This window comes from Streptomyces sp. BRA346 (assembly GCF_052851135.1).
The window spans coordinates 1-364,394 of sequence record NZ_JAIWIH010000001.1; the positions used below are offsets into that span (position 1 = coordinate 1).

Below are 364,394 nucleotides of genomic sequence, written 5' to 3' on the forward strand. Positions count from 1 at the left end.
ACGAGGCGGGCCTGTGCTCCGTCGTGGAGGTCGCGTTCGATGCGGCGCAGGTCGGCGGCGGCGGTGTCGACCACCGTGCCCCGGTCCGACTCCAGCTCCGCTATGCGCCGCTCCAGCTCGTCCGACGGCGACAGCAGCCCGCGCACCATCACCCGGTCCACGTTGGTCAGCGCCCGCGCGATCCACGGCAGCACCGGCCAGGCGACGAACAGCGAGACCAGCGTCAGGGCGAAGGTCAGGATGCCCCAGGGCAGCCGGATCGCGGCGTACAGCGTGGCGCGCCAGCCCACCGGATCCCGCAGGCTCCGCCACAGCCAGCTGAAGAAACCGCCGTCGAGCCCGCCCGGCATGCGGCTGGGCTCGTCCACGTGGAGCGCCAGCAGCGACCGGGCGCGCCGCCGCTCGAACCGGGCGAGCCACCGGCTGCCCAGCAGGCCCACGGCCAGCACCGGCAGCCCCCCGATCGTGACCGCCATGCCCACGCCCACGGTCAGCCACATCACGGCGTAGACGAAGCCGAAGATGCCCAACGGCAGATTGATCAGGAGATGGGCGATCTCCTTCCACGTCTGCGCGGGATAGGCGAAGGCGGGCGGGCGCGGCAGTCGCTCACCGTGCTCGTCGGCGGAACTGGAGGTCATGGCACCAAAGACTGCCGCGCCCCGGCGGACCGCGCCATGGGGTACATCGCCGGGCCCGAGTAGGGCTAGCCCCCGTAGGTCCCCGGTAGTCCCCCGGTTCCCCGGTAGTCCCCGGCGGTCCCGGGGCTCCGCATGCCGGACGGGCGGATCGCCATACCGCCGGTAGGGCCTAGACTCCCGTGCGTACGGATCGTCGAACACACGCGGTCGACGAGCAGCAGGCAGGACAGGGAGCGAGGGGCGGACGTGCCGGAGGCGACGACCGTACGCGCGGCCAGTAGCGTCCCGCTCGCGGCCGACTACTTCCACGCCTATACGGTGGTGGGTCTGGTCGCGGCGGTCGGGGTGATCTTCGTTGCCGTGGCCTTCGGGGCAGGGCGGCTGCTGCGGCCGGTGGTGCCGACGCCTGAGAAGCTGCTGACGTACGAATGCGGTGTGGACCCCGTGGGCGAGAGCTGGGCACACACTCAGGTCCGCTACTACGTCTACGCTTTCCTGTACGTGATTTTCGCGGTGGATTCGATCTTCCTGTTCCCATGGGCGACGGTCTTCGCCGCGCCCGGTTTCGGCGCAGCCACCCTGGTGGAGATGTTCATCTTCCTCGGGTTCCTCGCCGTAGGTCTGCTGTACGCATGGAAGAAGGGCGTCCTGGAATGGACGTGACACCGACCCCCGCGCAGGCTCCCGTGGATCTCCCGGAGCCGCGCCGCCTCGGCCCGCTCGCGCGGCTGGCCCCCGAGCCGATGAAGGTGGTCCTGAACTGGGGCCGCCGCTACAGCCTGTGGGTCTTCAACTTCGGGCTGGCCTGCTGCGCCATCGAGTTCATCGCCGCCTCGATGGCCCGCCACGACTTCATCCGGCTCGGCGTGATCCCCTTCGCGCCGGGGCCGCGCCAGGCCGACCTCATGGTCGTCTCCGGCACCGTCACCGACAAGATGGCGCCCGCGGTCAAGCGGCTCTACGAGCAGATGCCGGAGCCGAAGTACGTGATCTCCTTCGGCGCCTGCTCGAACTGCGGCGGCCCCTACTGGGACTCGTACGCGGTGACCAAGGGCGTCGACCAGATCATCCCGGTCGACGTGTACGTCCCCGGCTGCCCGCCCCGGCCCGAGGCGCTGCTCCAGGGGATCCTCAAGCTCCAGGAGAAGATCGCCCGCGAGTCGCTGGGGGAGCGGTACGCGTCGAAGGGCGGCCGCCCGTCCACGGCCGCGCTGCGCAGCGGCCTGGTCGAGCCCCCGGCCGCCGGGGAGGACGTGCGATGACCGAGCCGAACGAGGCTCCTGAGCCGACCGAGGCTTCTGCCGAGGTGGACGAGGCTGTGGTGGGCTGGCTGCCGCATCCCGCCACGGAACTGTTCGGCGCGGGCGCCACGGCCGAGGAGGCGTACGGCCTGCTCACCGTCGACGTGCCTGCCGACGCCTGGATCACGGCCCTGGAGACCGCCCGCGACACCCTCGGCTGCACCTACTTCGACTGGCTGAGCGCGGTGGACGAGCCCGGCGTGGGCTTCCGGGTGGCCGCGCACGTCGCCGCCCTCACCCCGGGCGCCGCCATACGCCGACTGCTGGTCCGCACCACCGTGCCGCACGACGCCGCCACGCTGCCCACCGCCGTGGGCGTCTACGCGGGCGCGGCCTGGCACGAGCGCGAGACCCACGAGATGTTCGGCATCGGCTTCAGCGGCCACCCCGGCCTCGCGCCGCTGCTGCTGCCCGACACCTTCGAGGGCCACCCGCTGCGCAAGGACTTCGTGCTGGCCGCCCGGGTCGCCAAGGCCTGGCCGGGCGCGAAGGAGCCGGGGGAGTCCGACCACGGCGGCCCCAAGCGGCGCCAGATGCTTCCCCCGGGCGTGCCCGACCCCAACGAATGGGGCCCGCTCAAGGGCCAGCTCCCGCCCGCCCCCGCCCGCCCGGCCCGCGGCGCCCGCGCGGCAGGCGACCGCCCGGCCCGCCGCACCCGCACCGCGGCGGCGAGCTCGGCGACCCAGTCCGGCGAGGCCGCCGAGCCGAAGGCGACCGGCGCCGCCCCGGCCGAGCGCCCCGCACGCCGTACGCGCAGCGTGAGCGAGGGCTCCGCGAGCCAGCAGCCCGCGGCCGCTGCCGAGCCGACGGCGCCGGAGCAGGCCCCGGCGGCAGAGCGCCCCGCGAGGCGTGCGCGCGGTGCGGGCGAGGGCTCGGCGAGCCAGCGCACGTCGGCCGCCGAGCCGACAGCACCGGAGCAGACCCCGGCGCCCGGGGCCACCGACGCCACGTCCGGCGATGCGCAGTCAAGCACCACGCCGCCCGACGCCGCGGGCTCGGCACCGGCCGAGCGCCCGGCTCGTCGTGCCCGCAGTGCGAGCGACGGCTCGGCGAGCCAGCAGGCGCCCGCCGACGCGCAGCCCGGCGCGGGCGCGGTCGCGCCGGACTCGGCCCCGGAGGCCGACCGCTCGGCGCGGCGCCCCCGCTCGTCCGACGCCCCGTGGCACCACGCGCGCCCGGCGTACGACGACACGGCCGAGCCCGGCCCGGCGCCGGAGGCCCCCGCGAGGGACGCCGCCGAGTCCGGCCCCCCGCAGCAGGCCGCTCCGCAACAGGCCGCCGCGAAACCCGAACCCGCGGAACCGGACGCCCCGGAGCAACCGGAAGCCGCGGAACCGGGCACCGACAAACCCGAAACGGCGAAACCCGGCACCGACGAGACGACGACCCACCCCGACGGCCCACCAGGAGGCACCGCGTGAACGACGTCCTCGACGTCGCGCTGCGACTGCTCGTCCTCCTCGTCGCGTTCCTGGTCCTCCCGCTGCTCGTCGGTCAGACCGAGCACAAGGTCATGGCCCATATGCAGGGCCGCCTCGGGCCGATGTACGCAGGTGGCTTCCACGGGTGGGCCCAGCTGGTCGCGGACGGCGTGAAGTTCGCGCAGAAGGAGGACGTCGTCCCGGCCGGGGCCGACCGGCGGATCTTCCAGCTCGCGCCCGCCGTCGCGCTGCTGCCGTATCTGCTGGTCCTGGTCGCGATCCCGATCGGCCCGGGCGGCGCGGTCGGGCAGGTCATCGACGCGGGCGTCTTCTTCGTGCTCGCGGTGATGGGCGTCGGCGTGCTGGGCTCGCTGATGGCGGGCTGGGCCTCGGCCAATAAGTTCTCGCTGCTCGGCGGTCTCCGCACCGCCGCCCAGCTCATGGCGTACGAGCTGCCGATGCTGCTCACCGCCGCGTCCGTGGCGATGGCCGCGGGCACGGTGTCGCTGCCCGGCATCCTCGACGCGTTCGAGTGGTGGTGGGTGCCGTGGCAGATCGTCGGCGGGCTGGTGTTCTTCACCGCCGGGCTGGCCGAGCTGCAACGGCCGCCGTTCGACGCCCCGGTGGCCGACTCCGAGATCATCTTCGGTGCGTACACCGAGTACACCGGGCTGCGGTTCGCGCTCTTCCTGCTCGCCGAGTACGCGGGCATCGTCATTCTCTGCGGGCTGACCACCGTCCTGTTCCTCGGCGGCTGGCACGGTCCGTTCGAAGGCGACGTGGGCTGGCTGTGGACGCTGCTGAAGACGGCCGTCCTCGCCTTCGTCGTGATCTGGCTGCGGGTGAGCTATCCACGGCTGCGCGAGGACCAGTTGCAGAAGCTCGCCTGGACCTGCCTCATTCCGCTTTCGCTGGCCCAGATCGCCCTCACCGGCGTCGTCAAGGTGGTGATCTCCTGATGGGTATTCCCGGTTCCGGCCTGGCCAAGGGCCTGGCCGTCACCCTGCGCACGATGACCCGCAGGTCGCACACCGCGCAGTATCCGGACGCCCAGCCCGAACTGCCGCCCCGCACCCGTGGGGTGATCGGGCTGTTCGAGGAGAACTGCACGGTCTGCATGCTGTGCGCGCGCGAGTGCCCGGACTGGTGCATCTACATCGACTCGCACAAGGAGACGGTGCCCCCGGCGGCGCCGGGCGGGCGCGAGCGCAGCCGCAATGTGCTGGATCGGTTCGCCATCGACTTCGCCCTGTGCATGTACTGCGGTATCTGCATCGAGGTGTGTCCTTTCGACGCGCTGTTCTGGTCGCCGGAGTTCGAGTACGCGGAGGAGGACATCCGCGACCTCACCCATGAGCGGGACAAGCTCCGCGAATGGATGTGGACGGTGCCCGCGCCGCCCGCGCTGGACCCGGCCGCCGAGGAACCCAAGGAGCTCGGTGCCGCCCGCAAGGCCGCCGAGAAGCTCGCCGCGGCCGAAGCGAAGGCCGCCGAAGAGGCGAAGGCAGCCGAGCAGGCAGCCGAAGCGGATGATTCCGCCTCCGACGGGACGAACGGGGCCGCCTCGTGAGCACCGCGGTCGAGCTGGCCGCCAGCGGCCACGGGTTCCTGTCGCCCACCGGCGTCGAGATCGCCTTCCTCCTCGTGGGCATCGCGACGTTCGGCGCGGCCGTCGTCACCGTCACCACCAAGCAGCTGGTGCACGCCGCGCTGTGGCTGGTGGTGGCGCTCGGCGGGCTCGCCGTGGAGTACCTGCTGCTCACCGCGGAGTTCATCGCCTGGGTGCAGGTGCTGATCTACGTCGGCTCCGTCGTCGTCCTCCTCCTCTTCGGGCTGATGCTGACCAAGGCGCCCATCGGCCGCTCCCCGGACGCCGATTCGGGCAACCGCCCGGTCGCGCTCGCGGTGGCCGTCGCCGCCGCGGCCGCGCTGGTGTGGGTGGTCGTGGACGCGTTCCGGGCCACCTGGATCGACCTGGACAAGGGGGTGCAGGGCTCCACCGCGGTCTCGGGTGAGAGCCTCTTCCGGTACTGGGTGCTGCCGTTCGAGGCGCTGTCCGTACTGCTGCTCGCCGCGCTCGTCGGCGCGATCGTGCTGTCCCGCAAGAAGGAGGAGAAGCGCTGATGCACCTCGCCTACCCGGCCGTGCTGGCCGTCCTCCTCTTCTGCACCGGTCTGTACGGTGTGCTGGCCCGCCGCAACGCGATCCTGGTGCTGATGTCGGTCGAGCTGATGCTCAACGCCGTCAATCTCAACCTCGTCGCCTTCGACGTCTGGCTCCGCGACACCCTGCACGCGGGCCAGGCGCTGACCCTGTTCACCATCGCCATCGCCGCCGCCGAGATCGGCATCGGTCTCGCCATCGTCCTCCTCGTGTACCGCAACCGGGGCACCTCCGACGTCGACCGGCTCCGGGACCTGGCCGACCCCCCGCCGACCGGCCAGGTTCCCACGGACGACATCGACGACAGCATGGCAGCCGCCACTGACAACGGCCCCGACACCGAGGCATCTCCCGCCCGGAGGCAGACCGCGTGACGACCACGACCGCCGCCGTTCTCGTCCCGCTCCTGCCCTTCCTCGGTGCCGCCGCGGGACTGCTGCTGGGGCGCCGCGCCCCCGGCTTCGTACGCCCCCTCGCCATCCTGCCCACCGTCGCCGCGACCCTTCTCGCCGTCCTCGTCGCCGTACGGCAGGGCGGCGGCGAGGGCGCCGGGAAGGCGCCGCTGACCGTCGCGACCCGGCTCGCCGACACCGGCTCGGTCCCGATCGACCTCGCGCTGCACATCGACGGGTTCGCCGCCCTGGTCGCGGTCCTCGTCGGCGTCGTCGCGTGCTGTGTGCAGATCTACTCGACCGGCTATCTGCGGGACGACCCCCGCTACCCCTCGTACGCCGCCCTCGTCTCCCTCTTCACCGCCGCGATGCTCCTCGTCGTCTACTCCGACGACCTGATCGTGCTGCTCGTCGGCTGGGAGATCATGGGCATCTGCTCGTACTTCCTGGTCGGCCACTACTGGGAGACCGCGGCCGCCCGGTCCGCCTCCCTCAAGGCGTTCCTCGTCACCAAGCTCGGCGACGTCCCGTTCCTGATCGGCATCTTCGCGCTCGCCGGGGACACCGGCACGTTCCGCATCAGCGAGATCTACGCCCGGCTCACCGCCACCACCTCCGGCGTCCCGCTGGACCACCCCACCCTGATCGCGCTGCTGCTGCTGGCCGGGGTCGCGGGCAAGTCGGCCCAGTTCCCGCTGCACACCTGGCTGCCGGACGCGATGGCCGGCCCCACCCCGGTGTCGGCGCTGATCCACGCCGCCACCATGGTCGCCGCCGGTGTCTACTTCATCGCCCGGCTGCTGCCCGTCTTCGCGTCCTCCGCCGCCGCGCTCGCCGTCCTGGCCGCCATGGCGGCGATCACCATGGTCGGCTCGGCGCTCGCCGCGCTCGCCCAGGACGACATCAAGCGCGTCCTCGCCTACTCGACCGTCGGCCAGCTCGGCTACATGACCGGCGCGCTGGCCGTCGACGACCGCGGCGCGGCCGTCTTCCACCTCATCTCCCACGGCGCGTTCAAGGCGCTCCTCTTCCTCGGCGCGGGCGTGATCATCCACGCGGCCGGGACGAACTCCCTCGCCGCCATGTCCCGCATGACCGGCCTCGCCAAGCGCATCCCCGACGCCTACTGGACCGTCACGGTCGCGCTGCTCGCGCTCGCCGCCATCCCGCCGTTCGCGGGCTTCTTCTCCAAGGAAGCCGTCCTCGGCGCCGCCGAGCACGCCGCCACCGGCCACACCTCCGCCGTGCCCACGGGCGTCGGCTGGACCGTGCTCGCGGCCGGGCTGCTCACCGCCCTGCTCACCGCCGCGTACGCCGGACGGCTGTGGCTGCTGGCCTTCCGCGGCAGGGGTGAGCAGGCCCCCGACCACGGTCGGCAGCCGGTCGCCCTGAACGCCGTCCTGTGGGTGCTGTTCATCCCCACGGTCGCCCTCGGCCTGTCCTACGGCACCCTCCCCGACTGGTTCGACGGTGAGACCCTCACCCCGACCCTCACCACCTCCGTCCTCGGCACCGGCGCCGCCCTCATCGGCGTGCTGGTCATGTACGCCGCCTGGCGGCACACCTCGGCGCGGGCCGCCCGCGTCCCGCTCGGTGCCGTGGCCGCCCACCCGGACGCCGCCGACGCCGTCTCCGAGGTCGAGGCCATCGCCACCCACGAGGCCGCCTACGGCTCCATCGCCGGGGCCACCGACCCCGCCGACCCCGGCCGCCTCCTCCTCGGGCCCCTCCACCGCCACGCGGCAGCCGGTTTCCACCTCGACGCCGTCTACAGCGCCCTGTTCGTCCGCCCCGTGCGCGCCGCCGCCGCCCTCGTCCGCTTCCTCGACCGCGAGGTCGTCGAGACGTACGTCCGCGGCACGGCCGGTGCCCCCCGCCTGCTCGGCGCGGCCGTCCGCCGCGCCCAGACCGGCAACGTGCAGACCTATCTCGGCGCGCTGCTCGCGGGCTCCCTCGTCCTGGCCGTGGCCGCCGTCCTCGTCGCAGCGGGAGCCTGACCCGTGAACCACACCGTCCTGCAATACCTCCTCGCGGCCGTCGTCGTGCTCCCCCTGCTCGGCTCCGCCGCCGCCCTGTTCCCGGCCCCGCCCGGCCTGCGGGGCCGCGACCCGGAGCAGGCCGTGCTGCGCCACGGCGTCACCGTCACCGGCGCCGTGCTCGCCGCCGCCATCGCGCTCGCCGCGGGCTTCGACCACGGCCGCCCGGGCACGATGCAGGCCCAGACCGACATCAGCTGGATCCCGGCGCTGGACATCCGCATCCACCTCGGCGTGGACGGCGTCTCGCTGCCTCTGCTGGTCCTGACCGCGCTGCTGACGTTCCTCTGCGCGCTCTACTCGTACTACAAGATGCCCGCCGGGCCCTCCGCCAAGGGCTTCGTCTCCTTGCTGCTCCTCCTGGAGGGCGGCACCCTGGCCAGCTTCGCGGTCCTCGACCTGATGCTGTTCTTCCTGGCGTTCGAGATGACGCTCATCCCGATGTACTTCCTCATCAACCGGTGGGGAGGCGCCGAACGGGAGCGCGCCGCCTGGCGGTTCATCCTCTACACGCTGCTCGGCTCCGTCGTCATGCTGCTCGGCCTCCTCCTCGTCGGCGTCAAGGGCGGCACCTTCGACATGGTGGCACTCGCCTCTGACAATGGAGGAAGGCTCAGCCACACCACCCAGCTCATCGCCGCCCTCGCCCTCATCGTCGGACTCGCCGTCAAGGCCCCGATGTGGCCGCTGCACAGCTGGCTGCCGGACGCCCACACCGCCGCGCCCACCGTCGGCTCGGTCCTCCTCGCGGGCGTCCTGCTCAAGATGGGCACGTACGGATTGGTCCGCATCGTGCTGCCGATGGTCCCCGAGGGCGCCCACACCTACGCGCCCTACCTGGCCGCCTTCGCCGTCGTCGGCATCATCTACGGATCCCTCGCCTGCCTCGCCCTGGCCCTCCCGTCTCCCACCACCACCCTCAACGGAGGCTCCGCGCTCTCTCATCGCAGCGGCGCGGGCGGCGACCTCAAGCGGCTCATCGCCTACTCCTCCGTCGGCCACATGGGCTTCGTCCTGCTGGGCATCGCCACCCTCACCCCCACCGGGGTGAACGGCGCGCTGTTCGCCAACATCGCCCACGGCCTCATCACCGGCCTGCTCTTCTTCCTGGTCGGCGCGCTCAAGGACCGCTCCGGCACCACCGACCTGGACCAGCTCTCGGGCGTCAGCGGCGCCGCCCTCTACGGCCGGGCGCCCCGCCTCGGCGGGCTGCTCGCCTTCGGCGCCGTCGCCTCCCTGGGGCTGCCCGGACTCGCCGGGTTCTGGGGCGAGATGCTCGCCATGTTCGGCGCCTTCGAACCCGCCGACGGGCTCAGCCGACCGGCGTACCTCACCTATATGGCGCTCGCCGGTTTCGGCACCCTGCTGACCGCCGCCTACATGCTCATCGTCGTACGGCGCGTCTGCATGGGCGACCACCCCGTGGAACCCGGGGCCGAACACGGCGCCGCCCGGCCCGCCCTGGCCGACGTCCACGGCTACGAATTCGCCGCCTGGAGCCCCCTGGTGGCCCTCACCGTCCTCGCCGGACTGTGGCCCGCGGCCCTCCTCGGCCTCACCGACCCGGCCGTGCAGCAGCTCCTCGCGGGAGGCAACTGATGACTCCGCTCGCCTCTGATCTCGCCGCGGGGCTCGTCCAGTCCGTCGACTGGCTCGCCGTCGCGCCGCCCACCATCGCCGCCGTGGCCGGTCTCGCCGTCCTCGTCGCCGACCTCTTCCTGCCCGAGCACCGGAAGCCCCTGCTGGGCTGGCTGGCGACAGCGGGCCTCGCCCTGGCCGGGCTCAGCCTGCTGCCCCTGCTGGACGGGGACCGCTCCACCTTCTGCGTCGGCTCCGGTGGCGGCGCCGCGTGCAGCTACACGGCCGACACCTTCACCCTCGTCATCCAGTTGCTGGTGCTCGGCGGGGCGCTGCTCACCGCGCTGCTGTCCATCAGCGGCATCCAGGACCTGCGGCTCCCCGCGGGCGAGTTCTGGTTCCTGCTGCTGTCGTCCGCCTCCGGCGCGGCCCTGCTGCCCGCCTCCCGGGACCTCGCGACCCTCGTCGTCGCCCTGGAGGTGGCCTCCCTCCCCGCCTTCGCGCTCGTCGGGCTGCGCCGGGAGAGCCGGCTCTCCTCCGAGGCCGCGCTGAAGTTCTTCCTCTCCTCGGTCACCGCGACCGCCGTCATGCTGCTCGGCGTCAGCTTCGTCTACGCCGCCACCGGCAGCCTGCACCTGTCCCGGATCGCCGACGGCCTCGCCCAGGTCGACCCGCGGCTCGACACGCTCGCCCAGGCGGGCGTCGTCCTCACCCTGGTGGGCTTCGCCTTCAAGACCGCCGCCGTTCCCTTCCACTTCTGGGTCCCCGACACCTATGTGGGCGCGCCGATCCCGGTGGCCGCCTACCTCTCCGTGGTCGGCAAGGCGGTCGGCTTCTCCGGGCTCATCCTGGTGACGGTCGTCGCCTTCCCGCGTTACGACGACGTGTGGGGCCCGGCCGTCGCCGTCCTCGCCGCCCTCACCATGACCGCGGGCAACGTCGCCGCGCTGCGCCAGCGCCCCGAGCGCGCGCACAGCGCCGTACGCGTGCTGGCCTGGTCCTCCGTGGGCCAGGCGGGCTATCTGCTGGTCCCCATCGCGGCCGCCGGATACGCGGGCCCGGGCGGGGACGCGGCCCACGCCATCGGCTCGACCGTCGCGTACGCCCTCATGTACGCGGCCGTGAACCTCGGCGCCTTCGCGGTCGTCGCCCTGGTCGCCCGTACGCACCCCACCGGCCGCATCACCGACTACCGCGGCCTGTACGCCGCCCGCCCGGCCACCGCCCTCGCGCTCGGCTTCTTCCTGCTGTGCCTGGCCGGGCTGCCGCCGGGCGTCATCGGGCTCTTCGCCAAGGTGACTGTCTTCTCCACGGCCGTCGACGCGGGCCTGGGCTGGCTGGCCGTCGTGATGGCGCTGAACGTGGTGATCGCCCTCTACTACTACCTCCAGTGGACGGCGGTCCTCTTCCGCGCACCGGAACCCGCACCGGAGGACGCCGCGGGCGTGGCATCCGTCACCCCGGTGGCGGCCACCGCCCCCCTGACGGCCGCCATAGGACTCGCCGCCGTCCTGGGTATCGCCCTCTCCGGCGCCCCCCAGCTCGTCCTCCGGTTCGCCTCGGGCGCCCTTCTCTAGCGGCGCCCGAGGTGCACACGGGTGCACAAGGGAACTAGTGGCCCTCACCTGGCGTTGACCAGTTCGGGACGGTCCACTGAAAGGTGGAGACACCAGTCAAGGGTTCCCCTGTGCATCATTGGGAGGGCGTACCGTGCACCGCCGGCACAACGGGCTGAAGACCGCCGTACTCCTCGGGGGACTGTCGGCGCTCATCATCGTCATCGGCAGCTTCTTCGGCCGGATGGGGCTGATCGTCGCGGTCTTCGTCGCCCTCGGGACGAACGCGTACGCCTACTGGAACAGCGACAAGCTCGCCCTGCGGGCCATGCGGGCGCGTCCGGTGAGCGAGTTCGAGGCGCCCGGGCTCTACCGGATGGTGCGCGAGCTGTCGACCGCGGCCCGCCAGCCCATGCCGCGGCTCTACATCTCCCCGACCGAGGCCCCCAACGCCTTCGCGACCGGCCGCAACCCGCGCAAGGCGGCCGTCTGCTGCACCGACGGCATCCTGCGCCTGCTCGACGAGCGGGAGCTGCGCGGGGTCATCGGCCATGAGCTGAGCCATGTCTACAACCGCGACATCCTCATCTCCTCCATCGCCGGAGCGCTCGCCAGCGTGGTGGTGTTCCTGGTCAACTTCGCCTGGCTGATCCCCATCGGCCGGTCCGACGACGACGAGGGCCCCGGCTTCGTCGGCATGCTGCTGATCATGTTCCTGGGCCCGCTCGCGGCCGCCATCATCCAGCTCGCCGTCAGCCGCTCCCGCGAATACGAGGCCGACGCGTCCGGCGCCCAGCTCACCGGCGACCCCCTGGCGCTCGCCAGCGCCCTGCGCAAGCTCGAACACGGCACCCGGCAGCTGCCGCTGCCCCCGGAACCGCGACTGGAGACCGCCAGCCATATGATGATCGCCAACCCGTTCGGGGCGGGTGGCGGCATGTCCAAGCTCTTCTCCACGCACCCGCCCATGCGGGAGCGCATCGCACGTCTCGAAAAAATGGCGGGGGAGCAACCGTGAAGACCATTCTGAACATCATCTGGCTCGTATTCAGCGGCTTCTGGATGGCGTGCGGCTATGTCCTGGCCGGACTGCTGCTGTGCATCACCATCATCGGCATCCCCTTCGGGATCGCCTCGTTCCGCATCGCCGGATTCGCCCTGTGGCCCTTCGGCCGCACCGCCGTCCCCCGCCGCGAAGCGGGCGCCGCCTCCTGCGTGGGCAACGTCCTGTGGCTCGTCCTCGCCGGCTGGTGGCTCGCCCTCGCCCACATCGTCACCGGTGTCCTGCTGTGCGTGACGATCATCGGCATCCCGATGGGCATCGCCAACTTCAAGCTGATCCCGATCTCCCTGACCCCCCTGGGCCACGACATCGTCCCCACGGACCGCCCCTTCGCCGCCCGCTGATCACCCGTAGCGCTCAGCACGCTTGCGCGGTCTGCCGCGCGAGGTCCGAGAGCCACGGGGGAGTGCCGGGCCCGTGGGTCAGCTCGCCCAGCGTGCCGCGCAGCCGGTGGCGACTGCGTACTGAGGCGACGGTCTCCAGCAGGGTGTTGATCGAGAGCAGCACCGGCTCGCACTCACGCCATGCGTGGGCCGTCGTGTACGCCGAGAGCAGCGCGATGCTGTAGAAGAGCGTCCCCCGGCCGCCCGGATACGTCTCCCGGGTCAGGTCGAGCGCGTGCTGCAACCTGGGGATCGCGGCCTTGGCATCGCCGAGGGCGAGAAGGACCTCGCCCTGGTGGCCGGTGATCTCGCAGTCGTTCACCCACCAGGCCCAGGCCGGATCCCGGGGGCTGATCGACTCGTCCAGCCGCGCCCTGGCGCCCGCCAGCTCGTCCAGGGCCCGCCGGTGGTCCCCCAACTGGGCGAGCGCCCTGCCGCGTCGTACGCGCGCCAACAGCGCCACGCGGGGCGGGATGCGCGGCCTCGTCAGTAGCTCATCCGCGATGCCCAACGCCTCCCCGGGCCGCCCATGGTGGACGTCCTGCATCGCGAGCATGTCCAGGGCGAACCACTCCATGGGCCGCTCCCCGGACAGCCGGGCCAGCACATGGGACTCCAGGAACGCCGTACGCGAGGCGTCCCATTGCCCGGCGTCGAACAGCAGCCATCCCGCGATCTCGGCGAGTTCGGCGACCGCCGACTGATATCCGCGCCGCGCCCGGTCGGGAATCCCCCCGCGCTCCAGCTTCCGCTGCCCCGCCCGCCAGACCTGCACGGCCGCGGGCGCCACCGCCGTACCGCCGTACCGGCTGTCGTGCTCCAGCAGGTGGGCGACGGAGGCCCGCATGTGCGCGATGTCTCCGTCGACCCCGGTGGCCCGCTCGGCCCCCGGCGGGCACTCCCTGGGTGCCGCGAGCGCGACCAGCGCCCCGTCCGCCTCCAGGAGCTCGTCCAGGGCCGCCGCCAGCGCCTCCGAGGGCCGCTGCCTGCCGTTGATCACACGCGAGAGATAAGCGGGGTCGTAGTTGAGCGCGCGGGCCGTGGCGCGCAGGGACATGCCCCGCTCGGCGAGCAGAGCCCGTACGCGCGACCCGAAGTCGTCCATGGAGGAACCCCCTGCGTGGACCGTTGACTCCTCAGCGTAGTCAACGCCCGGCAACTCCCGCAGGTACGGGCCCGCGTCCAAGGATGGCCGCAACAGCTCCGACGACAGGAAGAACGCGATGAACGGCCTACGCCTGCTGCCCTGGACCACCCCGGACGGCAAACCCTGCTACCTCTCGTCCGGCGACGCCGACAGCCGGATGAACCGGCGGGCGGACGAGATCGAGGCGTTGCAGCTGGGCATGGGGACGGAACTGCTGGCCCACCCCCGCGCCCTGCTCGGCGCCCGCACGGCGCACGCCGGGGAACTCCGCTACCTGGCGCACCGGCTGACGGAAGCCCTCCGCGACGCCCTGCGGATCGCCGAGAGCCGGGGCGACCGGCTGGCCGCCGCCGGGCACACGGACGCCGGGGCCATCGAGGCCCCGGCGTCCCGTGAAGCGGCGCGAGCGCCTACCGGTAGTTGACGAACTGGAGCGCGAAGTCCAGGTCCTTCCCCTTCAGCAGCGCGATCACGGACTGGAGGTCGTCCCGGCTCTTCGAGGTGACCCGCAGCTCCTCGCCCTGCACCTGCGCCTTGACGCCCTTCGGGCCCTCATCGCGGATGATCTTGGCGACCTTCTTCGCGTTCTCCTGGGAGATGCCCTCCTGGAGCGAGGCGAAGATCTTGTACTCCTTGCCGGACGCCTGCGGCTCACCCGCGTCCAGCGCCTTCAGCGAGATCCCGCGCTTGACCAGCTTGGACTGGAAGACGTCGAGGATCGCCTTCACCCGCTCCTCGGAGTTCGCGCGCATCTCGATCCGCTCGCCCGACCAGTCGATCGAGGCCCCGACGTTCTTGAAGTCGTAGCGCTGGGAGATCTCGCGGCTCGCCTGGTTGAGCGCGTTGTCGACCTCCTGCCGCTCGACCTTCGAGACGATGTCGAAACTGGAGTCGGCCATCTTGAGTTGGCTCCTCGTACGTAGATCCGTCAGTGGCACGGCCCAGCGGACCGTAAGCGCCAGCCTAGCCATCCCGGCCATGATCCAGAGGCGATCAACCGGGTGGCGGACCACCCCCGGGGATCAGGTATTGTTTACGTCGTTGCCAGGGAGCAGCGCCGCGAAAGCGGGGCAGGGCACCTGGCCACACATCCCAGGCGGTGTGCCCGAGTGGCCAATGGGAGCGGACTGTAAATCCGTCGGCTTAGCCTACCCAGGTTCGAATCCTGGCGCCGCCACGCTGGGAAAACGGCCCCCGAGCTGCGATTACGCGGCCGGGGGCCGTTGTCGTCCGCAGGACTTAACCTGAAACCGTGCCCAGGTACGAGCAGATCGCCGATGCCCTGCGGCACGGTATCCGCACCGGCCGGCTGCGGCCGGGGGAGCGGCTTCCGGCCGAGGACCGGCTCGCGGTGCGGTACCGGACGAGCGTGCCGACGCTTCAGCGGGCGCTGTCCGAGCTGGTGGCCGAGGGGTTGATCGACAAGCGGCACGGGGTGGGGACCTTCGTCCGTACGCCGCGCAAGCGCGTCGAGCGCAGCAGCGACCGGCACCAGTGGGAGAAGGACCGGGCGCGGCGGCCGCGGGCCGAGCGGCTGCGGACCGGGGCCACGGAGCACGACACCGGGCTGGAGGTGACCGATCTCGCCTTCCACGCCGAGTACCGCGAGACGAAGGCCGACGAGGACTTGGCGGCGGTCTTCGGGGTGCCCGTGGGGACGCGGCTGCTGGAGCGGATGTACCGCACCAACTGCCGCGAGGAGGACGCCCCCTTCGCCCTGGTGCACTCGTACCTCGTCCACGATGTGGTGGCCGCGAATCCCGATCTGCTCGACGCCGCCAATGAGCCCTGGCCCGGGGGCACCCAGAACCAGCTCTACACGATCGGCATCGAGCTGGACCGCATCGAGGAACGGATCACGGCCCGGCCGCCGACCGCGGAAGAGGCCGAGGCGCTCGGACTCAAGAAGGGGGTGTCGGTGATCCTCCTCCGGAAGATCTGCACCGGCACCGACGGCCGGGTCGTCGAGGTGTCCGATGTGCGGCTGCCCGGCGACCGTACGGAACTCGTCTTCACCACGCCCCTGACAAGGTGGTGACCATGCCGAACACCATCACGGTCATCACCGCGGTCCACGCCCCGGGCGCCGGGCATCTGCCGGACGCGTACGCATCGTTGTGCCAGCAGGAGCTGCCGGACGGCTGGGAGTGGCAGTGGGTGGTGCAGGAGGACGGCGAGACCCGCGCCGTACGCCCCTACGTCCCCCACGACGACCGGATCAGCTTCGGCCAGGGCCGGGCGGGGCGGGCGGCCATGGCCCGCACGATGGGGCTCGCCCGCGCCGAGGGCAGTTACGTCAAGGTGCTGGATGCCGACGACATGCTGACCCCCGGCGCCCTCGCCCGCGACCTGCGCGCGCTCAACGAGAACCCGGAGCTCGGCTGGGCCACCTCGCGCGCCCTGGACCTGCTGCCCGACGGCTCCACGGTCGGCTTCGAGGGCGACCCGCCGCAGGGCCCGATCGCGCGCGGCGCCGTCCTCGACCACTGGAAGACCCACGACTACCGCGCCCAGGTCCACCCGGCGACCCTCTTCGTCCGCCGCGACCTGCTCCTGGCCCTCGGCGGCTGGATGGCCCTGCCCGCCTCCGAGGACACCGGCCTGCTGATGGCCCTGAGCGCGGTCAGCCGCGGCTGGTTCACCGCCGAGACGGGCCTTCTCTATCGCAAATGGCCCGGCCAGGTCACCGCCCACGCCTCCCACGCCGACGCGACCGAGCGCGAGGCCCGCTTCGCGGTCGTAGAGGCCCGCGCCCGCGTCCTGGCGGCGATGGACGGCTGGCGGTACGAGGCGGGCTGACGCCCGCGGCGGTCAGGGCAAGGTCTCGGCGTCGACGCGGGAGAAGATCAGGTCGCTCTCGGTCGTGACGGGGCCGTGCCAGCGGTGGGGGGCGCGGGTGGGGCCGTGGATCGCGGGTGGGTAGGTGGCCGCCGCGTAGTCGTTGGTCAGGCGGTAGGTGTGGAAGCCGTGGGACGTCAGGGCTTCCAGCAGCTCTTCGACGGATTCCCCCAGGTCGGCCATCCGCTCGGGGGTGACCTCGATGGTCAGCTCGGCGTCGGGGCGAAGGCTTTCGAGCATAGGGAGCAGGCCGCGGACGACGCCGCCTTCCGCGCCCTCGACGTCGATCTTGATGACCCTGGCCCGGGCGATCTCGTCCTCGGTGAGGAGGTCGGGCAGCGGCCGGGCCGCGATGTCGAAGGTGGACTCGGCCGGGCCGTCGTAGGGGACGATGCTGTTGGCGCCCATGTTGCGTGAGCTGGCGAGGATGAAGGTCAGCAGCTCGTCGCGGTCGGAGACGGCGGTGTTGACGGCGCGGATGTTGGTGGAGCGGTTGCGCCGGGCGTGCCGCAGGAGCAGCTGGTGGAACGTCGGCGAGGCTTCGATCGCCACCACCGTCCCGCCGGGGCCGACGAGGCGTGAGGCGAGGACGCTGTAGTAGCCGATGTTGGCGCCGACGTCGACGAAGACGTCGCCGGGCCGCAGCCTGCGCTGGAGCCAGCGCGTCATGTGCGGTTCCCAGACGCCGAAGAGGTACAGGTACCGCTGGATGAGGTCCTGGGTGTCGACGGCGAAGGTGGCGCCGAAGCGGGTACGGGCCAGGCGGTGCAGGGGGCGGTCGCGGAGCGCGGCGTTCAGGTGGCGCTCGACCAGGGCCCGCTTACCGGCGCTCCAGGGCGCGTGGCGGACGTAGGCGCGGGTGAGGTCCAGGGCGGCCTCGTCGAGCCACGGCATCACGGGAGACCTCCAGCTTCGCGCCGAGCGATACGAGCCGTCGTAGCGCACGCAAACGCCCGATCGCTGGCGACGGGGGATGCACCAGCGATCGGGCTGTTCCCAAGCGTAACGCGACTGCTCGCGTCCGGGTGCCGACTGATCGGAATGAACGCGGAGTTGTGATCGTGATCACGCACGGCGGCCCCCTTTTCTCAGCGTCCGCACGGCGGCTCATAGGACATTCGGGGCAGATACTCCTGCCACTTCTCCGGCGTCAGCACGCCCCGCGTCATCGAGCAGACGCGGTGGATGGCCTTGTCGGTGTCCAGGTCCCACAGCCGGACGGTGTCGGCACCGCTCGACACCCCGAGCATGTGGCTCTGGGGGCTGAACGACAGGAAGTTGCCGGTCTTGGCGTTGGGGCTCATCGACTGGCCGATGGCATCGGCCTCGGACGGGACGGTGATGTCCCAGAGCCGGACGGCGTTGTCGTTGCCGCCGCTCGCCAGGGTGGTGCCGTCCCGGCTGAGCGTCAGCGACACGATCGAGTCGGTGTGGCCGGTGAGCGGGCGGCCCAGCCGGGTCGCCTTGCGGGGGTCGGTGATGTTCCAGAGCCGGACCGTGGTGTCGTCGCTGCCGCTGGCCAGCGTGTCGCCGTCCGGGCTGAAGGCGAGCGCGTTGACGGGGCCGAGGTGACCGGTGAGCGGTGCGCCCAGCCGTACGACGTGCCGCCGGTCGGTCACCTTCCACAGCCGGAGGGTGTTGTCCGCGCTGCCACTGGCGAGCATGCGGCCGTCCGGGCTGAAGACGAGGGCGTTGACGTAGCCCCTGTGGCCGGTGAGCGGCGCGCCCAGCGGGCGGACCCGCTCGGGGTCGCTGACGTCCCACAGCCGGATGGTGCGGTCGTCGTACACGGTGGCCAGCGTCTTCCCGTCCGGGCTGAAGGCCAGCGCGCCCGCGAACCGGGTCCGCAGGCCCAGGGGCGGCCCGGCGGGGACGGGATGGGCCGGGTCGGTGACGTTCCACAGCCGCACCGCGCGGCCGCCGGTCATCACGGCGAAGATGCGGCCGTCGGGGGAGAAGGTCGGCTCCCGCACCGCGCCCTTCCCCGGGCTGAACGGCTTGCCCAGCGGCACCGGCCGCCCCGGCTTCGCCACGTTCCACATCCGGACCTTCTCGTCGCGCGCCGCCGTGGCGAGCACCCGCCCGTCCGGGCGGAACGCCCCGACCCGGCCGATCATGTCCGACGTCGGGATCGACCACAGGCGGACCGTGTTGTCGCCGCTCCCGGTGGCGAGGGTCCGGCCGTCGGGGCTGAAGCCCAGGGCGTACATCTCGCCGCTGGCCCCCGCCAGCGGCTCGCCGACCTGCGACGGATACGCCGGGTCCTGGACGTTCCACAGGCTCGCGGTGCTGTCCTGGCTGGCGGCGGCGAGCATGTTGCCGTCCGGGCTGAACGCCACGGACCAGATGGGGCCGGAGTGGCCGGTGAGCGGCGCGCCCAGCGGCTCCGCGCGGCGCGGATCGCCGACGTCCCACAGCCGGGTGGTGTTGTCGGCGGCGCCGCTGGCGAGCGTGCGGCCGTCCGGGCTGAACGCCACGGAGTGGATCAGGTCCGTGTGGCCGGTCAGCGCCTTGCCGATCCGCTTCGGATGACGGGGATCGGCCATGTTCCACAGCCTGATCGTGCCGTCGTCGCCCCCGCCCGCCAGCGTCCGGCCGTCGGGGCTGAACGCGATGGAGCGCACGGCGGCCGTGGGGCCGGTCAGTGAGCCGAGCGGCTTCGGCCGTCCCCGGTCGCGCATGTCCCACAGGCGGACCTTGCGGTCATCGGTGGCGGCGGCCAGCGTCTTGCCGTCGGGGCTGAACGCGAGCAGGTAGATCGTGCCGTCATGGCCGGACACGGGCTTACCGAGCGGACGCGGACGGCGGGGGTTCGTCACGTCCCACAGGCGGACCGTGCCGTCGTCACCGGCGCTGGCGAGGGTGCGGCCGTCCGGGCTGAAGACCGCGCTGCTCACCCAGCTGGTGTGGCCGGTGAGGGGCTTGCCCAGCGGCTTGGGGCGCGTCGGGTCGCTGGTGTCCCAGAGCCGCACGGTCCGGTCGTACGCGGCGGTGGCCAGCGTCTTCCCGTCCGGGCTGAAGGAGGTGAGGTAGACGGCGCCGGTGTGGCCGAGCAGCGGGGTGGCCAGCGGCGCGTTCACGATCGAGATCAGCCGGTTCCGCGTGGCCTCGTCGTCCGGCCGCAGCCGGTGGGCGACCAGGGCGAGCTGGGCGGACAGCGCCGGATCCCGGTACTCGAAGCGATCGGCCTCGGTGACCACCTGCTCGAACACCGCGTCGTCCCGCTGCTGCCACGCGATCACCGCCGCGCCGACGGCCACCATCGCCAGCGCGACCAGGGCCGCCACCGCCCCCCGGCTGAGCCAGATCACGCGCCTGCGCAGCCGCACCGAGGCGGCCAGGAACTCCACCGCGCTGCGGGTCAGCAGGGTGTCCCCGGTGGACTTCGCCCAGGTGTGGGCCTGTTCCAGCCGGGAGCCCCGGTAGAGCAGCGACGGATCGCGGTTCATGCCCTCCCAGGCCCGGCCGTCCTCCTCCAGGCGCTGGCGCAGCAGATGGTCGTTCCGGCCCTCGTCGATCCAGTCGCGCAGCCGCGGCCAGGCGTGCAGCAGCGCCTCGTGGGTGATCTCCACGGTCTCCGCGTCGAGGGTCACCAGGCGGGCGCGGACCAGCGCTTCGAGCGACTCCTCCGTCTTGCCGGGTTCCGTCGACTCCTCCGACAGTTGGCGCCGCATCCCCCGTCTGCGGGTGGCCTGGGTGTCCTCGCCCAGCCGGACCAGCCGCAGCAGGAGCAGCCGCGCGGCCGTGCGCGCCGCGGGATCGAGGCCGGACCAGGCCCGCTCGGCCGTCGCGGCCACCGCCCCCTGGATGCCGCCCGCCGCGCGGTAGCCGGCCAGGGTCAGCCGTCCCGCCTTCCGGCGCTGCCAGGTGGCGAGCAGGGCGTGGGAGAGGAGCGGCAGCACGCCCGCGTCATGGGTGCCGCGGGGGCCATCGGCGCTCACCTCCCGGACGATCAGTTCCGCGAGGCCCGGTTCGAGTTCGAGACCCACGGCCTTGGCCGGGCCGGTCACCGCCTCGCGCAGCTCGGCGACGGTCAGCGGGCCGAGCACCATGTGGCGGTGCTGGAGCGCGTCGGCCAGTTCGGGGTACGCCAGGCACTGTTCGTAGAAGTCGGCGCGGATGCCGAGGACGACGAGGACGGGGGCGGGGTCGCCGGAGGCGGAGGGCGAGCACGCGGCGTGCAGCAGCTGGATGAACGTACGCCGGTCCGCCTCCTCGGTGCCGAGGGTGAACGCCTCCTCGAACTGGTCCACGATGACGACCGGGCGGGCGGCGGAGGTCCCCGCCCACGCCGCGACGGCCTCCCGCACCGCGCGTGCGAACCCCGGCGTGCCGGGCTCCCTGCGGAGGGCGTCCGTGAGCCGGGGTATCCGGCGGGTCAGCTCCCCGAGCGGGTCGGCGCCCGGCGCGAGCTGGAGCACCTCCCGCGCGCTGTCGCCCGGCGCGCAGTCCTCCAGCGCGGGCACCAGTCCGGCGTTCAGCAGGGAGGACTTCCCCGCCCCCGAGGCGCCCACGAGCATGACCAGGCCGCCCGTCGTCTCCGCCGCCCGCAGCTGGCGGACGAGCGCCTCCGTGCTCCGCTCCCGGCCGAAGAACCACCGGGCGTCCTCCTGCCGGTACGCGGCCAGCCCCCGGTAGGGGCACACCGCGCCGGGCACCGCCGGGGCGTCGGCCGGGGGCCGCTCGTCCTCGTCCGCGGCCGCCGGGGGGCGCATCCCGACCGGGTCGGCCACCGCACGCTCCCAGAGGCGCTGCCACTGGGCCATGTCGTACAGACCGGCGGACACCGGCGCGCGCCGCAGACGGCGTGCGTCGGGGATGAGGACGTGCAGCACCGCCGCGAGGGCCGCGAACTGGGCGGGCACGTTCTTGGCCCGCCGCCAGTCGCTGATCCGCTGAGCGGACACCCGTACGGGGCGCCCCCGCTCGTCGACCCGCTGAAGCCGGACGACCGCCTCGGCCACGCTCTTCAGGGGAGGGTTGCCGGCCTCCCGATACAGCAGCGCAAGACGTTCCGCGAAGGCCGTGCGTACCCCTGAGTCGGAACTCAAGGTCTCCACTCCTTACTTCCCCCGCGCCTGGATATCCGGACCGGAAAACTCACTTTATACGGATGACCTGCGACGAAGGCCGCAGCCCACATCCGGAACCTCCTCGGCGGACGGTGCAGCTGGCAGGATCACAGCCCAGCAGCGCAGGCGAACGCGGCCGCCCGGCCGGGCCATCGGCCCGGGCCCTGACGGCCGCCGCGTCGACCACCGAACCGGCCCCTCCGCGATCCGCACCCATACGGGGGGTGCGGATCGGCACCGCCCCACCGTTCGGCACCGGTCCCCGCGTGGGGAGGGACCGGCGCCGAACGCTGTGGGGTGTGGAAGCGGGGAATCTCGTACATGCACCGATCCCATGACCGGCGCCCCGGATAGGCAAGGGGTCAGCCGGGATTCACGCCATGATGGCTGAAACCGGCCGGGGTTACGCCTTGTCGAAGTCCAGCTCCAGCATCCGGATCGCGTTGCCGCGCAGGATCTTGTACGTGGTCTCCGGCGACAGCCCCTCGACGTGCTCGGCCGCGATCCGCCTGGTGTGCGGCCAGGTGGAGTCCACGTGCGGGTAGTCGGTCTCGAACGTGGCGTTGTCCACCCCGACGGTGTCGAGCGAGGCGACGCCGTGCCGGTCGCGGAAGAAGCAGCAGTAGATCTGCCGGTAGTAGTACGTGGACGGCGGCTCCGGGATGAGATCCCGGACGCCGCCCCACGCCCGGTGCTCCTCCCAGACGTCGTCCGCGCGCTCCAGCGCGTAGGGGATCCAGCCCATCTGGCCCTCGGCGTACGCGAGCTTCAGCCGCGGGAACTTCACCAGGACGCCGCTGAAGAGGAAGTCCATCATCGAGGCCATGGCGTTGTTGAAGCTCAACGCCGCCTGCACGGCGGGCGGGGCGTCGGGGGAGGCGGCGGGCATCTGCGAGGACGAGCCGATGTGCATGCACACGACCGTCCCCGTCGCCTCGCACTCGGCGAAGAACGGGTCCCAGTAGCCGCTGTGGATGCTGGGCAGGCCGAGGTACGTGGGGATCTCGCTGAACGTCACGGCGCGCACGCCCCGCGCGGCGTTCCGGCGGATCTCCCGCACGGCCAGCTCGATGTCCCACAGGGGGATCAGGCACAGCGGGATCAGCCGCCCGCCGCTGTCACCGCACCACTCCTCGACCATCCAGTCGTTGTACGCCCGCACGCACGCCAGCCCGACCTCCTTGTCGTCGGCCTCGGCGAAGGTCTGGCCGCAGAAGCGGGGGAAGGTCGGGAAGCACAGCGACGCCTCGACGTGGTTCATCTCCATGTCGGCGATCCGGGCCTTGGGGTCCCAGCACCCGCGGCGCATCTGCTCGCGGGTGATGCCCTCCAGGGTCATCTCGTCCCGGGAGAAGCCGACGGCCGCGATGATCCGCTTGTACGGGAACAGACCGCCCTCGTACTCCCACCAGTCCGTGAGCGGACCGTCCGGATCGGTCGTGATGCGGTATTTGCCGCCGACGTACGCCAGTTCCCCGATCCCGGCCGTGAGCGGCTTCGGCCCGCGGTCGCGGTACTTGGCCGGGAGCCAGGTCTCGAAGAGGTGGGCGGGCTCGATCACATGGTCGTCCACGCTGATGACCATGGGCAGCTCGGTCGCGCCGGTCGTCTCGCCCGTCATGGCGTCATCTCCCCGATAATCTGACGGTCCGTCAGATGGCAGGGTAGAGCCGACCGCCTCCGGCAACAAGGGGCTTCGCGCCCGCACGGATGTACGCCCCGAGGCGCCCTGTCGCGCGGCCTCCCGCCGCCGCGACCATCGGATGATGACCCCACGCGCCCGTATCGCCGCCGTGGGGGCGATCGTCGCCCTCGCCGCCACCCCCGTCGCCGCGTACGCCGCCCTCGACGAGGAGTCCGCCCCCGCCGCGGCCCCCGCCCGCGGGGCCCCGTACGTCGAGACCCGCCTCTACTTCGGCACGGAGCGCCCCGACGGCGGCCCGCCCGTCACCGAGAAGCAGTTCCTGGCCTTCGTGGACCGCCGGATCACCCCGAACTTCCCCGCCGGCCTCACGATCCAGGACGGCCGCGGCCAGTGGCGCGACGCCAACGGCACGATCGAGCGCGAGCGCTCGTACGAGGTCACCCTGCTCTACCCCACCTCCGAGGCCCGGACCCAGCACCCCCGGATCGAACGCATCCGCACGGCATACGAGCGGAGCTTCGGCCAGGAGTCGGTGGCAAGGGCGGACACCCCGACCCGAGTGGACTTCTGACCCCCGACCGACCACCGGGCGAACGGAGGGGCCACCTGCCCGGTCGGGTTTCGCTGCCCGGTGCGGGCCGGTGGCCGGGGGGTTGTGCCCGCCCGCCCCGCCCCGCGGGACGATTGCCACAGGCTGGGGTACGCGGGCCCGGCGCACCGGAGCCCCGCACGTCCGGCGCCCTCCGCGCCCGGCGGACCCGTCAGCCGCCGTCGGCGACCGCTCGCACCGCCTCCGTCACCGGCGTGGAGCCGCCCAGGAGTTCCAGGGTGCGGCCCGCCGTGCGGGGTTCGTCGAGGAGGGCGGCCAGGACGGCGGCCACGTCGTCGCGGGTCACCTCGTCCCGGCCCGTGTGCTCGGCCAGGCGTACCAGGCCCGTACCCGGGTCGTCCGTGAGGCGGCCCGGGCGCAGCACGGTCCAGTCGAGGGCCTCGCGGGCCCGGAGGTCGTCGTCCGCGGCGCCCTTCGCGCGCAGGTAGGCGGCGAAGACCGGGTCCGTGCCGGGCGCGGGCTCGCGCCCGGCGCCCATCGCCGACACGGTGAGGAACCGCCGTACCCCCGCCCGCTCGGCGGCGTCCGCGAAGAGCACGGAGGCCCCGTGGTCGACGGTCTCCTTGCGGGCGGCCCCGCTGCCGGGGCCCGCACCGGCGGCGAAGACGGCGGCGTCGGCGCCCTCCAGGTGCTTGGCCACGTCGTCCACGGAGGCCGATTCGAGGTCGCAGACGACCGGTTCGGCGCCCGCCGCCAGCAGGTCGCCCGCCTGTTCCGGCTTGCGGACGATGCCCGCCACTTCGTCTCCGCGCGCGGAGAGCAGCCGCTCCAGCCGCAGCGCGATCTGACCATGTCCACCAGCGATGACAATGCGCATGATCCCGACCGTACGCCGGTTGACCTATGACTGCCCGTCGCCGTCCGCGGGCCGGGACGGGGGCCGGGACGGGGGCTGGCACGGTTGCGGGGACGAGGGCCGGGACTGGCGCGGCAGGTCGAGGGCGACCGCGGCGGCCGAGTCGCAGTACTCCCGTACCGCGCTGGTGCGGGCGACCACCCGGCCGTCGTGCACCACGACCCGGCTGTACGCGAGCGACAGCACCCCCGCGAGCCCGTCGCCGCGCACCGCCAGCAGCTCGGCGGGGAACCCGGCCTCCACCCGCACCTCGGGCAGTCCCAGCGCGGCCCGCGCCCGGGCGCAGACCGCGTCGTAGGCCTCCGCGGGTCCCAGTTCTCCCCGGGAGGCCAGCAGGTAGGCGGCCTCCAGCGGGTCGCCGCGGCCCACGGGGTTGACGGTGTCGCGCAGGGCGCCGCTCCCGGCGGCGACCCGGACGCCCGCGGCCCGCAGCAGCCGCACCGGCGCGCAGCCCGCCACGCGCGCCCCCTGCTCGCCCCGGTCCTCCAGCCCGACGCAGTCGCCCTGGGGCAGGCAGACCACGGTGACGCCCGCGGCCGCCAGCCGCTCGGCGACCCGCGCCGCGATGTCCCGGGGCAGCCGGGCCAGCCCGCCGCAGGGGCCGATGGTGACGCCGGGCCGCAGGCCCCCGGCCATCGCCGCGAGCCGGGCGAGCCGGGCCGGGTCGTCGCCGTCCGTGTGGAGGTCGACGGCGCAGCCGTGGCGGGCGGCGAGGTCGAGCACGGCTTCGGCGTGACCGGTCGGGTCGGGGTCGAGGTCGGGGCAGCCGCCGAGGACGGAGGCGCCCATCCGTACGGCGTCCCGCAGCATCGCGAGCCCGTCCGCCCCGGCCGCCCCGGTCAGCACCCGCGGCACCGCGACCGCGCCGAGGTCGATGAGCCCGCGCAGGCTGTGCCGGGCCTCCAGGACGGCCTCCAGGGAGCGCAGGCCGTGCACCCCGCCGATCCGCACATGGGTGCGCACGGCGGTGGCCCCGTGGCCGAGGTGCAGCAGGGCGGCCTCGGTGGTGCGCCGCTGGACGTCCTCGGCGGTGTACGGGACGGGGCCCGCGATGTCGGCCGTCAGGGCGGTGTCGCAGTGGGCGTGCGGTTCGGCGGGGGCGGGGAGCAGCAGATAGCCGGCGAGGTCGAGCCGCGGCCCGGGAACCAGGCTGCCGGTGGTGCCGACCGCTTCGATCCGGCCGCCGCTGAGCCGTACGTCCACCGTTCGGCCATCGGCGAGCCGGGCGCCGCCGAGGACCAGCGCGGTGGGCCCGGCGGCCGCTCCGCCGTCGTTGCCGGAGGGCTGCTGCTGGTGGCTCTCGGGCGGCTGGCTCTCGGGCATCGCACTCCTGGGGCGGCGCAAGATCACGCGGGGCGACCCGAGCCTAGGACCGCGTGGCGGCGGCTTCGCGGAGGAGCCGAATAGTCGTACCGGTGTGGTGCGTGAGCACTCTGTGTCGCACCCACTGACCCTGGGCCGATACGGATTTCACCTTCGGCGGCCGAGCGTGTAATGTCTTCATCGCTCGCCCCAATAGCTCAGTCGGCAGAGCGTCTCCATGGTAAGGAGAAGGTCTACGGTTCGATTCCGTATTGGGGCTCTGATGTGTGAGGCCTCCCGTTCGACTCCGGTCGGGCGGGGTCCGGATCACATCGAAGCGGTGTAGCTCAGTCGGTAGAGCAAGCGGCTCATAATCGCTGTGTCACCGGTTCAAGTCCGGTCACCGCTACACACAGTAGCCGATTGTGGGGTCGGTCCTCCGGTCGGCTACTCTTTACTGCGTTCTTCTATCCCATCCGTTCGTCAAGGAGCACTCAACGTGGCTGCCACCGACGTCCGCCCGAAGATCACGCTGGCCTGCGTGGAGTGCAAGGAGCGGAACTACATCACCAAGAAGAACCGGCGTAACGACCCGGATCGTCTTGAGATCAAGAAGCACTGCCCGCGTTGCAACGCGCACACCGCGCACCGCGAGACGCGATAGCCATAAACTCTCATTCGAGGCCGCCCCCATCAGCGGGGGTGGCCTCGTTTCGTTAGTCATCAACAGCAGGAGGTGCCGAGGCGATGGCGCTTGATCCGTCTTTCGTCGGGCGGACCTACCCGCCCACCGACCCGTATGAGGTCGGCAGGGAGAAGATCCGCGAATTCGCCGAATCGATCGGCGAGACCAACCCGGTCTACACCGATACCGAGGCGGCCAAGGCGCTCGGCTACTCCGATGTGATCGCCCCGCCCACGTTCGTCTTCGCGATCACCTTCAAGGCCGCACGGCACCTGGTCGTCGGCGACCCGCAGCTGGGCCTGGACTTCAACCGGGTGGTGCACGGCGACCAGAAGTTCACGTACACCCGGCCCATCGAGGCTGCCGACCGCCTCACCGTCATCACCAGGATCGACGACATCAAGTCGCTCGCGGGCAACGACGTGATCCTGATCAGCGGTGAGGTGCGCGACGCCGCGGGCGAGCACGTGGTGACCGCGATGACGAAACTGGTGGCGCGCGCCGCCGAAGCCGAGGAGACCAGATGAGCGCCAAGATCTCGTACGACGCCGTCGAGGTCGGCACCGAACTGCCCGCGCAGGTCTTCCCGGTGAACCGCGCCGACCTCATCGCGTACGCCGGCGCGTCGGGCGACTTCAACCCGATCCACTGGAACGAGAAGTTCGCCAAGGAGGTCGGCCTCCCCGACGTCATCGCCCACGGCATGTTCACCATGGCCGAGGCGATCCGCGTGGTGACGGACTGGACCGGCGACCCCGGGACCGTCGTCGACTACGGCGTGCGCTTCACCAAGCCGGTCGTCGTCCCGAACGACGACAAGGGCGCCCTCATCGAGGTCGCCGCCAAGGTCGCCGCCAAGCTGGACGACGACGCCCGCACCGTCCGGGTGGACATCACGGCGACCAGCGAGGGCCAGAAGGTGCTGGGCATGGCCCGCGCCGTCGTCCGCCTCGCGTAATCCTCTCCAGGGCCCCCACCGCCCCCGGCACCGCGCCGGGGGCGCCCCCGTACTCTGGAGCGCGTGCAGGAACTCCATGACGCCCCCCTCGCCCCCCTCACCACCTTCCGTCTCGGCGGCCCGGCCACCCGGCTGATCACGGCCACCACCGACGACGAGGTCATCGCCGCGGTCCGCGAAGCCGACGCGACCGGCACGCCGCTGCTGCTGATCGGCGGCGGCAGCAACCTCGTCATCGCCGACAAGGGCTTCGACGGCACCGCCCTGCACATCGCGACCAGCGGCTTCACCCTCGACGGCACCCGGCTGGAGCTGGCCGCGGGCGAGAACTGGTCCGACGCCGTGGCCCGTACGGTCGAGGCGGGCCTCGCCGGTGTCGAGTGCCTCGCCGGAATCCCCGGCTCCGCGGGCGCGACGCCGATACAGAACGTCGGGGCGTACGGCCAGGAGGTCTCCGCCACCCTCACCGAGGTCGTCGCCTACGACCGCCGCGCCGACGCCGTCGTGACGATCCCCGCCGCCGACTGCGCCTTCTCCTACCGCCACAGCCGCTTCAAGGCGGAGCCGGACCGCCACGTCATCCTGCGGGTCCGCTTCGAGCTGGAGGACGCGGGCGGGGCGTCCGCGCCCATCAAGTACGCCGAGACCGCCCGGGTGCTCGGCGTCGAGGTGGGCGACCGGGTGCCCGCCGAGACCGCCCGCCGGACCGTGCTGTCGCTGCGCGCGGGCAAGGGCATGGTGCTCGACCCGGAGGACCACGACACCTGGTCCGCGGGGTCGTTCTTCACCAACCCGGTGCTGACGGAGAGCGCGTACGAATCCTTCCTGGCCCGCGTCGCCGACCGCCTCGGCCAGGACATCGCGCCGCCCGCCTTCCCGGCGGGGGAGGGGCGGATCAAGACCTCCGCCGCCTGGCTGATCGACAAGGCGGGCTTCACCAAGGGCTACGGCACCGGCCCGGCCCGCATCTCCACCAAGCACACCCTCGCGCTCACCAACCGCGGCGAGGCCACCACCGAGGACCTGCTGGCGCTGGCCCGCGAGGTGGTGGCCGGGGTCGAGGAGGCGTTCGGCGTGACGCTGGTCAACGAGCCGGTGACGGTGGGCGTCAGCCTCTGACAGTGCCACGTGGCACTGTGCTCAGCCCGACAGCCAGTCGTCGATCCCCGCCAGCAGCCGCCGCCGTACGTCCTCCGGCGCCGCCGACCCCCGCACCGACTGCCGCGCCAGCTCGGCCAGCTCCTCGTCGGTGAAGCCGTGGTGCTCGCGCGCCAGCTGGTACTGGGCGGCCAGCCGCGACCCGAACAGCAGCGGGTCGTCGGCGCCCAGCGCCATCGGCACCTTGGCGTCGTACAGGGTGCGCAGCGGTACGTCCTCGGGCTTCTCGTAGACCCCGAGCGCGACGTTGGAGGACGGGCAGACCTCGCAGGTCACCCCGCGGTCGGCCAGCCGGGCGAGCAGCCGCGGGTCCTCGGCGGCGCGCACCCCGTGGCCCACCCGGGCCGCCACGAGGTCGTCCAGGCAGTCGCGGACGCTGCCGGGCCCCGACAGCTCGCCGCCGTGCGGGGCGGCGAGGAGGCCGCCGTCCCGGGCGATGGCGAAGGCGCGGTCGAAGTCGCGGGCGAAACCGCGCCGCTCGTCGTTGGAGAGCCCGAAGCCGACCACCCCGCGGTCCGCGTAGCGCACCGCGAGCCGGGCCAGGGTGCGGGCCTCCAGGGGGTGCTTCATCCGGTTCGCGGCGACCAGGACCCGTATGCCCAGCCCGGTGTCCCGGGCGGCGGTGTCGACCGCGTCGAGGATGATCTCCAGTGCCGGGATCAGCCCGCCCAGGCGCGGGGCGTACGAGGTGGGGTCGACCTGGATCTCCAGCCAGCCGGAGCCGTCCGCGACGTCCTCCTCGGCGGCCTCGCGCACCAGTCGCCGGATGTCGTCGGGCTCCCGCAGGCAGGAGCGCGCGATGTCGTACAGCCGCTGGAAGCGGAACCAGCCGCGCTCGTCGGTGGCCCGCAGTCTCGGCGGCTCGCCGCCGCTCAGCGCCTCGGGCAGGTGGACGCCGTATTTGTCGGCGAGTTCGAGGAGCGTGCCGGGGCGCATGGAGCCGGTGAAGTGGAGATGCAGATGCGCCTTGGGGAGCAGATGTACATCGCGTGCCATCTGGAGATTTTGCCGCACGTCCGGACCCGCCGGTACCGCTTTCGCCGAACGTGGGCTTGCCCGCACAGGATTCCGAGCCGGGCGCGGGCCGGAACGAGAGCGGGCGTCCGGCCATGGCCGGACGCCCGCTCTCACCAGGGAAAACCCACTCAGTCGCGGGCCTCCGCCAGCAGCTTCTGGATCCGCGAGACGCCCTCGACGAGGTCCTCGTCGCCCAGCGCGTAGGACAGCCGCAGGTAGCCCGGTGTGCCGAACGCCTCACCCGGCACGACCGCGACCTCGGCCTCCTCCAGGATCAGCGCGGCCAGCTCGACGGTGGTCTGCGGACGCTTGCCGCGGATCTCCTTGCCGAGCAGCCCCTTCGCCGACGGGTAGGCGTAGAACGCGCCCTCCGGCTCCGGGCACTCGATGCCGTCGATCTCGTTGAGCATGCGCACGATGGTGCGGCGGCGGCGGTCGAACGCCTCGCGCATCGTGGCGACCGCGTCGAGGTCGCCGGTGACGGCGGCCAGGGCGGCGGCCTGCGCGACGTTGCTCACGTTGGACGTGGCGTGCGACTGGAGGTTGGTCGCGGCCTTCACCACGTCCTTGGGGCCGAGGATCCAGCCGACCCGCCAGCCGGTCATCGCGTACGTCTTCGCGACACCGTTGACCACGATGCACTTGTCGCGCAGCTCGGGCACCACCACCGGCAGCGAGTGGAACTTCGCGTCGCCGTAGACCAGGTGCTCGTAGATCTCGTCGGTGAGCACCCACAGCCCGTGCTCGGCGGCCCAGCGGCCGATCTCCTCGATCTGCTCGCGGCTGTAGACCGCGCCGGTCGGGTTGGACGGCGAGACGAAGACCAGCACCTTGGTGTGCTCGGTGCGGGCGGCCTCCAGCTGCTCGACGGAGACGCGGTAGCCGGTCGTCTCGTCCGCGACGACGTCCACCGGGACACCGCCGGCCAGCCGGATCGACTCCGGGTAGGTGGTCCAGTACGGCGCGGGGACGATGACCTCGTCGCCCGGGTCGAGGATCGCCGCGAACGCCTCGTAGATCGCCTGCTTGCCCCCGTTGGTCACCAGGATCTGGGCCGCCTCGACCTCGTAGCCGCTGTCGCGCAGCGTCTTCGCGGCGATGGCGGCCTTGAGCTCGGGAAGCCCGCCGGCCGGGGTGTAGCGGTGGAACTTGGGGTTGCGGCAAGCCTCCACCGCCGCCTCGACGACGTAGTCGGGCGTCGGGAAGTCCGGCTCGCCCGCGCCGAAGCCGATCACCGGGCGGCCGGCGGCCTTGAGGGCCTTGGCCTTGGCGTCGACGGCGAGGGTCGCGGACTCGGAGATGGAACCGATCCGGGCCGACACCCGTCGGTCGGTCGGGGACTGTACGGGGGGAGTAGCAGCGGTCATAGAGGCATCGTCGCAGACGGGCGAAAAGGGCGGTACACGGGTTTAACGAGACTCACACAAGTCTCCTGCGGAAACCCGAGCGGAGGGCACGGGCGCTTCTCGTTCGACGGCTGGCCGTCAAGCACGTACACTCAACCGTCGTTGGCCGCTCAACAGACGTATCCGACCCGCACACTCCGTGCAGCGGGATGGATGCGGTAGGTTGGGGGTTGCCGCAAAGGGTCGTAGCTCAATTGGTAGAGCACTGGTCTCCAAAACCAGCGGTTGGGGGTTCAAGTCCCTCCGGCCCTGCTACACGCACTTGATCGTCAGGGTGCGTGCATGCGTACGCAAGGACAAGCACCGCTGTGCGGCCGGGCCGGACGCGGCACGGCCACGACCCGGATTCAGGTGAGGACGAGTGACGGAAGCCCTTGGCTCCACCGCGACGCCTGAGAGCGGTCGTCCCGACGAGGACGAGGTGGCGACCAAGAAGGGCCGCCGTGGTGGCAAGCGCGCGAAGAAGGGGCCCTTCGGTCGGCTCGCGCTGTTCTACCGCCAGATCATCGCCGAACTGCGCAAGGTCGTGTGGCCCACGCGCAGCCAGCTGTCGACGTACACCAGCGTGGTGATCGTCTTCGTGCTGATCATGATCGGCATCGTGACCGTGATTGACTATGGGTTCAACAACGCCATCAAGTACGTCTTTGGCTGAGACCCCGCGGAGGGCGGCCGCGTCCCGGCAGCGCCCTTTCGCACGTTCCACCCCTTGAAGCCAGGAAGAAGCAGCCACCGTGTCTGACCCGAACCTGAACGACGCCGCCGAGCCCGTCGAGTCCCGTGAGGACGAGCTCGACATCGTCGAGGCGGCGGACTCCGACCAGGCTGAAGCCGCCGACGTCGCCGCGGGTGAGCCCGCCGAGACGGCCGCGCTGCACGTCGAGGACGAGGCCGAGGCCGCCGTCGAGGTTGCCGAGGACGAGGCGGCCGAGGTCGCCGAGGTCGAGGTCGACCCGATCGAGGCCCTCCGCGAGGAGCTGCGCGGGCTGCCCGGCGAGTGGTACGTGATCCACACCTACGCGGGCTACGAGAAGCGCGTGAAGGCCAACCTGGAGCAGCGCGCCGTCTCGCTGAACGTCGAGGACTTCATCTACCAGGCCGAGGTCCCCGAAGAAGAGATCGTCCAGATCAAGAACGGCGAGCGGAAGAACGTCCGTCAGAACAAGCTCCCCGGCTATGTGCTGGTGCGCATGGACCTGACGAACGAGTCCTGGGGCGTCGTGCGGAACACCCCGGGCGTCACCGGCTTCGTGGGCAACGCCTACGACCCGTACCCGCTGACCCTGGACGAGATCGTCAAGATGCTCGCCCCGGAGGCCGAGGAGAAGGCCGCCAAGGCCACCGCCGAGGAAGGCGCCCCGGCGCCCAGCCGCAAGGTCGAGGTCCAGGTGCTGGACTTCGAGGTGGGCGACTCGGTCACGGTCACCGACGGCCCGTTCGCCACGCTCCAGGCCACGATCAACGAGATCAACGCCGACTCGAAGAAGGTCAAGGGCCTGGTCGAGATCTTCGGCCGGGAGACCCCGGTCGAGCTGAGCTTCGACCAGATCCAGAAGAACTGACGCCTCTTCCGCACCCTTCCGACAGGTCAGATCGGGCCCTTCCGGGGCCGGTCTGACCTGCTCGGTTTCAGGCCGCACACCTATACCCGTTATCGTTGTGCGGTATGCCTCCATCCGGATGACCCGGAGTGGGGGCGGACCACCTCTCACTAGGACCCGGAGAGAGCATGCCTCCCAAGAAGAAGAAGGTCACGGGGCTGATCAAGCTCCAGATCCAGGCCGGTGCCGCCAACCCGGCCCCGCCGGTCGGCCCCGCGCTGGGTCAGCACGGCGTCAACATCATGGAGTTCTGCAAGGCCTACAACGCCGCGACCGAGTCGCAGCGTGGCATGGTCGTGCCGGTGGAGATCACGGTCTACGAGGACCGTTCCTTCACCTTCATCACCAAGACGCCGCCGGCCGCGAAGCTCATCCTCAAGGCCGCGGGCGTGGAGAAGGGCTCCGGCGAGCCGCACAAGACCAAGGTCGCCAAGATCACCCGCGACCAGGTCCGCGACATCGCCACCACCAAGATGCCCGACCTGAACGCCAACGACCTGGACGCCGCCGAGAAGATCATCGCCGGCACCGCCCGCTCCATGGGCATCACGGTCGAGGGCTGACAGCCACCCCGTAGCACCACCGTGGCAGGACCAATGCGCGGTCCGGACCACGACTCCGAACACAGACATCAGGAGCAGTAGTGAGCAAGCGCAGCAAGGCCCTCCGCGCTGCGGACGCCAAGATCGACCGGGAGCGCGCGTACGCCCCGCTCGAGGCCGTCCGTCTCGCCAAGGACACCTCCCCGAGCAAGTTCGACGCGACCGTCGAGGTCGCCATGCGCCTGGGCGTCGACCCGCGCAAGGCCGACCAGATGGTCCGCGGCACCGTGAACCTGCCGCACGGCACCGGTAAGACCGCCCGGGTCCTGGTCTTCGCGACCGGTGACCGTGCTGCGGCCGCGGAGGCCGCCGGCGCCGACATCGTCGGCTCCGACGAGCTCATCGACGAGGTGTCCAAGGGCCGCCTGGACTTCGACGCCGTCGTCGCCACCCCGGACCTCATGGGCAAGGTCGGCCGCCTCGGCCGGGTGCTCGGTCCGCGTGGTCTGATGCCGAACCCGAAGACCGGCACCGTCACCCCGGACGTGGCCAAGGCCGTCACGGACATCAAGGGCGGCAAGATCGAGTTCCGCGTCGACAAGCACGCCAACCTGCACTTCATCATCGGCAAGGTGTCGTTCGACGAGGCGCAGCTGGTGGAGAACTACGCCGCGGCGCTCGAGGAGATCAACCGTCTCAAGCCGTCCGCCGCGAAGGGCCGCTACATCAAGAAGGCGAGCCTGAGCACGACGATGGGCCCCGGCATCCCGCTGGACGCCAACCGCACGCGCAACCTGCTGGTCGAGGAAGAGGCCGTCTGAGCCCTTCCCTGACCGGAACCGCCGGGCCCCCACGCTTCGTGAGAGGTGTGGGGGCCCGGCGCGTTCGCTGTCGGCGGCCCTCGATAGGGTCATGATCGACAGTCGTAAATGAAAAATAAGGGGGAACCGTGCGCGGTACTCATGTGGGCGTGCGATGCGTGATCGCGGCCTGTGGCGTTGTTCTGATGGCCGGGCTCACCGCGTGCGGGAGCGACACGTCCGATGAGGGCAAGTCGGGCGACAACGGCGGCCAGTCGGTCGGCAGCCCGCTGGCGGCGCTGAAGCTCGCCTCGCAGCGCACGGACCAGCAGCACTCCGCGAAGGTCGACGGCACCGTCAAGAGCCCGATGGCCAACAGTGACATGTCCGGCGCGATGGACTGGGCCGACGGCATGCGCGCCAACATGACCATGAAGTCGAAGGGCGGCGCCGGCGCCTCCGCGGCGGGCGGCAACAAGCCCGTCAACGTGCGCTACACGCCCGACGCGATGTTCATGAACGCGGCCGAGATGGGCATCCCTGCCCAGGGCAAGCAGTGGATCAAGTACGACTTCGACACGCTCGCCAAGCAGGGCGGCCCGTCCGGGGCGTACCTCAAGGACCAGATGCAGAACAACAACCCGTCGCGTTCGGTGGAGCTCCTCCTCTCCACCGGCAAGGTCAAGAAGGTCGGCACGGAGGACGTCCGGGGCGTCGAGGCGACCCACTACACGGGCGTGGTCAAGGTCTCGGAGATGGCCCGGATGCAGTCCAAGGGCATGAGCAAGTCGGACCTGGACGCCCTGGAGAAGCAGCTCAAGCAGTCCGGTTCGGAGAGCGAGACCGTCGACCTGTGGATCGACGACAAGAACCTGCTGGTCAAGAAGCGTGAGCAGGCCAAGAGCAAGATGGGCGTCACCGATTCGACGGTCTTCTACTCGGACTACGGCACCAAGGTCACCGTCGAGGAGCCGCCGGCCTCGGAGACCATGGACTTCCAGGGGCTCCAGCAGGGGTCCCAGCCGTAGCTGATTTGCCCGGCCGCGGCCCGTTCGCGTAATCTGCTGCAGAAGCCAAAGACCGCTGGTTGTCGCTGTGCCCCGCAAGGGGATACGGCGGCTGAAGGATCCGCTAGCTGCGGACGGCCCGCGTAGGTGACTGTGGTGAGAACTCCCGAACGGGCCGTGTGTCCGTGCGGTCGAGTCACGCCCCGTGCGCCTGCGCCGGGGCGTTTTCGTGTTGTTCAGTCTCCTTCCTTCAGGCCGATGCGGTCCTCATCACCCGGAAGGAGGCCGAGGCTCATGGCGAGTCCCGACAAGGTCGACGCCGTCGACGAGATGCGGGAGAAGTTCAGCACCTCGAACGGCGCCGTTGTGACCGCGTACACCGGTCTCACCGTCGCACAGCTCAAGGAGCTGCGCCGTTCGCTCGGTGAGAACGCCCAGTACCGTGTGGTGAAGAACACGCTGACCAAGATCGCGGCCAACGAGGCCGGGATCAACCAGATCGACGATCTCTTCGTGGGTTCGTCGGCCGTCGCCTTCGTGACCGGTGACCCGGTCGAGGCGGCGAAGGGTCTCCGTGACTTCGCCAAGGACAACCCCGCTCTCGTCATCAAGGGCGGTGTCCTTGATGGCAAGGCGCTGTCCGCCGACGAGATCAAGAAGCTCGCGGACCTCGAGTCCCGCGAGGTGCTGCTCTCCAAGCTGGCGGGCGCCATGAAGGCCAAGCAGTCCCAGGCTGCCGCGCTCTTCCAGGCCCCGCTCTCGAAGTTCATCCGCACCGCGGAGGCGCTTCGGGCCAAGGTTGACGAGCAGGGCGGTGCCGGCGAGCCGGCTCCCGCCGAGGCCGAGGCCGCCGAGTAACTCGGCCCCGGTCGCAGCGGGCCCGGAAGAAGCCCGCCACCATTTTCATCCGGCACCTGCCGAACTAGTGGAAGGACCGCCATCATGGCGAAGCTCAGCCAGGACGACCTGCTCGCGCAGTTCGAGGAGATGACCCTCATCGAGCTCTCCGAGTTCGTGAAGGCCTTCGAGGAGAAGTTCGACGTCACCGCCGCCGCCCCGACCGCCGTCGTCGCCGCCGGTGCCCCGGGTGCCCCGGCCGCCGCCGAGCAGGAGGAGGAGAAGGACGAGTTCGACGTCATCCTCACCGGCGCCGGCGACAAGAAGATCCAGGTCATTAAGGTCGTGCGTGAGCTGACCTCCCTGGGTCTGAAGGAGGCCAAGGACCTCGTCGACGGCACCCCGAAGCCGGTCCTCGAGAAGGTCAACAAGGAGGCCGCCGACAAGGCCGCCGAGTCCCTCAAGGGCGCCGGCGCCTCCGTCGAGGTCAAGTGATCTCACGGGTCGGATGACCCGCTGTGCCGTGAGGGCGATCACCCGTTGGGGTGGTCGCCCTTCGGTGTTCTTGTGACGGCTACGCTGACATTCCGGTTCCGGCAGGTATGGTGATCTTCGTTGCCCGTCGCCACGCCCTGTGACGATCTCGCCGGAGTGGGGGGCCTTGACGAACGGCACGCAGCGCGCAATTCTCGGGACGCGACGTCACACGATCCGTAAGTCCGAGGCATGGATCGCCGGCGGAGCGGGCAGTATCGATATGCGCTGGCGAAGCGCGGTCGTCGCCGACTCGGCGGGGTGAAGGACAACGAGGGGCGAGCCCCCTCACCGGAGGGAGAGATTGGCACTGCCGGTCTCAGAAACTCGGCGCTGGACATCAGTGTGCCAAGTGGCTACACTGACCCTTTGCGCTGCCTGTTAGCTGCTCCCTGCCCGTCACCAGGGGCATACCCACCTTTGAGCACTGCCGATGAAAACACCCTGACCAGGGATTTCATCCATGGGTTCGCGGTGGGACCGGTACGCGCGTAGTGAGTCCGAGCCCTCGGAAGGACCCCCTCTTGGCCGCCTCGCGCAACGCCTCGACTGCCAATACGAACAATGGCGCCAGCACCGCCCCGCTGCGCATCTCCTTTGCGAAGATCAAGGAGCCTCTCGAGGTTCCGAACCTCCTTGCACTGCAGACCGAGAGCTTCGATTGGCTGCTCGGCAATGCCGCCTGGAAGGCTCGCGTCGAGGCTGCGCTGGACAGCGGTCAGGACGTCCCCACCAAGTCCGGTCTGGAAGAGATCTTCGAGGAGATCTCCCCGATCGAGGACTTCTCCGGGTCGATGTCCCTGACCTTCCGTGATCACCGCTTCGAGCCGCCGAAGAACTCGATCGACGAGTGCAAGGAGCGCGACTTCACGTACGCCGCGCCGCTCTTCGTCACCGCCGAGTTCACCAACAACGAGACCGGTGAGATCAAGTCCCAGACGGTCTTCATGGGCGACTTCCCGCTCATGACGCCGAAGGGCACCTTCTGCATCAACGGCACCGAGCGTGTCGTCGTCTCGCAGCTGGTCCGCTCGCCGGGTGTGTACTTCGACTCCTCCATCGACAAGACGTCCGACAAGGACATCTTCTCCGCCAAGATCATCCCGTCCCGGGGTGCCTGGCTGGAGATGGAGATCGACAAGCGCGACATGGTCGGCGTCCGCATCGACCGCAAGCGCAAGCAGTCCGTCACCGTCCTGCTCAAGGCGCTCGGCTGGACCACCGAGCAGATCCTCGAGGAGTTCGGCGAGTACGAGTCCATGCGCGCCACCCTGGAGAAGGACCACACCCAGGGCCAGGACGACGCGCTGCTCGACATCTACCGCAAGCTGCGCCCGGGCGAGCCGCCGACGCGCGAGGCCGCCCAGACGCTGCTGGAGAACCTGTACTTCAACCCGAAGCGCTACGACCTCGCCAAGGTCGGCCGGTACAAGGTCAACAAGAAGCTCGGCGCGGACGCCCCCCTCGACGCCGGCGTGCTGACCACCGACGATGTCATCGCGACCATCAAGTACCTGGTCAAGCTGCACGCGGGCGAGACCGAGACGGTCGGCGAGGCCGGCGACATGATCGTCGTCGAGACCGACGACATCGACCACTTCGGCAACCGCCGCCTGCGGAACGTCGGCGAGCTGATCCAGAACCAGGTCCGCACCGGTCTGGCCCGTATGGAGCGCGTCGTCCGCGAGCGGATGACCACCCAGGACGTCGAGGCGATCACGCCGCAGACCCTGATCAACATCCGGCCGGTCGTCGCCTCCATCAAGGAGTTCTTCGGCACCAGCCAGCTGTCGCAGTTCATGGACCAGACCAACCCGCTGTCGGGTCTGACCCACAAGCGCCGTCTGTCGGCGCTGGGCCCGGGTGGTCTGAGCCGTGAGCGGGCCGGCTTCGAGGTCCGTGACGTGCACCCCTCGCACTACGGCCGCATGTGCCCGATCGAGACGCCGGAAGGACCGAACATCGGTCTGATCGGCTCGCTCGCCTCGTACGGCCGGGTCAACGCGTTCGGCTTCGTCGAGACCCCGTACCGCAAGGTCCACGAGGGTGTCGTCACCGACAAGGTGGACTTCCTCACCGCGGACGAGGAAGACCGCTTCGTCATCGCCCAGGCGAACGCTCCGCTGGCCGAGGACAACACCTACGCCGAGAACCGCGTCCTGGTCCGCCGCCGTGGCGGTGAGGTCGACTACGTGCCCGGCTCCGAGGTCGACTACATGGACGTCTCGCCGCGCCAGATGGTGTCGGTCGCGACCGCCATGATCCCCTTCCTCGAGCACGACGACGCCAACCGCGCGCTCATGGGCTCGAACATGATGCGTCAGGCCGTGCCGCTGATCAAGGCGGAGTCCCCGCTGGTCGGCACCGGCATGGAGTACCGCTGCGCGGTCGACGCCGGCGACGTCATCAAGGCCGAGAAGGACGGTGTCGTCCAGGAGGTCTCCGCCGACTACGTGACGGTGGCCAACGACGACGGCACCTACACCACGTACCGGATCGCCAAGTTCTCCCGCTCCAACCAGGGCACCTCCTTCAACCAGAAGGTCGTCGTCGACGAGGGCGCCCGCGTCGTCACCGGCCAGGTCCTGGCCGACGGCCCGTCCACCGAGGACGGCGAGATGGCGCTCGGCAAGAACCTCCTCGTGGCGTTCATGCCGTGGGAGGGCCACAACTACGAAGACGCGATCATCCTCAGCCAGCGGCTGGTGCAGGACGACGTCCTCTCCTCGATCCACATCGAGGAGCACGAGGTCGACGCCCGCGACACCAAGCTCGGCCCCGAGGAGATCACCCGGGACATCCCGAACGTCTCCGAGGAGGTCCTGGCCGACCTCGACGAGCGCGGCATCATCCGCATCGGCGCCGAGGTCATCGCCGGGGACATCCTGGTCGGCAAGGTCACCCCGAAGGGTGAGACCGAGCTGACCCCGGAGGAGCGCCTGCTGCGCGCGATCTTCGGTGAGAAGGCCCGTGAGGTCCGTGACACCTCGCTGAAGGTGCCGCACGGCGAGACCGGCAAGGTCATCGGCGTCCGCGTCTTCGACCGCGAGGAGGGCGACGAGCTGCCCCCGGGCGTGAACCAGCTGGTCCGCGTCTACGTCGCGCAGAAGCGCAAGATCACCGACGGTGACAAGCTCGCCGGCCGCCACGGCAACAAGGGCGTCATCTCGAAGATCCTGCCGGTCGAGGACATGCCGTTCCTGGAGGACGGCACCCCGGTCGACATCATCCTCAACCCGCTGGGTGTGCCGTCCCGAATGAACCCGGGACAGGTGCTGGAGATCCACCTCGGCTGGTTGGCCTCCCGCGGCTGGAAGGTCGAGGGCTCCGAGGAGTGGATGCAGCGGCTGAAGGCGATCGGCGCGGACGAGGTCCAGCCCGGCACCAACGTCGCGACCCCGGTCTTCGACGGCGCCCGCGAGGACGAGATCGCCGGTCTCTTCGAGTCGACGATCCCGAACCGCGACGGCGACCGCCTGGTCCAGCCCTCCGGCAAGGCCCGGCTCTTCGACGGCCGCTCCGGCGAGCCGTTCCCGGACCCGATCTCGGTCGGCTTCATGTACATCCTCAAGCTGCACCACCTGGTGGACGACAAGCTGCACGCCCGGTCCACCGGCCCGTACTCGATGATCACCCAGCAGCCGCTGGGCGGTAAGGCTCAGTTCGGTGGCCAGCGCTTCGGAGAGATGGAGGTGTGGGCGCTGGAGGCTTACGGCGCCGCGTACGCCCTCCAGGAGCTGCTGACCATCAAGTCCGACGACGTCACCGGCCGCGTGAAGGTCTACGAGGCCATCGTCAAGGGCGAGAACATCCCGGAGCCCGGCATCCCCGAGTCCTTCAAGGTGCTCATCAAGGAGATGCAGTCCCTGTGCCTCAACGTGGAGGTGCTGTCCAGCGACGGCATGTCCATCGAGATGCGCGACACCGACGAGGACGTCTTCCGCGCTGCGGAGGAGCTCGGCATCGACCTGTCGCGGCGCGAGCCGAGCAGCGTCGAAGAGGTCTGACGGGTCTGGCCGGGGTACTCGCCTCCGAGCGCCCCGGCCTCTCCCCGGACCCCCAGTCAGACCCGAAGACACGACCCTGAAAGAGGGATTGACGACAAGTGCTCGACGTCAACTTCTTCGACGAGCTGCGGATCGGCCTCGCCACCGCTGACGACATCCGTCAGTGGTCCCACGGCGAGGTCAAGAAGCCGGAGACCATCAACTACCGCACCCTGAAGCCCGAAAAGGACGGACTCTTCTGCGAGAAGATCTTCGGTCCGACCCGGGACTGGGAGTGCTACTGCGGCAAGTACAAGCGCGTCCGCTTCAAGGGCATCATCTGTGAGCGCTGTGGCGTCGAGGTCACCCGCGCCAAGGTGCGCCGTGAGCGGATGGGCCACATCGAGCTGGCCGCTCCCGTCACCCACATCTGGTACTTCAAGGGCGTGCCCAGCCGTCTGGGCTACCTGCTCGACCTCGCCCCGAAGGACCTCGAAAAGGTCATCTACTTCGCCGCCTACATGATCACGTGGGTGGACGAGGAGCGCCGCACGCGCGACCTGCCGTCGCTGGAGGCCCACGTCTCCGTCGAGCGCCAGCAGATCGAGCAGCGCCGCGACGCCGACCTGGAGGCCCGCGCCAAGAAGCTCGAGGCGGACCTCGCCGAGCTGGAGGCCGAGGGCGCCAAGGCCGATGTGCGCCGCAAGGTGCGCGAGGGCGCCGAGCGCGAGATGAAGCAGCTGCGCGACCGCGCCCAGCGCGAGATCGACCGTCTCGACGAGGTGTGGAACCGCTTCAAGAGCCTCAAGGTCCAGGACCTGGAGGGCGACGAGCTGCTCTACCGCGAGCTGCGTGACCGCTTCGGCACGTACTTCATGGGCGGCATGGGCGCGGCCGCGCTCCAGAAGCGCCTGGAGTCCTTCGACCTCGACGAGGAGGCCGAGAAGCTCCGCGAGATCATCCGGACCGGCAAGGGCCAGAAGAAGACCCGTGCGCTCAAGCGCCTCAAGGTCGTCTCCGCCTTCCTCCAGACCCGCAACAGCCCCAACGGCATGGTGCTGGACTGCATCCCGGTGATCCCGCCGGACCTGCGTCCGATGGTGCAGCTGGACGGTGGCCGCTTCGCGACCTCCGACCTGAACGACCTGTACCGCCGTGTGATCAACCGGAACAACCGCCTCAAGCGTCTGCTCGACCTCGGTGCCCCCGAGATCATCGTGAACAACGAGAAGCGGATGCTCCAGGAGGCCGTCGACGCGCTGTTCGACAACGGCCGCCGCGGTCGCCCGGTCACCGGTCCCGGTAACCGTCCGCTGAAGTCCCTCAGCGACATGCTGAAGGGTAAGCAGGGCCGGTTCCGTCAGAACCTGCTCGGTAAGCGTGTCGACTACTCGGCGCGTTCCGTCATCGTCGTCGGCCCGCAGCTGAAGCTGCACCAGTGCGGTCTGCCCAAGGCCATGGCGCTGGAGCTCTTCAAGCCGTTCGTGATGAAGCGCCTGGTGGACCTCAACCACGCGCAGAACATCAAGTCGGCGAAGCGCATGGTCGAGCGCGGCCGCACGGTCGTGTACGACGTGCTCGAAGAGGTCATCGCCGAGCACCCGGTGCTGCTGAACCGTGCGCCGACCCTGCACCGCCTGGGCATCCAGGCCTTCGAGCCGCAGCTGGTCGAGGGCAAGGCCATTCAGATTCACCCGCTCGTCTGCACCGCGTTCAACGCGGACTTCGACGGTGACCAGATGGCCGTGCACCTGCCGCTGTCCGCGGAGGCGCAGGCCGAGGCCCGCATCCTGATGCTGTCCTCGAACAACATCCTCAAGCCGGCCGACGGCCGGCCGGTGACCATGCCGACCCAGGACATGGTGCTGGGTCTGTTCTTCCTCACCACCGACGAGGAGGAGCGCGAGGTCAAGGGCGAGGGCCGGTCCTTCGGTTCGGTCGCCGAGGCGATCATGGCGTTCGACGCCCGGGAGCTGTCGCTCCAGGCGAAGATCGACATCCGTTTCCCGATCGGCACCGTCCCGCCCCGCGGCTGGACCCCGCCGGCTCCGGAGGAGGGCGAGCCCGCCTGGCAGCAGGGCGACAGCTTCCGGCTGCGCACCACGCTGGGCCGCGCGCTCTTCAACGAGCTGCTGCCCGAGGACTACCCGTTCGTCGACTACTCGGTGGGCAAGAAGCAGCTCTCCGAGATCGTCAACGACCTCGCCGAGCGCTACCCCAAGGTCATCGTCGCGGCGACCCTGGACAACCTGAAGGCGGCCGGTTTCCACTGGGCCACCCGCTCCGGTGTCACCGTCGCCATCTCCGACGTGGTCGTGCCCGAGGCCAAGAAGGCCATCATCACGGGCTACGAGGCGCAGGACGAGAAGGTCCAGAAGCAGTACGAGCGCGGTCTGATCACCAAGGACGAGCGCACCCAGGAACTGATCGCGATCTGGACCAAGGCGACCAACGAGGTCGCCGAGGCGATGAACGCGAACTTCCCGAAGACCAACCCGATCTTCATGATGGTCGACTCGGGCGCGCGCGGAAACATGATGCAGATGCGTCAGATCGCCGGTATGCGTGGTCTGGTGTCCAACGCGAAGAACGAGACCATCCCGCGGCCCATCAAGGCGTCGTTCCGTGAGGGTCTCTCCGTGCTGGAGTACTTCATCTCCACCCACGGTGCCCGTAAGGGTCTCGCGGACACCGCCCTGCGTACCGCCGACTCGGGTTACCTGACCCGTCGTCTGGTGGACGTCTCCCAGGACGTGATCATTCGCGAGGAGGACTGCGGCACCGAGCGCGGTCTCAAGCTCGCGATCGCGACCACGGGCGCGGACGGCGTGCTGCGCAAGACGGAGGACGTCGAGACCAGCGTGTACGCGCGCTGCCTCGCCGAGGACATCGTCGTGGACGGGAAGGTCCTGGCCCCGGCCGGCACCGACCTGGGCGACGTGCTCATCGACGAGCTGGTCCGGCACGGCGTCGGGACGGTCAAGACCCGTTCGGTGCTCACCTGCGAGTCCGCCGTCGGCACCTGCGCCATGTGCTACGGCCGCTCGCTGGCGACCGGCAAGCTGGTGGACATCGGCGAGGCCGTCGGCATCATCGCCGCCCAGTCCATCGGTGAGCCCGGCACCCAGCTGACGATGCGTACCTTCCACACCGGTGGTGTGGCCGGTGACGACATCACCCAGGGTCTGCCGCGTGTCGTCGAGCTCTTCGAGGCCCGTACGCCCAAGGGCGTCGCGCCGATCTCGGAGGCGGCCGGCCGCGTCCGGATCGAGGAGACCGAGAAGACCAAGAAGATCGTCGTCACCCCGGACGACGGCTCCGACGAGACCGCCTACGGCGTCTCCAAGCGGGCCCGTCTGCTGGTGGGCGAGGGCGACCACGTCGAGGTCGGCCAGGCGCTGACCGTGGGTGCCACCAACCCGCACGACGTGCTGCGCATCCTCGGCCAGCGCGCCGTCCAGGTGCACCTGGTCGGCGAGGTCCAGAAGGTCTACAACTCGCAGGGTGTGTCGATCCACGACAAGCACATCGAGATCATCATCCGGCAGATGCTGCGCCGGGTCACGATCATCGAGTCCGGCGACGCGGAGCTGCTGCCGGGCGAGCTCGTGGAGCGCTCGCGCTTCGAGGGTGAGAACCGTCGTGTGGTCCAGGAAGGCGGCCACCCGGCCTCCGGCCGTCCGCAGCTGATGGGTATCACCAAGGCCTCGCTGGCGACCGAGTCCTGGCTGTCGGCGGCGTCCTTCCAGGAGACGACCCGGGTGCTCACCGACGCGGCGATCAACGCCAAGTCGGACTCCCTGATCGGCCTCAAGGAGAACGTCATCATCGGTAAGCTCATCCCGGCCGGTACGGGCCTGTCCCGCTACCGCAACATCCGGGTCGAGCCCACCGAGGAGGCGAAGGCCGCGATGTACTCGGCCGTCGGCTACGACGACATCGACTACTCGCCCTTCGGCACCGGATCCGGCCAGGCGGTCCCGCTGGAGGACTACGACTACGGTCCGTACAACCAGTAAGACCCGGCCCACAGGCACGGATCTGTTCACAGGGCGGTCACCCCATGGCGGGGTGGCCGCCCTGCGGCTATGCTCCGGGTTGGTGTGTCCAGCGCGTGTGCATTTGTTTTGACCGGAGCCGATGCGGTAGGTACGCTCTGACCTTGTGCCTGGGGTGTCCCTGGGCTCCCGTATGCGCTAAGAGCGCTGCCGGGGGGCCGAGGTGTCGACACCAACAATCTGCACTCTCCTGACATTCGCAGGGGGCTGCGGTGCGCGACACACCCGACCGCGTGGGTCGGAGAATCCCCAGGTTAGCTTTATCGAGATCGGCACACAGAAACCGGAGAAACGGTGCCTACGATCCAGCAGCTGGTCCGCAAGGGCCGCCAGGACAAGGTCGAGAAGAACAAGACTCCCGCACTGGCGGGGTCGCCGCAGCGTCGTGGCACGTGCACCCGCGTGTTCACCACGACGCCGAAGAAGCCGAACTCGGCGCTCCGCAAGGTCGCGCGTGTCCGGCTGAGCAGTGGGATCGAGGTCACCGCCTACGTCCCGGGTGAGGGGCACAACCTGCAGGAGCACTCCATCGTGCTCGTGCGCGGCGGTCGTGTGAAGGACCTGCCGGGTGTTCGTTACAAGATCATCCGCGGCTCCCTCGACACGCAGGGCGTCAAGAACCGCAAGCAGGCTCGCAGCCGCTACGGCGCCAAGAAGGAGAAGTAAGAATGCCTCGTAAGGGTCCCGCCCCGAAGCGCCCGGTCATCATCGACCCGGTTTACAACTCTCCTCTGGTGACCTCCCTCATCAACAAGGTCCTGCTGAACGGCAAGCGCTCCACCGCCGAGCGCATTGTCTACGGCGCCATGGAGGGCCTGCGTGAGAAGTCCGGCAACGACCCGGTCATCACGCTCAAGCGCGCGCTGGAGAACGTGAAGCCGACCCTCGAGGTCCGCTCCCGTCGTGTCGGTGGCGCCACCTACCAGGTGCCGGTCGAGGTTCGTCCCGGCCGGTCCTCCACCCTCGCGCTGCGCTGGCTCGTGGGCTACTCCCGCGCCCGTCGCGAGAAGACCATGACCGAGCGTCTGATGAACGAGCTGCTGGACGCCAGCAACGGTCTGGGCGCCTCCGTCAAGCGTCGCGAGGACACCCACAAGATGGCCGAGTCCAACAAGGCCTTCGCGCACTACCGCTGGTAGTCGCTACCCCATCGAAACCGAGAGAAGACTGAAGCCTTATGGCTACCACTTCACTTGACCTGGCCAAGGTCCGCAATATCGGGATCATGGCCCACATCGACGCGGGCAAGACGACGACCACCGAGCGGATCCTGTTCTACACCGGTGTGAGCTACAAGATCGGTGAGGTCCACGACGGCGCTGCCACGATGGACTGGATGGAGCAGGAGCAGGAGCGCGGCATCACGATCACGTCGGCCGCGACGACCTGTCACTGGCCGCTCGAGGACACCGATCACACGATCAACATCATTGACACTCCGGGGCACGTCGACTTCACCGTCGAGGTGGAGCGCTCGCTGCGCGTCCTCGACGGTGCCGTGACGGTGTTCGACGGTGTGGCCGGCGTGGAGCCGCAGTCCGAGACCGTGTGGCGTCAGGCGGACCGCTACGGCGTTCCGCGTATCTGCTTCGTCAACAAGCTCGACCGCACCGGTGCCGAGTTCCACCGCTGCGTCGACATGATCACGGACCGCCTGGGCGCGGTGCCGCTGGTCATGCAGCTGCCGATCGGCACCGAGGCCGACTTCAAGGGCGTCATCGACCTCGTCACCATGAAGGCGCTGGTCTGGAACCTCGAGGCGACCAAGGGCGAGATGTACGACACCGTCGACATCCCGGCCACGCACACCGAGGCCGCCGACGAGTGGCGCGGCAAGCTGCTGGAGACCGTCGCCGAGAACGACGAAGAGATGATGGAGCTGTACCTGGAGGGCGAGGAGCCCTCCGTGGAGCAGCTGTACGCGGCGATCCGCCGCATCACCATCGCCTCCGGCAAGGGCGGCGGCACCACCGTCACCCCCGTGTTCTGCGGCACCGCGTTCAAGAACAAGGGCGTTCAGCCCCTGCTCGACGCGGTCGTCCGGTACCTGCCGTCGCCGATCGACATCGAGGCGATCGAGGGCCACTCGGTCAAGGACCCCGACGAGGTCATCAAGCGTCGTCCGTCCGAGGACGAGCCGCTGTCGGTCCTGGCGTTCAAGATTGCGAGCGACCCGCACCTCGGGAAGCTCACCTTCATCCGGGTCTACTCGGGCCGCCTCGTGGCCGGCTCGCAGGTCCTGAACTCGGTGAAGGGCAAGAAGGAGCGCATCGGCAAGATCTACCGGATGCACGCGAACAAGCGTGAGGAGATCGAGTCGGTGGGTGCCGGTGACATCGTCGCCGTCATGGGTCTCAAGCAGACCACCACCGGTGAGACCCTCTGCGACGCGTCGAACCCGGTGATCCTCGAGTCCATGGACTTCCCGGCCCCGGTCATCGAGGTGGCCATCGAGCCGAAGTCCAAGGGCGACCAGGAGAAGCTGGCCGTCGCGATCCAGCGGCTTGCCGAGGAGGACCCGTCCTTCCGCGTCAAGACCGACGAGGAGACCGGCCAGACCATCATCTCCGGCATGGGTGAGCTCCACCTCGACGTGCTGGTCGACCGCATGAAGCGCGAGTTCAAGGTCGAGGCCAACGTCGGTAAGCCGCAGGTGGCCTACCGCGAGACGCTGCGCAAGGCGGTCGAGCGGTACGACTACACGCACAAGAAGCAGACTGGTGGTTCCGGCCAGTTCGCCAAGGTGCAGATCGCGCTGGAGCCGCTCGAGGGCGACGGCTACGAGTTCGAGAACAAGGTCACCGGTGGCCGCATTCCGCGGGAGTACATCCCGTCCGTGGACGCGGGCTGCCAGGAGGCCATGGAGTTCGGCGTGCTCGCCGGCTACCCGCTGACCGGCGTCAAGGTCGTGCTTCTCGACGGTGGCTACCACGAGGTCGACTCCTCCGAGATGGCCTTCAAGATCGCCGGTTCGATGGCCTTCAAGGAGGCCGCCCGCAAGGCCAGCCCGGCCCTGCTCGAGCCGATGATGAAGGTCGAGGTCACGACGCCCGAGGACTACATGGGCGACGTGATCGGCGACATCAACTCCCGCCGTGGTCAGATCCAGTCCATGGAGGACCGTAGCGGCGCCAAGCTGGTGATCGGTCTGGTCCCGCTGTCGGAGATGTTCGGCTACGTGGGCGACCTGCGCAGCAAGACCTCTGGCCGCGCCAGCTATTCCATGCAGTTCGACTCCTACGCCGAGGTTCCCCGGAACGTCGCCGAGGAGATCATCGCGAAGGCCAAGGGCGAGTAACGCGGGTTCATCCGCATTCCTCACCCTTTAGGCTGGAGCTAAAGGCATCGGGTGTTCCGTCATAGATCGTCCATCGCGGCGGTCCATGGCGGGCCCCGGCCGCCGGCCCCCATAACGAATACGGCGAAGGGCATCCCCCTCGGGGTCCTGGCCGGTTCGGTAAGACCACCTGAACCCGTCCGCAAGGCGCGGATGCGTTACAGAACCACTCCGTAGGAGGACCCCAGTGGCGAAGGCGAAGTTCGAGCGGACTAAGCCGCACGTCAACATCGGCACCATCGGTCACATCGACCACGGTAAGACCACTCTTACCGCGGCGATCACCAAGGTGCTGCACGACGCGTTCCCGGACCTGAACGAGGCCTCGGCCTTCGACATGATCGACAAGGCGCCGGAAGAGCGCCAGCGCGGTATTACGATCTCCATCGCGCACGTCGAGTACCAGACCGAGTCGCGTCACTACGCGCACGTTGACTGCCCCGGTCACGCGGACTACATCAAGAACATGATCACCGGTGCCGCGCAGATGGACGGCGCCATCCTCGTGGTCGCCGCCACCGACGGCCCGATGCCGCAGACCAAGGAGCACGTGCTCCTGGCCCGCCAGGTCGGCGTTCCGTACATCGTCGTCGCCCTGAACAAGGCCGACATGGTGGACGACGAGGAGATCCTGGAGCTCGTCGAGCTCGAGGTTCGCGAGCTGCTCTCCGAGTACGAGTTCCCGGGCGACGACGTCCCGGTCGTCAAGGTCTCGGCGCTCAAGGCGCTCGAGGGCGACGCCGAGTGGGGCAAGTCCGTCCTCGACCTGATGAAGGCCGTCGACGACTCCATCCCGAACCCGGAGCGCGACGTCGACAAGCCGTTCCTCATGCCGATCGAGGACGTCTTCACCATCACCGGCCGCGGCACGGTCGTCACCGGCCGTATCGAGCGTGGTGTGCTGAAGGTCAACGAGAACGTCGACATCATCGGCATCAAGAACGAGAAGACCTCGACCACCGTCACCGGTATCGAGATGTTCCGCAAGCTGCTCGACGAGGGCCAGGCCGGTGAGAACGTCGGTCTGCTGCTCCGCGGCATCAAGCGCGAGGACGTCGAGCGCGGCCAGGTCATCATCAAGCCGGGTTCGGTCACCCCGCACACCGAGTTCGAGGCCCAGGCGTACATCCTGTCCAAGGACGAGGGTGGCCGCCACACGCCGTTCTTCAACAACTACCGTCCGCAGTTCTACTTCCGTACCACGGACGTGACGGGCGTTGTGACCCTCCCCGAGGGCACCGAGATGGTCATGCCGGGCGACAACACCGAGATGTCCGTCCAGCTGATCCAGCCGGTCGCCATGGAGGAGGGCCTGAAGTTCGCCATCCGTGAGGGTGGCCGGACCGTCGGCGCCGGTCAGGTCACGAAGATCAACAAGTGATCTGACGCTCTTCGGAGCACGCTCCCCGGAGCACCGAGCCCCACTCGCCTTCACCGGCGGGTGGGGCTTTTCCGTATCTGGGTACCCGGCCATCCGCATCGAAGCTGAGTTCGACTTCGGGAGTACGGATGATGACCAACGGCAAGATCGCGGTCGCGATCACGGGAGGCTATCTCCTGGGGCGCACCAAGAAGGCGAAACTCGCCCTCGGGCTGGGCATGTTGCTCGCCGGGAAGAAGATCACCCTCGATCCGCAGCAGCTGGCCCGGGCGGTCGCCGACTCCCCGCTGCTGAGCGGGTTGAACGCGCAGGCGCGCAACGAGCTGAGCGGGGCCGCCAAGACGGCCGCGACCCGTGCCCTGTCCACCCGCATGAACGCCCTCGCCGACTCGCTGCACGACCGCACGCTGAGCCTGCGGGGCGAGTCGGACGACGAGCGCGACGCGCGCGACGAGGACGAGGAGCCGGAGGACGACGAGGCCGCCGACGAGGAGGGCGAACGCACACCGGCGCGGCGCAAGGCGCCGCAGGCCAAGACGGCCAAGACTCCGGCGGGCCGGGCGCGCAAGGCCTCGGCCTCGTCCTCCGCGCCCGCGAAGAAGACCGCGCAGAAGGCGGCCAAGAAGACGGCGAAGAAGACCGCGAAGACCGCCGGGGGCCGCAATGGCTGACACGTTGGGCAAGCTGAAGGACGACATCGTGCGCAGCCCGGCCGCGGACCGCCTCAAGGACGAGCTCCAGAGCTACGTCCAGGCCCGGGCGACCCATGCGCTCACCGGGCTCGGCACCGGTCTCGCCAAGGGCACCCAGGCGCTCGCCGAGGGCAAGCCACCGGGCCAGGCCGTGCTGAAGGCCGGGGCCTCCCAGCTGAAGGATTCGCTGAAGGACAAGGTCAAGGGCATGTTCGGCAAGGGACGCGGTAAGAGCGGCGGCGGCAAGTCCAAGAGCGTCACGGTGGTCGAGGACATCGACGTCGGGGTGCCGGTCCGCGAGGCGTACGACCAGTGGACCCAGTTCCAGGAGTTCAGCACCTTCGCCAAGGGCGTCGTCAGCGTCGAGAAGGCCGACGACACCAGCAGCAACTGGAAGGTGAAGGTCGCCAAGTCCACGCGCAGCTGGAAGGCCAACGTCACCGAGCAGGTGCCGGACGAGCGGATCAGCTGGACGACCGAGGGCGCCAAGGGCACCGTCAAGGGCGTCGTCACCTTTCACCCGCTGGGCGACAACCTGACCCGGGTGCTGCTGGTGCTGGAGTACTTCCCCAAGGGCCTGTTCGAGAAGACCGGCAACATCTGGCGCGCCCAGGGCCGCAGGGCGCGGCTCGACCTCAAGCTCTACCGCAAGTTCATCATGATGCGCGGCGAGGCCACGGACGGCTGGCGCGGCGAGATCCAGGACGGCGAGGTTGTGGTCGACCACGAGACGGCCGTGGCGGAGGAAGAAGAGCGCGACGACGAGGCCGGGGGAGAGGCCGATGGGCCGCGGGCCGAGCAGGACGACGAGGACGCGGCGGACGAGGACGAGCCCGAGGCCGAGGCTGAAGACGAAGCCGATCCCGAGGCCGAAGCCGAGGGCGACGAGGCGGAGTTCGCCGACGAGGCCGAGGACGAAGACGCCGACGTCGAGCCCGAGGAGGAGTACGAGGAGGAGCCCGACGAGGCCGAGGAGGAGGCCGAGCCCGAGCGCCCGCGGCGGCGCACGGCGGCGGCGCGCCGCTGAGCTGCTGCTTCGGCAACCGCCGGGGCGCCCCCGATCGAGACGACGGGGCGCCCCGGCGGCGGTGTTACGCCGTGGAGGTCGGGCGCGGGCGCCAGATCCACGGGGTGGCGTCCGGCGCGACGCCCACCACGCAGGCCCCCTGATCGGGGTCGGCCAGCAGGGCGGGGGTGCCCACCGGGGTGAGGTGGCCGGGGGAGCGCAGCGGGCGGTCGCCGGGGCCGGTGCCCCACTGGACCTGGACGTCGCCGTCGAGGCTGCGGCCGAGCAGGAGAAGGGTGGTGGCCTTGTCGTCCCCGCCGCCCTTGCCGTCGTTGCCGGCCTTGCCGGGCTCGGGCACGGTGTGCGCGGCGATGGCCCCGTACCCCTCGAAGTGGCTCACGGTGCGGCCTTCCGTGCCGCTGCCCGTCCCGTGGAGGGCGGGCACGGTGGCCGCGGGGGTGCGGTAGATCAGGGAGAGCGTGCCGTCGGGGGCGAGCGCGGCGCCGATCTGGTTGCCGCCGGGGCGGGGCAGTCCGGCGGCGGGCCGCAGGGTGACGGGGTCCCCGGGGCGCTCCTGGGACCAGTGGTGCACGGTGTCGCGGCCCGGGGCGACGACGTGGGCCCGGCCCTCGCCGTCGACCAGGGCGGTCAGCCCGTCCTGGATCTCCGCGCCGCCGAGCCGTTCCCATGGACCCCAGCGGCCGCCCGCATCCCGTACCCGGGTGGCGAGGCCCTTCTCGGCGGTCCGTAAGAAGAGGTGGACCTTCCCGTCCGGGGTGGCGACCGCGGTGGGGCAGCCGACGCGGCGGCCGAGTTCGGGGTTGGCCTCGGGGGTGCCGAGCCCGGTCCAGGCGCGGAACGGCCCGTCGGGGCGGCTCTGTTCCAGCGCCACGATCTCGCGCATATTGGCCCCGCCCTGGCCGTCCAGCGCCGCGAACCGCAGCGCGAGCAGCACCTGGCGTCCCTTGCTGTCGGTCACGGCGCTGAGGGCGGGCGCCAGCGGCCCGCCGCCGAGCCCGACGGCCGCCCCGAACCGCCCGCTGCCGCGGGCGGTTTCGCGCCACCGCACGGCCTGGGTGCCGAGGACGCCGTACGCGACGAGGCGGCCCTCGCGGTCGGTGGTGGGGGTGGGCAGCGCGCTGGGGTAGCGGTAGTGGGTGGAGCGTATCCAGCCCTTGCGGTTCTTGAGCGGCCGCACACCGCCCTGGCTGTAGTCGCCGCAGCCCGCGGAGTCACCGCACTTCCACGCCGGGGAGCCGCCGTACGCCTTGATGACGCGCGCCTTCTGGGCCAGCACGGCGGGCGGCAGATTGTGCGGCCAGCGCTGGTTGTAGTAGCCGCGGAAGGACGTGGTGGTGAAGCGCGGCGCCTGCTTGTCCCGCCGGGTGGACTCGGCGGCCCACTGCGCGATCGCCTTCCAGGTGAACAGCGCGACCGGGGTGTGGTCCCGGTGGTCCGAACAGCCGGGCTGGTCGTTGTCCTTGGGGTGCAGCAGGTCGTGCACCTGGAAGTCGGGGTCGGGGTCGAGGGTGTGGATGAGGGTGGGCCGGTAGCGGTCCATGATCTCGGCGAGCACGTCGACCAGGGTCTGGTGGACGTACGAGCTGGGGTGCTGCACCAGGGAGCCCTCGGCCAGCAGTGTGCGCATGACGGTGCCGGGGGTGTCCCACAGGTCGGGCATGCGGATGTGCCCCTCGGACAGCATGGCGATGTTGAGGAAGATCAGCCGTACCCTGCGGGTGCCGTTGGCGAGGACGTTCGTCTCCGCCTTGACGCCGCCGGGCAGGTTCAGCACCGACCGGTGCCACGGCGTGAACTGGTGCAGGCCCAGCATCTGCGCGTACGCCTGCCGCAGCCCCTGGTGGCGGGCGGCGGAGTACGCGGCCTTGTCCGGCGGCGGCAGCGGCCGTCCGGCCACCCGGTTGAGGCCCAGCGCCTCGCCCGCCGTGACGTACACGCTCACCACGGGGACCCCGGAGCGCAGGACGTGCTCGTTGTCGGGGTTCATGAAGTACAGGTCGTCATCGGGGTGGGCCATGACCTGGAGCAGGGTGGCGCGCTTGTCCCCGGCCGCCGAGGTGAACGGCTCGGCGGCCCCCGGGCTGCTGGTCGTCCGGGCGGGCGCGGCGGGGGCGGCGGAAGACCCGGGACGGCCGCTGCATCCGGCGGCGGCGGTGGCGGTGAGGGCCGCCACCGCGGCCAGTGCCTGCCTGCGTGTCGTGCGCGCGGGCAGAGTCCATCGACTGTTCAATTTGGCGACCCTGTCACTTGTGCAGCACGTAGTCTCCGGCTGCTTCCACGTGATAGGGGACGGTTGATGATCTTCGAAGGTTGTCCGATAGCCGGGGAGGCGTCGATCACACTTCGGACACGCGGGAGCGGGGCCGGTCAGGCCACCGAGGGGCCGCCGAGGTACCTCCCGGCCCTGGAGTAGGGCCAGGCGTTGGCGACGCAGCCCTTCAGCCCGTCTATCTGCTGCATCATCGCCGGGGCGGGCTTTCCGGGGCCGGGGCAGGTCTCGTGGCCGTGGCCGATGCGGTGGCCCACCTCGTGGTTGACGATCAGCGCGCGGTATTCGCGGATCGGGCCGTCGAACTCGGGGGAGCCGGTGTTCCAGCGCTTGAGGTTGACCATGACCTGCGTTCCGGCGGCGCAGTTGACCTCGCCCTTGGTCTTGAGCCCCGCCTGCCCGCAGATGTCGTCGACGGTGTCCGGGGTGGCGATCTTCACCTCGAAGTCGAAAGCGCCGCCGGACACCAGCTGGAAGGAGTGCTTCCGGTCCCTGGTCCAGCCGCGCTCGTCCGCGAGGACGGCGGATATCTCGGCCGCGGCCTCCTTCGGGTCGACGCCCGTGCCCTCCTCGACCTGGACCTTGAACCGCCGCACATCGCCGCCGTCGCCGATCACCTTGCCGGAGGATTTCGCGGTGACGAAGGTGCCGGTTCCGGCGGGGGACGCGGGCGCGGTGGGGGAGGGGCTCCCGGAGGGGGATGCGCTCCCGGAGGGGGCCGTGGGCGCGGTGGGGCGTGCGGGGCCCGCGTCGCGGGAGGACCGGGAGGGCGGAGCGGTCGGCGCGGCGGTGGGGGCGTAGTCGGCCGCCGGGGACCGGGTCGCCGCCGCGGAGTCCGCGGGGGCGGACCGTACGCCGCCGCCGTCGCCCGGTAACACGGCGTAGACGGCCAGCGCGGCTCCGGACGTCACCGCCGCGCCGATCAGCAGCGGCACCACCGGCGAGCGGCGCCGACGGCGGCGCCGGGAGGAACGGCGGTGCGAGGACCGGGCGGGCGGCGCGGCGGAACGCTCGGTGGACGGCTCGGTGGCGGTCATGCGGGGGGTGCTCCAGGGTGGTGAAGGAGGGAGTGAAAGGGGGTACGGCAGAGCGTCGGCCGCGGTTCAGGAGAAGCGGGCCGAGGAGAGCGCGCCCTTGACGTGCGCGATGAGGGTGGAGTCCGGGGAGGCGAGGCAGGCGTACGCGGCGACCGTGCTGTCGGGGTGGTCGGGCAGCGGCTGCCGCAGGCTGAGGAAGGCCGTTCCGCCCAGCTCCCGGCAGACCGGGGTCGGGGGCGACAGCCGCACGGACGGCTTCCGCTCCGGCCGGTCGTAGGACTCCCGGCGCCACAGCACCAGGGCGCTGTTCTCCGCCAGCCGGGTCACCGGCAGGCACAGCTCGGGGCCGTAGCGGGCTTCCTTGAGGGCGTCGCCGCAGGCGCGGCCGCCGGTGCCCGGGGGAACGACGGCCGACACCGTGCTCTCCGGCGTGGCGGGCGGCGTGCTCTCCGGCGTGCCGGTCGCCGCCGTGCTCGACGCCTCGTGCGCCGCCGGGCCCGCCAGGACGTACGTCTCGCTCGCCGGACCGTCCGTGCCGTCTGGGCCGTCCGTGCCGTTAACGCGTTGCGGCTTCTGCACCCGCCAGTCGTCGGGCACGGACACCCGCAGGTCCATCCCGCCCGCAACGTCCGGCAGCTTCAGCACCTTCCGCGGCGTCGCGGTCCGGTCCGGGGTGGGCGTGGTGGCCGGGGTGGTGCCGGGGGCCGCGGACCGGCCGTCGCGCAGACCGGTGGCGAGGGACACCGCCCCCGCGATCAGCGCGACCACCATCGGGGCGGCCACGACGGCGGTGCGCCGCCTGCGGGCCCGCACCACCCGGTGCCGTACCCGCTCCATGCGGTCCTCCGGCGCCGTCAGCGGAGGGGTGTCGGCCTTCGCGAGCCGCCGCAGCCCGGCCGCGGCGCGGGCCAGCTCCTCGGTGCCGTGTCCCCCGGGGTCGTTCTTCGTCGCCACGGTCCTCACCTCACTTCGGCGCGGCGCGGCCGCGGACCGGCTCCGGGGCGGGCACGAGACCGGCGTCGAGCCCGGGTAATCGGGTGCGCAGCGTGTTCAGGGCCTTCGACGCCTGGCTCTTGACCGTGCCGGTGGAGCAGCCCAGCACCGCCGCGGTCTGTTCCACGCTCAGGTCCTCCAGATAGCGCAGGACGACGACCTCGCGCTGGCGCCGGGGCAGCAGCCGCAGCAGCCCGATGATCGTCCGTCCCTGGTCGACCTCGCCGACCTGGGGAGACGCACCGGCCGGACCGCCCCGGGAGGACGGTTCCGGCACCTCGGAGTGCGGCACCTCGCGCCGCCAGTGCCGCCGCCACCAGGACGCGTGCAGATGGACCAGAGTGCGGCGCACGTACGCCTCGGGGTTCTCCTCCGCGATGCGTCCCCACTTCGGCCAGACCCGGGCCAGGGCGCTCTGGAGCAGGTCCTCGGCCAGATGCCGGTCCCCGGTCAGGAACCAGGCGGAACGCAGCAGCCGTGGCCCGCAGGCGGCGACGAACTCCTCGAACTCGGTCCAGTCGCCGCCCGCCATGCCGTCCTCGCGTGATTCGAAGCCGATCCTTCGTGTGATCCACGCACGCCGAACGCGATGGGGGCGGCCCCGGGTTGCCCTTTGTGGGTCACATCACAGGCGGGGAGGGGGGAGGCGGCCGGCGCCCTCAGTGGGCGATCAGTGCCACGAGAGTCCCGAGCCAGCAGAGCGCGACCAGCACCGGCAGCAGCACCATGATCAATCCGGTGGGCGACACCTTCAGATAGCCGGAGCGGGGGTCGGTGGCGCGGCGGTTCACTATCCGCTCCCCGCCGAGCCAGGCCATGTACTCCTCCAGCTCGATCACCGCTTCCTTGCGCGCCAGCAGGTACTGACGGCCGTAGCGCAGCATCAGGGAGAAGCCCATCGACACCCCGAAGCCGATCACCGAGATGATCCCCGCCAGGACCTTGCCCAGGGTGCCGCCCGCGCCCTCCTTGCCGAGGCTGAAGGCCATGGCGGCCGCGAGGCCCGCGGTGATGTAGAAGAGGTTGTTCAGCTTCTGCCAGTTCAGGTTGTCCTCGTGCTTGTAGAGGTCCACCGCGACCTCGTACTGCACGTGCAGGATCGCCTCGCGCGGTTTGCGCCAGACCCACACCACCCGGGGCAGCCCGTCCGGCGGGGTCAGCCGGGTCAGCTCCTGGAAGCCGAGCTTGTGGTGGAAGTGCGCGGACGCGTCATTGGGCGGGTCGTTGACCACCGCGGCGATCACGGGGCTTTTGTGCCACTGATCGAGCACGTGGTAGTAGAGCATCGAGGCGATCCCGGACCGCGCCGCCTCGCGGGACACGCAGATCTGCTTGATCACCAGGAAGGCGCCCAGCGTCGTCTTGATCCGGCGGTTCAGCCACTCGTCCGGCTCGACCTGGTCGGAGCTGTACGCCATCAGGAACGCCTGCACCTGCCCGCCCTTGACCGCCACGTAGAAGTGCTCGGCGGTCGCCAGCCGGGAGCGGTAGTCCGCCTCGGTGTACGCCGAGACCAGGAAGCCGCCGTCCGTCGATCCCCGGATGCCGCCCGGCCCGTTCAGGCTCCGTGACTCGGCGAGCCGGGCGATCTGCTCCACGTGCTCCTCGCCCGCCCGCAGGATCTCCACCCGTAACGGCTCGGCCATCCCGATCCCCCCTCGTCCCGGTGTGTCGAAAGTACCGTGCCCGCGGTCCGTCGCACCACAGGGCGATCGAGGGGGTTCGCCGATGTGGGTGTGGGGTACGCTCCAGGGCCGATTCGCGGAGGCTGGGCCTCGTATGGCAGACTGTCCGGGTTGCTCGGTTGAGTGCCGATGCTGCGCGCCTCCCGCCGGGAGGACTGGAAGCGAGTCCCGCAGTACTCGTCGTCCCTGATCAGGGGCGGAAGTACGGGAATCTTCCGGGAAGTGTCAGCGGGGCCCCAGCCAGGCGCCCGGTGGGTGACTCTCTCCCCCGACCAGCCCCCTTCACCAGGGATCTCTTCTGCGGAGATTTACGGGAAGGGTCGCGACACGCCCGACCGCGTGGGTCGGGAGTGCGGGTGGGAGGGCCGCGAACGCCACCGGGTCCCAGAGCGTTACGAGAGACAGGACTACGAAGTAGCCATGGCGGGACAGAAGATCCGCATCCGGCTCAAGGCCTACGACCACGAGGTCATCGACTCCTCGGCGAAGAAGATCGTCGAGACGGTGACCCGCACTGGTGCGTCGGTCGCGGGCCCGGTGCCGCTGCCCACAGAGAAGAACGTGTACTGCGTCATCAAGTCGCCGCACAAGTACAAGGACTCGCGCGAGCACTTCGAGATGCGTACGCACAAGCGCCTCATCGACATCCTCGACCCCACGCCGAAGACCGTCGACTCGCTCATGCGTCTCGACCTGCCGGCGGGCGTCGACATCGAGATCAAGCTCTGAGGTGACGCGCGAGATGGCTAAGCAGATCAAGGGCGTCCTGGGCGAGAAGCTCGGCATGACGCAGGTGTGGGACGAGAACAACCGTGTCGTCCCGGTCACCGTCGTCAAGGCCGGGCCCTGCGTCGTGACCCAGGTCCGTACCGATGACGCCGACGGCTACGACGCCGTCCAGATCGCCTTCGGCGAGATCGACCCGCGCAAGGTGAACAAGCCCCTCAAGGGCCACTTCGCCAAGGCGGACGTCACCCCGCGCCGCCACCTGGTGGAGCTGCGTACCGCCGACGCCGGTGAGTACACGCTCGGCCAGGAGGTCACCGCCGAGGTGTTCGAGTCCGGTGTGAAGGTCGACGTGACCGGCACCAGCAAGGGCAAGGGCACCGCCGGTGTCATGAAGCGCCACGGCTTCGGCGGCCTCGGCGCCGGCCACGGCACCCAGCGCAAGCACCGCTCGCCTGGCTCCATCGGTGGCTGCGCCACCCCGGGCCGCGTGTTCAAGGGCCTGCGCATGGCCGGCCGCATGGGCAACGAGCGGGTCACCACCCAGAACCTGACCGTCCACGCCGTTGACGCGGAGAAGGGTCTGCTCCTGATCAAGGGAGCGGTTCCTGGTCCGAACGGCGGCCTCGTCCTGGTCCGTACCGCGGCCAAGGGGGCCTGAGGTAACCGATGAGCACCATTGACATCCTTTCGCCGGCAGGCGACAAGGCCGGGACCGTCGAGCTCCCCACGGAGATCTTCGACGCGCAGGTCAGCGTTCCGCTGATCCACCAGGTCGTCGTCGCACAGCTGGCCGCTGCCCGTCAGGGCACGCACAAGACCAAGACCCGTGGCGAGGTCCGCGGCGGTGGCAAGAAGCCGTACCGCCAGAAGGGCACCGGTCGCGCCCGTCAGGGTTCGACCCGCGCGCCGCAGTTCGCCGGTGGTGGCGTCGTGCACGGTCCCGTGCCGCGTGACTACAGCCAGCGGACCCCGAAGAAGATGAAGGCCGCCGCGCTGCGCGGGGCCCTCTCGGACCGGGCGCGCCACAGCCGCGTTCACGTCGTGACCGGCGTGGTCGAGGGCGACATCTCCACCAAGGCCGCGAAGGCCCTGCTGGGCAAGATCAGCCAGCGCAAGCACGTGCTGCTGGTAGCCGAGCGGAGCGACGAGGCCGCGTGGCTGTCCGCCCGCAACCTGCCCCAGGTGCACATCCTGGAGCCGGGCCAGCTGAACACGTACGACGTGCTCGTCTCCGATGACGTGGTCTTCACCAAGGCCGCCTTCGAGTCCTTCGTGGCTGGTCCCAAGGCCGCTGAGAAGACCGAAGGGAGCGCCGCCTGATGAGTGAGGCGACCGCTGTCACCAGCAAGACCTTCACGGACCCCCGCGACGTTCTCGTCAAGCCGGTGGTCTCGGAGAAGAGCTACGCGCTGCTGGACGAGAACAAGTACACGTTCATCGTCGACCCGCGCGCGAACAAGACCCAGATCAAGCAGGCCGTCGAGGCGGTCTTCTCGGTCAAGGTCACCGGGGTCAACACGATCAACCGGCAGGGCAAGCGCAAGCGCACCCGCACCGGTTACGGCAAGCGCAAGGACACCAAGCGCGCCATCGTGACCCTTGCCGAGGGCGACCGTATCGACATCTTCGGCGGCCCGACCTCCTGACGGAGGCCGGAACGTCCAGAAGTCCGGAATATTCCGAGGACTGAGAAATGGGTATCCGCAAGTACAAGCCGACGACCCCGGGGCGTCGTGGCTCCAGCGTCGCCGACTTCGTCGAGATCACGCGGTCCACGCCGGAGAAGTCGCTGGTCCGCCCGCTGCACAGCAAGGGCGGTCGTAACAACGCCGGTCGCATCACGGTCCGCCACCAGGGTGGCGGTCACAAGCGTGCGTACCGCGTCATCGACTTCCGCCGTCATGACAAGGACGGCGTCCCGGCGAAGGTCGCGCACATCGAGTACGACCCGAACCGCACCGCGCGCATCGCGCTGCTCCACTACGTGGACGGCGAGAAGCGCTACATCCTCGCGCCGCGTGGCCTGAAGCAGGGCGACCGGATCGAGAACGGCCCCGGCGCCGACATCAAGCCCGGCAACAACCTGTCGCTGCGCAACATCCCCGTCGGTACCACGCTGCACGCCATCGAGCTGCGGCCCGGCGGCGGCGCGAAGTTCGCCCGCTCCGCGGGTGCCTCGGTGCAGCTGCTGGCGAAGGAGGGCTCCATGGCCCACCTTCGTATGCCGTCCGGTGAGATCCGCCTGGTCGACGTCCGCTGCCGCGCCACCGTCGGCGAGGTCGGCAACGCCGAGCAGTCGAACATCAACTGGGGCAAGGCCGGCCGCATGCGCTGGAAGGGCGTCCGCCCGACCGTTCGTGGTGTGGTCATGAACCCCGTCGACCACCCGCACGGTGGTGGTGAAGGCAAGACTTCCGGTGGTCGCCACCCGGTCTCGCCGTGGGGTCAGAAGGAGGGCCGTACGCGCTCGCCGAAGAAGGCCAGCAACAAGTACATCGTCCGCCGCCGCAAGACGAACAAGAAGCGCTAGGAGCGGGTTCAGATGCCGCGCAGTCTCAAGAAGGGGCCCTTCGTCGACGACCACCTGAGCAAGAAGGTGGACACGCAGAACGAAGCCGGCACCAAGAACGTCATCAAGACCTGGTCCCGCCGCTCGATGATCGTCCCGGCCATGCTCGGCCACACGATCGCGGTGCACGACGGCCGCAAGCACGTCCCGGTGTTCGTCACCGAGTCGATGGTCGGCCACAAGCTCGGCGAGTTCGCGCCGACCCGCACCTTCCGCGGCCACGAGAAGGACGACCGCAAGTCGCGTCGTCGCTGATCGGCGGAAGAGACTCATGACAGACACCGAAGGGACAACCATGGAAGCCAGGGCCCAGGCGCGGTACATCCGCGTCACGCCCATGAAGGCCCGCCGCGTGGTGGACCTCATCCGTGGCATGAACGCCACGGAGGCTCAGGCGGTCCTGCGTTTCGCCCCGCAGGCCGCGAGCGTGCCGGTCGGCAAGGTGCTGGACAGCGCCATCGCCAACGCCGCGCACAACTACGACCACACCGACGCCGACAGCCTCGTCATCTCCGAGGCCTATGTCGACGAGGGCCCGACCCTGAAGCGTTTCCGTCCGCGCGCCCAGGGCCGCGCCTACCGGATCCGCAAGCGGACCAGCCACATCACCGTGGTCGTCAGCAGCAAGGAAGGAACCCGGTAATGGGCCAGAAGGTTAACCCGCACGGGTTCCGGCTCGGCATCACCACCGACTTCAAGTCGCGGTGGTACGCCGACAAGCTGTACAAGGACTACGTCAAGGAAGACGTCGCCATCCGTCGGATGATGACGAAGGGCATGGAGCGCGCCGGTATCTCCAAGGTGGAGATCGAGCGCACCCGTGACCGCGTCCGCGTCGACATCCACACCGCCCGGCCGGGCATCGTCATCGGCCGCCGCGGCGCGGAGGCCGACCGTATCCGCGGCGAGCTGGAGAAGCTCACCGGCAAGCAGGTGCAGCTGAACATCCTCGAGGTCAAGAACCCCGAGGTGGACGCTCAGCTGGTGGCCCAGGCCGTCGCCGAGCAGCTGTCCTCCCGCGTCTCCTTCCGTCGTGCGATGCGCAAGTCGATGCAGAGCTCGATGAAGGCCGGTGCCAAGGGCATCAAGATCCAGTGTGGTGGCCGTCTCGGCGGCGCCGAGATGTCCCGCTCGGAGTTCTACCGCGAGGGCCGCGTGCCCCTGCACACGCTCCGCGCGAACGTCGACTACGGCTTCTTCGAGGCCAAGACCACCTTCGGCCGCATCGGCGTCAAGGTGTGGATCTACAAGGGCGACGTCAAGAACATCGCCGAGGTCCGCGCCGAGAACGCCGCCGCCCGCGCCGGCAACCGCCCGTCGCGCGGCAGCGACCGCCCGCAGCGCCGTGGTGGCGAGCGTGGCGGCCGTGGCCGTAAGCCGCAGCAGCAGAACGCCGCTGCCGAGGCCCCCAAGGCCGAGGCCGCTGCCGCTGCTCCGGCTGCTGAGGCCGCGTCTTCTACAAGCAGCGGAACGGAGGCCTGACCGACATGCTGATCCCTCGCAGGGTCAAGCACCGCAAGCAGCACCACCCCAAGCGGTCCGGCATGGCCAAGGGCGGCACGGAGCTGGCGTTCGGCGAGTACGGCATCCAGGCCGTCACCCCGGCGTACGTCACGAACCGTCAGATCGAGGCCGCTCGTATCGCGATGACCCGCCACATCAAGCGTGGCGGCAAGGTCTGGATCAACATCTACCCGGACCGTCCGCTGACGAAGAAGCCCGCCGAGACCCGCATGGGTTCCGGTAAGGGTTCGCCGGAGTGGTGGGTCGCGAACGTCAAGCCCGGTCGGGTGATGTTCGAGCTGTCCTACCCGAACGAGAAGACTGCGCGTGAGGCGCTCACCCGCGCTGCTCACAAGCTCCCGATGAAGTGCCGGATCGTGCGGCGCGAGGCAGGTGAGTCGTGATGGCGGCCGGTACCAAGGCGTCCGAGCTGCGTGAGCTGAACAACGAGGACCTCGTTGGCAAGCTGCGTGAGGCCAAGGAAGAGCTGTTCAACCTCCGTTTCCAGGCGGCGACCGGACAGCTCGAGAACCACGGCCGGCTGAAGGCCGTCCGCAAGGACATCGCCCGGATCTACACCCTGATGCGGGAGCGCGAGCTCGGCATCGAGACGGTGGAGAGCGCCTGATGAGCGAGACGAATGTGACTGAGAACGCAACGCAGAGCCGCGGCTTCCGCAAGACCCGTGAGGGTCTGGTCGTCAGCGACAAGATGGACAAGACCGTCGTCGTCGCCGTCGAGGACCGCGTCAAGCACGCGCTGTACGGCAAGGTCATCCGCCGTACCAACAAGCTCAAGGCGCACGACGAGCAGAACGCCGCGGGTGTGGGCGACCGTGTCCTCCTGATGGAGACCCGGCCGCTGTCCGCGACCAAGCGCTGGCGCGTCGTCGAGATCCTCGAGAAGGCCAAGTAATTCCTGCGGACAGCAGTCCGCAGGACAGTTCCGCCAGGCTTGGCAGGGGCTCGCAACCTAGGTTCCGAGCCCCTGCCGGGAACCGGCAGACGATCAGGAGATAGACGTGATCCAGCAGGAGTCGCGACTGCGCGTCGCCGACAACACGGGAGCGAAGGAGATCCTTTGCATCCGTGTTCTCGGTGGCTCCGGTCGCCGCTACGCGGGCATTGGTGACGTCATCGTCGCCACCGTGAAGGACGCGATCCCCGGTGGCAACGTGAAGAAGGGTGACGTCATCAAGGCGGTCATCGTGCGCACCGTGAAGGAGCGCCGCCGCCCGGACGGTTCGTACATCCGCTTCGACGAGAACGCGGCCGTCATCCTCAAGAACGATGGCGACCCCCGCGGCACCCGTATCTTCGGCCCGGTGGGCCGTGAGCTGCGCGAGAAGAAGTTCATGAAGATCATCTCGCTCGCGCCGGAGGTGCTGTAACCGATGAAGATCAAGAAGGGCGACCTGGTCCAGGTCATCACCGGTAAGGACAAGGGCAAGCAGGGCAAGGTCATCGCGGCCTTCCCCCGCGAGGACCGCGTCCTGGTCGAGGGTGTCAACCGGGTCAAGAAGCACACCAAGGCCGGACAGACCGCTCGTGGTTCGAAGACCGGCGGCATCGTGACGACCGAGGCCCCGATCCACGTGAGCAACGTTCAGCTCGTCGTGGAGAAGGACGGCAAGAAGGTCGTCACCCGCGTCGGGTTCCGCTTCGACGACGACGGCAGCAAGATCCGCGTTGCCAAGCGGACCGGTGAGGACATCTGATGACTGCCACCACCAGTGCACCGCGTCTCAAGACGCGCTACCGCGAAGAGATCCAGGGCAAGCTGCAGGAGCAGTTCTCGTACGGGAACGTCATGCAGATCCCGGGCCTCACCAAGGTCGTGGTCAACATGGGTGTGGGCGACGCCGCCCGCGACTCCAAGCTGATCGAGGGCGCCATCCGCGACCTCACCACGATCACCGGCCAGAAGCCGGCCGTCACCAAGGCCCGCAAGTCCATCGCGCAGTTCAAGCTGCGTGAGGGCCAGCCGATCGGCGCCCACGTCACCCTCCGCGGTGACCGCATGTGGGAGTTCCTGGACCGCCTGGTGTCGCTCGCGCTGCCGCGCATCCGCGACTTCCGCGGTCTGTCGCCGAAGCAGTTCGACGGCCGGGGCAACTACACCTTCGGTCTCACGGAGCAGGTCATGTTCCACGAGATCGACCAGGACAAGATCGACCGTGTCCGGGGTATGGACATCACCGTGGTGACCACGGCGACCAACGACGAAGAGGGCCGGGCCCTGCTGCGTCACCTCGGCTTCCCGTTCAAGGAGGCGTGAGCCGTGGCGAAGAAGGCTCTCATTGCGAAGGCCGCCCGCAAGCCGAAGTTCGGCGTGCGCGGCTACACCCGCTGCCAGCGCTGCGGCCGTCCGCACTCCGTGTACCGCAAGTTCGGCCTGTGCCGCGTGTGCCTTCGTGAGATGGCTCACCGTGGCGAGCTGCCGGGCGTGACCAAGAGCTCCTGGTAACCAGCCCTCCCGTCTCCCACCACCGCCCTCAAAGGGCGCCCTGGCGGGCGAAAGATGGAATTCAGGGCTGGTAACCGGGCTCTCGGTAAGCAATGGATGGCGAGGCCCGCCCGCTCACTCCCGTAGAGTGGAAGGGTTGGGCGCTCGCCGCCCAGAATTCTTACTACGCCGTAGGTCCCCGTGCCGCACCCGTGCCCACCGTGAGTTGGGTGAGAGGGATGGCGCATACAGGAAACCCCGGCGAGAGAGGCCGAAGGCCATCATGACCATGACCGATCCGATCGCAGACATGCTGACGCGTCTGCGAAACGCGAACTCGGCGTACCACGACTCCGTCGTGATGCCCCACAGCAAGATCAAGTCGCACATCGCGGAGATCCTCCAGCAGGAGGGCTACATCACCGGCTGGAAGGTCGAGGACGCCGAGGTCGGCAAGAACCTCACCCTCGAGCTGAAGTTCGGCCCGAACCGTGAGCGCTCGATCGCCGGCATCAAGCGGATTTCGAAGCCGGGCCTGCGGGTCTACGCAAAGTCCACCAACCTGCCGAAGGTGCTCGGCGGCCTGGGCGTGGCGATCATCTCCACGTCGTACGGGCTCCTCACCGACAAGCAGGCCGGCAAGAAGGGCGTGGGTGGGGAAGTCCTCGCCTACGTCTGGTAACAGGGAACGGAGGAAGCAACATGTCGCGTATTGGCAAGCTGCCCATCCAGGTTCCCGCTGGTGTGGACGTCACCATCGATGGCCGCACGGTCGCCGTGAAGGGCCCCAAGGGCTCTCTCTCGCACACCGTCGCCGCGCCGATCGATGTCGCCAAGGGTGAGGACAACACGCTCGTTGTCACCCGCCCGAACGACGAGCGTCAGAACAAGGCCCTCCACGGCCTGTCCCGCACGCTGGTGGCGAACATGATCACCGGCGTGACCCAGGGATACAGCAAGGCGCTCGAGATCAGCGGTGTCGGTTACCGCGTCCTGGCGAAGGGCTCCAACCTGGAGTTCTCGCTGGGCTACAGCCACCCGATCCTGGTGGAGGCCCCCGAGGGCATCTCCTTCAAGGTGGAATCCCCGACCAAGCTGAGCGTCGAGGGCATCGACAAGCAGAAGGTCGGCGAGGTCGCCGCGAACATCCGCAAGCTGCGCCGCCCGGACCCGTACAAGGCCAAGGGCGTCAAGTACGCGGGCGAGGTCATCCGCCGCAAGGTCGGAAAGGCTGGTAAGTAAGCCATGACATACGGTGTGAAGATCGCTAAGGGCGACGCGCGCAAGGCCGCGGCCGTCAAGCGCCGTCACATCCGCGTCCGCAAGCGGGTCTCCGGTACGCCGGAGCGCCCCCGCCTCGTCGTGACGCGGTCCAACCGTCACATGGTGGCCCAGGTCATCGACGACATCGCGGGCCACACGGTGGCCTCGGCGTCGACCCTGGACACCTCCATCCGTGGCGCCGAGGGTGACAAGAGCGCTCAGGCCAAGCAGGTCGGCGCCCTGGTCGCCGAGCGGGCGAAGGCCGCGGGCGTCGAGGCGGTCGTGTTCGACCGCGGCGGCAACAGGTACGCGGGGCGGATCGCCGCTCTGGCGGACGCTGCCCGTGAGGCCGGGCTGCAGTTCTAGGCCCCGGTTCCAACGCAAAGCGGAAACGAGAGAGGTAAATCCAATGGCTGGACCCCAGCGCCGCGGTGGCGGCGCCGGTGGCGGCGAGCGGCGGGACCGGAAGGACCGGCGGGACGGCGGCGCAGCTGCCGAGAAGACCGCTTACGTCGAGCGTGTTGTCGCGATCAACCGCGTCGCCAAGGTTGTGAAGGGTGGTCGTCGCTTCAGCTTCACCGCGCTGGTCGTGGTGGGCGACGGTGACGGCACCGTGGGTGTCGGTTACGGCAAGGCCAAGGAGGTGCCGGCCGCGATCGCCAAGGGCGTGGAGGAGGCCAAGAAGCACTTCTTCAAGGTCCCCCGGATCGCCGGCACCATCCCGCACCCGATCCAGGGTGAGGAGGCCGCGGGTGTCGTCCTGCTCAAGCCGGCGTCCCCCGGTACCGGTGTGATCGCCGGTGGCCCGGTGCGCGCCGTGCTGGAGTGCGCGGGCATCCACGACGTGCTGAGCAAGTCGCTCGGCTCGTCGAACCCGATCAACATCGTGCACGCCACGGTGGCCGCTCTGCGGGGCCTTCAGCGCCCCGAGGAGATCGCCGCCCGTCGTGGTCTGCCGCTCGAGGACGTCGCCCCCGCCGCTCTGCTGCGGGCGCGTGCCGGGGTGGGTGTGTGAGCATGGCCCGCCTGAAGATCACGCAGACGAAGTCGTACATCGGCAGCAAGCAGAACCACCGCGACACCCTGCGTTCGCTCGGGCTGAAGAAGCTCGGCGACGTGGTTGTCAAGGAGGACCGCCCCGAGTTCCGCGGCATGGCGACCACCGTGCGGCACCTCGTGACGGTCGAGGAGGTCGACTGACATGGCGGAGAACAACCCGCTGAAGGTCCACAACCTCCGGCCCGCCCCGGGCGCCAAGACCGCCAAGACCCGTGTCGGTCGTGGTGAGGCGTCCAAGGGTAAGACCGCTGGTCGTGGTACCAAGGGCACCAAGGCCCGTTACCAGGTTCCGGAGCGCTTCGAGGGTGGGCAGATGCCCCTCCACATGCGGCTCCCGAAGCTGAAGGGCTTCAAGAACCCCTTCCGCACCGAGTACCAGGTCGTGAACCTGGACAAGCTGGCCGCGCTCTACCCGCAGGGTGGCGAGGTCACGGTGGCCGACCTGGTCGCCAAGGGTGCGGTGCGCAAGAACCAGCTCGTCAAGGTGCTGGGCTCCGGTGAGGTCTCCGTGGCGCTCCAGGTGACGGTCGACGCCGTCTCCGGTTCCGCCAAGGAGAAGATCACCGCCGCCGGCGGCACTGTCACCGAGCTCGTCTGAGCAACGTGCGAAACTGGCCGGGGATGCCCCAGATACGGGGCATCCCCGGTTGGTCGTTCCTAGGGGAGCCAGGACGCCGGTAAGGTGGCAGGCGCTGTTACCTTCCGTGCGGTACGTCTCCGTACGGGTCCTGGCTGATAAGTATTCGTCGATCCTCAAGACCGTCACCTCTCGCGCAACGAACCGCGGGGGGCGCAGGAGGCACCGTGCTCACCGCGTTCGCCCGGGCGTTCAAGACGCCCGACCTGCGCAAGAAGCTGCTGTTCACGCTGGGCATCATCGTGCTGTTCCGGCTCGGGCAACACGTCCCGATCCCGGGCATCGACTATAAGAACGTCCAGACGTGCATGGACTTGGCCAAGGGTCAGCAGGGGCTGTTCGGCCTGGTCAACATGTTCAGTGGTGGCGCACTGCTCCAGATCACCATCTTCGCGCTCGGGATCATGCCGTACATCACGGCGAGCATCATCCTTCAGCTGCTGACCGTGGTGATCCCGCGTCTCGAGGCCCTCAAGAAGGAGGGCCAGACCGGGCAGGCGAAGATCACGCAGTACACCCGATACCTGACCGTCGCGCTGGCGATTCTCCAGGGCACGGGCCTGGTCGCCACCGCGCGCAGCGGTTCGCTGTTCCAGAGCTGCCCGGTCGGCAGTCAGATCGTCCGGGACGATTCGATCTTCACCACCGCCGTGATGGTCATCACGATGACCGCCGGCACCGCGCTGATCATGTGGCTCGGTGAGCTCGTCACCGACCGCGGCATCGGCAACGGCATGTCGATCCTGATGTTCGTCTCGATCGCCGCCGGTTTCCCCAGCGCCATGTGGAGCATCAAGCAGCAGGGCAAGATCATGGACGGCTGGCTGGAGTTCGGCCTGGTGATCGTCTGCGGTCTGGCCATGGTCGGCCTGGTGGTCTTCGTCGAGCAGGCGCAGCGCCGCATCCCGGTGCAGTACGCCAAGCGGATGATCGGCCGTCGCAGCTACGGCGGTACGTCCACCTACATCCCGATGAAGGTGAACCAGGCGGGTGTGATCCCCGTGATCTTCGCCTCGTCCCTGCTCTACATTCCCGCGCTGATCGTCCAGTTCAGCCAGTCCAAGGCGGGCTGGGCGAACTGGATCTCGCAGAACCTGGTCAAGGGCGACCACCCGATCTACATCACCGCGTACTTCCTGCTGATCGTCTTCTTCGCGTTCTTCTACGTCGCCATCAGCTTCAACCCCGAAGAAGTTGCCGACAACATGAAGAAGTATGGTGGGTTCATCCCGGGTATTCGGGCTGGTCGTCCCACTGCTGAGTATCTGAGCTACGTGCTGAACCGCATCACGTGGCCCGGTGCGCTCTATCTGGGTCTGATCGCCCTGGTGCCCACGGTGGCGCTCGTGACGCTCAACGCGAATCAGAACTTCCCGTTCGGCGGCACGAGCATCCTCATCATCGTGGGTGTCGGCCTGGAGACCGTGAAGCAGATCGAGAGCCAGCTTCAGCAGCGACACTACGAAGGGTTCCTCCGCTGATGCGAATCGTCCTCGTCGGGCCTCCTGGAGCCGGCAAGGGTACGCAGGCCGCGTACCTGGCCGAGAACCTGTCGATCCCGCACATCTCCACGGGCGACCTCTTCCGCGCGAACATCAGCCAGGGCACACCGCTCGGCAAGCAGGCGCAGGAGTACATGAGGGCCGGGCAACTGGTACCGGACGAGGTCACGGTCGGCATGGCCGAGGACCGGATGCGCCAGCCGGACGCCGCGGGCGGCTTCCTGCTCGACGGCTTCCCGCGCAACCTGGCCCAGGCCGAGGCGCTGGACGCCTTCCTGCGGGCCAACGACCTGTCGCTGGACGCGGTGCTGGACCTGGAGGTCCCGGAGGACGAGGTGGTCAAGCGCATCGCCGGCCGCCGCACCTGCCGCAACGACAGCGCGCACACCTTCCACGTCGAGTACAAGAAGCCCGAGACCGAGGGCGTGTGCGACGTGTGCGGCGGCGAGCTGTACCAGCGCGAGGACGACAGCGAGGAAACCGTCCGCAAGCGCCTCGAGGTCTACCACCGCGAGACCGAGCCGATCATCGACTACTACAAGGCCAAGGGCCAGGTCGTGACGATCCCGGCGCTCGGCAAGGTGTCCGAGGTGACACAGCGCGCGATGGGGGCTCTGGCCGCCAAGGCGGCCTGAGAGCCGCGAGGACCGGAATACCGGCCGTGGTGCCCCTCCGGGGCGCCACGGCCGTACTGTTGAGCAGATACGTCACGGCACGACGACCGCAGCACCAGAGACTGACCCCGGAAGGCACCCCATGGTGGAGATCAAGACAGCCGAGCAGATCGCGAAGATGCGCGAGGCGGGGCTGGTCGTCGCCGCCATCCACGAGGCGACCCGCGCGGCCGCGGTGCCCGGTGCCTCCACCAAGGACCTGGACGACGTCGCCCGCAAGGTGATCGCCGACCACGGTGCCAAGTCGAACTTCCTGGGCTACGGCGGCTTCCCCGCGACCATCTGCACCTCGGTGAACGACATCGTGGTGCACGGCATCCCGGACCGGGAGACCGTGCTGAAGGACGGCGACCTCCTGTCCATCGACGCGGGCGCGATCATCGACGGCTGGCACGGGGACGCCGCCTTCACCGTCTTCGTCGGCGAGGGCCACGCTCCGGAGCTGCACGAGCTGAGCCGGGTGACCGAGGAGTCGATGTGGGCCGGGATCGCCGCGGTCCGCAAGGGCAGCCGGCTGATCGACATCTCCAGGGCGATCGAGGGCTACATCCGGCGCCAGCCGCGTCCGGCCTCCGGCAAGTACGGGATCATCGAGGACTACGGCGGCCACGGCATCGGCAGCCAGATGCACATGGACCCGCACCTGCTGAACTACGTCTCCCGCAAGCGCGGCAAGGGCCCGAAGCTGGTGCCCGGCTTCTGCATCGCGATCGAGCCGATGGTGAGCCTCGGCACCGCGAAGACGCACGTCCTCGCCGACGACTGGACCGTCAAGACGGACGACGGCACCTGGTCCAGCCACTGGGAGCACTCGGTCGCGCTGACCGAGGAGGGCCCGCTGGTGCTGACGGCGGTGGACGGCGGCAAGGCGAAGCTGGCCGAGCTGGGCGTGGAGACCGCGCCGGACCCGCTGGCCTGATCCCGTCGCCCTCCGTGATCTTGTTTGGCATAAACACCGCGGAATCCGGGCATGCTGCCCCGGATTCGTGTTTCGGGATGCCCTGACGTAGACTGACACGTCGGCTCACGCATGCCCTCCCGCATGTCGCGAGCCGATCAAGGTAGCCGATCCCGAAAGCAGGACATGGCCAAGAAGCAAGGCGCCATCGAAATCGAGGGCACCGTGATCGAGTCTCTGCCGAACGCGATGTTCAAGGTGGAGCTTCAGAACGGTCACAAGGTCCTCGCGCACATCAGCGGCAAGATGCGCATGCACTACATCCGCATCCTGCCCGATGACCGAGTTGTCGTGGAGCTCTCTCCGTACGACCTCACGCGCGGACGGATCGTCTACCGCTACAAGTAGATCTCACGACCCGGAGAACCTCACACCATGAAGGTCAAGCCGAGCGTCAAGAAGATCTGCGACAAGTGCAAGGTGATCCGCCGCCACGGCCGGGTCATGGTCATCTGCGACAACCTGCGCCACAAGCAGCGCCAGGGCTGACGCACGCCGGCCGATAGACCTGCACCTCTCGCAGCAATCTTCGCGCGACGCATAACTATACGTACATACGCAGTCACCCGTTCCCGACACGGCTTCCGCGCCGGTGGGGACGACACCCCCGGTCGGAGGCCGGGGACCCGGCCCGCCCGGCCGGGAGAGGTGCTGTGGAAGACCTCCGACAACCATCTGGAGCCAGATTCATGGCACGCCTTGCAGGCGTTGATCTCCCGCGCGAAAAGCGCGTCGAGGTCGCCCTCACCTACGTCTTCGGCATCGGTCGCACCCTTGCCCAGCAGACGCTCGCCAACACCGGTGTGAACCCGGACACCCGCGTTCGCGACCTGGCCGAAGAGGACCTGGTCAAGATCCGCGAGTACGTGGACAACAACATCAAGACCGAGGGTGACCTCCGTCGTGAGATTCAGGCCGACATCCGCCGCAAGGTGGAGATCGGCTGCTACCAGGGCCTGCGTCACCGCCGCGGCCTGCCGGTCCACGGCCAGCGCACCAGCACCAACGCCCGCACCCGCAAGGGCCCGCGTCGCGCGATCGCCGGTAAGAAGAAGCCGGGCAAGAAGTAGTCCGCACCGGACGCTGCCAAGCGGTCCGAGCTGTAGGACCGACCACCTCCACGGGAGAATTCAGGAATGCCTCCGAAGAGCAGGACGGCCGGCGCCAAGAAGGTGCGCCGCAAGGAGAAGAAGAACGTCGCCCACGGGCACGCTCACATCAAGAGCACGTTCAACAACACCATCGTTTCGATCACGGACCCCACCGGGAACGTGATTTCTTGGGCCTCGGCCGGCCACGTCGGCTTCAAGGGCTCGCGCAAGTCCACTCCGTTCGCCGCGCAGATGGCCGCCGAGTCGGCCGCCCGCCGCGCGCAGGAGCACGGCATGCGCAAGGTCGACGTGTTCGTCAAGGGTCCGGGCTCCGGCCGTGAGACCGCGATCCGCTCGCTCCAGGCCACCGGCCTGGAGGTGGGCTCGATCCAGGACGTCACTCCGACTCCGCACAACGGATGCCGCCCGCCCAAGCGCCGGCGCGTCTGACCCGCTGCTGAAGTAGGAGACAACTAGAAAATGGCGCGTTACACCGGGGCCGACTGCAAGCGTTGCCGTCGGGAAAAGCAGAAGCTCTTCCTCAAGGGGAGCAAGTGCGAGAGCGCAAAGTGCCCGATTGAGATCCGTCCTTACCCCCCGGGTGAGCACGGTCGCGGGCGCACCAAGGACAGCGAGTACCTCCTTCAGCTTCGGGAGAAGCAGAAGGCGACCCGCATCTACGGCGTCCTTGAGAAGCAGTTCCGTGGCTACTACGCGGAGGCGAACAAGAAGACCGGCAAGACCGGTGAGAACCTTCTTCGCATCCTCGAGACGCGGCTGGACAACGTGGTCTACCGGGCGGGCTTCGCCAAGTCCCGGGACCACGCCCGCCAGCTGGTCCGCCACGGACACTTCACCGTGAACGGTGTCAAGACCGACATTCCGTCGGCTCGTGTCTCCGTGAACGACATCATCGAGGTCCGCCAGAAGTCCCGGACCATGACCCCCTTCCAGGTGGCCGTGGCCGAGGCGGGCGAGCGCACCGTGCCGGCGTGGCTGGAGGCCATTCCGTCGCAGCTGCGGATCCTCGTGCACTCGATGCCCGAGCGCCAGGTGATCGACACCCAGGTGCAGGAGCAGCTCATCGTCGAGCTCTACTCCAAGTAGTAGAGGGTGACGATACGGGCGGTACGGCGCCGTATGGCACGTACCGCCCGTACCATAGAAGGGTTCGGCGTCAAATAGCGGGCGCCGGAGACTGGAGGAAAACCCCATGCTGATCGCTCAGCGTCCCTCGTTGACCGAAGAGGTCGTCGACGAGTTCCGCTCCCGGTTCGTGATCGAGCCGCTGGAGCCGGGCTTCGGCTACACCCTCGGAAACTCCCTGCGTCGTACGCTCCTCTCCTCGATTCCCGGTGCGGCGGTCACGTCCATCCGGATCGACGGGGTCCTGCACGAGTTCACCACCGTGCCGGGCGTCAAGGAGGACGTCACCGACCTGATCCTCAACATCAAGCAGCTGGTCGTCTCCTCGGAGCACGACGAGCCGGTCGTGATGTACCTGCGCAAGCAGGGCCCGGGTCTGGTCACCGCCGCCGACATCGCCCCGCCGGCCGGTGTCGAGGTGCACAACCCGGACCTGGTCCTGGCCACGCTGAACGGCAAGGGCAAGCTGGAGATGGAGCTGACCGTCGAGCGCGGTCGCGGCTACGTCTCCGCCGTCCAGAACAAGCAGGTCGGCCAGGAGATCGGCCGGATCCCGGTCGACTCGATCTACTCGCCGGTCCTCAAGGTCACCTACAAGGTCGAGGCGACCCGTGTCGAGCAGCGCACCGACTTCGACAAGCTGATCGTCGACGTCGAGACCAAGCAGGCCATGCGCCCGCGCGACGCCATGGCGTCGGCCGGTAAGACCCTGGTCGAGCTGTTCGGCCTGGCCCGCGAGCTGAACGTGGACGCCGAGGGCATCGACATGGGCCCGTCCCCGACGGACGCCGCCCTGGCCGCCGATCTGGCGCTGCCGATCGAGGAGCTCGAACTCACCGTTCGGTCGTACAACTGCCTCAAGCGTGAGGGCATCCACTCCGTGGGCGAGCTCGTCGCGCGCTCCGAGGCGGACCTGCTCGACATCCGCAACTTCGGCGCCAAGTCGATCGACGAGGTCAAGGCGAAGCTGGCCGGTATGGGCCTCGCGCTCAAGGACAGCCCGCCCGGATTCGACCCGACCGCCGCCGCGGACGCCTTCGGCGCGGACGACGACGCGGACGCCGGTTTCGTGGAGACCGAGCAGTACTGAGACCTCCGGCGGGCGCACGCTCGTCGGTAACTGACACCGGTACCTGATACGGCCGGTGCAGACATCTAGGAGATACACCATGCCGAAGCCCACCAAGGGCGCCCGTCTGGGCGGCAGCGCTGCGCACGAGCGGCTCCTGCTGGCGAACCTCGCCACCGCGCTGTTCGAGCACGGCCGGATCACCACCACCGAGGCGAAGGCCCGCCGCCTGCGCCCGGTCGCGGAGAAGCTGGTCACCAAGGCGAAGAAGGGCGACCTTCACAACCGCCGTCTGGTGCTCCAGACCGTCCGGGACAAGAGCGTCGTGCACACTCTCTTCACCGAGATCGCGCCGCGCTACGAGAACCGGCCGGGTGGCTACACCCGCATCACCAAGATCGGCAACCGTCGTGGCGACAACGCCCCGATGGCGGTCATCGAGCTGGTCGAGGCCCTGACCGTGCAGCAGGAGGCGGTCGGCGAGGCCGAGGCCGCCACCAAGCGCACCGCCAAGGACGCCGCCGGCGACCAGGCCGTCGCGGACCTCAAGAAGGACGAGGCCGCCGAGGCCGAGGCCACCGAGGCTCCGGAGGAGTCCAAGGACGCCTGACGTCCGAGGCTTGTTCGACGGACGGGCCCGCTCCCAGATTCTGGGTGCGGGCCCGTTCCGCGTCCTGCGTGGAGAGGAACGGTTGCGTGAGTGACGAGGCGGCACCCGGTTTCGTACGGGTCCGGCTGGATCTGAGCTACGACGGCAAGGACTTCTCGGGCTGGGCCAAGCAGCGCGAGCGGCGCACCGTCCAGGGCGAGCTGGAGAGCGCCCTGCGCACGGTGACCCGGTCGTCGGAGACCCATGAGCTGACGGTCGCGGGCCGCACCGACGCCGGGGTGCACGCCCGCGGGCAGGTCGCGCACGTCGACCTGCCGGAGGAGCTCTGGGCCGAGCACCGGGACAAGCTGCTGCGTCGGCTGGCGGGGCGGCTGCCGCACGACGTACGGGTGTGGCGCGTGGCGGAGGCGCCGCCCGGTTTCAACGCGCGCTTCTCGGCCATCTGGCGGCGGTACGCCTACCGGGTGGTGGACCACCCGGGCGGGGTCGATCCGCTGCTGCGCGGCCATGTGCTCTGGCACGACTGGCCGCTGGACGTGGACGCCATGAACGCGGCCTCGGCGCCGCTGCTCGGCGAGCACGACTTCGCCGCGTACTGCAAGCGGCGGGACGGCGCCACCACCATCCGCACCCTCCAGAAGCTGAGCTGGGAGCGCGGCGCGGACGGGGTGATCACGGCGACGGTGCGGGCCGACGCCTTCTGCCACAACATGGTCCGCTCGCTGGTCGGCGCGCTGCTGTTCACCGGCGACGGCCACCGCCCGGTGGACTGGCCGGGGAAGGTGCTGGCGGCGGGGGTGCGGGATTCGGCGGTCCATGTCGTACGCCCCCACGGTCTGACCCTCGAAGAGGTCGGCTACCCGGCCGACGAGTTGCTCGCGGCCCGGAACAAGGAGGCCCGCAACAAGCGTTCACTTCCCGGTGCGGGGTGCTGCTGACCTGCGCCGGGTGTGTGTGCGCGATCAGCGGGTACACGATTGCGCGCATCTGTGTCTGGAGCCGGAGCACAGGAGATCGCTACCATTTGCGCCGCAGAGACCGGGTGGCCGACCGGGAAGGGACGTAAACCGCGTGAGTACCAGTGAGGCCGCCGTACGTGAGCAGCTGACGAGGGCTCTGCAAGAGCGCGACGAGGAGATCGCCGACCGCTGGGTCGCGCTCCAGCTGGAGCAGGCGCTGCTCGGCACCGACATCAGTGAGGCCGAACTCCGCGAGGAGGCCGACTCGTTGATCGACGCGCTGGTCCCGGGGCTGGAGAGCGATGTCCCGGCGGACCGGGTCGTCACCTCCCACCCGGGGCTGCACCAGGCGGTCGTGGGACTGTCCATGCGCCGGGCCCAGGCAGGGGCCACGCCGACCGCGACGTCGCTGGCGGTGCTGGCGCTCAAGGAGGCACTGCTGAAGGCCGTACAGCGGGAGACCCGGGACGCCGAGGAGCTGTTCGCCACGGCGGTCTTCATCAACCGGCTGCTCGATGTGGCCGGGGCGCTGTCCTTCGAGACGTACGTGGAGGGCCGCGAGGAGATCATCCGGCGGCAGAGCCAGCAGCTGATGGAGCTGTCCACGCCGGTGGTGCGGCTGTGGAAGCAGGTGCTGGCGGTGCCGCTGATCGGCACCCTGGACACGGCGCGGACCCAGATCGTGATGGAGAACCTGCTCCAGGCGATACAGGACCATGAGGCGCTGGTCGCGATCATCGACATCACGGGCGTCTCGACGGTGGACACCGCCGTCGCCCAGCACCTCATGCAGACCGTCAACGCGGTGCGGCTGATGGGCGCGGACTGCGTGATCAGCGGCATCCGGCCGTCCATCGCACAGACCATCGCCCAGCTCGGCATCGACCTGTCCACCATCCTCACGCGGGCGACGCTGGCCGACGCGCTGGCCGCCGCGATCAAGCTGATCGACGGTCCGGGCCCGGGCGGGGACGCGGGGGAAAGCCGGTGAGCGGAGGACCCCGCCCGGTGGGCGTGCCGATCCTGCGGCTGGGCGACGTCCTGGTCACGGGACTGCTCAACGAGCTGGACGACCGCGCCGCCATCGCCTTCACCGAGGAGCTGACGGCCCGCATCTCCGCCGAGGGGGCGCGGGGGGTGCTCATCGACATCTCCCGACTGGAGATCATCGACTCCTTCGTGGCGCGCACCCTGATGGAGCTGACCACGGTGTCCCGGCTGCTGGGCGCCCGGGTGATCGTGGCGGGCATGCGGCCCCCGGTGGCGATCACCCTGGTCGAGCTGGGGATCGAACTGGTCGGTGTGGAGACCGCACTCAACCCGGAACAGGGCTTGGCCGCGCTGGGGTGGCGGCAGGCCCAGGAACCCCTGGGAGGGTCCCGACGTGGCGCTGCCCGGTGAGTCCGCCGTCGCTTCCCGGCCGAAGCCGGCGCCCCGCGCGGGCGACGGCGAGGCGGGCGCGCCCGTGACCCGTCAGGTCACCCATCAGGTCCGTACCGAGGAGGACCTGCTGGCGGTGCGGCACGCGGTGCGTGCGGCCACCGTCGAGGTCGGGTTCGGGATCGTCGACCAGACCCGGGTGGTCACGGCGGCGAGCGAGCTGGCCCGTAACGCCTATGTCCACGGCGGGGGCGGCACCCTGACGATCGAGCAGGTCCGCGGCCCCGCCGGGCGCGGGCTGCGGCTGATCGTCAAGGACGACGGGCCCGGCATCGAGGACCTCGACACGGCGCTCACCGACGGCTTCACCACCGGCGCGGGGCTCGGCCACGGGCTGGGCGGGGCGCGTCGGCTGATGGACGAGTTCACGGTGCACACCGGCGCGGGGCAGGGCACGGTCGTGGTCGCCACCCGGTGGACGGTCCGGTGATCCGTACGACGGTGACCCCCACCGCCCAGGTACGGATCGACCATCACAGCGCGGTCCACCTGGCGGCCGAGACCGCGCGGCGTACGGCGCGGGAGTGCGGGCTGCCCGGCGCGCTGCCCGAGCAGGCGGCCGTGGTCGCGTCGGAGCTGGCCACCAACCTGGACAAGCACGCCAGCGACGGCACCCTCTACATCCAGCCCGTGCCGCTCGGCGAGGGCATGGAGATCCTGGCCGCCGACCGCGGCCCCGGCATGGCCGAGCTGGAACGCTGCCTCACCGACGGCTACACCACCGCCGGAACCCTCGGCGTGGGGCTCGGCGCGGTGACCCGGCTCGCCACCCACTTCGCCATCCGCACGGGTACGGGGGCCGGTGCCGAGGTCGGCACCTGGGCCTGCGCCCGGCTCGCCCCGCCCGGCGACCGGGGCGCCGCGCTCCAGGGCGTGGGCTCGGTGTGCCTGGCCGTCGCCGGGGAGGAGGAATGCGGCGACGCGTGCGCCGTCGCCGACACCGGCGCCACCCGCACCGCCGTCGTCCTCGACGGGCTGGGTCACGGGACCCAGGCCGCGGAGGCGGCCGGTCTCGCGCTGCGCGTCTTCGACGCCGACCCCGGGCGGCCGCTGTGCGAGCTGGTGACCGCCATGCACCGCGCCCTGCGGCAGACCCGCGGGGCCGCGGCCGGGGTGCTGCGCCTCCACGACGATCACGCCGAGTACTGCGGCATCGGCAACGTCCGGGTGCTGACCCTGACCCACCAGGGCGTCCAGTCCCGGCTCACCGGGCAGCCCGGCGTCGTCGGCTGGTCCATGCCCGCCCCGCACGTCCACCGCTTCCCGCTGCCGCCGGGCGTCACCGCGGTGCTCCACAGCGACGGCATCGACGCCGGATGGGCGCGCGATCCGTCGCCGTTCCTGCTCCGACTCCCGCCACCCCTGTTGTCCGCCGCACTCGCCCATGGCCATCGCCGCATCCGCGACGATGCCACGGTTCTCACGGCCAGGCCCCCACAGAGGCACCCATGACCACCCGGACCATCGGCTGCGACACGGCGGACGGGCTCAGCCGGGCCGTGCGCCGCATCGCCCGCGACCACGCCCTGGATCCCGGCGTGCGCGGACGGCTCGTGCTGTCCGTCGCTGCCGTTGCGGAACCGGCCCTGAGCGCGGCCGGACACACCTCGCTGAGCTGGACGTTCCAGTGCGAGGACGAGGACCGGTCCGGGCTGCTGACGCTGGCGCTCGGTTTAGACGCCCCCGTGGCCCTGCCGTCCGCCGAGACCGCGGCCGGGCTCCCGCTGCCCGCCGACGCGGTGACGGAACGGGAGGTCGTGTGGCGGCTCCCGGCCGCCCCGGCACCCGACGCCCCGGCCGACGGGCCGGCGCCGGACGACGCGGCGCTGGTGACGGAGGAGCTGCGCGCCGTGGTGGCCCGCGCCGACGCGCTCACCGCCGAACACCGCCGCCTCAAGGACGAACTCGCCGAGACCAACAGCGGCGTGCTCGCCCTGTACGTCCAGCTCGACGAGCGCGACGCGCAGTTGCGCAAGGCGCACGGCCAGACCCTGCGCGAGCTGGAGGACGCGCTGCGTCCGGCGCCCCTGGAGGTCGACGGTCTCGAACTCGCCGTCCACTACGCGCCCGCGGGCACCGACGCGCCCACCGGCGGTGACCTGTACGACTGGTTCGTGCTGCCCGACGGCACGGTCCACATCACGGTCGTGGACGCGCTCGGCCACGGGGTGACCAGTACCCGTGGCGCGCTCAATGTCACCCACGCGGTGCGCACCCTCGCGCTGGAGGGCCACCACCTCCAGTCGATCGTCGCCCGCACCGACGAGATCCTGCTGCCGTTCGACCGCAGCGTGATGGCGACCGTCCTGCTGGCCCGGATCGACCCGGCCACCGGTGAGCTGTGGGTGGCCAACGGCAGCCATCCGCCCGCGCTGCTGACGCGCGGTGACGGCACGGCGCGCTATCTGGAGGCGCGCGGCCGCGGGATCGGCTTCCCGATGCCCGGGAGCGACCGGCTGCTGACCGAGAAGATGGCGCCGGGCGATCTCCTGCTCCTCTACACCGACGGGCTCACCGAGAGCCGTCGGGACCCCGTGGAGGGCGAGAAGCGTCTGATCGAGGCCGCGTACGAGCATCTGCACGCCCCGATCGAGGAGATCCCCGGCGCCATCGCGGACGATATGCACACCGTGATCCTTCACCCGGACGACACGCTCGCGCTGGCCGTCCGGGTCCGGTCCTGAAGGTCCTGAGGGACCTGAAGGTCCTGACGGTCCCTAGGAGGACCGCAGGATCGCCGGCCGGTGGTGCCGCTGCCGTTGCCGCCGTCGCCACAGCGCCCGGTCGTGCGGCTGTGCCCGGACCAGCTCCTCGAAGAGGGTGTGGGCGCCGAGCAGCGCCTCCCGCAGCCGGTCCGTGTCGACATGGCCCGCGCGGGCCTGCTCCGCCTCGGTGTGCAGCTGCCGGTAGCCGCCGACCGCCTGGGCGTGCCGGACGGACAGCGCCTCCAGCAGCTGCTCCGGGGACTCGGCCGGATAGCCGCGCTCGACCGCCAGCGCGCTGAGCAGCCGGTCGGCCTCCCGCACCGAGAGCGCGGGGGACTCGACGAACCGCTCCTGGATACCCGACCAGCGGGCCGCGTACTGCTCCCGGGACTCCGGCGTCAGCGCCCGTATCGACAGTTCGCCGTAGCGTCGCAGCCGCTCGCTGAGCTCCCACTGCGCCGCCTTGGCGTCGCCGCCGTGCCGTGCGACGGCCCGGTCGTACTCGGGGCCGAACCGGCTGATGAGGCCGTCGCGGCTGCTCTGCCGCACGGGCCGCGCGAACACCAGCGCCACCATGGCCACCAGCGCCGCTACCAGGATGATGAGCGTGACTGACATCGGATTGCCTTCCGCAGAGATTTCCTCGCTCGAGGCTTGACATCACCCAGTGTTACCGCGCTGGCCAGAGCCAAACGCGGCGCACGCGTCACCCCCGCCCTCAATTTTCGTGTGGTGCACAGGTAATGGCCAGGTCCCCGGATTTGCCGAGGCAGGGGCGGACACCGTGAGTGACCGGGTGGAGGTCGGTCTTGTGGCGGTCGAGGATGTCCCCGATGACCCGGCCGATGCGGATCGCGGCGGTGGAGTCGGGCGCCTTGCGGAGGGTCAGGTCCCAGCCCGCGGTGCCCTTCTGGCCGCCGCGCGCCGCGTGGATCCGCTCGTACGGAACGGTGAAGCGGAACCGGGTCGCGTCCAGCGCGGTGACGCCCGCGGTGAACGGGAGCGCCGCGCCGCGCGGGGTGGCGAGCACGCTCGGGGCGGCGTCGGCGGCGAAGCGGGCGCCGTGCAGGGTGCCCTCGACGACGAGCCCGTCGGCCTCGGCGCGGATCACCCGGGCCTCGGCGTGGGCCGGGCGGCGCCAGGCGCGCAGCGCGAGATAGCCGTCGACGGTGGGGTACGGGATCCACCAGGCGAACGGGGAGCCGGGCAGCGGATCGAGACCCACCAGCCCGCGCCCCTCGGCGAACCGGCACATCACCCGGCGGCGCACCCCGTCCGAGGAGCGCACCACGTGCACGTCCCAGCGGCCCTCGGCGAGGTCGATCGCGCGGCGGTCCAGCGTCGCGGTCCACGGCGCGCCCGGGGCGGCGGGGGGCCGCAGCGGCACCCGGGCCGGGGTGCCCCGGCCACCGCGGTGAGTGAGGGTCAGGGCGAGGCCGGTGCCGTGGACGCCCGCGGGCTCGACCAGCACGGCCATGGTGCCGTCGGCGTCGACGCGGCAGGAGGCGACCGGGCGCAGGGGCTTGCGGATCAGCTGCTTGACCACGCTCTTGAAGGTCTTCCGGGGCACGGCCGGACGTCCGGCGTGGGAGCCGAAGGCGCGGGCAGCGGAGGCGGGCCGGGGGCCGGTCCGGGGCGACTGGCCGCGCCGGGCGAAGAGTTCGGCGAAGAGTTCCTCGTACGCGGTGGCCAGGCGCGCCGGTGCGTACCGCTGCGCCGCGACCCGCGCCGCCTCGCCCATGGAGCGGCGCAGCGCGTCGTCCTCGATGAGGGTGAGCAGTCCCTTGGCGATGCCGTCGGCGTCGCCGACGGGGACCAGCATCCCGTCGTGGCCGTCGGTGATGATCTCGCCGGGCCCGTGCGGGCAGTCGGTGGCGACGACGGGCACCCCGCAGTGCATCGCCTCGACGATCGTCATGCCGAACGACTCCTCGCGGGAGGTGACGGCGGCGATGGCGCCCTTGGCCCATTCGGTCTCGATGGGGGAGTGGGCGCCCATCATCGTGATGTGCCCGGCGAGCCCGAGTTCGTCGATCTGGCGGCGGAGGGCGGGCGCCTGGGGGCCGCGGCCGTAGATCCGCAGGTGCCAGTCGGGGTGTTTGGCGGCGACCGTGGCCCAGGCGCTGACCAGCAGGTCGTAGCGCTTGACCGGGATGAGCCGGCCGGCGGCCACGACCAGTTTGGCGTTGCCGTCGGAGGGCTGGATGCCGGTGGCGGGCACGCAGTTGGGCAGCCCGGTCAGCAGGGTGGAGACGCCGGGCAGGCGGTCGCGGTGGGTCCGCGCGTCGGCCTCGGAGACGGAGGTGTTGGCGTCGAGCCGGGCGAGGGCGGCGTCGCAGGCGGTGCGGATCTCGGCGCGGTGGGTTTCGTACAGCCGGTGCTCCTGGCCGATCCGCAGATAGCGGCCCTCCTGCCCGAGCGCGGCGAGGCAGATCACCAGCCCGGGGCGGGTGGCGATGACGACGTCGGCGTCGGTGTCGGCCAGGTAGGCGGCGAGGCGCTGGTCGGTGAGCGCGTTGAAGTTGACGGTGCCTTTGGACTCCGCGGCCGGGACGTGGGCGCTGGGCTGCTTCAGCAGCGGGTTGCCGAGGTCGCCGGACTCGCGCGGGGCGTCCGGGCGTTGGTCGATCAGCGGTCTGACCCGCACGCCCCGGGGGAGGGGGAGGCCCGGGGTGTCGATGGTGCGTATCAGGGAGACGATCTCCACGCGGTGGCGGGCGGCGAGCGCCCCGGCCAGATTGAACGTCGACCGGATGGTGCCGCCGATCCCATAGGCGTTGTGCAGCAGAAAAGCGATCTTCATGGTGATGTACGCGCGGCCCTCTGGGTCTGCCGCGACGTGCCCTCCCCTCCGGTGTGTGCCGCCGGTGTGATGGCGATATGGAGTGAACTGAGGAACGATCGGTCGGTAAGACAGCCTGGAGGCGGAAAAGTTGCTTATGCATGTGGTGATATGGGATGCACCACATTCAGTGTGAGCTGTACAACCTCCGTCCGCACGGCGAGTCCGCGCCCGCAGAGGTTGTTCGCGACCCCTTGGGTTCCGGCCGCCCCCGTTGTTGGATGGCCCGAAGGAACGCGGGGGCGTCAACCGAGGGCGGGCAGAGACGTGATGACATCCGGAGCGCGGAGCGTGCTCACCGCGGCGGCGGTCCTGGCGGCACTGGGGCTGGTGACCGGATGCGGTGGTTCGGACCGGAAGCCGGACGAGAAGGTCGCCCAGCGCGACGGCGCGGCGGCGGAGCCGCTGTCCGCGTCCGCCCTGGAACGGGCCGCGCTGGTCAAGGCCGACCTCAAGGGTGCCGGTCTCAAGGGGTACGGGATCGGCAAGATGACGGAGCGGGAGTTCAACGGGGGCGAGAACGCTCAGCCTGCCAAGGCCCTCCAGCCCGGATGCCGACCGCTGGCCGCGCTGATGGGCACCGGCTTCGACCCGGCGCCCCGGAACTCCGTCTACCGGAGCTACGCCGCGGCCTCGGGCCGGGACGCGGGCGTCTCCGGCATCATCCGGCTCTCCTCGTACGGGCCCGGCGACGCCGAGAAGACGGTCGAGGACCTGCGGAAGGCGATATCCGCCTGCGGGGGCGGGTTCGCGGCCACCGACGGTTCGGGAAAGCGGGCGGACGTCACCAAGGTGACCCCGCTCGGCGCGCCCGCGGCGGGCGACGAGGCGCTCGCGTACAGCATGGTCGACGGCGGCAAGGAGAAGGCCGTCATCGCCTTCACGGTGGTGCGCACCGGACCCCAGCTCACCGTGGCCTTCGGTGTGAACCTGACGAACCCCACCCAGCCCGCGGTCCCCAAAACGGTCGTGGAGCGTCAGGTTCGAAAGGTGGAGGCCGCGAACCGGTCATAGGGGGTGTGAAGCCTCCCATATCCGCCTACGACGCGCGTACGATTCGACGTACGCGGGTAAAACGGACGCGGTACGCCGAAGGGCACGGGGCGGGTTTCGGGGGGAGCGCGCGGGAGTGGACCAACCCATCCAGGACGCAGGGCAGGCCGGATGACCGGCTTCGGAGCGTTCGACCTCTACCAGGAGCTGGCCAGGATCCTCGGCCGGCTGACGGACAGCGCCGCCTGGCGGGACCGGCTGATCCACACCGTCGAGGAGACCTACGGGGTCACGCTGCCCGTGGAGCGCCACACCATCAAGCACTGGGACCTGCGGTCCATCGCGGAGGTCTGCGACCGCTACCCCGACGGGCTGCGCGTCCTGCTGCGCGCGGTGGGCGAGGACTACGAGGGCACCGTGGTGCTGGCGGAGGCCTGGCAACTGGTCGACCAGTGCTGCCCGGTGCCGCTGCTGACGGACGTCGAGCGCCGGGACTTATGCGCCCTGCTGCTCGACGGCGCCGCCGAGACGGAGCTGACCACCCTGTCCCGCTACGCGTTCGAGCTGCTCGGCCGGGCCGGTGAGGGCGACGACAGCTGGAACGGCCGGGTGGAGCGGCTGGTGCGCGACCTGGAGGACGACGTCGAGGTGGAGGGCCGGGCGCCCGCGCTGATGACGTTCGTGGAGCGGGTGGCGGCGGGCGAGCGGCCCGCGCTGCGCAAGGGGCTGCGGCAGTGGAACCACCAGGTCGCCAAGCGGCTCGCCTGGCCTCCCGGGCTGCTCGCCGCCACCCGCGAGCGGGAGGCTGCCGCGGCGGGGCTGCCGGTCGGGGAGCGCAGCCTGGTGGTGGAGATCTCGTCCCGCCCGGCGGCGGCCGCCCTGTTCAGCATCCGGGCACGGCTCATGGACGACCGGTCGCGGGAGTTCCCGGTGCTCTGCGACGCCCGCGCCCGGGGGCGGGACGAGCTGGAGGCGCGGGTCGCTGCGGTTCACCGGGAGGCCATCGAGCGGCTGGGGCTGCTCGCCCCGGGGCTCCAGGTGGAGTTCGTCCTGCCGCTCCATCTGATCTGGCTGGACGTCGACCGGTTCGAGGTGCGCCCGGCGGGGTTGTCGTCGCGGCCGATCGGCGAGGACCACACGGTCGTGGTCCGCCCGTGGGAGCGGCTGCGGCTGCCGCACGTCAACCACCATCTGCGGGGCCGCTGGCGCTGGCTCCAGAGCCATGGCCGGGAGTACCAGGAGGCGGCCGTGGAGTGGGTCGACCCCGGGGTGGTGCTGGAGCCCCGGAGGCTGCGCAGACGGCTGCGGCACGCCCAGACACCGGTCTGCTTCGTGCTGTTCGAGCCGCCCCGGCACACCGGGGACGAGGCCACGGACTATCTGTCCGTGCTGCTGGAGGCGGGTATTCCGGCCCTGGTCGGGGTACGCAGCGGGGGCGAAACGGTCGCAGGACGCCAAGAAATACGAAACTTCCTCAGAACGGCACTCACCGATCTCCCCGAGCGGGTAAGACTATTGAGAGGCGGACTGCGACCTGGAGGAAGCGGCGAGATGCTGTCGGCGGACCTCGACGTGAACCTCGACGTGGACCTCAGCCTCGTATGGGACAGTCCGGACGGCCTGGAGGAACTGCGGTCCGTACTGCTGCATCCGCCGATCAGGGGGGAACATGACCGATCGGCATGACATCGACGGCGTCCCGGGCGGCCCGGACACCCCGCACGACGCGGGCGGCGGGGAGCGCGCGGGCGCCCCGCCCTGGTGGGTGTTCCACGACAGCGGCCTGGAACCGTCCGGGGAGCGCGCGGCGCCGCCGATCCCGCCACCGCCGCCCTGGCGGGTCTTCGAGGACGCCGGCACCCCGCTGCCCCCGCCCGGCGCCGCCCCGGCCGGTCGCCGCCGCCTGGGCAGCCCCGGCGGCGGAACCCTGGACCGCTCCGTGGTCGAGATGGTCAACGTGGCCCTGCACGTCCGCCGCCCGCTGCTGGTCACCGGGCGGCCCGGCACCGGCAAGTCCAGCCTGGCGTACCGGATCGCCACCGAGCTGGGCCTGGGTCCGGTGCTCTCCTGGCCCATCGTCAGCCGTACGACGCTCAAGGACGGGCTGTACGACTACGACGCGATCGGCCGCGTCCAGGACACCCCGCCGCCGGTCGGCGGCGCGGCGGAGGACCGGGTCCTGCCCGACCTCGGCCGCTATCTGACCCTGGGCCCGCTGGGCACGGCCCTGCTGCCCTGGACCCGGCCCCGGGTGCTGCTCGTCGACGAGCTGGACAAGAGCGACATCGACCTGCCCAACGACCTCCTCCACGTCTTCGAGGAAGGCGAGTTCCGCATCCGCGAGCTGGAGCGCCACCGGCAGCGCTCGGTCGTGAAGGTGATGACCGCGGACCATACCGACACCGTTCCGGTCGAGAACGGTCATGTCCGCTGCCATGAGTTCCCGGTGGTCGTGATCACCAGCAACGGGGAGCGCGAGTTCCCGCCCGCGTTCCGGCGGCGCTGTCTGGAGATCCGGATGCCCGACCCCGACGAGGAGCGGCTGACCGCCATGGTCACCGCCCACTTCGGCGGCGACCGGGGCCGGGACGCCAGGGCGCTGATCCGCGAGTTCCTCGACCACAGCAGGGAGCACGGGGGCCTGGCGACCGACCAGCTGCTCAACACCGTGCACATGCTCTCCAACGGGGCGGCGAAGTCCGACGAGACCTCCTGGGCGCGGCTCCGTGACGCCCTGTGGCACGCGCTGGGCACGGAATCACCGACATGACCGGGTACCGGTACGGCCGGGAGACCGACGGCCCCACGCCCCGGGAATGGGCGGAGGCCGTACTGCTGCAACAGCGCATCCGGCGGGCCGCCGCCACCCCCTCCCCTTCCGACCCACCGGACCACCCGGCCGCCCCCGCACCGGACACCCCGCCCGCCCCCGCGCCCTCCTTGGTCGAGCACGCCGAGGACGCCTCGCAACCGCTCGAACCGCCCGCGACCGCGCCCGGGGACGGCCCGCCCGAGGGCCCCGCGGGGGCGGCCGCCACGGAGGCCCGCTGGCCCGGTTACGTCCACGTCCGCGCCACGGGCGGCCCCGGCCCCGCCGCGGTCCACGCCGCCTGGCCCTGGGGCGCCGACGAAACCCAGGGCCAGATCGAGCTGAGCGACCCGCTGGGGCTCGGCCGCGCCCTGCGCCCCTTCGGGCGCCGCCGCGCCTCCGTCCGCCGCTTCACCCTGGACGAGGAGGGCACCGCCGTCCGCGCCGCCGAACAGGGCTTCTGGGAGCCGGTGTTCCAGGGCGCCGGGGAGCACTGGTTCGACGTCGTCCTGGTCGTCGAGGACAGCGTCTCCATGTCCGTCTGGGACGGTGCGGCGCGGGCGCTCACCGAGGTCTTCCAGCGCCAGGGCGCGTTCAGCGACGTACGGACGTGGCGGCTGGACACCTGGCGCCCCGGCGAGGTCGTCCTGCGCCCGGACGGCAGCGCCGCGGACCGCGACCCGCAGGAGCTGCTGCACCCCCAGCGCCGTCGGCTGATCCTGCTGCTCAGCGACTGCGTGGGCGAGGGGTGGTCGCGGGGCACCGTGCCCCGGCTGCTCGACCTGTGGGCGCGGCACGGACCCGTCGCCGTGCTCAACCCGCTGCCGCACCACATGTGGGACCGGTGCGACGCCATCCCGCTGGACGTCTCCCTGCGCGCCTGCGCGGGCGGGCTGCCCAACACCGAGCTGGGCCTGCGCCTCCCGGGCCCGGCCCCCGGGGCCCCCGACGCGGAGGGCCCGGATCCGGACGACCCGGACGGGCCGTTACCCGGCGAAGGCCCGCCGGAGGACCGGCCCGTGCCCGTCCCCGTGCTGGAGATCGAGCCCGAATGGCTCGCCACCTGGGCCCGGCTGGTGACCGGCACCGGCGGCGGCTGGCTGCCCGCCGCCGCCCTGCTCACCGACGCCGACGGGCTCGCCGCCCGCTGCGCCGCCGCCCCGCGCACCCCGGAGGACGACGAACCGCTCGCCCCGGACGAACGGGTGCGCAACTTCCGCGCCGCCGCCTCGCCCGCCGCCCGGCTGCTCGCCTCCCATCTCGCGCTCGCGCCGCTGACCCTCGATGTGATGGAGAAGGTCAAGAAGGCCGTGCTGCCCCGGCTGGGCCCGCTGCCGCTGGCCGAAGTCCTGCTCAGCGGGCTGCTGGAGCGTCCCGCCCCGGCCGCGGCCGGGTTCACCGGCTTCGCCTTCCGGGACGGCGTGCGCAACCAGCTCCTCGGCGGGCTCGGGCGCGGCGAGCTGTTCCGCGCCCTCCAAGGGGTGTCCGCGGTGGCGGCCAAGGTCATCGGCGCCCGCCCCGATCTGCTGCCGCGGTATCTCGCCGCGCCCGACGGGCCGGTCGACGACCGGCTGACCCCCGCCGAACGGGAGCTGGCCGCGGCCGCCCATCCCGCGCTCCTCGCGCTCGGCCGTCCGTACAGCAGGCTCGCGCAGAAGGTGCGCGTCCTGGTCGATCCGCCGCCTTCCCCGCCCGAGACCGACGACCGCAGCGATCTTCCGGGCGTCCGCACCAAGGGAGAGACCATGTCAGGGAGCGCTCCGGACACGGAACGGCTCACATCGTCCACACCGGCCGGCGCGCCCCCGACCGGCCCCCCGCAGGAGAACGGCGCCGCCCCGGACGGCCCTCCGGGTTCCGCCCCCGACCAGACCCCCGCCGGTGCGCCCCCCGGCGGGGCCGTGCGCGCCCCCGGCAGCGTCCCGCTGCCGAACGCCAACTTCACCGGCCGCGAGGAGCATCTGCGGATGCTGCGGTCCTACCTCGCCGAGGGCCGCCGTGCCGCCGTGCTGCCCCAGGCGCTGTACGGGCTCGGCGGCGTCGGCAAGACCCAGCTGGCGATCGAGTACATCCGCCGGTACGCGGAGGAGTACGACCTCGTCTGGTGGGTGCGGGCCGAACAGCCCGCCGTCATCCGCACCTCGCTCTCCGCGCTCGGCGCGACCCTCGGTATCGAGGGCCCCGACGTGGACGGCGTGGTCGACAAGGTCATCTCCACCCTGGCCTCGGGCTTCCCGGTGAAGCGCTGGCTGCTCGTCCTCGACAACGCCCTCGGCCCCGAGGACGTCATGCCGTACATCCCGCACATGGTGGGGGTGCCCGGCGGCGCGGGCCACGTCATCATCACCTCCCGGGACGGCGGCTGGGCCGACCAGGTCAGCGCCCTCAAGGTGGACGTCTTCACGCGCGAGGAGAGCATCGAGTTCCTCTGCCGCCGCGACACCGCCATGACCGGCGAGGACGCGTCACGGCTGGCCGACGCCCTCGGCGACCTGCCGCTCGCCATCGAGCAGGCCGCGGCCTGGCAGGTCAACAGCGGTGTGCAGGTCGAGGAGTACCTGGGCCTGCTGGCCAGCCGCCGCTCCGAGGTGTTCGCCGAGCCCATGACGGTCGGCGGCGCGGCCTCCGTGGCGGCCGTGTGGCAGGTCTCCATGGACTCGCTGCGGGCGCGCAACGCCGGGGCCCTCGAACTGCTGCGGCTGCTGGCCTTCTTCGGCCCCGAGCCGGTGCCGCTGTCCCTGCTGCACAACGCCCGGCTGCTCAGCCTGCCCGCCGCGCTGTCCCGCACCGTCAAGGAACCGCTCAACCGGGCCCGGGCCATCCGCGACATCGGCCGCTACTCGCTCCTCACCATCGACAACCGGGCCGGTACGGTGCAGCTGCACCGGCTGGTGCGCAGCGTCCTCCAGGACGGGCTGGACGCCGGGACCGCCGCGAGCACGGCCCACCTGGCCCATCTGCTGCTGTCCGCGCACGACCCCGGCGACCCCGAAATGCTGCGCAACTGGGAGCAGTACACGGAGATCCTGCCGCACGTCGAGACCTCCGGCATGCTGGAGTGCGAGGACCCGGACGTCTGCCACACCGTCCTCAACGTCGTCCGCTATCTGCTGGCCCGCGGCGACTCCCGCAGCGGCGTCGAGCTGGCCCGGCGCGCCCTGACGGAGTGGCGCCGCAGCCTCGGCCCCGACGATCTGCGGACCATCAACCTGGGCCGGCTGCTGGGCGCGGCCCAGCGGTCCCTGGGCCGGCTGGACGAGGCCCGCGAGCTGAACGCGGACGCGCTGCGGCGGCTGCGCGCCACCGTCGGCGAGGAGCACGAGGACACGCTCAACCTGGCGGGCGGGGTCGCCGCCGACCTGCGGGCCACCGGCCGCTTCCGGGAGGCCCTGGAGCTCGACGAGGACACGTACGCCAAGAGCGTGCGCGTCTTCGGCACCGACGACCCCAACACCCTGATGGCGGGCCACAACTACGCGGTGAGCCTGCGGCTGTCCGGCCTGTTCACCCAGGCCCGCGAGCTGGACCGGAAGGTCTGGCAGGTCCGGGCCATGGTTCTGGGCGCGACGGCCCGCTCCACGCTGTTCACCGTCAACAACCTCGCCCGCGACATGCGCGAATGCGGGGAGTACGCGGAGGCGCGCACCCTCCAGGAGCAGACCGTCGCCACCTACCGCCAGTACTACGGCGAGACCCATCCGCACACCCTGCGCGCCATCAAGAACCTGTCCGTCAGCTGCCGCAAGGCCGGGGACTACGAACGCGGCCTGGAGCTTGCCGTGCTGGTCCTCGACCACTACCGCCGCACCGTCGGCGACCGCCACCCCGACGCCCTCGCCGCCCTCACCAACCTCGGCAACGACCTGCGCATGACCGGCGACCTCCAGGCCGCGGGCCAGCGCGGCGCCGAGGCCCACCAGGGGTACCGGGAGGTCCTCGGCGAGCACCATCCGTACACCTACCTGGCCGCCCTCAACCACGCGGTGACGCTCCGGGCGCTCGGCGAGCACCCGCGCGCCCACCGGCTGGACCAGGACACCGCCACCGGCATCGCGGGCTCCCTCTGGGCGGACCACCCCTGGGTGCTGCTCTCCCGGGCCAACCTCGCCACCGACCTCGCCCGGCTGGGCAACCACGAGGAGTCCCGGGTGCTCAACACCGAGATCTCCGCCCGGCTGGAGACCCTGCTCGGGGACAGCCACCCCAGCACCCTCGCCGTCCTGCGCAACCTCGCACTGGACCTGGAGACCGCCGGGGAGCCGGACCGGTCACGGGAGCTGACGGAGACCGTGCTGGGCCGCTACCGGACGACCATCGGCGACGATCACCCCGAGGCCCGCGCCGCCGCCGAAGGCATCCGCGCCGAATGGGACATCGAACCGCCACCGTCCTGATTTTTTTGGCTCCGCTCGCCTCCGGGGCGCCTCAGCCGGTGTCGACGGTCGACGTGCTCGGTCGCCCGCGCGGCGGAGCCGCATATGGATACGAGCCCTCGCTCCCTGCGCGCGACTCCCTTTCGACACCGGCGTGCCCCTTCAGCTCGCCCCCGGCTACCGCTGGGAGGTGCCCCTGGCCGGTCCGGACGGGGGCACCCTGGGCTGATGGGACGAAGGGCCCGCGCACGCTCCGCAGGGCCGCGCAGTGCTCCACCACCGGGCGCAGCCAGCCGGTCAGGCCGGGGGCCGGGGTGGGGCCCGCGGCCTCGCGTACGGCGTGCACCAGCTCCGGCATCGCGGTGCCGGGGTCGGGCTCGGCGTCCGGGGTGAGGGCGGGCGACCGGTGCAGCAGCCGGGCCGCCTCCCGGGGTACGGGCAGCCCCGCCCCGTACGCGGCCGCGAGCGCCTCCACCAGCGCGCGCGGCGGCGCGGGCGCGTGCCGCAGCCGCCACCGGACCCGGTGCCGGACCGCCGCCGACCGGGCCGCGGCGGCGGCCGCGGGCGCGATCCGGGTCGTCGCCCAGTCGGCGAGCGTGCGCCGCATCGCGTCCAGCAGCAGGCGGCCCTCGGCGGTCGGCCAGGGGGAGCGGGCCAGCACCGCCACGGTGTCGGCGGTGGGTCGCAGCCAGCGGGCGAAGTGGGTCTGGGCCGCGTGGACCTCCTCGTCCGTCCCCGCCCGCAGGGCCTCGTCGCGCCAGAAGCCGGTGACCGCGAGGAAGGCGTACGCCCCCTGGAGCAGCCCGGCGGGCGGCCGCGGATCGTCCCGCCAGGGGGCGTACGCCCGTAACCCCGGCGGGGCGTCGAGCAGATCGGCGACCGTCAGCAGGGCGGACAGCTTCGAATGCTGGGCCTCGTGCACCAGCGCCGCCGCCAGCGACCGCGCGTCCGGGTGCGGGGAGAGCCCCACCGCGCCGACGGCATCGCCGTACGACGCGCTGGTCCACGACGAGGGCCCGGTCAGCGGCACGAGCGAGGCCACGGTCGCCGCCACGTCCCGCGCCCGCGCGGGGTGACGCTCCGCCAGCAGCGTCCACGCCGCCGCGGTGTCGGCCTCCCAGACGCGCCGCTCCGCCGCGTCGAGGGGGCGCGGCGGCAGCGGGGCGCCGCCCTGCCGGAAGGGGTGGAGGGAGTCCAGCCGTACGTCCAGCGTGCGGCCCGCGGCGGTGACGCGGATCCGCGGCTCGGGGTGCCAGCCGGGCGCCTCGGCTCCCGGCGCCCGCGGGATGCGTACGGTACGGCCGCCGCCGCACAGCACCGACGCCCCGCCCTCGCCGCGGAGTTCGGCGCGCGCGGTGCCGGGCGGCAGGACGGCGAGGCCGAGGCCCGGCAGCGGCACCGCGCCGTCCCGGGCGCCGACCGCGATCCGGTACCGCATCCCGGCCCGGTGCGCGGCCGCGCCCGCGAGCGCCGCCAGGTCGGCGGCTTCCGGCGGCAGCGGCGCACCGGGGCCCGCGGCGGTCGCGGCGCGGACGCAGTACGCGGCCCACGCGCCGGTCGCCGGGAGGTCCAGCGCCGCCGCGAAGGCCGCGGGGGAGTGGCGCTGGACGTCGGCCAGCAGCGCCAGCCCGGCCGCCATCCCGTCGTCGCCCCCCAGATCCTTCAGCGCCCGGAGCAGCAGCAGGGTCCGGCTCCGGGCGCCCTCCCGCAGCAGCTCAGGACGGGCAGGGCCTTCGCCGCGCCCCAGGGACTCCAGGTCGGCCGGGGTGGGGGCGAGGAAGCGGCTCACCGGACGGTTCCGGCGCCGGACAGGCGGGCCAGGTCGGCCCGGACGACGTCCGCGACATGCCGGATGAACGCCTTGAGGTCGGGGCTGTAGACCGAGGGGTTACGGAACCCCGTCCCCGGCCGGTAGCGGTGCGGGTAGAGCCCGCCGCCGCACACCGCCTCCACCGGGCAGGCCCGGCATTCGGCGGCGAGGGCGTCCCGCCCCAGCTGGCGGGCCACGATCCCGGGATGGTCGAGCAGGTCGTCCAGGCCGTGCCGGAACACATCGCACCCGGTGTCCGGCGCCCCCGCGTACGCCGTCTTGAGCAGGTCGGACTGGGTGAGCCGGCCGTCCGTCTCGACCACCACCAGCCGGGACGCGCCGCCGCCCACCGACTCCACGCGGCTGGTGCCGCCCAGCAGCAGATCGAGGACGCTCTCGAAGAACGGCAGCCGGACGGTCTGCTCGGGAGCCTCGTACCAGAGGTCGAAGACCGTGGTCAGCCAGCGCGCGTACGGCACGTGGCGCGGGTCGGCCGTGCGGCCGGGCGGCGGGCTGCCCCAGTGCCCGAGCGGCAGCAGCAGGTCGATCGCCGGGGGCGCGAACGCCATCAGATGGCGGTAGGTCGCGGCGGGGTCGGCGGTGACGTCCACCGTGCACAGCACCCCGGCCCACAGCGGCCGGTGCTCCGGGCGGCCCAGCAGGGTCAGCGCGTCGGCGACGGCGCGGTGGCTGCCGCCGCCGTCCGCGCGGGCGCGGTGCCGGTCGTGGACGGCCGGGGCGCCGTCCATGCTGACGCCGAGCAGGATGCCGTGGTCGTGGCACAGCCGCAGCACCGCCTCGTCGACGAGGGTGCCGTTGGTCTGGGCGAGGACGTCGAGCCGGGTGTGGTGCGGCAGCAGCTCGCGCAGCCGCCGCACCAGCCTGCCGAGGAACTCCGCCCCGGCGAGCAGCGGTTCGCCGCCGTGCAGCAGCACCCGCACGGACGGCAGCCGGTGCGCGGCGGCGTGGTCGGCGATGCGGCGGCAGGTGCGCTCGGCGGTCGGCCAGGCCATGGCGCGGGGCTGATCGCGCCAGCTCTGGTCGGCGCCCTGGTACACGTAGCAGTGGTCGCAGGCCAGGTTGCACCGGCTGTGCACCTTCAGCAGGAACTCCCGGAACGGCAGCCGGGGCACCCCCGCGGCCCGCAGGCCCGGTACGTCCAGGGCGTCATCGGGCCAAAAAGGTTCGTTCGATAAGCCGTGGGTCACGGCCGGTCGGACGGTCCGGCGGGGAGGAGCTGGGCGCCCGAGTCATAGGCGGATATGGCGGGTTCGGCCGCCGCCACCTCGTCGACGACCCGGTGCAGGGCGTTGACCAGCGCACTGCCGGAACCGGTCAGGATGTCGTCCAGGGGGAGGCCGGTCAGATCCGGCATCAGAGGCTCCCGCTCGCCGGTGGTCCCGTGCATCGTCTCCCCCTCGAATCAGTGTGTGAATCAACGTCAGGAACGTTGTGGGGATGCCAATATGGACCGTGAAGAAGTGAAGATGGTGCATACCGGCCCGAGGGAGCTCCAGTGCCAAGCCTACGATATGGCGGGTCCGGGTGGAAGAAATGGCTTCCGGGTGACGAGCCCGGCGGGGACACCCTGGCCCGATGGGCGCTGCTCGCGATCGGCATCGGCGCGGTCGCGGGGTTAGGGGCGGCGGGCCTGTTCGGCCTGCTGAAGCTCGGCACCCACTGGGTGCTCGGCGAACTCGGCGGCTACCACCCGTACCGCACGACGGTCGAGGGCGGCTTCGACGTCGCGTCCTCCTTCGAACGCCCCTGGGCGGTGCCGCTCGTGGTCGCCGGGGGCGCCCTCGCCGCCGCGGCGCTGGTGCGCTGGCTGGCCCCCGAGGCGGGCGGGCACGGCACCGACGCGGCCATCGCCGCCGCGCACCACGCGCCGCTGGGCATGCGCGGCCGGGTGACGATCGTGAAGATGGTCGCCTCCGCGCTCACCATCGGCTCCGGCGGTTCCGCCGGGACGGAGGGACCGGCCGCCCAGATCTCCGCCGCCTTCGGCTCCGTCTTCGCCCGCCGCGCCCGGCTGTCCCCCGCCCAGGCCCGTACCGCCGTGGTGATCGGCCTGGCGGCCGGGGTCGGGGCGGTGTTCCGGGCGCCGCTGGGCGGGGCGCTGCTCGGCGCGGAGCTGCTGTACCGCAAGGACGCCGACGTGAGCGTCGTCCCCAAGGCGCTCCTCGCCTCCGCCGCCGGGTACGCGGCGTTCGGCCTCTGCTTCGGCTTCGGCCCGGTCTTCGGCGAGCACGCGGTGAGCGGGGCCATCGGGTTAGGAGACCTGCCGCTGCTGGTGGTGATCGGACTGCTGGCCGGGGGCGCCGGGCGGCTGTACGCGGCGGCCTTCTACTGGGTCCACGACCGGGTGGAGCCGCGCTCCCGTACGACCCTCCGCAAGCTGCTGTTCCCCGTCGCCGGGGGCCTCGCGGTCGGCTGCCTCGGCCTGCTCGTCCCGGGGGTCCTGGGCACGGGGTACGGGCTGATGGAGGGCGAGATGGAACGGGACGTGCTGCTCGGCCTCTCCCTCTGGGCCGTGCTGCTGGTGCCCCTGGCGAAGATCGTCGGCACCGCGCTCACCGTGGGCTCGGGCGCCTCGGGCGGCATCTTCGGCCCCGGGTTCGTGATCGGCGCGGGCGTCGGGGCCGCGGTGTGGCGGCTGGCCGAACCGCTCGGGCTGGCGCCGCGGAGCCCGGCGATGTTCGTGATCGTGGGCATGGCCGCCTGCCTCGGGCCGGTGGTGCGGGCCCCGGTGGCGGTCCTGGTGATGGCCGTGGAGACCGGCGGGGACTCGGGGCTGCTGGGGCCGGGTGTCATCGGGGTGCTGAGCGCGGCGCTGGTCATGGGAGGCGTGACGATCTACCGCAGCCAGCTGGACCGCCGGGAGGAGAAGGCGCCGGTGACGGAGCTGACGGCGGTGATCCCGCCGGAGGGCGCGGTCCCGGAGCCCGCCCCGGCGACCCCCGCCGACGCGGCCCTCGCGGCGGCGGCCTCGACCGATGCGGCTCGCGACGGCACGCCGCGCGACGGCGCGGCCGTCGCCGATGGGCCACGCGGCGGTGGTGCGGCCTCCGGCGACAGGCCCTTCGCGGCGGCGGTCCCCGGCGATACGGCGCTCGTCGAGACCCCGCTCGTCGAGACCCCGATCGCCGACACGCCCCTCGGCGCCCGCCGCTCCCGCCGACGCGCCGCTCGGCGACACGGCTCGTGGCGACACGACTCCTGACGACGCGGCTCTCGGCGATGCGGCGGCGCTCGGCGAGGCGCCCGTCACCCTTCCTCGTCCGCGCCCTCGTCCTCCGCGCCGGGTCGGTCGGGATCGCGCTCCCACGTCATTTTGATCTTGAGGTGGCCGTCCATGCCGGTCTTGGCGATCATCGCCCCGGCCTGGGCGCTCAGCTTCACGCCGAACTCCAGCTCCACCGTCGACGGCGGCTCGGGCAGCGTGCTGAGCCGGGTCAGCGCCCGCGCGGCCGCCTCCCGGACCCGGCGAACCCGGCGTCGAAGGTCGCGCTCGCGTCGGGGATCCCGTTCCGGCCTCCGGCGGCCGGCCGCACCCCCGGCTCGTCGTCCTCCACCTCGACGATCACGCTCGCCGTACCGTCGCCGAGCCGGAAACCCACCAGCTCCGCCATGGGTCAGCCGTTGGATCCGGCGGCCGCCGACGCCTGCGCGTTGCCGCGGGCCAGGATGCGGCGGAAGGTGTAGTCGGCCATGTCGCGCCCGGCCTGGAGCGCCTTGGTGTCCGCCGTCGTCACCTTCTTCCCCGAGGTGTACCCGGAGATCGTGAAGTACGCGTACCGCCCGATCGCGTTGGCCGAGGTGCGGCACGCGGTCTGGCGGCAGAACGACGGAACCCCGCCACCCGACAGCGACGCCACGTTCGGCTTGTACCCGTCCTTCGCCTTCTCCGCGGCCGCCCGGCCGTCGAAGACGGCGACGCCGATGGTGACCGCCACGCCGTCCCGGGAGAAGGTGGCGCGCAGCAGCTTGCGGCACCCGTTGCCGCTGAGCACCGACCCCAGGGCGCCCTGGGTGCCCGCCGCGCAGCTCGCCGTGGAGGAGGTCGCCGCCTTCGCGTACGAGCGGCCCTCCTTCGCGGCCTCCTCGTCGGGGAAGAGCGTCTTCGCGCTCAGCGGCGCCTTGTCCCGCTTCGCGTCGGAGATGATGTCCAGCGGCTTGGGCGGCGCCGGGGGAGCGACGTTGGAGAACGACGGCTCGGGCGACTCCGACTCGCGCGGCAGCGTCGGCTGCGAGGGCAGGTGCTTCGCCGAGTCGTCCGAGGAGCCGCCGCCGTCGTTGCTGCTGACCACCGCGGTGGCCACCATCGCCCCGACGGCCGCCGTCGCGAGCACCGCGCCCCCGATGAAGAGCCATCGGCGGCGACGGCCGCGCGCGGCGGTGTGATCTGCCATAGCGGCCCAGTCCGGCGTCGACGGCCGAGACGACTGAGGCGGCTGAGATCCCCCGGGCCCGTACGGCCCCCCTTGCCCAAAGCTCATGGCGCGCATCCTAATCCCGGCAGGTGACACCGAGGACCCGTCGGGGACCGGGTGACGGCCGGGGGAGGCGTTTTGACCCCCGTGGGTGCGGGCCGGTATTCTGCCAGTTCGTTATGCGTATTGGCTTGCTCGTTCTCACGTGAGTGGCCGTTACGCCGGTTCACCGGGCCGATGACCAGCGGCAGGCACTCGGAATGCGTCACCGAGGTGCGGCCAGGGCTGTCGTGATCGTCCGGGTGGCCTTGTCAGGACCACACTCACTGAAGAAGCGAAGGCTACGACCGTGCGTACGTACAGCCCCAAGCCCGGCGACGTGCAGCGTCAGTGGCACGTCATCGACGCCACCGACGTTGTCCTCGGCCGTCTGGCTACCCAGGCCGCCACCCTCCTCCGGGGGAAGCACAAGCCGGTGTACGCGCCGCATGTCGACGCGGGTGACTTCGTTGTCATCATCAACGCCGACAAGGTGCACCTCTCCGGCAACAAGCGGACCCAGAAGATGGCGTACCGCCACTCGGGCTACCCCGGTGGTCTGCGCTCCGTCCGCTACGACGAGCTGCTGGACAAGAACCCGGAGAAGGCCGTCGAGAAGGCCATCAAGGGCATGCTCCCGAAGAACACCCTGGGCCGTCAGATGCTCTCGAAGCTGAAGGTGTACTCGGGCGACCAGCACCCGCACGCTGCTCAGCAGCCGGTCCCGTTCGAGATCACCCAGGTCGCGCAGTAAGTCCGGCCACCCCCTAAGACGAAGAGAAGCTGAGGAGCATCGTGGCCGAGACCACCGCCGAGACCCCCCTCGATGTCGAGGAGTACACCACCGAGAGCGTGGAGACGATCGAGTCGGAGTACACCTCCGAGTCGCTCGCCTCGCGTTTCGGGGACCCGCAGCCGGCCGCCGGCACCGGGCGCCGCAAGAACGCCGTGGCCCGTGTCCGCATCGTGCCGGGCAGCGGCCAGTGGAAGATCAACGGTCGCACCCTTGAGGAGTACTTCCCCAACAAGGTGCACCAGCAGGAAGTCAACGAGCCCTTCAAGGTGCTCGAGCTGGACGACCGCTACGACGTCGTCGCCCGCATCGCGGGTGGTGGCGTCTCCGGCCAGGCCGGTGCGCTGCGCCTGGGCATCGCCCGTGCGCTGAACGAGGCGGACGTGGACAACAACCGCGGCCCGCTCAAGAAGGCCGGCTTCCTGACCCGTGACGACCGCGCCACCGAGCGTAAGAAGTCCGGTCTGAAGAAGGCCCGTAAGGCGCCGCAGTACAGCAAGCGTTAATCCGCTTCACACGCGGTTCGGCGGCTTCCGCCGCTCGTCGACACGCCCCGGCGGCACCACCCGTGCCTCCGGGGCGTTCGGCTATCGCCACCAGGGGGCGTATACCTACAGGCAAGCGTCTGGCAATCTCCACGCAAGCTTTAAGCCCCCACAGCTCGTAATCTCGGAGGACACCAGTGGGACGACTCTTCGGTACGGATGGTGTGCGCGGCGTCGCGAACGCCGATCTGACGGCTGAGATGGCGCTCGGCCTGTCGGTCGCGGCGGCGCACGTGCTCGCCGAGGTGGGAACCTTCGAGGGCCATCGGCCGGTGGCGGTGGTCGGGCGGGACCCACGCGCGTCCGGGGAGTTCCTGGAGGCCGCCGTGGTGGCGGGGCTCGCCAGCGCGGGCGTGGACGTGCTGCGGGTGGGTGTGCTGCCGACGCCCGCCGTCGCCCACCTGACCGGCGCGCTCGACGCGGACCTCGGCGTGATGCTCTCCGCCAGCCACAACCCGATGCCCGACAACGGCATCAAGTTCTTCGCCCGCGGCGGCCACAAACTCGCCGACGAGCTGGAGGACCGCATCGAGACCACCTGCCGCGCGCACGCTTCCGGCGAGCCGTGGGACCGGCCCACCGGCGCCGGGGTGGGCCGGGTGCGGGACTACGCGGAGGGCTTCGACGCTTACGTCGCCCACCTCGTCGACGCCCTCCCCAACCGCCTCGACGGCCTCAAGGTCGTCATCGACGGCGCCCACGGCGCCGCCTCCCGGGTCTCCCCGGAGGCGTTCGCCCGCGCCGGTGCCGAGGTCGTGACGATCGGCGCCGAGCCGGACGGCCTCAACATCAACGCCGGCTACGGCTCCACCCACCTGGCGCGGCTCCAGGCCGCCGTCGTCGAGCACGACGCCGCCCTCGGCGTCGCCCACGACGGCGACGCCGACCGCTGTCTGGCCGTGGACTCCGTCGGCCGCGAGGTCGACGGCGACCAGATCCTCGCCGTCCTCGCCCTCGCCATGCGCGAGGCGGGCACGCTGCGCGGGAACACCGTCGTCGGCACCGTCATGTCGAACCTCGGCTTCAAGCTCGCCATGCAGCGCGAGGGCGTCGAGCTGGTCCAGACGGCGGTCGGCGACCGCTACGTCCTGGAGGAGATGAAGGAGCACGGCTACGCCCTCGGCGGCGAGCAGTCCGGCCATGTCATCGCCCTCGACCACGCCACCACCGGCGACGGCACCCTCACCGGCCTCCTCCTGGCCGCCCGCGTCGCCGCGACCGGCCGCACCCTGGCCGACCTCGCCGGGGTGATGGAGCGCCTGCCGCAGGTGCTGATCAACGTCCCCGACGTCGACAAGTCCCGCGTCGCCAGCAGCGCCGACCTGGCCGCCGCCGTCTCCGAGGCCGAGCGCGAGCTGGGCGAGACGGGCCGCGTCCTGCTCCGCCCCTCGGGCACGGAACCCCTGGTCCGCGTCATGGTCGAAGCCGCCGACATCGACCAGGCCCGCTCGGTGGCGGGCCGCCTGGCCGACGCCGTGAAGTCGGCCCTGGGCTAGCTGGCCGGGAGCGCGCCCGCAGCCCCCACGGTCCCGGCCCTCCGGTCCCGGCCCTCCGGTCCCGGCCTACCGGTCCCGGCCCCCACGGTCCCGGCCTACCGGTCGCCGCCCAGCCGGTTGTGGAATCGGCCGCCCGGTGTGCGGACGTCGCCCACGCCCCACCCGGACCCGCCGGCCCCGTGCCGCGTCGGCGGGCGCGAGGCGGTGCCGCCTGGCGATCGCGAGGCGATGGCCATGTGGCGGCCACCGGACTGCGTTCTGCGGGGCCGTGCGGCGCCGAGGCGTGCTCCGCGGGGCTGTGCTCTGTGGGGCCGTGCTGCGCCGAGCTGTGCTCTATGGGCATGGCGGCCGCCGGGCCGTGGCTCGCGGAGGACGTGGCGTCGTGCCGGGCCTGAAGCCGTGCCCTGCGGTCGCCGCAAGCCGTGCCGCGTGGGGCCGTCGAGCTGCCCACGCGGCGGCCGCGATGCCGGACCGCGTGGGTGCCGTCCCGGACGGAGCCCCGGGCGGGGTTCGGGGCGGAGCCCCGGTGGGGGCCGGGGGCTTGCCCCCGGTTTCGGGAAGGGGCGGGGTGGGGAATCACCCCCGCCGCGCCCACAGCCACCGCTGCACCAGCAGCGTCAGCGTCCCCGCCACCACGATCCCCGCCAAATTCAGCAGCAGCTGCTCACTCGACCCCACCATCTGCTCGACCTCGCCATACCCGAGCGCCACCGCCGCATTGGCCGCCGCCGGCACCGTCGTCACCGAGATCGCCACCCCCACCAGCGCCCCCGACTTCGCCGACGTCAGCGACAGCGTCCCCGCGATGCCCGCCAGCACGGCGACCACGAACGAGAACAAGTCCGGCTGCCAGATGAAGTCCGTGTTCGGCCGGTCCGCGTCCAGCAGGTCCCGGGTGAACAGCCCGACCGCGTCCATCGCCACACTGAAGCCCGTCGTCAGCACCATCGCCACCACGAACCCGACGATCAGCGCCAGCGCCGAGCGCCCGGCCAGCCGCGGGGCCCGCCGTACGAGGGCGGTGCACAGCCCGGCCAGCGGGCCGAACTCCGGCCCGACGGCCATCGCGCCGACGATCAGGACCGCGTTGTCCAGCACCACACCGCACGCCGCGATCATCGTCGCGATGCTGAGGAACGCGAGGAAGGTGACCGACAGCGTGGACTCCTCGTGGGTGGCCTCCGTCAGGTGCTCCCACAGCACCGCGTCCGCACCCTCCCCCGGAGCCTCCGCCTCCGCCCGGTCGGCCCGCTTCGACAGCGACAGGTCGATGTCGTCGACGGCGATCGAACCGTGCTCGTCAAGACCGAGCGCCCGCAGCCCGCCCAGCAGGCCGTCGCCCGCCTCGCGCGCCACGTCGCACAGCACCACGTCCCCGGCCGGTTCGCGGGCGGCGCCGGGCAGGACGATCAGGTGGGTGGCGCCCACGGTGCCCTCCAGGAGGCGCACCACATCGTCCGTACGGTCGGCCGGGACGATCAGCCGCAGATGCAGCACGACACGAACTCCTCAGAACTTGCTACAACTTGCGCAGGGAGAGCCGCTGCACCTTGTGGTCCGGGCCCTTGCGGAGCACGAGTGTCGCGCGCCCCCGCGTGGGCTGCACATTCTGCTGGAGGTTCGGCTTGTTGATGGTCCGCCAGATCATGCGGCCGTAGTCGAGCGCCTCGTCCTCGGAGACCTGGGTGTACTTGCGGAAGTACGAGGAGGGGTCCTGGAAGGCCGTCTGGCGCAGCTTCCGGAAGCGGTCGAGGTACCAACGCTCGATGTCCGTCGTACGGGCGTCCACGTAAACGCTGAAGTCGAAGAAGTCCGCGAGCCCGACCCGGGTCAGCCCGTCCTTGCCGGGCAGGGCGGGCTGGAGCACGTTCAGCCCCTCGACGATGAGGATGTCGGGCCGGTGCACGGTCAGCCGCTCGCCCGGCACGATGTCGTAGATCAGGTGCGAGTAGACGGGGGCCGAGACCTCCGCCCGGCCCGCCTTCACATCGGCGACGAACCGGGTCAGGGCGCGGCGGTCGTACGACTCGGGGAACCCCTTGCGGGACATCAGCCCGCGCCGGTGCAGCTCGGCGTTGGGGTGGAGGAAGCCGTCGGTGGTGACCAGCTCCACCCGCGGATGCTCCGGCCAGCGGGCCAGCAGCGCCTGGAGCAGCCGGGCCGTGGTCGACTTGCCGACCGCGACGCTGCCCGCCACGCCGATGACGAACGGCGTGCCGGTCTGGGGGCCCTGGCCGTTCTTGGCGTCGCCGAGGAACGTGTTCAGCGCCCCGCGCAGGCTGCCGGTGGCGGCCACGTACAGATTGAGCAGCCGGGACAGCGGCAGATAGACGTCCCGTACCTCGTCCAGGTCGATGACGTCGCCGAGCCCGCGCAGCCGCTCGACCTCCTCGGCGCTGAGCGGCAGCGGGGTCTTCTCCCGCAGCGCACTCCACTCGGCGCGGGACAGGTCCACATACGGCGTCGCCTCGCCGCCCCGCCGCTGCGCGGCGCGCACGGGGCCGGTGCGCGCCTCGCGCGCGGTAGACGTGATCATCCCTTCATTGTCGTGGCTGGGCGCTCAGGAGGGGCGGGCCGCGGGCGTGGGCTCGGTCACCCCGGCGGTCACCCCGGCCGGGCGCCCGCGGCCGCGTCATGCCCGCCCTCATGCCCGCCCTCATGCCCGCCCTCATGCCCGAAATGACGCCGGAACCGGGCCGGAAGCGGGCCCGGCCGGGGCCGGAAAGCGGGGGCCGACGCGCGGGCGGTGGTCGGCCCCCGGACCGGTGGGTCGTACGCTGCACTGCATGTGCGGAATCGTTGGTTACGTGGGAGGGCAGTCCGCCCTCGATGTCGTCCTCGCCGGGCTCAAGCGGCTGGAGTACCGCGGCTATGACTCGGCCGGAGTCGCCGTCCTGGCCGACGGCGGGCTCGCCGCCGCCAAGAAGGCGGGCAAGCTCGCCAACCTGGAGAAGGAGCTGTCCGACCGGCCGCTGCCCAGCGGCACCACCGGCATCGGCCACACCCGCTGGGCCACCCACGGCGGGCCGACCGACGCCAACGCCCATCCGCACCTGGACAACGCGGGCCGGGTGTCCGTCGTCCACAACGGCATCATCGAGAACTTCGCCGCCCTCCGCGCCGAGCTGGCCGACCGCGGCCACGAGCTGGCCTCCGAGACGGACACCGAGGTCGTCGCCCACCTGCTCGCCGAGTCCTTCTCCTCCTGCGGTGACCTCGCCGAGTCCATGCGCCAGGTGTGCCGCCGACTGGAGGGCGCCTTCACCCTCGTCGCCGTGCACGCCGACGCGCCCGACGTGGTCGTCGGCGCGCGCCGCAACTCGCCGCTGGTCGTCGGCGTCGGCGAGGACGAGGCGTTCCTCGCCTCCGACGTGGCCGCGTTCATCGCCCACACCCGCGAGGCCATCGAGCTGGGCCAGGACCAGGTCGTCGAGGCCCGCCGCGACGGCGTCGTCGTCACCGACTTCGACGGCGCCCCGGCCGAGGTCCGCCCGTACCACGTGGACTGGGACGCGTCCGCCGCCGAGAAGGGCGGCTACGACTACTTCATGCTCAAGGAGATCGCCGAGCAGCCGAAGGCGGTCGCCGACACCCTCCTCGGCCGCATCGACCTGGCCGGGAACCTCTGCCTGGACGAGGTCCGCATCCCCGCCTCCGTGCTGCGCGAGGTCAGCAAGGTCGTCATCGTGGCGTGCGGTACGGCGTACCACGCCGGGATGATCGCCAAGTACGCCATCGAGCACTGGACCCGCATCCCCTGCGAAACGGAGCTGGCCAGTGAGTTCCGCTACCGGGACCCGATCCTGGACCAGCGGACGCTGGTGATCGCCATCTCGCAGTCCGGCGAGACCATGGACACCCTCATGGCCCTGCGGCACGCCCGCGAGCAGGGCGCCAAGGTGCTCGCCATCTGCAACACCAACGGCTCCACGATTCCGCGCGAGTCCGACGCCGTCCTGTACACCCACGCCGGGCCCGAGGTCGCCGTCGCCTCCACCAAGGCGTTCCTCACCCAGCTCGTCGCCTGCTACCTGGTGGCCCTGTATCTGGGCCAGGTGCGCGGCACCAAGTGGGGCGACGAGATCCTCTCCGTGATCCGCGAGCTGTCCGAGATCGCCACCCAGGTGGACGAGGTCCTGGAGACCATGGAGCCCGTGCGGGAGCTGGCCCGCAGCCTGGCGTCCAAGAACACCGTGCTGTTCCTGGGCCGTCACGTCGGCTTCCCGGTCGCCCTGGAGGGCGCGCTCAAGCTCAAGGAACTGGCGTACATGCACGCCGAGGGCTTCGCGGCGGGCGAGCTGAAGCACGGCCCCATCGCCCTGATCGAAGAGGACGTGCCGGTGGTGGTCGTGGTGCCCTCGCCCCGCGGCCGCTCCGTCCTCCACGACAAGATCGTCTCCAACATCCAGGAGATCCGGGCGCGCGGTGCCCGCACCATCGTGATCGCCGAGCGCGGCGACGAGGCGGTCGCCCCGTACGCCGACCACCTCATCGAGATCCCCGTCACCCCGACCCTGCTCCAGCCGCTGGTGGCCACCGTGCCGCTCCAGGTCTTCGCCTGCGAGCTGGCCACGGCCCGCGGCAACGAGGTCGACCAGCCGCGCAACCTGGCCAAGTCGGTGACCGTCGAGTGACCGCGTGATCGTCGGGGTCGGGATCGACGTCGCGGAGATCGACCGCTTCGCCGCCGCGTTGGACCGTACGCCGGGGATGGCCGACCGGCTGTTCGTGGCGGCCGAGCTGTGGTTGCCGACCGGCGAGCGCCGCGGCGTCGCCTCACTCGCCGCCCGGTTCGCCGCCAAGGAGGCGGTCGCGAAGGCCCTGGGCGCCCCGGGCGACCTGCGCTGGACGGACGCCTCGGTATGGACCGAACCCGGCGGCCGCCCGCGCCTGTCCGTGCGCGGCACGGTGGCGGCGCGGGCCGCTGAGCTGGGCGTACGGGGGTGGCACGTCTCGCTGAGCCACGACGCGGGGGTGGCGTCGGCGGTGGTGATCGCGGAGGCGTGAGGTTGTTGGTGGGTGCGCGGTCGGTGCGGTGGGTGGTGCCGGTGCGGGGCCTCCGGGGCGGGGCCCTGGACCGTCTATTTACGGCGCCGCTGCTGTAGAACGTGGGGTGGGCCGGAAGTCCACGGCGCCACACATACACGTGGTGTCCAGGACCCCACCCCTGCGACCCCGCCCCTCCCGTCGAGTCGCGGCTCCCCGCCGGTGCCCCCGGCCCCGGTCTGGCTCCGGTATGCCCGATGGCCCGGCGCCGGGCGGGTGTGGGAGCCACCCCCGCCCCTCCCACCGTGTCGGCGGCCAAGCGTAAGCAGGACGCGCGTCAGCTGACGGCCTTCTCGATCGCCTCGAAGATGTCCGCGTCCGTCTCCTGCTGCCAGCCGGGGAGATCGGGCCAGTCGGCGACGTAACCGGGCTTCGGGTCCTCGAAGTGCCGGTACATCTGCGCGGTCCAGCACGTGGCGACGAAACGGCTCTTCTGCTCCCGCGTGAGGCGGGACGCGTGCCCTGCGCTCAGGTCGAGGAACTGCCGCACCTGCTCGTACACCGCCCCGGCGGCCGCACGCTCCCACTCCGGGGTGTCCTCCCAGGGCGTCACATAGCCCGGCTTGGGCTCCCCGGGAAAGTGCCGCCGCACCCCCGCGATCCAAGCCTCCCGAAACAGCCGCGCACCCTCGGTCTGCGACATCCCTGCCCCTTTCGTCAGTTGGCGTTCAGTGCCTTGATCTCGGCGTCCACCTCGGCAACGCGCACATCGCGAGCGAGGGGGCCGAAGTCCGTACGCAGGTCCTGGAGCCTACGAGTGACATAACCGGAGGAAGATTCCCGCGCCAGGTGGATTGCCTTGCGGGCGTGGACGACAACCTGCTCCGGATCCTTGCGCTTGACGCCGATGGCAGCCAGATTCGCGAGCACGGCACCTCGGCGCCGATAGGACTGGCCCTCTGCCAGGGCACCCTGGCGAAGGGCACTCTGAAGCACCTGCTCAGCAAGGTCGAGCCGACCCAGCTGGACGTACCGAGCTCCGCGCTCCTCCGCGAGCCGGGAGCCGTCGAAGCGGAGCCACCCGCCGTTCTGCGCCCGTCCGGTCATGTCAGCAACCTTCTCGGCCTGCTCGAGTGCACTTTCGCATGCGGTCAGATCTCCCAGCCCCGCGAACGCCTCGGCTTGCACCGCAGCGACCCAGTGTCGCGTCGACAGGGCGCTGTCACCCCGTCGGGCAAGCCGTTCAGCAGCCGACAAGAGGTCGGCAGCCTCGCGGTAGCGACGCTCGTACACATCGACAAAGGCATGTCGGGTGAGCGCACAGGCCCAGAGATCGAAAGCTCCCGCGTCCTTGCTGGCTGACGCGGCAAGTGTGTAGCAAGCCGCTGCGTCGGTGTAGCGGTTGCCGTCGAAGGCCAGCTCGCCCGTCAGCTGGAAGAGGTCCCCGGCAGCGGCGCACAAGGCCCTGGCGTCCTTGTCCGAGCGGCCGCCCATCGTCTTGGTGAGGGCAGCGATCTGGTCGGAGACGATGGGGTAAACAGCCCCTTTGGCCCGTGCGAGTTGATACACCTGCCACAGGTGGTTGTTCATTCGGATGAAGTCGCCGGACGCTCGGCGGTGCGCTCCCTCTGCGAGGGCCTCCGACTCCTCGGCCGGTAGACCCGCCAGTGCCCCGGCAACGGCAAGTGCGCGCAGGAACTCGCGTCGAATCATGTCGTCGGTATCCCCCGAGCTGTAGTGGTCGCCTGAAGAGGACACTACGGGCTCCTGGAACGTGGCTTGGGGTTTGGTAACCCAGGCGTCCAGTTCGGCAAGATCAAGTTGCAGCGCTGCTGCGTACTGCGGACGCAGCTGGGGCTGGATCTCAGTCTTCCCGCTCTCCCAGCGGCTGATCGTCGTGCGGTCGACACCGACGACGTGAGCAAGCCCCTCCTGGCTGTAACCCAGCGCTTTCCGTCGTTCAGCTAACCCCATGGGGCTCCCCTTCCCCGCTCTGCGGACCGCCACTCGACGTGGGCACCCGCTGCACGCTTCTGCGTCACCTCTGCCGCATGGATGCCGTGGAGTGCATCCGCTCGGAGCGGTTCCCTTGGCGTTGTCAGCATCAAGAACCGGCCCGAGCCATCACAGGATGCGGCCGTGATGGTGATTCGCCAGCCACCGGCCAGACGACAGAGCCGCCGGGCTGGCGGTCCACCGCCCCGGAAGAAAGACCCTGTCCATGACCATGACGAGACCCAACGCCACCGGCGCCGCCGGCTACAGAGAAACGATGCCGTGCGAGCCGCAATCCGCGAGCCGCGCTCGTCGCCTCGTCCGCGCAGCACTGAACACCTGGGACCTCGGCCCCCTCGTCGAGGACGGGATGTTGATCATCTCCGAACTGGTCGGCAACGCCGCCCGCCACAGCGGATGCCGTCTCCTGCGCGTCAGCGTCCGACTGCCCGAACGGGGGCGCGTACGTCTCGCCGTCACCGACAAATGCCTTCAGGCGCCCATCGCTCAGGCCCCGGACAGCAATGAGGAGTGTGGCCGCGGCCTACTGCTCGTCGCCGCGATGGCCGACCGCTGGGGCACCGAATACCGCACCTGGGGCAAGACCGTCTGGGCCGAGCTACGCGCCAAGGCCGACTCCTGATGGCCCCGCTCATCATCCGGCCGACCGTCGTTCCGTTCGTCACCGCATGGAGCGGCGAACACCTCGGCTCGGAGTCCGATCTGACCGTCCTGCTCACGCCCGAGCCGCGCCTCGGCTACAAGACGTCCCGTCCGACCGATCGCGATACCGCAGGGGCCTTATGGGCCCGGATGACCCACGCTCCCGGCACGGGCAGACCGATCTACGACAGCATGCACATCGCTCGGCAGCGGATCTGCATGTACGCCATGAAATGCCAGATCTGCGGGAACCCAGCGAGCCGCAACAAGGACGGCTGGCTGTTCATCAACTGGCGCAGATCCTGGGACTCGCCGACCTGGCCGGAGGGCTCCCTGACGGAGCAGCCGCCCTTGTGCGAGCCACACGCTCGCATGTCCATCGAGCAGTGCCCCCACCTGGGCAGAGGGGACTACGCGGTACTCAGGGTCCGGACCCCACGGCTGTGGGGCATCTCCGGGACCAACTACCAGCTCACGACGAGCGGGTGGCGCGCGCGGGAGTCGAACGTCATGGTCCCGTACGGCCACATCGGCCTCAACGCCGTTCTCGCCTCCCGGATGATCCGCGAACTGCGCAACGTGACGGTCATCGACCTCCCGAAATGACACCGACTGAAGAAGAAAGGACACGACTGTGACGACCATCGTTGCTGCCAACCCCGCCACGGACACCGGTTTCCTGTGGCTGGACCTGACCCGAAAGTGCCAGCTCTCCTGCACTCCGTGCTTCAACGCCTCGGGGCCGGACGGAACCCACGGCACCATGACGCGCGAGAACTGGTTACGCGTCCTCGATCAGGCCGCGGAATGTGGCGTGCGCCGCGTCCAGCTCATCGGCGGCGAGCCCACCCTGCACCCGGACGGACTGGCCTTGGCCGAGCGCGCGCTGTCCCTGGGGCTGTGCGTCGAGGTCTACAGCAACCTGGTGCACGTAACGGACGACTGGTGGGCGCTCCTCCGGCGCAAGGGCGCCTCCCTGGCAACGTCGTACTACTCGGACCAGGCGGACGAACACAACGCGGTGACCGGCCGCCCCAGCCACGCTCGCACCCTGGCGAACGTCAAGAAGGCCGTACGGCTCGGCGTTCCGCTCCGTGTCGGGATCGTCGCGACCACCGCGACACAGCGGGTCTCAGAGGCTCGGCGGGAACTGGAAGCCCTCGGTGTGAAGCGCATCAGCATCGATCACGTTCGCCCCTTCGGGCGGGGAGCACACGGGCAGGCTCCGGACACCTCAGGGCTGTGCGGCCGGTGCGGCAGCGGCCGGGCTGCCGTCGGCCCGGACGGGAGCGTGTCCCCCTGCGTGTTCTCCGCCGCCCTGCTCAGCGTCGGGAACGTCCGGAGCACGCCCCTGGCCACTATCCTCGGCAGTCCCGCCATGGCCGAAGTCCGCGCATCCATTCACAGCGCGGTCGCGAAGGGCGGGGGCGAAGACGAGGATGGGTGCGACCCCGTGGGGGACGGGGAGTGCTCCCCCGGATATCCGAGCAGTTCGTGCGGCCCGAGGAACTGATGGACAACGACTCGCCAGGCACCGAAGCGCTGTGGGCGCTGGTGCGCCCGCACACCGGCGAACAGCGTGGCGTGGAGCCCACCTCGCGCGGGAACGGCTCGGACGTCACAGCCGTGGTCATGTGCGAGAACGGTCCCGTCTTCGTCAAGGCCTGCCGCAACCGGCCCGGAGGCCGCCGAGCTTCCATCCTCCGCGAACGGCTCGTCAACCCGTCCGTACGCGCCATCTCGCCGAAGCTCATGTGGCATGCCCAGGATGACGAGTGGATCGCGCTCGGTTTCGAGTCCGTCGAAGGGCGCTCGTCGGACTTCACACCGGGTTCTGCGGACCTCCCCCGGATCGTCGGTGCCCTGAACCGGATCAAGGATCTCTCCCTGCCTCCCGAGGCAGACGACTGGCGCGAGACCCGCTGGAACCGCTTCGCCGACGATAAGGACGCCGAACTCTTCGAGGGCGACACGCTCCTCTTCACCGACGTCAACCCCCACAACTTCATGATCGGTGACGAACGGATCTGGGTCGTGGACTGGTCCTGGCCGACCCGGGGCGCCGGGTTCATCGATCCCGCATGCCTCGTCGTGCAGCTCATCGCGGCCGGGCATACCGCCGAGGCGGCTGAGGGGTGGGCGGCCGAGTGCCGGGCGTGGACAGACGCGGACTCCGCAGCGATCGACGCCTTCGCCGCCGCCACCCTCCGCATGAACCGGTCGCGTGTCGACCGGTACCCCGAGGCGGCCTGGCTCGAAGACATGGCCGCAGCCGCAGGGGCGTGGGCTGCCCATCGAGGCGTGGCAGAGGCGCCTGGTCAGGTGATGACATAGGTCTTGCCTGAGCATTTTCCGGTACGCGGCAGAATGCAAGGCAAACCGGACGACGGGGGATGAGGCCGTGGCTATCGAGTCAGTGGTGGTGCGACAGCGCGTCGAGGATCTGGACGCGGCCGTGCCGTTCTACGAGAAGCTCACCGGGAGCACCGCATCCCGTTTCGCCTTCGCCGGAGTCACCCTGGCAAGCGTCGGCCCGTTCCTGTTGTTCAGCGGCCCGGACGAGTCTGTGCGGCGAGTCGCCGGGGTGGCGGCCACCCTGGCGGTGGCGGACCTCGACGCAGCGGTGGCGGACGCGGTGGCGGGAGGCGCCGAGGTGGTGGCCCCGAGCGCGCCGACCCCCAACGGCCACCGCGCCGTACTGCGCCATCCCCACGGCGGGGTTTACGAATATGTCGGCCCCTGAGCCTGCCGCTCATTGCACCCAGCGAGGCGTGTACGTCACGTGGAGGTCTTGCCAATCGTGGGTCTGCGGACTCTGCCAGACGTACAGGCTTCGGCAGACGTGGTAGTTGCAGCCCGGACCCGGGAGGTACAGCCGGGTCGCGGCAGCGGGTGGGCCCTCGTTCGTTACGGCGAAGACATGCCGGGCTGAGTCCCGGAACGTCCGCGTCGTGCCCGTCAGGAACAGCGTCTCGGCGTGGACGTGCTGGCGGAGCTGGTCCGATGTCCGCTGGCCGGGGTCGGACTGGAGGTCGCCTTCCGGCACGCTCGCGGTTTGTAGCTCGCGGGGGGCGTTGCCCGCGGTGATGCGCTCGCGCAGCCGCTTCCAGCGGGACGGCCGGAACTGCACGGATCTGTGGGCCAGCACGAGATCGAGCGGCTTCTCGTCCCGCCACCCGATTCCAGGCGCGGTCGGGGTGGCGCGCAGCGGGAGATAGACCAACGACCGCGGGGACCGCGCCGCAAGCAGCCACAGGGTGCCGATGCGCCGACCGTCCGTGCGGTCGACGTACATCTCGTAGCGACCGCCGGTTTCGTACAGCGCCCCATTGTTCAGCGCCGCCGCCGGGCGGATCACCCGGAATTCCTCACCCCCCATCCGCACCCGCTGCACGGCGATCTTCACCCGGAGGTCGTCCCGCCCGATCGCGGCCCTCGACGCCGTCACCCTGCCGTCCCTTTCCTTCCGTCTCGATCACACGCTCAGCCGGTGAGCGCCGCGGTGATCTGTCGAGTGGTCTGCGCCGCGACCCGGGGGTTGACGGCAGCGTAGGACGTGTAGGCGTTCAAGCCGGTGGCCAGGGCCCACCCGCGGCCCCGGACCCAGGTGGCGTCGTCCACGCCGAGCGCTGCCCGGAAAGTGGCCCTGCTCTCGACCGACATCAGGGTGAAGGCGATCGTCAGGTCGCATGCTGGATCGCCGACACTGAGCCCGCCGAAGTCGATGACCGCGCTGAGGCGGCCGTCGAGGGTCAGCAGGTTGCCCGTGTGGAAGTCGCCGTGAAACCAGACCGGAGGCCGATCCCATCCCGGGGTGCCCAGCGCCGCGTCCCACAGCTCGGTCATGGCTATCGCGTCGAATATGCCGTCGACCTCCGCCATGGCGGCCCGCGTCGCCTGGTCCCGGCCGGTCAGAGACCCGGCGGCGGGATCTTCGACGTTCCCTGTTGGGAGCTGCTGAAGGGCGATCAGGAACTCCGCCAGCTGGACGGCGGTCCGGGACGAGTCACCCAGCGCCTCGGCGGTCGCCACCTCTCCGTCCAGCCATCGGGACACCGCCCACGGCCACGGGTAGCCGAAGTCGGGCTTCCCTACGGCTACTGGTTGTGGGACGGCGAGCGGGAGGTGCGGGGCCAGCTGGGGAAGCCACTCGGACTCCTTCTCGGCCTGTCCGATGGCCCCGGCGTGGCGGGGCAGCCGGACGGACAGCCCCTCGCCCAGCCGGTAGATCACATGGTCCGAACCGGCCGGGTCGAGCCGCTTGCGGGGTAGCTTGGCCCATTGCGGGAACTGCGTATCGACCAGGTGCCTGGCCAGCGCGGCATCGACCGCGGGGCGGGAGTCCGCGGTTCGGGAAGAGCTGACCGGCGTCATTGCAGCCAGAACCCCGATCGCTTCAGCCACAGGTCGAGCAGCGCCGCGTCACCCACGACCTTCACGCCGGGGGCGGGGCGCCCGTAGAGCAGCAGGAGCAGGTCCGTCAGGGGGCCGCTGACCTCGACGGCGGCCTGTTCGCCGGTGGGGTGCAGGACGGGGGCGTCGCCGGTGAGGTCGACCAGCCACTCGGCGTCCGCGTCGGTGGCCTGAAGGCGAAGAGTGCGGCCGGGGCCGAGGAGGGCGGGTTCGCCCTCGTACGCCTCCGGCAGCGTGCTGTACGTCAGCCACTCGTCGAGGGCGTCGCGGGCCACGTCCTCGTCCAGGTGGAACGCGGCGCCGACCGCGAGCGCCGCGTCCGCCCGGTGCACCGCCGTCTCGTGCGTCATCCGGCGCGCCCAGAACATCGCGGTCCCGCCGGGGCCCGGGGTCCACACCGGCCTGTCGGGCCCGGCCTTGCGCAGCGCGTCGGCCAGGTGCCCGGCGCCGTCGCCGAGCCGGGTGCTCAGCGTGGCGGGGTCCTCGTCGGTGTGGCGGGGGACGTCGTTGACCGGGTCGTCCGGGACGGGCTCGGTCGACCGGGTGCGTACGACCATCTCGGCCCACCCGTGGGCACCGCCGAGGTGGCGCACGAGCTGACCGAGGTTCCAGCCCGGGCAGGACGGCACCGGGGCCGTCGGGTCGGCGCCCGCCAGATAGGCCCTCAACAGGTCTGTCTGTTCGACGATTTCGGCGTGGTAGCGGTCGAAGCCCAGGAGAGTCACCCGCTCACGTTATGACCGCATCCCCCCGGTGTCACCCCGGATTGACGGGCCCACCGGCGGGGCCGGCGACGCCACCACGACTCGTACAGCCGATGGACCACGCGAGGGCGGCCAGGAGGCGGAAGACCTCGACCTGCTCAGCGGTCCGCACTGCCGGGCGGTACGACCCATTCGGTGGGTTGGCCGGTGAGGGAGGCGATCATGTCGAAGTCGCCGTCGTAGTGCAGGACTGTCCGCTGGTGCAGTTCTGCCGTGGCGGCGATCAGTAGGTCGGGGAGGGACAGCGCGCGGTGGAAGCCTGCGTTGAGTGCGTGGCGCTGGACTTCCAGGGCGTGGCCGAAGATGTGGTCGTCGGCGTGGAGGTAGTCGAAGGCGTGGAGCCAGGTGCTGATCCGGGTCGCCTCGGAGCTGTCCCGTGCGGAGTGGATCATCTCGTACTCGGTGGGTCGGCACACGGCGAGGAGGTAGCGCTCGTGCAGGGGCTTGAGCACTTCCTTGACGCTTGGCTTCGTCCAGCGGGCCAGGGCGGACTTATCGACCAGGTACCGGTCCTGTGTCAAGCGGCCCGGCCTCCGTCGCGGTCGCCGTTGTGCTTGAGGGAGCCGTCGGCGTTGCGGGGTCCGGTGTTCTCGACGATCTCACTGAAGTCGAGCTCACCGGCCTCGATGGCGTCGAAGCCTTCCTGTCGAAGGTGCCTCTTGACGGCGTCCTCCATGGCGAGGCGGACGGCCTTGGCCTTGGTCTTGGTGCCGAAGATACGCATGGCCTCCGCGACCATGTCTTCGTCGAGGTCGATGACGGTTCTGGCCATGCGGAAGGTCCCTTCGTGAATGCTTCCGTCACGAAAACGATAGCAGTGACTCGCGGCAGTAGATATCGTTTTGGCTGAGGCCGCCGTCGTGGATGGGGCTCAGGCGCCTGGTTGCGAAGTGTCGTGCTATTCGTCAGGCCGCGAGGCCGTCGTCTTCGGTCGGCTCGTCCTTGGCCATCAGGCCGGCCACCCACAGCGGCATCAGCCAGTGCACTGCGAGGACCGCGATGAGCACCGGCGCCGCATACGCCGTGGGGGCATTGCCTTCGGCTGCGCCCGCGATCAGCAGGCCGGCGGCGGCTGCGGCAAGGAGCAGGGTCATCGCCCGGTGGGCGCGGGCTTGCACCCGGGTGCGTTCGGCGGATTGCCGCTCGTCCAGCGCTCGTTCGCGCAGTTCGAGCAGGCCACGGGTGGCCGCATTGATCACCCCGGTCGCGACCATCCACGGCAGCAGCAGCACCGCCATGACGACGAAGGCCCAGACCGGTTCCCCCTCTGCGAGGTAGGAGTAGGCCATCAGTCCGCCCATGCCCACGGTCAGCACCAGATGCGCGGCGACGGCCAGGCGTCGACGGGTGGCCGTGGCGTACAGGGGCTGACCTCGGCGGTCGTTCATCAGTCGCATCATGCTGTGGTCGTAGCGCGTCAGTCGCGGCGTGGTCATGACGTTTTCCTCCCGTATATCTCATCCGTGAGCGGCTGGAACGGTTCGAGTGAGAACAGTGCCTCCACCGGTAGCGCGAAGAACTTCGCGATCTTCAGTGCCAGGTCGAGGCTCGGGTTGTACTGCCCCCGCTCGATGTAGCCGATGGTCTGGTAGTGCGCCCCCACCGCCTCGGCCAAGCGCTGGCGCGACACCTTCCGCTCGGCGCGAACCACGGCCAGTCTGTTGTGCACCTGCTCGCCCATGTATAAGAAGTACTACATGCTGAGCGACAAGTGCAACCACCCGCACCGCTCCGGTGGATCGGGGATGTCGCTGGTCAACTCGCGCGCTCAGTCGGGCCGGTGAGCCGGTCGGCATCGCCGACGGTCCAGGGCCCCGCCCCGGAGGCCCCGCACCCGTACCCACCACGCACCCCGGGCGCACCACCCACAGAGCCGCACCCGGCACCCCAAGCGAACCCCAGGCACCTCCGCCCGTCAGCCCAGCACGTCCCGCCAGGCGTCCGGCACCGCCGCCGCCACGTCGTACGCCGCGATCGGGGCGCCCGCCGGGGCGGTGGTGCGGCGGGCGGCCAGGCCGTGGAGGTAAGCGCCGACCGAGGCGGCGTCGCGGGCAGTGAGGCCGGTGGCGAGGAGGGAGCCGGTGAGGCCGGAGAGGACGTCGCCGCTGCCCGCGGTGGCGAGCCAGGCGGTGCCGGTGGGGTTGACGCGGACGGGGTGCCCGGGGGAGGCGACCAGGGTGGTGGAGCCCTTGAGCAGCACGGTGGCGCCGTACTTGTCGGCCAGGGCCCGTACGGCGGCGAGCCGCCCGGACTCGACCTCCTCGCGGCTCGCCCCGAGCAGCGCGGCCGCCTCGCCCGCGTGCGGGGTGAGGACGGTGGCGGCGGCGCGGCCGTGGAGGCCGCCGGAGGGGAGGAGGTGGAGGCCGTCGGCGTCGACGAGGACGGGGATGTCGGAGCCGAGGACGTCGTCCAGGGAGTGCCGGGCGGCGGCGCCGTCGCCGAGGCCGGGGCCGACGACCCAGGACTGGACGCGGCCCGCCTTGGCCGGGGGCCCGGTGTGGACGAGGGTTTCGGGGAAGCGGGCGATGACGGTGTCGGCGCCGGGGCCGACGTACCGTACGGCACCCGCGCCGCCGCGCAGGGCGCCCGCGACGGCGAGGACGGCGGCGCCCGGGTAGCGGGCGGAGCCCGCGACGACGCCGACGACGCCGCGCCGGTACTTGTCGCTCTCGGCGGTCGGACGGGGGAGGAGGGCGGCGACGTCGTCGTGCTGGAGGGCTTCCGCGTCGGGGGTGGAGGGGAGATACGACCCCAGACCGATGTCGACCAGGCGGAGGGCGCCCGCGTGCTCGTGGGCGGGGTCGATGAGCAGCCCGGGCTTGTACGTACCGAAGGTGACGGTGGCGTCGGCGCGCACCGCCGCGCCCCGCACCTCGCCGGTGTCGGCGTCGACCCCGCTGGGGAGGTCGACGGCGACGACGGTGCCGCGGACGAGCCGGACGAGCCGCTCGGCTTCCTCCCGCAGGCCGCCCGTGCCGCCGATGCCGACGATGCCGTCGAGGACGAGGTCGGCGTGCATCAGGGCAGGTTCGCCCTCGGCGGCGGTCACCGCGCGTCCGCCCGCCGCGCGCAGGGCGCGCAAGCCCCCGGGGTGGGCGCGGTCGGGGGAGAGCAGGACGGCGGTGACGCCGGCGCCGCGCCGGGCCAGCCGGGCGCCCGCGTAGAGCGCGTCGCCCCCGTTGTCGCCGCTGCCGGTCAGCAGGGCGACGCGGGCCCCGTAGACCCGGTTGAGCAGGTCGGCGCAGGCGGCGGCGAGTCCGGCTGCCGCGCGCTGCATGAGTGTTCCTTCGGGCAGCCGCGCCATCAGGTCCTGTTCAGCGGCTCGTACGGTCTCGACGCTGTAGGCGATCCTCATGCCCATAGTCTCCCGAACGGAGGGCACTCCGCGCTTGGAAGCACACATTCCGGAAGCACGCATTCCGGTACATCCTCCGGTCCACCGATCGGCCTGAGACACTGACGGAGATGGACGAGACACCGATGCGCGCCCGCGCCGTGGTCGATCTGACCGCCCTGCGGGACAACGTTCGGGCGCTGCGAGAAGCAGCGCCCACAGCCGAGCTGATGGCCGTGGTCAAGTCGGACGGCTATGGCCACGGCGCGGTCCCGTGCGCGCGCGCCGCCCGCGCGGCGGGCGCGGGCTGGCTGGGCACGGCCACGCCCGAGGAGGCGCTCGCGCTGCGCGCGGCGGGCGACCAGGGGCGGCTGATGTGCTGGCTGTGGACACCGGGCGGGCCGTGGCGGCAGGCGATCGAGGCGGACATCGACGTCTCGGCCAGCGGCGCGTGGGCGCTGCGCGAGGCCGTCGCGGCGGCCCGCGCGTGCGGGCGCACCGCGCGCGTCCAGCTCAAGGCCGACACCGGGCTCGGCCGCAACGGCTGCCCGCCCGCCGACTGGCCTGACCTCGTCGCCGAGGCCCTGGCCGCGGAGGCGGCGGGCACGGTCAAGGTGACCGGGCTGTGGTCGCACTTCGCGTGCGCGGACGAGCCGGGCCACCCGTCGATCGCCGCCCAGCTGACCGTCTTCCGCGAGATGGTGGACCAGGCGGAACGGGCGGGGCTGCGGCCGGAGGTGCGGCACCTGGCGAACTCCCCGGCGACCCTGACCATCCCCGAGTCGCACTTCGACCTGGTACGGACCGGCATCGCCCTGTACGGGATCTCGCCCAGCCCGGAGCTGGGCGTGCCCGCCGACTTCGGGCTGCGCCCGGTGATGACGCTGAAGGCCTCGCTGGCCGCGGTGAAGCAGGTGCCGGGCGGGCACGGGGTCAGTTACGGCCACCGCTACGTCACCCCCGGCGAGACCACCCTCGCGCTGGTGCCGCTCGGCTACGGTGACGGGATTCCGCGGCACGCCTCGGGCACCGGCCCGGTGCTGGTCGCGGGCAAGTGGCGGACCATCGCGGGCACCGTGGCCATGGACCAGTTCGTGGTCGACCTCGGCGGCGACAGCGCGGAGCCGGGGGACGAGGCGGTGCTGTTCGGTCCCGGCGACCGCGGGGAGCCGACCGCGGAGGACTGGGCACGGGCCGTGGGGTCGATCGCGTACGAGATCGTGACCCGGATCAGCGCCCGGGTCCCCCGCGTTTATGTAGGTGACCTCGGGGGCACAGGGATCTGACCATGGGCGACGAGAGCACGGTGGAGACGGCGACGAAGGTCGCGGCGGGGGCCACAGCCGTGGGCTGGCGCCGGGGCGCCGGGTTCGCGGGGGCCGCGATCGGCGTGGTCGCGGCGGGCGCGGCGATGGGCGTCGCCCTGGAGCGGCTGACCGTCGGCCGCGGCGTACGGCGCAAGGCGCGCCTCGCCCTGGACGCGGAGGGCCCCTACGGCACCCTGCGCGGCACCCCGGGGCGGGCGGTCGCCGACGACGGCACGGAGCTGTACTACGAGGTCGAGGAGATACGCGAACCGGTCGCGCCCACCCGCCGCAAGCGCCGGTTCGCCCGCCGGGCGCCCGCGGCCCCCGTGACCGTGATCTTCAGCCATGGCTACTGCCTCGGCCAGGACTCCTGGCACTTCCAGCGGGCCGCGCTGCGCGATGTGGTCCGCACCGTCTACTGGGACCAGCGCTGCCACGGCCGCTCCCAGCGCGGCTGCGCCCAGACGAACGGCACCCAGGTCAGCATCGACCAGCTGGGCCGCGATCTGAAGGCCGTGATCGACGCGGCCGCGCCCGAGGGGCCGCTGGTGCTGGTCGGCCACTCCATGGGCGGCATGACGATGATGGCGCTGGCCGCCCAGTACCCGGAGCTGATCCGGGACCGGGTGGTCGGCGCGGCGTTCGTCGGCACCTCTGCGGGACGGCTCGGCGAGGTCAGCTTCGGCCTCCCGGTCGTCGGCATGAACGCGGTGCGGCGGGTGCTGCCCGGGCTGCTCAAGGCGCTCGGCTGGCAGGTGGAACTGGTGGAGCGGGGCCGCCGGGCGACCGCGGACCTCTTCGCGGGGCTGATCAAGCGCTATTCGTTCGGGACGAAGGACGTGGACCCGGGGGTGGCCCGGTTCGCGGAGCGGCTGATCGAGGCGACGCCGATCGATGTGGTCGCGGAGTTCTATCCGGCGTTCATCGCCCACGACAAGGCGGAGGCGCTGCCGTACTTCGACGGGGTGCCGGTGCTGGTGCTGGCCGGGGACAAGGACCTGATCACGCCGATGGAACACAGCGAGGCCATCGCGGAGCTGCTGCCCGGTGCGGAGCTGGTGGTCGTGGAGGACGGCGGGCATCTGGTGATCCTGGAGCACCCCGAGGTGGTCAACGGGCATCTGGCCGAGCTGCTGACCCAGGTGGTCGGAGCCGGGGGCGTCCCCGGGGACGGCGCGGGCCGCCGTTCGGCCCGGGGCTGAGGCGGCACGGACCGCGTTCCCGGGGCCCGTACCATCGCCGGTATGGACGTAGGCACACGCATGACCGTCACCTCGCCCGAGCAGATGCGGGACCTGGGCCGTCGGCTCGCCAAGCTGCTGCGCCCCGGCGACCTGGTGCTCCTCACCGGGGAGCTGGGCGCGGGCAAGACCACGCTGACCCGGGGCCTGGGCGAGGGCCTGGGCGTCCGGGGCGCGGTCACGTCCCCCACCTTCGTGATCGCCCGCGTCCACCCCTCCCTGTCCGACGGCCCTCCGCTGGTCCACGTCGACGCCTACCGGCTGGGCGGCGGCCTGGAGGAGATGGAGGACCTCGACCTGGACGTCTCGCTGCCGGAATCGGTGATCGCGGTGGAGTGGGGCGAGGGCAAGGTCGAGGGGCTGTCCGAGGACCGGCTGCACGTGGTGATCGAGCGGACGCACGGGACGGCCGCGGAGGAGAGCGACGTACGCGGCGTCGCCGTGACCGGTGTGGGGCCCCGCTGGGCGGACGAGGACCTGGCGTCGCTCGCGGGGTGAGCCGTGGGGAGATTCCGGAAGAGTTTCCGACAGGCCGTCGGCATGATGTTGCGCTCTGGGCATCGGGCGTGGTCACATGGTAGGGGAAGCGCGGTTAGGCGTACCTAACCTCCTGCCCACCAGGACCCTCAGGAGGCATCCATGTCGGCCCAAGAGCCCACCGCCCTGGACGACCCCCGGCGCGATGACCCGTCACCGTCGATGAGGGATCTGCTGGCGGCCTGTGCGGCGGCGAGCGCCGTCTCCACCCCACCGGAGGCCCCCGTCGAGGCGGTCGAGGCGGAGGCACAGCAGCGTCCCGCGGACGAGCCGGAGCGCGACGCGGCGTAGCCCGGGGGACTTACGCGATCACGACGACCTTCGTGCCCGGCTGCGCGAACTCCCACAGCGCCGCGCCGTCCGCCCGGGACTCCCGCACCGCGCCCGTCTTCTTCTTCGCCTGCGGGTCCGGCATCGCGCCGTCCATCGCCGCACTGAAACCGAACGTCACTCCCTCGTCCTGGTGAAACACCACGATGTGCTCCACCTGCACCCCGTCCGAGCCGACACCGCTCGGGTTACGGGACGTGACCGCGTACGTGCCCGGGTCGGGGCTCGCCGAACTGGCACCCACCGGATACGTGCGGGTGGCCTTGCCGTCGGCGCCGACCAGCCAGACCCGGTTGGCGCCCAGGGAGTAGACGACGCGCACACCGGTGCCGGAGCCCTTGGGAAGCGCGGTGGACTTCTTCTCCGCCTTGTCCTTCGTCTTGCCCTTCGAGTCGGTCGCCTGCGAGCTGCGCCGTTCCTGGGTGCGGTGGTCCGGGGCGGTGGCCTTGGCCTGGTAACCGAGAAAGCCGACGACGCCCAGCGCGGCCGCGGTCAGAACGGCCACGGCGGACCCGGTGCTGCTCCTTGGCACGGTGGCCACCCTCTCCTGTGGTCAGTACGTGCTTACCGCCCGTACGCAATATCACGACGGTAGCACCGGCGGACGGCCGCCACCGGTCCACCGCGACCGCCCCCGGCGGCGCCGTAGGCTGTCCTCGTGCTGTTGCTCGCGCTTGATACCGCCACCCCCGCCGTGACCGTCGCACTCCACGACGGCACCGAAGTCCTCGCCGAGACCGCCGAGGTCGACGCCCGGCGCCACGGCGAACTGCTGCTGCCCGCCGTCCACCGGGCCCTGGGCACGGCGGGCGTGGAGCTGGGGACCGTGACGGACATCGTCGTCGGCGTCGGCCCGGGCCCGTACACCGGGCTGCGGGTCGGGCTGGTCACCGCGGCCACCTTCGGCGCCGCCCTCGGCGTGCCCGTGCACGGACTGTGCACGCTGGACGGGATCGCGTACGCCGCCGGGCGGGCCGGGCTCACCGGCCCCTTCGTGGTGGCCACCGACGCCCGCCGCAAGGAGGTGTACTGGGCGCGGTACGACGACCCGCGCACCCGCGTCACCGAGCCCGCCGTCGACCACCCCGCCGACCTCACCGAGCGGCCCGGCGTCGCCGGGCTCCCGGCCGTCGGCGCGGGCGCCCTGCTCTACCCCGCCGCCTTCGCGGACGTCCCCGCGGGCATGCCCGAGTACCAGTCGGCGGGCGCGCTGGCCTCACTCGCCGCCGAGAAGCTGGCCCGCGGCGAGACGCTGCTGCCCGACCGGCCGCTCTATCTGCGCCGCCCCGACGCCCAGGTGCCCGCCAACTACAAGGTGGTCACCCCCAAGTGACGGACACCGCTCACGAAGACGTCGCACTGCGCGAGATGCGCTGGTGGGACATCGACCCGGTGCTGGCGCTCGAAGAGGAACTGTTCCCCGAGGACGCCTGGTCCCGCGGCATGTTCTGGTCCGAGCTGGCACACGCCCGCGGCGGCGCCGCCACCCGCCACTACACGGTCGCCGAGACCGACGGCCGCATAGTCGGCTACGCCGGGCTGGCCGTCTTCGACCGCACCGGCGACGTCCAGACCATCGCCACCGCCCGCGACCACTGGGGCACCGGCCTCGGCGCCCGCCTCCTCACCGACCTGCTCAACGCCGCCACCGCCTTCGAATGCCGCGAAGTCCTCCTCGAAGTACGGGTCGACAACACCCGCGCCCAGCGCCTCTACGAGCGCTTCGGCTTCGAACCCATCGGCATCCGCAAGGGCTACTACCAGCCCGGCAACGTCGACGCGCTGGTCATGCGCCTGACCGGCCCGGCGACCACCGCCGCGACCCCCTCATCCGATCCAGGAACATCCGTACAAGGAACGAAGACCCATGGCTGACGAACCGCTCGTCCTCGGCATCGAGACCTCCTGCGACGAGACCGGCGTCGGGATCGTGCGCGGCCACACCCTGCTCGCCGACGCGGTCGCCTCCAGCGTCGACGAACACGCCCGCTACGGCGGCGTCGTCCCCGAGGTCGCCAGCCGCGCCCACCTGGAGGCGATGGTCCCGACCATCCAGCGGGCCCTGAAGGACGCCGGAGTCGCCGCCTCCGACCTCGACGGCATCGCCGTCACCGCCGGTCCCGGCCTCGCGGGCGCCCTGCTCGTCGGCGTCTCGGCCGCCAAGGCGTACGCGTACGCCCTCGGCAAGCCGCTGTACGGCGTCAACCACCTCGCCTCCCACATCTGCGTCGACCAGCTCGAACACGGCGCGCTGCCCGAGCCGACCATGGCGCTGCTGGTCAGCGGCGGCCACTCGTCGCTGCTGCTGGCGCCCGACATCACCACGGACGTCCGGCCGCTGGGCTCGACCATCGACGACGCGGCGGGCGAGGCGTTCGACAAGATCGCCCGGGTGCTCCACCTCGGCTTCCCCGGCGGCCCCGTCATCGACCGCATCGCCCGCGACGGCGACCCCGACGCAATCGCCTTCCCGCGCGGGCTGACCGGCCCGCGCGACGCCGCGTATGACTTCTCCTTCTCCGGCCTCAAGACGGCCGTCGCCCGCTGGATCGAGGCCAAGCGCGCGGCGGGCGAGGAGGTTCCGGTCGCCGACGTCTCGGCCTCCTTCCAGGAGGCGGTCGCCGACGTCCTGACCCGCAAGGCCGTCCGCGCCTGCAAGGACGAGGGCGTCGACCACCTGATGATCGGCGGCGGCGTCGCCGCCAACTCCCGGCTGCGCGCCATGGCCGAGCGCCGCTGCGAGGACGCGGGCATCACGCTGCGCGTGCCGCGCCCCAAGCTGTGCACGGACAACGGCGCGATGGTCGCCGCCCTCGGCGCGGAGATGGTCGCGCGCGGCCGGTCCGCGTCGGCCTGGGACCTGTCGGCCGACTCCTCGCTCCCGGTGACGGACCCCCACGTCCCGGCGCCCGCGGCACACTCCCACGACCACGTCCACGAGCTGAGCCGAAAGAACCTGTACGCATGACCGTCGCCCTGATGTGGGAAGCCCGGGCCGTCGAGGGCCGCGGCGCGGACCTGCTCGCCTGGACCGCCGACCAGCCCCTCGACCCGCCCCCGCTGCGCCGCGAGACCTTCCGCGCCCCCGAGGACCGGGTGCTCGTGATCACCTGGTGGGACGGTACGTACGACACCCCGGACCTCCCCGAACTCCCCGAGCCGGGCCCCGACCTGATACGCCGGGCCGTCCACCGGTGGCGCTTCGAGTCGGTCGGCTGAACGACACCAGCACGCTCCACCCGGACACCATGTCACTCACCTTCACCCGCGTCCCCGACTCCCGGCGCTACACCCTGTGCCCCCGAGGCTCCGCCCCGCTCCATGTGCGCCGCGGCGCCCCCGACGGCCGCGCCCTTCCCGAGGGATACAAGCCACGTTTCGTCGTCGCCGACGACGCGGCCGGTGCCTCGCCGCTCGCCGTGGTCGTCCGGAAGGGCGATCGGTGCCTCGCCGTGCTCAGCCCTGACCACGAGCCGCTGGCCGAACTGCGCCTGCCGCCGCGGAAGAAGCGGTGGCGGCCCGTGTACGAGATCCACTTGCCCGACGGGACGGTGCTGCACGGGCGGAAGGGGACGGTGCCGTCGCTGCTGCTGTGCCTGGTGCTGCTGCCGCTGGTCCTTGTGTACCTGGTCGTCATGGCACTGTCCGACACACCCCCGGACTCCCTCGACGCTCCGCTGCGGACGGCCTGGAAACGACCGGGTGCCTTCTTCGGACGGGCGGCCATGACCGAGTCCGTGCGCGGCCGGTTCCGGGTCCGGGAAGGCGGGCTCGACCACCGGGTGGCGTACGCACAGGCGGTGGCGAAGTACTGGAAGGTGTGACCCGGCGGCGGACCGGTGGCCGGGTTCCTGTGAGCCGCGGAGGAATGGAGTTCACGCCTCCGCCAGAACTGAGAGACTGCGTTCCATGACCCCGCCCGACGCACTGCCACCACCCCCGCCCGCCCCGGACCTGCGGCCCTGGCCCGACCGCGCCGGGCTGCTCGCCGACCGGGCGCGGGCGATGGGGACGCTGGCGCGGTGGTACATGGCGCCGCACCGGGCGTTGCTGCTGTGGCTGCTGACGCTGGTGTTCGCGCTGGGGTGGACGCTGGCGGTGTCGGGGTTCCAGTTCCTGGTGACCGGCCAGATCGTCGAGCACATCCTCGGCGTGATCTTCCTCGGGCTGGCCCTGGGCGCCACCGTCCCGTCCAGCCTGGGCCTGGCCTCGGGCATCCGGCGGGACGTGTTCGTCGGCGCGCGGCTGAGGGACTGGGCCGAACTGGGGCGGGACCCGCAGACGCTGCCGCACTGGCGGGTGTCGGGCAGCGCGCTGCTGTGGCTGCTGCCGTCGCTGGTGCTGTGCTGCCTCGGGCTGGTGCTGGGGGCGTCCACGGCCATGTCGGACCTCGGCGCGGAGACGTTCGGGGTGGCGATGGGGATCGCCGTCGTCTTCGCGGTGGCGGGTGGTCTCGGCCTGTTCAAGGCGATCGGCTACTACCGTCTGGTCAACCGCGAGCTGAGCCCCGACGACGCCGAGGAGCGAGCGTACGGGGACTGATCAGCCGGACGCGTCGGACGACCGCTGGAGCGACTGGAAGCGGTGCAGCAGCTCCAGATACCGCTCGCCCAGGCTCTCGCCGCGCCGCTTCGTCGCGTCCTCGACGTGCAGCAGCATCTGCCGGACGCGCGCCGCGTCCCGGTAGGCGTCCCGCTGGAGCTTCTTGTGCGCGGTCGCCGCGGGGCCCTTCCAATCGTCGCCGACCGTCTTCGCCAGCTGGTCGAGACCTTCGACCGTCTCCTCCAGGTAACGCAGCATTTCCTCCAAGTCCTGAAGGAGATCGGACATTTCCTGGTCCGATACGGGCCGCTTCTCGTCACTCATGTTCCATACCCCTGCCACCCTCCGGTCCAGCCCCTCAGCGGGATGATCGTGCCACGACCGGAGCCGGTCCGGAGGACTACCCCGCGAGGTGGTCGAACTCGCCCGCCTTGATGGCGTGGAGGAGGGGCCGCAGCTTCGCCGGGGTGGTGGTCATCACGGTGCCCGGATCGTCGCTTTCGCGGAGCGCTATGGCGTCGGGTCCTAGGGAGGCGAGCTCTATGCAGGAGTTGCCGTCCCCTTGCGTGGAGTAGGAGGACTTCTGCCAGTTGATCTCAGACATGTCTTTGCCTTCAGGGGTGTCTTGCCTTCAGAGATGTTGGGCGATGCCGTGGATCATGTCACGTGACTCCTTCTGGGGGAGGGTCACTTTCATCGTCCGGGCCAGCACCGCCCGGTGATTGGTCAGCTGGGTCTCGGCGTCCAGGAACATCGGGCCGTGCGCGGCGTCGAGCTGCACCGTGTCCAGCTGCGGCACCGGGCCCGAGGCATAGGTCATCGATACGCCGGAGACCGGGAACCCGCCCGCCTCGAAGGGAATGACCCGCACGGTGACATTCTCCCGTGTCGAGGCCTCCAGCAGGCTGTCGAGCTGTCGGCGCATCAGCTGCGGCCCTCCGAACCGCAGGCGCAGACAGGCCTCGTGGATGATGAAGGTGCACGGCGGAGGATCGTCCCGGTCGAGGATGTCCCGGCGCTTCATGCGATGGGACAGCCTGCGCCTCAGCTCGGGCGGTGACCACGCCGGAACGGCCTCGCCGAGCACGGCCCGTGCGTATTCCTCGGTCTGCAACAGGCCCGGCAGAAACATCAGCTCGACCACGCGCAGGCTGGTGGCGTAGTACTCCAACTCGGCGAGGTCGAGCCCGCCGGTGGCGATATGGCCCCGGTACTCCTCCCACCAACCGCCCTTGCGCTCCCTGGCCATGGCGACGAGCGCGTCGACGTACGCGTGGTCGGGGCAGGTGTAGATGGCGGCGAGGGCCCGCACCCGCTCCTCGCTCACCCCGAAGCGGGCCAGCTCAAGGTTGGTGATGTGCGTGCGGTTGATGCCGAGCCGGTCGGCGGCCTCCTGGATGCTGAGTCCGGCGCCCTCGCGCATCCTCCTCAGTTCTGTACCGAGCCGGACTTGACGCGCGGTCGGGACGCTTCTGGGTGGCATGGTCCTCCGTCACCCTCAGGGAGTAATTGTCGGGGAACTTCAACGGGACCGTAGCAGTTGTTTGCATCGCTGCCCTACCTTGGGTGTCGTTGCCGCTACTGCGCGTTGATCGCCGTAACGGTACGCGCGCTATCGGCCCCTTCGCAGGGAGTTGACCCATGAATCCCGATCACGAGTCCGACGACCGTCCACCGCGTCGCCCGCCAGCTCCCTCCAAGGACCCGTACGTCTACACGCTCCAGAGCAACCGGAACGCCACCTCCGCCAAGGTCTGCCGGGACTTCGTCGCCGTCGTGCTGGGCTCCGTGGGGCAGGAGGACCTGGTCGAGGTGGCCACCCTGTGCACCTCCGAACTGGCCACCAACGCCTTTCTGCACGCCGAGGGCGACTCCCTGACGCTGCGCGTGATGATCGAGCCTCCCCGCTACCGCGTCCTCGTCTACGACGCCTCCGCCCAACTCCCCACCGCCGGGCGCCTCGCCGCCCCCGACCATCTGCGGGGCCGCGGCCTCGGCCTGGTCGCCGCCCTCGCCGACGCCTGGGGCACGGCCGACGCGGACCCGGCGGGGAGGTACGCGAAGGGGGTGTGGTTCGAACTCCTCGCGGAGCCGAAAAGCTAAACGGCCGGGTGGCCCAGGAGCATCGTGGGGGCGCCCGCCGAGCGGGTGAGGAGGATCGTGCAGGCGTTGTCCCCTTCCAGCCGCAGCTTCTTGCGCAGATGCTCCGGTTCGATGGCCGAGCCGCGCTTCTTGATGGTCGCGATGCCGACCTCGCGTTCCCGCAGCAGCGCCCTGAGCTTCTTCAGGTTGAACGGCAGCACATCGGTGATCTCGTACGCGGTGGCGTACGGCGTCGGGCGCAGCTCGTCCGTGGTGATGTAGGCGATCGTCGGGTCGATGAGGCGGCCGCCGATGCGGGCCGCGACATCCGCCACGAGGTGGGCGCGGATGACGGCGCCGTCCGGTTCGTACAGCCAGCGGCCGACCGGGCCGGGCTCGGGGTCGGGGAGCTGGGCGCCGAGCAGGGAGTGGCCGGTGGGCAGCAGGGTGGCGCGGCGCATGCCGGGGCGGGCGGTGCCGAACCACAGCACGGCCTCCTTCACGTTCCCCTGGTCCGAGATCCACTCGGCCTCCGCGTCCTCCGGCACCGCCTCGTGGGGAATGCCGGGCGCGATCTTGAGGGCGGCGCGCGGGGTCGTACGGGCGGCCTCGATGGCCCAGGACAGCGGCGGGGAGTACGCCTCGGGGTCGAAGACCCGGCCCCGGCCGCCGCGCCGGGCGGGGTCCACGAAGACCGCGTCGTACGGCGAGGTGTCGATGCCGGTGACATCGGCGCAGCGCACCTCGATCAGCTGCGACAGGCCCAGCGCGTCGGCGTTGGCCCGGGCGACCGCGCAGGTCAGCGGGTCGCGGTCGACGGCCAGGACGCTGAGCCCGGCCCGTGCCATCGCGATCGCGTCGCCGCCGATGCCGCAGCACAGATCGGCCACGTTGCGCATCCCGAACCCGGCCAGCCGGTCGGCGCGGTAGGCGGCGACGGAGGTACGGGTGGACTGCTCGACGCCGTTGGGCGTGAAGTACATGCGATGGGCGTCATCGGCCCCGAACTTGGGCACCGCCCGCTGCCGCAGCTGTGCCTGGGTCAGGGCCGCCGAGACCAGGGCGGCCGGATGGTCGCGGCGCAGCCGGGTCGCGGTGGCCAGCTCCCGCGCCGGGTCGTAGTTCCGGAGCGCGGAGAGCAGCGCCTGCCCCTCGTCGCCGAGCAGTGAGTCGAAGGCGTCAACGTCCACATGGCCCATTCTCCCCGCTCCGGGGAGCGCATCCGCACCCGCGTGTCGCGCTTCCGCGCACCGTAGAGATGAAGATCGGTTGTGTGATGATGATCAACGCTGGTCTTTCCAGGTGTCTGGTTCTCGCCGCCGCGGCGGCCCTGCTCACCGGGTGCGGGGGCGGGGACCCCGAGCCGCGCGCCGGGACGGGGAAGGCGCCCGGTCCCGCGCGGTCGGCCTCGCCCGCCCCGTCCTCCGTGTCCCGGGCGTCCGGCACGCCGCCGCCAGGGAGCGGGCGCGAGGACGGTCCGCACCCGCCGCCGGACGGATACCGACGCTGGGGGCTCGACCGTCCGCTGGCCCCGCCGCCCCCGCCCGCCGTCAAGCCGGCGCTCGCGCCGGTGTGGCCGCCGCTGTCCGGGCTGGCGACGGTCATCCGGCGGGTCGCCACCACCGATCGGGTGGTTTTCCTGACGCTCGACGACGGGATCGAGAAGGACCCGGCCTTCCTCGACCAGGCCCGGGATCTCGGTCTGCCGTTCACCCAGTTCCTGGAGGACCAGGTGATCGGCGACCACTACGGCTATTTCCGCGTGCTGCGCGAACTCGGCAACCGGATCGGCAACCACACGCTCACCCACCCCAGCCTGGCGGGCAAGGACTACGAGACCCAGCGGCACGAGATCTGCGGCCAGCAGGACGTCCTCCACGAACGCCTCGGTCTCGATCCCCACCTCTTCCGTCCGCCGTACGGGGACTACGACCGGAACACGCTGCGGGCGGCGGCGGAGTGCGGCCTGAACAAGGCGGTGTTGTGGAGCGCCGAGATGGAGCCGGAGGGGCTCGTGTACCGCTCCGGCAGCGGACTCCGGCCCGGCGACATCATCCTCGCCCACTTCCGCGGCCCCGAGCAGCTCGACGGCGGGACGATGACCGACATGATCACCGAACTCCTGCGCGAGATCCAGGCGCAGGGGTTCACCGTGGCGCGGCTGGAGGACTACATCTGAGCGGCGGCGGGCACGGCGCCCGCGCGGTCCGGCGGCGCCTCGCTTGGCACTCTGGTTGACGGAGTGCTAACCGCGTCATAATGTCAGGGCTGGCACTCGGCACTGCGGAGTGCCAAACACAGCGACGGGCAGGTCCGGCACCCGCGACGACGGATCCACCTGGTCGCCACCTCAGACAGTTAACCCCGTGAGATCTCCGAAGGGGGAGGTCGGATCGTGACGACCGCCAGCTCCAAGGTTGCCATCAAGCCGCTCGAGGACCGCATCGTGGTCCAGCCGCTCGACGCCGAGCAGACCACGGCCTCTGGCCTGGTCATCCCGGACACCGCCAAGGAGAAGCCCCAGGAGGGCGTCGTCCTGGCCGTGGGCCCGGGCCGTTTCGAGGACGGCAAGCGGCTTCCGCTCGACGTCTCGGTCGGCGACGTCGTGCTCTACAGCAAGTACGGCGGCACCGAGGTGAAGTACAGCGGCGAGGAGTACCTCGTCCTCTCGGCTCGCGACGTCCTCGCGATCGTCGAGAAGTAATCACCGAAGTTTTGCCTTGAGCCGCGCCCCGGTGCCCGTGTCACAGATACCCGGGGTCGGGGCGCGGTTCGTTTTTTTGACGCGACGGCGGCTGCCCCCGCACGGCGGCCGAGGATCGCAATGAGAGGACATACGCAACCATGGCGAAGATCCTGAAGTTCGACGAGGACGCCCGTCGCGCCCTTGAGCGCGGCGTGAACAAGCTTGCGGACACCGTCAAGGTGACGATCGGCCCCCGCGGCCGCAACGTCGTCATCGACAAGAAGTTCGGTGCTCCGACCATCACCAACGACGGTGTCACGATCGCCCGCGAGGTCGAGGTCGAGGACCCGTACGAGAACCTGGGCGCCCAGCTCGTCAAGGAGGTGGCGACCAAGACCAACGACATCGCGGGTGACGGCACCACCACCGCCACCGTGCTGGCCCAGGCGCTGGTCCGCGAGGGCCTGCGCAACGTGGCCGCCGGTGCCTCCCCGGCCGCCCTGAAGAAGGGCATCGACGCCGCCGTCAAGGCCGTCTCCGAGGACCTGCTGGCCACCGCCAGCCCGATCGACTCCAAGGCCGACATCGCCGCCGTGGCCGGGCTGTCCGCCCAGGACAAGCAGGTCGGCGAGCTGATCGCCGAGGCGATGGACAAGGTCGGCAAGGACGGTGTCATCACCGTCGAGGAGTCCAACACCTTCGGTCTCGAGCTGGACTTCACCGAGGGCATGTCCTTCGACAAGGGCTACCTCTCGCCGTACATGGTGACCGACCAGGAGCGTATGGAGGCCGTCCTCGACGACCCGTACATCCTGATCCACCAGGGCAAGATCGGCTCGATCCAGGACCTGCTGCCGCTGCTGGAGAAGGTCATCCAGGCCGGCGCCAGCAAGCCGCTGCTGATCATCGCCGAGGACGTGGAGGGCGAGGCCCTGTCCACCCTCGTCGTCAACAAGATCCGCGGCACCTTCAACGCCGTCGCCGTGAAGGCCCCCGGCTTCGGTGACCGCCGCAAGGCCATGCTCGGCGACATCGCGACCCTCACCGGCGCCACCGTCATCGCCGAGGAGGTCGGCCTCAAGCTCGACCAGGCCGGTCTGGACGTGCTGGGCACCGCCCGCCGCGTGACCGTCACCAAGGACGACACCACCATCGTCGACGGCGGCGGCAACAGCGACGACGTCGCCGGCCGCATCGCCCAGATCAAGGCCGAGATCGAGTCCACGGACTCCGACTGGGACCGCGAGAAGCTCCAGGAGCGCCTCGCGAAGCTGGCCGGTGGCGTGTGCGTGATCCGCGTCGGCGCGGCCACCGAGGTCGAGCTGAAGGAGAAGAAGCACCGTCTGGAGGACGCCATCTCCGCGACCCGCGCCGCGGTCGAGGAGGGCATCGTCTCCGGTGGTGGCTCCGCTCTGGTCCACGCCGCCAAGGTGCTGGAAGGCAGCCTGGGCAAGGAGGGCGACGAGGCCACCGGTGTCGCCGTCGTCCGCCGCGCCGTCGTCGAGCCGCTGCGCTGGATCGCGGAGAACGCGGGCCTCGAGGGCTACGTCATCACCTCGAAGGTCGCCGAGCTGGAGAAGGGCCACGGCTACAACGCCGCGACCGAGGAGTACGGCGACCTGGTGAAGGCCGGCGTCATCGACCCGGTCAAGGTCACCCGCTCCGCGCTGGAGAACGCCGCCTCCATCGCCTCGCTGCTGCTCACCACCGAGACCCTGGTGGTCGAGAAGCCGGCCGAGGAAGAGGCCGAGGCCGGTGGCCACGGCCACGGCCACGGCCACGCGCACTGACGCAAGCCGAGCGCCACGCGAAGGCGCGGCCGCCCCGCACGGGGTGGCCGCGCCTTCGCGCGTCGCGCGCCCCGCGGGGGGGGGCGCAAGGCCGCTCGACCCCGGTTCGTTCACCCCTTGACCGGGGACCGGCCCACCTTCGAGGAGACGCCCGCCACCGCCGACCGCGGCACCAGCTTCGCCAGCCCCGTCATCGCCTTGTACCGCGGGTCCGGGATCGACAGCGTCTTCCCCCGCGCGAAGTCCTTCAGGGCCGCCGCGACCAGCCGGTCCGGATCCAGCCACATCCAGCTCGGCGCATGGTCCGGCTTGATCCCCGCCCGGGCGTGGAACTCCGTCCGCACCAGCCCCGGGCACAGCGCCATCAGCCGCACCCCCGACCGTGCCAGGTCCTTCGCCGCGCCCTGTGTGAACTGCACGACCCACGCCTTGCTCGCCCCGTACGTCCCGCGCGGGAAGAAGGCGGCCACCGAGGCCACGTTGATCACGCCGCCGCGCCCCCGCGCCCGCATCGTGTGGGCGGCGGCACTGGTCAGCCGCAGCACCGCCTCGCAGTGCAGCTTCAGCATCCGCAGCTCATCGGCGAGCGGCGCTTCCAGATAGCGGCCGTTGTTGCCGAAACCGGCGTTGTTGACGAGCAGATCGACCGGATGCGTACGGTCCCCCAAGCGCTCCTCGACCGCGGCGATACCGGCGTCCTCGGACAGGTCGGCGCGCAGCACCTCCGCCTCGACCCCGTGCCGGTCGTGGAGGTCGGCGGCCTGGTTCCGGAGCCGCTTCTCGTCGCGGGAGACCAGCACCAGGTTGTGCCCGTCGGCCGCGAGCCGGCTCGCGAAGGCGGAGCCGATGCCCGCCGTGGTTCCGGTAATCAATGCAGTCGTCATACGCGCACGTTATCGGCCGGACGACCACTCCGCGCCCGGGCGCCGCGGCCCCGGGCGGGCGGTCCCCCACCGGTTCGGTCGACACACCACCCCTTACGCCGTCAAAGCACCGGTGCGATATTCCGGTCCGCACCCAAGTGCCCCTTATGCTCGGGAGCATGATCGAGGCTCGTCATCTGAGGGTGCTGCGCGCGGTGGCCGCCACCGGTTCGTTCTCGGCCGCCGCCCGCGAGCTGGGCTGCACCCAGCCCGCCGTCAGCCAGCAGATGAAGGCCCTGGAGCAGTCCACGGGGACGCCGCTGCTGATCCGTACCGGGCGGGAGATGCGGCTGACCGAGGCGGGCGAGGCGCTCGTACGGCACGCGGCGGGCATCCTCGCCGGGCTGGCCGCCGCCGAGGAGGAGGTCGCGGCGCTCGCCGGGCTGCGGGCCGGGCGGGTGCGGCTGGTGTCGTTCCCCAGCGGCAGCTCGACGCTGGTGCCGACCGCGCTCGCCGGGCTGCGCGCCGCCCACCCGGGGACGCGGGTCTCCCTGGAGGAGGCCGAGCCGCCGCGTTCGGTGGAGATGCTGCGTGGGGGCGACTGCGAGATCGCGCTCGCCTTCCGGTACCCGCAGACGGGGCCCGCGGCGGATCCCGACGCGGACCCGGCGGCGGGGTGGGACGACCTGGTGGTGCGGCCGCTGCTGCGGGACCGGCTGGTGGTCATGGTCCCGCACGATCACCGGCTGGCCGGGGCCGGGACGGTGGGGATCGGGGAGCTGGCCGAGGAGCCGTGGATCGCGGGCTGCCCGCGGTGCCGTCGTCATCTGGTCGAGGTGTGCGAGGCCGAGGGCTTCACCCCGCGGATCGACTTCGCGACGGACGACTACCCGGCGGTGGTCGGGCTGGTGGGGGCCGGGCTCGGGGTCGCGGTGCTGCCGGAGCTGGCGGTGGAGTGCGTACGGGCCAAGGGGACGGCGACGCTGGAGGTCAAGCCCGCGGTGCGGCGCGAGGTGGTGGCGCTGACGCTGCCGGACCTGGCGCGGGTTCCGGCGGTGGCGGCGACCCTGGACCGGCTGGAGCTGGCGGCGCGGCGCTGACACGCGTACCGGCGCGGCGCCGACGCGCGAAAGCCCGCCGATCGCCGGTGGTCACGGTCGGCGGTGGGGGTGGTTGATGGCGGGGGTGGTTGATGGAACGTTTCTTCAGTGAGCGGGGGAGCGGGGATCCCGGTCAGGACCCCGGGGCTCCCGAGGAGGCGACCGTGCGATGCCGGGCCCGCCCCATCAGCTCCTCGCGCTCGTCCTCGGTCAGTCCGCCCCAGACTCCGTACGGCTCGCGTACGGCCAGGGCATGAGCCGCGCACTGCGCCCGTACCGGGCAGCGCATGCACACCTCTTTCGCCGACATCTCGCGCGCGCTGCGGGCCGCGCCGCGCTCGCCTTCCGGGTGGAAGAAGAGCGAGCTGTCGACACCGCGGCATGCGGCCAGGAGCTGCCAGTCCCACAGATCGGCGTTCGGACCGGGAAGACGGGAGAAATCTGCCATTGCCTTGTCTCCTCGAAGCGATCGGCTGCGGACGCTGTGTCCCGGGTCGTACACCTACTGTGTAAGTAGATGTAAATATGACTCATTGCGAATCTAGCCACACAGACCGGCAAATTGGAAGCAAGGTCGCCAAATGCCACCGAAGGGGATGACCTTTGGGGGAGACGTGACAGGGCGCGACCTGCGCGGGGAAGCGCCTCCGTGTCCGAGGGCTCACGTAGAGTGTCGAAGGTGGCCGCCGAACCCCGTAACTCTTTCGGGTGACCGTCGTTGAGAGTGCGGAGGCGGTTGATGGGTAAAGCTCTCGGACACATATCCGGGGCTGTCAATCGCTCAGGTGACGATATGTACCAGCCTGGAGGCTCAAGGTGACGCGCATCAGCTGCGGAGGGCGGCCATGACATCCGTCCTCGTCTGCGACGACTCCCCGCTCGCCCGAGAAGCGCTGCGCCGCGCGGTGGCGACGGTGCCCGGCGTCGAGCGGGTGACGACGGCGGCCAACGGCGAGGAAGTCCTCCGCCGATGGGGCGCCGACCGCTCGGATCTGATTCTGATGGACGTGCGCATGCCCGGCCTCGGCGGAGTCGAGACCGTGCGCCGGCTGCTCTCCGCCGACCCCGGCGCCCGGATCATCATGCTCACGGTCGCCGAGGACCTCGACGGGGTCGCCCTCGCCGTGGCCGCCGGTGCCCGCGGCTATCTGCACAAGGACGCCTCGCGCGCCGAGCTGCGCGCGACCGTGACGCAGGCCCTCGCCGACCCGACCTGGCGGCTGGCCCCGCGCCGGCTGCGCTCCGCCGAGATGGGCGCCGCGCCCACGCTCACCGCGCGGGAGATCCAGGTGCTGGAGGGCATGAGCCACGGCCGGTCCAACGCGGAGATCGGCCGTGAGCTGTTCCTCTCCGAGGACACGGTCAAGACGCACGCCCGCCGTCTGTTCAAGAAGCTCGGCGCGTCCGACCGGGCCCATGCGGTGGCCCTCGGATTCCGCTGGGGCCTGGTCCGCTAGGCGCACCCCTGGGGACTTCCTCACATGCTGCGCAGCGGGGGCGCTACGGTCCCCGCCCGCCGGGTGGCGGGCGGGGCGGGAGCGTGCGCGGCACCGGCCGTGACGGCGGCTTGTACCGGTTCCCCGCGCGATGCCGCATCCTTGAAGGTGTGGAGTTCCTCGGGGACGAGTCGGTCGGGCGTGAGGGGAGAGCGCAGGACGTGACGACTACCGGCGCACCTGCTCATAACGCTTCAGCGCACAACTATGGACGCGATGCCACGGAGCCGCCGGGCCCAAGGCACCATGGACGGATGCGCGACGACGAGAGTCCAGGGCCCCCCAAGGGCGGCAGCCCGGGGGCGCCAGGGGCCATCGGTGCCCTCGTCGGGCGCGCGGTCGAGGGGGACGAGCAGGCCACCCACGACCTGCTGGCCCATGTCCACCCGCTCGCCCTGCGCTACTGCCGCACCCGGCTGTCCCGACTGCCGGGTGACGCTCGCCATTTCGTGGACGACCTGGCGCAGGAGGTCTGCCTCGCGGTGCTGTGCGCGCTACCGCGCTACCGCGACACCGGCAAGCCCTTCGAGGCGTTCGTGGTGGCCATCGCCTCCCACAAGGTCGCCGATCTCCAGCGGGCGGCCATGCGCCACCCCGGTTCCACGGCGATTCCCTCGGACGAGATGCCGGAGCAGCCGGACGATTCGCTGGGCCCGGAGGAGCGGGCGCTGCTGAGCAGCGACGCGGAATGGGCCAAGAAGCTGCTCGCGAACCTTCCGGAGAATCAGCGCGAGCTGGTGCTGCTGCGGGTGGCGGTCGGGCTTACGGCGGAGGAGACCGGGCAGATGCTCGGCATGTCGCCGGGCGCGGTGCGGGTCGCTCAGCACCGGGCGCTGAGCCGGTTGCGCGCACTGGCCGAACAGTAGCGCTATCGGTCGTTCCGGGCGGCATCACCAGCGGTATTCGTCGGTTGTCCACAGGGCGGAATGTGACACCGGGGATGGCCGTTAGCATGGGAGTCCGCGCTGGGGCAAGACCATTTGGAAGGGTGTCATGACTGACAACGTCGACGGAGTGCCTGAGAAGTTCGCGATGCTCGGGCTGACGTACGACGACGTGCTGCTGCTGCCGGGCGCCTCCGAGGTGCTGCCGAACGCGGTCGACACCTCGTCCAGGGTCTCCCGGAACGTCCGGGTGAACGTACCGCTGCTGTCGGCCGCCATGGACAAGGTCACCGAGGCCCGCATGGCCATCGCCATGGCCCGTCAGGGCGGTGTGGGCGTGCTGCACCGCAATCTGTCCATCGAGGACCAGGCGAACCAGGTCGACCTGGTCAAGCGGTCCGAGTCCGGCATGGTCACCGACCCGATCACGGTCCGGCCGGACGCCACGCTGCACGAGGCGGACGCGCTGTGCGCCAAGTTCCGCATCAGCGGCGTCCCGGTCACCGACGCGGCGGGCAAGCTGCTGGGCATCGTCACCAACCGGGACATGGCCTTCGAGGTGGACCGGGGCCGTCAGGTCCGCGAGGTCATGACCCCGATGCCGCTGGTCACCGGCAAGGTCGGGATCTCCGGTGACGACGCGATGCAGCTGCTGCGCCGCCACAAGATCGAGAAGCTTCCGCTGGTCGACGACGCGGGCGTGCTCAAGGGCCTGATCACGGTCAAGGACTTCGTGAAGGCCGAGCAGTATCCGAACGCGGCGAAGGACGACGAGGGCCGGCTGGTCGTCGGCGCGGCCGTCGGCGTCGGCGACGAGGCGTTCGACCGGGCGCAGGCGCTGGTCGAGGCCGGGGCCGACTTCCTGGTGGTCGACAGCGCCCATGGGCACAGCCGGGGCATCCTCGACATGATCGCCAAGGTCAAGTCCAACGTCCCGGTCGACGTGGTCGGCGGCAACGTCGCCACCCGCGACGGCGCCCAGGCGCTGATCGACGCGGGCGTGGACGGGGTGAAGGTCGGCGTCGGCCCGGGCTCCATCTGCACCACCCGGGTGGTCGCGGGCATCGGCGTCCCGCAGGTGACCGCGATCTACGAGGCGGCCCGCGCGTGCCACGCGGCCGATGTGCCGCTGATCGGCGACGGCGGTCTCCAGTTCTCCGGTGACATCGCCAAGGCGATCGCCGCCGGTGCGGACACCGTGATGCTGGGCAGCCTGCTGGCCGGGTGCGAGGAGTCGCCGGGCGAGATGGTCTTCATCAACGGCAAGCAGTTCAAGTCCTACCGGGGCATGGGGTCGCTGGGCGCTATGCAGACCCGCGGCCAGGCCCGCTCGTTCTCCAAGGACCGCTACTTCCAGGACAACGTGCTCTCCGAGGACAAGCTCGTTCCCGAGGGCATCGAGGGCCAGGTGCCCTACCGCGGCCCGCTGGCCTCGGTCGCCCACCAGCTGGTCGGCGGTCTGCGCGCCTCCATGGGGTACGTCGGCTCGGCGTCCGTGGCGGAGCTGAAGGAGAAGGGCCGCTTCGTGCGGATCACCGCCGCGGGCCTCAAGGAGAGCCACCCGCACGACGTCCAGATGGTCTCCGAGGCGCCGAACTACAGCGGCCGTTAACCCGCGCGACCCCCGCGCGCCGGGCCGCGCGCGGGGGGTGGCGATACTGGTACGGCAGAACAAGCCAGCGAAAGGCACCCCACGTGACTGAGATCGAGATCGGGCGCGGCAAGCGCGGCCGCAGGGCGTACGCGTTCGACGACATCGCCGTCGTGCCGAGTCGTCGTACCCGGGACCCGAAGGAGGTCTCGATCGCCTGGCAGATCGACGCCTACCGCTTCGAGCTGCCCTTCCTGGCCGCCCCGATGGACTCGGTGGTCTCCCCGCAGACCGCGATCCGCATCGGTGAGCTGGGCGGCCTCGGAGTGCTGAACCTCGAGGGTCTGTGGACCCGGTACGAGGACCCCGAGCCGCTGCTCGCCGAGATCGCCGAGCTGGACGAGCGCACCGCGACCCGCCGGCTCCAGGAGATCTACGCCGAGCCGATCAAGGAAGAGCTGATCGGGCAGCGGCTGAAGGAGGTGCGCGACTCGGGCGTGGTCACCGCCGCCGCCCTGTCGCCGCAGCGCACCGCGCAGTTCTCCAAGGCCGTGGTAGACGCCGGGGTCGACATCTTCGTCATCCGGGGCACCACCGTCTCGGCCGAGCACGTCTCGGGCGCCGCCGAGCCGTTGAACCTCAAGCAGTTCATCTACGAGCTGGACGTCCCGGTCATCGTGGGCGGCTGCGCCACGTACACCGCCGCGCTGCACCTCATGCGCACCGGCGCGGCCGGGGTGCTCGTCGGGTTCGGCGGCGGCGCCGCCCACACCACCCGCAATGTGCTGGGCATCCAGGTGCCGATGGCCACCGCGGTGGCCGATGTCGCCGCCGCCCGCCGGGACTACATGGACGAGTCCGGCGGCCGCTATGTGCATGTGATCGCGGACGGCGGGGTCGGCTGGAGCGGCGATCTGCCGAAGGCGATCGCGTGCGGCGCCGACTCGGTGATGATCGGCTCGCCGCTGGCCCGGGCCACGGACTCGCCGGGCCGTGGCCACCACTGGGGCATGGAGGCCGTGCACGACGAGGTGCCGCGCGGCAAGCGCATGAACCTGGGCGTGGTCGGCACGACCGAGGAGGTCCTGCTCGGCCCCTCGCACACCCCGGACGGTTCGATGAACTTCTTCGGCGCGCTGCGCCGGGCGATGGCGACCACCGGCTACTCGGAGCTGAAGGAGTTCCAGCGCGTCGAGGTGACGGTGGCCCCGTCGAACGACAAGCGCTGAGCGCGCGTAGCAAGCAGGGGGAAGGCCCCGACCGCGATGCGGTCGGGGCCTTCCCCATGTGCCGGGTGGGCGCTTCGGGTCAGCGGTTGCTGATCCGGAAGGCGGTGCCCGCGGCGGCGATCGGGGAGAGGATCATGAAGATCCAGGTGATCGCGTCGGCGTCTTCCTTCCAGGTGTCGAACAGGTCGCCGAAGTGCTCGAAGAAGATCTCGTTCGCGGACGGGATGTTCGCGGAGGCCGCGGCGGCGCCACCCATCTTGTCCAGGTAGTTCGAGGCCGCCTCGTTCATGATCATGGCGTAGCCGTACAGCTCGCCGAGGAACACGGCGGCGAGCGCCAGAACCGCGCCGACCACCCACAGCGCGACGTTGCGGCCGCCGAGCTTGGCGACCGCGAGGCCGACGAGCGCGCCGAGCGCGACACCCGCGTAGGCGAACTTCGTGACCTCCGGCGGGTTCGAGTCGGTGTCCGCGAGCGAGCTCAGCAGGAACGCGTACGCCACCGCGCCGATGAGAGCGGCCACGATGGCGGCGCCGACAGCGGCGAGCGGGTTGCCCTGGGGCCCCACCTGCGGTGCGGGTGGCGGAAAGCCACCGGCGAACTGCGGCTGGGGAGCGCCGGGCTGCGGCTGCTGGGACTGCGCCTGCGGGTAGCCGTAGCCGGGCTGCGGAGCGGCGGGCTGCTGCGGGTAACCACCCTGCTGCTGCGGGTAACCGCCTGGCTGCTGCGGCTGCTGCCAGTTCTGGCTCATTGAAATCCCCCGGGGATGAAGGTGATTCGCGTTCAGGGACAGCCGTGGCCCAGGTGCGGCGCCAGCGGGGGAACGCGAACGATTCGAGCCATAAAAGTAACAGGAGGGCATGACAACCAGACAAGTCACTTCCGGGGTCCGTGACATGCCTGGGACCGGACGGAGACATGGTGTCCCGGTAAAGGCGGATATTGATCCGGTATTCGGTGCCGCGCGGGTGGCAGTGAGGATCCGCACGGTGGAGCGAATCTCAGCACTGACAGGACAGAATCCGGCATAAGCAATAATGTCAACTTATGGCGCAGAACAAGTCGTTCACTGGGCGAGACATGGGCATCGACCTCGGCACCGCGAATACGCTGGTGTACCTGCGGGGCAAGGGCATCGTGCTCAACGAACCGTCGGTCGTGGCGGTCAACACGACCGACGGCAATGTGCTGTCGGTGGGTTCGGCGGCAAAGGAGACCATGGGGCGGACCCCGACGAACATTGTCGCCGTTCGACCGCTCCGCGATGGGGTCATCGCCGATTTTGAGGTCGCCGAGCGCATGTTGCGGTACTTCATCAAGAAGGTGATGGGCAGCCGTCGGCTGGCCCGCCCCCGCGTCGTCGTCTGTGTGCCGTCCGGCATCACCGGTGTCGAGCGGCGCGCGGTGATGGAGGCCGCGACCCAGGCCGGGGCGCGGCAGGTGCATCTGGTCGAGGAGCCGATCGCGGCGGCGATCGGCGCGGGCCTGCCGGTGAGCGAGCCCACCGGCTCGATGGTCGTCGACATCGGCGGCGGTACGACCGAAGTCGCCGTCGTCTCGCTGGGCGGCATCGTCACCGCGCGCTCGGTGCGCACGGCGGGCGATGCGATGGACGTCGCGATCAGCACGTACGTAAAGAAGCAGTACGCGCTGGCCATCGGCGAACGGACCGCCGAGGAGATCAAGGTGTCCATCGGGTCCGCCTCGCCGACCGGCTCGTGGTCGGCGCCGCGCGCCGGGGTGGCCGTCCGGATGACCGAGCGCAACGTCGAAGTGCTCGACAACGGTGACAACGAGGACACCCAGGCGCTGCTGCCGCCCGACCGCTGCACCATCCGCGGCCGGGACCAGGCCACCGGGCTGCCCAAGGTCCTCGAACTCACCGCGGACGAGGTGCGGCACGCGCTCGCCGAGCCGGTGGACAGCATCGTCGCCGCCGTCCGGTCCACGCTGGACGAGACCCCGCCGGAGCTGGCGGGCGACATCATGGACCGCGGCATCGTGCTCACCGGCGGCGGCGCGCTGCTGCGCGGTCTGGACGTACGGCTCGGCCGCGAGCTGGACATCCCGGTGCTGGTCGCCGACGACCCGCTGGACTGCGTCGCCGTCGGCACCGGCCGCTGCGTCGAGGACTTCGCCTCGCTGCGGGCCGCGATGGACGCCAGCCCGCGCCGCTCCGACACCGTGCGGGTCTGACGCCGTGCGGGTCTGAGGCAGCGCCATCCCACCATCGGGCCGCCCCGGCGTGCGGCCCGGGTGCCGCCGTGGTGGGCTGGTGAGCGGGCCGGTTCGTCGGGCCGGTGCGTCAGGCGGGAGGTACGGCGGCCAGGTGACGGCATGGGCGCGGGCGTACGGGCGGACGATCGCCGTGGCGGTCGCGCTGCTCCTGCCCGGCGGGCCCGCCATCGCGGCCACGCCGTCCGTGCGCGCGCCCGCCGTGCGGCATGTGCCCGATACCCGGGACGCGTCCGCCCCGCGCCCGTACCCGCTCGCCGTCGAACTGCGGTCGCTGAGCCCCGCCGTGGTCCGCCACGACGGCGAGGTCAGGATCAGCGGCACCGTCACCAACACCTCCGGGCGGCGCGTCACCGGCGCCCACATCGGGTTGCGCATCGGCGCGGCCGGGGCCGCCGACACCCGCGGCGCGCTCGCCGAGCACGCCGCGCGCACCGCCCTCACCCGCTCCGACGGCGCCGAGGTCACCGCCCACACCGCCCGCCTCGCCCGGCTCGACGCCCACGCCGGGCGCCGCTTCGAGCTGACCGTGCCCGTCTCCGCCCTCGGGTTGGAGGGCGCGGGCGCGTATCCGCTCACCGTGACCGCGGCCCGTCCGGACGGCCGGGTGCTCGGCCTGGCCCGCGGCCAGCTGCCCGTCTACCTCGACGGCACCGCCCTGGAGCGGCTGCGCACCACCGTCCTGTGGCCCGTCACCGACGTTCCGCACATGGAGGCGCTGACCCGGCGCACCGGCGACGACAGCGTGCTGCCGGTCTTCCGCGACGACGCGCTGACCGCCGCGTTCGGCCCCGGCGGGCGGCTGCGGCGGCTGGTCGAACTGGGCGACGACCAGCCGGTGACCTGGGCCATCGACCCCGATCTGATCGTCCAGGCGCAGGCCATGACGCGCGGCTACCGGGTGGCCCGCACGCCCGGCAGCAGCGATCCGCAGGAGGCCCGGCCGGGCCAGGGCGGCAAGGCGGCGGCGGGCTGGCTGGCCGCGCTGCGCAAGGCGGTGCGCGGCCGCGACGTGATCGTCCTGCCGTACGCGGACCCCGACCTGGCCTCGCTCGCCCGCCGCGGCGACCCGGCGCTCGCCGCGCTGCTCCGCCGCGCGTCGGCCACCGGCACCGCCGTGGTGAACCGCGCGCTGGACGTCCGCGCCCGCGACGGGGTGGGCTGGCCCGCGGCCGGTGTGCTGGACGCCGGGATCGCCGGGTACGCGCGGCGGCTCGGCCTGGACACGGTGCTCGCCTCCGGCGAGGGGCCGGGCCCGTACGGCGCGTCGCTCGTCGCCGGGGGCGCCACGGACGACGGGGCGGTCGCGCTCGGCGGTGGGAGCACCGCGCTGACGTACGACGCGACCATCGCCTCCCTGCTGTTCCGCGGCCACCCCGCCGCGGGCACCGCCGGGGAGCCCGCCCGGCTCGCGCTGCGGCAGCGGCTGCTGGCCGAGACCCTGACGGCGGTGCGGGAGCTGCCGTACGTGGCGCGCGACCTGGTCGTCGTACCGCCGCGCCGGATGCCGGTCGGGATCGCGCGGACGCTGCTGTCGGCGCTGGCCGCGGGTCAGGAGGCGGGCTGGCTGGAGCCGTCGCGGTTCGAGGTCAGCTTGCGGGAGCCGGAGGCGGGGGAGTTGCGGGACAGCGGCCACCATCCGGCCGGGCTGCGCGCCTCCGAGCTGCCCCCGGAGCGGCTGGCGGCGGTCACCCGGGACCGGCGGCGGCTGCGCGCGCTGGCGAAGGTGCTGTCCGACGCCCGGGCCACGGTGGCGTCGGTGCGCGCGGCGCTGGCACGGTCGGTGTCCACGGGGTGGCGGGGCGACGCGGCGGGGGCGCGCGCCTACCAGGAGGGCGTGGCCCGCTATCTGGCCGCGTCGATCGCCTCGGTGCGGCTGGTGCCCAAGTCGAGGGTGGTGGTGACCGGCGGCTCCGCCACCATCCCGGTCACGGTCGCCAACGGGCTCCAGCAGGACCTCACCGGCGTCGAGCTGCGGGTGCTCTCCGGCAGCCCCGAGCGGGCCCGCGCGGTCGACCGCGCCGTGGCCGTGCGGGCGTCGCGGGCGGTGAGCCGTACGGTACGGGTCCGGGTGAGCGCCCACGCGAACGGGCCGGTGCGGCTCACCGCCCAGCTCTACACCCGTGCCGACGGGCGGCCGTGGGGAGCGCCGATGACGTTCACCGCCGAGGTGCGCTCGGTGCCGTCGGGCGCGGTCGCCTTCGTGGCGGGCGGGCTGGGCCTGATCGCGCTGGCGGCGACCCTGCGCCTGCGGACCGCCCGCCGCCGGGCGGGCGTCGGCCGCGGTGGGCGGTGACGCGGGGGACCGGGCCCGCCCTTTACAGGCGGTGGGCGGTGCCCGCCGGGCTGGCGCCCCGGGTGTCCAGCAGCAGCTGGGCCTTGGCGGCCAGGCCCTGGAGGTCGTAGGTGCGGTGGTGCTGGAGCAGCACCGTCAGGTCGGCCTCGGCCGCCGCCTCGTACAGCGCGTCCGCGCGCGGCACCGGGCGGCCCAGGACCCGCCAGCCCGGCACATACGGATCGTGGTAGCCCAGCTGGGCGCCCAGCTCCATCAGCCGGGCGGCGATCTCGCGCGCCGGGGAGCCCTCCTCGTCCGCCACGTCCGGCTTGTAGCTGACGCCGAGCAGCAGGATGTGGGCGCCGCGCGCCGACTTGCCGTGCTCGTTGAGGAGCGCCGTACAGCGCTGGGTGACGTAGCCCGGCATCCGCCCGTTGACCTGCTGCGCCAGCTCGACCATGCGCAGCGGGAGGCCGAGGCCGCGCTGCGGTTGCGTCATCCCGTCGCACTCGATCGGCGCGCCGTGGCCGCCGACGCCGGGGCCGGGGCGGAAGGACTGGAAGCCGAACGGCTTGGTCTCGGCGCAGCGCACCACGTCCCACAGGTCGACGCCGTTGTCGTGGCAGAACGCCGCCATCTCGTTGACCAGGGCGATGTTGACGTGCCGGTAGTTGGTCTCCAGGACCTTCACGGTCTCGGCCTCGCGCGGCCCGCGGGCGCGGACGACCTTCTCGGTGAGGCGGCCGTAGAACGCGGCGGCCGCCTCGGTGCAGGCGGCGGTGAGGCCGCCGATGACCTTGGGGGTGTTGGCGTAGCCGTAGACGCGGTTGCCGGGGTCGAGGCGGCCGGGGGAGTAGGCGAGGTGGAAGTCGCGCCCGGCCCGCAGCCCGGATCCCTCTTCCAGGAGCGGGCGCAGGAATTCCTCGGTGGTGCCGGGGTACACGGTGGATTCCAGCAGAACAGTGGTGTGCGGGCGCAGCCACCCCGCCAGTGCGCGCGCCGCCTCGCCGACCGCGGACAGATCCAGTCGGCGGCCCTCGCCGAGCGGGGTGGGGGAGCAGATCACGGCGGTGCGGACCCGGCCCAGTTCGGCCGGGTCGGTGGTGGTCCGGAAGCCGCCGGAGATCATCCGGCGCAGCTCGGCGGCGGTCAGCGAGCCGTCGCCCGCCCCGGTGGGCAGCCGCCCGGCCCGCAGCTCGTCGGCGGCCCGGGAGTCCGGGTCGTAGCCGACCGTACGGACACCGGCGGCGGTGGCGGCCTGGGCGAGCGGGAGGCCGAGGTGGCCGAGTCCGATGACGGCGAGATCTGCGGGCATGACTTCGAGCCGTCCTTCCCGAGGCGATTCCGGATGGCGCAAAGGCAGACTAAGCGGAAATATGACTCGTATTCAGTATTGACGGAGGGTGGCGACGCGGTGTTGCGGTCACCGGAAGGGGAGGACGCGCGAAGCGGCCCGCCCAGGGCCCGGACCGGCATGGCGCAGCGGGATGGCATGGCACAGCGGCATGGCACGGCGAGGAGAAAGCCAGGAAAATCATCAGGCGAGCGTCGTGACGTCGATCACAGCGGGAGGCAGCGGTGAAGACACCGGCACTGGGACCGGTCGAGCGCGGCGAGGCGCTGGCCCGGATGGCGGACCGTGAGCTGGACGTACTGGTCGTGGGCGGCGGCGTGGTCGGCGCGGGCACCGCGCTCGACGCCGCGACCCGCGGCCTGGAAACCGGACTGGTCGAGTCCAGGGACTGGGCCTCCGGCACCTCCAGCCGCTCCAGCAAGCTGGTCCACGGCGGCCTGCGCTACCTGGAGATGCTCGACTTCGCCCTCGTCAGAGAGGCCCTGAAGGAGCGCGGACTGCTGCTGGAGCGGATCGCTCCGCACCTGGTCAAGCCCGTCCCGTTCCTCTACCCGCTCAAGCACCGGGGCTGGGAGCGGGTCTACGCCGGGGCGGGCGTCGCGCTCTACGACGCGATGTCGGTCTCCTCCGGGCACGGCCGCGGGCTGCCCGTCCACCGCCACCTCTCGCGCACCCGCGCGCTGCGCGTCGCCCCCTGCCTCCGCAAGGACGCCCTGGTCGGCGCGCTCCAGTACTACGACGCCCAGGTGGACGACGCCCGCTTCGTCACCTCCCTGGTCCGCACCGCCGCCCGGTACGGCGCGCACGTCGCCAACCGGGCCAGGGTGGTCGGCTTCCTGCGCGAGGGGGCGCGCGTCGTCGGGGCCCGGGTGCACGACCTGGAGCAGGGCGGTGAGTTCGAGGTCCGGGCCCGCCAGGTGGTGAACGCCAGCGGGGTGTGGACGGACGAGACGCAGGCGCTGATCGGGGAGCGCGGCCAGTTCCACGTCCGCGCGTCCAAGGGCATCCACCTCGTGGTGCCCAGGGACCGCATCCACTCCACGACCGGGCTGATCCTGCGCACCGAGAAGAGCGTGCTGTTCGTGATCCCGTGGGGGCGGCACTGGATCGTCGGCACCACCGACACCGGCTGGGACCTCGACAAGGCACACCCGGCCGCCTCCAGCGCCGACATCGACTACCTGCTGGAACACGTCAACGAGGTCCTCGCGGTGCCGCTCACCCGCGACGACGTCGAGGGCGTCTACGCCGGGCTGCGCCCGCTGCTGGCCGGGGAGTCGGACGCGACGAGCAAGCTCTCGCGCGAGCACACGGTCGCCCATCCGGTGCCGGGCCTGGTGGTGGTCGCGGGCGGCAAGTACACGACGTACCGGGTCATGGCCAAGGACGCCGTGGACGAGGCAGTGCACGGCCTCGACCGGCGGGTCGGGCCCTGCGTCACCGAGGACGTGCCGCTGGTCGGCGCCGTCGGCTACCAGGCGCTGTGGAACGCGCGGGCGCGCATGGCCCGGCGCACCGGACTGCACGTCGCCCGCGTCGAACACCTGCTGAACCGGTACGGCGCGCTCACCGAGGAGGTGCTGGAACTGGTCGCCGCCGACGCGCGGCTCGGCGAACCGCTCACCTCCGCCGACGACTATCTGCGCGCCGAGGTCGTCTACGCCGCCTCCCACGAGGGCGCCCGCCACCTGGACGACGTCCTCACCCGGCGCACCCGCATCTCCATCGAGACCTTCGACCGGGGCACCCGCGGCGCCCGCGAGGCGGCCGAGCTGATGGCGCCGGTGCTGGGCTGGGGTCCTGAGCAGATCGACAAGGAGATCGAGCACTACGAGAAGCGGGTGGAGGCGGAGCGCGAATCGCAGCGGCAGCCGGACGACCTGACGGCGGACGCGGCCCGGCTGGGCGCACCGGACATCGTGCCGCTGTAGGGCTGGATCGCGGCTGTTACCGGGGTCGGCGGTCCGGGCAGAACTCCGCCGTGAGCAGGGCGGTCTCGGCGTCCGGGTCCGGTGGCCCGTCGCTGTTGAGGCGGTAGACCAGGGTGTGGCCGCCGTCGCGGGTGGACACGGCCAGCGCGTACGAGCCGTTGACCTGGCCGTTGTGCCCCCAGACCGTCCTCGCGCACGGCAGCTTCACCGGGAACAGGCCCATCCCGTACCGGCCGCCGGACGCCGAGGTGTCCTCCATCCGCCGCAGCTGGGCCTTCGGCACCGCCTTGCCGCGCAGCAGCGAACCGAGCAGACGGGACAGATCGTCCAGCGTGGAGATCATCTCGCCCGCCGCTCCGGCGGCGGACGGGTCGAGGTCGGTGACATCCCGCCAGTCGCCGCCCCGCGCGTCGTACGCGTGGCCGTGCGGCGCCGGGAGCGTGGTGCGGGTGCCGGGGAACGAGGTGTCGCGCAGGGCGAGCGGAGCGAGGACCCGGCGCCGGGCCTCGGCGGCGTACGAGCGCCCGGTGACCCGCTCGACGATCATGCCCAGCAGGACGTAGTTGGTGTTGGAGTAAGCCCACTTGGTCCCGGGCGCGAAGGCCGGGCGATGGGCGAGGGCGGCCCGTACGAGGGAGGCGGGGCTGTGCGCCTTCGTGTCGTCCACCTTGTCCGCGTCCGCCAGCTGACGCGCCAGCACCGGGTCGGCCGTGTAGTCGAAGAGCCCGCTGGTGTGGGTGAGGAGCTGGCGGAGGGTGATTTTTCGGCCATTGTTGCCATGTCCGCGGACCAGTCCCGGGAGGTGTTCCTCGACCGTGTCGGCCAAGTCGAGCCGCCCCTCGACGGTCAGACGCAGCGTCACCGCCGCGATGACGGTCTTGGTGACGCTGCCCGCCCGGAAGTGATCCTCCCGCTGGATGCGCCGCCCGGTCCGGGTGTTCGCGACCCCCGCCGTGGTGAACCGCGCCGCGCCCCCGTCCCGTATGAGCACCGCCGCTCCGGGCGCCTCGCCGTCGGTCACCAGCCCGCGCAGGGCCGTCCGTATGGGGCCCTCCTCGCGGTCGGCCGCCTCCCGGCGCCCGCCCGCGCTCGCCTGCGCGTCCGCGCCCGCCGTACAGCCCGTCAGCGCCACCGCCATGGCCGCGACCAGCGCCACGACGGTCGGCATACGGCCTCGCCTGTGCCATCGTATGGCGGAGATGGGCATGACACGGGCCTTTCCGTTCCCTGCGGACCTCCGATGTTCGCAGGTGCCGGAACGGCCGCCGCACCGTGCCCGCTCCGCGCCCGGACCCCGGGCTTTCCCGGGGTCGTGGATGAGAGACAATGGGGGCTCTCCCAGGGTGGGTTCAGGGTGGGTTGATTTGCAGAGGGGTCGCATGTCGGAGGCTGAGAAGACGCAGGGTTCGACTGGGCGCCTCCTCGCCGGCCGTTACCGGCTGGGGGAGATTCTCGGTCAGGGCGGCATGGGCACCGTCTGGCGCGCGAGCGACCAGACCCTCGGCCGTACGGTCGCGGTCAAGGAGCTGCGCTTCCCGTCCAGCGTCGAGGAAGACGAGAAGAGACGGCTCATCACCCGCACGCTGCGCGAGGCGAAGGCGATCGCCCGGATCCGCAGCAACGGTGCCGTCACCGTCTACGACGTGGTCGACGAGGACGACCGCCCCTGGATCGTCATGGAGCTGATCGAGGGCCGCTCGCTCGCCGACGCCGTCCGGGACGACGGGCCGCTCACCCCGCAGCGCGCCGCCGAGGTCGGGCTCGCCGTCCTCGACGTGCTGCGCGCCGCCCACCAGGCGGGCATCCTGCACCGCGACGTGAAGCCGTCCAACGTGCTGATCTCGGACGACGGCCGCGTGGTCCTCACCGACTTCGGCATTGCCCAGGTCGAGGGCGACCCGTCCGTCACCTCCACCGGCATGCTCGTCGGCGCGCCCTCCTACATCTCCCCGGAGCGGGCCCGCGGCCACAAGCCCGGCCCGCCGTCCGACCTGTGGTCGCTGGGCGGCCTGCTGTACGCGGCGGTCGAGGGCGTACCGCCGTACGACAAGAGCACGGCCATAGCGACCCTCACCGCGGTGATGACCGAGCCGGTCGAGCCGCCGAAGAACGCGGGCCCGCTGGAAGAGGTCATCTACGGCCTGCTGAACAAGGACCCCGACCAGCGGCTGGACGACGCCGGGGCCCGGGCGCTGCTGGAGCACGCCCTGAGCGCCCCCGAGGACACGGCGAAGCCCCCGCCCGCCGACGCGACCCGCACCATGACCCTGCCGCCCGCCCCCTCGGCGGAGGACGAGGCCGCAGCGGGGGCCAAGTCCGCGGCTGTCGCGGAGCGGGCCCGGGGCGCGCTGAAGTCCGCACGGAACGCGAAGGCCGAGCAGAAGGCGGACACGGCGAAGAAGCCGGAGACGTCGAAGAAGGCCGGGTCGGCGAAGTCCGCGGCCTCCGCGCAGGCCGCACAGTCCTCGAAGGCTTCCGGGTCGTCGCCGTCGTCGCCGTCGGCGCAGTCTTCGCCGTCGGCGAAGCCTTCGAAGTCCTCGAAGAAGGGGGAGGCGGCCGCCGGTTCGGCTTCTTCCGCTTCCGCTTCGTCCTCCTCTGTGTCCTCTGGTTCCGGGACGCCCGAGAGCGCGCCCGGCCCGTATCGCCCGGTGCCGCCCCGCGCCCCGATCACCGATGTGGTGTCCAAGCGGACGCTGATCATCATCGCGGTGGTCGTGGTCGTCATCGTGGGCACCGTGCTCGCCATCGCCTTCAACGGCGGCGACGACGGCAACAGCGCCAAGGGCGGGTCCGGCGCCGAGGCCTCGGCGTCGTCCGGGACCTCGGACGACCGGCAGAACGGCAAGGACGCCGGTTCGTCCGGCCGCGCGAACACCCAGGCCCCGGACGGCAAGACCTCCGGCGGATCGACCGAGCAGACGGACGCGGACACGTCCAAGGGCGACGACGCGGACGACGGCGGCAAGGGCAAGGGCAAGGACAACGGCGGGGACGACGGCGGCAGCGGCGGCAAGGAGGAGGGCAAGGGCGCCTCCGTGCCGTCCGGCTACGAGACCGTCAACAGCTCCGACTTCCCCTTCACCATGGCGATGCCCAAGGGATGGTCGGTGCACAACGGGAGCTACAGCGGCAGCCGAAAGTACTACGGCGGCTCCAGCATCCCGCGTATACAGATCGACTTCACCTCCTCCCCGAAGCCCGACGCGGCGGCCGAGTGGCGCAAGGGCGAGGCCGCCGCGCGGAGCAGCATGTCCGGGTACAAGGGCCTGGGCATCAAGGCGATCGAATGGCGGGGCTACCCGACCGTCGCGGACTGGCAGTTCGAGCGTGACCAGGACGGCAAGCACGTACGGGTGCTCAACCGCGGCTTCAAGGTGGACGACAGCCACGGCTTCTCCATCATGATCACTTGCGAGGCGAGCAAGTGGGACGACAAGGAGTGCCGGACGCTGCGCGACACCGCGTTCACCACCTTCGACATCACGGACTGAGTACTCCTGTCGGCGAAGCGTCGTGCGGGCCCGTATCGTGAGTGCCCGTAGACCGTGCGCAGTCGCATGAACCCGCCAAAACGACCACAATTGACGGCTTAGCGCTGTGCTGATCGCATAAAGGGACGTTGATCGCGCTGATCGTGCGCTAGGGGAGGCGTCGTGGACGAGTACGCGGGCCGGGTGCTGGCCGGCCGCTATCGCCTGCCCCTGCCGCCCGCCGACGCGTACGAATTCGCCGAGACCCGCGCCTTCGACACCTACAGCGGCCAGCAGGTCCATCTGCGGCAGATACCGCTTCCGGAAGTCGTCGACGCCGAGGTCGTCGACGACGACGGCCACCCCGGCGGGGCGCTGAACGGGGCCTCCCGAACCGCCCGGGGCGGCGGCGACCCCGCCGTACGCCGCGCCCTGGACGCGGCGACCGCCGCCGCGCAGGTCCCCGACCACCCGAGGCTCGGTCAGGTCTTCCACGTCTTCGCGGAGGCCGGAAGCCTGTGGATCGTCAGCGAACTCGTCGCCGGGCGCCCGCTCGCCGCGCTGCTCACCGAGCGGAACCTGTCCCCCCACCGCGCCGCCGAGGTCGCCAACGACGTGCTGACGGCGCTCCGCGCGCTGCACGCCCACGGCTGGACGCACCGCAACATCACCACCCGCACGGTGCTGTTGTGCGACGACGGCCGTGCGATGCTGACGGGCCTGGCGGCGGGCGCCGCGGAGGAGGCGCTGTGCGGCTACGACCCGGTGCCGGGGCCGCCGGACGCGGGCGCGGCCGGGCCCGGTGCCGGGCCCGCGTCGCCGCGGGGCACGGCCGCTGAGGACGAGGGGTACACCCCCACGCCGCCCGACGGCACTCCCATCGGCGCCACCCCCACCCCGGCCCTCCCGCAGGGCTACGAGAGCGCCACCCCCGACCAGCGGCCCGGCGGGCGGGGCCCGGTCTACCGCGACCAGGGCGCGGCGGGCGGCTTCCCCGCGCCGCGCCCCGCGGGCGACGCCGACCGGGGGCCCGGGCCGGGCGCCTGGGACGGGCCGGAACCGGACGCCGCATGGGCCGCCGAAGGGGCGGGGTACATCCCGGCGCAGGGCGCGGGCGACGACGTACACGGCGGCGCCGCGGACGACGCGCAGGGCGCTGCCGCGCGCGCCGCGCGGGCGAAGGCCATCGCCGCCTATGCGGCAGGAGCCCGCGCCGCCGCCGCACGGATGGGCGTCGACGCCCCCCACCACCACCCAATCCAGGAGCCGGAGCCGCTCACGGGCGGCGGCGCGCCCTGGCCCGACTCCACCGCCGCCGACTCCGCTTCCGGTTCCGCTTCTGGTTCCGGTTCGCCGGAAGGCGCCACCGTGCCCCGGCAGCCGAACGGGGAGGACGGCGGAGGTTCCTGGGACGGCGGCGGCGCGGCGGACGACGGCCCGCCGCGCGGCCCCACCACCGCGCTCGCCGCCGAACGGGCCCGGCAGGCGCGGATCGTCGTGGTCGGCGCCGTCACCGAGCGCTGGGCGCCCGAGCAGGCCGGTCCCGTCCACGAGAACTGGCGGCTGGCGCCGCCCGTCGGCCCCGCCGCCGACCTGTGGGCGCTCGGCGTGCTGCTCTTCCGCGCCGTCCAGGGCCACGCCCCGTACCCGGAGGAGAACGCCGCCGAGCTGGTGCAGATGGTGTGCGCGGAGGCACCCGCCTACGCGGAGGAGTGCGGTCCGCTGCGCCCCGTCGTCGAGTCGCTGATGCGGCAGGACCCCACCGAGCGGCCCGACTTCGAGGAGCTGCGCGGCTGGCTGCGCTCGCTGATCAGGTCGGCGCCGGAGCCGGACGTCGGCAGCAGTACGGTCACCGTTCCGTCGATCGGTCCGGGCGGCGCGTCCGACCCCAAGCGGCTGCCGATCGTGCGCCGCCGCGGCTGGCTGGTGCGCAAGGGCCGACCCCGCCCGGAGCGGACGGCGGCCGCGCACGGGCGGCACAAGCGGGCGAAGCAGGCCGCGCGCGAACCGGGCCCGGCCCCGCTGCGGGAGCGGACCGAAGGCCGCAAGCCGCGCAGGCTGGGGCGGGTGCTGCTCCTGCTGATACTGCTGGGCCTGGCGGCGGCGGTGCTGTACGCGATGATGTTCATGCCGCGCACCGAGGGCACCGGCGGCCAGGACCGTACGGGGTCCGCGGGCGCGGGGAGTCCGGCGCCCACCAGCGCCCACGACCCGGCGCCGAACGACGACGGCGGGAAGGGCGAGGGCGGCGGCGGTACGGAGGACCCGGGTTCCGACGAACCCCAGTCCACCGAACCGGCCGGTCTCGCGAAGGGCTTCGCGGTCCGCAAGGACCCCAAGGGCTTCAGCGTCGCCGTCCACGAGGGCTGGACCCGGCGCGGCGAGAACGCGCGCGGCCAGATCCGGTACATCGGCGGCGACATCGAGCTGGTGATCGTGGCCGGGCGGGACAAGGTGTCCGCGTTCGGCACCGACCCGATGGCGTACCAGCAGAACCGGGAGGCCGAACTGGCCGCCTTCCGCGACTCCGCGTGGGCGTCGTCCTCGGGGCTGAAGCGGATCGACGTCGGGAAGACGGCGATGGCGGAGGGCCAGTTCAGCTGGCGGGACAGCAGCGGCCGCAACGTGTACGCGCGCAACCTGGCCATGCTGATCGGCGGCCGCTACCACGTGGTCCTGGCGATAGGCCCGGCCGACGAGCGCCGCACGGTGAACCGCCACTTCGAGCAGGCGACGGCCACGTACAGCACCACGGGCTGACGCGCCCTAACGGACCGCACCCCCGAACCGCTCCCGCAGCCGGTACTTGAGCACCTTCCGCAGCGTCTCGTTGCGCGGCAGCGCGTCCACCACCTCCACCCGCTCCGGCACCTTGTGCACCGACAGCCCCACGCCCCGCAGATAGGACCCGACCCCCTCCACCGTCAGCGGCGCCGCCCCCACCGGCTGCTCCACCACCGCGCACACCACCTCCCCGCGCTCCGCGTCCGGCAGCCCGATCACCGCCACGTCCCCCACATCCGGGTGCCGGTACAGCAGTTGCTCGATCTCCTTCGCGGAAATGTTCTCGCCCTTACGGATGATGATGTCCTTGGCACGCCCCGTGAGCACGAGATGGCCGCTCGCCGTCAGATGGCCGAGGTCGCCGGTGCGGAAGAAGCCGTCGGCGTCGAACGCCTCCCGGGTCTGCGCCTCGTCCAGATATCCGGCGCACACCGCCTCGCCCCGCAGCCGCACCTCCCCGTCCACGACGCGGATCTCCATCTCCGCGGGCGGGCGCCCCTCCGTCGTCGCCAGCAGTTCGGCACCGTCGTCCGGCGACCCCATGGTGATCATGGGGACCTCGGTCATCCCGTAGCCGTGCGTCAGTTGGCACCCCAGCTCCCGCACCACCTCGTAGTACAGCTCGGGCGGCTTGGGGGCGCCGCCACCGGCCAGCAGCCGCAAGCTGGGGATGAGCCGGTGCGCGGGATCCTTGCGCTGCTCGGCCAGGAACATGGAGTAGAAGGCGGTGCTGCCGCCCGCGACCGTCACCCCGTGCCGCCGGTACGCGGCCAGCGAGTCCGGCAGCGCGAAGTGCTCCAGCAGCACGGCGGGGAAGCCGTACAGCAGCAGCATCACCGTGTAGTCGGGCCCGGCGACATGGGCGTACGGGAAGGCCATCGACCCGATGTCGTCCGGTCTCAGCCGCAGCGCGTGGGCGAGACAGGAACCCGCGGCGATGAGGCTGCGGTCGGTGTGCAGCACCCCCTTGGGGTCGGAGGTGGTGCCCGAGGTCCAGTAGATCCAGCGGACGGCGGTCCCGTCGGTGGGCGGCGGCGGCAGCTTCGCCGCCTTCGGATCGGCGACCGGGAGCGCGTCGTACGCCTCGAAGACGCGCGGCGGCTGCGGCAGCCGGGCGGCCAGCCGGTGCGCCATCGCCGTGTGGTCGAAGCCGCGCCAGGTCCCGGGGACGGCGAAGAAGCGCGCGCCCGAGGCCCGGAGCGCGTACCCGACCTCGCGGTCGCGGTAGTACGGGATGAGCGGGGTCTGTACGGCGCCCAGCCGGGCCAGCGCCATGGTCAGCACGACCGTCTCCAGCCGGGTGGGCAGCTGCCAGGCGACCCGGCTGCCGGGGCCCACTCCCATCGCGTGCAGCCCGGCCGCCGTGCGCTCCGCGCGGGTGCGCAGCGCCCGGAACGTCAATCTCCGGTCATGCCGTCCACTGGCGGCGGCCTGGATCAGCACGGGGGCGTCCGGGGTGAGCTCGGCGCGCCGCTCCAGCAGCTCCCACAGCGTCGCCGATGCGCCGAGGGCGTGTGCGGTGTCGGTCGTCCCGGCTGTGGTGTCGGTCATCCCGGCCTCCCGTGACCATGAATCTGACGGTTAGTCAGATAATGCGGGAAGCGTAAGCCCGTCCGTCTTGTCGGTCCAGGGGGCGCGGATTAGCCTTCCCCTGCCCGCCTGATCTGACGCGACATCAGAACGCACTCAGAAGAGGGAGGACGGCCGCCGATGGATCTCGCCTTCACGCAGGACGAGGAGGACTTCCGGCACGGACTGCGCGCCTGGCTCGCGGACGTCCTCCCCACCCTGCCCGACCGCCCCGACCCCGCCGACTGGCCCGCCCGCCGCGCCTACGACTGCGGCTGGCAGCGCATGCTGTACGACGCCGGATACGCCGGACTGCACTGGCCCGAGGACGCCGGAGGCCGGGGCGCCACCCCCACCCAGCACCTGATCTTCCTGGAGGAGACCGAACGCGCGGGCGCGCCCTACGTCGGCGCCAACTTCGTCGGACTGCTGCACGCGGGCCCCACCATCGCCGCCGAGGGCACCCCCGCCCAGCGGGCCCGCTGGCTGCCGCCGATCCTCCGCGGCGACCAGGTCTGGTGCCAGGGCTTCTCCGAACCCGACGCCGGATCCGACCTGGCCGCGTTGCGCACCCGGGCCGTACGGGACGGCGACAGCTACGTCGTCAGCGGCAGCAAGATCTGGACCTCGCACGCCGAGGTCGCCGACTGGTGCGAACTCCTGGTGCGCACCACCCCCGTGGGACCCGAGACGCCGAAGCACCGGGGCATCACCTGGCTCGCGCTGCCCATGGACGCGCCCGGCGTGACCGTACGGCCGCTGCGCACCCTCGCCGGGACCGCCGAGTTCGCCGAGGTCTTCCTCGACGAGGTGCGGGTGCCCGTCGACCACCGGATCGGCGCCGAGAACGACGGCTGGCGGGTGACCATGGTGACCCTCTCCTTCGAACGCGGCACGGCCTTTGTCGGAGAGGTCGTCGCCTGCCGCCGCGTACTGGAGGCCCTGGCCCGTACCGCCAAGGCCAACGGGCGGTGGGACGACCCCGTGCTGCGGCGGCGGCTCGGACGGCTCGCCGCCGCCTGCGCGGCGCTGTGGCGGCTCACCCAGTGGAACGTGAGCGAGGCGCAGCGCACCGGCGGGGTGCCGGGCGTCGGCGGCTCGGTCTTCAAGCTCCGCTTCTCCGAGGTGCGGCAGGAGCTGTACGAGGCCGCCGCCGAGGTGCTGGGCCCGGACGCGCTGGACACCGGGCACGAGTGGGTCGCGGACCGGCTGTCGTCCCTCTCGTACACCATCGCTGCCGGAACGTCGCAGATCCAGCGGAACATCGTCGCCGAGCGCATCCTCGGCCTGCCGAAGGGGCGGTGACCCGGACCCATGGACTTCCGGCTCGACGACGACCAGCGGGCCCTGCGGGACGGGATGCGCGACCTGCTGGAACGGCGCTTCCCCCGCACCCGGTTACGGACGGTGGTGGACGGCCACGGCGATACGGCGCCGCTGGACCGTGCCCTGTGGCGGGAACTCGGCACGGCCGGATTCTTCGCGCTGCGGCTGCCCGAGGCGGCGGGCGGGGTCGGGCTCGGACTGCCCGAAGCGGTGCTGGCCATGGAGGAGGCGGGCCGGGCGCTGCTCCCGGGTCCGCTGGTCGCCACCCAGCTCGCGGCGGCCCACGCTGTTGAGGGCGCGGCCGAGGGTGCGGCCGACGGTGCGGCCGTGGTCACCGCGCTGGACCTCGGCCCCGGGGCGGACCGGCTGGTGGAGCATCTGGCCTCGGCCGATGCCGTGCTGGTGCTGAGCGGCGAGGACGCCGAGGTGATTCCGGCCGCCGCGCTCGCGGACCCGGTACGGCCGATACGTTCCGTCGACCCGGCCACGCCGCTGCACCGCGTGCACCCGACCTTCGAGGCCATCGAGGCCGGGGCGGGTGCCGGGGCCGCCAGGGCCGCGGGGGCCGCCGCCCGGCTGCGCCGCGAGGCGGCCCTGCTGACCGCGGCCCAACAGCTCGGCAGCGCCTCCCGTACGGTCCGGATGGCGGTCGACCACGCCACGGCGCGCACACAGTTCGGCCGCCCGATCGGCGCCTTCCAGGCCGTACAACATCTGTGTGCACGGATGCTCGTACGCGCCGAATCAGCCAGAAGTGTGGTGTACGCCGCCGCGGTCACAGAAGAGGCGAGCGATATCGCCGCCGCCAAACTGCTCGCCGACGAAGCGGCCGTCCACAACGCCCGCGACTGCCTTCAGGTGCACGGTGGGATGGGATTCACCTGGGAAGCCGATGTCCATCTGCACCTCAAGCGGGCCTGGGTGCGCGCCGGTCAGTGGCAGACGGCGGCCGCGGCCGAGGAGGAACTCGCCGCCGGACTCCTGTTGACCGGTGAAACAGGTTTGTAACCGGGCTCCATGGATACGCCTGAATTGTTGGGATGTCGCATTCTCTGGGGAGATCCCCGGAGGCTTTGAGGTGACCGAGCGTTGATATCGGGTTGTTTCCTAGGCGTGACTCGTCACAGGGGGGAGTCGGGCTCCGGCTCGGGTACTCTCCGTGGGGTGCGAGCGGTTTTGGGGTGCAACGAACCCGGCGTGGCCCGTGGGGCGACTCCGGGCACGCCGATGTGCCCCGCTCGCACGGGGCGTGCTCCGATCGTGCCTCGCTGTTCGAGTCCTCGGGGCGTGCGTCGCACAGTATGCCCCACGCATACTCCTTGGCGCTGGAATATGACCGAAGCGCTTGTTGGGGTGACTGTACGTCAACCATGCTCTCTCGCAAGGGGGTACCTCCCAGCGGCAGCTGGGAGAGCGTCACGTTCCGTGACCTCTTCGAGGGCCTCTTGGAGGTATGAGGCGATGTGTCCGCCGGTTCGGATGGTGTGAGCGGTGCAGGTGCTTCAGATGCAGATGGAGGTCCGGCCCGACCCCGCGGAGGTGAGTCGTGCCCGTCGGTGGGCGCGTTCGCGGCTCGCCGGGTCCGGTATCGGAGCCGACGAGCCGCTCGCCGAGACATTGATCCTGCTCATCTCCGAGCTGGTCACCAACGCCGTGGTGCACACCGGCTGTCCCGCGGTGCTGCGCATGCGCTTCCCCGCGCAGACCGGTGGTGACGGTTCCGCCGCGCCCTCCGCGGAGAAGGGGCCCGAGGTCGGCACGGTCCGGGTCGAGGTCGCGGACGCCAGTGCCCGCGCACCCCGTCAGCGACGCGCCGACGAGGAGGCCACCAACGGCCGTGGGCTGGAGCTGGTCGACGGGCTCGCGGACCGCTGGGGCTGGCAGCCCGAGGGCACGGGCAAGCGCATCTGGTGCGAAATCGACCGCGGTCGGCGCGAGGAGTGCGCGGACGGCGCGGAGCGCGTCGAGCGCGGCGATCACGGGGCGCGTGAGAAGCCCCTTCTGACGGGGCATGGCGCCTCCCGCGCGCCCTCGCATCTGGGGCGGACCTCACAAAGTCCAGACCAGGTGTTGACGTGACGTGTCCGAGTGATCACTCTAGGATCAGCGATTCGTCGCGAGGGGACGCCGAGGTTCATGTGGTCCCAGTGAACCGTGTGTTCACGGGACCGTACCTTGGCGAGTGCGGGTCGCGGCCCGGCGCCTGATCAGGGCTCGGCGCCGGAGCCGGGTGGCGGTGCGCGATGCCGTGCTCGGGGCGTGCATGAGCGCACCGCCGCCCGATAGACCCGTCCCGCCCGTCCCCTCGCGCCCGCCGCATCTGTTCTGGCGCGAGCGTGCTGTGTGGTGCCGGTGTCAGAGGATCGCCACGGGGGCGACCGGGGCACCGGTCCCGCCGGTGAACGGCTCCGGTGTGGCCGACAGCAGAAAGGCGTAGCGGCCCTCCTCGGCGCAGGCCGCCGACAGTTCCTCCAGATTCCAGTTCTGGCCCTGCATCATGCCCATTTCGACCAGGTCGAGGGCGTGGACGGGCAGCCACAGGTTCTCGATCTCCGGTGGGACGATCTCGAAGGTGAGCGTGTCGTTGGCGACGGCGGCCACGTCGCGGGCGTGGAACCACTCGGGTGTGCGCAGCGACAGGCCCGGCGACGGAAACGCGTACGCCTCCCGCTCGCCCGCGAGATACCGCTGGATCTGCCCGGTCCGTACGAGCACGATGTCACCGGGCCGGACCGTGGTGCGGGCCAGTTCCTCGGCGGCGGCGAGGTCTTCGGGGGTGACGACATGCCCCTCGGGCAGCCGGTCCGCGCCCCGGGCGCGCGCGACGTCGAGCAGCACCCCGCGCGAGACGATGTGCCGCGCCGTGTCGATGCCGCTGAAGGCCGCGCGGCCCTGGGCGGTGACGGACGCGGCGGGGCGGCCGTTGTAGAGCCTGCCGGAGTGCGAGACATGGGCCAGCCCGTCCCAGTGGGTACCGGCCTGAAGCCCCATCGTCACGGCGTCGTCGCTGGTGGCGACCGTACCCGGGCCGAACATCTCGGCGTTCACGGCGACCATGGTGTGCAGCGGGTTGACCCTTCCCGGGACCATCCCGGTCTGGATGCCGTCCTGCCGCAGCGGAACAGCGAGCGGGACGCGGCGGCCGGTGCGCACCGTCGCGGCGGCGTCCCGGGCCACCGCGTCGGTGATCAGGTTGAGCGTGCCGATCTCGTCGTCGGCGCCCCAGCGCCCCCAGTTGTTGACGCGCTGGGCGATGTCGTGGAACTCGGGCGGCAGCGACATGGCGCCTCCTTCGGTCGGTTCCGTTCCAGGGCTTGTACTCGGGGCGGGTCTGCTCAAAAATCTAACGGTCCGTCAGAAACTGCGGGAAGGGACGCGACGTGGGCAACTTCTTGGACGGCAAGGTGGTCGCCGTCACCGGGGCCGGGCGCGGCATCGGACGAGCCGTGGCCCTCGCCTGCGCGGCCGAGGGCGCGAAGGCCGTCGTCAACGACTACGGCGTCTCGATCGAGGGCGGCGCCCCCACCAGCGAGATCGCCGAAGCGGCGGTCAAGGAGATCGCGGCGGCGGGCGGAGAGGCGGTCGCGGTCGCCGACGACGTCTCCACCATGGCCGGGGGCCAACGGATCGTGGACACCGCCGTCGAACGGTTCGGACGGCTCGACGGCGTGGTGTGCGTGGCCGGAATCCTGCGCGAACGGATGCTGTTCAACATGACCGAGGAGGAGTGGGACCCGGTCGTCGCCACCCACCTCAAGGGCACCTTCACCGTCTTCCGCGCCGCGTCCGCCGTGATGCGGCGGCAGCGCTCCGGCACCCTGATCGGCTTCACCAGCGGCAACCATCAGGGCAGCGTCGCGCAGGCCAACTACGCCTCGGCCAAGGGCGGCATCATCTCGCTGGTCCGCAGCGCCGCGCTCGGCCTGCACAAATACGGCGTCACCGCGAACTGCGTCGCCCCGGTCGCCCGCACCCGCATGTCCGCCAATGTGCCGATGGAACTCAAGGAGATCGGCGCACCGGAGGACGTCGCGGCCCTGGTCGTCTACCTGCTGAGCGAACGGGCCCGCGAGGAAAAGATCACCGGGCAGGTCTACACCATCGCGGGTCCCAAGATCGCGGTCTGGGCCCAGCCGAGGGAACTGCGCGCCGGATACGCCGAGGGCGCCTGGACCCCGGAGAAGATCGCCGACTTCCTGCCCGGCACGGTCGGCACCGACCCCATGCCACTGCTGGCCCAGCTCGACGCCATGGCCCAGGCCACCGCCGCCCAGCAGCGCCCCAACGCGTAAGGGGAGAAGCCGTGGACTTCGCCTTCGGGCCCGGGGACGAACGCTTCCGCGACGAGGCACGCGCCTGGCTCGACGCGCATCCGACCGGCCGCTCCACCGAACCCGCGCACACCGGGAACACCGCGCACACCGCGCACCCCGCCGATGTCGCCGCGCAGCGGGCCTGGGAACGCGAGCTGGGCGGCGGCGGCTGGATCGGGCTCGGCTGGGACCGGACCCACGGGACCTACGGAAACCGGGCCGCCACCCTCACCCAACAGGTCGTCTGGGCCGAGGAATACGCCCGCGCCGGAGCCCCCGCCCGGCTCGGCCACATCGGCGAGAACCTCCTCGCCCCCACCCTGCTCGAACACGGCGACCCCGCCCAGCGCGCCCGCTTTCTGCCCCCCATCGCCCGCGGCGAGGAACTGTGGTGCCAGGGCTACAGCGAACCCGACGCGGGCTCCGACCTCGCCGGAGTGCGCACCCGCGCCGTCCGCGACCCGGGCGACGGAACGTACCGCGTCACCGGCCAGAAGATCTGGACCTCCCACGCCCGCGAAGCCGACTGGTGCTTCGTCCTGGCCCGCACCGAGGAGGGATCACAACGCCACCACGGGCTGTCCTTCCTGCTGGTGCCGATGGACCAGCCGGGGCGCATCGAGGTCCGGCCGATCCGGCAGCTCACCGGCACCGCGGAGTTCAACGAGGTGTTCTTCGACGGGGCCCTCGCCCACCCCGACCACCTCGTCGGCGGCCCGGGCCGGGGCTGGAACGTGGCCATGAGCCTGCTCGCCGTGGAACGCGGAGTCTCCACCCTGGTCCAGCAGATCGGCTTCGCCCAGGAACTCGACCGCGTCATACGACAGGCCCTGGAGACCGGCGCCGCCCGCGAACCCGTACTGCGCGACCAGCTGATCCAGCAGTGGGCCGAGCTGAAGGTCATGCGCTGGAACGCCCTGCGCACGCTGGGCGCCGCCGGGAACCCCACCTCCGGGGGCCCCACCCCCTCCCCGCCCACCCCCTCCCCTCCCGCTCCCGCCCCCCGTCGGTCCGTTCCGCACGACGCCGGGGCGCCCAGTGTGGCCAAGCTGCTGTGGGGCGGCTGGCATCGGCGGCTGGGCGAGCTGGCCGTGCAGGTGCGGGGCGCCGCGGCCACGCTCGGCCCGGTGCGCTGGACCGCGGGCCGGCCGTATGAACTCGACGCCGCGCAGCGCCTGTTCCTCTTCTCCCGCGCCGACACCATCTACGGCGGCTCGGACGAGATCCAGCGCAACATCATCGCCGAGCGCGTACTCAACCTCCCCAAGGAGGCCAGATGAAGACGTACGGGCAGAAGACGTACGGGCACTGGATCGGCGGCTCCTGGCGGGCGCCCGGAGCCGGGCATTACGCGGTCGTCAATCCGGCCACCGAGGAGACCGTCGGCCGGGCGCCGGAGGCCGACGACGCCGACGTCGAGGCCGCGGTGCGGGCCGCGCGGGCCGCGTACGACGGCTGGTCGCGCACCGCCCCCCGGGAGCGCGCCGCCGTACTCGACCGCGCGGCCGACCTGCTGGCCGAGCGCGCCCCCGACCTGGTGCCCCTCGTCCAGGCCGAGACCGGCGCGACCCTGCGGGTCACCGCGGCCCTCCAAGTGCCCCCCGCGGCCGACCGCTTCCGCCGCTATGCGCGCGGCGCGACGGAACCGGACACCGTCCCGCTCGCCCCGCTGCCGGTCGCCGCCAGCCCGCTGGCGCCCGGCGGGCTGATCGGCGCGGCGGCGGTCCGCCGTCCGGTGGGTGTCGTCGCCTGTATCACCTCCTACAACTTTCCCCTCGCCAATCTCGCGGGCAAGGTCGCCCCGGCGCTCGCCATGGGCAATACGGTCGTCGCCAAACCGGCCCCGCAGGACCCGCTGGCCTGTCTCGAGCTCGGCCCGCTGCTGACCGAGGCCGGGCTCCCGGACGGTGTCTTCAATGTCGTCACCGGCTCGCGCGCGGCCGCGGGCGAGGCGCTCGTCGCGCACCCCGGTGTCGACATGGTCAGCTTCACCGGATCCACCGCCGTGGGGAAGAAGATCGCCGAATCCGCAGGCCACTCGATGAAGCGCACCCTGATGGAACTGGGGGGCAAGGGCGCGGCCATCGTCCTTGGGGACGCCGACAAGCGAGTGATCGCGTCGGCGGTCGGGGCGGTCGGTTCGACCTTCTCCTTCCACAGCGGGCAGATCTGTACGGCGCCGACTCGGGTGCTCGTGCATCGATCGCTGTACGAGCGGGTGGTCGCCGCACTCACAGATTACGCAAAGTCACTGACCGTGGGGGACCCTGTGGATAACTCCACGATCGTGGGCCCGCTGATCTCCGCCGCCCAGCGCGACCGGGTCGAGGCGTACCTCGCCGGGGCCCGTGAGCAGGGCGCCCGCCTCGTCACCGGCGGTGAACGCCCGCCCGTCGCGTCCGGGTTCTACGTCGCGCCGACCCTCGTCGCCGACGCCGACCCCGGCATGACCGTGGCCCGCGAGGAGCTGTTCGGCCCGGTCGTCGTGGCCCTGCCCTTCGACGACGAGGACGAGGCGGTGCGGATCGCCAACGGCACCTCGTACGGCCTCTACGACTACGTCTTCAGCGCCGACGCGGGCCGCGCCTGGGCGCTGGCCGCCCGGCTGCGCAGCGGAAACGTCGGCATCAACACGGTCCAGCGCCACCCCGAGACGCCGTTCGGCGGCTTCAAGTACAGCGGTGTCGGCCGCGACGGCGGCTCGTTCGGGCTGCACGCGTACAGCGAACTCCAGTCGGTGGTCTGGGCCTCCTGAGGGCCCGAGAGGTGGGGGAGTGCGGGGTATGAGAGGCGTTGTGTTCGACGGCAAGGGGCCTTGGGTGGTCGACGACCTGGAGGTGCGCGACCCGGGCCCGGGCGAGGTGCTGGTGGCCGTGGCCGCCGCCGGGCTGTGCCACAGCGATCTGTCCGTCATCGACGGCACCATTCCGTTTCCCGTGCCGGTGGTGCTCGGCCACGAGGGCGCGGGCGTGGTCGAGTCGGTGGGACCCGGCGTCACCCATGTCGCCCCCGGGGACCACGTCGCCCTCTCCACTCTCGCCAACTGCGGCGCCTGCGCCGACTGCGACCGCGGCCGCCCCACCATGTGCCGCGCCGCGATCGGCAGGCCGGGCCGCCCGTTCCACCGCCAGAACGGCGAGCGGCTGTTCAACTTCGCCTCCAACTCGGCGTTCGCGCAGCGCACGCTGGTCACGGCCGTCCAGGCGGTGAAGATCCCGGACGAGATCCCGCTCACCTCCGCCGCCCTCATCGGCTGCGGTGTCCTCACCGGCGTCGGCGCCGTCCTCAACCGGGCCCGCGTGGAACACGGCGAGTCCGTCGTCGTCATCGGCACCGGCGGCATCGGGCTCAACGTCCTCCAGGGGGCCCGGCTCGCCGGGGCGACCACCGTCGTCGCCGTCGACAACAACCCCGCCAAGGAGCCGCTGGCCCGGCGCTTCGGCGCCACCCACTTCGCCGCCACGCCGGACGCCGTACGGGAGATCCTGCCCACCGGCGCCGACCACGCCTTCGAATGCGTCGGCTCCACCCGGCTCATCCGGCAGACCGTCGACCTCCTCGACCGGCACGGTCAGGCGGTGCTGCTCGGGGTCCCGCCCGCGGACGCCGAGGCGGCCTTCCGGGTCTCCACCCTCTATCTGGACAAGTCCATCCTCGGCTGCCGCTACGGCTCCTCACGCCCCCAGCGCGACATCGCCCGTTACGCGGAGCTGTACCGGCAGGGCCGGTTGCTGCTGGACGAACTCGTCACCCGGGTCTACCCGGTGGAGGATTTCGCCACGGCCGTGGACGACGCCCGCGGCGGGCGGGTGGCGCGGGCCGTGCTCACGTTCTGAACGGGCCCGCCCTCCGAGGCGGAGGCCCGGAAGGTGCGCCGGTACGCGGTGGGGGATACCCCGAGCGCCGCCTGCATGTGCTGCCGCATCGACGCGGGCGTGCCGAAGCCCGCGTCCCGCGCCACCTGGTCCACCGACAGATCCGTGTCCTCCAGCAGATGCCTGGCCCGCTCCACCCGCTGCTGCGTCAGCCACTGGCCGGGGCTGACGCCGACCTCCTCGCGGAAGCGGCGGGTGAAGGTGCGGACGCTCATCGCCTCCTGGGCGGCCAGCTCGCGCAGGGTGAGGGGACGCTCGAGGCGGCCCAGCGCCCAGGCGCGGGCCGAGGTGGTGGTGGCCTGCTGGGGTTCGGGCACCGGGCGGCGGATGTACTGGGCCTGGCCGCCGTCGCGGTGCGGTGGCACCAGGCTGCGCCGGGCGACCTCGTTGGCGACGGCGGTGCCGTGGTCGCGCCGTACGAGGTGCAGACACAGGTCGAGGCCCGAGGCGACTCCGGCGGAGGTGAGGACGTCGCCGTCGTCCACGAACAGCACGTCCGGATCGACCGCGATGGACGGGAAGAGCCGCTGGAAGTGGTCGGCGCTGCTCCAGTGGGTGGTGGCGGGGCGGCCGTCGAGCAGCCCGGCCGCGGCGAGGACGTACGAGGCGGTGCAGATGGACACCCAGCGGACGCCGGGCCGGGCCTGGGCGAGGGCGGCGGCAAGCGGCGCGGTCAGCCGGCCTTCCTCGAAGACCGGTCCGAGTTCGTACGAGGCGGGCACCACGATGGTGTCCGCCTCGGCCAGGGCGTCCGGACCCCGCTCGACCATGATCGGGAAGTCGGCATCGGTGGAGACAGGACCGGGCTCGGGGGTGCAGGTCACCACCTCGTACAGCGGCCGGCGTGCGGCGGAGCGGGCCTTGCCGAAGATCCGGTACGGGATGCCCAGTTCGAAGGGGATCACGCCGGGCAGGGCGAGCACGACGACGCGGTGGAGCTTCGCGGTCTTCTCGGGCTGGGGCATGGGTCCGGCCTCCCGTCGCGGCGGTGTGGCCCGATCCTAGCGAATGCTGTCCCACGGGCCACTCGTTCGTGGGGGACCGCCGCCCGATGCTGGTCCGGTGACGCAGACCATCAGATCTCGCCAGGCCCCCGCCCCCGGACAGGGCGGGCAGCCGACCCGCCGGGCCCGCCTACGCCGTCCGCACCGGGCGTGGCTGGTAGCCGCCGTCGCCTTCATGACGATCACCATGGCGGCCGGATTCGCCTCCCTGCCCGGGCTGCTGGTCGATCCGCTCCATGCGGAGTTCGGCTGGTCGCGCGGCACCGTCGGCTTCGCCGTGTCCGTCAACCTCGCGCTGTACGGGCTCACCGCGCCGTTCGCCGCCGCCCTGATGGACCGCTTCGGCGTCCGCCAGGTCGTCGCCGCAGCGCTGACGGTCATCGCCCTCGGCGGCGGTCTCACGGTCTTCATGACGTCCCCCTGGCAGCTCATCCTGTGCTGGGGCGTGCTCGTCGGCCTCGGCAGCGGGGCCATGGCGCTCGCCTTCGCCGCGACCGTCACCAACCGGTGGTTCGTCGCGCGGCGCGGTCTGGTCACCGGCATCCTCACCGCGGGCGGCGCGTCCGGTCAGCTCGTCTTCCTGCCGCTGCTCTCCTGGCTCATGGAGCGGCAGCACGACTGGCGTCCCGCCGCCATGACCGTCACGGTCGCGGCCCTCGCCATCGTGCCGTGCGTGGTGCTGCTCCTGCGCGACCACCCGTCCGACGTCGGGCTCACCGCGTACGGGGCAGACGGCCCGCCCGCTCCCAAGCCCGCCCCGCAGCGGGGCGCCGCCCGGCGCGCGGTGACGGCCCTCGTGTCCGCCTCGCGGACCGGTACGTTCTGGCTGCTCGCCGGGACGTTCGCGGTCTGCGGCGCCTCGACGAACGGCCTGATCAAGACCCACTTCGTGCCCGCCGCGCACGACCACGGCATGCCGGTGACGGCGGCCGCCAGCCTGCTCGCGGTGATCGGCGTCTTCGACATCGTGGGGACGGTCGCCTCCGGCTGGTTCACCGACCGCTTCGACGCGCGGCGGCTGCTGGCCGTGTACTACGCGCTGCGCGGGCTGTCCCTGATGGTCCTGCCGCTGCTGCTGAATGACGCGGTGCACCCGCCGATGATCTTCTTCATCGTCTTCTACGGGCTCGACTGGGTGGCCACGGTGCCGCCGACGATCGCGCTGTGCCGGGAGTGGTACGGGGAGGACAGCGCCATCGTGTTCGGGTGGGTGCTGGCGTCGCACCAGGTGGGCGCGGGGCTCGTGGCGTTCGTGGGAGGGATGGCGCGGGACGCGTTCGGCAGTTACGACCTGGTCTGGTACGGGGCGGGCGGCCTGTGCGCGGTGGCGGCCCTGATGGCGCTGATGATCCGGCGCGGTGCCGCTACCGCCCCGGTGGCAGGCGTGTGAACGCGCCGCGGTGGAAGAGGAGAGGGCCGTCGGCCGCCGCCTCTTCGTCGGTGTCCAGGGCGCACACCCGGCCCACCACGACCAGATGGTCGCCGCCGGTGTGGACCGTGTGGACGGTGCAGTCGATCCAGGCCGCGGCGCCCGTGAGGCGGGGGGAGCCGGTGACCGGGCACGGCGTGGAGGGGACATCGGCGAACTTGTCCGGGCGGTCGGCGGAGCTGATCGCGAAGGACCGGCACAGCTCGGCCTGGGCCGCACCCAGGATGCTGACGCAGAAGACGCCGCTCCGGGCGATCCGGGGCCAGGTCGTGGACGTACGGGCGACCATGAAGGCGATCAGCGGCGGGTCGAGGGACAGCGAGGTGAACGACTGGCAGGCGAAGCCGGTCGGGCCCGCCTCGTCGGTGGTCGCGACCACGGTGACGCCGCTCGCGAAATGGCCCAGGACCCGGCGGAACTCCGCCGGGTTCAGGGGCGGGCGCTCATCCTCCTGTACGGCGCGCAGCGCGCGGCGCGCGCTGGGCGGAGGCGGTGGCCCGGCGGTGGTGGGCGAGCCGGCCGAGCGCAGATAGCGGACGGCGGTGGCGGCCATTCCGGCGTGTCCCATCATGGTTTTCGAATCTCCTCGTCGCGGTGCTGGCGCTGCGGTTGGTGCGGTGGTGCGGTCCTGCGGGTGATGCGGTGGCGCGGTGTGGTCAGCGGCCCCGGTACACCGGGGGGCGGCGTTCGACGAAGGCCCGTACGCCCTCGTTCGCGTCGGCCGTGGTCATGTTGGTCTCCTGGGCGGCGGCCTCGGCGGCGAAGGCGGCCGCCCGGCCGGACTCCAGCGAGGCGTTGACCAGCGCCTTGGTGGCGGCGAGGGCGCGGGTGGGGCCCGCGGCGAGCCGTTCGGCCCAGGCGCGGGCGGCCCCCGCGAGGTCGCCGTCCGGTACGACGCGGTTGACCAGCCCGAGCCGTTCGGCCTCGGCGGCGGGCAGCGCGTCGCCGAAGAACAGCAGCTCCTTCGCCCGCTGGGGGCCGACCAGCCGGGGGAGGAGGTAGGCGCCGCCGCCGTCGGGGACGAGGCCGCGGCGTACGAAGACCTCGGTGAAGGTGGCCGATTCGGCGGCCAGGACCAGGTCGCAGGCGAGGGCGAGATGGGCGCCGAGCCCGGCGGCGGTGCCGTTCACGGCGGCGATGACGGGTTTCTCGCAGTCGAGTACGGCGGCGATGAGCCGCTGCGCCCCGTCGCGGATCAGCCGCGCGACGTCGCCCGCGACGCGCTCGGCCGGGGCGGACGGGGTGCCGCGCAGATCGGCGCCCGCGCAGAAGCCCCTGCCGGTGGCGGTGAGTACGACGGCCCGCACGGCCGGGTCGGCGGACGCCTGGTCGAGCCGGAGAATCAGGCGTTCCCGCTGGTCAGGGGTGAGGGCGTTGAGGGCGGACGGGCGGTCGAGGGTGATCCAGGCGACCCCGTTGTCAGTGGCGTGCCGTACAACGGAGTCGAGCACTTCTTCGGGGGAGGGAGACGTCATGGGGAGGCTCCTCAGGCTGTGGGCGCGGTGGCGGCCGCGGGGCGGCACCGGCGGCACCGGTGGCGTGCGCTGCGTGCGCTCAGCGGCAGATCGCCAGCGCGTCGAGGGCCACCGCGCCCTGGCCGCGGGGCAGCACCATCAGGGGGTTGACGTCGAGTTCGGCGAGCTGGTCGCCGAGTTCCAGGGCCATGCGCTGCACCCGCAGCACGACCTCGACCAGGGCGTCCACATCGGACGGGGGCGCGCCGCGGACGCCGTCGAGGAGGGCGTGGCCGCGCAGTTCGGCGAGCATGGCGCGGGCCTGGTCCTCGCCGAACGGGGGCACGCGGACGGCGGTGTCGCGCAGCACTTCGACGAGCACGCCGCCGATGCCGACGGTCACGGTGGGCCCGAAGAGGCTGTCGTGGGTGACGCCGACGACCATTTCGACGCCGCGCTCGACCATCTGGCACACCAGGACGCCGTCCAGTTCGACGCCTTCGTAGCGGGCGATGTCGGTGAGTTCGCGATAGGTGTCGCGGACCTGGCTGGCGGAGGTCAGGCCCAGCCGGACCAGGCCGAGTTCGGTCTTGTGGGCGAGCTGGGGCGCGGAGGCCTTCATGACGACGGGGTAGCCGACGAGTCCGGCGGCGCGGACGGCCGCGGCGGCGCTGGTGACGAGCTGTTCGCGCGGCACCCGGATGCCATAGGCGCGCAGCAGCTGCTTGGCGGCGTGTTCGCTCAAGCGCTGGCCGGGGCGCAGCAGCCCGCTCGCCTTGCGCATCGACGGGGAGGGGGTGCGCGGGGCGTCGTCGAAGGGGGAGCGGTAGGAGGCGGTGAAGCGGTGGTGGCCGAGATAGGCGCGGACGGCGGTGATGCAGTTGCCGACGGTGCGGAAGGTGGCCACGCGGGAGGAGCCGAGCAGGGTGGTGCGGTAGGCGTCCTCGGTGCCGACGGGCGATCCCCACACCACGCAGACGAGTTTGTCGGTGCGTTCCGCGGCGTCGACCAGGTCAGTCGCGAGCTTGTCGCTCATCGGCGGGAAGGGGCCGGTGATGGGGCAGATCAGCACGCCCACGGCCGGGTCGGCGAGGATCGCGTCGATGATCTTCGGGCCGCGCCAGTCGCCGACGGGGTGGCCGCCGTTGTCGACCGGGTTGGCGACGGTGAGGTCGCCGGGTATCCACTGGTGGAGTTCGGCCTGTTTCTCGGCGGAGAGGGTGGGCATCGGGAGCCCGGCCGCGGTGGCGAGGTCGGCGACATGGGCGCCGGTGCCCCCGGAGATCGAATACACCACGACGCCCTCGGCGCGTGGGGGCCGGGCGCGGGCGAGCAGCGCGGCCGTGTCCTGGAGCTCGTCCAGGCCGTCCACCCGGATCACGCCGAACTGGCGCATGGCCGCGTCCACGACCGCGTCCGCGCCGGTCAGTTTGCCGGTGTGGGAGGCGGCGGTGCGGGCGCCGGTCTCGGTGCGGCCGACCTTGACGGCGACGACGGGCACCTTGGCGCGGGCGGCCCGGTCGGCGGCGAGGAGGAAGCCGCGGCCGTCCTTGAGCCCCTCCGCGTACAGGGCGATGGCGCCGACCTCGGGCCGGGTGGCGAAGTACGAGAGGAAGTCGGCGCTCTCCAGGTCGGCCTCGTTGCCGGTGGGCGCCCAGTGGCTGAGCCGGATGCCCAGTTCCTGGAGGGTGTAGACGGGGCGCCCCTGGTGGCCTGACTGGGTGATGAGGGCGATGGCGGGCCCTTCGAGGTCGTCGCGGAACTCCTCGAAGGCGTTGAGGTTGGTGTTGGGGCCCAGCAGCCGCAGCCCGGCGCGGCGGGCCGCGGCGGTCAGCCGGGCCTGGGCGGCGGCGCCCTCGGTACCGGTCTCGGCGAAGCCGGAGGCGAAGACGACGGCGAACGTGACCTTGACCTGGGCCAGTTCCTCGATGACCGGGAGGGGGTCGCGGACGAGGAGGACGGCGAGGTCGACGGGTTCGGGCAGTTCGGCGACGGACGGGACGCAGGGGAGGCCGAAGACGGCCGGACGGGAGGGGTGGACGGGGTGCAGCCGGGCGCCGACGCGTGTCGCCCAGGCGAGGAGCTGCCGGGTGATGCCGGTGCCGGGGCGGCCTTCGGTGTCGGAGGCGCCGATGAGGGCCACCGACCGGGGGCGGAAGAAGCGGTCCAGGTCGGGCACCTCGGAGTGCAGCGGGCGGCCGCTGACGTCCAGGTCCTCGGCGTCGTCGAGGGCCGGGGCGCGCTGGTGGACCTGGACGTCGGGGCCGGGTGCCCGCCCGCAGGCGACGGCACGGGCGTGACGGGAGTTGGTGGTGAGGGTGCCGTGAGTCGATCCAAGCATTGGGTATCCGCCACTCCTGCTCGTTGGCCAATAACCAGGTAACTGACGCCCAGTCACATTACTGAGTAGTCAGGCTACAGAGCTGACGAGCTGTCAGGAATGCTCGGTGCGCGGGGAACACGCAGGGTGACGGCGCGGCCGTTACCGGCGGTACGGCGCGACGGCAACAAGAGGGTGCCCACCCGGCGGCGTGCTCACGCCGCCGCGCGGGCGGCGAAATCAAGCCGTCGTGCGGGACACCGTCGACGCGATCTTCTTCGCGTCCAGGGCCAGTTCGCGCAGCATGCCGCTGATGGGGTTCGTATAGCCCGTGAAGTACAGGCCCGGCGCGGTGCGCAGGGTGCGCCTGCCGTGGGTGAGCGGATGCCCGCGGCCGTCCAGTACGCCCAGGTGCCCGACCAGGTCCTCCAGTCCGCGCCGGTAGCCGGTCGCCGCGATCACCGCCTCGGGGCCGATGCGCGAGCCGTCGGCCAGCACCACCTTGTCCTGGTCCAGCGACTCGACCGCGGCGACCACCTCCACCCGCCCCGTGCGCACCGCGTCGACCAGCCCCACGTCCTGGACCGGGATCGCGCCCTGCCGTACCCGGGTGTAGAGCCCGGCCTCCGGCCACGGCAGCCCCCGCGCGGTCAGGTCCGGCATGCTCAGCCGGCACATCAGCCGCGCCGCCCGGTCCACCGCGCCCCGCGGCAGCCGCCGCACCAGGATGCCGGTGCGCTGCGCCGGCCAGCCCGCCGTCGAGCGGCGCAGGATGTGCGGCGCGGTACGGACCGCCAGCCGCACCCGCGCCGCGCCGCCCTCGACCAGGTCGACCGCGATCTCCGCGCCCGTGTTGCCGACCCCGACCACCAGCACGTCCCGGCCCTCGTACGGCCGGGCGTTGCGGTAGCGGTGGGCGTGCAGCAGCTCGCCGGTGTAGGTGTCCCGGCCCGGCCAGTCCGGCAGCCGCGGCGTGTGGTTGTAGCCGGTCGCGACCACGGCCACCGGCGAGGTCAGCTCCCGCCCGCCCCCGGCCCGCAGCACCCAGCCGGTGTCGTCGTCGGCCCGGTCGATACGGGTCACCTCCACCCCCGTGGCAATCTCCAGTCGGTGGTGTTCCGCGTACCGCTCCAGGTAGCGCACCACGTCGTCCCGGGCGACCCAGCGCCCGAACGCGCGCGGCATCGGCAGGCCGGGCAGCGCGGAGAGGCGGCGCGTGGTGTGCAGATGCAGCCGGTCGTAGTGGCCGCGCCAGGAGGCCGCGACCGTGTCGGACTTCTCCAGGACCACGGCGTGGATGCCGCGTGCGCGCAGCGCGGCGGCGGTGGCGAGCCCGCCCGGGCCGCCGCCGATCACATAGACGGGTGAAGGGGATCTCGCGGGGAGACTGTCGGCCATGGGGGGAGCGTAGTCCGGGTGCTTGACGGGTTTCGGACAAAGGAAATCCGAATCGGTTGCGGATCGGCCACGAGGGGCGGGCGCCCGCCCCTCGTGCCCGTCCGCCCACCCCTTCCGCCCGTCCGCCCGCCCCTTCCGCCCGTCCGCCCGCCCCTTCCGCCCGTCCGCCCGCCCCTTCGGCCCGTCCGTTCGCCCCTCGGGTCCGTCCACCCGCCCCTTGCGCCCGTCCGCCCCGGCGCCGGAAACTGATGTGTCGTCAGAAACGGCGGTCGGAAGGAGTACGCGCATGAGCGGCCCCGACACCCCCGGCGCCCCCGCGGCGCCCCGCTTCGACCTGCCCGAACCCGACTCCTTCAGCCGCCCCTACTGGGACGCCGCCGCCCGCGGCAGCCTGCTGATCCGTCGCTGCGCCTCCTGCGGCCGGGCCCACCACTACCCCCGCGAGTTCTGCCCGCACTGCTGGAGCGAGGACGTCGTCTGGGAGGAGGCGAGCGGCGCCGCCACCCTCTACACCTGGTCCGAGGTGCACCGCAGTGACCTCCCGCCCTTCGGCGCCCAGGTCCCGTACACCGCCGCCGTCGTGGATCTCGCCGAGGGGCCGCGGATGATGACCCGGATCGTCGACCACGCAGCCGACGGGCTGCGGGCCGGGATGCCGCTGCGCGTCACCTTCCGCGCGCTCGGCGAGGGCGCCCCGGCCGTTGCGGTGTTCCGGCCGTGGCCCGGCGGCCCGTCTGAATGATCAGGCCGAATTCTCATCCGGCGGCAAAGAAAACGATGATCAATCTTGAACAAACGCTCGACCGGATGCCTAGACTGACCGTCTAACTTCCGCCTTTTACCGAGGACTTACTCTTCCGAGTCAGACCCAAGGCGCCCGGCGGCTGTTGCCCGCTCGACCCACCGGCCGCGAGGAATCGATGACTCCGATACATCCCGACCAGCGTGACCGGTCGCGTGCCCGCCGGTGGAACTCGCCCGCCAAGCGGGCCCTCCTCGGCCTCCTGGTGGCGGCCCCCGTACTCGGCATCGCCGGGTGGACGGCGGCGGCAGCCGCACCCGAAGCGGCGAGACCCGCGATGGCCGGGTGCGCCGTGGCGGCCGGGGCGCTGGTGAGCGCCACGGCCGCGGCGGCGGCCCACCGCGGCGCGGCCCTCCGGCGCGCCCAAGGCGAGATACGCGAACTGAGGGCCCGGGTCGCCACGTCCGAACAGCGGGCCGCCGCCGCGGAGCAGCGGGCCGCCGCGTCCGAGCGGCGGATCGCCGCCGCGGAGCGCGAGCTCGACCACACCGTCGGCACCGCGTTACCCGCCCTCGTCGAGCAACTGCGCGGCCGGGTCCCGGAGGACCAGGCCCTGGCCGGGATCGAACGGCCCGCCACCGGCCCGCTGCGCGCCCTGCTGGAGACCATGGGCGGCGAGCTGTCCCGGGAGCGGCAGAAGCGCACCGAGATGGTGGCCGCGTTCCGCAGCATCGCCGGTCGCCTCCAAGCGCTGGTCGCCGGAAACCTCGCCCGGCTGCGGGAGATGCAGGACCGCTACGAGGCCGACGCCCTCGACGACCTCTTCCAGCTCGACAGCACCACCTCGCAGACCGGCCGGATGGCCGACCGCATCGCCATCCTCACCGGCGCGCTGTCCGGGAAGCACTGGCCCAGGCCCATCGTCATCTGGCGGGTGCTGCGCGCCGCCACCTCCCGCATCGAGGGGCTGGAGCGGGTCCAGATCCGCTGCACCAGCGAACTGGCCGTGGTCGGCGCCGCGGCCGAGAAGGTGATCACGCTCCTCGCCGAGCTGATCGACAACGCCGTCAGCTTCTCGCCGCCCTCCACCGCCGTGCACGTCTACGTCCAGGAGGTCCCGCGCGGGATCGCCGTCGAGATCGCGGACAGCGGCCTGGCCATGCAGCCCGACATGCTCGCCCGGGCGCAGCAGGCGGTCGCCGCCGACCCGTCCAGCATGCTGAAGCTGTCCGGCACCCGGCAGGGTCTGCTGGTGGTGGGCATGATCGCCCGCAAGTTCGGGCTGCGCGTCAGCTATCAGGCGTCCGCGACCGGCGGTACGGCGGTCACCGTACTGATCCCGCAGCAGCTCCTCACCGAGCCCCGCGCCGACCACCATGCCCCCGGCCACCACGCCACGGTCGGCCACGCCCCCGAGCGCCGCGCCACGGTCCGCCCCAACGCCGCGCCGCCGCTTCCGTCCCGCAGGCCCCCGTCGCGGCCATCGCCGTCCCAGGAGCGGACCGAAGCGCGGTCCGAGGACCGGTCCGGGACTCATTCGCTCACTCCCGAGGGGCTGCCGAGACGCCGTCGCAAACAGGTCGAGTCCGGCACCGAGCGGGCTGCCCAGCCCCCGGCGCCGCCACCTCCCGTACGCAAGAAGCGCGCGGAGGCGGCGGGGAACCGGTTCGGCTCGTTCCACACCGCCGTCAAGCAGGACCGCACTCGCACGACACCACGCTCGGAAGGCACGACCTGATGAACCCGCATGATCTCGACTGGAAGCTCGACGCCCTGCTGGCGAAGACCCCGGGGGCGCGGCACGCGCTCGCGGTGTCCAACGACGGACTCGTCATCACCCACTCCTCCGACCTGTCCCAGTCGGAGGCGGAGACCCTGGCCGCCATCGCCTCCGGGATCCAGAGCCTGGCCCGAACGGTGTCGACCAAGTTCGGCGACGGCACCGGCAGCGTGGAGCACTCCCTGGTCGCGGTCGGCGGCGGGCTGCTGATGACCGTCGAGGCGGGCGAGGGCGCCCATCTCGCGGTGCTCGCCCGGGAGGACGCCGACCCCGGGATCGTCGGCAACAGCATGTCCGTCCTGGTCGACGGCCTCCTCGCGTACATCACCTCGCCGCAGCGCGTGCCCGGGGAGGAGGGCGGCGCGACGGCATGATGCGCTGGGACGTCCATGAACAGCCCGACCGGCTGTTCGCCGCGACGGGGGGACGTAGCCGCGCGTACACGGAGTTCGATCTGGTGTCCCTGGTCGTCAGCGAGTCCGAACCGGCCGCGGGCATGGCCCCGGAGGCGGTTCAGATCCTGAGGCTGTGCCGCCATCCGATGGCGCTGGTGGAGGTCTCCGCGCGGTTACGCATGCCCGTGGGCGTCGTCGCGATCCTGCTGTCCGATCTGCTCGCCGAGGGCCGGATCTCGGTCCGCCATCCCAGCAGCGGGGCCGGTGGCGGCGGGCCGTCCGTCCCGCGGGGCGTGGCGGCCGCCCCGGCGCGGCTGCCCGACACCGGCCTGGTCCGAGAGGTTCTCGTTGCACTCAAAAATCTCTGACACGGCCGACGCCGAGGTCTCCTCGGATGATGCCGAGGCTCCTCCGGCCGACGTCGAGGCCCCGTTGAGCGATACGGCCCGGGACGCGGTGAAGATCGTGATCTGCGGCGGCTTCGGCGTCGGCAAGACGACCTTCGTCCGGGCCGTCAGCGAGATCGACCCGCTGACGACCGAGGCCGTGATGACCGAGAAGGGCGTGGGAGTCGACGACGTGGCCGGGGTGGAGGGCAAGTCGGCCACCACGGTCGCGTTCGACTTCGGCCGGATCAGCGTCACCGAGCGGATCGTGACGTACCTGTTCGGCGCTCCCGGGCAGGACCGCTTCCGGTTCCTGTGGGACAACCTGTTCCTGGGCGCCTGGGGCGCGGTGGTCCTGGTGGACACCCGGCGGCTGGCGGACTCGTTCCCCGTCATCGACCACCTGGAGCGCAAGGGGCTGCCGTTCGTCGTCGCCCACAACCGCTTCGACGACAGCCCGGACCACACCCTGGACGCCATACGCGGCGCGCTCGATCTCGCGGACGGGATACCGCTGGTCGCCTGCGACGCCCGTTCCCACACCTCGGGCAAGGACGTCCTGGTGGCGCTGCTCGACCATCTGCACACCCTGTCCGCCGCCCAGGAGGCCGCTTCGTGACCCAGCCGACCTCACCATCCGAACCATCCGAACCATCCGAACCGTCCGGCGAACCCGGCGCACCGGACGAGCCGGGATCAAGCGGCGAACCCGGCGAACCCACCGAACCGGAACCCGCCGTCATCGAGCGGCCCGCGTCCCACGACGACGCCGTCGAGCTGTTCGGCCCGCGCTTCCAGGACACGCCCGCCGAGGTGTACCGGGAGCTGCGGAACACCTACGGACCGGTCGCGCCCGTGCTGCTCCCCGGCGGCGTCCCCGCCTGGCTGGTCCTCGGCTACCGCGAACTGCTGCGCGTCACCGAGAACACCAAGGTGTTCGGGCGCGGTTCGGCCCGCTGGAAGCTGTGGCCGCAGATCCCGCCGGACTGGCCGCTGCGTCCCATGGTCGAGGACAACGGGTCGCTGCTATACCGGGAGGGCGACGATCACCGCAGGCGCGCCGGAGCGGTCGGATCGGCCCTCGAAGCGGTCGATCTCAATCAGATGCAGGACGCCACCCAGTCGTTCGCACAGGGCCTGATCGACAAGCTGAGCGAGGGCAGCCGGGCCGACCTGGTCGCCGACTATGCCCATCCGCTGCCCGTGCTCGCCCTCAGCCGCGTCCTCGGCCTGTCCGACTCCGAGGGCGTCGCGCTGGTGAAGGCGATCAACGACATGGTCGACGGCGGCCCCGACGCCCTGCGCGGGCAGATCGAGGTGCGCGGCACCATGGAGCGGCTGGTGGCCCGTAAACGTGCCTCCCCCGGCCCGGACGCCACCTCCCGGATGATCGCCGACCGCGCCGGTCTCACCGACCAGGAGGTGGTCGAGGACCTGATGGTCCTCACCCTCGCCGGACACCAGCCGTGCACGGACTGGATCGGCATGACCCTGTGGCTGCTGCTCACCGACCACGAGTACGCCGCCGACATGGGCGGCGGCCGCCGCTCGGTCCGCCAGGCCATGCACCAGGTACTGCGCGACCACACCCCGGTGCAGATCTTCGCGGGCCGCTTCACCACCCAGGACACCGTCCTGGGCGCCACCCGCATCCCGGCCGGGGACCTGGTGCTGCTCGGGCTCGCGGGGGCCAACACCGACCCCTACATCCGTCCGCAGGCGGGCGGGGCGGCGGGGCCGGAGGGCCACAACGCCTATATGTCGTACAGCCACGGCGAACACCGCTGCCCGTACGCGGGGCAGTGGATCGCCGAGGTCGTCGCCCACACCGCCGTCGAGACGCTGCTGGAGCACCTGCCGGACGTGGAGCTGGCCGTGCCCGCGGACGAATTGCGCTGGCGCCCCTCGCCCTGGCTGCGCGGTCTGACCTCGCTGCCCGTCACCTATACGCCCGCCCACTCATACACCGGAGGCTTCGGTTGGGACTGACTGAGGACCGCCCCGTTCTGCTCGACCCCACGATCCGTACGTCCGCGGAGGAGAGCGAACTCCTCTACGCCGCGGGTCCCGTGGTCCGGGTCGAGCTGCCCGGCGGGGTACCCGCCTGGGCCGTCACCCATGACGCGCCCGCGCGCGAGGTCATGCGCGACAGCCGCTTCGTGAAGGACATCAACCGGTGGGCCGCCTGGAAGCGCGGTGAAATCCCCGCGGACTGGCCGCTGATCGGCCTGGTCGACCTGGGGACCTCCCTGGTCAGCACGGACGGCCCCGAGCACCGGCGGCTGCGCAGGCCGGTCGCCCGGGAGTTCACCCCGCAGCGGGTGGAGGCGCTCCGCGGCCGCGTCGAGGAGATCACCCGCGAGCTGCTCGACCGCACGGAGCGGGCGGCCGAGGGATCCGGCGGGGTGGTGGACCTCAAGGACACGTTCGCGTTCCCGCTGCCCATCACGGTGGTCGGCGAGCTGTTCGGCATGCCGACCGACTGGCACCGGCCGCTGCGGGAGCTGTACGACAGCTTCTTCGACGACAAGGCCGCCCCCGAGACCGTCCTCGCCACCCTCCAGGGGCTGTACGGCTATATCGCGCGGCTCGTCCGGCTCAAGCGCGACGAGCCCGGCGCCGACCTCACCAGCGCGCTGCTGTCGGAACTCGGCGACGAACCGTCGGAGGAGGCCGTCGAGGAGCTGATCGCCACCATCCAGGTCATGATCACGGCCGGGCACGAGACCAGCGTCCATCTGATCGTGAACGCCGTACGGTCGCTGCTGGGCGACCCCGCACAGCTCGAACTCGTCCACACCGGCCGCTTCAGCTGGGAGGATGTGGTCGAGGAGAGCCTGCGGCTGGACTCCCCGACGCTGAACTTCCTGTTCCGCTTCGCCACCGAGGACATCGACATCGCCGGAACCCTCATCCGCGAGGGGGAGGGCGTGGTCATCAGCTACGGCGGCATGGGCCGCGACCGCGGCCAGCACGGCGCGGACGCCGACCGCTTCGACATCTCCCGCCGCCCCCGGCACACCTCCTTCGGCCACGGCCCGCACAGCTGCCCGGGCTCGGCGCTCGCCCGGCTGGAGACCACCATCGCGCTGCGCGAACTCTTCGCCCGCTTCCCCGGTCTGCGGCTCGCCGACCTCGACGGGTCGCTGGAGCGCTCCCCGTCAGTCGTCATCAACGGCCACCGGACGCTGCCGGTGCGCCTGGGCTGATCAGAAGCCTTACGGCCAGAGCAACTCGCGCCGCCAGCCGCCGCGTTCCTCCGGGGCGCGGCGGTAGCGGAGCCGGACGTGCCGGCGCCGCGCCTCCTCCTGGTAGAACTCCACCTCGTCCGGCTCCAGGACGTACAGCGTCCAGGTGGGGGCGGTGGCGTCCGGGTCGCGTCCGGCCCGCTCGTACGCGTCCTCGAAGGCCCGCTCCAGGTCCTCGTACGCACCGAGCACCGCGCTCTGCCGCCCCGCCCCGGCCAGCGCCGCCGCCAGCGCGGCGGGGGAGCGGCCGCGCAGGTCCGCCGCGCTCTCCTCGGCCCCGGCCTCCGTGACGCGCCCGCCGATCCGGACCTGCCGTCCGCTGCGCATCCAGTGGAAGCCCAGCGACGCGTACGGGTGTTCGGCCAGCTCGCGGCCCTTGCGGCTGGTGCGGTGGGTGCCGAAGTGCCAGCCGTGGGCGTCGGCGTCGTGCAGCATCACCGTGCGCAGGGAGGGGCGGCCGTCCGCGCCCGCGGTGGCGAGCATCATCGTGTGCGGGCCCGGTTCGCCGCCCTCGGCGGCCTCGCGCAGCCACCGCCGGAAGAGCGGAAGCGGGGCGTCCGGAGCCTGGGCGGGGTCGAATACGGGCAGCTCGCCCGCGTGCGGGACGCGCAGGCCCCGCAGCAAGTCCCGGAAGGCCTCATCGTCATGTGCGTCGCTCATCGGGGCACCATCCGATCACCCGGCGCCGGTCCGGGCAAGCGGTGGCTCAGCCGCGGCCGAGCACCACCGTGCCCGACGAGCAGAACCAGCCGCCCGTCCCCGACGCCACGGCCAGCTCCGGCAGCCGCCCGCCCGCCTTGCGCACCTGCCGGGCCCCCGCCTCGCCGCGCAGCTGCCGCACCGCCTCGACCAGCAGGAACAGCCCGCGCATCCCCGGATGGCAGGCGGACAGGCCGCCGCCGTCGGTGTTGACGGGCAGCGCGCCGCCGAGCGTCAGCCGCCCGTCCGCCGCGAACGCGCCGCCCTCCCCCTTGGCACAGAACCCGAGGTCCTCCAGGGTCACCAGCGTCATATACGTGAACGCGTCGTACAGCTCCGCCACATCGATCTCCGACGGCCGCACCCCCGCCCGCGCGAAGGCGTCACGCCCGGACGCCGCCGCGGGCGAGACGGTGAAGTCGTCCCACTCCGACATGGCCGAGTGCGAGACGGCGGTGCCCGAGCCCAGCACCCATACCGGGGGCCGTGCGGTGTCCGCGACGAGGTCCTCGGCCGCCAGCAGCACCGCGCAGCCGCCGTCCGAGCGGATGCAGCAGTGCAGTTTCGTGAAGGGGTCGGCGATCATCGGCCCGCTCAGCACGTCATCGACGGTGATCGGTTCCCGGTGCATCGCGTCCGGATTATGTGCGGCATTGGCGCGTGTCTGTACGGCGATGTCCGCGAGTTGTTCGAGCGTGGTGCCGTACGCGTGCATATGGCGGCGCGCGGCCATCGCGTACTTGGCGATCAGGGTGTGGCCGTACGCCACCTCGAACTGATGCGGTCCGCGCGCCCCGAAGGAGAGGTTCGCGGTCCGGCGTCCCGCGCGGATGTCGGCGCGGGCGGTCGAGCCGTAGACGAGGAGGACGGCGCGGGCGTGCCCGGCGGCGATCGCGTCCGCCGCGTGCGCCGCCATCACCTCCCAGGTGGCGCCGCCGACGGCGGTCGAGTCGGTCCAGGAGGGTCGCAGCCCCAGGTACTCGGCCACCTCGACGGGCGCCAGCGTGCCGAGCCCCGCCGAGGCGAAGCCGTCCACCACGGACCGGTCGAGCCCGGAGTCGGCCAGCGCCCTCCGCGCGGCCTGGGCGTGCAGGGCGTAGGGGGTGGGGCCGTCGACGCGGCCGCAGTCGGCGAGGGCGACGCCGACGACGGCGACCTTGCGCGGAGCAGGCGTCATGCATCTGACGGTACATCAGTTTGGCGCGCTAGTATGACGGGTCGTCAGGAACGGGAGGTCCGATGGATGCCGCACTGAGCGAGGAGCAGGAGGAGATCCGGCGCACCCTGCGCGAACTGCTGCGAGGGCGGTGCGACGACGTCAAGACGGCCGTCCGCACCGCGGCCGGATACGACGAGGCGCTGTGGAAACGCCTCGCGCGCGAGCTGGGCCTGCCCGGGCTCGCCCTGCCCACCGCGTACGGCGGCGTCGGCTGCGGGCCCGTCGAGCTGGCGCTCGCCTCGGAGGAGACCGGCCGCGCCCTGCTGCCCTCGCCGCTGCTGGCCACCGCCGTGCTCGCCGCGCCCCTGATCGCCGCCCTCGGGACCGCCGCCCAGCGCGCCGAGCTGCTGCCGCGGATCGCGGGCGGCGAGCTGACCGCGGCGCTCGCGGTGCCGGGCCGGGCGCTGTCCCGGGCGCTGGGCCTCGACCGGCCCGACGCGGCGGACTGGGCGGGCGGCGGCCGCGCGGGCGGCGTCCAGGCCCGGCTTCGGGACGGCGGCTGGCGGCTGTACGGGCAGGTGGATCAGGTACTCGACGGCCACAGCGCGCAGCTGCTCCTGGTCGCCGCCCGCGCCGGGGGCTATACGCGCGGCCGCACCCTGGTCTTCGCCGTGACCGCGGACGCTGCCGGGCAGGCCCGCACCCGGCTGACCGCGCTGGACGAGACCCGGCCGCAGGCCCGCATCGAGCTGCGGGACGTTCCGGCCGAGCTGCTGGGCGAGGACGGCCCGGACGTGGCGGGCGCGCTGGCCGGGCTGGGCGGCCCGGCCGCGGCCGTCCTCGCGGCCGAAGCGGTGGGCGCGGCGGACGCGGCCCTCACCCGTACGGTCGACCACGTCCGCACCCGGGAGCAGTTCGGCCGCCCGATCGGCTCCTTCCAGGCGGTCAAGCACCGGCTGGCCGATGTGTACGTCGCGGTCCAGGCGGCGCGCTCGGCCGCGTACTACGCGGCGTGGGCGGCCGACGGGCCGGAAGCCCCGGTCGCGGGCCCCCTCGCGCTCGCCGCCGCGCTGGAGGCACAGCGGGCGGCCGCGGGCGAGGCCGTGCAGCTGCACGGCGGCATCGGCATCACCTGGGAGCACGACGCGCACCTGTACCTCAAGCGGGCCGCCTCCGACGAGCTGCTCTTCGGCCCCGCCCCCCGGCTGCGGGCACGGGCGGCCGACCGGGACGGCCTCTTCGCCCCGGTGGTGACGGTCTGATGCCGCCGGACCGCATGACCCGGCTCGTCCAGAAGGTGTCCTCGGGGCGCACCTTCGCGCGGCTCGCCCCGCACGTCGTCCCGGCCCTCGACCGCGCCGTCCACCGGCTGACCCGCGGCCGGGTGCTGCCGAGCGCGCGGATGCTGCCGGGGGTGGTCCTCACGGCGCGCGGCGCGAAGTCCGGGCTGCCCCGCCGTACGCCGCTGGCGTGCATGCCGGAGGAAGACGGCTGGATCCTGGTCGGCAGCAACTTCGGCCGCCCCGGCCATCCGGCCTGGACCGCCAACCTGCTGCGGCACCCGGACGCGGAGATCAGCTGGCAGGGCCGCGACATCCGCGTCCGGGCCCGGCTCCTGGAGGGCCCGGAGCGGGAACGGGCCTGGTCGGCGGTGGTGGCGTTCTGGCCGCCGTACGAGCGCTACCAGGCGCGCGTGGACCGCCGGATCCGCCTCTTCCGCCTGGAACCGACGTCCGCCCCGGAGACGTAGCCCCGGCGGCAAGCCGCGCCCCGCACCGGACGAACCGGAACCGCCCCGGGCCCCGGTGCCACCGGCGGGAGCCACCGCTCGACGGGAGGGCGGGGCCGCCACCGGGCGCCCGCCCGCCGGGCGAGCCGGGGCCGGGCGGGCCCGGGAGCCACTGGCCGGTGGTCGCCGATCGGCGGGAGGGGGCGGGGTCGCTCCCGCCCCCTCCGGGCACCTGCCCCGCCGGGCGAGCCGGGACCGGGCCGGGGCCTGGGGCCACCTGCGGGAGCCGCCGCTCGACGGGAGGGCGGGGTCGCTCCCACCCCCGCCCGGCACCTGCCCCGCCGGGCGAGCCGGGACCGGGCCGGGGCCTGGGGCCACCTGCGGGAGCCGCCGCTCGACGGGAGGGCGGGGTCGCTCCCCCCCCGCCACCCGGCGCCCGCCCCGCCGGGCGAGCCGGGGCCGGGCCGGGGCTCGGGGCCACTGGCCGGTGGCCGCCGACGATGCGCAGGGGCGGGGTCGCAGGGGTGGGGTCCTGGACACCACGTGTATTTGTGGCGCCGTGGACTTCCGGCCCACCCCACGTTCTCCGGCAGCGGCGCCGTAAATAGACGGTCCAGGGCCCCGCCCCGGAGGCCCCGCACCGGCACCACCCACCGGGCCACCCGCGCCGCCGCCCCCGTTCCGGGTACGCAAAATCCAGCCCCTCCGGCGCTTGAGGAGCGGGGTCCGGGGCGGAGCCCCGGCACCGGGGCTCCGCCCCGGGACCCCACGCGAAAACGGCCGCGGCGGACCACTCGTGTCCGAGTGATCCGCCGTGACATGACAGGACGTGCTGGCCCGCCGGCCGGGCCCGACCGGCGTCGGCGCGCGGATGTGCGCGGGGGCGCGTACGAGCGCGCAGGCGCCGCCGGTGCGCGCCGCGGTGCTATTTCGGCGGCTTGCGGCCGGTGATCCCCAGGTGCACCAGCAGCGCGAGGCTCGGCTTGAGGTCGGCCTGCTTGACGCCCCAGCTCTGGAACCCCTTCTGGTGGGCGGAGACCGCCGCCAGCATCGCGACGAGCGAGCCCGCCACGGCCGCCGGCTGGACGTCCTTGTCGTACCGGCCCTTGGACTGAAGCTCCTTGATGGCGTCCGTCAGGGAGTTGGTGACGGAGTTCAGGATCTTCATGCGGATCTTGTAGAACCGCTTGTCGCCCTCGGCCGCGCCGAGGTCGACCACGCGCAGAATGGCGTCGTGTTTGCGCCAGAAGGAGAGGAAGCCGTCGACCAGCTCGTCGGCCGCCGTGGCGCCGGACTTGCCCGCCCAGGAGCGCCCGGAGACGAGTTCGGTCAGGCCCGCGCCCTCCTTCGCCATCTCCTCGGCGATCTCGAGGACGGCGCCCTCCACATCGGGGAAGTACTGGTAGAACGTCGCCGGTGAGGTGCCTGCCTTACGGGCGACATCGATGACTTTGACGTCTCGGTACGGGGATGTGCTGAGCATCTCGCCGAGGCAGTCGAGCAGCTTCTGCCGCGTCGCCTGCCCGCGACGACCGGCCACCCGACCGTCGACGGTGCGTACTTGTCCTGTCATGACGTCAGCTTACCGAGGGGTGATCGAAGCGCGATTCGACTGCGTGCAAATGGGGTTCGTACGGGATGAGAGGGTTTGCGAACCCTCTTCCGCAGCTCGGAATGGCTGATTCCGGCCCCAACCCGTGGCCTCTCGGATGTCGTCAAGCCGTCAATCACCGCTCCGTCATGCGGGTGAATCGTGTTATCAACAGCCTGTGGATAAGAAGCGTGGATGACCGGCCGGGGCCTGGCGATCCGGACCAAGGATTGGCCAAATATTTCGACTTTCGAAGCGGGCACTCGGGACGATCCCCCGTTAGCGTGGCAAATGCGGTAGGAGCCGCGAAACGGAGGACGCGGGAGGACTCGGGTCATGGCCGCACACGCGGAAGGCGTGCCCTGCTGGGTGGACGCGATGCTGCCCGATCTCGCGGCGGGCCGCCGCTTCTACGGCGAGCTGTTCGGCTGGACCTTCACCGAGGGCACCGCGGGCTACCGCCCGTACACCTGGGCCAGGCTCGACGGGAAGGACGTCGCCGCGCTGGTCCCCAAGTCCGACGGCCGGATGCCCACCGTCTGGAACGTCTACCTCGCCACCGGGGACGCCGCCGCGGCCACCGCCCGGATCCGCGAGGCGGGCGGCCGGGTGATCGTCGCGCCCCGGTGGATCGACGACCTGGGCGTCATGGCGACGGCCGCCGACCCCGGCGGCGCGGTCTTCGGACTCTGGCAGGCGGGCAGCCACCCCGGCTTCGCCCGCCGGGACGTCCCCGGCGCCTACGGCTGGACCGAGGTCCACACCCGGGAGCCGCGGGTCGTGGATGCCTTCTACCGGACGGTCTTCGCGTACGAGACGGCCGCGGCGTCCGCCGCCGAAGGGTCCGGGGGGAGGCGCCCCGCCGACCTCCTGCTGTGGTCGCCGCGCGGCGAGCCCGCCGACCCGGACCACGCCGTCGCCGCGCGGGTCGTGATCGGTGAAGGGCCCCCGGCCGAACTGCCCGCGCACTTCCTGACGTACTTTGTGGTGGCGGACTGCGATCATGCGTCGCGTACGGCCCACAGGCTGGGCGGGCGGGTTCTCAATGGGCCCGAAGATACGCCGTACGGGCGTTTCGCGGTCCTTGCGGACAATCAGGGCGCGGTCTTCGCGGTCATCGACACCTCGCGGGAGGGCTCCGGAGCAAGGGAGGACAGGGCGGGGCGGGACTGAGAGCGATCCGGCGGCGGACGGTCGAACCGGATGGGCTCCGGCTCCGTATCGCCCGATGACACGACGAATCGCCCCCGGGTTCGCAACCGCCGCCTTCGCCAGAGAGAATGCAGGATGCGTGCCGCCGGTTGGTTTGTCGGTGAGACGCTGCACGGGGCTGTATTTTTTCAAGCCCCCACGGGGAGGTGGCAGGCAAGTGGTGGAGCAGCTGACGCAGCACGATCCGAGGCGGATCGGTCCCTTCGAGGTGCTGGGCCGGCTTGGCGCGGGCGGCATGGGGCTCGTCTATCTGGCACGTTCGGCGTCCGGCCGACGGGTCGCGATCAAGACGGTCCGGACCGAGCTCGCCGAGGACCAGTTGTTCCGCGTCCGCTTCACCCGCGAGGTGGAGGCGGCCCGCGCGGTCAGCGGTTTCTACACGGCGGCGGTCGTGGACGCCGATCCGCGCGCCGCGGTGCCCTGGCTCGCCACGGCCTACGTCCCCGCGCCTTCCCTTGAGGAAATAGTCAATGAGTGCGGGCCGATGCCGGCCCAGGCGGTGCGCTGGCTGGCGGCCGGGGTCGCCGAGGCGCTCCAGTCCATCCACGGCGCGGGCCTGGTCCACCGGGATCTGAAGCCGTCGAACGTGCTGGTCGTCGAGGACGGCCCGCGCGTGATCGACTTCGGTATCGCCTCGGGCGTCTCCAACACCCGGCTGACGATGACCAACGTCGCCGTGGGCACGCCCGCCTACATGTCGCCCGAGCAGGCGCGCGACTCGCGCAGCGTGACGGGCGCCAGCGACATCTTCTCGCTCGGCTCCACCCTGACCTTCGCGGCCACCGGGCACGCCCCCTTCCACGGCGCGAACCCGGTCGAGACCGTGTTCATGCTGCTGCGCGAGGGACCGGACCTGACCGGGCTGCCGGACGAGCTGCGGCCGCTGATCGAGTCGTGCATGCAGATGGAGGCCGACCGGCGGCCGTCCCCGGCCGATTTGCAGTCGCAGCTGGCCCCGCACCTGTTCGCCTCCAACGCCGACGACAGCGGTACGGCCTCGGCGTGGCTGCCGGGCGGCGCGGTCGCGCTCATCGAGCGCAAGCGCAGCGGGCGCAACCAGGTGGCCCGCTCCGCGCGGCCCGCGTCCGGCTCCTCCCGCCCCTCCGGGGGCGGAAGCCCGGCCTCCGCGCCGCTGCCGCCCGAGCGGCCGCCCGCACCGCCCTCGTACGCCCCCGCCGCCGACGACGGGCGCGGCGGCGGACGGCACGGGGCGCCCGCCGGAGCGGGCGGCTGGGAGCCGGTGGGCGCGGGCGATCCGCGCGGCGGCCTGCGGGCGCCCGACGCGGGCGGCCCGTCGAACGCGCTCAGCTCCATCGGCCCCGGGCGGCATGCCGCGCCGCCCGCGCCCGCCTCGTCCGCTCCGTCCGCTTCGTCCCCTCCATCCGCGAGTGCTCCGGCCCCGGCGCCCGCCCCCGCCCCGCTGTCCACCGGGGCCGACGGGCCGGTCCGGCTGCACAACTCCCAGGTGGCCATCGGCCCCGGGCTGCGCGCCGCCGACGCGCGCGACCCGCAGCAGCGGCACGACACCGGCCCGGCCACGGGCTGGGTGCGGCCGCCGGGCGCGCTGACCACCGGCGGGGGGAACGGGGGCGACGCCGCCGTCCCGCCGCCCTCCCACTCCCCGGCCACCGACGCGGCCGAGCCGCCGGGCGCGGCGGGCCACGGCCGCTGGCGGCCCTGGCGGTTCCGCATGTCGAACGATGTGTGGGGCACCCCGGCCGTCGCCGGTGATCTGCTCTATGTGACGTCGTTCGAGGTGCACGCGCTGGACGTGGGCACCGGGCGGCGGCAGTTCAAGACCCGCGACGTGGCCTGGGCGATGGCCGTGGAGGGCGGTCGCATCCACGCCTCCGACGGCCCCACCCTGTACGCGCTGGACGCGGCGGACGGCTCGGAGCGGTGGCGGCTGTCCACCGACGGCTGGGTCTACTCGCTCAAGGTCGACCGCGGCACGGTCGTCACCGGCACCCGCGGCGGCGGCGTCCAGGCCTGGGAGGCGGCCAACGGCGAGCTGCTGTGGGAGATGCAGGGCGTCCAGACCGACTTCGAGACGCCCGAGTCCGGTCCGGCCGTGCACGACGGCACGGTCTTCGTATGGCAGGACGCCCGGCTGCGTGCGCTGGAGTCGCGTACGGGCGCGGAGCGCTGGTCGTACCCGGTCGGGGACACGGCCTCGTGCGGCGGGGTGCCGCTGCGGCTGCTCCCGGCGCCCGACGGGGTCGTGTACGTGTCGGCCGGGACCCGGGTGCTGGCGATCGACATCGCCCGCGGGGAGGTGCGGTGGCGTTTCGAGGCGCCCGCCGTCTTCCTGAGCGCCCCCGCGTACGCGCCGGGGCCCGCGGTCACCGGCGGCGGTGTCTACATCGCCGACTACCTCGGCACGGTCTACGCCCTGGACGCCGCGAACGGCCGCGACCGCTGGCGCATCGCCACCGAGGCGCGCGGCTCGATCGAACCGGTCCTGGTGGCCGACGGCTCCGTCCACCTGGGCAGCGGCAGCGCCTTGTACACGCTCGACGCGGTCACGGGCACCCCCAAGTGGCGCTTCGCGGCGGGCGGCGAGGTCATCGGCTCCCCGGTGGTCGCCGACGGCCGCGTCCACTTCGGCTCGGCCGACCACTGCCTCTACACGGTCGACGCGGCGGGCGGCCAGCTGCGCTGGAAGCTGGCCACGGGCGGCGAGATCACCGGCTCGCCGGTGGCGGCGGGCGGCGTGGTGTACGCGTGCAGCAAGGACCGCTGTGTGTACGCGCTGGACGCGGTGAAGGGAACCGGGCAGTCCCGTCCCTCGGCCCGCGCGTGAAGGCCGTGTCCCTGACAACCCCTGCTACCGTGCTACGCGTTCACTGACCTCCCGGGTGTCCGGGAGGTCGCACGTGTCGACGGGGGATGTGGTTCGTCATGCGGAGAGGTCTGCGGTTCACCGCCGTACTCATGGTGGTGCTGGTGGCTCTCACCGGGTTCAAGAGCAAGTCGCGCGGGAGCAGGGGGCACAGCGGAGGCGGCTGCTCCAGCTCCAGCTCGCATCAGTCCGGTTCCGGCTCCGGTTCGAGCTCCGGCGGCTACTCGGACTCCGATGCCGACGACTCGTATTCCGGTTCCGGTTCGGGCGGTTCCCGCTACCGCGACAACAACCGCTACGGCTCCACTCCGACCGCAGGTGGTACGGCGAGCGCGTCGCCGGAGGAGCCGGAGACGACCGTCGTCGACTGCGTCGGCCCAGGCGACACGACCGCCACGGTGAAGGTGCGCAGCCGTTCGCGCTCGTCCGCGGTGTATCTCGTCGACATGAACTTCGATGGAAAATCCGGTCGCATGGTGACCTGGGGGAGCGCGAAGGTGCGCGTCCCCGCGGGGGAGACCCGGCGCGTCGAGGTGCCGATGAACGATCCCGAGTTCGTCGAGGCCATCGCGCGGTGTGAGGTCAGCTCCGTCTCCTGAACGGCCGTTCCCCCCGGGGCGCCCGATGTGACTTTGGGGTAGGAAGCCCCGTTGCTAGGGTGGCGTGCACTCGTCAATCGACTGCCGATTGGCTTGATTGAAGCTTTTCCACGGGGGTAATTCCATGCAACGCCGTTCCCTGCGCCTGTTTGCCGTCACCTTGGTCGGAGTTCTCGCGCTCACCGGATCGCTCACCGGATGCGGAAAGAAGAAGAGCCACGGCCTCGGCGGGAGCGACAGCGGGTTCGTCTCCGGTGGTACCGGTGGCGGCGACGAGCCCGCGTCCGGCCCCAGCGGACTGTCCAGCGACATTCCCACCGATCTGCCGAGCGGGGCCTCGGACCTGCCCTCGTACGGTTCCCCGAGCACGTCGGACCCGTACTCCTCCTCCGCGCCGTCCACCTACAACCCGGACGCGACCAGCGAGACGAGCGGCACCAGCTGCCGCTACGACCAGTCGACCAGCCAGTTCAAGTACGACGTGACGGTCACCAACACCGACGCCACCCGCAGCTTCCGCTACTCGGTCAGCGTCAGTTGGAACGAGTACGGGAACGACGGGCTGCTCGGCTACGACAGCCAGGACGTGACCGTGCTGCCCGGTCAGAGCGAGACGTTCACGGCCGCCGCGAGCTACACCATCACCAAGCGCACCCAGTACACCTGCCAGATCAGCCTGGCCAGCAAGACGCCCGCGAGCAGCTGACGCACGCCCCGCTCACCGGACGCGGAAGCCGGGCGTGCGGGCCGCGAAGAGCGCGGCCTGGGCGTCCGGCGGCCGGTTCCCCAGGGCGATCAGCTGCGGGGCCCGGGCGAGGGCCTGCGTCAGCGCCGCCTCCTTCGCCGCCCACAGCGCCCGTACGGTGCCCTGGACCGCCTCCGTCGGGTACGCCGCGACCACGGCGGCGGCCCGCACCGCGGCGGCCACCGCCTCGCCGGGCGGCACCACCTCGCTGACCAGCCCCGTCTCATGGGCCCGCCGCGCCGAGACCCGCTCGGCCGTCCCCATCAGCGCCATCCGCGCCACCTCCCCGGCGGGCATGCGCTGCGCCATGTAGACGGCCTCGTAGGCGCTGACCATCCCGTAGGAGGTGTGCGGGTCGAAGAAGGTCGCTGTCTCGTCGGCGACGATGAACTCGGCCTCGCCCAGCAGATAGAACGCCCCGCCGCACGCCATCCCGCCCACGGCCGCCACGACCGGCTTCCACAGGTCGTTCGCCTTGGGCCCGATGTCCCGCAGCGGATCGTCCATCGCGTACGGGGACGGCGGCTGCGGGACGGTGACCGCGCGGTCGATCCCGGTGCAGAACGCCCGCTCGCCCGCCCCGGTGAGCACCACGGCCCGCACCGACTCGTCCCCGCGCAGCCGCCGCCACACGGAGGCCAGTTCGGAGGCGGTCGCCAGGTCGATGGCGTTGTGGCGCTCGGGCCGGTCCAGGGTGACGACCGCGACCCCGTCGTCCCGGGTATGCGCCGTGACCGTCATGGCCGCTCCAGCAGCCAGCGCACCACGGTGGGCCCGCCCGGCATCGCGTGGAAGACGGCCTGCACGGGCGCCCCGATCCGTATCCGCACCGGGTCGACGGAGTCGAGCGCGGCGTCGGCGGAGGCGACCAGGTTGCCCACCAGGCGGATCCGCGGGGCCTCCGCCAGTTCGACCAGGATCACGTTGTACGGGGCCTGGGCCGCGTAGGCGGGCAGCAGCGGCGGATGCGGCAGCACGTACGACCAGATCCGGCCACGCCCGCTCGTCTTCGTCCACAGGCTGTCGAAGGACTGGCAGTGCGGGCAGCAGGGGCGGGGCGGAAAGCGCGGTTCATGGCAGCCGGTGCAGGTCTGGACGCGCAGCTCGCCGCGGGCGGCGTACTCGAAGAAGGGCGCGCCGTCCTCGTCGGGCACGGGCCGGAGCAGCTCCTGCGTCGCGTCATGGGTGGTCATCGGTCGTCAACTCCTCAGCAGCAGGGCCGATGTGGGAACCCCCTCGCCCGCCGTGACCAGGCAGGTGCTCGCGTCGGGGACCTGGGCGGTGCTGGATCCGCGCAACTGTCTGACCCCCTCGGTGATGAGGTTGAAGCCGTGTACGTACGCCTCGCTCAGCCCGCCCCCGCCGGTGTTGAGCGGCAGCCGCCCGCCCACCTCCAGGGCGCCGCCCTCGGTGAACGCGGCGCCCTCACCGCGCCCGCAGAAGCCGTAGCCCTCCAGGGACAGCGGGATCAGCGGAGTGAACGCGTCGTAGATCTGTGCCACGTCCACGTCCTGCGGGCCGAAGTCGGCGGTCTTCCACAGGTGGCGGGCCGCGGTCCAGGCGGGGCCGGTGAGCGGGTCGTCGTTCCAGTAGTTGACCATCCCGTGGGCTTGCGACGGCAGCCCCTGGGCGGCGGAGTGGACGTACACCGGCGGGCGGGCGCAGTCGCGCGCCCGCTCGGCGGAGACGACGACGCAGGCCAGCGCGCCGTCCGTCTCCAGGCAGTTGTCGAAGAGGCAGAGCGGTTCGCTGATCCAGCGGGCGGTCATGTACATCTCGCGGGTCAGCGGCCGTTCGTACATCATCGCGGCGGGGTTCTGGTTGGCGCGGTTGCGGCAGGCCAGCGCGACGTTGAAGAAGTGGTCGCGGGTGGCGCCGTACTCGTGCATGTAGCGGCGCGCCAGCAGCCCGATCTCGTCGGCGGGCCGCAGCAGCCCGTACGGCCGGGTCCACTGGGCGGGCGTGGGCAGCTGGACGCGGGTGTTGGTCCAGGGCCGGGGGCCGCTGCCGCGTTTGCGGGAACGCCAGGCCACCCCGACACCCGCCTGTCCGGTGGCGATCGCGGCGGCCAGATGCGCGACGGTCGCGCAGGAACCGCCGCCCCCGTAGCCGACCTTGCTGAAGAACGTGACGTCGCCCGCGCCGATGGCCTTGGCGACCTCGACCTCGTCGGTCTCCTCCATGGTGTACGAGGCGAAGGCGTCCACCTCGGAGGGGGCGATTCCGGCGTCGTCGAGGGCGGCCAGGATGGCGCGGCAGGCGAGGGTCTTCTCGGATTCGGGGAGGCGTTTGGCGAACGGGGTCTGGCCGATGCCGACGATCGCCGTCGCGTCCTTCAGGCCCATGGCCACCTCCGTACGTCGCGGTCACCGGTGCTGACAGCGGGGAAGGCTACCGCTAATCTGACGGGTAGTCAGCTAGTGGGAGTCGCTGTGCTGGAGGCGGTGTCATGGCGGAGTGGCAGACCATCCCGGCGCTGATACGGGACGCGGCGCGACGCCACGGCGAGGCGACCGAGGCCGTCGTCGAGGGCCGCGCCCGGATCTCCTACGCCGAACTCGGCACCCGTATCGAACGCGCCGCCGCCGCGTGCATCGCCTCCGGCGTCGAGCGGGGCGACCGGGTCGCGATCTGGGCGCCCAACACCACCGACTGGATCGTGGCGGCCCTCGGCGCGGTCACCGCGGGCGGTGTCCTCGTCCCGGTCAACACCCGCTTCAAGGGCGCCGAGGCGGCGTACATCTGCCGGCGCACCCGGGCCACCCACCTGTTCATCACCGGCACCTTCCTGGGTGCCTCCTACGTGGCGTCGCTGCGCCGGGCGGCCGAGCGGGGGGCGGGCCAGGGGGTCCCGCTGCCCGGGCTGCCCTATCTGCGCGAGGTGATCGTCCTCGCCGGGGACGCACCCGACGACTTCCGCACCTGGAAGGACTTCCTGGCGGCGGGCGAGTCCGTGCCGCCCGACGCCGTACGCGACCGGGCCGACTCCGTCCGCCCCGGCGACCCCTCCGACATCACCTTCACGTCCGGCACCACGGGCGACCCCAAGGGCGTGGTGATCACCCACGCGCAGACCCTGCGGGTCTACGACACCTGGAGCGAGGTGACGGGGCTGACGCACGGCGACCGCTATCTCATCGTCAACCCGTTCTTCCACACCTTCGGCTACAAGGCGGGCATCATCGCCTGCCTGATGCGCGGCGCGACGATGGTGCCGCAGCCGGTCTTCGACGTGGACACCGCGCTCACCCGCATCGCCGCCGAACGCATCACCGTCCTGCCCGGCCCGCCCACCCTGCACCAGGCGATCCTCGACCACCCGGCGCGCGACGCCCACGACCTGTCCACGCTGCGCCTGGTGGTCACCGGCGCCGCCGTCGTCCCGCTGGAGCTGGTGGAACGGCTGCGCTCCGAACTGTGCGTCGCCACCGTGCTGACGGCGTACGGACTGACCGAGGCGTCCGGCACCGTCACCATGTGCCGCCGGGGCGATCCGCCGGAGGTCGTCGCCGCCACCTCCGGCCGCGTCATCCCGGACACCGAGATCAAGGTCGTGAGCCCCCTGGGCGGCCCGCGCCCGCCGGGCGCTCCCGGTGAGGTCTGGGTCCGCGGCCACCACGTGATGCGCGGCTACTTCGAGGACCCGGTCGCCACCGCCCGCGCCATCACCCCGGACGGCTGGCTGCGGACGGGCGACATCGGCGTCCTCGACGCGGACGGCAATCTGCGGATCACCGACCGGATCAAGGACATGTTCATCGTCGGCGGCTTCAACGCCTATCCCGCCGAGATCGAGCAACTCCTCGCCCGACACCCCGACATCGCCGACGTCGCCGTCGTCGGCGTCCCGGACGCCCGCCTCGGCGAGGTCGCCAAGGCCTACGCGGTCCGCCGCGCGTCCTCCGCGCTGACCGCCGACGAGCTGATCGCGTGGTCCCGCCGCGAAATGGCCAACTACAAGGTGCCGCGCCACGTGGAGTTCCTGCCCGAACTCCCGCGCAACGCGAGCGGCAAGGTGCTCAAGCACCGCCTGCGCGGACGCCGGGTGTGAAACGACGGCGTGGGGGCGAGCCGTCAGGGCTCGCCCCCACGCCGTGGGCTCAAGAACCGGTCGTCAGCGACCGGCCTCGCTCGTCTCGAAGGCCGGAGCCAGCGGCGCGGGGCTGTCCGGGAAATGGTCCTGGGTGATCAGAACCGCATTGTCCGGGTGGTTTTCGGCCATCGCCGGGGCCGCCGTGCCGGCGGCGAGGGCGGCGGTAAAGGCTATGGCGAGGAAAGCCTTCGTGGAGCGAGTCATGTCAGGTCCTCCGTGGCGAGCAAAAGGTGGTAATCGCTGGTTCATATCCCAGCCGGTGAGAAATGGTGCAATTGTTCGACGCTCTGTCTCAAAGCGATCGAAGATTGGCGTGACCAGAGGCATTGTCGACTCGCTGATGCGGGGACCGGATACGGTGGCTTCCCCTCCGTGCCGCCGTGACCGGTCCCCGCTCTCCCCGTATGTCCCCCGTGGGGTTGTGGTCGGGCTGCCTTACGCGCCGGCGCTGTCCGGATGGTTGTCCATGGTGGTCACCGGAGCCGGGCTGTCCGGGTGGTTGTCCGCCGTGACGGCCTTCTTGGTGGTGCTGTCCGGGTGGTTGTCCATGGCCAGCGGCGACGGGCTGTCCGGGTGGTTGTCGAGCGTGGTCAGCGTCGTCCCGTCCGGGTGGTTGTCGGTCGGAGTGACGGCACCGTCCGCTTGGGGCTCGAGCGGCCGGAAGGCATCAGACGTGGGCTTCTTGTCCTGGTTCAACAGGATCAACTCCATCGAGCTCGGTCTGGTGGGGTGCACAACGCCCGTCCGGCGACTCCCCCGTGGGTCGCCGGACGGGCACACAAGGCCGCTCACCCAAACGAGGCAAGGAGTGGCCTCTACACCGACCCGTCTGCCCCCCGCGGGGACGGATCGACAGCAATAAGACTGCCGGTCCGCGATAAACGATTGATGAACGTCCCGAACTAGGACTGTCACGCCACCGCAGCGGGATCCAACAGCCCGCGCACCTCGTCCGCGTGGGCGGTGTTGCCCAGTTGCTCGTAGACGGCCAGGGCGTCCTGCCAGCAGACCCGGGCCCGGTCCGTTTGGCCGATCATGTCGAGGGCCTGGCCCAGCACCTTGAGTACGGTGCCACGCCGGAACTCGCCCCCGACGAAGCGCAGGGCGAGTGCCTGCTCGGCGTGGAGGGCGGCTTCCTTCGGCCGGTGGGCGGACAAGTGGACCTCGGCGAGCCGGGCGTGCGTGGAGCCTTCCCAGAGGCGCTGCCGGTTCTCCCGGAACAGTTCGAGGGCGCCGGTCAGCTGATCCAGCGCCTCCGTGTAGCGCCCCGCCTGGTGGAGCGCGATGCCCAGGGCGAACTTGCCGTTCGCCACCCGCAGGGTGAGGCCCAGGCTGCTGTAGATCTCGATGCCCTGGGAGGCGAGGTCGATGGCGCTGTCGGTCAGACCCATCGCGGCATGCGCCCGGGAGACGTTGCACATCGCCCCGGCGATGCCGGGGAGGTTGTCATCGGCCTGGAAAGCCCTCAGCGCCTGCCGGAAGTGGTCTTCGGCTTCCTGGTAGCGGCTCTGGTACAGGGCGATGATGCCGCGGTCGTTCGGGGCTTCGCAGCCGGGAACGGGGTCGTCGCCGGCGAGGTCGATGGCGCGCCGTGCCTCCGCGTCGGCCTGGTCGAAGTTGCTGGTCATCCGGTACATGTGGGTCAGCATCATGCGGGCGCGGGCTTCCGCGTGCGTGTCCCGCGCGGCGAGAGCGGCGTCGCACACGGTCTGGGCGGCGACTTGGTACTGGTACGAGTTGGCGCCGGACTCGCCGACGTCCTTCGTGGTCAGCAGGAGGTCGGCCGCGCGCCGCACGGTGTCGCCGTCCGCGGACTGCCGGATGCACGCCAGCAGGCAATTGGATTCCGCGAAGAGCCAGTCGAGGGCCGCCTCCCGGTTCTGGAAGTCCAGCCCCGGGTACCGCGTCGGCTCCAGGTGGTCCACCAGCCGGTCCCCGGGGCGGGCCAGGGCGAAGACCCGGGCGGCGGAGGACAGGTAGAAGTCCAGCAGCCGGGACAGCGCGGCGTCGCGCTCGGCCGGCGGCATCTCGTCGCGCTCGGCGCACGCACGCGCGTAGAGCCGGACGAGGTCGTGGAAGCGGTAGCGGCCGGGGGAGGCGGATTCGAGCAGGGAGGTGTCGACCAGGCTCTCCAGCAGGTCTTCCGCGTCGTCGATGTCCATGTCCAGCACGGCCGCCGCCGCGGCGAGGGAGATGTCGGGGCCGTCGGCCAGGCCCAGCAGGCGGAAGGCGCGGGCCTGTTGCGGTTCGAGCTGGCCGTAGCCGAGTTCGAAGGTGGCCTTGACCGCGAGGTCGCCGGCGCGCAGTTCGTCCAGCCGCCGCCGCTCGTCGCCGAGCTTGCCGGCCAGGGCGGAGACGGTCCAGGTGCGGCGGGAGGCCAGGCGGGAGGCCGCGATGCGGATGGCCAGCGGCAGGAAGCCGCAGGCCGCCACGACGTCCATGGCGGCGTCCCGCTCGGAGGCGACCCGCTCCTCGCCGACGATGCGGGTGAACAGGACGAGCGCCTCGTCGGGGCTCATCACGTCGAGGTCCACCAGGTGGGCGCTCTCCAGGTCGACCATCCGGTGGCGGCTGGTGATGAGCGCCGCGCAGCCGGGGGTGCCGGGCAGCAGGGGCCGCACCTGGGCGGCGTCGCGGGCGTTGTCCAGCAGGGTCAGCACGCGGCGGCCGTCGAGGAGGGAGCGGAAGAGGGCGGCGCGCTCCTCGACGCCGTCGGGGATGGCGTTGTCGGCGGTGCCCAGGGCGCGCAGGAAGGAGCCGAGCACCGCGCCGGGATCGGCGACCAGGGGGCCGGAGCCCTGGAGGTCGACGTAGAGCTGGCCGTCCGGGAACTGGTGGCGCGCGGCGTGCGCGACGTGCACGGCCAGGGTGGTCTTGCCGACGCCGCCGATGCCCGCGACCGCTGACACGGCCATGACACGCCCTTCGGCGGTGGCGAGTTGGTCGCTCAGTTCCTTGATGAAGGGGGCCCGCCCGGTGAAGTCCGAGACCGTCGCTGGCAGCTGCGCGGGGCGTACGAAGCTCGTGCCGCCGCCGCTCGGCTCCTCGGAGGCGTGCGCGGCGACCGCCAGTTCGGCGTCGGCCTCCAGGATCTTCTGGTGCAGCGCGGACAGCTCGGGGCGCGGGTCGACGCCCAGCTCGTCGGCGAGCAGCCGCCGGGTGTCGGCGTAGACGGCCAGGGCCTCCGCCTGCCGCCCGCTGCGGTACAGCGCCAGCATCAGCAGCTCGCGCAGCCGCTCGCGCAGCGGGTACGAGGCGGTCAGCGCGGTCAGTTCGGAGACCGCCTCGGAGTGGTGGCCCAGCTCCAGGTCCAGGTCGAGACGGGTCTCGATCAGGGAGCGGTGCCACTCGTCGAGCCGGGTGCGCTGGGTCTCCGCGTAGGGGCCCGGCACTCCGGCCAGCGGTTCGCCGTCCCACAGGTCGAGCACCTTGTTGAACAGGTCGCGCGCCCGGACCCGGTCCCCGGAGTGCTGCGCCTTCTCCGCCTCGGCCGTCAGCTGCTCGGCCACGTCGGTGTCCAGGGAGCCCAGGCCGATCCGGATCGCGTAGCCGCCCGATTCGCTCACCAGGATCTCGGAGTCGGGCCCGAACGCCTTGCGCAGCCGCGAGGCGTACGTGCGCAGCGCGGCGATCGCCGCCTCCGGCGGCTCGGTGCCCCACAGGCCGTCGACCAGCTCGGGCGCGGTCGCGGTGCGCCCTCCGCGCAGCAGCAGCGCCGCGAGCAGGGCGCGCTGCTGCGGCGAACCGGTGCTGACCGCTTCATCGCCCCGCCAGGCCCGGACGGGGCCCAGCACGGTGAAGTACAAGTGCTGTCCCGGCACTCGCTCCCTTTCGCCGTCCATGGTCTCCCCCTCGCCTGTCCTTCCCCGTCGCACGGGTCAGTTTGCCTTGTCAACGCCTTCCGCGTCAGTAGGGCCCCCACGTCCTCCACAAGCCCGCCATCCTTCGTCTTCGGAGGGAGTGTCCGATTTCAGGTGGGGAGGGAACCCGATTCTGAGCCGGGCGGCGCGGAGTACCGCAGCATCACCGCGGAGTGTCCTGCCGACGGTCTGTCGTCGGGTTGGGGCGTTTCTGGCTCTCGATGTAGTCCTTGACCTGCTGGAGTGGTGCGCCGCCGCAAGACCCGGCGAAGTACGAACCGGACCAGAACCGGCCGTGCGTGACCATGGTGCGGTACTTGCGGTGGGAGGGGCACCCCATGGGCATAGGAGAGGCCGCGGGGAACGCGCCCGGAACCCGCAGAGAACCCCCACCTGATAACTGACACTCCGTCAGATCGGCGCTACCGTGAACGGCATGGAGAGCTTCCCGAAGATCATCTCGGTGGACGACCACACGGTTGAGCCCCCTCACGTCTGGCGGGACCGCCTCCCGTCGAAGTACCGCGACATCGGTCCGCGCATCGTCCGGGCGCCGCTGAAGGAGATGACCTTCGTCGGCGGCAAGTTCGCCCCGAAGATGGGCGCGCCCGGCGACGACGGGCCGATCGCCGACTGGTGGGTGTACGAGGATCTGCACCGGCCCCTCACACGGCTCGACACCGCCGCCGGCTGCGCCCGCGACGAGGTCCGGCTGGAGGCCATCACCTACGAGCAGATGCGGCCCGGGTCCTACGCGGTGCCGGATCGGCTCGCCGACATGGACGTCAACCACGTCCAGTCCGCGCTCTGCTTCCCGACCTTCCCCCGCTTCTGCGGGCAGACCTTCACCGAGGCGGGCGACCGCGAGCTGGGGCTGCTCGGGGTGCGCGCGTACAACGACTGGATGGTGGAGGAGTGGTGCGGCCCCGAGGCGCGGGGCCGTCTCATCCCGCTGATCATCATCCCGCTGTGGGACGCGGAGCTGGCCGCCGCCGAGGTGCGGCGCAACGCCGCGCGCGGGGTGCGCGCCGTCTGCTTCTCGGAGATACCGCCGAACCTCGGGCTCCCCTCGGTCCACACCGACGCCTGGGACCCCTTCTTCGCGGCGTGCGACGAGACCGGCACGGTCATCGCCATGCACATCGGCTCGTCGTCCCGTATGCCCTCGACCTCGGCCGACGCGCCCCCGGCGGTGGGCTCCACCATCACCTTCGCCAACTGCTGCTTCTCGATGGTCGACTGGCTGATGAGCGGCACGTTCGAGCGCTTCCCCCACCTCAAGATCATGTACGCGGAGGGCCAGATCGGCTGGATCCCCTACATCCTGGAGCGCGCGGACGTGGTCTGGGAGGAGAACCGCGGCTGGGGCGGTGTCGCCGACAAGGTGCTGCGGCCGCCGTCCGAGCTGTTCGCCGAGCACGTCTTCGGCTGCTTCTTCGACGACGCCTTCGGGCTGCGGAACCTCGACGCGATCGGGGTGGGCAACGTCCTGTACGAGACGGACTATCCGCACTCCGACTCGACCTGGCCGAAGTCCCGGGAGGTCGGCGAGGCGCAGATGGGGCACTTGGCGCCGGACGTGGTGGAGCGGATCGTCCGCGGCAACGCGATCGAGCTGCTGGGTCTGACCGCGGACGGGCTCTGGCCCGGACCGGGGGCGTGAGACCGCCGTAGCCCCGGGCGGGCCGGTTCACTCAGGAACAAGGAAGTGTCCACTGCCGGTCAATGACACCCCGCGGGCCCTGCGACAGGCTGGGGACCTGGCGCGCCCACCGCCGCTGGCCGCTAGCGGGGCGGGGGCGCGGGTGCCGCGGGTGCCGCGGGTGCCGGACGCGACGGGGGAGCGTCCGGCACGCGGGCCCTCAGCTCCAGCTGCCGGTAGTCGCTCGGCGGTATGCCGTACGCGGCGCGGAAGGTGCGGCTGAAGACCGCGGGGTGGGCGAAGCCCCGGCGTGCGGCGAGCTGGTGCAGCGGGACGGCGGACAGGCCGGGGTCGGCGAGGTCCCGCCGTACGCGGTCCAGGCGCTGCTGCCGGATCCACCCGGAGACGGTGGTGTCCTGGGCGCGGAAGAGCCGGTGCAGATAGCTGACGGAGATGTGGTGCGCGGCGGCGACGGCGGCCGGGGTCAGCTCGGGGTCGTGCAGGTTGCGCCGGATGAAGTTCTGCACGCGCAGGGTCAGGGTGTGCCGGTGCGTCTCGGGCGGCAGGGCGTCCTCGGCTTCCACGGCGTGGGCGAGCAGGGAGGCCGCGAGGTCGATCAGCACGGTCCCCAGGCGCGGCCCGTCGGAGGGGCGGTACGTGCCGTTGTCCGAGGCCAGCCGGGTGAGGAACCCCGCCAGCAGGGCGCCGATCCCCTCGTGCCCCGGGATGGGCCGGGCGAGCAGCGGGTCGATCCGGTCGTAGGGGAGGGGGATCAGCGCCTTCGGGATCTCCAGGCCGACGCCGATCGGGGAGTCGCCGTACGCCACGCAGTCATAGGGCCGTGAGGTGTCGACGACGTACAGCCCGTCGTGGCCGTACGCGGTCTCCCGGCGGCCCTGGGAGACCTGGAGGTTGCCCTGCTGGAGGAAGGAGAAGTGGTACAGCTCGGGGTCGGACTGCCGGATCAGCTTCGGCGTCCGCCGGAAGCGCATCGGGCGGAACTTCGTGGGCCACACGTGGGCGGCGCCGAGTTCGAGGACGCGCGCCTCGCCCGCGAAGTCACCGGTGTGCTCGCTGCTCATCTCCATGGGGGCGATGAGGCGCGTCATCTGCTCGCGCCAGTAGTCGAACCGGTCTGCCACGGGAATGTCGTCGCACCGGAACACCGTCTCGATCATCACGTGTCCTCATGTTTGTCCTCGTACGGGAAGGACGGCCGCCGCTTCGAGGCCCACATCGCCCGTACGCTAACACCGGGCCTTGCCTGATGGTCCGTCAGATACGACGATGGCGGTCCCATCGCGGTCCACCGACGAGGAGGCCCGGCATGCGCGTCCTGCCCCGGGGCCGGTTGAGCTACGGCATGCAGCTGCCGATCCAGTCACAGAGCACCCTCTACGCCGAACCGTGGGAGGCGGCCGCGGGTCCCGGCGACCTCGTGGCCATCGCCCGCGCCGCCGACCGGTCCGGCTTCGCCTACGTCGCCGTCTGCGACCACGTGGCGATCCCGCGGCGGCTGGCCGACGCGATGGGCACCGTCTGGTACGACCCGGTCGCCACCCTCGGCTTCCTGGCCGCGGCCACCGAGCGGGTGCGGCTGCTCAGCCACGTCGCCGTCGCCGCGCTCCGGCACCCCCTGCTCACCGCCAAGCAGTACGCGACGCTCGACCACCTCTCCGGCGGGCGGCTGATCCTCGGGGTCGGCGCCGGGCACGTGCGCGAGGAGTTCGACGCGCTCGGCGTCGACTTCGACGCGCGCGGGCCGCTGCTGGACGAGACGGTCGACGCGCTGAAGGCGGCGCTGGGGCCGGAGGAGTTCGCCGACTTCCGCGGTGAGCGCTTCGCGTTCAGCGGTCTCGGCCAGGCGCCGCGCCCCGCCCAGACGCCGCGCCCACCGCTGTGGGTGGGCGGCTCCTCGCCCGCCGCGCTGCGCCGGGCCGCCGTCCGCGGCGACGGCTGGCTGCCGCAGGGCGACCCCCGGGACCGGCTCCCCGCGCAGATCGCCCGGCTGCGCGCGCTGCGCGAGGCGGCGGGCATCGAGGAGCCCGCCGAGATCGGTGCCATCGCCGAGCCGCTGTACGTGGGCGACCCGCCCTGGCGCGTGGGGCGGCGGGCGCTCACCGGGAAGCCGGAGCAGCTGGCCGAGTCCCTGCGCGCGTACGCGGCCCTGGGCGTGGACCAGATCCAGGTGCGGTTCCGCAGCCGGAGCCGCACCGAACTGACCGATCAGATGGCGGCCTTCGCGGCCGACGTCGCCCCGCACCTGAACGCCTGAGGAGGCCATCATGGGCAAGCTGGACGGACGCGTCGTGCTCGTCACGGGCGCGGCGCGCGGGCAGGGCGAGCAGGAGGCGCGGCTGTTCGTCGCCGAGGGCGCGAAGGTGGTGCTCGCGGACGTCCTGGACGACCAGGGCGCTGCCGTCGCCGAGGAGCTGGGCGCGGAGTCCGCCGCCTACGTCCACCTCGACGTGAGCCGCGAGGACGACTGGGCGGCCGCCGTGGCGTTCTCGAAGGAGGCCTTCGGCGCGGTGGACGGGCTGGTCAACAACGCGGGCATCCTCCGCTTCAACGAGCTGACCAGCACCCCGCTGGAGGAGTACCTGTCCGTGGTCCAGGTCAACCAGGTCGGCGCGTTCCTCGGCATGCGCGCGGTCGCGCCCGAGCTGGCGGCGGCGGGCGGCGGCACGATCGTCAACACCGCCTCGTACGTGGCGCTCTCCGGCATGGCCCTGCTGACCTCGTACGCCGCCACCAAGGCGGCCATCGTCGGGATGACCCGGGTGGCGGCGATGGAGCTGGCGGCCAAGGGGATCCGGGTCAACGCGATGTGTCCCGGCGCGGTCGACACCCCCATGAGCAACCCCGCCCGGCTCGACCCGGCGGCCGACACGGCGAACGCGGAGGAGGCTGCCGAGGCGTCGGAGGCGGTGAACGGCCTCTACCGCAAGCTGGTCCCGATGGGCCGCATCGGCCGCCCCGAGGAGGTCGCCCGGCTGGCGCTGTTCCTCACCTCCGACGACTCCTCGTACATCACCGGGCAGCCGGTCGTCGTCGACGGCGGCTGGCTGAGCGGGGTCTCGGTCTTCTGAAGCCTGGGCCTTGACGGTCCACCCTCCCGGTGCCATGGTCGGACTCAAATCTGACGGTACGTCAGATTGTTGAACTGGAGGCGGTGACCCCCTTGGAATTCGGACTGTTCGTACAGGGATACGTGCCGGAGCGCCGACGCCGCGCCGACCCCGAGGCCGAGCACCACGCCCTCATCGAGGAGACCGAGTACGTCATCCAGGCCGACCGGTCCGGCTTCAAATACGCCTGGGCTTCCGAGCACCACTTCCTGGAGGAGTACTCCCACCTCTCCGCGAACGACGTCTTCCTCGGCTATCTCGCCCACGCCACCGAGCGCATCCACCTCGGATCCGGCATCTTCAACCCCCTCCCGCAGGTCAACCACCCTGTCAAGGTGGCCGAGAAGGTGGCGATGCTCGACCACCTCTCGGGCGGCCGGTTCGAGTTCGGCTCGGGGCGCGGGGCGGGCAGCCACGAGATCCTGGGGTTCATCCCGGGCGTCACCGACATGAACCACACCAAGGAGATCTGGGAAGAGACCATCGGCGAGTTCGCCAAGATGTGGCTCCAGGACGAGTACCCGGGCTTCCAGGGCGAGCACTGGTCGCTCCCGCCCCGCAAGGTGCTGCCCAAGCCGTACGGCACCGGCCACCCGGCCATGTGGTACGCGGCGGGGTCCCCGTCCTCGTACGCGATGGCGGGCCGCAAGGGCCTCGGCGTCCTCGGCTTCTCCATCCAGAAGGTGTCCGACATGGAGTGGGTCCTCGACTCCTACAAGAACGCCGTCAAGGACGCCGACCCGGTCGGCGGCTTCGTCAACGACAACGTCATGGTGACTTCGACCGCGATCTGTGCCGAGACCCACGCCAAGGCGGTCGAGATCGCGCTCGGCGGCGGCCTCAACTACCTCCAGTCGCTGCTGTTCCGCTACCACGACACCTTCCCCCGCCCGGACGGCATCCCGGAGTGGCCCGAACTCCTCCCCGACTACACCGAGGAGATCATCGAGCTGCTCATCGCCGAGGAGCTGATGATCTGCGGCGACCCGGACGAGGTGTTCCGGCAGTGCAAGCGGTGGGAACAGGCCGGGGCCGACCAGCTCTCCTTCGGGCTGCCGATCGGCATCGGCTACGAGGACACCATGAACACCATCAAGCTCATCGGCGAGCACGTCATCCCGAAGATCGACACCGACCCGGTGCACCGCACGACCCGATTCCGTCGGACAGCGAACGGATGGCAGCTGACAGCAAGCGAATGACGGCTGGCAGCAAGCGGATGACGGCTGACAGATATCAACTTCTGTCAGACAGATAACGGCAGGCGTCAGAAGGGACCCCACCCGTGCTCGACCACCTCATCAAGGGCGCGACCGTCGTGGACGGCACGGGCGCGCCCTCCTACGTCGCCGACGTCGGCCTGCGCGACGGACGGATCGCCGCCGTGACCGAGCCTGGCTCCCTGGGCGAGCGGGCCCGTTCCACCGAGGACGCCACCGGGCTCGTCCTCGGCCCCGGCTTCGTCGACCCGCACACCCACTACGACGCCCAGCTGTTCTGGGACCCGTACGCCACCCCCTCCATGAACCACGGCGTCACCACCGTCGCGGGCGGCAACTGCGGCTTCACCCTCGCCCCGCTCAACCCCGAGCGCCCCGGCGACGCCGACTACACCCGGCGGATGATGAGCCGGGTCGAGGGCATGTCGCTGGTCGCCCTGGAGGAGGGAGCGCCCTGGAACTGGCACAGCTTCGGCGAATACCTCGACGCCCTGGAGGGGCGGATCGCCGTCAATGCGGGCTTCATGGTGGGGCACTGCGCACTGCGCCGCCACGTCATGGGCCCCGACGCGATCGGCGGACAGCCCACCCCCGACCAGCTGGACCAGATGCTGCGGCTCCTCCACGAGGCCATGGACGCGGGCGCCTGGGGGCTGTCCACCACCCAGTCCTCCACCCACGCCGACGGCGACGGGCAGCCCGTCGCCTCCCGCCACGCGCGGCCCGACGAACTCCTCGCCCTGTCCCGGGCCGTCGGCGACCACGAGGGCACCCAGATCGAGGCCATCGTGGCGGGCTGCCTCGACCGGTTCGCGGACGAGGAGATCGACCTGCTGGTGGAGATGAGCGCCGCCGCCGGACGCCCCCTCAACTGGAACGTCCTCACCATCGACGCCGCCGTCCCCGAGCGCGTCCCGCGCCAGCTCCAGGCGAGCGAGCGCGCCCGCAAGGCGGGCGGCCGCATCGTCGCCCTCACCATGCCCATCCTCACCCCCATGAACATGTCGCTCGGCACGTTCTGCGCGCTCAACCTCATCCCCGGCTGGGGCGACATCCTCGGCCTGCCCATCCCCGAGCGCATTGCGAAACTCCGCGACCCGGGCGTACGCGAGGAGATGCTGCGCCGCGCGAAGAGCCCCGAGGCCGGGGTCTTCCGGCGGCTCGCCGACTTCGAGCGGTACGTCATCGGCGACACGTACAGCGACACCAACGCCGGACTCACCGGCCGCGTCGTCCGCGACATCGCCGCCGAGCGCGGCCAGGACGCCTTCCACACCCTGGTGGAGATCTGCGCCGCCGACGGGATGCGCACCGTCCTGTGGCCGATGCCGACCGACAACGACCCGGCCAGCTGGGAGCTGCGGCGGCAGACCTGGGAGCACGAGGACGTCATGCTCGGCGGCTCCGACGCGGGCGCCCACCTGGACCGCATGTGCGGCGCCCCGTACACCACGCGCTTCATCGGCGACTGCCTGCGCGGCCGCAAGCTGGTCCCGCTGGAGCGCGCCGTCCGCATGCTCACCGACGACCCGGCCCGGCTGCTCGGACTGCGCGGCCGCGGCCGCGTCGCCGAGGGCTACCACGCCGACCTCGTCCTCTTCGACCCCGACCGCATCGACGCGGGCCGGGCCCGCCTCGTCCACGACCTCCCCGGCGACAGCCCCCGCCTGGACTCCCGGGCGACGGGCATGGTGAGCGTCCGCGTCGGCGGCGTCGAAACCATCCGCGACGACGAGGTCACCGGCGCGATCCCGGGCACGGTGCTGCGCTCGGGCCGGGACACGTTCAGCGTGTCGACGCGGGGCTGAGCCGGTGCGGCGCGCCGCGCTGGTCACGGGCGCCTCGCGCGGCATCGGACTGGCGGTGGCGAAGGCGCTGGCGGCGGACGGGGTGGCGGTGTGCGTGACGGCCCGCGACCCCGCGGCCCTGTCCTCCGCCGTACGCGAGCTGGGCCCGCATGCCCTCGCCTGCCCGGGCGACGTGGCGGACGCGTCGCACCTCGAGGAGGCCGTGGCGCGTACGGTCGCCGCCTTCGGCCGCCTCGACATCCTCGTGAACAACGCCGCCACGAACGCCCCGCTCGGCCCCCTGATCGACGCCGACCCGCTCGCCTGGCGCAGGGCCTTCACCCTCAACGTGGAGGCCCCGCTGCGCCTGACCCAGGCCGCCTGGCGCGCCTGGATGCGCGACCACGGCGGCGCGGTCGTCAACATCTGCACCGAGGGCACCCACGGCGTGGGCCCCGGCGTCGGCGCCTACGGCGCCAGCAAGGCCGCCCTCCTCCGCCTCACCCGCCAGCTCGCCGCCGAACTGGCCCCGGGCGTCCGCGTCAACGCGGTCTCCCCGGGCCTCATCCGCACCGAGATGGCCCGCTTCGTCTGGGAACCCGACGAGCCCTCGATCGCCGCCACCCTCCCCCTGGCCCGCATCGGCGAACCGGAGGACGTGGCCCGCGCCGTCCGCTGGCTGGTCTCCGACGAGGCGTCCTGGATCACCGGCACCGACCTGGTGGTCGACGGCGGCCGCCGCGTCCGCGCGGCATTCCGCGGAGGAACGCGTGCCCCGTGATGGTCTCATTGGGCTAATCAGATGGTTCATCACATAAAAGGCGGAAAGGGGGTGGAAAGGAGTTCACGACACATAACGCTTTCCGGGAGATTTCCCGGTTCACGTCCGAAGGAGTACTGCATGCGTCCTCACAGCAGGGCCGCATCGCCGCGGGTGCGATGCTCATGGCGGCCCACACGGCTGGCGCTCGGCGGCCTCACCACCTTGACCGCCGTCTCGCTGGCAGGCGTCCTGGGTGCCCTGCCCGCCGCGGCGCAAGGCCTCGGAGCGGAAGCGCTGCCTGCTCCGACCGTCATGTCCACGGACCGGGCCTTCTCCTTGGACCCCATGGACCCCGACCCCGTCGTTGACCCCGCTGCTGACCCCGGGAGGCCCGGTAAGCCGAAGCCGCCGCGGCCGGGAGCCAACGGGTGCTTCGACATCGACACCGTTCGTCAGGAAGCGGCCGGCGGCGGGGCCTTTTACGCGGCCGTCAGTTTCGGGATCCCGTATGTCGGAGACGAGTCCGGCCCGGGCGGGGACATCGACTGGGACGACCTCTCCGACGAGAGCGGAGCGGTGCCCGTGGGTGCATGCGGCATCTCCATTGACGTCGGCCCCGGCGGCGGTGGCACCACCAGTGACATTTTCATCGACGTCATCACCACGTCGGGGACCGTGCACGGCATCACCTGCGACCGCACGGGCTCGGTGATCACGTCCTGCGGCACCTGGGTCCAGCGCGCGACCCCGACGCCCGGGGACACCCTGACGCCGTAAGTCGCGCTCGCACTCCCGACATCAGTGACGCGGGGCAGCCGGTCCGGCTGCCCCGCGTCGTGCCGGTGGACGGCGGCCGGGCTACCAGATGATGGCGTCCTCGAACGTCTGCTGCCAGTACGTGACCTTGAGGGAGTCGTCGATGTAGACGCCCTTGGCGGGCAGCGACGGGTGGGCGGCCGACGGGACGTCCTCGTCGGCGGTGCGGCCCTGGAACCAGACGGTGAGCGACTTCTCGGTGTGGCCGTTCGAGCCGCTGCCGTCGGTGGCCGACAGGTTCACGGAGGCGTAGCCGGACGCGCCCGGAGCGAGCGTGACGACGGCCTGCGGCTTCGAGGCCTCGATGACCGGCGGCACCGACTGGGCCTCGCCGAACTGGACGGCCGGGTAGTGGTACAGGTTGCAGGGGACGCTGCCGGTGTTGGTGACCGTCAGCAGCATGTGGTTCAGCGGGCGGCTCAGGGGAGCCGCGACCGTCTTGGTGTTGGAACCCTGGCAGGTGACGGCGGCCTTGGCCTTCGCCGCCCCCGCGGCCCGAGCGCCCTCGGCGTGGGCGCTCGCCCCGTTGCTGTACGCGGTCAGCGAGAGAGCGGCGACCGCGACGGTCGCCGCGGCGGTCAGGAGACGGGTGCGCGGGTTCCGGTTGTGCGACATGTGGGGGAGTCCTCTCGGTGGTGCGGTCGGTGTGGTGCTTGGATGACCGGAGCTTGTGGGGTGAGCCGTCCCAACCGCCAGGAATACCGGGCAGTTTGGGACACTGGAACGCGAAAACGGGCTGTGACCAGGGGGAACGCAAGCGGCTTGGGACGCGGGAATGGGACGCGCCGGGCCGCACAGGGATGGGGAGGAACGGGTGTCAGGGGCATCAGGGGCGACCGGGACCGCCGCGGAGGCGTTCGCGGAGCTGCTGCGGGGACTCAAGGAACGCTCGGGGCTGAGCTACGGGGCGCTCGCCAAGCGATTACACATGAGCACGTCCACGCTGCACCGCTACTGCAACGGCAGCGCGGTGCCGCCCGACTACGCACCGGCCGAGCGGCTCGCCCGGGTGTGCCGGGCGACCCCCGAGGAACTGGTCGAGCTGCACCGGCGGTGGATTCTGGCCGACGCGGCGCGGGGCCGTAAGGCAGCGGGGTCCGAGGAACCGGCGTCCGCGGCCGAACCCGCCGAACCGGCGCCTGCCGCCGAAGCCGCCGAATCTGCCGAACCGGCGTCCGCCGCCGAAGCCGCCGAACCGGCGCCTGCGGCCGAAGCCGCCGAACCGGCGCCTGCGGCCGAACCCGCCGAACCGGCGCCTGCCGCCGGACCCGCCGAAGCCGCCGACCCCGGTGGAAGTGACGAACCGGTCGTCGGCGACACCGCCCCGCCCGCGCCCGTGCGGCCCGGTCGGCGCCGCACCGCGCTGATCGCCTCCGTCGCGACGGCCGCCGTGCTGGGATCCCTCGTGCTCGCCGCGAATCTGCCGTCCGCCGGGGACGACGGCGACGACCGGTGGGCCGGCGATGTCACCGTCCCGACCACCGCACCCGCCACCACCATCCGGGCGAACGAAAAGCCCCCGTCCACGTCGGACTCCCCTTCCCCGTCCCGGAGCCGGGGCGCGAAGACCGGCGAACCCTCCGCCCCGGCGCGGGAGTCCGCCGCCCACGGCCGTGGGGACGCCCGCGGCGACGGGGGCGGGGGTGCCCCCGAGCGGCCACGCACCGGCGGCGTACCGCTCAACGTCGCCACCCGCCCCTACACCTACGAGGGCCCGTGCAGCCAGCACTTCCTCGTCGACTCCGAGCCCGAACACGTCGGTCCGCCCGCCGCCGAACAGGACGCCCCCCGCTGGGCGGCCGCGTACGGCGCGGTCTCCTCGGGGGAGCAGCGCGTCGCCCTCACCGTGCAGGGCACGGGCAAGGACACCGTCGTCCTGGAGGCGCTGCACGTACGCGTCGTCTCGAAGGGCGCCCCGCTCGCCTGGAACGACTACTCGATGGGCGTCGGCTGCGGCGGCGGCGTCGGCACCAAGTCGTTCGACGCGGACCTCGACGACGGCAGCCCCACCGTCACCGTCAAGAACGGCCAGCGCGACTTCCCGTACAAGGTCAGCGAGTCCGACCCGGAGGTCTTCTACCTCACCGCCCGCACCAAGGCCCATGACGTCCGCTGGGACCTCGCTCTGACATGGTCCAGCGGCGACCGCCGAGGCACCGTGCACATCGACAACAACGGCACCCCGTTCCGCACCAGCTCGGGCGTCGGGCGCCCCGGCTACGACTACCCGCTGGGCGGCCATGAGTGGATCGATCGACCGGAGTAACCACGTGGTGGACGGCGACCGCCTCACGGCCGACCGGTCAAGCCCCTCACATCGGGGGACGGGTCGGCCGGTGCGCCCTTGAGCTCGTGGAAGCCGGGGGCGCCCGCCACCACCAGGGTGGCGTCCCAGAGCCGACCTGCCTCCTCGCCCCGGGGGACCCGGGACAACACCGGACCGAAGAAGGCGATCCGCGTACCGTCGTCACCGCGCGGGTCCGGAACGGCGACGACCGGCGTGCCGACGTGGGGGCCGAGGGCGGCGATGCCCTCGGCGTGGGAAGCGCGCACCGCGTCGTCGTAGTCGCGGCACATCGCCGCCTCGGCAAGCCCCGGAGGCAGCCCGGCGTCGGCCAGCGCCACCTCGGGATCGTTGATCCACTGCTGGGCGCCGCCGTCGCCGCGATCGGCCCAGAGGGCGGCGTAGAACGCGCCGAGGGCTTCGTGGCCGTGGTGCCGCAGGACGGCGGCGCAGATGCGGACGGGCATCCACAGATAGCCCTCGGGGTCCCCTTCGGGATCGTCGTCCCGGCCCTCGTTGAGCACCGCCAGGCTCATGACGCGCCAGCGCACGTCCAGCGGCCGGACCGTGGCCGCCTCCACCACCCACCGCGAGGTGAGCCAGCTGTAGGGGCAGGCCGGGTCGAACCAGAAGTCCACGGTCACCGTCGTCATGGCGTACTCCCTTCCGGTGCTCCGGCGCCACTGTACGGAGGCGACCGGCGAGCGCGTACCGCGCCGACTTCGGGCGCAGAACCGGCAGATGGGCGCCGGGGGAGGGACTGAAATTGCCTCGCCGCCGCTCGCCCCGCCCGCTAGGGTTGCGGTCGCCCCGGCAGTTCCGACGCTGAGAGTGGGTTTCGTCCATGGCATGCCGTATCAGTGAACTCGTGCTCCACTGCCACGACCCCGAGGTGCTGGCGCGGTTCTGGTGCGAGGTCCTGGACTACGTCGAGCTGGGTCGCGAAGAGGAGGAGGGCGTCATCGCGATCGGACCGCGCGAGGGGTTCGGCGGTCCGCAGCCGACGCTCGTCCTCATCCGCCACGACGCGCCGCAGAAGGGGCAGCTCAAGCTGCACATCGACGTCAACGCCACCGACCGCGATCAGGACGCCGAGCTGGAACGCCTCCTGGCCGCCGGGGCCGTACGCGCCGACATCGGCCAGACCGGCGAGGAGTCCTGGCACGTCCTCGCCGATCCCGAAGGCAATGAGTTCTGCCTGCTCAAGGGCCGCATCGCCCCCGTCTGACGGCCCTCGTCGCCGGGCCGCTCCGGGTACGACCGCGCGGCCAGGGCTCCGCCGCCCGAGCCGGAAACCGATGCGCCTGGAGGGCCGTCTTGTGGGGTGGGATCGAGCGGATGGGACGTGATGGTGGAGCGGCCGGGCAGCGGTGTGACGGCGGCGATGCGCCGATGGGCGAGGGGCTGGGTCGAGGACGGCAAAGGGTCCGTCTGGACCCGGGGGCGGGTCCTCGCCGGGCTGGTGGCGCTGACGGCCGGGCTGCTGGCCTTTCACCGGGCGGTGCCCAACTCCGTGGGGCGCCTGGGCAGTCTGCTGGAGGCCTTCCTGCCCTGGCTCGGTCTGGTGGTCGTCGTCCTGCTGGGCCTGGCGCTGCTGCGCCGTTCGGCCACCGCGCTGCTGGCGCTGCTGCTGCCGGTGGCGGCCTGGACGTACGACTTCGGCGGGCTGTTCCTGCCCGGGACGGCGAAGGGCGCGCAGGACCTGGTCGTGGTGCAGCACAACGTCAGCGACGAGAACGCCGACCCGGCGGGTACGGCCCGCGCCCTGGCCGGGGCCTCGCCCGATCTCGTCGCACTGGAGGAGCTGGTGCCCGCGGCGCTGCCGGTCTACGAGAAGACCCTCGCCCCGGAGTACCCGTACCACGCCGTGCGAGGCACCGTCGGGCTCTGGTCGAAGCATCCGCTCACCGAGGCCCGGCTGTTGGACATCAAGCCCCGGGGGATCACGGATTCCTGGAGCCGTGGGCTGCGGGCCGTCGTCCGGACGCCGCGGGGCGAGGTCGCGGCGTACGTCGCGCACCTGCCCTCGGTCCGCGTCGGCGCGAGCGGCCTCGCCTCGTCCTGGCGTGACGAGAGCGCCGGTCTGCTGGGCAAGGCCATCGCCGCCGAGAAGCGGAAACCGGTGATCCTCATGGGCGACCTCAACGGCACGGTCGACGACCGCGGGCTGGACCCGCTGACCTCCCGGATGAACGTGGCGGAGCGGGGCTTCGCCTTCAGCTTCCCCGCCGGGTTCCCGATGGCCCGGATCGACCAGGTCATGGCCCGCTCGGCGGCCGTCGCCCACATCCGCACCCTGCCCGCCACCGGCAGCGACCATCTGCCGGTCGCCGCGCGGGTCACCGTGGCTCGCTCCTAGGCTGGCCCCGTGACCGACCCCAAGACCCTACGAACCCTCCTGCCCGCGGACTGCGTCGGCGGCTGGGAGCCCGTCACCGCCGGTGAGTCCGGGGCCGCCGTCTTCCGCTCCGCGGACGGTTCGCGGTACGGGAAGTGCGTGCCCGCGCACCAGGTGGCCGCGCTGGAGGCGGAGCGGGACCGGGTGGAGTGGCTGCACGCGCAGGGCGTTCCCGGCGCGCGGGTGCTCGACTGGCGCGTCACCGACACGGGCGGCTGCCTGGTGACCAGCGCCGTGGCGGGTGTACCCGCGGATCGTGTCCCGGCTGCCACGCTCCGGGCGGCGTGGGAGCCGATCGCCGATGCGGTACGACGGCTGCACGATCTGCCGCCCCGGGCCTGCCCCTTCAGCCGCGACCTCTCACATATGTACGCCACCGCGCGCGAGGTCGTGGCGCGGGGCGCGGTCAACCCGGAGTTCCTCCCCGTCGACCAGCAGCACACCCCACCCCACGAGCTGCTCGCCCGCCTCACCCCGCAGATCGAGGCCCGTCTCGCGCAGGAAGCCGCCGAGGCGGTCGTCTGCCACGGGGATCTGTGCCTGCCCAACATCATCCTCGACCCGAAGACCCTGACCGTCGCGGGCTTCATCGACCTCGGCCGCCTAGGCCGCGCCGACCCCTACGCCGACCTCGCCCTCCTGCTGGCCACGGCCCGGGAGACCTGGCCCGACGAACGGGAAGCGAGCGCGGCGGAGGACCTGTTCGCCCACCGCTACGGCATCGCCCTCGACCGCGACCGGGAGCGGTTCTACCTTCACCTCGACCCGCTCACCTGGGGCTAGGTGTGCCGTCCTAGGCGTCGAACGTTCCGTTCTCGATGCCCTGGATGAATGCCTGCCATCCCTCGCGGGTGAAGCGGAGGGAGGGGCGGCGCGGGTCCTTGCTGTCCCGTACGGCCCGGCCGCCGTCGGCCGTGGCCGCGATCTCTATGCAGTTGTTGTTCTGGCCCGAATACGACGACTTGACGTAGGGGCTCACAACTTCAGGGGTCACGACTTGTCTTCCTTGCTGGTTCGCAGGGCGCGCCGGATCAGTTGTGCGCTTGCATCCGGCGTGAGTGCCGCCGATCGTAGCTGGTCAAAAGCGCGTGTGTAAGCTGCCAGATCGTCTGAACCTTCGAGAATGGACGCTCCTCTGAGGTTGTCAATCGCGACGGCTTCAACCGTCGGCTGATTGTCGAACGAGAACGACGAGAACGGGTACGTCATTCCGGCCCGAACCCCTGCTGACAGCGGCAGAATCTGGAGGGACACGTTCTGCCGCTTCCCCACCTTGAGCAGGTGCTCAAGCTGATCGCGATAGACGTCCTCGGGGACCAGCGGGTTGACGACGACTGGTTCCCAGATGACGGCCGCGTAGCTGGTGCCGCCTTCACTGATCTTTGCTTGCCTCTCCTCGCGAACCTTCACGAGTTGGGCAACGGATTCGGGTGATACGTAGTCGGGCCCAGCCATGGTTGCGCACTCGGCGTATCCCGCCGTTTGCAGCAGGCCGGGCACAAGGACCGTCTGCCATTCACGAATGGATGTGGCGTCGTCCTCAAGTGAGATGTGGTTCCGGTAGCCGTCTGAAAGCTCCGGGAAGTTCAGCCACCAACCGCGATGGTTGCTGTTCTTGGCGAGCCACACGAGATGGTCGCGCTCTTTCTCGTCTGTGACGCCGTACCGGTCCAGGAGCAGCAAGACCTCCGCAGGTTTGGCCGTGGTGATCCCGTCTTCCATGCGACTGATCTTGGATCGTGAGCCGTAGATGAACGCCGCTGCCTGTTCCTGGTCGAAGCCAGCCTTGAGCCTGTGGCGCTGCATCCTGTGACCGAACCGCCTGCTGCGCACGGTCGGCTTCCCACCTGCGGGCATGTGTGGTCTCCCTCTCTCCAAGTTCTCAGTCTGCCCCCAGCGGCACACGTCGAGTGACGTTTCGCGACAGAGCAGTTCGTGCACATGTGCACTCTATGGCGATTGCGTTAGTGGGTGAGGTATGTCTAATCTCGGTGCACGCGCCACTACGGAGCGCAATCTTGACGAACAGTCAGGGGGTACGTCTGCCATGCCCGAAGCCATCACGGACGAGCCGCGCCGGGACACCTTCCGGATCGCGAAGCACATAAGGAACGTCCCGGGATCGCGGGCGCGGGTGGGCAAAGCCCTTGCGGACTGGGGCATCAGCGGCAACGTCGCCGACGATGTGATCCTGTCGGCCAGCGAGCTGGTGTCCAACGCCATCAAGCACTGCCGCGTGACCTACGCCCAGATCGAGATCAGCGTTTCGATCCAGGACCAGGACGTCGTGCTGGAGGTCTCGGACCCCGACGGCGACACGCTTCCGCGGCTCCGCGTCGTCGACAGCGACGCGGAAGGCGGCCGTGGCCTCTACGTCGTTGAGCAGTTGGCGCACACGTGGGGCTATCGGAACCGGGGATGCGGAAAGTGCGTATGGGCGCGGTTCATTGCCGCGGACGAGTCTGGCGCGCCGGTTGACGCAAGCGCGCAAGTTCGTGCAAGTACCTCGCTCCTGCCCTGACGCCTGCGCAAGATCGGACATACGCCAGTATTCGACGCTCGTGGAGGCCAGCGTGGCACTGCACAAGTTGGGACAGGACCCGGAGAGCCCGGACGGCAAGTCGCCCACGGTGTACATCGACGACGAGACGGACCACTACATCCTGCAAGGCTGGAAGGTGACGGACGCGGCCCGCCTGGGCCAGATGGACATCCCCGAGCATGAGACCGTGATCGAGTTCCCGCGCCGCATGATGCAGTTCTTCCCGGAGGTGAGGGGTGGGAGTGGAGCCGACGCTTGAGCAACGGCTGAAGAGCTGCCGGAGCACGGCCGTGCATCTGGAAATGCGGGACGGCTACATGCGGTCCGACCCCCGCTACGTCGCTTGGCGGAACGGCGTCCGCGACGCACCGGAGGACAATGATCCGGCCCTGCGGCCGTGGCTCACTCTCGTGGCTGAGCTGACCGCCAGGGGCGTCGAGGTCCGGAGGGCGCGGATTGTCTCCGAGCCGGTTAGCGACTACATCGCGTTTGAGCACCATCTGACAGCTGCCAACATCGAGGCGGGTGAAAGGGTCCGTTGGCTACCTCGGAGGCGGGCGTCGGACATCGCTCTTCCCGGCAACGACTGTTGGGTGTTGGACGGCGAATCCGTCGTCTTCCATCACTTCGACGGGGACGGTGAACTCGCCCCCGATGACGAGACCGTCACGGATGACCCGGCAACCGTGAAGCTGTGCGGCTCTGCCTTCGAGGCAGTCTGGGAGCGAGCAGTGCCGCACACGGAGTACTCACCTCCTCGTCGGCCCTGACGGAGGAACAGCAGTGCCGTCGTCGTCCACCGTTGCCGAAGCGCGGCGCGCACTCGGCCAGCGCCTGCGTGAGATCCGGAAGGATTCCGGGCTCACCGCGCGGGCGCTGGCCGCTCTCGCCGGGTGGCACGAGTCCAAGTGTTCGCGCATTGAACACGGCCGCACTCCGCCCTCCGACGCCGATATCCGGGCGTGGACGCTGCATTGCGGAGCCCAGGACCAGACCACGGACCTCATCGCGACCGCCCGGGCGGTCAAGGGGATGTACATCGAGTGGCGGCGCATGGAGCGCGCCGGGCTCAAGCGCGTCCAGGAGTCGGTGGCGCCCCTTTTCGAACGCACCCGGCGATTCCGCGTCTATCAGTCCTGGGTGATCCCCGGCCTGCTCCAGACATCCGCCTATACCGGTGCTGTCCTGGGCACGGTCGCAGCATTGCGTGACGTTCCTGACGACATCGAGGGTGCCGTGTCGGTACGGATGGAGCGCCAGCGTGTTCTGCACTCGGGTGACCACCGGTTCGCCATGCTCATCGAGGAGTGGGTACTGCGGACGGTGATCGGGGACCGCGAGATCATGGCCGGGCAGCTCGGTCACCTGATCGCCGTGGCATCCCTGCCGTCCGTCAGCCTGGGCATCATCCCTATGGGCGTGCCACGCGGCGCCGGCTGGCCGGTCGAGTCGTTCACGATGTACGACGACGACCAGGTCAACGTGGAACTGGTCTCTGCCCACCTCACGGTCACGCAGCCCCGTGAGGTGAAGGAATACGTGCGGGCCTTCACGAAGCTGTCCGCCAAAGCCGTCTACGGGACGGCAGCACGTTCGCTGATCACCGCAGCGATCGACTCACTCGGGTGATCCCGTGCAAGTCCGCGCACGTTCGTTGAGCCGGTCGATGGCCGCTTCGTAGCGTCCGGGAGCATGAAACCTCCCCAGCAGACCACCATGAGCGGTCCCGTTCATCTGTCGATACCCGCCCTGGAGCCGGTGCCGGTGCAGGGCTGCAAGATCTGCGCGGCGCTGGGCAGGCAGCGGGCCGATGCGCGCCGAGCGGGCAATCCGTCCAAGGTCACGGACATCAACGTGGAGATCCGGCGCCACCACGCCGAGGAAGTGTCATGAGCCGCTTCCGGTGAGTTCTCCCGCTCCGACCGTCCAATCCCTGGCAGGACAACGACCGGAGCGGGTGCACGTGCACGACGGCACGAGGAGATCCCTCGCGCCGACAGCACAGAAGGGAAATATCCCTGATGCAGCTGTTCGGATTCAAGGCCGTCCACCAGGACCCGGAAGACGGCGACACCATGCCCGACCAGGACGACCGAACTCCGCCCGGATCGGGTGACAGCGATGACGGCCGTCAGTACTTCGTGAGGCAGTAACCTGCCTCATTCCCCGCCAGCCTGGCTCCTCCGAATCAGAGGGCCGGGCTGGTGCCGTTCGAGAGGAACCAGAGCGGGACGTGGCATTTCACTGGCATGAGACGGGGCTGGCTGACCATTGGCACGCGTACGCGTGGAACGGCTCGGAGCGGCCACCGGACAGCGACCGGCGCGACCAGGGCTCCTCCAGTCCCCCGCTGGAGATCAGCCACTGGCTCAGGCAGAGACCGGACTACGTCAAGGCGACCTTCAAGATTCCGGACGATCGTGACAAGGCCCGTGCCTGGCTGCAAGAGACTCTGGACGAATACCCGAGCCGCGAAGGTCCGTTCAGCCGACACAAGGTGTCCGAGCTGACCTACACCTCGGAGTGCCTGGAGTCTGATCATGATGTGGTCTGGGGGTACTACAGTGCGTCGGGCCGGTATGTGTCCCGTGGCCTGATCTTCTGCCCTCGCGCGGGCGAACGCTGTCCCAAGCCGCCCAGACGCTAGCCCCGGGCTCCGTCCTAGCGCAGGATCCCCTCCAGGAAGTCGCTGCTCAGCCGGGCCACCACCCTGACGTCGAGCTGGTGGTAGACGTACCGGCCCCGACGCCGGGTGGTGATCAGGCCCGCCTTCTTCAGGGTGCTCACGTGGCGGGATATCTCCGGAGCGGTCATGCCGTGCGCCTGGGCCAGCTCGCTGGTGGTGAACGCGCTGCGGGCCAGGCTGCGGCACAGCCGCATGCGCACCGGGTGGGACAGCGCGGCCATCCGCAGGGCCAGCTGTTCCACCGAGGGCGGGGCGACGAGTTCCGGGGAGTTCGCCGGGTAGTGCAGCACCGGCTGCCACCCGTGGCGTTGCAGGACCATCAGGTGCGGCCAGCCCAGGCTCGTCGGTACGAGCAGCAGACCGCTGTCCGCCGAAGTCCCGGGGCCCGCACAGAACTTGTCGACGGTGATCCGCTCGGCGGCCCCGTCCAGGGTCACCGCCGGTGACACGGCGGCCAGTGCCTCGGACAGGCCCTTGCGGCGCAGCAGTTCCGTCTTGTGCCGGGCGTCCGCGGCGAGCTGATGGCGCAGCCGTGACCAGGTGTCCGCGAAGAAGGCCGCGTCGCAGTCCTGGAGGAACTGCCGCAGCCAGGTCCTGATCCGCGGTGGGTCGCTCAGCAGCCGCTCGGTGAAGCGGGCCTGGTGCGGGCCGCGCGCGGCGGCCAGCTCCAGGGCCCGGCGGCGCAGCGCGGCGTCGACGAGCAGGCTGGGGCCGGGGGTGCCGTAGGTCAGGGGGCAGGTGAACTCCAGGGCCGCGTCCACGAACTCCTCGTCGGACAGCTTGTCGATCAGGTCCAGTTCTGCGGCGAGGGTCTCACCGGGCAGGACGGCCCCGCCCGGGACGCCCGCGTACGGCAGGAAGAGGTCGGAGAACGTCGTCCGCCACAGAAAGTCCGCCTCGCACATGCGGTCGGCCAGATGCGGGTCGAGCCGGGCGGTCACACCGGTGACCCAGCCCTTCAGGCCCGGGTGGTGCTCCGGCTCGGACAGCGCGTGCAACGCCATGCCGAGCTCGGCCAAGGGCGAGGTCGCAACGGTGATCCTCTCCGGCCGCAGTCCCGCGATGTCGATGTGCACGCCCATGGCCCCATGGTGCCCACCGGGACCGACACGCGGGCTCCCGATTGACGGCGGCCGTCAATCGGGAGCCCGGGGAGTCATCGGTGCGCCACCCCTTGACAGGCCGCCGTCCGGGGCGCAGTCTTACGGCCCAATACGCAGAGCGCAATATATTGGAGCACGGATGAGCGCACCACCTGCCCGGGCCACCAGCACAGACACCCGATCCGGCGCCCGGCCGGGACTTCTGCGGCGATGTCTGCGGATGCCGATCGGTGTGCAGTCGATCATCGCCGTCGGGCTCGGCGCCCTCATCGGAGCCCTCGCACCGGCCGTCGGCGAGCAGATGAAGATCCTCGGCGATCTCTTCCTCAACCTGGTGCAGGTCGTCGTCCTGCCCCTGGTCTTCCCGCTCATCGTGCTCGGCATCGCCCGCATGGAGTCGGTCAAGAAGGTCGGCCGGATCGCGGGGAAGGCCATCCTCTACTTCGAGCTGGTCACCACCGTCATCCTGCTGATCGCCGTGAGCCTCGCGAAGTTCACCGGCATCGGCAAGGGCGCCCCCGTCGGCTCCGCCGATCCCAAGGACCTGGAGAGCCTGGATCAGGGGATCGACTTCCACGAGCTGATCCTGCACGCGGTTCCGAAGAACATCTTCGCCGCCTTCAGCGAGGGCAATCTGCTCGGCGCGATCGTCTTCGCCCTGCTGGTGGGCGTGGCCATGGCGGCCATCGGCGAGAAGGCGGCACCCTTCGCCTCGGTGCTGGACTCCGTCGCCACGGTGATGTTCAAGGTCGTCGGGTACGTCATCCGCGTCGCCCCGCTGGGCGTGCTCGGTTTCCTCTCCTACGACGTCGCCCACTACGGCTTCGGCAACCTGCGCAGCCTCGTGGGCTTCATCGCCGTCGTCTACGCGGGCCTGGTCATCGTGATCGGCGTGCTCTTCCCCCTCATCGCCGCGATCTACCGCATCCGCTATATCGAGCTGCTGAAGTCGATCGCCAACCTGGCGGGGATCGCCTTCGTCACCCGCAGCTCCGAAGCCGTACTGGCTCCCCTCATGGGCAAGTTGGAGGCCTTCGGGCTCAGCCGCTCGACGACCTCGTTCGTCGTTCCCCTCGGCTACTCGTTCAACACCGACGGCTCCGTCCTGTACCAGGCCGCGGGCCTGGTCTTCATCGCCAACGCCTACGGGGCCGACACCTCTCTCCCCGCCCTGCTCGTCATGGTCGGCGTGCTGGTGCTCCTGTCCAAGGGCATGGCGGGTGTGGCTTCCGCGTCCGTCGTCGTCCTCATCGCCGCGGGCAACAGCGTCGGACTGCCCCCCGAGGGCATCGCCCTGCTCCTCGGCGTGGACTTCATCGTCGACATGGCCCGCACCGGCGTGAACGTCATCGGCAACGCGCTGGCCGCCGCCGTCGTGGACAGCTCCGAGAAGCGCCGGGAGGCCAAGGGCGGCCGCTCGCACGAGGCCACCGCCGACGCCACAGGGCCCGACGACATCAGCACCGAACCGCAGTTCGCCCAGGCCCTCCAGAAGGACGACGCACGGTGATCAGTCCGAGCGGCACGACGGAGGTCATCGGCATCCTCGGCGGCATGGGACCGGCGGCCACCGCCGACTTCTACGCCAAGCTGGTGTCGATGACCCCGGGCCGCAGCGACCAGGACCACCTCACGGCGGTCATCTGGTCCGACCCCACCATCCCCGACCGCACCGAGGCGCTCCTCGGCAACGGCCCCGATCCCACCCCCTGGCTGCTCAACGGCGGCCGCGTCCTGCGCGAGGCGGGCGCCACCGTCATCGCCATCCCCTGCAACACCGCCCACGCCTTCGTCCCCCGCATCGCCGACCACGTCGGCCTGCCGATCATCCACATGATCGGCGAAGTGGCCCGTCACCTCACCACCGTGCGACCGGCCGTCCGCACGGCGGGGCTGCTGGCCACCACCGGGACCGTACGGGCGGGCCTGTACCAGGAGTGGCTCGACCGCTACGGCATTCGCCTCCTGCTCCCCGACGAGGACGACCAGCACCGCGAGGTCATGGCCGCCATCCGCGCCGTGAAGGCGGGCACCGGCGGCGCGGCGACCGCGTCCCTGGCCCGCGCCGCACGACGGCTGACCGACCGGGGCGCGGAGGCGATCATCGCGGGATGCACCGAGATCCCCCTCGGGCTTCCCGCCGACGCCGTAGACGTCCCCCTCATCGATCCGGCTGCCATCCTGGCCGGTGCCCTCGTCCACCGCGCCCGGGCGGCATGCGGGGCGATGTATCGTACGCAATATGTCGCTCGACAGCCCTGTCTCCCGCCGCCTCCTCAGTGACGAGGTCTTCCACCGCCTGCGCGACTCCATCGTCCGCGGCGAACTGGTGCCGGGGGAGAAGGTCAAAGACAGCGAGCTGGCCGAGCGCCTCGGGCTCAGCCGCACCCCCGTGCGCGAGGCCCTCGCCAGGCTCGCCGACATCGGGCTGGTCGAGGCCAAGCCGGGCGTTTACACCCGCATCACCACCCTCAACCGCCGCGACGCCGAAAAGACTCTCGCCGTCCTGCGCGCCCTCGACCAGCTCGCCATCGAGACCGCCGTGCCGGTCATGACCGAGCAGGACCTGGAGCACATGCGCGAAGCCAACCGGGACTTCGAACGCGCCGTGGCCGGTGACGACACGACGGCCGCACTCGCCGCCGACGACCGCTTCCACGCCGTCCCCATCGCGGCCGCGGACAACCCCGTGCTCAGCCGGATCGTCGAACAGGTCCACCCCCAGATCCACCGCATCCTCTACCGCAAGTTCTCCACGCTGCTCGGCGGCCGCAACACCATCGAGCACCACGACCAGCTGATCGACGTCTGCGCCACCGGCGATGCCCGCGCCGCCGCCGAGCTCTCCGGAGAGCACTGGTCCGCACTCGGCGGGCACATCAACGAGCTCTTCGACACCAACCAGTTCGCCGAAGCACCCACCGCTTGAGACGGCCGGTCCGTCAGCGCTTACCGAGCCAGATCGGGTTGGTCAGGGCGACCATCGGGCCCGGTATGCCCGACGTGCCGCCGTCCGGCGCCGGGTGGCGGACCTCGGCGCGGACATAGGCCGCGTAGGAGGGCGTGGTCGTCCACTCCACGGTGCCGGAGCCGGAGGCGGGCAGGGTGGTGGTGTACAGCGGGCCCTGGTCGGTGATGAAGCGGACCTGGTGGCCCGCGCCCGCGCCGGTGACCTTCAGGCGGACCGTCACCTCGGTGTCGGGGGCGACGGCCAGGCGGTCGGCGATTCCGGCGTGCTTGCCGCGGCCGTCCACCGCCTCGAAGGCGAGGTCGACCTCGGAGGACTCGGCGATCCAGCAGCGGCCGGCGCGGATGCCGTCCTGGAGGGCGGCGCGTGACAGGTCGTCGGCGAGGACGACGGTCTGGGGGAGACCGACGCGCTGGGGTTCGCGGTGGGCGTCGCTGTTGCCGACGGCGGGGAGCCAGCGGCCGTCCCCGCGGGCGGCGGCGACCAGGGTGTTGTCCCACTCCAGGACGGTCGCCTCGTCGTCCGGGCCGAAGTCCGCGTTCCACACCTCGACCGCGTCGGCCTCGTTGAAGCCGAACTTCCAGTTGCAGCCGACGCAGGTGCCGTGCGGGTGGGCCGGGATCACCAGGCCGCCCGCCTGGCGGATCTTGCGGGCGAACTGGCCGAAGCGGTTGTCGCGGGCGCGGTAGCGCCAGTCGATGAAGGTGCCCGGGGCGATACCGAGGGCGACCACATGGCCGTTCCGGGTGGTGATCTCCTCACCGGTGATGATCAGCAGGTCGTCGCCCCACAGGCCCTCGAACGCGCCGTGCGCGGACGTGGTGTTGTGCTCGGTGGTGGTGATGAAGTCGAGCCCGGCGGCGCGGGCGGCGGCGGCCAGCTCGGCCGGGGTGCGCTTGCCGTCGGAGTGCACGGTGTGCAGATGGGAGTCGCCCCGGTACCAGGCCCGGCCGCGCCCCTTGGCGCGCTGCGGCGGGTAAACGGGCTTCGGAGTCGTGCCCGGCTCGCCGAAGCGCAGGGTGACGGTGACCTCGTAGTCCAGGCCCTGCGGGGCGACCGTGTAGGGGCCGAGGACGACATGCCAGGTGCCCGCCCGAACGGGCCCGGCGAGATATCCGGGGGTGGCCTCCGCGGAGCTGATCGCGAACTCCGTACGGGCCCCGCCCGACCAGCCGCGGAAGCCGCGCCCGCCCAGCTCCGTACCGCGCTCGTCGAAGATGCCGATGTCGCACGCGTTCCCCTGCGTGCCCGCCGGGACGGTCGGCTTGTCGTACGTATAGGAGACGGCGATCTCGCGGACCCCGGGCGGCACCTCCACCGGCAGATAGACGAAGTCCGGGGAGCCGGTGGGGAGATGGCCGGAAATCGTACGGGCCCGATCCTCCCCGGGGCCCGCCTCGTCGGCCTGCGCGAAGGACACCGGGTCGAGCGTGAGCACCCCCGCCGCGCCCGCGAGCGCGGAGAGTCTGAGTACGTCCCGTCGCTGCATGCCTGCCCCCACCAGTCCGACCTGCCGTCGTGTCACACCGTTGTACGCGCGGATGACATCCGCGGAAAGCCCTGTGGATAACTCCATGGCGCTGCGGGAACATACGCGAGCCACACCGGCCAACCCGGAGGAGCGGCCCCTTCATGCGCATCGCGACCACCGTCTTCCTGACCGACGAGACCGTCCGCCCCGCCTGGCTCGGGCGCGAGCTGGAGCAGCGCGGGTTCGCCGGGCTGTATCTGCCCGAGCACACCCACATCCCGGTCAGCCGCGACACCCCCGCCCCCATGGGCGAGCCGCTGCCGCGCCCGTACGGACGCACCCTCGACCCGTTCGTGGCCCTCGGACAGGCGGCCGCCGTCACCGAGCGGCTGGGGCTCGGCACCGGCATCTGCCTGGTGGCCCAGCACGACCCGGTCGTCCTCGCGAAGAGCGTGGCCACCCTCGACCTCCTGTCCGGCGGGCGCTTCACCTTCGGCATCGGCTACGGCTGGAACGTCGAGGAGGCCGCCGACCACGGCACCGTCTGGGCGGACCGCCGCGAACTGGTCCGCGACCGGATGGCGCTGATGCGCGCGCTGTGGGCGGAGGAGCCCACGGCCCATCAGGGCCCGTACGCCTCGGTACGGGCGAGCCTGGCTTACCCCAAACCGGTGATCCGGGAGCGCCCGTCCGGCGATCCGCTCACCGGGCCGCGCACCCTGATCGGCGGGGCGGCCGGGCCGCGGCTGTTCGCGCACATCGCCGCGTACGCCGACGGCTGGCTGCCGATCGGCGGCGGGGGACTCAGCGAGTCCCTCCCCGCGCTGCGCCGCGTCTGGGCCGAGGCGGGGCGGGACCCGGCGGCGCTGGAGGTGGTGCCGTACGCGGTGCGCCCCTCGCCCGGCAAGCTCGCCCACTACGCCGACCTGGGCATCGAAGAGGTCGTCGTGCAGCTTCCGTCCGGGGACGAGACGGAGATCCTGCACACGCTGGACGCGTGCGCGCAGTACCTGTAGAGCGGTGGCTGTAGGCGGCATGAATATTCCCGGCACCGGCGCCGAATTGTCGTGATCAGACCCACAAAACCGCAGGCCCGGCCGGTCTGGCGGTGTCGGACACCACTCGTATGCTCGGAGGATGACCACGAGCGCGCAGGGAAACGAACCGAAGTCCCCCACCGCCAACGCGATGCGCCGTGCGCTCAAGCGCGCCCGCGAGGGCGTGGCGCTGGACACCGCCGAGGCGGCGGTGCTGCTCCAGGCGCGCGGGGACGACCTGAGCGACCTCGCCGCCTCGGCCGCGCGCGTGCGGGACGCCGGTCTGGAGGCCGCGGGCCGCCCCGGGGTCATCACCTACTCGCGCAGCGTCTTCATCCCGCTGACCCGTCTGTGTCGCGACAAGTGTCACTACTGCACGTTCGCGACCGTTCCCGGAAAGCTGCGCCGCGAGGGCCACGGCATGTTCATGTCCCCCGACGAGGTGCTGGACATCGCCCGCCGCGGTGCCGAAATGGGCTGCAAGGAGGCGCTGATCACGCTCGGCGACCGCCCCGAGGACCGCTGGCCCGAGGCCCGGGAGTGGCTGGAGGCCGAGGGGTACGACGACACGATCGCGTACGTACGGGCCATGGCGATCCGCATCCTGGAGGAGACCGGGCTGCTGCCGCACCTCAACCCCGGCGTCATGACCTGGACGGACTTCCAGCGGCTCAAGCCCGTCGCGCCCTCCATGGGCATGATGCTGGAGACCACGTCCGAGCGGCTGTGGAGCGAGCCCGGCGGCCCGCACTACGGCTCGCCGGACAAGGAACCGGCCGTCCGGCTGCGCGTCCTGGAGGACGCGGGCCGCAGCTCCGTCCCGTTCACCAGCGGGCTGCTGATCGGCATCGGGGAGACCTACGAGGAGCGCGCCGAGTCGCTGTTCGCGCTGCGCCGCGTGTCCCGCTCGTACCACGGCATCCAGGAAGTCATCGTGCAGAACTTCCGCGCCAAGCCGGACACGGCGATGCGCGGGATGCCGGACGCCGAGCTGGACGACCTCGTCGCCACCGTCGCGGTCGCCCGGCACATCCTGGGCCCGTCCGGCTGCATCCAGGCGCCGCCGAACCTGGTCGACGCGGAGTACGAGCGGCTCATCGGCGCCGGTGTCGACGACTGGGGCGGCGTCTCCCCGCTCACCCCGGACCACGTCAACCCCGAGCGCCCCTGGCCCCAGGTGGACGAGCTGGCCGAGCGGTCCGCCGCCGCCGGGTTCCACTTGCGCGAACGGCTCGCGGTCTACCCCGAGTTCGTCACGCGCGGCGAGCCGTGGCTGGACCCGCGGCTGCTGCCGCACGTCCGCGCGCTGGCCGACCCGGAGACCGGCCTCGCCCGCCCGGACGCCCTGCCCGCCGGGCTGCCCTGGCAGGAGCCCGACGAGGAGTTCACCGCCGCCGGTTCCGGCCGCACCGATCTGCACCGCACCATCGACACCGAGGGCCGCACCGGCGACCGGCGCGAGGACTTCGACGAGGTGTACGGCGACTGGGAGGCACTGCGCGAGGCCGCCGCCCCCGGCATGGTCCCGTCCCGGATCGACGCGGACGTGAAGGCCGCCCTGTCGCAGGCCGCCGACGACCCCACCCGGCTCACCGACCCCGAGGCGCTGGCCCTCCTGCACGCCGACGGGCCCGCGCTGGACGCCCTCACCCGCATCGCCGACGACCTGCGGCGGGCGGCGGTCGGCGACGACGTCACGTACATCGTCACCCGCAACATCAACTTCACCAACGTCTGTTACACCGGCTGCCGCTTCTGCGCCTTCGCGCAGCGCCGCACCGACGCCGACGCGTACACCCTCTCCATGAACCAGGTCGCCGACCGCGCCCAGCAGGCATGGGACGTGGGCGCGGTGGAGGTGTGCATGCAGGGCGGCATCCACCCGGACCTGCCCGGTACGGCGTACTTCGACGTCGCCCGGACGGTGAAGGAGCGCGTCCCCGGGATGCACGTCCACGCGTTCTCCCCGATGGAGGTCGTCAACGGCGCCAGCCGCACCGGGATGTCCCTCCGCGAATGGCTGACGGCGGCGCGCGAGGCGGGCCTCGACACCATCCCCGGCACGGCGGCCGAGATCCTGGACGACGAGGTGCGCTGGATCCTCACCAAGGGCAAGCTGCCCACGGCGACCTGGGTGGAGGTCATCAAGACCGCGCACGAGCTGGGCATCCGCTCGTCCTCGACGATGATGTACGGCCATGTCGACCAGCCGCGCCACTGGCTGGGCCATCTGCGGCTGCTGGCGGAGATCCAGCAGGAGACGGGCGGCTTCACCGAGTTCGTCACCCTCCCCTTCATCCACACCAACGCCCCCGTCTACCTCGCCGGTATCGCCCGCCCCGGCCCCACCACCCGCGACAACCGCGCGGTGACGGCCATGGCGCGGATCCTCCTCCACCCCCACATCCCCAACATCCAGACCAGCTGGGTCAAGCTCGGCACCGAGGGCGCGGCCGAGATGCTGCGCTCCGGCGCCAACGACCTGGGCGGCACCCTCATGGAGGAGACCATTTCCCGCATGGCGGGCTCCTCGTACGGCTCGTACCGCTCCATCCAGGACCTCATCGGCATCGCCGACCTGGCGGGCCGCCCCGCCCGCCCCCGGACGACGACGTACGGGGACGTATCGGAGGAACGGCAGAAGGCGGCCCTCGCCTCGGACGGCCACCTTCCGGAGCTGCTACCGGTGCTCGGCGACTGAGCCCTGCCGCCAGGCGGTTTCCCGGAGCAGCCGCAGCCCGTTGAGGCCGACGAGGACGGTGGAGCCCTCGTGCCCGGCGACGCCGAGCGGCAGCGGCAGCTGCCCGGCCAGGTCCCAGACGACCAGCGCGGTGATGCAGACCCCGGCGATGACCAGGTTCTGGACGACCAGGCGCCGGGCGGTGCGGGAGAGCCGTACGACGGCGGGCAGGGCGGTCAGTTCGTCCCGTACGACGACCGCGTCGGCGGTCTCCAGGGCCAGGTCGGAGCCCGCCCGGCCCATGGCGACGCCGGTGTGGGCGGCCGCCAGGGCGGGGGCGTCGTTGACGCCGTCGCCGACGACCATGACGCGGCGCCCGGCGTCGGCCAGCTCCCGTACGGCGGCCACCTTGTCCTGCGGCAGCAGCCCGGCGCGTACGTCGTGGATGCCGGTCTCGGCGGCGAGGCGGTCGGCCGCGCGCCGGTTGTCGCCGGTGAGCAGCACCGGCGCGGCGCCGGTCAGCGCGGTGAGGCCGCCGACCGCCTCCGCCGCGCCGGGGCGGAGCCGGTCGGCGAGGCCGAGCACTCCGGCCGGGCTGCCGTCCGTGAGGACGGCGACGGCGGTACGGCCCTCCGCCTCCACCTCTTCGTACGCCGCCGAGTCGTCCCCCAGGAGCCGGGCGGGCGCCCCGACCCGCACCTCGCGCCCCTCCACGGTCGCGGTGACGCCGAGCCCGGGCGTGGAATCGAACCCCTCGGCGTCCGGCAGCGACAGCCCGCGGGCGTGTGCCGCGTCCACGACGGAGCGGGCCAGGGGGTGTTCGCTCGGCCGCTCCGCCGCGGCCGCGAGCCGCAGCAGCGCGTCCTCGTCCAGCCCCGAACCGGGCAGCGGACGCACCTCGGTCACCCGGGGCGTGCCCTCGGTGAGGGTGCCGGTCTTGTCCAGGGCGACGCAGTCCACCTGCCCCAGACGCTCCATGACGACGGCCGACTTCACCAGCACGCCATGGCGCCCGGCGTTGGCGATGGCCGACAGCAGCGGCGGCATGGTGGCCAGCACGACCGCGCACGGGGACGCGACGATCATGAAGGTCATCGCGCGCAGCAGCGTCGGCTGAAGCGCGGCACCGAGGGCGAGCGGGACCGCGAACAGGGCGAGCGTGGCGGCCACCATCACCAGCGAGTACCGCTGTTCGACCCGCTCGATGAACAGCTGCGTGGGTGCCTTGGTCTCCGACGCCTCCTCGACCATCCGCACGATGCGGGCGATCACCGAATCCGACGGGTCGCGCTCGACCCGTACCCGCAGCGCCCCGGTGCCGTTGACGGTCCCCGCGAACACCTCGTCCCCGGCCGCCTTGGCCGCGGGCAGCGGCTCGCCCGTGATGGTGGCCTGATCGACCTCGCTCGCCCCGTCCAGCACCCGCCCGTCGGCCCCGACCCGCTCCCCGGGCCGGACCAGCACCGTGTCCCCGACCGCCAGCGCGTCGGCGGCCACCGTCTCCTCGCCGCCGCCGGGCAGCAGCCGGGTGGCGGTCGCGGGCGCCAGGTCCAGCAGCCCGCGCACCGAGTCGGCCGTCCGCGCGGTGGCGACCGCCTCCAGGGCGCCGGACGTCGCGAAGATGACGATCAGCAGCGCGCCGTCCAGCACCTGCCCGATGGCCGCCGCGCCGATCGCCGCGACCACCATCAGCAGATCCACGTCCAGCGTCTTGTCCTTGAGGGCCTTCAACCCCTCCAGACCCGGCTCCCACCCCCCGGTGACGTACACGGCGATGTACAGCGGCTCCCACACCCAGTCGGGCGCACCGGCCAGCTGCCCCGCCAGCGCGACCAGGAACAGTACGAGCGCGGACAGCGCCCAGCGGGCCTCCGGCAGGGCGAGCACACGGGTACGGCGACGGGGCACGGCCGACGGCCGGGCCGTCGGCGGCGCGGAGCGGTCGATGAGCGTGGAGGTCATGGCCGCACACCGTACCACCAACAATTGAACAAGTATTCATGCATCGGGTGGTCCGTAGGATGAGCCCATGGGTCATGGAGCACAACCCCCCGCCGGTGACGCCACCGCCCCGCGCGCCCGCCTCACCCCCGACAACGCCCCGACGGTCGCCGCCACCCTCCAGGCCCTCGCCACCCCGTCCCGCCTGCTGATCCTGGCCCGCCTCCGCGAAGGCCCCTGCCCCGCCACCGAACTCGCCGAGGCCGTCGGCATGCAGCAGTCCGCCTGCTCCCACCAACTCCGCCTGCTCCGCAACCTGGGCCTGGTCACCGGCACCCGCCAGGGTCGCTCGGTCGTCTACTCCCTCCACGACAACCACGTGGCGGAACTCCTCGACCAGGCCCTCCACCACGTCGAACACCTCCGCCTGGGCGTCACCGACTGACCGTCCCGCCGTCCTCTTCCGGACCCGGTGTCGTCGGCCACGGTTACCCTGATCGAGGGGGAAGGGGGAGCTGTGGCAGCGCAGCGGCCGACGATGCGGGACCTGATCCGGCGGCGACGCCGGTTCGTGGGGCGGCGCCAGGAGATGCGCTACCCCGGGCCCTCTGTCGTCGGCGTCCGCGGGCTGTGAGACTGGCCGTCCACCGAGGCTCCCCGGGGGCGGAGAGGCGGCGCGCCGTGATCGATCGCAGCATCCTGACCGAGAGGGAATACCGGGACGACCGCCACCTCGCGGCGCGGCAGGCGCTGTACGCGTATCAGGAGCCGCGGCACGATCTGCCGGGCCTGGCCGTCGCCCAACTGCGGGGCGTGCGCGGTCCGGTGGTGGACGTGGGGTGTGGGAACGGTGTGTACGGGGCGCGGTTGCGGGCGGAGCGGCCGGAGGTGGCGGTGCTGTCGCTCGATCTGTCGCCGGGGATGCTGGCCCCGGCCGCGGGGCGGGCGGCGGTGGCGGACGCGCAGGCGCTGCCGTTGGCGGACGGGAGCTGTGGGGCGGTGCTGGCGATGCACATGCTGTACCACGTGCCGGACGTCCCGCGGGCGATCCGGGAGCTGCGGAGGGTGCTGGCGCCCGGTGGAGTGGCGCTGGTGTCGACGAACAGCGGGCGGGACAAGGCCGAGATCGCCGAGATGTGGCGGCGGGCGGTGGGGGAGGGGAGGCCGTCGTTCAGCGGGCGGTTCACGCTGGAGGAGGCGCCCGCCCTGCTGGGGGCGGCCTTCGCCGAGGTGCGGGTCGTCGAGCTGACGGGGACGATCACGGTCCGGGAGCCGGGGCCCGTCATGGCGCACATGGCGTCGTACGAGACCTGGGCGGACGGCAGGGGCGGTGACGCGGGGGAGGTGCTGCGGCGCGCGGAGCGGATGGTGCGGGAGGAGATCGACGCCAAGGGCGCCTTCGAGGTGACGAGCCGTTGCGGGATCTTCGTCTGTTCGGGGTGATGCGCCGCCCGTGCGCCTGCGTGCGAGCGGTCAGGACCTCAGCCGCCCGGGCCGGTTCCGTAGCCCAGGACGGAGCCGGACCTCCCGTTCCTGAAGGTGAGACCGAACGCCGGGGCGCTGAAGGACGTGGCGCCTTTTGCCGTGTTCCCGTCCGCCGATCCGCGCAGCACCCACACCGCGCCGTCCTCCTCGGCGTCGAAGCGGCCTCGCGCCTCGGGCCGGGCGGGCACGCCGTCCGTCCCCGGGGTGAGCGTGGTGGAACGGGACGGGCCGACACCACGGGCGGAGCCGTACTGCCGTGCGGACCGCCTGGACGCCGAACGCGCCCGCTGCCACGGCGGCCACGGCAGCGGCGGCGCCGAGTTTGCTGATGCGCTGAAGGTCTCCTGGTGGATCATGGGGCTACGGCCGAGAGATGGGGCCAGGGGACCCCGCAGCGACCGGCGTTTGGGGCCGCGGGCCGCCCGCACCCGGCTCGCGGCCCCGCGTGCGCCACTCGCCGACCTGCGCGTCAGGAACCGCCGGGTTGGTTCGCATCAGCGGCAGGCTCCCGCAGCTCTTCGTTGAGCCGCTGGGCCTCTTCCAACTGATCTTCGAGCATGACGATGCGGCAGGCGGCATCGATCGGAGTGCCCTGGTCGACGAGTTCGCGAACGCGTGCCGCGATGCGCAGCTGGTAGCGGGAGTAGCGGCGATGACCGCCCTCGGAGCGCAGAGGGACGATGAGGCGGGCTTCCCCGACGGCCCGCAGGAAGGCGGGTGTGGCGCCGATCATCTCGGCGGCGCGACCCATGGTGTACGCGGGGTAGTCGTCGTCATCGAATTTGTCGGGGGCTCGCTCTCGGGGCTTCGAATTCATCGCACCTCTCTGTGGGACGCATCGAGGGGCCCTGGTGCCATATGGCACCAGGGCCCCGAGGGTTCAACACCATCTACCGGCGCTGTGCACCGGCCTTCTGTTTCCGCTGCCTGCCCTGGGGACGAGGCGCGGGGATCGCGGCTGCGTGACCGGGGACCACCTTCCAATCCGGGGCCTGCGGTACCCGAGCGGACCAGGTCCGTGCTCGGGCGATCCTGATGGCGTCTCCCTCCTTTCCTGTTTCTCTCACTGTTCTTGCCGGCACTGCTGTCGTGCGTCATGCGTGGTGGTCCTGGGAGCCACCCGGCCCGGCAGCCAGTGGCGGGACCTTCCTGCACTTCCCGGCCCCGCCACTCCGCTGTCGTTCCGTGTTCCGCTCGCGGCAGTTCGTCTCTGCCGCGCCTGACTGACCTCGTTGGCTACGCGAGAAACAGTAGCGACAGGAGCACCGTATGTCTACTGCGGCCGATGCAGATTTACCCCTACTGCCGCAACAGGCCCAGGACGGCCCGGACCCGGGAGGGGCGGAGAAGTGAAGGTGGCGGCGCGGCGACGGTTACCTCGGCCGTCACCGGCGCCTCTCCTGCCGCGGTCCGGTGTCGGGTGGTTGGCGGATCCGGAGCGGCGCCCCCACCCCTCGCCTCGCCCGTTCGACTCCCGCGGGGCCTTCCATGGATCCACCGGCATCGCCTCCGGCGCCCACCGCGTGGCCGTCTTCCCGGCGGCCCGCTGATCTTCGGCGGCGCTCTCCCCGCCGATGCCCAATATGTAATGCCGCGAGCGCAGAAATATCCTCTGAATTGGTGAGGAGTTTTTACCCCACTGGCGGTGATCATCGATTTCCGTGCGTGATCCCGGCGCGCCATGCTACTGTCGTTGGCAGTTGCAGTTGTGGTTCCCAGACTTCAAGTGTCCTCGCCGTCGTATGCGGCGGGAATGCTTTTGTATTTTCCGGTGCATTTCCGGAGGGGCGATCATCGCGGCGATGCGGGGTCCGCAACGTGTGGGCTCCGGGCACTGCGCCCGAAGGAGATATGGCATGGCTACTGGCACCGTGAAGTGGTTCAACTCGGAAAAGGGCTTCGGCTTCATCGAGCAGGACGGCGGCGGCCCCGACGCCTTCGCCCACTACTCGAACATCGCCGCCCAGGGCTTTCGTGAGCTCCAGGAGGGCCAGAAGGTGAACTTCGACCTCACGCAGGGCCAGAAGGGCCCGCAGGCCGAGAACATCGTTCCCGCCTGACGCTGACGCGTACAGCGACGTTGGGGCCCGCACTTTGGGTGCGGGCCCCAACTCGTTTTCGCTTCGTTTAATGGCAGCAGCATGGATTCGGTCCGTTCTTGCGATTCTTTTATGCGCGGCTCACTGCTGCCGAGAATTCCTCGACGTGCCGCATCGAGGAAGGTTCGCATGAAACGCACTGTCCGGACGAACCACCGCTCCGCCCGCTCCCGCTCCGGGGGGAACGGCCGTCGTCCCGCCGCGCCGCAGGGGGAATTCGCCCTGCCCGTCACCCGTACCCCCGCTCTGCCTCCGGCCGAGACCTTCGCCGAGCTGGACATGCCGCCCGCGCTGCTGGCGGCCCTGGCAGCGGAAGGCATGTCCGTGCCGTTCCCGATCCAGGGCGCCACGCTGCCGAACTCCCTCGCGGGCCGCGACGTCCTGGGCCGTGGGCGCACCGGCTCGGGCAAGACCCTCGCCTTCGGCCTGGCCCTCCTGGCCCGCACCGCCGGACAGCGCGCCGAGCCCCGCCGGCCCCTGGGGTTGGTTCTGGTCCCCACACGAGAGCTCGCCCAGCAGGTCACCGACGCGCTCGCCCCCTACGCCCGGTCGCTGAAGCTGCGGCTGGCCACCGTCGTCGGCGGTATGGCGATCGGCCGGCAGATCAGCGCTCTGCGCGGTGGAGCCGAAGTCGTCGTCGCCACTCCCGGGCGGCTCAAGGATCTCATCGACCGTGGTGACTGCCACCTGAACCAGGTCGGCGTCACCGTGCTGGACGAGGCGGACCAGATGGCCGACATGGGCTTCATGCCTCAGGTCACCGCCCTGCTGAACCAGGTGCGGCCCGAAGGGCAGCGGATGCTCTTCTCGGCCACCTTGGACCGCAACGTCGACCTTTTGGTCCGGCGCTACCTGGCCGACCCGGTCGTCCACTCCGTCGACCCCTCGGCGGGTGCCGTCACCACGATGGAACACCACCTGCTGCACGTCGACAGCGCCGACAAGCACGCCACCACCACGGAGATCGCCGCCCGCGACGGCCGGGTGATCATGTTCCTCGACACCAAGCACGCGGTGGACAGGCTCACCCAGCACCTGCTGGACAGCGGCGTCCGCGCCGCCGCGCTGCACGGCGGCAAGTCCTAGCCCCAGCGCACCCGCACGCTCGCCCAGTTCAAGACCGGCGATGTGACGGTACTGGTGGCCACCAACGTCGCGGCCCGCGGCATCCACGTGGACAACCTCGACCTCGTGGTCAACGTGGACCCGCCCAGCGACCACAAGGACTACCTGCACCGCGGCGGCCGCACCGCCCGGGCCGGCGAGTCCGGCAGCGTCGTCACCCTCGTCCTGCCGGGCCAGCGCCGTGACATGACCCGCCTCATGAGCACGGCCGGCATCACCCCGCACCACACCAAGGTCCGCTCCGGCGAAGCCGAACTGAGCCGGATCACCGGCGCCCAGGCGCCCTCCGGTATCCCCGTCACCATCGCCGTGCCGGTCGTCGAACGTGCCAAGCGCGGTGGCTCCTCCTCGCGGGGACGGCGCAGCCGCCCGGCCCGGGCCCGCCGCGCCGCCGGATCGACCCGGGCGGGGTCGGGGGCCTCGCAGCGGCGGTCCAACTTCGGCTCGGCCGCCTGAGCCCGGGACCGGACGCTCACGTACGGCTCCGCTGATCTCTCCGGCCGGCCATCCGATTCCGGCCTCTCTTCGACCCTGTTGAGGCATTTATGCGCTGTGTCATTGCCCGCTTCCCCTTCGATCTGATCAAGAGTGAGGTCGAGCAAGCGATGGCGGGTATCAAACCCGAACCCGTCACGGGAGACTTCGTGATCATCGGCCGCCATCATTACCCCGTCAAGCAAGTGGGCGCGGTCATCACCCGTCAGGACCGCCGTGACTTCACTGCCGACGAGGTCACCCGAGCACTGACCCGCCTAGGTTTCACCTGCCGTTCCGTTCCCGTATCCGTAGCCGACGCGGCCCACACCCCACTTGAGGCCGCCTCAGCACTGCTCGGCTCCCCGGAACGTGCCTGACCGGGATCGACACGGTTGCACGATGAGGGCCCCGACCGCACGGCGGTCGGGGCCCTCATCCGTCCGCGTCCAGCGGTTTGTGCACTGTCCGTTATCCGGTGCGCCATTTCGGAATGAGGTGGTCCGCCGCACTATCCGTGATGACGCCTTCACAATTCACCGCCCCATTGACGGCATCCGGAATCGATCAAAGAGTGTCCATTACAGTCAAAGGCACTCCCGGCCATAGAGGTATCGAAGAAAAGGGGAAAGGTCGTGACCGCAACCGCCAGCGCAGCGACCGGCGTATGGGGCCGCGCCGAACAGCAGGACTTCCGCAGCCGGGTACGGGGCTGTCTGCTCGGCGGGGCGATCGGGGACGCGCTGGGGGCGGCCGTGGAGTTCTCCTCGCTGGCCGACATCCGGGCGAACCACGGCCCGCAGGGCGTGACGGACTTCCTGCCCGCGTACGGGCGGCGCGGCGCGGTCACCGACGACACCCAGATGACCCTGTTCACCGTGGACGGCCTGATACGCGCCCAGGTGCGCCGCGACACCGGCGCCTGGCATCCGCCCACCGACATCCACTCCGCACACCGCCGCTGGTACGCCACCCAGCGCGACTGGGGCCCCGACGAGCGCCGCGAGGACGACGGCTGGCTGGCCCGCGAGGAGTGGCTGTACGCCCAGCGCGCCCCGGGGCGGGCCTGCCTGACCGGGCTCGGGGACGCGACCATGGGCACCCTGGAGGTGCCCAAGAACCCCGACTCCAAGGGATGCGGCGCCGTGATGCGCTCCGCGCCGTTCGGGCTGCTGGTGGGGTGGGAGCCGCAGTTGGTGTTCCAGCTGGCCATCGAGTGCGCGGCCCAGACCCACGGCCACCCCACCGGATACCTGGCCGCGGGCGCGTTCGCCCTCGTCGTCCACGGGCTGGCCCGCGGGGAGGCGCTGGACGGCGCCGTCCAGCGCGCCCTGGCCCATCTGTCCGGCCGCCCCGGCCACGAGGAGACCACGGACGCGCTGCGGCGCGCGCTCGGCGCCGTACGCCAGGGGCTGCCGACGCCCGAGCGCGTCGAGTCGCTCGGCGAGGGCTGGACCGGTGAGGAGGCGCTGGCCATGGGGCTGTACTGCGCCCTCGTCGCCGAGGACGTACGGCACGGTCTGCTGCTCGCCGTCAACCACGGCGGGGACAGCGACTCCACGGCGGCGATCTGCGGCAATCTGCTGGGCGTGCTGCACGGCGAGACGGCGCTGCCGCCCGCGTGGCTCGCCGAGGTGGAGGGCCGCGGCACGATCCTGGAGCTGGCGGACGACTTCGCGATGGAGATGACCCAGGGCCCCGCCCTGCACAGCCCCGAGAACTCGGCGCCCGCCTGGCTCAGCCGCTACCCGCGCGCGTAGGACGCGCGGAGGACCGGCCCTCCCGGCGCGGGTCGGCGGTTTCCCGGGCATGTGGGAACCCGCCCGCATCGTCCGCATCACGGCTAACCTGTCCCGTGACGAGCAAGCACCCGGGAAGGCCAGGACATGACCACCCAGCCGGACGAGTACGACGGGCCGCTCATCCCCATGCCCGAGCTGACTCTCCCCGCGTTGCGCCAGGCTGTGGCGGTGGTCGTCCCGTCCCGTCTTCCAGAGCTGTTCGAGGACATGCAGAAGGCGTTCGTTCAGGCCGGCGAGGAAGGCAGCGTCGTCCCCATCCAGATGTTCTATCGCCAGTGGGGGGTCGTCGTGGCCATTGAACGGCACCCCGAGGTGGCCAGGCGGCTCCATGCGGCGGAGCGGGCCATGGAGAGTGAGGATCCCCAGGTACGGGCACGGGCCATCCGCGAAGCCGGGGATATCGTCCGCGCCGCCCATCGTGAGGTCGAGGGTGGCTGAGTGGACGTGGGAGCACGATCCGGACGACCTTCTCGACGGCCTGCCACCTGAGGCATATGCGGAACTCGACCAGCTCGCCCGGGAGATCGCGGTACGTGACTCGATGGTCTTCCTGGACTGTGCTTCCTCTACGGGGGCTTCACCGGGAGTGCGCACCGAGCGCCGGGGCAGGCTGTTGCTCACCTATCTCACGGACGTCCGCGGCGAGCGCATCGTGGTCATTCAGGTGGCCTGGTTCGCATGACCCCCTGCCGCGATCGCCCGAGCAGCGCAGGGCGCGGAAGGTGACAAGGGCCGCGACCGCCAGGAAGACGGTGCCGATGATCGGGTAGACGGCCGTCATCAGCATCTGGGGCGGCGTCTGGTGCAGCTCGACGCGCTGTTTCATGCTGTGCGGGGCGTACCAGATCATGAAGGAGCAGAAGAGCAGCCCGGTCAGCGCCGTGCAGCCGGCCCAGACCCGGGACGCCCGGCGGACCGTCTCGACGGCGAGCAGCAGCATCATCGGGAGCGCCCACACCCAGTGGTGGGACCAGGAGATCGGGCTGACCATGAGGGCGGTGACGGCGCAGCTGACGGCGGCCCAGGCGCGGGCGTGCGGGAGGGCGCGGTCGTCGGCGAGCTGGGCGGCGACGGCGGTCGCCAGGCCGAGGCAGCCGATCAGCGCGGCCGCGGCGAGCCACCACAGGCCGGGGTCGGGGGTGTGCAGCACCCGGGCGAGGGCGCCGCGCAGGTTCTGGTTGCCCGCGCCCTCGACGTCGCCGGGTCGGTCGGTGGCGAAGAGGACCTGGGTCCAGAAGCGGTGCGCGTCGTACGGCAGCGCCAGCGCCGACAGGCAGACGGTCCAGGCGAAGGCGGCCGTGGCGACGCCCGCCCGCCGCAGATGGTCGCTCGGCCGCAGACGGTCGCTTCCGAAACCGTATCCGGCCCGCGGCCGCCGCAGGCGCCGGATGGTGTCGATCAGCCCGGCGGCCGCGAGGAAGACGATGAAGAGCCCGGGGGTCAGCTTGATCCCGGTCGCGATGCCGGTGCCGGCCCCGGCCCAGCGGTGGCCCGTCGGGCGGGTCAGGTCCCACAGCACCAGGACGGCGACAGCCACGTTGATCTGGCCGTAGCGCAGGGTCGTCCACACCGGTTCGCACCACACCGCGAGCCCCGCCAGGGCCAGGACGGCGGCGGCGCGCGGCACCCGGTGCGGGCGGGCCACGAGCCGCAGGGACAGGTGGGCGAGGGCGACCATGAGGACGAGATTGACGGCGGTGCCGAAGGTGCGCAGGACGCCCGTGCCCATGAGGGTCAGCGGGGTGAACAGCATGGCCGCGAACGGCGGATAGGTATTGGGCAGATGGTGCACGCTCGCCCGCATGTCGTACAGATCCGCCGCATTGCGTACGGTCCAGCCCTCGGCCTGGTAGACCAGCAGATCGACCATGGACACCTCGGCGGCCCGCTGCGCGATCCAGAAGCCCGTGAACGACAGCAGACAGAACACCGCCGCGCAGAGCGTGGGCCGCCGAGTGATCATCTGTGTCGCGGTCACGGGGGTCGCTCCAGAGGTGCATGAGGCGGCGGACGGCACAGGCAGCCGACGATAGTTCATTCCGGAAGAGGGCCCCACCTGGGGGAATGGTTGCCTGTGCGGCCACAGTCGTGGGCCCCGGCCACCCTGGAGCGAGGGTGACCGGGGCCCGGTGGCGCTGCCGCCGTACGACGGGGGCGGCCGGGGCGTCAGTCGGACGCGCCCGACACCTTCGTACGGCCCGTCGCGCCCGACGCCGGAACGGACCGCGCGGCACCCGCCGAGCCCGGTCCGTCGCCGTCCGAGTTGAGCGCGGCGAGGATGGCGTCGCGCTCGGGGGTGTCCTCCGGCTTCAGGTAGCCGATGGCGATGAAGAGCACGAGCGAGACCGCGAGCGGGACGGCGACCTGGTACTCCAGGTTGACGCCGCCGTCGACCGCGTCGTTGATCGGGTAGTTGACCAGGTAGAAGGCGATCAGGCCCAGCGCCCAGCTGGTCAGCGCCGCCGTCGGCCCGGACTTGCGGAAGGCGCGCAGCATGCCGAGCATCAGCGGGATCGCGATCGGCCCCATCAGACCGGCGACCCATTTGATGACGACGGTGATGATGTCGCCGAAGAAGGGCGAGTTCACCTGGGTGGCGATGCCCATCGACAGGGCGAGGAAGAGCAGCGTGGTGTAGCGGGCGGCGAGCAGCCCGGTGCGGGTGCTCCACTGCCGTACGGACGTGAAGATCGCGGGCATGATGTCACGGGTCACCACCGCGGCGATCGCGTTGGCGTCCGACGAGCACATGGCCATGGTGTGCGAGAAGAAGCCGACGATGACCAGCCCCAGCAGACCGTGCGGCAGCAGGTGTTCGGCCATCTGCGCGTACGAGTCGGCGGGCTTGTCCGTCTTGATGATCAGCGGCGCGACCCACATCGGGAAGAACAGCACCAGCGGCCAGACGCACCACAGGACGGCCGACAGCCGGGCCGAGCGCTTGGCGGAGTGGGCGCTGTCGGTGGCCATGTAGCGCTGCGCCTGGTTCCACATGCCGCCGTTGTACTCGAACGTCTTGATGAAGAGGTAGGAGAGCAGGAAGATCAGCGTGTACGGGCCGACGGTCGGCTCGGCGTGGCTGTCGGGCAGGTCGTCCCAGACGGTCCAGAAGGTGCTGAAGCCGTCCAGCTCGTTGAGCACGGCGATCAGCATCGCGATGCCCGCCACGAACTGGATGACGAACTGGCCGAGTTCGGTGAGCGCGTCGGCCCAGAGTCCGCCGACGGTGCAGTAGACGGCGGTGACCGCGCCCGTGATCAGGATGCCCTGGTTGAGCGAGACGCCGGTGAAGATGGAGAGCAGGGTGGCGATGGCCGCCCACTTGGCGCCCACGTCCACGATCTTCAGCAGCACCCCGGACCAGGCCAGCGCCTGTTGGGTGGGCAGGTTGTAGCGGTTCTTCAGATATTCGAGGGGCGAGGCGACGCCCAGCCTGCTGCGCACCCGGTTGAGGCGCGGCGCGAAGAGGTTCGCGCCGATCGCGATGCCGATGGCGATGGGAAAGGACCAGGTGACATAGGAAGTGACGCCGTATTGGTAGGCGATGGCCGCGTAACCGGTGAACATTACGGCGCTGTAGCCGGACATGTGGTGCGAGATGCCCGAGAGCCACCAGGGCATCTTGCCGCCGGCGGTGAAGAAGTCGCTGACGTTGTCCACGCGCTTGTGGGACCAGACGCCGATGGCGACCATGACGCCGAAGTAGCCGATGAGTACAGCCCAGTCGAGACTGTTCATGTCCCCTCCCAGGGGTCCGCCTTGTGAACGGGAGCGCACTTCGCCGCGACGTTCCTTGGGGCGGTTCCCCCGAGCGGGAGCGGGGTACTTCCGGGATTGAACCGCTTGTCCGGGTGGCCGGTCAAGGGTTCGAGAGGTCATGAGTGTGAACGCAAGTCAGAAAGAAGAACGATTTTACGGTTTCTTGACCCGTCGAGGCGTTGTCGTGAACGGGTCCCCGAATCCAGGATGAGCGGGCACTTCGTCAGACGCACGCCCACGCAACGATGGGTCGGTACGGGAGCGGGATCCCGAAAGGCCGGACAGGAGTCGCGCTAACGCATCAGTTCACCGGCGTTCACCAGCAGCGACTGCCCGGTGATCGCCCGGGCCCGGTCGGAGGCCAGGAACACCGCGGCCTCCGCCACGTCGCCGTCCGTCGCCAGGTCGGGCAGCGCCATCCGGCCCGCGAGCCGCTGCTCGATCTCGGCCTCGGGTACGCCCTCGGTGTGCGCGGCGAACTGGACGTAACGCTGCACCGGCGGCCCCCACATCCAGCCGGGCTGCACGGTGTTGACCCGGATCCGGTGCGGGCCCAGCTCGCGCGCGAGCGAGTACATCGCCGAGGTGAGCGCCCCCTTGGACGCCGCGTACGCGGCCTGCCGCACCTCGCTGGGGGCGGCGACCGACGACTGCGTGCCGATGAGCACCACCGCGCCGCCGTTCCGCTTGAGCGCGGGGAGGCAGGCCCGGGTCATCCGCAGCGTCCCGAACAGGTTGACGTCCACCACGCGCTGCCAGGACGCGAAGTCGGCGTCCTCCAGGCCACCGAAGTGGCTGTCCAGCGCGGCCACGTTGACGACGGCGTCGATCCGGCCGAAGCGGTCCAGGGCGAGCGCGGCGAGCGCCTCGCACTGGGCCTCGTCCGCGATGTCGGTGGCCCGGTGGGCGGTGCGCGTGCCGTCCGGGTCGAGCTCCTTCGCGGTCTCGGCCAACCGCTCCCCGGTGCGTGCCCCGAGGGTCACTTGGGCGCCCTCGCGCAGACAGGCGGCGACGATGCGGTGGCCGAGGCCGGGGCCGACGCCGGAGACGATGACCGTTCTGCCGCGCAGCATGGGGCCTCCCTCGGGGCTGACGCTGCGTCAGGGTAGGCGTGGAGACCGCGAAAGGCCATACCCGGCCCGCAACGTATGGGGACGCGGCGTGGATCGTGCCGCACCCCCTCCACAGCTGACGTGACGTCAGCTACACCTGATGGGCATGACGAGCGACGCGAGCGAGGACACCCGCGGCGAGCTGTACGGCGAACTGGCCTCCGTCGGCCCCTACGGGGTGCGCCCGGGGCACGCCCTGATCACGATGGTCGAGCCGCATCCCGGCCATGAGTACGCGTACAACCGCTGGTACGAGGACGACCACTTCATCGCGGGCGCGATGGCCATGCCCTGGATCTACGCCGGGCGCCGCTGGGTCGCCACCCGCGACCTCCAGCGGCTGCGCTACCCGGAGAAGTCGGCGGTCGCCCAGCCGGTCACCGCGGGCTGCTACCTCACCGTCTACTGGCTCACCGAGGACCGCTACGCGGAGCACATGCGGTGGACGGTCGGCATCAACAAGCGGCTGAACCGGGACGGCCGGGTCTTCCAGGAGCGCACCCACGTCCTGACGGCCTTCCACGACCGGGAGGCGACCGTCTACCGGGACGGGGCGGCCGGGCCGCGCGACCACCATGCCCTGGACCATCCCTACGCCGGGCTGGTCCTGGAGGTCATCGAGAGCGAGAGCCCCGAACGCCGCGGCGAGCTGCTGGAGTGGCTCCGGACCCGCCATCTGCCCCGCCGCCTGGCCGGCTCGCCCGCCGCGATGGTGACCGTCTTCCGCCCGACCCCGCTGCCGTCGGACCGGATGGCGTACGTCAAGCAGGTGGAGGGCGTCGACACCAGGCTGACCCTGCTCTGGTTCCTCCAGCGCGATCCCCGCGAATGCTGGGACGAATACCTGACGGGGCTCGACACCGATGTGGAGCGGTCCGGACTCGGCCGGGTGGAATTCGTCGCGCCGTTCATTCCGACGATTCCCGGTACGGACCAATACGTCGCGGAGCTGCGATGAAAGCGACGGAAACCGAAATGCGACGAGCCCTCTCGGCAGGGACGGCGGCCGGTCGAGAGGGCTCAGTGGCTGTGGTGCGAAACAGCGGTTCTACAGGGCCGGACCGCACGGTCGCGGCCGGTCGAACAGCGGGATCAACCGAGGTCGAAGGCTCCGCCGTGGACATCGGCGACGAAGGCCGACCAGGAGGCGGGGGCGAAGCTGAGCGTCGGTCCGTGCGGGTCCTTGGAGTCGCGCACGGCGATCTCGTCGACGACCGGGGAGGCGACCTCTACGCACGCGCCGTTTCCTGCGGAGTACGAGGATTTCACCCAGGTACTCGTCTTTCCCTGCTGAATGGACACAATTGCTCCGATGCGTTTTGTTGACGAGATGCACCCCCGTTTGGAGGCGAAGCCGACGTTACTCGTCAACATCGTCAGGAAAGGTGGCCATTCACTCGACCGGGTGGCATATTCCATTGGCCCCTTCCGCGGCAGGGTACGGAGGTGTACGCTCCGCCCTCGCTCGCGACCGGCGTCGTCAGCCCTCCCCGTGCCGACGCGCGTGGTCCTGTGCCACCTCGGTGATGAACTGGCGGCTCTGGTCCACGTTCAGCGCCTGGGCCCGCAGGTGCTCGTACATCATGCTGTAGCTCTGCACATCGGTGAGCTTCTCCAGGTAGAGGTCGCTCGTGACGCCCTCCAGATAGACGACGCTCGTATCCGACTCGTCCGAGAACTCCAGGATCGTGAACTGCCCGCTCATGCCCGGGTGCGAGCCCATGCCGAACGGCAGCGCCTGCACCGTCACATGCGGCTCGTGGCTCATGCGGACCAGATACTCCAGCTGATCGCTCATGATCTTGTGGTTGCCCACCACGCGCCGCATCGCCGCCTCGTCCACCACGGCCCACAGCCGCAGCGGGGTCAACGGATCGGTGATCCGTTCCTGCCGCCGCAGCCGCACCTGCACCCGCTGGGCGATCTGGTCCGGGCCGACCTCGGGCAGCGCCCCGCTGATGACCGCCTCCGCGTACTCCGGGGTCTGCAACAGCCCCGGCATCACCTGGGGTTCGTAGACCCGCAGGGACGCCGCGTCCGTCTCGAAGCCGATGTAGACGCTGTACGGGACGTCGCCGAAGGCGTTCCACCACCCCTGCTGGCGCGACTCCTTCGCCATTTGCATCAGGGAATCGACCAGGGCCTTGTCCTCGACCTTGTACGTACGGCAGAGATCGCGCACATCGCGCTGGCTGATGCTGCGACGGCCGTTCTCCAGTCGGCTGATCTTCGACTGGGAGACCATCAGCTCCTCCGCCACCTCCTCCGCCGTCATGCCCTTCTCCTGGCGGAGCCTGCGCAGTTCCTGGCCCAACCGGCGTCGCCGGACAGTGGGGCCGACGTTCGATGTCACGGGACGTGCACCTCCGGCTTCGTACTGCTGATACATGCTGTTCAGCAGCCTGCCACTACCGGACCCGGCCGCGCTGGGAAATGGCCCGACAAACACCGTACAAAGGGCGGTCGAACACGCGCGCGGGGCGGCGGGACGGCCGGTCGTCCGGAACGGCCGTCCCACCACCCCGCGCTTCAGCGGCTCCCGAACCGGGTCGGTGGGGACTGCGGTGCGGTCGGTGGAGCGGAATGGTGCTCGCTGGTGCTGTATCGGTTCTGCGGGCTCTGGCGAGCCCGTTCGGTGCCCTGGAAAAGTGCCCTGCCGTGCGCTGTGGTGCCCTGTCGTGCGCCGTGGTGCTCCGAGAAGCTCCTCCGGGCCCCGGAGCCGCTCACGGATGCTGTGCGGCGTCCTGAGGCGCCCTGGGGGCCTCCTGGTGATGGGTCAGCGCGCTCCGACGCGGGCCATGCTCCCGCGGCGGGACGGCTGTGCCGGAACCCCGGCCGCGGGCTCCGCGGCGCGCGCTCCCGGCGGTCGGCCGGGCGCCGGTGCGCGCCGTGGCTGCGCCGCGACACCGTTCTGCACGTCCATCACGGCGTGCGCCACCAGACCGCCCATCGGGTCGTGCCTGATCAGATCCCGGAGCCTGGAGCGCGAGGAGCGCCCCTCGTTCCCGGGATACAAGTGCTTGCCGAGCCCGACCGCATGGGCCAGGGCGGCGAGCGCGGCGGTCCGCGGGTCCGGCGGTACGCCGGTGCGGATCGCACTGTCCAGCCGGTTCCTGATCTCCCGGCTGATCGCCGTGTCCGTCGCCTGGTAGCGAGTCGTCGGCAGTACCCCGCACATCTGGCCCGCCACGGCATGCACCATGCCGCACCGCTCCAGGTGCGTGAGATACGTCTGGCGCAGCCCCAGCCGGGGCCCGCCGATCCAGTGGACAGCCCGAACCGGACTGCCGCGACGGCGCAGCAGTTCCAGTGCGGAGTCCAGAGTTGGATCTCCAGTCGGCCGTGGCAGCACCACGGCGATACGATCCCCGTCAGGGGCTATCCGTCCGGCCAAGGCCAGCTCTACTAGCTGTGCCCCGGCCAGACCGAGGTCGAGCGACTGCGGCTGCGCCGTGGTACCCGTGGTCGGGTCCAGGGCCAGCAGCAGAAGCTCCTCCGGAATTGTTCTGCGGCTCCTGCCCATCCATGCCTCCCCGCGTGGATGAATGACAGGGTGACCCCTGCCACATTGGTCTGTCGAGAGTGCCTGGGGGATTTGGGTGGGAACCGGTAGGTATGTCTTTCTCGTCTAGCGGGTGAGCGATCACCCTGAGGCGCTCTCCGGCGGCGGTGTTGCACGGCCGCACGCCGGACACACAGGACACTGGATGATGGTTGTAATGCGGGACGCGGCGCCAGGAGGCGCCCGGCGTCCCGTGTGACGTATCGAGGAGGCATCGGTGGCGGGCGAGTCCCCCGGCAAGTCGGATCAGCAGAAGTCGTCGGGGGAGACGGCCAGGGGGGCACGCGATCCGCGGCTCACGGCCTTCCGGGAAGGGGAGGCCGACGGCGGGCATGCGTCGGTCGCCGTCGCCGAATCCGGCGCGGCCTCGGCGGAAGAGGAATCGGAACGTCCGGAAGCCGCCGGTTCGGGCGATGCGTCTGATGTTCGCGAAAGCGAATCGGCGGAGCCGGAGGGCGCGGAGACCGAGTCGGGGCTGCCGGTCCGCCCCAAGGACGAGGCGCCCTCGCCGGAGGCGACGTCCGGCGGAGCCGGTGAGACGGACAAGCCGGAAGGAAGCGACGCCCGCCTGCGGGAGGCCGTCGCGGCCTGGGTCGCGACTGACGAACCGGACGCCGAGGCGGAGGCCGGGGGCGACGGCAAGGGCGACGCGGGTGCCGAGGGTGCGGGTGCCGAGGGTGACGCCGCGTCCGACGACACGTCGTCGGACGCCGAGCCCGGCGGCGAGGGTGCGGGTGCGTCCCGCACGGAGAAGGCTGCCGCCGACGCCGAAGGTGATGAGGACCGCGAGGACGCCGACTCGGTCGACAAGGGCGAGGCTGCCTCGGACGACGCGTCGTCGGACGGTTCGGTCGATCGGAAGACCGCGGTGTTCCGCACGGCGGACGTGGCCGCCGACTCCGGCGGCGATGAGGACCGTGCGAAGGCTGCGTCGGACACCGAGTCCGACGGCGACGCCGAGTCCGGCGTAAAGGGTGACTCCGGTGCGTCCGGCGGCAAGGACGACGCGGGTGCGTCTCGTACGGAGAAGGCCGCTGCCGACGGCGACGACGCCGACTCCGGCGGCGAGGGTGACGCGTCGTCGGGCGGGTCGGTCGATCGGAAGACCGCGGCGTTCCGGACGCCGAAGACGGACCCGGACGCCGACCGTGACGACGACGCCGCGTCCGGCGACGGCAAGCGTGCCTCCGGTGGGCGGCGTCCGGCGTGGGCGGGGGCCGATGACGACGGCGACGAGGGCGGGGAGAAGGCCGCGTCCGGCGACGGCGACGCCAAGCCGTCCGGCCGGTCCGTCGATCAGAAGACCGCCGTCTTCCGCGCGCCCAAGGTGGACGAGGACGGCAAGCCGATCGACCGGCCCACCGCCGCGTTCGGGGTGCTCCCCGAGAAGAAGACGGGCGTCGACCAGCCCACCACCGCGATCAAGGCGCTCCCGGGCGACGCGGACAAGAGCGGCAAGGGCACCAAGCGGTCCGAGGGCGAGAACGAGCGCACCAGCAAGTTCGTACCGCTGCGTTCCCCCGACGACCCCGCACCCGCCCCCGCCTCCGCGAAGGCGAAGGCACCCGAGAAGGCGAAGGCACCGGCGAAGCCGGACACCGCTCCGGCGAAGCCGGGCGAACTGCCGGAGACCGAGCGCACCAAGCAGCAGCCGCTGCCGCCGCAGACGCCGGACGGGAAGCAGCCCGCGCCGCTGGATCTGCTGGCGGAGCTGACGAACAGGCCGCCGAAGCCCGAGACGCCGATCCGGACGGCGGTGCGGCGGGTCAAGATCTGGACGCCGCTGGTGCTGCTGCTCGTGGTGCTCGTGGCGATCGCCCAGGCGGTGCGGCCGCTGCCGGATCCCGAGCTGACGCTGACGGCCGACGCGTCGTACGCGTTCAAGGGCGACAAGCTGGCCATGCCGTGGTCCGGCGAGGGCCAGTCCGCGGCCGAGGTCGAGGGCGTGGGCAGCCTGGGCACGTCGGGGGCGCAGAAGCCGGTGCCGATCGCCAGTGTCACCAAGGTGATGACGGCCTACGTGGTGCTCAAGAACCATCCGCTGAAGGCCGGTGCGGAGGGCCCGCGCATCACGATCGACGCGACGGCGGCCGAGGAGTCGGGGTCGGCCGACGAGTCGCGGGCGTCGGTGAAGGAGGGGCAGAAGTTCACCCAGCACCAGCTGCTCCAGCTGCTGCTGATCAACTCCAGCAACAACATCGCCCGCCTGCTGGCCCGCTGGGACGCGGGGTCGCTGGACGCGTTCACCAAGAAGATGAACGACGCGGCCAAGAGCCTGGGGATGAAGAACACCACGTACACGGACCCCAGCGGGCTGAAGGAGTCGACCAAGTCCACCGCGGAAGACCAGCTCAAGCTGGCGAAGGCGGCGATGCAGTCCGAGGCGTTCCGCGAGGTCGTGGCGACGCCCAACACGCAGATCCCCGGTCTCGACGGCAAGATCTACAACAACAACAATCTGCTGGTGAAGCCCGGCGTGATCGGCATCAAGACCGGGTCGTCGACCCCGGCCGGCGGCGCGCTGATGTGGGGCGCGGTGCGGACGATCGACGGCAAGAAGCAGCGGATCCTCGGGGTGGTGCTCGAACAGCGCGCGCCCACCACGCTGGACGCCAGCCTCCAGCTGGCGCAGACGGAGAGCTACAAGCTGATCACCACCGTGCAGGACGCCCTCACGTCGGCGACCGTCATCAAGAAGGGCGATGTCGTCGGCCAGGTGGACGACGGCCTCGGCGGTACGACTCCGGTCGTGGCCACCAAGGACCTGAAGGCGGTCGGCTGGGCGGGGCTCAACGTCGACATCAAGATCGGTGACGGTGGCAAAACCATTCCGCACTCGGCGAAGGCGGGCACCGTCGTCGGCGAGGTGACCGTGGGCAGCGGGCCCGGTCGGGTCAAGGCGCCGGTGGCGCTGCAAAACGACTTGTCCGAGCCGTCCTTCGGGGCGAAGCTGACCCGCATCTCCTGACCCGGACGGGCACCGGCGCGGGGAGCCGCGCCGGTGCCCGCAGCCGCTGACGAACCGCCTCGCGTGCTAGCGTCGCAGGATGCCCCCGACCCTGACTCGCCCAGACCAAGGCGAACCGTGGGGAACCGGAACAGGGTTGAAGAGATGAACAGGGGCAGACCTCGGGGGAGACGGGGAGAGCCACAGTGACCACCGTGGATCCGACACGGGCCGATCAGAACGGGAGCTCGGAGGAGAGCACCGCGGCGCGAATACGCCTGCCCGCGCAGCGTCGGCTCGCCGAGCGGAACGAGCGCGCGCCGGAGGCGGCCCCCGGAGGTGAGGCGGTTCGGGCGGGGGTGTTCCACCGTGCCTGGGCCGCCCTGCGCCGCCCGGTGCCCGCCGCGCTGGCCGCCGCCGCGGTGCTGCACCTGCTGTGGGTGGCGCTGCTCGCGAACAGCGGCGGCGACCTGGCCGCCCAGGACGCCTGGGCGGAGTTCGCGCTCCAACATCCCGACTCGGCGTACAACCTGGCCTGGTACGGCGGGATGCACCCGGTGTCGTACAGCGTCATCTCGCCGTATCTGATGGCGGTCCTCGGCGTGCGGTCGACCATGATGATCGCCGGGACGCTGTCCGCGGGGCTGCTCGCCCTGCTGCTGGTCCGCAGCCGCTCGGTGGCACGGCCGATGCTGCCCGCCCTGTACGGCACGTTCGCGCTGGTCTGCAACGCGACCTCGGGCCGGGTGACGTTCGGGCTCGGTGCGATGTTCGGCCTCGCCGCGGTGGCGGTCATCTTCGCGTGGCCGGTGCGGTGGCGGTCCCGGCACTGGCACCACCGGACCGGGCGGTTCCTGCTGGCCGCGCTGCTGTCCGCGGTGGCGACGATGGCCAGCCCGGTGGCGGGCCTGTTCGTGGGGATCGTGGCGGCCGCGCTGTGGCTGACCCATCGGCGCCCGGCGGCGTATGCGCTCGGCGTCACTCCGGTGCTGGTGGTCGGGCTGTCCGCGTGGCTGTTCCCGTTCTCCGGCGAGCAGCCGATGTCCATCGGCTCGGTGATCCTGCCGCTGACCGCCGGGCTCGCGGGCTGGCTGCTGTCCCCGCCCGAGTGGCGCACGGTGCGGGTCGGCGCGGGGCTGTACTCGTTCGGTGTGGTGCTCACCTGGCTGATCCCCTCCCAGATCGGCACCAACATCTCCCGCCTTGGCATGATCTTCGGCGGTGTGGTGGTGTTCGCCGCGCTGACCGAGCCCCGCATCAAGCCCGCCCGCGCCGAGCTGCGCACCACGCGGGCCGGACAGCGGTGGCTCGCGCTCGTGCTGTCGCTCGCGACGATCACGGTGTGGCAGGTCGTCAAGACCGCCGACGACGTCATCCACACCACCCCCTCGGCGTCCTGGGCCCGTGAGCTGGCGCCGCTGGTGGACCGGCTGAAGCGGGTGGACGCCGACCGGGGCCGGGTCGAGGTGGTGCCGGTGCGCAGCCACCGCGAGTCCTCCGCGCTCGCCCCGTACGTCAACCTGGCGCGCGGCTGGAACCGGCAGCGGGACCTGGACCGCAACCCGATCTTCTACGGCGAGAACACCCTCACCCCCGCGACCTACCACGAGTGGCTCAAGCGCTGGGCGGTGCACTTCGTGGTGCTGCCCGCCGACAACCCGGACCAGGGGGCCGAGAAGGAGGCCCGGCTGCTGGAGGACACCAATCTGCCGTATCTGCGGCAGGTGTGGTCGGACGCCAACTGGAAGCTGTACGAGGTCGAGAACCCGACGCGGCTCGCCGACCCGCCGGCCACCGTGCAGCGGGCGGGCGCCGATCAGCTGGTGCTGAAGGTGCGGGAGCGCGGGCCGGTCCTGATCCGCATCCCGTACTCGCCGTGGCTGGGCCTGGTCGACTCCGAGGGGCGCAGCGTCCACGCGCCGAAGGCCGCCCCGCACGAGCAGCTGCCGGTCAACCGCCAGGGCTGTCTGACCAAGCAGGTCGAGGGCGCCGTGGAGGGCCAGCCGGAGGACGAGTGGACCGTGCTGCACGCCCCGCGCGCCGGTACGTACCGGATAGCGGGCAAGTACCAGCTGCCGCGCGGCACGCCCTGCCCGAAGGAGATGGCCCCGTAGGGGCGGCGCGTCATCCGCAGACGGTCGACAGCCAGGGCCGTCCGCGCTGCTGGTGCAGGTCGGTACGGACCTTCTCCAGGCTGGTCAGCAGCGCGTCCGGGCCCTCGGCGACATCGCTGAGGTAGGCCAGGGCGGCGCGCTGGAAGGCCAGCCGCATCCGGGTCGGCATGGCGTCGGAGGCGTCCAGGCACAGCGAGCGGGAGTCCTTGAGCGCCTCGGCGATGTCCTTGCCCACGTCGTCGGACTGCGCGGAGAGGGGGACGTCGCCGTTCGCGAAGAACGGGCGGGTGCGGCCGCGCGGGGTTTCCTCCGCCCAGGCCGTCTGGGCCTTCGCCGAGGTGAGGTACGCCAGGAGGCGGCGCGACTGCGGGGTTTCGTGGAACATCGCGGCGAAGTCCGCGGACACCTCCCGGGCGGTGGAGGCCCGGTCGGCGCCGGGGATCAGCTCGGTGGAGAAGGCGAAGGAGGCGTGGGCGCGGTCCTCCGTCGGGTAGCCGCCGCGGATGAACGAGCCCTGGTGCTCCAGCGCGCACGGCGGCCGCGCGGCGAACAGCTTCCTGCCCGCGTCCCGGAAGTCCGTGACCAGCGCGGTGGCTGCCGCGCCCTTCCCGAACAGCGAGCCCCAGGTCCGCCACGCCCGCCCGATCCGGGGGTCCGTCCAGGCCAGGCCGCCGGTGGCCCACGCCTCGTAGACGGCCTTGCCCTGCTGCTGGAGCAGGATGTCCTCGATCCAGTCGGTGCCCGGCCAGCCGGAGGTCGCGTCGCCGCCCATCCCGGCGCACCACTGGCCGTCCCGGGCGGCGAGGGCGGGCAGTTCGGACGGTTTGTGGCGCCTCGCGTCGTACCAGGCGATGCTCTTCAGGTCGGCCTTGACCGCGATGCCGTACACCGCGCCGTCCCCGCGCGGCGCGGGCTTCCACAGCGGGCCGTAGGCGGCGAGCGTGTCCGCCGGGAGCACCTTCTCCAGCGGGATCAGGGGCGCGTCCGCGTAGGCGGCGAGCTCGCCCGGGCTGGGCAGGACGGCGATGTCGGGCGGGGTGCCCGCCTTCACCTCCGAGGACAGCACCTCGCGCAGCGCGGTGGTGCCCTGGTAGTCGACCCGGATCCCGGTCTCGTCGGTGAACAACTGGAGCAGGTCGCGGAAGGCCGCGCCCTCGTCGCCGGTCCAGGTGGCCAGCACGCTGACGCTGCCGCGCGGCTGGCGGCCGCCGGTGTCGCCCGCGCCGACGGCGGACAGCACCACCAGCCACAGCCCGAGGACGGCCGCGGTCACGTTGAGGGAGCGTGTCCGGGCGCTCATCGCGGCTGGAACCGGTACTCGTCGATGCGCGGCTGGAGCCCGACCAGGATCAGCGCCGCGACGACCGCGCCGCCGAGCGGGATCCAGCCGACGGCCCCGGCCCGCCAGCGGGTGTCCCGCAGGGTGTCCGCCACCTTGTCGGTGATCTCGCCGCCGTTGGAGCCGATGTCGTCGCCGTCCAGGACGCGCCCCGCCGTGCCCAGCCGCTCCTGGGTCTCGTAGGTGAACGAGGCCAGCGGCAGCACCGCGAGCAGCAGCGCGGTCGCCGCGGCCAGCCACGGGTTGACCAGGCGCCGGAAGCGGCGCCGCAGGGAGCGCTGGGTGTGGACGAGCAGCACCCCCAGGATGAGGAACAGCGCCAGCGACACCACCCACGCGAACCACAGCAGCCAGCCGAACGAGGTCTGCTCCGTCAGCACCCGCTTCTGCTTGTTCTGCACGGTGTCCAGCCGGGCCAGGATGCCGTCGTGGTCCCGGTTGAGCATGGTGGTGGCGTAGCTCCGATAGGCGTCGCGCAGATCCTCGTTGCCGCGGTTCACATACGCCTGCTGGATGAGGTCGCTGTACGAGGAGACCAGCCCGGTGATGGTGAGCAGCGACTGCCGGGCGGCCTTGCCGCCGGTGGTGCTCTTGACGGCCTGGGCCAGGCTCTGGTTGGCCGTGGACAGTTCGTTGCGGTAGTCCTCGCCGAGCCCCTCGACGTCCGTGGTGTGGCCCTTGAGGCTCGCCTCGGCCCGGGCGTCGGCGGCTTCGAGGGCGTCGTGCGCGGCGGCCACCTGGAGGATCGCGGGGGTCGACCGCTCGCTGACCGCCGTGGTGTTGCGGCTGACGCCGTAGTACGCGGAGAACAGCGCGGTCACCGCCGCCGCCGTGAGGACGAGCAGCGCGGTCAGCCACCGGACCAGATACGCGCGGGTGCCGGTCATGAGGCCCCCTCCGGGCGCAGCGGGGTGTCGCACTTCTGGCAGTACGCGGCGGTGGCGGGCGCGGTGCGACCGCAGGACGGGCAGAGCCGGTCCGGGCCGGTGGGGGCCGCGACCGGGGCGGTGCCGGGGAGGCCGGTGAAGTGGACGCTCTCCTCGGTCACGATCATCGCCGAGTTGAGGTCCAGCGGCCGGATGGGCTCCCGGATCCGCACCTCGCCGGTGGCGGCGTCGACGATGTGGACCAGCCCGCGCAGCCGCTCCAGCATCTTGGCGCCGCCCAGCCCGTGCGCGAGCCGGACGGCCTGCCCCCACTGCCGCCGGGCCTCCTCGCGGTCGCCCGCCTCGTACGCGTCGCAGCCCGCGGTGATGGCGTGGCCGAGGTCGGCATCGGCCCCGTAGTGCGCCAGCCGGGGGTCGACGCGGGAGGACAGCAGCACGTCGTCGGTCCACTGGACGAGCACGGACTGGGCGGGCGGCGCGGCGGGCAGCGGAAGGTCCGTATCGCCGTCCGGCGCGAGGTCGACGGCGGCCAGTTCGACGTCCTCGCCCATCGGGTCGCCGTCGGGGTCGGCGAGGACGCACAGGTGGAACTCGCGGGACTCGTCGCCCCACGCGTCGGTGCGGCACTCCCAGGTGCGCGCGTCGGGCCGGGTGCCCTCGCCGGTGAGGTCGGCCCGGGTGGGGTGCACCTGCTTGACGAAGCCGATCCGCCCGCCCGCCCGGGCACGGATCCGGATCCGCACCCCGGACAGGGCCTTGGCCATGGAGGTGCGCGTCATCTCCTCGAACTCGGCGGCCAGCGCGGAGTCGTCCAGCACCGCGTCGGCGCGGCCGTGCAGCCTGCGCACGATCTCCTTCAGCTCGGTGGCGTCCCAGCCGTCGCCGATGCCGCGCGCGTCGCAGGTGAAGTGCGGGGCGCAGGCGTCCAGCACTTTGTCCAGGTACCCGGCAGCGTCGTGCTCGTTGCGGCCGTCGGTGAGGAGCAGGGTGTGCCGGATCGCGGCGGGGCGGCTGAGGTGGAGCCGCCGGGCGAGGTCCAGCCAGGCGCCGATGGCCGTGCCGCCGATGGCGGGCAGCCGGGCCGCGACGCGGGCGGCGGCGGCCCGGGTGTCGGGGCCCGCGACGGCCATGCCGCCCGCGAACGGGTAGACGACCTGGGCCTGTTCGGTGCCCTCGATGATCGCGAAGTGGGTGCCGTCGCGCAGGACGCCGACGGCGGTCGCGGTCGCCCGGCGGGCCGCCGCGATCTTCGTCGGGGGCCAGCTCATCGACCCGGAGCAGTCGATGACGATGACCTCGGAGGCGGCGGTACGGGCCGCGGCGGGGCCGAGTCCCCGGGCCTCGACGCTGAGGACGGCGTGCATCTCGGCGCGGCCCGCGACGGCCGGGAGGTACTTGTTCTGGTGCACGCGCAGCGTGATGGCGGGCTCGTCGTCCCGTCGCGGATGGTCCTGGCTCATGTGATCCCCCTGTCACCCCTGTCAGACGCCCGTCATGGGCCGGATGGCGTTGGCGCGGTCCACCAGCACCCCCAGCGCCTTCGGGCTGTCCGCCTGCTGGGCCAGCCGGCGCAGCACCGCTTCGAGCCGCGACCGCACCGACAGCTCGTCGTCCCCCTCGCCGAACAGCAGCCCGGGGCCCGCCGGGTCGCCCGCCGCTCCCTGCCGCAGCGTCCGGTCGAGCGCGGCCTCCAGCACCTCCGCGGTGAGCCGGTCCCGGGCCTGCCCGTGGGCGCGCCCGTCGTCCAGGTACAGCCGCGGCAGCCGGGTCAGCACCTCCACCAGGTCCTCGCCGGTGGGCCGGTCGTGCGGGTGCTCGCCGAGCCGCCCCGCGAGCACCCGTACGGTCGCGACGCGGGCGGCGTCGTAGTGGCGCGACACCTTCGGCACCCCGTCGAGGACGGTCGCCGCCCCGCCCCGGTCCCCGGCGGCCAGCCGCAGCCGGGCCAGGCCGAAGGCGGCGCTGCCCTGGGAGCGGTTGCGCTCCCACACCGCCTCGTAGAACCGCTTGGCGGCGTCGTGGTCGCCCAGGTGCTCGGCGCAGTACCCCAGCGCCAGCTTGGGCGCGTACTCGCCGGGCAGCGCGCTGTACACCTCGTCGAACGCGTGCCGCGCCTCGGCCACCGCGCCGCCCGCGAGCCGCAGCAGGGCGCGGTGCCAGGCGAGCCGCCAGTCGTACCGGGCGCCACTGCCGATGATCTCCTCGGCGGCCGTCAGCTCGGCGTCCGCGCGGTCCCGCATCCCCAGGTCCACGTAGGCGCGGCAGGTACGGAAGCGGATCTCGGCCGAGGGGTACGGGAACGCGCCCAGCTGCTCGATCAGCCGCCGCGGGCCACTGTCGGTCGGGGTGTTGAGCAGGGCCGCGCCCGGGTCCGCCGCGTCCGGGAACGGCACCGGCAGCCCCGGCGGCACCTGGTCCGGGGACGGCAGTCCGTGCGCGAGGGGGCGCCGCGGATCGTCGTCCAGCCAGTGTTCGAGCCCCGGGATCCGGCCGAGCCCCGCGTCCAGCAGCGCGGCGGTCGGCGCGAACAGCGTGGACGGCTCGGGCTGTTCCTCCCGCAGCCGCAGCGCGTGGATCTCCCGCAGCACGCCCCACAGCTGCTCGGACATCTCGCCCGCCGACCCGAACCGCCGCCGCGGATCGCGGGCGGTGGCGCGGGCCAGCACCCGCCGGTACGACTCGGCGCCCAGCCCCGGCGGCGCCTGGGCGGGCCGCCCGGCCTTGTCGGACAGCGACCGCAGGGTCGCGCCGACACCGTACAGGTCATGGCGCTCGGTGAGCGGGCCGCCCCGCAGCGACTCGGGGGAGGCGAACCCCTTGGTGATGACGGGCGGATCGCCGCCCTGCCGCTCCAGCCGCCGGACCGCACCCAGGTCGATCACCTTGACCCGGCTCTCGTAGTGCATCACGTTGCTCGGCTTGAGGTCGCAGTACAGCAGCCGCTCCCCGTGCAGATAGCCGACCGCGCGCAGCACCAGACAGCCGTACGCCAGGATGTGCTCGTACAGCCGCGGCCCGTCGTACGGCGGCACGGCGTCCGCGATGCAGTCCCGTATCTGGGCGAGCGTCATGCCGCCGACGAACTCCATCACGATGTAGCCGGTGAGCCGGTCGCCGCCGTCGCAGCCGACGGGTCCCTCGGGCTGGGTGACGTAGTTGATGATGCGGACGATGCCGGGGTGGTCGAGCATCGTCAGATAGCGGCGCTCCTCGACCGCCGCCCGCAGCGCCGCCTCGTCCTCGTTGTTGATCAGGCCCTTGATGGCGACGGGCTGCCGGTCGAGCTGGGTGTCCTCGGCGAGATACACCCAGCCGAGCCCGCCGTACGCGACACAGCCGATCACACTGTACTGGTCGCCCAGCAGATCCCCGGGACGCAGCCGCGGGGTGAAGTCGAACGGATGGCGGCAGCGGGGACAGAACCCCGACGACAGCGCGGGCTCCCCGTTGTAGGGCGCGCCCACGGTCTCCTGGCAGCCGGGGCCGCCGCAGATCTGGCCGCGGGACGGGGGCCGCGGATCGTCGAGCACGAGATCGGTGAGGGAGGGCAGTTCGACGTGCGGCAGGTCCAACAGCCCGTCCCCGGCGGGCCCGAGGCGGAACTTCCGCGCCGCGTCCCGGCGCCGTGCCCGGTCGGTGGCCGTGGTCGCACCGGATTGCAGGCTCCCGGCGAGGGCGCCGGTGTCCGCGCCGGGGGCCGGGGCCGTGCCCGGGGGTGGCGGGGCGGCGGGTCTGCGGCCGCATTCGGTGCAGAAGCCGCGGGGGTTGATCCGGCCCCTGCCGCCGCCGGGGCAGTCCGCGCGGGTGCACGCCGTGGTCGGTGGCGTCATGGCGCGTCCCCCTCCGGGAGCAGGTGCACGGCCCGGACGAAGCGGTCGACGGCGCGCCGCGCCGCGGCCACGTCGCAGGGCACCGCGGTCAGTGCGCGGTGGGCGGCGCGCTGGAGCGGGAACAGCTCCCGGCGCTCCGAGGCGGCCTTCGCCCCGAGCAGCGCCGCGTACGCGGTCAGCAGCCCCTTCAGCTCCTTGATCTCGTCGCGCTGGGTGTCGGCCGTGTGCAGCGCCGTTTCGAGCCGCTCCCGCACCGCCCGCACCGCGTGCTCGAACGCGGCCAGTTTGGCGACGATGTGGTGGGTCCGCAGCTCGGGGTCGCCGCGCAGCCGGGTCAGGTTGATGCGCAGCGCGGGGGCCTCCGCCGGGTCCGATGCTGCGCGCGCGCCCGCGGCGGTGGCTTCCCGCTCCAGGCCGGTGGCCTCCGCGACCCGGTCGGCCAGCTCGTCCAGCCAGGCGTCGATCCGCTCCGGGTCGGGGCGGAACAACTGCTCGGCCAGGCGCAGTCCGGGCGCGTGGGGATCGCGGAAGACCAGCATCAGCCGGGCGCCCCGGTCGGCGAGGAGCTTCATGAAGCGGATCAGCGCCTCCGGGTCGCTCGCCCGGTCGAGACCGACGGCCACGACGGTCAGCGGGACGGCGTTGGCCCGGATCCGGCTGAGCGGGGAGGCGTCGCCGGGCGAGCGCAGGTCCAGCCGGTCGGCGACCCGGCGGGCCACCTCGATGTCGGTGCGACCGGCGACGTCGATGGCCAGGTCCACGCTGCCCAGCGGCGGCACGGTGCCGTGCGGCGCGCCGGACACCGCCTCGTCTTCGCCGCCTCCGGACAGCTCGCGGTCGGCGAGGGTTACGGCGCGGCTGAGCGCCTCGTAACGGCCGCTGTCGTCGTGCGCGATGATGACGGTCTCCACGTCCGCGACACCTTCCGCCCGCCCGGCCAGGGACTCGCGGCGCAGCCACAGGGCGAGCCGCTGCGCGAACGGGATGTCCAGGACGTGCCCTTCGCCGGAGGCGAGCCGCGAGACGAGCCCGTCGTCGACCACCCGGTCGCCCCCCACGAAGCGGTGGACGAGCGGGAGGTGCTGAAGGATCGTTTCGATGTGGATCATGTTCGACCGCAGTCGGCGCTCGTCGGCGGGGATGTCGGCGGCGTCGTCGTAGCGGTTGACGATCATCCCGAAGACATGGCCGGTCTTCACGTCCTCCACCCCGGCGCCGCTGCATCCGCGGCGCACCACGTCCCCGGGGGAGTCCGGGATCAGCTCCAGCCACTCCGCGCGCGGGCCGACGGTCCCGGCGATCTTCGCGTAGAACCAGGTGCCGTTGTCGTTGTGGCGCGGGAAGCCCAGGTTCCGCACCTGGCCCAGCGGCTCCGGCGACAGCCGATACAGGGGTGCGGCGTGCTCGGCGGGCTGCGGCCGGTCCAGCGTCAGCAGCGCGATGTCACCGCATCCGTCGGCGCGCCGGGGCACCCAGCAGCCCGCGGCGACGCGCGCGGTCACGGGGGCGGCGTCGGGCACCTGCACCAGGTCGACGAGCACTTGTGACGCGGGCACCGGATGCCCGTCGTCCGGGATGACATGGGCGCACGTCAGCACGGTGTCGCCGCCCAGAAGGATTCCGGCGCCCAGGATCTCCCCGGTCATGCCGCGGATGCGTACCCGCCAAAACCCCCCGGCGGTGGACTCATTGACGGGAATGCCCCTGTCCGCCCCCATGCGGCAAGAGGATACGCCCACGAGGGGCGGAAGTGACCCCTTCGTCCGATGAGTCACGGGAAAGGGTGAGGACCGGCGAACGGCCCGGACGTGCGCGCCCCCGCGCGGCTCCCGAGGGCCGGGCGCGAGGGTCGCGGGGACCTGCGGCGGTCGCACGCCCCGCCATTCGAGTGATGCGGCGTCACACTTCTTGTGGACGGACTCATTCCGATGGATTACTGAAAACGTGCGGTATGGCCTCCGCCGGTGTCCCCGGCGGAAACGGCCCCCGCACCCTCGCCGGTCCCGGGCGCCAGGCGTACCGAGCGAGGGGGCCGGGCGGGCGTCCCCAACGACCCGGTCGGCGCACATCGCATTCTCCTGCGAGCGCGAGCGGGTCCGACCCGCCCGGCCCGTCCCTCCCGTCCCGTCCCTTCCCTTTCCGTCCTCTGAGCCGCCTTCGGGATTCCGGGCCCGCTCAGTCTTCAGCAGGGAGAAATCGCCATGCCCATCTCTCCGAACCAGGGGTCGACCGGCGGTGGCACCACGGTCACCATCACCGGTACGAACCTGGCCAACGCCTCCGCCGTGCACTTCGGCAGCAAGCTGGCCACCATCACCGCCAACACGCCCACCTCGGTCACCGTGACCTCGCCCTCCGGCACCGGTGCTGTGCCGGTGACCGTGACCACGCCGGGCGGCACCAGCAACCCGCTGACGTTCTTCTACGTCGGCGCGCCCTTCAAGTCCGCCCTGAGCGCCTCGTCCGGGCCGCTCGCGGGCGGCAACACCGTCACGCTCACCGGCACCGGTCTGTCGACGGCCACCGGCGTGAGTTTCGGCGCCAACACCGCCACGCCCACCATCGTCTCCGACAGCGTCATCACCGTGGCCGTGCCCGCCGGCGCCGCGGCCGGGTCCGTCGGGGTCACGGTCACCACCGCGGGCGGCAGCAACAACGGCCTGTCCTACACCTATGTGGACGTGCCGACCGTCACCGCCTTCACCCCCACCTCCGGTCCGGCCTCCGGCGGCACCGCGGTGACCATCAACGGCACCAACCTGGACACCACGCAGTCCGTCACCTTCGGCGGCATCGCGGCGCCGTTCAGCGTCGTCAACGCCACCACCCTGTCCGCGGTCTCGCCGCCCACGGCGGACGGACAGCCCGGCCCCGCCGACATCACCGTCACCAACCCGGCAGGCAGCGCGACCGCCGCGACCCAGTTCCAGTACCTCGCGTCACCCGGTATCTGATCACCCCCTGGGACGTTTTGCCGGAAGGAGCAGCACCTTGAGCACCCCTCAGGCCGCAGGCCCGGAGACAGGTTCCATGGCCACCGCCGCGCCCGCGGTCACGGCGGCGTCCCCTCCGGTGATCAGTTCCGTCAGTCCCGCCTCCGGATCACCCGGGGGCGGGACCGTCGTGACCATCACCGGAACCAACTTCAACCAGGCGACGGCGGTCCGGTTCGGCACCACCCTCGCCCCGTCCTTCACGGTCGTGTCCGCCAACCAGATCACCGCCACCGCCCCGGCGGGCTCCGGCACCGTCCTGATCACGGTGACCGGTCCGGGCGGCACGAGCAACGGCGTCGCCTTCAGCTACACCTCAGCCCCCGCCCCCGTGCTGAGCGGAGTCTCGCCCGTGCAGGGTCCGACCGCCGGGGGCACCACCGTGACGCTGACCGGCAGCGGTCTCGGCGCGGCCACGGCGGTGCGTTTCGGTGCCGTGAACGCGTCGTCGTTCACCGTGGTGTCGCCGTCGCAGATCACGGCGGTGGCGCCGCCGGGGGTTGCCGGTCCGGTGCAGGTGACGGTGACCGGTCCGGGCGGTACGAGCAATGGCGTCACCTATACGTACGTGGCCGGTCCGGTGCTGAGCGGCGTCTCGCCCGGTCAGGGCCCGGCCGCCGGGGGCACCTCGGTGACGCTGACGGGCAGCGGTTTCTCCGGCGCCACGGCCGTGCGTTTCGGTGCGGTGAACGCGTCGTCGTTCACCGTGGGGTCGCCGTCGCAGATCACGGCGGTGGCGCCGCCGGGGGTTGCCGGTCCGGTGCAGGTGACGGTGACCGGTCCGGGCGGTACGAGCAACGGCGTCACCTACACCTACGCGGCGGGCCCGGTGCTCAGCGGCGTCTCGCCCGGTCAGGGCCCGGTGAACGGCGGCAACACGGTGACGCTGACGGGCAGCGGGTTCACCGGCGCAACGACCGTGCAGTTCGGCTCGACGCCCGCGGTGTCGTTCACGGTGGGGTCGCCGTCGCAGATCACGGCGGTGGCGCCGCCGGGGGCCGCCGGTCCGGTGCAGGTGACGGTGACCGGTCCGGGCGGTACGAGCAACGGCGTCACGTACTTCTACGTCGGCCTCCCCACCCTCAGCGCCGTCAGCCCCAACCAGGGCCCGGCCTCCGGCGGCACGCCCGTCACCCTCACCGGGACGAACCTCCTCGGCGCGACGGCCGTCAAGTTCGGCACCGTCAACGCCACGTCCTTCACGGTCGTCTCCGCCATCCAGATCAACGCGGTGGCGCCCCCGGGAAGCGCCGGAACGGTGCAGGTCACGGTGGTCACGCCGGGCGGCACCAGCAACGGCGTCCCCTACACCTACGCCGCCGTTCCCGCCCTCACCAGCGCGGTCCCCGGCCAGGGCCCGCTGGGCGGCGGCAACACGGTCACCCTGTTCGGCACCGGCCTGACCACGACGAGCGCGGTCCATTTCGGCTCCACGCCCGCCGCGTTCACGGTCGTGTCGGACACCTGGGTGACGGCGACCGCCCCGGCTGGGTCGGCCGGGGCGGTCAACGTCACCGTGACGACGCAAGGCGGTACGAGCAACGCCGTGTCCTACACCCGCGTCGCCGGGCCCGGCATCTAGGGCCCCAGAGGGAGCGGCCGGTCGCCGGACGGGCGGGACAGCCACACCCCCTCGCCCCGCGAAAGACCCGGCAGCGCGTGCTCGAACGCGTGCACCGACCGCACCGGAATCTCCCCCGTGAGCAGCCACCCCGCCGCACCGCCCGCGCTCTCCGCGAGGTCCGCCCCGACCGCGGCGAGCCGGGCGGTGACGGGTGCGAGCACATCGGACGGAATCTCCAGCTCGAAGGCGTGATACGGCTCGTACACCCGCCACCCCGCCCGCTCCAGGGCTTCGCCCAGCACCCCCGGGGTGACGCCCCGGAAGTCGGCGGCGGTGCTGACCGGGGCGTTGAAGCCCGAGCGAATCAGGGTGACCCGGCAGTCCGTGACCGCACGCCCGCGCGGGCCCTGACTCAGCGTGTCGTGCACGGTCTGCTCGATCGCGGTGTGGAACGCCCGCGGCAGGGCGCCCAGTTCGGTCTCGTAGCCGAAACCCACCCCGGACCCGGTCGCGGCGGGCTCGACGCGCAGCCCGACCGTCGCCCACGGCCCCGTATGGCCGCGCCGGGCCATCTCGTAGCACGCCTCGCCGACCCCCGCGGGGCGCTCCACCAGGACCGGGCGGCTCGGTTCGAAGTCGGCCTCGATGCCGTAGTCCTGGGCGAGCGTCGCCGCGATGATCTGCTTCTGGACCTCGCCGTACAGCAGCACCGACGTGGCGCCGCCGGGCATCGCCCGGGCGGTGATCAGCGGATCCTGGTCGGCGAGGGCGAGCAGCGCGGTGTGCAGCCGGGCGGCGGCCGCGGGGCCGGGCTCGCGGGCGTGGACGAGGGTGTGGAGGGTGGGCGCGGCGAAGTGCGCCTCCTCGCGTTCGTCGTGGAATTCCCCGAGTCGGTCGCCGACGCGGACCTCGGGGAGCCCCTTGATCCGCGCGATCTCCCCGGCGGTCAGTGCCCTCGCCCTGGCCCGGCCCACCACCTCCAGCGCGGTGATCTGCCCGCTGTGCCGGGCGCCGGGCCGGTGCAGGGTGAGGTGCTGCCGTACGGTCAGCTCGCCCGAGAACAGCCGCAGATACGCGGTCTTCGTGGCGGAGCCCGCCGCCCGCTCGACCGCGAAGACGGTGCCCCGGGGTGCGGTACCGCCGTCCCCGGCCCGGATGGGCGGGACGAGCCGTACGACGCCGTCGACCAGGGCCGCGACGCCCTCCCCGCTCAGCGCCGAACCGAAGTACACCGGGTGCGCCCGCCCCTCCGCCGTCGCCGCGGCCAGCGCCGCGCGCACCTCGGCGGGGGAGGGGAGCGGGCCGTCCACGAGCCGGGCGAGGAGCGCGTCGTCGGCCTCGGCCAGCGCCTCGGCGATCTCGGTGCGCACGTCGACGTCGTCCAGCGACCGCGGCCGGGTGCGCGCGGACCGCGTGCCCAGGTCCCGTACGTCCGTCATGCACGCGATGTGCGGCGCCAGCAGCCGCCGGATGTCCGCCAGCAGCTCCGTCTGCCGGGCACCGACCCGGTCGATCTTGTTGACGAAGAGCAGCACGGGCAGCCCCAACCGCCTCAGCGCCTTCATCAGCACCCGTGCTGCTGCCTGGACGCCCTCCACGGCGGACAGCACGAGCACCGCCCCGTCCAGCACGCCGAGCGCCCGCTCGACCTCGGCGATGAAGTCGGAGTGGCCGGGGGTGTCGATGAGATTGACCTGGGTGTTGCCCGCGCGGAAGGACGCGACGGCGGACCGCACGGTGATCCCGCGCTCCCGCTCGATGGCGCCGGTGTCGGTCTGGGTGTCCCCGGAGTCGACGCTGCCGAGGCGGTCGATGACGCCCGCGTCGAACAGCAGCCGCTCGGTGAGGCTGGTCTTACCGGCGTCGACATGGGCGAGTACGCCGATGTTGATGGTGTGGTGCATGCGTGGTGATGTCCTCGAAGACGGTCGTCCGGTGGGGGCGCTGAGTCGTTCCGAGGAATCGGCGCATCGCATGCTCCTGTGCTGTCGGCGGAATGTCGCGGACATCCTGAGCGCGGCGGCGGGGCGAGGGCAACCGATTTACGCGCCGCCCATCCCCTGGCAGAAAGCGCTGTCATGCCTCTCGACAACTCCCCCTCCGCACCCGACGCTTCACACCACGGGGCCCCAAGCGGCAGAAGGGACACATGGTGCGACGAAGAACGCTCCTCACCGCAGCAAGCGCAACCCTGCTCGGCACCGCACTCTCCACCGGCACGGCCCACGCCGACGAAGCCGTCACCGTCGACCCGGGCACCGACCACGGGGGCTGGGAGGGCTGGGGCACCTCGCTCGCCTGGTGGGCCAACCTCTTCGGGCAGCGGGACGACTTCGCCGACCTCTTCTTCACCACCCGCAACACCACGTACGCCGGTACGACCCTCCCCGGCCTCGGCCTGAACATCGCCCGCTACAACCTCGGCGGCTGCGCCTGGACCAGCGTGAACGGCCAGTCCATGGCCGTCTCGCCCAACATCCCCCGCTTCAAGCAGATCGAGGGCTACTGGCACGACTGGTCGAGTGAGGACCCGGCCTCCGCCGCCTGGCGCTGGACCTCCGACGCGACCCAGCGCGCGGCGCTCACCAAGGCCGTCCAGCGCGGCGCCGTCACCGAGCTGTTCTCCAACGCGCCCATGTGGTGGATGTGCCTCAACCACAACCCCTCCGGCGCCGCGGACGGCGGCAACAACCTCCAGTCCTGGAACTACCGGCAGTTCGCCGTCTACCTCGCCACCACCGCCCGCTACGCCCAGGACCACTGGGGCGTCCGCTTCGCCACCGTCGAGCCGTTCAACGAACCCTCCTCCACCTGGTGGAAGGCGGACGGAACGCAAGAGGGCTGCCACATCGACGCGGCGGTGCAGCGCACCGTCCTCGGCCACCTCCGCACCGAGCTGAACAGCCGCGGCCTCACCGCCGCCCGCATCTCGGCCTCGGACGAGACCAGCTACGACCTGGCCCGCACCACCTGGGGCTCCTTCGACACCGCGACCCGCGCCCTCGTCGACCAGGTCAATGTGCACGGCTACCAGGGCTCCGGCGGCCGCCGCGACCTGCTGTACGCGGACGTGCGCGCCGCGGGCAAGAAGCTGTGGAACTCCGAGACCGGCGACAAGGACGCCACCGGCCTCACCCTCGCCACCAACCTCTGCCTGGACTTCAACTGGCTGCACCCGACCGCATGGTGCTACTGGCAGGTCATGGACCCCAGCGCGGGCTGGGCGCTCATCCACTACGACCCGAACACCGCGCAGCCCGGCGCCGTCCAGACCAAGTACTACGTCCTCGCCCAGTTCACCCGGCACATCCGCCCCGGCATGCGCATCCTGGCCACCGGCTCGGACCACGCGGTGGCGGCGTACGACCCGGCCGCCCGCCGCCTGGTGCTCGTCGCCGTCAACCCCGGCGCCGCGCAGACCATGACCTTCGACCTGTCACGGTTCGGCCAGGTCACCGGCGGTACGGGCGGCCTCGTGCCGCGCTGGTCGACCCGGACGGCGGGCGGCGGCGACCTGTACACCGCGCGCCGGGACACGGTGCTGGGCGGCAAGCGGCTGAGCGTGCCGTTCGCCGCGCAGTCGGTGCAGACGTTCCAGATCGACGGGGTGACGGAGTAGCAGCGCGTGGTGGGCGCCGCTGCCCCTTGGGGCCTCAGGTCTGCCCCTGCGCCTCTGGGAAGGCGCCCACCATTCCTGCGAGCGTGAGGCGGTTGGATCGCCTTTGATCGCCCGGAGGAAGACCTATGGGACTGGCCCGTGACGAGAACGCCAAGCAGGGGCAAGGGCGGGCCCCGCAACGGCCGCGAGTGACACCCCCCTTCGCCGGAACGGCCGTGCAGCGGATGCTCGCCCAGCAGGGCCAGGCCGGGAACCAGGCGGTGGTCGAAATGCTGCGGCGGGCCGGGCACCCGGGGGCGCAGGACCGGCACCAGCACGGCGCCGGATGCGGGCACCAGGCGCAGGAAGCTCCGGTCCAGCGTTCCGAGGAGGAGGACGGGCACGTCCACGACGAGGTGCGGGACACCAGCCCGGAGGGGCAGAGCGCCCTGGTGGCCGCCGCCATGAATACGCCGAGCGAGTCGTTGCCCTCGTCGGTCGTGGCGAAGGCCGGGGCGTTCTATCAGAACGACAGGCTCTCCTCCACCCGCGTCCACCGCGACGCGGTGGCCCAGCGGGCCACCGCGGCGATGGGCGCCGAGGCCATGACCATCGGCAACCACATCTTCCTCTCCGCCGGGACCGCGGGCGACGACAAGCTGATCGGCCACGAGCTGAGCCACGTCGACAAGAACCTCAAGGGCGTGCCCGAGACGGGCCACAGCAACGGCGCCGGGGTCAGCGTCACCGACCCGAGGCAGGACTCCGAACAGGCAGCGGAGAAGGACGGCGACGCCTACGCCGCGGGTCGGACGACCGCACCCTCCGTCGCCGCCCAGCGGTGAAGATCACGTCAGAGGGCCGGACGAGGAGCGCTCATGTCGCGAGGTGGCGGACGACCCTCCGCACCTGCTCCGTGTAGTGCTCGCGGAACTCCGGCGACTCCGGGTCGGCGTCGAAGAACCGGCGCACCGCGTGCGGCAGCGCGATCGGCGCCGTCACCAGGCTGACGTACAGCAGCATCGCCATGGCGGGATCGATGTCCTCCGCGATCTCGCCCTCCGCCTGGCGGCGCCGCAGGTCGGAGAGGTCCTCGGGGCCCTCTTCCGGGGCGGCGTCGTCAAGGCCGCACCAGGCGTTGAACCGGGTCGCCCGCGGATCGGCGAACGCCTCCCGGAGGTAGCGCAGGACCAGCTCGTCCAGCGGGATCGCGGGATCGTTGAACGTCTCCTCGCGCTTCAGCCACTCGCGGCCCAGCTCCCGGTACAGGCCCTCCTTGCCGCCGAAGTAGTACGCGATCAGCTGCTTGTTGACGCCCGCCCGGTCCGCGATGTCCTGCACCCGGGCGCCCGCGAACCCCTTCTGCGCGAACACGTCCCGGGCCGCCTCCAGCAGCAGCCGCCGGGAGCGCTCCGGGCACAGCTTGCGCTCCTCGGGCGCGGGGGCGCGGCGGGGCCTCTTCGGCGTCCCCTCCATGTTCTTCAACTCCTCGTACTCGACCGGACCAGGCTAGCCGTCATCCTTGGCCATCTATTTGTTTGACGAGTTCATCCGTATGGATGAAACTGAGCTTGACCGTACCGGACAGTCAGGGGAGATTCGTCATGATCGTGGTAACCGGAGCCACCGGAAACGTCGGCGCGCACGTGGTGAAGGAGCTGGCCGACGCGGGTGCGGAGGTCCGCGCGCTCACCCGCGACCCCGCCGCCGCGCGCTTTCCCGACGGCGTCCAGGCGGCGCGGACCGAGGACCTGCCGCTGGAGGGTGCCACCGCGCTGTTCCTGCACGCCGCGGTGGTGTGGCAGGGCGCCGACAAGCTGCTGGAGCGGGCGAAGGAGGCCGGGGTGCGGCGCGTCGTGACGCTCTCCTCGTCCTCCGTCCTGGAGGACACCGACCCGCAGCACAACCCCATCGGCGCCCTCCACCGCGACCTGGAGGCCCAGGTCGAGCGGACCGGGCTGGAGTGGACCCATGTGCGGCCGGGCGCCTTCGCCGTGAACGCCTTCCAGTGGGCGGAGCAGATCAAGGCCGGGGACGTGGTGTACGGCGCGCACGCCGGATCGCACATGACCCCCATCCACGAGGCCGACATGGGCGCCGTCGCCGCCCGCGCCCTCCTCGCCGACGACCTGGTGGGCAAGGCGCCCGAGCTGACCGGTCCGGAGTCGCTGACCTTCGCCGACCAGGTGCGCATCATCGGTGAGGTCATCGGCCGGCCGCTGCGGTACGAGGAGGTACCGCCGGAGGTGGCGCGCGAGAAGATGATCGGCGGCTTCATGACGCCGGAGATCGCGGACTCGCTGCTGCGGGTCTTCGAGGGCACCGTGGACCGGCCGCAGCCGATCTCCCCGGAGGTCGAGCGGATCACGGGCCGCCCGGCGCGGACGTTCGCGCAGTGGGTCGCGGACCACGCGCCCGCCTTCAGCTGACCCCGCCCCTCCCGCCCGGTTGTGGGCAATCGTCCCGCCGGGGGGCACCTCCCAGCGGTAGCTGGGGGAGGGACGGGTGGGCACAACCCGGCCACCGGCCCGCACCCGGCAGCGAAACCCGAACGGGCCGTCGGCGCCTACCGCTCGGTGACCCGGACCCCGGCCCATTCCGGTTCGCCCAGCGGCAGGCGCTCAGGCGCCCCGTTTGCGCGGCTGCTTCTTGGCCGCGGTCTTCTTGGCCGTCGTCTTCTTCGCGGCCGTCTTCTTCGCGGCCGTCTTCTTCGCTGCGGTCTTCTTCGTGGCCGCCTTCTTCTTGGCCGCCGCCTTCTTCGCGGTCGTCTTCTTCGCCGCGGCCTTCTTGGCGGGTGCCTTCAATTCGGTCACCGTGGCCTTCTCCCCGGCGGGCTCGCCACGGGCCTCCTTCGCGCTGCGGACGCTGTCCTTCAGCGCGGCCATCAGGTCCACCACCTGCGCGCCGGTCGGGCGTTCGCCCGGTTCGGCGGTGGGGGTGGCGCCGGAGACCTTCGCTGCCACCAGGGCCTCCAGGGCCTCGTGGTACTCGTCGTGCAGCTCGCTCAGGTCCACCTCGCCGAGCGTGGCCATCAGGGTGTCGGCGAGATCCAGCTCGGCCGGTTTCACCGTGACCTTCTCCTTGGGCGCCACCCCCGACGGCTCGCGCACCTCGTCCGGCCACAGCAGCCGGTGCATGGCGATGGCGTCGCCGACGACGCGCAGCATCCCGAGCCGTTCCCGCCCGCGGTGGGCGTACTTCGTGATGGCGACCTTCTCGCTGCGCTTGAGGGCCTCGCGGAGCAGGGCGTACGGCTTGGCGGCGGCGGTGCCGTTGGCGCCGAGGTAGTACGCGTCGCCCATCTGGAGCGGATCGATCTCCGAGGCGTTCACGAACGCCTCGATCTCCAGTGCGCGGGTGGTCGGCAGCGGCAGGGCGGCCAGGTCCTCGTCGGTGATGGGGATCAGGGCACCGTCGGCATCCTCGTACGCCTTGCCGATCTCGTTCGCGTCGACCTGCTTGTCCTCCAGCTCGCAGACCTTGCGATACCGGACGCGGCCGCCGTCGGCGGTGTGGATCTGCCGGAAGGACACCGAGTGGTCCTCGGTCGCCGGATACATCTTGATCGGGATGCTCACCAGACCGAACGAAATGTTCCCATTCCAGATAGATCGCATGCTTGATCCCTTTCGTGAGATTCTTATCGTATGTCCCCGATCACGGAGGTGGAGGGGCGACGGATCGCGCTCAGGAACCTCGACAAGGTCATCCATCCGGCCACCGGCACCACCAAGGGCGAGCTGCTGCACTACCTGGCGTCGGTCGCCGGGGCGATGCTCGGCCATCTGCGGGGGCGCCCGCTCGCGTTCCTGCGCTATCCGGACGGTCCGGACGGCCAGACGTTCTTCACCAAGAACCCGCCGCCCGGCACCCCCTCCTGGGTGACGACGGCCGAGGTCAGCCGCCACGAGGGGGAAACCGCGCAGCAGGTGCTGGTGCAGGACCTGGCCTCGCTGATGTGGGCGGCGAACCTGGTGGTGGAGTTCCACGCGCCCATGTGGCGGATCGACGAGGGGACGGGCGTCGCCGACCGGCTGGTCTTCGACCTCGACCCCGGGCCGCCCGCCACGATCGTGGACTGCTGCGCCGTCGCCGCATGGCTGCGGGAGCGGCTGCGGGCGGACGGGCTGGACGCGTACGCCAAGACCAGCGGCTCCAAGGGCTTGCATCTGCTGACCCCGCTGGAACCGGCCCCGTCCCGGCAGGTCACCCACTACGCCCGGCGGCTCGCGGCGGAAGCCGCCGCCGCGCTGCCCGGGCTCGCCATCCAGAAGATGACGCGTTCCCTGCGGCCGGGGAAGGTGTTCGTCGACTTCAGCCAGAACGCCGCCGCCAAGACCACCGCCGCCCCCTACACGCCCCGCGCCCGCCGGGAGCCGACCGTCTCCACGCCCGTGACCTGGGACGAAGTGGAGGCGTGCGACGACCCAGGGCGGCTGGTCTTCCGGATCGACGACCTCCCCGCCCGCCTCGACCGCCACGGCGATCTGCTGGCCCCGCTCCTCGACCCGGCACGGGCCCACCCGCTGCCCGCCACCCCATGACCGCCCTGCTGCCACCCGTCCCGGTGGCGCTGGCCCGGCCCATCCCGACCCTGCCGATCGCCGCGCCGGGGCGGCAGCTGGCGTACGAGCCGAAGTTCGACGGCCATCGGCTGCTGATCTTCCGGCTGGCGGACGAGGTGCAGATGCAGGCCCGCTCCGGCCGCATCGTCACCCGCGCCTTCCCCGACCTGGCCGCCGCCGCGCAACGGCTCCCGGTGGGCACCGTGCTCGACGGGGAGGTGGTGGTGTGGGTCGGCGGCCGCACCGACTTCGCCGCCGTCCAGAAGCGCGCCGCCGCCGCCACCGAGGCCCGCGCCGCGCGGCTGGCCCGCGAACTCCCCGCCTCGTACGCCGCGTTCGACCTCCTCGCGAGCGGTACGGACGACCTGCGGCCACGGCCGTACGAGCAGCGACGCGCCCTGTTGACGATGCTCCTCGAACCGTACGGCCCGCCCCTCCAGGCCGTCCCGATGACGATGGACCCGGAGCAGGCCGCCGCCTGGTACGAGGCGTTCCCGGCCATCGGCGTCGAGGGGCTGGTCATCAAGAGCCCCGACCAGCCGTACCGGCCCGGACGGCACTGGCGGAAACTGCGGCACTCGGAGACTCGGGACGCCATGGTCGTCGGCGTCGTCGGCCCCCGGCTCCGCCCCCGCGCCCTGGCCCTCGTCCTGCCGGGCGACGACACCCCCGTGGTCTCCGGCCCGCTCTCCCCGGCGGTCCGGGCCCAGCTCACCACGGCCCTGCGCGACCTCCCGCCCCCGCCCGCACGTCCGGCGGACGCCGATCCGCCCACGGCGATCGACACGGTCGGCGCGTGGATCGCCTATCAGCCGATCGCGCCGGAGCTGACGGTGGAGGTGCGGCAGGAGAGCACGGTCCGCCACGCGGCGACGGCGGTCATCCGGCTGCGGACCCCGGAGTGACCCCGGCGGCCGATGCTCGCTCCGCCTGAAGGCCGAGGCGGATACGCCCGGCGGGTGAAGCCCGCGGGAGCGCTGGGCGGGGAGAGTGGACTCCGGTGTCCGGAGGGGGAGTTCACGTGGATCGATGGGACCGGGCGGGGCGGGTCGCGGCGCACGGGGCGGCGCTGGCGCTGACGCCGTACCTGCTGATCAAGGTGTCGTGGGTGGCCGGTTCGCTCGTGGGGCTGCTGCCGGTCGGGGCCGGGTTCGGCACGGCGGAGTGGGTGGTGCTGAACGGCGCGACGATCGGTATGGCCGGGATCGGGATCACGGTGGCGCTCGCGCTGGGGCGGCCGTGGGGGATGCGCATCCCGGCGGCGCCGTTGGCGTTCTGCGCCTGGGTGGGGACGGAGCTCCTCGTCCCGGTGCTGCCCTACGCCGTTCTCGGTTCGCTGCTCGGCGACCCGGAGAGCGGGGGCGACGCGGGCCCGTCGATGCCGGAGTGGGAGGCCGCGCTGGTGCAGATCGGGTTCGTGGGCACGGGGCTGGGGCTGGCCGTCGCGCTCCCCGCGTATATGCGGCGTCGCTGGCCGTACGCGTTCGCCGGGCGGCTCGGGGACGGGGGAGGGGGCTTCGGGAGGGTGCTGCCGTGGACGGCCGTGATCGGCGCCGCCGTCGGTCTCGTCTGGCTGTACTGGGCGGTCGGCGGCACCGCGGGCGTCGCGCACCGCGGCGAGCGCGACCTCGGCTGGCACCTCCTGTCCGGCGTCTTCGGGCTCTGGGCCGTCGTGGCGTCCGCCGCCACCTGGGCCGTCGTCCGGGGGCGGCCCGCACGGGTCCCCCGGTGGGGTCCGATGGTGCTCGGCTGGCTCGGCTCGGGCTCGCTGTTCGCCTGGAGCGGCTGGAAGCTTCCGTTCACCCTCTACGTGGCGATCGCGCGCCCGGCCGACGCGGCGCTGCCGGAAGCCCTCGCGCTCGCGGCGGTCCTGCACCTGGCGGCGATGGGCGCGGGCGCCGCGATGCCGAAGGCGCTGCTCGTACGGGTATGACCGGCGCTGTGGCCCAACTCGGCGTCCTCGGGGCCCGGCGGCCCACCCGGCGTCCTCCGGGGTCGGCGATCCCGTGGCCTACCCGGCGCCCTCCGGATCCGGCGGGCCCGTGACCACCGCCGTGACCCGGCTCCCCCGGGGCAGCGCCCCGGCCTCGGCCAGCCCGTACAGGCCCCACAGCATCTTCGCCACGTACCGCCGCTCCACCCGCAGCCCGTGCCGCTCCTCGAACCCGGCGGCGAACGCCTCGAGACGGGCCGGGACCCGCCCGTACCCGCCGCCGTGGTACCCGTGCTCGATGCGCCAGCCGGTGAACGTCCGACCCCACCCGCGCCGGTGCAGCTCCGCCACCTCGTCCTCCAGATAGCCGCCCGCCCCCTTCAGCACGGCGAACCCCAGCGCCCGCGCGCCCTCCGGCAGGGCGGCGGCGATCCCGGCCAGCGTGCCGCCCGTGCCGACCGCGCAGCACACGATGTCGCGCGCGCCCAGGTCGGGCAGCTCCGCGACGAGGTCGGCGGCCCCCTGCGCGGCCGGCGCGTTCGTACCGCCCTCGGGCAGGACGTAGGCCCGCCCCCACCGCGCCTCCAGCTCCCGCAGCGTCCGCGGGTCGTCCAGGGAGCGCAGGGTCTCCCGGTAGCCGGACCGGTCGAGGAAGGACAGCCGCATGCCGTACGACTCGGCGAGGGCGAGGGACCAGTTGCGGGGGGCATCGGCGAGTTCGTCGCCCCGGATGATGCCGACGGTCTCCAGCCCCCGGGCGGCCCCGGCCGCGGCGACGGCCCGGATGTGGTTCGAGTAGGCCCCGCCGAAGGTGAGCAGCCGTGTATGCCCCTGCTCGACGGCGGCGCGCAGGTTGGGCGTGAGCTTGCGCCACTTGTTGCCGGGAACGGTGGGATGGATGAGGTCGTCCCGCTTCAGCCGCAGCTCCAGCCCCGCCCGCTCCATGGCCGGATCGGCGAGCGGGGTCAGCGGCGAGGGGAGGACGGCGGGAGGCATCATGGCCAAGCCTACGGAACCGGGCCCGGCGCGGTGGGATCGCGATCTCCTTCCTTGAAAGGGCTTCACGTTTTTACGACAACTCCGATGGGGAGATGTTGAGTTGTCGGGCGCGAAAAAGTTGATCAGACGGACACTTCGGTGCGGAATTGATAACGTGCCGAGGACATTGCTGTGAAGTGAATGTGAAGGCAGTTTTGGGGGAGTCGGCTCGGCTAAGAGAGGCCCATGAGCAACCCCCATGACCGTATGGTGGACAACGGTCCGTACAACCACCACGCAAATCCGTCCAATCATCACGCAAATCCGTCCAACCGTCTCGGGGTGGAGCGGACAGCGTTGATCATTCATGGCCTCGCGGACGTCGCCGCGATCTTTCTGGGTTTGTGGATCCTGCTGTACCTGCTCGACGCGAACGAGGCGAACGTCTTCGTCGACTTCGTGCACGGCGTCGCGGACTGGCTCGCCGCCTGGTCGCAGGACATCTTCACCATGGAGCCCGAGGGTGCGCGGGTCTTCCTCAACTACGCGCTGCCCGCGCTGATTTACCTCGGCATCGGTCACGGCGTGGCCGCTTGGGTCCGGCGGCTCTGACCGTGTGCGGCCGGTGGTACGCGTAACACTTTCCGGCCCTCCGGCGCTGAGGAGGATGCGGCTGGATTCAGGGAATCCAGCGCCATCGTTCCATGACGGCCGGAGGGTAACGGAGAGAGCGGGCGGGAACACTCGCGGTGCCGCATACGGCAAAACCTCATACGCCGCTGCCCAAAAACGCACTGCGCTTCACCAGGTCTGCCAACCCGATTTGCCTTTCGGCCCCATGGAGAATGCAGACTGCCCCGCATGAATTCACGGAGCGACAGCAGATACCCCGATTTCCAGGACCCCGCGTATGCCCCGCCGCGCGACGGGCATCCGGGCGTCCCGCCGCAGCAGGGAGGCCACGGAGGTCCGCCCGAGGTGCCGTATCGGCGGCGTCGGCGGCCCGGCCGGACGGTAAAACGCGTGCTGGTCACCCTGGTCGTCGTTCTGCTGGTCGCCTCGGTCGCCACGTACTTCTGGGCCGACTCCAAGATGCGGAAGGAAGTCGACCTCAGCCAGGTGATCGACCGCCCCGAGGCGGGAGACGGCACCAACTACCTGATCGTCGGGTCCGACAGCCGCGAGGGCATGTCGGACCAGCAGAAGAAGGACCTGCACACGGGCTCCGCCGACGGCAAGCGCACGGACTCGATGATGATCCTGCACGACGGTGCGTCCGGCCCGACGCTCATATCGCTGCCGCGCGACTCCAACGTGACCATCCCGAAGTTCCGCGGATCGGAGTCCGGTGAGATCAAGGGGCCGCTGGGTGACAACAAGCTGAACGCCGCGTACTCCATCGACGGCCCGCAGCTGCTCGTCCGCACCGTCGAGGCCAACACCGGGCTGCACATCGACCACTACGCGGAGATCGGGTTCTCCGGCTTCGCCGGCATCGTGGACGCCATCGGCGGCGTCGAGATGAACCTCGACAAGGGATTCAAGGACAAGCAGGCGGGCGCGGACTTCGAGGCCGGGCAGCAGACGATGAACGGGCAGCAGGCGCTGGCGTTCGTCCGCAGCCGCCACGCCTTCGCCGCCAGCGACCTGGACCGGACGAAGAACCAGCAGAAGTTCCTGTCGTCCCTGGCCGGCCAGACCGCGACGCCCAGCACGCTCCTGAACCCCTTCACGCTCTATCCGACCATGGGGGCCGGGCTGGACACGCTGATCGTCGACAAGGACATGAACCCGTATCTGCTGGCCAAGATGTTCTTCGCGATGAAGGACGTCACCAGCAGCGGGGGCAAGTCCATGAACATGCCGACCGCAGGCAGCGTCGGCGGCAACCTCCAGTGGGACCAGGCCAAGCTCAAGGAGCTCGTCCAGCAGCTCAAGAACGACGAGCCGGTCACCGTCAGCGATTCGCCCTGATCGCGTACCGCGACATCTACGCCACGGCGTGAGGACGCGTCGAGGGGGTCACCGGATCCGGTGACCCCCTCGTCTCTGCGTGCGCCGCGCCTAGGCGGCCGTGGGCACGGGGCCGATGGAGCGGCCCGCCCAGTCGGGTGCCCTCTCGACCAGGGAGGTGAGCCGCTCGCGGACCTCCTCCGGGAACGGTGCCGCGTGGCCCGCCTTCTGGTCGATGTGGAGGGCGAGCAGTTCGGTGGTGGCCACGGGCTCGCCACCCTCCGGCTCGCCCACGTACATCTCGTGGGAGAACCGCACCTTCTTCTCGTCCACGCCCAGCACCCGGGTGCGGATGGTCAGCTCGGCGCCCTCCTCGACTTCGTGGAGATAGCGTATGTGCGTCTCGACGGTGTAGAGGGAGCAGCCGGTCTTCACCCGGTATCCGGAGTCGAGACCGGTCTCGACCATCATCTCGTCCGTGCTGTGTCCGAAAACGAGGACGTAGAAGGCCTCGCTCATATGACCGTTGTAATCGATCCATTCCGGTCGGACGGTCTGGTGGTAGTGGGGGAGCTGGTCGCTCACTTGTCGCCTCCCTCGTTGCGCTGCTCGGGCAACCGGCCGGTCGCCCGCAGGACGTTGATCACGCCCTGGTCCCTTTCCGCGACGAGCTGGGCGATACTCCGCCCGCCCGCCGCCTCGTCACATCCGTCGACCATGGCCGTACGCAACGAGTCGTCCAGCTCAGGGGCTTCGAGACGCGTCCATGGCGATTTCAGTGACGGTCCGAAGTGATCGAGCATATGCCCCATGCCGCCCTCGCCGCCCGCGAGGGCGAACGTCAGGCACGGGCCCATGAAGGCCCAGCGCAGGCCGGGGCCTTCCGTGATGGAATCGTCGATGTCCTTCACCGTGGCCTCACCGCTCGCCACCATGTGCAGGGCCTCGCGCCACAGCGCCTCCTGGAGGCGGTTGGCGATGAAGCCGGGCAGTTCGCGGTCCATGGTGATGACGGACTTGGCGGCCGCCTTGTAGAAGGCGGAGGCCCATTCCACGGCGGCCGGGTCGGTCTTCTCGCCGCCGACGACCTCGACCAGGGGGATCAGATACGGCGGGTTGAACGGGTGGCCGACGAGGAGGCGGCCGGGGTCGGTGGCCTCGGTCTGCATGTCGGTCATCGGATAGCCGGAGGTGGAGGACGCGATGACGACGCCCGCCGGGGCCGCCGCGTCCAGCTGGGCCAGCAGGCTCCGCTTGAGCTCCAGCTTCTCGGGAGCGCTCTCCTGGACGAACTCCGCCTCGGCCACGGCCTCTTCGAGGGTGGCGGCGAGGGTGAGGCGGTCCGGTGAGGCGCCCTCGGCCAGGCCGATCTGCTCCAGGGCGGGCCAGGCGGCGTCGACGAGGCGGCGCAGCTTGGTCTCGGCGTCCGGCGCCGGGTCCCAGGCGGTGACGTCGTAGCCGCGGGCGAGGAAGTGGGCGACCCAGCCGCCGCCGATGACGCCCGCGCCGATACAGGCGACGCGGCGGACACGGTCGGGTGCGCAGGGGGGTGAGGGCATGGGGGTCCTAAGGCAGGAGGAGGGGGAGGGGCGATGATGTGCGGGGCGTTACGCGCGGGGCTCGAGGCCGAGCCGCTGCCGGGCCTCGTCCGGGGTGGCGACGGTGGCGCCCAGCAGCTCGGTGATCTGGACGGCGCGTTCGACCAGCTGGCCGTTGGTGGCCTTGACGCCCCGGCTGAGGTACAGGTTGTCCTCCAGGCCGACCCGTACGTTGCCGCCGAGCAGGATGGACTGGGCGACCCACGGCATCTGCATGCGGCCCAGCGCGAAGCTGGCCCACTGCGCGCCCTCGGGCAGCATGTCGACCATCGCCTTGAGCACGCCCGGCTCGGCGGGGGCGCCCCACGGGATGCCCATGCACAGCTGGAAGACGGTCGGGTCGTCCAGCAGCCCCTCGGCCAGCAGCTGCTTGGCGAACCACAGCTGCCCGGTGTCGAAGATCTCCAGCTCGGGGCGGACGCCCAGCTCCTGGATGCGCTTGGCGCCGGTGCGCAGCATGTCGGGGGTGGAGACGTAGAGGTTGCTGCCGTCGCCGAAGTTGAGCGAGCCGCAGTCCAGGGTGCAGATGTCGGGCAGCAGGTCCTCGACGTGCGGGAGCCGGTCCAGGCCGCTGACCAGGTCGGTGCCCGCGAGGTGGGTGAGCGGGTGCTCGGGGTCGATGACGAGGTCGCCGCCCATGCCCGCGGTGAGGTTGATGACGACGTCGGTGCCGGTTTCCTTCACCCGCTCCACGACCTCGCGGTACAGCCGCGGATCGCGGGCGGGGGCGCCGGTCTCGGGGTCGCGCACGTGGATGTGGACCACGGCCGCCCCGGCCTCCGCGGCCTCGACCGCGGAGCGGGCTATCTGCTCGGGGGTGACGGGGACGTGGGGGCTGCGGCCCACGGTGTCACCGGCCCCGGTGAGGGCGCAGGTGATGATGACGCTGTCGTTCATGGGCATGGCGTTGCTCCGTCTTCTGCGACTGCTCCGTAGCTACGGGAACGGGGATGAACGGGTTTCGTCGGGACGGTGAGGGGGCTGTGCGGACAGTTCCGTGTCGAGGTAGGCGAGGCAGGCGGTGCGCATGACCTCCGCGCTCGTCCCTCCCTCGCCGGGCGCGGTGGCCACCACCTGGGTGGCGAACCCGTCGATCAGCGCGGTGAGCCGCAGCGCGCTGAACTCGGGGTCGACGTCGCGGAAGACGCCCTGGTCGATGCCGCGCCGGATCACCTCGGCGATCGTCCGCCGCCACTCCCGGTAGAACGCGGCGTGCAGCTGCCCGATGGCGGTCGAGCGCGCGGCCTCGGACCACAGGTCCATCCACACCAGCCACTGGTGGCGCTGCTGGGTGCTGTCCGGGACCTGGAGGTCGATGAGCTGGCGCAGCTCCTCGAGGGCGTCGTCGGCCTCGGCGAGGCGGGCGGCGCGGCGCATGGTGTCCTCGTCCATGCACCAGCGCACGGCGGCTTCCAGTAATTCGGCGCGGCCGGGGAAGTGGTAGTGGATGGCGGCGGTGCTGGTGTCGCAGGCGGCGGCGATGTCGGCGACGCGTACGGAGTGGAAGCCGTGCTCGGCGATCAGCCGCACGGTCTCCCGCACGATCTGGAGGGGCCGCCCGCCCTCGGGGGGTGAGGTGCGGGCGGCCGGTTCGGGGGTGTCGGCGGCGGGTTCGCCGGGCCCGGTGGTGCCGAGCAGCCACCCGGCGTCGACCCGGCCCGCGTCGGCGATGCGGGCCAGTTCGGCGACGGTGAAACGGCGGGTGCCGCCGAGCGAGCGGGACAGCTTGGAGGGGTCCATCACCACACGCCGCGCGAACTCCCGCTGGCTGCAGCCCGCTTCGTCGATCACCTGACGGACGCGCGCCGCGACGTCGAACTCTTGCCGCATGGCCGACACCGTACGGAGGTGTTGAGATAAGCGCAATGGACGCGGGAGGGGAATGCCCCCTTATGGGCGGTAAGACATCGGAATTTCGTCCGGGTGATGCGGTGTGGCCTGACTCATTGATCAGTTGAAGCGGATAAGAAACCGGCCACTCAGCCGAAGCGGGCGATCGCGGTCAGCGCCCGTTGTCCACCCGCCAGTACTGGGTCTCCAGCCCCTCGGCGAGTGTGACGACGGTGCCGTCCGGGTGGGCGGCCAGGAAGTCCCGTACGGCGTCGTCGAAGGCCCGCGGCCCATTGGACACCCGGGGCCCGCCCGGAGCACCGGTCATTCCGCCAGATACTCGAACACCTCATCCCAGAACGGCGTGTCCTCCACGTACGCGTCGAAGGCGGTCATCCGCGCGCGCAGCTCCCCGACGGCCTCGGCCCGGGCCTCCTCGTCGTCCTCGACCGCCTCGATGGCCTCCGCCCGCTCGGCGAGCAGTCCGAGCAGGACGGCGAGCGAGGGCAGGGAGGAGGCCACCGTGCCCTTCCAGCCCTCCCCGTGGTCCCAGCCGTTCGGGTCGTAGTGGTCGATGTCGCCCAGGGCCCGGCGAGCATCAGCATGTCCTCGTAGCGGCGGCCGAAGCAGAAGCAGAAGCTCTCGGGCGGGGAGTGGTCGTCGGGGTAGCGCCTTCCGTACAGCTCGTCGGCGTTCGGCACCCTCCTGGGCCGCTTCTCCGGAAACCCCAAGAGCCTGCCGAGCCACCGCGTCAAGCGCGAGTGGCGCTTCCGGGCCGCCCGCGAAGGGACCCTGGAGCTGCGGATCAACGACGGCGACACCTGCCTGGACGACAACGAAGGCGCCCTGACGGTGAGCGTGCTGGTCACCCGCTGACACCCCCTAGCGGTGCCACAGCAGTTCGCAGACCCGGGCGACACCGCGGGTGAGGTGACGGCGGTACGTACTGAACGGCACGCCGAGCCGTGCGGCCGCGGACTCCTGGGTCGGGGCGCCCTCGAAGAACGTCGTCGCGACCGCCTGGTGGAGCTTTTCGCCCATCCGGTCCGCGCGCAGCTTCCCGGCCGCCTCGGCGAGGACGTCCCGCAGCGCCTCCACCGGGTCGGCCGCGTCGGCGGCCACCAGCCCGGTGTGCAGCAGCGGACTGGCCGACAGCGCGTCGGGCCGGTGCCAGGAGCGCAGCGCGCTCCGTACGGCCGCGTCGAACTCCGCCCGGGACAGGGCGCCCTGGGCGCGCTCCGGGGCGTCGGCGGTACGGGGCGCGGGCGCGTCCCCGGGGGCGGCGTCCAGCTGCATCGTCTGCTGGAGGAAGGTGTCGGGTGACACCTTCCGCTGGTCGTGGCCGAAGAGCCCGTAGAGCCGGCCGCCGACCCGGACCAGGGGCGGGGGGCCCAAATGGGCCACGAAGGAGGACCGCTGATACGTCTCGAAGTCGTCCATCACCACCAGCGCCCAGGTCAGCCCGTCACCGGTGAGGACCTCGGCCATGATCCGCGCGCTCATGAGGTCCCCGGCGGGGGAGGGGTTGGGGTCGGCGCGCACCGTGAACCGGGCGATTCCCAGGTGCTCTCCGGCCCCCGGCGGGTCCGTGCGGCGCGCATGCGCCCAGGCCGCCGCGATGACCGGATCGGCGTCCTGGTCCGCCGCCTCGGCCTCGGTGAGCCGCAGCCAGGACATGAAGCCGACCGTCTCGCCCGAGACCGAGCGCCGGTAGACGTGGAAGGACTCGGGCTGCCGGTCGAGCCAGTGGCTGACGATGGCCACGTTCTCCTCGGGGCCCTCCCGGGCGGCCAGTTCGAGCACCGCGGCGCGGTCGCCGGGCCGCAGGGTGTCCTCGTACACCTCGTGCGGCCGGGTGGCGCCGAACCAGTTGCTGCCGAACCCGTCGCGCTGGAGGTAGAGCACGGCGGCCGACAGGCCGCGCAGCGCGGGGCCGGCCGCGGAACCGGAGCCCAAGGAGCCGCCGGGGGCACCGGAGGCGCCGCGGGCCTGCTGCACCTGCGCGACGAGATGGCTGAGGATGCGGCCGTGCATGGCCCGGTAGCGCTGCGGATCACGCCAGCGCAGATCGGCGTCCAGGGTCTCGCGCACCACATCGTGCGGGAAGATCCCGCACGGGCCCGTCTCGATGAACGGCAGCCCGCGCAGCCAGGCGAACAGGTCCGCCGCGTCCGCCGCGGGCGGTGCGGCCGGGTCGGTCCCGGGCAGGGCGGCCCGCAGCAACTCCTCGGTGGTCATGTGCGCGTGGGCGCATATCTCCAGGGCCTGCCGGTGGACCGTCGAGGGCACCTCGCCGACCAGCCGGGACACCAGCGAGCCGATCACGTCCTGGGCCGGTGTCCAGGCGCCGTTGTCCTCCTCGGGGTCGCGTGCCACCTCGGCGGCCAGCGACAGGGCCAGGGGGTTGCCGCCCGCGAAGGCGAGGACGCCGGCCTGCCGCTCCGGCGGCACCCCGCGCGCCGCGAGCAGGGCGACCGCCTCGCCGCGGGGCAGCTCCGGCAGCCTGACGACCCGCAGGATCCCCGCCCAGCCGGGGTCGGTCCGCCAGCGGTCCGAGGGCGGTTGCCGTCCGGCGAGGACGACCAGCGACCCCAGCGGCAGCCGGGGGAGGAAACGGTCCCGCAACCAGCCTTCGAGCGACTGGTACTCCTCGAACGTGTCGACCAGCAGCACCGGCCGGTCGGCGGCGAACACCTCGGCCGCGTCCGCCTCGAACGCCGCGGGGGAGCACTCGCCGCTGCGCCCGTCCAGCTCGACCGCCGTCAGCCCGGCCGCGTGCGCCTCGTCGGCGAAGCGCCGCAGCAGCGACGACTTGCCGATGCCGCCGGGCCCGGTGAGGAAGAGCACAGTGAATGCGTCGGCGGATCCGTCGAGGGCCGCGCGGAAGCGGGCCAGTTCGCGGTCGCGTCCGACGAAGGCGCGCTGTCGCGCGGCGCGTAAGTGCTCACCCAGACTCCCGGGTGAGTGGCTGTCACGGTGAGTCATGGCACTCCCTTGCCGACCTGCCGGTGCGCTGCTCAAGCGCTTACTGAGGGAGGAGGGTAGCGGCGGTTCCTGGGTTGCCACCCGGCGGTGCCCATCCGGCGGTGAGCACCCCGGTGAACAATAACCGGCCACTTTCCGAGCAGTTTTCTGGGCACTTTTCTGAACAGTTTTCCCGGCGCGTCGTGGACGCGGTCCTCAAATATCCAAGTGGTAGAAAGGATTCCGCCCGTACGGCTGTTAACGGGAGCTGTCGTACCATCGCGGCGGCAGGGGAGGGAAAAGTGCGCGGAACTTTCCATTCGGTGATCGCGGAACCCGAGAAAAAGATTCCGGTCGTGGTCCATGCGCCGGATCCGATCTCACGAGAAGGAACGATCAGCCAGCTGCGGCAGCATCCGGAAGTCGACCTCGTCGACGAGGCCGCCGTGAGCGGGGACGGGGTGGCCGTGCTGCTCGCCGAATCCCCCGACCAGGCGCTCCTCTCCCAGCTGCGCCGACTGGTGCGCAGCGAGGGGCTGCACCCCGTCCTGGTGGTGAGCCTGATCCGCGAGGCGGAGCTGCTGGACGTCATCGAAGCCGGTGTCGGCGCCATCGTCTGGCGGCACGAGGCCACCGGCGGACGGCTGCTCCGGGCCGTGACCGCGGCCTTCCACGGCGACGGCGACCTGCCCTCCGATCTGCTCGGGCGGCTGATCAGCCAGGTCGGCAGCTTACGGCCGGGCGCCTCCGGCCACCCCGTCGCCCAGCCCTCCGGCCTCACCCCGCGCGAGATCGACGTGCTGCGGCTGGTCGCGGAGGGAATGGGAACTGGGGAAATTGCTAGTAAGTTGTCGTATTCGGAGCGGACCGTCAAGAACATCATGCAGGGTTTGACGACGCGGCTGGACCTGCGCAATCGCGCACACGCCGTGGCCTACGCCCTGCGCGAGGGGTACATCTCGTGATTCACGAAGTCGACGCACTGCTGCGGACGCTGCTCCAGGGCGGAGCACTCACCGGAAGTGATATCGAGATCGCCTTCGACGCCCCGACCAAGGAATGGTCCGCGCGGCGCAACGCCCCGGTCCTGGACTGTTATCTGTACGACATCCGGGAGGACGTCAAACGGCGCGAGCGCGGCGCGGCCGCCATCCGCGACGGGCAGGGGATCGTGGTCCGCAGGCGCCGCCCGCCGCGCTGGTTCCGGCTGTCGTACCTGCTCACCGCGTGGACCAAGCGGCCCGAGGACGAACACCGACTGCTGTCGGCCGCCTTGGCGACCCTGCTGCCGCGCGAACTGCTGCCGCCGGAGATCCTTCCGGAGCCGCTCGCCGAGCTGGGGCTGAGCGTGCCGCTGACGGTCGCCGGGGTGCAGACCGAGGCCCGCTCGCTGGCCGAGATCTGGTCCGCGCTCGGCGGCACGCTCAAACCGTCCATCGATCTGGTGATCACCGTGCCGTTCCCGGCGTACCCCGATTACGACGCCGGGCCGCCCGTCACCGAGGGCACGCTGGTGCGCGCCCGCGAGATCGACGGAGCCGAGGACGGCGAGCGGATGCACCAGTCACGCCACCTCGACAGGCCGACCACGGAAGCACACACCCGGTGACCGACAGCGCCACGCTCGTGCACGACGCCCCGTCCGACGACCCGGCCGGTGCGCTGCTCGCCCGGCTCGCCCGGCTGCGGGAGCGGATCGCCGCCCTGGTGGAGCGGCGCAGCGCGGGCGACCCCACCGCGACCGATCTGCTGCGCGGCCTCTATCTGTCCGACGACGCCGTACGCCACCATCTGCTGCGGTCCGCCGACGGGCCGCACCCGGAGGACGGCGCCGCGCCGGGGCCCGTCGACGGCTCCGGCGACGAGCCGGAGCGCGACGGCGACCGGCTGCCCGGCCTCGTCCGGCGCCTGGGCCTGACCGACCTGGACACCGCCGCCCTGCTCATCGCGCTCGCGCCCGACCTCGACCGGGGATTCGAGCCGCTGTACGGCTACCTCAACGACGACGTCAGCCGTCGGCGGGCCACCGTCGGGCTGGTGCTCGACGTGTGCGGTCTGTCCGCGGCCCATCCCGCGGCCCGGGCCCGCTTCCACCCCACGGCGCCCCTGGCCGAACTCGGCCTGCTGGTCGTCGAGGAGGCCGAACGGCCCTTCCTCAGCCGCTCGTTGAGCGTCCCGGACCGGCTGGTCGCCCATCTGCTCGGCGACGACACCCGGGACGCCGCGCTCGACGGCCGCGCCCGCATGCTCCCGGCCCCCGGCGAACCGGCCCCCGGCGAACCGGCCCCGGCCGAACCGTCCCCGCACTCCATGGAGCGGCTCGCCGCCCACCTCGCCACCGCCCCGTGCACGGTCTACCTGCGCGAACAGCGGGAGGGCGACGGACTGCTGTGCGCCGCCACCGCGCTGAGCGCCGCCGGGTACGAGGCGCTGCACTTCACCCCGGTCGCCACCGGGCACCAGGAGCACGGCCCGGACGACCGGCGGCACGACGCCCTCGGCCCGGTGCCGGAACTGCTGCGCGAGGCGCGGCTGCGCGGCTGCGGGATCGTGGTGTCCCCGCTGCCCGAGCGGCCGGGACCGCTCATCCGGGCCCTGGCGGCGCCCGGCGTACCGGTGGTGCTGACCGGCCGGGCGGCGTACGACCCGCAGTGGTGCGAGCACGACCCCCTGGTGCTGGACGTGCCCCGGCTGCCGTCGGGCGGGGTGGACGCCTGGGCGGCCGCGCTCGGCGTCGGCGGGAGGGACGACGCCGGGTTCGACCTGGCGGCGACCGTCGCCCCGTACCGGCTCGGCGGTGAGCGGATCCGCCGGGCGGCGCGGTCCGCGCGGAAGCTGGCCGCCTTCGAGGGCGCCCCGCTGGGCCCGGACCATCTGCGGCGCGCGGCCCGGCAGCACTCCGCCTCCGGTCTGGAGAACCACGCCCGCCGCATCCGGCCGGATGTCGGCTGGGACGATCTGGTGCTGCCCGCCGAGCCGCTCGGCCAGCTGCGCGAGCTGTCCCTGCGCGCCCGCTACCGCGACCGGGTGCTCGGCGACTGGCGGCTGAGCGCGGGCGGCGGCCGGGGCCGTGGCGTCCTGGCGCTGTTCGCCGGGGAGTCCGGCACCGGCAAGACCATGTCCGCCGAGGTGGTGGCCGCCGATCTGGGCCTGGACCTGTATGTCGTCCAGCTGTCCTCGGTGGTCGACAAGTACGTGGGCGAGACCGAGAAGAACCTGGAGCGTATCTTCACCGAGGCCGACCGCACCGACGCGGTGCTGCTCTTCGACGAGGCGGACGCGGTGTTCGGCAAGCGCTCCGAGGTCAACGACTCCCACGACCGCTACGCCAACCTGGAGAGCGCGTACCTCCTCCAGCGGCTGGAGGCGTTCGACGGGATCGCCCTGCTCACCACCAATCTGCGGGCGAACATCGACGACGCGTTCACCCGGCGGCTGGACACGGTGGTCGACTTCCCGTTCCCCGACGCCGGTCAGCGGCTCGCCCTGTGGCGGCACAGCCTGGCCCATGTGCCGTGCGAGGACGGCATCGACCCGGGCCCGTGCGCCCGGGACTTCGAGCTGGCGGGCGGCTCCATCCGCAGCGCGGTGGTGACCGCGGCGTACGCGGCGGCGGGTCGTGGCGAGCCGGTGACCGGCGCCGATCTGCTGGCCGGGGCGCGGCGGGAGTACCGGAAGGCGGGCCGCCTGGTGCTGGACGAGGTCACCTGGTGAGCGGCCCGCGCCGTCCTCAAGGCTGCTGCGCGTCCGGCTTGACGATGAACCACGTCTGGTCGTCGTCGTCCGAGCAGTCGAAGAGGGTGAGGTTGGTGCCGTCCGCCTTGTCCTCGCCCTTGGAGGCGTAACCGGCGACGTCCAGGCAGAGGTTGCTGCTGGCGTAGTTGTGGATCCAGTGGAGCCCGTTGGTATTGGGCCGCTTCTCCACCCACCACAGCTGGTTGTCGTCCATCTTGCGGGTGCAGGGCGCCTCCGAGATCGGCGAGGTGGCGGGCTGTGCGCCGGTCTCGGGCAGGTCCAGGCAGAGTCCGTCCATGGTGTTGCGGATCTGGACCAGGTTGGCGTTGTTCGGCCCCTTGCCCGCGAACACCGTCTCCAGGTCCCACAGCTGCCCGTTGTTGCCGCCGTCGCAGGGGAACTGCGCGGCCCTGCCCCCCGCCTTGCCGCCCGGCTCCTTCGGGGCGGCGCACTTCTGGGTGGTTCCGTTCCGCAGCAGGACGCGCGCGAACGGGTCGACCGGCTTCGGCTTGGGCTTGTCGGCTCCGCCCCCGCCCCCGCCTCCGGCACCCTTCCCGTCGCCGTCCCCGCCGGGCTGCTGCGTCGGCTCGTCCGCCGGTTTCGACGCGGGCGCGGAACTCGGGGCCGAGGGCGCCGGGGTGGGCACCGCACTGGCGGCGGCCTCCTCGGTCCGGTCCTGGGCGCGGGTGTTCACCTGCGGCTTGTAGGAGATCCAGATCATGACGAAGGCGATGGTGAGCGCGATGAGCATGCTGAAGAACACGCCCAGCCAGCGCGGCATCAGCCCCGGCTGTTCGTAGGTGCCCTGCACCGGGAGCGGTTCGGCGCCCGAGCGCTGCACCGAGAGGGTGAAGGGCCGGGATTCCTTGGCCCCGGCCCAGATGGTCTGCCGCGGCTTGAGGGTGGTCTTGATGAACGCGGCCCGGCCGGGCTCGATCTGGACGTTGGCCGGGTGGATGTCGTACGAGAGCTGGTCGCCGTTGTCGCTGCCGCTGATGGACGCGGTGAGCTTGACGTTGCCGAGGTTGTCCACGGCCAGCTTGGGCCGTCCCCGGAACCGGCCCTTGACCGTCTGGGGCACGAGTTCGGCCCGTACCTCGCTGAACGGGGTGACGGTGACGTTGCCCTCGGGGACGGTGGTGGCCTCCGGGTGCTCGGTCGGGATGATCTGCACCCCGTACGGATGCGGCCCGGCGGCCGCGTCCGGCGTCCGCGGCGGGGCGAAGGTCAGCTCCACCGTGCCGGTCGTCCCCGGGTACAGCCGGAGCGTCTGCGGCTCCACGGTCGTCCACGGGGACAGGGCGCCGACGGGTACGAAGCGGTACTCGTCGACGACGTCACCGGTGTTGCGCAGCCGCAGCCGCACGGTGGCCGAGCCGCCGGGGTCCACGGTGGTCGAGGCGGGTTCCAGAGAGGTCCAAAGGCTCACCGCAACGACGCTATGGCGGACGCCCGCCCGCTGTCGCAGGCGTCGGGGCACGTTCCGTTGCCTGAAGGCACCGCCGCGTTGCCCTGCCGGGCGGCCGTCGGCTCCCGGTACTCGCCGCTGCCCCCAAGGTTGCCCCGGAGTCTCTACCGGCATGTCCGCGCAGCGTGTTAACCAGAGGGAGCGGACGTACCGGATCTAGGAGGCGGCGAAGCCCATGCACGCAACACGAAAGCCGGACCACGACCCGTCCTCCGGCCGGTCCAGGCCCCCGGTCCGCCCCGCACCGGACCGCGCCACCGCGAAGCCGGACGTACCCGCGGGCCCCGGCGGACCGATGACGCCAGGGCAGATGGTCGCCCTCCAGCGCTCCGTGGGCAACCTCGCGGCGAGCAGGGTGATCGGGCAGGCGACCGTCCAGCGGGCGGGGGAGGGAAGCGCGAGCGCGGCCGCCGCCGAGCAGCCCGCCAAGGACGTCAAGGGCAAGGAGGTGATCGATCGGCTCAGCCGGTCGATCGAGGGTCACACCGTCGAGCCGAAGATGAAGGTGGCCCCCTTGGCGCCGGGCACGTGGTGGCCGGAGGACTGGATGCCGGCGGGGAACGCGCGCCTGCGGCGCACCCTGGAGCGGCGGGTGCTCAGCGGAGAGGTGTTCAACGCGCAGGAACTGGCGGACATCGGCACGCTGGCGACGGCCAACCCCGACTGGCTGAAGAAGGTGGGCATCGGCACCGTCGCCGAAGCCCAGGAGTACACGAGGAAGGGCAACTACAAGGACTGGATGAATCTTCCGGCGGGCAAGCGCGTCCTCACCGCGACCCTGGCCTACAACGCCCATCTCCAGGGCGAGCCCATTCCGGACGCTCCGGACTACACGCTCGGCCGCTTCTTCAACATCAAGGGCCGCAACCTCTCGGAGGACGACAAGCAAGCCCTGAAGGACGAGCGCGACCAGCAGATACGCGACACCGCCGTCGCCACGCTGCACCCGGCCGGGCTTCCCGCCTCCGCCCTGCACGCCGACGCGAACAAGCCGCACGTCACCCAGCACCAGGCGAAGGCGGACAAGGCCCGCGATGTCTTCACCAATGTCCTTCTCGTCCTCCAGCACGGGCTGAAGATCTACGACAAGGAGCAGAAGCAGCACATCGACTACCGCGACGGCGACGTCGTCCGGGCCCTCGCTCACGGCGGCCGGGTCCACATCCGCATCCCGGCCCTGAGGAACGGGGAGTCGGCCGCGTCCCTGACGGAATTCCTGGGCGTCACCGACAACAAGGGCCGGCGCGCCCCGTTCGTCGACAAGCGGGGCTTCGCCACGCACGGCACCGACATCACGAAGAACAAGGACGGCGAACGGGGCGATTTCAAGGAGACGGGCGGAACCCTCGTCTCCATCGGGAACCGTCTCACGCCCGGTGGTCCGGAGATGTCGGGGATGGACATCCCCGGCGGCGGCATCGGTTCGAAGGACTGGAACGGCGACGTGGTTCTGCCGACCGGATCGCACGGCCACATGCTGCTGGTCTTCACCGCGCCGACCGCGGAGAAGGACGGCTCCCTGCTGGTGGGCATCGAGACGGTCGGGCCCCACAAGCCCAGCCCGGTCGGCTACAAGCACGACATCCGGTCCACCGAGGCCACGGCCAACCCCGAATCGGTTTTCCACGGCCACAAGCGGGACAAGATCGGTTCCGGCGGGCTGAGCAAGAACGAACGCTACGTGGACCTGAAGGAGATGGGGGACGCGCAGGGAAGCGGCGACTGGCGCGCGTTCCTGGACGACATCAAGCGGGACTGGTACGCCGAGCTGAACAAGACCCAGGACGGCTCCGACGAGCGGCAGGCGCTGTACCACCAGCTCGTCGGCCGACGGCAGCACTTCTACGGGCAGACGGACTGATCCGGGCTCATCCGGGTACGCGATGTGCCACGGGCACGGCAGGACCCGGGGCCGGGGTCTGCCCGCCTGGCTCCGCCCGTACCTTCGGGCACCGGCTCTGCCCCCTGGCAGGTCCCGACGGACCTAGCCGCGCTGTGGCGCCCCGGTCAAGGGTGTGAAGGTCCCACGTTCTTCCTCACTCTTACCCCGAGGAGCACAGCGCATGCCGTCGTATCTGTCGCCGGGCGTCTATGTCGAGGAGGTCGCCAGCGGCTCCCGCCCGATCGAGGGGGTGGGCACGTCGGTGGCCGCCTTCGTCGGTCTCGCCCCCAGCGGGCCGTTGAACACCCCGACGCTGGTGACCAACTGGTCCCAGTACGTCGCCGCTTTCGGCGAGTTCACCGACGGGTACTACCTCGCGCACTCCGTCTACGGGTTCTTCAACAACGGCGGCTCCGCCGCGTACGTCGTACGCATCGGCGGCGCGCCCGGCGGGGAGGAGGCCGGAGCCACCGGCGCCCCGGCCGCCGTGGCGGGATCCGCCGGCGCCCCGGCCCAGCTGCCCCCGGGCGCCCCCGCCGAGCTGGGCACGTTCTCCGTACGGGCCCTGACCCCCGGCGGCGCGCTCAGCGTCGAGGTGGCGGACCCGGAGGGCGAGGGTCCGGCCGAGCGGTTCAAGCTGATCGTCAAGGACGACGGCAAGGTCGCCGAGACCTTCGACGTGAGCGCGAAGAAGGGCAACCGCTCCTACGTCGTCACGCAGGTCAAGGAGCGCTCCAAGCTGATCACCGTCCAGGAGGCGGCCCCCGCCGGGCAGCTGGCCCGGCCGGAGAACCAGACGGTCGCCCTGGTCCGTCCCGCCCCCGCCGCCCCCGCGCCCGCGGGTGCCCCGGCCGAGACGTCCGCCGCCCACCCCGGCCCCGCCGAGTACCTCGGCGACTCCGCCGACCGCACCGGCTTCGGCGGCCTGGAGGCGGTCGACGAGGTCTCGATGGTCGCCGTCCCCGACCTGATGGCCGCCTACCAGCGCGGCGCGATCGACCTGGAGGCGGTCAAGGCCGTCCAGCTCGGGCTGATCGCCCACTGCGAGCTGATGGGCGACCGCGTCGCCGTCATCGACCCGCCGCCCGGGCTCAACGCCCGTGACATCAGGGTCTGGCGCCAGGAGACCGCGGGCTACGACTCCAAGTACGCGGCCGTCTACTACCCCTGGATCAAGATCTTCGACCCGGCCACCGGCCAGGGCCGCATGGTCCCGCCGAGCGGTCACGTCGCCGGGATCTGGGCGCGCAACGACTTCGAGCGCGGCGTGCACAAGGCCCCCGCCAACGAGGTCGTCCGCGGCGTCGTCGACCTGGAGAACCAGGTCACGCGCGGCGAGCAGGACCTGCTCAACCCGATCGGCGTCAACTGCATCCGCGCCTTCCCCGGCCGCGGCATCCGCATCTGGGGCGCCCGCACCCTCTCCTCCGACCCGGCCTGGCGCTACATCAACATCCGCCGGTACTTCAACTACCTGGAGGAGTCGATCCTGATCGGCACCCAGTGGGTGGTCTTCGAGCCCAACGACCACCAGCTGTGGGCCCGCATCCGGCGCAACGTCTCCGCGTTCCTGGTCAACGAGTGGCGCGCCGGCGCCCTGTTCGGCTCCAGCCCGGAGCAGGCCTTCTACGTCAAGTGCGACGAGGAGACCAACCCGCCGGAGTCGGTGGACCTGGGCCGGGTCATCTGCGAGATCGGCATCGCGCCCGTCAAGCCCGCCGAGTTCGTGATCTTCCGGCTGGCCCAGTTCTCCAGCGGAAGCGGCGAGCTGGAGGAGTAGCGGTTCCGCGGCGCGCGCCGCCTCTCCGCTCTTCCCTTTCTTCCGTCCAGTCGGTGCACCAGTAGCAGAAGGACAGACAGCGGTTCATGAGCCTCCAGCCCGGTGATTCCTTCACCTCACATAACTTCGGCATCCAGATCGACGGCGTCATGGTCGAGTACCTCCAGGAGGTCAGCGGCCTGAGCTTCGAACAGGACGTCATCGAGTACCAGCAGGTCTCCGCGCAGGGCAAGCCCAAGGTCAGCAAGATGCCGGGCGTGCAGAAGGCGGGGCAGTGCACGGTCGTGCGCGGCATGACCCCGTCCCCGGCGTTCACCCAGTGGATCCAGCAGTCCATCAAGGGCCAGATGTCCACGGCCCGCAAGAACGCCACGATCATGGTGATGGACTACGAGCTGAACCCGGTCAAGCGGTACAACCTGCGCAACGCCTGGTGCAGCAAGATCGACGCCAGCACCGTCAAGGCCGGTGAGGCGTCGGCGCTGACCGAGACCGTCACCATCACCTTCGAAGAACTGGAAATCGAGTAATGCGCCGCACGGCCGTCCGCGCGCCGGCAGCGGAAGCCGCCCCGCCGCCCGAGGCGGCCGTCGCGGCCCCGGCTCCGGCCCCGGCCCCGGACCCCGAACCGCAGCGGCTGCGCACGGAGTTCGAGTTCGAGCTGCCGCGCGGCTACGTCGACGAGTCCGGCACCGTGCACCGCACGGGCACCATGCGCCTGGCGACCGCGCGGGACGAACTGGTCCCGCTGCGGGACGTCCGCGTCCAGGAGAACCCGGCCTACCTGTCGGTCGTGCTGCTCGGCCGGGTCATCACCCGGCTCGGCGGTCTGACCTCGGTGCACGACGGCGTGGTGGAGAACATGTTCGCCTCCGACCTCGCCTTCCTCCAGGACTTCTACCGGCAGGTCAACGCCGAGGGCCACACCCGGGCCGGGGTCACCTGCCCGCACTGCGAGCAGCCCTTCGAGGTGGAGCTCGGCGGGAGCCGCCTGGGGGAATCGTGACGTACGCGACCGACCGTCTCCACGAGGAGATCGCGTACATCGCCTACCACTTCCACTGGAGCCTGGAGGACATCCTGGACCTCGAACACGGCGACCGGCGGCGCTACGCGCGGGAGATCGCCTCTCTCGTCACCCGTGCCACGGAGGGGTAGATGGGACTGTTCGACAGGCTCCGGGGCCAGTCGCGGGCGCCAGGCGGCGGGGTTGCCGCCGACGCGCCCGGGGAGACGTCCGGACGGGCACCTGGGGAGGACGCCCGTCCGGACGCCCGTCCGGCATCCGCGGTGGGGATGCCGGGCGGACCGTCCGGGTCCGGGTCCGGGTCCGGGTCCGGGTCCGCGTCCGGCTCCGCTTCCGCGGGCGACCGTACAGACCGCCGGGCGGCGGACGCGTGGGCTGGACTTCCCCCGATTCAGTCCACGGCCGCCGCTCGGCCCCCGCGCGGCGTCGCCGACCCCGCCTTCGGCGGCTCGCTCACCACGTGGCAGAACCCGTCCTTCGCCGGGACGATGTCGCACGCCGTCCTCGACAGCGCGCCGGGCGGCCTGATCCGGGGCGCCCTCAGCACGTCGGGCATCCCGTCCCCGGACCTCGGCGCGCCCTCGCTGACCCTGCCGATGGCCCGCCCGGAGCCACCGCCCACGGAGGCCCCGCCGTCCGGCGGTTCGCCGGGCCGCCCCCTGGTACGCCCGGTCCCCGCGACCCCGACCCGCCGCCCAACCCTGACCACGGCCCCCGCCGCCGTACAACGCCGCGCCCTGCGCACGGCGCCCGCGGCCGCGGGTCCGGGTGCGCCCGCTGCGCGTCCCGCTGCTCCGTCGGCGCCCGTTCCGCAAGCGTCCGACTCCGCCCCGGCCCCGGAACCCTCTGCCCCAGCGGCGCCTGCCGGGTCTGCGCAGTCGCCTGCGGTGCAGCGGCCGGGGCCCGGTGGCCCTGGCCCGGCGGGTGCGCCGACGCCTGGCGCGCCCGCGTCGGCGTCGCCCGCCGCGCGTCCGGTCCAGCGGCGGGCCGTTGACCCGTCGGGTTCGGCACCTGCCGCCCCTGCGGCTTCCGAGTCTGCGCAGTCGCCTGTGGTGCAACGGCGCGGACCCGGCGGTCCTGGCCCCGGGGGTGCGCCGACCCCTGGCGCGCCCGCGTCGGGGGCGTCCCCTGCTGCGCGTCCGGTTCAGCGGCGGGCCGTTGACCTGTCGAGTTCGGGACCTGCCGCGCCTTCGGCTTCCGAGTCTGCGCAGTTGCCTGCGGTGCAGCCGCCGGGTCTCGGTGGCCCGGGTCCCGGGGGCGTACCGACGCCTGGCGCGCCTGCGTCGGCGTCGCCTGCTGCGCGTCCGGTTCAGCGGCGGGCCGTTGGTCCGTCGGCGCCCGACTCAGCTCCGGGCCCGGCGGCCTCTGACCAAGCGGCGTCCGCCCCGGCGCCTGCCGCGCCCATGGGCCCCGAGCTTGCGCAGCCGCCCGCGGTCCAGCGGCCGGGTCCCGGTGGCCCTGGCCCGGCGGGCGCGTCGACGACGGGTACGCCTCCCTCGGCGTCGCCCGCCGCGCGTCCCGTTCAACGGCGGGCCGTTGGTCCGTCGGGTTCAGCGGGGTCTGACCCGGCGCCAGCGACCCCCGCGTCGGCGCCTGCTCCTGCGGCGCCCGCGACTCCCGAGCTTCCGCAGTTGCCTGCGGTCCGGCGGCGCGGCCCCGGCCCTGGGGGTACGGGCCTGGGTGCGCCGACGACCGGTACGCCCGCGTCGGCGTCGCCCGCTGCGCGTCCGGTTCAGCGGCGGGCCGTTGACCCGTCGGGTTCGGGACCTGCCGGGCCTGCGGCTTCCGAGTCTGCGCAGTTGCCTGCGGTGCAGCCGCCGGCTCCCGGTGGCCCGGGTCCCGGGGGCGTACCGACGCCTGTCGCGCCTGCGTCGGCGTCGCCTGCTGCGCGTCCGGTCCAGCGGCGGGCGGTTGGTCCGTCGGGTGCGGGTGCGGCGGCCTCTGACCAAGCGGCGTCCGCCCCGGCGCCTGCCGTGCCCACGGCCTCCGAGCTTCCGCAGCCGCCTGCGGTCCAGCGGCCGGGTCCCGGCGCCCCTGGCCCGGGGGGTGCGCCGACGCCTGGCGCGCCCGTGTCGGCGTCGCCCGCCGCGGGTCCCGTTCAGCGGCGGGCGGTTGCTCCGTCTGACTCGACGCCAGCGGCCCCGGTATCGGTGCCTGCTCCTGCGGCGCCCATGGCACCCGAGCTTCCGCAGTCGCCTGCGGTCCGGCGGCGCGGCCCCGGACCTGGGGGTACGGGCCTGGGCGCGCCGACGACCGGTACGCCCGCGTCGACATCGCCCGCTGCGCGTCCCGTTCAACGGCGGTCCGTTGGTCCGTCGGGTTCGGGTCCGGCGTCCGATTCTGCTCCGGCCCCGGCTCCGGGGGCGTCTGCCCCGACGCCTGCCGAGCCTGCGCAGTCGCCCGCGGTGCAGCGGCCGGATCTCGGTGGCCCTGGTCCTGGGGGCGTACCGACGCCTGGCGCGCCCGTGTCGGCGTCGGCCGCCGCGCGTCCCGTTCAGCGGCGGGCTGTTGCTCCGCCTGACCCGACGCCAGCCCCGGCAGCGGACGCGGTGCGGGGGAGTGAGCCGGGCGGGGGCGCTCCGACGCCTGCGGTGCAGCGGCGAGGGCCCGGTGGCCCGGGGGCCGGGGGTACGGGTCTGGGCGCGCCGACGACTGGTACGCCCGCCGGACGTCCCGTCCAGCGGCGGGCCGTTGCTCCGTCGGGTTCGGATTCCCCTCAGGTTGCCCCGGCCCCCGAGCCTTCACCGTCGCCCGTGGCCCCGCGGCGCGGGCCCGGCCCCGGAGGGACGGGCTTAGGTGCACCGACCGCGGGCGTGCCGTCCGGCCGTCGGCGTCCGGGGCTGGGCGCGCCCCTGTCCTCGCCCCTGCCCTCGCCTCCCGCCCCGTCGGCACCGATGCCGACACAGCAGCCGCCCGTACAGCGCGCGGTCGCGCCTTCCGGCTCGCCCCTGCCGGTCGTACGGCCCAAGGAAGCGACGCTTCCGCCGCCCGTACCCCTGGAGACCGCACCGGCCGTGCAGCGGGCGGAAGGTGAACGCCCTCCGGCCCCGGCCTCGATGCCCCTGACACCGGCGCGGGCACTGACCTCGGCGTTGCCGACGACGCCTTCGCCCGGCGCCGCGGCCGTACAGCGCAGCGCCGCGCCAACGGCGGTGCCGCTGCGCCGCGTCGGCACGGGCAGCGCACCGCCCCCGGGGGGTTCGACGACCGGTCGCGGTCTCCCGCCCGCCCCGCCGGTACAGCGCGCGGCGGATGCCGGATCTGCGTCCTCGCCCGGGCTGATCGGCCGCGCGGTGCGGCGCCTTTCCGGCCGCCCGGCAGCGTCGGGGCAGTCGGATGTCGGTACGGCGGCAACGCCGCCGGTGCCGTCCGTATCGACGGGCGCCGGGGGCGGGCCCGCACCGGTGGGGCCCGGGGCGGGGCCCAGTGCGGCGTTGCCGCAGGCTTCCTCGTCTGCGTCGTCTTCCACCCCGCCGGTGCAGCGCGCGATGCGCTCGCCTGGCAGTGCGCAACCGCCCACACCGTCCGTGCCGTTGGGGCGGCCGACCGAGGGCCGTGCGCCCGGGGCGCCGTCCCCGCAGGCCGCCGCCCCGCCGGTGCAGCGCGCCGCGTCACCGCAGGCGCCGTTCCCGTCCGTATCGCCGGGGCCCGGCGGCGGGCCCGGGCGCGGGGGACGGCCGACCGAAGAGGCCGCGCGGCCATCGGTGCGGCCCCACAGCCCCGCGTACCCCAGCACCCCACTCCCGTCGACCACGGCAGCGCGCACCAGTCCGACGGTGCAGCGGCGGGACGCCGTCCCGACGCCCGCCCCAACCCCAGCGCCCGCAACCCCGGCGGCCCCGACCCCACCCGTCACCCCACCGCACCAACCGGCGGAGGCCCCCACACCACCACCCGCGTCCCGTACGGCACGGGCGTCCAGCCCGGCCAAGAACACGGGCACCCAGAAACGCACCACCACCACCACTTCCACCACCTCCACCGCCACCCAGACCGCCGCGTTCGACGCGCGGGCGCTCACGGACGGGCAGTTCGACGAGCTGGTGCACCGGCTCATCGGCCCGCTGACCCGGCTGCTGAGAACGGAGTTCCGCCTCGACCGTGAGCGCATCGGCAAGTTGCGCGACCCGCGACGTTGACGACCCGCGACGTTGACGACCCGAACGACAGACCGCACACGAAAGACGTACGAAGGAAGGCCGCCCGCGATGCCCAGTGATCTCGACCCGGGATCCACGATCTTCTTCACCCTCACCATCGACGGCGAGAGCCTGGGGTACTTCAACGGCTGCGAGGGTCTGTCGTCCGAGGTGGAGATCGAGCACCACCAGGAGGGCGGCAACAACGGCTTCGTCTGGCAGTTGCCGTCCCGCGTCACCTACTCCAGCATCCGGCTGACCCGCCCCCTCACGCCCGACACGGCGAAGGTGGCGGCCTGGGTGTCGTCCATCACCACGGGCGTCACCCGCCCCACCGGGCAGATCGCCGCCCTCCGCGCGGACGGTTCGGTGGTGGCCCAGTGGGGGCTGCTGGACGTGCTGCCCGTGCGGTGGCAGGGGCCGTCGCTGGATCCGGCGAGCCCGGCGGTCGCCACGGAGGTCCTGGAGATCACCCACCACGGCTTCACGGATGCGGGGGCGGCGTAGATGGCCACCAACGGCAAGGGCGGAAACCCCGGCGGCAAGGGCGGCAGGGGCGGCAGGGGCGGCGCCGGGAAGAGCCTGGTCCGCGCCTCGCTCGCGATCCATGAGCCGCCGGTCGGGCAGAGCACCACCCCCGGCGGGCTGATCAAGAACTTCGACTTCGACTTCAACCCGGCCCAGCTGACCATGAGCCGCCGCACGGACTGGAAGGCGACGCCGAGCCCGGCGGTGCGGGACGGCGGGCAGCCGGAGTTCATGGGGCCCGAGCCGCGCCGGCTGAGCCTCGACGTCTTCCTCGACTCCTCGGACCAGCCGGACAGCAACGAGGTGCTGAAGAAGGTCGAGGCGCTCTTCTCCTGCTGCGAGGTGACGGCATCCAGCCTCGCCGCGAAGCAGCCGTCCACGCCGTGGGTGGTCTTCCAATGGGGGTCGTTCTCCACCGCCCGGTTCACGGCGTACGTGGAGTCCGTGGACGTCACGTACTCCCTGTTCGGCACGACCGGGGTGCCGATCCGGGCCACCTGCCAGGTGAGCCTGCACGAGATTCCGAGCAAGACGAAGGGGCAGAACCCGACGTCCGGCGCGCTCACCGCGCGCCGTGTGCACCGCCTCGTGGCGGGCGATTCGCTCCAGTCGCTGGCGTGGCGGGAGTACGGGGACGCCACCGTGTGGCGGGTGATCGCCGAGACGAACGGCATCGACGACCCGTCCCGCCTCGCGCCCGGCACCGAACTCATCCTGCCCGCCGTCGAGGAGGTGACCGCCTGATGCCGCCGATCTCGTACTCCAGCATCATCCACGTCAAGCTGGACGGCACTCCGCTGCACCCCACCGAGGTCGCGCCGCTTCTGGCGGAGGCGTGGGTGGACTTCGGGGCGGGGGTGCCCGGCGCGTTCCAGCTCACCTTCCGCGACCCGAAGCGGACCGTGCTGGGGCTGGCGAAGATCACCATCGGCACCAAGGTGGTCCTGGCGCCCGTCGCCAGCGGCAAGGGGGCGCAGGATCCGCTGTTCACCGGCGAGGTCACCGGGCTGGAGACGGATTACGACTCCACCGGCTGGTTCACCGTCGTCCGCGGCTACGACCTGGGCCACCGCATGCTGCGCCAGCGCCGGGTGGCCGGATACACCGCCATGCGGGCCTCCGACATCGTCAAGCGGCTGGTCGGGAAGAGCGGGGTCACCGTGGGCCGGATCGAACCGACCAAAACGACCTACGAGTTCATCACCCAGGACAACATCACCGACTGGGACTTCCTCGCCCGGCTGGCCGAGGAGAACAAGAAGGTGATGTTCCTGGACGCCAAGGGGAAGTTCCAGTTCGTCAGCCGCAAGAACGCCTCCGGGGCGCCGCCGCCGAGCACGGACGGGGACAAGAGCCCGTTCGTGCTCCACGGCGGCGTGGACGTCCTGCGCTGCCGGGCCTCCGTCACCTCGGCCGACCAGGTGCCCCAGGTGCAGGCGCGCGGCTGGAACGTGCAGGCCAAGAAGGCCATCACCGCCCAGGCGCCCACGACCGGCAACCCGGCCCTCGCCAACGGCACCAAGCCGGGCGCCGGGACGGCGAAGTTCAAGGCGACCAAGCTGGTCGACGCCTCGTTCCCGTACGACCAGCAGGGCGAGGTCGGCCGGGCGGCGCAGGCGCTGGCGGACGACGTGACGTCGGCCTTCGCCGAGCTGGAGGTGACCGTCCACGGCAACCCCAAGCTGCGCGCCGACATCCCGGTGACGCTGCGGGACGTCGGAAAGCCCTTCGACGGCAAGTACACGATGACGGGCGTCCGCCACGTCTTCGAGATGAGCAGGCCGTACACGACCTTGGTGACCGTCAGCGGCCGCCAGTGGCGGTCCCTGTACGGGCTCGCCTCCGGCGGCGAGGCGGCCGCGCCCCGCATGCCGTCCGTGGCCAACGCGATCGTCACCAACGTGAAGGACCCGCTGAAGCAGGGCCGGGTGAAGCTGAAGTTCCCCTGGCTGGACCCGGATTACGTGAGCGACTGGACCCGCACCGTGCAGTCCGCCGGGGTGGGCGGCGGCAGCATCTTCCCGCTGGACGTCAACGACGAGGTGCTGGTGGCGTTCGACCGCGGCGCGCTGGACCATCCGTACGTCATCGGCGGCCTCTACAACGGCAAGGACAAGCCGAAGCGCGGCGACGTACCGCTGCACGACGCCCTCAAGGGCAAGGCGACCCGGCACACCGTCGCCGACCGGGAGAACAACCGGCTGGACCTGCTCAGCCAGAAGATCGGCAAGCGCGGGGTGCGGCTGAGCACCGGCAACGACCGGCTCACCATCAACCTGGACCGCACCAAGACCGAGATCAGCGTGGACAGCAAGGGAACCGTCGTCATCAAGGGAACCGGGGCGGTGTCCGTCCAGGCCGGCGGCAATCTGAGCCTGCGGGCGGGCGGCAGCATGAACCTGAACGCCGGGGGAGCGCTCACCCTCAACGCGGGCGGTGCCCTGTCCGCCACCGCGGGCGCCGCGTTCAACATCAAGGGCGGCAGCGGCTCGATCCAGACCGGGGCCCTGAGCGTGACGGCCGGGGCGGTCAACGTCCTGCCCGCGACGTTCACGATGATGACCCCCGGCGCCATCACCGTCGGGGGCACCTCGGTCGCCCTGACCGGCCTCGTCACGATCAACAGCCACGTTCCGGTGGTGGTCTGATGGCCGGGCAGTTCGTCGGATCCGGCTGGTCCTTCCCGATGCGCATCAGCCCGACCGGGGGCATCGCCCTGGTCAGCGGGGAGCGGGAGATCGAGGAGGCCATCCGGCTCGTCCTCGCGACCGCCCCGGGCGAGCGGCCCATGCGCCCGGAGTTCGGCTGCGCCATCCACGACCTGGTCTTCGCGCCCGTCAACGAGGCCACCGCGGGCCGCATCCAGCACGAGGTGTTCACCACCCTGGACCGCTGGGAGCCCCGCATCGAGGTGCGCGAGGTGGAGGTGACCGCGGGCGACGACCAGGGGGTGCTGTACATCGACGTCCGCTACGTCATCCGCGGCACCAACAACCCGCGCAACCTCGTCTTCCCGTTCTACGTCATCCCGTCCCACGACGACTCCGATCCGTCCGCCGATGCCGCAGGCCCGAACGGCCCCGACCACGGCACCGGCGACGGCGGCGGACCGGCCACCGAAAGCGAACGCTGATGGCACTGCCCTCCCCGAACCTCGACGACCGGCGTTTCCAGCAGTTCGTCGACGACGCCAAGCGCTACATCCAGCGGCGCGCCCCGGAGTGGACCGACCACAACGTGTCCGACCCCGGGGTCACCCTGGTGGAAACCGTCGCCCACATGGCCGACCAGATCGTGTACCGGCTCAACCGGATCCCCGAGAAGAACCACCTGGCCTTCCTCGACCTCGTCGGCATCACCCTCTTCCCGCCGTCCGCCGCGCGCACCGACGTCACGTTCTGGCTGTCCGCGCCGCAGGAGGATCCGGTCCGCGTCCCCGTCGGCACGGAGACCGCCACCCTGCGCGCCGACGGCGAGGACTCCATCGTCTTCGCCACCGAGCGCGAACTCACCGTCGTGCCCTGCGAGTTGCGCCACCTCGCCGTGCAGCACAGCGGGGAGCAGGTCACCGACCGCACCACCGACCTCATCGAGGGCACGGACCTGCTGTGCTTCGCCGAATCCCCGGCGCCCGGCGACTGCATGCTGCTCGGGCTCAGCGCCGCCGTCCCGCACTGCGCCGTCGCGCTGCGGCTCGACAGCCGGGTCGACGGCGTCGGCGTCGACCCGCGGCAGCCGCCGCTGGTCTGGGAGGCGTGGACCGCCGAGGGCTGGGTGGAGTGCGAGGTCGACCAGGACACCACCGGTGGCCTCAACCGCCCCGGCGACGTCGTCCTCCACATCCCCGGCGGCCACATCCTCTCCCGCACCGGCCGCAAGGAGGCGGGCTGGCTGCGCTGCCGGGTCACCGAGCCCGAGACCGGCCAGCCCTTCTACACCACCTCGCCCACGGTGCGCTCCGCGGAGGCGTTCAGCATGGGCGGCACCGTTCCCGCCGTCCACGCCGAGTCGGTGTACGACGAGGCCCTGGGCGAGTCCACCGGGCTGCCCGGCCAGCGGCTGCGCCTCGCCCACGCCCCTGTCGTCGGCGACGTGCCCCCGCTCCACCTCCAGGTGGCCGACTTCGCCGGGGACGGGGGCTGGACCGACTGGGACGTCGTCCCGCACTTCGCCGCCTCCGGCCCGTACGACCGCCACCTCACCCTCGACGCGGCGACCGGCGAGATCGCCTTCGGCCCGGCCGTCCGCGAACCCGACGGCACCCTGCGCCAGTACGGAGCCGTCCCGCCCAAGGGCGCCGTGATCCGCGCCCGCCGCTACCGCACCGGCGGCGGGCGCACCGGCAACGTCGCGCGCGGCGCCATCCGCACCCTGCGCGACTCCGTCCCGTACGTCGCCGAGGTCGTCAACCGCGAGGCCGCGCAGGGCGGGGTCGACGGCGAAACCGTCGAGGAGGCGAAGGCCCGCGCCCCCATCACGCTGCGCGCCCAGGACCGTGCCGTCACCCTGCGGGACTACGAGGAACTCGCCCGCCGCGCCGCCCCCGAGACCGCCCGCATCACCTGCATCGAGGGCAAGCTGGAGGAGTACGGCTCCTACGCGGTACGCGTCCTCGTCGTGCCCAGCGCCGTCCCCGACCCCGGCGGGCGGCTCCGCTTCGAACAGCTCGTCCCCGCCGACGCCCTCCTCCAGCGCATCACCCGCTACCTGGACGAACGGCGGCTCATCGGCACCCGGCTGGCCGTCGGCCCGCCGTACTACCAGGGCGTCACCGTCGTCGCCACCGTGCACGCCTTCCGCGGCGTCGACGCCGACCGCGTACGCCGCGACGCCCACGACGCCCTCTACCGCCACCTCGACCCCCTCACCGGCGGCGCCGACGGCAAGGGCTGGCCCTTCGGCCGCCCCGTCCAGTCGGGCGAGATCTTCGCGGTGCTCCAGCGCGTGCCCGGGGTGGAGCTGGTGGACGAGGTACGGCTGCACGCCGCCGACCCGCTGACCGGCAAGCGCGGCGACCGCACCGACCGCATCGACCTCGACCCGCCGTCCCTGGTCTTCTCCTACGACCACCGCGTCCGCGTGATCGGGGACGACACATGAGGGGCTCCATCGACGGCCTCGCCTCGTCCTCCCCGCTCGGCATGATGCTGCCCGCCGTCTTCGCCGACGACGACCTCGCGCAGCGCTTCATCGCCGGTCTCGACGAGGTCCTGGCCCCCATCCTCAACGTCCTGGACTGCCAGGAGAGTTACTTCAGCCCCGCCCTCGCGCCCGCCGACTTCACCCGCTGGCTCGGCTGGTGGATCGGCGCCGAGACCGACGGCATCGAGGACGACCACCCGGAGGGCGTGGCCCGGCTCCGCGCCGCGGTCGCCGCCGCCGCGTACCTCCACCGGGTCCGCGGCACCCGCTTCGGCCTGGCCGAGACGGTACGGCTCGCCTTCGGCGTCGCACCCGAGATCACCGAAAGCGGCGGCGCCACGTGGAGTGCGCGCCCCCGCGGCCCGTTCCCCGGCGCTCCTCGGCCCCGGCTGCACGTCACCCTGCGCCTCCCGTCCCCGACCCCGGCCGACGAACACCGCCTCGACGAACTCGTCAACGCCGCCCGTCCCGCCCACGTCCCGTACACGGTCCAGGTGACCGCTGCCGAAAGGACCTCCGAGTCATGACCCCCAGACAGTCCTCCGGTGGCCGTGGCACCGACGAGCCGACCACCCTGACCTGCGACGAATGCGGCACGCGGTATGAGCCGGGGCAGTCCTTCTGCGACGGCTGCAACGCGGTCCTGCCCGACGACCGGCCCCCGGCGCCGCGCGCCGCCGACCCGGCCCCTGCCGCGGCCCCTGCCCCCGCGGCGGACCCGCGCCAGGCCCGCGACCCGGCGCCGGGTGGCGGCACGCCGAGCGGCGGTGCTGCGGGTGGCGGTGCCCCGATGGGCGGTGCTGCGGGCGGTGGTGCGGGCGGTGGTGCTCCCGGTGGTGCTGCTCAGGCCGGTGGCGCGCCTGGCCCGTACCACCCGGCAACCGCCGCCCCCGGTACACCGGGCCAAGCGGCGGCCTCGTACGGCCCCGCCCCGCAGGGACCCGGCTCATACGGCCCCGCCCCGCAGGGCCCCGCCTCGCAGAACCCCACCCCGCAGAACCCCGCCCCATACGGCTCCGCCCCGCCGGGCTTCGGGGCGCCGCCGGGGCCAACGACCCCTACGCCCCCCGCAGGCGACGCCGACCCGACCCGCCCGGTGCCCCGGGCCACCACCCCGGCGTCCGCGGGAGGCACCGGCACCCCCGACCCGGAATCCACCACGGACCGCGCCCGCGCCCTCCTCGTCCCGGTGGCCGACCCGCAGGGCGAACCCGAACGCCTTCCGGCCGTGGCCCCGGTCCTCCCGGGCCGCCCGGCGCCCGCCCGCCCCGAGGTGCGCGCCCCGGTCGCGCCGGACAACCACGGCGGCGTCGCGTGCCCCTGGTGCCACACCGCCAACCGCCCCGACCGCCACTTCTGCGCCCGCTGCGCCATGCCGATGGCCGAGGGCCCGGAGAACCCGGGCCGCCTCCCCTGGTGGCGGCGGCTGTTCGACTACCGCAACCGGGAACAGCCCTGGGCGGGCGACCGCCCGCGCCTGCGCTACCAGATCGGCCGCATCCTGCGCTGGTTGGTCCTCGCGGCGGTGCTGGCCCTGGTGGGCTGGGCCCTCTTCCAGACCCCTACGGCCGTCAGCGCCGTACGCGACCACTTCGCCAAGCGCGCCCCGCTCAACCCGGATTCGTACAGAGCGTCCCGCTCGTTCCCCCAGCACGGCCCGGACAAGGCGTTCGACGTGGTCAGCAACTCCTGGTGGGGGCCGGGCGTCACGCAGTCCGCCAAGGGCGAGTGGCTGGAGGCGCGTTTCCGCGACCCGGTACGGCTGCTGGACATCGGCATCACCCCCGGGATGTCGGGCCGCGGCGAAACCCTCACCAAGTCCGCCCTCCCGCACCGCATCGAGGCCCGGATCACCACGGACGACGGCAAGACCACGGTCCGCGAACTCAACCTCGACCAGGGCGCGGGTTTCCAGCGCCACAAGTTCCGCGCCCAGAACGTCACCGCGGTCCGCTTCACGATCCAGTCGGCTTACGGAGCCAATGGCAAGAAGCAGGTGGCCATCGCCGAGATCGAGTTCTTCGGCCCGTCCAAGGCGGGCCGCTCGTAACCCCGTACGCCGAACACCCCCGCCCCCGCTCGCGTCCGACCTTCGGCGAACGGGGCTCCGACCTCCACGCCGACCTCCACCCTCATGAGGGACGGACCCGGGCGGGGGTGAAGAAGTTGACGAGGTTGCCGTCCGGGTCGCGGAACAGCAGCGACCGGTTGCCCCAGGGCATCGTGGTGGGCTCGTTGACGAAGTCGGTGACGAAGGCGGTCAGGTTCCGGTACACGCGGTCCACGTCGGCGACGCGGAATTCGATGATCACGCTGTGGTTGTCCGCCGGACGGACAGAGTCCGGGGCGAACAGCGGGAGGGTGCGGGTGCCGGCGATCGCAAGGGTGGCGTGGGCAGTCTTCAGCTCGGCGAAGTCCTCGGTGGCCCATAGCGCCCGCACCCCCGTGGCGCGCTCGTAGAACTCGACGAGGCGGGCGACGTCGGCGGTGATGATGCGGATCGAGACGAAGTCCATGGTGTTCCTTAGCTGCCGGAGCTGACTGCTGCGCGTCGCAGGCTAGGAGAAATAGGGGACAGAATCGGCCCGGTATACGTACTAGGCTGCGAAACATGCCTCGTCCCACCGGCCGCGTGCTGACCCTCCTGGAGCTGCTTCAGTCGGGCGGTACGCGCACGGTGGCCGAACTGGCCGATCGGCTCGGCGTCGACGGGCGCACCGTGCGGCGGTATGTGGACCACCTGGTCGACCTCGACGTGCCCGTGGAGTCGGTGCGCGGCCGCTACGGCGGGTATCGACTCGCTCCCGGGTACCGCTTGCCCCCGCTCATGCTCAGCGACGACGAGGCCCTGGTCGTGCTGCTCGGCCTGGTCGCCGGCCGACGAACGGGGCTGATGACGGCGGGGCACACGGCGAGCGAAACGGCATCGGCCAAGATCCGGCGGGTATTGCCCCAGCACGTCGCCCGCCGGCTCGACGCGCTCCTGGAATCGCTCGCCTTCACCGATCAGCCCGGCGAGTTCGCCGCCCCCGACACCGGGATCCTGCTCACCCTCGCCGACGCGGTCCGCCACCACCGACCGGTCTCGATGCGATACACCGACGGTCACGACCGCCGCAGCGAACGCACCCTGTACGCCTACGGCATCGTCGCCCATTCGGGCCGGTGGTACGTCACGGGCAAGGACGCCGGGATCGACGAGGACCGAACCTTCCGCCTCGACCGCATCGCGGACGCCCGTACCCTGCCCGGCTCCTTCGAGCCTCCCGTGGACACCGGCCCGGCACAGCGCGTGCTGTCAGGGTTCGCCTCGACCGAGTACCGACACGAGGTGACCCTGCGGATCCACGGCACGCCCGAGCAGATCCGCGCCCACCTCCCGCTAAGCATCGCGACGTTGGAGGACCGCGACCGCGACCGCGAGCCCGAGCCCGCGACAGGCCAGGACCGCGCGCCCGAACGCTGGCTGCGCGTTCGGCTCCGTGCGGAACGCCTTGACTGGCTGCCCCCGGTACTGGCCGCACTCGACCGGCCGTTCGTCATCGAGCGCCCCGACGAACTGCGCGCCCTCGTCCGCGCCTTCGCCGATCGCCTCGCGTCCTACGCCGGAAAGGCCTGACAGCTCAGCAGGGATGGGCCCGATCGTAGGCTTCGCGCACCTCCGCGGGCACCCGGCCACGGAAGGGCACGTCGTACCCATGAGCCCGCCCCCACTCCCGGATGCTCTCCGTGTCGATGGGCGGCGTCCTCCTCACGTTGACGGGCACCCAGGGTGTGGGGACGGAAGGTGTGAACGCCACCGATAGGGGCACCACGGTCTCACCGCTCAGCACCGAGACAAGAAACTCGGTCAGTGTGCCGTCGAAGGTGAACCAGCGGAGCCCGCGGTCCTCGGTCCCGGCGATGCGCCAGGTGTCGGGGGCGTCCAGGGGCTCGGTGATCCAGAAGAGGTTTTCGCCGTTGCCGATACGGCCCATCGTGAACAGGTGCCGCGGGTGACAGGGGACAGGCGCTCTGCCCTGGTCGTAGTCCTGCTGTACGTACTCCCGGATGATGCCGGGCATGCGGCCGGTGAGGTTGCTGTACTCGGTGTAGCCGTGGGGATGGCAGATGCTGATGAAATCGGCGAAATCCCCGGGCCCGTACGTGGCGGCGAGCCGCTTGTAGTCCGCGGGCAGCCGCATTCCGAGGACGGTCTCGACCGCGTCCCAGTCGATCGGGCCCGGCGGATCGTCCGGCGGCGGACACAGCTGGACGAGTGCGTCGATGGCGTTCACCGCTTCTCCCGCCTCTTCGGCCTCTGCGGCCAGGGATAACCCAGCCGCTCCGCGCTCTCGCGCGAACCGCCGCAGACGTCCGCGGCGGCCCGCGGGTCGCTCACGGTGATCCGTTCGACGAACGCCCTCACCTGCTCATCCGGCGCCGCGTCCGTGACGGGCTCCGTCATCAGGAACTGTAGCCACGGATCCCCGTCCTCGGCCGGAGGGAACTCGGGATGGAAGAAGCTGAACGTGATCCGCTCCCGCTCCCACGGCAATGAGAACACCGAGCCGAACCGACACTGCCAGCGCTCCAGCCACTCGGGGTGCCGACGGAACTCGGAGTCCAGCAGCCGGGCGACGGCATGCCCGGGCCACTCCCAGCCGTCGCCCGTCGCGACGCGCTCGACCTCGGCGTCGTACGCGCGGGCGTCGAAGCGGAACTCGCCGAGCGCGACCTCCCCCTCGTACGGATCGCGCCAGCCGTCCCACACCACCTGATCGCCGTCCCGCCGTACGGTCACATACAGCGCACCGCAGCACTCCTCGGTGCACAGCGCCTCCGCCCACCGCATCTCCCGCGGCCCGTCCGTCGCCGCCGCCCGCAGCGGACTGTCCGCCCGCAACATCCGCAAGGGGTCCGCCGCCGGACCCCGGTCGAAGACCTCGGTCACGAGGTCACGGCCGTCGACGATGGGGCGAAGTTGCGCCACGGCGCCTTCCTCGTCGGCGTCGGGAACGACGACGCGCAGGGCGAGGGAATTCACGGTGCAGGTCATCCCCTCGATTCTGACCCCCACCCCGACCACCCCGCCAACGCATTCCCCGCCCACCGCCTCAGCCCCCGGCCCCCAGAACACCCCCTGCCACCAGCCGGAACCCCTTCACCGCCTCCCACAACGCGTCCGACCTCGCCGCCGCGAGCGCCAAGTCCTCAGCCCTGCGCGAGGTGTCACCGCGGCGCGCATCGTCCACCATCCGCCGCATCACGCCGGAGAGCGCACTCGACGCCTCCGCCACCCCACTCACGGCCTCGCCCACCCCCGACGGCCCCTCCAACAGCACCACCTCGGCAGCCCGGTGCACCTCGCGCGCCAGCGCGATGAACGTCTCCACCCGCCCCTCGACGACCGCCTGATCAGGAGCCTCCGCACCAAGCGCACGCAACACGTCGTCCATCGCCACATCGCGATCGTGGAGGGCGACCAGGTACTGCGTATACGCCTCACACAGCACCTGCCGACGTCACTGATCATGCTGCGAACGCGCCTGGGCCGGCCCACTGACCGAGGCCGCCCCAACGAAGCAACGGCCCCCCTACTGCGCCCCTCGCTCCCTCTCGAACGCTGCGAGTTCCAGCGGGGTGCCGACGAAGGCCGGACCGCAGCCCGGAGGCAGCCGTCCGATCACCACTAGACAAGGCTTCTTCCACGCCCCCGGCCTCCCCGACGCTCTCACTCCTGGACGGACCGTCGACCCGGTACCGGCCGTCGTACAAAGGAGCCACATACGGGATACCCCAGGTGTAGCGCGGCTCCGTGCAGCGACTGAAGTGCAGCTCCCACATCCCCGCGCCAGGCGCTTTCGACAGGATCGATCACGCTGTCATTCTCTCCAGCGCTGGGTCCGCAGTCCTCGCCGGTGCCGCGTGTCGAAGTGTTTTAGTCATGCACACGCAAGGTAGCCTCGACGTGGATCGATGGGTATGCGTGCCTACTGCACGTGGATTGTGGGGGGACTTCTCATGACTGATTCTAGTCACAAGGATGGCGACAAACTTCCCGAGCCGCCAGATAAGTGGCTTCCACTCCTTCCGGGGGAGCAAGGGATCGTGGCTCCGCCACCGTTGCAGACGCAGTATCCTAGCCAGCCGAATGTTTATGACTCTTCCGCTCCACCGCCGAAGCGTTCACTCCCTCCCGGCGTGCAAGGTCCGGTTGCGCCGAACCTGAAAATCGCGGACAAGGTTCTGGAAAGCGCCGCAGGGAAGGCAGACGACGTTCACGATGCCTTCTACGCCCCCGCCGCTTCGCTGGAGGGGCTGACGCTCTCGGCGTCCAAGGCCCTGGAGGGTTTCGCAACCGCCGACGCATTGAAGAGGTCGCATGAAAATTGGGAAGAGCAGGCGGGGTTGGTGACTGCGTGGCTCAATAACATCTCCAAGAGCCTCCGGCAGGCAGCCCTCGCCTACAATGACACCGATCACGGCGTCAAGGATGGCTTCAGCCCTTACCTGAAGCAGAGCGCACCTTCCGGGGGGTCGGATGCCGTATATCCGCCCTCATATGGGCCTTATCTGTCACAGAACGGGGGTGAGTGATGCCGTCCTTCTACCAGGAACTCATGTCCGCCGACTTCTCCACGCTGGACAGGCTTGCCACGAAGTGGGGCGAAGTACACAGGAAGATCGAGAAGCTTCCCGACCGAATACGCGATGAGGTGCTCAAGCCCCTCAAGGACAAGGGGTACTGGGAGGGTGCGGCCGCCCCCTATGCGTGGTCACAGATCGACGATATTCAGCGGCAGGTGGCGGCGGCTGTCAAGGTATCCGGTGCCGTCAAGAAGGTCCTGGTGGACGGCGTCGGCGAACTGAGGGTGGCGCGAAGGGAACTGAAGGACGCAGTCACCAGAGCCGAGGACATGGGGCTGCACGTCGGTGCTCAAGGGCAGGTATCCCGGAAGGACGCCGAAGATTCCAAGGACGTGTCCGAGAAGGACCTCGATGCTGCTCAGGACGAGATCATTTCACTTGTCCGCAAGGCGCACCTCGTGGACGAAAACCTGTCAATCACGCTCATGCAGGACATCGGGGTCGATCAATGGTTCAACGCCAAGCGGCAACTGACTGACATCAACCACACATCCTCCCTCAGTACCGCCCAGTACAATGCGTTGAACTTGGCGATGGACGGCAAAGATCCACATCCTGAGCGCAATAACAAATCTCCCTACGATCTCGGTCTCGATTGGCTGTCGAATCAAGGTCCTACGCATCAGGACTTCACCAGCGGGGACAAGCTCACGGAGCTCATCCAGCGCAGCGAGAGCATGAAGGATATTCGGAGGCAGACCATGGACGGGTGGAGAGGCGGGAAAGGTACGGGGGAGGCAAACTATTCGATCAGCGAGGACGGATACATCGGCGCTGGAAAGAAGTTCCTCGGTGAGGATGCCCCCGCTATCGCCACCAATGATGAAGATGGGCTCGGTCAGGCATTCCTTGGCTCCTATAGTGTCGACTACGAGATCACTGGTGTCGACCCTGACGGGTCTGTCGTGGTGAAGTACACCTTGGACAATACAACCAGCGTTTCGTCGTTCCTCCATTACATGGGCTACCACGACTGGATGGAATCGCTCAACCCTGGCTCCGGACCGACACACAGCGTCTCTCAAAACGTCACTTGGACGGAACGGCTCAACCCCGATGACCACTAAGGCGGCTCCCGGGACAATGCGGCGCGTGGCGAGGTGGATGTATGGCTCGATCACCCGCGGCGTCATCTTCTCGTGCGTCTTCATGCTGCTGCTGACCGTGGGCTACCTACGGCTGATGAACGCGGTGAGCGGAAATCCGTCGCATGGCTGCCCGAAGGCGGCATCCGGGGTGAGCGCGGCGGACTTGTCCGGTCGATACGCGGGGACTGGCGGCATGAGAGTCGACCTCACGTACCACCGACCCGGCACGGCGGCGGCCCAGGACGCACAGGCCGACTTCCAGGTGCGTAACTGGCGTTACCGGGACTACGAGCACGGCGACGACAGCCTGGGGTCGTTCGACGGCTCCGGAACCTGGGAGTACGAGCCGCGCAGCGGCATCAAGGGGATGCAGATCAGACTCGACTTCGACAACGGACCAGAGCCGGGCAACCCCGATCCGATCACCTTCCTGACCGTGGGGGGCGACAGCGCGCACCCTGTCCTGTTCGACGACGTAGACCCGGACGTGTGCCCCGACATCGTCATGACGAAGGGCAATTGACCCTCACGTCGACGGGAAGCGTGGAAGGACGAGCCCGCGGGGCTCGCTGTTCGAGATGGCCCCTCGGAAGAGCGATTCCGAGGGGTCGGTTGATCGTGTGACACACTCCTTCACGCGGTGCTGGTATCGACCCGATAGACGATCTTCCCGTCGAACTCGGCGAACCCGAGCGACTTGTAGAAGGAACGCGCCTCCGCATTGTCGCGATCGGTCATCCACTCGACGCGGCTGCACCCAGGACGCGCGGCGGCGAGGGCGCGGAGTTCATCCATCAGCCGGGCGCCGATGCCCTGGCGGCGCAGGGTGTCGCGGACGTACAGCTCCTTGAGGAACAGCGAGTGGGAGGAACCCGCGGCCGGCCAGAGGAACGAGTAGGCCGCGAGCCCGGCGAGGTCACCCGCCTCGTCCTCGACGACCAGGGCGAAGACCATGGGCGGCGAGCCGAACAGGGCTTCCTCCACCTGTGCCTGGCGTTCATCGAGCGGCTGGACCTCGGTCGAACCGTAGAACCGCTCGATCTCCTCGATCAGCTCGGCCAGGGCGAGGACGTCCCGCTTTTCGGCGGGGCGGATCGTCACGGTCATCGGCATCTCCTGTCGTTCCTCAATTGCTTCACTCGCTCGCTTCAACGCGGGCCCCCACCGTGGCGGTGCGGCCCGGCGCGTAGGTGCTCCAGCCGTACTCGCGCAGGGAGCCCTGGACGTGCCGGATCAAGTACTCCAGGTCCGCGCAGTACACGGAGGGATTCCGGTAGCCGCGTGCGGCGCTGTAGCGATGCGGGAGGTAGCCCCCGCCGCAGACCTCCACCAGCGGGCAGTCCTGGCACTGATCGGCCAGTGCTGCCTTGCCATCGTGCCGGTGGCGAAGCTTCGGGTGGTGCATGGTCTGGTCGAAGGACTGGTTGAGGAGGTCGATGCCCAGCCAGGAGGCGCCTTCCTCGACGGAACGGAGCGTGTCCACGCCTTCGATCGTGCCGTTGGACTCGATCACGACGCCGGCCGGTGGGGTGAGGCCCAGGGTTTCGACCGAGCCGCGGACGCCGGAGCTGAGGGCCACGATGTCCTCCAGCATCCGGACGCTGTGCCGGTACTGAGGGCGGGCGAGCCAGGCGTCCCACACGCGGCTCATCCACATCCCGTACTCGGGCAGGGCCGGGTCGTCGCGGTGCGGCGGGTCGTCGTGCGTTCCGTGCGGCAGGTTGAAGTCGATCACCGGGGGCTCGAACGACGCCAGGTAGTCGTGTACCTCGACCGGATCGTTGGCCAGGTCGACCACGGCGAGCAGCCCGGCGAACAGATGCGGCCGGGAGCGGAGGAGTTCGATGCCGCGGACGGCTGAGAGGACGCTCGATCGCCCGGTGTGGCTCAGCCGGTGCCGGTCGTTGGCTGCCGGAGGCCCGTCGAGGCTTACGCCCACGACGACCTCGTATCGCTCGAAGAGGTCCAGCCACGCCGCGCTGAGCAGCGTCCCGTTGGTCTGGAGCTCGAACCGCACGTCCGTCTCCGCCGGGACACCGTCCCGCAGGGTGCGCAGCAGATCGCCCATGTGCCGCGGACCGACGAGCAGGGGCTCACCGCCGTGCAGGACGACGTGGACCTCCCGTAAGCCGTGCGTGGCGGCGTGCTCGCCGATCCGTCGGGCGGCGGCCTGTGCCACGTCCAGACTCATCCGGGCGGGCAGGTGCCGCGACGTCTGGTCCTTGGAGTTGAAGACGTAGCAGTAGTCGCAGTCGATGTTGCAGCGGTTGGCGACCTTGAGAATGAAGCTGCGCAGTGGGGTGGCGTCTTCGGGTCGTGTCATCGAGCAGCAGGCGCGCTCACAGCGGCCAGGGCCAGATGAGCGAGGCCGCGTGGGCACCGTCGCCGACGCGGTTCGTCGCGGCCTGCTCGGCCTCCAGACGCTGCTGTACGCGGTGGGCGAGACGGTCCAGGACCGGGCTGTCCGGCGCGGACTCCGGGGTGATGGGCGTCATGCCGCACGGGGCGGGGACGGGCGTGGGTGACGGCATTCAACGCTCCTCGTGCTGGGGCGTGCCGGGGTCGGCACGGTGCGACGGCGGTTGAAGCGGCAGATTGGCTCAACGTAGCAGCCGGGCACCTGCGGCGGCATACGGAAACCGGTCAGGGGGCCGACTCATCCGGCCCGAGACGCCAAGAAGTCCTCGATCTCATCGGCCTCGGCGAGCAGCCCCAACCGCCGGTACACGGCGAGAGCGTCCCGCAGCGACGGCTCGCCCCCCGCGGGCCCGTCGAGTTCCATGCCGCAGCGGCCGATGCCGTCCAGCGCCCGCGCCTCCTCGCGGGGACAACCGATCTCCTGGGCCAGGCTCAGCGCTTGCTCGAACCGTCCCTGGCCTCCCGCTGGGTCGCCCCCGGTACGCAGCAGCGTTCCCCAGTGGTTGAGGACCTCCGCTTCGCCACACCGATCGCCGAGATCGCGGAGGATCTCCACGCTGCGCTGGAATACCTCGACCGCCCCGTCCCGCTCCCCGGCAAGCCCGCGGACCGCTCCCAGCTCGCCGAGCGCGGCGGCCTCGCCCCCACGGCTGCCCAGGTCGCGGTACGTGCTCAGAGCCTCCTCCAGCAGCGCGGCCGCCTCCGCGAGGCTGCCGGATACGCGGGTCAGGACCCCGAGGTGGCGGATGCTGTTGGCGCGGCCGAACCGGTCGCCGAGTTCGGTGTAGTGGTCCAATGCCTGCGAGTGGGCCTCGCGCGCCCCGTCGTGATCACCGGTGAGCCGTCGTACCAGGCCCAGCTCGTTGAGGGCGTATGCCTGATGGTCCCGGTCGTCGAGTTCCCGGTAGATGGAGAAGGCCTCGCGGTGCCGCCGGGCGGCCAGCTCGTATTCGCCCATGAGGCAATGCACGACGCCCAGATCCCGCAGCGAATTCGCTTCACCGTACTGGTCGCGCAGCTCGCGATAGATGGACAGAGCTTCCGTCTGCGCTTCCACGGAAGCATTGAATTGGCTCGTCTGCCGACGCACCATGCCAAGATCCGCGAGCGCGTTGGCCTGCCCGAACCGGTCTCCCACCTCGCGGTAGAGGGCAAGGGCCCTGGTCTGGGCCCGGGCCGACGCCTCGGTATCGGCGGTCAGGTACCAGACGATGCCCGCCTGGTTCAGGGCGTCGGCCGTGCCCTGCCGGTCACCGACCGCCTCGTACTCCGTCACTGCCTGGTTCAGCGCCTCGACCGCTTCCGGGTACGCGGCCATGAAGCGCCGTACGACCCCCAGCTCGGCGAGGGCGCCGGCCAGCGCCTGCCGGTCGCCGGTCCGCCGGGCGGCTTCGGCGGCGGACCGGTGCAGCCCGACGGCCTGGTCCCAGGGCCCGGCCTGCCGCAGGAAGGGAGCCATGGCCGCGGCCAGGCGGATCACGAGCCCGTGCAGGTCGAGGCCGTTCGCCCGCCGGATGGCGGCCAGGATGTTGGGCCGTTCGCCCTCCAGCCACTCCAGAGCGGCGGCGCGCGACTCCATGAGCGGTCGCTCCACCTCGGCCCCACCCTCCGGAGGAGGCGGTGCGGCTGCCCCGGCGCGCACGATGTGCCTGTTCGCGTCGGCGAGGGCGGTCAGATAGTAGGTGCAGACACGGGTGATGGTCTGGACGTCATCCATACCGACTCTCTCCTCGGTGGCGAGACCGCGCGCATAGTCGCGTAGGAGGTCGTGCAGCTGATAGCGGTCACCCGGCTGCTCATCAACCAGGTGGTCGTCATAGAGCGCGTCGAGGTGACGCCGCGCCTCCGCTACGGGAACGGAGCCCAGTGCGGCCCCGACGTACACGTCGAGATCGGCGCCGGGGTAGCGGCCTAGGCTTTGGAAGAAGCGCTGCCGCTCGTGCGGAAGATCCCGGTAGGACAGGTCGAACGTCGCGGTCACCGCACGCTCCCCGGCACGCAGTTCCACCAGCCGATCACGCGCCGCCGCCAACCGTTCCCGAAGGCTCTCGGCGGTCCAGGATGGATGATGCCGGAGCCGTGCCGCGAGCAGCGAAACCCCCAACGGCAGATATCCGCACATGCCCACCAGCGCCTCGACCACAGCTCGGTCGAGGGAATCCGCAGGGCGCCCGCTGAGCCGGATGAACAGATCGATCGCATGATCAGGCGGCAGTGCCTCGACCGGTAGCACCACTTCCTCGTTGGCGGCCAGCCGCTTCCGGCTGGTCACCAGCACCAGACAGCCGCCCCCACCAGGCAGCAGCGGCTCCAACTGCCGGTAGCTGACCGCGTTGTCGAGAATGAGCAGCGCCCTCTTGTCGGCCAGCCGTCCTCTCCACATGGCGGCCCGCGCCTCGGTGACCGCACCCACGTCCTCACCAACGGGAATTTGCTGTGTCGGCACACCGGCTGCCGCCAGCAGCGAGGCCAGCGCCTCGGTCGGCTGTACCGGGTTCTGCCCCGGCGTATGTCCGTTCAGGTTCACGAAGAGCTGCCCATCCGGGAACCGTTCCGAGAGCACATGCCCGGCATGTACCGCGAAGGTCGTCTTCCCGACCCCCGGCATGCCGTCGACCACATGAACCGGCAGTGCCTCACCGCTCGCCTGCCAGTCCCGCACCGAGCGCACCAGCGACTCGAGCTCGGCAGCCCGATCGGTGAACGCCGCGGTGTCGCGCGGCAGCGACCGCAGCACCAGAGCCGCGCCCGGAAGCCCCGTCCCATCGTCCGGCCGGATCATCGGCTCTACGACCGGTAGGGGCGCCCGAATCTCCGACAACGTCGCGAGCAACGCCGTGCCCACGACCATCACCACGCCCAGCAAGATGAACGAGAACCACGCGTGCTCCTGGAGCCACCCCAGCCAGCCGGGCCAACGCGACTGATCGGAGACGGCGTTCGTCACCAGCCCGATCAGCATCGTCGTCACCGCGACAGCACCCGCGACCCCGGCGATCGCGATACCTCGCCGCAGCCTCATGGACGCGCCGCCACGGGGGAACCGGGACGCGTCGTACCCGTTGTTCCACCGCTGTCGACCCACCACAGCACGCCCAGAACCGACCTGACCACGATGGCAACCCCCGAGTCCGACACCTCAACCTTCCAAGCCGACCAGCAGCGAACGACGTTGGTCAAGGTCGACTCCGCGCCATCAACATGCCGTGCGCAGGTGGTCCGGTCATGGTCAGACCTTCTTGACGACGACCCTGTCCGGGACCAGCTTCTCCAAGTCGTCCACGTCCGAGGTGAAGACCGTTACCTGACCCTTCTGCTGGCTCGCGACGACAGCCAGTACGGCGTCGATCGCATACTTGTGGCCGTGCAGCCCGGCGGCGGTCAAGAGTCGGCGCGCCTGACGGGCCTCTTCCTTCCCGACATCCGCGACGGTGAGGCGGGAGAGCACCCAGTCCCAGCGTTGTTCGGTGGTTCTTCCGTCGTATGCCTCGATGAGCGTCATCGGGGACGTCACGACCTCAGCCTCACCTTGAGCCGCGAGAGCGAGGCGCGTGATCATCCTTCGCTCGCCGCGCACGGCAAGCGATAGAGCTTCGCAGTCGAGTACGAAGATTCGGAGCGGTGACGTGTGCTTACCGCGTCGCTCCTTCACGCAGCTTCCCCCGCGAGACCCTTTCCGGCGGAGCGGCGCTCGTGTTCGGCGTCGATTTCGTCCAGCTCCTCCAGCGCCGCAGCCTGCTCGCTCTCGGTGACTGGTCCATGTTCTTCCTGTAGCCAGTCGACCAGCTCAAGGAGCCGGTCTCGGTCTCGTTTGAGGCGTACCGCTTCCGCGATGTACGCCGACATGCCCCGCTCGGCTGCCTCCGAACGGATCTCCTCAAGGAGGTCTTCCGGGATCGTGACCGTCACCTTCTTGGTCGCCATACAAGCCACCATACTCTTGGTGTAAATCGCCTTACTCTTGTTTTCCTCGGTCTGCTGCACCATTCACCTGGATGGACGGCGCCGCACCCTCGCGTTCAACAGGCCGCACGGAGATCTTCGCTGGCAGCGGTGGCTCGGCAGTCGCGGCAGTGTCGGCCGGGCTCGGCCGCGCGGAAGGCGCGTTCGCAGCCGTCGCAGGTACGCCAGCGGAGGACGGGCGGTCGTGTGGGCGCGGCTGTTGGCGTGGGCGCCGGGAGGGGCGGGTCGCTGAGGCGGAAGGCGAGGATGCGGGCGGGGCGGGTCAGGAGGCGGTCGGGGAGCCGGGCGGTGAGCGCCAGGGTGATCTGCGCGGGACCCACCCCGGCGGCGAGCCATCGCCCGACGGCGGGGGCGAGTTCGGCGACGTCGCGGCGGGACAGGATGAGCCGCGGGTCGGCGAGGCGCAGTGAGGAGAGGATGGCGACGGCCCGCTCGTCGGCGTCGGCGAGCGAGGGCGCCTCGGGGTCGGCTTTCGGCTCAGGCTCGGGCATTGCCGGTGTCGCCGGTGTCGCCGTACGTGCGGGGGAGGGCGGGGTGGGCGAGCCGCCGCCGGGGACGTCGGAGATGTAGGTGCGGGTACGGATCACGCCGCCGGGCCCGCGCTCGCGCCGCCGCACCAGGTAACCGGCGGCTTCCAGCTCCCTCAGCGCCCGCGAGATCAGGATCTCGCCCTCGGTGAAGTGGGCGCACAGCGCGGCGATGCTCACGGGTGCGCCGTCGGGGAGGGACAGGATGTAGGCCGCGACGCCCACGGTGACCGCGCTGCCGCGTCGCTGCGCGAGGGCGTTGGCGATCACGGTGAAGTCGGCGGTGAGGCGGGTGCGGATGTGGATCACGCCGGAGGTCGGTGCTCCGGCGGCGGCGCGCGCATGCGCGTTAGACTGAGGCTCAGCCATCGGGAAGGGATCGCTTCCTGATCGGTCAGGCCCTCGATCGGGATTGCCGTCCCGGCGGGGGCCGTCGTTTTGCGGTTGTTGCGGCGAACGTAACGACCGTCATGCCGCTCCCGCAAGCCGGTCACCCGTACGAGTGATCGCAGCCGGAAGGGTGGGTGGGCGGGAGTTCTTTGCCCCGGTTCTCAGGGGGAGTTCGCGGTCCACCGGACCCCCGCGTACGAGGATCCGGTGGACCGGGAAAGCCGACGCCGACCGGTACCCGGCGGGCTCAGAGCCGGTCGCCGGGCTGCTCCTGGTCGACCTGCTGGCCACGCGCTGGGGCACGACACCCCGCGTACCGGTCGGCAAGACCGTCTGGGCGGAGTGCGCTGTGCAGGACCATCGTCACGGCTGATGTCGCCAGGGCGTGCGCCCTCGCCCGGACCTGTTCAGAATTGACATGAGGAGGTGAGGACCATGCCCACCTACATCACCCTGCTGAACTGGACCGATCAGGGCGTCCGTGCCTACCGGGACACCGCGAAGCGCTACGAGGCCTTCAGGGCGGCGATGGACAAGCTCGGGGTGAAGCTCCTGGACTTCCACTGGACCGTCGGCCAGTACGACATCATCTACACCTTCGAGGCGCCCGACGACGAAACCGCCACCGCGGCATCCCTCCAGCTCAGCAGCTTGGGAAACGTCCGCACCACGACCCTGCGCGCCTTCGACCGAGGGGAGATGGACGGCATCATCGCCAAGGCGGCGGCCTGACGGCTCCACTCTCGGCGGGTCGGCGGCCCCTGCCGCGCGGAGCTGACCGGCGGAGGCAGGGTCCGTCTACCGGTCGTGGAGTACGCGTGGCCGAGTGACGGGGACGACGGTGAGAAGGCCGTCCAGCCCTCTGAAGTCGTCGGGGTTGGTGGTGAAGAGGGGGAGGCCTTCGGCGACGGCGATAGCGGCGATCATCAGGTCGGCGACCCGACGCCGCGGTTTGCGTCCACTGCTGATCACGGCCGCGCAGACCCTGCCGTAGACGCGGGCTGCTTCCGCGTCGAAGGGGATGGGGTCGAATTCGTTCTCGGCGCGCTGGAGGACGTCCATCCGTCGGGCGCGCTCAGCGTGCTCGTCGTAATCGTCCTGTTCTTCGTTCCGGCGGACTTCATGCGGACCCGCGGACAACTCGGCCAGGGTGATGGCGCTGATCGCGACCTCGGCGGGCAGCTCGTCGGCATTGATCCACTTGCGAAGGATCATCACATTGGTGTCGAGGAGTCCCTGTGCGTATTCAACGGCCATAAGGGTCGTCCTGCTGCTGCTGAGCAGTGGAGTCCTGGTCGGCGCGGAACGCCTCCAGAGAGATGTCCGAGGCCGGGTGGGACATGGCCGCGAATTCCGCACGCGGGACGAACCGACGACGTTGTCGCAGCGGGACCAGCTCGCCGATGCGGTGGCCGTCCCGGGTGACGGTGAACGCCTGGCCATCCTGGACGGCGTCCATGATTTCTCTGGACCGGGTGCGCAGGTCCCGCTGGGTGATCTCAGGCCGTGCGGTCATGGCGCCCACGGTAGCGTGTGGTGCTACCGCGTGCTACCAGTGCCCGATGGCCTTGGCGACCTCCTCCGGGTGCGTCAGCTGGAGATGGTGGTTCGCGCCGTCGACCACCGTCACGGTGGCGTGGGGGAGTGCGTCCAGCAGGGCCCGGCCGTCGGGGGTGAGCGGATCGTCGGAGCCCACGATGACGTGTACCCGTCCCGGGTACCGCCGCAGCTGGGCCCGGAGGGCTTCCCGCCACCGCGGCTTCGCGGCGGCGGCCAGGAGTCGGGAGACGTTGGCGGCGACGGTGCCGCGGCGCAGGTCGGCCACGCTTGAGGCGAGTGCGGTCGCGTGCGCCGTGGTGCCCGTGAGGCGCTTGGCCAGGGCGTCGGGCGATACGTGGCTCAGGTACCCCCGGGTCAGGGGCGCCCACTGGGTGGTGAGCGCCGGGCGTGCCTGGAGGAAGTACGGCGCTACGAGCGTGAGCCGCTCCACCGCGGTGGGGTGGGCGGCCGCGGCCTCGACGGCGGCCGCGGCGCCGATGGAGTGGCCCACCAGGTGACGGGCGCCGCCGTCGGTGATCAGCGCGGTCAGCCAGGTCGGCCAGTCGTCGTGGCGTCCGCCGCTCATCCCCAGCCCGGGCAGGTCGACGGCGCGGGCGCCACCGAAGGAAGCGACGACCGGCGCCCAGGTGTCGGCGTTGACCGGCAGGCCCGGCAGCACCACCGTGGGGCGCCCGGTTCGCCGAGCTCGAATGTCCGTATCCCGTCCGGCGTGGTGAACCGCCTGCCGTTCGCCGGGGCCGCCGGGGCGTCGCCGAAGCGGTGCGCGGCCAGGTGGTCGGCCCAGCGGCGGATCGTCGTGGCGGCGTCCGGCATGGTCAGCCCGTGGCGGGCGGCGAAGGCGTGCGCCGAGTCGGTCGGGTAGCGGTCGCTCGACAGGAAGGTCAGGGTCTCCGGATCGGCCCTGGTGAGCCGCCGGGGCAGACGCTTCACCAGGGGTACGGGAATCCGTACCCGGGGCGCCGTGATCCTGTAGTGCTCCGCGATGAGCGTGAGCAGGTCGGGCAGCGGGGGAGTGTCGTCGTCCAGCAGCCAGTACGAGGCGCGCTCGGCGGCGTCGTCCACCGGGAGCAGGGCCATGAACCGGGCGAGGTAGTCGGCCGCGACCACGGGCACGAACGTGGACGCGTCCCCCGGCAGCGCCGGGAGGTTGCCCCGCCAGAGGTCCTGCACGCTCGACGCGAGCCCCAGGTACTGGTCGGACTCGCCGGTGACACTGTCGCCGATCACACTGGCCGGGCTGACGATGGACCAGGGAACGCCCAACTCGTCGGCCAGGGCCTGGAAAACGGCGTCCGCCTCGGCCTTGGACGCCTCGTAGGGCCCGAGCGCCCGGTAGGCGGCCGCTCTCCGCTCGTCGCTCCAGTGGACGGGGTCCTGTCCGCCGACCCGGTACCCGGAGACGTGCACCAGGCGCCGCAGGCGCGGCAGTTGCGCCGCGAAGGCGACGACCGCGCGGACGCTGTCGACGTTGGCGCGGTGGGCGTCGTCCGCCGACATCCCGAACCGGTAGGCACCGGCGCAGTTGTAGATCTCGGTGACGTCGTCGCACGCGCCCTGGATCAGCGACGGCTCCGCGAAGTCGACCCGGAGACCGGCCGGGGCCTTCTCGTGCCCGCGCTCGTCCAGCCATCGGGCGAGCCGCCGGTACGACTCGTGGCTCCGGCTGGCCGTGCTCACCCGGACACCGGCCCGGCCGAGCGCGAGAACCAGGTGGCGCCCGAGGAAGCCGGTGGCGCCCAGCACCAGTGCGTGCCGGTCCTCGACCCCGCTCATGCCGACGCCTCCGTACCCTCGTCGCCCTCGTCCAGCAGTACGGCGAGCGCCCGGGCGGCGCAGCGCAGCGGCTCGGTGGACCGCTGGGCACGCGACACGATCACCGCCCCCTCCACCATGCTGACCACGGCGGTCGACAGGGCGCGGGCGTCGGTACGAGGGCGGCCGTGGGCGGCGAGGTACTCGGTCACCGGCCCGATCCACGACTCGAAGGCGTTCGCGCAGGCGTCCCGCAGCCGCTCGCTCTGCGCGCACGGCGGCAGGCCCCGCCGGGGCGAGGGCCTGCCGGTCGCTGCTCTGCTTACTTGCAGTAAATCGCGGGATTCGACTTACGGATGGAGGACTTCCCCGAACCGCCCCGCTTGGCGCTGGCGAAACTCGAGTACTTACCGCAGGTGCCGACCTTGGCGGTGACCCTCACGGTCCCGGCCTGGGTGTTTGCGCACTTCTGGGCCACCTCGATGTCGGGGTAGTAGGGGTGGGCCACCAGGAGGGATACGCACAGCTTCGTGCCCGCGGGCTGCGGACCGAGCATGGTCGCGCTTGCCGTGACCTTTCCGGACTTGTAGGTGGGGGCCTTCGCGATGAGCCAGTCGGCAGCGGACGCCGATTGAGTTCCCCCGAATACCGCGAGTGACGCGACAATTGCCACGCCGATGGTCTTGAACTTCAAAACTGCTCCCCGTTTCGCGTGATCGAAGCGATCGTGCTCGGCGGGAAAGCTAGCAGAGGTCATTGGCGAAGTCAGGGTGTCGGCAAAGCGATTCCGCTTGGTCCTTGCTGGCGACCCAAAGGCGGGATTTTATCCGATATGACAGGAGTCCGGCGCCCCCTGGGATGGGGCGGTGCAAACCCCTTGCGTTCGGCGAACGGGCGCATGTACAAAGTCCCGTGACCACAACAGGCTCAGCCTGAAAAAAGAAAACGGGGGATTTTGAATGAGGAGCAAAGTCGGCTCCATGGCGGCCATCGCGGCTGCCGTCATGACCGCAGGTGCGATGCTCGCGCCTGCCGCTGCTGCCGCGGACGACGACGTGAGCGTCAAGTACGTCTGCACCACGAAGCACACGGAGACCACCGCGTACGCCAAGTGCGCCGACCTGGCGAGGTTCGACCGGTATCGGGTAAAGGTCACCTGCATCGACACCCGCGGTGTGCAGACCTCCTTCTTCGGCCCGTGGCGGATGGGGACGAGCGGTGACTGGTCCAAGCGCAAGTGCCCTGGCACGCAGGGTGGCGCGGTAGGCGTCTACAAGGCGGGCTACCAGGTCGAGCTGTTCTGACGCGCGATCACCGCACCACGAGTCCAGGCGTAGTTTTCGCACATCAGAGGACACCGGCATGAATCGAAAGAAGTCTTTCCTCGCCATCGCCGGACTGGCCATGAGTGCCAGTCTCATCGCGCCGAACGCCATGGCGAATGACGGGGGCGATGTATCAACCCGGTCCGCCGACTGCAATGCGTGGTCGAGGGGCGGCACCACCGGCTATTCCTACTGCTCGGGGCTGGGGCATCTCGGCGCGCACCGCGTGAAAATCATCTGCGTGGACAGCCGAGGCGTGGAGACCACGTTCTACGGCCCCTGGGTCTGGAACGGCAAGACCTCGAAGCGGAAGTGTCCCGGCACTCAGGGCGGCGCGGTCGGGATTCTCCGCGTCGGTTCGGAGATCAGGGACTGACCACCCGCACAGAACGAGGCGGCGCCATTGGTACGGCCGGTGGCGCCGCCGTCGCCTGCCCTTCCGTTCCCCGGCCCACATGCTGAGGTCGTGCAGACGCTGAGCGCTTCCGGGTCGGAGGAATGCGCCGACGCCGTCAGCAGGAGTTTCTTTCCCCTGGCGGTCGTCGGCGTCGCGGAGCAGTTCTCCGCCACCATCCGGCAGGTTCCGCTCGTGCGCGGGGTGCGCGGGGTGCGCGGGGTGCGCGGGGTGCGCGGGGATCGCGCTGAGTCGGTCGGGAAGGTCGGCGAGCCGGTCATCGCGGGCGTGGGCAGGCTGACCGAGGTCGTCTTCAAGGTGCTGTCGTTCGTCATGAAGGCCGCGCCGCTCGGCGCGTTCGGCGCGATGTCGTACGCCATCGGGAAGTTCGGCCAGCATGTTCGAGCCCGTCCACGGCTCCGCCCCGACATCGCGGGCAGGGCCTGGCCAACCCCATCGGCGCGGTCGGCAGCGCGGCCCTGATGCTGGACCATCTCGGCCTCCCCGACGCCGCGGCCCGTCTGCACAAGGCCATCGAGGCGACCACGGCCGCGGGGGTTCTCCCCCGCGACCTGGGCGGCACGGCGACGACCGAGGACGTGACGAAGGCCCTGATCGACGCGCTGAACGCCTGATCCTCCTTACGCGCCCGGGGCCACGGCGCGGCCGGTCCGCGGCGAGATCATCCCGGGGCAGAGGCCGCGCGCGGCCAGCCCCTGTGCGATGCGGGGGATCGCGGCGCGGGTGTTGGCGGGGCCGTCGTGCATGAGGATGACCTGGCCGTTGGTGAGCCTGCCCGCGGCCTGCACGATGGCGTCGGTGCTCGCGTTGTTCCAGTCCTGCGAGTCGATGTCCCAGAGGATCTCGGTCAGGCCGTACTTGGCCGCGACCGACTTCACCGTCGCGTTGGTTTCGCCGTACGGCGGCCGGAACAGCTTCGGCGTGCCGCCGCCCGCGCCCGCGAGGGCCGCCTGCGTCCGGGAGATCTCCGCGTCGATCTGCGCCTGACTCTGCTGGGTCAGGTGCGGGTGGGTGTAGCTGTGGTTGCCGACCCACATGCCCGCGTTGACCTGGGCCCGCACCTGGGCCGGGTTGGCGGCGCCGTTCTGGCCCGTATTGAACATCGTGGCCCGCAGTCCGCTCTGCTTGAGCGCGTTGAGCAGGGCTGGCGTATTACCGGTCGGCCCGTCGTCGAAGGTGAGCCCGACATACCCGTTGCAGGCCGCCTTTGCGGGGGCCGAACTGGCGCCGTTCACTGTGATGTTGGAGCTCCCGCTGCTCCGATAGCCCTCGGTCGCGAGGATCATGTAGTACTTGAAGCTGCCCAGCGGCATCCCGGCGCGGGCCCAGGCGTCGAAGTGGTTGCCGGTGGTGATCGTCCCACCCGTCCGCTTCGACTGCCGGACGCTCCAGTACTGGTCGAAGGTCCGCGTGCCCTCGACGGAGGGGGCGTTGTACCGCGTCGTCTTGTAGATGTCGTACGTACCGCCGTCGCTGGTGACGGTGCCCTTGTACGTCCCCGTGGGCCGGTACGTGCCCCAGTTGTCGACGACGTAGTACTCCACCAGCGGGTTCGACGTCCACCCGTAGAGCGCCAGGTAGGCGTTGCCGGACGGGTTGAACGTGCCCGAGTAGGTCACGCTCCTGCGTCCGCCGTTGCTCCACCCCTTGCCCGCGACGAAGTTCCCGGTGTTGCGCCACGACGTGCTGTATCTGCCACCGGAGGCCAGGGTCATGGAGACGGTCCCCGGCGCGTCGGTCCAGAACGAGTAGTAGTAGCCGTTGTTGGTGCCGGTCTGGTTCGTGGTGATGACCGTGTCGGCGTACGCGGTGCCGGGCAGCACCAACGCCGCCACGGCCACCAGCACCGTCGTACAGGCCGCGCTGACGAGCAGCCGGAAACGGCGGAGCAGCCCTAATCGACCGCGTCTGCGAAAGGCCGGTGTGTCCTTCATCTGCGTGATCCCTCCTCGCCTCCCCGCTCCCGCAGTTTTGAGCTGCCCACGTCAACAGTCAACAGTCTTCCGGAAAGAATCACGAAAAGTTCCGGCCGCTTACCGGTCGCGCCAGACGCGATCGTGCGCAGCAGGTCATCGCCCCCCTGCCATCCTGAAGCCATGGCCGAACTGAACGGACGCCCCGCAGACCCCGACGCCCTGCTGACACTGGCGCTCACCAACTACGGGCACTTCACCAGCATGCGCGTCGACGATCAGCGCGTCCGCGGCCTCGGGCTGCATCTTGAGCGCGTGGTGCGGGACTGCAAGGCGGTCTTCGGCGCGGAGCTCGACCCCGAGCTGGTCCGGCGGTACGTCCGGCAGGCGGCGGGAGGGCGCGGCGGGTCGTTCGTCGTCCGCGTCACCGTCTTCGACCCCGACATCGACATGGGGCACCCGGCGAAGGGCGGCACGCCCCACATCCTCGTCACCGTGCGTCCCGCGGCGTCGCTGCCGCTGCCGCCGCTGCGGGTGAAGACCCTCGGCTACGAACGCGACGTGCCGGGCGTCAAGCACCTGGGCCTGTTCGGCTCGCTCCACTCCCGCCGTACGGCGCAGCTCGACGGGTACGACGACGCCCTCTTCGTCGGCCCCGACGACCGGATCTCCGAGGGCGGAACGTGGAACGTCGGCTTCGTCGGAGACGACGGCGTCGTCTGGCCCGAGGCGGACGTCCTGCCGGGAGTGACCATGGCCCTGCTCCAGCGGCACGCCCCGTACACGACGGCCCCCGTGACGCTCGCGGACGTGCCGCACCTGCACGCCGCTTTCGCGACGAACACGAGCATCGGTGTGCGTGCCATCTCCCGCATCGACGGGACCCCGATGGTCACGGACCACCCCCTGCTCGCCCGCCTCCGCGCGGTCTACCTGGCCATCCCCGGCGAACCGCTGTGACCCGTCTGAGGAACGATGCGCACCGCGCGGTACGCGTACCCGTCCTGTTCGAAGCCGGGCGCTTCCCATTCGAGCTCGACGTGCTGCCCTGGTGACAGCGTGGCGAACCCCGCCACCTCGATGTGGGAGAAGTGGCCCCAGCAGCCACCGGGAGTCTCGACGCAGTCGAGCACACCCCAGCCTTCTTCCTCGTGCCACTCGCGCACCGTCGCAGTCACCATGATCCGAACCTTACGGCGCGGTCGGCCAGTTGGCGGGGATGGGCCTCATGACGCTTGATAGGCAAGTGGCCACTTGCCTATGCTGCGGGTGTGACGGAGGATGTCTTCAAGGCGCTGGCCGACCCCACCCGTCGGCGCATCCTCGATGAGCTGGTGGAACGTGGCGGCCAGACGCTGTTCGAGATATGCACACGGCTGGTGACCAAGCACGGTCTGGGGCTGACCCGCCAGGCGGTCAGCCAGCACCTGGCCGTACTGGAATCCGCGGGCCTGGTCCTGTCGCGGCGCCAGGGCCGCTACAAGTTCCACGATGCGAACACCGAACCCCTCGAGCGCATCGTGACCCGATGGCTCAGGCCCGATGCACAGGAGAAGGCCCCATGAAGATCCACCTGACCAGCGTCTTCGTCGATGACCAGGAGAAGGCCCTGCGCTTCTACACCGACGTACTTGGTTTCATGAAGAAGCACGACGTCCCGCTGGGCGAGGATCGATGGCTGACCGTGGTCTCGCCCGAAGAGCCCGACGGGACCGAACTGCTGCTTGAGCCGTCCGGCCATCCGGCAGTGCAGCCGTACAGGACGGCGCTGGTCCAGGACGGCATCCCGGCCGCCTCTTTCGCCGTGGACGACGTGCAGGCGGAATTCAACCGGCTGCGCGAGCTCGGGGTGCAGTTCACCCAGGATCCGCTGGAGATGGGCTCGGTCACCACCGCGGTTCTCGACGACACCTGTGGCAATCTGATCCAGATCCTGCACAGCAAGTAGTTCCCCCTCCCGGCGCGTGACGCGCAGCAGGTCGAGCTTGGCCGCGTCACGGCTCCCGGTCGCCGCCGTGTACGTCACCATGCGCAGGTCCGCGCCGGGGACGACGAGGACGTCGCAGTCGAGCAGGATGTCGCCGACCTCCGGATGCCGAACGCCCCGGACTACGATCCCTCCGGGGCGTTTCGGCCGGGGGCGGAGAGGGCCGGGATCTCGGGATGGTCGCGCAGCGCCGCGACGACCGCGTTCACCGCGGCGCGCTGCGTCGTGCCGCGCCGCACCGCGATGGTGACGTTGCGGTGGACCGGTGTGCTGAGCTGCCGGGTGGCGACGGCGTGGTCCGGTGTGACGGCCAGGGCGGGCAGCAGGGTGATCGACCGGCCCGATTCGACGTGTCGCAGCAGCATCAGGTAGTTGCTGAACCGGCAGGCCACTCGCGGTTCGAAGCCGGACTCGCGGCACAGCCGCATGGTCAGATCCGCCATGTACGACTGCGGGCGGTCACACGCCCACGTCTCCTCCGCGCAGGCCGCGAGATTCACCGTCGTACGGCAGGCCAGCGGGTGGTCGGGCGGCAGTACCAGGACGATGGGGTCGATGCCCAGGGGAATGATCTCGAGGTCCGCACCCCACGAGAGGCCGGCGTAATCGGTGGTGGTGACGATGACGTCCGCCTCGCCCGAGCGGAGAGCCGCTCCGCTCTCGTGCGGCTCCGACTCGATCAGTTCGAGGTGCAGGCGCGGGTGGGTGGTGGCCAGGCGCGTCGCCGCCGGCATCGCGAGGGTGTAGATCGCGCTCTGGAACACCCCGAGCCGGACGGTGCCGATGGGCTCGTCGTTCAAGGCGTGCAACTCGGCCTCGGCCTCGGCCATCTGGTCCAGGATCTCCCGGCCCCGGCGGGCCAGCAGGAGACCGGCCGGGGTCAGCCGCACCTTCCGCCCGGTCCGCTCCAGCAGTCGGCATCGGGTCTCGGTCTCGAGCACCGCCAGTTGCTGGGACACCGTCGAGGCGCTCAGGTGCACTGTCTCGGCGACCGCGCGGACGGTACCCAGGGTTTCCAGGAGGCTGAGCAGCCGCAGCCGCCCCGAGTTGAGCATGCGCCCGATTGTACGGTTCTGCCGAACAGGGTGGTCGGATCTGTGCGATGGACGCGTGCAACGGTGCGTCCCTACCGTCGGTCACATGCTTCCCGAGACAGCCGAGACAGCCGGTGGCGCCCCGGAGCGCCACCTCATCCGCTATTCCGGACAGGCCGCCTTCACTCCGGAGGTCATCGCTCGCGCCGCGGGCACATCGGTGTTCACCGAGAGCGGTCGCGAACTGCTCGATTTCACCTCCGGTCAGATGAGCGCCATCCTCGGGCACTCTCACCCGGACATCGTCGCGACGGTCCGCGAGCAGGTGGCCCTCCTCGATCACCTCCATAGCGGCATGCTCAGCCGCCCGGTCATCGAGCTCACGCGACGGCTCGCCGAGACCCTGCCCGATCCGTTGGAGAAGGCGTTGCTCCTGACCACCGGGGCGGAGGCGAACGAGGCCGCGGTGCGGATGGCGAAACTCGTCACCGGCCGCCATGAGATCGTCTCGTTCGCCCGGTCCTGGCACGGGATGACCCAGGCCGCCGCGAACGCCACCTACAGCGCCGGGCGCAGGGGCTACGGACCCGCCGCGCCGGGCAACTTCGCGCTGCCGGTTCCGGACCGCTTCCACCCCGACATCGTCGACGCCGACGGCTCGCTCGACTGGCGCCGCCAACTCGACCTGGGCTTCGACCTGATCGACGCGCAGTCGGTCGGCAGTCTCGCCGCATGCCTGGTCGAACCGATCCTCAGCTCCGGCGGCATCATCGAGCTACCGCCCGGCTACCTCGCCGCCCTGGCACAGAAGTGCCGGGAACGGGACATGCTGTTGATCCTCGACGAGGCGCAGACCGGGTTGTGCCGCACCGGCGACTGGTACGCCCATCAGCACGACGGTGTCGTCCCGGACATCCTCACGCTGTCCAAGACGCTCGGCGCGGGGCTGCCGCTGGCCGCCGTGCTGACCAGCCCGGAGATCGAGCAGGAAGCATACGACCGGGGATTTCTGTTCCTCACCACCCATGCCAGCGACCCGCTGCCGGCCGCCGTCGGCAACACCGTCCTCGACGTGCTGGTCCGCGACCGCCTCGACGAGCGCGCGCGGCGGCTCGGCACGGCGCTGCGCGAGGGGCTCGACGGTCTCGCCGCCCGCCACGACGTCGTCGGGGATGTCCGCGGCCGCGGACTGCTGGCGGGGATGGAGCTGGCCGGTGACCAGGTGCTGGGCGCCGGGGGCGCCGACCGGCTCGGCGCGGCCGTCACCCGGCGCTGCTTCGAACTCGGGCTGCACATGAACATCGTCCAGTTGCCCGGCATGGGAGGCACCTTCCGCATCGCGCCGCCGCTGACCGCGAGCGACGAGGAGATCGCCCGCGGCGTCGCCATCCTCGACGAGGCGCTCACCGACGCCGTACGAGGCCTCTGAAGCGATCCACCGGGCGGCTTGCCCCCCACACCCTGGCTCGGAGTACCTTCCGAACGCTCTTTCCATATAAGCAATATGGCGCCCCAGAAATCATGCGACAGGCGAACCGTGGGGCCAATCCCGGCTGCACAACACCTCTGCCTGACGAGCACGTCCCAGACGCGCCACCCGGCGTAAACGCACCCAACGGGACCGGATCCGACCGTTACGTGGCTGTCGCACATTCTTCCGATTGCCATTCTCCCGGCGCTCGGGATCATCGCGCATTCCGACGGATGCCAGGGGTTCTGCTGGTGACGGCGAGACTCCAGCGGATAAGATATCGCGCGCTGCTCGCGATGGCGGTCGGTGAGGTAGGCGGTGGGGGCGAGGGTGCCGTGGTTGAGCTGCGAAAAGACGTAAACCGGGGCGGTCCTGCTCAAAGTCCTGAACGCGTGTTCGCTTTTCCTGGACCACGGCGTTTACGGCTCGTCCGCAATACCCTGAAGCGATCATCACAAAGCGGTCCACGCAACAGCGGTGGGCCCTTTTTCTTTTCCGTGGACGTGCGGCGACAAGCGGGGGCTTCGTTTCACCACAAGAGAAGTGTGGAGTGTGATGCCATGAACCGAGTCGGCAGAGACTCACGACGGCCGACCCGCAGACTCGCGGGGCCGCTGGCGCCCATAGGGTTATCCGTTCTCTTGCTGGCGGGCGGCGCCGTGGGAGCGACGGCTGGACCGGCCGCCGCTTCGGCCGCCGACGGCACGCTGACGGTTGAGGTGCTGCGCGACTTCTTCGGTACCGGCGTGATCAATAAGACGATGGACGTGCCGCAGCGGGGCATGAGGGTGGCCGTCTCCGACCCCGATGGGCACGTCGTCACCGGCGTCACGGATGCCACCGGAAAGGTCGTGGTGGCGCAGTCGACGGTGCTGGACGGCGGCCGATACCGCGTCGACGTCAGCGTCCCGGCACCGTACAGCGACTATCTGCGGGCGGCGCCCGCGTCGACGGCGGAGAACCACTTCGACAGCTTCACGTCGTTCGTGGATGTGTCGGACGGAAAGAACGCCTCGGTGGTGACCGGGGTATGGGATCCGGCCGACTACGCGCTGCCGGACTCGCGGTACTTCGTACCGGTCCACAACGGCGCCAACGGCACGGACAACCGGGCGTTGGTGGCGTTCGGGACGAAGACCCGGGGCACGTGCCCCACCGATGTGGCGTGCCCGACCACGCTGGCCACGCAGGACCAGGTGGGCACGACCTTCGGGTTGGCGTACGACAAGGACCGGACCCGGCTGTTCCAGAGCGCGTTCGCCCGCCGGTACGCCCCGTACGGGCCGCAGGGCGCCGGCGCGATCTACACGGTGCCGGTCAACGGCTCGGGTGCGCCGGAGCTGTTCGCGCGGGTGCCGGATGCCGCGGTGACGCAGCACGACGCCGCCAACATGATCAAGGATGCCGGGTTCACCGACGCGCCGGGCAAGGAGAGCATCGGTGGCCTGGCCCTGTCGGAGGACGGCTCCACGCTGTACGCGGTGAACCTGCGGGCCCGCAGCCTGGTGAGCTTCGACGCGGCAGGGAAGACCGCCGCGGAGCCCGAGGCGACGGTCCCGATCCCGGACCCGGGGTGCGCGAGCCCCGACGACTGGCGGCCGTTCGGTCTCCAGGTCCACAACAACACGCTGTACGTGGGCGGCGTGTGCAGCGCGGAGAGCACGCAGCAGCGCGCGGACCTGAAAGCCTTCGTCTCCACCTACGACGGCAAGCGGTTCACCACGGTGCTGGGCCACCCGCTCACGGACAAGCGCGGCAGCGTCTTCGGTTCCGGCGACAAGGCCACCCACTGGAACCCGTGGAACACCAGCCTGGACACGTGGGACGACCGGAAGTCGGGCAACGTCTTCATCGATCCGCAGCCGGAGCTGTCCTCCCTCGCCTTCGGCCGCGACGGCTCGATGATCCTGGGTTTCCGCGACCGCTTCATGGACGTGGTCAGTTGGGGAGGGCTGGACCCCCGCCCGGGGAACGACACGGCGGAAAACGGCATGTCCGGTGGTGACATCACCATGGTCTGCGCCACTCCCACCGGTGAATACCAGTGGGAAGGCACCGGGAGCTGCCCCAACCACGCCACCCCCGCCAACAGTGGCGGCCAGCCCGCCGATGTCGTCGAATACTTCCCGGGCGACACGTACGCCAACGCGCACCAGGAGACCGCGCTGGGGTCGGTGGCCTACATCCCGCAGCAGCAGTGGGTCGTCAGCACGGAGTTCGACCCGGTCGCCGACGTCGCGACCTCAGGGACCGGGTACCACGACATCACGACCGGTCAGGGCCCGGGCAACAACCCGACCGCCAACGGGTTCCAGTTCGTCAGCCGGCAACAAGGCGGATTCGGCAAGGCCGGCGGGCTCGGTGACATCGCGTACGCGGCGGCGAACGCGCCGGTCCAGATCGGCAACGTCGTGTGGTTCGACGGTGACCACAACGGGATCCAGGACCCGGGGCACGTGCTGCTGCCGGGGGCGACGATCAACCTGCTGGACGCGGACGGCAAACAGGTCGCCACGACCAGGACCAATGCCGCCGGTGAGTACTACTTCGGTGGTGTCGGTGCCGAGTACGAGCTCACGCCGGGCGCGAAGTACACGGTGCAGTTCGACGTGTGCACCGCGGACACCAGCAAGGTGCCCGAGCAGCCCGCGGCGAGCGAGCTGCGGTTCACGCTCGCGCGAGCCGGTGCCAACCGTGCGCATGACTCCAATGTGACCCCGCCGACCACGGGGGAGTTGTGCAACGGCTCCGCGCCGGTCACGGCGCCGGACAAGCCGGGCGGGGTCGACCACACGATCGACGCCGGGGTGTACATCCCCAAGGCAACGCCGACTCCGACTCCGACCCCGACCGATACGGCGAACCCGACCCCGACCCCGACCGGGACCACGCACCCGACCCCGACCGATACCGCGACCCCGGACCCGACCTCACCACCGGGCCCGGCCTCGCCGCCGTCAGGCGCGCCGCCTGCCAACCCGGCCCCGGCCGGTGGGGGCACGGGTTCCGGTGGGGGCACGGGTTCCGGTGGGATCAGGGGTTCGCTGGCGCACACCGGTATGTCCGGGATGTCAGAGGCGATCGCCCTCGTCGGTCTGCTGGTGGGCGCGGGCATGGCTATCGCGTTCATGAGCCGGAAGCGCCGCGCCCAGAAACACTGAACGAACCGAACAACAGTGATCTGCCTGCCCGCGCTCCGTCTGGCGCGGTCAGGCAGATCACGTCTCGGCCGACCGAGCAGTGTGGTGCTGGAGAGGGTGAATCTGAAGAGTGTCAGCGTCGGGCCGCGTGCGGAGCGTGAGAACCCAGCAAGCTCGACCAGCCCGTGCGGCTGACCGCCGCCGATGGCTGCGACCACGCTGGGCGGCAGCCGTCATCGGCGTAGCGGCCGTCGCGGTGGCCGCGTTCCTGGCTGCCGACGGCGGCTCAGGCCCCAGCGGCCCGCGCGCACTGACGTCGGATGAGGCGAACCGGCTGGCGATCATGCGGTTCCGTAACTACCAGGCGCACGGCCGCGCGGTGACGATCACCGTGCCGGGCACCGCCGGTCGACTGACCGTGATCGGGTCCGTCGACTACCAACGCGAGCTCGGTTACGGCGTGGTGCACGGCACCGGGCGCGACACCTCCAGCGACGGCCTGATCGAGTGGACGGCCACCTCGGTGTTCGTCCACCCGATGGCGAACGCCCCGGCGCGCGCACCCGCGTCGCCGCCCCGCTCGGGCTGGTACGGCCGTCCGCTCCAGTCGTCCGGCAGCGCGCTGGACAGTTCGCTGGCCATCGCACTCGGTCTCGGCAGCGACCGGCCGGACAACGCCGAACTGCTGCCGCAGAACGGCGCCACGTGGCTGCGACGGGACCGGGTGGACGGACATCGGGTGGACGTCATGGCCGGGCCGTCCTCCCGCGGCCACTCCGGTACGGCGGGCAGGGTGCGCTACTGGGTCGGCTCGGACGGAACCATGCACCGGGTCCGCCTCAGGGTGGGTTCCGAGGCGCAGCCGGTGGTCATCGATTTCGACACCCAGAAGTACCTTCCGGTCAAGCCGGTACCCGGAGTCACCCCGACCCGGTAGCCGCTGTTCAGGACGCCCGCACCCGTGCGTCCGCGGCAAGCAGGGAGGCCGACGGCAGCGGGATGCCTGCCGTGTCCGGCGGGGCCGGAACGGCCGGGACCGTGGTGGCGCCCGTAGTGGTGGCGTGGGGGAACTGCGGCTGTCGACCAGGGGCCGCGACCTCGGTGAACGGGATGCCACCGGGCGCGGTCGGCGTCGCCCACGTGCCGGCCGGCGAGGGCGACTTGGACGGCAGCGGACAGGACGCGGTGGTCGCGAGCCGGGCGGGCACGGTGGTGCGCAGATCGTTGCCGCGCAGGCAGTTGCCCCGTCCCCGCGCGGCGGTGGGGAACGTCCAGCCGACGTCGACGCCGTTGCCGGTGAACGTGTTGTCCACGATCTGATTGCCGACCGACGGAATGTCGGCGGTCGCGGTGATCACCAGCCCGGCGTTGCTGTTGTCGGCGATGCGGTTGCGGACGAACTGGTTGTCGCTGCCGCCGTCGATGCCGATGCCGGTGCCCCACCCGCCGTCGGCCTGCTGCGGGGTGGCCCGCTGCTGGTTGGCGGCGATCAGATTGCCCGCGATGACGGCGCCCCGCTGCGGGAGCAGCTTCTCCTGGTGGTCGGAGTTGGTGGTCAGGCCGACCCGGTTGCCGACCAGACGGTTGCGGACCACGTACATGTCGCCGCTGGCGTTGGTGCCTTCGTAACCGACCGCGTTGAGTTCGGCGACGTTGTCCCGCACCACGATGTGACACGGCTTGCACTGCCCGACATAGATCCCCGAGTCGGCCCCGCCTGACGCGTACGAATGCTCGATGACACCGTTCTGCGCGGAGAACGCGTAGATGCCGTACAGACCGTTGCGGGTCGCTGTCACATACGAGACCAGGAAGGACTTCAGGAGGGTGACGGGCTCATCGCCGGTGTCGTAGCCGCCGCTCTGCCCCGGCAGCCCGGCGGCGGCCGCCGCCGAACCGGTGACCAGCACCCCGTTCTGCGTGTTGTTCCGCACGGTCAGGTTCTCCACGGCCACCCCGGGCGCCGCGACGACGACACCGTTCGGCTGCCGCAACCGCCCGTCGATGACGACCTTGTGCCGGGACGCGCCGCGCAGAGTGATGCGAGCCGTATTGATCTTCACCGACTCGTGGTACACGCCCGGAGCGACCAGCACCAGGTCACCGGGCCGGGCCAAGGACACCGCATCCGAGATGGTCGGGGCATCGGCAGGCACGCGGATCGTCACCTGCGCACCGGCCGGTCGCCGGCCTTTGCCCGATCCGCCATCCCCGCCGCTGCACCCGACCACCAGTGCCAGCGTGACCAGTACGGCGGCCACCACGCGAAGAGCTGATCGAGGCATGATCCCAGTCTGGCAGAACGCCCCAATTCCCCGCCATAATTGGTGAGATTGACCGGCACGCACGATTCGGGTGTGGCACCCTGCACCCCATGCATCGAGCCGATCACCACCCGTCGCGCCGCGCGTTCCTCGATGTCACCGGCGCCATGGTGGCCGCCGGCCTGACCGCCGGGTGCACATCGGACTCCGCCCGGCCAGGTCGGCACGCCCCTACCGCCGCGGCCACGCCGACGCCGGTTGCGGCGACGGGCCGGCATCAGGCAGGCATCACGCTCCCCCAGCCGGCCCAGCGCAACCTGCTGGCCGTGGTGGCCGACCTCGGCGCCACCGTGGCTCCCGGCCCGCTACTGGCCGACCTGGGCCAGGCCATCCGCGCACTCGTCGCGGGGACCGACCCGCGGCTGTTGGGCCTGCCGCCGGGCGACCTCACCGTGACCGTCGGCGTGGGTCCCCGGCTGGTGCGCACGGCCGGTGCCTCGCTGCCCGGCGCGACCGACCTCCCGCGATTCTCCCGCGAGCGGATCGCCCCGCGGGCACGCGGCGGCGACCTGCTGATACAGATCTGCGCCGGCGACGCGCTGCTCCTACCGGTCGTCGCCGCCGCGCTCCTGGACCAGGCCGGTGACCGCATCCACGAACGCTGGCGGCAGTCCGCACGCCGCGGTGCGAACGTGCCCATCGGCAACGGCCTCACCGCGCCACGCAACCCGCTCGGTTTCATCGACGGCATCGTCGGCCCGCACACGACCGCCGAACAACGACGCGACCTGTGGCTGGCCGGGCCCCCCGCGGTCGCCGGTGGCACCCTCGCCGTACTGCGGCGCATGGAACTCGACCTGCCGCGGTTCGCCGCCCTGTCCGTAGCCGAGCAGGAGGCGGTCTTCGGGCGGCGCCGGGCCAGCGGCGTCCCCCTCTCCGGCGGCCCCGTCGCCTCGGGCCCGAACCTCGGCGCCAAGACCCCGGACGGACGCTATCTCGTCCCCGCGGACGCCCACGTGCGCAGGGCGAACCCCTCCGTGGTCGGCGCCGGCCTCATGCTCCGCCGCTCCTACAGCACCGACGAGCCCGCCCCCGGCCTGCTCTTCATCAGCTTCCAGAACGACCTGCGGACCTTCACCGCCACCCTCACCCACATGGACACCGCCGACGCGCTGCTGCGATTCACCACCACAACGGCCAGCGCGACCTTCCTCATCCTCCCCGGCTTCGACCGCCAACACCCCCTCGGCTCCCGGCTGTTCGCCTGATCACGCCGTGCCCGCTGCTTCGGGCGCGGGCCGCTCCCCCGAGCCCCGGATGATCAGCCGGGTGGGAACGGTGATGGTGCGGGCCCGCGAGCGGTCGCCGTCGAGGCGGGCGAGGGCCGTGGCCGCGGCGCTGCGGCCGAGTTTCGCGGGGTCCTGCGCGACGACGGTCAGGGCCGGTTCCAGAGCCTCGGCGAGTGACACGTCGTCGAAGGCGACGACGGCTACGTCCTTGCGCTTGCCGCGGGTGAGTTCGGCGACGATACCGAGCGCCATGATGTTGTTTCCGGCGAACAGGGCCGTGGGGGGATCGGCCAGGGCGAGGAGTTGTGAGGTCGCCACCTCGGCCCCCGGCTGGTCGTGTGCGCTGGCTACCAGCGAGCGATCGTAGGTGATGTCGGCTTCTTGCAAGGCCGCGCGGTATCCGGCGAGGCGTTCGCGGCGGGTGTACAGCTTGACGGGCAGGTCGCCGACGAACCCGATGCGGCGGTGACCGTGGGCGATCAGGTGGGCGACGCCCTCTTGGGCCCCCGCCCGGTTGGAGCTCACGATGCTGTCCGTGGACAGGCCGACCCCCGGGCGATCGAGGAAGACGACGGGCAGCCCCGCCGTACGGTGCGACTTGAGGTCGGAGTGGTCGACGCCGACGGACGGCACGACGATCAGGATGCTGACGCGCCGGGCGAGGAACTGGGCCGTCAGGGCGCGTTCGCGCTCGGGGTCGTCCGCGGACGACCCCATGAGCAGCGTCAGCCCGCGGTCCCGGACCGTGTCCTCGATACCGCGGGCCACGGCTCCGAAGAAGGGGTTGGCCAGGTCGGGGACGACCAGCCCTATGGTGGTGTCCGGACCGCCGACGCGGATGTTGCGGGCCATGAGGTTCGGCTGGAAGCCCAACCTGGTCACCGCGGCGAGTACCTGTTCCCGTGTCCGCGCCGAGACGGGCCCGTCCTCATTGAGGACTCGGGAGACCGTCTTGGCGCTGACACCTACTTCTCGGGCGACATCGGCCAAGGTGGGGCGGCGGCTCGCTGCCATGGAGGAAACCGTCTCCTGGGTGCTCTCGGGTTCCGGGCCGCGGCCTCGACCGGAACAGGGGAGAGCGGGGTTGCGCTGTCAGGTGGCCTGTACTCCGGCGGCCTTCGCGGCCTCGGAATCCGCTACGACAGTACCGCCGGCCTCGTCGACGCTCAGCGCGCCGGTCATGATCGCGACGACCTCCGCCATGGAGTAGTCGGAGGGATTGATCAGGGCGGCACGCCGGCCGAGCCGGTGGACGTGGATACGGTCGGCGATCTCGAAGACGTGGGGCATGTTGTGGCTGATCAGGACGACCGGCATGCCCTTGTCGCGGACGCGGCGGATCAGGTCGAGGACCTGTCCGGACTCCTTGACGCCGAGGGCGGCCGTGGGTTCGTCCATGACGACGACGCTGCGGGCCCAGGCGACCGCGCGGGCGACCGCCACGGCCTGCCGCTGCCCGCCGGAGAGGGTCTCGACCGCCTGGGTCAGCGAGCGCAGGCCGATCTTCAGGTCGGCCATGTGCTCGGCGGCCTCCTGACGCATGCGCTTCTTGTCGAGCATGCGGAAGGCGCTGCCGAGGATGCCCGGGCGGCGCAGCTCGTGGCCGAGGAACATGTTGGAGGCGATGTCCATGGAGGCCGCCACGGCGAGGTCCTGATAGACCGTCTCGATGCCGTGGGCGCGTGCGCTCTGCGGGCCGGAGAACTGGATCGGCTTGCCGTGGAGGCGTATCTCGCCCTCGTCCGGTACTACCGCGCCGGTGAGGGCCTTGATGAGGCTGGTCTTGCCGGCGCCGTTGTCGCCTATGACGGCGAGGACCTCGCCGGGCAGCAGGTCGAAGTCGGCGCCGTCGATGGCGGTGACATGGCCGTAGCGCTTGACCAGACCGCGGGCCTGGAGGATGGGGGTCGAAGTGGTGGTGGTCATCGGGCCTTCCTCCGGGAGATCTGGTCGACGGTCACCGCGAGGATCACCAGGATTCCGGTGATGAGGGTCTGGTAGATCGAGGCGACGCCCATCAGCTGGAGCCCGTTGCGGAAGACGCCGACGATGAGGACGCCGATGAACGTGCCCAGGACCGATCCGCGTCCGCCGAAGAGGCTGGTGCCGCCGAGGACGACGGCGGTGATGCTGTCGAGGTTGTCGGTCTGCCCGGCCTGCGGGTCACCGACTCCGGTGCGGGAGACGAGCAGCAGGGCGGCGATGCCGTACATCAGGCCGGCCACGGTGTAGACGCCGATGGTCAGGCGGGAGGTGCGAATCCCGTTCAGCCGCGCCGCTTCCGGGCTGTTGCCCAGGGCGTAGACGTGCCGGCCCCAGCTGGTGCTGCTCAGCGCGTAGGCGAGAAGGAGGAACAGAGCGATGGTGACCAGCGAGCCGTAGGTGATGTCGGTCCTGCCGAGCGGGAAGGTCCGCCCGAGGGCCGTCAACGGGCCGGGCAGGCTGCTGACCGTCTGCTCCTCGGAGTAGATGTGGGTCAGTGCGAACGCCACGTTGAGCATGCCGAGGGTGACGATGAACGGCGGCAGCGGGATCTTCTTCACCAGTGCCCCGTTGAGCATGCCGAAGCCGCCGCAGACGATCAGGCCCAGCGCGATGGCGGCGAGCGGTGGCACGGTGCCCTCGGCGGCCATCTTGGCGATCACGATGCTGCCGAACGCCATGACCGCTCCGCAGGACAGGTCGATGCCCGCGGTGAGGATGATCAGGGTCTGGCCGATGGCCAATGTGCCGACGACCATGACCTGCTGCACGATCAGCGAGAAGTTCCCGCCGGTGAGGAACTGGTCGGTCGAGACGGAGAAGAAGACACAGGCCGCGAGGAAGGCGACCAGCGGGCCGGTGGTCGGCTGCGTGAGCAGTCTGCGGACCGTGGTCGGCGCTTTGAGCTCCGCGTACGGCGTGGACGTGGAGGGTGGCGTGGACGTGGCAGTCATGCGAGGTCCTTGTCGGAAGACAGAAGTCCTTGTCCGTCCTCGCCGGAGGGCAAGAGGACGAGGGAGCGGCCGCCCTCCGGTCGGGGAGGAGGCCGGCCGCCCCGCTGAGGGGTGCCGAACGGCGGCAACCGGGGCGGCGGCTCAGCCCCAGCAGTTCTCCAGGCCGTAGGCGGTGTCCTTGGAAGTGACCCCGGCCTGCGCCTTGTCCGTGATCAGGGTGACGCCGGTGTCGGTGTAGCCCGACGCCTTCTTGCCGTCCTTCGCGTACGTCACGACGGCCTTGACGCCCTCGGCGGCCATCTTCAGCGGGTACTGCTGCGAGGTCGCGGCGATCTTGCCGTCCTTGACGGCCCGGGTACCGGTGCAGCCGCCGTCGACGGAGACGATCAGCACGTCCTTCTCCCGGCCCTTGGCCTTGAGCGCGGTGTACGCGCCCAGGGCGGCGGGCTCGTTGATGGTGTAGACGACGTTGATGCCGGGGGCCTTCTGCAGGCAGTTCTCCATCGCGGTCTGGCCCTTGGACTGGTCGCCGCCGGTGTCCTGGGAGCAGACGACGGAGGAGTCGCCCTTCTTGATGCCGAAGCCCTTCAGGAAGCCGTTGTGCCGCTGGACGCCGACGGAAATGCCCGGCGCGAGGTCGAGGGTGGCTATCTTCGCCTTCTTGCCCTTCATGGCGGCCTTGGCGTACTCGCCGATCAGCTCGCCGGCCTTGAGGTTGTTCGTGGCGAAGAGGGCGTCGACCGCGCTCTCCGGGTCGGTCGGGGTGTCCAGGGCGATGACCAGGACACCCTTGGCCTTGGCCTTCTCGAGCGCGGGCACGATCGCCTTCGAGTCGCTGGGGGTGATCAGGATGCCCTTCACCCCGGAGGCGACCATGTTTTCGACGGCGGTGACCTGCCCGGCGTTGTCCCCGTCGAACTTGCCTGCGGCGGTGGACAGTTTGACGCCGTTCTCCTTGGCGGCCTTCTCCGCGCCGTCCCTCATCTTCACGAAGAACGGGTTGGTGTCGGTCTTGGTGATCAGACCGACCTTGACGTCGCCCGATCCGGTGCTCGCGGTGCCCGATCCGGATCCGGAGCCACAGGCAGTCAGGGTGAGGGCCGCGACGCCCGTGCACGCGGCGGCTCTGAGGAGGGAGGAGGGGAGATGAGAGGTGCGTGACATGAACGACTCCTGCGGGATTGCGGGCGAAGCGGTAGGCGCCGAGGCATGCCGCCCGGGGTGTCATCGTTGACTTATGTCATCGTTGACACTTCTTGGCGAGGATGATGGACTCCGCCTTCAGGCAACGTCAATGCCTTCTACCGGTCACAAATCGGCAACACCGTGACCGTCGCCCGCCCGAAGCGATCCGGGTTCTGCCCGTCAGGTGCCCGTTTCCGCCAGCGCGCCGGCGGCCGCTGCCGCTGCCGCTGTCGCGACCCAAGAGAAGACGCGCCCCAAGAGAAGAGCCGCCCATGCACCCGCGTCAGATCACCGTCCTGGGGGAGTGCGTCGCCGACGCGTTCGCCGAATCGGCGAGGGCCCGGAACGAGCTCGCCCTGCGTGTCCTGCCGGGCGGCGGACCAGCCAACACGGCGGCGGCCCTGGCCCGCCTGGGCAGCCCGGCTCGCTTCCTCGCCCGGCTGTCCGGCGACGTGTTCGGCCGCCTCTTCCGAGCCCACCTGGAGGCGTCCGGCGTGGACCTGTCGCACGTCATCGAGGCTGCCGAGCCCAGCACACTGGCCGTGGCCGAGCTGGACGCCCAGGGCCGGGCCGCGTTCTCCTTCCACGCCCAGGCCACCGCCGACTGGCAGTGGACGAGCGCGGAACTGGCCGGAGTGGACCTGGCCGACACGGCCTGCGTCCACACCGGATCACTGGCCCTGGTCAAGGAGCCCGGGGCGGCCGTGGTGGAGGACTTCCTGGCAGCGGCGGCACCCCGGGCCACCATCAGCATCGACCCCAATCTCCGCCCGCTCCTGGTGCGCCCCGAGGTCTACCGTGCCCGGCTGGCGCACTGGTGCGGCCTCGCGGACGTGCTGAGGCTGAGCGAGGACGACCTGAACCTCCTCCTTCCCGGGACGCCCCCCGAGCAGGCGTGCGACACCTGGCATGCGGCGGGGGCGCGGCTCGTCGTGATCACCCGCGGTGCCGACGGCGCCGTGGCCTCACTCGACGGGGAGCGGGTGCGGGTGCCCGCGGTGGCGACGCCGGTCGTCGACACGGTCGGCGCGGGAGACTCCTTCACCGCCGGACTGCTGCACCACCTCGGCACCCACGGCCTTCTCGGCGGCAGGCTGACGGACCTGCGTCTCGACGATGTCGAGGCGGCCTGCCTGTTCGCCACGAAGGTCGCGGCCCTGACCTGCTCGGTTGCCGGGCCCAACCCGCCGTGGCAGGACCAGCTGGCGCAGTTCACGACGGACGAGGACGTCGTCCGGCACCTCGACTCAACCCCCTGACAAGGACGAGGAACCATGACGAAAACCCTGCTCGCCGAGTTCACGGCCCGAGAGGGAGCGGAGGACGAGGTCGCCCGCCTGATCCGGGACTACGCCTGGAAGGTGCGTGAGGAGGAAGGCAATCTGGCCTTCGACGTCTACACCAAGGCGGCGAACCCGCGCGCCTACTGGATCTTCGAGGTCTACCGGGACGAGGACGCCTTCACGGCGCACCTGAACGCCCCGTACGGCGCCCCGTTCAACGCGGCCCTCGCCCCGCTGATCGAGGAAGACGCCTCCGTGCTGACGTTCCTCGATCCGCTGGCCACGCATCCGTGACGAGCGGTGAACACCGGCGGCGACCCGAAGTTGGAGCCCGAACTGCTGCTCCAACCGGGGTCGCGGGGTGAGGCCGCCCGCTGCCCAGGATCAGCTGTCCGTGGTAGCTCTGGCGTACGTGCCGGAAGCCAGAGGTCCTGTCGCCCCCATGGGCGACAGGACCTCTGACCTGCTGCTTAGGCGTGTCCCCGGCAGGATTCGAACCTGCGACACCCGCTTTAGGAGTTCGATCGCAGGCTGGGTCACTCCGAGTTGGACAAGGCCTGATTGGCCGACGATCTTCCGTCAACATCTGTGCAATTGCGCCGTTGTCTGCTGCCGTTGATGTCGACCGTGGATGTCAGCCCGAGTCGGCCACGGCGTCCCGACCGACGGTAGCCGTCGTAGCGACCTGCGCGACGCCGACCGAAGCGTCGGCCTGTCCGGCCCCATCGTCGTCGAGGACGCGCCGCGCGGCCTCAGCGAAACCCTTCACTTCCGCGATGAGCTCGAAGCCGACATCGGCCACCGCGCTCTTCGCTGCAGCGTACTCGCTTGACTCATCGCCGAACTCATGAAGCGCCGCAATGGAGACTCGAAGCGGCTTCATGCATCGATGGGCGCAGCTGATCAAGTCTTGTGAGGGACGAATGACGGATGGCGGCCCCTCTAGCAACACCTGCACCCCCAAGTAGTCGAGTTTGTCAACTTCTTGATTGAATTGCCCCATCTCTAGGATGTGCGAGTCCTGGTACCTGCCTAGCGCCCTCTCGATGACACGCGCCTGTGCGACGAAGTCCGCGTACGCCTTGCTGCGCGGCCCGCGACGCTCTCGGACATGTTCGGCACGCAGCTGACGCCTTGCCTGCGCGTCTTGGGCCGCCGCCTGGTGCTGCGCGGTCTTGGCCGCCCACAACCCCGTAACAACAGCTGCACCGCCGGTACCCAACGCCCCAACTACTGCCCTCAAGATCGCTGCGATTCCCGAGTCCACATGGACAGTCTGCTCGACCCCATCGGCAACCGTCAGCTCTAGACACTGCGCGGCCTGGGCCTTGCGTGGCGCTGGACAGAACCTGAGCTTGGGAATCACGGGGCGGTTGACACGGATCACCTCGCTGACCAGGGCAAACGAGCACTGACGGCAAGCTGTCGTGTCTGCCGCAGCACCCGTCATTGACCGCTGATTACCGCTCTATCTGGTGCGCATCCGGTGCGGTCCGCACTTCATCCCGAACTGCGGGCGGGGCCGGTTGCTGAGGTCTGTCCGGCTGGTCAGATGGCTGTCTGGGGTTGTTGGGGGTAGTTGCGGTGGTTGCCGGACTCGGCTGCTGTACCTGCTCCCCTTTTCGCTCCAAACCTTGGCTCAGCCTCATTTCGAGCGTGATCTTCGCTGAGTGCTTGTGGCTTAGATGGTGGACCAGATTTTCAACTACGGGGAGATCTTCGGACTCAATCCGACGCAGCGCGGCAACCAGGGAGCGCAAGTGATTGGGGATCTTGTCATCAGGGCACACCCCGTACCACTGCTCTGTGATCATCTCCGCTACCTCGCGCTGTGAAATACCCAGAGTTTTGGCGATCGAGGGGATGTACTTGGGTGCGGGTGGGTGCTCCATGTCGTAATTCGCATTGTTGTTCCACCACGCTGATGAGCGCTCGCTGTCGCAGTCGGCTGCCATCCTGGCGTACGTCTTCCCTCGCCTGTTAACCGAAAGGATTTTGTCGGAAAAGGGGTAGGTGCTTCGAGCGCGGTAAAAAATAGCCATGCAGCATAGTTGATAACTCCACTAAAGATTCTGTCAATTCAGGTGGACGCGCGGTCGAAGTGCTGCTATAGCGTGACCCGGGTGGCCGCAGCGAAGCACTGGAGATATCAGAAGTCGCTGTGGGCTGCTACTCATCGGAAGTCCGACCTGTGCCAGACGGATCGGTCCCCCGTTCTGGCGCGCAAGTGGCGCGGAACCGGACTCATGGCCGGTGGTGTCGGATTGATCCTTGTTGTACCTTCCCGGCTACTTCTCCGGGTGCCGGTTCAGGGATTCTGGGCGTTCCCATTTGATGGGAACGGGCGTTCCATCCTGCCCTGAATAGATCCGATAGAAGGGCTTCGATCTCAGTGGCCGTTTCCTCCATGGCGGCAATGGTGATGGGGGTAGTCGACATGCCGATGGACTTCCTCAGGGGCTTGAGCGCCTGGAATCCTTCACCCTCTTCTTCTGGGAGGAAGATCGAGTGCACGACATGGTTGCGCTTGTTTTTCAGGTCGTGGGCTCTGGCCAGGCATCTCTTCACTTCCGCCTCATCCTCTGGTGGAACTGCTCTGATTTGAAGAGCTAGTTTGCACAGATCAATGAGGCGATCCGTGCCCTCCGAGTTGGCATATGCGATCAGAGTGGGTTCGAAGGCGAGGGAAGTAAGCAGGTTACGCAAGCTGCTATCAAGGCGGGCGCCAGCGAGTGTCACTCGCCCAACGGCTTCGAGGAAAGGATTGCGCTCTCTGGTGACTTCGTCTGATGCCATGAGTGGCATGCTACGGGCGCAGAGTTGCTCGTATGTCTCATTTTCCCGTCTTCCTTGCGTGTAACCGGCTTGCCCTCCTCAACCCACCCCGGCTCCCATCCCGTCTGCCTGGGTCGACGGCAGACGGGATGGGAGCTCCCGCGCACGCCACCAATAACTGGCACTCGCGTATGGCGCCCCGTCCATCCCGGAGTCTGAGCGCCCCCGCCGGAGGCATCAATCTCTGAGGTCAAGCGGCTGCTTGCTGTGTGCGCGGCACGGGCGGCGGTCGGGCTGGAGCGGGGCGGAGACATGAGCGCAGGCCCGGCCGGGGCCGGGCCGCGCGGGGAGCGGAGCGAGCCGCCTTGATCCTGTGGAGAAGGTTGTAACTCACCGCTGGCGCTCGGTGCTGTGCCCCTCGTCCGGCCTTCGGTCACGGGAGGGACTTCGTCGTGTCAAGGATGCGCGACGGCCCCCACCGGAATGGGGTCGTTCAGCCGTGGCTACCGGGTGGGCCGCGGGTACCGTTCTGAGTGTCCAGGGCAGAACGGAGTTCAGCATGCCGCAGAGCAACGAGGAACACACCGGTGCACGGATCGCTCGCACTCGCCGTGAGCGTGGTCTGACCCAGCAGGGTCTGGCGATGCGTGCCAATGTCTCGAAGTCCCTGCTGTCCAAGGTCGAATGCGGTCAGAAGCCCGCCTCGCCCTCGCTGATCGCCGCCTGCGCGCGGGCGCTGAGCGTCACCACCTCGGACCTTCTCGGGCAGCCGTACACCCAGGAACTGCGGCGTGAGCGGCTGGATGAGGTGATACAGCCGATCCGGGTCAGCATGGAGAACTGGGACATCCCCCTCGATTGGCAGGTGCCTGCCCGCCCCGTCGCGTTGATCCGGGCCGACATGGAGAAGGTGCTGGTCCAGCGTCGGCAGGCTGAGTATCTGCCGATGGCCGTCGATCTGCCTGCGCTCATCGATGAGTGTGTGCAGGCCATCCACACGACCAGTGGTGAGGAGCGGCGGCAGGGGCATGAGTGTCTGGCGTGGGCGTTCCGGTGCGTGTTCACGCTGGCCTGGTCCTTCGGGTACGTGGACCTGGCCACCATCGCCCTGCAACGTCTGGCGTGGGCGGCGCCCCGGGCTGACGAGCCGGGGCTGGCTGCCATGTACGGGTATCTGCGGGCCCAGACCACGCTGTCCTCCAGCCGGTACGACCTGGGGATGCGGGTGGTGGACGGCACGTTACGGGACATGGCCGGACTGGACTCCCGCAACGCGACGGGTCTGGCCGCGATGACCGGCGTGCTTCAGCTGCGGGCGGCGGTGATCGCCGGACGGATGGGGGACGCCGACGCGGTGGACGCGCGCGTGTCCGAGGCCCGCGCGCTCGCGGAGCGGACCGGGGAGACCGCCGCCTACGGCGTCGGGTGGGGCCCGACGAACGTAGGAGTGCACGCTGTCGCGATCGCTTGCGATCTGGACGAGTACGGGCAGGCGGTGGAGCTGGCGCAGGGGGTTCGGTTTCCCAAGGGCTGGGATCGGTCCCGGGCCGGGCATCACTGGTTGGACCTGGGCAGGGCCAACGTGTGGACGGAGGATGCGGATGAGGCGCTGCGCTGTTTGCAACGGGCCCGCCGTACGGCCCCTCAGCAGACGCGTTATCACCCGACCGTGCGGGAGGCTGTGGTGACGCTGCGGTCGCGTGACCGGTCGCGTAGCGGTGAGCTTGCCGAGTTCGCGCAGTGGATTGGTCTGTAGCACGCGCGGTCGTGGTCGAGTTGCACTGTTCTGTGCAACTCGGTGCAGGGCGTGGTCGACACGATGTGACGGTCAGTGAACCGTCCGTGCATGGGAGTCGACCATGACGAGCAGAGCCGAGCAGTGGACACCGCCGAACGGACCCGATCCTGAGGCCTTACCGACAGGCCGATGGTGGGACGCGGTCCGGGCGGCGGAGGACATCGGCGAACGCACCCTGGACATCCTCGGTAAGCAGTCCGGCGCCGTCATCAAAGACCGCTGCAACACCCTCTACTGGCTCATCGCGCCGGGCATGGCCACCTCCTGGAATCTGCGCGGAGTCACCGTCCTGACCGAGACCGAAGGCGTCGCCACCTACGTGAAGCGATCACATGTGGCCAGCCACCGCGCCAGCCCCGCCGGCAGAGGGGCTGGTGAACGATGCGGCCCCGTCAGCAACCGAGGGACTTCAGCCGAATACGCACGTCCTTGCCGCTCGCGAGACGCCGGCGGAAGCGCTCTCTGTGCTCGCACGTCCCAGTCTCCAGGCGTCCACGATCAAGGGGAAGCTTCAGTCCAGGAAGTCCCCCACATTGGGCGCCACATACCCGACGCTGCGCCCCTCGCTGTCGAGCAGTCGGCCCATGTGATTCACGGTGTGCAGGCAGACGGCCCGGTCCACGATGGAGAGATCTCGAGAGCGCTCTGTGATCGTCGCCTCCAGTTGCGGCAGATTTCCGAGCGATCGCAGCCAGACCATCAGCAGGAGGTTCCGCTCTCCCGTAAGGGCGCAGCACAGGCGTACGTCAGGGAGCGCCGTAAGTGAGCGTGCCGTGGACTCCAGGTGCTGCGGTGCCACGCTCGCCCACAGTACGGCCGAGTGCGGCCAGCCCGACAGGGACTGCGCCATCTCGCAGCGCAGCCTGAGCAACCGGCTGGTCAGCAGGCGCTTGACGCGGCGGCGCGCGGTGGGCTCGCTGATCCCGGCGCGGTCGGCGATCGCGGTGTAGGACATGCGGCCATCCTCGTGCAGCAGCCGGAACAGCTTCTGGTCCACAGCGTCCATCCGGGCACCTCCCACCGTCGTGGACGGTGTACTGGCCAGCCCCAATGCGCGTCGCTGTGACAGTTCGAGGCTGCGCAGACGCCATCGGCTCGGCTCGCCGTAGCCCACGGTCCGTATCTCCGCTCGATACGCCCGGACACCGGACAGCTGCCCTACCGTGCCGCGCAGGTACGCCGACACCTCCGCGGATGTGCGCAACGTCGCCACGACCAGCAGCCCGTACATGCCTGTGAGGTGGTGGACGTAGCGCACGTGGGGCTCGGCACTCAACGCGGTGGCAATGTCGTCCAGCCGGCCGGGAGTGCAATCGATCTCGATGTACACCATGCAGAACTCGCTGTGCAGGGCCGTGCCGGCCACACAAGTGACCCACGCCAGTCCTGCCTCGGCCAGCCGCTCCCAACGGCGTGCCACAGTCACCGGATCGAGCGCGAGCGCCCCGGCCATCTGAGCCCAGGAGGCGCGCGGGGAGAGCTGGAGCGCATGGATCAGCTCCAGGTCTTTCTCATCGACGGAATCGTGCGACATGCCTCTAGTTATCACGGTGTACGAGCTGCGTAAAGACCCCCGTCATTCGCCCGCCGTGACGGAATCCTGCGTATCGGTAGTCGTTCCACGAAGCCTGCCGATTCTGGTGGCCCGAACACTCTTGGGGCACCGAGGAGGTCCGAGATCGTGAGGATTGCGCAAGTCGATCAAGACAGTGAAGGCGGTCGACAGCAGCGTGACCGAGCTGTCCGCGAGGCGGTGCGGTCCGGTCTGATCGGCCCCGCCCATGTGGCGGCGGGGTTCTTGGACGCCGACGGGATCCAGGAGTCCGTGCGCGACCTCCGACGGGCCTTTGGCGACGCACCAGTGCTGCACACGTTCGCCGCCAAGGCCGCGCCTTTGGTCCCCGTGCTGCGACTGCTCGCCCGGTCCGGCATGGGGTGCGAGGTCGCCAGCCCGGGCGAGTTCGCCCAGGCCGTCGCTGCCGGCTTCCCGCCGGAACGCATCGTGCTGGACTCACCCGCGAAGACCCGTGCCGAGCTGGTCCACGCGCTCGCCTTGGGAGTGGCGGTGAACGCCGACAACTTTCCCGAGTTGGACCGCATCGGAGAACTACTCGCTGTGAGCGAGAGCACCTCGGTGCTCGGGCTGCGGATCAACCCACAGGTCGGCGCCGGAGCCATCGACGCGATGAGCACCGCCTCGCTCAGCTCGAAGTTCGGCGTGCCACTGCAAGATGCCGGAGCACGGAAACGCATCCTCAAGGCTTTCGCCGAGCGGCCCTGGCTCACTCGGCTGCACGTGCACGTCGGTTCGCAGGGCTGCTCCCTGGGACTCATCGGCCAGGGAGTGCGCGCAGTGTACGAACTCGCCGAGGAGATCAACGAGATGGCGGGCCGGCAGCAGGTGACCAGTCTGGATATCGGCGGCGGCCTGCCGGTCAACTTTGACGACGACGAGATCCGCCCGACCTACGCAGATTACGTCCGGCAGCTGCGCGCCTCCGTTCCCGAACTCCTGGGCGGGCGCTACGACCTGGTAACCGAGTTCGGTCGTTCACTGGTCGCCAAGAACGGCTTCACGGCCGCGGTCGTGGAGTACACCAAAGACACCGGCGGCCGCCGCGTCGCGCTGACACACGCGGGCGCGCACATCGCCACCCGCACCGTCTTCATGCCGGAGGCGTGGCCGCTGCGGATCGCTGTGTACGACTCCGACGGCAGGCCCAAACGTGCTCCGGAGCGGGCCCAGGATGTCGCGGGCCCGTGCTGTTTCGCCGGGGACCTCGTAGCCCGCGGACGCAAGCTGCCCGAACTGGCACCCGGGGACGTCGTGGCGCTGCTGGACACCGGCGGCTACTACTTCTCCTCCCCCTGGTCGTACAACAGCCTCGCCCGGCCCGCCGTACACGGCTTCACCACACGCGAATCGGACATACGGTTCGCCGCGGTACGCCCGGAACAGACCCTCGTCGAGATCCTGGCGGAAAGCGGCGTCGACCAGGCAGACGCACTCCTCTTCAGTGACGTGGACAGCACCCCGACCCACGCGCGACTTGTACAGACAGAAGCCTGGTCGTGGCACTGACCGGGGATCGAAGGCCGACACCTACGGCCCCCACCCCAACGCGAACATGCTCGGCGCTCTCGGCCTTGCCGAAGGCACCCGGCTCAGGACGCTGCTCTCGGGCGGCTGGATGCTCCTCATCCCGGCAGCGGTCATGTACGCCCCCATCCTCGTACGGCTCACCTGACCGTCCTGCGTTGCCAGGTGCCCGCACCGAACTCCACTGCGAAGGAAGAAAATTGAACGAATTCGATGTACTCGCCGTCGGCGGCACCGTCATCGACGGCACCGGCGGCCCGGCCCGACGGGCCGACGTCGGCATCCGGGGCGACCGCATCGTCTTCCTCGGACGGGCCACGCCTCACGCCACCGCACGGGAGGTGCTCGACTGCACCGGCCACGTCGTCGCGCCCGGCTTTGTCGACCTGCACTCGCACGCCGACTACACCGTGTGCGACGCGCCCAGCGCCGAAGCGTGCATCAGACAGGGCGTCACCACCATCGTCACGGGCAACTGCGGCGCTTCCCCCTTCCCCATCACCCCCGAGCGGCGACATGCGTGGGACACCACGCTCGCACGCGTCGACCGGAGCACCGCCGACATGCCCTGGGAGGACTTCGACGGATTCGCACGCGCGGTGGAGGAAGCCGAACCGTGCGTCAATCTCGCCGCCCTCGTCGGCCACGCGGCCCTCCGCGTGGCCGCTGTCGGCACCGAACGGCGCCCCGCGACAGCCGACGAGACCGCCCTCATGCGCAAGCTCCTCGCCAGGGCTGCCGAACAGGGGGTGTTCGGTCTCTCCACCGGACTCATCTATGCCCCGGGCTCGTTCGCCGACACCGACGAGGTCGTGGCGCTGGCCACCGAGGCTCGGCAGGCCGGACTGCTCTACAGCACTCATGTGCGCGACGAGGGCGACCATCTCGTCGAGGCCGTGACCGAAGCTCTGGAAACCGCCCGACGCAGCGGCGTGCGCCTTCAGATCTCGCACCTCAAGGCCATGGGTCCCGCCAACCACGGCAAGGTGCACGAGGCGCTGACCCTCATCGACTCCGCTGTCGCGGAAGGAGTGGACGTGGCGTGCGATGTCTACCCCTACGCCGCCTCCTCCACCCGGCTCACCTCGCGCCTTCCCGACTGGGCGCTGGACGGCGGTCTCGACGCGCTCCTCGCCCGACTGGAGAATCCGAAGACCCGCGAGGGGATCACTTCGGAACTCCGGGCGAAGGCCGGACACACCTTCCTTCCCGAATGCACCGTCATCGCTGCGATGCCGCCGGGCCGCTACTCCTCGTGGGTGGGAAGCACGGTCCAGGACATCGCCGCTGCCACTGGCCGCGATCCGGCCGAGGCATCCCTCGACGTACTGCGCGCGCACGAAGCCCAGGTCTGGATCGTCAACCATGCAATGTCCGAGGCGGATGTGGAAACCGTGCTGCGCCACCACGGCAGCGCAGTCGTCAGTGACGGCTGGATACTGGACACCGCCACGGACGGCAACCCCCACCCCCGTCACTTCGGTGCGTTCGCCCGGGTCCTGTCCCGGTACACCCGCGACGGCCAGGTCCTCACGCTCCAGGAGTCCGTCCGCAAGATGAGCGCGCTGCCCGCCGCTCGCCTCGGCCTCACCGACCGAGGCATCCTGAGCGAAGGAATGGTCGCCGACCTCGCCGTCTTCGATCCCAAGACGGTCGGCGACACCGCCACCTTTGACGCACCGCTGTCTTATGCCGTGGGCACTCGTCACGTCCTCGTCAACGGCCGTCCCGTACTGCGTGATGGCGACTTCACGACACACCGCCCTGGCACGGTGCTCCGCAAGACGGCCGTGCGCTCCCTCTCCCACCACACAAGGAGGTCACCTTGAGTTCCACGCCTGCCCAGTCACAGCCGACTGAGCCCCAGCCGAGAGCCCCGCACACCGCGTTCCGGAAACTTCGTGACCTTTCCGCCGCCGACGGTGATGGGGCGGTCCGCTCGGAGTTCCACGCCTCCGTTTCCTCCTTCCCGCCTGGTCAGGAGTCGTCATGACCCCGTCGTCCCCTATCTCTTTGGCTTCGAATGCTCTGGCCGACACGTTCTTCAACTGGGACCTGATAGCCCAGACATTTCCGCGGTTGATCACCGAGGGCGTGCTGAACACGTTGACGATCGCCGCAGGGGCCATCGTGCTCGGAGTCGTGATCGCTCTGGTGGCCGCGATGCTGCTCCTGTCGAACCGCTGGTACGTGCGGCTGCCCGCCCGGCTCTACGTCGACGTCTTCCGCGGCCTTCCGGTGATCATCACGGTGATGCTGGTCGGTGTGGGCCTGCCCGCCGCCGGCATACGCCCCTTCGGCACCGACCCCTTCGGCTACGCGGTCCTGGCGATCGGCATCATCTCCGGCGCCTACACCGCGGAGATCTTCCGCTCCGGCATCCAGAGCGTCGACGCCGGACAGTTGCAGGCCGCCCGCAGCCTCGGCCTGAGCTATCTCAAGGCGATGCGCCTGGTTGTGGTGCCGCAGGGCATCCGCCGCGTACTGCCCGCCATGACCGGCCAGTTCGTCAAGGACATCAAGGAAAGCTCGCTCGTCTACCTCCTCGGCCTCGCCGTCGGACAGCGCGAGCTCTACTTCATCGCCCAGGAGGAGGTCGCCCGCACCTACAACTCCTCGCCCCTGATCGCCGCGGGCGTCTGCTACCTCGCGCTGACCATCCCCATGACCTACTTCGTGAACTACCTGGACAGACGGCTGCGCGAAGGCCCCCGCCCCGACAAGACACGGGCCTCGGCCGATCCGGACCTGCCCACCACCCCGCTTCAGACGGCCGGAGGAGAAGCCCGATGACCCCTGCCACCGCCGGTCCGAACCCGGCCGCCCCCCTGCCCGAAACCAAGGCCGAAGCCGCGCCCCGGACACCGGACGACCTCGCCGCCCTGCAGGTCAAAGGGCTCAGCAAGAGCTACGGCTCCAACACCGTGGTACGCGAGGTCACCCTCGATGTGCAGCGCGGAGAGACCCTCTGCGTGATCGGCCCGTCCGGCTCGGGCAAGTCCACCCTGCTGAAGTGTCTGAACCTGCTGGAGACCCCTGACTGCGGTGAGATCTGGCTTGGCGAAACCTGCCTGACCGCACCGAACGCGGACGTCGACGCCGCCCGCTCCCGCATCGGCACGGTCTTCCAGCACTTCAACCTCTTCCCGCACATGAGCGTCGAGCGCAACGTCACCCTCGGCCTGACCGCCGTCAAAGGCATGGGCCGCGAGCAGGCACGCGCCCTTGCGCGCCGTCACCTCGACGAGGTCGGCCTCGCCGCCTTCGCCGGGCAGCGGCCCGGTCGGCTCTCCGGCGGGCAGCAGCAGCGCGTCGCCATCGCCCGCGCTCTCGCCATGGAGCCGGAGGTGATGCTCTTCGACGAGGCCACCTCCGCGCTCGACCCCGAACTGGTCAAGGACGTACTCGCCGTGATGAGGGACCTCGCATCGGGCGGAATGACCATGGTCGTCGTCACTCACGAAATGGGCTTCGCCCGTGAGGCCGCCGATCGCGTCGCCTTCATGTGCGACAGCCGCCTCGCCGAGATCGGCATCCCCGACCGGATCTTCGGCGCCGCCGAGCACCCCCGGCTGCGCCTATTCCTCTCCCAAATCCTCTGAACCGCCCTCCCAGCACAGAAGGCCCTAGCCATGCGCACCCCCCGTAGATCACTGCTCGTCGGTGCCGTCACCACCGCGCTGCTGCTCCCCCTCACAGCCTGCGGCGGCGACAGCGATGCCGCAGACGCCGGAGCAGCCAAGTACAAGAACCTGGTCAGGCCCGGTGTGATCACCGCGGCCACTGTGTCCGAGCAGCCGCCCTTCGCGGTCACCGACGAGTCGGGCAAGCCCAGCGGATTCGCTATCGATCTGATGAACAAGGCAGCCAAGCGCCTCGGCGTGAAGGTCCAGTACAAGGCCACGAGCCTGCAGGGCGCGCTCACCGGCCTGACCGCCAACCAGTACGACATCGGGGTCGGCGGGTTCATCGCCGCCCCCGAGCGCAGGAAGCAGGTCGGCTTCACCACCCCGTACTACTGGGGCTTCACCAAAATCCTGACCCAGAAGGGCGACAAGCAGACCAAGCTGTCGGACTTCGACGGCAAGCGGGTCGGGGTCGTCAGCGGCTCAGTGCAGGAGGACTATATGGACCAGCGCATGCCGGACGTGCGTAAGGTGAACTTCAAGGACCACACAGCGCTCGTCACCCAGCTGCTCTCCAAAAGCGTCGACGCTGCCATTCTCGGTGGTGGCGTCGCGGACACATACGCCGCGAAGTCGCCGGTACGCATCGCCGTCACACGGGAAGCCCCCCAGGGCACCGCCTTCCCCATCCGGAAGAACGGCGACCCGAAGCTGCGCAAGGACATCGACGCCCAGATCGACGCGATGATCGACGACGGAACGTACCTCAAGCTCTACAAGAAGTACTTCCAGGACCCGGTCAGCGCCGACCTGATCAAAGAACGACCCGGGCTCGCGAAGCAGGTCGAGAACACCAGCCTGGCCCCTTCCGAGAAGTGACACGGCCGTGGGGGCGCCCCTCAGAGGCAGCGCCCCCACCGACCTATTCTCATCACTTCCGCCTGGACAACCGTTCCGGCCAGGAACTCTTCCGTCGGCCGGTAGTAGGAGCCCGGCTCAGAGGAAGTCCGCGGGGCACCTTCGACACGGTCACCCTCCTTCGTGAGCGGGACGGTCTGAGCCGCTCCTCGGCCCTGGACGCCTCGATTCGCCCATCACGCGCACGGCCGAACAGTTCCAGTCCGCCCCAGGGCTCCCGGCGAACGCGGCCCAGCCGGGGGGTCTCGGGCACGGGCGAGACGATATTGAGCGCCTGGGGTGGGCACTTGAGAGCACTTGAGACATTCGCGTGGTGAGCGGGGAGCAACAAGGCCGGGACGCGAATGGCGCGTCCCGGCCTGTGGCGATCTGGCGATCGCCGAGGCCGCAGCCCGGCTGGTGCCTCGTGCTCGTGCCGCTTCTCGGAACACCGTCCCGGAAGGGAAGTCCCCTTCCGATGACGGGGAGAAGCCCGGCCCGGAGACCGTGCCGGATGATGCTGATCCGTTGGGCGATATTCGGGAGATCGACTCGCCGTCCGCTCACGCACCGCTCACGCAAACGGCCCCGGACGAGGGGCCCGAGGCCGAGTAGGAGCCCTCCCTAGGGGAGAAGCCCCAGGTCAGAGCGGTAGTGCGTAGTGCCCCCGGCAGGATTCGAACCTGCGACACCCGCTTTAGGAGTTTTCCCTGATCAAGGCGATGACCTGCGCAAACGTCACTCGCGGTGGCCTGGCCTGGGGAAACTCCTCTCCGTAGTTGCCACGTGTTCGCAGGGCTTCCCGTCCTCATGTGTACGGAATCCGTTCCGCTGAGCGTCGCGCCCGGCAGCGCGTCAACGAGAGACGGCACAGCCTGCGGTTGCGGGCTCATGGATTTCCGGTCAGCTGGTCCGGCGCATCGTCGTAGCACCGCCCTCGTCGCCCGTCTGCGCTCTGGTGGCGCGCTTGACATCTTCGAGCGCTTCCACCTGGCGCATGAACTGCGTAGCCATCAGACGCAGGTCTTCGAGTTCGTGGGTGTCGATGGCGCCGGGAATGCCAGCCTCAGCGCGGACCGACTTGATCGTGGTCTTGTCGAAGTATGTAGCGAACTCAGACAGGTCTGGGGCGACTTCGGGTAGCACGTCCCAGGCTTTCCGGGTGCGTGAGCGGCGTCCGAGCTTATGCTCTGGCCGCTTTCTGACGGCAAGTACAGCGCTTGCGGCATACAGAGCCGCATGATGGATGGCTGCGTACTGCTGGAGGGGGCTTTCCCAGGCGGGGGCGGACTCCAGAGCGTGGCGGGCTCGGGCAATCATCTCTGCGGGCGCTGGCGGGACGGAGGTCCCCCGTTCTGAGGGCTGCGTCGCGGGGGCTCGCCTCTTCGCGTGTGTCGTCTGGGCGTACGGCGGGGCCGATCGGTCGGCACTGCGCGCGGAGACACGCATTTCATCCTGGTGGGCCGTGTCGTCGCTTACCGGGGCGAAGGCCAGCGCGTGCATCAGCCACGAACGGAAGGGGCGGGCGCGAGGGGCCCGTGCGGGCTCGTGCGCTGGTTCTGGAGGGAAGGGAGGTGACGTGCGTGCCAGGTTGCCGAGCACTTGGGCCGAGAATGAGTCAGTGCGCACCGACCTGTCCTCCTTGCTGGTCCGTGCTGGAGCCAGGCGGTTGTGCTCCGGCATCCTGCCCTTGGGCTACTGGTGGCGCCGTGGCGGGAGGGGGTTCTAGAGCTTGATGTGCGAGGCCCTGTTTGGCCAATTGTTGCAGGATCTTGGGCGCTGCGATGCCGACGGTCACGGCGGCGAGTGCTCCGGCGACTTGCTGAGAGGCTGCGAACGCGGCCGTCAGGCCCGTTCCGACGCCGAGTCTGATCACCAGGGCTGTCAGGTACGGGGCGATGGCCGGCTGCCCCTTCTTCTTCCACGGCCAACCGTCGGTGGTGTGGATGGCCGTGTAGAGGTCCAGGCCCTCAATGAGGGCGGCTCCCAGGAGCCCCCACAAACACGCCTCCGCCACCGGCATCCTGGCCATCATCCCTTCGCGTTCTACGCCACGGGCATCCGTGTCGCGATTCCCTATCGACGACTGTTCAGGATGACAGAGCACGCCGCGCGGCCAATAGGACGGGGTGAGGAACTGTCCGAGAAACGACGCCGATGCGCCGTGAACTGCCGCCTCGCGTGATCCACCGTCCACGCAGGTCTGCCAGTCATAACCGGCTGGCAGACCCACGGCTTTCGAAGGAGGAGGCGGTGAGGGGGCCGTCCTCGATGTTGGCCAGCTCATCGACGCTTCGCACCTCGCTGGGCGCTTGCCGCAGAGCGAGGTGGGGAACAGGGCTGGCCGGTCCGAGCTCTGGAACCGTTCGGCTCGGCCAGCGCGTGCCAGGGCCGGTGGGATCAGGTGGTGAGGTGCCCGTCGCGTACCCCCTCGACGAGGGCTGCGAAGTGCTCGGGCTCGATCAGCAGGATGGGGCCGTTGGGGTCCTTCGAGTCGCGGATGGCGATCGCGCTGTGGGCGGTGTGGGTCAGGTCGGCAACCTCCACGCAATTGTTGCCGGATCCGCTGCTGTAGGAGGACTTGAACCAGGTGGCCACACCGTCCAGGTCGGGGGCTGTGAGGTTGCGGGTGTGTGTGGTCATTCCGTGATCTCTCGCGATAGTTGGTGGAGGAACTTCGGGGTGTCCTCGGGCGGGAGGGACGACGCCACCAGGGCGTTGAACTTCCTTGAAAACTTTGCGACTTCACGCGGGGTATCGGAGACCGACGAGGCGCCCCACGCGTTGTCCACCTGGGCCGTGGTCGGCAGTGTGTCGCCGAGGTGAAGAATGCTGAAGTCGTTCACCGCGACGTACCCGCGAACGGAGTGCGGGAGAACCTGGACGGTCACGTTGTCGAGTGCGGCCAGCCTAGTGATCTCGTCGTACTGCTCGCGCATCACATCCGGACCGCCGACGAGGTAGCGCAAGGCCGGCTCGTACAGGATCGCCCACAGCTTGCCGGGTTCCTCGTCCCGGGTGAGGTACTCCTTGCGCTTCATCCGCAGGGTGACGCCCTGGTCGATGAACTCGTTGGTGGTGTCCTCGACCTGCTTGGAGATCTCGTACAGCGCCCGCGCATAGCGCTCGGTCTGCATCAGGCCGAGCACCACGACGGGGTGGAATGCCTGTATCTCGACGGCGGCGGACTCGATGCCGATGAAGCGCGGCATGCCCGAGGGCATCGAGCCTTTGAACTGGGTCCACCACTCGCGGCTGGAGGCCGCGCGCTGGATCGCCAGCAGCCGCTCGATGTCCTCTTCCTCACCCACGCCGTAGCGGACGAGGAGTTTGCGCAGGTCGCCTGCGTTGCGCAGGTCCTGTAGCCCGGTCTCGACGCGGTAGAGCTTGGTGTCCGACAGCGGCAGTCCGTGGACGGCCTCTTCCAGGGTGAGGTCGGCCTGCTTGCGCAACTCTCTCAGTTCGTAACCCAGTTCGATGCGCCGTGCTGTTGGTCTGGCTCGTGCTGGCACCCGCTTGCCTCCCCGGCGGTTGTGTCCGCTGCCGCTGCGATGTGCGGAGTGTGGCACGGCACGCGCTTACTGAAACAGCGATGCGCTTGCCCTGGCATGTGCCACTTTCCTTGCAACGACATTTTCGGTGCGGTTTCACTTGCGGACCCACTATGCCTGCGGCCACGGTGAACGAGCCCCCGAATTCCGGAAGTCGGACACCGGCGGGCACGAAGGGTCCGCCTGCCCCCGCGTCCTCATCGGGGCAGACAGCCCACCCCTACTGGCGACTCACCCCTGGGAGGCAGCATGTCCGCGCGCTCCAGCTCCAGCGAACCGGCGACGCTCCTGTGCCTCTCGGACAAGGAGGCGACGGCCCCGATAGCCGCTGAGGCTGTCGCCTTCCGCGCCGCGCACGGCGCCCCGGCGAGCTGGAGCGCTGAGGACTTCGAGGTCTACCTGGATCTGGAGCGCCCCGGCGCCCCGGCCGCGGGAGTGGCGGGAGGCGATGCGGCATGAGCGGGCAGGAGACAGGCCCCTTCCAGGTCGGCGACCGCGTACACGCCACCTCCTACGTACCGCCCGAGCGCCGGGACAAGGAGAAGCCGGAGGAATTCGAGGGCACCGTGGTCCAGCTCGGTAGCGGTTATGCCGGGGTGGACGCGGACCGCGCCTTCCTGTGGGCGCGGCTGGCGGACGGCACCGAACGCCAGGCCCTCATCCGTCAGACCGAGCTGCTCACGCCGGCCGACACTGCGGCGGCGGACGGATGAGCGCCCGCCACCGCCTGCCGAGGACGGACGGGGACGGCGCGTTCGCCGGAATCGTCCTGGTCGCGGCGAACCTCTTCGGCCTCGGCGTCATCGTCGCCGGTCAGGGCGACGCTCAGCTCGCCGCGAGCGCGGCCGTCGTTCCCGACACCCTGTCCGCCGAGGACGCCCCGGACGCCGGTCCGCCCGCCGCGAAGAAGGACAGCGGACCGGCCGTGCCGCCCGCACCCCCGAGGGCGGCCCAGCCCGCGCGCCACGACCGCGCAGGCAGCACCACCCGTCCTGTCCCGGCCGGTGACCACCACCACCGGCCGGGACAGGACGCACCACCAGCACCCAGCACCCGCCCGGCAGCAGCGTCAACCTCCGCGACTTTGCCGCCCCGTACGAGCCGGGATCTGGCTCCTCCAACCGTCCCCGTATCGCGATCACAGATGTCTAGGGTGATGTCATGACTACGGTCCGAGAAACCGACGACACAGCGGCCTCGCTCCGCGCGGCCATGGTGAGCGAACTGAACGAGATGGGCGTGTTCCAGTCCGAGGCGGTCGCGAAGGCTGTCGCGACGGTGCCTCGGCACTTGTTCGCGGACGGTGAGCCGCTGGAGTCGGCGTATGCCGCCAACAAGGCTCTGGTGATCAAGCGTGACGACGAGGGCAACGCCCTGAGCTCACTGTCGGCTGCGCACATCCAGGCGGTGATGCTGGAGCAAGCCGCGATCGAGCCGGGAATGCGCGTACTCGAGGTGGGCTCCGGCGGCTACAACGCCGCGTTGCTCGCTGAACTCGTCGGCGAGGCTGGCACGGTGGTCACCGCCGACATCGACGCGGAGATCGTGGAACGCGCCCGCGCCTGCCTGGAGGCGACTGGCTACGGCCGGGTCCACGTGGTGCTGGCCGACGCCGACAGCGGCGTGCCCGCACAGGCGCCGTTCGACCGAATCATCGTCACAGCGGGAGCATGGGACATCCCGTCGGCGTGGCGGGAGCAGATGTCCGAGCGAGGCAGGATCGTCGTCCCGCTGCGCATGCGGGGGATCACACGGTCGATCGCGTTCGACCGTGACGACACCGGGCTTGTCAGCACCAGCTATCGGCTGTGCGGCTTCGTGCCGATGCAGGGGAGTGGCGCCTACACCGAGCGACTTGTCCCGATCACGGACGCGATCGCTCTTCAGCTCGACGACCAGCGCCAGGAGTTCGACACCGAAGCCCTGGCCGCCGCCGTGCACGCGCCGCGACTGGAGCTCTGGTCCGGCGCCGCGTTCGACATGCCTGATGAGCTGGAGCTGTTCTTGGCGACCAGCACGCCGGAGATGGTGATGCTGCACGGCAGCAAACAACTGGCCGACCAGGGTGTGCTCGCTCTGTCAGTGACGCGTGGTGTCCCGGCTCTGGTCGTCGGGGGCAGCTTCGCCTACCGAACCAAGCGGCCCAACGAGGAGACCGGCGGCTTCGAAACCGGGGTATTCGCCCACGGACCCGAGGCAGAGACGGTCGCCAGGCGATACGTGGAGCTGCTGCGGCGGTGGGCGTCGGACCACCGGCGGCGCGGTGCCGCCCGCATCCGATACGTGCCGATGCCCGCAGGAGCGGCCGAGCCGTCTGCCGAGGTCGTGGCGAAGCGGCTCGGAGCTGTCGAGATCTCCTGGTCATAGGCTCCCCGCCCGGGGGAGCCTCCGGGCGGGGCTGTGTGCACCACCCAACTCTCAAGGGAGGTTGTTGTGTCCGTGCAGTCCGAGGAAATGGTGGCTACGGTTCCCGCAGCAGTAGAGGGCCCGGAGGGAGACGTCGACGGCTGGGACTTGGACGTCTCCATCGTCGAGTCCGGCCCCGAGGCCGACCGGCTTATCCAGATGACCGATGACGGCTGCGGTCAGACCTGCGAGTCCGCCTGCCAGACGACCTGCCCGTAGGCGATCCGGGTTCTCCAACCATGGTGTCCGGCCGCAATCGCGGCCGGACACCACAGGCTGATGGGGGTGTCGGTGTACGAGTTCATCGATGCGGCTGTGCTGCGCGCAGCGGTCTGGTCACCCGATCGCCGCATCCCGTTCTGGCCCGATCTGACCGGCGAAGAAGGCGGGGCGGCGTCGTGGCGGCCGTGGCTGGAGCAGACCCTGCGGATGCCCGGCTTTGCCGCCGCTTTGGAGCAGGCCAGCCCGGTGCTGGCACACCGCGTACGGCAGATCTGCCATGGTCGGCAACTGCCCGAGCCTGCCGTCCGCAAAGCGGTCGTGGCGGTTATGCGCTATGTGCTGCGCGCCTCGGGCCGGGCCACACCCTTCGGTCTCTTCGCCGGAGTGGCGCCAGCTCGCATCGACACAGGGTCGGCGGTCCTCATCGGTACCGGTCACCGGGCCGTCGCCAGGCCGGACGCCATCTGGTTGACGACGGTGGTCGAACGCCTGGAAGCCGACCGAGGGCTCCAGCCCCGCTTAACGGTCCAGGCTCATCCGCTCGCGGTCGAGCGGGACGGCCATGTGGTACTGGAACACCGCCCTGCGGGCAGCTTGGGCGGGGCCCCGTCGCACGTGCGGGTTCGCCTCACCACCCCCGTCAAGGCGGCACTGGACGCCGCCCGCGCCCCCATCCGCACTTGAGGACCTTGCGGCCAAACTGGCCGCCGACTTCCCCCACGTCCCCGCTCCGACCATCGCCCAGCTTCTGGCGGGCTTGATCGCCCAGCGTCTCCTGGTCACAGACCTCCGGCCGGCGGTCACGGCGACGGACCCGCTCGCTCACGTGCTGACCGTGCTCGACGTCACGACAGTCGAGGACAGTGCCGCGCCGCAGGAGCCCCCGGCGAAGCTGCGCGAGATCGCCCGCGCGCTGGGGCGGCACAATCACACCACCGACGTGGCTTTCGCCGAGAAGCAGCGCGCCGAGGCCACTGCCGTGATGCGCGACCTCAGCCCGGCCTCCGGGCCGGTGCTGTCGGTAGATCTGCGCCTCGATGCCGAAGTGACGCTCCCTCGTGCGGTCGCGGCCGAGGCCGCACGGGTGGCCACCGCGCTCATCCGGCTCTCCGGCCGCCCCGCGCTCTCCCGTGCCTGGGTGGCCTGGCACGGCCGCTTCCTGGAGCGCTATGGTCCGCGCGCCGTGGTGCCCCTCTTGGACGCTGTGGACAGCGACACGGGACTGGGCTACCCGGCTGGTTTCCTCGGAGGCACACCCGCCCCGGCCCCTGCGGCTTTGAGCGAGCGGGATTCCAAGCTGCTGACGCTCGCGCAGAACGCGGCCATGTACCGCCAGCATGAGATCGTGCTGGACGACGCCATGGTCACCGATCTCGCCGAGATTGCCCCTGAGACGGATATCCAGCCGACGACGGAACTGACCCTGCGTGTCGGCGCCCCCAGCCTGCGAGCCCTCGACGCGGGGGAGTTCACGCTGGCGGTCGTGGGGGTCTCGCGGTCCGCCGGGACGACGAGCGGCAGATTCCTGAGCCTGCTCGATGCCGGAGACCGGGAGCGGATGGCGGCGGCGTACGCGACGGCGTCCACCGCGACCGAGAACGCGCTGACCGTCCAGGTCTGTGCGCCCCCGCTGTATGCGGGCACCGAGAACGTCGCCCGGACCTCGCAGGTGATGCCCACCGCCGTCCGCTTCGGCGAGTGCCACGACCTCGGCGGCACGGACCTGGTTTCCGTGGAGGACATCGCCGTCACCGCGAATGCCCACCGCCTGTACCTGATATCGAGGTCGCGGCACCGGCCGCTGGAGTTCGTGACCATGAACGCTGTGGAAGCGACCCGCCGCACCCATCCGCTGGTGCGGTTCCTCACCGAAGCCACCAACGCGCTGAGCGTCCCGTGTACCACCTTCGACTGGGGAGCCGCGTCCGGCCTGCCGTTTCTGCCCGCGCTGCGCCACGGACGCACGATCCTCTCCCCGGCCCGCTGGCGGCTCACCGCCGACGACCTCGCCGGCCCCGCAGCTGACTGGGGGCAGTGGGACCGGTCCCTGTCCGCATGGCGCGAGCTGGCCGCAGTGCCGAGCACCGTCTACCTGGGAGACGGCGACCAGCGCCTCCGCCTGGATCTGGCCGAGCCCTCACACCGGGCCTTGCTGCACACCCAGATACGGCGCGACGGCACAGCGGTTCTGCGTGCCGAGACCGCCGCCGACGCGGGCTGGATCGACGGACACCCTCACGAAGTCGTCATCCCGCTCACCTCCACCGGTAACCCCGCCAAGGCGCCGCACTGGCTGCACGCCGCCCCGGTGGCGGGGCGCGAGCACGGCCGTCTGCCCGGCTGCGACGGGCGGTTTCTCATCAAGCTCTACGCGCACCGCGACCGCCACGTCGACATCCTCACCCGCCATCTGCCGGACCTGATCCACCGGTTGCGCGAGGAGGCGCGGTGGTGGTTCCTGCCCTACCGCGACCCTGACGATCACTTGCGGCTGCGCCTGATCGTCCCTGATGCCCAAAACGCCGACGCCGCCACGGAGATCGGCGCCTGGACGCGGAGACTGCGCCAGGCCGGGCTTCTGGCCCGGGTGCAGTGGGACACCGACTTCCCCGAGACCGCCCGCTTCGGAGGCCCCCAGGCGTGGGAGGCCGCCGAGGCGTATTTCGCGGCGGACTCCGAGACCGCCGCCGCGCAATTGGCCGCCTGCACGGCCAAGGACGGGCCCGACCAGCGGGCTCTGACCGCAGCCAGCATGCTCGACCTGGCCATCGGCCTGATCGGCGACCCTGACGAGGCCATGCAGTGGCTCATCGACCGCTCCCAGAGCAGCGGCACGGCACCGGATCGCAGCCTCTACGACGAGGCGATCACCCTGGCCAACCCGCACGACCGCACCGACCTGGCCCGGCAGCCCGGGGGCGAGGAGGTTATCGCCCGGTGGACGCGGCGACGCGATGCGCTGGCCGCCTACGGCACTGCCCTCGCGGCCGGGGAAGTGGCCACGGCGACCGTCTTGCTTCCGGAGCTGCTGCACTTGCACCACACCCGCATGGCCGGCCTCGACATGGAGGCCGAACGCCGCTGCGTGCACCTGGCCCGTGCCGCAGCCCTCAGCTGGACCGCCCGCGCGACCCGGGGAGCATCGTGAGGCCGATACCGCAGGCTCTGGCCCTGGCTGACGCCCTTGCCATGGAGTTCTCCGACCCGCACACCGCCTGGGATACGGCACCGCCGGGCGGACGGGCGTGGCCGCAGTCGCTGGCGGGCGGCGCCGCAGGCATCGCCCTGCTCCACATCGAACGCGCCCACTGCGGCCGGGGCGACTGGGACACCGTGCACACCTGGCTGGCCTCGGCCGCCGCTGGCGACCTGACCGCCGCCGCGAACGCCAGCCTCTTCATGGGAGCCCCGGCCCTGGCGTTCGCCATGAACGCCGCCGCAGGAGATTCCAGCCGGTACCAGCGCGCCCTGAAGAAGCTGGACGACGCCACGATCACCGTCACCCGCCAGCGCCTGGCCCAGGCCCACGCCCGCATCGATCGTGGCGAGGTCCCGGCGATGAAGGAGTTCGACGTGATCCGCGGCCTCGCAGGGCTGGGCGCCTACCATCTCAAACGTCACCCAGATCACCCGATCACCGCCGACGTCCTTGCCTACCTGGTACGCCTGACAGAACCCCGCCCCCAGGAACACGGGCTCCCAGCGTGGTGGACCGGTGTGGCACCCAACGGAGAAGCCAGACCCGACTATCCCGGGGGCCACGGGAACTTCGGCATGGCCCACGGCATCGGCTCCGTCCTCGCACTGCTCTCCCTGACCCTTCTTGACGGCCCGTCCGCCCGCGGCACTCGCGATGCGGTGGAACGGATCTGTGCCTGGACCGACTGGTGGCGCCAGCACGACGCCACCGGCCCCTGGTGGCCAGGCTTCATCACCCTCGACCAGGCCCGGCGCTACCAGGTCGATCCGTCGCTGCGGCCGAGGCCCTCGTGGTGTTACGGCATCGCGGGCACCGCCCGCGCCCAGCAACTCGCGGGCATGGCCCTGGGCGACCTGGCCCGCCAGCAGACCGCCGAGCACGCCATGCTCACCACCCTCAAGGACACCAACCAGTTGGACATGCTCACCGAGACCGGACTCTGCCACGGAACCGCCGGGCTGCTCCAGGCCGCCTGGCGCATGGCCACTGACGCGACCAGTCCCGCCCTCACTGCCGAACTGCCCCGCCTGACCGTCCGGCTCACACGCCAGATCACCTACCTCAAGCAGCGCGACCCCGAACTCCTGGACGGCGCCGCCGGTACCGCGCTCGCTCTGCACACCCTCGGCACCAACACCGCCCCGAAATCCGGCTGGGACGCCTTCCTCCTCCTGGCATAGACGAGACGGAGCCGAACCCGTATGGATACCTCCTGGCGGCAGATCAACATCGCCTTCCCCGACTGGGCCGGCGCCGAGCACACAGCGCTCACCCATCTCGCCCCGCTCCTGGCCGCCGCCGAGACCGCCCGCCTCATCGGCCCCTGGTTCTTCCTCCGCAAAGCCCCCCACTGGCGCATCCGCTACCAGCCCCCCGGCGACCGGCCCATGGCCGAGAAGTACCTCCTTGCCGCCCTTAGCCCTCTCCAGCGCGACCAGCACATCACCGCCATCACTCCGGTGATCTACGAGCCGGAAACCCATGCCTTCGGCGGAACGGAGGCCATGAATGCCGCCCACCGGCTCTTCCACCTCGACAGCCACCACCTGATCGCCCACCTCACCCGCCACCCCGACCGGCCGCGCCGTCGCGAGCTGACGATCCTGCTGTGCACCGCGCTGCTCCGCGCCGCCGGCCTCGACTGGTACGAGCAGGGCGATGTCTGGGCTCGCGTGGCCGACCACCGCGACCCTCCCCAACCCCAGCCCGCCGACCGCCTGAACACCCTGCGGGACGGCCTGCGCCATCTGATGACCGCGGACATCACCCAGCTCACCCGCGAAGGGGCCTCGCTGCCCCTCCCGGCCGCCTGGCCGCAAGCCTTCACCACCACAGGCCACGACCTCGCCACCCTCGTCGCCGCTGGCCGGCTGCACCGCGGACTGCGCGCCGTTCTGGCCCACCACATTATCTTCGCCTTCAACCGGCTCGGGCTCCCGCACGCGACCCAGGCCACCCTCGCTGCCAACGCCAAAGCCGTCGTCTTCGGCCCTGACCCGACCATCGAGGCCCCAAGCGCGCCAGGAGTCCCGGCATGAACGACCGGCTCCTGGCCTGGTTCCCGCTCATCCAGCGGCCCCGCCCGCCCGCGCTCCCTCTTACGGCCCGCATTCACCAGCTGACGGACCTGGCCGCGCAGCCCGCCATCGGAGACATCCACCAGCAGGCCACCCGCGCTGCCGAGATCTGCAACAAGGCAGCGCTCATCGCCTCCGACTGCGCAGTACCCGACCTCGCCCGCGCCCTGTGCTGGTCCCAGTACGCGGTATTCGAGCAGGCCCGGCCGCTTCCCTCATGGGCAGTGAAGCTCGCTCTCCAGCCGATCCTCAACATCATCAGGCAGATCATCCGCGAGGGCGACGGCAACAGTGCCTACTCCATGCTCGACGGCCTCTTCCGCGCCGCCCGTGCCCAGACCTCAACCGAGATCAACGGCCGAACCGTCAATCTGCACACGGTCACCGGTACCGCGGACGTTCACAAGACCGTCTGCACCCTGGTGTGGGCGGCACTCCTCGCCGACGGCACCCGCGCACTGACCCAGGCCGGCCGCTGGCGCGAAGCCGCCGATGCCGCAGCCGCCCACCGTGGCGTCGGGGCCCGGCTCCTCGACGGCCGACAGATCACCATCCTCGCCCTCGCAGAGAATGGAAAGCACGACGAAGCGAGTGCCCTGGTCGAGGGCAGCCGACCCGCCGAGCCCTGGGAAGAAGCCGTCCAGAGCCTCCTTTACACCCTGTGCCGGAACGCCGCCGACTGCGTACCGATCACGTACATCGATGGCATGCTCATCAAAGCGCTCGCCCTGCAACAGCAACCCGCCCCCGGCGCGACCCTCTTCCGGGCCCGGGTTGGCATCACCGCGCTGATCCTGGCAGCGGCCCACACCAGCGTGCAGATATCCCCGCTGCAGGCGAACATCCTCGCCATGGCCAAGGTGGATGGCTACGTGGCCCGAGACGCTCTCACCCACGCACAGCTTCGCCGCGCGATGACGGCCAGCCAGCGCCGAGCCCTGACCAATCTGGTCCGCACCGCTGGACTCGATGCAGGGACAGTACCGGCACCCCTGCGAGGTGACCTGATGCGGGCAGTGTCCTCGGCCGAGGACCGGCTTCGCCTCTGCCTTGAGCGCAGTGCGGTCAGCTCACCCACCCGGACTCCTGCTGGAGGCTGAAGGGTCGAGCGGAATCGTCAGCGAGCCGCCCTAAGTCCAGCTGGGTGACAGCCCGCCGGGCTCTCCGTGCGGCACTGGCCGGCCGCTGAGGGCGTCCAGGAGAATGCGGTCACCGAGCGGCTTCCTCAGCTGCACCTTCACACTCTGTCCTATCATCTCGGCGTTGCAGGGACCGCTTCGTGACCCCGCGGCAGATGCGTACAGCACTACGCTCTCGCCCGTCTCCAGCACCTTGACGACGGGGCCATCGTCGCAGGCTCCGTGTGTGGCGTTCACCGTGATGGATCGGCCGTTCATCGCTGTTCCGACCAGTCGGGCGACATGCTTGAGACTGCCCGCAGCCCCTTGCCGAGCTTGTCCGATCGGCGAGCTCGGAAGCTTGGACGGGGTGACGGCGACACGCTTGAGCGGGGTGTCGTAGCCCTCCAGCGTGAAGAGCCAAGCGGGCACGGACGCCCTGCCTCGGCTCGTCATGATCGTCGTCGTGCCGAGCCTCGCCCCCGTCACGGTCAGCCGAGGTCCTTCACTGCGGTTGCGGGCGAACGACTGATACGCCTTCTCAGCCCCCCACAGCGGACGGGGCAGCGTCTTGCCGTTTCCCCAGTCCACCTTCCCGTGCACGGTGGCAGTGGTCGGCAGATTGCCATGCAGGACGAAGTTCTCTGTCTCGTAGGCCCGCTGATCCGCCGCGGTGCGCCAGCCGGATTCCGGCTTCTGTATCACGTCGGCCATCGGGTAGTAGCCCCGGTTCCAGGCAGCGGCGGCTGTGGACCCCTTCCAGGCGTCGGCCACCTGACGGGCCCGCTCTTTCTGCTCCCGCGGCGACTGACTCTTCGCATGGACGTCGTCGGCGTTCTGATCGTTGCCGCAGCCGACGAGGAGGAAGGTGCTCAGGAGAGGTGCCAGCAGCAGGCTGGCGAGGCGCTTCGCGTACGTATGCATGGAGTCCTCTTTCTTGAGGAGCAACAACGGATTCCCTGCTGAATGCATGACGCGGAGATTCTCAACGCCTGGTGCTGACCCCGGTCGACACCTTCGACGCGCAGGGGCGCGTCCGGGTTCACTCACAGCCTCCCGCGCCGCCTGCTGCATCTGCGTACATGCCGCAGGCGGCGAGGGATGGTGCGTGATCTAATAGACCTTCAGCCCCTCCCAGAGGAGCACTGTATATACCGGCTGGTACCAACTGGAGCGATCCTGTTGGGGGTCCGAATTTCCGCAGGGCTCGTCGAGATAGTTGCCGCCTGAATCGATGCCCAGTGCCGTCTCGCCGCTGAAGAGGGGCCCTCCGCTGTCGCCATGCTTGCCGCAGTTACTCGCCTCGATCATGTGGCGGAGGGTGGTGCCATCGTTATAGGTGACCGTCGCGTTCGTCGCGAGCACCATGCCATCCAGGTCCTGGCTCATGGTCCCTATGCGCTTCACCTTCTCCCCCTCGAATGCAGAGGCGGAGCGCGAGATCTGCCCTGTCGAGCCGTCCTTGTACTGGATCGTCCCGTACGGGGTGACGTTGCTGTTGCTGTACTCCACTACCCCGTAGTCGGACTGCTCCGTGTCGTTCCCGTAGGTCCAGTCGACGGCCCTTCCGAGGGGAATATCCCCGCTCCTACGGCGCCAGTTGACAGCGCCGTCCCCCATGCAATGTCCTGCTGTGAGCATGTACTTCTTGCCGCTGGCGTTCTGCACGTTGAACCCGGCACTGCAGGTCATGATCCAGCCGGGGATGTCTGCCGACGTTATGCCCAGGCCGCCGCGCATGGCGTAGGCAGCCGATTCGATCTTGCCAGAGTGTTCCGTTATGTCGACTGTATCTCCGTATGCGGAAACGGAATTCTCAATTCGAGCCTTGTCGGCTTCGGAAACCCCGTCGTAGATCTTTACGTCCACCCGGTTACTGCTCTGGTTGACACTCCAGGCAGTGTTGGGAATCCCTGGCAGCTGATCCAGTTTCGCTTTGACGGAGTCGAGCTCGGCCGTGCTGTGCGGGACGACCTCCGCTACCGCCCCAGCGCTTCGCACGGTTTCTGCCGCATCCTGATCGGTGACCGCGACAACGAGTCGTTCGTTCCGGTAGTAGACGCCGGCCGTGCGCTCGTTGCCCAGTTGCTCGGCAAGCGCGGCCGCCTCAGCCGGATCGGTGAGCGGTGCCGGCGCCGCCTGGGCCGCGGTCAGGGTGGTCAGCGTGAGTACTCCGACAGCCGCCGCCGCGAGTAACCCCCGATACGGGTAATGACGTCTTCGCACGTAAAACCTCACATTTCCGAAGAAACATACCTGGTGATCGACGCGCTTCGGGTGAGGCTGGCGACACGAGATTACCAATTGGCGAATTGGACATGAAAATTCCGCTTGTTGATGGCATGTTGACCTGAATGCGCGAGCTGCGGCCGAAAAAGCCCCTCGGCAAGGGGCCGTCTCGGCTCCCGCCACCCGCAGATGACAGGAACCGAGACGCTATGGGGAGTCCTACAGCTCGATATGGATGTATTCCACGTCGGTGAACTCCACGCCCAGGCCGTGCGCGCGGATGTTGTTGGCGCGGAAGTACATCTGCGCGAGGCTTTCGGCCGCGATGTGCTGGAGCTGCTGTTCGGTGGCGCCCTGCTCCCAGGCGGTGAACAGGCGGGCGGCGTAGACAGGCGGGAGGGCCTGAGTGATGTCGCGGATGCGGGCGACGTCGGTGGTGCCCGGGGCTGCGGTGAATCCGAAGCGGGCGCGGGTGGAGACAACTAGGCCGTCGGTGGAGGCCGCCTTCTTCCTTGCCTTCGCCCGGATCTGCGGTTGCCACAGGCGCTTGACCTCGCGCTCTAGCGTGAAGCGCACAGGACTGATGGGATACCGGCGAGGAAGGCTGCTCGGGCCTCCGGCCCGCTACCGGCCACCGAGACGGTGTCGCTCCCCATAGACAGCCTGTGACGAGGTGACAGCGGAGACAGGCGGCGAGGTTGTGCTGGAGCGGATCGCCTCGGACGAGTTGCTGCGCATGGCTGCCGCCGCCTGACGCCTGTTGGGTTGTGCGGTGACGCGCCAGATCAGTACCTGAGCCGGGAACTTGGCCGTCTTGAGTTCGCGTTCCGATCCCAGCTCTGTGAGTAGGCGGCGCGGGTTGTGGCCCGCCGTTTCGGCCTTCGCGATGGTGGTGGCGAGAGCGGGCCAAGCGGCGTCGCTCAGGATTCGGTCGGCGTCACTCGGCAGAGCCTGGCGGACGACCTCGGCATACCGCTCGGCGACCTTGGGACTGGGGGAGCGCCGGGCAAGGTCGGCCAGTACCGGTGTGGACGCCCTCTCGTACTCTGCTTGGAGGAGGGATCCCGCCTGGACCGCTGCTGCGGCCTGCTGTTCGTGGCCGCGCTGCTCGTGCCACTTGGCGGCGGCGCGGGCCAGGTGGAAGGCGGCGAAGACCAGGGCGATGGCGATACCGCCCGGCTCGCTGGACGCGTGGGCGAGGTCTTTGGCGGCGTGGCGCAGGGCGCTGGCGGCTTGATGGTTCGCTCGGGTAGCTGAACGGCGGGCACGGTCGAACGCCATTGCTGCTGCCTGAAGCTCGCTCCGGGCCGGTCCCTTGGTGGCGAGGGCCAGGTTGTGCAGGGTGTCGCCAAAAGCATCCAGGTGGCCCTGGGCGGCGGGGTCGTCGTCCGAGTCGAGGACGGTGCGGGCCGTGCGTACGGCGGATTCGGCGCGGCGCCACACTTCGGCCGGGCCCGCCATTCCTTGTGGGCGATCGGCCACGTCCTGGGTGGCGAGACGTTCGCGCAAGCGGTTGATGGACAGGTCGGGAGCGAGGATGGAGCCGCCGTACCAGACAGGTGCGTTGTCGGCGTTGTTGTCGCCGGGTGCGGCGAGGCTGTAGCCGATCACGTCACCTGTCTCGGGGCCGATGCGTGGCTTGACCTTGACGCCCAGAGATTCCAGCACGGTGAAGTATTCGGTCTCGGTGCGCACCGCGGCGGCCACCGTGTACGCCTGCTCGCGCAGCCACTGGCGGGAGGTGGTTTGCTGACCCTGGCGCTGGGCCTTGGCGTGCTCGGCGCCCGTGCGGGTTCGGGGCGCGGTGAGGTCGCCGGACTTGAGTTGGCGCAGCCCGAACTCAGCTTCGATCTTGCGGCATTCCTGCTGGGCGCGCTGGCCGTCGCGATGCGTGCGGGGGCGGCGTCCGTCGGCGCGCACGGTGGTGGCGAGGAGATGGATGTGGTCGTCCGCGTGCCGCACCGCGATCCACCGGCACCCCTTCTCATCACCCTCGGGCGCGATGCCCGTGGCGGCCACCACCCGGCGGGCGACTTCGGCCCACTCGGCGTCGGTCAGATAGCGGTCACCGGGGGCGGTACGTATCGGGCAGTGCCACACGTGCTGCGCGGGCTTGGTTCCGCCCAGCTCGCGGGCGCGCAGGTCGACGTGATGGTCGAGGCGCTTGGCGAGGTTGGCGTAGCTGACCTCGGGATTACGGCCGGGGTCGGGAGCGCCGGCCATGTCCCAGGCGGCGACGATGTGGGGATCGGTGTGCTCGTCGCGCCGACCCGGGCCGAAGAGGTAGGCGACCAGGCCACGGGTGTCGGAGCCGGTGGAGACGTCAGGCACCATGGCGGGCGCCCTCCACCATGATCTCGTCCATCAGTTCGTAGCTGCGCTGGACTGTCTGGTTGACGGCATCCAGGACAGCATGGGTGTGTTCAGGGAGCGTGTCCCGGTGGATGGCTCCAGTGATTTGGTTGAGGTTGGTGCCGATCCGATTCAACGCCTTGATGTGCGCCTCGATGGCCTCCACCAGTGGGCGAACGGGGTCGTCCTCCGGACTGCCGACGAGTCCCGGCTTGCCGAGGGCTGCGGCGAGCGCGGCGTCGCCGACGAAGCCGGCGAAGCGCTGACCGCGCTGCTCGGCCGCTGCGTCGATAAGGCGTACGGCGGTCGGGGTGAAACGGATGTTCTTGACCTGGTCGCGCTTCTCAACGGTGCGCTTGCGGTTCATCATCGTGGGCAGCATCGGAGAGTCGATCTCACGCCACGAGGGCGACTCAGCAGCCGGTCCGGTATCGGCAGCCGACTCAACGCGCGGGGCGTCGGGAGCGTCGGCACCGGGCGGAGTCGGCGTGGACCTGCCGGATCTTCCCCGTCAGCTCGGCGTCCTGGCGGCGTCGCTCACATGGCTCCTTCTCGGCGCGTCGCCAGCGGTAGTAGGTGGAGGAGGGGATGGAAAGTTCCCGGAGTACGGGCTCGACCCCCAGGTGCGGGTGCGCATCG

At 71.2% G+C, this 364,394-nt stretch carries 358 protein-coding genes, 4 tRNA genes and 5 pseudogenes; 230 read left to right on the forward strand and 137 right to left on the reverse strand.

The window, feature by feature from the left end; all coding sequences use genetic code 11:
* On the reverse strand, positions 1-641 hold a 641-nt coding region (locus LCH29_RS00005), incomplete at its 3' end, for a sensor domain-containing protein (RefSeq protein ID WP_446459590.1).
* 246 nt (positions 642-887) lie between these two features.
* Here LCH29_RS00005 and LCH29_RS00010 point away from each other — a divergent pair.
* From LCH29_RS00010 to LCH29_RS00065, 12 genes are all read left to right on the forward strand, one after another.
* Entirely contained in the window at positions 888-1,304 is a 417-nt protein-coding gene (locus LCH29_RS00010; RefSeq protein WP_123105487.1) for an NADH-quinone oxidoreductase subunit A, read from the forward strand.
* On the forward strand, positions 1,295-1,903 hold the full coding sequence (locus LCH29_RS00015; RefSeq protein WP_446459591.1) for an NADH-quinone oxidoreductase subunit B: 609 nt from the start codon (positions 1,295-1,297) through the stop codon (positions 1,901-1,903). The genes LCH29_RS00010 and LCH29_RS00015 overlap by 10 nt, the downstream gene beginning before the upstream one ends.
* Positions 1,900-3,363: an NADH-quinone oxidoreductase subunit C gene (locus LCH29_RS00020; RefSeq protein ID WP_446459592.1), complete on the forward strand. Its 1,464-nt coding sequence runs from the start codon at positions 1,900-1,902 to the stop codon at positions 3,361-3,363. The genes LCH29_RS00015 and LCH29_RS00020 overlap by 4 nt, the downstream gene beginning before the upstream one ends.
* Positions 3,360-4,322, forward strand: coding sequence for a complex I subunit 1/NuoH family protein (locus LCH29_RS00025; RefSeq protein ID WP_446459593.1), 963 nt, complete (start codon positions 3,360-3,362; stop codon positions 4,320-4,322). Before LCH29_RS00020 ends, LCH29_RS00025 begins: the two co-directional genes overlap by 4 nt.
* Positions 4,322-4,933, forward strand: coding sequence for a NuoI/complex I 23 kDa subunit family protein (locus LCH29_RS00030; protein ID WP_446459594.1), 612 nt, complete (start codon positions 4,322-4,324; stop codon positions 4,931-4,933). Before LCH29_RS00025 ends, LCH29_RS00030 begins: the two co-directional genes overlap by 1 nt.
* Positions 4,930-5,487 carry an NADH-quinone oxidoreductase subunit J family protein gene (locus LCH29_RS00035; RefSeq protein WP_446459595.1) on the forward strand — a complete coding sequence of 186 codons (558 nt, stop codon included), beginning with the start codon at positions 4,930-4,932 and terminating at the stop codon, positions 5,485-5,487. The genes LCH29_RS00030 and LCH29_RS00035 overlap by 4 nt, the downstream gene beginning before the upstream one ends.
* The gene (gene nuoK, locus LCH29_RS00040) at positions 5,487-5,900 is read left to right on the forward strand and encodes an NADH-quinone oxidoreductase subunit NuoK (RefSeq protein WP_446459596.1); all 414 of its coding nucleotides are present in this window, start codon (positions 5,487-5,489) and stop codon (positions 5,898-5,900) included. Before LCH29_RS00035 ends, nuoK begins: the two co-directional genes overlap by 1 nt.
* Positions 5,897-7,915 carry an NADH-quinone oxidoreductase subunit 5 family protein gene (locus LCH29_RS00045; RefSeq protein WP_446459597.1) on the forward strand — a complete coding sequence of 673 codons (2,019 nt, stop codon included), beginning with the start codon at positions 5,897-5,899 and terminating at the stop codon, positions 7,913-7,915. Before nuoK ends, LCH29_RS00045 begins: the two co-directional genes overlap by 4 nt.
* 3 nt (positions 7,916-7,918) lie before the next feature.
* Positions 7,919-9,553 carry a complex I subunit 4 family protein gene (locus LCH29_RS00050; RefSeq protein WP_446459598.1) on the forward strand — a complete coding sequence of 545 codons (1,635 nt, stop codon included), beginning with the start codon at positions 7,919-7,921 and terminating at the stop codon, positions 9,551-9,553.
* A complete protein-coding gene (locus LCH29_RS00055) occupies positions 9,553-11,109 on the forward strand; it encodes an NADH-quinone oxidoreductase subunit N (protein WP_446459599.1) in 1,557 nt (518 codons plus the stop codon). The genes LCH29_RS00050 and LCH29_RS00055 overlap by 1 nt, the downstream gene beginning before the upstream one ends.
* Before the next feature lie 133 nt (positions 11,110-11,242).
* Entirely contained in the window at positions 11,243-12,106 is an 864-nt protein-coding gene (gene htpX, locus LCH29_RS00060) for a zinc metalloprotease HtpX (protein ID WP_446459600.1), read from the forward strand.
* Positions 12,103-12,495: a YccF domain-containing protein gene (locus tag LCH29_RS00065; RefSeq protein WP_446459601.1), complete on the forward strand. Its 393-nt coding sequence runs from the start codon at positions 12,103-12,105 to the stop codon at positions 12,493-12,495. Before htpX ends, LCH29_RS00065 begins: the two co-directional genes overlap by 4 nt.
* A 13-nt stretch (positions 12,496-12,508) precedes the next feature.
* On the opposite strand, the gene LCH29_RS00070 is transcribed toward LCH29_RS00065, so the two are convergent.
* On the reverse strand, positions 12,509-13,639 hold the full coding sequence (locus tag LCH29_RS00070; protein ID WP_446459602.1) for a helix-turn-helix domain-containing protein: 1,131 nt from the start codon (positions 13,637-13,639) through the stop codon (positions 12,509-12,511).
* A gap of 118 nt (positions 13,640-13,757) precedes the next feature.
* On the opposite strand from LCH29_RS00070, the gene LCH29_RS00075 reads away from it, so the two are divergent.
* Positions 13,758-14,105 (forward strand): hypothetical protein, encoded by a 348-nt coding sequence (locus LCH29_RS00075; protein WP_446459603.1) that lies wholly within the window; start codon positions 13,758-13,760, stop codon positions 14,103-14,105.
* On the opposite strand, the gene LCH29_RS00080 is transcribed toward LCH29_RS00075, so the two are convergent.
* Positions 14,092-14,580, reverse strand: coding sequence for a YajQ family cyclic di-GMP-binding protein (locus LCH29_RS00080; protein WP_123100078.1), 489 nt, complete (start codon positions 14,578-14,580; stop codon positions 14,092-14,094). The two genes, LCH29_RS00075 and LCH29_RS00080, sit on opposite strands and share 14 nt — an antisense overlap.
* Positions 14,581-14,776: 196 nt before the next feature.
* Here LCH29_RS00080 and LCH29_RS00085 point away from each other — a divergent pair.
* From LCH29_RS00085 to LCH29_RS00095, 3 genes are all read left to right on the forward strand, one after another.
* Positions 14,777-14,858: transfer RNA gene (locus LCH29_RS00085), tRNA-Tyr, on the forward strand.
* A 75-nt stretch (positions 14,859-14,933) separates the two neighbouring features.
* Positions 14,934-15,719: a GntR family transcriptional regulator gene (locus LCH29_RS00090; protein ID WP_446459604.1), complete on the forward strand. Its 786-nt coding sequence runs from the start codon at positions 14,934-14,936 to the stop codon at positions 15,717-15,719.
* Between the two features lie 2 nt (positions 15,720-15,721).
* Entirely contained in the window at positions 15,722-16,480 is a 759-nt protein-coding gene (locus LCH29_RS00095; protein WP_446459605.1) for a glycosyltransferase family 2 protein, read from the forward strand.
* A 12-nt stretch (positions 16,481-16,492) separates the two neighbouring features.
* Here the strand turns inward: LCH29_RS00095 and LCH29_RS00100 are convergent, their stop codons facing one another.
* From LCH29_RS00100 to LCH29_RS00110, 3 genes are all read right to left on the reverse strand, one after another.
* Positions 16,493-17,413, reverse strand: a complete 921-nt coding sequence (locus LCH29_RS00100) for an FkbM family methyltransferase (RefSeq protein WP_446459606.1) — start codon at positions 17,411-17,413, stop codon at positions 16,493-16,495.
* A gap of 194 nt (positions 17,414-17,607) precedes the next feature.
* On the reverse strand, positions 17,608-21,579 hold the full coding sequence (locus LCH29_RS00105) for an nSTAND1 domain-containing NTPase (RefSeq protein WP_446459607.1): 3,972 nt from the start codon (positions 21,577-21,579) through the stop codon (positions 17,608-17,610).
* 415 nt (positions 21,580-21,994) lie between these two features.
* Positions 21,995-23,212, reverse strand: coding sequence for an amidohydrolase family protein (locus LCH29_RS00110; RefSeq protein WP_446459608.1), 1,218 nt, complete (start codon positions 23,210-23,212; stop codon positions 21,995-21,997).
* Positions 23,213-23,357: 145 nt separating this feature from the next.
* Between LCH29_RS00110 and LCH29_RS00115 the strand changes: the two genes are divergently transcribed.
* Positions 23,358-23,807 carry a DUF3574 domain-containing protein gene (locus tag LCH29_RS00115; protein ID WP_446459609.1) on the forward strand — a complete coding sequence of 150 codons (450 nt, stop codon included), beginning with the start codon at positions 23,358-23,360 and terminating at the stop codon, positions 23,805-23,807.
* Positions 23,808-23,997: 190 nt separating this feature from the next.
* Here LCH29_RS00115 and LCH29_RS00120 read toward each other — a convergent pair whose 3' ends face one another.
* Positions 23,998-24,663 (reverse strand): SDR family oxidoreductase, encoded by a 666-nt coding sequence (locus LCH29_RS00120; RefSeq protein ID WP_446459610.1) that lies wholly within the window; start codon positions 24,661-24,663, stop codon positions 23,998-24,000.
* A gap of 24 nt (positions 24,664-24,687) precedes the next feature.
* A complete protein-coding gene (locus LCH29_RS00125; protein ID WP_446459611.1) occupies positions 24,688-26,025 on the reverse strand; it encodes a hydrolase in 1,338 nt (445 codons plus the stop codon).
* A 186-nt stretch (positions 26,026-26,211) separates the two neighbouring features.
* Between LCH29_RS00125 and LCH29_RS00130 the strand changes: the two genes are divergently transcribed.
* The 6 genes from LCH29_RS00130 (at position 26,212) to LCH29_RS00155 (ending at position 28,766) form a co-directional block, all read left to right on the forward strand.
* A tRNA-Thr gene (locus tag LCH29_RS00130) sits at positions 26,212-26,284 on the forward strand.
* Positions 26,285-26,340: 56 nt separating this feature from the next.
* Positions 26,341-26,413, forward strand: a tRNA-Met gene (locus LCH29_RS00135).
* A gap of 90 nt (positions 26,414-26,503) precedes the next feature.
* Positions 26,504-26,668: a 50S ribosomal protein L33 gene (gene rpmG, locus LCH29_RS00140; protein ID WP_009715907.1), complete on the forward strand. Its 165-nt coding sequence runs from the start codon at positions 26,504-26,506 to the stop codon at positions 26,666-26,668.
* A gap of 83 nt (positions 26,669-26,751) precedes the next feature.
* Complete coding sequence (locus LCH29_RS00145) at positions 26,752-27,216, forward strand: FAS1-like dehydratase domain-containing protein (RefSeq protein WP_446459612.1); 465 nt, start codon at positions 26,752-26,754, stop codon at positions 27,214-27,216.
* On the forward strand, positions 27,213-27,647 hold the full coding sequence (locus tag LCH29_RS00150; RefSeq protein WP_123105897.1) for a MaoC family dehydratase: 435 nt from the start codon (positions 27,213-27,215) through the stop codon (positions 27,645-27,647). The genes LCH29_RS00145 and LCH29_RS00150 overlap by 4 nt, the downstream gene beginning before the upstream one ends.
* Before the next feature lie 63 nt (positions 27,648-27,710).
* On the forward strand, positions 27,711-28,766 hold the full coding sequence (locus LCH29_RS00155) for a UDP-N-acetylmuramate dehydrogenase (protein ID WP_446459613.1): 1,056 nt from the start codon (positions 27,711-27,713) through the stop codon (positions 28,764-28,766).
* 21 nt (positions 28,767-28,787) lie between these two features.
* Here the strand turns inward: LCH29_RS00155 and LCH29_RS00160 are convergent, their stop codons facing one another.
* Positions 28,788-29,801 carry an adenosine deaminase gene (locus tag LCH29_RS00160; RefSeq protein ID WP_446459614.1) on the reverse strand — a complete coding sequence of 338 codons (1,014 nt, stop codon included), beginning with the start codon at positions 29,799-29,801 and terminating at the stop codon, positions 28,788-28,790.
* Positions 29,802-29,950: 149 nt separating this feature from the next.
* A complete protein-coding gene (locus LCH29_RS00165; RefSeq protein WP_446459615.1) occupies positions 29,951-31,189 on the reverse strand; it encodes a pyridoxal phosphate-dependent aminotransferase in 1,239 nt (412 codons plus the stop codon).
* Between the two features lie 218 nt (positions 31,190-31,407).
* Here LCH29_RS00165 and LCH29_RS00170 point away from each other — a divergent pair.
* From LCH29_RS00170 to LCH29_RS00245, 16 genes are all read left to right on the forward strand, one after another.
* Positions 31,408-31,480, forward strand: a tRNA-Trp gene (locus tag LCH29_RS00170).
* Between the two features lie 109 nt (positions 31,481-31,589).
* The gene (gene secE / locus LCH29_RS00175; protein ID WP_009715901.1) at positions 31,590-31,883 is read left to right on the forward strand and encodes a preprotein translocase subunit SecE; all 294 of its coding nucleotides are present in this window, start codon (positions 31,590-31,592) and stop codon (positions 31,881-31,883) included.
* Positions 31,884-31,962: 79 nt separating this feature from the next.
* Positions 31,963-32,790: a transcription termination/antitermination protein NusG gene (nusG, locus tag LCH29_RS00180; protein ID WP_446459616.1), complete on the forward strand. Its 828-nt coding sequence runs from the start codon at positions 31,963-31,965 to the stop codon at positions 32,788-32,790.
* A 167-nt stretch (positions 32,791-32,957) separates the two neighbouring features.
* Entirely contained in the window at positions 32,958-33,392 is a 435-nt protein-coding gene (gene rplK, locus LCH29_RS00185) for a 50S ribosomal protein L11 (protein ID WP_009715899.1), read from the forward strand.
* Positions 33,393-33,472: 80 nt separating this feature from the next.
* Positions 33,473-34,192, forward strand: a complete 720-nt coding sequence (rplA, locus tag LCH29_RS00190; protein WP_123107887.1) for a 50S ribosomal protein L1 — start codon at positions 33,473-33,475, stop codon at positions 34,190-34,192.
* Positions 34,193-34,377: 185 nt separating this feature from the next.
* Positions 34,378-35,199, forward strand: coding sequence for a hypothetical protein (locus tag LCH29_RS00195; RefSeq protein WP_446459617.1), 822 nt, complete (start codon positions 34,378-34,380; stop codon positions 35,197-35,199).
* Between the two features lie 273 nt (positions 35,200-35,472).
* Positions 35,473-36,036, forward strand: coding sequence for a 50S ribosomal protein L10 (gene rplJ, locus LCH29_RS00200; protein WP_123107885.1), 564 nt, complete (start codon positions 35,473-35,475; stop codon positions 36,034-36,036).
* 84 nt (positions 36,037-36,120) lie between these two features.
* Positions 36,121-36,510 (forward strand): 50S ribosomal protein L7/L12, encoded by a 390-nt coding sequence (gene rplL, locus LCH29_RS00205; RefSeq protein ID WP_446459618.1) that lies wholly within the window; start codon positions 36,121-36,123, stop codon positions 36,508-36,510.
* 563 nt (positions 36,511-37,073) lie between these two features.
* On the forward strand, positions 37,074-40,556 hold the full coding sequence (gene rpoB, locus LCH29_RS00210; protein ID WP_123107883.1) for a DNA-directed RNA polymerase subunit beta: 3,483 nt from the start codon (positions 37,074-37,076) through the stop codon (positions 40,554-40,556).
* 98 nt (positions 40,557-40,654) lie between these two features.
* Entirely contained in the window at positions 40,655-44,554 is a 3,900-nt protein-coding gene (locus LCH29_RS00215) for a DNA-directed RNA polymerase subunit beta' (RefSeq protein ID WP_446459619.1), read from the forward strand.
* Positions 44,555-44,887: 333 nt separating this feature from the next.
* Positions 44,888-45,259, forward strand: a complete 372-nt coding sequence (gene rpsL / locus LCH29_RS00220; protein WP_014054153.1) for a 30S ribosomal protein S12 — start codon at positions 44,888-44,890, stop codon at positions 45,257-45,259.
* A gap of 2 nt (positions 45,260-45,261) precedes the next feature.
* On the forward strand, positions 45,262-45,732 hold the full coding sequence (rpsG, locus tag LCH29_RS00225) for a 30S ribosomal protein S7 (RefSeq protein WP_014178748.1): 471 nt from the start codon (positions 45,262-45,264) through the stop codon (positions 45,730-45,732).
* 38 nt (positions 45,733-45,770) lie between these two features.
* Positions 45,771-47,891, forward strand: a complete 2,121-nt coding sequence (fusA, locus tag LCH29_RS00230; protein WP_446459620.1) for an elongation factor G — start codon at positions 45,771-45,773, stop codon at positions 47,889-47,891.
* Positions 47,892-48,117: 226 nt separating this feature from the next.
* Positions 48,118-49,311 carry an elongation factor Tu gene (tuf, locus tag LCH29_RS00235; protein WP_123107880.1) on the forward strand — a complete coding sequence of 398 codons (1,194 nt, stop codon included), beginning with the start codon at positions 48,118-48,120 and terminating at the stop codon, positions 49,309-49,311.
* A gap of 128 nt (positions 49,312-49,439) precedes the next feature.
* Entirely contained in the window at positions 49,440-49,982 is a 543-nt protein-coding gene (locus tag LCH29_RS00240; RefSeq protein WP_446459621.1) for a hypothetical protein, read from the forward strand.
* Positions 49,975-51,030 carry an SRPBCC family protein gene (locus LCH29_RS00245; protein WP_446459622.1) on the forward strand — a complete coding sequence of 352 codons (1,056 nt, stop codon included), beginning with the start codon at positions 49,975-49,977 and terminating at the stop codon, positions 51,028-51,030. Before LCH29_RS00240 ends, LCH29_RS00245 begins: the two co-directional genes overlap by 8 nt.
* Before the next feature lie 64 nt (positions 51,031-51,094).
* On the opposite strand, the gene LCH29_RS00250 is transcribed toward LCH29_RS00245, so the two are convergent.
* The 5 genes from LCH29_RS00250 to LCH29_RS00270 all read right to left on the reverse strand — a co-directional run bounded on the left by LCH29_RS00250 (position 51,095) and on the right by LCH29_RS00270 (position 56,975).
* Positions 51,095-53,260 carry a PIG-L family deacetylase gene (locus LCH29_RS00250; protein ID WP_446459623.1) on the reverse strand — a complete coding sequence of 722 codons (2,166 nt, stop codon included), beginning with the start codon at positions 53,258-53,260 and terminating at the stop codon, positions 51,095-51,097.
* 137 nt (positions 53,261-53,397) lie between these two features.
* On the reverse strand, positions 53,398-54,336 hold the full coding sequence (locus tag LCH29_RS00255) for a DUF3152 domain-containing protein (RefSeq protein WP_446459624.1): 939 nt from the start codon (positions 54,334-54,336) through the stop codon (positions 53,398-53,400).
* Between the two features lie 66 nt (positions 54,337-54,402).
* On the reverse strand, positions 54,403-55,290 hold the full coding sequence (locus tag LCH29_RS00260; protein ID WP_446459625.1) for a hypothetical protein: 888 nt from the start codon (positions 55,288-55,290) through the stop codon (positions 54,403-54,405).
* A gap of 10 nt (positions 55,291-55,300) precedes the next feature.
* Positions 55,301-55,861, reverse strand: a complete 561-nt coding sequence (locus LCH29_RS00265) for a SigE family RNA polymerase sigma factor (RefSeq protein ID WP_446459626.1) — start codon at positions 55,859-55,861, stop codon at positions 55,301-55,303.
* A 127-nt stretch (positions 55,862-55,988) separates the two neighbouring features.
* Positions 55,989-56,975 (reverse strand): GNAT family N-acetyltransferase, encoded by a 987-nt coding sequence (locus tag LCH29_RS00270; protein WP_446459627.1) that lies wholly within the window; start codon positions 56,973-56,975, stop codon positions 55,989-55,991.
* A gap of 459 nt (positions 56,976-57,434) precedes the next feature.
* Here LCH29_RS00270 and rpsJ point away from each other — a divergent pair, with 459 nt between their 5' ends.
* From rpsJ to LCH29_RS00455, 37 genes are all read left to right on the forward strand, one after another.
* Positions 57,435-57,743, forward strand: a complete 309-nt coding sequence (gene rpsJ / locus LCH29_RS00275; RefSeq protein WP_003948644.1) for a 30S ribosomal protein S10 — start codon at positions 57,435-57,437, stop codon at positions 57,741-57,743.
* Positions 57,744-57,756: 13 nt separating this feature from the next.
* On the forward strand, positions 57,757-58,401 hold the full coding sequence (gene rplC / locus LCH29_RS00280) for a 50S ribosomal protein L3 (protein WP_046086844.1): 645 nt from the start codon (positions 57,757-57,759) through the stop codon (positions 58,399-58,401).
* 8 nt (positions 58,402-58,409) lie between these two features.
* On the forward strand, positions 58,410-59,063 hold the full coding sequence (rplD, locus tag LCH29_RS00285; RefSeq protein WP_398325028.1) for a 50S ribosomal protein L4: 654 nt from the start codon (positions 58,410-58,412) through the stop codon (positions 59,061-59,063).
* On the forward strand, positions 59,063-59,389 hold the full coding sequence (gene rplW / locus LCH29_RS00290) for a 50S ribosomal protein L23 (protein ID WP_009715880.1): 327 nt from the start codon (positions 59,063-59,065) through the stop codon (positions 59,387-59,389). Before rplD ends, rplW begins: the two co-directional genes overlap by 1 nt.
* A gap of 47 nt (positions 59,390-59,436) precedes the next feature.
* Positions 59,437-60,273 (forward strand): 50S ribosomal protein L2, encoded by an 837-nt coding sequence (gene rplB, locus LCH29_RS00295; protein ID WP_009715879.1) that lies wholly within the window; start codon positions 59,437-59,439, stop codon positions 60,271-60,273.
* Between the two features lie 12 nt (positions 60,274-60,285).
* Entirely contained in the window at positions 60,286-60,567 is a 282-nt protein-coding gene (gene rpsS, locus LCH29_RS00300) for a 30S ribosomal protein S19 (RefSeq protein WP_030016988.1), read from the forward strand.
* 40 nt (positions 60,568-60,607) lie between these two features.
* Positions 60,608-60,955, forward strand: coding sequence for a 50S ribosomal protein L22 (gene rplV / locus LCH29_RS00305; protein WP_044571671.1), 348 nt, complete (start codon positions 60,608-60,610; stop codon positions 60,953-60,955).
* Entirely contained in the window at positions 60,955-61,794 is an 840-nt protein-coding gene (gene rpsC, locus LCH29_RS00310) for a 30S ribosomal protein S3 (protein ID WP_446459628.1), read from the forward strand. The genes rplV and rpsC overlap by 1 nt, the downstream gene beginning before the upstream one ends.
* 5 nt (positions 61,795-61,799) lie before the next feature.
* The gene (rplP, locus tag LCH29_RS00315) at positions 61,800-62,219 is read left to right on the forward strand and encodes a 50S ribosomal protein L16 (RefSeq protein WP_009715875.1); all 420 of its coding nucleotides are present in this window, start codon (positions 61,800-61,802) and stop codon (positions 62,217-62,219) included.
* Positions 62,219-62,443: a 50S ribosomal protein L29 gene (gene rpmC / locus LCH29_RS00320; protein ID WP_009715874.1), complete on the forward strand. Its 225-nt coding sequence runs from the start codon at positions 62,219-62,221 to the stop codon at positions 62,441-62,443. Before rplP ends, rpmC begins: the two co-directional genes overlap by 1 nt.
* Complete coding sequence (rpsQ, locus tag LCH29_RS00325; RefSeq protein ID WP_055556095.1) at positions 62,443-62,730, forward strand: 30S ribosomal protein S17; 288 nt, start codon at positions 62,443-62,445, stop codon at positions 62,728-62,730. The genes rpmC and rpsQ overlap by 1 nt, the downstream gene beginning before the upstream one ends.
* Positions 62,731-62,836: 106 nt before the next feature.
* A complete protein-coding gene (gene rplN / locus LCH29_RS00330; protein ID WP_003992364.1) occupies positions 62,837-63,205 on the forward strand; it encodes a 50S ribosomal protein L14 in 369 nt (122 codons plus the stop codon).
* Between the two features lie 3 nt (positions 63,206-63,208).
* Positions 63,209-63,532 carry a 50S ribosomal protein L24 gene (rplX, locus tag LCH29_RS00335; protein ID WP_123108481.1) on the forward strand — a complete coding sequence of 108 codons (324 nt, stop codon included), beginning with the start codon at positions 63,209-63,211 and terminating at the stop codon, positions 63,530-63,532.
* Positions 63,532-64,092, forward strand: coding sequence for a 50S ribosomal protein L5 (gene rplE / locus LCH29_RS00340; RefSeq protein WP_123108480.1), 561 nt, complete (start codon positions 63,532-63,534; stop codon positions 64,090-64,092). Before rplX ends, rplE begins: the two co-directional genes overlap by 1 nt.
* A gap of 3 nt (positions 64,093-64,095) precedes the next feature.
* Positions 64,096-64,281, forward strand: coding sequence for a type Z 30S ribosomal protein S14 (locus LCH29_RS00345; RefSeq protein ID WP_003948630.1), 186 nt, complete (start codon positions 64,096-64,098; stop codon positions 64,279-64,281).
* Positions 64,282-64,543: 262 nt separating this feature from the next.
* Positions 64,544-64,942 carry a 30S ribosomal protein S8 gene (gene rpsH, locus LCH29_RS00350; RefSeq protein WP_123108479.1) on the forward strand — a complete coding sequence of 133 codons (399 nt, stop codon included), beginning with the start codon at positions 64,544-64,546 and terminating at the stop codon, positions 64,940-64,942.
* A gap of 20 nt (positions 64,943-64,962) precedes the next feature.
* Positions 64,963-65,502, forward strand: coding sequence for a 50S ribosomal protein L6 (rplF, locus tag LCH29_RS00355; protein ID WP_009715869.1), 540 nt, complete (start codon positions 64,963-64,965; stop codon positions 65,500-65,502).
* A gap of 3 nt (positions 65,503-65,505) precedes the next feature.
* Positions 65,506-65,889, forward strand: coding sequence for a 50S ribosomal protein L18 (gene rplR, locus LCH29_RS00360; protein ID WP_009715868.1), 384 nt, complete (start codon positions 65,506-65,508; stop codon positions 65,887-65,889).
* Positions 65,890-65,932: 43 nt separating this feature from the next.
* On the forward strand, positions 65,933-66,538 hold the full coding sequence (rpsE, locus tag LCH29_RS00365; protein ID WP_020869250.1) for a 30S ribosomal protein S5: 606 nt from the start codon (positions 65,933-65,935) through the stop codon (positions 66,536-66,538).
* A 2-nt stretch (positions 66,539-66,540) separates the two neighbouring features.
* Entirely contained in the window at positions 66,541-66,723 is a 183-nt protein-coding gene (gene rpmD / locus LCH29_RS00370) for a 50S ribosomal protein L30 (protein WP_009715866.1), read from the forward strand.
* A gap of 1 nt (position 66,724) precedes the next feature.
* On the forward strand, positions 66,725-67,180 hold the full coding sequence (gene rplO / locus LCH29_RS00375) for a 50S ribosomal protein L15 (RefSeq protein WP_059148967.1): 456 nt from the start codon (positions 66,725-66,727) through the stop codon (positions 67,178-67,180).
* 206 nt (positions 67,181-67,386) lie between these two features.
* On the forward strand, positions 67,387-68,700 hold the full coding sequence (gene secY, locus LCH29_RS00380; protein WP_446459629.1) for a preprotein translocase subunit SecY: 1,314 nt from the start codon (positions 67,387-67,389) through the stop codon (positions 68,698-68,700).
* Positions 68,700-69,356, forward strand: a complete 657-nt coding sequence (locus LCH29_RS00385; protein WP_446459630.1) for an adenylate kinase — start codon at positions 68,700-68,702, stop codon at positions 69,354-69,356. The genes secY and LCH29_RS00385 overlap by 1 nt, the downstream gene beginning before the upstream one ends.
* A 121-nt stretch (positions 69,357-69,477) precedes the next feature.
* Positions 69,478-70,314, forward strand: a complete 837-nt coding sequence (gene map, locus LCH29_RS00390; RefSeq protein WP_446459631.1) for a type I methionyl aminopeptidase — start codon at positions 69,478-69,480, stop codon at positions 70,312-70,314.
* A gap of 165 nt (positions 70,315-70,479) precedes the next feature.
* Positions 70,480-70,701 carry a translation initiation factor IF-1 gene (gene infA / locus LCH29_RS00395; protein WP_003956442.1) on the forward strand — a complete coding sequence of 74 codons (222 nt, stop codon included), beginning with the start codon at positions 70,480-70,482 and terminating at the stop codon, positions 70,699-70,701.
* Positions 70,702-70,728: 27 nt separating this feature from the next.
* Positions 70,729-70,842: a 50S ribosomal protein L36 gene (rpmJ, locus tag LCH29_RS00400; protein WP_003956441.1), complete on the forward strand. Its 114-nt coding sequence runs from the start codon at positions 70,729-70,731 to the stop codon at positions 70,840-70,842.
* A gap of 200 nt (positions 70,843-71,042) precedes the next feature.
* Positions 71,043-71,423, forward strand: a complete 381-nt coding sequence (rpsM, locus tag LCH29_RS00405; RefSeq protein ID WP_009715861.1) for a 30S ribosomal protein S13 — start codon at positions 71,043-71,045, stop codon at positions 71,421-71,423.
* A 66-nt stretch (positions 71,424-71,489) separates the two neighbouring features.
* Positions 71,490-71,894, forward strand: a complete 405-nt coding sequence (rpsK, locus tag LCH29_RS00410; RefSeq protein WP_009715860.1) for a 30S ribosomal protein S11 — start codon at positions 71,490-71,492, stop codon at positions 71,892-71,894.
* A gap of 30 nt (positions 71,895-71,924) precedes the next feature.
* Entirely contained in the window at positions 71,925-72,551 is a 627-nt protein-coding gene (gene rpsD, locus LCH29_RS00415; protein WP_123108476.1) for a 30S ribosomal protein S4, read from the forward strand.
* A gap of 106 nt (positions 72,552-72,657) precedes the next feature.
* On the forward strand, positions 72,658-73,680 hold the full coding sequence (locus LCH29_RS00420; RefSeq protein ID WP_009715858.1) for a DNA-directed RNA polymerase subunit alpha: 1,023 nt from the start codon (positions 72,658-72,660) through the stop codon (positions 73,678-73,680).
* A gap of 79 nt (positions 73,681-73,759) precedes the next feature.
* Complete coding sequence (gene rplQ / locus LCH29_RS00425; protein ID WP_446459632.1) at positions 73,760-74,269, forward strand: 50S ribosomal protein L17; 510 nt, start codon at positions 73,760-73,762, stop codon at positions 74,267-74,269.
* An 86-nt stretch (positions 74,270-74,355) separates the two neighbouring features.
* Positions 74,356-75,207 (forward strand): tRNA pseudouridine(38-40) synthase TruA, encoded by an 852-nt coding sequence (gene truA, locus LCH29_RS00430; RefSeq protein WP_446459633.1) that lies wholly within the window; start codon positions 74,356-74,358, stop codon positions 75,205-75,207.
* 133 nt (positions 75,208-75,340) lie between these two features.
* Positions 75,341-76,219, forward strand: a complete 879-nt coding sequence (locus LCH29_RS00435) for an STAS domain-containing protein (RefSeq protein ID WP_446459634.1) — start codon at positions 75,341-75,343, stop codon at positions 76,217-76,219.
* The gene (locus LCH29_RS00440; protein WP_446459635.1) at positions 76,216-76,629 is read left to right on the forward strand and encodes an STAS domain-containing protein; all 414 of its coding nucleotides are present in this window, start codon (positions 76,216-76,218) and stop codon (positions 76,627-76,629) included. Before LCH29_RS00435 ends, LCH29_RS00440 begins: the two co-directional genes overlap by 4 nt.
* On the forward strand, positions 76,613-77,098 hold the full coding sequence (locus LCH29_RS00445) for an ATP-binding protein (RefSeq protein ID WP_446459636.1): 486 nt from the start codon (positions 76,613-76,615) through the stop codon (positions 77,096-77,098). Before LCH29_RS00440 ends, LCH29_RS00445 begins: the two co-directional genes overlap by 17 nt.
* Complete coding sequence (locus tag LCH29_RS00450; RefSeq protein ID WP_446459637.1) at positions 77,095-78,120, forward strand: SpoIIE family protein phosphatase; 1,026 nt, start codon at positions 77,095-77,097, stop codon at positions 78,118-78,120. The genes LCH29_RS00445 and LCH29_RS00450 overlap by 4 nt, the downstream gene beginning before the upstream one ends.
* Entirely contained in the window at positions 78,117-79,352 is a 1,236-nt protein-coding gene (locus tag LCH29_RS00455) for a PP2C family protein-serine/threonine phosphatase (protein ID WP_446459638.1), read from the forward strand. The genes LCH29_RS00450 and LCH29_RS00455 overlap by 4 nt, the downstream gene beginning before the upstream one ends.
* 33 nt (positions 79,353-79,385) lie before the next feature.
* On the opposite strand, the gene LCH29_RS00460 is transcribed toward LCH29_RS00455, so the two are convergent.
* Together LCH29_RS00460 and LCH29_RS00465 are read right to left on the reverse strand one after the other, a co-directional pair.
* Positions 79,386-79,991 carry a hypothetical protein gene (locus LCH29_RS00460; protein WP_446459639.1) on the reverse strand — a complete coding sequence of 202 codons (606 nt, stop codon included), beginning with the start codon at positions 79,989-79,991 and terminating at the stop codon, positions 79,386-79,388.
* Positions 79,992-80,091: 100 nt separating this feature from the next.
* Positions 80,092-82,176, reverse strand: coding sequence for a glycosyltransferase (locus tag LCH29_RS00465; RefSeq protein WP_446459640.1), 2,085 nt, complete (start codon positions 82,174-82,176; stop codon positions 80,092-80,094).
* 309 nt (positions 82,177-82,485) lie between these two features.
* On the opposite strand from LCH29_RS00465, the gene LCH29_RS00470 reads away from it, so the two are divergent.
* From LCH29_RS00470 to fxsT, 4 genes are all read left to right on the forward strand, one after another.
* Entirely contained in the window at positions 82,486-83,229 is a 744-nt protein-coding gene (locus LCH29_RS00470) for a hypothetical protein (RefSeq protein WP_446459641.1), read from the forward strand.
* 150 nt (positions 83,230-83,379) lie between these two features.
* The gene (locus tag LCH29_RS00475) at positions 83,380-84,894 is read left to right on the forward strand and encodes a VMAP-C domain-containing protein (protein WP_446459642.1); all 1,515 of its coding nucleotides are present in this window, start codon (positions 83,380-83,382) and stop codon (positions 84,892-84,894) included.
* Positions 84,878-85,978: an AAA family ATPase gene (locus LCH29_RS00480; RefSeq protein WP_446459643.1), complete on the forward strand. Its 1,101-nt coding sequence runs from the start codon at positions 84,878-84,880 to the stop codon at positions 85,976-85,978. The genes LCH29_RS00475 and LCH29_RS00480 overlap by 17 nt, the downstream gene beginning before the upstream one ends.
* Positions 85,975-90,411 carry an FxSxx-COOH system tetratricopeptide repeat protein gene (gene fxsT, locus LCH29_RS00485; RefSeq protein WP_446459644.1) on the forward strand — a complete coding sequence of 1,479 codons (4,437 nt, stop codon included), beginning with the start codon at positions 85,975-85,977 and terminating at the stop codon, positions 90,409-90,411. The genes LCH29_RS00480 and fxsT overlap by 4 nt, the downstream gene beginning before the upstream one ends.
* A gap of 31 nt (positions 90,412-90,442) precedes the next feature.
* Here the strand turns inward: fxsT and LCH29_RS00490 are convergent, their stop codons facing one another.
* The 3 genes from LCH29_RS00490 to fxsA are packed head-to-tail and all read right to left on the reverse strand — an operon-like array spanning position 90,443 to position 93,608.
* Positions 90,443-92,179, reverse strand: a complete 1,737-nt coding sequence (locus LCH29_RS00490; protein ID WP_446459645.1) for an aKG-HExxH-type peptide beta-hydroxylase — start codon at positions 92,177-92,179, stop codon at positions 90,443-90,445.
* On the reverse strand, positions 92,176-93,408 hold the full coding sequence (locus tag LCH29_RS00495; RefSeq protein ID WP_446459646.1) for an FxsB family cyclophane-forming radical SAM/SPASM peptide maturase: 1,233 nt from the start codon (positions 93,406-93,408) through the stop codon (positions 92,176-92,178). Before LCH29_RS00495 ends, LCH29_RS00490 begins: the two co-directional genes overlap by 4 nt.
* Positions 93,405-93,608, reverse strand: a complete 204-nt coding sequence (gene fxsA / locus LCH29_RS00500) for an FxSxx-COOH cyclophane-containing RiPP peptide (protein WP_446459647.1) — start codon at positions 93,606-93,608, stop codon at positions 93,405-93,407. Before fxsA ends, LCH29_RS00495 begins: the two co-directional genes overlap by 4 nt.
* 108 nt (positions 93,609-93,716) lie before the next feature.
* Between fxsA and LCH29_RS00505 the strand changes: the two genes are divergently transcribed.
* Positions 93,717-95,423 carry a chloride channel protein gene (locus tag LCH29_RS00505; RefSeq protein ID WP_446459648.1) on the forward strand — a complete coding sequence of 569 codons (1,707 nt, stop codon included), beginning with the start codon at positions 93,717-93,719 and terminating at the stop codon, positions 95,421-95,423.
* A 44-nt stretch (positions 95,424-95,467) separates the two neighbouring features.
* On the opposite strand, the gene LCH29_RS00510 is transcribed toward LCH29_RS00505, so the two are convergent.
* Complete coding sequence (locus LCH29_RS00510) at positions 95,468-95,848, reverse strand: CU044_2847 family protein (protein ID WP_446459885.1); 381 nt, start codon at positions 95,846-95,848, stop codon at positions 95,468-95,470.
* Positions 95,836-96,699, reverse strand: a complete 864-nt coding sequence (locus tag LCH29_RS00515) for a hypothetical protein (RefSeq protein ID WP_446459649.1) — start codon at positions 96,697-96,699, stop codon at positions 95,836-95,838. Before LCH29_RS00515 ends, LCH29_RS00510 begins: the two co-directional genes overlap by 13 nt.
* Positions 96,700-96,982: 283 nt before the next feature.
* Here LCH29_RS00515 and rplM point away from each other — a divergent pair, with 283 nt between their 5' ends.
* The 3 genes from rplM (at position 96,983) to glmM (ending at position 99,506) form a co-directional block, all read left to right on the forward strand.
* On the forward strand, positions 96,983-97,426 hold the full coding sequence (gene rplM, locus LCH29_RS00520; RefSeq protein WP_123106513.1) for a 50S ribosomal protein L13: 444 nt from the start codon (positions 96,983-96,985) through the stop codon (positions 97,424-97,426).
* Positions 97,427-97,467: 41 nt separating this feature from the next.
* The gene (gene rpsI / locus LCH29_RS00525; RefSeq protein WP_123106512.1) at positions 97,468-97,971 is read left to right on the forward strand and encodes a 30S ribosomal protein S9; all 504 of its coding nucleotides are present in this window, start codon (positions 97,468-97,470) and stop codon (positions 97,969-97,971) included.
* A 176-nt stretch (positions 97,972-98,147) separates the two neighbouring features.
* The gene (gene glmM / locus LCH29_RS00530; RefSeq protein ID WP_446459650.1) at positions 98,148-99,506 is read left to right on the forward strand and encodes a phosphoglucosamine mutase; all 1,359 of its coding nucleotides are present in this window, start codon (positions 98,148-98,150) and stop codon (positions 99,504-99,506) included.
* Positions 99,507-100,082: 576 nt separating this feature from the next.
* Here glmM and LCH29_RS00535 read toward each other — a convergent pair.
* Both LCH29_RS00535 and coaA read right to left on the reverse strand, forming a co-directional pair.
* A complete protein-coding gene (locus LCH29_RS00535) occupies positions 100,083-101,003 on the reverse strand; it encodes a DUF389 domain-containing protein (protein ID WP_446459651.1) in 921 nt (306 codons plus the stop codon).
* 22 nt (positions 101,004-101,025) lie between these two features.
* Positions 101,026-102,042, reverse strand: coding sequence for a type I pantothenate kinase (gene coaA, locus LCH29_RS00540; protein WP_446459652.1), 1,017 nt, complete (start codon positions 102,040-102,042; stop codon positions 101,026-101,028).
* A 250-nt stretch (positions 102,043-102,292) separates the two neighbouring features.
* Between coaA and glmS the strand changes: the two genes are divergently transcribed.
* Positions 102,293-104,140 (forward strand): glutamine--fructose-6-phosphate transaminase (isomerizing), encoded by a 1,848-nt coding sequence (glmS, locus tag LCH29_RS00545; protein WP_446459653.1) that lies wholly within the window; start codon positions 102,293-102,295, stop codon positions 104,138-104,140.
* Positions 104,141-104,144: 4 nt separating this feature from the next.
* Positions 104,145-104,513 (forward strand): holo-ACP synthase, encoded by a 369-nt coding sequence (locus LCH29_RS00550; protein ID WP_446459654.1) that lies wholly within the window; start codon positions 104,145-104,147, stop codon positions 104,511-104,513.
* A 316-nt stretch (positions 104,514-104,829) separates the two neighbouring features.
* On the opposite strand, the gene LCH29_RS00555 is transcribed toward LCH29_RS00550, so the two are convergent.
* Positions 104,830-105,195, reverse strand: coding sequence for a hypothetical protein (locus LCH29_RS00555; RefSeq protein WP_446459655.1), 366 nt, complete (start codon positions 105,193-105,195; stop codon positions 104,830-104,832).
* 14 nt (positions 105,196-105,209) lie between these two features.
* A complete protein-coding gene (locus tag LCH29_RS00560) occupies positions 105,210-106,466 on the reverse strand; it encodes a helix-turn-helix transcriptional regulator (RefSeq protein WP_446459656.1) in 1,257 nt (418 codons plus the stop codon).
* Between the two features lie 247 nt (positions 106,467-106,713).
* Between LCH29_RS00560 and LCH29_RS00565 the strand changes: the two genes are divergently transcribed.
* The 5 genes from LCH29_RS00565 (at position 106,714) to LCH29_RS00585 (ending at position 109,893) form a co-directional block, all read left to right on the forward strand.
* Entirely contained in the window at positions 106,714-107,130 is a 417-nt protein-coding gene (locus tag LCH29_RS00565) for an ATP-binding protein (RefSeq protein WP_446459657.1), read from the forward strand.
* Positions 107,130-107,756 (forward strand): hypothetical protein, encoded by a 627-nt coding sequence (locus tag LCH29_RS00570; protein WP_446459658.1) that lies wholly within the window; start codon positions 107,130-107,132, stop codon positions 107,754-107,756. Before LCH29_RS00565 ends, LCH29_RS00570 begins: the two co-directional genes overlap by 1 nt.
* 28 nt (positions 107,757-107,784) lie before the next feature.
* Positions 107,785-108,663, forward strand: coding sequence for a radical SAM protein (locus LCH29_RS00575; RefSeq protein WP_446459659.1), 879 nt, complete (start codon positions 107,785-107,787; stop codon positions 108,661-108,663).
* Complete coding sequence (locus LCH29_RS00580) at positions 108,663-109,484, forward strand: phosphotransferase (protein ID WP_446459660.1); 822 nt, start codon at positions 108,663-108,665, stop codon at positions 109,482-109,484. Before LCH29_RS00575 ends, LCH29_RS00580 begins: the two co-directional genes overlap by 1 nt.
* 67 nt (positions 109,485-109,551) lie before the next feature.
* Entirely contained in the window at positions 109,552-109,893 is a 342-nt protein-coding gene (locus LCH29_RS00585) for a VOC family protein (protein WP_446459661.1), read from the forward strand.
* 9 nt (positions 109,894-109,902) lie between these two features.
* On the opposite strand, the gene LCH29_RS00590 is transcribed toward LCH29_RS00585, so the two are convergent.
* The 8 genes from LCH29_RS00590 to LCH29_RS00625 form a co-directional block, all read right to left on the reverse strand.
* Entirely contained in the window at positions 109,903-110,598 is a 696-nt protein-coding gene (locus LCH29_RS00590; protein WP_446459662.1) for a hypothetical protein, read from the reverse strand.
* A gap of 35 nt (positions 110,599-110,633) precedes the next feature.
* Positions 110,634-111,524 (reverse strand): aminoglycoside phosphotransferase family protein, encoded by an 891-nt coding sequence (locus tag LCH29_RS00595; RefSeq protein WP_446459663.1) that lies wholly within the window; start codon positions 111,522-111,524, stop codon positions 110,634-110,636.
* On the reverse strand, positions 111,521-112,288 hold the full coding sequence (locus tag LCH29_RS00600; protein WP_446459664.1) for a maleylpyruvate isomerase family mycothiol-dependent enzyme: 768 nt from the start codon (positions 112,286-112,288) through the stop codon (positions 111,521-111,523). Before LCH29_RS00600 ends, LCH29_RS00595 begins: the two co-directional genes overlap by 4 nt.
* A gap of 137 nt (positions 112,289-112,425) precedes the next feature.
* Positions 112,426-112,848 (reverse strand): PIN domain-containing protein, encoded by a 423-nt coding sequence (locus tag LCH29_RS00605; RefSeq protein ID WP_446459665.1) that lies wholly within the window; start codon positions 112,846-112,848, stop codon positions 112,426-112,428.
* Positions 112,845-113,099, reverse strand: a complete 255-nt coding sequence (locus LCH29_RS00610) for a type II toxin-antitoxin system VapB family antitoxin (RefSeq protein ID WP_398330267.1) — start codon at positions 113,097-113,099, stop codon at positions 112,845-112,847. The genes LCH29_RS00605 and LCH29_RS00610 overlap by 4 nt, the downstream gene beginning before the upstream one ends.
* Positions 113,100-113,232: 133 nt before the next feature.
* Positions 113,233-113,763 (reverse strand): hypothetical protein, encoded by a 531-nt coding sequence (locus LCH29_RS00615; RefSeq protein WP_446459666.1) that lies wholly within the window; start codon positions 113,761-113,763, stop codon positions 113,233-113,235.
* Positions 113,760-114,008, reverse strand: coding sequence for a helix-turn-helix transcriptional regulator (locus LCH29_RS00620; protein WP_446459667.1), 249 nt, complete (start codon positions 114,006-114,008; stop codon positions 113,760-113,762). The genes LCH29_RS00615 and LCH29_RS00620 overlap by 4 nt, the downstream gene beginning before the upstream one ends.
* Positions 114,009-114,242: 234 nt before the next feature.
* Positions 114,243-115,682: an NAD(P)H-hydrate dehydratase gene (locus LCH29_RS00625; RefSeq protein ID WP_446459668.1), complete on the reverse strand. Its 1,440-nt coding sequence runs from the start codon at positions 115,680-115,682 to the stop codon at positions 114,243-114,245.
* Positions 115,683-115,792: 110 nt separating this feature from the next.
* Here LCH29_RS00625 and alr point away from each other — a divergent pair, with 110 nt between their 5' ends.
* The 4 genes from alr to LCH29_RS00645 all read left to right on the forward strand — a co-directional run bounded on the left by alr (position 115,793) and on the right by LCH29_RS00645 (position 119,037).
* Entirely contained in the window at positions 115,793-116,947 is a 1,155-nt protein-coding gene (gene alr, locus LCH29_RS00630; RefSeq protein ID WP_446459669.1) for an alanine racemase, read from the forward strand.
* A gap of 2 nt (positions 116,948-116,949) precedes the next feature.
* Complete coding sequence (locus LCH29_RS00635) at positions 116,950-118,170, forward strand: alpha/beta fold hydrolase (RefSeq protein ID WP_446459670.1); 1,221 nt, start codon at positions 116,950-116,952, stop codon at positions 118,168-118,170.
* Positions 118,171-118,212: 42 nt separating this feature from the next.
* On the forward strand, positions 118,213-118,707 hold the full coding sequence (gene tsaE / locus LCH29_RS00640) for a tRNA (adenosine(37)-N6)-threonylcarbamoyltransferase complex ATPase subunit type 1 TsaE (RefSeq protein WP_446459671.1): 495 nt from the start codon (positions 118,213-118,215) through the stop codon (positions 118,705-118,707).
* A 141-nt stretch (positions 118,708-118,848) separates the two neighbouring features.
* On the forward strand, positions 118,849-119,037 hold the full coding sequence (locus LCH29_RS00645) for a hypothetical protein (protein WP_446459672.1): 189 nt from the start codon (positions 118,849-118,851) through the stop codon (positions 119,035-119,037).
* A gap of 10 nt (positions 119,038-119,047) precedes the next feature.
* Here LCH29_RS00645 and LCH29_RS00650 read toward each other — a convergent pair whose 3' ends face one another.
* Positions 119,048-119,608, reverse strand: a complete 561-nt coding sequence (locus LCH29_RS00650) for a L,D-transpeptidase (protein WP_446459673.1) — start codon at positions 119,606-119,608, stop codon at positions 119,048-119,050.
* Between the two features lie 126 nt (positions 119,609-119,734).
* On the opposite strand from LCH29_RS00650, the gene tsaB reads away from it, so the two are divergent.
* From tsaB to LCH29_RS00680, 6 genes are all read left to right on the forward strand, one after another.
* Positions 119,735-120,409, forward strand: coding sequence for a tRNA (adenosine(37)-N6)-threonylcarbamoyltransferase complex dimerization subunit type 1 TsaB (gene tsaB / locus LCH29_RS00655; RefSeq protein WP_446459674.1), 675 nt, complete (start codon positions 119,735-119,737; stop codon positions 120,407-120,409).
* A 35-nt stretch (positions 120,410-120,444) separates the two neighbouring features.
* On the forward strand, positions 120,445-120,951 hold the full coding sequence (gene rimI / locus LCH29_RS00660) for a ribosomal protein S18-alanine N-acetyltransferase (RefSeq protein WP_446459886.1): 507 nt from the start codon (positions 120,445-120,447) through the stop codon (positions 120,949-120,951).
* Complete coding sequence (tsaD, locus tag LCH29_RS00665) at positions 120,944-122,044, forward strand: tRNA (adenosine(37)-N6)-threonylcarbamoyltransferase complex transferase subunit TsaD (RefSeq protein ID WP_446459675.1); 1,101 nt, start codon at positions 120,944-120,946, stop codon at positions 122,042-122,044. Before rimI ends, tsaD begins: the two co-directional genes overlap by 8 nt.
* Positions 122,041-122,295 (forward strand): hypothetical protein, encoded by a 255-nt coding sequence (locus LCH29_RS00670; RefSeq protein WP_446459676.1) that lies wholly within the window; start codon positions 122,041-122,043, stop codon positions 122,293-122,295. The genes tsaD and LCH29_RS00670 overlap by 4 nt, the downstream gene beginning before the upstream one ends.
* The gene (locus LCH29_RS00675; RefSeq protein WP_446459677.1) at positions 122,271-122,900 is read left to right on the forward strand and encodes a hypothetical protein; all 630 of its coding nucleotides are present in this window, start codon (positions 122,271-122,273) and stop codon (positions 122,898-122,900) included. Before LCH29_RS00670 ends, LCH29_RS00675 begins: the two co-directional genes overlap by 25 nt.
* Before the next feature lie 85 nt (positions 122,901-122,985).
* Positions 122,986-123,618, forward strand: a complete 633-nt coding sequence (locus LCH29_RS00680; protein WP_446459678.1) for a hypothetical protein — start codon at positions 122,986-122,988, stop codon at positions 123,616-123,618.
* On the opposite strand, the gene LCH29_RS00685 is transcribed toward LCH29_RS00680, so the two are convergent.
* The 3 genes from LCH29_RS00685 to LCH29_RS00695 form a co-directional block, all read right to left on the reverse strand.
* Complete coding sequence (locus tag LCH29_RS00685; protein ID WP_446459679.1) at positions 123,619-123,942, reverse strand: WXG100 family type VII secretion target; 324 nt, start codon at positions 123,940-123,942, stop codon at positions 123,619-123,621.
* 76 nt (positions 123,943-124,018) lie between these two features.
* The gene (locus LCH29_RS00690; protein ID WP_446459680.1) at positions 124,019-124,222 is read right to left on the reverse strand and encodes a DUF397 domain-containing protein; all 204 of its coding nucleotides are present in this window, start codon (positions 124,220-124,222) and stop codon (positions 124,019-124,021) included.
* A gap of 27 nt (positions 124,223-124,249) precedes the next feature.
* Complete coding sequence (locus tag LCH29_RS00695; protein ID WP_446459681.1) at positions 124,250-125,101, reverse strand: helix-turn-helix domain-containing protein; 852 nt, start codon at positions 125,099-125,101, stop codon at positions 124,250-124,252.
* A 158-nt stretch (positions 125,102-125,259) separates the two neighbouring features.
* On the opposite strand from LCH29_RS00695, the gene LCH29_RS00700 reads away from it, so the two are divergent.
* The gene (locus LCH29_RS00700; RefSeq protein WP_446459682.1) at positions 125,260-125,721 is read left to right on the forward strand and encodes an ATP-binding protein; all 462 of its coding nucleotides are present in this window, start codon (positions 125,260-125,262) and stop codon (positions 125,719-125,721) included.
* Here the strand turns inward: LCH29_RS00700 and LCH29_RS00705 are convergent.
* The gene (locus LCH29_RS00705; RefSeq protein ID WP_446459683.1) at positions 125,718-126,899 is read right to left on the reverse strand and encodes a class I SAM-dependent methyltransferase; all 1,182 of its coding nucleotides are present in this window, start codon (positions 126,897-126,899) and stop codon (positions 125,718-125,720) included. The genes LCH29_RS00700 and LCH29_RS00705 overlap by 4 nt on opposite strands.
* 77 nt (positions 126,900-126,976) lie before the next feature.
* Here LCH29_RS00705 and LCH29_RS00710 point away from each other — a divergent pair, with 77 nt between their 5' ends.
* From LCH29_RS00710 to groL, 3 genes are all read left to right on the forward strand, one after another.
* Positions 126,977-127,879, forward strand: a complete 903-nt coding sequence (locus tag LCH29_RS00710) for a polysaccharide deacetylase family protein (protein ID WP_446459887.1) — start codon at positions 126,977-126,979, stop codon at positions 127,877-127,879.
* Positions 127,880-128,095: 216 nt separating this feature from the next.
* A complete protein-coding gene (gene groES, locus LCH29_RS00715; protein WP_123100520.1) occupies positions 128,096-128,404 on the forward strand; it encodes a co-chaperone GroES in 309 nt (102 codons plus the stop codon).
* Between the two features lie 140 nt (positions 128,405-128,544).
* Positions 128,545-130,176, forward strand: a complete 1,632-nt coding sequence (gene groL, locus LCH29_RS00720; protein ID WP_446459684.1) for a chaperonin GroEL — start codon at positions 128,545-128,547, stop codon at positions 130,174-130,176.
* 110 nt (positions 130,177-130,286) lie between these two features.
* On the opposite strand, the gene LCH29_RS00725 is transcribed toward groL, so the two are convergent.
* Positions 130,287-131,060 (reverse strand): SDR family NAD(P)-dependent oxidoreductase, encoded by a 774-nt coding sequence (locus LCH29_RS00725; RefSeq protein ID WP_446459685.1) that lies wholly within the window; start codon positions 131,058-131,060, stop codon positions 130,287-130,289.
* Between the two features lie 158 nt (positions 131,061-131,218).
* Between LCH29_RS00725 and LCH29_RS00730 the strand changes: the two genes are divergently transcribed.
* Complete coding sequence (locus tag LCH29_RS00730; protein ID WP_446459686.1) at positions 131,219-132,139, forward strand: LysR family transcriptional regulator; 921 nt, start codon at positions 131,219-131,221, stop codon at positions 132,137-132,139.
* A 133-nt stretch (positions 132,140-132,272) separates the two neighbouring features.
* Here the strand turns inward: LCH29_RS00730 and LCH29_RS00735 are convergent, their stop codons facing one another.
* A complete protein-coding gene (locus tag LCH29_RS00735; RefSeq protein ID WP_055557379.1) occupies positions 132,273-132,587 on the reverse strand; it encodes a WhiB family transcriptional regulator in 315 nt (104 codons plus the stop codon).
* Positions 132,588-132,984: 397 nt separating this feature from the next.
* On the opposite strand from LCH29_RS00735, the gene LCH29_RS00740 reads away from it, so the two are divergent.
* The 4 genes from LCH29_RS00740 (at position 132,985) to LCH29_RS00755 (ending at position 137,339) form a co-directional block, all read left to right on the forward strand.
* Positions 132,985-133,596, forward strand: a complete 612-nt coding sequence (locus LCH29_RS00740) for a response regulator transcription factor (RefSeq protein WP_003948568.1) — start codon at positions 132,985-132,987, stop codon at positions 133,594-133,596.
* A gap of 293 nt (positions 133,597-133,889) precedes the next feature.
* Positions 133,890-134,501 carry a sigma-70 family RNA polymerase sigma factor gene (locus LCH29_RS00745; RefSeq protein WP_446459687.1) on the forward strand — a complete coding sequence of 204 codons (612 nt, stop codon included), beginning with the start codon at positions 133,890-133,892 and terminating at the stop codon, positions 134,499-134,501.
* Between the two features lie 127 nt (positions 134,502-134,628).
* Positions 134,629-136,131, forward strand: a complete 1,503-nt coding sequence (gene guaB, locus LCH29_RS00750; RefSeq protein ID WP_123100524.1) for an IMP dehydrogenase — start codon at positions 134,629-134,631, stop codon at positions 136,129-136,131.
* A gap of 83 nt (positions 136,132-136,214) precedes the next feature.
* Positions 136,215-137,339, forward strand: coding sequence for a GuaB3 family IMP dehydrogenase-related protein (locus tag LCH29_RS00755; RefSeq protein WP_063736842.1), 1,125 nt, complete (start codon positions 136,215-136,217; stop codon positions 137,337-137,339).
* Between the two features lie 79 nt (positions 137,340-137,418).
* Here LCH29_RS00755 and LCH29_RS00760 read toward each other — a convergent pair whose 3' ends face one another.
* Positions 137,419-138,090, reverse strand: a complete 672-nt coding sequence (locus LCH29_RS00760; protein WP_446459688.1) for a hypothetical protein — start codon at positions 138,088-138,090, stop codon at positions 137,419-137,421.
* Positions 138,091-138,386: 296 nt separating this feature from the next.
* Here LCH29_RS00760 and LCH29_RS00765 point away from each other — a divergent pair, with 296 nt between their 5' ends.
* A complete protein-coding gene (locus LCH29_RS00765; RefSeq protein WP_446459689.1) occupies positions 138,387-139,535 on the forward strand; it encodes a rod shape-determining protein in 1,149 nt (382 codons plus the stop codon).
* Positions 139,536-139,668: 133 nt separating this feature from the next.
* Positions 139,669-141,870: a DUF6049 family protein gene (locus LCH29_RS00770; protein ID WP_446459690.1), complete on the forward strand. Its 2,202-nt coding sequence runs from the start codon at positions 139,669-139,671 to the stop codon at positions 141,868-141,870.
* 22 nt (positions 141,871-141,892) lie between these two features.
* Here LCH29_RS00770 and LCH29_RS00775 read toward each other — a convergent pair whose 3' ends face one another.
* Entirely contained in the window at positions 141,893-143,164 is a 1,272-nt protein-coding gene (locus tag LCH29_RS00775; RefSeq protein WP_446459691.1) for a nucleotide sugar dehydrogenase, read from the reverse strand.
* Between the two features lie 263 nt (positions 143,165-143,427).
* Between LCH29_RS00775 and LCH29_RS00780 the strand changes: the two genes are divergently transcribed.
* A complete protein-coding gene (locus LCH29_RS00780) occupies positions 143,428-145,134 on the forward strand; it encodes a glycerol-3-phosphate dehydrogenase/oxidase (RefSeq protein WP_446459692.1) in 1,707 nt (568 codons plus the stop codon).
* 16 nt (positions 145,135-145,150) lie between these two features.
* On the opposite strand, the gene LCH29_RS00785 is transcribed toward LCH29_RS00780, so the two are convergent.
* Positions 145,151-146,302 carry a serine hydrolase domain-containing protein gene (locus tag LCH29_RS00785; protein ID WP_446459693.1) on the reverse strand — a complete coding sequence of 384 codons (1,152 nt, stop codon included), beginning with the start codon at positions 146,300-146,302 and terminating at the stop codon, positions 145,151-145,153.
* A gap of 211 nt (positions 146,303-146,513) precedes the next feature.
* Here LCH29_RS00785 and LCH29_RS00790 point away from each other — a divergent pair, with 211 nt between their 5' ends.
* The gene (locus LCH29_RS00790) at positions 146,514-148,625 is read left to right on the forward strand and encodes a serine/threonine-protein kinase (protein ID WP_446459694.1); all 2,112 of its coding nucleotides are present in this window, start codon (positions 146,514-146,516) and stop codon (positions 148,623-148,625) included.
* Positions 148,626-148,787: 162 nt separating this feature from the next.
* Complete coding sequence (locus tag LCH29_RS00795) at positions 148,788-151,364, forward strand: protein kinase (protein ID WP_446459695.1); 2,577 nt, start codon at positions 148,788-148,790, stop codon at positions 151,362-151,364.
* Between the two features lie 6 nt (positions 151,365-151,370).
* Here LCH29_RS00795 and LCH29_RS00800 read toward each other — a convergent pair whose 3' ends face one another.
* Entirely contained in the window at positions 151,371-152,939 is a 1,569-nt protein-coding gene (locus tag LCH29_RS00800; protein ID WP_446459696.1) for a class I adenylate-forming enzyme family protein, read from the reverse strand.
* Positions 152,940-153,098: 159 nt separating this feature from the next.
* On the opposite strand from LCH29_RS00800, the gene LCH29_RS00805 reads away from it, so the two are divergent.
* The 3 genes from LCH29_RS00805 (at position 153,099) to LCH29_RS00815 (ending at position 156,362) form a co-directional block, all read left to right on the forward strand.
* Entirely contained in the window at positions 153,099-154,262 is a 1,164-nt protein-coding gene (locus tag LCH29_RS00805) for an acyl-CoA dehydrogenase family protein (RefSeq protein WP_446459697.1), read from the forward strand.
* 9 nt (positions 154,263-154,271) lie between these two features.
* On the forward strand, positions 154,272-155,291 hold the full coding sequence (locus tag LCH29_RS00810) for an acyl-CoA dehydrogenase family protein (protein WP_446459698.1): 1,020 nt from the start codon (positions 154,272-154,274) through the stop codon (positions 155,289-155,291).
* A 483-nt stretch (positions 155,292-155,774) separates the two neighbouring features.
* The gene (locus LCH29_RS00815; RefSeq protein WP_446459699.1) at positions 155,775-156,362 is read left to right on the forward strand and encodes an ATP-binding protein; all 588 of its coding nucleotides are present in this window, start codon (positions 155,775-155,777) and stop codon (positions 156,360-156,362) included.
* 276 nt (positions 156,363-156,638) lie between these two features.
* Here LCH29_RS00815 and LCH29_RS00820 read toward each other — a convergent pair whose 3' ends face one another.
* Positions 156,639-157,565 carry a cyclase family protein gene (locus LCH29_RS00820; protein WP_446459700.1) on the reverse strand — a complete coding sequence of 309 codons (927 nt, stop codon included), beginning with the start codon at positions 157,563-157,565 and terminating at the stop codon, positions 156,639-156,641.
* A gap of 98 nt (positions 157,566-157,663) precedes the next feature.
* On the opposite strand from LCH29_RS00820, the gene LCH29_RS00825 reads away from it, so the two are divergent.
* From LCH29_RS00825 to LCH29_RS00840, 4 genes are read left to right on the forward strand one after another with little or no spacing between them, the layout of a single operon-like run.
* Positions 157,664-158,575, forward strand: a complete 912-nt coding sequence (locus tag LCH29_RS00825; protein ID WP_446459701.1) for an SDR family NAD(P)-dependent oxidoreductase — start codon at positions 157,664-157,666, stop codon at positions 158,573-158,575.
* Between the two features lie 11 nt (positions 158,576-158,586).
* The gene (locus tag LCH29_RS00830; RefSeq protein ID WP_446459702.1) at positions 158,587-159,876 is read left to right on the forward strand and encodes an acyl-CoA dehydrogenase family protein; all 1,290 of its coding nucleotides are present in this window, start codon (positions 158,587-158,589) and stop codon (positions 159,874-159,876) included.
* The gene (locus tag LCH29_RS00835; protein ID WP_446459703.1) at positions 159,873-161,351 is read left to right on the forward strand and encodes an aldehyde dehydrogenase family protein; all 1,479 of its coding nucleotides are present in this window, start codon (positions 159,873-159,875) and stop codon (positions 161,349-161,351) included. Before LCH29_RS00830 ends, LCH29_RS00835 begins: the two co-directional genes overlap by 4 nt.
* Positions 161,352-161,379: 28 nt before the next feature.
* Positions 161,380-162,432, forward strand: coding sequence for a Zn-dependent alcohol dehydrogenase (locus LCH29_RS00840; RefSeq protein ID WP_446459704.1), 1,053 nt, complete (start codon positions 161,380-161,382; stop codon positions 162,430-162,432).
* Here the strand turns inward: LCH29_RS00840 and LCH29_RS00845 are convergent.
* Positions 162,354-163,436: a GlxA family transcriptional regulator gene (locus tag LCH29_RS00845; protein WP_446459705.1), complete on the reverse strand. Its 1,083-nt coding sequence runs from the start codon at positions 163,434-163,436 to the stop codon at positions 162,354-162,356. The two genes, LCH29_RS00840 and LCH29_RS00845, sit on opposite strands and share 79 nt — an antisense overlap.
* A gap of 97 nt (positions 163,437-163,533) precedes the next feature.
* Between LCH29_RS00845 and LCH29_RS00850 the strand changes: the two genes are divergently transcribed.
* Positions 163,534-164,865 (forward strand): MFS transporter, encoded by a 1,332-nt coding sequence (locus LCH29_RS00850; RefSeq protein ID WP_446459706.1) that lies wholly within the window; start codon positions 163,534-163,536, stop codon positions 164,863-164,865.
* Here LCH29_RS00850 and LCH29_RS00855 read toward each other — a convergent pair.
* The 4 genes from LCH29_RS00855 to LCH29_RS00870 all read right to left on the reverse strand — a co-directional run bounded on the left by LCH29_RS00855 (position 164,840) and on the right by LCH29_RS00870 (position 170,076).
* The gene (locus tag LCH29_RS00855; RefSeq protein WP_446459888.1) at positions 164,840-165,457 is read right to left on the reverse strand and encodes a flavin reductase family protein; all 618 of its coding nucleotides are present in this window, start codon (positions 165,455-165,457) and stop codon (positions 164,840-164,842) included. The genes LCH29_RS00850 and LCH29_RS00855 overlap by 26 nt on opposite strands.
* Positions 165,458-165,560: 103 nt before the next feature.
* On the reverse strand, positions 165,561-166,379 hold the full coding sequence (locus tag LCH29_RS00860) for an enoyl-CoA hydratase/isomerase family protein (RefSeq protein ID WP_446459707.1): 819 nt from the start codon (positions 166,377-166,379) through the stop codon (positions 165,561-165,563).
* Between the two features lie 79 nt (positions 166,380-166,458).
* Positions 166,459-168,699, reverse strand: coding sequence for an acetate--CoA ligase family protein (locus LCH29_RS00865; RefSeq protein WP_446459708.1), 2,241 nt, complete (start codon positions 168,697-168,699; stop codon positions 166,459-166,461).
* 219 nt (positions 168,700-168,918) lie between these two features.
* Positions 168,919-170,076 (reverse strand): flavin-containing monooxygenase, encoded by a 1,158-nt coding sequence (locus LCH29_RS00870; protein WP_446459709.1) that lies wholly within the window; start codon positions 170,074-170,076, stop codon positions 168,919-168,921.
* A gap of 286 nt (positions 170,077-170,362) precedes the next feature.
* Between LCH29_RS00870 and LCH29_RS00875 the strand changes: the two genes are divergently transcribed.
* The 7 genes from LCH29_RS00875 (at position 170,363) to LCH29_RS00905 (ending at position 176,588) form a co-directional block, all read left to right on the forward strand.
* Positions 170,363-170,818: a Zn-ribbon domain-containing OB-fold protein gene (locus tag LCH29_RS00875; protein WP_446459710.1), complete on the forward strand. Its 456-nt coding sequence runs from the start codon at positions 170,363-170,365 to the stop codon at positions 170,816-170,818.
* Positions 170,819-170,996: 178 nt separating this feature from the next.
* Positions 170,997-172,556: a sensor histidine kinase gene (locus LCH29_RS00880; protein WP_446459711.1), complete on the forward strand. Its 1,560-nt coding sequence runs from the start codon at positions 170,997-170,999 to the stop codon at positions 172,554-172,556.
* Positions 172,556-172,972: a roadblock/LC7 domain-containing protein gene (locus tag LCH29_RS00885; RefSeq protein ID WP_106516416.1), complete on the forward strand. Its 417-nt coding sequence runs from the start codon at positions 172,556-172,558 to the stop codon at positions 172,970-172,972. The genes LCH29_RS00880 and LCH29_RS00885 overlap by 1 nt, the downstream gene beginning before the upstream one ends.
* The gene (locus LCH29_RS00890; RefSeq protein WP_446459712.1) at positions 172,969-173,361 is read left to right on the forward strand and encodes a DUF742 domain-containing protein; all 393 of its coding nucleotides are present in this window, start codon (positions 172,969-172,971) and stop codon (positions 173,359-173,361) included. The genes LCH29_RS00885 and LCH29_RS00890 overlap by 4 nt, the downstream gene beginning before the upstream one ends.
* A complete protein-coding gene (locus LCH29_RS00895; RefSeq protein ID WP_446459713.1) occupies positions 173,342-173,998 on the forward strand; it encodes a GTP-binding protein in 657 nt (218 codons plus the stop codon). The genes LCH29_RS00890 and LCH29_RS00895 overlap by 20 nt, the downstream gene beginning before the upstream one ends.
* A complete protein-coding gene (locus LCH29_RS00900; protein WP_446459714.1) occupies positions 173,995-175,368 on the forward strand; it encodes a cytochrome P450 in 1,374 nt (457 codons plus the stop codon). The genes LCH29_RS00895 and LCH29_RS00900 overlap by 4 nt, the downstream gene beginning before the upstream one ends.
* Entirely contained in the window at positions 175,359-176,588 is a 1,230-nt protein-coding gene (locus LCH29_RS00905; protein ID WP_446459715.1) for a cytochrome P450 family protein, read from the forward strand. The genes LCH29_RS00900 and LCH29_RS00905 overlap by 10 nt, the downstream gene beginning before the upstream one ends.
* A gap of 9 nt (positions 176,589-176,597) precedes the next feature.
* Here the strand turns inward: LCH29_RS00905 and LCH29_RS00910 are convergent, their stop codons facing one another.
* Together LCH29_RS00910 and LCH29_RS00915 are read right to left on the reverse strand one after the other, a co-directional pair.
* Entirely contained in the window at positions 176,598-177,287 is a 690-nt protein-coding gene (locus tag LCH29_RS00910) for a pyridoxine/pyridoxamine 5'-phosphate oxidase (protein ID WP_446459716.1), read from the reverse strand.
* Positions 177,288-177,333: 46 nt separating this feature from the next.
* Positions 177,334-178,503, reverse strand: a complete 1,170-nt coding sequence (locus tag LCH29_RS00915; RefSeq protein ID WP_446459717.1) for a thiolase C-terminal domain-containing protein — start codon at positions 178,501-178,503, stop codon at positions 177,334-177,336.
* Positions 178,504-178,565: 62 nt separating this feature from the next.
* Here LCH29_RS00915 and LCH29_RS00920 point away from each other — a divergent pair, with 62 nt between their 5' ends.
* Both LCH29_RS00920 and LCH29_RS00925 read left to right on the forward strand, forming a co-directional pair.
* Positions 178,566-179,747 (forward strand): acyl-CoA dehydrogenase family protein, encoded by a 1,182-nt coding sequence (locus LCH29_RS00920; protein WP_446459718.1) that lies wholly within the window; start codon positions 178,566-178,568, stop codon positions 179,745-179,747.
* Complete coding sequence (locus tag LCH29_RS00925) at positions 179,747-180,235, forward strand: nitroreductase family deazaflavin-dependent oxidoreductase (protein WP_446459719.1); 489 nt, start codon at positions 179,747-179,749, stop codon at positions 180,233-180,235. The genes LCH29_RS00920 and LCH29_RS00925 overlap by 1 nt, the downstream gene beginning before the upstream one ends.
* 904 nt (positions 180,236-181,139) lie before the next feature.
* Here the strand turns inward: LCH29_RS00925 and LCH29_RS00930 are convergent.
* The gene (locus LCH29_RS00930) at positions 181,140-181,787 is read right to left on the reverse strand and encodes a TetR family transcriptional regulator (RefSeq protein WP_063735950.1); all 648 of its coding nucleotides are present in this window, start codon (positions 181,785-181,787) and stop codon (positions 181,140-181,142) included.
* A gap of 354 nt (positions 181,788-182,141) precedes the next feature.
* On the opposite strand from LCH29_RS00930, the gene LCH29_RS00935 reads away from it, so the two are divergent.
* The 4 genes from LCH29_RS00935 (at position 182,142) to LCH29_RS00950 (ending at position 187,164) form a co-directional block, all read left to right on the forward strand.
* Positions 182,142-182,978 carry a VOC family protein gene (locus LCH29_RS00935; protein WP_446459720.1) on the forward strand — a complete coding sequence of 279 codons (837 nt, stop codon included), beginning with the start codon at positions 182,142-182,144 and terminating at the stop codon, positions 182,976-182,978.
* A 196-nt stretch (positions 182,979-183,174) separates the two neighbouring features.
* Positions 183,175-185,820: a serine/threonine-protein kinase gene (locus LCH29_RS00940; protein ID WP_446459721.1), complete on the forward strand. Its 2,646-nt coding sequence runs from the start codon at positions 183,175-183,177 to the stop codon at positions 185,818-185,820.
* 98 nt (positions 185,821-185,918) lie between these two features.
* Positions 185,919-186,458: a hypothetical protein gene (locus tag LCH29_RS00945; protein WP_446459722.1), complete on the forward strand. Its 540-nt coding sequence runs from the start codon at positions 185,919-185,921 to the stop codon at positions 186,456-186,458.
* Positions 186,459-186,582: 124 nt separating this feature from the next.
* Positions 186,583-187,164, forward strand: a complete 582-nt coding sequence (locus LCH29_RS00950) for a hypothetical protein (protein ID WP_446459723.1) — start codon at positions 186,583-186,585, stop codon at positions 187,162-187,164.
* 12 nt (positions 187,165-187,176) lie between these two features.
* On the opposite strand, the gene LCH29_RS00955 is transcribed toward LCH29_RS00950, so the two are convergent.
* The 3 genes from LCH29_RS00955 to LCH29_RS00965 are packed head-to-tail and all read right to left on the reverse strand — an operon-like array spanning position 187,177 to position 189,548.
* Entirely contained in the window at positions 187,177-187,944 is a 768-nt protein-coding gene (locus LCH29_RS00955; RefSeq protein ID WP_446459724.1) for an enoyl-CoA hydratase/isomerase family protein, read from the reverse strand.
* The gene (locus tag LCH29_RS00960) at positions 187,941-188,396 is read right to left on the reverse strand and encodes a Zn-ribbon domain-containing OB-fold protein (RefSeq protein ID WP_446459725.1); all 456 of its coding nucleotides are present in this window, start codon (positions 188,394-188,396) and stop codon (positions 187,941-187,943) included. The genes LCH29_RS00955 and LCH29_RS00960 overlap by 4 nt, the downstream gene beginning before the upstream one ends.
* Positions 188,397-188,402: 6 nt before the next feature.
* The gene (locus LCH29_RS00965; protein ID WP_446459726.1) at positions 188,403-189,548 is read right to left on the reverse strand and encodes a lipid-transfer protein; all 1,146 of its coding nucleotides are present in this window, start codon (positions 189,546-189,548) and stop codon (positions 188,403-188,405) included.
* 104 nt (positions 189,549-189,652) lie between these two features.
* Here LCH29_RS00965 and LCH29_RS00970 point away from each other — a divergent pair, with 104 nt between their 5' ends.
* Entirely contained in the window at positions 189,653-191,254 is a 1,602-nt protein-coding gene (locus LCH29_RS00970) for a FadD3 family acyl-CoA ligase (protein ID WP_446459727.1), read from the forward strand.
* A 63-nt stretch (positions 191,255-191,317) separates the two neighbouring features.
* On the opposite strand, the gene LCH29_RS00975 is transcribed toward LCH29_RS00970, so the two are convergent.
* The 4 genes from LCH29_RS00975 to LCH29_RS00990 form a co-directional block, all read right to left on the reverse strand.
* Positions 191,318-191,500, reverse strand: a complete 183-nt coding sequence (locus LCH29_RS00975) for a hypothetical protein (RefSeq protein WP_446459728.1) — start codon at positions 191,498-191,500, stop codon at positions 191,318-191,320.
* Positions 191,501-191,731: 231 nt separating this feature from the next.
* Positions 191,732-192,007, reverse strand: coding sequence for a hypothetical protein (locus LCH29_RS00980; protein WP_446459729.1), 276 nt, complete (start codon positions 192,005-192,007; stop codon positions 191,732-191,734).
* A 200-nt stretch (positions 192,008-192,207) separates the two neighbouring features.
* Positions 192,208-195,138 (reverse strand): AfsR/SARP family transcriptional regulator, encoded by a 2,931-nt coding sequence (locus LCH29_RS00985; protein WP_446459730.1) that lies wholly within the window; start codon positions 195,136-195,138, stop codon positions 192,208-192,210.
* A gap of 181 nt (positions 195,139-195,319) precedes the next feature.
* On the reverse strand, positions 195,320-195,502 hold the full coding sequence (locus tag LCH29_RS00990) for a transposase (RefSeq protein WP_446459731.1): 183 nt from the start codon (positions 195,500-195,502) through the stop codon (positions 195,320-195,322).
* 90 nt (positions 195,503-195,592) lie between these two features.
* Between LCH29_RS00990 and LCH29_RS00995 the strand changes: the two genes are divergently transcribed.
* Positions 195,593-196,819 carry an amidohydrolase family protein gene (locus LCH29_RS00995; protein WP_446459732.1) on the forward strand — a complete coding sequence of 409 codons (1,227 nt, stop codon included), beginning with the start codon at positions 195,593-195,595 and terminating at the stop codon, positions 196,817-196,819.
* A 122-nt stretch (positions 196,820-196,941) separates the two neighbouring features.
* Here LCH29_RS00995 and LCH29_RS01000 read toward each other — a convergent pair whose 3' ends face one another.
* Complete coding sequence (locus LCH29_RS01000) at positions 196,942-197,976, reverse strand: AraC family transcriptional regulator (RefSeq protein WP_446459733.1); 1,035 nt, start codon at positions 197,974-197,976, stop codon at positions 196,942-196,944.
* Between the two features lie 149 nt (positions 197,977-198,125).
* Here LCH29_RS01000 and LCH29_RS01005 point away from each other — a divergent pair, with 149 nt between their 5' ends.
* The 6 genes from LCH29_RS01005 to LCH29_RS01030 all read left to right on the forward strand — a co-directional run bounded on the left by LCH29_RS01005 (position 198,126) and on the right by LCH29_RS01030 (position 204,473).
* The gene (locus LCH29_RS01005) at positions 198,126-199,073 is read left to right on the forward strand and encodes an LLM class F420-dependent oxidoreductase (RefSeq protein ID WP_446459734.1); all 948 of its coding nucleotides are present in this window, start codon (positions 198,126-198,128) and stop codon (positions 199,071-199,073) included.
* A 10-nt stretch (positions 199,074-199,083) separates the two neighbouring features.
* Positions 199,084-199,887 carry an SDR family NAD(P)-dependent oxidoreductase gene (locus LCH29_RS01010; RefSeq protein WP_446459735.1) on the forward strand — a complete coding sequence of 268 codons (804 nt, stop codon included), beginning with the start codon at positions 199,084-199,086 and terminating at the stop codon, positions 199,885-199,887.
* Between the two features lie 92 nt (positions 199,888-199,979).
* Positions 199,980-201,128 carry an LLM class flavin-dependent oxidoreductase gene (locus LCH29_RS01015; protein ID WP_446459889.1) on the forward strand — a complete coding sequence of 383 codons (1,149 nt, stop codon included), beginning with the start codon at positions 199,980-199,982 and terminating at the stop codon, positions 201,126-201,128.
* An 83-nt stretch (positions 201,129-201,211) separates the two neighbouring features.
* A complete protein-coding gene (locus LCH29_RS01020; protein WP_446459736.1) occupies positions 201,212-202,954 on the forward strand; it encodes an N-acyl-D-amino-acid deacylase family protein in 1,743 nt (580 codons plus the stop codon).
* A 4-nt stretch (positions 202,955-202,958) separates the two neighbouring features.
* A complete protein-coding gene (locus LCH29_RS01025; RefSeq protein WP_446459737.1) occupies positions 202,959-203,714 on the forward strand; it encodes an SDR family oxidoreductase in 756 nt (251 codons plus the stop codon).
* Between the two features lie 204 nt (positions 203,715-203,918).
* Positions 203,919-204,473, forward strand: coding sequence for a hypothetical protein (locus LCH29_RS01030; RefSeq protein ID WP_446459738.1), 555 nt, complete (start codon positions 203,919-203,921; stop codon positions 204,471-204,473).
* A gap of 81 nt (positions 204,474-204,554) precedes the next feature.
* Here LCH29_RS01030 and LCH29_RS01035 read toward each other — a convergent pair whose 3' ends face one another.
* Positions 204,555-205,127: a DUF4232 domain-containing protein gene (locus LCH29_RS01035; RefSeq protein ID WP_446459739.1), complete on the reverse strand. Its 573-nt coding sequence runs from the start codon at positions 205,125-205,127 to the stop codon at positions 204,555-204,557.
* Positions 205,128-205,287: 160 nt separating this feature from the next.
* On the opposite strand from LCH29_RS01035, the gene LCH29_RS01040 reads away from it, so the two are divergent.
* The gene (locus LCH29_RS01040; protein ID WP_446459740.1) at positions 205,288-206,778 is read left to right on the forward strand and encodes a helix-turn-helix domain-containing protein; all 1,491 of its coding nucleotides are present in this window, start codon (positions 205,288-205,290) and stop codon (positions 206,776-206,778) included.
* 23 nt (positions 206,779-206,801) lie between these two features.
* Here the strand turns inward: LCH29_RS01040 and LCH29_RS01045 are convergent, their stop codons facing one another.
* Positions 206,802-207,449 carry a mycothiol-dependent nitroreductase Rv2466c family protein gene (locus tag LCH29_RS01045; protein WP_446459741.1) on the reverse strand — a complete coding sequence of 216 codons (648 nt, stop codon included), beginning with the start codon at positions 207,447-207,449 and terminating at the stop codon, positions 206,802-206,804.
* Positions 207,450-207,640: 191 nt separating this feature from the next.
* On the opposite strand from LCH29_RS01045, the gene LCH29_RS01050 reads away from it, so the two are divergent.
* The 3 genes from LCH29_RS01050 (at position 207,641) to LCH29_RS01060 (ending at position 209,977) form a co-directional block, all read left to right on the forward strand.
* Complete coding sequence (locus LCH29_RS01050) at positions 207,641-208,024, forward strand: VOC family protein (protein WP_446459742.1); 384 nt, start codon at positions 207,641-207,643, stop codon at positions 208,022-208,024.
* A 156-nt stretch (positions 208,025-208,180) separates the two neighbouring features.
* Entirely contained in the window at positions 208,181-209,155 is a 975-nt protein-coding gene (locus LCH29_RS01055) for an endonuclease/exonuclease/phosphatase family protein (RefSeq protein WP_446459890.1), read from the forward strand.
* 9 nt (positions 209,156-209,164) lie between these two features.
* Entirely contained in the window at positions 209,165-209,977 is an 813-nt protein-coding gene (locus tag LCH29_RS01060) for an APH(3'') family aminoglycoside O-phosphotransferase (RefSeq protein WP_446459743.1), read from the forward strand.
* A 10-nt stretch (positions 209,978-209,987) separates the two neighbouring features.
* Here the strand turns inward: LCH29_RS01060 and LCH29_RS01065 are convergent, their stop codons facing one another.
* Both LCH29_RS01065 and LCH29_RS01070 read right to left on the reverse strand, forming a co-directional pair.
* A complete protein-coding gene (locus tag LCH29_RS01065) occupies positions 209,988-210,188 on the reverse strand; it encodes a DUF397 domain-containing protein (RefSeq protein ID WP_446459744.1) in 201 nt (66 codons plus the stop codon).
* Positions 210,185-211,051 (reverse strand): helix-turn-helix domain-containing protein, encoded by an 867-nt coding sequence (locus LCH29_RS01070; RefSeq protein ID WP_446459745.1) that lies wholly within the window; start codon positions 211,049-211,051, stop codon positions 210,185-210,187. Before LCH29_RS01070 ends, LCH29_RS01065 begins: the two co-directional genes overlap by 4 nt.
* Positions 211,052-211,241: 190 nt before the next feature.
* On the opposite strand from LCH29_RS01070, the gene LCH29_RS01075 reads away from it, so the two are divergent.
* The 7 genes from LCH29_RS01075 (at position 211,242) to LCH29_RS01105 (ending at position 214,383) form a co-directional block, all read left to right on the forward strand.
* Positions 211,242-211,715 carry an ATP-binding protein gene (locus LCH29_RS01075; protein ID WP_446459746.1) on the forward strand — a complete coding sequence of 158 codons (474 nt, stop codon included), beginning with the start codon at positions 211,242-211,244 and terminating at the stop codon, positions 211,713-211,715.
* Positions 211,716-211,767: 52 nt separating this feature from the next.
* A complete protein-coding gene (locus tag LCH29_RS01080) occupies positions 211,768-211,995 on the forward strand; it encodes a hypothetical protein (protein ID WP_446459747.1) in 228 nt (75 codons plus the stop codon).
* Positions 211,973-212,506, forward strand: a complete 534-nt coding sequence (locus LCH29_RS01085) for a DUF6879 family protein (RefSeq protein ID WP_446459748.1) — start codon at positions 211,973-211,975, stop codon at positions 212,504-212,506. The genes LCH29_RS01080 and LCH29_RS01085 overlap by 23 nt, the downstream gene beginning before the upstream one ends.
* 13 nt (positions 212,507-212,519) lie before the next feature.
* Positions 212,520-213,365, forward strand: coding sequence for a DUF5753 domain-containing protein (locus tag LCH29_RS01090; protein ID WP_446459749.1), 846 nt, complete (start codon positions 212,520-212,522; stop codon positions 213,363-213,365).
* Positions 213,366-213,428: 63 nt separating this feature from the next.
* Positions 213,429-213,629, forward strand: a complete 201-nt coding sequence (locus LCH29_RS01095) for a hypothetical protein (RefSeq protein ID WP_446459750.1) — start codon at positions 213,429-213,431, stop codon at positions 213,627-213,629.
* Positions 213,630-213,757: 128 nt separating this feature from the next.
* Entirely contained in the window at positions 213,758-213,889 is a 132-nt protein-coding gene (locus LCH29_RS01100) for a hypothetical protein (protein ID WP_446459751.1), read from the forward strand.
* A gap of 80 nt (positions 213,890-213,969) precedes the next feature.
* Complete coding sequence (locus tag LCH29_RS01105) at positions 213,970-214,383, forward strand: hypothetical protein (protein ID WP_446459752.1); 414 nt, start codon at positions 213,970-213,972, stop codon at positions 214,381-214,383.
* Between the two features lie 14 nt (positions 214,384-214,397).
* On the opposite strand, the gene LCH29_RS01110 is transcribed toward LCH29_RS01105, so the two are convergent.
* Positions 214,398-215,504: a DUF5937 family protein gene (locus tag LCH29_RS01110; RefSeq protein WP_446459753.1), complete on the reverse strand. Its 1,107-nt coding sequence runs from the start codon at positions 215,502-215,504 to the stop codon at positions 214,398-214,400.
* A gap of 160 nt (positions 215,505-215,664) precedes the next feature.
* Between LCH29_RS01110 and LCH29_RS01115 the strand changes: the two genes are divergently transcribed.
* The 3 genes from LCH29_RS01115 to LCH29_RS01125 are packed head-to-tail and all read left to right on the forward strand — an operon-like array spanning position 215,665 to position 218,454.
* Positions 215,665-217,035 (forward strand): dicarboxylate/amino acid:cation symporter, encoded by a 1,371-nt coding sequence (locus LCH29_RS01115; protein ID WP_446459754.1) that lies wholly within the window; start codon positions 215,665-215,667, stop codon positions 217,033-217,035.
* Positions 217,032-217,808 (forward strand): aspartate/glutamate racemase family protein, encoded by a 777-nt coding sequence (locus LCH29_RS01120; RefSeq protein WP_446459755.1) that lies wholly within the window; start codon positions 217,032-217,034, stop codon positions 217,806-217,808. Before LCH29_RS01115 ends, LCH29_RS01120 begins: the two co-directional genes overlap by 4 nt.
* Positions 217,768-218,454 carry a GntR family transcriptional regulator gene (locus LCH29_RS01125; protein WP_446459756.1) on the forward strand — a complete coding sequence of 229 codons (687 nt, stop codon included), beginning with the start codon at positions 217,768-217,770 and terminating at the stop codon, positions 218,452-218,454. Before LCH29_RS01120 ends, LCH29_RS01125 begins: the two co-directional genes overlap by 41 nt.
* Before the next feature lie 13 nt (positions 218,455-218,467).
* Here LCH29_RS01125 and LCH29_RS01130 read toward each other — a convergent pair whose 3' ends face one another.
* Entirely contained in the window at positions 218,468-219,982 is a 1,515-nt protein-coding gene (locus LCH29_RS01130; protein ID WP_446459757.1) for a CehA/McbA family metallohydrolase, read from the reverse strand.
* Between the two features lie 143 nt (positions 219,983-220,125).
* Here LCH29_RS01130 and LCH29_RS01135 point away from each other — a divergent pair, with 143 nt between their 5' ends.
* Complete coding sequence (locus LCH29_RS01135; RefSeq protein WP_446459758.1) at positions 220,126-220,980, forward strand: LLM class F420-dependent oxidoreductase; 855 nt, start codon at positions 220,126-220,128, stop codon at positions 220,978-220,980.
* Between the two features lie 121 nt (positions 220,981-221,101).
* A complete protein-coding gene (locus tag LCH29_RS01140; protein ID WP_446459759.1) occupies positions 221,102-223,702 on the forward strand; it encodes a bifunctional FO biosynthesis protein CofGH in 2,601 nt (866 codons plus the stop codon).
* On the opposite strand, the gene LCH29_RS01145 is transcribed toward LCH29_RS01140, so the two are convergent.
* Positions 223,682-225,643 carry a heavy metal translocating P-type ATPase gene (locus LCH29_RS01145; RefSeq protein ID WP_446459760.1) on the reverse strand — a complete coding sequence of 654 codons (1,962 nt, stop codon included), beginning with the start codon at positions 225,641-225,643 and terminating at the stop codon, positions 223,682-223,684. The two genes, LCH29_RS01140 and LCH29_RS01145, sit on opposite strands and share 21 nt — an antisense overlap.
* Before the next feature lie 67 nt (positions 225,644-225,710).
* On the opposite strand from LCH29_RS01145, the gene LCH29_RS01150 reads away from it, so the two are divergent.
* Positions 225,711-226,067 carry an ArsR/SmtB family transcription factor gene (locus LCH29_RS01150; protein WP_446459761.1) on the forward strand — a complete coding sequence of 119 codons (357 nt, stop codon included), beginning with the start codon at positions 225,711-225,713 and terminating at the stop codon, positions 226,065-226,067.
* Positions 226,068-226,303: 236 nt separating this feature from the next.
* Positions 226,304-227,065, forward strand: a complete 762-nt coding sequence (locus LCH29_RS01155) for a class I SAM-dependent methyltransferase (protein WP_446459762.1) — start codon at positions 226,304-226,306, stop codon at positions 227,063-227,065.
* Between the two features lie 38 nt (positions 227,066-227,103).
* On the opposite strand, the gene LCH29_RS01160 is transcribed toward LCH29_RS01155, so the two are convergent.
* On the reverse strand, positions 227,104-227,463 hold the full coding sequence (locus LCH29_RS01160) for a hypothetical protein (RefSeq protein WP_446459763.1): 360 nt from the start codon (positions 227,461-227,463) through the stop codon (positions 227,104-227,106).
* A 113-nt stretch (positions 227,464-227,576) separates the two neighbouring features.
* A complete protein-coding gene (locus tag LCH29_RS01165) occupies positions 227,577-227,924 on the reverse strand; it encodes a MerR family transcriptional regulator (RefSeq protein WP_446459764.1) in 348 nt (115 codons plus the stop codon).
* A gap of 1,039 nt (positions 227,925-228,963) precedes the next feature.
* On the opposite strand from LCH29_RS01165, the gene LCH29_RS01170 reads away from it, so the two are divergent.
* The 5 genes and pseudogenes from LCH29_RS01170 to LCH29_RS01190 all read left to right on the forward strand — a co-directional run bounded on the left by LCH29_RS01170 (position 228,964) and on the right by LCH29_RS01190 (position 233,045).
* Positions 228,964-229,167, forward strand: a complete 204-nt coding sequence (locus LCH29_RS01170) for a cold-shock protein (protein WP_446459765.1) — start codon at positions 228,964-228,966, stop codon at positions 229,165-229,167.
* A gap of 168 nt (positions 229,168-229,335) precedes the next feature.
* Positions 229,336-230,787 (forward strand): annotated as a pseudogene (locus tag LCH29_RS01175) (DEAD/DEAH box helicase).
* 89 nt (positions 230,788-230,876) lie between these two features.
* Complete coding sequence (locus LCH29_RS01180; protein WP_446459766.1) at positions 230,877-231,185, forward strand: SCO5918 family protein; 309 nt, start codon at positions 230,877-230,879, stop codon at positions 231,183-231,185.
* 255 nt (positions 231,186-231,440) lie between these two features.
* The gene (locus LCH29_RS01185) at positions 231,441-232,565 is read left to right on the forward strand and encodes an ADP-ribosylglycohydrolase family protein (protein ID WP_446459767.1); all 1,125 of its coding nucleotides are present in this window, start codon (positions 231,441-231,443) and stop codon (positions 232,563-232,565) included.
* Between the two features lie 126 nt (positions 232,566-232,691).
* Complete coding sequence (locus tag LCH29_RS01190; RefSeq protein WP_446459768.1) at positions 232,692-233,045, forward strand: hypothetical protein; 354 nt, start codon at positions 232,692-232,694, stop codon at positions 233,043-233,045.
* 139 nt (positions 233,046-233,184) lie between these two features.
* On the opposite strand, the gene LCH29_RS01195 is transcribed toward LCH29_RS01190, so the two are convergent.
* The 3 genes from LCH29_RS01195 to LCH29_RS01205 form a co-directional block, all read right to left on the reverse strand.
* Positions 233,185-234,585: a glycosyltransferase 87 family protein gene (locus LCH29_RS01195; RefSeq protein WP_446459769.1), complete on the reverse strand. Its 1,401-nt coding sequence runs from the start codon at positions 234,583-234,585 to the stop codon at positions 233,185-233,187.
* A gap of 188 nt (positions 234,586-234,773) precedes the next feature.
* On the reverse strand, positions 234,774-236,345 hold the full coding sequence (locus LCH29_RS01200; RefSeq protein ID WP_446459770.1) for a sodium:solute symporter family protein: 1,572 nt from the start codon (positions 236,343-236,345) through the stop codon (positions 234,774-234,776).
* A gap of 314 nt (positions 236,346-236,659) precedes the next feature.
* Positions 236,660-237,439 carry an SDR family oxidoreductase gene (locus LCH29_RS01205; RefSeq protein WP_446459771.1) on the reverse strand — a complete coding sequence of 260 codons (780 nt, stop codon included), beginning with the start codon at positions 237,437-237,439 and terminating at the stop codon, positions 236,660-236,662.
* A gap of 139 nt (positions 237,440-237,578) precedes the next feature.
* Here LCH29_RS01205 and LCH29_RS01210 point away from each other — a divergent pair, with 139 nt between their 5' ends.
* The gene (locus LCH29_RS01210) at positions 237,579-238,436 is read left to right on the forward strand and encodes a hypothetical protein (RefSeq protein ID WP_446459772.1); all 858 of its coding nucleotides are present in this window, start codon (positions 237,579-237,581) and stop codon (positions 238,434-238,436) included.
* Between the two features lie 134 nt (positions 238,437-238,570).
* On the opposite strand, the gene LCH29_RS01215 is transcribed toward LCH29_RS01210, so the two are convergent.
* The 3 genes from LCH29_RS01215 to LCH29_RS01225 all read right to left on the reverse strand — a co-directional run bounded on the left by LCH29_RS01215 (position 238,571) and on the right by LCH29_RS01225 (position 241,001).
* Positions 238,571-238,780, reverse strand: a complete 210-nt coding sequence (locus tag LCH29_RS01215) for a DUF397 domain-containing protein (RefSeq protein WP_055557831.1) — start codon at positions 238,778-238,780, stop codon at positions 238,571-238,573.
* A 178-nt stretch (positions 238,781-238,958) separates the two neighbouring features.
* Entirely contained in the window at positions 238,959-239,831 is an 873-nt protein-coding gene (locus tag LCH29_RS01220; protein WP_446459773.1) for a helix-turn-helix domain-containing protein, read from the reverse strand.
* A 423-nt stretch (positions 239,832-240,254) separates the two neighbouring features.
* On the reverse strand, positions 240,255-241,001 hold the full coding sequence (locus LCH29_RS01225) for a GOLPH3/VPS74 family protein (protein WP_063735990.1): 747 nt from the start codon (positions 240,999-241,001) through the stop codon (positions 240,255-240,257).
* A 256-nt stretch (positions 241,002-241,257) separates the two neighbouring features.
* Between LCH29_RS01225 and LCH29_RS01230 the strand changes: the two genes are divergently transcribed.
* Positions 241,258-244,008 carry a D-alanyl-D-alanine carboxypeptidase gene (locus LCH29_RS01230; protein WP_446459774.1) on the forward strand — a complete coding sequence of 917 codons (2,751 nt, stop codon included), beginning with the start codon at positions 241,258-241,260 and terminating at the stop codon, positions 244,006-244,008.
* Between the two features lie 185 nt (positions 244,009-244,193).
* Positions 244,194-246,101 (forward strand): MFS transporter, encoded by a 1,908-nt coding sequence (locus LCH29_RS01235; protein WP_446459775.1) that lies wholly within the window; start codon positions 244,194-244,196, stop codon positions 246,099-246,101.
* A gap of 10 nt (positions 246,102-246,111) precedes the next feature.
* Here LCH29_RS01235 and LCH29_RS01240 read toward each other — a convergent pair whose 3' ends face one another.
* The 5 genes from LCH29_RS01240 to LCH29_RS01260 are packed head-to-tail and all read right to left on the reverse strand — an operon-like array spanning position 246,112 to position 253,803.
* Positions 246,112-247,374 carry an ABC transporter substrate-binding protein gene (locus LCH29_RS01240; RefSeq protein ID WP_446459776.1) on the reverse strand — a complete coding sequence of 421 codons (1,263 nt, stop codon included), beginning with the start codon at positions 247,372-247,374 and terminating at the stop codon, positions 246,112-246,114.
* A gap of 23 nt (positions 247,375-247,397) precedes the next feature.
* Positions 247,398-248,327 carry a hypothetical protein gene (locus LCH29_RS01245; RefSeq protein ID WP_446459777.1) on the reverse strand — a complete coding sequence of 310 codons (930 nt, stop codon included), beginning with the start codon at positions 248,325-248,327 and terminating at the stop codon, positions 247,398-247,400.
* The gene (locus LCH29_RS01250) at positions 248,324-249,787 is read right to left on the reverse strand and encodes a VWA domain-containing protein (RefSeq protein WP_446459778.1); all 1,464 of its coding nucleotides are present in this window, start codon (positions 249,785-249,787) and stop codon (positions 248,324-248,326) included. Before LCH29_RS01250 ends, LCH29_RS01245 begins: the two co-directional genes overlap by 4 nt.
* A 21-nt stretch (positions 249,788-249,808) precedes the next feature.
* Positions 249,809-252,157 (reverse strand): tetratricopeptide repeat protein, encoded by a 2,349-nt coding sequence (locus LCH29_RS01255; protein WP_446459779.1) that lies wholly within the window; start codon positions 252,155-252,157, stop codon positions 249,809-249,811.
* Complete coding sequence (locus tag LCH29_RS01260; RefSeq protein ID WP_446459780.1) at positions 252,154-253,803, reverse strand: S1 family peptidase; 1,650 nt, start codon at positions 253,801-253,803, stop codon at positions 252,154-252,156. Before LCH29_RS01260 ends, LCH29_RS01255 begins: the two co-directional genes overlap by 4 nt.
* A gap of 555 nt (positions 253,804-254,358) precedes the next feature.
* Between LCH29_RS01260 and LCH29_RS01265 the strand changes: the two genes are divergently transcribed.
* Both LCH29_RS01265 and LCH29_RS01270 read left to right on the forward strand, forming a co-directional pair.
* Positions 254,359-255,111 (forward strand): IPT/TIG domain-containing protein, encoded by a 753-nt coding sequence (locus tag LCH29_RS01265; protein WP_446459781.1) that lies wholly within the window; start codon positions 254,359-254,361, stop codon positions 255,109-255,111.
* 37 nt (positions 255,112-255,148) lie between these two features.
* Positions 255,149-256,732, forward strand: coding sequence for an IPT/TIG domain-containing protein (locus LCH29_RS01270; RefSeq protein WP_446459782.1), 1,584 nt, complete (start codon positions 255,149-255,151; stop codon positions 256,730-256,732).
* On the opposite strand, the gene otr(A) is transcribed toward LCH29_RS01270, so the two are convergent.
* Positions 256,729-258,618 (reverse strand): tetracycline resistance ribosomal protection protein Otr(A), encoded by a 1,890-nt coding sequence (gene otr(A) / locus LCH29_RS01275; RefSeq protein ID WP_446459783.1) that lies wholly within the window; start codon positions 258,616-258,618, stop codon positions 256,729-256,731. The two genes, LCH29_RS01270 and otr(A), sit on opposite strands and share 4 nt — an antisense overlap.
* A gap of 245 nt (positions 258,619-258,863) precedes the next feature.
* Between otr(A) and LCH29_RS01280 the strand changes: the two genes are divergently transcribed.
* Both LCH29_RS01280 and LCH29_RS01285 read left to right on the forward strand, forming a co-directional pair.
* Positions 258,864-260,333 carry a glycoside hydrolase gene (locus LCH29_RS01280; protein ID WP_446459784.1) on the forward strand — a complete coding sequence of 490 codons (1,470 nt, stop codon included), beginning with the start codon at positions 258,864-258,866 and terminating at the stop codon, positions 260,331-260,333.
* 125 nt (positions 260,334-260,458) lie between these two features.
* Entirely contained in the window at positions 260,459-261,157 is a 699-nt protein-coding gene (locus LCH29_RS01285) for an eCIS core domain-containing protein (protein ID WP_446459785.1), read from the forward strand.
* A 31-nt stretch (positions 261,158-261,188) separates the two neighbouring features.
* Here the strand turns inward: LCH29_RS01285 and LCH29_RS01290 are convergent, their stop codons facing one another.
* On the reverse strand, positions 261,189-261,788 hold the full coding sequence (locus tag LCH29_RS01290; RefSeq protein WP_446459786.1) for a TetR family transcriptional regulator: 600 nt from the start codon (positions 261,786-261,788) through the stop codon (positions 261,189-261,191).
* Between the two features lie 128 nt (positions 261,789-261,916).
* Between LCH29_RS01290 and LCH29_RS01295 the strand changes: the two genes are divergently transcribed.
* Complete coding sequence (locus tag LCH29_RS01295) at positions 261,917-262,741, forward strand: NmrA family NAD(P)-binding protein (RefSeq protein ID WP_446459787.1); 825 nt, start codon at positions 261,917-261,919, stop codon at positions 262,739-262,741.
* Between the two features lie 192 nt (positions 262,742-262,933).
* Here the strand turns inward: LCH29_RS01295 and ku are convergent, their stop codons facing one another.
* Positions 262,934-263,929 carry a non-homologous end joining protein Ku gene (ku, locus tag LCH29_RS01300; RefSeq protein WP_446459788.1) on the reverse strand — a complete coding sequence of 332 codons (996 nt, stop codon included), beginning with the start codon at positions 263,927-263,929 and terminating at the stop codon, positions 262,934-262,936.
* 30 nt (positions 263,930-263,959) lie between these two features.
* On the opposite strand from ku, the gene ligD reads away from it, so the two are divergent.
* The 3 genes from ligD (at position 263,960) to LCH29_RS01315 (ending at position 266,810) form a co-directional block, all read left to right on the forward strand.
* Entirely contained in the window at positions 263,960-264,856 is an 897-nt protein-coding gene (gene ligD / locus LCH29_RS01305; protein WP_446459789.1) for a non-homologous end-joining DNA ligase, read from the forward strand.
* Positions 264,853-265,782, forward strand: a complete 930-nt coding sequence (locus LCH29_RS01310) for an ATP-dependent DNA ligase (protein ID WP_446459790.1) — start codon at positions 264,853-264,855, stop codon at positions 265,780-265,782. The genes ligD and LCH29_RS01310 overlap by 4 nt, the downstream gene beginning before the upstream one ends.
* A gap of 116 nt (positions 265,783-265,898) precedes the next feature.
* Complete coding sequence (locus LCH29_RS01315; protein ID WP_446459791.1) at positions 265,899-266,810, forward strand: hypothetical protein; 912 nt, start codon at positions 265,899-265,901, stop codon at positions 266,808-266,810.
* A 78-nt stretch (positions 266,811-266,888) separates the two neighbouring features.
* Here the strand turns inward: LCH29_RS01315 and LCH29_RS01320 are convergent, their stop codons facing one another.
* A complete protein-coding gene (locus tag LCH29_RS01320; protein WP_446459792.1) occupies positions 266,889-267,809 on the reverse strand; it encodes a 1-aminocyclopropane-1-carboxylate deaminase/D-cysteine desulfhydrase in 921 nt (306 codons plus the stop codon).
* A 225-nt stretch (positions 267,810-268,034) separates the two neighbouring features.
* On the opposite strand from LCH29_RS01320, the gene LCH29_RS01325 reads away from it, so the two are divergent.
* Both LCH29_RS01325 and LCH29_RS01330 read left to right on the forward strand, forming a co-directional pair.
* Entirely contained in the window at positions 268,035-268,400 is a 366-nt protein-coding gene (locus LCH29_RS01325) for a hypothetical protein (RefSeq protein ID WP_446459793.1), read from the forward strand.
* A 249-nt stretch (positions 268,401-268,649) separates the two neighbouring features.
* Positions 268,650-269,762, forward strand: coding sequence for an LCP family protein (locus LCH29_RS01330; RefSeq protein WP_446459794.1), 1,113 nt, complete (start codon positions 268,650-268,652; stop codon positions 269,760-269,762).
* Between the two features lie 90 nt (positions 269,763-269,852).
* Here LCH29_RS01330 and LCH29_RS01335 read toward each other — a convergent pair whose 3' ends face one another.
* The 7 genes and pseudogenes from LCH29_RS01335 to LCH29_RS01365 form a co-directional block, all read right to left on the reverse strand.
* Positions 269,853-270,326 carry a thioesterase family protein gene (locus LCH29_RS01335; protein ID WP_446459795.1) on the reverse strand — a complete coding sequence of 158 codons (474 nt, stop codon included), beginning with the start codon at positions 270,324-270,326 and terminating at the stop codon, positions 269,853-269,855.
* On the reverse strand, positions 270,323-271,300 hold the full coding sequence (locus LCH29_RS01340) for a 3-hydroxyacyl-CoA dehydrogenase NAD-binding domain-containing protein (protein WP_446459796.1): 978 nt from the start codon (positions 271,298-271,300) through the stop codon (positions 270,323-270,325). Before LCH29_RS01340 ends, LCH29_RS01335 begins: the two co-directional genes overlap by 4 nt.
* Positions 271,301-271,348: 48 nt before the next feature.
* On the reverse strand, positions 271,349-272,242 hold the full coding sequence (locus tag LCH29_RS01345) for a 3-keto-5-aminohexanoate cleavage protein (RefSeq protein WP_446459797.1): 894 nt from the start codon (positions 272,240-272,242) through the stop codon (positions 271,349-271,351).
* Between the two features lie 33 nt (positions 272,243-272,275).
* Entirely contained in the window at positions 272,276-273,169 is an 894-nt protein-coding gene (locus LCH29_RS01350; protein ID WP_446459798.1) for a TetR family transcriptional regulator C-terminal domain-containing protein, read from the reverse strand.
* Between the two features lie 175 nt (positions 273,170-273,344).
* Positions 273,345-273,455: pseudogene (locus tag LCH29_RS01355) on the reverse strand (class I SAM-dependent methyltransferase); the annotation flags it as partial.
* A 38-nt stretch (positions 273,456-273,493) separates the two neighbouring features.
* The gene (locus tag LCH29_RS01360) at positions 273,494-273,691 is read right to left on the reverse strand and encodes a hypothetical protein (RefSeq protein ID WP_446459799.1); all 198 of its coding nucleotides are present in this window, start codon (positions 273,689-273,691) and stop codon (positions 273,494-273,496) included.
* A gap of 360 nt (positions 273,692-274,051) precedes the next feature.
* Positions 274,052-276,154 carry an ATP-binding protein gene (locus tag LCH29_RS01365; RefSeq protein WP_446459800.1) on the reverse strand — a complete coding sequence of 701 codons (2,103 nt, stop codon included), beginning with the start codon at positions 276,152-276,154 and terminating at the stop codon, positions 274,052-274,054.
* Between the two features lie 257 nt (positions 276,155-276,411).
* On the opposite strand from LCH29_RS01365, the gene LCH29_RS01370 reads away from it, so the two are divergent.
* From LCH29_RS01370 to LCH29_RS01380, 3 genes are read left to right on the forward strand one after another with little or no spacing between them, the layout of a single operon-like run.
* A complete protein-coding gene (locus LCH29_RS01370) occupies positions 276,412-277,098 on the forward strand; it encodes a LuxR C-terminal-related transcriptional regulator (protein WP_446459891.1) in 687 nt (228 codons plus the stop codon).
* A complete protein-coding gene (locus LCH29_RS01375; RefSeq protein WP_446459801.1) occupies positions 277,095-277,742 on the forward strand; it encodes a DUF4255 domain-containing protein in 648 nt (215 codons plus the stop codon). Before LCH29_RS01370 ends, LCH29_RS01375 begins: the two co-directional genes overlap by 4 nt.
* On the forward strand, positions 277,739-279,847 hold the full coding sequence (locus LCH29_RS01380) for an ATP-binding protein (RefSeq protein WP_446459802.1): 2,109 nt from the start codon (positions 277,739-277,741) through the stop codon (positions 279,845-279,847). Before LCH29_RS01375 ends, LCH29_RS01380 begins: the two co-directional genes overlap by 4 nt.
* A 16-nt stretch (positions 279,848-279,863) precedes the next feature.
* Here LCH29_RS01380 and LCH29_RS01385 read toward each other — a convergent pair whose 3' ends face one another.
* The gene (locus LCH29_RS01385) at positions 279,864-281,297 is read right to left on the reverse strand and encodes an RICIN domain-containing protein (RefSeq protein ID WP_446459803.1); all 1,434 of its coding nucleotides are present in this window, start codon (positions 281,295-281,297) and stop codon (positions 279,864-279,866) included.
* 214 nt (positions 281,298-281,511) lie between these two features.
* Here LCH29_RS01385 and LCH29_RS01390 point away from each other — a divergent pair, with 214 nt between their 5' ends.
* From LCH29_RS01390 to LCH29_RS01410, 5 genes are all read left to right on the forward strand, one after another.
* Complete coding sequence (locus LCH29_RS01390) at positions 281,512-283,197, forward strand: PE-PGRS family protein (RefSeq protein WP_446459804.1); 1,686 nt, start codon at positions 281,512-281,514, stop codon at positions 283,195-283,197.
* A 202-nt stretch (positions 283,198-283,399) separates the two neighbouring features.
* Positions 283,400-284,998 carry a phage tail sheath subtilisin-like domain-containing protein gene (locus LCH29_RS01395; protein ID WP_446459805.1) on the forward strand — a complete coding sequence of 533 codons (1,599 nt, stop codon included), beginning with the start codon at positions 283,400-283,402 and terminating at the stop codon, positions 284,996-284,998.
* 86 nt (positions 284,999-285,084) lie between these two features.
* Complete coding sequence (locus LCH29_RS01400; protein WP_123100677.1) at positions 285,085-285,528, forward strand: phage tail protein; 444 nt, start codon at positions 285,085-285,087, stop codon at positions 285,526-285,528.
* Positions 285,528-286,004 (forward strand): hypothetical protein, encoded by a 477-nt coding sequence (locus tag LCH29_RS01405; protein WP_446459806.1) that lies wholly within the window; start codon positions 285,528-285,530, stop codon positions 286,002-286,004. Before LCH29_RS01400 ends, LCH29_RS01405 begins: the two co-directional genes overlap by 1 nt.
* Positions 286,001-286,156 (forward strand): DUF6760 family protein, encoded by a 156-nt coding sequence (locus LCH29_RS01410; protein ID WP_179936315.1) that lies wholly within the window; start codon positions 286,001-286,003, stop codon positions 286,154-286,156. The genes LCH29_RS01405 and LCH29_RS01410 overlap by 4 nt, the downstream gene beginning before the upstream one ends.
* Before the next feature lie 260 nt (positions 286,157-286,416).
* On the opposite strand, the gene LCH29_RS01415 is transcribed toward LCH29_RS01410, so the two are convergent.
* Complete coding sequence (locus tag LCH29_RS01415; RefSeq protein WP_446459807.1) at positions 286,417-286,581, reverse strand: hypothetical protein; 165 nt, start codon at positions 286,579-286,581, stop codon at positions 286,417-286,419.
* A gap of 2,160 nt (positions 286,582-288,741) precedes the next feature.
* Positions 288,742-289,791, reverse strand: coding sequence for a hypothetical protein (locus LCH29_RS01420; protein WP_446459808.1), 1,050 nt, complete (start codon positions 289,789-289,791; stop codon positions 288,742-288,744).
* Positions 289,792-289,801: 10 nt separating this feature from the next.
* Between LCH29_RS01420 and LCH29_RS01425 the strand changes: the two genes are divergently transcribed.
* From LCH29_RS01425 to LCH29_RS01460, 8 genes are all read left to right on the forward strand, one after another.
* Positions 289,802-290,164, forward strand: coding sequence for a hypothetical protein (locus LCH29_RS01425; protein WP_446459809.1), 363 nt, complete (start codon positions 289,802-289,804; stop codon positions 290,162-290,164).
* A 69-nt stretch (positions 290,165-290,233) separates the two neighbouring features.
* On the forward strand, positions 290,234-290,671 hold the full coding sequence (locus LCH29_RS01430) for a phage tail protein (RefSeq protein WP_123106463.1): 438 nt from the start codon (positions 290,234-290,236) through the stop codon (positions 290,669-290,671).
* A complete protein-coding gene (locus LCH29_RS01435; protein WP_446459810.1) occupies positions 290,672-291,436 on the forward strand; it encodes a CIS tube protein in 765 nt (254 codons plus the stop codon). It abuts the gene before it with no gap.
* Positions 291,436-293,340: a VgrG-related protein gene (locus tag LCH29_RS01440; RefSeq protein WP_446459811.1), complete on the forward strand. Its 1,905-nt coding sequence runs from the start codon at positions 291,436-291,438 to the stop codon at positions 293,338-293,340. The genes LCH29_RS01435 and LCH29_RS01440 overlap by 1 nt, the downstream gene beginning before the upstream one ends.
* Entirely contained in the window at positions 293,340-293,825 is a 486-nt protein-coding gene (locus LCH29_RS01445; protein WP_446459812.1) for a GPW/gp25 family protein, read from the forward strand. Before LCH29_RS01440 ends, LCH29_RS01445 begins: the two co-directional genes overlap by 1 nt.
* Positions 293,825-295,792, forward strand: coding sequence for a putative baseplate assembly protein (locus LCH29_RS01450; RefSeq protein WP_446459813.1), 1,968 nt, complete (start codon positions 293,825-293,827; stop codon positions 295,790-295,792). The genes LCH29_RS01445 and LCH29_RS01450 overlap by 1 nt, the downstream gene beginning before the upstream one ends.
* Complete coding sequence (locus LCH29_RS01455) at positions 295,789-296,361, forward strand: phage tail protein (RefSeq protein WP_446459814.1); 573 nt, start codon at positions 295,789-295,791, stop codon at positions 296,359-296,361. Before LCH29_RS01450 ends, LCH29_RS01455 begins: the two co-directional genes overlap by 4 nt.
* Positions 296,358-297,884 (forward strand): NADase-type glycan-binding domain-containing protein, encoded by a 1,527-nt coding sequence (locus LCH29_RS01460; RefSeq protein ID WP_446459815.1) that lies wholly within the window; start codon positions 296,358-296,360, stop codon positions 297,882-297,884. The genes LCH29_RS01455 and LCH29_RS01460 overlap by 4 nt, the downstream gene beginning before the upstream one ends.
* Before the next feature lie 82 nt (positions 297,885-297,966).
* On the opposite strand, the gene LCH29_RS01465 is transcribed toward LCH29_RS01460, so the two are convergent.
* On the reverse strand, positions 297,967-298,350 hold the full coding sequence (locus LCH29_RS01465) for a VOC family protein (protein WP_446459816.1): 384 nt from the start codon (positions 298,348-298,350) through the stop codon (positions 297,967-297,969).
* A 95-nt stretch (positions 298,351-298,445) separates the two neighbouring features.
* Here LCH29_RS01465 and LCH29_RS01470 point away from each other — a divergent pair, with 95 nt between their 5' ends.
* A complete protein-coding gene (locus tag LCH29_RS01470) occupies positions 298,446-299,453 on the forward strand; it encodes a helix-turn-helix transcriptional regulator (RefSeq protein WP_446459817.1) in 1,008 nt (335 codons plus the stop codon).
* Positions 299,454-299,457: 4 nt separating this feature from the next.
* Here LCH29_RS01470 and LCH29_RS01475 read toward each other — a convergent pair whose 3' ends face one another.
* The 4 genes from LCH29_RS01475 to LCH29_RS01490 all read right to left on the reverse strand — a co-directional run bounded on the left by LCH29_RS01475 (position 299,458) and on the right by LCH29_RS01490 (position 301,660).
* On the reverse strand, positions 299,458-300,111 hold the full coding sequence (locus LCH29_RS01475) for an Lsr2 family DNA-binding protein (RefSeq protein ID WP_446459818.1): 654 nt from the start codon (positions 300,109-300,111) through the stop codon (positions 299,458-299,460).
* Complete coding sequence (locus LCH29_RS01480) at positions 300,108-300,872, reverse strand: hypothetical protein (protein WP_446459819.1); 765 nt, start codon at positions 300,870-300,872, stop codon at positions 300,108-300,110. The genes LCH29_RS01475 and LCH29_RS01480 overlap by 4 nt, the downstream gene beginning before the upstream one ends.
* A gap of 58 nt (positions 300,873-300,930) precedes the next feature.
* Complete coding sequence (locus LCH29_RS01485; RefSeq protein ID WP_446459820.1) at positions 300,931-301,278, reverse strand: hypothetical protein; 348 nt, start codon at positions 301,276-301,278, stop codon at positions 300,931-300,933.
* A 67-nt stretch (positions 301,279-301,345) separates the two neighbouring features.
* On the reverse strand, positions 301,346-301,660 hold the full coding sequence (locus LCH29_RS01490) for a DUF6193 family natural product biosynthesis protein (protein ID WP_446459821.1): 315 nt from the start codon (positions 301,658-301,660) through the stop codon (positions 301,346-301,348).
* Between the two features lie 264 nt (positions 301,661-301,924).
* Here LCH29_RS01490 and LCH29_RS01495 point away from each other — a divergent pair, with 264 nt between their 5' ends.
* The 3 genes from LCH29_RS01495 to LCH29_RS01505 are packed head-to-tail and all read left to right on the forward strand — an operon-like array spanning position 301,925 to position 304,075.
* Positions 301,925-302,413, forward strand: a complete 489-nt coding sequence (locus LCH29_RS01495; RefSeq protein ID WP_446459822.1) for a WXG100 family type VII secretion target — start codon at positions 301,925-301,927, stop codon at positions 302,411-302,413.
* Positions 302,414-302,436: 23 nt separating this feature from the next.
* Positions 302,437-303,531, forward strand: a complete 1,095-nt coding sequence (locus LCH29_RS01500; RefSeq protein ID WP_446459823.1) for a hypothetical protein — start codon at positions 302,437-302,439, stop codon at positions 303,529-303,531.
* A 25-nt stretch (positions 303,532-303,556) separates the two neighbouring features.
* Positions 303,557-304,075: a hypothetical protein gene (locus LCH29_RS01505; RefSeq protein WP_446459824.1), complete on the forward strand. Its 519-nt coding sequence runs from the start codon at positions 303,557-303,559 to the stop codon at positions 304,073-304,075.
* A gap of 110 nt (positions 304,076-304,185) precedes the next feature.
* On the opposite strand, the gene haaN is transcribed toward LCH29_RS01505, so the two are convergent.
* The 7 genes from haaN to LCH29_RS01540 form a co-directional block, all read right to left on the reverse strand.
* Positions 304,186-304,659, reverse strand: coding sequence for a cyclophane-containing RiPP N-acetyltransferase HaaN (haaN, locus tag LCH29_RS01510; RefSeq protein WP_446459825.1), 474 nt, complete (start codon positions 304,657-304,659; stop codon positions 304,186-304,188).
* A 28-nt stretch (positions 304,660-304,687) separates the two neighbouring features.
* Positions 304,688-305,875: an FxsB family cyclophane-forming radical SAM/SPASM peptide maturase gene (locus LCH29_RS01515; RefSeq protein ID WP_446459826.1), complete on the reverse strand. Its 1,188-nt coding sequence runs from the start codon at positions 305,873-305,875 to the stop codon at positions 304,688-304,690.
* Between the two features lie 16 nt (positions 305,876-305,891).
* The gene (gene haaA, locus LCH29_RS01520; protein WP_446459827.1) at positions 305,892-306,083 is read right to left on the reverse strand and encodes a HaaA family cyclophane-containing RiPP peptide; all 192 of its coding nucleotides are present in this window, start codon (positions 306,081-306,083) and stop codon (positions 305,892-305,894) included.
* A gap of 125 nt (positions 306,084-306,208) precedes the next feature.
* A complete protein-coding gene (haaT, locus tag LCH29_RS01525; protein WP_446459828.1) occupies positions 306,209-308,992 on the reverse strand; it encodes a cyclophane-containing RiPP biosynthesis TPR protein HaaT in 2,784 nt (927 codons plus the stop codon).
* 207 nt (positions 308,993-309,199) lie between these two features.
* The gene (locus tag LCH29_RS01530) at positions 309,200-309,622 is read right to left on the reverse strand and encodes a hypothetical protein (RefSeq protein WP_446459829.1); all 423 of its coding nucleotides are present in this window, start codon (positions 309,620-309,622) and stop codon (positions 309,200-309,202) included.
* Positions 309,619-309,894 (reverse strand): CopG family transcriptional regulator, encoded by a 276-nt coding sequence (locus LCH29_RS01535; protein WP_446459830.1) that lies wholly within the window; start codon positions 309,892-309,894, stop codon positions 309,619-309,621. The genes LCH29_RS01530 and LCH29_RS01535 overlap by 4 nt, the downstream gene beginning before the upstream one ends.
* 95 nt (positions 309,895-309,989) lie before the next feature.
* Positions 309,990-310,829, reverse strand: a complete 840-nt coding sequence (locus LCH29_RS01540; protein ID WP_446459831.1) for a hypothetical protein — start codon at positions 310,827-310,829, stop codon at positions 309,990-309,992.
* Between the two features lie 456 nt (positions 310,830-311,285).
* Between LCH29_RS01540 and LCH29_RS01545 the strand changes: the two genes are divergently transcribed.
* The gene (locus tag LCH29_RS01545; protein ID WP_446459832.1) at positions 311,286-311,582 is read left to right on the forward strand and encodes a GYD domain-containing protein; all 297 of its coding nucleotides are present in this window, start codon (positions 311,286-311,288) and stop codon (positions 311,580-311,582) included.
* A 66-nt stretch (positions 311,583-311,648) separates the two neighbouring features.
* Here the strand turns inward: LCH29_RS01545 and LCH29_RS01550 are convergent, their stop codons facing one another.
* Genes LCH29_RS01550 through LCH29_RS01575 form a run of 6 tightly spaced genes read right to left on the reverse strand, consistent with a single transcriptional unit; the run spans position 311,649 to position 314,856 of the window.
* Positions 311,649-312,107, reverse strand: a complete 459-nt coding sequence (locus tag LCH29_RS01550) for a PIN domain-containing protein (protein WP_446459833.1) — start codon at positions 312,105-312,107, stop codon at positions 311,649-311,651.
* The gene (locus LCH29_RS01555) at positions 312,097-312,366 is read right to left on the reverse strand and encodes a type II toxin-antitoxin system Phd/YefM family antitoxin (RefSeq protein ID WP_446459834.1); all 270 of its coding nucleotides are present in this window, start codon (positions 312,364-312,366) and stop codon (positions 312,097-312,099) included. Before LCH29_RS01555 ends, LCH29_RS01550 begins: the two co-directional genes overlap by 11 nt.
* A 33-nt stretch (positions 312,367-312,399) precedes the next feature.
* Entirely contained in the window at positions 312,400-313,071 is a 672-nt protein-coding gene (locus tag LCH29_RS01560) for an alpha/beta fold hydrolase (RefSeq protein ID WP_446459835.1), read from the reverse strand.
* Entirely contained in the window at positions 312,972-314,183 is a 1,212-nt protein-coding gene (locus LCH29_RS01565) for an SDR family oxidoreductase (protein ID WP_446459836.1), read from the reverse strand. The genes LCH29_RS01560 and LCH29_RS01565 overlap by 100 nt, the downstream gene beginning before the upstream one ends.
* Entirely contained in the window at positions 314,180-314,494 is a 315-nt protein-coding gene (locus tag LCH29_RS01570) for an LmrA/YxaF family transcription factor (RefSeq protein ID WP_446459892.1), read from the reverse strand. The genes LCH29_RS01565 and LCH29_RS01570 overlap by 4 nt, the downstream gene beginning before the upstream one ends.
* The gene (locus tag LCH29_RS01575) at positions 314,485-314,856 is read right to left on the reverse strand and encodes a hypothetical protein (protein ID WP_446459837.1); all 372 of its coding nucleotides are present in this window, start codon (positions 314,854-314,856) and stop codon (positions 314,485-314,487) included. The genes LCH29_RS01570 and LCH29_RS01575 overlap by 10 nt, the downstream gene beginning before the upstream one ends.
* Before the next feature lie 265 nt (positions 314,857-315,121).
* Between LCH29_RS01575 and LCH29_RS01580 the strand changes: the two genes are divergently transcribed.
* The 4 genes from LCH29_RS01580 to LCH29_RS01595 all read left to right on the forward strand — a co-directional run bounded on the left by LCH29_RS01580 (position 315,122) and on the right by LCH29_RS01595 (position 316,516).
* A complete protein-coding gene (locus tag LCH29_RS01580) occupies positions 315,122-315,466 on the forward strand; it encodes a hypothetical protein (protein ID WP_446459838.1) in 345 nt (114 codons plus the stop codon).
* Between the two features lie 58 nt (positions 315,467-315,524).
* Complete coding sequence (locus tag LCH29_RS01585) at positions 315,525-315,863, forward strand: hypothetical protein (protein WP_446459839.1); 339 nt, start codon at positions 315,525-315,527, stop codon at positions 315,861-315,863.
* Between the two features lie 90 nt (positions 315,864-315,953).
* Positions 315,954-316,364: a cation:dicarboxylate symporter family transporter gene (locus LCH29_RS01590; RefSeq protein ID WP_446459840.1), complete on the forward strand. Its 411-nt coding sequence runs from the start codon at positions 315,954-315,956 to the stop codon at positions 316,362-316,364.
* Positions 316,364-316,516, forward strand: a complete 153-nt coding sequence (locus LCH29_RS01595; RefSeq protein ID WP_446459841.1) for a hypothetical protein — start codon at positions 316,364-316,366, stop codon at positions 316,514-316,516. The genes LCH29_RS01590 and LCH29_RS01595 overlap by 1 nt, the downstream gene beginning before the upstream one ends.
* Before the next feature lie 6 nt (positions 316,517-316,522).
* Here LCH29_RS01595 and LCH29_RS01600 read toward each other — a convergent pair whose 3' ends face one another.
* Positions 316,523-317,836, reverse strand: a complete 1,314-nt coding sequence (locus LCH29_RS01600; protein ID WP_446459842.1) for a glycoside hydrolase family 11 protein — start codon at positions 317,834-317,836, stop codon at positions 316,523-316,525.
* Positions 317,837-317,998: 162 nt separating this feature from the next.
* On the opposite strand from LCH29_RS01600, the gene LCH29_RS01605 reads away from it, so the two are divergent.
* Positions 317,999-318,775, forward strand: coding sequence for an aminotransferase class IV family protein (locus LCH29_RS01605; protein WP_446459843.1), 777 nt, complete (start codon positions 317,999-318,001; stop codon positions 318,773-318,775).
* Here the strand turns inward: LCH29_RS01605 and LCH29_RS01610 are convergent.
* Positions 318,745-318,996: a cold shock domain-containing protein gene (locus LCH29_RS01610; RefSeq protein ID WP_446459844.1), complete on the reverse strand. Its 252-nt coding sequence runs from the start codon at positions 318,994-318,996 to the stop codon at positions 318,745-318,747. The genes LCH29_RS01605 and LCH29_RS01610 overlap by 31 nt on opposite strands.
* A gap of 90 nt (positions 318,997-319,086) precedes the next feature.
* Between LCH29_RS01610 and LCH29_RS01615 the strand changes: the two genes are divergently transcribed.
* Positions 319,087-319,380 carry an ArsR/SmtB family transcription factor gene (locus tag LCH29_RS01615; protein ID WP_446459845.1) on the forward strand — a complete coding sequence of 98 codons (294 nt, stop codon included), beginning with the start codon at positions 319,087-319,089 and terminating at the stop codon, positions 319,378-319,380.
* Positions 319,377-319,763 carry a VOC family protein gene (locus LCH29_RS01620; RefSeq protein WP_446459846.1) on the forward strand — a complete coding sequence of 129 codons (387 nt, stop codon included), beginning with the start codon at positions 319,377-319,379 and terminating at the stop codon, positions 319,761-319,763. The genes LCH29_RS01615 and LCH29_RS01620 overlap by 4 nt, the downstream gene beginning before the upstream one ends.
* A 36-nt stretch (positions 319,764-319,799) precedes the next feature.
* Here LCH29_RS01620 and LCH29_RS01625 read toward each other — a convergent pair.
* Positions 319,800-319,931, reverse strand: a pseudogene (locus tag LCH29_RS01625) (MmyB family transcriptional regulator); the annotation flags it as partial.
* On the reverse strand, positions 319,925-320,857 hold the full coding sequence (locus tag LCH29_RS01630; protein WP_446459847.1) for a LysR substrate-binding domain-containing protein: 933 nt from the start codon (positions 320,855-320,857) through the stop codon (positions 319,925-319,927). The pseudogene LCH29_RS01625 and the gene LCH29_RS01630, both read right to left, overlap by 7 nt.
* Positions 320,858-320,942: 85 nt before the next feature.
* Here LCH29_RS01630 and LCH29_RS01635 point away from each other — a divergent pair, with 85 nt between their 5' ends.
* From LCH29_RS01635 to LCH29_RS01645, 3 genes are all read left to right on the forward strand, one after another.
* Positions 320,943-322,265: an aspartate aminotransferase family protein gene (locus LCH29_RS01635; protein WP_446459848.1), complete on the forward strand. Its 1,323-nt coding sequence runs from the start codon at positions 320,943-320,945 to the stop codon at positions 322,263-322,265.
* 701 nt (positions 322,266-322,966) lie between these two features.
* Positions 322,967-325,468 (forward strand): SdrD B-like domain-containing protein, encoded by a 2,502-nt coding sequence (locus LCH29_RS01640; protein ID WP_446459849.1) that lies wholly within the window; start codon positions 322,967-322,969, stop codon positions 325,466-325,468.
* A gap of 235 nt (positions 325,469-325,703) precedes the next feature.
* Positions 325,704-326,384: a hypothetical protein gene (locus LCH29_RS01645; RefSeq protein ID WP_446459850.1), complete on the forward strand. Its 681-nt coding sequence runs from the start codon at positions 325,704-325,706 to the stop codon at positions 326,382-326,384.
* A 7-nt stretch (positions 326,385-326,391) separates the two neighbouring features.
* Here the strand turns inward: LCH29_RS01645 and LCH29_RS01650 are convergent, their stop codons facing one another.
* Entirely contained in the window at positions 326,392-327,732 is a 1,341-nt protein-coding gene (locus tag LCH29_RS01650) for a right-handed parallel beta-helix repeat-containing protein (protein ID WP_446459851.1), read from the reverse strand.
* A gap of 89 nt (positions 327,733-327,821) precedes the next feature.
* Here LCH29_RS01650 and LCH29_RS01655 point away from each other — a divergent pair, with 89 nt between their 5' ends.
* Positions 327,822-328,979, forward strand: a complete 1,158-nt coding sequence (locus LCH29_RS01655) for a Dyp-type peroxidase (protein WP_446459852.1) — start codon at positions 327,822-327,824, stop codon at positions 328,977-328,979.
* Here LCH29_RS01655 and LCH29_RS01660 read toward each other — a convergent pair whose 3' ends face one another.
* From LCH29_RS01660 to LCH29_RS01675, 4 genes are all read right to left on the reverse strand, one after another.
* The gene (locus LCH29_RS01660; RefSeq protein WP_446459853.1) at positions 328,980-330,014 is read right to left on the reverse strand and encodes a LacI family DNA-binding transcriptional regulator; all 1,035 of its coding nucleotides are present in this window, start codon (positions 330,012-330,014) and stop codon (positions 328,980-328,982) included.
* A 78-nt stretch (positions 330,015-330,092) separates the two neighbouring features.
* Entirely contained in the window at positions 330,093-330,926 is an 834-nt protein-coding gene (locus LCH29_RS01665) for an ATP-binding cassette domain-containing protein (protein WP_446459854.1), read from the reverse strand.
* Positions 330,923-331,936 carry an ABC transporter permease gene (locus LCH29_RS01670; RefSeq protein ID WP_446459855.1) on the reverse strand — a complete coding sequence of 338 codons (1,014 nt, stop codon included), beginning with the start codon at positions 331,934-331,936 and terminating at the stop codon, positions 330,923-330,925. Before LCH29_RS01670 ends, LCH29_RS01665 begins: the two co-directional genes overlap by 4 nt.
* Before the next feature lie 141 nt (positions 331,937-332,077).
* On the reverse strand, positions 332,078-333,100 hold the full coding sequence (locus LCH29_RS01675; RefSeq protein ID WP_446459856.1) for a substrate-binding domain-containing protein: 1,023 nt from the start codon (positions 333,098-333,100) through the stop codon (positions 332,078-332,080).
* Positions 333,101-333,393: 293 nt separating this feature from the next.
* Here LCH29_RS01675 and LCH29_RS01680 point away from each other — a divergent pair, with 293 nt between their 5' ends.
* Together LCH29_RS01680 and LCH29_RS01685 are read left to right on the forward strand one after the other, a co-directional pair.
* The gene (locus LCH29_RS01680; RefSeq protein ID WP_446459857.1) at positions 333,394-334,380 is read left to right on the forward strand and encodes a carbohydrate kinase family protein; all 987 of its coding nucleotides are present in this window, start codon (positions 333,394-333,396) and stop codon (positions 334,378-334,380) included.
* A 15-nt stretch (positions 334,381-334,395) separates the two neighbouring features.
* Positions 334,396-334,698, forward strand: a complete 303-nt coding sequence (locus LCH29_RS01685; RefSeq protein WP_446459858.1) for a putative quinol monooxygenase — start codon at positions 334,396-334,398, stop codon at positions 334,696-334,698.
* A 340-nt stretch (positions 334,699-335,038) separates the two neighbouring features.
* Here LCH29_RS01685 and LCH29_RS01690 read toward each other — a convergent pair whose 3' ends face one another.
* From LCH29_RS01690 to LCH29_RS01700, 3 genes are all read right to left on the reverse strand, one after another.
* Positions 335,039-335,854 carry a hypothetical protein gene (locus tag LCH29_RS01690; protein WP_446459859.1) on the reverse strand — a complete coding sequence of 272 codons (816 nt, stop codon included), beginning with the start codon at positions 335,852-335,854 and terminating at the stop codon, positions 335,039-335,041.
* 10 nt (positions 335,855-335,864) lie between these two features.
* Complete coding sequence (locus LCH29_RS01695; protein ID WP_446459860.1) at positions 335,865-336,359, reverse strand: hypothetical protein; 495 nt, start codon at positions 336,357-336,359, stop codon at positions 335,865-335,867.
* A gap of 289 nt (positions 336,360-336,648) precedes the next feature.
* Entirely contained in the window at positions 336,649-337,200 is a 552-nt protein-coding gene (locus LCH29_RS01700; RefSeq protein ID WP_446459861.1) for a hypothetical protein, read from the reverse strand.
* 538 nt (positions 337,201-337,738) lie between these two features.
* Here LCH29_RS01700 and LCH29_RS01705 point away from each other — a divergent pair.
* Positions 337,739-338,935 carry a helix-turn-helix domain-containing protein gene (locus tag LCH29_RS01705; RefSeq protein WP_446459862.1) on the forward strand — a complete coding sequence of 399 codons (1,197 nt, stop codon included), beginning with the start codon at positions 337,739-337,741 and terminating at the stop codon, positions 338,933-338,935.
* 553 nt (positions 338,936-339,488) lie between these two features.
* Here the strand turns inward: LCH29_RS01705 and LCH29_RS01710 are convergent.
* Positions 339,489-340,511, reverse strand: coding sequence for an Lrp/AsnC family transcriptional regulator (locus LCH29_RS01710; RefSeq protein ID WP_446459863.1), 1,023 nt, complete (start codon positions 340,509-340,511; stop codon positions 339,489-339,491).
* 147 nt (positions 340,512-340,658) lie between these two features.
* On the opposite strand from LCH29_RS01710, the gene LCH29_RS01715 reads away from it, so the two are divergent.
* The 5 genes from LCH29_RS01715 to LCH29_RS01735 all read left to right on the forward strand — a co-directional run bounded on the left by LCH29_RS01715 (position 340,659) and on the right by LCH29_RS01735 (position 346,582).
* On the forward strand, positions 340,659-342,059 hold the full coding sequence (locus LCH29_RS01715) for a diaminopimelate decarboxylase (protein WP_446459864.1): 1,401 nt from the start codon (positions 340,659-340,661) through the stop codon (positions 342,057-342,059).
* A gap of 218 nt (positions 342,060-342,277) precedes the next feature.
* Entirely contained in the window at positions 342,278-343,906 is a 1,629-nt protein-coding gene (locus LCH29_RS01720) for an N-acyl-D-amino-acid deacylase family protein (RefSeq protein ID WP_446459865.1), read from the forward strand.
* A gap of 184 nt (positions 343,907-344,090) precedes the next feature.
* Positions 344,091-344,870 (forward strand): amino acid ABC transporter permease, encoded by a 780-nt coding sequence (locus LCH29_RS01725; protein WP_446459866.1) that lies wholly within the window; start codon positions 344,091-344,093, stop codon positions 344,868-344,870.
* Positions 344,867-345,679 carry an amino acid ABC transporter ATP-binding protein gene (locus tag LCH29_RS01730; protein WP_446459867.1) on the forward strand — a complete coding sequence of 271 codons (813 nt, stop codon included), beginning with the start codon at positions 344,867-344,869 and terminating at the stop codon, positions 345,677-345,679. The genes LCH29_RS01725 and LCH29_RS01730 overlap by 4 nt, the downstream gene beginning before the upstream one ends.
* A 30-nt stretch (positions 345,680-345,709) precedes the next feature.
* Complete coding sequence (locus LCH29_RS01735) at positions 345,710-346,582, forward strand: substrate-binding periplasmic protein (RefSeq protein ID WP_446459868.1); 873 nt, start codon at positions 345,710-345,712, stop codon at positions 346,580-346,582.
* 921 nt (positions 346,583-347,503) lie between these two features.
* Here LCH29_RS01735 and LCH29_RS01740 read toward each other — a convergent pair.
* From LCH29_RS01740 to LCH29_RS01755, 4 genes are all read right to left on the reverse strand, one after another.
* A complete protein-coding gene (locus LCH29_RS01740) occupies positions 347,504-348,283 on the reverse strand; it encodes an SAV_6107 family HEPN domain-containing protein (RefSeq protein ID WP_446459869.1) in 780 nt (259 codons plus the stop codon).
* Entirely contained in the window at positions 348,219-348,833 is a 615-nt protein-coding gene (locus LCH29_RS01745) for a hypothetical protein (protein WP_446459870.1), read from the reverse strand. The genes LCH29_RS01740 and LCH29_RS01745 overlap by 65 nt, the downstream gene beginning before the upstream one ends.
* 167 nt (positions 348,834-349,000) lie before the next feature.
* On the reverse strand, positions 349,001-349,243 hold the full coding sequence (locus LCH29_RS01750) for a DUF397 domain-containing protein (protein ID WP_446459871.1): 243 nt from the start codon (positions 349,241-349,243) through the stop codon (positions 349,001-349,003).
* Entirely contained in the window at positions 349,240-350,112 is an 873-nt protein-coding gene (locus LCH29_RS01755) for a helix-turn-helix domain-containing protein (protein WP_446459872.1), read from the reverse strand. The genes LCH29_RS01750 and LCH29_RS01755 overlap by 4 nt, the downstream gene beginning before the upstream one ends.
* Positions 350,113-350,400: 288 nt before the next feature.
* Between LCH29_RS01755 and LCH29_RS01760 the strand changes: the two genes are divergently transcribed.
* From LCH29_RS01760 to LCH29_RS01805, 10 genes are all read left to right on the forward strand, one after another.
* Positions 350,401-350,610, forward strand: a complete 210-nt coding sequence (locus tag LCH29_RS01760; protein WP_446459873.1) for a hypothetical protein — start codon at positions 350,401-350,403, stop codon at positions 350,608-350,610.
* Complete coding sequence (locus LCH29_RS01765; RefSeq protein ID WP_446459874.1) at positions 350,607-350,864, forward strand: hypothetical protein; 258 nt, start codon at positions 350,607-350,609, stop codon at positions 350,862-350,864. The genes LCH29_RS01760 and LCH29_RS01765 overlap by 4 nt, the downstream gene beginning before the upstream one ends.
* The gene (locus LCH29_RS01770) at positions 350,861-351,316 is read left to right on the forward strand and encodes a hypothetical protein (RefSeq protein WP_446459875.1); all 456 of its coding nucleotides are present in this window, start codon (positions 350,861-350,863) and stop codon (positions 351,314-351,316) included. Before LCH29_RS01765 ends, LCH29_RS01770 begins: the two co-directional genes overlap by 4 nt.
* Complete coding sequence (fxlM, locus tag LCH29_RS01775) at positions 351,313-352,518, forward strand: methyltransferase, FxLD system (RefSeq protein ID WP_446459876.1); 1,206 nt, start codon at positions 351,313-351,315, stop codon at positions 352,516-352,518. The genes LCH29_RS01770 and fxlM overlap by 4 nt, the downstream gene beginning before the upstream one ends.
* A gap of 66 nt (positions 352,519-352,584) precedes the next feature.
* On the forward strand, positions 352,585-352,776 hold the full coding sequence (locus LCH29_RS01780) for an FxLD family lanthipeptide (protein ID WP_446459877.1): 192 nt from the start codon (positions 352,585-352,587) through the stop codon (positions 352,774-352,776).
* A gap of 66 nt (positions 352,777-352,842) precedes the next feature.
* Complete coding sequence (locus tag LCH29_RS01785; protein WP_446459878.1) at positions 352,843-353,463, forward strand: lantibiotic dehydratase; 621 nt, start codon at positions 352,843-352,845, stop codon at positions 353,461-353,463.
* Between the two features lie 16 nt (positions 353,464-353,479).
* Positions 353,480-355,927, forward strand: coding sequence for a lantibiotic dehydratase (locus tag LCH29_RS01790; protein ID WP_446459893.1), 2,448 nt, complete (start codon positions 353,480-353,482; stop codon positions 355,925-355,927).
* Entirely contained in the window at positions 355,924-357,159 is a 1,236-nt protein-coding gene (locus tag LCH29_RS01795; protein WP_446459879.1) for a lanthionine synthetase C family protein, read from the forward strand. Before LCH29_RS01790 ends, LCH29_RS01795 begins: the two co-directional genes overlap by 4 nt.
* Before the next feature lie 21 nt (positions 357,160-357,180).
* On the forward strand, positions 357,181-358,017 hold the full coding sequence (locus tag LCH29_RS01800; RefSeq protein WP_446459880.1) for a thiopeptide-type bacteriocin biosynthesis protein: 837 nt from the start codon (positions 357,181-357,183) through the stop codon (positions 358,015-358,017).
* Positions 358,014-359,156 (forward strand): hypothetical protein, encoded by a 1,143-nt coding sequence (locus LCH29_RS01805; protein WP_446459881.1) that lies wholly within the window; start codon positions 358,014-358,016, stop codon positions 359,154-359,156. Before LCH29_RS01800 ends, LCH29_RS01805 begins: the two co-directional genes overlap by 4 nt.
* Positions 359,157-359,186: 30 nt before the next feature.
* On the opposite strand, the gene LCH29_RS01810 is transcribed toward LCH29_RS01805, so the two are convergent.
* From LCH29_RS01810 to LCH29_RS01835, 6 genes and pseudogenes are all read right to left on the reverse strand, one after another.
* Positions 359,187-360,146, reverse strand: coding sequence for a hypothetical protein (locus tag LCH29_RS01810; RefSeq protein ID WP_446459882.1), 960 nt, complete (start codon positions 360,144-360,146; stop codon positions 359,187-359,189).
* 141 nt (positions 360,147-360,287) lie between these two features.
* Positions 360,288-361,400: a S1 family peptidase gene (locus LCH29_RS01815; protein WP_446459883.1), complete on the reverse strand. Its 1,113-nt coding sequence runs from the start codon at positions 361,398-361,400 to the stop codon at positions 360,288-360,290.
* Positions 361,401-361,622: 222 nt separating this feature from the next.
* Positions 361,623-361,988, reverse strand: coding sequence for a telomere-protecting terminal protein Tpg (tpg, locus tag LCH29_RS01820; RefSeq protein ID WP_446459894.1), 366 nt, complete (start codon positions 361,986-361,988; stop codon positions 361,623-361,625).
* 39 nt (positions 361,989-362,027) lie between these two features.
* Positions 362,028-363,737 carry a relaxase/mobilization nuclease domain-containing protein gene (locus tag LCH29_RS01825; RefSeq protein ID WP_446459884.1) on the reverse strand — a complete coding sequence of 570 codons (1,710 nt, stop codon included), beginning with the start codon at positions 363,735-363,737 and terminating at the stop codon, positions 362,028-362,030.
* A pseudogene (locus tag LCH29_RS01830) lies at positions 363,727-364,245 on the reverse strand (hypothetical protein); the annotation flags it as partial. The gene LCH29_RS01825 and the pseudogene LCH29_RS01830, both read right to left, overlap by 11 nt.
* A pseudogene (locus LCH29_RS01835) lies at positions 364,199-364,394 on the reverse strand (hypothetical protein); the annotation flags it as partial. The pseudogenes LCH29_RS01835 and LCH29_RS01830, both read right to left, overlap by 47 nt.

Coding starts and splice junctions, on each gene's coding strand:
- rpmC (WP_009715874.1), top strand. CDS start 62,219: ATGGCGGCCGGTACCAAGGCGTCCGAGCTGCGTGAGCTGAACAACGAG.
- LCH29_RS00095 (WP_446459605.1), top strand. CDS start 15,722: ATGCCGAACACCATCACGGTCATCACCGCGGTCCACGCCCCGGGCGCC.
- LCH29_RS01140 (WP_446459759.1), top strand. CDS start 221,102: ATGACCACGAGCGCGCAGGGAAACGAACCGAAGTCCCCCACCGCCAAC.
- LCH29_RS01440 (WP_446459811.1), top strand. CDS start 291,436: ATGCCGCCGATCTCGTACTCCAGCATCATCCACGTCAAGCTGGACGGC.
- rpmJ (WP_003956441.1), top strand. CDS start 70,729: ATGAAGGTCAAGCCGAGCGTCAAGAAGATCTGCGACAAGTGCAAGGTG.
- groL (WP_446459684.1), top strand. CDS start 128,545: ATGGCGAAGATCCTGAAGTTCGACGAGGACGCCCGTCGCGCCCTTGAG.
- LCH29_RS01095 (WP_446459750.1), top strand. CDS start 213,429: ATGAAACCTCCCCAGCAGACCACCATGAGCGGTCCCGTTCATCTGTCG.
- LCH29_RS01810 (WP_446459882.1), bottom strand. CDS start 360,146: ATGCATTCAGCAGGGAATCCGTTGTTGCTCCTCAAGAAAGAGGACTCC.
- LCH29_RS00120 (WP_446459610.1), bottom strand. CDS start 24,663: ATGCGCATTGTCATCGCTGGTGGACATGGTCAGATCGCGCTGCGGCTG.
- rpsJ (WP_003948644.1), top strand. CDS start 57,435: ATGGCGGGACAGAAGATCCGCATCCGGCTCAAGGCCTACGACCACGAG.
- LCH29_RS00845 (WP_446459705.1), bottom strand. CDS start 163,436: ATGCCCCAGCCCGAGAAGACCGCGAAGCTCCACCGCGTCGTCGTGCTC.
- LCH29_RS00745 (WP_446459687.1), top strand. CDS start 133,890: ATGCGCGACGACGAGAGTCCAGGGCCCCCCAAGGGCGGCAGCCCGGGG.
- LCH29_RS01050 (WP_446459742.1), top strand. CDS start 207,641: ATGGCATGCCGTATCAGTGAACTCGTGCTCCACTGCCACGACCCCGAG.
- LCH29_RS00820 (WP_446459700.1), bottom strand. CDS start 157,565: ATGTCGCTGCCGCCCGAGTTCCACGACATCGCCCAGCGCGTCAACAAC.
- LCH29_RS00725 (WP_446459685.1), bottom strand. CDS start 131,060: ATGACGACTGCATTGATTACCGGAACCACGGCGGGCATCGGCTCCGCC.
- LCH29_RS00270 (WP_446459627.1), bottom strand. CDS start 56,975: ATGGCCGAGCCGTTACGGGTGGAGATCCTGCGGGCGGGCGAGGAGCAC.
- rplB (WP_009715879.1), top strand. CDS start 59,437: ATGGGTATCCGCAAGTACAAGCCGACGACCCCGGGGCGTCGTGGCTCC.
- LCH29_RS01670 (WP_446459855.1), bottom strand. CDS start 331,936: ATGACTGCCACGTCCACGCCACCCTCCACGTCCACGCCGTACGCGGAG.
- LCH29_RS00735 (WP_055557379.1), bottom strand. CDS start 132,587: ATGGCAGATTTCTCCCGTCTTCCCGGTCCGAACGCCGATCTGTGGGAC.
- LCH29_RS00930 (WP_063735950.1), bottom strand. CDS start 181,787: ATGACAGGACAAGTACGCACCGTCGACGGTCGGGTGGCCGGTCGTCGC.
- LCH29_RS01555 (WP_446459834.1), bottom strand. CDS start 312,366: ATGACCGCACGGCCTGAGATCACCCAGCGGGACCTGCGCACCCGGTCC.
- LCH29_RS01330 (WP_446459794.1), top strand. CDS start 268,650: ATGAATTCACGGAGCGACAGCAGATACCCCGATTTCCAGGACCCCGCG.
- LCH29_RS00730 (WP_446459686.1), top strand. CDS start 131,219: ATGATCGAGGCTCGTCATCTGAGGGTGCTGCGCGCGGTGGCCGCCACC.
- LCH29_RS01390 (WP_446459804.1), top strand. CDS start 281,512: ATGCACGCAACACGAAAGCCGGACCACGACCCGTCCTCCGGCCGGTCC.
- LCH29_RS00945 (WP_446459722.1), top strand. CDS start 185,919: ATGCGGAGAGGTCTGCGGTTCACCGCCGTACTCATGGTGGTGCTGGTG.
- LCH29_RS01445 (WP_446459812.1), top strand. CDS start 293,340: ATGGCCGGGCAGTTCGTCGGATCCGGCTGGTCCTTCCCGATGCGCATC.
- LCH29_RS00670 (WP_446459676.1), top strand. CDS start 122,041: ATGACCGTCGCCCTGATGTGGGAAGCCCGGGCCGTCGAGGGCCGCGGC.
- LCH29_RS01735 (WP_446459868.1), top strand. CDS start 345,710: ATGCGCACCCCCCGTAGATCACTGCTCGTCGGTGCCGTCACCACCGCG.
- LCH29_RS01325 (WP_446459793.1), top strand. CDS start 268,035: ATGAGCAACCCCCATGACCGTATGGTGGACAACGGTCCGTACAACCAC.
- LCH29_RS00420 (WP_009715858.1), top strand. CDS start 72,658: ATGCTGATCGCTCAGCGTCCCTCGTTGACCGAAGAGGTCGTCGACGAG.
- rplO (WP_059148967.1), top strand. CDS start 66,725: ATGGCGGAGAACAACCCGCTGAAGGTCCACAACCTCCGGCCCGCCCCG.
- LCH29_RS01210 (WP_446459772.1), top strand. CDS start 237,579: ATGGGCATGACGAGCGACGCGAGCGAGGACACCCGCGGCGAGCTGTAC.
- LCH29_RS00975 (WP_446459728.1), bottom strand. CDS start 191,500: ATGACTCGCTCCACGAAGGCTTTCCTCGCCATAGCCTTTACCGCCGCC.
- LCH29_RS00595 (WP_446459663.1), bottom strand. CDS start 111,524: ATGACGCCGGTCAGCTCTTCCCGAACCGCGGACTCCCGCCCCGCGGTC.
- LCH29_RS01675 (WP_446459856.1), bottom strand. CDS start 333,100: ATGTCACGCACCTCTCATCTCCCCTCCTCCCTCCTCAGAGCCGCCGCG.
- LCH29_RS01465 (WP_446459816.1), bottom strand. CDS start 298,350: ATGGACTTCGTCTCGATCCGCATCATCACCGCCGACGTCGCCCGCCTC.
- LCH29_RS01000 (WP_446459733.1), bottom strand. CDS start 197,976: ATGATCGAGACGGTGTTCCGGTGCGACGACATTCCCGTGGCAGACCGG.
- haaA (WP_446459827.1), bottom strand. CDS start 306,083: ATGCCGTCACCCACGCCCGTCCCCGCCCCGTGCGGCATGACGCCCATC.
- LCH29_RS00125 (WP_446459611.1), bottom strand. CDS start 26,025: ATGCCCGAGAGCCAGCCGCCCGAGAGCCACCAGCAGCAGCCCTCCGGC.
- rpsK (WP_009715860.1), top strand. CDS start 71,490: ATGCCTCCGAAGAGCAGGACGGCCGGCGCCAAGAAGGTGCGCCGCAAG.
- LCH29_RS00255 (WP_446459624.1), bottom strand. CDS start 54,336: ATGACCGCCACCGAGCCGTCCACCGAGCGTTCCGCCGCGCCGCCCGCC.
- LCH29_RS01310 (WP_446459790.1), top strand. CDS start 264,853: ATGACCGCCCTGCTGCCACCCGTCCCGGTGGCGCTGGCCCGGCCCATC.
- LCH29_RS00760 (WP_446459688.1), bottom strand. CDS start 138,090: ATGAGCCAGAACTGGCAGCAGCCGCAGCAGCCAGGCGGTTACCCGCAG.
- LCH29_RS00455 (WP_446459638.1), top strand. CDS start 78,117: ATGACCACCCGGACCATCGGCTGCGACACGGCGGACGGGCTCAGCCGG.
- rpsG (WP_014178748.1), top strand. CDS start 45,262: ATGCCTCGTAAGGGTCCCGCCCCGAAGCGCCCGGTCATCATCGACCCG.
- LCH29_RS01295 (WP_446459787.1), top strand. CDS start 261,917: ATGATCGTGGTAACCGGAGCCACCGGAAACGTCGGCGCGCACGTGGTG.
- LCH29_RS00475 (WP_446459642.1), top strand. CDS start 83,380: ATGACCGGCTTCGGAGCGTTCGACCTCTACCAGGAGCTGGCCAGGATC.
- rplL (WP_446459618.1), top strand. CDS start 36,121: ATGGCGAAGCTCAGCCAGGACGACCTGCTCGCGCAGTTCGAGGAGATG.
- LCH29_RS00115 (WP_446459609.1), top strand. CDS start 23,358: ATGACCCCACGCGCCCGTATCGCCGCCGTGGGGGCGATCGTCGCCCTC.
- LCH29_RS00100 (WP_446459606.1), bottom strand. CDS start 17,413: ATGCCGTGGCTCGACGAGGCCGCCCTGGACCTCACCCGCGCCTACGTC.
- LCH29_RS00015 (WP_446459591.1), top strand. CDS start 1,295: ATGGACGTGACACCGACCCCCGCGCAGGCTCCCGTGGATCTCCCGGAG.
- LCH29_RS00920 (WP_446459718.1), top strand. CDS start 178,566: ATGGATGCCGCACTGAGCGAGGAGCAGGAGGAGATCCGGCGCACCCTG.
- haaN (WP_446459825.1), bottom strand. CDS start 304,659: ATGACCGTGACGATCCGCCCCGCCGAAAAGCGGGACGTCCTCGCCCTG.
- LCH29_RS01245 (WP_446459777.1), bottom strand. CDS start 248,327: ATGACCGGCACCCGCGCGTATCTGGTCCGGTGGCTGACCGCGCTGCTC.
- LCH29_RS01100 (WP_446459751.1), top strand. CDS start 213,758: ATGCAGCTGTTCGGATTCAAGGCCGTCCACCAGGACCCGGAAGACGGC.
- LCH29_RS00685 (WP_446459679.1), bottom strand. CDS start 123,942: ATGAGTGACGAGAAGCGGCCCGTATCGGACCAGGAAATGTCCGATCTC.
- LCH29_RS00160 (WP_446459614.1), bottom strand. CDS start 29,801: ATGGCACGCGATGTACATCTGCTCCCCAAGGCGCATCTGCATCTCCAC.
- nuoK (WP_446459596.1), top strand. CDS start 5,487: ATGCACCTCGCCTACCCGGCCGTGCTGGCCGTCCTCCTCTTCTGCACC.
- LCH29_RS01685 (WP_446459858.1), top strand. CDS start 334,396: ATGACGAAAACCCTGCTCGCCGAGTTCACGGCCCGAGAGGGAGCGGAG.
- LCH29_RS01435 (WP_446459810.1), top strand. CDS start 290,672: ATGGCCACCAACGGCAAGGGCGGAAACCCCGGCGGCAAGGGCGGCAGG.
- rplD (WP_398325028.1), top strand. CDS start 58,410: ATGAGCACCATTGACATCCTTTCGCCGGCAGGCGACAAGGCCGGGACC.
- rplQ (WP_446459632.1), top strand. CDS start 73,760: ATGCCGAAGCCCACCAAGGGCGCCCGTCTGGGCGGCAGCGCTGCGCAC.
- LCH29_RS00625 (WP_446459668.1), bottom strand. CDS start 115,682: ATGAGGATCGCCTACAGCGTCGAGACCGTACGAGCCGCTGAACAGGAC.
- LCH29_RS01580 (WP_446459838.1), top strand. CDS start 315,122: ATGAGGAGCAAAGTCGGCTCCATGGCGGCCATCGCGGCTGCCGTCATG.
- LCH29_RS00970 (WP_446459727.1), top strand. CDS start 189,653: ATGGCGGAGTGGCAGACCATCCCGGCGCTGATACGGGACGCGGCGCGA.
- LCH29_RS00615 (WP_446459666.1), bottom strand. CDS start 113,763: ATGACCACGCCGCGACTGACGCGCTACGACCACAGCATGATGCGACTG.
- haaT (WP_446459828.1), bottom strand. CDS start 308,992: ATGAGGCTGCGGCGAGGTATCGCGATCGCCGGGGTCGCGGGTGCTGTC.
- LCH29_RS00020 (WP_446459592.1), top strand. CDS start 1,900: ATGACCGAGCCGAACGAGGCTCCTGAGCCGACCGAGGCTTCTGCCGAG.
- LCH29_RS00985 (WP_446459730.1), bottom strand. CDS start 195,138: ATGGACGGCGAAAGGGAGCGAGTGCCGGGACAGCACTTGTACTTCACC.
- map (WP_446459631.1), top strand. CDS start 69,478: ATGGTGGAGATCAAGACAGCCGAGCAGATCGCGAAGATGCGCGAGGCG.
- guaB (WP_123100524.1), top strand. CDS start 134,629: ATGACTGACAACGTCGACGGAGTGCCTGAGAAGTTCGCGATGCTCGGG.
- LCH29_RS00610 (WP_398330267.1), bottom strand. CDS start 113,099: ATGGCCAGAACCGTCATCGACCTCGACGAAGACATGGTCGCGGAGGCC.
- tsaE (WP_446459671.1), top strand. CDS start 118,213: ATGGACGTAGGCACACGCATGACCGTCACCTCGCCCGAGCAGATGCGG.
- LCH29_RS01595 (WP_446459841.1), top strand. CDS start 316,364: ATGCTGGACCATCTCGGCCTCCCCGACGCCGCGGCCCGTCTGCACAAG.
- LCH29_RS00690 (WP_446459680.1), bottom strand. CDS start 124,222: ATGTCTGAGATCAACTGGCAGAAGTCCTCCTACTCCACGCAAGGGGAC.
- LCH29_RS01070 (WP_446459745.1), bottom strand. CDS start 211,051: ATGCCCGCAGGTGGGAAGCCGACCGTGCGCAGCAGGCGGTTCGGTCAC.
- LCH29_RS01665 (WP_446459854.1), bottom strand. CDS start 330,926: ATGACCACCACCACTTCGACCCCCATCCTCCAGGCCCGCGGTCTGGTC.
- LCH29_RS01740 (WP_446459869.1), bottom strand. CDS start 348,283: ATGCCGGAGCACAACCGCCTGGCTCCAGCACGGACCAGCAAGGAGGAC.
- LCH29_RS00165 (WP_446459615.1), bottom strand. CDS start 31,189: ATGACCGCTGCTACTCCCCCCGTACAGTCCCCGACCGACCGACGGGTG.
- LCH29_RS01400 (WP_123100677.1), top strand. CDS start 285,085: ATGAGCCTCCAGCCCGGTGATTCCTTCACCTCACATAACTTCGGCATC.
- rplR (WP_009715868.1), top strand. CDS start 65,506: ATGACATACGGTGTGAAGATCGCTAAGGGCGACGCGCGCAAGGCCGCG.
- rplP (WP_009715875.1), top strand. CDS start 61,800: ATGCTGATCCCTCGCAGGGTCAAGCACCGCAAGCAGCACCACCCCAAG.
- LCH29_RS00460 (WP_446459639.1), bottom strand. CDS start 79,991: ATGTCAGTCACGCTCATCATCCTGGTAGCGGCGCTGGTGGCCATGGTG.
- LCH29_RS01515 (WP_446459826.1), bottom strand. CDS start 305,875: ATGACACGACCCGAAGACGCCACCCCACTGCGCAGCTTCATTCTCAAG.
- LCH29_RS01630 (WP_446459847.1), bottom strand. CDS start 320,857: ATGCTCAACTCGGGGCGGCTGCGGCTGCTCAGCCTCCTGGAAACCCTG.
- LCH29_RS01585 (WP_446459839.1), top strand. CDS start 315,525: ATGAATCGAAAGAAGTCTTTCCTCGCCATCGCCGGACTGGCCATGAGT.
- LCH29_RS00980 (WP_446459729.1), bottom strand. CDS start 192,007: ATGGAGTTGATCCTGTTGAACCAGGACAAGAAGCCCACGTCTGATGCC.
- LCH29_RS01660 (WP_446459853.1), bottom strand. CDS start 330,014: ATGGCAGCGAGCCGCCGCCCCACCTTGGCCGATGTCGCCCGAGAAGTA.
- LCH29_RS00860 (WP_446459707.1), bottom strand. CDS start 166,379: ATGACGTCTCCCTCCCCCGAAGAAGTGCTCGACTCCGTTGTACGGCAC.
- rpsC (WP_446459628.1), top strand. CDS start 60,955: ATGGGCCAGAAGGTTAACCCGCACGGGTTCCGGCTCGGCATCACCACC.
- LCH29_RS00145 (WP_446459612.1), top strand. CDS start 26,752: ATGGCGCTTGATCCGTCTTTCGTCGGGCGGACCTACCCGCCCACCGAC.
- LCH29_RS01770 (WP_446459875.1), top strand. CDS start 350,861: ATGAGCGCCCGCCACCGCCTGCCGAGGACGGACGGGGACGGCGCGTTC.
- LCH29_RS01545 (WP_446459832.1), top strand. CDS start 311,286: ATGCCCACCTACATCACCCTGCTGAACTGGACCGATCAGGGCGTCCGT.
- LCH29_RS01565 (WP_446459836.1), bottom strand. CDS start 314,183: ATGAGCGGGGTCGAGGACCGGCACGCACTGGTGCTGGGCGCCACCGGC.
- LCH29_RS00950 (WP_446459723.1), top strand. CDS start 186,583: ATGCAACGCCGTTCCCTGCGCCTGTTTGCCGTCACCTTGGTCGGAGTT.
- LCH29_RS00960 (WP_446459725.1), bottom strand. CDS start 188,396: ATGACCACCCATGACGCGACGCAGGAGCTGCTCCGGCCCGTGCCCGAC.
- LCH29_RS01480 (WP_446459819.1), bottom strand. CDS start 300,872: ATGACCTGCACCGTGAATTCCCTCGCCCTGCGCGTCGTCGTTCCCGAC.
- LCH29_RS00775 (WP_446459691.1), bottom strand. CDS start 143,164: ATGCCCGCAGATCTCGCCGTCATCGGACTCGGCCACCTCGGCCTCCCG.
- LCH29_RS00705 (WP_446459683.1), bottom strand. CDS start 126,899: ATGGGCCATGTGGACGTTGACGCCTTCGACTCACTGCTCGGCGACGAG.
- LCH29_RS00700 (WP_446459682.1), top strand. CDS start 125,260: ATGAATCCCGATCACGAGTCCGACGACCGTCCACCGCGTCGCCCGCCA.
- LCH29_RS00855 (WP_446459888.1), bottom strand. CDS start 165,457: ATGGCCGCCACCGCCGTCCGCTATCTGCGCTCGGCCGGCTCGCCCACC.
- LCH29_RS01610 (WP_446459844.1), bottom strand. CDS start 318,996: ATGGTGACTGCGACGGTGCGCGAGTGGCACGAGGAAGAAGGCTGGGGT.
- LCH29_RS01490 (WP_446459821.1), bottom strand. CDS start 301,660: ATGTGGGAGCTGCACTTCAGTCGCTGCACGGAGCCGCGCTACACCTGG.
- LCH29_RS01035 (WP_446459739.1), bottom strand. CDS start 205,127: ATGTCGCACAACCGGAACCCGCGCACCCGTCTCCTGACCGCCGCGGCG.
- LCH29_RS01255 (WP_446459779.1), bottom strand. CDS start 252,157: ATGACGCCACCGACCACGGCGTGCACCCGCGCGGACTGCCCCGGCGGC.
- LCH29_RS01205 (WP_446459771.1), bottom strand. CDS start 237,439: ATGCTGCGCGGCAGAACGGTCATCGTCTCCGGCGTCGGCCCCGGCCTC.
- LCH29_RS01540 (WP_446459831.1), bottom strand. CDS start 310,829: ATGGCTGAGCCTCAGTCTAACGCGCATGCGCGCGCCGCCGCCGGAGCA.
- LCH29_RS00150 (WP_123105897.1), top strand. CDS start 27,213: ATGAGCGCCAAGATCTCGTACGACGCCGTCGAGGTCGGCACCGAACTG.
- LCH29_RS00030 (WP_446459594.1), top strand. CDS start 4,322: ATGGGTATTCCCGGTTCCGGCCTGGCCAAGGGCCTGGCCGTCACCCTG.
- fxsA (WP_446459647.1), bottom strand. CDS start 93,608: ATGCACGGGACCACCGGCGAGCGGGAGCCTCTGATGCCGGATCTGACC.
- LCH29_RS00990 (WP_446459731.1), bottom strand. CDS start 195,502: ATGCCCATGGGGTGCCCCTCCCACCGCAAGTACCGCACCATGGTCACG.
- LCH29_RS00995 (WP_446459732.1), top strand. CDS start 195,593: ATGGAGAGCTTCCCGAAGATCATCTCGGTGGACGACCACACGGTTGAG.
- LCH29_RS01010 (WP_446459735.1), top strand. CDS start 199,084: ATGGGCAAGCTGGACGGACGCGTCGTGCTCGTCACGGGCGCGGCGCGC.
- rpsS (WP_030016988.1), top strand. CDS start 60,286: ATGCCGCGCAGTCTCAAGAAGGGGCCCTTCGTCGACGACCACCTGAGC.
- LCH29_RS00910 (WP_446459716.1), bottom strand. CDS start 177,287: ATGAGCGACGCACATGACGATGAGGCCTTCCGGGACTTGCTGCGGGGC.
- rplJ (WP_123107885.1), top strand. CDS start 35,473: ATGGCGAGTCCCGACAAGGTCGACGCCGTCGACGAGATGCGGGAGAAG.
- LCH29_RS00800 (WP_446459696.1), bottom strand. CDS start 152,939: ATGACCGACACCACAGCCGGGACGACCGACACCGCACACGCCCTCGGC.
- LCH29_RS01165 (WP_446459764.1), bottom strand. CDS start 227,924: ATGAATTCGAAGCCCCGAGAGCGAGCCCCCGACAAATTCGATGACGAC.
- LCH29_RS01160 (WP_446459763.1), bottom strand. CDS start 227,463: ATGATCCACCAGGAGACCTTCAGCGCATCAGCAAACTCGGCGCCGCCG.
- LCH29_RS01110 (WP_446459753.1), bottom strand. CDS start 215,504: ATGGGCGTGCACATCGACATCGCGGGACTGCGGCCGGAGAGGATCACC.
- rpsQ (WP_055556095.1), top strand. CDS start 62,443: ATGAGCGAGACGAATGTGACTGAGAACGCAACGCAGAGCCGCGGCTTC.
- LCH29_RS01225 (WP_063735990.1), bottom strand. CDS start 241,001: ATGGGCAGGAGCCGCAGAACAATTCCGGAGGAGCTTCTGCTGCTGGCC.
- fxsT (WP_446459644.1), top strand. CDS start 85,975: ATGACCGGGTACCGGTACGGCCGGGAGACCGACGGCCCCACGCCCCGG.
- LCH29_RS01365 (WP_446459800.1), bottom strand. CDS start 276,154: ATGACTCACCGTGACAGCCACTCACCCGGGAGTCTGGGTGAGCACTTA.
- LCH29_RS00470 (WP_446459641.1), top strand. CDS start 82,486: ATGACATCCGGAGCGCGGAGCGTGCTCACCGCGGCGGCGGTCCTGGCG.
- LCH29_RS01730 (WP_446459867.1), top strand. CDS start 344,867: ATGACCCCTGCCACCGCCGGTCCGAACCCGGCCGCCCCCCTGCCCGAA.
- LCH29_RS01455 (WP_446459814.1), top strand. CDS start 295,789: ATGAGGGGCTCCATCGACGGCCTCGCCTCGTCCTCCCCGCTCGGCATG.
- LCH29_RS00245 (WP_446459622.1), top strand. CDS start 49,975: ATGGCTGACACGTTGGGCAAGCTGAAGGACGACATCGTGCGCAGCCCG.
- LCH29_RS01150 (WP_446459761.1), top strand. CDS start 225,711: ATGGGTCATGGAGCACAACCCCCCGCCGGTGACGCCACCGCCCCGCGC.
- LCH29_RS01005 (WP_446459734.1), top strand. CDS start 198,126: ATGCGCGTCCTGCCCCGGGGCCGGTTGAGCTACGGCATGCAGCTGCCG.
- LCH29_RS00935 (WP_446459720.1), top strand. CDS start 182,142: ATGGCCGCACACGCGGAAGGCGTGCCCTGCTGGGTGGACGCGATGCTG.
- LCH29_RS00880 (WP_446459711.1), top strand. CDS start 170,997: ATGACTCCGATACATCCCGACCAGCGTGACCGGTCGCGTGCCCGCCGG.
- rpsD (WP_123108476.1), top strand. CDS start 71,925: ATGGCGCGTTACACCGGGGCCGACTGCAAGCGTTGCCGTCGGGAAAAG.
- LCH29_RS01450 (WP_446459813.1), top strand. CDS start 293,825: ATGGCACTGCCCTCCCCGAACCTCGACGACCGGCGTTTCCAGCAGTTC.
- LCH29_RS00240 (WP_446459621.1), top strand. CDS start 49,440: ATGATGACCAACGGCAAGATCGCGGTCGCGATCACGGGAGGCTATCTC.
- LCH29_RS00570 (WP_446459658.1), top strand. CDS start 107,130: ATGGCCCCGCTCATCATCCGGCCGACCGTCGTTCCGTTCGTCACCGCA.
- LCH29_RS00840 (WP_446459704.1), top strand. CDS start 161,380: ATGAGAGGCGTTGTGTTCGACGGCAAGGGGCCTTGGGTGGTCGACGAC.
- LCH29_RS00765 (WP_446459689.1), top strand. CDS start 138,387: ATGGCGCAGAACAAGTCGTTCACTGGGCGAGACATGGGCATCGACCTC.
- LCH29_RS01350 (WP_446459798.1), bottom strand. CDS start 273,169: ATGCGGCAAGAGTTCGACGTCGCGGCGCGCGTCCGTCAGGTGATCGAC.
- glmS (WP_446459653.1), top strand. CDS start 102,293: ATGTGCGGAATCGTTGGTTACGTGGGAGGGCAGTCCGCCCTCGATGTC.
- LCH29_RS01125 (WP_446459756.1), top strand. CDS start 217,768: ATGTCGCTCGACAGCCCTGTCTCCCGCCGCCTCCTCAGTGACGAGGTC.
- LCH29_RS00565 (WP_446459657.1), top strand. CDS start 106,714: ATGACCATGACGAGACCCAACGCCACCGGCGCCGCCGGCTACAGAGAA.
- LCH29_RS01055 (WP_446459890.1), top strand. CDS start 208,181: ATGCGCCGATGGGCGAGGGGCTGGGTCGAGGACGGCAAAGGGTCCGTC.
- LCH29_RS01260 (WP_446459780.1), bottom strand. CDS start 253,803: ATGACCGGGGAGATCCTGGGCGCCGGAATCCTTCTGGGCGGCGACACC.
- LCH29_RS01115 (WP_446459754.1), top strand. CDS start 215,665: ATGAGCGCACCACCTGCCCGGGCCACCAGCACAGACACCCGATCCGGC.
- LCH29_RS01655 (WP_446459852.1), top strand. CDS start 327,822: ATGCATCGAGCCGATCACCACCCGTCGCGCCGCGCGTTCCTCGATGTC.
- LCH29_RS01690 (WP_446459859.1), bottom strand. CDS start 335,854: ATGACGGGTGCTGCGGCAGACACGACAGCTTGCCGTCAGTGCTCGTTT.
- LCH29_RS00515 (WP_446459649.1), bottom strand. CDS start 96,699: ATGAGCTTTGGGCAAGGGGGGCCGTACGGGCCCGGGGGATCTCAGCCG.
- LCH29_RS00480 (WP_446459643.1), top strand. CDS start 84,878: ATGACCGATCGGCATGACATCGACGGCGTCCCGGGCGGCCCGGACACC.
- LCH29_RS00645 (WP_446459672.1), top strand. CDS start 118,849: ATGTCGGCCCAAGAGCCCACCGCCCTGGACGACCCCCGGCGCGATGAC.
- LCH29_RS01650 (WP_446459851.1), bottom strand. CDS start 327,732: ATGCCTCGATCAGCTCTTCGCGTGGTGGCCGCCGTACTGGTCACGCTG.
- rplF (WP_009715869.1), top strand. CDS start 64,963: ATGTCGCGTATTGGCAAGCTGCCCATCCAGGTTCCCGCTGGTGTGGAC.
- LCH29_RS00915 (WP_446459717.1), bottom strand. CDS start 178,503: ATGACGCCTGCTCCGCGCAAGGTCGCCGTCGTCGGCGTCGCCCTCGCC.
- LCH29_RS01620 (WP_446459846.1), top strand. CDS start 319,377: ATGAAGATCCACCTGACCAGCGTCTTCGTCGATGACCAGGAGAAGGCC.
- LCH29_RS01395 (WP_446459805.1), top strand. CDS start 283,400: ATGCCGTCGTATCTGTCGCCGGGCGTCTATGTCGAGGAGGTCGCCAGC.
- LCH29_RS01290 (WP_446459786.1), bottom strand. CDS start 261,788: ATGGAGGGGACGCCGAAGAGGCCCCGCCGCGCCCCCGCGCCCGAGGAG.
- tsaD (WP_446459675.1), top strand. CDS start 120,944: ATGGCTGACGAACCGCTCGTCCTCGGCATCGAGACCTCCTGCGACGAG.
- LCH29_RS00265 (WP_446459626.1), bottom strand. CDS start 55,861: ATGGCGGGCGGCGACTGGACCGAGTTCGAGGAGTTCGTCGCCGCCTGC.
- LCH29_RS00790 (WP_446459694.1), top strand. CDS start 146,514: ATGTCGGAGGCTGAGAAGACGCAGGGTTCGACTGGGCGCCTCCTCGCC.
- LCH29_RS00680 (WP_446459678.1), top strand. CDS start 122,986: ATGACCCCGCCCGACGCACTGCCACCACCCCCGCCCGCCCCGGACCTG.
- LCH29_RS01045 (WP_446459741.1), bottom strand. CDS start 207,449: ATGACGACGGTGACCGTGGACTTCTGGTTCGACCCGGCCTGCCCCTAC.
- LCH29_RS01130 (WP_446459757.1), bottom strand. CDS start 219,982: ATGCAGCGACGGGACGTACTCAGACTCTCCGCGCTCGCGGGCGCGGCG.
- LCH29_RS01320 (WP_446459792.1), bottom strand. CDS start 267,809: ATGATGCCTCCCGCCGTCCTCCCCTCGCCGCTGACCCCGCTCGCCGAT.
- LCH29_RS01765 (WP_446459874.1), top strand. CDS start 350,607: ATGAGCGGGCAGGAGACAGGCCCCTTCCAGGTCGGCGACCGCGTACAC.
- LCH29_RS01470 (WP_446459817.1), top strand. CDS start 298,446: ATGCCTCGTCCCACCGGCCGCGTGCTGACCCTCCTGGAGCTGCTTCAG.
- LCH29_RS01800 (WP_446459880.1), top strand. CDS start 357,181: ATGGATACCTCCTGGCGGCAGATCAACATCGCCTTCCCCGACTGGGCC.
- LCH29_RS00890 (WP_446459712.1), top strand. CDS start 172,969: ATGATGCGCTGGGACGTCCATGAACAGCCCGACCGGCTGTTCGCCGCG.
- LCH29_RS01200 (WP_446459770.1), bottom strand. CDS start 236,345: ATGAACAGTCTCGACTGGGCTGTACTCATCGGCTACTTCGGCGTCATG.
- LCH29_RS01705 (WP_446459862.1), top strand. CDS start 337,739: ATGCCGCAGAGCAACGAGGAACACACCGGTGCACGGATCGCTCGCACT.
- LCH29_RS00810 (WP_446459698.1), top strand. CDS start 154,272: ATGGACTTCCGGCTCGACGACGACCAGCGGGCCCTGCGGGACGGGATG.
- LCH29_RS01405 (WP_446459806.1), top strand. CDS start 285,528: ATGCGCCGCACGGCCGTCCGCGCGCCGGCAGCGGAAGCCGCCCCGCCG.
- LCH29_RS01075 (WP_446459746.1), top strand. CDS start 211,242: ATGCCCGAAGCCATCACGGACGAGCCGCGCCGGGACACCTTCCGGATC.
- LCH29_RS01285 (WP_446459785.1), top strand. CDS start 260,459: ATGGGACTGGCCCGTGACGAGAACGCCAAGCAGGGGCAAGGGCGGGCC.
- LCH29_RS01535 (WP_446459830.1), bottom strand. CDS start 309,894: ATGGCGACCAAGAAGGTGACGGTCACGATCCCGGAAGACCTCCTTGAG.
- ku (WP_446459788.1), bottom strand. CDS start 263,929: ATGCGATCTATCTGGAATGGGAACATTTCGTTCGGTCTGGTGAGCATC.
- LCH29_RS01635 (WP_446459848.1), top strand. CDS start 320,943: ATGCTTCCCGAGACAGCCGAGACAGCCGGTGGCGCCCCGGAGCGCCAC.
- LCH29_RS00635 (WP_446459670.1), top strand. CDS start 116,950: ATGGGCGACGAGAGCACGGTGGAGACGGCGACGAAGGTCGCGGCGGGG.
- LCH29_RS00620 (WP_446459667.1), bottom strand. CDS start 114,008: ATGGGCGAGCAGGTGCACAACAGACTGGCCGTGGTTCGCGCCGAGCGG.
- LCH29_RS01550 (WP_446459833.1), bottom strand. CDS start 312,107: ATGGCCGTTGAATACGCACAGGGACTCCTCGACACCAATGTGATGATC.
- LCH29_RS01135 (WP_446459758.1), top strand. CDS start 220,126: ATGCGCATCGCGACCACCGTCTTCCTGACCGACGAGACCGTCCGCCCC.
- rpmD (WP_009715866.1), top strand. CDS start 66,541: ATGGCCCGCCTGAAGATCACGCAGACGAAGTCGTACATCGGCAGCAAG.
- LCH29_RS00075 (WP_446459603.1), top strand. CDS start 13,758: ATGAACGGCCTACGCCTGCTGCCCTGGACCACCCCGGACGGCAAACCC.
- fxlM (WP_446459876.1), top strand. CDS start 351,313: ATGACTACGGTCCGAGAAACCGACGACACAGCGGCCTCGCTCCGCGCG.
- LCH29_RS01600 (WP_446459842.1), bottom strand. CDS start 317,836: ATGAAGGACACACCGGCCTTTCGCAGACGCGGTCGATTAGGGCTGCTC.
- LCH29_RS00925 (WP_446459719.1), top strand. CDS start 179,747: ATGCCGCCGGACCGCATGACCCGGCTCGTCCAGAAGGTGTCCTCGGGG.
- rimI (WP_446459886.1), top strand. CDS start 120,445: ATGCGCTGGTGGGACATCGACCCGGTGCTGGCGCTCGAAGAGGAACTG.
- LCH29_RS00695 (WP_446459681.1), bottom strand. CDS start 125,101: ATGCCACCCAGAAGCGTCCCGACCGCGCGTCAAGTCCGGCTCGGTACA.
- LCH29_RS00195 (WP_446459617.1), top strand. CDS start 34,378: ATGGCCGGGCTCACCGCGTGCGGGAGCGACACGTCCGATGAGGGCAAG.
- LCH29_RS01415 (WP_446459807.1), bottom strand. CDS start 286,581: ATGCCCGACGTGCTGAGGGCGCCCCGGATCAGGCCGCCCGGCGCGCTG.
- LCH29_RS01695 (WP_446459860.1), bottom strand. CDS start 336,359: ATGGCAGCCGACTGCGACAGCGAGCGCTCATCAGCGTGGTGGAACAAC.
- LCH29_RS01710 (WP_446459863.1), bottom strand. CDS start 340,511: ATGTCGCACGATTCCGTCGATGAGAAAGACCTGGAGCTGATCCATGCG.
- LCH29_RS00465 (WP_446459640.1), bottom strand. CDS start 82,176: ATGAAGATCGCTTTTCTGCTGCACAACGCCTATGGGATCGGCGGCACC.
- LCH29_RS01250 (WP_446459778.1), bottom strand. CDS start 249,787: ATGAGCCAGGACCATCCGCGACGGGACGACGAGCCCGCCATCACGCTG.
- rplC (WP_046086844.1), top strand. CDS start 57,757: ATGGCTAAGCAGATCAAGGGCGTCCTGGGCGAGAAGCTCGGCATGACG.
- LCH29_RS00955 (WP_446459724.1), bottom strand. CDS start 187,944: ATGACGGTCACGGCGCATACCCGGGACGACGGGGTCGCGGTCGTCACC.
- LCH29_RS01605 (WP_446459843.1), top strand. CDS start 317,999: ATGGCCGAACTGAACGGACGCCCCGCAGACCCCGACGCCCTGCTGACA.
- rpsM (WP_009715861.1), top strand. CDS start 71,043: ATGGCACGCCTTGCAGGCGTTGATCTCCCGCGCGAAAAGCGCGTCGAG.
- LCH29_RS00965 (WP_446459726.1), bottom strand. CDS start 189,548: ATGGGCCTGAAGGACGCGACGGCGATCGTCGGCATCGGCCAGACCCCG.
- LCH29_RS01760 (WP_446459873.1), top strand. CDS start 350,401: ATGTCCGCGCGCTCCAGCTCCAGCGAACCGGCGACGCTCCTGTGCCTC.
- LCH29_RS01460 (WP_446459815.1), top strand. CDS start 296,358: ATGACCCCCAGACAGTCCTCCGGTGGCCGTGGCACCGACGAGCCGACC.
- rplW (WP_009715880.1), top strand. CDS start 59,063: ATGAGTGAGGCGACCGCTGTCACCAGCAAGACCTTCACGGACCCCCGC.
- LCH29_RS00875 (WP_446459710.1), top strand. CDS start 170,363: ATGAGCGGCCCCGACACCCCCGGCGCCCCCGCGGCGCCCCGCTTCGAC.
- LCH29_RS00805 (WP_446459697.1), top strand. CDS start 153,099: ATGGATCTCGCCTTCACGCAGGACGAGGAGGACTTCCGGCACGGACTG.
- LCH29_RS00560 (WP_446459656.1), bottom strand. CDS start 106,466: ATGGGGTTAGCTGAACGACGGAAAGCGCTGGGTTACAGCCAGGAGGGG.
- LCH29_RS01170 (WP_446459765.1), top strand. CDS start 228,964: ATGGCTACTGGCACCGTGAAGTGGTTCAACTCGGAAAAGGGCTTCGGC.
- rplE (WP_123108480.1), top strand. CDS start 63,532: ATGACTGCCACCACCAGTGCACCGCGTCTCAAGACGCGCTACCGCGAA.
- LCH29_RS01750 (WP_446459871.1), bottom strand. CDS start 349,243: ATGACCACACACACCCGCAACCTCACAGCCCCCGACCTGGACGGTGTG.
- LCH29_RS00580 (WP_446459660.1), top strand. CDS start 108,663: ATGGACAACGACTCGCCAGGCACCGAAGCGCTGTGGGCGCTGGTGCGC.
- LCH29_RS01700 (WP_446459861.1), bottom strand. CDS start 337,200: ATGGCATCAGACGAAGTCACCAGAGAGCGCAATCCTTTCCTCGAAGCC.
- fusA (WP_446459620.1), top strand. CDS start 45,771: ATGGCTACCACTTCACTTGACCTGGCCAAGGTCCGCAATATCGGGATC.
- LCH29_RS00865 (WP_446459708.1), bottom strand. CDS start 168,699: ATGCTTGGATCGACTCACGGCACCCTCACCACCAACTCCCGTCACGCC.
- LCH29_RS01500 (WP_446459823.1), top strand. CDS start 302,437: ATGTCCGCCGACTTCTCCACGCTGGACAGGCTTGCCACGAAGTGGGGC.
- LCH29_RS00710 (WP_446459887.1), top strand. CDS start 126,977: ATGATGATCAACGCTGGTCTTTCCAGGTGTCTGGTTCTCGCCGCCGCG.
- LCH29_RS00555 (WP_446459655.1), bottom strand. CDS start 105,195: ATGTCGCAGACCGAGGGTGCGCGGCTGTTTCGGGAGGCTTGGATCGCG.
- rplV (WP_044571671.1), top strand. CDS start 60,608: ATGGAAGCCAGGGCCCAGGCGCGGTACATCCGCGTCACGCCCATGAAG.
- LCH29_RS01040 (WP_446459740.1), top strand. CDS start 205,288: ATGGGACGCGCCGGGCCGCACAGGGATGGGGAGGAACGGGTGTCAGGG.
- LCH29_RS00110 (WP_446459608.1), bottom strand. CDS start 23,212: ATGACGGGCGAGACGACCGGCGCGACCGAGCTGCCCATGGTCATCAGC.
- coaA (WP_446459652.1), bottom strand. CDS start 102,042: ATGATCACGTCTACCGCGCGCGAGGCGCGCACCGGCCCCGTGCGCGCC.
- LCH29_RS00835 (WP_446459703.1), top strand. CDS start 159,873: ATGAAGACGTACGGGCAGAAGACGTACGGGCACTGGATCGGCGGCTCC.
- rplX (WP_123108481.1), top strand. CDS start 63,209: ATGAAGATCAAGAAGGGCGACCTGGTCCAGGTCATCACCGGTAAGGAC.
- alr (WP_446459669.1), top strand. CDS start 115,793: ATGGACGAGACACCGATGCGCGCCCGCGCCGTGGTCGATCTGACCGCC.
- LCH29_RS00740 (WP_003948568.1), top strand. CDS start 132,985: ATGACATCCGTCCTCGTCTGCGACGACTCCCCGCTCGCCCGAGAAGCG.
- rpsH (WP_123108479.1), top strand. CDS start 64,544: ATGACCATGACCGATCCGATCGCAGACATGCTGACGCGTCTGCGAAAC.
- LCH29_RS01340 (WP_446459796.1), bottom strand. CDS start 271,300: ATGCCCTCACCCCCCTGCGCACCCGACCGTGTCCGCCGCGTCGCCTGT.
- LCH29_RS01825 (WP_446459884.1), bottom strand. CDS start 363,737: ATGGTGCCTGACGTCTCCACCGGCTCCGACACCCGTGGCCTGGTCGCC.
- LCH29_RS00885 (WP_106516416.1), top strand. CDS start 172,556: ATGAACCCGCATGATCTCGACTGGAAGCTCGACGCCCTGCTGGCGAAG.
- LCH29_RS01805 (WP_446459881.1), top strand. CDS start 358,014: ATGAACGACCGGCTCCTGGCCTGGTTCCCGCTCATCCAGCGGCCCCGC.
- LCH29_RS01345 (WP_446459797.1), bottom strand. CDS start 272,242: ATGCCCATGAACGACAGCGTCATCATCACCTGCGCCCTCACCGGGGCC.
- infA (WP_003956442.1), top strand. CDS start 70,480: ATGGCCAAGAAGCAAGGCGCCATCGAAATCGAGGGCACCGTGATCGAG.
- rplK (WP_009715899.1), top strand. CDS start 32,958: ATGCCTCCCAAGAAGAAGAAGGTCACGGGGCTGATCAAGCTCCAGATC.
- LCH29_RS01280 (WP_446459784.1), top strand. CDS start 258,864: ATGGTGCGACGAAGAACGCTCCTCACCGCAGCAAGCGCAACCCTGCTC.
- LCH29_RS00385 (WP_446459630.1), top strand. CDS start 68,700: ATGCGAATCGTCCTCGTCGGGCCTCCTGGAGCCGGCAAGGGTACGCAG.
- ligD (WP_446459789.1), top strand. CDS start 263,960: ATGTCCCCGATCACGGAGGTGGAGGGGCGACGGATCGCGCTCAGGAAC.
- LCH29_RS00055 (WP_446459599.1), top strand. CDS start 9,553: ATGACTCCGCTCGCCTCTGATCTCGCCGCGGGGCTCGTCCAGTCCGTC.
- LCH29_RS01430 (WP_123106463.1), top strand. CDS start 290,234: ATGCCCAGTGATCTCGACCCGGGATCCACGATCTTCTTCACCCTCACC.
- LCH29_RS00070 (WP_446459602.1), bottom strand. CDS start 13,639: ATGGACGACTTCGGGTCGCGCGTACGGGCTCTGCTCGCCGAGCGGGGC.
- LCH29_RS00080 (WP_123100078.1), bottom strand. CDS start 14,580: ATGGCCGACTCCAGTTTCGACATCGTCTCGAAGGTCGAGCGGCAGGAG.
- LCH29_RS01190 (WP_446459768.1), top strand. CDS start 232,692: ATGACCACCCAGCCGGACGAGTACGACGGGCCGCTCATCCCCATGCCC.
- LCH29_RS00870 (WP_446459709.1), bottom strand. CDS start 170,076: ATGGCCGACAGTCTCCCCGCGAGATCCCCTTCACCCGTCTATGTGATC.
- LCH29_RS01680 (WP_446459857.1), top strand. CDS start 333,394: ATGCACCCGCGTCAGATCACCGTCCTGGGGGAGTGCGTCGCCGACGCG.
- LCH29_RS01145 (WP_446459760.1), bottom strand. CDS start 225,643: ATGACCTCCACGCTCATCGACCGCTCCGCGCCGCCGACGGCCCGGCCG.
- LCH29_RS00785 (WP_446459693.1), bottom strand. CDS start 146,302: ATGCCGACCGTCGTGGCGCTGGTCGCGGCCATGGCGGTGGCGCTGACG.
- LCH29_RS01265 (WP_446459781.1), top strand. CDS start 254,359: ATGCCCATCTCTCCGAACCAGGGGTCGACCGGCGGTGGCACCACGGTC.
- LCH29_RS01180 (WP_446459766.1), top strand. CDS start 230,877: ATGCGCTGTGTCATTGCCCGCTTCCCCTTCGATCTGATCAAGAGTGAG.
- rpsE (WP_020869250.1), top strand. CDS start 65,933: ATGGCTGGACCCCAGCGCCGCGGTGGCGGCGCCGGTGGCGGCGAGCGG.